This window comes from Rania fehmarnensis (assembly GCF_056494185.1).
The window spans coordinates 2,959,045-3,420,417 of record NZ_CM151398.1 but is presented as its reverse complement, the minus strand read 5'-3'; the positions used below and the strand labels follow the sequence as shown (position 1 = coordinate 3,420,417).

The window sequence follows — 461,373 nt, the reverse complement described above, 5'->3', positions numbered from 1 at the left end:
CAGCGCAATGGCCGGCAGCGGCAAGAGCGCGGTCATCACCATCAAATGCGTCATTTCGCTGGGCTGCCATTGCACCCACTTGGCAAAGAGCGCGAGTGAATCGATGCGCGTCCACGTGTTGATCGGCAGCTCGTACGAATCTTCCATGTGAGCCGTCTGACCATGTTGCAAGTCTTGCCACAATTGCATGGGCGTCGCCACCAACAGCAGGCGTCCCACACCTAAGAGAACTCCGACGATCGACAACCCCAAGCCGCGCAGGGCGGCTGGATAATCTCCGCGAGCGAACATCAACAAAAAGAGTGGTATAGCGTAAGTTGGTTTGCATGACGTTAAAGCTACACCCAGAGCGGACAGCCAGGGACGTTCACGCGCCAGCGACAGAGCCAACAACGTGCCCACAACCATCCACGCGGTCAGGTAACCGGTGAACAGCGTCGTATGGCCAGAGCGACTGGCCAGCACCAGCAGCCAAGTCATTAGTAGCCAAGTGGTCCGCCGCGTGGTGTCGTCGATCCAACGCACACTTAGCCACGCCACAATTAGCAGCAAGCAGCAATTGAGTGCGAAGTAGATGATTTCCGCCGCGCGGACGGGCAACAGGGCCACCGGTGCATGCAGCCAAAGTAGTAGCGGAGACATTAGTGGTAGCGGGCGGGTCACCGGGTATTCTCTCGAGAACCGCTCGCCGTAAGGACTCACGCCGTCAAGAAATGCGCGCGTCGGATAATAGACGCCATTGTGAAAATCGAATTGCCCCGCCAGGGAGCGATCAAATTCTGCAACCTCCGGTACATCGTAGCGCCACACACTACGAAGGGCGGACAGTCCCACCACGGCAGTAATCAAAAGCGCAAGGACGATCCACAGCGCCAGGGGCGCGCGGTTTTTCGGTACAGTTTGGGCAGAGCCGGTATCGGCTGATGCACTTGTTTCCACGTAAATTTCTTCCGCAATGAATCCACGTTGGCCAATCGTGCCGATTGGCTATCCCCGCATAGCGGAGCTCAGATTAAGAGATTACCTTATGGTGACATTCAGGTTCACCAGAACATCGCAATTGTGAAGTTTTCCACAATGAATATTTGTCAATTACACGTAAACTCGGTCGCTCGCAAAGCCCAAATCATGTTTTGCAGTTTGGTTCGGCCAACTTTTCGTACCACGGCGCTCGCTCGGGCAGTTGTGTTGAGTGCAGGATTGGTGGGCGCAGGGTTAACGTGGGCAGAGCCCGCATGTGCTCAAGATCCGCTCGACTCGATTCTGAATATCCAACGTGGCGGTCAAGGCATCGCTCAAGCCCATGCTGCCGCCGAGCAACTGGTACGCAGCGGTCTGACGATCGAGGCATTGCTCGGCAAAGCCGCCAGCGCCAATCCAGTAGCTAAGAACTGGCTGCTGGCCATCGCGGGATCGATGCTCGACAGACAAGGCATCGATAAAGCCCAGCCCGCCTTGGAGAAGATCTTGGTCGACCAGTCCGCTGACGGCGAAGTGCGTTACTGGGTGCTCGACCGACTGGCCGGCAGCGATATCACTCTGCGTGAAAAACTTCTGGATGGGCGCACCGAAGATGCCAGTCTGGATATTCGCTTCGAAGCAATTCAAGAAGCCATCAAGAAACTGCCCAGCGTTGAATCGGCGAAAAGCGATGACCAGTTGAAGCAGCAGGCTGTGGCTGGTTATCAACAACTCTTGAAGGCCTCGCGTCAACATGAACAGATTAATTCGATCGCTGGTGCCCTGAAAGAGCTCGGCGCAGAAGTTAACCTCCTGAAGCATTTTGGATTTGTTAGCCAGTGGCAGGTTATCGGGCCATTCGACAATCGCAAGGAAGTCGGTTTTCCGCTGGCCTATAAGCCGGAAGATGACTTTTCCCGCCAAGGCAAGCTGGATATGAAGATGATGTACAAAGGCAAAAACGAAAACAGCGAAGTTGCCTGGCAACCTGCGACGACTGACAAACCCGACGGCGCAGTGGATTTGAATCCCATTTTCTTAAACGAAAAAGGCGCCGTCGTTTACGCTTATACCACCATTGAACGGCCGGCGGACGTCGAGTGCGAAGTACGCTGGGGCACGCCCAATGCCAACAAGATTTGGATCAATGGTCGCGAGATTACCGGCAACAATGTGTATCACACCGGCGCGCAAATCGATCAGTATGCGACTGGTGTCCAACTCAAACGCGGCGTCAACACCGTGCTCTTGAAGTTGTGCCAAAACGAACAAACCGAAGCTTGGGCGCAAGACTTTTCATTCATGCTGCGGTTCACTGACTTCACCGGCGCAGCTCTTAAGTAAGTGTCTCCTTTCGCTCCGCGAAAGGTTAACAGCCTCGCCTTTCGCGGAGCGAAAGGAGACAATCAAGATTGAAATGCAAGAAAGCAGGATTATGTTGCGACGACTTTTTGCGATAGTTGGCTTGACCGCATGCATGTGGCCAGTGGTGAGCACTTGCTCCGGCGAAGACTGGTTAGGATTTCTGGGCAACGGCGGTAACGCCTTTGCGCCCAAAAGCAGTTTGCCCCTGACGTTCTCGGTTGCCGCCGAAGGTAAAACCGCCAGCAACATCAAGTGGCGCGTACCCATCGCAGGTCGAGCGGTAAGCGGGCCAGTCGTGGTGGGCAATAAAGTCTTCTCAACCAGCAGCAGCGGCATTGAACAACGTTGGTGCGAAGTAAATTGTGTCGACCTGCAGAGCGGCAAAGAACTGTGGACGCGCAAGATCAAAACCACTGGCCGCCCTTATTGCCATCCAACCAGTTCCAATGCAGCCCCCACTCCCTGTAGCGATGGCCAACACGTGGTCGCGTTCTTCAGCTCCAATGATTTGGTCTGTTACGACTTGGACGGTAACCTCATGTGGTATCGTGGCCTGGCCTACGATAATCCGAAAGCTGGTAACGATGTGGGCATGAGTTCCTCGCCGGTGATCGCCGGCGGCGTGGTCGTTGTTCAAAGCGAATGCCAGGCGGATTCGTTCGCGACCGGTGTAGATGTTAAGACGGGTGCCACGTTGTGGCAAATCGAACGACCACACCAGGCCAATTGGGCTTCGCCAGCAGTTCTACGTGGCGCCGATGGCCAAATGGTTGTGTTGCTGCAGAGCTCAGTAGGAATCGTAGCAGTGGATCCACGCAGCGGTTCGGAAGTTTGGAAGCTGGACGAAAAGTGCTCCTCTGTACCGACCAGCGTCGCCGTCGATGGCAAGTTCTACATACCCGGCAGTAACTTGAAAGCCTTCGAATTGCCTCGGGGTTTGGAAGCACCGAAGCTGTTGTGGGAAGCCCAGCGCGTGTCACCCGGTAACTCTTCGGCAGTGGTGACCGATAACATGGTCCTGAATATCAAAGGCTCGGTGTTAGCTGCGATCAGTTTAAAAGGAGAACTGCTGTGGCAAACGCGACTGGGTGAATTGGGTCAGGTTTGGGCTTCACCGATCGTGGCTGGTAACAAACTGTACATCTTTGGCGTCAAGGGACGTTGCGTCGCAGTTGAACTGTCCGACAAAGAAGGCAAGATTGTTGGCGAAAGTGAACTGGGCGAAGAAGTCTTGGGCTCGCCCGCAGTAGCCGGTAACGCCCTCTTGGTGCGCAGCGTCGATGCTCTTTGGAAGATTGCCGCCGATCAATGAATGAGCACCGCGCAGCCCCTGTGACTGCGGCCATCGATATTCAACCCTGTGGACCAGTGGTCGGTCGCATTCGACCACCGGGTAGCAAGAGCTTGACCAATCGAGCCCTGGTGCTGGCAGCGCTGGCGCGAGGCACATCGCAACTCAGCGGTGTGCTGGATAGCGAAGACACGCACGTCATGATCGAAGCCTGGCGCAAGCTGGGTATCAACATCGAAGGCCAGGCCAATTCTGGCCAGTTGACCATTCATGGATGTGGTGGAGAACTGCCCAATCGATCCGCTGATCTGTTCATTGGCAACAGTGGCACCACGATCCGTTTTATGACTGCAGCCCTGGCCGCTTGCCACGGTCAATTCACACTCGATGGTATCGCCCGCATGCGACAACGACCGATTGGTGATCTGCTGGCTGCTTTGAAACAATTAGGCGCATCCGTTAAAAGCTTGAATGCAGAACTACCCGATTGCCCGCCGGTTTCCATCGATGCACATGGATTAAAAGGCGGAGTGGCGCGCGTCTCTGGCAACATCTCCAGCCAGTACCTATCGGGCTTGATGATGGCGGCCCCATTGGCTCAAAGCTGCGTGCAGTTGCAAGTTGAAGGCGAACTGGTTTCAGTTCCCTATGTGCACATGACTGCCCGCGTCATGGAATCTTTTGGCGCGAAAGTACTCGGACCCGATCAAGGTCCTTTTCAGATCGAACCGACTGGCTACTGTGCAACCAACTACGACATCGAACCTGACGCCTCAGCGGCCAGTTATTTTTGGGCTATAGCTGCTATTACCGCCGGCGATGTTACCGTGGAAGGACTCGACCGACACAGTTTGCAGGGTGATATCCGCTTTTGTGAAGTGCTCCAGCAGATGGGCTGCGAGGTCGTTTATGGCGATGGAAACTTACGCATCGTCGGTGGGCATTTGCGGGGGATCGATGTCGACATGAACGACATTAGCGATACCGTTCAAACGCTATCGGCCGTCGCGCTGTATGCCGAGGGCCCCACACGCATCCGAGGTGTAGCCCACAACCGCCACAAAGAAACCGATCGCATTGCGGACCTGGCGCGAGAACTTCGCAAATTCACCGACCGCGTCGACGAACATGATGACGGTTTGACCATTTGGCCGGTCACTTTGTCCGGTTCCAACGAGAACACGCAAGGTGTAACAAGCGTAGAAACGTACAATGATCACCGCATGGCGATGAGCCTGGCACTAATTGGTCTGAAGCGACCGGGCGTGCGGATTCTCAATCCCGCTTGCACGATCAAAACATATCCCAACTACTGGCAAGATCTGGCAACATTGACTCAGTAGGTGTGGGAACTCGTACTCCTACTGGCACTCGGATTCGTACTCCTACTCGAAATGGGCCCGAGTAGGAGTAGGAGGGTTCCGGGCTTTGCCGATTAGCCGTCATGGAACCGATAGTCGTTCGTTAACCGAATCGATGTATTCTTTGGCCCGGGCCAGCGCCAGGTCGGCAGCTTCGTCGATCCAAGGGGTTTCCTTGTGCTCGGTAGCTATGAACTCTGCCTCGCAATGACAACACTGGACCGCTCGATTGAGCAATTCAATGCGAATCTGCAAATTGCGACCACAAGTTGGACAAGGGCGAATGAATAGGACTCCTGACGCCATAAAACCTCCGAGTTGAGCATTTCGAGGAGAGACCAAGACACTGCTCATGGCGATATAAACTTCCGATCAACGGGTTTGAGGGATTATCCCGGGAACAACTCGTCGAGTCAACCCTAAAGACGAACTCCATTCCTTTACGGCTAGCATTTGGGTGCGCAAGTGAACGCAAAAAGAAATATCAGCCAAGATCGTATGAAGAGCAGAGGCCGTCTGCGGTTGGGTTGGCAGTAAGCAATTTACGGACCGATGACATGAGCCGGTTTGATTTGAAGACACCGGAAATGTGCCGCCTAGGCTTCCAGTTGATGGCATTTACCGTTCAACTAAGTACAGCTTTGCGTTGACCGGTCTGCTCCACTGCTACGCTAGCAATTGCTGTACACTAGTGGCACCACGCGCCGAGCTGATAACCAACGCGGATGAAAACCAGAAAGGACGAGAACGGATGCAGATTGTGATCGCCGATTCCAGACCGACCATGGGAAGTTACGTAGCCGAAGCCGCTGCTGCGCACCTTCAACTTCGTCTGTCTCAGCAGTCTGAGGCGAACCTGGTGGTAGCCACTGGCTCCAGCCAGTTCGAAGTGCTTGACAATCTGATTCGGATGCCTGGTATCGATTGGTCGCGCGTCAACGGCTTTCATCTCGATGAGTACTTGGGTTTGCCTTGCACTCACTCTGCCTCGTTTTGCGGGTACTTGAAACAGCGTTTTGTAGATAAGGTGCCGCTGAAGTCGTTCTTCTTTCTCGATGGCACCGTACCACCAGACGAACTGATTCGCCTGGCCACTGAAAGGCTGAGCGGCCGCAAGATTGATCTGCTGTTGTGCGGTATCGGCGAAAACGGGCACCTGGCCTTCAACGATCCCCCGGCTGATTTTGCGACCCAGGAAGTTTACAAAGTTGTCGAGCTGGACGAAGCCTGCCGTCGCCAGCAAGTTGGCGAAGGCTGGTTCGATACCTTGGATCAAGTTCCAACCCAAGCGATCAGCATGACGATTCATCAGATTTTGAAGGCTGAGCGGATCTTGTGTAGCGTGCCCGACCGTCGCAAGGCCGATGCGGTCAAAGCTACGCTGGAAGGTCCGCTGAGTCCCGAGGTACCAGCGTCTGCGCTCAGTCATCATCCGTCGACTACGCTCATCTTGGACGCGACCAGCAGCAGCCTACTCAGTTCGCAAACGCTGGCCCTCAGCGAACATCTCTAGGACTTCAGCCAGCGGTTAACATAGCGGTATGGCCAAGTACGTCGACCTGCAAGTCAATGGCTTTATGGGTGTGGACTTCAACGATCCGCACATCACTCATCAAGCTATCAGTAAAGCAGCCGCCCAGATGCGAGAGGGCGGTGTTGAAACGGCTTTGGCAACAGTGATCACCGGTCCGCTGGAAGCCATGTGCGCTTGCCTGTCGCGGATCGCCCGCTCCATCGACGACGACCCAGCGGTGGGTCAGACCATTGGTGGCCTGCATATCGAAGGACCATTCATCAGTGCCGAGCGCGGCTATGTCGGCGCACATCCGGTGGATTGCGTGCTGCGAGATGATGTGGCGGCGCTAGACCAACTGCTCTTTGCCGGGCGCAGCCATGTCAAACTGGTGACTCTCGCACCCGAGATCGATCCTGATTGTCGATTGATCAAGCACCTGGTAGATCGCGGCATACTGGTGGCCGCGGGTCACACCAATGCCAGCGTCCCACAACTCGAACGAGCCATCGAAGCCGGCCTGACGATGTTCACACATATCGGCAACGCTTGCCCAATGCAAACGCATCGCCATGACAATATTCTGCAGCGAGCGATGAGTCTGTCACCACGTTTAAAGACGACTTTTATTGCCGATGGCTGGCACTTGCCCGCGTTCGTAATCGAGAACTTGATTCGCTGTGCATCGCCGGAGAACCTGGCAGTGGTTTCCGATGCAATTGCCGCAGCTGGACTGGGGCCAGGCGAATTTCAAATCGGCAAACAACGCGTGCAAGTTGGTGCCGACAAATGTGCGCGCAGCGCTGATGGACAAAACTTCGTCGGCGCAGCCTCAACGCTGGCTGATGCAGATGCGTGGTTGGCGGCACATGTCAGCTTGAGTTCGAGCGATCGCCAACGGCTGCTATATGACAATCCCAAGAAGTGGCTGGCACTATGCACCTAGCCTTGGTCACTTGCGACTCGTACGCCGTCAGTTCATCCGCGGCCGATGATTGGTATGTAGGGAACATCCTTCGCGAAGACGCCTTACTGTCGCAGGCCTTGGCCCAGCAGGCATGTAAGTGCGCGCGAGTTTCGTGGTCCGATCCCCATGTTGACTGGAGCAAATTTGATGCGGCCATCCTTCGCTCCACGTGGGATTACTTTCACCGCTTTCAAGAATTTAATCAGTGGCTGACACATGTCGCCAGTCAGACTCGCCTGTGCAACCCACTGGAGATAGTGCAGTGGAATATCGACAAACACTATCTGCAAGACCTGGCTGGTAGTGGACTGCACGTTGTTCCATCTGTATTCATCGAGGCGGGCTCGTCCGACACCATACTGGATCTGCTGGTCGAAAATGAGTGGACCGCGGCCGTGATCAAGCCATGCATTTCAGGCGCGGCCCGTCACACGTATCGCATCGACCGCGAGAATGCTGCACAGATTGATTCGCTGCTTCAACCACTGCGTGCACACGAAGCCTTTATGTTGCAGCCCTTTGTGCCATCGATTATTGAACATGGCGAAGACACGCTGGTGATGGCCGGTGACACTTTCACGCATGCCATACGTAAGCGCGCCAAGCCTGGCGACTTTCGTGTGCAAGACGATCATGGTGGAACAGTTTCCACTTGTCAGGTCACGTCCGCGCAAATCGATACTGCCATCGCCGCCATGCGGGCTTGCAGTTCGCTGCCGGCTTACGGGCGCGTGGATATGGTTCACGATCAAGCCGGCCGATGGATGATTATGGAACTGGAATTGATCGAACCCGAATTGTGGATGCGCTTGGCCCCGCAATCTTCTCAAGCCGTAGCAACTGCCATCTTAAGAAGTTTGCATTCCTCGTAGCCAAACTCGCAGTAGGCGAACTCTTTGTAGCCGAACTCTTTGTAGCCGAACTCGCCAGAGTTTGGATTGCAACCAACCAAACTCTGGCGAGTTCGGCTACAAAGAAAGTCCAAACTCTGGCGAGTTCGGCTACGGTTAACCCACGTCGCTGACTTCCATCCAACTGGCGTGCCGGCCCATGACCTGTTTCTTGAGGCGTTGCAGAGTGGGATCGTCCAATTGAGGATCATGGTCCAACATTTCTCGAGCGACGCGTTGAGCAACTTCGACCAGTTGGGCATCGCGTGTCAGGTCAGCCACTCGCAATTCTGACGCTCCGTGTTGGCGTGTGCCGACTAAATCGCCCGGTCCACGCAGTTGCAGATCCATCTCGGCCAGTTCGAATCCATCGCTGGTCTTTTCGAAAGCTTTCAAACGTTGGTTATCGGTCAGGTCCGAGCCCAGCGAGGCGAAGGCACAGACATAACCAGTGTGTCGCCCGCGTCCGACTCGGCCGCGCAATTGGTGAAGCTGCGCCAAGCCAAGCTTGTCGGCATCCAAGATGGTCATGACGGATGCATTGGGCACATCGATACCGACTTCAACCACGGTGGTTGCGACCAAGATATCCAGTTCGCCACCGGCGAATTCTGATAGGACGCGTTCTTTTTCCGCACTGGGCATCTGGCCATGCAACAAGCCGACGCGGCGATGAGCGAATCGACCGGTGGATAATTCCTCGGCCACGCTGGTGGCGCCGCGGGCATCATCATCCGATTCGGAGGCATGTACGCGCGGTGCAATGACAAAGGCTTGACGACCACCTGCAATCTGGTCGTCCATGAATTGCCACCAGCTATTAAGCGTTTCGGGTTGTCCTAGATAAGTTCGCACTTCGCTGCGTCCGGGTGGCTTGTCGCGAATGATGGAGACATCCAAATCGCCGAAGGCGGTCATTGCGATCGTGCGCGGTATGGGAGTGGCGCTGAGCACCAGGTAGTGTGGTTGATGATCGTCGTGCCGGATCTTGGCTCGCTGCTCGACACCAAATTTATGCTGTTCATCGATAATCACGAGCGCCAGCCTGGCGAACCTTACGTCTTGACTCAGCAAGGCTTGGGTGCCGATCACCAAGTCAATTTCGCCGCCGGCAATCTTCTCCAGCAGTTCCGAGCGTTGCGTTCGCGTAAGGGCTCCGGTCAGCAGGCCGATCCTTACGCGACTGGATGCGAGACTTTTTGAAAGCGAATTAGCGTGCTGCCGGGCGAGCACTTCGGTGGGCGCCATCAGGGCAGCTTGATAGCCACCAGCCACGCACAACAGCATCGCATACTGGGCCACCACGGTCTTGCCGCAGCCTACATCACCCTGCAGCAACCGATTCATAGGGATATCGCGTTGCATATCCCGGGCAACATCATCGATAGCTCGCGCTTGGTCGCCGGTCAGGATGTATCCCAAGCGATTCAGAATGCGTGCGTGGATTTTGCCGGAGTGCTCCAGAGCAGGCGCTTTGGCTCCCGCCTGTCGACTGAGTCTCTGCATACCAACGGCCAGTTGCAGCAGCAATAATTCTTGGACCACAAAGCGGCGACGGGCCAGGGCGGCGCGCTCCAGCGTGTCGGGCCAGTGAATCTGCGAGAGAGCTTCTTGGATTGGCAGCACGTCGAGCCTCTGCCGGACTGCCGCAGGCAGGGCGTCTTCAACCAGCGGGATCAAGCGTTCGATTCCTTTGCGAAACATCTTGCGCATGGCGCCTTGCTGCAGGCCTTCGGTCAGAGGATAGACCGGCAGCGGTTTGAGACTCTCGGGAACTTCGTCCTCCCCTAGCGGAACGATCTCAGGATGCACGATTTCCCAGCTGGTACCGGTCGACTTCACCAGACCCGTGGCCATCAGCCGCAGGCCGATACTCAAGTCTTTTAGACGAAAGGGCTGGTTGAACCACATCAGTCGCAGATGGGCCAGGGCGTCTAGTTTGAGCAGTGCTCCGAGCATGTGTTTGCCCGTTTGAGTAAACCGCTGGTCCAGTTCGACAATGTGGCCCACGACGCTAACGCGTTCGTTTTCGACCAAGGTTTCGCCCGTGCGGACGGGCGCGACGGCTTCGTAAGTCCTGGGAAACAGGAACAGCAGGTCCACGGCGCGGTGGATGCCCATCTTGTTGAGTAGTTCGGCGCGGTTGGGACCGACGCCGGGCACAAACTGAATGGGATCGAACAGCTTCTGTGGCGTAAGTGCCGAGGAGTCCTCGGCCCCGGCTCGCGACGGAAAAGGCGGGCGATTGGATGTGAGTGACGTGTCAGGTTGCATGTTGATAAGCTCCTTCCATTAACTGTTGTAAGGAACCTGACAAGTCCCTGGGCGGTCGACAGGTGTGACGGGATGGGAAAATAGATACTACTTTCTGCAAAATAAATATACCGAAAAGCTGGCCGCGGAACTTTTGTTCAGCTCGTTGGTTTCATAAACTGAAGCGCCTTTGGCAGTTAGCGCACGTTTTGGCTTGCCGGACATCTGTGTCAGGCAGAAAAGTACTCAGTCGCTAAAAATTGCCATAGACTTGTCCCAGCGCTTTTCCAACCTTGTCGAGACCCCGTTTAAGGAGAGCCACATGTTGTCGCGTGTTTTCCGTGTTGGAACAACACTTGTTGTGCTAGGTTTGATGACTGCCAGTGCCCATGCTCAGGGTGGCGGTCGCGGTGGACCGGGCGGTGGCCGAGGGTTTCCTCGCGGAGGCACTGCTTCGGATATGCTCAGTCTGCTCTCAGCAGCCGAAGTTCGCAAAGAAGTTGGTTTGAGCGAAGAAGGCGGCCAGGCAGTTGATAAATTGCTCAAAGAAGCCGAAGAAGCTCGCGCAGCCATGTTTGGCGGCCGTGGTGGACCTGGCGGACCTGGCGGCGGCGGACCTGGTGGCCCTCCCGGTGGTGGCGAGCAAACTGATGAACAACGCGCCGAACGTGAACAACGCATGAAAGAAATGCGCGAGCGCATGGCCGAAACCCAGAAGAAGGCTGAGGAAGCCATCATGGGTGTGCTGAGCGACGAACAAAAGAAGGCTGTCGAAGAACTCAAGGGCAAGAAGTTTGAATTTCCAGAATCGCTACGTGCCGGCGGCATGATGGGCATGATGGGCATGGGCCGCGGCTTTGGCGGTGGCGGACGTGGTCCTGGTGGCGGCGGTGGCGGCGGCGGTCGCGGTCCTGGTGGCGGCGGCGGTGGCCCTGGATTTGACTTCGAAAAGATGCAAGCCCAACGCGAAGAAGCAGCCAAGAAAGCACAAGATCTGCTCGATGAAGTGCTACCACCTGAAGGTCTCGATCGCTTGATCGGTCTGTACGTTCAACTCCGCGGCACCAGCGCGATTACCGGTGAATTGCCTGCCAAGAAACTCGGACTAAGCGAAGACGATATCGCCAAGATCAATGAAGCCAACATGAACGCCATGCGCGAAGCATTCGGCGGCGGCGGTGGCGGTGGTGGTCGAGGCGGACGCAATCGTCCGGGCTCGGAATCCGGCACCTAATCTTCCTGAAGAGATGGATCAAAATAATTGATCAATAAATAATTGATCAGTAAATGATTTATAGCAGAGCAGCCAGGATAACTGGCTGCTCTCGCTTGGCGATTTCCCCGAGTCGCAGTGCTAGTGATAGTTGAGTTAGCGATAGCAACTTAGTGAACTGACTTTTGACCACTGAACCTGTCACAGGTTCCGCGACGGCTTATCTGAGGGCGATATGGCAAGGCGGCTAGTCATACCGAAACTCATACTGGGCTCCATTTTCACGGTCGGTGCTCCCTGCGAGTCTATGACCAATGGGCTTACGCCTGGCTTATGTGCAGCCTGCCCTCAACCCCCGGATTCTCCGGCCAAGTCCGCGCCCAACGTCAATGAACATGGCGACGAGAATCATCGTGGTGATCGACGTGGACGCGGCGGCCGCGGTGGTGTGCATCGCTTCATCTTTGAGGCCGTGCGCCGCGACGGCGGTCCGATCGAACTGATGCCCTTGCTGATGTACAAAAACGTGCGGCAATTCATCGGTGCCAATGACGAACAAAGCGCCAAATTCGAATCCTATTTCGCGGAGATGCAAAAGCGTTTGGAAGACGAACGCAAACAAGCCGAAAGCGATCCCAATACCGATTGGCCCAAGCTGTTCAAAGATCGCTTGGATAAAGAAAACAGCGCCTTTCAAGCATACTTGAGTGCTTTACCTCCAGAGCAATACGAACGTCTGATCGGTGTCTTTGTTCAACACCGGAACCTGCGGGCCCTGAGTAATCGCCTGGTCGCGATCGACAAACTGGGCATGTCGCCTGAGGCCGCAACGAAACTGCAGGGCGAGATCAATACGATTCGCGAAGAGACGATGCGCGAAAGCAACGAAGAGATGCGGCGCATCTTCACCAATGGCGGGCCTGGCGGACCAGACCAGGCTAGCTTCCAGAAACTAGTGCGCAAGAACCAAACCAAAGTCGATTCCAGAATTGAAAAACTCGTCGATAAAGCGACCATCGAAAAGCTGCATGCCTTGCGCGGCGCGGAACTACCGCGCGAACTAATGGAGAGTCTCGATGCACCTCCATTGCCACCACCCCCTAAGCCGTAGGCGTTAGCCTCGGTTGCAGCGCGTTTGAGGAGGAACCGGGGCTAACGCCGCTAACGCCCTCGGCTTAGTTGCCTCCTACTCCTACTCCTACTCCTACTCCTACTCCTACTCGAATCGCCGCACTGACAAGTCGAGCACGAGCACGAGCACGAGCAGGAGCAGGAGTAGGGTTCGGGAGCCCGTCAGCCTGCATGGGTGTTATTGAACGTTCGCCGCAGTTGGTGTAGAACGCGGAGCTCACGCCCGCAGCTGTGCGGTCTAGCGGCGCGCTAACACTACTCCACTGAGATATATCATGCGTAACGCGGGCGTCTTGGGCGTACTTGAAAACCCGTTGGTCTTTGGTCTGCTGCGATTGGGCACTGAGGATCGGCCTTCGACCGAAGAAAGCCTGGCTCTGATTCATCGGGCGCTCGATGCCGGTGTCCGCGTACTGGATACCGCTGATACCTACTGCTTGAATGACAAAGATCTGCATTACGGCGAGCAATTGGCTGATCAAGCCATCAAGAGTTGGTCTGGCCCACAGTCGGACATCAAGCTGATCACGAAAGTCGGTCTGGCTCGGCCTAAAGGCAAATGGGTACCGGCCGGCTCAGCCAAACAACTGCGCGCGGCAGTCGAAGGCAGTTTGGCCGCGCTGGGAGTAGAGCGATTATTTCTGGTGCAGTTGCACGCCAAAGACTCACGCGTACCCTACGAGGAGACGCTGGCCGCGCTCGCTCAGCTGCAACGCGAAGGCAAAATTGAGCATCTGGGATTGTGCAACGTATCGGTAGCGGAACTTCGGCAAGCCCAACGGCACTTCCCGGTGGTGAGCGTTCAGAATGAACTGAGCGTTATGGATCGCAGCGCGGCGACCAGCGGTCTGGTAGAGATGACGCGACAACTCGGCATACCTTTCTTGGCTTATCGTCCGCTGGGCGGTTATGCCAAAGTAGAAAAGCTGGAAAAGAACCGCGCCTTGGCTCCGCTGGTGAAGCGCCATGGTAAACCACCCTATGAATTGGCCATCGCGGCGGTCTTGGCCACAGCCGAAAATGTACTACCGCTATTTGGTGCCCGGCGCATGAGCAGTCTGGAGTCTTCACTGCGCGCACTGGAGATCAACTTGGATGCGCAAGATTTGGAAACGCTATACGCCAAGGTCTCGTTTGCGCCCACACCCGAGGCCTTGGCTGCGATTGCACCGCGCGTGATTCCGGCCGATTTACCGAAGCTCAAGCCCAATCAAGGCCCCGAGGCCGTCGGAACCGAAGAAGTAGTCTTGCTGATGGGTATCCAAGGCGCAGGCAAATCGGCGCTGGTGAAGGCGTATGAGCAAGCCGGCTATCAGCGACTCAATCGCGATCTCTTAGGTGGCAAGCTGGAGGATCTGGTCCCGGAATTGAAGAGCATGCTCGAAAGCGGTGCGCGCAAAGTTGTCCTCGATAATACCTATCCAACGCGCATCTCGCGTGAGGGCGTTATCAGCACCGCGCATCAACATCGACTACCGGTCCGCTGTCGATACCTGGCCACTTCCGCGGCTGATGCACGGTTCAATGTCGCCATGCGCATGTATTTGCGCTACGAACGATTGCTGAGCCCGGATGACTTGAAAGAGCTAGCCAAGAGCGATCCGAACTTGCCGCCACCCATTGCCATGCAACGCTGGCTCGATAGCTTCGAACCGCCGGCATTGGACGAAGGCTTTTCAGTAGTTGATGAGATTCCATTCGTGCGCCGCGCGGATGCATCGCTAGTCAACAAGGGCTTGCTCCTGGATGTCGATGGTACCTTGCGCAAGACCAAAAGCGGAGAACTCTATCCGCGTCAGCCTGATGATATCGAGCTGTTGCCGGGGCGGCGCGAAGTGTTGCAACGGTGGATCGAGCAGGGATATCAGTTGTTCCTGGTCTCCAATCAAAGCGGGGTCGCTTCCGGGCACCTGAGCGCCGAGCAAGCCACGGCTTGTTTTGACAAAACCGTCGAACTTCTCGGCTTGCCCGTCACTGAGACGTCGTATTGTCCCCATCCGGCTTTCCCCGCCGGTTGTTTTTGTCGCAAGCCAATGCCGGGTCTAGGCGTGCAGTTGATCTACAAATACAAACTGGCCCCCGAGCATTTGATCATGGTCGGCGACATGGACAGCGACGAAGCTTTCGCCCGCAGCCTAGGCGCCAAATACTACGATGCCAGCGAGTTCTTTAAAACTTAGTTTGCGTGTCGCCTCGCCGCGCAATCGTTTAACCCGTAGCCGCCAGGCGAGGTGCACCCGCTAATCAATCTCTGGCTCACTCTGAAGGCAGCGATTGATTAGCGGGTGCACCTCGCCTGGCGGCTACGGGTTAAACGATCCACTGCTCGATCCAAACCACAAATTCCACAGGCTGGAAGCCTATGCCACACAAATTTCACAGGCTGGAGGCCTAGGCCACAAAGACACATTGGGGCTTTCGCGGGGGCGTGGGTGACTATACACTGCTGGGCTTGTCTTGAGCTGAGGCTTGTGCCTCTGGCGGGTGGGTGTTCAGGCGGGCCGAGTTCGGCGTTCAGAAGAGGATGTGTTAGGTGCCAGCAGCTTGTGTAATCGGCTTGCAGTGGGGCGATGAAGCCAAGGGTAAATTGGTCGACTTGCTTGCTCCGGATCATGATTGTGTCGTTCGCTATCAAGGCGGCGCCAATGCGGGACACACGGTGGTCTGTGGAGCGGAAGTTTACAAGCTGCATCACGTGCCCAGTGGGATTCTGCATCCCAATGTCATGAACTACATCACGCCCGGCGTGGTGATCGAACCGTCGACTCTCATTCGCGAACTGGAAGGCCTGGAAGCTCGTGGCATCCAACCTCGCAGTAATTTAATGATCAGTCAGCGAGCTCACCTGGTGATGCCTTGGCACATTTTGGAAGACAAGCTGCTCAACAGCCTGGTGGTGCAGGGCGAGAACATCGGCACAACTCTGCGCGGCATTGGTCCTTGTTATCGCGACAAAGTCGGCCGCACCTTTGCGGTCCGCGCTTCAGACCTGTTGCAGAGCGATTTACCTGAGCGCCTGGCGACAATCGTTGCCGCCAAGAAGACGCTGCTGGCTGGTATGGGCGGAGCAGAACTGGCCAATGAATTATCAACCGAAGCCATCGTGGCGCAGGCTCAGAGCTGGGCCAAGTCGATTGGACCATTGGTTGGCGATACGACCAATCAACTTCTCGACCAACTCGATGCTGGCAAGCGTCTGTTGATGGAAGGGGCCCAAGGTTCGTTGCTGGACATCGACCACGGCACCTATCCATTCGTCACCAGCAGCAATTCATCGGGAGTAGGAATCTCGGGTGGCTCGGGGGTACCAGCCAAATGGATTCGCCGCGTAATCGGTGTGTGCAAAGCTTATTCAACGCGTGTGGGTGGTGGTCCGTTCCCGACTGAGCTGAATGACGCCGTCGGTGAAAAGATTCGCGAGATCGGCCGCGAGTACGGTACGACGACCGGCCGTCCACGTCGCTGCGGGTGGTTCGATGCCGTTGCCGTACGATACACAGCCCGGCTCAGCGGTATCGATGCTCTATCGCTGATGATGATGGATGTGCTGGGGCACTTGGATGAAGTGAAGGTCTGCGTGGCCTACGATGTCGATGGCGAGCGCGTCACCAACTTTCCATGCGAAGCCAGTGTGCTCCGCAAGGCCAAGCCGATTTATGAAACGTTGGAAGGTTGGAAACAAGACGTCACCGGCGTGCGGCGCGTGGAAGACTTTCCGTCGGCGGCCCAGAACTATCTGAAGCGCATCAGCCAACTGGTCGGCACACCGGTCGAAATTATCTCGGTAGGTCCCGATCGCGAACAAACGATCTTTGTCGACAAGAAACGCCTCTTGAACATCTGAGTCGAGAATGCACGTTTACTTGATCGGTTATCGAGGATCTGGCAAGACGACCGTGGGGCGAATCTTGGCTGCGCGGCTGGCCCTGCCGGCTGTGGACGCCGATGACCTGATCGAGCAGTCCGCCGGATCAACCATTCGAGAAATCTTCGAGCGCGAAGGTGAAGATGGCTTTCGGCAGCGTGAACAAGCGGTCGTGGCTGAATTGGCCACACAAGCGCAGACTCGTCCGCAGGTCGTGTCGCTAGGTGGTGGAGCCATCCTGCGGCCGGCCAATCGCGAAGCGATCAGCGGCAGTGGCTATCGCGTCTGGTTAACCGCTTCACCTCAAAAGCTGCTCGAGCGCACGCGGGCGGATCAATCAACTCAAGCCCGGCGGCCAGCGCTGTCCGCGCTGAACGATTATGATGAAGTTGTCAGCATCCTGGCAGCTCGCGAACCACTGTATCGTGCGGTTGCGCAAAAAATAGTGGATACTGAGACTTTGAGTGTCGAAGCAATAGTCGAAGAAATCGCCCACTGGCTCAGCTCCTTTCAAGAGACGCATCGCCCACTATGATCGCCTGGCTCAGCGCACATCCATTCTTGGCACGCGTCTTGGTCTGGTGCTTGACGACGATCGTAGCTTGGTTGATCAACTGGGCCATCATTACACAAAACTCGCGGCCGCTGGCCATCGGGGCTTGGAGTAAGTTGCCGCCTGGTGGCCAGCAGCGCAGTTGGCTGGATTGGTTACCGATTTTGGGATGGTGGCGACTCCAGCGCGAATCAAAACCACACGGCCAACGCTATTGGTTGCGCCCATTCTTGATCGAGCTGCTGTTTCCATTGTCGATGGTTTGGCTGTATGGCTGGATCATCAGCGGGCAAACGCTGCCATCGCCGCGCTTGGCTGCGAACATGCAACTGGAGTTGCATTATCAATTCTTGGGACACTGCCTGCTGATCGCGCTGATGATGGTGGCTACGTTTATCGACTTCGATGAACAGATGATCCCCGATACGATCACGTTGCCAGGCACGTTGATAGGTCTATTGGGCAGTGGGCTACTGGCTGGATGGTTCTTGCCGATACCACTGGTTAACAGCGTAGTGGAGATGCATGCTTCGTCCATTGGCAGCTGGCCAGTTTGGTTGGATGGCCAGTGGGGGCTAGTGATCGCGCTGGGGATCATCAGCATCTATTGCTTTGGTTTGTTGGATCGCGTGTGGATTACTCGGCGTGGCTGGCAGAAGGCATTTCAGTACTTCGTGGCCGTCATCTTTCGGTCGTATCTGTGGATCATCGCTCTGGCCTTGTGGATCCTGCTGTGTTCGACGACGTATTTGGCATGGCATTTCGAGTTGCCGCGATGGCAATATTTGCTGAGCGCATACTTTGGTCTGCTAGGTGCGGGCGGTTACACGTGGTTAGTGCGCGTGGCAGCACGGCAAGGTCTAGGCGTGGAAGCCTTGGGCTTTGGTGATGTGACGCTCATGGCCATGATCGGAGTGTTCTTGGGATGGCAAGCAAGTGTGCTGGTGTTTTTCGTGGCGCCGTTCTTTGCGATACTTGTCTTTGTGATTCGCAAGCTGTTGTTAGGTGATCGCGCTGGTGCCTACGGTCCGTATTTGTGCATGGCTGCAGTGTGTGTCATGGTGTTTTGGGAATATTTCCGTCGCCACTACGCGGCTCCGTTGCTCGAACTGCCACCGCTAGTGACCTGGGGCATTCTCTGCGGCACGTTGATCATCCTGTGGCTGGTTCTGCGAGTTTATCTATTGATCAAAGGCAGCGTCCGCGGCATCCGCCACAGCCACCCGGTGTAGTAGAGCGGCTGTCCCCAGCCGCTCAGCACCCTCTAACCAAATCTTCTACCGACAACGACCCTTTGACCCAAACCGCTGGCACCGCAAAACCAGCGCTGAGGGTTCTCGTACCAACGCAGAGACGCAGAGGATCGCAGAGAAGACTGCTTTGTCCTCAGCGTTTACTCTGCGAACTCTGTGGACTCTGCGTTTTGAAAATGGATCCAGTAGTTTTTTGCCCACGCAATTTGACGCGAGGTCCGCGGAGGCTCGGCATTCGCCCTTCCGCACGCTGACGCAATGTGTTGGCGAAAGTCGTTACACTGGTGGCGTCCGAAGGTTACCGCTTCGGGTTGTGTTTGGCGATTAAGGAGGAGTTGGCATGATGAGGCTTGCGCCTGCTGAGCAGTTGCATGTGACTAATCGATGGCTAGAAGTGGAAGGGGAATTGCGAGTCGCGCTGTTGCGTGTGTGCTTGATCATTGCCTTCTATTCGGTTCAGTTGGTCAACTATCTGGGCTGGAGTTCGGGCGAGCCGGCCGAGGCGCTATTCCATCGATTGGCGACCTATTTGTCAGCAGTTTGGTTGTTCGCTTCGCTGGCCGTGGTGGTCATGATCTCCCGGCAACAACTTCCGCCCATCTCCAAATACGTGACCTCGGCAGTCGATATCGTTTTGTTGAGCATCATGGCCAGTGCCGGTAGTGGACCTGCCAGTCCACTGATGATGACTTATCCGCTGATCGTCGCTCTAGCGGGACTGCGCGGGAGTCTGAAGTTGATTTGGGTCACGACGATTGGTTGTGTGCTCGCCTACCTGGTACTACTGTTCGCGCATGGTCAGTTCAGTGGGGCGGCCAGCCTATCGGTCTTGAAAGTGGTTCATCTCAAACCGATCGAGATCATGATTACCCTCTTGGCCATTGCATCTACTGGCATTGTTACCGGCCAGCTGGTGCGGATGATCAAGCAAGTCGTGTTGGAAATCAGTTCTCGCCAAGGTGACGAGAGCCAGGCGGAGGTGCGGCCATGAGCGAGCAGCTACCGCCTCTCCAACCTGCGCTGGTTTGTCAAAAGTGCGGCGCGGTCAATCCGCCCCATGCCGATCGCTGCTGGGTCTGCGATGGGAGAGAAGCCAATCCGTTTGCCGCTCCACCGGCCTTGCGCGCACCGGCTGATAGTGCAGCGACCTATCCCAGCGGTCAAACGAATTCGCGCGTCGAAGGGCTGTTCACAGTTCTGCTCGGGCTACTGGTGGTGCTCACGGTTTTGATCGGTATCGGTATCGCGGTGCAAGACCCAGGTCTGCTGGTTGTTTACTCGATCATCGTAGTGCCCACCTTGCTGGCCGTCGGCACGCGAGCGCTCTATAGCCTGGCTAAAGGTGAACGTCCCAGAGCCTCATCGCTCTTTATGGTCTTCATCTGGTCCGGCGTCATTACAGCGGCCATCTTTTGCCTACTGGTAATCGCGGCTTTCATCTCACTCTTTGTTATGTGTATGCAGATATTGGGCGGCGGACGATGATTGCGGCGTGGTCTTATCCGCTGATCATGCTGGCCGCTCTGGGCGCAGGCTGGCAGGTCTTGCGGCAATACCAAAGTCCGCTCAAGCTAACGCGAGCTGAGAAGACCGCTATCGGTCTGGGCGCTTTTTGTGGCGCTATGTTAGGTGCCAAGTTGCCCTTTGCGCTCTACGATTGGGAAGCCCTGCGCAGTGGCGCAGCCTGGTTCTCTAATGGCAAGACGATCGTTTGCGGCATGGTAGGCGCATACGCGGGTGTCGAATTGGCCAAGTGGATCTACCAGATCCGCGTCAAGACAGGCGATTCATTCGCGGTACCGGCGGCGGTGGCTGTAGGTATCGGACGACTGAGCTGCTTTGTCGGTGGCTGCTGTTATGGCGTACCGACTACTTTGCCTTGGGGTGTGGTCTTTCCACTGACCGATCAGCAGCCACGGCATCCGACTCAGCTGTATGAGTCTGCCTTCCATTTGTCAATGGCTGGAGTGCTCGCGTGGCTCTACCACCAGCGTGTCTGGCGAGGACAACTGGTGAAGTTTTATATCATGAGCTACTTGGTTTATCGCCTGCTGACGGAACTGATCCGGCCAGAGCCAGAGGTTTGGCTAGGGCTGACCGGATACCAATGGTTCGCGCTGGTGTGCTTACCAATATTCGGTGGGCTGTGGTATCGCGATGGGCAAGCTGTGGATACTTCGACCGAACAGTTACAACTGCAGCGGTGAAGATGCGGAGTATTTTCTTGAGCTCACAAGTACTCGATACGAGACTTATCCGCAGCCGACGTTGAAGGTGAGGGAACATCAAAACATGGAACAGTTGGGCGGGGTACCAGGCTGGATCTGTCCGGTCGTCAGGGAACTTGGACCTGAGGGCCAGCGATTGGCAAGGTGGCGAGCTGGACGGATTGTCACTGGTCAAGGCAGATTGCAATGGATTCAGCGCAGGTGGTTAGCGTATCGAGCCAGTCGGTTGCGCGTGGTGTGGGATCGCGTGCGTCGTCCGCTCCGCGGCTGTACGTGTGAACTTTATTATCATCATCGCTGGGGCAATCCCGACTTTCTGGTGCTGGGTTACGTTCACAGTCACCCGGCTGCGTCGCTTTCATCGTTTTACTGCGCGACGCTGGTTCTGGATGAGATCGCCCGCTTGAAAGGCAGCCATGCAATCGTCACTGAGTTGAGCAATGACCGGCTGAGCGATCGGCTGATGGAACGCTGGGGTTGGGAGCGTCACTGCCTGGCGTGGTCTGGCCGACATTTCATCAAGCGATTCTACGGCACCTACCGGCCGATTCCCGACGCCTGGCGCAGCCGCTGCGGAATGTCGTAGCGCGACTGTCCTCAGCAGTTGTAGAGCGGCTGTCCCCAGCCGCTCAGCACCCGGCAAATCGCGCTGCGATAAGTTTGCCCGGTTTCTCCGCGATCATCTGTGTCTCTGCGTTTTGAAAATTAGCCCGCTAAGCGACGGCGATCGACGGCAGTTGGTCGGAAGAGGCTGGGCTTAGCGGGTGCTGAGCGGCTGGGGACAGCCGCTCTACGGCTTGGGCCCGGTCTTCTCTGCGATCCTCTGCGCCTCTCTGCGTCTTGAAAACTAGCCCGCTAAACGACGGCGATCGACGGCAATTGGTCGGAAGAGGCTGAGGTTAGCGGGTGCTGAGCGGCTGGGGACAGCCGCTCTACAGCCAGGCATGGGAATTTTCCCGCATATTTTTTCTTTGCGGGTCGGACAGATGGTAATGATCCTGCGGATTATGGGGAACTTATCAGAATCGCTAGCGTCAAAGCGACATTATTTTTCCGTTCACTCCCCCGATGAGGTTGTGTGTACCCTCAATCGTGGCCCCGGTGTGACACCCCAGCAGGGCCATCCCGCACGCGCATCCAGCTGGAAACCTAGGAAAGATCGGTAGGCTAGCATACCGACCCCCCAGGCGAGTTTGCATCGAAAATCGTCGCAATTATAATCAACCGTCAACGTCCGAACGGTGGGTTAGTGCGCCGAGTGCCGCGACCCCTTGAGGACCGTTCCCACGTCTCATCCAATATTTTTCGGGCTCGTTCGCTCAACCATGGGCGAAGACCAGGACTAAGACTCACCCGTTTGTGGGGGAGTTTTCCTGTCGTCGGTTTCAGGCAGCAACGCTTTTAGGGGCTGGTTAATGACCAACCGCAAGTTCCGCACCGTCGCATCCCCCATTTCGCAATCCAAAACTGACGTAGCTCGGAAGCTGATGCGTCGGATGATTTTGGAGACGCTCGAGAACCGGCACTTGATGGCCGTAGGACCACAGTTGATTGGCATTCAGCCCAACAACAGTGACCTGCTGGTCGATGGTACGGTGCGCTCGGTGGCTCCGCGCGAATTGACATTCCGTTTCGATGACGCGCAGGTGATCGATGCCTCTACGCTGACGGGCATACGCCTGTCGCGCGCGGGCAACGACGGCACCTTCGGTCAGTTCAGCGCGTCGACCGACTTTGGCTCTAGTGGAGCGGTCAATGTTCGACTGACTGCCCGAGCCCAAGCCACAGCGCTGACGGTGCAATTCACGCAGCAGGACTTGGGGCCCAGTGGCGTGCCTCAATTCTCGCTGAGCGGTTCAACGTTGAGCGTCGTGCTCAACTCGAACCTTGCTTCGCCCACTACGGCCGCGCAGTTGGTCGATGCCATCAATCTTTCGCCGACGGCCGCGCCGGTCTTGGTGGCCAGACTGGATGGCGGTTTGGGCAGCACTGCTATCGGCTCGCTCAATCCAGCTAACTACTCGCCAGTCCAGCTGACCCAAGCCAATGATGTGGTGGTTCAACCCGGCGCCATGCTGGTAGGTGCCAGCCCTAACGAAAACGAAGTCACCTTCCGCTTCAGTGAAGCATTGCCGGACGATAACTATCGCATTGAGATCTTCGGCTTTGATGATCCTGTGCGTGGCATCGTCGGTTTGCGAAACGTGGGCGAAGGCAGCCAGGCAGGCAATTTGTTTATCCCAAGTGTTTCGGGAACGCGCCAGAACACAGTTAATTTCCGCTTGGATTTGGGATCGCAAGTTGTGGGCGTGGTACCACAACCGGTTATTCGCACCGCCAGCGGTCTGCAACAACAACGCGACACGGTGGTGGTCTACTTCGACGCCGACAAACTGTTGGTAGAGAACGATGCGTTTGGAAATCCCACGGCCCGCTCGGCTGAAAATCCTGCCTTCTATCAACTGATTCTGACGCAAGACTCGGTCCGCAATACCGACGACGTTTATTTCTTGCCAACCAGCGTCAAGTACAACGCGACCACCAACACGGCCACTTTGAAATTCGCCAGCGACATCAATACGCTGGCTGGAAATGCGCCTGCGACTTTCCGTTTGCGCGTGGGCACCCGCGAGTCGGCTCCGATTTCGCCAACCTATAGCGAAGCGGCCGCAACTGTCATCAGCGATTTGAATACTGGTGGCGCGGCCAAGTTCCGCTTTACTTCGCGGCAAGTGGGCGAAGCAGGTTCGGGCGTCCAAGTCGAAGTTATCAACTCGGGCAGTGGTACTCCGCTGGTAACGACCGCCGGTCGTAAAGTAACGGTCGATATGGGGCGATCGACTTTGACCGCCACGGAATTCGTCACCCTGGTCAATAATTCGTCCGCAGCCTCGGCGCTGCTTTCTGTGTCGTTGGAAGCTGGCAGCAGTGGAGCGACTCAGGTTGGCAACCGAAGTCTGGCTTATTCGCCGTTGACTCTGGTGGGCTTGGGCAGTTCGTTTGATACCGCCACCAACATCGGCACGCTCGGTTCGGCCAACCAGTTGCAAAGCAGCTTGATCCTGGGTTCGTCGATCGATCCTGAAAGCTTTGTGCTGGACTTGATGGGCGCAAGCGACGATCCGGGACATCGTGTGCTGCCGCAAAATCAAGTTGGTGCGTTCGAAAATCATGTCAACTCAGCCTTTGGTGCTGACAGTACAGATGGCATCACGACCATCTACTACAACTTTAGGACGATTTACTCCTCCGATTTATTCAATGTTCCGCTAGTTAATGCAATTAGCGAACTGCAAAAACAGCGCACGCGCGAAGCCCTCGGACTGTGGGCCAAGTATGTTGGCGTACAATTTGTCGAAACTTCGGATCTGGGTATCACGATTGCAACCGGTTCCGGTACCGGTTTACGCTCGCTGCCAAATACTCAAGTTCAGAATGAGTTTGGTGCCAACTTCGGCGTGCGCATCGATCCATCGTTTGCTAATTCGCTGATCATTCTGTCGGCCACTAATACGTGGAATGATAACTATGGCGAAAGCTATTTCCGCGCGATGGCCACTGCCGTGGGCATGGTGCTGGGCTTGGAACACGCTGGCGACCTGCCTCAGTCCACGCTCATGCGCTTGGCCCCAGAGTTCTTGGCCGGCAGCGGCACCCTGATCAATGCCAACGATGCGCAGTTAAATGCTTCGGATGAGCGGTACGAGCCCATCTTCCCCGGCAATCAAGACGTTCTGCACGGCCAATATCTCTATCGTCCTGACGGCTCGGATATCGATCTATATCGCTTCGATGTCGACTTTGGTGGCGACGATCGCGTGGGGCTCTTTACTGCTGAAACCTATGCCGAGCGTTTGACCAACAGCAGCGCGCTGAACACCAACCTTCAATTGTTCCGCGCCACTCAGGCTACCGCGACCACCAGCTTTGGTGCGGGCGATGCCTTACAGGTTAAGTTCGAGTCGTTGCGTCCTGGGGCTCAAGGCAACCACTTCCAAATCATCCTGACGCAATCGGGACGCGGAGCAGGTGTTAAGCCAGGTATTGCCGTAGGTGCCAACTCCGTCAGTATCGATTTGAACACGACCCCCGGCAGTATCAGCACCGTCGAGGACGTTTTGGTCGCGCTGGCTCAGTCGAGCGCTGCTAGCAAGCTGGTCAAAGCCTCATTGGTTCGTGGCCTGCCGTCAACTCAGATCGGCACCAACGTACTAACCCAAAACCCAATCGTGCTGGGTGGCGGCGGCATGGCACTGGTGGCTCAAAACGATGATTACTTCAGCCGAGACTCGCTGATCAATCAGTCGCTCTCTTCGGGCGTGTACTACATCGGCGTCTCGGCCAGTGGAAATGAAGACTACGATGCCACGGTCCAAGGCACCGGCTTCGGCGGCAAGTCGCAAGGCGATTACCAGCTGCGGATCACCTTCCGCGCCCAGGTAGATACCTCGGACACGATTCAAGACATCTCCAGTTCGACCGATCCTGCCGTGAGTGTCGATGGTGATGGTGATGGTGCACCTGGAGGCACGTATAATTTCTGGTTCCAAACTCGACCTCTGGACCGCCTGATTAGTTTCAACGCCGGTGCCAACGCTTCGATCGAAGGCAAAGTCATCACCGTCGTGGGTGGCAATGGCGTATCGCGCGACTTTGAATTCGATAGCAACGGTTCGGTTGCGGCTGGTCGCATTGCGATCACATATGCCGCAGGCGATGCTGCCGGTACGTTGGCCAATGCCTTGGCTGCGGCTATCGTCTCGCGCAGCGAGCTAGGCGTTAGCGCGCTGGCCAATGGAGCTCGATTGACTCTGCGCGGAGAGCGTACGATTCGCATCGATCCAGCTCTGGTGCTAATCGACGTTTCTGGCAAGACGATCTTCGTTGATAAAGCGGCTGGTCCCAATGCTGATGGCAGCCTGGCCAGACCATTTAATAACATCTCCGCGACCGGAGTGGCCAATGCCTTCTCGTCGGCCTTGCCCGGTGACATCGTGCGCATCGTAGGCAACGGTGGTGTGGACGGTAATATCGCCACCATCGGCGATAACTTTGCCTACGAAATTGGTACCGGTCTATTGCCGGGGTCCGTCCTTTCGGATGGATCAACCATGGAAGTACCTCGCGGCGTAACGGCTATGGTCGATGCCGGCGCGATCTTCAAACTCAACCGAGCTCGCATTGGCGTGGGCAGCTCGAACTTGAACATCGATCGGTCGGATTCTGCTCTGCAAGTTCTGGGCGCCCCGCTGCTGTTGGATGCATCCGGTAACGCTGTGCGATCTACCACTGGCGCCATAGTGCCTGGCAGCGTCTACTTCACCTCTTGGCAAGATGAAACAATCGGCCTGGATACCTACACACCTCGCACCACGCCTGCCAGCGGTAACTGGGGAGGTATCTCGTATCGTCGTGACGTAGATAGTTCGGCCGGTCGCACCGACTTGGAAGATGAAGGTATCTTCCTGCAGTATGTCAATCACGCAGTCGTGCGTTATGGTGGCGGCACCGTCATCGTCGATTCGATTCAGCAGTCGGTCAATCCGATTGAAATGCTCGATACGCGACCAACGGTTACCAACAACTTCATCAGCTTCTCCGCTAATGCCGCGCTGAGCGCATTGCCCAACAGCTTTGAAGAAACCAACTTCAACGAACCGTTCTATCAAGCCAATGGGGCGTTCACTAGCGATTATGATCGCGTCGGCCCAGAGATTCATAACAACCGCCTGGTCAACAACTCACTGAACGGTCTGTTCATTCGCGTTGAAACGCCAGCCGACGGTGTCACTCGCACATTGACCGTCCCTGGTCGATTCGATGATATCGATGTCGTGCACATCATCACTGAAAACCTGATCGTTAGCGGATCGACCGGTGGCGCGCTGCTCGATGGCACCGTCCCTCCAGCAGAATTGATTTCGACCGCGGCGAGTGTGGGTGGCACATTGTTGCCAGGCACCTACAGCTACAAGCTTACTTTCATGGATGGCAATGGATACGAAAGCATTCCATCAAATGCGTCGGCTTCTCAACTGATCAATCCAGGTCAAACCGCCATCCAGATTGCCGGTCTGCCGTCGGCTACAGGTGAGTTCATAGCGCGGCGATTGTATCGCAGCAACAGCAATGGTCAGGGACCTTACGAGTTGGTCGCGACCTTGGATCGTCAGACGTCAACCTACTTGGATATCGGAAAAGCGCTGGGCGGAACCTTGGCCCGCGATCGGGCTGATGTAGTTGGAGTGACGCTGGAGCGCGCCGCCGGTGGCACACTGCCGGCGGGCGATTACTCCTACCGCGTCGTGATGGTCGATGGTGCTGGCCGCGAAGGTCTGGCATCCAATCCGACGGACACATTTACGCTGGCACCTGATGGCAGTATTCTGCTGCAGAATCTGCCGCTGACTTTAAATGGTTATGTGGCTCGGCGTTTGTATCGCAGCACCGATGGCGTGAATTACGTGCGCGTGGCCGATATGCCTGACGCCACCTTCGCGGGTGTAACGCAGTTCTTGGACAATGGCACCACCGCTGGCGGCGCCCTGGACATCGAAACCTTCTCGGTCAAACGTCCGCGGGCCACAGCGTCGTTGGTTATCGATCCCGGTACGGTTATCAAGCTGGAAGCAGCTCGTATTGAAGCGACCTTCGGAGCCAACATTATTGCCGAAGGTACCGATGGTTTGCCTATCGTCTTCACCAGCAAGTTGGATGACCTGGTGGGGGCCGGTGGAACTTTTGATACCAACAATAACGGTACCGCTAGTGGACCTGCGCCTCGAGATTGGGGCGGCATCTACATGGCTCCCACTTCTACGCTGAGCGTGGATCACGCCCGCTTCTCCTACGGCGGTGGCGTTACCAGGCTGGACGGTACGTTCCGAGCCTTTAATGTCATCGAGATTCAACAAGCTGAAGCTCGCATTGCCAACTCGATCTTTGAAGACAACGCCGATGGCTTTGGTGGTCAAGGACCCGGCGCTCGCTTCGGCCGACTGAGCAACTCTCAGGCGACAATTTTTGTACGCGGCGCTCAACCGATCATCATCAACAACACTTTCCGCGATAACGACGGCAGTGTGATCGATATTGATGCCAACAGCATGACCGAAACGATCATGGGCGATTCGGGACGACAAACCGGTGCTGCTGATCGTTCGATTTCCTATGACAGCAACCGCGGTCCGCTGATTCGCAATAATCGGCTGTCCAATAACGACTTGAATGGTCTGGAAATTCGTGGCGACACGCTAACAACCGCCAGCGTTTGGGACGACACCGATATTGTGCACGTTCTATTCGACGGCATCTTCATTGAAAATGTGCAGCACGAAGGCAACTTACGGTTGCAGAGCGCGGCCAATGAATCGCTAGTGGTCAAGTTCTACGGATACGGCTCGAACTTCAATCGCAACTTGGGCGCCGGCATCACAGCCAGCGGTCAGTTGACCTCGGGCAATAATCGCGTGGGCGGTGCTCTGCATGTGCTCGGTCAGCCTGGCTTCCCAGTTATCTTGACCAGCCTTCGCGACGATACCGTGGGCGCTGGTCTGGAACCTGATGGTTCACCACAAACCGATACCAACAACGATGGTATCGGTTCGATTCCCCAAGCCGCCGATTGGCGTGGTTTGTTGCTCGATCAAGATTCCAACGATCGCAACGTCGCACCGGTACTGGAAACGGAAAGTCCTACAGCTGCGGCCCCGGGACCCAACGGCTCGGCACTGAGCGCTCAAGTGTTGGGAGACCTGGCGGCAAGTCCATCGGCCAGCAGCGAAACTTTGCGACTCGGCTTCAATGTCGAAGGCGTATTGAGCCAACGCGAAGACGTTGACGTTTATAGCTTCACCGCTGAAGCCGGTACGGAAATTTGGTTGGACGTCGACTTCACCGAACACGATAGCGATTTGGTTCTGGAACTGCTCGATGCCAACGGATCCTTGCTGGCTCGTAGCGACAACAGCACGGAAGAAACGGCTGATCCATCGAAACTAGTAACCACCGCGCTTATCGCGGCCAGCAACGTCAATCGCATGCCGGTTCGCGTCGATGGTGTGCGAACCACCTCCAGTGGACTGGTCAAAGAAGATGGCACCACCAATGCCAAGGACCCAGGCATGCGTGTGCGTCTGCCAGGTGCTCTCAGCACCCGCAGCACGTTCTACTTCCGAATTCGAAGTGCCAGCGCTGACATTAACGCCATCGATGCTGGTCTGACCAAGGGCGTATATCAAGTACAAGTCCGACTGCGCGAGCAACAAGAATTTGCTGGGTCGACGATCGACTTCGCTGACATTCGTTACGCCATGAACGGCGTAAATCTCATCGGTCTGCCTGGAACTTCGCCGCTGATCGGCGAAGCTCAAGAAGATGAAAGCGTGGGCACAGGTCAGTTCAATGCCAACAACGGCACCTCGGTCGGCCAGGTCCAAGTTGGTAGTCGCCCACAGTACATCGGCAATATCTTGGAGACGGCCAAAGGCGCGATCAGCGTCGGTGGTACGCTCAGTTCACGATCGGATGTCGACTTCTTCCGCATGACCATCAGTCAAGAAGATCTGGTCGGCAGCATGTTCGGCAGCTATGTACCAGTTGTCTTCGACATGGATTATGCCGATGGCATGAACCGGCCCGACACATCGATCAACATCTTCCAAGAAGAGTTCTCACGCTTCGGCACTCAGTATCGCTTGGTCTATTCGGGCGATTCGAGCAACATCGCTGATGATCAACGCAAACCGCTGACCGTTACCGATGTGCAAGACTTGTCGCGCGGTTCGCTGGGCACCAAAGACGCATACATCGGTCCCATCGCATTGCCCGAAGGCACTTACTTGATCGGTGTCTCGTCGGCCGCGTATCAACCGCGTACCAAGATTCTCAACCCGTTCGATGTCAAACCCATCAGTTCGATTCGACGCATTGTGGATCAGGACTACGTTCCGGGCGTAACCACTGCCGAGCCACCAGTAGTGCAGAACTTCTTGCCAAGCACCACGATCGGTGCCAGTGGCGAGTTGGTCTCGGCCACCTTTTCTCTAGCGGGTTACACCGCTGCCGATCTGCCCAGTATCTATCTGGATTACTCCAACGTCGGTACGTTCGAAGTCTTTGTGCGTCGCTCGAATAACACTGAAACGCGAATCGGTACCACCGTATTCCCAAGTGCTAATCTCTTCAACGGCACCAACTCGACCAAGATGTCGTTGGGTGCCTTTGCAGGTGAAGAAGGATTGAGCCTGGTGTTCCGCAATGCTGCCGGTACCACCACGATCGATAACATCGTGATCGGCTTTGCTGAACGTGGCGAACAAATCGGGGCTGGTGACGAACCGACGTTGACCAACGCATTTAGTTTGTCGCCCAACCTGGTCCGCCCAACTCGAACTTTCTCGCTCGAGACCTACCTGTTCTCCGAAGATCCTTCGATCATTTTCGACTATGAAATTCTCGAAGGGGACCTCGACGTTTTCGTGATCCCTCAAGGTGGTTTTCCAGTTCGAATTGCGACGAGCAATGACGACGTTCAGTTGGGCGAAACTCGGTTGACGCGAGGTTCGCCGCAGCTTGACCAACAGCTCAGTCTGCGTCAGTGGGCTGGTCAGCCGGGTCTGCGAGTGGAATTCCGCACGCGCGACAACGATCCGACCACTGGTACCGTGGGCGAAGTTACGATGATCCTGGCCGATGGCTCGCGCTTCAATTCGCGTGAACCAAACTCGACCTACGCGGCTGTGGCTGTAGCCAGCACCGTGGTCACGACAGGTTCCTACCAGTTCGAAGTCCGCCTGGCAGAAACGTTCTTCGAATCGAACACCTTCGGTGCACCGACGCTGACCCAGACGATTGATACCAATGATCGCCTGGCCGAACAACTTACCTTGACTGTGCCTGCTGGCAGCGTACTGACCGATGGCGATCAGTTCGAAATCAGCGATGGCGGCAATCGCATTGTGTTCGAGTTCTCGACAGATGCATCGGTTGGTCTGGGCAATGTTCCCGTGCGATTCTTGGCCACCGACACAGCTTTCATGGTGGCCCAAAAGGTCCGTGATGCGATCAACAATCCGAGTGTTCAGTCGCGATTGAATGTTCGCGCAGCTACCTCGGGCGGCATCGATACTGGTACCGCCGGTCGCGACAATCGCATCAATCTGTTTGGCAACGCCTCGGTGCGTGTTCTGCAGGCCACGCTGCCCGGTTCGGCTGTGATCGTGAAGGCCCAAGCAGGTTCCAGCGACAAAAACGTCGCTCGTGACCAGGGCCAGGTCATCATTCAAAATAGCTTCATTCGCGACTCGCGCGATTATGGCATCTGGTCTCAGCCAGCTCGACGTTTGTCTGACGATCGCGATACTCCAGACTTCATTGAGTCGTTGATTATGCAAGCCAAGCCTAACCTGGTTGGCACTCAAGCCGTCCGCAATCTGCTGGATCCCAATGACAGCGTCATCGGTGGTTTGGTGCCTGGTATTGTGATTCAGAATAACGTTTTGGAAGAAGGTGGTCTGGGCGGTATCCACGTTCAAGGTGAGAACCCAATTTGGATGGTGACGCCACAGTTGATACCTCCGACTGATCCGGATACTACACCCAACACGAACGGTTCACACTTCGGTTACTACGTGGACGATGGCGATATCCTGGCAATCGATATGGATCGTACTCGACTCAATTTCGAGTTCGAAGATCTAGCGGGCGCCAGCACTGCCGCTCCGGTTTGGGGAAGCGGCGTCGAAGAGGGTGATGGTTTCGGTCTATCCAGCTCCATCGCCTGGTACCGTGATGAAGGCGGCAGTTTCTATCAGCGATTGAGTGGCACCGACCTAACCGCGTTTGCGACCACGGGCTTGGAAACCATGATGGCCCTGCGAGATTCGCTCCTGGGCAGCATGTTTGTCGGCAACGGTACGACGCAGCAATTAGTAGCCACCGTCGGACAAAGCCTGGAAGGTCCAGACCTACTGGCACCGACTTTTGTATCCGCTGGCTATCCGAACTACTACAACCGTCCAGCCTTGTACTTGGAAGGCCCGACCAACGTCCAGTATTTGAACTCGATTGGATTTAGCAATCCGTTCATCATTCGCCAGCTAGACTTAGGTCAAACGCCCCAGCCTCAAGCGCGACTAGTGAACAACACAATCGTGGGCACCGACGGACGGGCGAGCTTGGATGGCGCACTAGCACCTGTCGAATCGAACGATACGATCTCAACTGCCACTGAAACCTGGCAAGGTACCTCGCACAATCCACTCCAGTACACCACGACGGCAGCCATCGGCGACAATCCAGCCATGGCTCGCAACCCGTCGCAAGACATCGACATGTACCAGTTCGAGATGGGTGTAGGCGATCGCGTCATCGTGGATGTCGACACGATTACCGGCGGGACACTCAACTCCGTACTGCAGATCTACAACAGCCGTGGTGAACTGCAACAGTTTACCAACTCGCGTGGGGAACTGACCACCAGCAGCGACAATGATGCAGCACCCGGTGAAACTCTAGGCGTCGACCCATTCATCGACTTCACGGCTACAGCCCAAGGCGTGTACTACGCCGTGGTCAGCTCCGTGGGCAACACAGAATACGATCCACTATCGCTGGCAAATCGCAGGAACGGTACGACCACCGGCAATTATTCGTTGTCGCTGTCGGTACGGCATCCGCAGAAGTTTACGATTACCGCAGAAAATGCCAGTGCTTACGCCGGTGGCGAAACATTTACGATTTTTGGCGTGCCCGACATCAATGGCACCCCCGGTGCCGGTCGAACTTTCGAATTCACCTTCACCGGCGCGGTGACACCTGGCAATGTGCCAATCCTGTTGGTCAATACTTGGTTTTTCCCCGATGTAGCTCGTGCGATTGCCAAGGCCATCAACGAAGGTGTCAACGATGGTCCGGCTGTCACCAATGTGCAGAACCTGGACAACGGACATTTCGGACTTGCCAATCCATTGCCACCGGTGATTGCCAAGGCACTGGGCGGTATATCCACGGTGATTGATGCGGACATGAACGACATCACTGGTGACCTGGCACTGGTGCTGGACCAGTTCTCGGTAGTTGATGAAAAGGGCACCAATGCTCTCAGCTATCGCGAAATCGAACGCCAGATCGGCGGCAAGTTCCGCGAAGTCAATCAGGGCCTTCAGGTCTTCACACGTCGTAATGACGGTTTCCTGACCTCCCGATCCTATAATTTCAACGGCAAACCATTCACCATCACAACCAACCTTTCGCATATGGGCCTGGGACATGATCGTGATATTACTCGCGCCGCTTCGCATCTTTCGCGTGCCGACGGAACCAATGAGAAGTTCGTTCAAATCAGCAACGCTGCGTTCATTGTCAGCAATGGATCGATCATCGTCGACCCAGATGCCAACGCTAATAACAACCTAGACCAGGTTTTACCAGAAACCGGTATATTGGCCTCGCGCGGTGCCAGCCCCACGATTCTAAACAACGTGTTCTTCAATCTGCAGACACCGGTTATCAACGAAGAATCGCGATTCTTCCCACTGACCGGCGGCCCAGCACCGTATGGCTCGAACAATCCGAACGCGCCCACCAAGCCAGGTGAAGTAGTGCTGGGTGGTTCGACCTTCCAGTACTTCGAACCAGGTGTCGCCCGCAATCGCTTCCAAACAGGCATCGAAAGCGGTCCAACGAACGTGCCTAACACGAGCCTGGACTTCAATACGACCGTGCCTAGTGGAGTTAAGTTGTTCGTCAACGCGCAGGCTAGCCAATACCTGCCGGCACCGAACTCGCCGATTATCGACAGCGCCGTTGATTCGCTGCCAGAGCGTCCGGCCCTGGCTGCAGTCAAGAGCGTGATGGGCATCTCGGTCTCGCCAATCAAAGCCCCGAGCCTTGACCTGGTGGGCCAGCTCCGCGTCGACGATCCTGATGTGGCCTCACCTGCCGCTCAAGGTCAAAACGTATTCAAGGATCGCGGTGCCTTTGATCGTGCCGACTTCGCTGGCCCAGCCGCATTGCTGCTAGATCCGATTGACAATGATGCTTTGGGAGTCGATAGCGATTCGTCCGTATCGGTTGTGCAACTATCTGGCGGAGTCTATCCAGAGTTTCGCATTCAACTGGCCGATGGCAACGAACCAACCAACCCGCTTCGCGGTGTCGGCATCGACGACAACACGGTCGTGAACTCCGTCTTGCCCGAGAAGCGTTTGACCGGTGCATCCGTGGTCATGTTCGAAGACGGGCGACTGCTGATTGAAGGCATCGACTACACGTTTGCCTACAACGCAACTCGCGACGAGATCATTCTGACGCCTCTGGCAGGTGTCTGGAAGAACGATCGCGTTTACGAAATTTCGCTCAATAACAAAGACCGCTTTGTGATCTCGGCACCTAGTGGAAATCAGGTTGCCGATGGTGATACCTTCTCGGTCACCGATTCCAACGGCGGCGTAGTGGTTTATGAATTCGATAGTGGGTATCGCCTGCAAGTCCCACAGGGCCTGACCCTGCAAGCTCCACTGGCCGGTGGTGCTTCAGGCGGTATCGCTGACGGGGATCGCATCATCGTCACCGACAGTGTCCGCACGGTCACCTTCGAGTTCGATCGTAACGGTAATACACTGGCCGGTAACGTCGCGATTCCTTTTACACTCGGCAGCACTCAGATCCAGATCGCTCAAGCGGTAGCTAATGCGATCAGTAGCAGTGCTCTCCTAGTGACGCCTCGCATCCTGCCCGGTGGACGCGTGTTCTTGGGCGCTGAGACCAATGTGCGTGTGAATACCAACTTCACCGCCATGGACCAACCATCGCAAACCCTGTCCCTAAAGATTCCTGACCTGGGACCACGTCCAGGTGGCATCACTGACGGCCAGACCTTTACGATCAGCGATGGTCGACGCACGATTACCTTCGAATACGACAACAATGCTTCGGTTCTAGCCGGTAACACCGCGATCAATTTCGCGGCCGCCAGCAGCGTCTCGGACCTGGCTCGCATCACTCGTGATGCCTTGGCAGCTAGCCCGCTGACCATCAACCCATCGCTAGTGTCCACGGACTTGGTTCACTTGGGCCTGACGTCCGATGGTACGGTGACTGTACCGGACACAACTCGACTGGTTATCCTGGGTGTGGCTCGTACGCTGGCCGACGGTCAAACCTTCACCATTTCCGATGGCACGAACACTCAGACTTTCGAGTTCACTCGTGATGTGAACGTCGCCAATGGCAACATCGCCATCTCGGTCTCGCTTAGCGAAACCCAAGATGAAATCGGTTCACGCGTTGCTTCGGCGATCGCCAGTGCAGGTTTGGGATTGACCCCGGTACACGTCGGCGATGGAAACATCTCGGTCAAGGGTGGCGAAAATCATTCGATCGATGTCTCGCTGTCGCCAGTGCTGGGACTGTTCGGTGCACCAGGCGTGCAAACCAACACGCAACTGCAAGTCTTCGGACCGCTGATACTGCAAGTGCCCACGCGAGGTGGTGTCGACATTACCGACGGACGTGTCTTTACGATCAGCAACAATGGTCGCACGATCGTCTTTGAGTTCGATAGCAACTTCATCGGTCCATCCCAACCTGGCAATGTGTTGGTGCGGTACACGACGACCAACACCGCCACAGAACTGGCCAATGCGATTGCGGCCGCTGTCCTATCGGCTGGATTAAATCTGAACCCAGTTGTGCTGAACAATGGCCGTATCGACATGGGCATTCTGGAAAGCAACCAGGTTCTGGTTGGCTCGACCGGCATGACCACCAGTCGCGGCGTAGTCAGCGATGGCGAACACTTCACGATAAACAACGGTACGACTTCGATAACCTTTGAATTCGACAATGTCGATCTGGGAAATAACTTCACTGCTGGTCGCACTCCAATCTTCTTCCGCAACAACAGCACTCCTGAAACGGTAGTGGCGACGATGAAGGCGGTGATCGAAGGCACGACCCTCGGTCTGACGACTTCGGTGCTGGCTGATGGAACTCTGCAGCTGAACGATACGCCGCGGTTCACGATCGACAGCAGCAACTCGCCCAGCTTGCGCCGCACGGGTGTGCCAGGCGGTGCCAAGCCGGTAACGTTTATCCAAGATCGCAGCTTTGATTCAGCTCAGCTGAAGAAAGCCATCATCGCAGCGATCAACGCTTCGGCCGACACGACGCTCGAATCCAAAGATCGCGGCGGAGATACGCTGTTTGTCGAAAACGCCGTAGCGATCAGCTCGGAAATCGACAACTACTTCCTGCGTGGAATCTCGGACCTGGGCGGCAATGACCTCAAGCCCAACCGAATCAACAACGAAACGGCTTTCACGATTTTGATGCCGGGTGTTGAATTGGATTACGGTGATGCACCAGATCCGGTCAGCACCACACCAGGTCGCTACCCAGTGCGCCACATTAACGACGGTGCTCGTCACGCTATCAGTGGTGACGTAGCCATACTAGGCTCCTCAGTTGATGCCGATATCGATGCCACTCCTGTTCCGGGTGCTGACAGCGACACGGGCGATGATGGCGTCAGCTTTGGTTCGACTCTCAATCCACTTGGTCTGTTCAACCGCCATATCTTCACCACGGTGACGGTAACGATGAACAGCCCCGGCTTTGTCGATGGCTGGATTGACTTCAACAGCGACGGCGATTGGGATGATCCAGGTGAGCAAGTTCTGACTTCGGTTGAATTTGCTGCCGATCAACTGACCCGCAGCTTCGAAGTAACCATTCCTGCTAACACGCCTGTGCCTTCGGCTCCGACTACTTCGTACGCACGCTTCCGTTCGAGCAGCGTCGGTGGATTGTTGCCGACTGGTTTGGCTACCGACGGCGAAGTCGAAGATTACAAGGTTACGATTGTGCCCGGCACACCGCCGACCGCTATCGATGACACCTATGCGATCAATGAAGACGGCACGTTGACTACCTCCGATGTCAGTGGCACGCTGACACCAGGTTTCCGCATCGATGACGGTATTGCCGCCAACGATGTCGATCCCGATGGCGGACCGTTTACGATCATTCCGGTGAGTGTACCGCCTCAAGTTACGCTGATTGGCGACAACGGTTTATTCACTCTGCAACCAGCAGCTGACTTCAACGGCCCGCTGACAATGACCTATCGCGTCAGCGATGGAGTTCTGGTCAGCAACAACATCGGCACGGTGACCTTCAACATTCGCGAAGTCAATGACGCCCCGGCGGCCGTCAACGACACGGTCGTTAGTCCCGAAGATGAAGTGCAAGTGATTCCTGCGGCAACTCTGCTGGCTAACGACCTCAAGGGTCCGGCCAATGAAGATGCACAGGTCCTGACCATCACAGCTGTCTCGCCCCTGAGTTCCAGTGGTGGATCGGTATCGCTGGTTGCTGGACAGATCACCTATAGTCCTCCAGCCAACTTCAGTGGCACAGATACATTCACTTACACGATTACCGATAACGGTACGACTGCCGGTGTAGCTGCTCCACTGTCTTCTACGGCAACGGTAACGATCACGGTTCAAGATCGCAACGATGCACCGACAGCCGGACCTGATACGCTCTCTGTCAATGAAGATACTGCAGGCACGATCAGTACGACTACCTTGCTCGCCAATGATTCGCCCGGACCAAGCAATGAATCGGGTCAGCTGCTGCAAGTTACTAGCGTCAATCCCACCAGTACTGCTGGCGGTACGGTGACGCTGGTTGGCAACACGGTGACCTACACGCCACCGGCCGATTTCGCTGGTACGGACACGTTCTTCTATAACGTTCAAGACAATGGCCTGAGCGGCAACCAACCCGATCCGAAGACTTCGATCGGTACGGTCACGGTCACAGTGAACAATCGTCCCGACCAACCGCGAGTGGCACAAGAAATTGGATCGCGCACGGTTGATGAAGATTCGGCGGCACTGTCGATCGACCTGACGACGATCTTCTCCGATCCGGATGTGATCACCAGTGGTGACACGCTGACCTACTCGGTCGCCCCGGGTGGCAACAGCAATCCTACGCTGGTGACACCTACGATCACCGGCAACATCCTGACGTTGCCGCTGGGAGCCGACCGCAACGGTCAAGCTCTGGTCCAAGTTCGCGCTACGGATTTGGCTGGCGCCTCCATTGTCAGCACGTTGACCTTGAACGTGCGGCCGATCAACGATCCACCACGGCTGGTCACAGCTCTGCCCGATACTTCGATGAACGAAGACGAAGCACCGCGGAGCATTGCTCTCAGCCCGACTTACTTCTTCGATCCGGACCTGGGTAATGGCGATACGCTAACGCTGACGCTGGTATCCAACTCCAATGCACTGCTGGTAACGCCCACGATCGACGGTACCGGTATTCGGTTGACGCTGGTCGCTAACCAGTTTGGCGTGTCGCAGATTACGGTGCGAGCCACCGACGGCACTGGCCTGGCGGTGACTGACAGTTTTGTGCTGACGGTCAATCCGGTCAACGATGCACCTACGACTGTTGCCGACAATTACACGGTTCCGCTGGGTGGAACGTTGGTTACGACTGACCCACGCGGTACCAACTCGATTGCGACCGACAATGGTGTCCTGGCCAACGATTCGGATCTGGAAAATGGTACGCTGACCGCATCGGTAGTTCGTCAGCCGAACTTCGGTTTGGTCACAATGAACACCGATGGCACATTCACTTACCGTCACACCGGATCGACGCGCACGACCGATACGTTCACCTATCGCGCTTCGGACGGCCAGGCACAAAGTGTTGAGACGACCGTGACCATTGTGGTCGGTGCCGCCTTGGCTCCACCGCATCAGAACCCGGTCAATCAGTTCGACGTGAACGTGGACAGCTTTGTCACGCCAATTGACGCGTTGCTAATTATTAACCGCATCAATACCAGTGGAAGCGGACCGGTCAGCGGTGTGCCAACGCCTCCGCCGTACATGGACGTTAACGGGGACAATCAGATCTCGCCGATCGACGCTCTGCTCGTTATCAACCGCTTGAACACGACCATCGGTGGCGAAGGCGAAGGTTCAGATGTTAACATGGACGCCTTGGCAGCTTGCTCGGCGTTCCAATACAGCGTCTCGCGGACCTCGGAGAATCAGATTCTCTCGGTCCAGTCGGTGCCACAGACTCAGGTGTTTACGCTTGAACAAGCTGTGGAATTGGGCCTGATCGACTTGGTTGACGAACTCGATGGCGAGGGCGAATTTGCTATGGGAAATTGGGCAGACGCTCAACCGACCACGCAGTCGTCTACCAATGACGAGGCTTTGGAGAGTCTCTTGGCAGACTTGATGCCGCGAGCTCGATAAGGCGGCCAAGTTGCCCCCGCGAAGGGGTGGCAGTTGTACCACCTTTTCCCAAAATGATGGCAAAACTCATCAAAAAGATATAACAAATAGGTCGGGTAGCTCACCACGAGCTACCTGATCACCCCAAGACGAATCATCCTACGATCTAATACGTTGGAACTGGAAACCGTAAAGGTAACTCGCATGGTAAGCCTGCAATCTTCTCCCACCAATACCTCTATGGACAATGCTACTCGTCGCAATCGATTGCGCCGGGCCATTCTGGAAAGCCTCGAGCGCCGGGAATTGATGGCCGCAGATGTGTTGCGTGCAGCTTTTGCGCCGAACACGACGACTGAATATTGGCAGAACTGGGAGCAGCAGGCCAACCTGGTGCGAACGTCAAATTCTCCAGACGGCGGCGGAATCCGCGGCGAATTCAACACTTCAACTTTCCGTTGGTCCAATCCGGTTGGCGGCGTTAGCCCCAACATGGGTGACCCATCGGTTGTGACGTGGAGCATCGTGCCCGACGGTACCTTGGACGCAGGTGATGCCAATCAATCGAGCAATTTGATTGCGTTCATGGACAGTATCTACGGAGGCGGGGCAGGTCCCGTTTCGGCTCGGCCCTGGTTCCACCTCTTTTCCAATGCTTACGATCGCTGGGCGCGCGAATCAGGTCTGACTTTTGTCTACGAAGCCAATGACGATGGCACTCCCTTCGGTGGATCTGCCAACCGAGGCGTCTCTGGAGTGCGAGGTGACGTACGTATCGGCGGCCACCGCATCGATGGTAATTTTGGCGTCTTGGCTTACAACTACTATCCGTCCAACGGCGGCAACTCCGGTTTTGACGGCGACATGGTCATCGACACCACCGATGTCTTCTTCCGAGACTCGGCAGATGGACCAAACGGCGAGAACCGCATCCTCTTCAACGTCTTGATGCATGAAGCCGGGCACGGCATCGGCCTGGGGCACGTGCAACCGCTCAGTGAAACCAAGTTGATGGAGCCGTTCATTTCGGACAAGTTCCTGGGTTCACAGCACGATGATATTCTTGGCGCTCACTTCCTGTATGGCGATGACAAGGAAAACAATGACACAGTCGCCACGGCCACTGCACTGGGCGAGTTAGCCAATGGCGTAACTGCGGTAAATGATGTTTCGATCAACGCTCCGAATGACGTCGACTACTTTAACTTCAGCATACCATCGGCTGGCCGCATGACCTTGCGGCTGACACCCGTCGGCCAGCAATACATGGTTTCGCCCGACACATTGATTCCACAAGCCGTGGATACCCAGCGAAATCTCGACTTGGCTGTGCAAGTTACGTCGGCAGACGGAACGGAACTAGCCAATCTCAATGCTAACGGACTGGGCTTGGAAGAACTGATCAACAATCTTCAGTTGCCCGGCGGTGGGGATTACTTTATTCGCATCACGGGAAGCAGCGGTGCGCAGCCGCAGCTGTACACGCTCAGCATCACGATGGCGGGCATTATCGCCAACCCATCTCAAGTTCTGGGACCACGCCTGCTTTCCGTTGCTCCCAACTCGGGCGAGATCTTCAGCTTCAACAATGTCAACACGATACGCGTGTCACCCACGGAGCTAGTATTCCGCTTTGACGGTGCGAGCGACTTGGACGCATCCACCATCGCCTCAGGCATTCGCATCTTGCGCACCAATAAGGACGGTGTGTTCGGCGATGGCGACGATATCGTGGTGCAACCCGGCTACGTTGGATTTGGTGACACCAATCGCATCGTCATTGTCCGCTTTGCTTCCGCGCTGCCCGATGATTTGTATCGCATCGAAGTGATGGGCGAGGATATCCCCGCAGATAGTTTGGTCGCCATTCGAAACTTGCTGGGCGACAAACTGGTTCCACGGATCGCGGGCACGGATCGCGATCGAGTCGATTTCCGTTTGGAACTCGGCGCTCAAATCGTATCGGTGGTTCCACAACCGACTTCGCGCAATGCGTCCGGCGTCAACGTCCAAGCCAGAAATCAGATCGAGGTCTATTTCAATGATGACGACCTGTTTGCTGCACAGGTCAAGACTGGCGACTTCGCGATCAATCCAACCGTGGTTGATCCGAACTTTTACGCCTTGATCGCCGATCGCGGAACTGTGCGCAATACCGACGACGCGACCTATCGTCCGACATCCATCGAATACTTCCCAGATCGCAATCTGGCCGTTTTGACTTTTGCCAGTAACTTAGAGGACCTGGATCCGACCAGAGATACCTCGTTCCGTTTGCGCATTGGGACCAACGAATCGGCGCCTGCTGCGCCAACTATCGTCGCGCCCGCTGATCCGGCTTCGACCTTTACTTCTGCCAATACTTCACTGGGTGTCTTCGGAACAATTTCGAGCTTTGAACTAAACCAAAACATTCGTAACGCCACTGCGTTTCCACTGGATTTTCCAGGCGGACCCGATATGCCTGGCACGCGCGAAATCAATCCAGAGTCTAAGTACCTGCAGGATAATCCCGACTCTGACGTTGAAGTAGCAGTTCAGTTTTATAACTTCAATAAGACCTTGCCCTACGGTCGAAACACATTAGGCCAAGATGTCTTCAACTCGATCACCGAGCAGCAAAAGGCACGAGCTCGCGAAGTCTTTGATTTCTACGGTTCGATGTTGGGCATTAAATTTATCGAAACCGACGATTTCCAAAACAATTCTTGGACGATTGTCACCGGCGACTTGAGCGTCTTCGGTGCTGAAGGTGGGCAGGGTGGAACGCTGGCCGTTGCCGGTTCGATTCCTGCTTTGCCAGGCATTAACTTTTCAACTTTCGGTCGTGCCACCGTCGTAATGGATGCGTCTGAAAACTGGAATGACGAGTTTGGAGCTAGCGATCAAGCCGTCAAGCCCAGCTGGTTTGTCGTGGCTATGCACGAAATTGGTCACTTGATGGGCCTGGGACACGCATCGGAACAACCGCCAGGCACGACGCTGGGTGGTCTGTATAGCAACGCTACCAACGGCGGCGAAGGCAGCTACCTGGCACTGAACGGTAATCCCGTTGAGCCGGTCTTCCCAGGCGCCAACGAACAGATCAACGGCAAATACCTCTACCGTCCTGACAGCCGCGACATCGACATGTATCGCTTCGAAGTCGCTGCCGGCAAACCAGGATTGTTTTCTGCCGAAGTCTTGGCCGAACGCAATCCCAACTCCAGCTTGCTGGATAGCTTCTTGACGTTGTATCGCGAGCTGCCCAATGGCTCCCGCGAAGTCGTAGCGGTCAACGACAATTACTTCAGTAGAGATTCATTCTTAGAGCTTTCGCTGCAACCAGGCGTCTACTATTTGGGAGTCAGTGCCAGCGGAAATGCCAACTACAACCCCGAGATCAACAACAGCGGATTAGGCGGAGTCAGCGAAGGCGACTACAAGTTGCGCGTCGCTTTTCGTCCGATAGTCTCGACCACGGATCCAGCTTTGCCACGACCGATTGTTGATGTGGGTGGCAGTGCCCTGGATGGCGATGGTGATGGTATCGCCGGTGGAGTATTTGATTTCTGGTTCCATGCCGCCGCACCTGCTGGATCCAATGTTTCCGGTCAGCGCCGCACACTGTTCGTGGACAAGGCGCCAGCCACCGATCCCCTGCAACCACTGGGTTCGCTGGGTAATCCTTACCCCACGATCCAAGCCGCATTTGCTGCCGCTCAACCCACCGACATTGTTCGCTTGCTGCCTAACGGTGGTTTAGATGGTTTGGTGGACACCACCAATGACAACTGGGCTTACGAAATCGGTCGCGGCGGGCTGGGCAACGGAGTCTTGGCCGACGGCGAAACGATGGAACTGCCGCGCGGAGTAACCGTGATGGCCGACGCTGGCGTGCTGTTCAAGATGGGCGCATCCTCGATCGGCGTGGGCAGCTCGACCAGTTCCACCGATCGCAGCCGAGCCAACTTGCAGTTGCTTGGTACACCTGAGAATAGCGTGTACTTCACTAGCTACAACGATGAGTCGATGGGAGTCGATACCAGTTCGCTGGTAACAACTCCGCGAGCTGGCGATTGGGGTGGCGTCATGTTCCGCAACGCCATCGACCGGGCCGAAGGTCGATTCGACTCAGAATTGTCTGGTCGATTCGTGAACCAGGTCAGCTTTGTGAACATGAAATTTGGTGGTGGTCGAGTCAACATCGACGGCCAGCAGACTGTGGTCAATCCGATTCATATGGTTTCGGCCAGACCGACGGTTATCAACAGCCTCTTCACCTTCAGCGCTGATGCGGCAATTTCAGCCGATCCGGACAGCTTCGAAGAAACTAACTTTACGACCAACCGTTATCAGTCCGACGCAGCCTTTACACCAGACTACAACCGTGTTGGACCAGTAATCCAGCGAAATACCCTGCTGAACAATTCGTTGAACGGTTTGTTCGTCAAGGTCGATACCCTACCGGGCCAGCCTGCCAAGACGTTGACGGTCGCCGGTCGTTTTGACGACACGGATATTGTCCACGTTATCAGCGATGTGCTGACAATTAGTTCAACGCCTGGTGGACCACGCCGCGAAACTACTCAGCCTTCGTTGAACGTAGTTAACCTGGTTGCCCAGACTGTCGCCAACGGTGCATTGACCGCTGGCCAGTATAACTATCGCATGACCTTCGTTGATGCCAATGGAAATGAAGGTATCGCCAGTACGCCGACTCAGCAATTGACTTTGGCGGGAGCCTCTAACGCTATTCGCTTGGATGCCATTCCGGCGGCTTCATCAGGTTTCGTAGCTCGTCGACTCTACCGCAGCTTCAACGGCGGAGCGTACCAACTGGTAGCTGAGATCGATCGTAGTACTTCGTTCTACATCGACTCTTCGGCAGCCAGAGCGACCGTGCTAAATCTTACTGCCGCGATCAATCGCGCACGCTTGGATGCGAGCCTGGTGATCGATCCGGGCACTCTCATCAAGATGTCTGGTGGCCAGATCATCACCGGCGTGGGAGCGAACTTCATCGCTGAAGGTACAGCTGATCTGCCAATCATTTTCACCAGCCGCAAGGATGACCGATATGGTGCTAGCGGCACATTCGATACGAACAATGACCAGGCCACCACAGTACCCGTGGGCGGTGATTGGGGTGGTATCTACTTCGGACAAACCGGCACTGGGTCGATCGACAATGCCCTGATCACTTTCGGTGGAGGTGTCGTTTCAGTAGGTGGTACGTTCGCTGGTTTCAATCCCATCGAAATCCATCAGGCTGATGTGCGTGTGGCCAACACGATCATTGAGCGAAACTCCCAGGGCACTGGTGGCCAGGCTGGGTTCAATCGCGTCGGGTATGGCTTCAACGAGCCGGCATCGGTTTTCGTTCGCGGCGCTGAACCAGTCTTTGTCGACAACGTGGTGCAAAACAATTCCGGTGCGGCCATCAGCATCAATGCGGCTGCGATGAGTGGCAACACGGTTCGCGATCTGGGACGTCAACGCGGCCAGGCCGATCGTCGGGCTGCGATCACTGAAAACAAAGGCCCGTTGTTCCGAGGAAACTCCTTTGGCGGCAACGACAGCAATGGTCTGGTTGTACGTGGTGAAACGATCAACTCCGAAAGTATCTGGGATGATACGGACATCGTGCACATCGTGTACGACGAAATCGTGATTCCCGATTTCTACATCTATGGTGGCCTGCGATTGCAGAGCAACCCGAACGAGAGCCTGGTGGTCAAGCTTGGACGCAACGCTGGTTTCACCAGCACCGGTCGGCCGCTGGACATCGATGACCGCATCGGTGGTACCCTGCAAGTGCTGGGTACTCCCGGCTTCCCAGTCGTTCTGACCAGCATCAGCGATGATACCATCGGTGCTGGCTTCAATCCCTCTGGAGGATCGCAGGTCGATGCCACCAGTGACGGAAATGCGACTAGTGGAGCGCGGGGCGATTGGCGAAGCATTCGCATCGACAAATACAGCAACGATCGCAACGTCGATATTACAACTGAACTGGAACCAGCTCAATCAACCGGGGCTGGAGTCAATGGTCGTCCAAGCGTAGCACAAAACTTGGGTGAAATTGCGCCAAACGAAAAAGCCGGTGATGATCGACTACGACTGGGCGCCACTGTAATTGGAACCATCAACAATCCTGATGACGTCGACGTGTATTCGTTCCAGGGAACGGCCGGTACGCAGATTTGGATTGATATCGATCGCACCGATGCCAGCTTGGATACCATTGTCGAACTAGTGGATTCCAATGGGACCATTATCGCGCAAAGCGATAACAGCTTCGATGAATCACGCGGTGTGCTACCACTGTACAAGAACGCTGCTCTGATTTCGGCTCATCAAGTTAACTCGATGCCGCAAGACCCGTTTGCACCGCGTAACACAGGCAATAGCCTTAGCAACACTTTCAGTGATTTCTATTCGACCAACCCACTGGATGCAGGCATGCGTCTGGTGCTGCCGGGTGCCTCAGGTGCCAAGAACACCTACTTCGTACGTGTTCGCAGCAGCAATATTGACTCGGCCAATCCGGGGGCCAATCGCGCGGACTTGCAAGACCCAGCCAAACTGGACAAGGGCAAGACTGAAGGACAATACCAGCTACAAGTTCGTTTACGCGAAATGGATGAGGTGGCTGGCTCGACTGTGCGCTATTCGGACATTCGCTTTGCCACCACCGGCATTGAAGTGCTCGGCATGCCTGGCCACTCCAACATTGCGGGTGAAGCCATGGAACCTGCGTCCATTAACGACGCAGTAACGCAAGCGCTGAACCTTGGTAACTTTGGCAACACCGATCGAGCCGCCTTGAGTGTGGCTGGTGAACTGTCGACCGCTACGGATGTGGACTGGTACAGCTTTAACATCGATCAAGACTCGATACAGTCCGACGGCCTGGCCCAGCACTTGTCGACCATCATCGATGTCGATTACGCTGACGGCCTCAGCCGCGCCAACACGACTCTGTGGCTGTTCTATCAGCCACCAACTGGCGGCGCCATCCGCCTGGCGTACTTCGGTACCGATTCGAACGTGGCAGACGATTTGGGTGCACCGTTGCAAGGCACCGACATGGACGATCTCTCGCGTGGTTCTGCCGGCTTGTTGGATCCATTCCTGGGCACACAAGAACTGCCCTCTGGTAACTACTTCCTGGCTATTACCAGCAATCAGTTAATTTCCGACTACATGAACCAGTTCGAGCGTCGCGACGCCAGCGGCAATCCACTGGTGAGAGTGGAGCCGGTCGACTCTGTTCAGCGGATCGCCGAAGACCGCTTTAATGCTCCCACGGATACCACCAGTAATGGACCATTGCAAGTTGCGTTCTCTGGCAACGCAAACTCAGTGCCCATGACGCTGGGCAACGTTCCACTGTTCGTGCTCTCGGGCGGCGGAACTGAGTTGCAGACTGTCAGCGCCATGACCGGTGCAATTACCGGTACCTTGGCACGCTTTACCGGCACGCCTATGCAAGACCTGGCGATGCGTAGCGACGGTCAACTGTACGCTGCCAACGAAGTCAATGGCAATCAAACCGATGCCAATACCGGCGTTATCTATACGATTGACGAAACAACCGGCGCAGTTGGCACAGCAGGCGCCACGGGCATTAGCACCTATGAAATCGATCCAGCTGCCAACCCACCCGTTGCCGCGCAAGCGCTAAACACCAACGGAAACCGGGTGGGTAAAGGTATGATCGTCTACGGTCTAACCTATCCACAAACGGGCGCAGTGGGCGATCTGTTCCTGTACGCCGTCGGTAGCCGTGGTGATAACGACCCACAAAACTATTTGGGAGCCTTGGGGACCACTGACGCTCGGAACTACGTTTACAAGCTTGATCCGGCCAGCATGGCCGCGACCAGCGCACCCCAAGCCGACCGTACAGATTTGGCCTTAGCCACTGGTGGCGGTACGCAAATCGTCGAACGTGGTTACATCAATACCCGACGCGACATTTCGCAGAACATCCAGTACCAAGCGGTCTCGATGTCAGCCGCCTCGCCAATTAATGCTCCTTCGCTGTTGCCCGGCGATCGCATCACGCTGGTAACCCCTACGGGAACGCGCGTCTTCGAATGGAATGCGACTACACTGTCGGCAACTCTGGTAGCCGATACTCAAACCCAAGCGACGCAGTTCCCAACCGTCCCCGCCAACTTCTTCAAGGACGGCATGCATTTCGATATTACAAATGCAGCTAACGTAACGCAGACATTCGAAGTTGATACCGGTAGTGTCTTGGTCAACCGTTATGGAACAATTTCTGGTTCTTACGATACTTCCACATTTGCGATTACACGGCCAGATGCAACTGTAGATACGTACGAATTTGACACCAACAACGCCTTCACCGCGGGCAACACCCAGATTGCAATCGATGCCGCCAATGACAATCGGGCCACGATGACTGCCAAGATCATTGCCGCCATCAATGCCACCGGTGCCGGGGTGTATCAAGCCATCTTGCTACCGGGTACAGATCGCATATCGATCACCGGTGATGATGGCATTACGCTCAGCACGCCCACCACGGCTATCAAGAACCCGCTGGTACTCGATCAAGCCTTCATCAACCTCTACGATCCGACGACGCTGGGCGTCGGGCAGTCCTATGACGGGGCTACGTTTACGTTGATGGATAGAAACCTGAATCAAATTACGTTTGAACTGGATTTCAACAACAACGGTGTTGCACCAGGCAACTCCCGCATCGCCGCCAGTCCAGCCTTCACGCGCACGCAATTAACCAACGCGATTATTGCGGCCATCAATGCCCCCGATCCGCAGATTGTCGCCAATCTTCCCGGTGCAACTTGGCTGGCTAGCGCCACGCGTCAAGCCACGACCAATATGATCAACCTGGTCAATTACGAGGGATTGGTCGCGACTTCTGCAGACACGCCGACCATCATTAACCCGTTAAAGATCACGGGCTTCCAAGGCAGTTCGATCGGCGGCACGACACAAACAGTGTCGGTCGAAGAGTTCTACACGAATTTGCTCGACAATCAGGTTGCGCCTACACCGTCGACGCCTGGAGCCATGAATGAAATGGTCACGGCGATCGGTGCGTTTCTGAATACGACGCCTGATTTGAATCCCGTATCGAGCATCGGAACTCGCTTGATACTCGACGGTGCCACCGGTGCGGACTTCACCGAAATTTCCACAGTTCAGTTCAGCGTGGCCGGCGGCGGCGGAGGCGTTACGCAGTTGAACTTCGGCTTCAACGATTCGGCGGCAACCTTGAACGCGCGCTTGTTAGCAGCTGTTCAAGTGTTCGAGCCCGGCGCGCTGCTGATGAACGACGGTTTCGTGTGGGTCCCAGGCTCGTCGAATTTCAATTCGGCTGGTACCAATGACCGCTTGGACAACCCAGCTCGGAACGCACGATTGTCGACTCCCAATTACACGTTTGTGACCGGTCTAACCATGATCGGTGGCAATCAGATGTATGCCGTCAGCAATACGGGTGACTTGTACCGTGTGGGTACTTCCTTCAATAGAGACAGCAGCAATAACGCTGGCGACTTCATTGATACAATCTATAACCCGCTGACCCGAAACCGTGTCAGTTTCGTTGGGGTCACTGCGGGTCCATTGAACGCTGAAAACGGAAACCTCTCCGATATACTCTTCGGTATCGATGCCTTGGGTGTGCTGTACGCGTTCGATACCCAGGGTCGTCCAGCTTTCGTCTTCGAAGATGCACAGTGGTTTGTGCAGACCAACGTCAGCAATCCCACAGGCCTGGCATTCTCCAATCTGGATGTGAACTTGTGGCACCAAACTGGCTTGCGGGATACCGATGCCGGCCACGGTGTTGAAATCGCTCCTGATGGCAGCCGAATCGATCGTACCGACGGCGGCAATAGCATGTACTTCGGTTTCGAAGACCCGCAAAATGCCAACCGACAATCCGGTGACTGGACGGGACTGCGCAATCCAACTGCGGTGCCCAACACCACTTTCCCCGCCACGTACAACACGTACGATCTGGCCGGTGGTGCCAGCGGTTCGATGATCAGTAACAACATTGACTTGAGCGGTTATTCGCCTGGCGACAAACCGATCCTGTACTTCAATTACTACCTCGACACCGAAAAGGCCAACGCCAACAATCCTGCGGACAACAACTTCATGCGGGACTCCTTCCGCGTGTTTGTCAGCGGCGATGACGGTGAATGGAAGCTACTGGGAACCAACAACTCAGACTTTGATGATCAGCGTTTCAACGCCAATGACGAGTTCGATTATCCTCAGTGGGGCGATAACGCAGCCTACCAGGTTAACGAGCTGTACGACGTCAATGAGGTCTTTGGTGGCCAAACTGCGCCTAACAGCTGGCGTCAAGCCCGTCTGGATCTGAGCCCGTTTGCTGGTGACAAGCTGGTGCGCGTCCGCTTTGACTTTGATACCGGTGCCAACAAGAACATGGGACCGACCGGCTCAGGTGGCATTGAACTGCATTCAGTTCCAGGCTACATGATCCCTGACAACAACAAGGTATTCTCGATCAACAACTTGATACGTGGTGGCCTGACCACCTTCGAGTTCGACTTCGGACTCATGTTGAACATTCCGTCCGGTCGTGCCATAACCAACGGTGCGCAGTTCACTGTTGATAGCGTGCAGTATACGTTCAGCACCGCAAGCAATGCGGGCAACAACGTGCTATTCGCGCCTAACGAGTCTGGTAGCACAATTGCGGCACGCTTGTTGCCCAAGTTGAACGCTCGAGGCTTGGGCGCTGTTGCCGATCCATCTTCACCGGCCCGCATCTCGATTCAGAATGCGACCAGCGGGGTCGTCCTGCCGAGCGCTTCGTTGCCTGCCAATTTCATTGCGGATCGTCCCGGTGTCGCAGGTACCAACCGGCGTGTGTCGGTCAACAAGGGTATGACTTATGACGAAGTTCGAGACGCCATTCGCCAATCGATGGCCCAAGCTTGGAATCCTGGTAGCCAGCTAACCAATACCTCGACGATCAAATTCTACGATCGCACCATTTACCTGTGGAACAAGGATATCGTTAACCCCGGTCCGTTGGGTCTAAACGAAACGTTGGCCGGCGATACTTACGGTGTCCGCGAAAGCACGAACTTGGGCGGTCCAGCCATCCAGCGCAACCTCAATAACAACTTCGTTGGGGTGTTCATTGACGACGTAATTATCGGTTTTGCCGAACGTGGTGAGATGGTGACCGGCCCGGTCGGAAACACTACTTTCTCGACGAATCCCAAACACGAACCTGACGCAACAGTCGAAGAAACCGAACAAGGTTACTACCAGGTTGAAATTCGTCGCGGCGCTACCTACGGCATCAACTCTACTGCGACCTTCCCAGAGATGGCCATTACCGGCCCAGGTACGCGAACCTTCGATCCAAACGATCGCTTGAGCCAAGAGATTTCGCTGGTTGCGCCTAGTGGTTCCTCGCTATTCGACGGACAAACGTTCACGCTCAGCGATGGTATCGATACCGTTACTTTCGAGTTTGATGACACCGCCATTACCACTGGTCCAAACCTGGGCGTGGCTCAAGGTGCTGTCCGCGTACCGTTCGTCTCTACCGACGATCCAGATACGGTCGGTCGCGCCATTCGTGACGCGATCAACAGTAGTGCCGCTCAGGCTGTATTGAATGTTACCGCTGCGATGAGCGACGGCACGGTCGTTGGCAGTAACTTCATCTACTCTGGTCTCAATACGCCATCCACCTCGCGCATTGTCAACTTGCATGGCATGGTCGCCGTGAACAATCAGGCTGGCTCCAATTTCTTAGGCGTGCCGGCTACAACCATGACTGGGTTGAGCATTATCAACTCGGTGGCTGATGGAAATTTTGTCGGCTTCATCACCAACGGTTTTGATCTGTTCGCGTCCGATGATCTAGGGGACTCGAACCGGTTCCGTGATCAAGGACAACTGGTGATCCTAGGCAACATCATTCGTGATACCAGCACCTATGGCATTATGGTCGACGCTGGCACGCGCAACCCAGGTGTGCTGACACCGCTAACCGGTAACCTGCCACACCCAGGTTCGCCGTCGAACTTGTTCCAGTTCAATCAAGCTCAACTAGTGCCTGGCGCCACGATCAGCAACAACTTGATTTATGGTAGTGGAACCGGAGGCATTCTGTTCAGTGGCGACACTCAAAACACGACCACCCCAGACGGCGCGGTTCCCTTCGGGCGCATCATTAACAACACGATCGTGGGTCTCAACGGTAGTGGTGTCGGCATCAACGTTACCGACAATGCCGGCCCAACGCTGCTCAATAACATCGTGGCCGGTTTGAGCACAGGCGTTTCGGTTGATGCATCCAGCGCTTTGACAGTTTTGGGCGGCATGGTCTACCAAAACAACACTGCCAACACAGGCGGCGCGTTGGCCAATCCCGGTTCATTCGCGCAGATCTTGGGCCCCACGCAGCCGCTGTTCGTGGATAGCAACCGACGCAACTACTACTTGGCAAACGGCACGTTGGCCATCGATAGCTCCGTTGATTCGGTCGCTGATCGGCCTAACATGACAACCGTACGTCAGCCACTGGGCATCGCCGATAGTCCAATCGTGGCTCCTGAAACGGACGTCACCGGCCAACTGCGCGTGGACGATCCGCTGGTTAACACACCGGTGGGCTTGGGTGGTAACGTCTTCAAAGATCGCGGGGCCATTGATCGCAGCGACTTCGAAGGTCCTCGGGCTGTCATTCAGCAACCCATTGACAATGATCCTGACTTGAATGATCGCGATCGCAGCGAGACCTACATCATTGTTGAAAGTGGTTCGCTTGAGTACTTCTCTATCTTGCTGCTGGAAACCAACGGTACCGGTCCAGATGCTGGCACCGTAACGGCCAGCCGAGTGGTGCTGACGGAAAACGGACGACGTCTATCGGAAGGCGTGGACTATGTCTTTGGTTACAGTCCCAACAGCCGTACCATTCGCTTGACTCCTCTGGCTGGCATTTGGCGCAGCGACAGCGTATACGAAATCACACTCCAGAACAGTGACGGAGTACGGGTGACCTCTCGTCCGGCCGCAGACTACGTCGATGGAGACAGCCTGGTAGTGGCCGTAACATCGGGCGGAACGCGGACTTTTGAATTCGATCGCGATGGCACAGTGACGCCGGGTAATATCGCCGTACCCTTCCAGCCCAACTACACCGACTACCAAATGTCGGCCCTTCTGGCGGCAGCCATCAACGGTAGCGGCGGCGGAAGCTTGACGGCCTACCTGGAAGGCAGTGGCGTCCTGATGATCACAGGTACGACTGGCGTAACGTTGAACACCAGCTCGACAACCGCCCCGCTGGCTCTGCAAACGGTGGGAGCTATTCGCGACGTGGCTGGCAATGCACTGGCAGCCAACCGCGCGACCAGCTTGACCCAGTTCACCATTGCCATGCCCGATGTCACATTAGACTACGGAGACTCGGCCAATCCACTAACCGTTACGCAAGCCAACAACGGTGCACGACATGGATTGTTGCCGATCGATATTGCTAAACTCGAATTGGGTCAATTCGCCGATGCCGACAATGATGGTACACCAACCACATCGGCCAAAGGCGACGACAACGATTCATTAGTCCAACTGCTAACGTTGGGGTCCGCTGGAGTTCGCCTGGCCAACTCGGGTCCTGCAACGCTAACATTGCCTGCCGGTAATGCGGCGGGGTTGGACGGTCAAACCATTGTGGTGACCGATCCACTGCTGAAGTCGGCCATCTTTGAATTCAATACGACCGGTTCGGTTGCACCGGGCTCAGTGGCAGTGAACATTCTCATTACCGACACAGCAGTTCAAGTTGCTGCCAAGTTTGCGACGGCAGTCAACGGCGCTGTCCTGCAAGGTAGAGTGGCAGGTATCGCTGCCGTTGCCAACGGCGCGGTTGTTACCTTGGGCGGAACCTCCGCTCATCAGTTCAACCTCTCGGCCGCTCCAGCTGTTGTTCGTCAGTTGACCAGCAACGTTGAGTTGGAAATGCCCGCCACGATCAGCATTGGTCTGGACGGTGCTAACTTCCGCATCAACGATGGAGCTGGCAATTCGGTGACGTTTGAGATCAATCATGTTCCGACCGGAGCTCCTAGCGCCCCAGCGGTGGCAGTGGGCAGTGTAGCCATCAACCTCGATTTGTCCGTAGCCACAACCAACAGCTTCGCTCAAGCGATTGCCGATGCGATTAGCGGGCAAGTAGCGGCTCGCCGCCTGGTACTCGGTGTGACCTCAGTCGTCGATAGTAACGTAGTCATCCGCGCTAATGACGAAGACGGTGTTAGCTTCGGCAGCCTGTTCAACCGCAACTCCAACCCAGTGCCGGTAACCATCACCTCAACTGGCGCCGGTATGATCGATGCCTGGATCGACTGGAATGGCGACGGTGATTATTCCGACGTGGGTGAGAAAGTTATCTCTAGCCAACCAGTGGTAGCCGGAGCCAACGTGTTCCATGTGGCCACGCCAACCGCCGCACGCATCGGCCTGACTTCCGCTCGATTCCGTCTGAGTTCGCTAGGTGGACTACTGCCCTACGGCTTGGCCGTTGGCGGTGAAGTCGAAGATCACTTAATCGAAGTTGTCGACGGTACTCCACCGGTTGCCAGAGACGATAATTACACAGTCGCGGAAGATAATGTTCTGGTCGCAACGCCCAGCGTTTTGACCAACGACTCCGACGTGGATAATGTGGCCGCGGACTTGAAAGTGTTTGATCCCGATCCATCGACACCCAATGTCGAACCGGCTGTTCCACCAATCAACGGCACGTTAGTTCTCAGCACCAACGGTACTTTCACGTATACGCCGGACGAAGATTTCTTCGGTAACGACACGTTTGTATACTACGTCACCGATCCACGTTTGCTCAGCAACACGCCAGCCACTGTCACCATTACCGTGACACCAGTTAACGATGCACCTACCGCCTTCGATGATACGATCACGATCTTGGAAGATGCGGATACCACGTTACCCGGTTCAACGTTCTGGACTAACGATTGGCGCCACCTGCGCAACATTCCGAATGAAAACGATCAAACGTTAACACTGGTCGATGCGCAACTGATCACCGCAGCAGGCGGAACGGTCAGCGTTGTCAACGATACGCTCAACTACGTCCCACCAGCCCATTACAACGATCAAATCAATGGACCAGTACTGGTTCGATTGACGATCCGCGATGGCGGTGTGGCCGGTGGCGATGCCAATCCACTAGAATCGACTAGCACGCTGACGATTCATATCACCGCGGTCAATGATCGACCCGAATTCACCATGCCGGCTGTCTATGCGTCGACCGAGGACGCAGGCCCGGTAACCCAAGCTGGTTTTGTAACTGGCATTCGCCCGGGCCCGACTCAAGCGACCGATGAAGCAGATGGACCAGCCCTGACAATCGAAGACCAACAAGTGACCTTCGAAGTCCGCGCACTGGACCCGTCCTTGTTCACCACCTTGCCGCAAATCGACGAGAACGGTCAGTTGACCTATGAACTGAACCCTGATGTCAATCAAATCCTGGAAGATACGGCCAACAACGTCTTAGGATTCCCGCAGATCCTGGTTGAAGTAGTCGCTCGCGATACCGGGGCCGGTACTGCACCAGATGAAAATGCTTCATTGCCTGTGACCTTCACCATTCTGCCGCGCGAAATCAACGACGAACCCATCTTCACGATTGAGACTGAAGTCAGTACGACAGAAGACGCCGGCTTGGTTACGGTTCCAGACTTTATGACCGCCTTCGCGCCGGGACCAGCCAGCGCATTGGATGAGCAGTCACAGAGTCTCACCTTTACGTATGGTTTCGATACCAACGCATTCGAAACGTTATCCATCGACGAAACTACTGGTGCGTTGTCCTTCCAAGCCAAGCCCGATGTCAACAACCAAACTGGTTACAGCCTGGTTGTTAGTGTCACCCTGACCGACGATGGCACCGAAAACGGGTTACCTGCTCCCAAGTCAACGACCAAGTCGTTTACGATCAGCATCACGCCTGTGAACGACACGCCAATTTTCGACCTTCCGCAAACCTTGGTCGAAAGGCCCGAAGACAACGAAGAAGTCATTGGCCAACCCATGACTCGAATCGTCGCTTTCGCCAATCCACTGGCAGCCGGGCCAGCCACTGCGATTGACGAGACCACGCTGCCTGCTACCAGGCAAACGCCAGTCTTCGAAGTCGTCTCGAACACCAATCCTGACCTCTTCGAAGCTAGTGGCCAACCTCATATCCTGAGCGATGGCACACTGGAATTCGATACGGCCAGCAATCAAAACGGTACCGCCGTTATCGTTGTCCAGCTGACCGATGCAAATGTCGATGGATCGGAACCACTGGTATCCGCCACGCAGACATTTACCATTACGATCGCACCGGTCAATGATGCACCAGAGTTCACCATTCCTCCGACCTTCCCGGTACTCGAAGACGCCGGCGCTCGCGTCGTGCCCGCCTTCGCTACCCAACTGCGTCCCGGTCCAGACAATGCACTCGATGAAACCGAACGTTTCACTGTGAATGTGGTACCCGTCGATCCAAGCGCCTTTATCGACGCTCCGACCATCGGTGCCGACGGCACCCTGCGGTTCAGAACTGCCCAGAATATAAATAGCGATACACCAGGCATCGACTTGCGAGTTCGCGTCTGGCTGGTGGACGAGGGAACTCCGATTCCGCAAACGTCCGCCGAACAGACCTTCACGCTGCTGGTAACGCCGGTTAACGACGCGCCAACCTTCGACATTGCACTGCCTCAAGTGACAGTCAATGAAGATGCCGAACAGCTGGCTGGCACGACGATGACTCGGGTTCAAGTGGTTTCTGCCAACACGATCAAAGTCGGTCCGGATACCGCGACCGACGAGCCGCTTACTCAGTCACCCAGCTTTAGCGTGCTGACCTACTCGTCACCTGAGCTGTTTGAGATCGCGCCTCAAGTTTCGCCGAACGGCGAGTTGAGCTTCAAGACTGCCGCCAACAAGAATGGCAAGTCGGTCGTCATCATTCGCCTGAACGACGGCGGCCCCTCAACGGCTCCGGATATCAGCGTGTCTGAATCGAAGACCTTTACGATTAACATCACGCCGGTTAACGACGCGCCGCAGTTCAATATCCAAAGTGGCCTGACGGTCAATGAGGACCAAGGCCTGGTCAGCCGCCCAGGGTTTGCCACCCAAGTACGTCGAGGCCCAGTCGGTACCGATGACGAAAATGGTCAAGAGATCATTTTTGATGTCACCCCGCAAGATCCATCCGCTTTCGATAGTAACTCACCTCCACGAATTGAAGTCGACGGTACCTTGACCTTCAGGACTGCCGCTAACGTCAACTCGGCGAACAAGAACTTGGTGGTCTTCGTTCAACTAAGAGACTTAGGGGCGTCCGATGCGCCTAACGTCAACGTGTCGGACATCAAGACCTTTACGATAACCGTTACGCCCGAGAATGATCCGCCGATTCCTAATAGTTACTCGGCCGAGACGCCAGAAGACACGCAGATTGAAATCCAGGCCTTGGATATTCTAAACGGTGACGTGCCTGGTCCAACCGCCGATGAAGCGGGACAATCCCTATCGATTACTCAAGTCGAGCGGACTACGGCCAACGGTGGCACTGTTACTCCGGTACTCACCGCCGGCGTTATCACATCGCTAATCTATCGTCCTGCTGCCAACGCAGTTGGTACCGATACCTTCCTGTATGTCGTCAGCGATAATGGTACGCCTAGCCGCAGTGGCACGGGCACGATCACGATTTCCATCGCTGGTGTCAATGATCCACCTTCCTTTACCAAGGGTGCCGATCAAACGGTCCTGGAAGACATCGGTGTGGTCACCGTATCGAACTGGGCGACCTCCATACTGGCTGGTGCTCCATCATCGATTGATGAACAGAACACCCAGACCGTCTTGTTCGATGTCAATGCGACCAACGCGCTGTTGTTCGAAGTGCAGCCGACGGTTAGCTCTAACGGAACGCTCAGCTTCAAACCTGCCAAGGACGCAGTAGGTACAACAACTGTAACCGTGGTCGCCGTCGATGATGGTTCGAACGTGGGTCTCAACGTCAATCGTTCGGCTGCTCAGACCTTTACCATCACGCTCAATCCCACCAATGATGCGCCAGTGTTTACTGCTGGTGGACAAGTGGCCATCGAAGAAGATAGCGGTGCCTACAGCCAACCTTGGGCATCCTCGATCCGGCCTGCTGCTGGCCTGCTGCTCACACCACAAACTGCAACCGACGAAGCTTCGCAAGTGGTTGTGTTTGATCTGGTGGCCGATCAGCCGTCCCTGTTCTCGGTACGTCCGCAGATTTCGTCCACTGGCGTGTTGACCTTCACCCCAGCACCGAATGCTTCGGGTGTGGCAGTGGTCACTGTGGTGGCACGCGATCTAGGACCAGCCGGTCCGAACGATCAGAACACATCCGCAGTGCAAACATTGACCATTACTATCAATGCGGTCAACGACGCGCCTTCGGCCGTACCTGATAATTACACCGCTTCCGAAAATGCGGTCTTGAACATTGCTGCTCCCGGTCTGCTGGCCAATGACATCGATGTCGATGGCAGTGTCGGCCTGACGGCTGTGCCAGCCACGCTAACCAGTCGGCTGGGGGCTTTGGTTACGATCAATGCCGATGGCTCGATCAGCTACGACCCACGCGCAGTCGACGCGATGCAACGATTGGTCACCGGCCAAAGCCTGACCGATGACTTCGTGTATCAGGCTCGCGATGCCGCCGGTGCCACCAGCAGTCAAGCTACCGTGTCGATCATAGTTACCGGTGTCGATGACGCACCAGTTGCAGTTGCTGATTCGTTCACGGTCCCAGTTGGACAATCAGTGCTGCTGGACGTGCTGGCCAACGATACCGATATCGACAGCTTGATTGATCAACGCACCATCTCGATCACCAGTCTGCCTGCCTTCGGTACGGTAGCTGTTGAAGCCGGTACGGTTCGGTACACCGCCGGTGTCGGCTTTGTGGGTATCGATAACTTTGCTTACACCGTCAGAGACGCGGCCGGCAACGTTTCCAACGAAGCGCCGGTGACGGTGATCGTCAACAACGTGCCACGTGCCGCCAATGACACGGCTGTGACCACACGCAACACGGCAGTGTTGATCAATGTCCTGGCCAACGACTTCGACTTGGACGGAGCACTAAATCCCGCCAGCGTAGAAATTGTCGGTCAGCCGACGAGCGGAACTGTCGTGGTCCAAGCCAACGGCCGCGTCCAGTACACGCCAGCCACTGACTTCATTGGTCAAGCTAGCTTCAGCTACTTTGTCAAAGACACGATCGGTAGCCCATCGAACGTGGCCACAGTGAATGTGACCGTCGGCAGCGCTTGGCGCAACCCAACGCTGGAGCTGGACGTCAACGCCGATAGCTTCATCTCGCCGATTGATGCTCTGCTAATTATCAATTACCTCAACGCGGGCGGACCAACCAACCTGCCGACTTCCGGTGTCACTGCTCCTCCATACCTGGACCCAAGTGGTGACGAGCGGGTCTCGCCTCTGGATGCCTTGCTGGTGATCAACTACCTGAACACGCGCATTGGAGCCGGTGAAGGTGAAAGCCCTGTGGACGCAGCTGACCTATCCAGCCTGGCCGCACCGATGATCGTGACGATGGTTACTCCAGAGCAGATCATCGCGACCGTCGGACCTCAAATCGTTCGTCAGATCGAAGCCCAGTTGATGGAAGAACTGGCTGCCTGCCAGGCTTGGACCAGCGATGATTCGGCCGCCGATAGCTTGCTGGGTAAGATCAATTCCGCTGACACCGAAAGCGGCGACGATTCATCGCTCTTGGCGGACCTGATCGGGCAGAGCGAGGATGCGGATGTCGAAGACGTGGATGACTTCTTCGGGAGTCTGTGAGTAGGGAGGAGTAAGGAGTAAGGTGTAAGGCTTAAGACTTAAGACTTACACCTTACGAGATCGTACAGCTATTCCTCTTCCTACTACTATTCGCGGATTGCACGAGTAGGAGTAGGAGTAGGAGTAGGAGTAGGAGTAGGAGTAGGAGTAGGAGTAGGAGTAAGGAGTACGGTGTGACCGAACCTGCAATTTAGGTCGGCACCGCGCTAGTTTGCGGCACGTCAATCTTGAAGCCCGCGAACTAATAGCGCATCACTCAAAACCATGCTCGTGCTCGTACTCCTACGCCTACTCCATTCTCAGCGTTCACATCGAACATGAGCATTATGGTCTCGGTGGACTGATGACGAATTGGCCAAGTCGCTAGCCCCTAGCCAACCAGTCGAGCTTCCACCAACGCAAGGCCGGTGGAGAACAGTTGGCCATTAGTTTATGTGTAAAGTATTGGGGCGATCGCAACCAATAGTGCATGACGCAAGTTCGTACTCGTACTCGTACTCGTACTCGTACTCGTACTCGTACTCGATTCTCCGCGTTCTACATCGTCTCGGTAGACCGATGGCTGATGGGCTTGGTCGCTGGCCTAGCCAATCAGTCGTGCTTCCACCGACGCAAGGTCGGTGGAGAGCAAGTGGCCAATAGTTCATGTGTAAAGTATTGGGTCGATCGCAACCAATAGTGCACGGCGCAAGTTCGTACTCGCACTCGTACTCGTACTCGATTCTCCGCATTCCACCTCGTCTCGGTAAACGGATCGCTGATGGGCTTGCTCGCTGGCCTCTAGCCAATTAGTCGTGCTTCCACCGACGTAAGGTCTGTGGAGAGCAGTTGGCCAATAGTTTATGCGTAAAGTATTAGGCCGACTGAGAACAATAGTGCATGACGCAAGTTCGTACTCGTACTCGTACTCGATTCTCCGCGTCCCACCTCGTCTCGGTAAACCGATGGCTAATGGGCTTGGTCGCTGGCCTCTAGCCAATCAGTCGTGCTTCCACCGACGCAAGGTCGGTGGAGAGCAGTTGGCCAATAGTTTATGCGTAAAATATTGGGTCGATCGCAACCAAGCGCGCACGGCTCCTACTCCTACTCCTTACTACACGCGGACGAAGTCGAGGTTCGAGGTGTTTCTGGTTCGGCGGAAAACGCCGATGCCGTTGGAGCTGCCGTCGTTGTTGGTATTGCCCTCGATCGTTGATATGCTGCCTCCAGTGGCTTCGGTGACAATGCCGGTGTGTTGATGAGTGCGGCCTTGGGCACCGCCGCGGACCAGGAAGATATCACCACGTTGAGGAGTGGTGACCAGTTTGCCGTTGGAACGCGCCCAACTGTAGAGCTGAGTGCACGAAGCGGTGCGCATTAGCGAATTGGATACGCCTGCGGCTGCGGCACCTTGCTGGAAACACCAATAGACAAACGCCATGCACCACAAGTCCGGTTGAGTGAGGCCGACCGAACGCAAGTACTCCATCACTCTTGGACCGCCGTTGGAACCCAGCGGCTGCTCGCGCACGCCATCTTGCGTCAAGGCCGAGCGAACGGCTTCTTCGGCCCAACGCGAGGCTTGTCCACCCGAGCCGCCACCGCCGCCACCACCGCCACCACCGCCCCCGGCCGCACCTGCAATTTCATTCAGTTTGCGCAAAGTCTGCCCATTGGGTTCGACGATGCCGTCCTTCCAGCCGAACATGGACTGTTGGAATTCGGCGATAGCACCGGCCGTCTTTGGGCCGACGACTCCATCGACGTCCAGCACTGTGCGTGGAATTTGCCGCTTGGTGTGGGCCGTGTTGAGCAGCCGCTGGACGGCCAAGACATCGTTGCGATCGTTGCGCACGGCCAGGCTGGGATTGGTTGTACTGCGACCGACTTTGTTGGAAATCGTAACGCTCATAGCCCACTCCATGAAAAAAATAGCTGTTGAGGTAGGAATCAAAAACCCAGGCCAACACCGTCTGGCGACGGTGGCTACAGAGGGTCCACCGTCTGGCGACGGTGGCTACGGAGGTTTTTCACTACCTGATGTTGTCGGCCAATGGCGAAAATAGTTGCGTGGTCGGCCAACGAAAAAGGGCGGATGATGTTCTTGGTGAACGCCATCCGCCCCGGTATGGAATGGTGCATAGGTCCCGAGGAGCCGGATTGTCTGGGTCTGCAATCGAGCTCTCGGGTCGGAAAAACACACACGCAAGTCTTAAGCGGCGATACGCGCCACTTCGCTGCGTGCTTGAATGGCCTCGAGGAATTCTTCAAAGATGCGAACGTCTAAGGCGCTAGCTGCGGTCGATTCGGGATGGAACTGAGTGCCTAGAGCGAACCAATCAATCATTTCGCTCTCGATCGCCTCGATAACTCCATCTTGGCACCGGGCTGTCACGCGGAAGCCCTGTGCAACTTGATCAATCGCCATGTGATGGCGACTGGTTACGCGAATTTCACCTTCGCCATAAACTCGGCCGATCAGCGAATCTGATTCGACGACCAAGGAGTGACGATGGTTGGGATCCTGCACATCGCGGTGTGGCAACGCATTGGGCAGATCCTCAGGCAAGTGCAAAAACAAATTGCCGCCACAAACTACGTTCAGCAGTTGCATACCGGTGCCGATTCCGAACACAGGTACGCGACGTTCAAACAGTTCATGCATCAAGCGGCGGTCAAAGCGTTCGCGTCGAGCTTCCAAGGGCTTGACCGAAGCATGCAGCATAAAGCCGTCGTTGCGAGGATCCAAATCTGCGCCACCGATCAGCACAAATCCATCCACGCGATCCATGATTGCCGCCAGCGATGCATCATCTTCTAGCGGTGGCACCACAACCGGAATCCCTCCCGCAGCTGCAATCGCGTCATAGTAGCCGGCGGCTACATACGAAAATGCTGGCTGGTTGTGTGTTGCAGCACGATAATCGGCATTCAAACCAATGAGAGGTCGAAAGGTCATCTGCGAATCCTCATCACATTAAGACCCAAAACAAACGTCCTCGGTCATGAGAACGGAGCGCTTCTCGTTCTGTCGAAAAATAGCAAGCAAAAAACTACAAGTGCACATTTTGTCGCGGCCTGCTAGAATCTAACCTTAGCATTCCATGCTGGTTACTTCGCTCCTACCTGTGACAGATCAAGGCCATATCGTCCCGATAATGGTTTGCCTCTGATCGACCGGAGCCAGAAAGTAATCGCTTGCTTGGCTAGTTCTGCACAATCCAGTGCGCTCCCAGTCCCGTGCCTCGCTCCTTCCCTAAAGAAGACACCCTTGTGATCAACGGACAACAGCAAAAAACTGCCAACCGTCACGATTGAAAGAGAGTCTAGTAGCCAACTGAGACATTGCAACAGTTTGTCTATATCTTGCGCACCGAGGCTAATGCTACTGCTATCAAGTGTGCTAGCATTAGAAATGAGTAGCTCAAAACTCGATTTTTCAGACTATCGAATCCCACACTTAAATTTCAAGCAATGCTCCCTAACCTCTCTATCGGCCACACGGGACGCCTGGTCTGGACCGTCGATGCTTCGATGGTGATCAGCCTGGGCGGCGATCCCCGGGCCACCGTGTTCTCCACACCCAATATGATCTTGCTTATGGAACGCGCCGCTCGCGAAGCCCTGCGGCCCTACCTGGCTAGCGATCAAGAATCCGTGGGTGTACTCGTCAATATCGAACACCTGGCCGGCGCCACGCTCGGTTCCGTCGTCCACGGTCTGGCTCGCGTCACCAGCATCGAAGGCAAACGCATTCACTTCGACGTCGAGGCCTGGCAGGGCCAACGTCTGATCGGCCGCGGCACCCACGCGCGAGCCATCGTCAGCCTGCAGCGCATGATCGATAGCCTCTCCCAACTCTCCGATCCAACTCGACCAGAATCAGCCAGCCCAGAATCACCACAGACCATGGACACACCGGCCACAACCAGCCAGCTACCAAAACTTGCCAGCGTGCAACTCGGCGTGGAAAACCGTATCGCCACATTGAAACTGAACCGCCCGCAGCATCTCAACGCGGTCGATACCCAGATGACCGACGACTTGGAGCAAGCCATCGCCTGGCTAATGGTGCATCCTGACGATGTTCGCGTGGTGCTGCTGAGTGGAGCTGGAAGAGCATTCTGTGCGGGCGACGATGTCAAGGAACTGGCCCACATGCCGGCCGCGGCGGCTCGGTCGCTGAGTCTGCGGCAAGCGGAAATGTACTTGGCCTTGGAACGCCTGCCGCAACCGGTTATCGCTCTGATTCACGGTGATGCTTTCGGCGGAGGCTGCGTGGCCGCCTATTCGGCTGACCTACGCATCGCCGCGCATGCGGCCCGGTTTGCCATGCCGGAAATTCGCTTGGGCTGGAATCCGGGTTATGGCCTTGCGCAGCTCGCTGCTTTGGTCGGCAAGTCGCGAGCCCTGGAGCTGTGCCTGCTGGGCGAACCCATCTCGGCGCGGCAAGCCCTCGAGTGGGGACTGGTCAACGAACTGGTCCCGCAAGCCAACTTGCTAGCTCGCGGCTTACAAATCGCTCACAAGATGTTGAAAATGCCCGCCGCGGCGCTGCGTGAAACCAAGCGTGCCATTCACTTAGACGAAGGCAATCAACCCAAAGTCGCCTACCGCGCCGATACCGAGGCCTACATTCGATGCTTGGAAACGCCCGACGCCCAAGAAGGCATTCGCGCTTTCGCCGAAAAACGTCCACCGAAATTTAATGGAGTGTAACAGGGAGGCATTCCCTCTGCGCTCTCTGCGTTTCAAAAATGGCCCTGGAACACTTTGTATATTAAAACGCAGAGACGCAGAGAATCGCAGAGAAAACATGCTGAAGGAAAAACAGGGAGGCATTCCCTCTGCGGACTCTGCGCTCTCTGCGTTTCAAAAATGGCCCTGGAATACTTTGTATATTAAAACGCAGAGACGCAGAGAATCGCAGAGAAAACATGCTGAAGGAAAAACAGGGAGGCATTCCCTCTGCGGACTCTGCGCTCTCTGCGTTGCAAAAATAACACCAGCCGCAAGGCTTCAGATCTTCAATAACTTCTTGCGCAAATCGGTGAGCAGCTGTGCTGCGCCGCCGATTTCAGCTTTCTGACGTTCGGGCTCTTGCGGTATTTCGCGTTCGATCGTTAGTGGACCTCGGTAACCAATGTCCCGCAAAGTCGACAAATAAGCCTCGAAATTGACTTGGCCCTCACCCAAAGCCACTTCGCGTCCCCAGGTTACGCCCGGCTGATCGCTCCATAGCGCGTCTTTGCAGTGCACCGAGCGCACATACTTGCCGACCTTCTTGAGTGCTTCGATCGGTTCACCAGTGCCGTACAGAATCATGTTAGCGGGATCAAAATTGATGAACAAGTTATTCCGCTGGACATTGCCCAGAAAGCTGAGCAGTCCGTCGGCGGTCTCTTGCCCGGTTTCCAAATGCACTGCCTGGTCATTGCGCGTAGCGTGATCGCAGATCTGCCGCGTTACGTCAATTACTTCTTGGTAGCTGGCCGAAGTCACATCATGAGGCACAAAACCCAGGTGCAAGGCGATGACCTCACAGCCCAACAAACGAGCGAAATCGCTGATTTCTTTCATTTCTTGCAGCCGCGCGGCCCGCGTCTCGGGAGGCACCAAACCTACCGTGCGTTCAACCGTAGGAATGTCAGCGTAACTTTCGCCATCAAAGCCACCGAAGACCGCAGTCAGCTGAATGTTCAGCTCTTCCAGCCGAGCAATAAAGCGTTCAGCCTGCTCCGGCGTTCGTGAACTGCGATGCGGTGCATGCAACTGAATTGTGGGAATCTGCAAATCGGAAGCGACTTCCAACTTCACACCCAAGCCAGCATCAATACTGGCAAAGACCCCGATATCCCAATCGCTCATGGTGGCTTACCCTACAAATTCCAACTCATTCAGCACTTGACAACGCGCCAAAGCGTAAACCACTTAGGCCCAACCGTCAATAAATGCTAGCGGGTGCAATTCGATTTCTTGGTCAGTCGGCACGTAGCCAACGCCGCCAGGCGGTGGACGCGTGTCTACCGTCTGGCGACGGTAGCTACGGGGTCTACGGTCTGGCGACGGTGGCTACGGGGTCCACCCTCTGGCGACGGTGGCTACCTTATTGGCTCTTCAAATCAGCCATATAAATGGCCGTGATCGGTTTTCCATCCAGTTGCTCGTGGCTGGAATAATAAGACATCGCCGCGCGGCCGTTACCCAGATCCAAAAAGCCGGGATATGAGTTGTCGCCACCGCTGGGTAGCTCGGCAAACTCCTCCAGTCGCCCTTTGTCCAGCCAGCACATACTGGTTTTGGGACCGCGATCGCTAGTGGTATGTCGACCGCCCACCACCACCCGCTCGCCCCATTTGACAATCAGCGGTCCGCCGACGGCCCGATCCAAGTCCACGCGTTCCAAGTCAACGTAGGGCGGTCGGCCGGTGATCAATTGAGCTGTCCCGCGTCCGCGCCGGCCGATGGCTGTTACGGCTCCGTCGGCTTCAAACAAAAAAGCTGTCTCGTCGCCTTCAATCGGTTGAAAAACTGCCGACTTGCGGAATACGAGTCCATCTTCGCTTTCGAGCATCAGCGACTCGACAGCATGTCCTTCACCGCGTGGTCCTTCTTCAAAGTCGAGCTTGCGCCGTCCACACAAGTAAGCTTTGGGCCCTAGGGCTGCAGCCCGCCAGATGTAATGCCCAAAAGTACCGTCGAGCAAAATGGGGCTGTGCCACTGCTGGCCATCGCTCGTCCACGCCGCATACCCCAGATGTTTATTTAGGTCGTATTCGGCCGGTGGAATTGTCGTTTTGCCGCTGTACCAGGTGCCGGTGTAGACAAACAACTTGTCCTTGAAAGCTAGAAAATGAGGATCACGCGTATCGCGATCTTTGACCGAGAATCGATGCACCTGCTGCCAATCGGTCAGATTCTCGCTGACCAGCACGATGATCGAGGCTGTTGGATGGACCATGTGACCATCGGGGCACGAGCGAAAGGTCAGATAGTACTTGCCACCAAATTTGACTAGATCAGTAAACGCATTGTGTTCGCCGTTATGAAAGACTCGGCGCACGTTGGTCACTTCGACTTTGGGCAACTGCGCCCAGGCACTGTCTCCCAGCATCAACAGGGCCACCACCCACAATCGTCTCATCATCATTTTGTACCGCCTATGCTTGGTCCTATTCCTATTCCTATTCCTACTCCTACTCCTACTCCTACTCCTACTCCTACTCCTACTACTACTACTACTACTACTACTCGAAATTTCTGCGAGTAGGAGTAGGAGAAAACTCTTTGCAACGCAACGGTTAGACGCTGTACGATGTCTCTGTTTGGGGGCAACGATCCGCTTGCTGCGCAAGAGCGTGCCGGATATTGTAAGCTGGGTAATTCGCGTCTGCCGCCGTTCAGACTGGACAAGTTAGCATGAATTTTCTTGGCAAACCTCAATCTGCCTCGTCAATCAAGTCTGTTAAGCCACAACCTATTGTCCAACCGGTGCCCCACGACGCCTGGAACGAACTGGTTGTGTGGATCGATCCCTTGAAGGACCAGCATCAGATTGATCATGTCATGGCGGAACTGCAGCGTCGACATAATCAACATCCTCATTGCCCCTTACCCTTGGAAGCCATCCTTGACCGACAGCGGGTCGCGGCCGCCTATATGGTGCTGCTCGGTGCGCGAGTGGCTGCTTTGGGTGGCGTGCGGGCCATCGATAATCATACCAACACGGCCGCGGCCATCCTGACGCAGTTGGTCCAGCAAGTTCGTGCGGTGGGCGTAGTACAAATCCAAGCCATCTTGAATTCAACAGAGTCGATTTCGACAGAGATCGTCAGCCTAGCGGGTTTTGTTCCGCTGGCCGAGCTGTTGCAAGTCACCATGATGTTGCCACCCAAGAAGTCGAATGTGATCGAACCGGCCAGGCTGCCCGAGGGTTATCGGTGGAAACCGGCGCGCGAGGCCACACGTGCCCAGCTGACTCAACTGTTGGCTCATACGTTCATCGAAACGCTCGACTGCCCTGAGTTGAATGGTCTGCGCACACCCGAAGATGTGCTGGAGGGATTCTTGGATGGTCAATCCGTCGAGTCTCGAACTCACTGGTGGCTGATCGAACATGACGATCGATTGGCCGGTTGTGTGTTGATCAACCCGCTGCCGGACGAGGCGGCGGAGCTGGTCTACATGGGCTTGGGACCGACCTCGCGCGGCCGCGGGCTGGGCCGAGCCATGCTGGAGCAAGCGGTGCGATCGGCTATTGATTTGGGCGCGGAAGTCTTTCTGGCGGCTGTGGATGCGGCCAATTGGCCCGCTACGCGGCTCTATTTCCAAGCCGGCTTTCAAGAAACCGCTCGCGTCCAGGCCTGGTTCCATCGCGCCTGATTTCAAATCTGAAAATTCTGATACATTACTAAGCCATCTCGTGTCGCAGATTTTGACTCGTTTGACGCTTTAGGATCGTTTGATGACCAAGTGGGCTTGCCAGCGCTGTGTGATCGGTGGTGATCATGCAGGCTATTCAATGAAAGTCATGGTAGATAAGTTTCTGCGCGACGCGGGCATCGAGTTCAAGGATTGCGGAGCCTACAGCGAGCAACCCTCTGACTTCCCCGACTTTGCCGAGCTGGTTGCCCAGGAAATCCTGGCCGGCCGAGCCGAGCGCGGTATCTTGGTATGCGGTTCGGGAGTGGGCGTCAGCGTGGCTGCCAACAAGATCCCTGGTATCCGCGCCAGCCTGTGCCACGACACCTATTCGGCTCATCAAGGTGTCGAGCACGACGATATGAACGTGCTGTGCATCGGCGCTCGCGTGATTGGCCCCGAGCTGGCCTATGAAATCATGCGTTCGTTCCTCTCAGCCGTCTACGCGCCTCAACCGCGCCACGCTCAACGTGTTGCCAAGATCCTCGAGATCGAACGCAAAGCCCTCAACGGTGAATACAAAACGTCAAAGTAGCGGAATACATGTAGCGGAATGCGTCAAGCATTTCGACCCGTAGCGGAATGCGTCAAGCATTTCGGCGAGTATTAAAACCCGACAGCGACGAAAGCCTTGACGGTTTCCGCTACGACTGACTGAAAGTGCCGAAAGCCTTGACGGCTTCCGCTACAAACACAGTGGTCACACCTTAGGTTTGGAACGATGGAACAATCTTTTGTGGCTTGGGCCAAGATGCGGGCGTCGCGATTGCCGCAAGTCAAGCTGGGGATCGGCGACGATGCAGCTGTGCTGGATGGAGGGCGGGGTGATCCGGTTGTGACCACCGATAGCTTGCTAGACGGCACGCACTTTATCTTGTCGGAAGTCGATCCGCGGCGCTTGGGTCAAAAGCTCGTTAACGTCAACTTGAGCGATATAGCGGCGATGGGCGCAGTGCCCGAAGCGTTATTCGTATCGCTGTGTTTACCAGCGGCCGGATCAGCCGGATGCGGCGCTGACCAACTAGCCGCTGAGATCTTCGAAGGAATTTGTCGAGCCGCCGAACAATATCAATGTGCGATCGCGGGTGGTGATACCAATTGTTGGAATGGACCATTGGCTCTGCATCTGACCGCAGTTGGTCGGGCTGATGATCGAGGTGTCTGGACGCGCAGCGGTGCGCGAGCCGATGATGCCATCGTGGTCACTGGTCCTTTGGGCGGTAGTTTGTTAGGTAAACACTTCGACTTCCAACCGCGTTTGGATTGGTCGAGCAAAGTTAAAAACCGCATCGCTATTCATGCGGCGATGGATATCAGCGATGGCTTGACCATCGATCTGCTGCGCATGGGTAATGCCAGCGGATGTGGAGCTGTCTTGCACATGGATGCGATCCCAATCAGCGCAGCTGCACACGAGCAAGCTGCGCACAGCGGACGCACCGCTCTTGAGCACGCGCTGGGTGATGGTGAAGATTTTGAGTTGTTGTTAGCCGTTCCCGCCTCGGAGTTGGCTGCGTTGCAAGAACTGGTTGGCCCCGAGCAAGCGATCGACATAGGCCGCTTCACCAGTCGTACCGGGCTGTGGGCCAAGCGTGGTAGCCGCATCGAGCAACTGGCCGCCACAGGTTATGTGCATGGGGCCCAAAGCTGATGCCACCGGTGCACTTGGCGACTCTATCCGACACCGATCGCTTGGCCGCGTCTCTGGCCAGGCAGATCGAAGTGCCGATGATGCTCGCCCTGTGTGGCCCCTTGGGTGCTGGTAAGACACAATTGGTGCGATCGTTGGCGGTACATCTATCGATTCCTGCCGAGCTGGTAACCAGTCCGACCTACGTGCTGATGCAACGTTATCGCGGCACAATCGACTTGATCCATTTAGACTACTACCGTCTGAATTCAGCCGCAGAGGTCTGGGACCTGGGGCTCGACGAATGGCTGGCCGAACCGGCACTGGTAGTGATCGAGTGGGCGGACAAGTTTCCAGAAACCTGGCCCGAGCAGTGGCTCCGCTGCGATCTATCCATTCTCTCCAACGGTCAGCGTCAAGCCATCATCTCAACCAACTGATTGCCGATTGGCGATTGATGATTGCCGATTGAACCAATCGGCAATCGGCAATCGGCATTCGCCAATCGCCAATCGGCAATCGCCCTACACGCTACCCTCCGCAGCGGTATATCGGTATACTAGCAACCGCTAGTTTATGCCCCTCATCCGAGCAACCTCATCTGGCGGGTGCGTCCGATTCGCGGCGCGGCTGCCCACTCCCATTACGCCCTCCAAGACCGTTCAAACTGATGCCAAGTTACATAGTCCGCTGCGGGATTACTCGCACGCTGTACGTGATGCAGTCTCGACAAGAGTTTGCCCGTGCTACCCGCGTAATTGCCCGAACTACCCGCGGCTTGGAAGTGGGCGATGTGTTGTGCATTGCCGATGACAAGGCGTTAGCTCAACTGGTAGAACCACCCACGGGGTCTATCCAGCGAGCGATGACCGATGACGATGCGCGCGAACTTGCGCACATCCTGGCCAAGTCTGATGAAGAATCCGATCAGTGCCTGGCCATCATACGCGAGATGGATTTGGAGATGGACCTGGTCGATATCGAACGCATCTTTGGCGGCGAAAGGATGGTCGTTTACTACCTGGCCGAGGGCCGCATCGATTTCCGCGAACTGGTTCGTCGCCTGGCTCACGAGTTTCAAACGCGCATCGAGATGAAGCAAATCGGAGTGCGCGATGAAGCCAAACTGTTGGCCGACTACGGCGACTGTGGCAAGCCCGTCTGCTGCAATACTCACTTGGTGCAAATGCCACCGGTTTCGATGAAGATGGCCAAGCTGCAGAAAGCGACCCTTGACCCAAATAAAATTTCTGGACGCTGCGGACGTTTGAAATGTTGCCTACGTTACGAATATGATACATACGAGGAGAACCGCAAGAGTCTACCGTCACTAGGCGCAGATATCGTCACCACGGATGGCCGGGGTCGAGTTGTTGGTCAAGATTTGCTAACTCGGCAATTGGTGGTGTCGATGGAAGACAATCGGCGTGTCATAATGAATGCTGATCAAGTACTGTCGGTCATTCGTCGACCCGCACCATCCAGTAAACCGTCACGCGACGAAGAAGAATGACACCAAATGAATCAAATGTTTGAGCTACTCAAGCATGACCAACGCTTTCACCCTGAAGCTTATCAGTTCGTGCGCGAAGCCTTGGCCTATGCTCAAGAAATATTGAAGATGCCTCACCAACCCACCGCCGGTGGTGAAGGTGAAAGGCACCTGACCGGCCAACAACTGTGCGAAGCCATTCGCCTGTATGCCCTCGATCAATTTGGTTTCATGGCCAAGATCGTCTTGAATAACTGGGGAGTCTTTTCGACCAGCGATTTCGGTGAAATCGTTTACAACTTGATTCGCTTCAAACAGATGAAGAAATCAGAATCCGATCGCCGCGAAGACTTCAACGATTGTTATGAATTCGATTCTGCGTTCGATCCCGTCTTTGAATTGAGCGGTAGCGATGAAGCCTGATAGAGCATCGAAGTCTACGACCACGCATGGCTCCACGGCGCCCGCCCGCACGCCCGCTCAAGTAACTGGCAAGAGCAGCTTGATCATCATGATCGTGCTGTATGCTATGTGGCTCGTCGGCCTGGCCTACGTGGCTTGGGTAAATGTCCAAGCCGGCAATCAATAATCAACTAGGCACTGCAAAACAATAAACTACCGGACTCCCAGTTCTCAAGACTCAAATGATGTTGACATCAAAGACAGTTCAGTTGAATTCAATCTGCGAACAACGATGTCGAAATGCAGTTTGCGGAAAAAGCGAAGTTGCAGTGGATCGCTTGACGCAACTGTAGCCACAGTATGTTGTTCGGCTTGTTTGGATCATCGGCATAGAACCATGAACGCTAACAAGTTTGAATGTAGGACAAGTCACCCCGTTACGATAAGTCCGGTAGTTTATTGTTTTGCAGTGCCTATCGAACTTGCTCCACCTCCTCGATTCAGCCTATCCCACCCACCAGCTCACCCTCGGAGAGTGCGTATGTCGAGTCATCGACGTTCTCGTTGTGGTCGTTCTCTGACCGCGCGCCTTGTCTCAAGAAGCCTCGTCTCAAAAATCTGGATGGCTCTCGCATGTTTTGGCAGTCTGCTGCTGACGACGGCCGAGCAGTCCCAGGCCGCTGATAAACGCATTGTCTTCCTGGCAGGCCGACCCAGTCACGGCTATGGCTCGCACGAACACCTGGCCGGGTGTCGCATCTTGGCCGATGCAATCCAACGCTCGGCCACAGGCGTCAAGTGCGAAGTCTACTCAGGTGGCTGGCCCGAAGATGAAACCGTGCTCGATGGCGCCGATACGATCATCATGTACTGCGATGGCGGTGGCGGACATCCAGCCGTCCAACATCGCGCAGCACTCGCCAAACACATGCAGCGCGGCGCAGGCTTTGTCTGTTTGCATTACGGAGTCGAAATTCCCAAGGACCAAGGCGGTCAAGAATTTCTCGAGTGGTTGGGCGGATACTTCGAAACAGATTGGTCGGTCAATCCTCACTGGGTAGCCAACTACGAAAAATTGCCCGAGCATCCGATCACGCGCGGCGTGAAACCATTTGCAGCCAATGACGAATGGTATTTTCACATGCGGTTTCGTCCAGAGATGCAAGGCGTCACGCCCATCCTCTCGGCGGTGCCACCTGCCAGCACCATGTCGCGCCCCAATGGACCTCATAGCGGTAACGAAGCCGTGCGAGCCGAAGTGGCCAAGGGCTTGCCTCAACATATGGCGTGGGCCTACGAGCGCGCCGGTGGTGGTCGATCGTTCGGCTTCACCGGCGGTCACTTTCACTGGAATTGGGGCCGACCTGAAATTCTAAAACTCGTTTCTAACGCCATCTGTTGGACCGCGCATGTCGAAATTCCTGAAGCCGGTCTGGGTACGCAACAACCGACGATCGAAACTCTCAAAGAAGGTCAAGACGAACCGATCCCCGAACGTTTTGATGCCGCTGCAATCAAGTCTGAATTCAAACTCACTAGCACTGCTGGAACATTGCAACCAGTAACCAAAGACGGTGATGCTAAAAATGGCGGTGCCAAGGAGAACAGTGCCAAGGCACGTCAACTCTTCATCAGTCCGATCGTAACTTCACAAACCAAAGATCACCGAGTCGATGCCAGCGTCGATATACGAGGCGTCAAGAAACTCTACCTGGTCGTAAGCGATGGTGGCGATGGCTTTGGTTGCGATTGGGCTGATTGGCTCGAGCCCACAATCAGCAAAGGCTCAACCACGACTGACCTGGCCGAACTCAGTTGGAAAACCGCCTCGACCGATTGGGGCCAGGTCCACAAGAACAAGAATGTGGATGGCGGCCCACTGGTCGTGCATGGTCGCAACTTTGCCAAAGGCATTGGCACTCATGCGCAGAGCATCATCAGTTTCGAATTGGATGGCTCTTGGGAAAAGCTGAATGTGGGTTGCGGGCTGGACGCTGGTGGCACATCGCAAAATGGCGGTGGATCCACCTCGGTACAGTTCGCCATCTATGCCGATGCCCCGCCACGCAACCTGAGCGGTACTAACAGCCAAGAAGAATTGCGTCAGATTGAAAATGCGGTGGCTGGCCTGGATGTGCATCCAGAACTAGAGGCTACGCTAGCTGCCTCGGAACCCAAGCTGCTCAGCCTTACCAATCTCGATGTCGATCATCGCGGTCGCGTGTGGGTCTGCGAAGTTGTCAATTATCGCCGCCACAATGGCCAGCGGCCCGAAGGCGACCGCGTCCTGATTCTTGAAGATACCAATCAAGACGGAGTGATGGATACGGAAAAGGTCTTCTATCAAGGTCGTGACATCGATTCGGCGATGGGCATTTGTGTCCTGGGTAACAAAGTTATCGTCTCCGCATCTCCCAATGTTTGGATTTTGACCGACGACGATGGTGATGATGTAGCCGATCGCAAGGAACTCTTCTTTAGCAAGACCGGCGACGCGCAGCACGATCACTCAGCTCACTCGTTCCTGTTTGGCCCCGATGGCAAGGTCTATTGGAACTTTGGGAACACCGGGAAAATTGTTCACGACGCGCAGGGCAACCTGGTTCGCGACATGGCCGGCCACGAAGTCCGCGACAACGGCCAGCCGTATCGACAAGGCATGCCGTTTCGTTGCAATCTGGATGGCTCTGACTTCGAAGTGCTCGGTTATAATTTTCGCAACAACTACGAAGTCACGGTCGATTCCTTCGGCGCGCTGTGGCAAAGCGATAATGACGATGACGGCAATCGAGCCACGCGCATCAACTTTGTGATGGAGTATGGTAACTACGGCTATGTCGACGAAAAGACCGGCGACACGTGGCGCGTCGAACGCACCAATATGGAGCGCGAGATCCCCGAGCAGCATTGGCACCTGAACGACCCGGGAGTCGTTCCGACCATGTTGATTACCGGTGCCGGTTCGCCAACTGGCATCACGGTCTACGAAGGTGAACTGCTGCCCAAAGTCTTTCAGGGTCAAGTCATTCACTGCGATGCTGGCCCCAACGTGGTGCGAGCCTATCCCGCTGCGCCAGAAGGTGCTGGCTACAAAGCGGACATTGTCAACATGATTGTGGGTGAACGTGATCGCTGGTTCCGACCGGCCGATGTGTGCGTAGCTCCCGATGGTTCACTGTTCATTACCGACTGGTATGATCCAGGTGTGGGTGGTCACAACATGGGTGACCTCGAACGCGGACGCTTGTTCCGCCTGGCTCCTCCGGGCAGCAAATATGTAGTGCCCAAGTATGACTTCAGCACGCCTGAGGGAGCGGTCAGCGCCCTGCGCAGCCCCTCGAATTCAGCCCGCTACCTGGCATTCCAAGCCATCCAAGGTTTCGGGGAAAAGGCGCACACTGCTCTTGAAAACATGCTGCGCGATGAGAACCCGCGCATGCGAGCGCGCGCCTATTGGGCGATCGGCAAACTGCCTGGGAAAGGTCAATTCGCGGTGAACGCTGCCATGCGCGATCGCGATCCGAATATCCGCATGGTCGCGATTCGTTTGGCCCGGCAACTGAATTTGCCACTGGCCGATTATGCTCAACTGGCCAACGACGATTCCGCGGGCGTGCGACGTGAATTGGCAGTGGCCCTGCACCTTGATAAGTCCAATGAGATGCCCAGCGTGTGGGCACAATTGGCCCAGGCCTACGACGGCCATGACCGCTGGTACCTCGAAGCCCTCGGCATCGGTGCTCAGCGACGGTGGAACGAATGTTACCGCGAGTATCTCGCATCATCGCAAGTTCAAAAAGGAAACGAACAACTCGACATCACCTGGCGAGCTCGTTGCGGCCAAGCCGCCGAGCGCATCGGCCAGTTGTTGACATCGACCAAATTGCCCGACGATCAAGTCCCCAAGTTTATTCGAGCGCTCGATTTCCAAGCGCCTGAAGATCGTCAAAGTGCCATCGATTCGATTATCGCTGCCCTACCTGGTAGTGACGTCAAGCAACAGCGCAAAGACCAACTGCTCGTTGAAAGCCTGGCACGCTTGGGCTCTTCAGCCGGAGAGCGTCTGGACGCCGACCAGCAACAAGCTGTGCTGCGATATCTCGAGCAAACGCCCAGCCGAGCTGAGAAGCTGAAGATCATTCGTCAAATGAAGCTGCCCAACACGGTCGATCTGTTGCTCAGTATGGTGCTCGATGCCGAACCCGATTCGCAATCGGTCGGCGCGATGGAAGGGCTGCTGCGCCGCGACAATGCAGCTAGCAAACTCATGGCTGTGCTGACCAACAAAGACAATCTGCCTAGCGCCACCCGGATGGCCACGGTGATCGGCATGTGCAAGTTGGATGTCAGTCAACGTTTTATCGGTCAGTGTCTCGATAGCGCCGAGGTACTGCCGGAGGCCAAAACAGATCTGGCGAAAGCCCTTTCCAACTCGGTACCGGGCGGCAAGCTACTGTTGGAACTGGCCAAGCAGAATAAACTGCCCGCCGGCGCTCGATTGATCGTGGGCTCGAATTTGCGGAACAGTCCCAATCCGGAAATTCGACAAGTTGCTACTGAGATATTCCCAGCCCCCAAAGGCGCTGCCAAAGAAGCTCTACCACCGCTGGCCGAATTGGTGGCTCGACCAGGCAATGTTGAGAGCGGACTGGTCGTGTTCAAGCTGAAGGGCACCTGTGCCAATTGTCACCTGGTCAAAGGTCAAGGCAAAGCAGTTGGCCCAGACTTGAGCGAGATCGGCAGCAAGCTCTCGCGCGAAGCCATGCTGGTCTCGATCCTAGATCCCTCAGCAGGCATTAGCCACAACTACGAAAACTATGCGGCGCTGACCGAAGATGGCAACGTGATCAACGGCCTGCTTGTCAGTCGCTCGCCGGCGCAGGTTGTACTGAAAGATGCACAGGGCATCGACCGCACGATTACCAGCGAAGATTTGTCCGAGCTAAAGAAGATTGAAAAGTCACTTATGCCCGACAATCTCCATGAAAACCTCACGGCCACCGAACTAGTTGACCTGATCGAATACCTCATGACTTTGCGCAAGTAAAGCTGATGTTGATAAAACTGAACTAACGTGACGTGTAAGACAGCCGTCATTACTTTACATATAAAGTATTATCATTCAGGGGGAAGAGGGAATCATGGCGAGTACCTATTCGACTTCGGCGGAGGTGGCTGGACCGACGGTGGACGCAATTCAAGCGGCTCTGGTGACGCTGTGCGATAACGGTTTCGCGATTGTCAAACGCGACCAGAACAGCGCGCGGCTGACGGGGCCGGGCTTGAATAGCACGCGGCAGAATCCGTTATTGGGTGCCTCGAAAGTTTCTCTGGTCCTCGATGGTGACAGGCTGCGTCTAGATGCAGAACTTGGCGGCGTCGACTTCATGCACAAGTTCTTGACGCGCTTTCCCCTATTTCTCGGGCTGGGCCTCGGCTTGTTTTTTGCAGTTGGTGGCGGCCTTTTCTTTGGTCAGCAATTCGGCGTTGGGTTCGGCGTTCCCTGGGCACAAGGTTGGATGTGGATGCTGTTTTGCATGACGCTGACAGTACTGCCCATATCTCCTTGGCTGGTCCTCTCGCCCATGATGTCCAAGACGGTGCGGAATCGCACGGAGCATGCGTTAAAGACCCTGATCAACAACGCCGTCCAAATGACGCAGGTGCACGCTTAACGCACAGGTACTTGGTATGAAACTTCATATTCGCGATGGGCTGTGGTTGATCCTCATCATCAGCGTCAGCCTGGCATGGTGGAGAGACAGTGGGCAGCACCAGCGGCTCGCCAATGACATGCAACGCGAAATAAAATCGCTCGAATCGAGTTTGACGTGACCGTCACCTCCCCCGCGCAGCGGGGGAGGTCGCAGGCGAGGCGTTCAGCCTTCGTCTGCGGGAGGGGGCAAAGCGCTAGGCAAGACTCCTGCTGTAGCCGAAGTCGCCAGACTTTGGACGCGTCACCAATCGACGTCCAATCTCTGGCGAGATCGGCTACACGCCAAAGCCCCTCCCGAATCTCGCAAAGCCTCGATTCGACCTCCCCAAGGCAAAGCCTTGGAGAGGTGACTGGCCCTACCGAGGTGAGATTGACACCGGAACCCAAGTTTCTCTAAAACGGCGGCTGGCGCTCTGCGCAAAGTGGGTCCCTGCCGCGGGGCAGGGACGCTTGCAGAATGAGTGCAGTTCAGATTGGCAAGTGGCAAGGGATGGTCCAGTGACAGTCAGTTCGCATACAAGTTCCGCACCGGTGATGTTGTGGTGTTCGTCCCATTCGACTTTAGCTGCAGAAGAGATTCCGATGCTGCTGGAGGCAGGCTTTCGAGTCGTGCCTCTGCTGACCGACTTTTGGACTTACAAATATAACCCGGCTATCGATGCTCAACTGTGCGATCAGTGGAAGTCTTCCATCGGACTGCCTTCGAATATTGTGCAGCAGTTGCAGTCGATGAACCTCTGCGAGAACGAAGGCCAGAATGAACTTTCGGCCGAGCATCTGCAATTGCTCAATGAGCATGTCGACTGCATCTATATGACGGTGCTTCCCAACCTGGCTATTCGCCTGGCAAGCAAGTTTCGGGGGACGGTCATGTTTCGCCCCTTCGGCCATGGCGATCTGAATACCTACACGCGCATCGCCAAACATTATCGCATCAACTTGGATGCCTTGGCTCATTTACCCAACTATATGTGGGTTCCCATTCTGACCACACTGGCCGAGCCCGAAGATCCGCGTTTGACGACCAATGCCCAGCACCTGGGCGCATACGTAACACCGCAGCGTCTAGGCCACGTGCGCTGGTCGGCGACGTCTAGCCAACCGTATGTGGTCGAAACCATTCCCCGTATTCAGAAACAAGTCTATTACATGGAGATGTATCAACAGTATCGCCGCGATCATGGTCATCTGCCGTTGAAGATTTTGGGTGGCAACCCGCCCGGCGGTGGCGACCTGAACGATCCCTCGATCGTGGGCTTCTTGGATGACGATCAATATTATGGCGCTGCGGCTAGTGCACGCGTTTCAATTTATCACGGCAAGTCGCGTTATCACGTGCACTATCACCCGATCGAATTTATGGCGCTAGGCGTACCGGTCCTGTTTCACAAGTCGTCTGCCTTTGCGTTTGAGGGCATGCACTTTGGTCTGAGCACTGCTGATCTGCAGCAGGCCGGCATGTATGAGAGTATCGAACAAGCCAACGCCATGGCCGCCGCCGCGCTTGACGATGCGCAGGTGGCAGCTCAGTGGAGCCAACATCAGCGATTCTTCGTCGAAGAAGTCTTCAGTCGCAGCAAAGCCCTCGACCAGGCACGCTGGCTCCGGCGCCGTGTCCAACAAATGGCCAGTTGGTTGAAGGGCGACGAGTTTAGCGCTCGACTAGCCCAAGCTTGCTCGGTCGAGATTACTGAGCCGATGATCGAGCCAACGTCCACTAAAGTCAAACGCCCACTGCCGGTGCGCGTCTATCGCGAACTCAGACGTGTCGTGCGCAGAACGGTCGCCCGCCAAGCGTCAGAATCGTAGCCTCGAAATGCTTGACGCATTCCGCTACCTGCTTGACGCATTCCGCTACCTTCTCCTCCGTAGCGGAAGCCGTCAAGGCTTTCGACTTCTCTACTGATATGCCTCGAAATGCTTGACGCATTCCGCTACCTGCTTGACGCATTCCGCTACCGGAGGCGAGTGTTACAATCTGAGCAGCCTGGCTATGTCTTTATCTCTGGCGGCCTAGGCAGTTTGTTTCGCAAGTAAAAGTGTATTTGTGTCACTTCGCATCCAAGCCGATGTAGTAATCGCTTCCAGCCGACAGGTCTTGGCGCCTGGCCAGCTGCTGATTCGCTATGGCAGAATACTGGAGGTCACAGGTCGGCTGGATGCAACTGCCGATGTGCGGTTGGATGGCATGGCAATTGTGCCCGGCCTGGTCAATCCACATACGCATTTAGAATTCAGTGACTTGGATCAACCACTGCCAGCAGGCGCGAATTTCCCTCAATGGATCTCGCGCGTGTTGGCCATGCGGCAAAGTCGACTCGAGGTGGGCACACAAGCTGGTACAACTAACCCGCTACTCACCAAGCCGCAAGCCATTCTCCGTGGGCTCGCAGAATCAGATCAGTTCGGCATTGCAGCTCTGGCCGACATTGTCACGCCACCTTGGTCACCTGGCGATTTTTTGCATGACTGTAATCCTGATCATTGTGCTGCGCCGTTTCCAAGCGCGCAGCTCACCACCGCTGCGCAGCAGCTAGTCACCGAGCACTTGCCGCGAGGCACCTTCCCCGCAGTCATCGCCTGTATCGAGCAGCTCGGTTTGTCGGCGGAACGCATGCAACAAGCCTCCCAGTGGCGTGACCAAGTACTGACCTCGCCTGCTTCTCAGTGGCCTGGCTGGTTGCTGCAGTTGGCATTTTCGCCGCACGCTCCGTATTCGACTCCAGAGCCACTCTGGAGTTCGACGGTCAACTTGGCGACCCAGCGCAACGCGCTGGTTGCGATGCACGTGGCGGAAAGCCTGGCAGAGCGACAGTGGCTGGACGCCGGCACCGGCCCCATGGCTGACATGCTGCAGCGATTCGGCGTGAACTCTGTACCGCAACCAGACTTGGTGCCATCGATCATCGAGGCGCTAGCCGCTGCTCCGCGCGGCTTGCTGATTCACGGCAACTATCTGACGACTAACGAGATGGATCATCTCAGCGGTTATCGCGATCGCTTGCGCGTCGTCTATTGCCCGCGAACTCATCGGCATTTTGAACATAAGCCGTATCCGTTAGGCGAACTAACATCGCGCGGCATCACGGTCGTCTTCGGCACCGATTCACGCAGTACCAATCCCGATTTGAATTTATGGTGTGAAGCCATCACCGCCTTGGCGCAACATCCATCTCTTCGACCAAGCCAAGCGTTGGCTGCGATTACCAGTGATGCCGCGCTGGCACTTGGTGTCGAATCAGATTTCGGCTCGCTGCACAGCGGAGCATGGGCGAAACTGAATATCGTGCCCTTGGAGAAGCACACGACGGATCTAGAGCCGATGCTGGAAACGCTGATGAATACAGCTGCTCTATGTACCCTCGCCAGACGCGGCTAACATCGTTTAACCCGTAGCCGCAGGCTAGGCAATCGAAGCGATTGTCCTCGCGTGGCCAAGTGATAATGTTGAGCACGCAGACGTTAGGTTGTAGTAGAGATTGGTTAGAGGGTGCGCCTCGCCTGACGGCTACGGGTTAAACGAGGACATCTTGGCAATGAAGTTGAGCACGCAGACGTTAGGTTGTAGTAGAGATTGGTTAGAGGGTGCGCCTCGCCTGACGGCTACGGGTTAAACGAGGACCGGCGGCGGCTGCGCCGCTTAAGAACGCGCCTTCGATGCGTGAGCCGCTGGCCCAGTCGCCACAAGCAATTAAAGAATGATCATCGCTGACGAGCGCTCGCATACTCAGGGGCTGGTCATGGACGGGCATGGCATACAGCCAGCGATGGGCGGCAGAGTAAGTGATGGCCGATAACTCGATGCCCAGCTCTGCACGGAGGGCCGTGACGAGTTGATCAACAATTTGAGCTGGATCGGCTTCTAGCAGCGTCTGGCTCCACGCGCCTTGAGCATGCAAGACCAGCGACTCTGGTTGAGCCTGTCGTCCCGGTTTCGTTTGGTTGCGCGCTACCCAGCGAATTGGCCCCGTGTTTATAAACGCGCCTCCCCAATTCACGGGCAAGGCTTGCTCGAGATTCAATAACACACACCAACACGGTGCGTACTCTTGTTGACCTAGCTGGATGGATAGTTCCGGTGATGCTTCACGCAATAGCTCGGCCGCCTGTGGCGCAGGCACAGCCACAATCACCTGATCGAACTCACCTCGGACACCTTCGCGATCATCGCTCAACGACCAAGCTTTCGATTTACGCTGCAGCGATGCAATTCTAACTTCATACTGCACATCCATATCATGTGCCAGGTACTTGCCCAGTTCGTTCATGGTTGGCACAGCCACAAATCGTTCCGCTGTTGTCTGGCCTTGGAGTGAGCCGCCGGAGTAAATAGCGATCGGGCTTTCCCACTTCGCGACCAAACCCCGTGCCAGCCAACTCTCTACGTAGCGTCGAAAGCGACGATCGCGACAAGTGAAGTACTGCGCACCGTGATCAAAATCGGCATGCGTCGTGCGGCGCGTCGACATACGGCCCGCCGGGCCCCGACTCTTTTCGAACACGGTCACCTGGTGTCCAAGGTCGCGCAGCGTTCGCGCGGCAAATAAACCTGACAGGCCGGCACCAACTACAGCAATCCGCCGCTGGCGCGATGCTGAAGTAAGCGAGACTAGCTGTTCGTAGGCCACCACATCCAGACGTTTTACATGATCCTGAGTTGGCCGAGTCCTCACCGTGCCAAAAACAGGCTGCGATGGCGAGAACGGTCGGTCGAACTGCCCCAAGCACCAGAGCAGGCCACCGTATGACGCGGGATCACGACCATCCAGGGCATAACGATGATTCAAATCGATCATCAGCCGCAACGCCTCTCGGGGTTGCACGCACCAATTCAGCAGCGCTTTGCCCCAAGTCATACGTACATTGTTGTGCAGTTCACCATCGATCAGCAGCGATCGCTGAGCTGCATTCCAAAAGCGATCATGCGTCGCGGCGCGTGCCAATGATTCCCATGAGTACAGATGTCGCCTGCGATCGGATTGATGTTCGGCCAGCGTCTCTTGAGCCCACTTGGGAATGGCACTCCACAAGTTATGATCGGGCCGAAAGCAGCAGAACGCATACGCCAGTTCGCGCCAGATCAACAGCTCGTCCAAGAACTTCTCGGCGCCCGTTCCACTCAGCATCGCCGCTTCGCGCGCAATCTGCAGCGGCGAGACCATGCCATAGTGCAAGTAAGCCGACATACGACTGCCCGGCTCTTTCAGCGGAGCGTTGCGATCATCCGCATAACGCCGCAATTTGCGAGCCTTAAAATTCTCCCAGCGTTGCAGTCCCGCGACCATGCCACCACACGTTTCGGCCACAGGCGCAATCGTATGATCGATATCGCACTGCGCTACCAACTCGGCGATCGCCGTTTCGTTTGGCTGGATTGAAACTAGCCAATCGAGTTCCGCCAGGTGGTAAGGTTCGGGCAGCGACTCAACTACTGGCCATGGACGTTTGAGCCTGGCTTTGTATAAGGATCGAGTGCGATCGCGATACTCAAAGGCGCGTTCATAACTCCGCCCCACCAATTGCATCGGTGCCACGCAAGCTGTATCGACAGCCACAAACGGACAGGCACTATTACGCAAAGCCGCACGCACGAACTGGCGATGCGGATCAGTCGGCATATCTTCGACGATCACTATCGCCGCTTGCTGCACCAGTTCGGCCAGCGGAGCTTTCGAACGAGCGCGTTCAACATATAACGCGTAGCTTAGTCCAAGCTGCTCAGCAGCCTGCTGCAAATCGCGCGCACCTTGCAGAATGAAAGTATGATGCCTGTCCGACGCATATGTCATGCGTGACGAAACGCCCTGGTAGATGAGCAAGGGTAGCCCCAATTGCCGGGCCCAATGGCAGGCTACGTCGAGCGCAGGGTTTTCGTCGCAGCGCATCGCGGTCTGCATCCAGTACAACACCAAACGTCCACTCTTGTTCAGTACAGTCGTTTTAGAGTTTGGATGCCAGCGTGTCCGCTCTCCAAGATGTGCCGGTAATTCGTCCAAGAGGCCCGTCACTTCTTGATCTCGTCAAAGTAAATCACTAAACGCACTTCCTGTAGCCACCATCGTCAGACGGTGGATCCTCAGCACTCCGTATCCACCATCGTCAGACGGTGGACCCTCAGCACTCCGTAGCCACCTTCGCCAGACGGTGGACTCTCAGCACCCCGTAGCCACCGTCGCCAGACGGTGGATCCTCACCCCGACAAAATCCACCGCTTGGCAGCGGTGGCTACCCAGGGTCGCTTACGAAATCGCCTAGCCCATCACTGTGGAAACCGAGAATCAAGTCTGAGCTTAACTTCAATTTTCTAAGCACGTGGCCACGTGCTTAGTTGACCCAAGCGTTCCATTGCTGATCGACCCAAGTGTTTTCCAACGGCTTGTCCGTTACCAGGAAACGATAACGAGCCGAATACGGATGCTGTTTGTCGATCATAAATTCGCCATCCACACACGGGGCATAGACAAAGTAAGGTTTCGTGGGATGCAGGCGGGCCGGTTGCGGTGCGCGGAAGTTGCTGGGATGATCGAGCATGACGAGCGTCGCTGGTTGTTCTGACAACTTGCCACTAATAGCGACCCATTTGGCGTGCGCATGGTTGCCCGTAATACGATCTTGGCCGAGGCTGTTGGTCAGGATGTTGACTTCTTTGGGTTCATGCACCTCCCGACCACCACCGTCCGAGGGTAGCAGCCAACGCACATTGCCACGAAACGCAACGCCACCGTAGTGATACTTCTCGACTACCAGCGGATCACCGGTCAGCGCACTTTGGGTGGTCTGCAAATCGATCGCGTAATAACTGCCGTCAGTGGGTTGTATCGTAACTTTCCAGCGCTCGCGCAGTACATCGACCGGCCGGTCCATCATGGCTTGATGCAGAAGATCCACTTCGAAACTTACGCTGCCGTCACTGGCTTGATCGCTCGAGACCAACTGTTCATGAACCACTCGGCCTGTCTTGCCCGCCAGGTTCCAAAAGTCGATCGAAGCATCGCGAAACTTGGTTTTCACCCAAGCGGTAAAGATGCCGTGTTGATGCGCATGGTCAATCGGAAAAGCCGCGGTCAGCACCTGTCCCGAAGGTGTGAACACAGGATGTATAAATCCGCTGCGCTCGTAGATCTTGTCAATACCTTCGGGAGCCGATGGAGATTGAATGTTGTACACCAGAATAGGGTGATCGCCACGCCAGACAGTCAACTTGTCGGCCGTCGATTCGATGCGCAACTTGTGACTGGTGGTGCTGCCAACAGCGCCCGCGTTATCACCTTTAAGCGTCAGCAGGTAAGCCACTAGATCTGCGGCTTGCTGCGCCGTCATCTCCGCGACCATACCACTGGGCATCAGCGACTTCGTATCGATCTTACGTGTCTCAATGTCCTGGGCATCGAGCTTAACTTTTTCACCTTGGCTATTGATCAGCACTAACTGCTCATCCGTTTCGCTTTCCAGCAAACCGGTGATGACTTGCCCATCGGTGCGAATCACCATGTGGCTTTGGAATTTGGGGTCGATCACGCGATTGGGATCGACCAAGGACTCAAAAATCTGCGAAGCAGATTGCCGGCGGCCGATATCATCCAGCGCTGGACCAACTTGTCCACCAAGCTGCCCGACGCGATGGCACTTGGAACATTGCGATCTTGTTTGATCCATGAAGTAAGCCTTACCACGCTGGACATCGCCAGCCAGGTCCGCAATCTCAGCATACTGCGCGCCCGGACTCAAGCGACGTTGACGTTGGTTGGCTGGCAAGTGACCTTCGAACAGGCTGCTAATGAGCGGATCTTTGGAACGCGCCAGTCGTTGGACTCCTTGCGCACCGTTCTTCGCATCGTCGCGACCAGCTTTTGCACCATATCGCACTGTTAGATTTAGTGCGGCTTTCAAGCGTTGACTGCGAACTTCAACAGCATCGCTGGCATCGCTGGCTTCGATTTGTTTGGCCAATTGATCCATCAACTGATCAAGGGCACCGTCACCTGCGTATTCTTGCTTGGCAACTTCGGGGTCGAGCGATTCAATCCAACGGCTGATCGTTTCCAGGGCAGCGAAATCAACTTCGCGCGATCCGATGTGTGGCATGCGACCAGCGGAACTGGAGGCCATGCGATAGAACAGCGCGCTGCGGCTGGGCGATCCCGCGGCGATAATGCGACTTGGCTGAATTCCGAAATCGCCTTTCAGCGGCAACTTATCCACTGCTTGCATGGCTTCGACGGAATCTTGAATGCGCAAGCTCAAGGGCACACCAGCGCCCGCACCGTTCTGATGGCAGTGCGAACAGTTGACGTGCAAATACGCGCGCGCTTGTTGGGCGAGGTTGCCTTCATCGGCATGTAACGACGCGCGTACACATTGTTCCGGCGCAATCGTCTTATCAGCAGATTCTCTGGTGACCACAAACCCTTGGTCGACTAACTTCATCCATTGCGACTTCATACCCAGTTCGGGTCGATGCAATTGTTCCGGGCTGAAAGCCAACGTGGTTTCCGGCCAGGGATTGTGACACTGCATGCACTCGGTGCGACTGTGAATGCGCCAACGTTGGCCGTCTGAACCTGGCACGATGATTTCACTGCCGCGGGCATCCACCAGCGTGGCATCGGTTTGTTCTTGGTTCCAGGCATAACTGTAGCCGCGCCACAGCCGGCCATCAAAATGCAGGACCTGCGTTTCTAGTTTGACATCCTTGGACCGCCCGCTAGCCACACTGGCAGGCATAGTAAGTGTCTTGGCCAACACTGTACCGGCCGGATATTGCAGTCGCGAATTGAACATCGCCAACACGCCTACAGGTTGAGGATCGCGGTAGACGGTAACCGGCTCGGTGCCAGGAACTGCCAGGAAGTGGGTACCCACCGCCCCGTCTTGCCATTGAGGTTGATTGATGGAAAACCGCGTTACGCCTGCAGCCGGTTGCTGGCCAGCCACATCGGCAAAGATACCCGTCTCGGACAGCTTGCCTGGAAAACTTCGCGACGCGGCCAGCTCATTTTCGTAATTGGTATTCGGAACCAAACGAAACATGGTGGTGTTTTCCAAGTGATTAACAATCAGTGGTTCACCATCACGGTCCGGTTCAAAGGCAATGATCCGCAGTTGCCCACTGGCCACTTCGGTATGCGGCGAGTGATCGTCCAACGGCACCGTCCAAATGCGTCCATTGACCCAATCACCAAAGATGTATTGGCCAATGATCTCTTTCAGTTTCTCACCGCGATAAACAAAGCCACCCGTAACCGAAGCCGAATCGGCATGGGACATGGTGATCCGCGCTGGCAGGATCGGAGCTGGACCAATCGGTGCATTGGGTTGCAGCAGTTCATGACCTTCGCGCACCGCCCAGCCATAGTTACCTCCGCGCTCGATACGATGCACCATCTCCCACTTTTCCCAACCCACATCACCCAGCCACAACTGGCCTGTCGGCCGATCGACCGTGATGCGCCATGGGTTGCGCAAACCAAAGGCCCAAATCTCGGGTCGCACACCCGGTTTATCCAGAAACGGATTGTCAGCTGGAATTGTGTAGGGCTTGTCGCGCGTGGCCCCGCGCACGTCGATGCGCAGAATACTCGACAGCAAATCACTGCAGTCCTGTCCGGTATTCAGACCATCGGGTGGCACAGGTGAGGTAGCATCACCAGTACTAATCAACAGACAACCACTGTTATCAAATACCAAGTCACAGCCGTTGTGACCACCCACCAACCACTTGATGATCGGCACTTCCGTCTCTACATCGATCGTCGGCGGCTCAGTCCGACTGACTTCGAATCGCGACACTCGACTACCTTCTGGGTAAGGCGTGGCGTCGAGACTGTTGAAGATCATGCAGACGTAGATGAAGCGATTGTTCTTGAAGTCAGGATCGAAGGCAATCGAGTAGACGTTATCACAACCGCGCGTCTTGCTGGCATCGAAATTCTTGATGGCGCTTTTAAGATCCACGACCAGGTCCGCCTGCCTGGCGTCTTCGTCATGCGGAAAGCTCCAGATCTTGGCCCCCAGTTCGCAGACAAAGTATCGCTCGACATCGGGTTGCCAACGCATCTGCATCGGATCGGTGAACTTTACCTGCTTGAACGCCGGTTCAATCGTCAGCGGCAGCGGTTTTTCCGGTGTGCCCACAATCCGTGAGCCGGTCCACGCCACCGAACGCTTGGCAGGCGTCGAATCGGATTGAGCCCAACAAGTTGAATGCAAGTTCAACCACGAGCAAATCAGCCACAACCCAAGAGCAAAGACACGAATGGCCATAACAAGAGCCCGCATAAGAAAAGGGAGGGTCGACGAGGGTTAGTTCCGAGTAATAGTGTAAACCCTGGAGCGGAACAAAAAAAGCGAAGAGGTACTACTTTGGAGTGCTGTGGCGTAGGCACAGCTTTGATGTAAGCGTTGGCTGTTTCGCAGCCTGCACGCACGTTAGTTGTGCACGACCCGTAGTTCGTGCAGGCTGCGGTACGGTTTGGTTATTACATCAAAGCTGTGGCTAGCGCCACAGCACTCCGAAGTGCAGGCTGCGGTATGGTTTGGTTATTACATCAAAGCTGGGGCTTCGCCTCAGCACTCCAAAGCAGTTCCAGCGAATCACGATTGATCAAGCACTCGATCTGCTCGCTGCTCAAGCGGGGCAGGGCGGTGCCTTCGAGCATGTTATTCAAGCCACGCAAGCCACTAATCGAAGCATCTACGGTGGTGAACGGGTAGTCAGTGCCAAAGAGTATCTTGTCCCACACGCCATATTCTTGGACCAGCATCAGACTGTTGTAAAGTTGCCACGGACGATAGTGCAAGGCACTAATGTCGCTAAAGACATTCCGATGTTTGCGAGCCACGACGATGCACTCGCCTTCGTAGGGATGCCCCAAATGCGCCATGATAATCTTGACATCCGGGAACCGCGTGGCCACGGGATCGAGATGCCGCGGCAAGGTGCACTCGAGCGGTGCTTGGGCAATGAAGGTCGTGCCCGTATGCAAGAGCACTGGCAAACTATGACGCTGGGCATACTGCCAGAGCGGATCGAGCCGCGATTCGTCAGGCCGAAAACCTGCGTACATCGGCAACAGCTTGATGCCACGCAGACCCAACGCTTGGTGACCATGCTCCAGCTCGGACTGCCAGTCCGGCTGCGTAGGATCAACCGACAGGAAACCTAGCAGACGCTGCGGATCTTGAGCCACGTAGTCGGCAACATATTGATCATCGACCCACAACCCACTCAAACGAGCTTTACCACCAAAGACGACTGTCACATCCGCGCTGGCAGCCGTTTGCCGATACTCCGAATATCGCACCGTCAAGTCGACTTCCACTCCAGCTCGCGCTCGCTTGGCCTGAGCACGAAAATCATCGCTGAAATGCTCAGGATACGACCACGCGTGGCTATGGACGTCGACAATCACAGTTATCTTCCGCAGAAAGTGAGGGTGCCGTATGAATTAAGCGGTACTTGCTTCAAACGCAGATCGACTGTTGGCGTGGACAGACTATCGTCCTCCAAGCGAATGACCATGGCTTGCATTTTGTTATGCTTTGCAGAGTTACGCTTCCGCCGTGCTGGATGACGGCGGAAGGTCAGGCCAAGTTGTTTAGAGGGTGCTCCTCGCCTGGCGGCTGCGGGTTAAACGATCTGTTCGCCGTGGCGCTCGGTGCGATGCTACTTGAGCATGATCGAGTCGTTCTCTTCAAAGGTAGCTTCGCCCTCTTTGCCATTGAGACGATACTGGATCTTCAGCGTCTTCTTGGCATCGGGAGCCGGATCACCACCGAAGCTCTTGTTGTAACTCGGTGCGGGCAGTGGGATCACGGGCAAGTCACGCAACTGTTTGCGCAAGACTTCGGCCACATCGCGTTTAACGTCAGGCGTACCGTATTCCGCTTTGACGATCTCGACCTTAACCGGCTTTTGACCGATCTTATTCAAGCGCGTCTTCACTTCTTCGCTCTCAGGCAACTTGGCAGCGATCATCAATATGGCCCGCTGGACATCGTCTTTGACTACTGCGCTGGGCTGAGCGGCAATGGCTACGTCCATCATGGCTACGCTGGGATAACGTTCCATGACTTCAACCACCAACTGCTGCTCAGCAGGAACCTTGGTAAACTTCATCGCGTTACTAACCATTTCAACCCGTTGTTCTTCGGGCATCTGGAATTGACGCGCCAGGCGAATGTAACCCTTAACCGCTCGCGAGGTAAACGCATTGGCGGGTTGGCGCGAGAGTTCAAGCAACAGCGGCGCAGCCTCGGTGGTTGCCCAATTGCCCAGTAGGCGCGATGAAGCATCGCGAAGGGCATTCTCGTTACCCAGGAAAGCCGTACGCATGGCTTGTAACGCATTGTTACCGCCAACTTCAGCCAGAATTTCCAGCAGCTTGGTTTTCACCGCCGTGGGTTGACTGGCCATCGAGTCGATCAACTGCTTGGCAGCCGCTTCGCGATCAGCCATACGTACTGCCGCTGCGCGCAAGGCCTGCTGCGTGACAGGCAAGTCAGCGGGCGTCTTGGGCGAATTCAACCGCGTCACCAACATGCTCATGTCGGTCAGTTCAATCGTTTCCCCTAAAGCTGCCAAAGCGGCGTGACGCACCGATTGCTCGCTACTATCGAGCGCTTTGCGAAGTTGTTGCACCGCCTTCAATCGTCGTTGACCTACCAGGTCGATCAACAATCGCTGCGTAGTACCGGTCGATGAATCCAGCCGCGATAGGAGAGCTTTGTTGATCTCGTCGCCTTGTAGAGATGCAAGCGAATTCATGGCTGCATCGGAAACATCTTTGGTGGTCGATTGTGCCAGGTCCAGCAGCGTGGGCAGGCAAGTCGCGTCACCCAAACTCGCCAAGACTTCAGCCGCCGTTTGACGCACTGCATCATCACCACTCTTGGCCACGGCTAACACCGCGGGCAAGGCCGCTTTGTCACCGCGATCAGCCAGTGCAAACAAGAGTAGGGAAGCCAATTCCGGTTTGACCTTAGTTAATTGCCCTGTGAGGGCTTCGGTGACTTGGGGATTCTGCAACTCGCGTGCGACGGTCAGCCCCAAGCGTTGGATGGCCACGTCGGAGCTGGCAATCTGCTCCATCAATAGCGGCACAGCGTCACCGGTGCGGGCCAGAATCGCGCCGCGTGTGGCTTCCATGACACGTGGCTTGGCTACATCAGCCAAGCGAACTTCGTCATAGATTTCAGCCGCCGGACCAGCTTGTCCTTCGGCCAGGCGACGCTCGGCAACCAAGATGCAGCCTTCAGCCACAACCGATTTGGCTTCGCCCGAAGCGCTGGCGAACTTGGCTCGCAATAGTTTCTCCGACGCAGCATCTCCAATGCGTCCCAAGGCCAAGGCCGCGGCACCAGCAATATTAGCGTTGCCATCTTCTAGACGTTTACCCAGGGCTTCGACCGAGTCGGCATCGCGACGTACACCGATCGAGTTGAGCACCCCGATCAACAGCTTGTCGCTGAGCGATTGCGAAGCATCGCGCAGCACGGCCGCTGCTTCGGGACCTGGTATCGCTTCTAGCGCAATGCGTGCCCACGATGCCAATTGCTCGTCAGCCAGTAAGGGTGCCAGAGCGGCTGTTGACTCAGGGCCGCCATGCAAGGCCAACTCTTTACAGGCCATCGCCTTGTCCGCCTTGGGCTTGTCGGCGTTGCTGATCAAGGCGATCAGCTCTTTCTCTTTGGCCGAATCTCGCTGCTGTGCCCAAGCCGGCGCTGCAGAGTTGACACATACGAGTGCCAGCAAGCCACACAGGGCCGCACGTTTGATGATCTTTGTCATTCGCATAATGAATCTATCTTCGTTAGTTTTTTGTGTGTGATGAATGGATGATCCCGTTGAGCGCCCCAACGGAGCGGCTGATTGTTCAGCGCTTCTTGTAGTTGGGACGGAATTGACAGGCCGAGATTAAATGCGCCAAGGTTCGCGCAGAGCTTCGGAGCGCATGCGATTGGCGACTTCGTCGTTCTTGAATTCATGCTTGGCCAAATCGTACTCAAGCTTGCGGTTGAGCGCCAGCGAGATACCCAGCGCATGACAAGCGATGTGCGCGTAACACGCCGCAATAGCGTTGGTCTTGGGTTGCGAACGCGTCTTGACGCAGTTCAAGAAGTCACGCACATGGAAGGTGGCTGGATAACCATCGATCTCGGCCACTTTGCGACCTGCTAGCAGCGTGGGTGAACTTAGCACCATCTTGCCGCTATCGCCCGTTTCGATCCATCCATCAGAACCTTCGAAGCGCACAGGGCACGAGCCCAGTCCGATCCAGTCTTTCTCACGCATAATCAGCTCGACGCCGTTGGCATACTTGGCTCGCAGCTGTTCGTTCTCGATCGGGAAGTACTCGACAGGTGCTTCTTTATCAGCTCCTACAGCCCACTGACAGAGATCCACGCAGTGCGAGCCCCATTCCAGCACGCCACCGCCGGCCAAGCCGCCACCTTTCTCAAAGTTGAATCCATCGAGTTGCTTCTTGTTGAACGGACGCCAAGCAGCTGGTCCCAAGTACATATCCCAATCGACGATTTCCTTGTCAGGTGTTGGCTCTTCTTCCATCCAACCGCTCATCCAGGACTTGAGACCCATGGGGTGAGCGTAAACGCGTTGGAGTTTGCCCAAGCGTCCTGTGCGCGCCAGTTCACATGCGAAGGCAAAGTGCGGCAAGTTGCGGCGTTGTGTGCCAGCTTGGAAGATCCGACCCGTGCGCTGCATCGTCTCGGCCAAAATCAAACTCTGCGAAATGTTCTTGGTAACCGGTTTCTCGCAGTAAATATCTTTGCCGGCTCGCGCCGCATACATCGACATCGTGGCGTGCCAGTTCGGCCCAGTAGCGATCAACACCGAGTCAATATCTTTGCGATCCAGGATCTCGTGAAAGTCGATGTAGGTTTTGCAATCCGAGTTGCCATGGTGCTTGTCGGCCATCGCCTTAACGGCTTTGCGACGCGCTTCCTTGATATCGCAAACGGCGACGAACTGCACATCCGATTGCTCGAGGAAACAGGTCAAATCGTAGGTGCCACGATTGCCGATACCAATTCCACCGACCACGATCCGTTCGCTGGGAGCCACAGCTCCATCGCGACCCAGCGCGGTACTGGGAATCACAACCGGCGCTATGGCCGCTGCAGCACCCGTGGCCACAGTAGCTCGCAAGAAGCGGCGTCGATCCAAGCCAGATGCTCGTGTCATTGAGTTTGTCCTTCATCGATATCAAAGGTGGGAATTAGGGAAGAGGGCCGAGCGCAGAATCGTAGTTTAAGGCGCAGAGAGCCCAATTGCCACTCTAGAGAATTTCAAATCTCGATTTCGAATTTGAAATCTACTGGGCCAGCCGTAGATCGATCGCCTCCAGCGCGGCCCGGGCACCCAGCGGCAGGGCCACACCCGCGCGCGGAGCGTCGCAGTCGCGAGGATTGATGCGAATAACCGCCGCAGCTCGCCCCTCGCATTCAAACCGCACCGTAGGTATCGCCAGGCCCGCACCAATCTCGATCGCGATCAATCGACTACCACGATTATCTTTCAGCCACCGCTGATAAAGCGCAATCTGCTGCGAGTGGCGGCTATCGTCCCATTGCCAGTCTGAAAACATCAGAATGTTGGGCCGCGCCGTGCCACCACAATCAGGACACGCAGGCAGTTCGCCCCGCGCACGTATCGTCTGCAGATCGACGTCCACTTGCACCTGCTCGGCCGACCAAATCGCTCGACCACACTCTGCGACACACTGCAAATAGTGAATCGAACCATGCTGCTCGACCACGTGCTCGCTTTCGAAGCCAGCGCGGTGAAACTGGCCATCGACATTGGAAGTGAACACAAACGCATTGCCACTGACGCGCTTGAACCATTTAGCGAGAATCGCAAAACCCGCATGCGGCTGCGTCGTCCGGTAAAGATGCAGCCGGTGACCAAAGAACCCCCAAGCCAACTCGGGATCGGTGGTGAACCAATGCGGCGTCGACATCTCAGCAAACGCTTTGCCGCGGAAGACGGGATACGCTTTCCAAAAGCCTTCGGGACCACGAAAATCCGGCAGCCCCGAATCGACTCCCATCCCCGCGCCACAACCGATCAACAGTCCATCGGCCGAGCTGATCAGCTCGGCGGCTGCGTCGAGCTGGCAATTGGTATCGGACATTTTGGAATACGCTCTTGGTTGTAGCCGATCTCGCCAGAGATTGGATGATTGGACTTAAACGTAGCCGATCTCGCCAGAGATTGGATGAATTAACGTAGCCGATCTCGCCAGAGATTGGATGAATTAATGGTAACGCCTCCAAAGTCTGGCGACTTCGGCTACGGGATGAACTAAACGTAGCGCGTCCAAAGTCTGGCGACTTCGGCTACGGGATGAATTAAACGTAACGCCTCCAAAGTCTGGCGACTTCGGCTACGGAGGACGATTATTCGGCGGCTGGACGTGCGACGTTGGCCCAATGACCGCTCTGGTCGACACCGCGGACTTGCACACCTTTCTCGTTCCAACCTAGCGCCGCATGTACATTGGCAGCACAATAGCGAATGGTTAGTGCGCAGCGTCGTCGCGTGGAGTCATTAACTTCTGAACCATGCAGCAACAGATCCGAATGAATCGAGGCTGAACCTGCCTTGAGTGGATTCCACACTACGTCGCCATATTGTTCGGCATTGTCGATCGTTTGGTTGAGCACGTTGTGATCCGATGAGCTACTGGGTCGGTAGGTCATGTGTCCATGATGATGACTGCCGGCGATGAACTTCATGCATGCGTTCTCGGCATCCGCATCATCGATCGCCAGCCAGACGGTCACGGCTTTCGATGGCGACAGCGGCCAATAGCTGGCATCTTGATGCCACGCCACTGCTTTGCCATCGCCCGGCATCTTGCAGAAGAAGTGGGCTCCCCAACCGATCACGTTCTCACCCAGCAGATCGCTGACCAGGTCCACAATGCGTGGATTGGTCATGATGTCATGCACGGGCCCATATTTCATATGTGCCGAGCTGATCGAATAACTATTGCCACCGGCGGCTACCACGCGCGATAGCAGATCATCAAAGTAAGCGCGAATCGCATCGATTTCAGCCGTTGAGTAGATCTCCAGAGGCGCGACATAACCGCGTCGATTGAAGTGATCGACTTGCTCGGCCGTCAGCACTTTGGGACTGGCATTTTCGGTTGGATAGAAGTGCAAATCGCGATCGAGGGCTTGCAGTTCGGCTTCGGAAGGTGTGATGGCAAACGATTTCATCGGGAGCGCCTTTTACATTGAAGATCTGAAGTTTGAGACTGTTGATTTCCTCGCGACCAATACCTGGCCGAGATCGAGATATGCTGAGCCATGGCTTTAACAGCAGCGGTTCGATCGCGTTTGCGCAGGGCTCGCACGATTGTCAGATGCTCTCGAGCTTCTTCGGCCAGCCGATCGCCATCTTCGCGTTCTTGTTCATCCATCCAAGCCGCATCGCGCAGTGAACGAAACAATCGCGCCAGGCGTGAGAGTTCCTTCTGCAGAAACGCGTTACCGCAGTAAGTTGCCACCAGGTCATGTAACTGGGTGTCGAGCGCTTGGGCGCGTCGAATCTGCCGCACGTTTTTAATGGGAGCTTTGGCCAGTTGCAAGAGTTCGGCATCCAGTTCGCGCAGCTGGCCAGGCGGAATTCGCCCGATCGCCCCACGCACCGCTTCGCATTCCAGGGCGCGGCGGACGCGGCAGACTTGCCGAATTTCGCTGGGCGAAAAAGCGTGAATGGTTGCGCCGCGATTGGCAGCCAGGTCGACAACGCCAATTCCAGCCAGCTCCGCCAGCGCTTCGCGCACAGGCGTCAAGCTTACGCCCAGCATTTCGGCCACGTCCTGAGTCACCAGCCGGTCGCCACCGCGCAGCTGCCCCGACACAATCCGCTCCAGGATGGCTGCCACCACCGTTTCACGCTTGTCGCCATGCGCCACTGCCAGTTTCTTCGCCACGCTAATACCCCGCCCGTAAAATATATAAGTCACGATCGATTATATACAATCTTGGAGAGGTTGTCACCTCCCCCGCGCAGCGGGGGAGGTCGCAGACGAGGCGTTCAGCCGATGTCTGCGGGAGGGGGCAATGCACCAGGCAAGACTCAGCCGGTACTAACCACTCGCACCGCCAAGACCCCTCCCGAATCTCGCTTAGGCTCGATTCGACCTCCCCAAGGCAAAGCCTTGGAGAGGTCACCGATCACACCGTGCTCACAAACTGCCGAATATCTTTTTCAAGCGCAGCCAAGCGATCCTGTAGCACCTGCTTCTGAGCAGCGACCTGCGAGAGGGCCACCGGCGCACCGGCAGCGAAGGTGTAGAATTTTACTTTTGGCTCGGTACCCGATGGACGCACGGCGAAGTAATTGCCATCTTCGGCCAGGTCGAGCATGACCATATCGGCCGGGGGCGCGTCGAGCTTGGCGGCGGAGCCACCCAGCGGCGTAACGGTGAGCGCTTTGTAATCGCGAACGGCGGCCACAGCGATGCCACCGAGCTCTCGGGGCGGCCGTGCGCGAAAGGCGGCCATTAGCTCACGCATTTTGCTCATGCCTTCGCTGCCTTCCATTTGCACATTGACCAGCGACTCTTCGTGTACGCCATGCTGAACAAACAACTCATCCAACCGCTGATGCAGTGACTTGCCTTGCTCTTTCCAATAAGCAGCCATCATGGCCATCAGCATGCATGCCACGGCTCCATCTTTGTCGCGCACGTATTGACCAATCAGATAGCCATGCGATTCTTCCGTGCCGAATACAAAGTCGTCGGGACCCACGTCATCCATTACACCTGCAATCCATTTGAAACCCACATGCAAGTTGCCTTCGCAGCGCACGCCATAACTGGCAGCCACTTTGCGAATCAATTCCGTAGTGACCAGCGTCTTGATGACATACGACTTGGCTGACAATTGGCCATGCAATTTCATCTGCAAACAGACGTAATCGGATAGCAGGGCACCCAGTTGGTTACCGCTGAGCGTACCCCACGGACCAGCGATATCGCTACCCAGTGGAGCGGCACAGCCCATGCGATCACAATCGGGATCGGTGGCCAAAATCAATTCGCCCCCGGTGGCCTTGGCCGATTCGATGATCTTGTCAAAGACGTGCTTGTTCTCAGGGTTGCTGACATGCCCAGGCACATTCGGAAAATCGCCGCTGGGTTCAGCATGCGGACCATAAACCGTCACATCAATGAATCCGGCTTTGGCCAGCAGCGGCATAACTGCAAAAGCGCCCACGCCATGCAGCGGTGAATAGATAAGTTTCAGTTGGCGTGGACCTGGCCAGGCAAACTGACTGGCCGCAGCCAGAAAGGCTTCATCGATCTCCTGGGTCACGATCTCTACGTTTCCGGCTGCCAAGGCCGCGGCGAAATCCGTGAGCTTGATCTCATCGACGTTCATCACTTGATCGATGATGGCTTTATCATGCGGCGGCAAGACTTGTCCGCCCGTGGACCAATAAACTTTCACAGCATTATCGCTAGGAGGATTGTGACTTGCCGTCACCATGATGCCGCAATCACAATGCTTGTGACGCACTGCAAACGAGAGTTGCGGAGTCGCGCGATAGTCGTCCAAGAAATAAACTTTGAAACCATTGGCAACCATGATCGAGGCACACAGCTCGGCAAAGTGTCGCGACTTGTGGCGAGTGTCGTAAGCGATCGCGCAAGCCGGTTGGGATGTACCGCTGCGTTGGCTGAGCACATAAGTGGCCACGCCTTGAGCGCTCTCGCCGATGGTGCGATCGTTGATCGAGTTGGAGCCGTAGGGAGCCATTCGGCCGCGTCGGCCACCGGTGCCGAAGGGAATGATCGTCCAGAAAGCATCGTCCAACTGCTGCCACTTGCCGGCCTGGATATCAGCCAGAATCTGCGGTCGGTAATCTGCATATCGAGATTCCTCCAACCAGACTGTCAAATTTTCAAGCGCAGATGCGCTCAGACGCTGATCGGCAACCGCGGCTTGCGCGGCCACCAGGGCTGATTGGACGTTCATTTTAGAGCTATTGACCTTACAAAGACCCATCAAAAAATGCTGAGTGGGAATTGTAAGGTGTGCTGTTGGAACATGGTAGTCACCTCTCCCAAGCTTTGCTTGAGACGGGGGTGGCATGCTCAAGCAGAAGAGGCCGTCGGACTTCCTACTCCTACTCGAAATGCGAGTAGGAGTAGGAGTAGGAGTAGGAACAATAGCCAACAGTGCATGGAGCGGCGTCACCTCTCCCAAGCTTTGCTTGGGGGAGGTCGGAGCCAGCGTCAAGCTAGGCTCCGGGAGGGGGCGGCATACCGCAGGAGAAGAGGCCGCAGCAAGTTCTCGTACTGGTTCTCGAAATAAAAGTAGTCACCGTCGCCAGACGGTGGATGCGCTGCCCCTGACTATCCACTGCTTGGCAGCGGTGGCTACAACCAGGAGTACAACTAACTTCGACCTCCCCAGGCTTCGCATGGAGAGGTAACGCTGAGCAGATGGCTGCGTGTGACATGGCCTTGCAAGATTTCTTCGATGAGGATCATGCCTTCACCGTCGCGGTAAGCCAAGTAGACATCGGTACCGGCAGCTGTGTAGCTTTGCGCCCACTCATAAGCGACGGCTCGATCGGTGCCAGGCTGGGGCAAGCTTTCGTAAACACGCAGCTGCGGTCTCGGGCTTAGTTCATACAAGGAGGGCAGGAACATGCTCCATCCATGGGTGCACGCGGTGGTTTCAATCACCGCGCAGTATTGTTCGAAAGTCATAGCAATTGGGAGGGTATTTCAGGCGGGAACGGACCGAGGGGAGGTCAGGTAGTTAGCAGCGTAAGGGATTGAAAACTTGGAAACAAGATGGGTACCGGAAACAAGAAGTAACCAGGACGCGAAAAAAGAAAACAAAGTGGTAGTTTCAGGATGCGGCCCACAACTGTATCTAGGAAACTTCCATTTCCCGCCTATCCCCGCCTTGCAATTTTAAATAGAATTTCACCTGAAACAGCATATTGCTGGTTTCTATTGATGCCATTAAGTCCGTGCTGGTAATCCTCATACTAGACGTGATCTGATTGGCACCATGAGATTCTTTACCACCCCCTCTGGTAAGAAGACGAATAATAATGGCCCGATTGTTGACTGTGCGCCAGCAGCAGGTGTACGAGTTTATCCAGGAACGTATTTCGCTTAGGGGTTACGGCCCCACGGTTCGAGAAATCGGCGAATTTCTAGACATCAAGTCTCCTAACGGAGTCATGTGCCATTTGAAAGCTCTCGAGCGCAAAGGCATGATCAGTCGAACTCGCAATAAGAGTCGATCTATCGAACTGACCGAACGTCAGACGCGCGAAAGTCACATCGGACTGCCTGTACACGGTCAAGTTACACGTGGAAAGTGCAACTTGTTTAAGGCTCCCAAGTCGGTCGATGTCATCAGCATGATTCAACGTCCCGAACGCTACTTGCTGCAGTACACCGGCGATGATTTGCGTGATTACGCGATAGCCGATGGTGACATCCTGATCGTCGAACATGCCTCGGCCAGCGACAACGGCACGCTGACTCTAGTCAAGAACAGTCACGGCGTCATCGAATTGAAACCACAGGCCGACGCCACCGAAGCGGTCTGCTTGCCTATCCACATCGATAGCCATGACACTGGCACTCCATCACCAACTGTCTCTGCCGATGGCAACCACGCGATCACCAGCGAAGTGATTGAAAGCGAAGTGATTGGCATCGTGGTTGGCATCGTGCGTCCCCACCAGCCAGGCGTGGCCAACCACCGGCCTCACTTCACGATGCACTCCGCAGTGTCGTAGTTGCGTTTTGAAGTACTCCTACTCCTACTCCTACTCGTACTCCTACTCGCGACCAAATTTCGAGCACGAGCACGAGCACGAGCACGAGCACGAGCACGAGCACGAGCACGAGCACGAGCACGAGCACGAGCACGAGTAGGAGTAGGAGTAGGAGTATTCCACAGGCTGGAAGCCCAAGCCACTTTGCGGTACGATTAGGACGTCACGGGCGGTGGTGGTTGGGGACTTCTAGTTTTCAGTGGCGGAACGATCTTGAATTTTGATCGCGTTTGTATCGAGGCCATCGGTTTTCACTTGCCACCTGTCGTTGTCTCGTCGCTGGATATCGAGCGGCAACTGGCACCGACCTACGAGCGACTGCGATTGCCCGAGGGGCGACTAGAGTTGATGAGCGGCATTGCTGAGCGTCGCTTTTGGGAGCCAGGCACGCCTATTAGTGACCCGAGCTGCAAATCGGCGGCGGCCGCTTTGGAACTAGCGGGCATCTCGCCTCAGGATGTGGGCTGCTTAATCCATGCCAGCGTATGCCGCGATTATCTCGAACCCGCCACCGCCTGCCGAGTTCATGCAGCTCTGGGGCTGACCAGCGATTGCTGGGTGCACGATCTATCCAACGCCTGCTTGGGGCTGCTGAGCGGTATGACGCAAATCGCCAATCTGATTCAAAGCGGAGTGATCAAAGCGGGAATTGTGGTGGGCACCGAAAGCGCTCGTAACCTGGTCGAAGCCACCATCGCTGCGCTCAATGCCGATACGACCTTGACGCGTCAGTCGATCAAGCCCTCGTTTGCTTCACTAACCATCGGGTCGGGCAGCTGCGCTATTTTGCTGTGTCATCGAGACCTGAGCCATACCGAAAATCTACTGTCCACCTCGGTTGCCCGCGCTGAGAGCCAACATCATCAACTGTGTCAGAGTGAAGGCGACCGAGCGGGCACATCTATGCAACCGCTGATGCAAACCGATAGCGAACAATTGCTGCATGCAGGTGTCGGCGTCGGTAAACGCACCTTCGAAGCCCTGCTGGCCGAGTCAACTCTGACGCGTGACCAATTCGATCGGACGGTGTGCCATCAAGTTGGCCAGGCTCATCGCCGACTGATGCTCGACACGCTGGCACTGAGCACCGAAACCGATTGTTCGACTTTCCATTGGCAAGGGAACACCGGTTCTGTTGCATTACCCAATGCACTCGCGGCGGGTATTCTCAGCGGATCGATCTCGGCCGGACAACGCGTAGCGCTGTTGGGCATTGGATCTGGCATCAATTCGGTCATGATGTCAACGCAATGGAATCGCCCACAGGTTGCCGGAGAGCTGGATGAAAACGCACGCCAACACCTCGGGATCGAACCTGCCTCCCGAACCGCCAAACTCGTGGCAGCGACTTAGCGAGTCCACGTTGTCAGTTGAAGCGATTCGTCAAGTCGACGAGCGGGCCATCAGAGAGTATCACATGTCTTCTCTGGTCCTGATGGAAAACGCCGCCCTCGGCTGTGTTCAATGGCTGTTGCACAATTGCCCCGCCCGCCGGCCAACCACAATTCTATGCGGACGCGGTAACAACGGCGGCGATGGCCTGGCCATCGCGCGGCACCTGCGCGTCTTGGGTTGGCCGGTAACAGTAGTGCAACTCGGCCCGCTAGATCAACTCACTAGCGATGCTCGAGCCAACTGGAACATTCTCACCGCGCGGCACAGCCGAGGCTGTTGGGTCGTCGACAGCCGCCGCGACGGGACAGCTTCGCAGTTACAAGGCGATGACTCTGCGGTTAACAAAGCGATCGACTCTGCCGAGCTGATCATCGATGCCATGCTGGGCTCGGGCGCGAGGGGAACGCCGCGAGCCCCGCTAGCGGACTGGATTATGCGAGCCAACGCCTCGGGCGCTCAGCGGGTGGCGATCGATATTCCAACCGGACTGGATGCCACCACCGGCCAACCTGCGCCTGTCACGTTTCGCGCCTCAGCTACGCTCACCTTCGTCGCCCGCAAACCGGGCTTCAACATGGCTGCCTCGCAACCATACGTCGGCCAGTTAGTCGTATTACCCATCGGAATACCCGTGGAGTTGATCGAAGAACTAACGGCCTAAACCACCGTGGAGTACTGCGGCGTGAGCCTCAGCTTTGATGTAATAATCCAACTGTACCGCAGCCTGTACGAACCACTAGTCTTAAACGTCACCGAGTGCATTCAGGCTGCGGGACAGTCAACGCCTACAACTAAGCCGTGGGCGTTGGCCCCGGTTTTTGAGTGCCGTGGCGCGAGCCACCTTGGAGTACTGCGGCGTAGCCATAGCTTTGATGTGCTAACCAAACTATACCCCAGCCGGCACGTGCTAGGTGACTCCAAACATTCAGAGCGACTCAGGCTGCGGCTGGAGACTTCGCTTACATAAAAGCGGTGCCGCGGGCACCGCACTCCAAGGGACCAGTCGTTGGCAGATACTTGGGTTAAAGGGTGCTGAGCGGCTGGGGACAGCCGCTCTACTCCAAGGTGCTTAGTTGAGCAGATCTTCTAACTTGGCCAAGGCTAACATCAGCTGGTGCCAGTGTGCGATCAGTTCGAAAGTATCCAGCTCGACGGAGTCGTCGCGATCGAATCCGCGTTCGTTGACTTTGACGGTGTTTCCCAAAACCATGATGCCTTGAACCAGAGCTACATCGCTCTTCTCTTCAGCGGACAGTTCCACATCGTCGTACACGGGAACGACTTGTTGCATGATCTTGTGCACGGTCCAGAGCGCTGCCTTCTCTTGATCATCGGCTGCTACAACTTGACGCACAGTGCCGCTTTGAATGTAGTACTTGGCCATGGTGTCGACTTCCTTGCTTGATTTTTCGGGGGGTTGTTGGGGGCTCGATTGTGTTGCCCTGACGCCCATAGTTATCGCAAGCCTGCGGACAACTTCGGTCACGCCTGGCCGGAATTTGGCGGAATGTGAGTTTTTCACGGAACTGCCTTGCTATATTGGCAGAGCCTTTTTATGACCATTGCACGACATCGATGACACACCACGGCCCGCGCGGAGAGTTAAATCAGTGATCAACTTTCGAACCGCCGAACGTATGGGATCATGGCAGTGGGCCGTCAGCTTTATGCTCCTGGCCGCCACCATGATCAACTACATGGATCGGCAAACCTTGGCCAACCTGGCGCCGCGCATCACGAAGCAGTTTGATCTGTCGCAAGAACAGTACGGTAACTTGGAGCAGGTCTTTGCTATTGCCTTCGCCTGCGGGTCACTGGTGTGGGGCGTGCTAGCCGACATCGTGCCCGTGCGCATCCTCTATCCGCTGGTGCTGCTGGCCTGGTCGGCTGTCGGTTTCGTCACCGGACTTTCCAATGGCTACGACTCTTTGTTTTATTGCCGCGGTGCACTGGGCTTTTTCGAATCAGGTCATTGGCCATGTGCACTGGTCGTTACCCATTCGATTCTCAGCAGCCGTAATCGACCACTGGCCAACAGCATCTTGCAAAGCGGTGCCTCGTTGGGTGCGATCATTACCCCGCTCATCATCCTGGGTATGGTCAGTGGCAATACGGCTCCCGAAGCCTGGCGGCCGCCATTCTTGATCATTGGGAGCGTCGGCATCGTGTGGGTCATCGCCTGGTTCGCGATCGTCCGCAAAGATTCGATGCCCTCGGCAACTGAGCGTAGAAACGCAGCACCCAGCCCGCTGCCCAATTCACAGCGTACATCGGCACCAGATAGCTATACCGATCGTTCGAGCAATCCCTATCAACCGGCCGATGCCGCTCAGCCGGCCGCGCGCAGCCTGTTGAGCATCGTCATGAACCGCAAGTTCTTGGCCTTGGTATTGATGGTGGTGTCGATCAACATTGCCTGGCAAATGATTCGCGCTTGGTTGCCCAAGTTCTTGCAAGAGGGCAGGGGGTACAGCGAAACCACTAGCCTGACATTCATGTCGGCTTATTACCTGGCCACCGACGTCGGCTGCATCCTGGCGGGTGCCGGTGCGCTGGCCTTGGCCAGGCGCGGACTAACTGCCCACTCATCGCGGTTGGTTGTTTATGGAGTCTGCGCGCTGCTGTCGTCGCTAACGGTCGCCGCATCGATCTTGCCAGCCGGCATCCCGTTTCTGAGCATCCTGCTAATCGTCGGCGCAGGCACGCTGGGTTTGTTCCCGTGTTACTACTCGTTCACCCAAGAAGTCGATGCTACACGCGTCGGCAAGATCACCGGCATCTTGTCGTTCTTGGGTTGGATCCTGTCGGCACCCGTGCATCCATATTTCGGCGCCATCGTCGACCGGACCAAATCGTACGATACGGGCGTGGCCTGCGTGGGACTGGTGCCGCTGATTGGACTGGTCGCCATGCTCGTGCTGTGGCCGAAACACCCGGACGAAAAGATTGATGATTGATGATTGATGATTGATGATTGATGATTGATGATTGATGATTGATGATTGCAGGGTTTAGAGTTCCGCTTTCAAAATTTCGGCCAGGTAGGCAGCTACGGCTTTGCGACTGGCCGCGATCAGCTTCACCTCTTGCCGCGTCTGGGGATTGCCCACCGCGCCATCGGCCGTATCGATACTCAGTTCGACGCTCGAGCCATCTTCGGTGAAGCGAAAGAGCCAAGTGGTCGCCCCCTCGAGCGGCTTCAACGATTTAACAGGCCACAGGTAGTAGCGATCATCCACCAACGTAGCGCGTAAATGGATCAGCCCAGGTGCGTGCGATACATCGCGCCACGCAGTCATCGCATCTTTGCGCAGCGCCATCACTTCGACGCGGGTAGCATGTTGAATCAAACGAGCTTGCTCTGCGCCCCAGAACTGGCGCACCTGGGCCGTGCCCGTCGACCGTTTCCAAAGCGCAGTCCCGACCAACAGAAAGCATACGCTGAGTGTTAAGATAATGACTAGACGACCAGACAAACTCCACACCTTTCGGCCAACTACGATAGGACCGTCCCAGGTGTCCCATTATAGACACTCGCTACAGTTTCGCTTGACCAGACTGGGCATACCATGCGGGGTAATGTTGATACTTCTCAGCTGCCATAGCTTGGCCCAAGAACCAATCGCGATTCCAAGTGTGGAGTCAGCGTTACGTTGGCGCCCGTTACCTTCGATTCCGAATTCACTGGGTTTGGCCGGGCCGATCGTTGGTCTTCACGACGATATACTCATCTGCGCGGGCGGTGCTAACTTTGAAAAACCTGTCTGGCAAAACAACAAACAGTACCATTCAGCTCTGTATGCCCTGGACCTGAAGAGGGCTGACTCATGGAAACGTTTGCAGGATCTGCCCCGCGCAGTAGCTTATAGTGCTTGCGTGTCGACACCTTATGGCATCGTGGTCATCGGTGGCAACGACCAATCGCTGACCTTCAGTGATGTATCGCTTATCCGCATCACCAGGAATCAAATCGGCTTCACCGTGCAGCATGAGCCACTGACTAGTTTGCCCACCAGCCTTACCAATGCGCAGGCAGTTTGGTTGGATGATCGCCTCATCGTCTGCAGCGGTCAAACCGGCGAAGCCCTCAGTTCAGCCACGGCACAAGGCTGGGAACTGATCGCGCGGTCTGTGGAGGAACTGCGATCGAAACCATGGCAACCGATTCCCGAATGCCCAGGTGGGCCGCGATCGCTGGCCATGGTTACGCGAACCGGTGCTACCACAGAGCAACTCTTAGTTATGGGAGGGCGGCGCGCAAGCCAGGCTGAGGTCGAGTTCTTGCGCGATGTTTGGTTGTACGATTGCCGAACGCGACAATGGACAGCCCGCGCAGCCTTGCCAGTAGCCGTCGCAGCGGGTGGTGCTGGCCCGATTGGCGATGGAGCAATTGCAGTCGTCAGCGGCGACGATGGAGCACTGTTTCTGCAAACTGAAGCACTCCGAGACAATCATCCGGGCTTTGCCAAACGTACATGGATCTACGATGTCCAGCTCGATCAATGGCGCAGCGGCGGCGCGTCGCCGGCCAACCAAGTCACCACTATTCCCGTGCAGCGACCGAGCCACAAGACGCTGATCGTCATCAGCGGCGAGCTCCGCCCACGCGTGCGCACCGATCAAGTTTGGGAAGTAGGTTTATAGAGCCCGCAAGGTCACCTCTCCAAGGCTTTGCCTTGGGGAGGTCGAATCGAGGCTTTGCGAGATTCGGGAGGGGCGAGTCCGTTACCCATGAGTCAACCCTAGCGCTGTGCCCCCTCCCGCCGACGACGGCTAACGCCGCGTCGGCGACCTCCCCCGCTGCGCGGGGGAGGTGACAGTCACCTCTCCAAGGCTTTGCCTTGGGGAGGTCGAATCGAGGCTCTGCGAGATTCGGGAGGGGCGAGTCTGTGACGCATGAGTCAACCGTAGCGCTGTGCCCCCTCCCGCCGACGACGGCTAACGCCGCGTCGGCGACCTCCCCCGCGGCGCGGGGGAGGTGACAGTCTCATCCACCTGCTTGATTGATATCTTCCGAAGCTGGTGGAGTTTGAACCACGATCTTGCGTGAAGCTTGAGCCGTGCCGGGCACGACGCGCGGGCCGGTCAAGTTGGCTTCGATAATCCGCGACAGTTCGGCCGTTTCCATTACTTCGTTTTCGATCAAGCGCTGGGTCACCGCTTCGAGCGCCTGGCGACGCTCCAACAAGATCTGGCGGGTCTTCATCGCCATCTCATCGATGATGCGTTTGACTTCTTCATCGATTTCGCGCGCAGTCTGTTCGCTGTGATCGCGAGTGAACGACTCACCACGACTAGCAGCCAGGAATGGCGAACGATTGCTTTCGCGATAGTTCACGCGTCCCAGACGACTCATGCCGAACTCCATGATCATGCTGCGCGCGATACTGGTCGCTCGTTCCAAATCATTTTGCGCGCCGGTGCTGATATCCTTCAACACGATCTCTTCAGCTAGGGTGCCGGCCAGCAGGACCTGCATCTGCGATTCCAGTTCGGGCTGCGTCATCAAGTAGCGATCGCCTTCAGGGCGCTGCAAGGTATAACCCAGCGCAGCCAAACCGCGTGGAATGATCGAAACCTTGTGAACGGTATCGGTATTGGGCAACGAGTAAGCCACCAGCGCGTGAGCCGCTTCGTGATAGGCTACGCGCAACTTTTCATCGTCGTCCATAATGCGACGTTTCTTTTCCAAGCCCGCCGTAACGCGCTCGACTCCTTCATCAAACTCTTCTTGACCGACGAGGTTCTTGCCTTTGCGAGCTGCCAATAGCGCCGCTTCGTTGACCAAGTTGGCCAGGTCTGCGCCGCAGAAACCGCTGGTGAACGAAGCGATCTCTTTCAGATTGACGTTTGGTCCCAGCTTGACATTCTTGACGTGGACTTTCAGAATCTCTTCGCGACCGGATTTGTCAGGGCGATCCACCAGCACATTGCGGTCAAAGCGCCCGGCGCGCAGCAAAGCTGGGTCAAGTGTTTCAGGCCGGTTGGTGGCCGCGATAACAATGATTCCATTGTTCGGATCAAAACCATCCATCTCCACCAGCAGCGCATTAAGAGTTTGTTCGCGCTCGTCATGCACGCCGACCATACTGCCCGAACGACTCTTGCCCAAGGCATCCAGTTCGTCGATGAAGATGATACAGGGCGACTTGGCTTGCGCTTGTTGGAACATATCGCGTACGCGCGCCGCACCCACGCCCACAAACATCTCGACAAAGTCGCTACCGCTCAGACTGAAGAATGGCACGCCTGCTTCGCCGGCGATCGCTTTGGCTAGCAAGGTCTTACCCGTGCCGGGAGGTCCAACCAACAACACACCCTTAGGGATACGTCCACCTAAGCGCTGGTATTTGTCCGGGTAACGCAAGAAGTCCACGATCTCGCGCACCTCTTCCACTGCTTCATCCACACCCGCGATATCATCGAAGGTGATGCCGATATCTTCTTGAGCATACAATCGTCCGCGCGATCGACCGAAGGACATGGGCGAACTGATGCCACTAATGCGCCGCACCGTAATCATCATGATCAAAATGGTCGCCACCAAGATCAACAGCAACAATCCGTATTGCGACATGAAGGTGGGACCATCGCTGAAACCCCAATCAACGTTGCTGGCCTGCAACAGCGTGCGCATCTCTTCGTTGGTCTTTTCCGAATCGTCTTTGCGCGTGCGGAACTTGGCCGTCTTGGGGGCTTGGACTTCATTGCCACCGTTATCGATCAAACGGTACGTCATCGTGCCGTAGACCACGGTCTTGTCCAGTTTGACATCGGTCAGCTTGCTGACCTCCATCCGCTCGGGTCGATTCTTCAGATTGACAACCGTCTTGCCAGTAAATCCTTCTTGCAAGCGTTCCGATTGTCGCTCCACGTAGCGCGTATTCTTTAGTAGCGATACCAGGTCATCGTAACTGAGCTGTTTGGTCGTGCTGTCTACTACAAAGACGCTAACGGTCAGCAGCAGGACGGCGATCAGGGCCAAATACCACATCCAGTTGCCTGGAGTCTTAGGTTCACCGGATCGCTCTTTGCTACCGTCATCGTTACTCTTGGCCATATTTTCCTCAGGTTTTGTCGTTTGACGGGGCCTAGGTTCAACTTGCATGCAAAGGACAATTGTGCCATCTTAGTGCCCATGTCCAATTTGCTCAGCTTACACACCCGGCCGGCTAATCGCATTGTTTGGCACCGGCAGGCCGCTGGCAAGGACCCCATGCAGGCGAGCCTGCGCCATGTTTGTCGGTTATAGCGACCCGACAGCAGCTCATCGTTCCCCATCACAGGATCTCCACTCAGTGCAGGCAAGTCGCGCAGTAGCCGTTTTAGGGGCCACCGGCAGCATCGGACGCGCGACCCTTGATGTTCTGGATAAGCTGGGAAAACCTTGGTCGTTGTTCGGTTTGTCCGCTCACTCCCGCTTGACCGAAGTCTTACCTTCCCTGCGGCAATTTGGCGCGAAGATGCTGGTGGCCACCTGCCCCAAAGCCGCTGCCCAGCTGACCGTTGATCAGCTACCCAGCTCGTGCCAATTGGCAACCGGCGAGGAGGCGCTTTCGCATCTAGCCGCTCATCCTGAAGTGGACACAGTGGTAGCCGCCATCGTGGGTGCCGCGGGGATGCTCAGCACGCTCGCAGCTGCCCAAGCTGGCAAGCGAATCGCCCTGGCCAATAAAGAATCCCTGGTCGTGGCGGGCAGCTTGGTAACCCAGGCAGCCAAGGCAAGCGGCGCAGAATTGATACCCGTCGATAGTGAACATAGCGCCATCTTTCAGGCGCTGGCTGCGGGCGAGCCGAAACAAGTGAAAAAAATAATTCTCACGGCCAGCGGTGGTCCATTTCGCACTTGGTCGACAGCCCAAATCGAAGCCGCCACGATTGCCGACGCCTTGGCGCATCCAACCTGGTCGATGGGCCGCAAAATCACCGTCGATTCAGCCACGATGATGAACAAAGCCCTGGAAATTATTGAGGCAAAGTGGCTTTTTGAGATGCCGGCCGAGTCGATCGCCGTCGTAGTCCACCCGCAATCGATCGTCCACTCCATGGTCGAATACGTCGATGGATCGGTCATCGCTCAACTAAGCCCGCCGGATATGCGCCTGCCGATTCAATTCGCCTTAACCTACCCCGAGCGGCGAGATTGTCCTTGCCCTAAAATGAATTGGAATGTCAACTCAGAATTATCCTTTCATCCAGTCGATTTGGATCGGTTTCCCGCCTTGAATCTGGGTTGGGAAGTGGCTCAGCGAGGTGGCTCGACCGGCGCAGTGGTTAATGCGGCCAACGAAGCAGCGGTTGCGTTGTTTCTGGATGGCAAGATCCGCTTTGTCGATATTGTGCCCGCCTGCCGACGCGTATTGGATGAACACGACTTTGAGCCATCGCCTACGCTGGAGCAGTTGCTGAGACTCGACCATTGGTCGCGAAACGAAATCGAGCGTTGGGCGATGCTGGTGTAGTTCGGGACGATACATAAACAGATTAACGTCGCTTTGCGATGCGGAACTTGGACTTGGGAATGATGGACGTTTTAAACGTGATGAATTCGATGATGCTGCTGGGTGGTTGGATGTTGGATCCTACCGACTGGCTCTTTCCGTTGGCGGCCGAGCTTCCGTTTCTAACCAGGTGGATGAACTTCATCGGGGTCATTCTGCAAGTGGCGGCTGGATTGGGATTTGTGATTTTCGTCCACGAGATGGGGCACTTCTTGGCCGCCAAAACCTTTGGCGTGAAGTGCGAGAAATTCTATGTGGGCTTCGACGTGCCTATTCACATCGGCCCGATCGCTCTACCACGCACCTTGGGCAAGTTCCGCTGGGGTGAGACAGAATACGGCATCGGCATCATTCCGCTGGGCGGTTACGTAAAGATGCTCGGTCAAGACGATGATCCGCGCAATGCCGAAGCGGAAGCCCAACGCATCCGCCAAGGTGAAGGGGGCGAATCGTCCCTGGATCCGCGCAGTTACCAAGCCAAACCGGTTTGGCAACGCATGATTATCATCTCCGCTGGCGTCGTGATGAATGTGATCTTTGCTGTCTTCCTCGCAGCAGCCGCATTCTTGGTGGGTGTGCCTTACATGCCGACGACCATTGGCACGTTGCCTCTGGGTTCTCCAGCCTGGCAAGCAGGACTGCAGCCCAGTGACCACGTGGTTCAGCTGGCTGGCATGTCCGAAGAAGATCCCTACTTGCGCTTCGAAGACATGGGCGGCAAGACAATCTTTCATGGGATGAAACGCGGCGCTTCAGCCATCCCCTTTACCGTCGTGCGCGATAGTGGTCGCACCACCATCGATGTCGTGCCTACTAAAGAACTGCATCCTGATGGTTATTACCTGGTGGGCATCAACCCAGCCAATATCGCGGTCATCGGTGACGCGCCCAGCAAGTATTCGTACTTGGGTTCGCAGAATGTCGACCTGCGCAAAGGCGACAAAGTTATCGCTGTCGATGGGCAACCACTACCAATGGATGCCGACTCGGGACAAATCCTGAGCATTGCGATGACGGATAAGTTTCAAGCGCGTTGGAACCAACCCGTTGAGATCACAGTGCTGCGTGATTCGAAGAATCTCGCCGGTGGTGCTGGCGCCACTTCAGGTGTCACGGCCGGTGAAGCTGCCGCGGGTGCGGCCAGCACAGAAGAACTGAAATTCACGCTGCCACCCGTACCCGTTAAAACGCTCGGACTGGGGTTCGCCATCGGACCGGTTTCAGCAGTGCGAGCCGGATCGATTGCTGAATCAGCAGGCATTAAAGTCGGCGACATTATCGAAAAGGTCAACGGTGAGCCAGTCGTCGATGCTTTGCGTTTGCCTATGCAAATTGCCGAGAAGCTGGGAAGTCCAGTCGAGCTAGTCGTACGTCGTCCGACCAAAGCCGTAGCAGAAACCAAAGAGGGCGAAGACAAACCACCGGTCGCCGCAGCCGACGTCGGCGAAGGCCAGTTGCTAACCTTCTTGCTCGAAACAAAAGATCCGCCCTCGTTTGGTACGATCGGTGGAGTCTCTGCTCCCTGGGGCATCGACAACTTCGGTATCGCCTACAAGGTGTCACCCAAGGTCAGCTGGGTCGATCCAGCGTCGGAAAAAGCTTCGTCCTTGGTGCAGGTCGGTGATGAGCTGACTCAAGTACAGTTTGAAATCACGGAAGAAGAGCGCGAGAAATACGCGGAAGACGACTTAGAGATCCCGCCCAAGGCGCGAGCGCTGTCTTCGCTCTTCACCGTACCCGTTCTGTTGGCCAATTCGCAAGCGTTGCCCGAAGGCATTCGCATTCGTTGTACCTTTGAACGCGACAAGAAGACTCGCGAAGCAGTCTTGCCAGTCTACTACGCCCAGGATTGGTTTTGGTACCAGCGTGGAGTGTTGATGAGCCCCCTGCAAAAGACTCAGCGCACTGGCAATGTCAGTCAAGCCTTAGCCTGGGGCGTAAAAGAGACGGGCCGATGTTTGAGCAACGTCTTTGAATTCTTGACGATCCTGGTGACCGGCAAAGCCAGCGCGAGCAACCTGGCAGGTCCTTGGGGCATAGCCAAGGCGGCCTCGCATGAAGCTTCTGATTCGCCATCGCGGTTGTTGCTGTTCCTCACATTGCTCAGTGCCAACCTGGCGATCTTGAACTTCTTGCCGATCCCAGCCCTGGATGGCGGGCACTTGATGTTCTTGACCGCCGAAGCGATTCGGGGCAAGCCGATCAACGAAGCGATTCAAGTGCGTTTGACGATGTTGGGCGTCATGTGTCTGCTGGGCTTGATGGCCTTTGCAATTCTGAACGACATCTTGCGCGAAATACGATAGGACCGCTCCCGGATGACTGGCATTGAGGTGCGCGATCTGTGCGTGCGGTTCGACCAGCATCCTGTCCTGCAGGATTGCTCGCTGTCAGTTGGCGCCGGCGAGATCGTGGCTTTGCTGGGTGGTTCTGGCTCGGGAAAGAGCACGCTTCTGCGCACGATCGCCAAGCTGCAACCGATCACTAGCGGTCACGTGGAATTGACTGGCCAGCTGCCCAAACGTCGCGCTGGCGATTTGTCTTACGTATTCCAAGATGCTACGTTGTTGCCTTGGCGCACTGCCGCACAAAATGTGCGTCTGCCGCTGGAGCTGGCCGGTCGACAAGTGAATGCGGCCAGCGAGGATCGCCCCCGTGGCATAGGCTTCCAGCCTGTGTTGAGGCATAGGAATGCGGCCAGCGACGAGCAACAACGCGTGGCTGAAGCCTTGAGCGCTGTGGGCTTGCCACAAGCCAGCTGGCAAAAGTTTCCACGTCAGCTCTCAGGCGGCATGCGCATGCGTGTTTCACTAGCCCGCGCGATCGTCACCGATCCCGCTATATTGCTGTTGGACGAACCGTTTGGGGCACTGGACGAGATCCTGCGCAATCGGATGAATGAATTGCTGATCGAATTGTGGATGCGCAAGCGTCGCACGATTTTGTTTGTAACGCACAATATCGCGGAAGCCATCAATCTCAGCGGCCGCCTGGCGATCTTGGGCAAAGGTCGGATCATGAAGTGGGTCGACAATTCGCTACCCATCCCACGCGACAGCACGGTGCGCAGCAGTAGTGAATTCGCCAGCATGTATGCCTCAGTCTCCACCGCCCTGAATGAGACTGTCGGCATTTAAGGCAATCGCCTCCCCTGCCAATCAAGCACGTACCACGCGTTTCATCACGACCAGTGCATCACCACTGAACAAAGTCGCAGACGGCGCTGGGCTCATATCGGTACCGCCTTCCTTGCGGATGATGGCGACAATCAGCAGCCGACCGGCGGCCTCACTTTCTACATCGCTGATCGCACGTTGCAGCCAAGGAGAATTGGGACCAATCTGAATCTCTTCTAAATCCAATCCCAGCTCCGTCAAGTAATTCTCGAATCGAACATTGGCCGCGGCCTTACTCTTGCCTCCCAGCAATTCACGGGCATTGGGATGCAGAATCAAATGCGCGATGCGATCCGCGCCGATATGGGCAGGCATGACGACCCGATTGGCTCCGGCCTGAATCAGTTTCTGTTGAGTCGATGGAACTTCGCCGCGGGCAATAATCTGAATGGCAGGATTCATATTGCGCGCGCTCAGCGTGATAAAGACGTTGGCTGCATCGTTGGGCAGAACGGTCGCCAGCACGCGGGCGCGCGCCACTCCCACAGCTCGTAGCACCGTTTCATCAGTCGCTTCGCCCTGATAAGTCAACCAACCGGCATCTCGAGCTTCGGCGACCCGGTCGGACGATAGGTCAACTACGACAAACGGCTGACCTCCCGCTTCCAGTTGCTTGGCGATGAAGCGGCCAATGCGTCCGTATCCACATATGATGATGTGATTCTTGAGCTTCTCGATCTCGTTTTCCATGCGGCGGCCCCCCAATACGCGTTCGATCTGTGCTTGCGTCAGCCATTGAACAAATGTACCTGTGATGAAAATGATCCCGGTGCAACCCATTACGATCAAAGCGATCGTCCATAGGCGCAAGGTCACGGTCTCTACAGGATTCACTTCACCATAGCCGACGCTAAAGGCTGTGATCATCACCATGTAGACGGAGTCACTCCATGACCAACCAGCCATCCGGTAGCCAAGCGTGAACACAACCAGCACCGTGGCAACGAAGATAGCTGCCAACAGCAAATTGGATTGTGGGTGATTCGTAGGTTTCGGCATCGGCACCTTGGCATATTTATAAGCAAAAATACGCACCGCCAAGAGTGTAGCCGAGAAGTGGCGCACCGCACAGAACGCTTACCCGAAAGCCAGCCCGCGGTTTGCTTTCGCAGGCAACGGAAGTTTTCGGCTCCTACTCCTACTCCTACTCCTACTCCTACTCCTCTTTTACATCCGGTTACAGCTGAGCGACTTGCCGGGTGCTGAGCGGCTGGGGACAGCCGCTCTAAATCCAGCGTAAAACCGCTACGCCCAGAAGTAAAAAATCTGATGTTGACTCGGCCCTGCGTCTCTCGGCATAATCCGCAGCAGCGTATGGAGACGGAGGATTACTAACGCATCACTGTGGCTATCCCGCAAGAAATCCACGGTGTCTGTTGGGGTCCATGCGAACGGAATCGCCGCAAGCTCTTGCGTGCTCTCGGGTTGATTGCAAAATCGCCGAGCGCATCGCGAGACCTTGTGTTACGACGTGGTAAAGCATCGGTTATCGGCAGCATTATGGAACATCTGTTCACCAACGGATGTTCAGCTCATGTTGCTGCGAGCCAAATTCGGTAAAATGGATAACTTGCTGAATTGCTGGCTCGGTTTGACTGGTGGCTTTACGCGTCATTGGAGTTGATGGTGGCTTTTACTCTTGATGCTGATACCAAAGAACGCGTCCGCGCGGCAACAGATATTGTTGAGCTGCTCGGCACGTCCATGGAGCTGCGCCGACAAGGACGCAACTTCGTCGGCCTCTGCCCGTTCCATCGCGATCGCCGCCCCAGCATGCAAGTCAATCCTGAACGGCAAACCTGGAAGTGCTGGGTCTGCGATATCGGGGGCGATGTGTTCAACTACGTGATGCAGCGCGAAGGCGTCACGTTCCCCGAAGCAGTTCGCGTCTTGGCCGAGCGGGCAGGCATTGAAATTCAATCGGCCGAGTTTGCCAAGAAATCACCTTTTGGCGGCGCGCAAGATAAACCAGCTCTGTATCGCGTGATGGCTTGGGCCAGCCGACTCTATCATCAACACTTGCTCAAGAGCCCCGAAGCGGCCGTAGCCCGCGAGTATCTGACCGGCCGCGGTATCACCGACGAGAGCATTCAGAAGTTTGAACTGGGCATGTCGCCCAACGCCTGGTCCTTCTTGATCGATCAAGCCCCAGCGGCGGGCTACAACGCCAAACAGCTCGAAGCGGTTGCCCTCCTGAATCGCAATGAACGCGGTCATGTTTATGACTTCTTTCGCAATCGCATTATGTTTCCGATTCGCGACACACAGAATCGCGTGATCGGCTTTGGTGGTCGGCATCTGCCGGGCGCGACCGAAGGCGGCAAGTACATCAACTCGCGCGAATCGGCGCTCTTTACCAAGAATCAAACGCTGTATGGCTTGGACATGGCGCGCGATACGATTCGTGAACTGCGTCAAGCAATCGTGATGGAAGGCTACACCGATGTCATCGTCGCTCATCAATGCGGACTGACCAGTTCAGTAGCTGTGCTCGGCACCGCCTTGGGCGCCAACCATCTCAAGCACTTGCGACATATTAGCGATCAAGTCATCCTGCTGCTCGATGGCGACGAAGCGGGTCAGAAGCGTTCCGACGAAGTGCTGGAACTGTTCTTGAATGCCCAGATGGATGTGCGCGTCTTGACCTTGCCCGAAGGGCTGGACCCCGCCGATTATCTGCTCAAGGAGAGTGGTCAATCACTATTGGACCTGGCCAAGTCAGCGCCTGACGCCCTCGAGTTCAAGATGCGCCGCGTGTGCGAAGGTTTTGATCCGATCGAAGAGACACATCGCGCCAACTCGGCCGTCGAGCAGATGTTGAACTTGTTGGCAAAAGTACCGCGTAATCAATTGATTGCCAACGATCAGTTCTTGATGCGCCGCAATCAAGTGCTGGCGCGCTTGGCGCGGCGCTTCATGATTCAAGAGGATGACCTGCGCAACCGCTTGCGCAGCCTCAGCGATCGAGCGGCCCGCACGCAGCGCAGCGATGACAGTTCCGACTTTCAACGACCGAGCGTCGCCAGCCGGGCACCGGTTAACCCAACCAGAGACCCGGGCAGCGCACAGGGTGGCGCTCAGGGCGGCGAACCGGGTATTCCCGCTCCGCATGGAATGTTCTCGCAAGACACGCGCACTGGCGCCGAGCCAACTGCTGATGCTGGTCGCCCCCGTCTGGCTCGACCAAGCGATTTATCACCCATCGAACGCGAATTGCTCGAACTGATTATCTCTGCCCCGTACCTGGCGCCCATGATTATCGAGCGTATTCAACCCGAGTGGATTGAATCGCCCATTGCCCGTGATATGCTGACCGCTTATCTGGATCTCGAATTCCAAGGCTATTCGCTGGATTACGATAGCGTGTTGGTAGCCATCGAGGATGCGTCCATTAAAAGTTTGATGGTCACCCTTTACGAACAGGCCCAAGTCAAGCAACAATTTGTCAAAGACACACCCGAGCAACGGCTGCGCGTGTTGACTCAACGGATGGGTCAACGTCAGGAAGAGCACGAGCGCCGTCGGCAACTCTTGCGATTCGAGAATGGAGGTCTCGATGATGAAACCGAGTTGAGTTTATTGAGCGAGTTTATCGTACAGGCTCGACAGAGCCATGGATTAGATGATCGCCAGTTGCTCGACGAATCTCCGGAGCAAAAGTCGACAGGTCCCGGACTGTACGATGATTTGGATGTCGCTGAAAACCCAGTAGGACCCGGTACCAGTACCACAGGTCCAGCAGATAAACCAGCAGCCCATCCAACATCGAACTGATTCTCGGAACCCAAGGCTAGTTATAGATAGTTGATATGTAAAGTATTCTCGCGTTTTCCACATACTGACCACAAGCTGTGTGACTAGTCTCCAGGAGGAAAGAGACCTGTTGCATGGACCCAACTTGCGGTCGGCAAATCAGAAGGAGTTGAGTTGTGGATGTAATGGATTTGGAAATGCAAGCGCTGGTCGCCAAGGCCAAGGCCCAAGGTTATCTGTCTTACGAAGATGTCAACAAGTATTTGCCTGACGAGGATGTCAGCAGTGAAAAACTGGATAATCTGCTGGTCGCCCTGGAACGCATGAATGTCGAACTGATCGACCAACCCATCCCCACTGGGCAGCGTATCGAGGGTGAAGCCGACGATATTCTGCAACTATCGGCTGCTCCGAGCACCGGCCCCAAGCTGAGCGATGATCCAATTCGGCTGTACCTGAGCCAGATGTCCGAGATCCCGCTGCTGACACGCGATGAAGAAATTTCGCTAGCCAAGAAGATCGAGATCACCCGCAAACGATTTCGTCGCTCGGTACTGGCCAACGATTTCGCCATGCGCCACACGGTTGAACTGCTGAAGAAAGTTCATTCCGGTCAACTGCCTTTCGATCGCACGATCAAAGTCTCGCTTACAGAGCGGCTGACCAAAGAACAAATCTCGGCCCGCATGCCGCACAACTTGAGGACGCTAGAACAACTGCTGGAAAAGAAGCGTCAAGTCTTTTCGCTAATCGTGCGCAAGAGCACTTCGGGTACCGACAAGAAACTGCTCATTCGCAAATATGTGCAACTGCGCGACAAGACCATCATTCTGGCCAGCGAACTCAGCTTGCGTTCCCGTCGCATCTACCCGCTGATGCGTCAACTGGAGCAATACGCGCAGCGCATGGAACTGCTGTCCCAGCGTATCGAAGCGCTCGAGCAAGAAGGACGCCAGCCCGCCGAATGCGAACGCTTACAACATGAATTGCGGACCCTGATCGTGCTGACGCAAGAAAGCCCGCGCAGCTTGAAGAATCGTTGCGAAACCTTCCGCAAACACTTCGAAGAATTCGAAGCTGTCAAACGGGAGCTGTCGCAAGGCAACCTGCGACTGGTCGTATCGATCGCCAAGAAGTATCGCAATCGGGGCTTGAGTTTCTTGGATTTGATTCAAGAAGGCAACACGGGCCTGATGCGAGCTGTCGACAAGTATGAATTCCGCCGTGGATTCAAGTTTTCGACCTATGCAACCTGGTGGATTCGCCAGGCCATCACTCGCGCGATCGCTGACCAGGCGCGCACGATCCGCATCCCTGTGCACATGATCGATGTCCTCAGTCGCCTGCGCAACATTCAAAAGAAGTTGACGCAAGAACTAAAGCGCGAACCGAGCGTGGATGAGATTGGCCAACACACCGATATACCAATCGAAGAAATTCGCCGCGTCATGGATATTGGTCGACATCCTATCAGCCTGGATCGTCCCGTGGGCGAAGGCGAAGATAACAGCTTCGGCGAGTTCATCGAAGACAGCGAACATGACAACCCCGTCAAGAATGCGACCAACGGTTTGCTGCGCGACAAGATCGAGTTCTTACTAAAGTCACTGACCTTCCGCGAACGTGAAATCATTCGCTTGCGGTACGGTCTGGCCGACGGTTACTCGTATACGCTGGAAGAAGTCGGCCGCATCTTCAAGGTGACTCGCGAACGCGTTCGCCAAATCGAAGCCAAAGCAGTCATGAAGATGCAGAATCCAGTCCGCGCCAAACACCTGGAAAGCTTCTTGAAGGCTGTCGCCTAAGACAGCTGAAGTCGGCCCCACCGAGCCTCGCCTCGGTGGACCGATGACTGACCGGCTAGATCCACTCCGGCACCATCGAGCTCGTCTCGGTGGACCGATGACTGATTGGCTAGATCCACTCCAGCCCCACCGAGCTCGTCTCGGTGGACCGATGACTGACTGGCTAGATCACTCCGGCACCACCGAGCTCGTCTCGGTGGACCGATGACTGACTGGCTAGATCCACTCCGGCCCCACCGAGCTCGCCTCGGTGGACCGATGACTGACTGGCTAGATCCACTCCGGCCCCACCGAGCTCGCCTCGGTGGACCGATGACTGACCGGCTAGATCACTCCGGCCCCACCGAGCTCGCCTCGGTGGACCGATGACTGATGGGCTAGATCGCTCCGGCCCCACTGAGCTCGTCTCGGTGGACCGATGACTGATTGGCTAGATCACTCCGGCCCCACCGAGCTCGTCTCGGTGGACCGATGACTGATTGGCTAGATCACTCCGGCCCCACCGAGCTCGCCTCGGTGGACCGATGACTGATTGGCTAGATCGCTTCGGCACCACCATTGCGCCTTCGCGCCTTGGCATAACCTGCATTTTATAGTTCGGCGTTATTTGCCAGACGAGCGCGATATAGCTCCGCATCCTGGGACGAGAAACAACAGAACGTCACCACCTTCGGTGCCGTGTATGTGGCCAGCCACTCAGTGACAACCGAGATCGCAATTCCACATGCCTCATCTTTTGGGTAACCAAAAATGCCGGTCGATATGCAGGGAAAGGCTATAGATTCCAGCCCAGCCTCCGTGGCCAGTCTGAGCGATTCTCGATAGCACGACGCCAGCTGTTCAGCCTCACCGTAGCCACCACCATCGTAGATGGGCCCAACAGTATGAATGACGTGGCGTGCCGGCAGTCGGTAGCCCAGCGTCATTCTGGCTTGTCCCGTTGGGCATCCACCTAGTTCTTTGCATTCCTCCAACAGTCCCGGCCCGGCTGCCAAATGGATAGCTCCATCCACGCCACCACCGCCGAGAAGTGACTCGTTCGCGGCGTTGACGATCGCGTCGACTTTTAGTTGCGTGATGTCGCCCTCAACCACTCGCATTCGCGCAGTGACGCCACTAGCCATGTACCACTCCTTCACTCGCCGAACGCTGACAATTACCATCCAATATCGTAAGCCAGAAACGGAGTGCCATCGAGGGTTGGGTCACGAGAAACATTGCGAACAAATCCCAGGCTTTCGTAAAGCCGCTGTGCGACAACCATCGACGGCTGCGTCCACAGAACAGTTTTCCGAAAACCCTGTGCATGAATAGATTTTAGGGCCGTCGTCATCAATGCCCTGCCCAGACCACAGCCATGATGCAGTGGATCGACAGCTAAGCACGTGGTTATCACTTGTTTGGGATCGAGCCAAGAGTCCACTTGATAGCCACCTCTTTCTTGGACCGGAAAATCGTGTTGTGCTTTTCGCCAGGCTCGTCCGAGTATTTCCATTCCAAATTGTCAGGCGCGCTGTTTGTGAGAAGTGACTTAAGCTGACGAGTGTGCGGTTGAATGTCACCAGCCTCGGAGCCAGCAAACCAGAAACGAATCTTTGTGGGTGGAAACTTCGCGAAATGCTCTACTGCAGTTCTGACCAAATATCTGTCGTTCCAGTAGAGTGCTGGATCCATCGCAATGTAGGAATCGAACATCTCAGGCTGCAACAACAAAGTTTCAACGACAAACAGTCCGGCCGCAGACTCGCCAATAATCGATCGCCGACTGGTTGTTCGATAACGCTGGTTGATCTCCGGAACAAGTTCCTCAGCGATGAATTGCCGAAACTTGGTTGATCCGTCGGACAAAGGCGCAATCTTTTCGTCAGAAGCCACATCCGAGGGTCCAGTGAGGTCTCGTCTACGTTCCGTGTTCTCAATTCCAACCAATATCGTAGGCGGTATCGAACCCGTGGCGACCAATTTAGCCAGTGTATTGGCTATATGGGGAAAGTCTTCCTTGATGCCACCGTCGGGCATGTACAGTACTGGATAAGAGTTCTCGGTGTCGTTGTACTCTGGTGGAATCCAAACACAAACTACACGAGTTTCTCCAAGCGACGAGGACTGAATCTTGAAGGTGTCGTGCTGCGGTATCGGGTCTGACGGTAACTCAGGACTTTTGCAACCAACTATCGTTGCGAAAAGCAGGCATAAAATTGAAAAACGCATGTTGATACCCAAAGCGATAACGACAAGATGGATCGAGCCCGATCAGATAGCTTCACGCGAGTCAAAGAGGCCGATCAAGAGCTTCGAGTCCAATGGTTTATTATTCATACATTCGAGCAAGGAGTTCTGCTCAACGTGGCTCTTTTAACCATCGTAGTCGAACCTGCAGTAGGTTTGTTTCAATCGAAAAGAAAGTCACTTACTGGCACCCCTGCGATTAACAATAGCGAGACTGCCCCAAGCCAGGCTCCAACCGTGACGCCAACAAACTGAACCCGCTGCCGCATCGGCCTATCGCGCCAGACGAGCTGAACGCAAGGTCCAACCAGAGCGGCAATCGGCGAGAAGATAATCAGCATCAATGTCATCCGATACCAAAATTGCTGCCAATTCCCAGCATTCACAAAGTAGAAGTCATACTGCATTGGTCCTATGCTGATCGAACTGGCTCGGAGAAACATCGTGGTCCCAATGGCAGTCACCGCGAAACATATAGGATACATCCAGCTAAGCCAGTCGAAAAAACGCGGCCATGGCGATTGGGGTTTCCATTGATGAGTCTGCGCTGGCGATTCGTATGGATTCACGGTGAAGCTTACGAACTTTGATTGGACGAACCGCGGCGATCACCCAGTCGCCCCTCACTTCGAACATCCTCTGAGGCGGCGCCAATGTATTGGATCGTTTCAGTTGACGGCTTTGTTCGTCTCAGGATTTGGGAAGACCTGGCATCTGGGCATCGCATGCCGCAGCCGAGAAAGTCCGTCAGCCGAAATGCTAGTTGAAGAAACGTTGAGAGTCTGCAGTCGCTTCATCTTAATGAGGGCGAGTATCGCTTCGTCGTCTACCTGCGTATTGGAAATACTGAGGTTTACAAGCCTCGGCAAGCTGGAGAGTGTGTCGATCCCATCGGACGTGATACCGGTCCCGTTTAAATACAGCTGCTCTAGCTTTGGAAGGCGCAATAGCACCGGCAACTCCGCATCGGTTAAATTTGTGTCCATCAATGAAAGGAGTTCTAGACTCTGAAAATGCGACAGGCAGTCCAAGTCAGCCCCTGTAACGTTGGTTTCGTCTAGCCAAACCATTCGCACCTCTCGCAGCACCGACACATGAAACCATGTCTTCTTGTCGAGACGTTTCCCGCTTAGGTTGATTTCGTGGACAAGGTTCGGTCCGTAATATGAAACGTGTCCGGCTTGATCCCCTAACCAAACAATCGCTTCATGACGACGCTGCGTTCGTTGCCAATTCCAGACAATGCCTCCGCAAACGCATGCGAAGACCATCGTGCCAATCATCAAGGTACGAATTGTGAATTGAGGGCGCATCATAACATAACGAACGACCGCGATATCCAAACCCGAGCAGTCGACTCAACGCGAGTCAAAACGGCTGTTCGAAGGCTTCGTGTTCATCGCTTAGTTCGCCTCTTCAACTTTGATCGCAAGGTCAGTCTGGGAAGCGTTCGCCCCAGTTTATCATTGGCACGAAAGACAGGAACATTTCGTGATGTTGCCGGTCGCGAAAATACCATTCGTTGAATCCAAAATCGTAGTCAGTCTTTGCGAACCAATGAGTACACCATACACCTTGATGCTCGTGTTCAGACTCGTCTGTGCAGCATGGATAGTTGGATTGAAACTGGTAGCATGGACCGTTTTTGGGGCCAAGCGTCTCCCAACACCAGCGATTTGCAAAGTCCATTTCTGGATAGGCGACCTCCAGCATCACTGCGAATGGGAATCGCAACAACAGAAGACCACGCTCTTCGTGCGCGCACAATCGTTCATCCGGATCATCGTTCTCAGATATCCGATACGCTTCGTAGGACGATAGTTTTGCAGTACGGTATGGCATTATAGAGCCGGTCGACAATTGAAGCCGCAACTTCGCTAGGCCGCTTTGCCAGTTTCATAGCCCTGTCCGCCTCGGCGAAGACTTATTGAACCACAGAGGCACCGAGAATATCCTGAGCGGGTAGTTCGGCCACAAATGGCGTGGACATGTAGATTGCCAGCAGAAATACAAAGCTAAGATATCTCATTCTGGACCTCACGACATGTCGACTGTGGTCGAACGCTTTGTTCCCGATGTTACGATCCAACGAGGGGCGTTGGCCCTTTGCGTCAAATCCTTACTTCGATCCACTCTGGTCAGTTTTTGTTGGTTTAAACTCAGGCAACAACTTCTCAATCGCCTCACAAAATTCGGCTTGCTGAAGATCAGGACGATCAGTGACGCCTCCTGACAACTCTGTATCTACCACGATACCGTCTCGATCCAACAAGATCACAAATGGCCAGCGATGAAGACCGACAGCCTCAGAAAACTTCTGGCCGCCATCGATAACATCGTGCATGCTCGTCCAAGTCATTCCATGCTCGGTAGCGATCTTGATCACGTCCTGTGTTACCTCGGCGTCCCCACAGACTCCGAGTATGTCAAAGGGCAATCCAGCATAGCGCTCAACAAGCTTTCTTTCCAGCTCAGCGAGCTTCATGCATGGCCCGCACCACGTTGCCCAGAAAACTACTAAGGTGACTTTCCCTCGGTAGTTCGAGATTGCAACGGGCTTGCCCATTAGATCTTTTCCGGAAAAGTTGGCGAGTGGTTGCCCGACTTGTACTGAATCTTGAGCATTTATCTTGCTCAGCATGAGCGATGCGACCTCGGAGACAGTGCGTTTTGGCAATCCTGGCCCCCACACTCCACCGCGATGGAACGGAATTCCCTCGCCAACTCGTAGCAAGTCGTACAGGATTTCTTTTGCCTCGGGCCTCGTGGATTCGGACTCCATCCACGTGTCAGCCTGAACTTGGCGACAGTGCGCACGAACATGCTCATCTTTACTTTCTCTCAGCACACGCTCAACGATCTCCGTTCTTCTCGTTGTGTAACCTAAACATGTTACTGCCTCTCGCATCCTTGGCGATTCAATGTGGTGCTCGAGCAGCAGATCAATTGCTGCATCACGTTCGCCGTAGTACGTGGTATTAAGAATCAAGATTGCTGCATCCCGAGCCAGTTCCGTGTCTGGAACTCGTTGTGCCAAATTCAATAGCTCCCCTGCACGGCTCTCGAAGTCTTTCTCCTTTTGAGCATGGACCGCGTGAATAGCGGGAACATCTTGGGCTTTGCCCGCGACTTCCAGGTCGCTCAACAAAATCTGATTGAGCGCGGCAAGCTCGCCATACACTGCGCCAAGTTTTGCAATGGCAGTGTTTCGTGACTCGCCAACCAATGGTTCATCGCCCAGAGCGAAGGTTGGCATCACCAGCATGACCAATGCAGCTGATAGTCGCTTGAATAATTCGGGCATTTGGAATCTCTCAGGAACGGCACACGTCACCAAGTCGCAGCCAGTGACGTTCCACTAAAAATGGGCACCACCGCGACTTCGTCTGCAACCCGTTGGTTCTGCCATCATATCAGGCCATTTTCCCAGCCGCCATCGTGTTTCTCACACTTCAGACTATCAATTAGCCAGCGTCCGGATTTTCTCTTGAGCACAAACATCGTCTTACCACCAGGAAGAATGCATCCCCAAGATGTAATGACTTCAATCGTAGACTTGGTTCGTTCGACTACCGAATTGATGGTCTCCAGATTCACATCGAAGAATCTCCCGTCTCTTCCAATCATCGCTGGACCACCAGGATTTGTTCCATACTTTCTGTCACGTGGAAAAATGTAACGTTCAAAGATATCAATGTGGCGATCTATGAACTGCTCCGCAGTCATTCCTTCAACCAATGCTGCACGCGAAGGCGCCACATGCCTGCCGTCCTGCAATCGATCAAAGATAAACTTCTGAATTTCCCAATCATTGAGTTCAATTGCATAGCCAAAGACAACTCTTCGGCACTCTGCTTCGTCTTCAGGGGTCATAGAAACTCATGGGCAGAACGACACGCATCAGCGGGCCGGCGCGAGATGCGTTGATTTCAAAACCGACCCGACCGCCGGCTCCGTTACATGCGATGGTTATCCGAGGTCTTGACCTCGAGGGTTGGCATCACCTACAGCAGGTAAGCGAAACACAATTTTGTCTTTATCGGTCCAAGGCAAAGTGTCAATTCGACCGTCAGTTTCACAGTAGCTGAGTTTAGCAGCCCATGCGAATGTACGCGACACGGTTCGCCAGCCTCAGCAGCTTGATCAAACCCAGCAATCAAGTTTGGCGGCACGCTAGGATTAGTGAAGATTAGCGTTCATTAGTGTTCCCAACAGAGATCGAAAGAAGGAACACTAATAGACGCAAAACGACACAGATCACCCCGCCGCGAGGGATTGGGTGGCCATTCGGGTAAAGCACCGTTCGCGGCTGGGGTGCATCCGATGGTTCTGTCCCTATTTTTTAGAGCTTAAGTAGGTGACTCCACTTCGCTCTGTGTCGACTTTCGTATTAGGTAAAACCATTTGCAGCTTCTCCACGGACGCATCAGTCATCCTTGAATCTTCAATCCGTAAATCACGGAATGCTTCTAGTGATGAGAGGCATGGAACGCAGTCATCGGTGAAGTCGCTACGGATTCAATTCCTATTGCGGTTGACGATCTCCGCTTAATAGTACCGCTTGGTTAAGCTCAGTCTTCCTCCATTCCGAAGTCCAACCAATACAGTTCGGAAATGTCTTTCAAGTTGTAAGGCTTCTTGGCTTTGAAGACGTTCGACTTTCTTGAGTAGGACCATTCGACCGGTACGGGATCAATTTCGTACTCGTCCAACAGCGATGACTCCAAATCAGCCACTGCGCCAGTCTCCGTACTGAAATCGACTTTTCGCTTGGTGTTGAGAATCTCGCTACCGTCACTGCGTACTTTATCTGATTTCTTTCGGTCCTCTTCGGGTACCCAGTCATATGCATCCTCCGACGATCGCTGATATGATTCGATCAGTTTGCCCTTGTCGCAGAGCAGATAGGAAAAACCATCTTCTGTATCGAACGTCGAATAAACTACCGTATCTAACTTCTTGGAGAGTGACTGTGTATTTCCATACACATGAATCCCGGCCCGGAATGAACTGATTTGAAGCCAGGGTGAATGGATTCGCCGGAAAGCTTGTGACCGTCCACCATCAGGAATGTCTTTGTCCGCACGAGGCTCATTCAATGCTTCCAGTGGCGCAGATTTGAGTAGTTTGAAAATTCCTTTTCCTGCGGCCAAGGCGACGAATATGGAAGCGGTATCAGCTTTAATAAGCGCGGTCATTAACCACTCTTCATGATGCTTGCGATGCGGCGGATCGCCTTTTCGGAAAAGGAAGTTTGTCATCTAGATGTAGTTCCAGTCTCTATAGCGTAACGTCTACGATCGCCCCGCCGCGATTGATTGGTTGACCATTGAATTAAAGCACCGTTCGCGGCTGGGTGCATCGTTTGGTTCGTCGAGTATAACGGGTTACGACTGACCTTGGCACCAGGCGAAGCATTTGGATCGCCGAACAGTACTCCAAGCCGACATCAGCGCGCTGCCATTCTTCGACAGTCACCAATCCCGCCACTTGTGTATCTGATCCACGGCCTGCGGAAACTTCGCGGCACATGCGACCTGTTCGTACGCTTCGCAGAGGTCTTCTCGCTCGATCGTTGCGATGAAGTGATGTTCGGCGTCCAGTCGATTGAACTCCCGCACGGACTGCTTCAAGTGTTTCTTTACGATTCCAAGCGTGAGCTTGGGAAGGGATTGCAACCCGTTCACGAAGCTGGCCATTAAGAAACGGCACTCGCTGAGCGGCAGATTACAATCAGCAGCATCCCATGATTCAAACCAGTTTCGGTTGATCAGATCGTCGAGCGTCAGCGTACGCATCAATTCGGCACGAGCCTCGGCTCGCTTGCGCAGCATTTCCGCATGTTCTGCCGCCGCTTGAGCCTCGTCGCGCAAAAGGGCAGTACGATCATGATTCCACCGCCATTGCACGAGGGCGTCCAATGGCACACTCTGCCAACCGGAAAATGCGTCGCTTTTCGCCGCCAGGTCGTTCGCCGGCAGTTCAATTTGCCCGACAAGGATGAAATCATCGGGCATGGGGTCGTGGACCCAAACAATGCTCGGTGTGCACTGCCATTTATGGTGATCAAGGATCAGCGTCTCGCGCAGTTCTGGAATATCCAGCGACGGCACTTCGTTGCCCAACCAGGGAGTGGCCGCGATAAGTGCTCCCTGCGCGCCACCATGAAGCTGTCGGCGGAGAACCCTGCCGACTGCAAAACGACCATCACGCGTCGGCGCAGCGAAAACTGTTCCGGGCGGCGGAAAGTCTTGCTCGCAATACTTGGGTCTTCTCGACATGGATGTAGGCCGAACAGCGAATGTCACCGAGCACGCGCAGTTGACTCCGCCATTAGGGAAACCCTGTTCGCGTGCTTCGGTGGACGTCTTTGTTCCCGGGTTTTTCAGCACCCAGGCACTAAGGCTCAAATTATAGCGGACCAAGGTGCGATTGAACTAATCCACGACAGCCAGCGTTACCATGGACGGAGGCGACACAATCCTGGAAATCATCTTTATCAGAAAGTAAGCCATTACTGCCGCTGGTATCGCCGGAACAATATATTTGAATAATGGGCTGGCCTGTGGTGATGTGAGGACGGTATAAATAATCGCTACCTCACCTATCGCCAGCAGACCGAAATAGGTGGCCGGTCCCTGGATTGCCTTTCCTACAGGAAGCGTGTCTTCGGTTAGCTGAGTCTTTCTGGTGATTCTGGTACGCAGGGTCTCAAAGATGTCATCCACACTGTTCGAGGACTCGACTTTGAACGGAACTGGTTCGCCATGGTCTAGTTCGAACAGCTTAATAGAACTTGCAACCGTCATCTTCCGTATCGAATCAATATGCAGCAAATCTGGCTGACCAAAGGCAAGCATAGGATGCTGTCCCTTCAGTGCTTCTGTCAGTTGGTCGCGAGTACCCGCATCGCCAATGTTCATTACACAGTAAAGCCACTTGTGCTCTAAATGTAGAATATTGTGAAAAGTGTCGCTGCCAATTCCAGACTTCCACGTCCAAGTTTTGGCGTTTCGATCTCTTAATTCTGCAGGGTTGGGCAATTCTCTTTGCATGTTGAGTCTCGGGCGTTTCTAGGGCGGGACGACTTCGTCATTAAAGTAATGCAGGGCAACAGTTAAGTAAATATAGGCTGCAGCCTTAGCACTTCACCATGTCCAGTTCGGGATTGGCCCACTAAGCAGATGCAACTTTGCTTGGCCGCTTTGCCAGTTTCATAGGCGTGTCTGCATCAGCCCAAACCTATTGAACCACAGAGGCACAGAGTACACAGAGAGTTACAACTACGGTTTGTCGTTTGTCCGTTCTGCAGCATGTGGATCTTGAACCTGCCAACCATCTTCGCCGATCGCGAGTGCCGGTGCCTTACGGCGACCGGCAGAGATTCTACCGGCCCTTCAGGCACCCTTCAGGCCTGGACGTTCGCTGATGAGCGTTTACTCCTTCGATTCCAGACCAGCGGTCTGTGCAGTTAAGTTTCAATGCTCGGAGCGTTGGAGTCGAGCCAACTCAGTGTCCAGGCCTGAAAGGCCGATAGAACCTCTGCCGGTCGCCGTAAGGCACCGGCAGGCCGACAGCGCAACTGCCGGTACGACCAAGCTTAAGACTTAATTGATACATAAAGTATTGCGAGTATCTGACATCGGGAACGCCACCGATAACCCAGCGGCGGCAAAAAATATTGATTTCAGGAAACGCCCTATCCGCCGCTTGGGTTCAAAGCCATGTTCACGTGAAGCTACGTCGCCACAGCTTCGAATGTTATTCAACCGACTAATGAAACATCGTTTGGATCGTCCTTAAGTGGGAACGTTAGCGATCAGCCCGCCGCGAGGGATTGGTTCAGCGTGACCGAACCTGCAATATGACTTTGGTGCATCCGATGGTTCGCCACGTTTTACCCGCAGCCTCGAGCATCGATTGTCTTACCACGAAGGACACGAAGAGCACGAAGGAAATCAGAGCACAAAACGCTTGATGCCCTCTTCAAGTTTGGTCACATTGAAGTTCATCAGCAGTCCGATCTTTATTTCCGCCAATTTCCTATAGGTCAAATCGTCAAATTCCATCTTCGTGCTCTTCGTGTCCTTCGTGGTGCCTATCTTTACTCGGCCTGTCGATCACACCAAAAGTGGCGAACGACGGCAATCACCACGCCCGCGCTTTTGATCAACCATCAAGCAAAGCACCGTCGCGGGCTGTGGTGGAATTCTTTGTTCCCGATGTTTTTTGAACCCGGCAACGCGGCTCGGAGTATAGCCGGTCTGCAGTCGACGCCGCAACTGGTTTTGCCGATCGCCAGTTTCAAGCCATCTCGAAGCAGTGATAGGTGATTCCACTGCCATCCCTCGTCAGCATGGCAGATTGATCGGCATGTCTATCGCGGCATGTCGCGTTTGGTTGGTCTACTTTAACGGCGTCGGAGCAACGCATCGGTATTAGAGGGGCTTGACCGACCATCAAGGACAGCGACTACCTCGACGCTTGTTGTGACCAATCGGTAATAGATCAGAAAAGGATGGCGACTGGCGATCTTGCGGTGGTAGCCAAAATGTGTTTCATGAATGCCTGCTGTCTCGCGAAGCGATTCTATGTCCTCAAAGATACGTTGGTAAAAATAGTCGCCAGCGCCAAAACCTTGCCGGTCGTAGAAAGCTACGCCTTCGGCATTATCCCACTGCGCCTCATTGCGAACTTCGACGTTCATTGACCATCCGTTTTACTGCGATCATTGCCTCGGCAACTGACATGTTGGGTTCATTACTGGGATTTGCTGTGCGGTATGCAAGCACATCCCCGTGCCAGGCGGGAGAATTCAATGCGAGTGAATCAGCAGCCAAGCGCTGCCAAAGAAGATCAAAGGCGGCCTGCTGCTGCTCGGGGTTGAGTGTGTCAATAAAAGCTTCAATTTCCATAGCTCGTCTCCACTCTGCTATTCTAGCTCCGACTAGCGCCCATGTCGACACAGCGTGTTGGGCCGTCCCAGTGGACGAACGGTCGCAATCACCGCGGCCGCCGCGATTGATTGTTTAGTATGTTGGAGATGAGCGGCGGCTCCGGTGCATTGCCTAGTTCCCGATGTTTGGGCACCCAGGCAATCGAGCTTGCAGTATAGCCGGTCGACAATTGAAGCCGCAACTTCGCTTGGCTGCTTTGCCAGTTTCATAGGCGTGTCTGCATCAGCCAAAACCTATTAAACCACAGAGACACAGAGAACACAGAGAGTTACCACCACGGTTTATCGATTGTCCGTTCCGCAGGATGTCTTGAACTTGCCAACCACCTTTGTCGATCGCACGTGCCGGTGCCTGACGGCGACCGGCAAAGATTCTACCGGCCCTTCAGGCCTGGGCTCTGGCTGATGAGCGTTTACCCGCTTCGATCCCAGACCACCATGCAGCGCGGCTAAGTTTCAATGCTCGGAGCGTTGGAGTCAAGCAAACTCAGTGTCCAGGCCTGAAGGGCCGACACAACCTCTGCCGGTCGCCGTAAGGCACCGGCAGGCCGGCGGCGCAAGTGCCGGTACGAACAAGAGCAAGCATTAGTTGATGCATAAAGTATTGCGAGCATCTGACATCGGGAACGTCACCAATCACCCCGTCGCCGAGAGTGATTGACCATCAAGCAAAGCACCGTCGGCGACTGGGGTGCATTGGATTGTTCTGTCGTACCTCGACCGAAGGGTTGAGGTCTGGACAAATCAAGGGGCCGCCATCGCGCGCGAGAATGATGCAGCCACCATCAGTCGTCCGTCGTTCGTGTCAGTATAAAGCATGTCCACGGCCATTCCACATTGATTCGCCATTTCTCGGATCGCTCCATTGTCGTTTGCCGCAATGTGAATCCCTGTGTTTTCTGATTCGACGTGTGTTCCAGTTATGTTGCCGACCAGAATCATCGATGCCCAGCCAAGCCTCGCTACAGCACGTTGCGCGAAAGGCGATTCGACGTTGAACGAACCTAAACACCACGATTGCCAGGACACTTCATCCAATTGCGGAAGTTGGTCGGCAGATGGGGATTCAGTTGCGTGGCGTATAACCAAAAGCGTTTGAGTAATGACCTCGTGTGGCATTGATGCGTTAACGAACGACTCGACAAGATTGAAGGCCCAACGGACACATTGCGTCGGATTCCGTTCAGCAATCGCATTCGCAAAGCGAAGTGACCGGAAGTACGATTGTGTTGCGAATGCTTCAAGTACGTCGCGTGCGAGCGGATGCATTTCTTCACTGGTCATCATCACAGTGCCTCGCGACATAACGCCAGGCGTAACCCAGTCCGAAGGGATTGGGCAAACTCGAAAAGAGACGCTATTGAGGACTTGGGTTCACGCCTTTGTTCGTCGGCAATTTGAACCGGCTAGGAAGCTTCGATGTATTCGGCGACCGATGAAGGTTCTGGAATCTCCAAGCCGTCTTCACGCATTCCGTCGATATGCATGCGGATCGCTTCACGCATGCGATCTTCCACTTCGGATTTCGTAGCACCCGTTGCGACACAACCGGGCAGGTCAGGCGAAAACGCAGATAAGTTGTTCAGCGTCTTCTCGATGACGATCAAATACTTGGGTGTCATTGTTTTAGTCCTTCAGTCCGGCTTGCCGCAGAATGCTGTTCAGTGTGCCGGGAGCTAAGTCGTCCTTCGGATGCCCAGCGATAGTAACCCGCCCTGTTTTGGTTGGATGCTTGTATTGACGATGACTGCCCTTTTGAGAAACCAGGATCCAACCATCGTCTTCTATTATACGAAGAACTTCTCGAACAGTCACGACGCGAGATTCCTTGAGGATTTCAACAGGTTTATGGTCGACGAACGTTGACGATGACCAAGTCCGAAGGGATTGGGCATCCATTGAAAGTCGAGACTATTGAGGACTTTGGTCCATCGTGTTGTTCGTTGTTCTTTGCGGCATCGTCTTTGATTCACACACAACTAGGGGCGAGGTCTCTTGAAGTACAAGAGGGTCAAAGGGGCCCCATTCTGCGGCGCCGAACCCACCAATTCCCAGCCCTCTGCGCCTAATGTATTCAGTTGATCATCACGAGTATTGCTGGGAAGTTCAAGGACCTTATATTCCCATCTTGGAACGTTCGGAAAGTTGCCTTGCGATTGCGCTCGAATTGGCTCATTGTGTGAAATCGCAGCTAAAGCTAGGGCGATGAACCCGATAACCAATATACCCATTAAAGATCTCATTTTGGTCCTTCTTGTCTGATACGACGAACGTTTGCAATCACCGCGGCCGCCGGGATTGATTTTGTTAGTATGTTGGAGATGAGCGGCGGCTCCGGTGCATTGCCTAGTTCCCGATGTTTGGGCACCCAGGCAATCGAGCTTGCAGTATAGCCGGTCGACAATTGAAGCCGCAACTTCGCTTGGCTGCTTTGCCAGTTTCATAGGCGTGTCTGCATCAGCCAAAACCTATTAAACCACAGAGACACAGAGAACACAGAGAGTTACCACCACGGTTTATCGATTGTCCGTTCCGCAGGATGTCTTGAACTTGCCAACCACCTTTGTCGATCGCACGTGCCGGTGCCTGACGGCGACCGGCAAAGATTCTACCGGCCCTTCAGGCCTGGGCTCTGGCTGATGAGCGTTTACCCGCTTCGATCCCAGACCACCATGCAGCGCAGCTAAGTTTCAATGCTCGGAGCGTTGGAGTCAAGCAAACTCAGTGTCCAGGCCTGAAGGGCCGACACAACCTCTGCCGGTCGCCGTAAGGCACCGGCAGGCCGGCGGCGCAAGTGCCGGTACGAACAAGAGCAAGCATTAGTTGATGCATAAAGTATTGCGAGCATCTGACATCGGGAACGGTTGCGTTGACCGGGCCGCCGCAAATCAACATTGACTTCAAGAACGACGCGATCGGCGGCTCCGCGTCCAACGCTTTGTTCGCATCTCACTTGCTATCGGCCGATCCACTTTCCATAAAGTCTTTGGCGTAGCTATCTGTGTCACGAGAAGCTATGTAGTCGTTCCATTTTACAGTGTCATTTGGCCAACACCATACGGTCATAGGCCACGGTTTTCCGACATCGTCTCGCTCACCAATGATGTAGATGTTGTCCGGGCAATCCTTTTGGCAGATCATTCTCCAAAAATGCCTCTTCTCTTCTGTCCCTGGCACCAAATGGTTCAGGAAATATTTGTTTGCATGTACCTCACCTAGCGTGACCAGTGCGTCTCGATGGTACTCAAAGGCATCGTAGGATGCGCCAAGCGTGAACCCACGGAACCCTCCGCCGAGGTCTTCGTCATCAGCAAATGTCGCATCATAGTTGCGTTGCATCTGATAACGATGATACGACACCGAGATACTGCGCTGATTGACTATAGCAACAACACAGGCGAACGTGACGAACAACGATGCAATGACGATGAATTTCTTACGCATGACTGATGCGAACGGTGGCCATAACCCAGTCGCCGAGATTGATTTGGATTTAATGAACGACGCTAACGGCGACTTGGGTTCATGGCTTGGTTACGTCACAGTTTCCGGTAGTGGTCGTCCCGATTGAAGTATCGCAGATCTAAGTGCAGTGTCAAAGTCTTGATTTATGAAATCGTAAGTGATGCAGAAGCCCAGTCCATCGTGTTGGCATGAGTCATCCGCCAAAGCCATCCAGAATCGGTAACCGTCGTCATCATGTCGGTCCCAGTGAATGTCACAACAGCGTTGGATTAACGTTTCCCCATCAATCCGGCCCTGAAGATAGTCATCGATTACCCCACGTTCGTATTCCTGGGTTAGTGTTGACGCATCCAACAAATCGATAAGGTTCAATTCGCGAAGTACATTTGCCGTCAAACGTTCCCGATCACTGTTGGCCAGTTGTCGGTCAGTCAGGCGACGAATAGAGTCAGAGTCGTGCCCCGCGTCGAGCAACGCCATTGCCCAGTCAGCCGCGTCATCAGCGGGTGGCTTGTGTCGCGACCACAGATAGGCGATTGTTCGGTCCATGTTTGTGACGTAACGCCAAAAATCACGCGGTTGCGGCCAGGTGACTTACCATCAGGACACGCGCGATCCGCAACTCGCGTGCATTTTTTTGTTACCCGATTCAAGGCGGCTGAACCGCGTCGCCAATCCAAAACTTGGTCGAACGGTCTCCGAGTTCGATGTGAGGTGGAATTGCCGGTGATTTGATGCCAAATGGTCCGCGATCAAATCGTTTGTAGTATAGCCTTTCATCGTCTGCGGTGAAACGTCCACAACAACGCAAGTGTATGTACGTAAGATTTTGATCAACCGCCCCAACGCTAATGTCGATCCACTGAGGAACACGCCCGTCACGGTAGAGGTATCGGATGCAGTCATCGCGCCCCATTTCGACGTAATCATGAGTGTGATCAAGCGAGTCATCCGGGTACACAACGTCGTCAGGCTCGCAGTGTTCGTCGTAGGATTGATTGGGGAAAACGCGATACGTCATGCTGTCGGGCAATTCGTCGAGCACCATCGATCGCGCAAAGGCGATTGCGTCAGCTGTTGAAGTGTCGAGTAACGTTTCGAAGTCCGAGAGCAACATAGGTTTCAGTCGGGTAACGGTAGCGTTGACCATCGTCGCGTCGATCGATTGACCATTGAAAAAGCGGCGGCCAACGCGACTGTGGTCCAACGCTTTGTTCCCGATGTTCTTTAGCACCCAACAATACGGCTTGGAGTATAGCCCGTATGCAATCGAAGCCGCAACTGATTTCTGCTGATCGCCAGATTCTTGCTGTGTCTGAGTTGGGCGAGAGATTTATTCTTGCTGAGTAACGACACCACGAAGTTTTTCATTTAGGCACACCACAGCCATGATCAGATTCGGAATCGCAATGCAAGACACCGCGAATAGCATTGTGTCCAGTCCAAGGAAACCCGACGTACCACTGATTTGAACGCCGTTCACTGCAAGCATTACCAAAGCCGCGATTGCCAACCCAATCGGTAGCCCGAACAACCATGCGTTTAGAATTAGAAATCGATACAACCAACGGTGTTTACGCGGCGCGACCTTTGAGTCTGCGACAACCGGAGCGTATGCATTTTCGTCTGTCATGGATTGGACCTGATGCAGTCTCTCTGATCGTGCGTTAAGTCTGTAGCGTTTGACAGCGGGAACGATGGCGTTGACCATCGCCGCGTCAATTGATTGACCATTGGAAAAGGGGTCCCCAACGCGGCTGTGGTCCAACGCGTTGTTATTCTCTCTTGCCGACGCAAGGGTTTAAGCCATCAATGAGTATACTCAATTATTGGATCACCATTATCCAGTGAGAAGTTAACATTTGGAGCCTCAAATAGAGACCACTCCGGTCCGCCACGCGACTGGAGTACACATCGATTTTCAAAGTGCAAGCATAGGTCGCCGCCGATAACGCTAGTCGCGCATGTGATCGTCGCGTGCAAGAGCAGGCGCGTTACAGCCGCCTCCGCACCGGGAGCATTTCGTTCAACTGTGCCTTCTGACGCTGTCAAAAGAAACCAATCGTAACCCACGAATACATTTCGACAGCACTTGACGCGTCCGCTACGCGGATAAGCACCAATTTGGTCGCCAACTTCCAAGTACATCGCGAGATAATCGCCAAACCAAACTCGCGCAACAGTTTCCCCGTAGAAACGCGCGAGGCACCCACACAACTCGTCCCAAGTGCCCGCTTTTCTAGTGAATGCCATAATTGACGATCATCATTTTGCATTGAATAACGGCGGCGATCAGCCGGTTCGAGCGGTTGATCAAATAGTAAGCTGGGGACGATCGAGAACTCGGTTGCATCGCTTTGTTCCCGATGTTTTTCGGCACCCGGCAACACGGCTTGAAGTATAGCCGGTATGCAATCGAAGCCGCAACTACGTTCCGCCGATCGCCAGTTTCATCAGTGTGCAGGATTACGAAAGACAGATTGAACCACAGAGGCACGGAGACACAGAGAAGAGCAACCGCCGTTGCCGATCGTTGTTCTCGCTGCGTGTCTTTTCTAGCACCCACCGATTCTGAGCTGTCCGATTCGCAGTAATCTCCGAAGTAAATCACCCCAATGCAGCTTCTGATGATCCAAGACGCATTTGTCTTCAGCATGGAAGCACGTCCAGTGTCCCTGCGGCCCCACCGAGCTTGCTCGGTGGACCGGTGACTTCTTCGGCTAGAGTGCTAGCCAGAAAGTCGTGCTCCCACCGACACAAGGTCGGTGGAGAGCCCATCGCACATTAGTTTACGGATCAAGTATTTGACAGCGGGAACGACCGCCGTAACCGGGCACGAACGGAAGACTATAAGTTCAGTTGCCGCGTGAATGAGTGCTCCGGTTCACGGCTTGGTTATTTGGCTGGATCCGATGACGCGTGCCGAAGGTTCAGTATAGTGGATGATACCTGTGTGGAAAATGACTGTCAGCGGTTCACGGTCAAATCGGGGTCGGCCATGTAGAACAAATTGTCGTGCTTGATGATTGTGCCATCAGCAATCAGTTTGTCAAACCAAGCATCGACTCGATCGGAAATGTGTTTGTCGTTGCCGCGATTGTCAAAGTCACCGGCCATGATGTGTGTGAAGATTCGCCATGAGTCAAATCCATCTGGACGCCCTGACTCGGAGTAGTCGTAATCGATGTACAAGTCAGAGGTTTTAATTTCGAGGCCATAGCCGTGAGGGCGAAAAACATCTGCAAACGGATTTGCGGCGTAGGCGTTACGTATTTGAGTGAAGCTGGTTGCCCATTCAAGAGCACGGATGTCCGTTGGGAATCCCAGTTTAGATGCGACAAGCGACTTGGCCCGGCGTTGATCAGCAATGAAGGCTTGGAGTAGTGCGAGATTCATTGCCTGTGCCAAATAACGCTAGTCGTCACCAAGTTCGCGCAGGTGACGCTACCCTATCAAAAGCACCTGACCGCGAACTTTGGTGCACGACCTTGTTATTTGCCACTAGCTGTCAGATTGCCCGACGATAATTTCCCAACCTTCACCACTTTCGAAGTCGCGGAGTAGGATTGCGGGCTTTCCGTTTCGACCCGCGTAATTTGGATCGTGATAAATGCCACACTGGTAAATAGGTCTACCTAGCGAGTCAGCAATACCAATTCCATTAGAACGATTCGAAACCACAAGCGACACTCCTGGTATTGAACCGGCTTGCTCAATTGTAATAGATGACTCATCTCGATTCACCTGCATGGTTATTCGAGGTTTACCATCATTTCCGTAAATACAAATCTGCGCGCAATCCTCTTTCGCTCCTGCCAGTGACATTGAGGCGCGTTCTTTGCCCTTCTCATCAACCACTGAAAAGTACTTCGCGCTAACGACATCAGCATGAATCGCGACAAGTTCCCTCGGGTCGTTTAAGGATTGCTTTTTCTTCGCCATCACCCGTCTTCTGGCAAATAACGAGTGCGTTGACCATCGCCGCGTCGATTGATCAACCATTGAAAAATGGGTAGCCAACGCGGCTATGGTCCAACGCGTGGTTATCCGCGTTTCATTTCAACGTAGCCAAATAGTCATCGAACGTGTCATACGTGGACAACACAAGGTGATCGTCGATCGTTAGGTACTTGCCGCGATTCGCAAGCAGTGCATTCCACAAAGTTTCAGCCACTGTCAGTGATACGGCGCATCGTAGCACATTTTCGCAGCCATCTCGATCAACGAATTGAAAATGGCATTCGCAATCGTCATGTGATGATAGCGTCGTTCCTGCGTTTATCGCGCATTCGAAGTCAACGATCGAGTGAATGGCGTCGATAAAGCCAACGGTCGTATCAATACTCTGCGGCCCTGCTAAGTGATCAGGCAGTTCAGGCATCGTATCGGCGTAGATGTGTTTTATAAGTATCTGAGAACCACCGGGCACGAGTCTCAGTCCCTCGGACGTTGTGTAGTCGCCAAGGTAAAGGCAATGCTTACCGTCGCGAAAGTCGTAGAGATAGACGCTTGGAGGACTCATGTTCATCGGGGATAACGACGGCGGTAACCCAGTCGCCGCGTTTGATGTTGATTCAAGGGACGACACAATCGGCGACTTGGGTTCACCGCTTTGTTATCGATCTTCTTTCTGCGCGTCATTGAGGCGTGCCCTCGTTATCAGCGTGCCAAAAAGGAATCCGAAAAGACCGACAGCAAATACCGAGTGGTAGTATAGCATTTCTTTGAGATTACTGTACTCGGTTGATCCGGTGGTGACCCCGAGTTGCAGCATAGTCGAGATGATCATTTGCGAAGCAACCTCCAGGTGAGTCGCTGTCGCTATCGCGAAGACGACAAAAGCGAAGTGTGAAGTTGATCTCCGGTCAAACGCAAGCACAGCGGCTAAGGCAATAGATATTACGCAGAGCAGTTTGACAGCGGTCGCAATTTCGGTTGTCGGATAGCGCAGTGAGCTAATCGCCAATGCCACGTACACCATGACCCATCCAATTGTAACAATCCTGAATTGCATTTCACGAACAGTCGCAAATTTGAGCTTGTTTTCGATAACGCTGGCATTCATCGAGTCGCCGGGGTAGAGCCACCATCAGGAAGCGGCTGATCGGCGACTTCGATGCAATGCTTTGTTCGTTGCTTAGGTTGGATGATAGGACGCCCTGACTCACGTGCCCGTTTGCGAGCGGCTTCCACGTACGCATGAAGATCACCGTTGTGCTCTGCTAGTAGCTTTTGTCTCGTTGCGTGTATTTCATCCAGTATTGGGTTAGATGTCATCGTCTGGGTCTCCGAGAAATTGAGCAGGAGTGCAAATCAAAATCCGAGGCAGCTGCAGATCGTCCAGGAGTCGATAGAGTCTTGGAAGTTCTGTTGCGTTAGCGATGTGCCGGCAATTCTGCGTTCAGAGGATATTCTACTCCAGCAAGTACAGCAGAGGCTACGTGCAAAGCGTCTAATCTGGCTTTGGGTGGCATCATGCATCCCGACACGATCTTGTCGGCAATGGCTTCAAGTTCAGGATCAGGCAACAGAAGGCCTACATTTTGCAATGCGCTCAGCCTTCGTGTGGCTGCATCTGGATCACCTCTCGATGCTTCATCAATCACGAATTGAGACGTCACCAACCTATATTTCGGCGCTTCGAATTCGAGCCACTGCTTGGCTTGATCCTGCAATACGGCGATCGCTGGGTTATGCTCGGCCAAGCGGTCGCGTGGCTGATGACCGATGTTTCGATGTAGACGGTATCCATGTCCGTATTCTATCGCAACGAACGGTTCGCAATCACCGCGGCCGCCGGGATGATTTCGTTAGTAAGTTGGAGATGACCGGCGGCTCCGGTGCATTGCCTGGTTCCCGATGTTTTGGCACCCAGGCAATCCAGCTTGCAGTATAGCCGGTCGACAATTGGAGCCGCAACATCTGCATCGGCCAAGGCTGATTGAACCACAGAGGCACAGAGAACACAGAGGAATACCACCACGGTTTATCGATTGTCCGTTCGGCAGCATGTCTTGAACTTGCCAACAACCTTCGCCGATCGCGCGTGCCGGTGCCTGACGGCGACCGGCAGAGATTCTACCGGCCCTTCAGGCCTGGACGTTCGCTGATGAGCGTTTACTCCTTCGGTTCCAGACCAACAGTCTGCGCAGCTAACTTTCAATGCTCGGAGCGTTGGAGTCAAGCAAACTCAGTGTCCAGGCCTGAAGGGCCGACACAACCTCTGCCGGTCGCCGTAAGGCACCGGCAGGCCGGCGGCGCAAGTGCCGGTACGAACAAGAGCAAGCATTAGTTGATGCATAAAGTATTGCGAGCATCTGACATCGGGAACGGTTCGCAATCACCGCGGCCGCCGGGATGATTTCGTTAGTAAGTTGGAGATGACCGGCGGCTCCGGTGCATTGCCTGGTTCCCGATGTTTTGGCACCCAGGCAATCCAGCTTGCAGTATAGCCGGTCGACAATTGGAGCCGCAACATCTGCATCGGCCAAGGCTGATTGAACCACAGAGGCACAGAGAACACAGAGGAATACCACCACGGTTTATCGATTGTCCGTTCGGCAGCATGTCTTGAACTTGCCAACAACCTTCGCCGATCGCGCGTGCCGGTGCCTGACGGCGACCGGCAGAGATTCTACCGGCCCTTCAGGCCTGGACGTTCGCTGATGAGCGTTTACTCCTTCGGTTCCAGACCAACAGTCTGCGCAGCTAACTTTCAATGCTCGGAGCGTTGGAGTCAAACCAACTCAGTGTCCAGGCCTGAAAGGCCGACAGAACCTCTGCCGGTCGCCGTAAGGCACCGGCAGGCCGACAGCGCAACTGCCGGTACGAACAAGAGCAAGCATTAATTGATGCATAAAGTATTGCGAGCATCTGACAGCGGGAACGATTGAAATCACGCGGTTGCGGCCATGTGATTCACCATCAGGAAACGCGTGATCCGCAACTCGCGTGCATTTCTTTGTTATTTTGCAGTGTCCACAGTGCTGTTGGCGATTGTGATGGTCACTGCGTTCGATTCTCCAGTCCCGCGCCAAATCGGTGTTATTCCAGCAAACCGAGATCGCTTTGCAAGAAAGTCGTACCAGTCTGTGTCGCGATCTACATGATACACGTATTTGACTGAGTATTCACCGTTGGGAAGGATGATGTTCCACAGACTTTCAGCTGTCGGCACTGGATTGATGTTAGCGAGCAGATCGAATGCGATTCTGGATTTGGGAGTGAGCACGAAGTCGTCAAGCGGAGTAGATATCAGTACGCGGGTTCCCCATTCGGCAGCGATGTCACCATTCGCAGTGTAGAACCGTAGTCCGCGACATTGCGGGTATTGCAGCAAGAAGCGGTCGGTCGCACCGAGAAACGCCACCCTAAAGATAGCAGGGCGAGACAATGCATCGATTAGTTCCAATTCAATCTGCACTGTTAGTTCATGGCCTTAAGCAAAATAACGCCACCGATAACCCAGCGGCGGCAAAAAATTTGTGATGTCAGCAAACGCCTGATCCGCCGCTTGGGTTCATCGGATTGTTCGTCCGCGTTCTAAGCGCGACCAGGAAGTGAAAGTGTGTTTTCGACTTCGACAGCGATTGGCTCCCAAGCCTGTCGAAATCGTATCCTATCAGAATCAGTATCTTCATCCCCGAACAATGTGTTGGAAACACTTGTTTCCAATCGCTCTGCTCCAATTGACACCATTAATCGGTAGTCAGGCGCATCGTCCGCTGTTCCCTCATAGCTAGAGCGGAGCCCTCGAATAAGGTTAGCCACATCGGCGATCCTCGCGTCAGAAAAGTCCAGTTGGAATGTCCTGCTCCTACGAGACTGGCCCTCGTACCAGTAAGCAACTACAGTCGCGAAACCTCCCTCGGCCGTCATTGTCCATTGCAGATGATGCGTGGATACTCCGTCGCAATTTTGGGCAATCAGTTTCATGATTGAGCGGACGAACGACCTGCCGTAACCGGGCACGCGCCAGTACGGCTTCCATTTCTAAACGCCGGATCGCGTGCTCCGGTTCACGGCTTTGTTCTGTCGCGCCGTTTATGTCCTTCCCATTGTACGACAATGTCGGCGACACGAGTCAATGCCAGTCATGTCCACACCACAAGCACTGCCGTGCTTTGGGAGTCGCCACCAATCGCGAACATTGTGGACATCGATTGATGACAATTTGTAATGCTAATTCCTTCACAATTCGTTCCCGAACGCGCCGTCGGAATGCATCCGATCCATCCGCAAGCGCAGCAAACACATTTGGGTTGTTCTTCGCGTTCCAACGTTGTCGAAGCAATGTAGCCATCTGTTCGCTTGTATGCTCTGCTTTTGATTCCGCGAGCAGCGTCTTGTCGGTTAATGCTTCGAGCGGTGTGAGCAGATGGCAATAGTTGTGCCAGACATACGCCGTAAGCTGCTGTTCATCATCATAGGAAGCAACATCGTGTGGCATGGCAATGTCGGTTGCAAGTTAGCGACAGAACGACGGCGGTAACCGGGCCGCCGCCAAAAACTATGATTTCAAATCCGGCGTCATCGGCGGCTCCGGTTCACCGCTTTGTTCGCTGATCTTCTGTCGCACCCAAGGATCGAACAAGCCGGGATCGAAACCCTCAGGAGCAACGATCAACCGAAGTTCGTATTCAGAATTAGGCGCAAAGTCGCGTGAGAGGTCAATCGTGGACCCAGTTTTGGAATTAGCCAATCGTGAGTCGATGAGGTCGGCCAGTTTTGCAAATTCACAGCGAGGCGCAAAAATCGCATTCGAATTGAATCCTCGTTCGTCGGGATTGTTCATGATCTTCAGATAGCCGTAGGGGCCATAGTGATCGTGCTCGCATCGGACATCGTTGCGAGGGTCTGAAGCAAACTGTCTTAGAATCCTCGCGAATCGCGACAGTCCCTTCGGGGAGCCGGTTAGGATCCAAATGCGATGATCGTCGTCCACGTCGTAGTGGAATCCGAGGTCACGCCATTCTTCGATTGTCGCGGTGACGATGTTCATGGTTCTCAGCGAACGTTAGTGTTCACGCGGTTGCCGCGCATGAGCTTCCATTACGTAAACGCGATTTCGGCAACTCGCGTGCAACACTTGGTTCGTCCATTTTGTTTTCGGTTTGACCTAGTTCAGTGAAGCCCGTTTCGCCCAACACTTCTTGGCAATTGCGATAATCGCCAGTTGAATCGCGAAGGCAATCAACATCAGCAGTAAGATCGCGAGCGGTCCGGGCAAATAGTCGCGAATGGTCGTTGGGACTGTAATGCCTATCAGCATTGTCAACAGTACACCCATAACGTACCAGTAGGTTCGTGGACTTTCCGGGAACTCGGTGAGACTGCCCCAATACGATTGGACCAGTCCAAAAAAAGTGAGTGTAATGCCCAATGCAAACAGATATGCTGTTTGATTCATCCATGGAAGCGCGATGCCGGAAAGTGCACAGCCTGACCAAACTACTGCTTGGCTTTCAAATCCACTCTTGGTCAATTGCGCCATAGTGTTGGTCTCGGCTGTGAAGGACGAACGTCCGGGTTCAGCGAGCCCGAGCAAGTGGCTCAACGCAAGTCACACCGGCCCATCGAGGGCTTAGTCTGCAACCCTTTGTTCTGTGATCTTAATTGGTTTTGGATTGGATTTGTTGTGCATGAGCGATTTCCCTCGCTATACTGATGATTTCAATCGCTCCTTCGTGCACGTTAGGCTCGTTTTTAGCGTAGAAGTAATTGACCCCATCTACGGATACGATCGCGGGGTTATGTCCGCCCTCCCTTACCAACACTCTGGTTTCGGTTTGGTCGAGATGCTCAATGACCGCCTCGGCCACGAGCGGGGTCACGTGTTCATAGATGTTGCCGTAATATGTGTCGGGAACCAGTCGACGGTATATCTCATCCTGCCGCTCGATCGGAATACGTACGGCTTTTGTCGTCCCGGCCTCGTATCCACCCCATGGATGCAGAAATACTGTGATGGATTTTGGTTGTGCAAGAATGGGTGTCGGAAGAGGTGTATTCCTGGCAAAGTTGACGAAGCAATAGGTGGCAAACACGCCAAGACCAAACCCCAACAGAATGCAGGCAACGTATCTCATTTGGTGTTGGTGTGTTGCTTCCATCGATCTCAGAACGGCAGACGTCACCGAGCACGCGCGGTGATGTCGACCATCGAAGAAACGATTGTTCGCGTGCTTCGGTGCACGTCTTTGTTCGTCCTGATTTTATACTATGGCGAGACTTCCGGAACGGATACTCGCACTAGAAAATCTCCATCGATTGTGATGTCCGCGGTCGATTCGGTAGCATCCCAGATCATCGATATGGGACAGCCACGCAGGGGTTTTGTTCTCTCTTTGGTATTGAGTTTCACCGTCGTGGAGCGAAGCGTGTTGCCAGTTGGTTTATCGATCAGCGTGATCACGTAGTTTCCCGCGAAGGTTTCATCCATCGGTGCAAATATAGTGAGAGTGTATTTCCCAGACGGAGAGTCCTCTACATGGCCACCCATGAAATGAGGCGTAAAGAAAATCCACCAAAGACACCACAACGCTACTGCAGTTACAAGCCCTGCTACGAACGATTTGCCTTTGAGTGTGGACAACAATCAGCTTCCATTCGATGAGTGGTTTGCCTCTGCAAGGACGAACTTGTTCTTATCCCAGTTGGGGTTTGGATAACCGGATTTTGGGGTCTTATCCCTGGTTTGTCAACTTAATTATCCCCGGTTGAGCGGCACTTATCCCAGTTTCGTCCAACCAGGGATAAGTAATTATCCCCGTTTGCGGCAACAAAATAGGCAGACTAGACGACATGGGACGACGTAGGAATGTTGGTCGATCCACCATCGTTCAAGAATATTTCTTAACTCCCTACATTGGGTAGTTGACATGACCGATATCGTTAGTTCAACTCCTTTGCGACAAGTGTTTCTGTCAAGTCTGTTTTGTGTCGCATGTCAATTGTCTTCAACTCTGAGTTGTCGCCTTTGAGTGAGATCGAGCGCGAACCCTTATTCGGTTCAGCGGAATCTAAGTTCGAACGCAATGGCGTCAACTAAGCTCCTGGGAGGATTGCGATGGGGAACCCGCACGGACGTAACCAATCACGCCAGCTGCCAGTTTGCAGCCTAACGAGAGACCCGAACATTACGCCCGCTTTTGGTTCTCGGCGATGGCCCGTTTCCACCGCGTGCCAAATCCAGAAACCTGGGAGTTCAGCGAGGCAGATCTCATTGCATTTTTGCGATCCAAGTTGAAAGCCAATGTCCCAGCCTGGAAACGGCTGAAGATCGTGGAAGGCGTCATTTGGTATCGCGACCACGTGCGCAAAACCTCCTTGCCACGTCTGGAGCTTGTGCGTGCCAAGTTGCAACAAATTGCATCACAAGAGGCCGGAAGCGACCTGGCGACAATCGAAGACGTAGTCGGCAAGATAAATCCGCGTGAACCCGACGTAATCCAAGTCTTACGTAGAAAGCTGAGAATGCAAAGGAGAGCTTTCAACACAGAGAAAGCCTATGTTCAGAAAATCCGAGCCTTTATGCTGGATCGCGGTTTGAAGTGCCTCGAGGATTTCAATGGCATCGGCGCGTCAGATGTGGAGGCTCACCTGACAGATTTGGCAGTTGATGGCGACGTCGCTCCTTCCACCCAAGACCAAGCGTTTTATGCACTCCTGTTTCTTTTTGAACAGGTTCTCGAACGTGATTTTGGGAAGATCAATGCTATTCGCTCGAACAAGACCGCAAGAATACCGACGGTAATGAGCCAAGAGGAAGTCGTGCGCATACTGTCGGCGCTCGACGGAGTGTATCTGGTCATCGGGCAACTGTTGTATGGATGCGGCATGCGAATCAGCGAATGTTTGCGATTGAGAGTGAAAGATTTCGATTTCGATCAAGGCCTGATCGAAATTCACAGTTCCAAAGGTGATAAGAGTCGCTTTGCGCCATTGCCCAATCAACTTGTTGACGCTTTACGGCGACTCGTTCAAACACGTAGCAAGCTGCACGAGCTCGATTTGGCCAACGGTGAAGCGTCCGTCTGGCTGCCGCACGCGCTCAGCCGAAAATATCCGTCGGCACACCAAGAATTCAAATGGCAATTCCTCTTTGCTTCCTCAAAATTCTCACGGGACCCCAAAAGCGGCAAGCGGCATCGACATCATCTTCACAGCAACACATTTCCCACACATTTGCGTAACGCTGTTAAGCTCGTCGGGCTCAATAAGCATGTGACTTCGCATACCTTTCGACATTCCTTTGCAACTCACCTACTACAGGACGGGACAGACATCCGAACGATCCAAGAACTGCTAGGTCATAACGACATCTCGACGACGATGATTTACACACATGTCCTTAACCGTCCAGACATCCGCGTTGTGAGCCCGCTTGATCGCTTGCGGACAAAGCCTGATACGACAAACAATTAGACCCGCGAAAAATGTCGGGTCTACCTTTACGGCAACTACCAACTGCGCTGCACGACTGGGCACAAGAACGAAAGACTGCGCCGCACCAATACTTTATATATAAAGTATTTAGCGAGTAATCCTTTGGAAACTACCAGCGAACGTCGTTGGGCAATTCGCCATCGGAGCGATGGCCCAGTTGCTGCAGGACTTTGGGTTCGACGTTCATGGAGATGAAAGTCACTGAGCCATCGGCCATGGCGAATTGAGCGCCTCCGGTGTGATGGCTGCTGAAGCCGCCAACTTCGAGCGGATTAGGCGGCGGGATGGGGGTACTGGGCAGTGCGGCATTGGTTCTAAACTGGCTGCCGCTAATCGGAGTGCCAGTGTTGCGGAGCGTGGCCCGCGTGCCCGAGACCCAGCTCAAACTCTGCGGCTCAGCGATCTTCTCACCGATCAGAATCGTATGCGACGTGCCATCTTCGATCTCGGCGAATCGCACGTGACTGTTGAGGAACATCAGGCCCGTGTTGTTGGCATCGATGGGGGCTTCTGCATGATGATGACAGCCCGCATAACTACTGTCGTAGACCGTCACATTGTCAATCTGCAGTTGATTGACGAAGGGATCGCTGGGACACATCAGCACGGAGATGTTCTGCTTGCGGACCGGCGAGTTGAAGTTGGAATAAGCACCTTCAGCTTGATCAAACTTGCGAAAGGCAGCTTTCTGCTCCATGTAGGGCAGGATCAACACGGTCCAGCTGACATGCTGACCAATGGCTTCGCTGCGGATCGGTCCCGACGGATTGATCGAGCCGGCCGGCAGATGCTCCATGTTGAATTCATAGTGATGTAGCGCCAGGCCAAGTTGTCCCACGTTGTTGGAACACTGGCAACGCCTGGCCGCCTCACGGGCCGCTTGGACTGCGGGCAGCAACAAGCCTACCAGGATACCGATGATCGCGATCACCACCAGCAACTCAACCAGCGTAAACGCGGTGCGCATGCGTGACATATTGAACACTCCGATTAACTTAGTTTGGAATAGTGTATTGAAATTTCAAGGTGCGTTGCAGTGGGCCAAAATGGTGAGTCACCGCCTCCAGGCGGCTGCTCACACGGATATCAAACTCTCGGTCACCCGCGCCACTGGGTGCCGCCTGGATCTCTACTTCGCAGCCCGAGTAGGTGGCGAGCTTCAAATCAGGTTGCCATTTCTCACCTCGATATTGATCGTCCTGGGTCAGTCGCTGCACCGCCCGCCGCGCGCCAGCTTCGCCCAGCAACTGCACTTGAACCAGTTGATGAGCCAGCCGCGCTTCGCGACGACCTCGCAACGCCGACTGCAGCGCCACCGAGACCATCGCGCTGCAGACGACCATACAAGCTAAGACGCCGATGATGATCGTCCCAGAGCGAGGTTTGCGCTTTTGGCGGGTGGCACTGGCTATGCGCAGCATTGCCAGTGCATGGAACGAAGTGGTGCGGTTGGCGAGCCTGCTGGAGCAGCCAACGTAAGCGAAGTTGTGGTCGCACCTGTCGGGGGACGCTGGTGGGACCGGTTTGATCTTTTGGGAATGAACCATCGCCTGAGTGCTCACTAACTTCGATTTCCTTGGATTATGCAACCGCCGGCCGAATATCAAACGCTTCGTTTTGAGCACTGGCAATGCTGCGCATAGCCAGTGCCACCCAGAACCCTTAACGCCGATTGATCACTGCGCCGACGTGTGCTTCTAAACGTTTCTCTTGGTCGATCACCCGCCATAGGTTCAAGTCCACCATCCCAGCTTCGATGGTAATCTCCGCTCGGTGCTCGGCGGACAGTTGATAACTTTCAAAGGTCGTCGGCTGGGCGTCGACGGACGGTCGCCCGAGTCGCTCGACCCGTCCCGCACGGAATGCATAGGTAACTTGCGAGCCATCGGGCAGCGAAAGTTTCAAATTGTTAAGCTCTTCACGATCAATATTTTCAGTGGCAATATTTTGAGTGGTACTATTTTCGGCGGCAACCTTCTCAATGGCCGCACTGGTGGCTGCATGGACATGGCTGCGCAAGTCATCGATCAAGCGTGCGACCACACGCTGATGATCACCGCGATCACGATTGAGGTCGGACAACTGCATGGTTTGCTGAACGACTTTGATCCCCAGCAGCAGCAGCGTTACGCCGGCAATCATCGTGACCAACAGTTCAATCAGCGTGAAGCCCTTGGAGCGACGGTGAGTTCTTAGCACGTGGACACATCCAATTCGGGATTAGGGCACTCTTCGTGTCAGGGCAAACTAAGCCCCGAACGAACTAAAGATTCTATGAAAGAAAATATGGGAAGCTCTACGGACAGATTTTCGTTGGTGCGGGACTACCGCCAGGCCGCTAGCGATCCTCCTATCAAACCTGCAATCAAGGACTATTTTCTTCAGCCAAAGCCTACGATCATTACTTACTAGCAGCCCCACCACCGGTAGCAGCGAGGAACTTCATTCAACAGTGACTCCAAGCTTTGATTGGAGTTGTTAAGCTTACTAAGTGTTATTCACTCGGATATGGTTTATGCCAACCACGATCCTCGATTCGTGTTTGTGCCCTAATCCCGAATTGGATGTGTCCACGTGCTTATGAATCATATGCATGACCTGTGGTTATCCTTCATCGTTGGCAGGCATTGGGCGAGGGACGAGCCAACCAATCAATACCAGTGGCGGGCCGTTATGCCGGCGTTGCCAATTGATGGTCAGCTTCAGTCGCGGGCCGTCATCATCGCTGATCATTTCGCCCTGCAATTCCACCGCCGGTAATACTTGCTGTAAAGCCTGGCTGGGTTTCCAATTTCCCAACTCGCTCCTGACCTGCTCTGCGGGTAACAAGGTCAAACGTTCCAACTGGGTCGCCAGTTCCGTAGACGCCAGCCGATAGCTGCGGGCATCTTGCCACAGTTGTCCACAAGCAGTCGATACTTGGGCCACAATCGACATCAGTACCAGGAGCAACGTGGCTGTCACCACCAGTTCAAAGGACGCGATTCCCGATCGTTGGTGAGGTGCGTCCGCACTCTGGCGAGTGCAGCTACGGCATAGCCAGTCCGCACTCTGGCGAGTGCAGCTACGGATTACATGTTCCATTGGATGAACCTCACCAGGTAAGCAAAAAATGAATAGCAGATCCAGAGTACGAGACTGGCGAACAGCAAGACCAATAGCGGCTCGAGCAGCGATGTCAGAGCAGCGGTTCGCGCGGCGATGGCTTCGAGTTTCTTGTTGGCCAGGCGCTTGAAAATCCAGGCGCGCAAATCGCTGCGTGGAGTGCTCTGCAAGGCTTCGGCTTGACCACTGGTAATTACACCCGTTTCCGCCATGCTCTGCCAAACATCTTCGCCTTGCTCGATCTCGTTGCGGGCAACCAATAACTTGCGCCGCAAGTTGGCATCGAAGTGGTAACGCGCCAACGTCGAGATCGCGCCGGGCAGCGGTCGACCTGCGTCCAACGCCGATGCGAACAGGCGATAGAGGTGAACCACGCGGCGCTCGGCTACCGGTTGTAGCAGGCGCGGAGCAATTTGCTGCGATACGAAACGGCGGGGCACGCGGAACCACAACGCCAACCAGGTGCCAAACAAGATCGCGACCAAGATCCAGGCGATGCTGGCAGGCTGACCAAAGGCAGCTTGCAGGGCCACAAAGGCTGGAGGTGGTTCGACACCTAAATCGTCTCCCATCGCGCGAAAGCCCGGCGCGAGCACCAGGGTCATGAACAGCAGGGCCAACACCAACACGGCTGACAAGATCATCCAGTAAGCGGGCGAATAACTGTAGCCAACTTGTTGCGTCTGTTCGTCTTCCCGATGATCGCTAAGCAATTGATCGAATACAGCGGACATGGTTCCTGATTGACTGGCAAACCGAATGGCCAGCACATCTTCGTGGCTGAGCACATCAGGCGTCTGCTCCAGGGCAGCGCACAACGGTATGCCCGCATCCAATCGCCGCGCGAGCCGAAGCAGTTTGGCCCGGTACTGTCGGCGATGTTCCAGCGCCATACATGCAACCAGCGGCGCCACATCCAAGTGCTCGCGAGAGGCCACCGCCAGCAAACGCAAAAGTGATTTCTGCATGCCCGGTAGCGTATCGCCAAACCAGGGTTGCACAAACCAGGTGGGACCTGCTCCGAAGGCAAAGGAAGTTCTGCGCTTCAGGTCCTCAAGCAGTTTGCCGAGTGTCGGGAAGTAACGGCTGATCATGTTAACGATGTCACCATTTGCACCAAAGGCATGAAGAGCGCCACAATGACGAATGCGATCGCCAGGCCTACCAGGCAGATCATCACCGGCGTCGCCAGTCCGGCATTCACCTGCAAACGATACTGGGTACGCGTGCTGTAGATTTCCGATAGTTCGCGAATCAAAGGCACCGATGGTGCTCGATCGGGACCAGCGACTAGCGCGTGCATAAACGTCGGCGGCAGCGCGGTTCGCAGTTGCGAGTGCTGCCAGTCCTGTGCATCCCTTTGCACCTCGCCTGCCAGCCGTTGCCACAAATCTTGATAGAACGCAAAGCGACTAGCCGAACCGGAGATCACTAATGAATCGCTCAGCGGAGCGCCGAGTTCCAGCAACTCGGCTTGCACACTCAACATGTGGCTCATCGCCAACAAGTTAGGATTACTGCCACTGGTGAAAATTCCAAACACGCGCGTGGTCGCCGCATATGCGTTCCAATAGTTGGCGGCCAACACTACGCAGATCACGATACCCAGCGCGGCCAGGCTTAAGGTAACCGGGTAACCGATAATCAGATCGCTAATCCCAATCATCAACATCGTGGGCGCAGGTAACGACAATCCAAACTCCATAAACATCCGCTTGAACCCAGGCACGATCAAGATATACAGTGGCAAGAGCAACAGCACGGCACAAAAAACTAGAAACAATGGATAACTGAGGGCCCACCACCAGGCGGTTACGCGCCGCTGTTGACTGGCCACCTGCGCAGTCCAGCGCGCATACTGCCGCTGCAACAGCTCGGGATCATGCCCGGCGGTGATGACTGGCAACCACACCAGCAGTTCACGATCCGCCAGCAATTGCTCTGAAGTAATCCCGGCTTTGATGCGATTGATGACGTACTGGAGCTGATCGCCCACCACGAATGTCTGCTCAGCTGCAATGGCCTCGAGTATCTCGAGCAATCGCCCGCGACCAGCCAGGATCTTATCCAGCCGCACCAAGTATTCGGGACGCTCGCGAGGCATGGCGGCAATTTGTAGCGCAGCGGCTTCAGCGGGCGATGCTGGTTCCTCGGACAAGCGAATGCCGATCACTTCTAGCGACTGATTGGCAAGGAGTTCGATAGCCAGGGGCACGCTGGGCGCATCGATCTGTCCCTGTCGCGTTTGCCCTTGTTCATCGCGGGCTTCATATTGAAAAATTGGCATGTCTGTCTTTCATCACCGGGATGCGCTGATCACATCAAACAACAGGGCCACAATCGGTGTCACGAGCGCTAAACAGTAGATGAGCACCATCGATCCACCCAGTACGATTCCGACTGCGACCGGCAGCCAGCGCTTGCGATGCTGCTCCTGGTCATCATTGATCAAGCGATAGAACGATGCAGCCAACGTGAGCGGAAACTCATTTGAGGTGGTAGCCGCTTGTGTACCCGGCGCCTCGGATCGCAGTTTACTCAGGGCCCAACGCAACATAGGCAGCTTGCGACCACTAGCAGATTTTGCATCTCCGACTTGCTCTGCGCTCAGCGCAGCCAGCGCGCTGGCCGGCAGCACCCGCTCGTGGGTTATCTGGGCTAACCCCAGTGCCAGATGTTCCGCTCGAGATCGCGCAAGCGCACGTTGCCTGCCAGGTAACCAGGCGAAACGCCAACTCGGCAAACGCCAACGCCATGCCATCAGAACCACTAGTACCACCAGCGGCACGATACTCGCCCACCATGGCGCCCAGTCCCTGATGGTCATTAACCACCGCGTCTGCCAACTGGGGACTGCGTTCATTTGCTCGTAAATGCTGACGATGCGCGGTGCGACGACAATCGTCAAATACAACCAGGCTGCGAAACACAACCCGAACAGTATCAATGGATGTAGCAGCGACAATGATACATCGATCGCTACACTTTGCCGCTTGCGGGCAGGTTGATGCAACATGTCCAGAGCGACGATCGAACGATCGCCGTAACACCAACTCTGCAAGGCCAGGCGATAAGCGGCCGAGACGCCACGCGAATGGGCGACCGTCTCTTGAATACTCTGGCCACGCGATAGCTCACTAGCCAGATGGGCTGTGATCAAGTCGAGCTGTTGATCGAGAGTTTGTTCGGTTAACTCAGCCGCATGCGATTGGCCCGAGTGCAGTTGGCCCGCGTAGCCTAAGTCAAAGTCCAACCCCGCCCGTTGCAACTGACGGAGTTGATCGTGAAACTCCGTCACGTCTTCCAGGGCAATAGGCGGCAATAAAGAGGAGGACATGCGGTGCATCCGAACTATGACAGTTTTCAATCTGGGTAGCCACCGCTGCCAAGCGGTGTTTTTACGTAGCCACCGCTGCCAAGCGGTGGATTCCTCGTGAGGCTAAATCCACCGCTTGGCAGCGGTGGCTACGTAATAGCGCTGTTCAACTAAGCAAGTAGATGCGCCCGCGGTGGAAATTTGTCTATCCACAAGAGCACTTGTGTCTAACGTCGATGCATTTTCAGCGAGGTCGACTCTTTGACTTGCTGAAATGCTTCGTACATGGCCCACGAATGACCAACGCCGGGCTGTTCGGCTAGCTTCACGGCTCGCTCTTCCATCTCTTGGCTGGAGGGAGCACTGGTTCGGCTGCGCCATTGATCGACATGTCGGCTGGCTGGAATGCTAATCACTCCACACACTAGCAGCACGACAACCATTTGCAGCATGCGCCACCAACCGCGCTGTAATCTCGCTTGCTCGCGGGCGGCTTCCAGCACGCGCGGGCGCAGGTTATCGCTGGGCACGACATAACCACCTGCAGCGCGGATCGATTTTTCCAGTTCAGCCAGCGCATCGGGCAGATTACTCATCTTGCACCTCCACGCGTTGGCCATGCAACTGACCAGCCAGCTTCTCCAGCGCATAACGATAACGACTGGCCGCTGTAGCCGGTGGAATCGAGAGTACTTCGGCTATCTCCGCAAACGTCATGTCTTCCCAAATCTTCAGGACCACAACTTCGCTCTGAGGTGTAGGCAAATTGCGCATCGCCAACCAGATGGCGCGATGCATGTCCTCTTGCTCCAGTTGATCAACCGATCGCCGGGTCAACAGGTCAGCCAGGTTGTCGATGAAGCTCCAACGTCGCTTGCGCCGCAGAATCACCAACGATTCATTGCGGACCATGCGCAGCAGATAGGCCCACGGATGGTCGGCCCGAATCAGCAACTGACAATCGACCACCACCTTCAGCAGAGCTGCACCAACGGCATCTTCCGCATCGTGTTGATTGCGCGTGATCGTGGTCGCAAATCGCACCAGCCGATTGGCCGTTAGATCATAAAGCCCTGACAGACCCGCTTCGCCGCTTTCAGCGATGCAGTGCGCAGATTGTCGAACTCGCTGGTTCAGGGGTAGAGGAGATGACATGATCCTCTTAGGATGCGCAATCGCCGCCGATTTGTCTAAGCAATTTTGGATTTTTTTAGACACGTAGCGGCGTCTCTCCGAGACGCCGAATCTGTCAAACCGAGTCTCGGAGAGACTCGGCTACGTGATTACAGCCTTTGCAGGCCGTAAGGCTGCGGATCGATGTGGGGGGTGCGGCCGCCTAACAGCTCGGCCACCAGCTTTCCGCTGGCCGGCGCCATGGTCAGCCCCAACATATTGTGGCCCGCCGCCAACCATACATTTTCATATCGCGGCGTCTGGCCAATGATCGGCAAGCTATCGTAGGTCATCGGCCGCCATCCAAACCAAGTCTGCAGCTCCGGCTGGCAGTGCGGCTCGCGCAGATAATGACTGGCACCGGCCCGGAGCAACTCCAAACGTTCGGGCTTAATCGATTCATCGTAACCGGCAAACTCCATGATCGAACCCAAGCGATATCCGGACTTCATCGGAGTCACTGCCACGCGATGCTCGGGGAAGATCAACGGAATCGTTGGGCAGATCGATGGGCGGGGCATCGTAATCGAATAACCTTTGCCGGGCTCGATCGGAATATGTTTGCCGATCAGTTTATCGAGCTTGGGTGTCCAGGCTCCCGTAGCAATCAGAAATCGATCCGCTTTGAATTGTCCTGTCGAAGTATCAGCAGCCTGAGCCACGCGGCCATGGCCCGAAAACTCGCGCAGTTCGCACTGTTCCACAAACTGCACACCTTGCCCGCTCAGTTTGCTTCGCCAGGCTTGCATCAAGCGGTCGGGCCTGAGGTGACCGTCATGCTCATAGTACCATCCACCGGCAATCCCCGGCTTGAGCGCCGGCTCGAGCGCCAAGGTCGCATCGACATCCAACTTGGTGGCCGGTTCATTAAACGATTCAGCCAACAGCGTATTGGTCGGTTCGTACGCATCTAACTGCGCACGACTCAAATACGCAAACAGCAGCCCACGCTTCTCCCATTCGCAATCGAACTGGTCGCTGGCGAACATTTGTTCGTATTCATGCATCGACGAAGACAACAGCGGCTGAATGGCATGCGCGGCGGCCAGCATATCACGCGTGTTGCAGCGCTTGGCAAAACTCAGCATCCAACTCCAGAGACTCGGATCCAAACGCGGCTTGATACGAAAGGGGGCTGAAGGCGATAAGAGTGCCTTGAACGCTCCCTTCAGAGCGGCTGGTTCCGTCAGGGGCAATACGTGACTGGGACAGACCAGTCCGCAATTGCCCAGCGAACACGCTCCACCAATCGTTCCGCGATCAATCACCGTAACTTGCCAACCATCGTCGACCAGGTAGGCTGCGCTAGCCACGCCGATCAAGCCACCGCCAATGATGACGATCGAACCACGGTCGCTAGAATTCAAATTCATGAACGAATGCCCATGCAAAATGGATCGGCTGGATCGAGAATCAAGTCGGCTTCTGCATTAACCCAAGCCGAACCAACCAGGCTCACTTGAACACTAGCGGGTTGGCCGGTTTGTTGATCCACTGTCAATGTTTTGTAGCTCGCTTCAAAGCGACTGCCGATCACGCTGGCTTGACGCCACAGTTGTCCGGGAGCGAGTTTACCGGCCGCGGCCAGGCAAGCGACTTTGGCACTAGTGCCCGTACCGCAAGGTGAACGATCATATTCACCGCCGGGACATAAAACGAAGTTGCGAGCATCGGCCTGGTCACCGTCCATGGCTGGACCTACCAGCTCCACATGGTCGATCTCCGCGCCATCGGTGCCGCAGCTGTTTGCAGCAGCCAGTCCGCGACGTACTCGGTTCGCATAATCTTGCAAGCGCGACAAGTTGCTGCGCTCGACGGATAGTTGCGGGGCAGGGCAGAGGAAAAACCAATTGCCCCCCCAAGCAATGTCGCCACAAACCGAACTACCATCGTCCAGCTTGACTGGCACATCGCTGCGATAGCGATAACTGGGTACGTTTTCAATTTGTACGCGCGCCTTGTCCAGCAGTTCAAACCAGACTTGCCCAACTGGCGTATCGATTGAATGACGTCCCGGACCAACGCGACCTGCATGAGCCAAGGCGACGGCGATGCCGATCGTGCCATGGCCACACATGTTCAGATAACCCACATTGTTGAAAAAGATCACACCGCATGCGCTCTCGGGGCGCTCGGGCTGGGTGATGAGCGCTCCCACCATGCATTCGCTGCCGCGTGGTTCGCAGGTGATGGCTCGTCGCCAATCATCAAATCGAAGCGCGAAGCGCTCTTTGCGCTGCGCCATGGTGCCGGTGCCAAGATCTGGACCACCCGCGATGACAACTCGAGTTGGTTCGCCCCCGGTATGCGTATCGATCACGCGAATGCGATGCATAGAAGTAATCAACTCAGCAGATGTCCACCACACTCAGATTGACAATTGGCAATAATCTTGGCGACCGCCTCGTCGACTTCGCCACTGGTCAGCGTGCGATCTGGACTTTGGAAGACCAGCGACAGCAGCACGCGTTTCTTTCCAGCTCCGTCTTTCTTTTCGTCGCGATAAGTTTCGCGATATTCGACTTGCTGCAGTTGCGTACCGCCGCTGGCGCGACAGACGGATTCTAGTTGAGCCCAGCGGAGCGCTTCGTCGAGAATAAAATTCAAGTCGCGACTGATGGCAGGGTAGGGGCTGACGCGCTGCGAACGCCGAATCTCTTCTAACGATTCGATCAAGGTTTCCACCACCAGTTCGGCCATCGCCGTCTTAGGATCAACACCCAGGGCTTTGGCCGTGGCTTTGCTGATCAAGCCCACATACCCCAGCAGTTGTCCATGGACTTCATATCGTGTGGCTGTGCCTCGCTGGAACAACTCATGCTCGAAGGCTTGCGGCGATAGCTTGGTGCCTCGGGCAAAACAGGCGGCGGCAATGTCTTCTACCAACCCCTTGGCCACTAACAAATCATCGCCGGTAACCAGTGCCAACGTCGATTGTTCGTTCGGTAAACCACCATCGGCACTTGGCAGGAAGACCGTAGCCACTTCATACAAGCTGGCATCGCGACCACCCACAGTTTGATTGGCAGCTCGCGCGCTCAATAAACTTGGCAGCAGTGAACGTCGCAAGGCTTTAGCGCCTTCCAGCAGCGGCGTATCGGTCACCAGGGCAGGGGCGCTGGTCCATGGACTGCCACAGTTATCTTGCGCCGCCGGCACGACGCTGGGCGTAATCGCTTCGTCAATGCCATACGAACTCAGCACGCCGCGTACGCGTGAGAGTACGATGTCTTTGCGACGCACCGGCGCCACCGTCAGTGGCACGATGGCATCTTCGGGAATCTTGTCGTAGCCATAGATGCGCGCGACCTCTTCCACCAGATCGATTTCGCGCGAGACATCGCGCCGCCAACTAGGCGCGATGACTTTCAACGTCGCAGCGTCAACCGATTGGACTTCGCAACCCAGCGCCAGCAGGATGCGCATCACCTCTTCACGCGGTACATCGATACCCAAGACGCGCGGCAATTGCGATTGGCGAAACGTAATCGGAGCAATCTTCTCACTGGCTCCGCCACTATCGACGCAACCGGTGGCCAGTTTGCCTCCGGCCACTTGCAGAATCAATTCGCAACAGCGGCGACTGGCCCAATCAAGTCCACTGGGGTCGGGGCGACGTTCGAAGCGATACGATGATGGGCTATGCAGTTTTAACTTGCGAGCCGTGCGCCGAATCGCTAACGGTTCGAAGGCCGCAGCCTCGATTAGCACGTTGGTCGTGGTCGGCGATATCTCGCTCTCGGCGCCACCCATCACGCCACCCAAGGCCACTGCGCCCTCGGCATCAGCAATGACAACTGTTTGTGGATCGAGTTGATACGTGCGATGATCGATCGCCAAGAACTTTTCGCCGGCCTCAGCCGGGCGCACGATAATCTGGCGACCACGCACGCGATCGAGATCAAAAGCATGCAGCGGTTGACCACATTCGAGCATGACATAGTTGGTCACGTCGACGATGTTGTTGACCGAATTGACACCAACTGCAGCCAACCGTCGCACTAGCCACTCTGGACTTGGGCCGATCTTGACGCCCTGAATCACGCGAGCCGTATAGCGCGGACAACCACTGGGAAAACGATTCTCGACCTTAACCAAATTGCTCGCCAGCAGAGCTGAGTCTTCGACGATCTTGGCTGAGGGCACGCATAAGTCATTGCCCAAAAGCACCGCGGCTTCACGCGCGACGCCGATGTGACCTAAACAATCGCTGCGGTTACTGGTCACTTCCAGATCGATGACCGTATCGCGACCTACTTGGGTCGTCGATTCATGATTGAGGCCCGACATGGCAAAGCGGTTAGCCAAGTCGTCTGGTTTCACATTCAAGCGAACGTACTGTTCCAGCCACTCCCAGCAAACCAACATGGCTTAGGCCCTAACTCTTGACAACATGGTTCGAGCACAAAACGCTCGGAATTAAAACTGTTCCAGAAAGCGTACGTCGCCGCGGAACAAATCGCGAATATCTTCTACGCGATGCCGCCCCATGCACAAACGTTCCACACCCAAACCAAAGGCGAACCCCGTAACTTCTTCGGGATCATAGCCCACGGCTCTCAAGACATTGGGATCGACCATGCCGGCACCGCCGAACTCAATCCAACTGCCTTTCCAAGAGAAGTCCGCTTCGACGCTTGGTTCGGTAAACGGAAAGAAGCTGGGCCGAAAGCGAATCGTCACATCCGAACCCAAGTAGTTGGTCGCGAACATCCGCAACACGCTCTTGAGCTGGGCCATCGTTACCGAGCGATCGATCCACAAGCCTTCCATTTGGTGGAACATAGGAAAGTGAGTTTGATCGGCTGGATCTGGGCGATACACGCGACCGAGTGAAATGATGCGCACTGGCGGCGCATGTTTCTCCATCACGCGAATCTGTACGGTGCTGGTTTGGCTGCGCAGCAATCGCGCATCGGCTGCCGCGGGATCGATAACACCACCGGCCAACTTATCAGCCGTAGCCAAAAAGAAATTGTCTAGTGGATCGCGGGCCGGATGATCTTCGGGAATGTTGAGCGCGACGAAGTTGTGCCAGGTGTCTTCGACTTCGGGGCCTTCCACTACCGCGAACCCCAAGCGTCCCATGATTTGCTTGAGATGTTCGATCGTTTGCGTAATCGGATGCACATGGCCCAAACGGCGACGCACGCCCGGCAGTGTGGGATCGAGTCCTACCGGTATGGCTTCTTCGGCCCCCGATTCAACTCGCGTAGCCGCCGCATCCAACGCTGCCTGGATACGATCCTTCACTTCGTTGAATTTGACGTAGCCTGCGCGCTTGTCGGCTGCTGCCAGGGTACCAACGTCTTTCTGCAGTGCTTTCAGTTGGCCACTGCGAGCGCCGGCGAACTGCACACGCGCAGCCTCCAACGAGGCCGCGTCGTTAGCGGCACTTAGCGCAGACTCCGCATCCTGCGCCAAGCGATCGAGTGCTTGGATTAGCTCGTCCAGTTGCATAGTAGTCCAACTAGAAAACGCTGAACTAACTTATGCCAGCGCGGCTTTAACCTTCTCAACCACCGTGGCGAAACCAGCCGGATCATGGATAGCCATTTCCGAGAGTTGCTTGCGATCGAGGTTGATGTTGGCTTTGGTCATACCATGAATCAGCTGGCTGTAGCGGAGATCATGTTGCTGGCAGGCTGCGGAGATACGAATGATCCACAACCGACGGAATTGACGCTTCTTGGCGCGGCGGTCGCGGAAGGCGAACACACCTGCTCGAACCAGCGTTTCCTTGGCGGTACGCAACAGCTTGCGACGACCACCGACGTAACCAGCAGCGCGTTTCAGAATGCGCTTGGTTGCTTGCCGCCTGGCGGCACCTTTACGTGTTCTCATCGAACGAAATCACTTTCGAACTGCTTACCTCAGGTCCCGTCGACAGTTAGCTGATCAGTGCTTGACTGATGCATGCTTGCAGCCCAAGAGGGGGGCACAATGGCCGTTTTTAACTTGGGTGGGCTGTGTTTGGTCGGCGGAGTTGTCACCCAGGTAACTGGACTAAAAAACCCCTCTATTCGTAGCGTTCGCACTACACGTAGCCGAGTCTCTCCGAGACTCGTATTGAACAGTTTCAGCGTCTCGGAGAGACGCTGCTACGTGAACCACGTAGCCGAGTCTCTCCGAGACTCGAAAAACGCTGCCTTTCGCGGAGCGAAAGGAGACAATTAGTAGCTATTGTGGCGGAGAGCGTCGTGAATCATGCGGGTGAACGGGGTATCGAGTACCCGGGTGCCGCGCAGATTTCGCTTACGCTTGTTGCTCATGCGTACGGCCAAGTGGCTGGTGCCCGCTCCGCGGTGCTTAACCTTGCCGTTGGCAGTAATGCGGAACCGCTTCTTGGTTCCCTTGTGCGTTTTCATCTTGGGCATATTCGGCTGGCTCCCTGGAGTCTGGCCTCAGGTGCGAAAATACTAAGCTGTATCGGAAAACGCAGGATTCTAACGGTAGTTTGTTTCATCCACAAGGCGTAATCAGCACGTGGACACGTCCAATTCGGGATTAGGGCACTCCTTGTGTCAGGGCGAGCTAAGCCCTGAACAAGTCAACGCCTTTGCCACAACACAGGCTAGAAGCCTATGCCACAACACAGGCCGCAGCCTATGCCACATAACAAACCGAGCAAAATTGCCAGCGGCGCGCCCCTGAGAGCGTGTTCCCCGGCCCTGAACACTGTATCTTTGCTAGTTGATTGAAAACCCTTTGACCCGATAGAGGCTCATCGAAATGTCGACTGCGTTAATTATCTTGATCGCCTTGGGCGTGATGGTTGTCTTGTTCTTGCTGTACCTGGTCTCGATCTATAACGGGCTGGTCAGCCTCAAGAATCGCTTCCAGAATGCGCTGGCTCAAATCGATGTGCAACTGAAGCGACGTTATGACTTGATCCCCAACCTGGTGGAAGTGGCCAAGGGATTCATGAAGCATGAACGCGAAACACTCGAGGCGGTCATCAAGGCTCGTAACTCCGCGTTCAGCGCTGCTCAAACTGCCGTGGCCGATCCCACCAACGCGCAGGCCATGCAGGGCTTGACCACTGCCGAAGCGGCCTTGGGGGGCGCGATGACCAAGTTCCTCGGCTTGGCCGAAGCTTATCCGGACCTGAAAGCCAATCAGAACATGTTGGCCTTGCAAGAAGAACTGGCCAGCACCGAAAACAAAGTTGCCTTCTCACGCCAGGCCTACAACGATGCCGTGATGAATTACAACACAGCCATCGAACAGTTCCCAGGCAATATCGTGGCCGGCTTTGCCAACTTCCGACCGGCCAGTTCGTTTGAAATCGAGCTGCCTGAACAGCGCGAAGCGGTTAAAGTTCAGTTCTAATCAGCTCGACTATCTGGAATCACTTTTGTGGACTTCTTTGAGCATCAAGAGCAAGCCCGCCGCAGCACCCTGTGGCTGGTGGCTGTCTTCATCATTGCCGTTATCGTTGTCATCATCGCCGTGTATGCGGCGGCGGTGGGCATCGTAACGATGGCGGAGAGCAAGGGCGACCAAGCTCACGAGTTTCGCCTGTGGATCCCCGAATTGTTCGCAGCCGTCTCGGCAGGTACGTTGATCGTTATTACCTGCGGCAGCTTGTACAAGATCTGGCAAATCGGTGGCAGTGGCGAACAAGTCGCGCTGTCACTGGGTGGACACGAAGTCAATTCCAATACGCGCGACTTGGGTGAACGCGTGTTGCTGAACGTCGTCGAAGAGATGGCTTTGGCTTCGGGCACGCCCGTTCCTCCGGTCTATATCATGGACGAAGAGGGCATCAATGCATTCGCTGCTGGAACTACGCCTCAGAATGCAGTGGTCGGTATCACGCGCGGGGCTGTCTCGACGCTGTCGCGTGATGAGCTGCAAGGTGTTATCGCGCACGAGTTCAGTCATATACTCAACGGCGACATGCGGCTGAACATTCGCTTGATGGGTTGGTTGCATGGCATTCTGCTGCTAGCCATGCTGGGTTACATCTTGGTGCGAGCCGGCGGCCACGCTTCGTATTCCAGTAGTAACAAGAAGAACGATGGCGGCGCGTTCTTTATGATTGCCGGCCTGGCCTTGATTGCGATCGGTTATGTGGGTGTGTTCTTCGCTCAACTGATTAAAGCGGCCGTCTCGCGTCAACGTGAATTTCTAGCCGACGCATCCGCGGTGCAGTTCACACGCAATCCCGATGGCATCAGTCATGCCCTGATGAAAATCGGCGGCTGGAAAGATCACGCCAAGATCAAAGCCGCCGGGGCAGAAGAAGCCAGCCACATGTTCTTTGGCAGCGCACTGACGTCGAACTTGTTCGCCACGCATCCACCGCTCCAAGAGCGCATTCGCCGACTACAACCGAATTTTGATGGCACGTTTCCGCAGGTCTCGCCAGTCCGACATACACCCGATGAGATTATCGACCCGCGTCGCTTAACCATGCAGCGCAGCGAAGCGGCCATGGGCCTGGCGGCTGGTGGTCGCGATGTGAATCAAGCTCATGCAATCGCGGTCGCTGGTGCCGAACACCTGGCCGCGCATCCGACAGCGGTGGTGGATTCGATTGGCCAGCCCACCATGGAGCATATTCAACAGATCCATGGCCTGGTCGATCAGCTGGAACCCGTGCTAGCGACCAACGTCCGCGATCCTATGGGTGCACTGGCGGTCGTCTATGCTTTGCTGCTGGCCCCGGCCGAAGATCCCATGCGTGGTCAACAATTGACCTCGCTGCAAAACATGTGCGATCAGTTGATCTTACGAGAGTTGGTTCGTGTCATGCCGGCTATCGATCGCCTGGCCGCCGAGCAGCGATTGCCAGTAGCCTGCCTGGCATTGCCGGCTCTGCATCAACTATCACCGGCGCAGACGTTGGACTTGAGAAACATCTCGCGAGCGCTAATTCGCATGGACAATCGGACCACGCTCTTCGAGTTCGCCGTGCAGCGTTTCATCGCCAAGCGGCTTGTGGCCCGATTGCAAGAGCGGCCTGCCAAGCTGATCAGCCAACGCCCGATCACTGAATTTCGCGCAGAGTTCAATGAAGTGCTTTCGATGTTGGCCCGCGTGGGCAATCCGCAGAATCCTCAAGTGGCCTTTTCAGCCGGCTTGCAAGCCCTCGATGCGCACGGGACTTCACTCAAGACGGGCCAGATCTTAGCTGCTGAATCGTTGAGTGTCCCGTCGCTGGACGCGGCCCTGGATCGCTTGGAGTCCGCCGCCCCGGCCAGCAAGCGGAGCATGTTAGCCGCTTTTACTGCCTGCATCGCAGCCGACCATCACGTCACCGTTCAAGAAGGCGAACTCATCCGCGTCATCGCCGACGCCCTAGGCTGCCCCGTCCCACCGATTGTGATGTAGGACGGGTCTCCAGGCCCGTCCGATCGTCTTGGCGTGCTGGCCGTGTCCGCTTCAGCGTCCGTTGATTCTTGCTTGCTTAAATGCCGCAAGCACCATGATGGACGGGCCGGGAGACCCGTCCTACTATTCGCAACCAATGGACTACGTCACAGGCAGAGTCTGGTTACCAGGCTCTGCCTGGTTACCCACTGCACCGCAGGCTCCGCCTGCGCATCTGCAGGGCAAGAGTATTAAACGCAGAGACGCAGAGGATGTAGGACGGGTCTCCAGGCCCGTCCGATCGTCTTGGCGTGCTGGCCGTGTCCGATTCAGCGTCCGTTGATTCTTGCTTGCCTAAATGCCGCAAGCACCATGATGGACGGGCCGGGAGACCCGTCCTACTATTCGCAACCAATGGACTACGTCACAGGCAGAGTCTGGTTACCAGGCTCTGCCTGGTTACCCACTGCACCGCAGGCTCCGCCTGCGCATCTGCAGGGCAAGAGTATTAAACGCAAAGACCCAGAGGATCGCAGAGAAGAACCTCGCCTAGCGGCTATATCGTTTAACCCGTAGCCGCCAGGCGAGGCGATCGAAGGCGTTGACCTCGCGCAGCACGTGAACTCCTTGAGCAAACAGATACTCAGGTGAACGCAGCGTTGGGTTAGAGGGTGCGCCTCGCCTGGCGGCTACGGGTTAAACGAGTTAGCTGAGCCTGAGTACGAGGCTGTGGCTACTTTTTGACTACCCAGATGTTACGGTAGACGACTGGGTTGCCGTGGCCTTGGAGGTAGAGGCCTTCGGGCGATGAACCTTCGGGTAAGCGGCCGGGGGTGCCTGACTTCAAGTCCAAGTTATCTTGGACTATGACGCCGTTGTGCTTGACGGTCAAACGCGCGTTGCTGGTCTTGGTGCCCGCCGCATCATACTTGGCGGCGGTGAAGTCGATGTCGTAGGTTTGCCAGGTCAGCGGTGGATAACACATGTTCACCTTGGGCTTGGCAATCTTGTAAATGCCACCACACTCGTTGTCTTCGCCATTGAGCCCAAAAGAATCCAGCACTTGGAGCTCGTAGCGACTTTGCACGTACACGCCGCTGTTGCCGCGAGCTTGTCCACGAGCTTCCGGTCGAAACGGAGTGCGAAACTCGATGTGCATCTCATGATCGCCGAACTTTTCCTTGCTAGCCGTATCGGCCATTAATAACTTGTCGTCGGTCAACTGACCGCCTTCGAAGTGCTCGGCAGTGCTGCCGTCAAATAGAACGATCGCACCGGCCGGCGGCTGCTTGCCCAGGGTGCTGCTTTCGCGGACAACTCGCTTGAGTTGGCCGACGCTTTGATCTTTGTAAGTCACCGTGATCGTCTCAGCGGTAACTTCGGCGTTGACCTCGTTGGTCACATCATTACCTTTGAACACAATCCGGTCACCTTGGCGAGTCCCTTCGGAGACGCGCTTGTCAGTGCCAGGGACAAAGCCATCGCCGGGCAAACCATCGGGGTAACCGACCAGCCGATACTTGCCTTTACCCATCGCAATCACCTGCGCGCCCCAAGCCTGCCCGCCGTTGATTGCCAACTCGCCTTTGTATTCACCTTGCAGCGCGTATTCTTCACCCGCATTCTTGGGGTCAGTGAAAGTGGGACCATCGCCATCGGCAGCCGAAAGCGAAACTGGCACCAACACCAAAGCGCAACACATATACCGAGCAAATTTGAAAAGCAACATCGATGTAATTCCTGAAGTAAGTAATTGAAGATTGGAGATTGGAGATTGATGATTGGCAATCGGCAATCATCAATCGCCAATCGGCAATCATCAATCGGCAATCATCAATCGCCAGTCGCCAATCAGTCGCTGTCTTCGGAGGCTTGGGGTGGTTCGTAGCTGAACTCTTGCCACTTGACATTGTAGTCCATCGGTTCGATGCGCAGAACAAGGTCACCACCTTGGAAGAGGCGGACAGTGCCGCTGGACTGGCTGACGACGATGGCGACGGCTTTAGTGATTTGCGAGATGGCTGCACCGGCCCAATGCCGCGAGCCGAGGCCTTTGGAGAGCGTCAAATCAGTATGTTTGACTTCGATGATTTGGCGGCTCTTTTCGACGACGCCTTCTGGCGTGACCACAAAGGCGCCGTCCATCTGCGCGATTTCTTTGATGTCTTCGCGCACGCGGGGATCGAACAGATTGCGGCTCTTGCGATCGTAGCCGCGCACCGGGTCCAGGCCGCTGTCCTTGCAATGGTTCAGCACGCGCCGGGTATCGCCCATGACGAACATCGTGCCGACCTTCTTGCCTTCGCGACCTTCGCGGCCAATTTGGGATGCCAAGTCAATTACGACCTTCAGACTCTTCAGCGGCACACTACTTTCAAGTTGTTGCAGGTCGCGCGAGGTCAAGCGTCGCATGCGGTCGTCGAGCCGAATCAGACTGATCGAGTCCATCTTGTGGTGTTCGAAACCGCTGTAAACAGCGATCACGTCGCAATTGTTCTTCAAGACCTGGTCGGCTACTGCTTCTAGCAATGCGTGTTGCAAGCGTTCCAGCAGCGGCGACTTTTCTTTGTTCAGCGGCAAGGGGATCAAACCCGCTTCGGCGGCCCCAGCCAAGTCTTGTTCAAGATCGGCCGCTACAATGACCCGGGCGACGTTTTCGGGAATCGCTTGCCGCAGTTTTTGCCAGTCCGTACTGCCTTCCAGGAGCACCAGCAATGCATCGGCATGGGCTTCGGTTACCAGAGCGCCCGCCGCATGCAAAATCGTCGTGAATTGCTTGGTGAACTTCTGGGCGGACATAGGCGTGTGCTCAATGGTCAGTCGGACTAGAATGCCGACTGAATCCTACCCCAGGCATACCGATGGCACAATGCTAAGTCGCAGGCCGATTTCGATGAAACCGTGACTTGTGCTGACCTAGCGCACGTCTTTCAGAAAACCGGACTGGGCCATGTGCGATTTGAGTTGGCCGGTCGGTGCGCCAAAGACGCGTTGGTTGTAGAGCGAGATCGCCCGCAACGAGTGGCCTCGAGGTCCGATAGGCCAGTCCTTGTCGCGATGATCGTACACCTGCGAGAGCAGGAATTCGAGGCTCTTGGTGATTCGCGGATCGTCCAGTTGATCGGCAGGCAGGGTGAAGATCAACCATTCAAGAATGTGCCCCGTGGTCTGGACTTTGCGTTCCATATCGGGCTGGTTGCCGCGACCTTCGAACCAGTCGGTGCTGAAACTTCCGTCGGGGTTTTGAAGTGTCCATGCATATTTGATGAAGTCTTGCAGATATACTTCCGCGCGAGCCCAATGGCCAGTAACGGGCAGTTCGTAACGCTTGCGCATCATTAAGGCGTAGCTCAGCCCCATCAGTCGATGTGTACCACCGCAGGCCGCGCCGACAACGGGTTGATCGACCTCTTCGCGGACCAGTTTCTCCAAGTTCCACGTATGACCATGATCGTCCCGCCACGTTTGCTTGGGAGCCAGATAGTGCGAGAGGGCGATCAGCTTGAAGGTCAACTCGGATTTTTCACGGCAGGTCGCCATTTCATAGCGAATCAAGTCGTTGACGGTATAACGCGTCTTGCCGACGATCACCGGAAAATTACGCGGCACACTCGATTGCGCCAGCACGGCTAAGAATTGGCCCTCGTGCCCCTGCACGCCTGGACCGACGTTGGTGCGGAATCCTGCTTTGGTCGTTTGAAACATGCGCTGCGACTTGCAAACGCCGTTGTAACACATCCAACCAATCGCATTGACACGTCGATTTCCGGCCAGAATTTCTGTTTCCACGCCAAATGGCAGAATGGTGTGCATGACAGCCCAGGGGCTGCGCTTGGTCAAGTTTTCGGGATGCGTGTAGTAATAAGCCAGGCAGGCGTTCAGACGCGATTCCAATCGGGATGCAGCTTCGCTCTTGGCCGGTTTGGCCGCAGGCTTGGCTACCGGAGCAGGCTTGACCTTGGCAGCATCGTCCTCGTCGGCGTGCGTGATCTCTTCGGTCTCTGCCATGGGAGCATCAAAGGGATGCTCTTCCTGCTCCAGCGGCACGTCGTTGACGTTTTGTGTAGCCGGGACCTTGGAACCCTCGGAACCTGGGCACTCGCCTTGATCCTTTTCCTGCTGCCGCTGGATAGACAGATCTTGATCGCTCAAGTCATCGCCGGAGGTTAATTTGACAGAGCCACTTTCCACTGGCGACTCAACCTCCAGCTCTGGAGGTTCGGCCGGATCGGTCAATTCCAGACGCTCTGGCTTGGTCGTCGATGCGGCGTCCGCTTGATTCTGACCCTTGCGCGAAGACTTCTGTCCCTTGTCATCGGGCAGGTCCAAGGCTAACACAGGTAAACAAACCAGTCCCATCAAGCCCAAGGTCATCCAGCGTGCAGTCGAGCGTCGGTCCGCGCCAAGCCACATTTTCATGAATTCGTCAATCTCGTCAAAAAGTTTGCGGTAATCGATGGAAGACGCGGCTACCTTGTCCAAACTCTGGCGAGTTCGGCTACGTCCAGACTCTGGCGAGTTCAGTTACGTTATCGGGGTAAGGGCAGTGATTCCATGATCCGAGCAGTAAAACTAACTGGCTCCGGATCGGTGACATTCTCACCACCGAGATATCGTTTCCACGCGTCGAAGTCACCACCAAAATCACGGCCGGTAATTTTTCGCAGTGACACTACTGCCTGTTGTTGAATGGCCGGGTTCTTGTGTTCGAGTGATTCGCCCAGTTGTGCGCGAACTTCGGGGCTATCGAATTGCCCCAAGGCTGCGATGGCCGCTTGTCGCACATCATCGCTCTGATCGGTCTTGGCAATACTCAGGAGCATATCGCGAGCTTGTTCATCGCGGCGCACGCCCCACGCTTCGCACACGGCCAATCGCACTTTTTCAATTTCGTCGGTCGAAGCGGCGTTGAGTGCGCGCAGCGTAGCCGGGCTCTCGATCTTGGCCAGAGTGCGGGCCGCCTGGGCTCGCATTTCGGGACTGGTATCCTCAGTCACGATGTGCGCCAGTTGCTCAGCCCACTTGGCTTGTTGTTCAGGTGGATAACTGGCGATGTTTCGCTTAAGCAGTTGCAGTTCTTCAAGCCGCTGGGCGAACGTGGGACCTAGCTCGCGGTCGCGCTGCCATTCGCGCTGGTGCCAGGGCGAAAGTCTTTTAAGCTGGAACATGGGACCGTCGGCACAGCCCAGGCACGTTCCGAAGCAGCCGATGATCGACAACTTCAGACCGACTCGAACCGAACGGCTCAGCCAGTTGTTGTTCGCGCTGCTAGCAGTCATCCCAATGACTCTCCGGCTCTGTTTGCCCAGACGGGCATGTTCCCTAATAACCACCGGTTGGGACAGTAGCAAACTGAATCAACCAGTTCCAGAGCAGATCAGAAGTCCGGAATTTGAAATCTCAAATCGCATTGGTATCAAAAAAAAATCTGGCCAGATCTTTCGACCTTGGCCAGATTGGCGTTTTTTTGATTCAGACCGCGACAACTAGCGATTGATGGCTACACCAAAAGTAAAGCCGGTCATTTGCACGCTGTTGTTGCCAGCCAGGCCCGGGGTCACACCTTGCAGTGGATCCGGCAGGAAGGTACCGCGGCGGATGTTCGAAGCCAGGTCGATGAAGTCCACACCACCTCGCAGGTCAATGTACTTGGTCAACTTGTAAGCGGCTTCGGCTCGAATTTCAAAGCCAGGTACAAAGCTGGAAGTATTCTTGGGTTTGAACACGGTTGGGAAGCTGGTCCGTTCCGCTACTACGTCAGCACCTTCGGTCACACCGGCATACTGAGTGGTGATGTTGTAGATCCGTATTTGTTCACGGCGGTAGTTGGCCATGGCAAAGGCGCGGAACTCACTGGAGAGTGTCCAGCGTCCAACATGGTTGAAGTATCGGAAACCTAACTGGCCGCCCAGCATCCGGTTTTCAATTCGCCATTCACCTGTGGTTAGGATTTCGGTCAGATTGGTCGCGGCAACCGCACCATCGGAAATCTGCAGGTTGGTGGTATCGTAGGACTGATTCAACGAATAGTCCTCGAAGTTGCTGTATCGCAAGCCAATGAGTGGCTCGAGGATACCGCCGTAACGATAGGGTTCCATCCGGAACGTCTTGTTCAGTTCAAAGCTCGAGTAAGCACCAACGTTCAAGCTGTCGCCCAACGTATAGGATCGCTCACCGGTGTAGTAATCATTGCGTTCGATCGACGGGAACAGCGGATCAGCTACATCATTGTCATCGCCAGCATTGAATTCGTTGATCCGAGGCTGGTAGACCTTGTCATAGATGTTGGGACCGCCCATGTGGCGAATCGTAAACAGCCAGCCCGAATCTTTTTCATTCATCAGGCCGACCTCGTAACGGTTTGCCCAAGTGAAGTCGCCGCCGCCGTTGGGAGCCTCTTGACGGCTGCGTGATACGAGCGTGTATTCACGATCGTAGGTACCGAACCAACCGACGTTGGCTCGTTTGCGAGGAGCAAGCTCCTCTAAATAGTCCGCGTCCACTGGAGCCAAGAACTGATAGTCAGGATCAAACTCCATCGGGTCCGCGAACGGGTGCCATGCCTGCCCGCGTGCAGTGGATGGGATCGCTGCAAGTGCTAGGATGGCTGCCAGTCGGCACACTTGATTGAACATCGACATAATCACCTTCCACCGCTTCCAAACGGATCGCCCCAGCGCGGGCCAACCTCTCATGTGACAGGGACCACAGCGCACTCAAAATTCTGGTTGTGCCGGTAGTATCGGATGATCCGTTGCCCCGAGTTGAGTCACATTAGGTTGACCTTATCGGAAATATCACTGCGAACCAGGAAAGAACCTCTGGTGATAGCATTGCAGTAACATGTCAGCGAGCTGGGATTTTCAACCCAGATCGCCTGTTTCCACACTTAGGCGGCTTTCTCAACCGGCTTTATGGCAACTGCTTCCGAAGCTTCAGACTCGGCCGCTATGGTTTCGTCGCCCTCTGGAGCTTCGATCGTGGCTAGCACTGGCGTGCTCATCGTGCCGGCCGATGGCCGCATGCCCCACACGCGCCAAGCCAGTTCCAGTGGACGACGCGGCAATGGAATGGGATCCACGCGCAGCAGTAGCACTAGCGCAGCCAGTCGACCTGTGCTGGACATCGCAAATATAGTCCAGTACGACGAAAGACTGGGTCCTAAAGCCGCGAGCACAAATCCACCAATCAAACTGCCGGTGCACCAGGCGAAGGTGTTGGCCAGGTTATAGATGGTCAGCATGCGTGCCCGCTGCGCCACTGGCATCGACTCAAAGAACATCAGAAAGAAACCCAGCTCATACGCGGCCCAGAACGTGCCACTGAGAATCTGCACACACATCACCCACGCAAACGTCTGGCTGACCGTCCATAAACTGGCCAAGGGAACGATCGCGATTCCACCTAGCCACAGTAAAAACCGAGGCCCACGGCGACTGGCGACATTACCCCACAGGGACAGCGATACGGCTTTGGCGACAAATGCGGTGGCCACTAGCGCCACATAACTCGCATAGTCAAAATGCAATTGCTTGAGCATGTAAGGCGTGAAGTAGGGTCCCGAAATTTGGACCATGCCTTGAACGACGACCAGATAAGTAATCAAGCGCATACCGCGCGGACTGGTGTGATTGCCTGCGCCGGTCAGTTGAACTTCGCTGAGGTGCCCAACTAAATCACGCGCCATGGCGGACTCTTGATGAGCCATCAACAGTACTACCGAAACAAAGCGGCACACGCAGGCACAAGCAAAGATCAGGGCAAACGCGGTGAGCACCCAACTGGATCCGGCATACTGCAAACACAGTCCGCCCAACAGAAAACCCATCAGCGTTAACAGCTGGCTGACGCGCGTCCGCTTGGCAAAAAAGCGTGAACGCACTTTGCCAGGAACTAAATGACCAATCCAAGTATTCCAAGCAGGACCAGCTGCCAGGCCGCCCGCCCAGTACAGCGATGCGATCAACAGCAGCGCAGCGGGTGATAAATTGCCTAGAAAAGCTGCGATCACCAAAGGAATCAAACTGAGTCCTTGCAGACCAGCGCTGATAACGATCCAGCTTTTATAGGAACCCAAGCGCGCGATAGCCCAGGGTGAAATTGTTTGGAGTATTCCACCGACTAACATTGGTGCGCTGGCCACGATACCGGCGGTGACTTCACCCATACCCAAAGCCAGGGCAAAGGCAGGCAAGTAGGTCTCGCCCATACCAACCATTGCGCCGTAAGCACCGGCTTCACTGGTACTGAGCGCCAGGTTGCGTCGCAGATGAGGGAAACGAGCCGTAGGCTGATTGGCAAGCATGGATCGGACAGGCGCGAGCGAATCGCGCCCAGGGGCAGTCAAAGACATAAAAGGTCAAACATCTTGCATTAGGATAGTCAGAGCGAGCCGAAAGAATAGCGACTCGCTTGACTCAATCAAGATCAACCTGGAGGTCTTTTACTTTCAATTATCCAGCTCGCCAAGGCAGTCCGGCTTTCTACTTCGGCGCAAGGGTGCAGATCATCCGCTTGCCTAGCTGCTGCGGCGAAGATTCCAGCTTTCCGAATTCGAGCAATTCCTTGACAACATTTTCCATGACGCGTCTACCTTCTTCGACGTGCGCCATTTCGCGTCCACGGAATATTACGGACACTTGGACTTTGTCTTTGTGCTGCAAGAAACCCTTGGCTTGCTTGACCTTGAAACCGATGTCGTGTTCCCCGGTCTTGGGACGCAAACGAATTTCTTTCGTCTTGCCATGGTGAGCATGTCCCTGTCCATGCTTCTTCTTACTCTTCTCGTACTTGTATTTGCCGTAGTCCATGATGCGGCAAACCGGTGGCTTTTCAGTTGGTGCCACTTCAACCAGATCCAATCCAACTTCGCGAGCTCGGGCTAAGGCATCGTCAGTTGAGAGAATGCCGAGCTGTTCACCTTCATCACTGATAACTCGGACTTGGGGGATTCGAATCTGATTGTTCACTCTGGTCTGATTGCGGTCGATTGCTTTGTCCTTTCATGCTGAACCAGGTCGATACAAAAAAGTCGCTCTACGAATAGCAGACCTGATGCCAAACGGTAGAGAATTTGGGGATGCTGGAGTTCGTACCCCCCAAGCAGGCATAGCGAGCAAACATAGCGAGCAAGCATAGCCTAAGGGCAGTAAACTCTAACACACATAACGGTTAAGGTGGTTTGAGCGCACAAAGTATCTCATAAAATCGACTTGAAAGTCAAGCTAATACTCTTGACTAACCGCAGAAAACGCAAACCAGGCACCAGGACCTGCCCCAAGTTGTTGCCCAAGCTCTTGGCAACTAAGGAGATCCGCAGTCGACCGCCGGCCGGTTATTTGATGTAAATGCCGTCGGCGTTGATCACAAGCATATCCAGCGAATTGACTTCACCGGTGCCGCGGATGATGACTTCGCGCCCTTCGGCGACTCCCAGTAAAGCCTGGCCGTCGATCGGCAGCACTTCACCGGCGGAATTGACGATCTGCACCATCGCCAACCGCTCATTTTTGCTGCGTTTACAGAAGACACAGTCGCTCTCATCGTCGCCATGCGCATGCGTGTGGCTAGCAATCGACGGATGAGCATCGGTCACCGCAAACATGGCTTTGCCACTTTCCCAAGTCGGCTGACCAGCCACGCCCAGCCGGCCGGCGATAACCAGCGGGCTATTAGGCGGTAGTTTGCGGGCGTCGGTGATCAACATGGGATCACTGGGAGGCTCGCTGAGCACATAGGTCGCGCGAGCCTCTTGGACTGCAGGTGAAATGGTTGGAGCTGAATCGCAACCGGTAACCACAATGCCAGCTATTGCCAACATCGAGAAAACGCATAGCCACCGTTGCATGATATTCTCCAGCATTCTTACTTGGCTGCTTCAAGTGTTTCGACATGTTTGGCCAGGTCGGCACCGGTGTCAGCATAATTGACTTCTTTGTTCTCGTGCATAGCACCATCGATCGCACCGTATCCATCCAGCAACGCTTTGGTGGCTGCTTTGACGCCTTCTTGCTTGTCGGCCGCTACCGTCGAAGCTTGTTTTTCGATGGCTTCGAGCACATGCCCGATGTCATGAAGGGCGTGGTGGCCGTCATCGGGCTTGCCAGCTTCGAAAGCGGTCTTGATTTCGTCATGCAATTTTCGCAGCGAGCCAACCGACTCGGCGTAGTTGCCCATCGGTAAGTCGTCATGATCATGGCCGTGTTCACCGGCTTGTCCTGCTGGAGGAGCGGCAGGTTTCGGAGCATCGCAACCAGTTACTCCCAGCAACAGACCACAAGACAGCAGGCTAAGGCTGCACCACGAAGCACCCGCACGCACAATACGGCTAACCAGCATCTCGATCTCCCTAAAAGCTTGAACCACATCAGGACACAATGTGTATCTTATTGTCTCCGCCCGCGCCAGAAAAGGCAACGTCGCCAAGTGTCTCCTTTTGCTCCGCAAAAGGAACCTGCCTTTCGCGGAGCGAAAGGAGACTATACTCACCAATGATCCAGTACAGACCGCTGAAAATCGACGAATTCTCACAGTTCGAGACGCTTGGACGCGAACTGTTCGTGGCCACCTTTGGTTATCTATACGCACGAGAGGACCTGGAAGTCTTCTTGCAAAAAGCATTTTCGCCAACTTCTATTGCCCAGGATTTGGCGGCAGGCAGAAAGATCTGGGTGGCGCTTCAGAATGATCGCTGGATTGGCTTTTGCAAAATGGGCCCACTCGGCTTGCCGATCGAGCCTGGCCCGGGAGTGGCTCTGGAGCTGAAGCAACTGTATGTTCACAGCGACTTTCACGGCACGGGTGTGGCGGACGCCCTCATGAAATTGTTCTTGGAGTGGGCCGAAAGTCAAAACGCAGAAGAGCTGTACATTAGCTGCTGGTCCGAGAATCACCGTGCCCTGTCCTTTTATCGCCGCTATGGCTTTGCGCCCGTCGGCTCCTACCAGTTTTGGGTCGGCAACCACGCCGACGATGAACGCATCCTGCGTTGGCGCAGGCCGTAGCCGAACTCGCCAATGTTTGGTCTGTAGCCGAACTCGCCAGAGTTTGGACCAAACTCCAACCGCAGCCCGATTCGCGTGTGGTCTTTTGTGCTTGGCAACATATCGCTGCCACGAAATGACCCGGGGTCTGTCCCCGGTCGTAGAGCGGCTGTCCTCAGCCGCTCGGCACCCTCTAACACATGTCGCCTCACACCCAACGTCTGTCCCCGTCACACCCGGGGACAGAGCACGCGCACGCGGGACAATCGTCCAATGCCAGCAAATCAACCCCGGGGTCTGTCCCCGGTCGTAGAGCGGGTGTCGTCTGACCAGTGGTTTGATGATGCATGCTCAGCGGGTGCTGAGCGGTTGGGGACAGCCGCTCTACGAGCGAGATCGGCTACGAAGTGCGGCGAGCTTGACGCTAGGGGTTGCGGTTTGGTAGGGACATAGCTGGTGGATTGTCCGCTTCCAAACCTGCTCCCATTTTTGCATGCATTGCCGAGTGCCTTCACTCATTCAAGCCCTTACGACCCGCTCTACCACGCGACAGCGACTGCTGCTGCGCAGGTGGATGGTTTGGGCTTTTCTGATCACCGTGGCGGCGACAACCGGCTGTGCCATGTCTGCTCCGATACGTGTTCTGCATCCTCCGCGACTGGCTGCCGCTGGAGCCACTCGAGTCGCCTTCGCCCCCATCGTGGCCAGTCCGGCTCTTGGCCGCGAGCTTGAAGATGCCTTGCGGGCTCAACTGCCGCCGGCACAGCCTGAACTGCAGATGTTGGCTACCAACGACCTCTTGAATGCGTCACCGGTTCGCCTGGCCTCGACCGCGCCTCTGACCGGGGATATGACGGCGATCCTGGCAGCCCGACACGCACAAGCCCAACTGCTGATGATGGGCGAAGTCGTCCAAGATGATCTCGGTACCACATCGACCGATGAGAAACTGCCAGCCGAAATCGCACGCTTCAATCCACCGACTATTCCCTTCCTCGGTCCAGGTTCATTGCAAAAGCCCGAAAGAGTCGCCATCGCTTGGCGACTGTTCGATGTTAACAGTGGTCAAATGATCGGCAATCAAACGCTGGCCATCGATCGCTTCGAAGTCGATCGCGAACATCCAGATCTGCAGTATGCCTATCCGCTCGGTCGCGATCGCGTCATTGCAGCCAGCGCTCGCCAAACCTGGCAAGCCGTAACGCCCTATTTAGAAAAAGAAGACGTGGTCATCGCGCTGCCCTGGCTGCAACCCGGTGCCGGTCAGATTCGGCGCGGCAATGGTTACGCCCGCATGGGACGATGGGACCAGGCAGAAACCGAATGGACCATTGCCCGAACACGCTACCCGTGGAGCAACGCCGCTAAACATAACCTGGCCCTAGCGCAAGCAGCCCGCGAAGATTTTCCTGCCGCCAAAGAAACACTGGCCACGATGAGCCCATTGACCATGCGCAAGCGTCGAGCCGAAACGTTAGTCTGGCTGGACCAGCATCAACGCGACTACCACACGGCCATGGGACTACCAACTCCCGAAAGTGGTTGGGCCTTTCCCGATCCGGCCAAAGAAGCTCTGCGTCCTATCAAGCCATCCACGGCTCCAGATCCTGAAGACGCCCCATGGTGGACAGCCATCCCATTTACCAAGCCACCAGGCTGGACCTGGCGTCAGTGGATCCTACAACCCTGGGCCCTTTGAACCCCGTAGCCGATTTTCGCCAGAGATTGGAATGCGTCCTGGTGATTCGTCCAAAGTCTGGCGACTTCGGCTACCAGATGTCCCCGTAGCCGATTCTCGCCAGAGATTGGAAAACGCCCAGGTGATTCGTCCAAAGTCTGGCGACTTCGGCTACGGATTACTTGGCGGGCAACTCAATTACGCCAGCCCAATCGGCTGGCGGAGTACGGCGATGCTGAGCGATGTAGACTGTCAGAAAGTCTTTCACCTGGTCTTCGGCGGGAACTTGATGCAAGTAACGAAATGCCTCCGGCCATTGTCCGGCCAGGAAGTGATCGAGCGCTGTTTCGTAAGTTTCAATATGCGCGTCGGTCAGTCCACCATCCAGTTCGGCAGGCGGCAACAGTTCGCTGACGGTCAGCGCCGTCTGCATACCATAAGGTCGCACTTTAGCGACACGGCGCACGCGCAGTTGCGATCGCGGCACGTTTTGTCGAATCCACTGGGCAGTCGGCTCGTCGATCAAGATCGACGCTTGTAACTGTTTGGTCATGCCTTCCAAACGCGACGCCAGATTGACCACTGGTCCAAACACCGTCACCTTGACCTGGTCAATCGTTCCAATGCGTCCAGCCACGGCTGGTCCAGATGCGATTCCAATGCCCGCGCGAAAGCCAGCCAGCGCATGGCCGACTTCACTGGAACTCCGATCAAACTCCATGCGAATCGCCAGTGCTGCCGCGCAGGCTTGATGAATAGACTGCTGTTCGGCAATCGGCCAGCCCCAGAAGCCCATCGCGGCATCACCGTGAAAGTCGCCAACAACTCCTCCCGCATGCAGAATGTGATGCGTCATCACTCCCAACGCATCACTTACGCGCGACAGCAAATCCAATAAGCGATCGGCCGAGTCTTCGCTGTTGCGCGAAAAACCCCGCAGGTCACAAAAGAGCACCGAGACATTCGTTTCACGCGGCGCTAACACTTCATCAGGATCGCGCTGCGCCAGAGCTTCCAGCACGACAGGGGCAAAGAACGGTCGCAGACTATCTTGCCGCCGCTGCAACGAGCGCACCTGTTTGATCGCGGCCAGTGTCGTCGCCGTCAATTCAGCGAACTTCAAATCATCACGCAAATGCTCAGCTTCATTCGGAACGCCACCAGCCGTCGGTGGACCAGCAAAATCACCCGATACATAAATGGCCCAATTCGGACAAGCGTCCGCTAGCACTGGCGTACAGAACGCCCAATCCACATTCTCACTCTGCGTAAAAGCTTCCACGCCTTGCGAACGATTCCAGATATGCAACACGCTTTCTTTGGTCCGCACGGCACGCGTCACTAGCTGCAATGAAGGCTTGAAATGCTGGCCGGTCAATGATCGACAATCCCAATGCAGAATCTCCATCGTGTCGTCTGCCGCAGATTTGGCAATCGCCACAAATGACGCTTCAGGGATTCCCAACAACAATACATTGACGATCCGTGCGCACAGCTCCTCGTCGCTGCTACTGCCCGCAATGATTTCAGGTACGCGGCCCAGCACTTCAATGCGTCGATCGGCATCGCGATACCGACTCTGCCGCAGCAAATGGGCCGAGTACGTCTGTTCGGAAAAGGCAGGCACATTCAACTGCGAGAACTGAACCGGTTGATCGACGATCGTAAAAGTTGTTTGACCGATAACAAAGTGCTCGCCGATTTGGACCTGGAACTGATCACGCTGCTGACCTCGATAGAAGATCGCGTTGCGCGCATCGAAAATGCGGCGCACTTCCAGCGACTTGCCATTCCATCGCAAAAAAGCATGTTTACGCGAAATGCGGTCATCCCATGGCACTGTCCACTGCTCGGCACTTCGACCAAGCACCGATTCCGCTTGACTGCTTGTCAGCGGCCGGCGCCATCGATCTTGTGGACGAGGTCCTTGGGCGATCAAGTCGGGCATGGTGATTCCAAGTACTGACCAACTCTGGCCACAGCCAAGGCCAACGACTGTGCGGCCATGCGAAAGTTCATATGCCCAGAGACTTCCGGTTGAATCTCCGAAAATAGATCAGACGCCTTGCGCAGCAGCGTCCATTTCTTCTTGGCCAGCTTGAGATAACCTTCGGCATCACCGGTATCCAACGATGGTCCCAGCGCGAGCATAAAATCGTACAAGTCGCGATGCACGCTGGCTAGCTCTTCGTCATCCTTGACTTCGTCCGAGTGTTTTAGAAATGTGCGGACCATCCAGATGTGAGTCACCTGATCATCGATCAGCCGCATGAGTTCCTGAGGTGTGGGCATCGCGCCTAAAAGCTATCGAGTTATAATCTTTGCACCGTCTGGCCACTAATGCGACGGACCAACCGCCGCACTTCCAGCACGCTCAGCGTACTGAGAACACGCGATACGGGCAATCCGCTGGTCACCACAACTTGATTGATATCCGTGGGTTCCAGACCAATGGCGTTCAAGACTTGCGACTCTTGTTCGTTCAACTGCAACTGCAGCGGATGCCGCACATTGTTTTCGGGTGTCAACTGAATGCCTTCGACCAGCGGTCCGAGTTGGTCGAGAATATCTTCCGGATCTTGGGTCAGGTACGCACCATCGCGAATCAAGGCATGGCAGCCGCGGGCCGCGGGAGATGACACCAAGCCGGGAATAGCAAACACTTCGCGACCTTGCTCGCCGGCATGCCGAGCCGTAATCAATGCGCCGCTGCGCTCGGCTGCTTCAACGACCAGTGTCCCAAGCGACAGTCCACTGATGATCCTGTTACGCTGCGGAAACATGCCCTTCTTGGGTTTGGAATAAGGCGGCATCTCGCTGATCAGCGCACCGCTGCCCATAATCTGCTCAGCCAGTTCCTCGTGAGCGGGCGGATAGATTTCATCGACTCCGCTACTGAGCACGGCAATGGTCCGTCCGCCTCCATCAAGCGCGCCGCGATGAGCAGCTGCGTCAATTCCGCGCGCCAGACCACTGACGATTGTGATGCCGGCCCGCGCCAGCACGCGCGCGAATCGTTCTGCCTGGCTTCGTCCATATTGACTCGCACCGCGCGTGCCCACGATCGCTATCGCCAGACCATCGCCAGCTGCCAGGCCGCCGCGAACATACAACACGCTGGGCGGATCGGGCAATTCTTTCAGCAAACGCGGGAACCGCGAATCCGAAGGCAGCAAGATGTCGATGCCTGCCGCCTGGCAATGCTCGATGACCTGGCCCGCCAGTTGCCGTCCTTCGTCCGAGCGAATGCGCCGAGCCAGCGCGACACCGATGCCTTGAACTTCAGCCAGTTCATTAGGCGAAGCGGACAAGACGGCCGCAGGCGACGGGAAATTTGCCAACAAGGCAGAGAGAGTCATTGGCCCGACGCCAGTGGTCAACACCAGCGCCAGGTAATCATGCAAATCCAGCTGAATAGCCGATGAGGGTGTTTGGCCGGTAGCTGTAGTCATTTACACTTCCGTAGCCGAAGTCGCCAGACTTTGGACACGATTTATAAGTAGCCGAAGTCGCCAGACTTTGGACGAGTTACATGTGTAGCCCAAGTCGCCAGACTTTGGACGCGATTCAAGGTATTTCAATGCTCATCATATCCAAAGTCTTGCGACTTCGGCTACCAGTTCATGTCCAAAGTCTGGCGACTTCGGCTACCAGTTCATGTCCAAAGTCTGGCGACTTCGGCTAAGAGGATCAGGTGGCCGGAGGTGGCATGGCATCGCGGGGCATGGACTCGATGGCCTTGTCGATCAAGCCGTATTCGACCGCTTCTTCGGCAGACATGAATCGATCGCGGTCAGTGTCACGTTCGATTTGAGTCAACGACTGGCCTGAGTGTTTGATGAGGATCTCGTTCAACTTTTGCTTGATGCGTTTGAATTCGCGAGCATGAATCGAGATTTCTTCCGCGGTGCCTTGCATGCCGGCCAGCGGTTGGTGAATCATGATGCGGGCGTTGGGCAGGGCATAACGCTTGCCGGCAGCGCCTGCAGCCAACAGCACAGCGCCCATCGAAGCGGCTTGACCAATGCAATACGTCGCCACATCGCACGACACAAATTGCATCGTGTCGTAAATTGCCAGTCCCGCGCTCACGCTGCCGCCGGGCGAATTGATATACAAGTGGATATCGGCCTTGGGGTCGTCCGACTGCAGGAACAACATCTGAGCCACTAGGGCGTTGGCGACTTCGTCATCGACCTGCGAACCCAAGAAAATAATGCGGTCTTTCAACAGACGCGAGTAGATATCGTAGACACGCTCTTCGCGTCCATTCTTCTCAATGACATACGGAATCGTGGGCATTCTCTTTCAATCCGTTCTGGCTGTATGTGATGCTCGGGAAGTGTCAACTTCGACAAATCGACTTGCGCGACCTACTCGTCTTTATCTTCTTCTTCAGCGACTTGCTTGGTCAGCAGTTGGTCGACCAACCCATACTCCTTAGCGGCTTCGGCCGTCAGGAAGAAATCGCGATCAGCATCTTTGGCAATCTGCTCGACAGTTTGGCCCGTGTGCTTGGCCAGAATGTGGTTGAGCAGGTCGCGATAACGCAGGATCTCGTTGGCTTGAATTTCAATATCCGAGATTTGACCCGATACACCGCCGGCAGGTTGATGCACCATCACGCGACTGTTAGGCAAACAATAACGCTTGCCCTTGGTGCCACCGGCCAGCAAGACCGCAGCACCACTGGCCGCCTGGCCGACGCAGTAAGTCGCCACTGGGCAGGACATCATCTGCATCGTGTCGTAAATGGCCAGCGTCGCCACGACATCGCCACCAGGGCTGTTGAGATAAAAATGCACGTCTTTGCGGCGATTTTCGCTCTGCAAATACAGCAGCTTCATCACCACTTCATTAGCATTGCCAGTGTGAATCTCGCCCTGCAAAAACACAATGCGGTTTTCGAGCAGCAAGTCACCGAGGGTCAACTGACGCTGACGCTGATAACTCTGATACGCGTAAGAGTTGCTAATGGAATTGATTGAATTGATCGATTGATCAAATGGGGGCAGCCGAGAATCCAACGCGCGCTCCTTCTACTGATTCAGGGTAAAGATTCGTGTAAGCCACGAATGACTCTCTAGTGCGCAGTGTTGGCCAAACGCGGCGTTTTGGCAAGCCCGCTTGACAGAGAATTGATGGCGCTGCACACAGAATTAAGAGGTTTGATCTGGAAATTTGAATTCTGGAGAATTCCAGATTTCAAATTTCCCATCTCAAACTTTAGATTTCAATTCTTAAACTACGACTTCTCGGCTTCTGGCAGCTTAGGAGCACCAGGCATCGCCGGCGCGTCGTTATCGTGAGCTGCTTCTGGAATCTCGGCGACTTCACCGGAGATCAAGAAGTCAACGCTGGCCGTTTCGAGATCACGCTTGAGGAACTCTGAGTCAGGTACATCGGTGATGTTGCCCGCAGCCACAATCTTCTCGATCACCTGGCGTTCGATAATCTGATTGCGGACAGCATCCATCTGCCCCGACTTTTCCAAGCGAGCTCGCATGCGTCGCTCTGACATGTCGCTCTGATCAGCCAACAGTTCGATTTCTGCATCGTACTCGTCGCTGCTCGGTTCTATCTTTTGCTCTTCAGCAATCTTCTCGAGCACGAAGTGTTCACGCAGAGCTTCAATGGTCGTCATACGAGCATTGTTGCGAGAAGCATTGACATACTGGGTAATTTGATCGCGATTGAATCCACTGCGTTGTAGCTCGAGAACCATGCGTTGCAATTCGCGATTGGTTTGACGATTGACCATGCTCTCGGGCATTTCCCAGTCCGCACCCTTGGTCAGCTGACTAACGATTTGCTTGCGCAAAATCTGCTGCTGGTGATACACGAACTGACGCTCGAGCTCTTCGCGAACGAAGCCACGCAGCTCGTCTGGCGTCTCAAAGCCCAGCTCATCCAGCGTCTGTTCGGTCAAATCATCGATTTGTACTCGACGAACTTCAACCACTTCAAATTCGGCTCGCAAACTCTTGCCGCGATGGGCTGGATTGGGCGCGGAATCCGAAATGGTGATCGTCGTTTCGCGTTTGTCACCTTCTTTGGCGCCAGTCAATAGCGAACCGAAGTCCTTGATGATCGCATCACCAAAGGAGAGCGAATTGCTGAGGGTGACCACTTCTTCTTCGGTTTGGGAGAAGAGTTTATCGCCATCAAGGAACTTGATATTCAGCGTCAAGCTATCGCCGGGTTGGGCCTCGCCGTCGACAGCTTCACCTTGCGAAAATCGCGACAAAGTCCGAGCTGTCTGACGCTCGACATCTTGGTCCGACAAGTTGAAGACGGGGCGATTCAGTGCCAGACCTTCCCACTTGGGCGTATCAAAGTCTGGTCGAACTTCGATATCGAATTCGTAAACGAAATCACCTTCCGCCGGAACTTCGATTACCTTGTAATCAAAATCTGGCTCGCTGATAGCCGAGAAATAATCGCCTTCGGTAACCTGCTGCAGGCTCTCGACGACCAACGTCTGCTTCACCTGATCGGCCACTTCGCTCTTGAATCGGGTCTCGATCAACTTACGCGGAGCTTTTCCAGCCCGGAAACCTGGCAATTCAGCCTTAGGCACCACTTCGTCGTAGGCTTTTTTGAAGTAGCGATCGACTTCCGCGCGTGGAATCGTAACCACCACATGCCGCTCGCAGGCCGACTTGCTGTTGACCTTGACGTCGAATTGGAGCTTGGGAGTTTCTTCCGCAGAATTTTCTGGCGAATCCAGTTCCGTGCTGGCCATAATCACTTTTCCGTATGCAAACAAAAATGAGCTGTGTTTGGCTGACCCTGGGGAGCGACAAACCGCAAGAGACGCTTGGACAAGCGAAGGAAGAGCGGGTGATGGGATTCGAACCCACGACAACAACGTTGGCAACGTTGTGCTCTACCAACTGAGCTACACCCGCATTTTTCGTTCCACGCCTTTACTGGCAACTTCGCTCGAAGCTTTTGAAGCCACGCATGAGAGTCAGCATGGCTGAATAACATACTAGCCAGGAAAGCTTTTGCCAAGGCTGGCTAACGCTTGTCCCGGCTCGATGCGTCAGGATTATAGGAAAGGCCGTCCGAACTGCAAGGCAGGATTTGAAAATTGAAAATTCAATTTTCGGAATTCGAATTCAAAATTTCAAATTTCAGATCGGCAATTTGAGATTTGCAATTTGCCATTTTGAGCTATCGTTGTCTTTTTCCCACTCGCGAGACCACCATGCCTGATGACGTCCTCGACCGCTTGATGCAGCAAATTCATCAGCGAGCCCAAGAGCTGCCGATCGGCTCCTATACCACCAAACTGATCACCGGTGGCGTGCCTGCCATGGGGGCGAAAGTCACCGAAGAGGCCGGCGAAGTCGTGCAAGCCGCGGAAAATCTGGCTCAACTGCGGGCCAGCGGCACTGCGGCGGAATCCGAACTTCAGGCTGCCCGCACCCATCTGATCTACGAAGCCGGCGATGTGCTCTATCACATGTGGGTCCTCTTGGGTAGCTTTGGCATCCACACCGATGACCTGCGAGCCGAACTGGAACGCCGCGAAGGCACATCGGGTCTGGAAGAGAAACGTCGCAGAAAAGAAGCAACATGAACGATAATCTCCGCATCGGCGTACCGAGCAAAGGTCGCTTGAGCGAACTAGCCGGCGAACTACTGCATCAGGCAGGCATCAATTTCCGGCGCCAAGAACGCACCCTCTTCGCCCGCGTTAGCGGCTTGCCGATCGATATCGTCTTCCTGCGCACCGATGACATTCCCGTGCTGTGCGCCGAAGGTGCGATCGACTTGGGCATCACCGGTAGCGACTTGGTATGCGAAAGCCGAGCTGATGTTCAAACCCGTATGGCGCTGGGTGTAGGCCGCTGCCGCCTGAGCCTGTGCGTGCCCGAAAGTTCGCCCATCAAAGATTGCAGCCAACTGAACGGTGCCCGAGTGGCTACCAGTTTTCCCAACGTCACGGAGAATTTCTTGGCCCAGCACCAGGCCAAAGTTCATTTGGTGAACCTGTCCGGCTCCGTGGAAATCATGATCGGCTTGGGCGTGGCCGATGCCATCGTCGACCTGGTGGAAACGGGCTCGACGCTCGCCGCCAATCAACTCCGCATCTTGACCGACATCGGCAGCTACGAAACTGTGCTCATTCAAAACCCACGCACCCGTCACGACGCCACATGCGAGCGCGTGCTCAGGCGTTTGGAAGGCGTGGTCATCGCCCGCGACTATTCGCTGCTGGAATACAACGTTCCCAAAGACCGCTTGGCCCAAGCCGAAGCAATCACACCGGGCTTTAAGTCACCGACGATCTCGGAACTGGAAGACTCCGCCTGGTGCGCAGTCCGCGTCATGGTCCGCAGCAAGGACATCATCCCCGCCATGGAACAACTCGAAGCCATCGGCGCATCGGCCATCCTGGAAACCAGCATCCGCAACTGCCGCCTGTAAGCGACCTTTGGAGTGCGGTGCCACCTAGCACCGCTTTGATGTAAGCGACGTCTCCAGTCGCAGCCTGAGTCGCTCTGAATGTTTGGAGTAACTTAGTTCGAGCAGGCTGCGGGACAGTCCGCTTACATCAAAGCTACGGCTGCGCCGCAGCACTCCAAGGAGTCACCTTTGGAGTGCGGTGACACCTGGCACCGCTTTGATGTAAGCGAAGTCTTATGCCGCAGCCTGAGTCGCTCTGAATGTTTGGAGTAACCTAGTTCGTGCAGGCTGCGGAACAGACCACGCTTACATCAAAGCTACGGCTGCGCCGCAGCACTCCAAGGGCTGCGCCGCAGCACTCCAAGGCGAAGTTACTTCATCAACTCAGCCACCATTTCGGGAAGCTTGTCGAAGGTGGGATGAATCGCGCGGACTACGCCTGCTTTATCGACTAGCACCATGAAGTGCGGCAGAGGCGGTTTGACTCCCAGCTCCTTGGCGGCGGCTGAATTAAAGCCGCTGGCCGCTGGATTGCTGCTGTGGACCAAGCGGCCGTAGTTGCCTTGCGTCAACTCGGCTTTCTGCAAGTTCGAAGTCGTCAGGTTGTCGTCTATATTGATGCCGATAATTTCAAAGCTGGGACCGGTGATCGTGCTTCGCAAGTCTTTGATGTAGGTCTGCATGTTTAAACTGGGCAAGTCCAAACTCGACCAGCAATACACCAATACAACTTTGCCTCGGTAGCTGGCCCAGTCCAGTGGCACATCATCAAAGCCTATCAGTTCTTCTAGCTGAATCGGTTTGCCGATTAAATCCATCCGCCGTGCGTGCCCAGCAAGGACTGCTTCGATATCGCTTTTCCAGGGGCTCGCTTCGGCTTGAGTTTTCTTACTAGCGACCAAGTCGGCCAGTTTACTGGCGGCAGTGACGCGTCCGCGATATTCCATATCGCCAATCATGCGTAGAAAGTAGGCAAGCGTATTGGCCGAGGGAAAAGCATCAAACAAGGCGCTGGCCGTCGTGGCGACTTTGCTTTCATCGCTCTCTTGCCCTTCATGAACGGCGATGCAGGCTTCGTGATATGCGACCAACTGAGGAGACTTATTCACTTCGATGGCCCAGGCGCGCATGGCTACATCAGGATCGCTGGAACCACGAAAGGCGCGCACCAATCGCTGATCAATACCAGCCGCCGCCTCGGCATAACCCAGCTGACTACAGATAACCGAGCACTGCTGAACGGCCAAGAACTCCACCAGCGAAAGTTCGCTTGATGCCAACACCTGATCGATCTCGTCAACAATGGCCTGCGGATCTTTGATGACACCAGCTTGCAGCTGATTCAGCCTAAACCCCATCAACACCAATCGACCTTGATGAACGAGTTTAGGGTCGGAAGAAGTTACGAGTTCATTAGCCACTTGCTGCAGTGTTTGAGCAGCTTGAACATCGCCCAAACCAGAGAGCTGCGAGAGAGCCTCGACCTGAACTTTGATCGCCAGGTTGCGCTGCGCGACCGTCGCATCGGCCGCAGCTCTCAAGCGTTTGCCGGCCAATAGTTTCAGTTCGCTGATGCGTTTAGCTAACTTGACGAACTCTTCGTCTTTCAATTTGACCGTCTGCTGCACGAGCGCCAACTCTTGCACTGCCCGATCGCAATCTCCCAAAAAAGCCAACAACGGAGGCGCCGTTACGACTGCATCGGGCAGCTGCAGCTTCAGAAAACCTCGCTCACCCAAACGAGACTCGAGAGAAGCATCCAAGGCTGAGTCGGTCGAAGCGTCAAGATTGGGAACATTTTCGATCGTCACACCAGGTTTCTGAGCCGCCACGGAAGCAACTTCGGCAGCTTGGTTAGCTTCTGATACCGGCGGAGAAATTGCCGACGGTCCGGGCGGCAAAATCGCAGTTTCCGCTACTGGTGAACCAGTTGTTGAGTTGGCCGGCGAGCTCGTTGGTGCACCGCCACCTGCCGCAGGCTGCGACTCTCCGCTGGCCGGAGTTGCCTGAACTAGCTTCTCCTTGTCAGTTGTCGCCGAAGCCTTCTTTTCGGGTTCGGCGCGATTGCAAGCGGCCAAGAAGACGATACCGATCATCGCGCAGCGGATGACCCGCGTTGGCTGAGCAATTGATTCCATTTCAGACTCCCTTCGTTGGTGCATACTTTACTTGGCTTCGGGTTCGGCAGGGGTGGGCATTTCGAACAATCGATCCATCAATCGATCGAGTTCCGCGCCGCGGGCTTCTAATGAGACGACGACGCCTTCCTTATTCAACAGCAACACGGTGGGCAGTGATGCGATACCAAATTTCGACTGCAGTTTATCTTCCAGTTCGGCGGCTGAATCATGAATAACAGCCCAGGGCAGTTTGGCATCTCCCAAATACTTGTCGAGCGCCGCCCGGTCGTCATCGAGGCTAATGGCCACGATCTCCAAGCCTTTATCGTGGTGCTTTTCGTAGTGTTTCTTGAGGCGTGGCACTTCATCGATGCAGGGTTTGCACCAAGAAGCAAAGAAGTCGACAATCACAAACTTGCCTTCAAAATCCTCAGTGCGCACAGGCTTTCCATCGATCGACTCGGCAACCAGTTCTAATTTGTTACCCAACATCTCCAAGCGCCGGGCTCGCGAACTCAAATCCACGCGCAAAGCCTGCATCTCTTCGCGCTCGTCGTCTTTAAGCAGTTCGGCCATCAGGGCGTAAACATCGTGAGCCGGTTGTTTGCGCGGTTGCAATTCGAGGTAGGTCGACACGATTATCCCCGTCTGAATATCCGAGAGCGTCAATTGCTTGCGACTCTTCAGATAGGTCATGATCTTCTCGAACACTTTGTCGCGCGCGTCATCGGACTCGCTGACCATCAACGCGGCATTGCAAGCCATCGCATCCAATTCTGCTTGCATGCGCACCGGGTCTTCTTTGTTCTCGATCTGCTTGAGCAACAAATTGGAAGCATCGCGAATGGCTGTTTGCTGCAACCTGTATTCGGTCGCACTGCGCGGCCGAAATCCTTTGGCCGTCGCAATAACTTTCAATATGGCTTCTTTGTCCGCCCCAGCCGGAATCGACAAGTTGGGCGGCGGCGGCACGTCGGCCGCAGGCTTGGCCTGAGCCGCGGCTGGTGCTTTCGCCTGAGATTGTGCTGGTGCCTGGGGTTGTGCTTGAGCCAATAGGCTACCGCTGGCCACCAATGACAATGCCAGTGTCAGTACCAAGCAGTTCCAGGATAAATGTGGGCGATTCAGTATCATGTACATCTCAGTCTCGAATGTGGCATAGGCTTCCAGCCTGTGTTGTTCTGTGGCATAGGCTTCCAGCCTGTGTTGTTCTGTGGCATAGGCTTCCAGCCTGTGTCCTGCTGTGGCATAGGCTTCCAGCCTGTGTCCTTCTGTGGCATAGGCTTCCAGCCTGTGTTCTTCTGTGGCAAACGCATCCAGGCCTGTGCCTCGTAAGGTTATCCTTTATGCTACACGATCCGGAAGGTGGGCAAACAAAAAACTTGTAGCGGAATGCGTCAAGCATTTCGAGCGTTACCTCAAAATGACGAAAGCCTTGACGGCTTCCGCTACGAGCGAACACAGGCTAGAAGCCTATGCCACAGCAGTACACAGGCGGGAAGCCTATGCCACAAGAGATTGGGCTTTAGTTTACCAAAAGGTTGGGCATGTCCGAATACTGGCGCAGCCGATACATTCCTTGGGCTGTAGCCTGCAGCGGGTTGATGGCAGTGCTGCTGATCGTGATTTGGCCTTTACTGACCGGTCGTGTGCCTGCGTTCCGCGATGCGTTTCATTTCTATTATCCACTACTAGTATGGCTGGATCACCAAGCGACGCTGGGTAACTATTTTCCTCAATACAATCCACTGGACGGTACCGGCGTCAACTTGATTGGTGAGGCATCCACGGCCCTGTTTTACCCTGGACGAGTATTACTATGGGTGCCGGGGATCAGCGTGGCCACTCGGCTGGGCCTCTACTTGTTGGTCCATTTGGCCATCGGTGGTGTGGGAGCCATTTATGCTGCTCAGCGCAGTGGACTCAACCGACACGCATGCTTGCTGGCAGGAGTAGCCTACAGTTTGTCGGGCCCTGTTTTTTTTCAGCACACCAACCCAATTTTTTTAGTTGGCGCCGCCTGGTTGCCCTGGGCTGTGGCCGAATGCTGGGTGCTGTCGCAAGGCAATAAACGCTCGGAGGCTGCACCCCGTGTGCGCTGGTCGATATGGATCACCTCCAGCAGCCTTGCACTCCTGGGCGGAGATCCACAAACGACCGTACATATAGGACTGATCACCTGCCTGGCTGTGGCGCATGCGCTGGTCAGCAGTCGCCGTTGGCAGGATTGTGTTCGCAGCGCCCAACAATTTGTGCTCGCTGTGTTCGTCGTTGTTGGACTAACGGCCGTGCAGTGGCTGCCCAGTTGGTACCTGGTGCAGCACGCCACCACTACGCCACCCTCGGTCGCAGCATGTCTAACATCCGCGGCCATGGAACGAGATCAAGTGCCCGAACTCTTGCGGCCAGCCATCGCACCTGAGAGCCAACAGGGATTGTTTCCCTCATTGCCGCGAGGTTCGCGTTATGCGTATAGCGTGGCGCCCTGGCACCTGGTGACTCTCGTTTGGGGTCGACTAGCCGGATTCGTCATGCCGGAGTACACGCGTATCTTCTCGCTCTGGGCAGCTGAGCCACTGATGTGGGTTCCTTCGCTCACGATTGGACTGCCCACTTGGCTACTGGCCATGGCAACTCTTTTTCATCGACCGCTGCGGAGCCGAACCTGGTTTTGGTGGGCGCTGGCCATCTTGTCTGGTACCGCCATGCTAGGCAATTACGCACCGATGTGGTTGTGCCGCAACTTCCTGTTAATGATTGGCCAGCACCAGTGGGCCGCCAGTTTACCGGGAGATGAAACGCTGGGTATGTACTGGCTGTTGAGCGAAGTGGTACCGAGCTACCACGCGTTTCGATATCCCGCCAAGTGGAGCGTGCCCTTTGCGCTGGCGCTGTGCATGTGTGCTGCGCATGCGCTGAGCAACTGGCACCAAGTTAGCCAGACCATTGGTCGATTGTCTCTCGTGGTGGCGATTATGAGTGTGTTCGGCCTGGTGAGCTTCACGGGGGCTGAATGGGCCTGGGATTTGATTGAGCGCTCCAGCGCGACTGCTCCAGTGGATCCCTGGCTGGGCAAGCTGGCAGTGGCTCCGGCGTTTACCTGCGTCGTGAGCGGGTTGATGATTGGTTTGACAATTTGCAGTTTAACGATTGCCGTTTGCAAGCTGTCACCATCCTCCGCGACGCCAGCGATCCTGATGCTGACTACGCTGGAGTTAGTGATGGCCGACAGAAGCTGGCTGGTTACTGTACCGCCACCGCAGGGACACAGCAGCCCAAATGCGATTCAGTTCAACACCGCTGATCAATTACCACGTCTTTGGGCGCCGATTGGCCAGGCAAACGTGGCTCAAGATTTACCTCAGTTACCGCCCGGCCAGGCTGAACGTGTGACGGCGCTGTGCGAATATCAGCGCGAGTTTTACCTGGCTAAGCTTCATCTTTTAGAACATGCGGGCCACGAAAGCAACACATCCGCATTCAACTCCCTGGCCAACTTCTCTGCCTTGACATCGCTACCACCGCAAGCGCTCTTGCGCATACGCCGTGTGCTGGCTTCGCAGGATCATCTGCAGGCCTCCGACCCAAACTTGGAAGCGGCGCTGGCCTGGTTAGGTATCAGCCATCGCCTGGTTCGGGCTGCACATGCAACTCCAGGGCTGTCGCTGCAAGCGGTCGCGTCCTCAGAAAAATTGATCAATTGGCAAAACACGAGCTCAGCCAATACTTTACATATAAAGTATTTTCAAAGCGATCGCATCGAACTGAATGTACAGTGCGCTGAGGCATCCGACCTGGTTGTGCGTTTGTATCAAGACGGCGGGTGGCAAGCCAACTTAAGCGGAACGGGCTCGGAGCGCATCGCGCTTCGCCCCCACGCTTCGCATTTGGGCCTCTTCCAAACGTTGCACGTTCCGCCCGGCCAGTGGCAGATCACTCTGCTCTACAGAGCCCCAGGCGTAACAATTGGACTGCTAGTGAGCGTAATTACCTGTGCATTTTGTCTCCTTTCGCTCCGCGAAAGGCCTTTGCCGAATTCAGGCTAGGCTACATTCGTAGCCGAAGTCGCCAGACTTTGGATGAACTACCGCAACGCATTCCAATCTCTGGCGAGATCCGCTATACACAGGCTGGAAGCCTATGCCACACTCAGGCTGGAAGCCTATGCCGCACACGGGCAGTTATCTTACGCCTCGAAGTACGCGGCCACTTCGTGCGGGTGCGGTTGATGCCTGAGAGCTTCGATATCGATCAAGCGTTTATGTGCAATCCACGACTGCAGAAACTCCGGCGAAACCACATCACCGCGCAACAAGAACTCGCCATCTTCTTCCAAAGCGGCCAGGCTGGCTGAAAAACTCGAGGGTACGGGTTGATGGTCGACTGCTGACGATTCATCGGTGCCATAAGGATCAGGATCCAAGGCTGGACCGGGATGGATCTTGTTTTGCACTCCGTCGACGGCGGCCATCAGTAGAGCGGCGAAGGCCAGGTAAGGATTGCAGATAGCGTCGGGCAATTGGAACTCAACACATTTGTGCTTGCTTATGCGATGACTGGGAATGCGAATCGCCGCCCGCAGGTCGCTCTGGGAATACGCGATCTGCGGCCGGCCTGTTCCGCTGGCACATGATGACATCGGCGCCAGTCCAAAGCGTGAGTAGCTGCAGGTGGTCGAATTGGTCAGCGCCACTATCGACTTGGTATGTTTCAGTATTCCACCGATGGCATGTAAGCCGACTTCGCTCATGCCGGCGTAACCAGAGCCCGATAGCGCACAGTCGCCGCCGAGCATCAGGCCCAGCTGAGTCGGCATGGTGGCTGGTTCTCTACCAGCTTCCGGCAGGGGCATAAACGTAGCCGACTTGCCCCACCGTGCAGCCAATTGCCGCACCAGGTGTTTGGTGATCATCACATTATCGGCGCTGGCGACAAGTCCACTCTCGCTCAGTTCCAAACGCGACTTGGCTCGATCGCTACCGGGCTGACGATGGGATGCGACGGCCACTCCACAGTCGCCCAGCGCCTGCATCACTTGGCTGCGAAAGTCGTCGTCCAATAACTCGCCGTGATTGAAACTGGTACCGCGATCAGTCTCAAAACTCAGATCGCGAGCTTCATCGACCATCCGACGATAACCACCGCGTCGCGACTTTTTGGGGCCGCCTGCCAACAGGAAGAACTCAATGCCCAGTCCGATCAAGACTTCGTCGGCGACGCCACTATCTCTGGCAAACTTCTCTGCCTTGATGGCGATAGTACGTGGATCGCCCGGCAATTCTTCGCGAGTTAGCGGATCATTCATCGAACACAGAATGGAGAGCGTGGGCGTTTCTGCAAAGGGAGCGATGAACGCGGTCGCAGGTTGCGGCAACAACAATACATCAGCCACTTCGCCGCGCCGCGTGGCCAGGTGCGGCAACCACCAGGCAAATCCATCTTCGAATGCTTCTTCGGTCAAGCGTGCAATCGGGATGCTCAGTTGATGCCATTTGCCCAACGAATCAGTAACGTGCAGGGCGACGACCTTGACATCATGTTGTCGACATTCAACCAGAACCTCTTGGGGCGAATTGGCCATGGGCTATGCTTTCAAGATCTGCAAAAGTTAAGAGCCGGCCATTGAGGCACTGCCTGGCCTTGAATAACTGACAAGCATTTTCAATTTGGACGAGTTGGGGATCGATACCACAAGGCAAAAAAGGCAGGCACCAGAATGGAACGAATGACCAGCGTATCGAGCAACACGCCCAGTGACAAGGCAAAACCTAACTCAGTAATCCCGCGCAGCACCGGCGCGTCGCTGGTGATCCCCAGCCAGGGGACAGCAGTGGAAAGCGCGCGGGTAATGGCCGGACTGGTCATGGCCACAAACGTACCGGCCATCACCGCACCACAACTGGTAATGATACCGCCAGTCAATCCAAGCGCCCGGCGAATACCAACCAGCATTCCATGCTGCTTCTGTTCGTCCAAAATGCGTGTCGTCAAGTAAACGTTGTAGTCTTGGCCCACAGCTACCAAGATCACAAACAGAAACAGCGGCACCTTCCAGTCCAAACCATTGTACTGGTCACCATACAGCCAGCCAAAGAACGCATACGTCAGACCCAGCGTTGTGAAGTAACTGAACAATACGGTGAAGATCAAATAGGTCGCCAGCACCCAATGCCGCAGCAAATACAGCAGCACGCCCCATACGCCCAGGGTGACCAGTATCTGAATCCGCCCCTGGTCGGCTTGAGTCACCGAGCGCAGGTCGGTAATACCTACGGTGGTACCCACCGTCGTAAACTGCGCTTTGTGCCAAGGCGATTCGGCGCGATGCGTCTCTTGATCAACAAAGCTGGACAAACGACCGAGCGTCTCGGTGGCGCTGATCGAGAATGGATTGTCTTTCAGTACCACATCAAAGCGTGCCAGGCGATTCTCGTAATCCTTGACCGGACTCAAGTAACGCTCACGCGTCGTGCGATGTTCACGCAAGAAACGGCGCATCCAGGCATCGGTCGTCAGCAGTCCCATGGCGCGTTTGGGTGGATAGTCGCCCAGCGGATCATTGACGCTGCGTACCGATTCGACGCCATCCAGATACAACGAGTTGGATAGACTATCGCTGGCTTTCAACAGTTCCGCATCGTCACTGAACGGTTCATTGCGAATCATCAGTATCGTGACTGGGCTGCTATCGTTGGTCGAAAAGAAGCGTTTGGTTAGATCGATTCCACGTCGACTGGGCGCGTCGCTGGATAATTCTTCTACAAAATCATAAGTCACCCAGCCCAAACACTGCCAACCATAAGCGGCAGGTACGGCCAGGAACGCGGTGGTGATGCCCAGCGCCATCGTGGGTCGCGCGACGACCCAGTCGGCCAGGCGCATCCACAACCGCTTCCAGAATTGATCCTCGATGGCGACTGGTGCTCGGGCTGACTGGTGCTGGCCACCGCCCAGTCCATCTTCGGCTGACCCCGCCGACTTATGTTTTCGAAGTGAAGGCCAAAAAGCCAACCGCCCGATCGCACTCAGCAAGGCCGGCGTAAAGGTCAGGCACACTGCCAGGGTCACAGCCAGCGAGATGGCGATGATGGGACCGGAAAAGCGAAACTTCTCAAAGCGGCTCATCCACATCATCGTCAGTCCCACAATCGTAGTCATGGCGCTGGCGACGATCGCATGATGCACATTGCGCCACGCGCGGCTGACTGCGCGATAGAAGTGGGGACGAGTGGGTGTGGGTGTGCGTTCGAGCACTTCACGACATCGAGCAAGAAAGAACAAACAAAAATCTGTCCCGGCACCAAAGAGCAATACCACGATAAAGATGCGGGTGGTGGTGAACACACCCAGTCCACCACTGTCAGGATTGGCCGGATCTCGCGCCAGGAGTGCCACCAGGCTGGTCGACACCATCAAGCTCAAGGCAATACTGGTCAACGGTATGGCAACCAGGAAGGGACCGCGATATACCAGAGCCAGGATAGTGATCACCAATAGGATCGTTACGCCTTCGGTTTGGCGAACGCTGCTAGCCGACGCTCGCAACATATCGGCGCCCACCGCTGCTGAACCGCTGACCTCGACGCGCAGGTCGGGCGAGATGATCGGCCCATGTTCGGTTCGCATCTCTCGAATCAGAGCTTCAACGCCTTCCAGAATCGTGATGTTCGAGACAGCTGTGAACTCGGTATCCAAGTGCATGGCGATCATGCGTGCTTGCGAGTTCTTGCCGCCCAACTTGGTACCCAAGACGAAATCGCGCCAAGTCCAAACGTCGCTCAACTGCTCGGCCCACACCGGATGCCGCAACGTTAACGACTTGGTGCCTTGTTCGGTCATCGCATTGACCGCTGCTTCAGCCTTTTCGGCTTCGACCTCCTCGCCTAGGGCTTTATGAATGTGTGCGCGCAGATCGAAAGCATCACGCAGTCGAGCGTATTTGTAATCCGGTTGCTCCGTCTCGAGGAACTCGGCCAACTGATCATCGATGCTGATGCACTGATCGAGACTATAAGCCACCGAATCAACGCGCGCCTTTTGACCGACCGACAGTTTTTCGGGAGCCCAATCGGTTTTATCCAGCGGCAGCTTAGCCCACTGACCAGAAGCGGCGAACCAGTGCAGTCGACGAGCCAGGTCGAGCCCCAGCGCGATATCGCCTCCCGCCAATTGACCTTTTGACCGAGCCAGGATGATCATCATCTGGCTGCGAGCATGCGAAGCGGGGAAGGCTTCTTTGAGTTGTTTTTGCCCAATGATGCTAGGAACGTTAGCGGGCAGATAAGCCAGATCGCCATCGGCCGCGATCTTCTCCCAAGCCGGTGCAAGCCAGCGTAGCAATAGGGCTACCAGAATCCAGGCGGCGATGACCGTCGGCCAACTGCGCGTTACTAATCGTCCACCTGTCGCCTTGTACCAGCCCAAGCGTCGCTCCCTATTGTGAACTCTTCAATCATCCCGTAGCGGAAGCCGTCAAGGCTTTCGTTCGCATCCCGTAGCGGAAGCCGTCAAGGCTTTCGTTCCAACATCGCCACAGCGCCTGCATTTGGCTACTAACTTTGATCGGCCCCTCTATTGTTGGCAAGAACGACCCTACTTTGCAACGGCTTTCGCAACTGATATCGTTGGCGGTTATGAGTAAGGGAACTCACTGCTTTGACCTGCTGTTTGCTGCAAAATTGCCGCGCGAGCTGCCGCCGATCGTGGTTGCGTTTGGCGATGATGCCTTTTTGCGCCAACAAACTTCGCGTCATTTGCTCGAATTGGCCAAGATCCCCATCGACGAAGTCAAAGCCTTTGACGGCGAATCTTGTGCATGGCGCGATGTGCACGACGAACTGGCCACGATATCACTGTTCGACCCCGATGAACGTCGCGTGGCAATTGTCAAACATGGCGACGACCTGGTCAAAGCCGCCAGGCCGCTCATGGAAAAGTGGTTTTCATCAGCGGTGCCGTTATCTTTGCTGTTGCTCGAATTATCCTCGTTTCCATCTAATACCAAGCTTTTCAAGATCGCAGCCGAAAAGGGCTGGTGTATCGAGTGCAGCGCACCGAAAGGCAAAGCGGTAGAAGATTGGATCAAAAAGTGGGCGCTGAACATCCACAAACTGAAACTAGCTGCTGCCCAGATCGGCTTTGTCTTGGATCGCGTGGGGCCCGAGTTTGGTTTGCTCGATCAAGAGTTAGCCAAGGCCGCGCTCTACGCCGAGACCGATGGCACGATCACTGATGCACAGCTGAAACAAGCCATCGGTAGTTGGCGCACCCAAACAGTCTGGGAGATTGTGGCCGCTGCTTTGGAAGGACGCACCTCGCAAGCCTTGGAGCAATTGCATAAAGTCGTCCAGGCAGGCGAGTCACCGATGGCCATCGCGCCGCAAATGTCGTGGAGCTTGAGACGCTTCGGCAATGCCACGCAACTAATCGCCCAGGCCGAACGCCACCAGGCCAAACCCAATCTTCGCGACGCTCTAGCTCGCGCAGGCTTCCGCCCCTATGAACTGGGCACAGCCGAAAACCAACTGCGTCGCTTAGGTCGAGCCCGAGGCCTGAAACTGCTGGACTGGCTGCTCGAACTCGATATGAAGTTAAAGCTTTCGCACTCTAAAGAAGACCGCGGCATCTTTGCCATCGAAGAATTCATCGTCCGCCTGGCCGACTAAACCGCAGGCGTTAGCCTCGGTTATTGAACTACGACAACGCCTCCAAAGTCTGGCGACTTCGGCTACGGTTCACGAGGATGGATACAACAACCGGGGCTAATGCCCTCGGCTTAGTTTCCAATTTTAACCGCATCGCGTACAATTACGGACAAGAGATACTCTTCCTAACCTTTAACACTTGTGATCCATGTCCACACCCATCTGCGAAGACAAAGTCCGCGAACAGCTCAAGCAGGTCATTGATCCCGAACTGTTCGTTAACATCGTCGACCTTGGCTTGGTATATAACGTCTACCTGACTGCCAACGCAGAGGACGAGGTTAAGACCGATGTGGCTATCGATATGACGATGACCAGTCCCATGTGTCCAGCTGGTCCGCAGCTAGTCGGCAATAGCCGCCAGGTGCTCGAGGCGCTGGAAGGCGTCGGCAAAGTCGATGTGAAAGTCGTCATGGATCCGCCATGGACACCTGAACGCATGACCGAAGATGCCCGGGATCAACTGGGAATTTTCTAAGCTCAGCGTCAAGAATTTCACGACACCGGTTTCACGGCACCAGTTTCACGGCACCAGTTTCACGGCACTAGTTTCACGGCACTAGTTTCACGGCACTAGTTTCACGGCACTAGTTTCTCTGGGGTGCCGGGGATGGTTGCATTTTCGGTAGCAGCCAGCGGTTTGGCCAGACTGAGATAAGCGAACAGGTCCAGCAATTCTTGTTCGTTCATTTGTTGTTCCAAGCCATCAGGCATCAGCGATTTGACACTGTCTTTGATCGTGTCGATATCTTCCTGGCGATCGAGCTCGATCTGCTTGCCGCCTTGCACTTTCAAGGTGATGCGTTGTGGATCTTCCGCGACTAGTAGTCCAGCCAGCACGCGGCCATCGCTGGCTAAAACAGTTTTACCCATAAACGCTTTGCCAATCACCAGGCTCGGGTCCATGACGTTGGAAACGAGTTGTTCAAAACTGCCGCGACCATTGCCGGTGATGTCTGGGCCTAGTTCTACACCTTCGCCATGCAAGCGATGACACTGCGAGCAGATGCGTTTGAAGTGGCTTTGGCCATGCACTGGGTTACCCGACTTGCCGCTGGTTAACAGTTGCATCGTGCGCTGCACGACGAGTTTGCGATCAGTATCCTCGGTTGTGCGCAGTCGTCCCCAGACACGTTCGATCGCCGCTGTTAAATCGGCTTCATCGCTGGCCACCCACTTCATGAGTTGATTGGTGTTCAGCATATCTTTGGCAACCGTTTGCGTTTCGATGGCACTTACCAGCTGTTTCATACTGCTGGCGGTTTGCGTCAGCGGCTCGATGGCCGTCACTTGAACTGACCGGGGCAACTGGGCCCAGCGCGTCAGTAGAATCGACGTGGCAGCTTCTCGATCATGTTCCAAAGCCTGCGCGACACACAGCTCGAGCCAGTTGATTTCAGCTTCAGACATCGGTTCCGCTCGCGTGAGCAACTCTTTCAAATAAGTGCGAGCCGGATTGGGCTGGGCGGCCAACCAACAGCGCAGCAAGAACTCGCGCTGACTATTTGCCAAATGAAACTCTGCTCCAGCGATTGCCTGTTGGAGTTGCGTCTCGGCCGTTGATTGTCCGACGATCGTGAGCGCAGCAACTGCAGCTAACCACCTGGCGTCGCTAGGGCCTTTACTCAAGACGGGCAACATCTTGTCGGACAGTTGAGCCAAATGAGGTTTCAGCTCGTCGATCGAATTGCGCTCCAGCGCCTGATCGATCGCTTTTTCCAGCGCCGAGGCCGCGCCGGCTGGTTGAGCCGTCCACAGAAGTTTGACGATTTTTAGCGCGGGCGGTGTTGCACCAGGTGCATTGGCCGATGGTGCATCTTGTGCGTTTCCATGTGTGCCAATCAGAATGCCGCAGATTAGCCAAACGAGTCCTAGTCGAAGTTGCAATATCATTACCATCCCATACTCTGATCACTGCGTTTTCGGCAGTTTGGCTGACTACAGCCCATGATTACGTTGGAAAACAGGTGCATCGGAACCCGGATCGGTCTATTATAGTGAGTGATTCACTTCTATTCGCTCGGGATCAAGAGAATGAGATACCTGTGGGCCTCGGCGCTGTTTGTCGCACTTTGTAACTCGGGTTTTGGCCAGATCGTTCAATTACCCTCGGTCACGACTTTTGGCACATCCGGTACGGTGAGCGTGCCCGATCAGGGCGCTGCGTATATGGGTGGCAATTCATCTATGCGCTCGGGTCTGTCCAGTTCTGGATTTGGGCCATTGGCTTCGCGAGCGCGGGGCGTGGGCGTCGGCGGCAGCTCGGTTAGCGTTACAGCTACCATCATCGATCTGCAGGCCATGGACGAAGCCCTACTGAATCGCCCTCCCAAGTACTTGCCACCTAACAGCTATCCACCCAAGTACCAGGGCAAGCCGCTGATCAATACGCTGGCACCCAAAAAATATGATGCCATGACCAACAAAGCGCCGCGGCAGACGACGACCGCCAATGATTGGGCAATCGCCCTCGGCTCGCCGGGTGACGCGCCGCTGGAAACCAGTACCACTGAGAATAATGTGCGTTACTTCATGGGTCAGGCTGCGGAAGCGCAAGCCGTCGGTCGTGTGGCAGCAGCCAAAGTGTATTATCGAATGGCTTTGGAACGCATGACCCCAGATCAACGCCAGCGCATGGACAAACTGCAGGAACGCAATGCCGAAGCGGCTCGTCGTGGCGTTCGGCCCTCGGAGTTAGAAAGCGTTCTGAAGAAAGAAGCCGCCGAGAAAGCCGCCCGTACAACCTCAACCACCCCAGCTACCCAACCTGAAGAACCAGAACCCGAGTCCCCCTTCTAGCCCTGGTTACCAGGCTCTGCCTGGTAACCCACTGTCTTGCAGGCTCCGCCTGCGCCTTTCAAATACAGCCTACGATTCGGCAGCGACTATGCGCAAGGTTCCATAACCGGGGCTAACGCCGCTAACGCCCTCAGCTTAGTTTAATAACCGGGGCTAACGCCCTCGGCTTAGAAGAGGCCCTTTCGCTCTGAGTTCTACTGTGGTATTCCTAATGGTTCTCGCGCACGGGAACAAGCGATTCAGGCAGGGCGACTTCGGAGGTTGGATGGAATGAGTAACAGTGCCGTTCAGTCGGCAAAAGGATCAATCGTCATCGCTGATGGCGAGCCGCTGGATCTGGGTAACCGCGAACTGGCTGCACTGCTGGCTTGGCTCATCCCCGGTGCCGGGCACTATTACCAACGTCGATACCTCAAGTCGCTCATCTTCTTTGTGTCGATCATGAGCACGTTTCTGCTGGGTATGCTGGTCGGTGGCGGTCGCTGCGTCTACGCTTCATGGAACAACGTCGAAGTCCGTTGGCAATACATTCTGCAAGCCGGAGTGGGACTGCCAGCCATGCCGGCTGCGTTGCAATACTATCGGGTCAGTAAGAATCAGTCCGTCATGTTCGGCGGGTTTATGGCTCCACCCAAGTCAGTCGATGACCTCTCAGAATGGAATCATCAATCGTCTTCCGGTTTCGATATGGGCACGCTCTATACGATGATCGCTGGGTTGTTAAACATCCTGGTTGTCTTCGATGCTTGGGGTGGTCCCTTGCCACCTCCGGCTAAACCCACGAAACATAATGATGACGAGAACAAAGACCAGCAGGAAAAGCCGCCCGAGTCTCCAGGCGGTGGATAGCTATGGGCAAAATCCACGAAGCCATCAAGACCTTTAACACCACGGTCCGCACAGCACTGGCTGCCGGCTTCGTTGGCATATTGTCAATTGCTAGTTGGTGGGGATACAGCGAGTACAGCAAACACGAACGGGCTCTGGCTACCGCCAATGCCCAGGCAGCCCAGCTGAAGGGCGAAGTCGATAAGCTCAGCGGACAACTGGTCGAACTGAATGTCGAGCTAAAAAAGAAAATCGTGCAGATCGAAAAGATGGAGACATCTCTGCGTCTGCTCAAAACGAATCAACGGTTGGCGCGCCTGAAAGTTACCAGCATCGATCGCGATGCAGAAAGCCAGGCCGTGCGCACTCGACTCGAGTTCACCGAACTATCACCCGCGGGCGATCCGATCTCCGAGCCCAAAAAGTTTGAGCTGCCCGGCGACATCATCTATATCGATAATTGGGTGGTCAAGTTCGATGACAAGTATGTCGAACAAGCGGACATTCAACGCGGGACATCGCTCTGTTTATTCAAACGCATTTATAGCGATCAACTAAAACCATCCGATGGAAAGCAACTGGACGAAGTAGGTATGCGGCCGCAAGCTTATGCGCGCGGTGGACAACTAACGCAGTTCGAAAAAGAGCTCTGGTCCGACTTTTGGCAAATAGCCAACGACCCCGTCAAAGCCGAACAAAAAGGCATTCGAGCTGCGCATGGTGAAGCTGTCTCGATCCAAGTCCAAGAAGGCAAGACCTACGCCATCGAACTGCGTTCTTCCGATGGCCTGACCATAAAAACCGTCGAACAGTAACCTTGACGTAGCCACCGCTGCCAAGCGGTGGATAGTCAACGCGTAACGCGTCCACCGTCTGGCGACGGTGGCTACCCAGAGTCCACCGTCTGGCGACGGTGGCTACGCGCTATCGAATTACAGAATCGCTGCCAGATCGAAGCTTTGGGCTTTCACCATATTCGCAGCTGCCATTAGCGATCCACTTATGCTAGTGGGATCATCCAACCAGCTAGTGAACAGCTTTTGTAATCGGGCCGCGTTGCCGGTTTCGAAGCTGAGCGCTTGAGCGCTGGTACCCAGGCGAGCGATGACAGTTGGACCGGTGCACAGCAGCGTCGGCAGTCCCGAGGCGAGCGCGGTCTGCATCAGCCAGGAGCAACCTTGCTGAGGGCTGGGAATAATGCACAGATCGGCCGCGGACAACACCAAGTCGGGATCTTCGAAAGTGCCCGGCATCATCATGTCATGGCGCCAACCTTGCCGCTTGATTACATCATATAAACGCAAACGCTCGGGGCCATCGCCGATAATCCATAACCGCACGCCGCGTCGCGCTTCGATTAGTGGACCAAGGGCTTGGACCACGAATTCCACGCCCGCACTTTTGGTTAGCTCGGCCAACACTACCACGACGCGGTCTTCTGCCCTGACGAACAATTCGTAATTGATATCCGCCAATGCACGTCGCGCTGCGCTGCGGGCGGTAGAGGACCGATCGATAATTTGGTGCGGACCGTCACCGACAACTCGAATCTGTGCAGGTGTTACGCCAGCCCCGATCAATTCGCGCCGCGCGTAATCATGCGGCACGATCACCAGGCTGGCCCTGGAACAAGCCGTCACCGCTCGTTGCCTTAAGCGCGTACTGAGCGGTCCCAGCATATCGATCGAATCGTAGCGCACGATCACCGGTAGGCGATCACGATAATGATCAACCAACAGCAGAGCATCCTCTTCGCCCGCTTCGGCAACAATTAATCGCTGCTGACCTCGTACCTGGGCGGCCTGGCAACCTGCATCGATCCATTCCAATAGATGCCGCGCATAACGGCGGGTGCGAAACGGAGTTGTGGGACTGGGCTGGATGCGGTGAACGTCAATTTCTCGCAAGCGCACATCGGTCGGCCAAGATGAATGCCAGCCCGCCGTGATGATCTCAATCGACCAACCACGTTGCTGCATGGCACTGGATACCTCAAGCGTATGCCAGACGGAATCAGAAACGATCGGCCAAAAGCGACGTGTCACCCATTGCACGCGTGGCCCGGAGCTCATACTGAAATTCGACTTTACGAAATGGCTTCGGCCATGGAATCACTGCACGCAATGTCGTGTGGTTCCAGTACTGCCAGGTAGGGCAAGTTGCGATATAGATCTTGATAATCCAACCCATAGCCAACCACAAATTGATCGGGAATATGGAAAGCGACAAAATCGGGCTCCATCTCCACCACTTGTCGGCCTTGCTTGTGCAACAACACGGCACTGGCCAGGCTATTGGGTCCCATCTGAGCCACACAGCCCAGTACAGCGCTGAGCGTTCGGCCAGTATCGAAGATGTCGTCCAGCACCAGCACATCGCGGCCGCGCACATCCAGCATCATGTCATCGCGCAGCCACAACTGTCCTGATTCCGTGCCACCGCGATAACTGCTGGCTTGGATCAGACTGATGCGCACCGGCATCGTCAGTCGTCGACTTAAATCGGCCAGCAGTACCAGACTGCCAGTCATGATGGCCACGATTGTCAGCGGACGATCGCCATAGAAAGCGGCGATCTTCTGCGCCATTTCCGCTACGCCTTCGCGCAGTTTGTCTTCATCTAGCAGTATCTTCAAGCGACCCATCGCCTCCGAGATCATGCTCTAAATCTGGATGACCTGACCGTCAGTCGGAATGAACATCCCCAGTTGCTCATGCTCATTGGTCAGTATCATAGACGACCCAAGCACTTCGGCTAATGGGTTAAGGTGAATAAGCCCAGTTTTTCTGGGCCGAACCTCCCGAACTAGTTCAGTCACGGCACCCAACCAGGAGTGGCCCGTCTTTTCCGCCAAAGCTTGATATTCGTCGGTGAAATAACACTCATGCAGCAATAAATCCGCACCGGTAATGTGCCGCAAATAGTCCGATTCGGGCCGAGCGACCGTGTCGGTCGTGTAGGCCAACACTTTGCCGCCGTGCTCGATGCGCAACCCCAACGATCCGCCCGGATGTTCCAGCGGAAACCAGCTGAGCTGTGCTCCGCTTTCGAGCTGTAGCGGCGCGCGAAAATCATCGAGCGCTACAAACTCAATCCAATCCGGCAACAGAGGAAACAAATGCTCCTGGAACAAGTGCTCGCGGATGGCATTGAGCTTTACGGCCGCCCCCAGCACACGCACGCGTTTAAGCGAGGTAACCGCCACCGTATCCAGCAGAAACGTCAGCCCAATCACATGATCCAAATGTGCATGCGACAGAAAAATGTCCAGCGACTCACGCGGCTCTTGTCTCAAGAGTCCAGTCAGCCCAAACATGCCGGTCCCCGCATCCAGCACCAAACTAGCTTCGGGCAGGTAATAACAGGCCGTGTGCCGCGTTGGGCTGGGATGATATCCAGTCGTTCCGAGGCAGTGCAGTTTCATGAAGTACAGCTTGAAAGTTCGTGATCAAAATCGTAGCCCAATCCCTGGACTCGTTTAACCCGTAGCCGCAGGCGAGGCGCACCCAGTGTAGCGACTCTACCACCCACCATAGCCGAAGTCACTAGACTTTGGACGACTTACATCCAATCTCTGGCGAGATCGGCTACGAGATAACTTCTCAATTGCCGCTGGGCGGTGGCGTTTGGCCTGGCAAACCAAATTGGGGCAAACCGAGATTGGGCAAACCGAACTGAGGCAGACCGAAGCCCTGATTGCCTTGAGCTGGAGGTGCGGCTGTGCCATTGGCTGGAGCTGCGTTTTGGCCAGTTCCTTGGGCAGGCAAACCACCCGGGAAGAGTTTGTTGAGCCCCTTCGATAGCTGCTGCTGCAACACACCCTCGGCGGCTTGTGTTACCGCCTGGCGTCCAAGATCGCGAATGAACTGCGTATCTAACTGCGGTGCCGTCAGCGAACCGCGGATGGGTATTTGAATCGATTGGCCTCTCAAGCCCGCCAGGAAAGGCGACTTCTCAATCCAATCATCCGGGATGGGCATGGCGGCATTCAGTTCCATACGTCCGTCAATACCTACCGCACCCGACGAAACGAGCGTCACATCGCCGACGCCAAACTTCAGATCGCGATGCATGACGCGACCATTCTCCATGCGAAAAGCGATCGCTTGCTGTGGCAGTTGCATCCAAACTTGCTGCGTACCGACGGTCGATGCCAATTCCTTTTTGCGAATGGCATTGATCTGCTGAACCAAGCCAATCACTTGATTGGACAAAGGCCCGGGACCGACCACAGCGTTATGAATGACCAGTTGACCATCGACAGTTTGATCTTGAGGATTGGCGATGTTGAATCGAGCCTGGTTGAGCGTCAAGCTCAATCGACCATCGACGCTAGTAGCTTCCGCCAGTAACGGTGTCACGTACTTCAGCCAACCTTGGCACATTTGTGGCGTGATGGCCACATTCTCCAGCACGGTCATGGGCTTTTGGATCAGTACGGTTTGATCGGCGGTCAAATCGCTTTCCATATCCCAACGCACTTTGCCGCCCGAAACCTGGATCTCGGCGTTGGTCGTCAAGTGACCGTTGGTGACATTTACTGGCACATCGGCGGTGCCAACTTCGATACCCACCACGCGAGCTTGTTCCCAACCGATGCGTGTGGCAGCTTGCAAGCCTGCCAACATCGTAGCGCTCGGATTCTTTGAATCGCTCGTTAACACAACTTCGATGGGCACTTGTTTGCGACCGGACAATTGCACGTTATTGCCGATGTAAGGTTGCAACTTGGTAGCCACCATGTTCGCATCGTACAAACATTGTCCATTGGAACGAATCGTCTGGACATCACCTTTGTTTTCGACTTGAGCTGTACCGGCATAATGCATCCATGGAGCTTGGAACTGCATCGAGTCGACTTTGACATCGCCGCTGGTCATGTCGTAGAGGGCCTTCAAGTTAGCCACCAGTTGTGCTTCGGACCAAAGACTGGTCGGCTGCGCACCTGCGACCTGTTGCATTACATCTACTTGATCGCTTTTGGCATCCATATCCAGCGTGGCTGACTTGGCATCGACTTGCCACTTCAGATTACCCGCCACTTGACCTTTGAAGACCAATTGACTGGCTGGGGCAGTTGCTGGTGTACCGACGCCTGGTGGTAATACCAACTGTTTAGGATTGGCATTGGCTGTCGGCTCACTCTTGACATTGCGCATCAACGTACCCACGTCGATGATGTAAGCGCCCGTTCCGGTTCGACCAGCATCGGCATTGCCCAAGGCTTTGTCGGCTGCCGATAGTGAGAACGAGTGAGCTTGAACAACTAGCTTTTCAATGGCCAGCTTGCTCAAATCGTTTGTGTTTACATTGCCTTGAAAGTTACCGATCATCTCAGGTTCAACGAGGGTGGTACCACCCGAGCCGATCGAGAAAGGCTGGCTGCGCCAATTGGCTTCACGCAATTCTAAATGGGCCAGATCCAAGCTACCGCTCGCGCCCAGCGAGTATTTTCCGGCCATCGTCGTACCGGGATCGAGCAGCTTGAGCATGACCGCGCGCTTCTGCCATAGCTCCAGCGAGCCTTCAGTGCTGAGCGTAAACGCGGCAGGTGGTGCATCTTTCGCAACCAATTGCATCGGCTCGAGCAAGTCGAGTTTTAGTTTCTCAGTCTGTGCCGTCAGTTCGATATGGCCGCGTTGAATGCTGGTGAGTTGTGTTCCGGCCAAACGAGCCGAAGCCGAGAATGTGCCCTTCCAGGCTGGTTCGTTCAATTGTCCGCCACTGGACATGGCAATCAACAGCGGTGTCGTTTCGAGTTGTCCTTCGGCCGCGACGACGCCGGGTTCGGCCTGCGACCAATGTACTTTCATGGCAGCCTGGCCAGCCATAGTGGAGACAGGCAGTTCAATCCACTGGGCCAGGCGTTGCTGCAGTCGATCGAGATCGAATTGACCACTGAAGGCTCCTTCGGCGGCAGTGCCCTTGGCAGTGATCTTGCAGAATTCGGCATCGCAAGTTCCGCTCAGCGATACCGCGCCGCCAGCTTGAGGCTCGGCGCTGAGTGATAGTTTTAACGCATCATCCCACTTGAGCTGTTGACCACCTGCGACGGCTACTAGCTTGCCCAGTTGCAAATCTACGGTACTCGAGGGCGCTCCCGTGCTAGTCAATTGCTGTGCGACTTTGAATGTCGCCGAACCAGAGAGCAAACGTGTATCATCGCGCATCGGTACCAGCGTCTCAGCAACCTTCACCAGCTTGGCCAAGTCCACTGAGCCTTCGGCATTCAACTGAGCACCAGGTAACCAAGGCGCAGTCACGGTCGGCATGACTACAGGCCAGGGCAGGGTACCTGCCGCCGCCACACCACCGACATCCGTAGTCAGCTGTGTGCCTTGCAGTGACAGTGTGCCACTCGCCAAAGTCGCTTGCCCTTGCAGCTTGATCGATTCGAGTTTAGCCGGCTTGTCACCAAGCAGTGTTGGGGCTGCCACCACTAGTTGATCGCCACTGAAGTTCTCGACGTTGAAACTCCAGCGATCTTGATCGACCATCGAACCGGCTAAGCGGGCCGAGAGTGAACCATTGAGTTCATCGACAGGCAGATCCGGTAATCGCTGACGCACCACATGCCAAAACGCCAGCGGTACGCGTTCGACGACCGCGCGCACATTAAACGTGCGCACCTCGCCCGCCATCGACTCGGCGACATCTGCTGCGATCGTACCAGATAACTGACCACTGCTATCGGAAATAGTGGCTGCCAATTGCGTGGGGCCCACAACTTGATTGGGTCCCGGCAATTGTGTTTTTAGTGAAGGGATCTTTACCATCCACGCGTCGGGATGCATGGAGTCGCGCAGCGTGATTTTGGCTTCGGTTAGTTCAATTGCGCCGGTATAAAGCGTCGTGGACGTGCTAGGTGCTGATGGTTCGCCTTGCATCAGCGGGGCTACCGCTTGTTCGATACTGGATGTTCCATTGGCGACAGCTACATCGACATTGACATCTTTGATACGAATTGTGCCGAGATTTTGGCTAGCGGTAATCCAAGATAGTAAACTCTTTTCAGTTTCAATCGCGCCTACCTTGGCCACGTCGTTCCCTTGGCCATCGATCACCCGCAGTCCTACAATACTGACCGGCGAAAGCCAACCGGCCGAGACGTTGGTGAAGTCAACCTTTAGCGGCGCGATACCAGCAAAGCGATCGATCAGCGGCACCAGCACGGCACGTTTGGTCAACACCATCGGCGCAGCGCCGACTAGCAATATGAACAATCCGCCCATGACCAGCGGAATCGTGTAGCGCTTCTTAAGTTTGCGTTTGCGCCGGGCAGGACGCGACCGTGGCAGATCATCGTCATCAACAACATCATGCTGTCGGGCCATAGTATCTCGCTCCGTGAGAATCCAAGGACTTCTCGCGAGATTCTACGCAGATCCCCAGGTCCAACGCCAGAGCAATGTAGAAGCCAGTTTTGTTGCTCTGTTGCTCGTATTGGTACTCTTTTTCCTACTCCTACTCCTACTCCTACTCGAAATGGCTACGAGTAGGAGTAGGAGTAGGAGTAGGAGTAGGAGGACTCACCCCTCCCGGAGCATCGCTAACGCTCGCTCCGACCTCCCCAGACTGCGTCTGGAGAGGTGACCGCGCCCGAAGAGACTACTCGTCCGGCGCTGTGAAATTGTTGCCCGAATTGGGTTGAACCGGCTGGCCGTTGTTAGGCTGGCCCTGCTGCCCGCGCTGGTTGGGTTGTTCTTTGCCGCCCTTTTGCTTGCCCATGATAGCTTTGAGCGCCTTGGAGACGCTGGTAGCATCTCGACTGGTCGACATATCCAAAATCTCAATGCTACCTTGAGGTTTGGCGGATTCGTCCAGTTCGGCAATCATCTTGCAGACCACATCCAGCAAGGCTTTGCCCTGAGCGAACACGACAATCGAATTGGTGACCGAATCGACGCCAACTGACAGCTTGCCCTTGAGCGAGAAACTGCCGCCGCCGGATGAAGACAATGTATCGCCTTCGCGATCGCGTTTGCTTTCATTGCCACGACCACCACCGCCTTGCTGCTGTTGTTGGAATGCTTTGTCGTTGGCACTCAGATAATCGCGATACGCTTCCTTGACGACTTCGGCGATGACGGTGGCTTGCGAATAGCGAATCTTGACGATCTTGGTATAGCGCACATTGGTATCGTTGATCGGCTCGGCCACATCCCACAGTTCGATCAACTCTTGGATCGTAGCCCGATCACTATCGGTGGCGCCTTGCACGATAATCGTGTTGGTGTCGTTATCCGCCAAGAACTTCAGCGGCTTCTTCTTGCCTAACTGGCGCTCGCCGTCTGACTTCTTGCCGCTATCGTCCGATGGGAAGCCGAAGTACCACCGGAACATGTCATCTCGCGAGTTGTCTTTCTTTTCTTCGTTCTTGAAGTAGTCTTCCAAGTTCAGCACGACCCAGGTGGCCCGCGTGTATTTGACATAGAACAAATCGTAGGGCTTCTTTGGCGGCTTGTTCATCTGCATCAGCTCTTCGAGTTTATCGAGAGCCGCCACATCGTCGCTACGCAAGATCAGATTACCTGCTTCATCGATCATGATTTCGATCGGCAAAGCGGCCGCAGCCGCCTCAGCCTCTTCGGTATCCAGTCGGTTAGCGGGCACATTGCGGACCGGCCGCTCGGCATCGCCTTTGGCTACAAGGTCTGGACCAGGCGCACGAACCTCAGGCTGAGCGATAGTAGCACCTTCTTCTACTGGCTGCTCCGTAGTTGTCTTCTCGCTGGCTGGTTTTTCACTGGTGGGTGGATCTTGAGTTACCGGAGCGCTGGTTAGCCGCACGACCGCAGCGGTGTCGCTGATGGCCGTGACAGTTTCATCGGTGGTGTTAGCTTGTGGGACCTTTTCTTCCGACTTGCGTTGAGGAGGTTCTTTCTCTTTGAATTCTTCGGCCTCGGGCAGTACCAAGGGATTGGGTGACATGCGATTCCAGCGCTCCTGCAGCTTCTTGAGATACTCCAGCGTCTCAGGTTGGCGCGATGCATCGATGACCCGAACGTTGCTGCGAGATGCACCTTCAGCGGGTATCTCACCCAGTTTGACCAGCAAGTTGCGAACTTCGTCCATCTCGATCTTGTTGGCCCACAGCATGACTTGATTGTCGGCCACGTTAGCGCCGACTCGCATCTTGTCGTCGTTCTTCTTCTTGTTGTCGCGGCTGTTGAAGCTGTCGTAATAGCTGAAGTAGCGATACCGATTATCGTCGTTATTGGACTTCTCTTCGCTGGCGCCCATTAAGAACTTGATGCTTCCAGCGACGGATTCGGCATCCAGCCTGCGCAGCTGGATGACTTCGAATTTACGGCCTGAACCATCCAAACGTTCAATCACACTTTGAATCACAAACTGGTCGGCCAGCGACGCGTAAGCGATGATTGCCGAGTTGTCTTCGTCTACCTGCAACCGCGTCGATGGCTCCAGTGCATCCATTTCAATTAGCGAGGCCACAAGTTGCTTGGGATCGAGAGTTGCCAGGCGAAAGACCTTCATCCGCGACTGCAAGCGGTGAAAATCTTGCCCGCCACTGTTGGGCACATCGATCCGCTGAATGAAGGCCGCGACGATCGCCATCTTTTGCGGAGCAGCTGAAACGATCAGGCTGTTGTTGCGTGTGTTAGCGATGACGTAGACTTCAGCATTTTGTCGAGCAGGGGCGCGAGCCTTACCACCGCCGCCACCACCTTGCTGCTGTTGCATCATCTGCATCTGCTGCTGCATTTGTTGTTGCATCTGCTGCTGCATTTGCATCATCTGGTCCATGCCCATGCCGCCACCGCCGCCGCGAGCCGCTGGTCGATTGATGCCCAGGAAGCCTTCTAGTTGCATCTTGACCGCTTCGGCTCGTGCGTGTTCCAGTTTGAACTCGCGAGCCAAGCCTTCGAGGGCCGCCGTCGATTGCTCTTGTTCGATAACCCTTGATATATCAAGTAAATTAGCCGCAGCATCCATCACTTCCAATCGATTGGTGGCATCCAGGGCAGTGATCTTGCCGTTGGGGCTGGTCATCGACTTGAATTCTTCTTCGACTTCGCTGGCCACTAAGAACGATAACTCAAACGAGGTCCGCAAGAATCGATGGGGTGGCTGGTTGGACAATTCCTCCGGTGACACGCGCGGCACTAAAGCCGGATTGATGTTGGCGATCTTGGCTACACTCAGCACACCTTCGCTCTCCAGTAACGTAAAGCCTCGTGAGAGCAAATGTCGGTTGATAACATCGCGAGTTTCCACCAGCGTGTAGGGTCGCTGGGTGGCCAGGTTCAGATAGTCACCGGGCAACTCTTGCCAATCGAGCGATTGATTGGAAACATCAGCCAACCACCGCAGCAACTCTGGCCAGGGCTGGTTGCGAAACTGAAACTGCACCAGGCCGTCTTTATCCGGCTTGACTTGCAACTCGCGTGGGTCTGGTGCTTCGGGTGGCTTGGTGGGACGTGTAACGGGTGTCGCGGCACCGTCTTTGGCCGGCTCTCCCGGTTTGCCATCGGGTTTCTTGGCATCGGGCGGTATTGGCTTGCCGTCAGGACCAATTTGCGGCACACCCGGTGGTACCGCACCTGCCGGAGCCACAGCGCCAGGTTGTGGCGTTCCAGCTGGCGATGGTTCATCTGGGGCTGAAGTATCAACCACAATCGGCGCTTGCGCGCTTGCATCAGACGGTACCACAGCGTTGCAAACAAAGATCGACAACGTGGCGAAAACCATGATTGTCTGGCTCCCGGCAAACAGTGCAGTAAAGCACTGAGCGGCACCGCGCTGGGCCGGGCGGAACTGATTTCGAATAGGTTTCGGCATCATGAACAGGCGACTATCAAATGGTGGTTAAGGTTAGAGTTTGCTGAGGGGTAACAAAAATCGGCCACCGTGATGTAGAATCTCATCACTTACAAGGTCACGCGTCAATCCCAAGCGTCACTTCCTTGAACGTCGATCTATTGTGCGTTACAGACAACGTCCCAAATGCGAAAAAAGTCGGCCTCTGGGCGACTCCATTGATGCGCACTGGGCGACAATTTGTCTACTGATTATGGCAGCCCCGGACTAATAACGCAAATTCGCCCCAGACTGTATTCTGGCAGGCAATACTCCAATTCAAATATCCAACCAGAGGTCGGACCGATGGCCAGCGAAATTCTCAGCGAAATACCCGTCTGCCAGGACGATGCCTATCCCACAGGCCAGCCACAGTTGACCACCGGTTTACCTCAAGATTGCCGAATCGTAATCGGTGTCGATGAAGCCGGTTATGGCCCCAATATCGGGCCGCTTTTGATCGCCGGCAGTGCCTGGCGAATTCCGAAAACGATGGATGAGAAAGGACTGGCCGATGCCTTGTCAGACTCTTTTAATACACAGGCTTGGAGCGACGATTGCCAGCACGTGCCGCTGGGTGACTCAAAACAACTCTATAGCAGCACAGCTGGACTGAAAACTCTGGAAGCGGGTTTGATGGCCATGCTCGCTCAATTACCCTGCTGGCCGCAATGCTCCGGCTTGGCTCAGTTGTTGGCACAAATCGACATCAACGCTGACTTGTGGACCGAGCCCCACACTAGCGAGCGTCACGCTTGGTACACCGCCATTGACCATCCAATCACAAGCCACGTTACCTCCAGTGAAGTATTGCGACTGAGCCAACTGGCTACGAGCGAACTGGAACGTCACGGCGTACAGCTACTGGCGGTACGCTCACTGGTGGTTTTTGAATCGCGCTACAACGCGTTGATTGCCCGCCTCGGTTCCAAGGGACGCTTGCTCTCGACTCTAACGATGGAACTCGTCAGTAACCTGCTCGCTGGCCACGATGACCAGGCAATCGAAGTCTTCTGTGATCGACAAGGTGGCCGCAAGAAGTACGCCTGTGTCCTCTTGGAAGCCATGCCGGACGACTGGTTTGATACTCTGTGCGAGCGAAACGAACGCTCGAGCTATCGACGTCAGCGCCAGCCTGAATTGCAGTTCCACTTTTCGGTCGGTGGCGATAGCTTCCCGCCGACTGCGCTGGCTTCGATGACAGCCAAGTATTTGCGCGAACGTTTGATGGCTGGTATCAATCAGTATTGGCAGTCGCACATCGCAGGCCTGGCCCCTACGGCCGGCTATCCGCAAGATGCCAAACGCTACCGCGCGCAAATTGAAAGCACAGCTATGCAACTTGGACATTCGATAGAACAGTGGTGGCGGATTTGTTAGACCAGTCGCAGCCCACCGGTAAAGATCAGCTTTACGAACCCATTCCACTGCAGTCTGTCGGAATCGTACCCGCTTCCCCGCACGCGATTACGGCCTATCAGCGTTTGGTTGCCGATGGTGCCTTGCTGCTCACAACTATCTTGTGGGGCATTAACATTCCGGTGGTCAAGTTCGTCACCGGCAGCGTTCCCCCGCTGACCTTCAACGCCACACGCATGATTCTATCGACCATCGTATTGGGCTTGCTGGCCCTGGCCGAATCGCGGTGGGTCGTTCAACCCCAAGCCAAATTTACGTTCAAGCGATTTGTTATCTTTGCGCTCTTCTCTGGGCTGTTCTATCCAATCGTCTTCATGTGGGGTATCGACCGCACGACCGCCGGCAATACAGCTCTCCTGCTATCGACTATGCCTCTGTGGACGGCGATTGTTTCCGCGCTGTTTATCGGCGAACGTTTGCCGCTGCTTACCTGGCTATCTTTCGGTGTCGCTTTTGTGGGGACAGCTATTATTGTCGTCGCCGGTGGTAAAGTTAGTTTGTCTGCGGAAAACTTCTTGGGCAATCTGCTGATCCTACTGGCCGCGCTGGTCTGGGCCAGCGGCACGGTCATCAGCGGTCCCTTGCTGAAACAGGTTAGCGCCTTGCGATTGGCATTCTTTGCCAGTCTGCTAACCACTCCAATCCACTTGTTGATCGTCGGCAGCCAGCTGTCGCAAGAGCTGCCGAAGTTCTACGACACCAAGAACTTCTGGGCACTGATTTATTCTGGCGCATTCTCCACCGGCGTGGCTTATGCCACCTGGCACATCGGTGTCCGAGCCCTGGGCGGCTCGCACGCCTCGATCTATCAAAACGTCGTTACACTAGTAGCCGTTCTCGGTGGTTGGCTTGCGCTGGGCGAACCGGTGCTCTATAGTCAGATTATCGGTGGCCTGCTGATGATCGGGGGCCTGATCCTGATGCGCTACAGTCGCCAATAGTAGCCGAAGTCGCCAGACTTTGGGTGCATTACTCGTAGCCGAAGTCGCCAGACTTTGGACGTATACCATGGACGCTTCCAATCTCTGGCGAGATCGGCTACGAAGACTTCCGTAGCCGAAGTCGCCAGACTTTGGATGCATTACTCGTAGCCGAAGTCGCCAGACTTTGGACGTATTACGATTGACGCTTCCAATCTCTGGCGAGATCGGCTACGAAGACTACCATTGACGCTTTCCAATTCTAGTTTCACCCGCACAAATTTATAAAATCCCATGCATACTCGCGAATCTATCCTGACTCATCTGCATGCGCGTCGCAGCCAAGGTTATCCCATCATCGGCGCTGGCGCGGGGACTGGCATTTCGGCCAAGTGTGAAGAGGCAGGTGGAGTCGACTTGATTGTCATCTACAATTCGGGGCGCTATCGGATGGCTGGTCGTGGGTCACTCTCGGGAATGTTGGCGTATGGCAATGCGAATCAAATCGTCAAAGAGATGGCCCACGAAGTATTAACCATCGTCAAACAAGTGCCGGTGCTGGCCGGTGTTTGTGGCACCGATCCTTTCATGCTGCGTGAGCCGTTCCTCCGCGAGCTAAAAGAGATGGGCTTTGCCGGAATTCAAAACTTCCCCACTGTCGGTTTGATCGATGGTCTCTTTCGACAAAACCTGGAAGAGACTGGCATGAGTTACGCGTTGGAAGTGGAATGCATCGCGGCCGCGCGGCAACTTGATTTGCTCACCACTCCCTACGTCTTCAATACGCACGACGCCGGGCTAATGACGCACGTGGGAGCTGACATTATTGTGGCACACATGGGTCTGACAACCAGTGGCACCATCGGCGCCCACACCGCCAAAACGCTCGATCAATCGGTGGTCGAAGTTCAAGCCATTATCGATACTTGCAAAGCACTGCGGCCGGACGTTTTAGTCTTGTGTCATGGTGGGCCAATCGCCACACCGGAGGATGCGGCTTACCTGTTTCAACGTTGCCGAAATCTCGATGGCTTCTATGGCGCCAGTTCGATGGAACGCTTGCCTACTGAAATTGCCATCACTAGCGAAATTCGCAAGTTCACTGCCTTACGATTATGAGCCCGCTGCCCCATCATGTCCCAACCACGTAGCAAATCACTGACGATCGCCGTTATTGGAACCTTTGATACCAAGGGCCAGGAACATCAGTTTGTGGCTGATCTGGTTCGCGCGCGCGGTCACCGAGCGCTGCTGGTCGATGTGGGCACCGCAGGCACGGCCACTATCCAGGCCGATGTCTCGCGCGACACTATTCTCAGTCACATCCCAGGCGGCGTGTCGACCGATCGCGGTCAAGCCATCGAACAAGTGTCGGCGGTCCTCCCGGCGATTCTGCGCGAGCTCTACGATGGAGGCCAAATCGACGGCGTGATTAGCTTGGGTGGTAGTTGCGGTACTTCGATCGCCACTGCAGCCATGCGCGGCTTGCCGCTGGGTATTCCCAAGGTCATGGTATCGACGCTCGCCAGTGGCAATGTGGCGCGCTACGTCGATGTCAGCGATATAACGATGATGCCGGCCATCGTCGATGTTAGTGGGCTGAATCGTATTTCCGAATTGGTCTTTACCAAAGCCGCTGCAGCAGTCACGGCCATGGCCGAAGCACACGCAGATGCGCAATCCCAACCACCAACCAGCGTACAATCGCAGAGCCATACCAAGCCGCTGGTCGTCGCGTCTATGTTCGGCAACACCACCCAGTGCATCGCGCATGCGCGAGCGATCCTTGAAGCCGCCGGTTACGAAGTGATTGTCTTTCATGCAACCGGAGTAGGTGGGCGATCGATGGAAGCAATCATCGCCTCAGGCCTGGTGGCAGGCGTGTTGGATATAACAACTACCGAATGGGCCGACGAGCTTGTCGGCGGCGTAATGCCCGGCGGACCGCAGCGTCTGTCGGCTGCTGCACTGGGCGGCGTTCCAGCGGTCGTCGCTCCCGGTTGCCTCGACATGGTCAACTTCGGCGAGCCGAGCTCCGTACCCGAACGATACAAGTCTCGGTTGCGCTACCAACACAATCCACAAGTCACTCTCATGCGTACCACACCCGCCGAGTGCGCCGAGTTGGGTAGACTTATTGCAGCTCAACTAAACCAATCGATCGGCCCAGTCCACGTACTGTATCCATTACAAGCCATCAGCGTCATCTCGGCTCCCGGCGGACCATTTGCAGATCCAGTAGCCGATGAATCCTTGCGCAGCCATTGGCAATCCAACCTGCGCAAGGATATCCCTTTCGAGACGCTCGACTGCCAAATCAATGATCCGATGTTCGCCGAGCGCGCCGCTTACGTTCTACTGGACATGATGAAGCGGGCATGACGCACACATTTCGGCTCAGCGTCGTGAACTGTATTCCAGCATGGCAGCTTTGTCGTCAACCACCGGAGCGACTTTCTCGGCTTCGCCAGCTTCTGGCTTGGGTTTGTCCTCTGCATCTGCATTCGCGTCCCCGTCCGACTCCTTGGCTTTGATCCAGGGCAGAGCGGGCGGAGCAGGCAAGTAGCAGAACGGGTTCAAGTAGTTGGCGCGACGTGGATCGCGCTCTACACAGCGACTGTTGCAGCAACGTTCACAGGTTTCTGTGGCTTTCCAGAATTGCAGTTCTTGGCAAAACGTACGACCACCCACATAGATCCGGTCGCCGGGTTGCAATTGATAGTTGGTCGTTGTGTCGCCCATCTGTGTGATCTGGCGATAACAAACTGGCAAGACAACGCGACAATCGCATGGCCCGGTGGGTCGCACCAGCACGATATCGCAAGGCGATGCACGACTGGTCAGTCCGCCCGCTTGCAGAATCGCATCGAGCACCGTCTCGCGACCTACGATCGGGTAAGCAGCCGGTGAACCGACCTCACCCAACACATACACTTGCGCGGCATTGGCTTCGAGCAGTCGCACGTTGATCGCGTGTCGTTTGTTCAGCACACTTTCGATGCGACCCTCCACCAGTTCCTCGATCTGCTCGACCGTCATGCCAGAAACGATGACCCGGCCGTATTCACCTAAGTCGATCGTACCATCGACCAGCACGCGCTGGTCAGCTGGCAAACGCAAGTCAGCGGCAAAGTCGACCGGTTCGATCAGCAAGTCATCGCCCGGTTCCACAAAGTACGATGGCAAAACCGATTTGCATTTCTCGATCGGCAAGCCGGTGGGAATGCGAGCCGCGTTGGAATACTCTTTGGCTTGTGGTAACAGCGGAAACTGATTGGGCCACAAGGTCAAACCCGTCGTCGAACTGCAACCTGCCAGTCCAAGCACCAGGCAAGCCCAGCCTAATACCATTGATCGCCAGCTACGAAGCGGCTGGTAGCGCACGCATGCCTGAGACATTTGATTCCTGTCCTTGTTGCAACCAATCGGTTTGCCATCGGCCCCAGGGCGAACCAGCCATCTACATTGATATTGACTCGCAATCGAGTGCTCGCCTCCATGCGATCTGTGTTTTCCAGGCGCTTTTCCGCAGCACCACTGCACTTCGATTATGTCGGTAGATGTAACTCTCAGCATCGAACGGCGCTTACACGCCACTTGCGATTTTCAATTTTGCTAGCATCGATAAGAAATTTGATATCAGCGAATAACTGCACTAACCTGCCTAGTTTCACTCGATCCACGTAGCCGAGTCTCTCCGAGACTCGTTTGATTAACCATCCATCGCTCTAGGTTTAATGCCGATCGGCCTCTCGGAGAGACGCCGCTACGTGAAACCACGTAGCCGAGTCTCTCCGAGACTCGTTTGAATGACCATCCATCGCTCTAGGGCTGAAGCTAATCGGCGTCTCGGAGAGACGCCGCTACGTGAAACCACGTAGCCGAGTCTCTCCGAGACTCGTTTGATTAACCATCCATCGCTCTAGGTTTAATGCCGATCGGCCTCTCGGAGAGACGCTGCTACGTGAAACCACGTAGCCGAGTCTCTCCGAGACTCGTTTGAATAACCTTCAATCGCTATAGGGCTGAAGCTAATCGGCGTCTCGGAGAGACGCTGCTACGTGAAACCGCGGTTTAATTGCTAGCAAATGACTGCCATTGAGTGCTGCACGATATTCCCCTATGGTGCTCGCACAATGTTTACTCAAACTGCGCCTGGTGCTGATTCGATGACAGCTTCATCAACGTCCGCGTTGAAGGTGGTCGAGCTGCGCAAATGCTTTGGCAAGCACTGGGCACTGGACGGTTTATCATTCGAAGTGCCGGCAGGCCAACGCGTGGCACTGCTGGGTCCCAACGGCGCAGGCAAAACGACGCTCGTGCGCGCAATCGCTGGGCGAGTCAAACTTAACAGCGGTAGCGTCGAGCTACTGGGGCGGCCCATCCGCGATCCTGAGTCGATGGATCACTTGGGAGTAGTGCCTCAAGACCTGGCGATCTATGGCGATCTGACTGCCCGCGAGAACTTGACAGTCTTCGGTCAAATGCATGGCCTGGCAGGAGCACAGTTACGCCAGCGAGTCGATTGGGCTTTGGAATGGATTGGCCTGAAAGATCGACAGCGACACCTGACACGCACATTTTCCGGCGGCATGAAGCGGCGCGTTAATATCGCTTGCGGTGTCATGCACGAGCCCAAGTTGCTGTTGATGGATGAGCCAACCGTAGGCGTCGATCCACAAAGTCGCCAGCGCATCTTTGAGATGATTGATTGGTTGCATGCAGCCGGGACCACACTCATGCTCACCACGCACCACCTGGACGAAGCACAATCGCAGTGCGATCGCATCCTGATCGTCGATCATGGTCGCGTCGTCGCCGACGGACCGCTTGATCAATTGCTGGAACAAACGTTGGGCGACTATCGCCGCGTCTATTTGCGTTTGGAAAACTGGACACCAGGTCGCTTGCAGGGCTTGGAATGGGACGGTCACTCGCAGCGCTGGGTCGCCGGTTTTTACGATATAGGCGAAGACTTGCCACTGCTGCTCTCGGAGATCCGTGCACTGGGTGGTCATATCGCACAGATGGAAATACGTGAACCGAATTTACACGAGTTGTTCTTGACCCTGACTGGTTGCGAGCTGCGCGAATGATACGCACGATCATGCTGATCAGTTTGAGACGACTCTGGCACAACAAACCAGAATTGGTTCTCACATTCATTGTGCCGCTGATCTTCTTCAGCATTTTTGCGTGGATCTTTGGCTCACGGGGCTCGCGCATCGACGATCGACAATTGAAAGTCGTCGTGTGCGACGAAGTTCAAAATCAGTGGTCTCAGCAAGCGATCAAGCAACTGGCTGCTTCGGACCGCCTGATCGTTTTGTCGATCAATCGCAAAGCTGACGAGCCCCAGAAACTGCGCGGCACGGTCAGTCGCCCAGAAGCGTTGCGCTTAGTGCGTCGCGGTCAAGTCTCAGCGGCTATCGTTATCATGCAAGCCAAGTCCCAAGCGGCAGGTAGCGAGTCACCTGACAGTCCTTACGTGGTGAAAGTGCTGAACGATTCATTCGATCAGTTGGCCTCGCGCGTTGTGGCCCCATTGGTGCAACAATCCCTGGTTCAGCTACCCAACCCAGCCATCGCTTTCAACCCTGTGCAAGCGGCGTCTTTTACCACCAGTTCACCGCTGGCAACAGTTTCAGCCGCGATGGCGATTCCGCAAGTGGATGTTGTGGACGTGTTAGGCGCCGGCAAGAGCAATCCGGTGATCGCTATGTACGCAGCCGGCATTGCCGTGATGTTTTTACTCTTCAGCGCCACCACGGCCAGCGGCTCACTGCTGGAAGAAAAAGAGAACTCGACGCTTGAGCGCATTCTTTGCAGCCGGGCCACCATGGATCACTTGCTGCTAGGCAAGTGGTGCTACTTGACCATGGTCGGCTGTGCACAGATGACGCTCATGTTCCTATGGGGCATGGTAGCGTTTGATCTGAACTTGCAAGACCATCTGGACGGTTTTGCGATCATGACCGTAGTAACCAGTGGCGCGGCCGCCGGATTTGCGTTGATGCTGGCTGCCCTCTGCCGTTCGCGCACACAGCTAGGCTGGGTCTCAACGATTGTCATACTATCGATGAGCGCTCTGGGCGGCAGCATGGTGCCGCGTTACTTGATGGGACCATCGATTCAGCGCGTTGGTCAACTGACGTTTAACGCGTGGGCACTAGATGGTTACAACAAGATCTTTTGGCGCGAGCTGCCCTTGATCGAAATTCGCAACGAACTGCTGGTGCTAACCGCTTGCGGCCTTGTGTTTCTAATCATCGCCCGCCTCGCAGCTCTCCGCTGGGAACGCAGTTGAAGTCACCTCTCTCGGCGACGAGATCGATCGTACAGCTTTTAAGTAGTGCAAAAGCATGGCGTTAAGGGTTCTGGGTGGCACTGGCTATGCGCAGCATTGCCAGTGCCACCCCAAGGCCTTTAAAATTCAACAGTTAAAAGCTGCACGATCTCTGCTGAGCACTGGAGCTCAATTCTGAACTCGCTAACACACCTGACATGACGTCTGTCCTCGTACTCGTACTCCTACTCGTACTCGAAATGGCTGCAAGTACGAGTAGGAGTAGGAGTACGAGTAGGAGTAGGAGTAGGAGTAGGAACAAGGAGCTAAGCCATTCGTCGGTATATCCATTTGCCTATTTCAAGTGCGCCCACATACAAACTGGCGATTAGCGTGATGGCCAACAATAGCTTCCATGTGGGAGGCTCGAGTTCCAACAAGCGACCGAGAGTTGTATATGGCAGAGCCAAGGTAATCGCAACTACGCTCACTGCCGCGATCACTAGCAGCTTACCGGGACGACTCATGAAGAAGGGCCGGCTGGTGCGAATGGCCAGCATGATCAAAACTCCTGTGATGATCGATAGCGTAAACCAACCCGTGCGAAATTGTGGCTCGCTGGCTTCGAATATATTCAGCAACGTCCAGAACGTTAACAGATCAGAACAGGTACCGATCAACCCGTAAGTCAACATGAATCGTACGATCAATCGCATATTCCAGCGACGCGGACGCTGCACGCTTTCGGGATCAACTCGGTCCGTGGCCAATGCCATGGCAGGAAAGTCGGCTAACAGATTGATCATCAAAATCTGTGTCGGCAGCAAGGGCAAGAAGGGCAGGAAGAGCGTGGCGATGGCCATGCTCAGCATATAACCGAAGTTGGCGCTGATTGCGAAGTAAATGTACTTGAGCGTATTGGCCAAGGTCTTTCGACCTTCGCGCACTCCTTGGGCCAAGACATGCAGATCGGATCGCAAGAGCACCACTTGAGCTGCTTCTTTGGCCACGTCCACGGCGCTAGACACCGAGATACCGACGTCCGCCGCGTGCAGGGCAGGGGCATCGTTAATGCCATCACCTAAGAACCCGACTACACGTCGGCCGGCGCGTAACGCCAACACAATCTTCTCTTTTTGCTCTGGTTCCACTTCGGCAAAAATGTCCACTTGGCCAGCCCGCACCGCCAGTTCCGCAGCTGACATGTGATGGATTTCAGCACCAGTCAGAACGTTGGATCGCCTAAATCCGGCCCGCGTTGCCAGCGCGCCCGCCACTGCGCTGTTGTCGCCCGTGACTAGCTTCAATTCAACGCCGGCCGCGCGCACTTCCGCCAGTGCCGCGCCAATATCAGGCTTCAGTGGATCCGCGAAGGTCAAGAAACCCACCAGCGTCATGTCCGCTTCGTCATGTTTACTGAGAGAACGCGCGGCATGCGATTTGGTCGCGACGGCCAAGACACGGTAGCCAGCCTGGCTCCAAGCTTGAAACCTCGCTTCGATCTGCGCGCGCGCTTCGTCGATACTCACTACCTGCGTAGCACCGTTTCCTCGAACTACTTCGACTTGGCTGCAGACCTCTATCACATTGCTGAATGCACCCTTGATGACGATGAGCGATTGCCCACCTTCGTCAACTAACACACTCAACCGTCGACGTCGGAAATCGTAGGGCAATTCGTCCAGCTTCGAGCACGTATCCCAGAGGGTATCGAACTGATTACCGGCTGCGCGACGGATAGCTGCATCGATGGGATTCTCAAAACTTGCTTGAAGACATGCATTGATAGTCGCATAGCGCATCACGGCAGAGCTCGACGTGCCGGCAACGTCAGTCGCTTGGCTCAGTTCGATCGTGCCCGAAGTGATCGTCCCGGTCTTGTCCATGCACAGCGTATCCATCGACCCGAAATTTTCGATCACCACGAGCCGTTTGATGATCACTTCCGCTCGAGCCATCGCTTTGGCACCTGAGGCTAAGACTACACTGGTAATAGCCGGGAGGAGTTGTGGAGTCATGCCAACAGCCAGTGCGAGTGCGAAGAGCAGCGACTCGATAACTTGCGTATGGAAGTCGGTACCTTCTCGGCGAAAACTGATGTTCACCAAGAATACGGCTGCAACCAACAGGCTGGTGATGATAACCAGCAGTCGCCCAAAGTTGCGCAGACCCACTTCAAAGTCCGTGCTGGCCACTTTTGATGACAACCGTTTGGAGATGCGCCCAAACTCGGTTTGCGTACCGACGTGAACAACTACAGCTCGCCCAGCACCACTAGAGATATGGGTGCCCAGGAACAGACAGTTGCTGCGTCGCGCCAACTGCACATCAGCTGGTAAGACATCGATCGACTTCTCTACCGGAAAGCTCTCGCCGGTCAGCGCCGATTCTTCGACTAGCAGTTCACGACATTCGATCAGACGACAATCGGCAGGAATGATCGAACCAGCCTTAACCTCCAACACATCGCCCGGCACGACTGTCCCGTGTGAGATACGAGTTGGCTGACCATCGCGCAGCACCGTGGCTTGCGTATCGATCAGTCCCAGCAGCCTGGACACCGCGTCCGCTGCGCTGCTTTCTTGCCAGTACCCCAGCATACCGCTCAACGCCAAGATCACCAGAATGATCAAAGCATTAATCGCATCATCCAAATAGAATGACAGAATCGCCGATACAAATAGTAGCCAAATGATCGGGTTATTGAACTGCGCCAACCAGAGTTCAAGGCTCGACTTTCGCTTGTCGCCAATCTTAAACTGAGATGCTTCGGTCAGGCGAACATTGGCCTGGGCAGTCGACAGGCCATCGCGAGAACTTTTCAGTTCCATTAACACATCTTCAGCCGCGCGAGTCCAATAGGCCATCTCGTATAACCCGAAGCCACAGGTTGGTGAACACTATCTATGATAACGCGACGCGTGCTGTAGCCGAAGTTGCCCGACTTTGGAAGCGTCACCGATTGATTTCCAATCTCTGGCGAGATTGGTTACATGCAATGCCCCCTCCCGCAGACTTCGGCTAAACGCCGCGTCTGCGACCTCCCCCGCTGCGCGGGAGAGGTGACAGTCACCTCTCCAAGGCTTTGCCTTGGGGAGGTCGAATCGAGGCTTTGCGAGATTCGGGAGGGGGCTGGGCAGTGGAGTTGGTTAGTACCGCAGGAGACTTGCCTGGCGCGGTGCCCCCTCCCGCAGACGACGGCTGAACGCCGCGTCTGCGACCTCCCCCGCTGCGCGGGAGAGGTGACAGTCACCTCTCCAAGGCTTTGCCTTGGGGAGGTCGAATCGAGGCTTTGCGAGATTCGGGAGGGGTCTTGGGCAGTGGAGTTGGTTAGTACCGCAGGAGACTTGCCTGGCGCGGTGCCCCCTCCCGCAGACGACGGCTAAACGCCGCGTCTGCGACCTCCCCCGCTGCGCGGGAGAGGTGACTACAGCAGCTGCTGCATTTTTCTTGATGCGTCAACTAACCACGCGGTCGCCTGGTCAATTTCCGCTTCTGTTGTGAACCTTCCCACTCCGAATCTTAAACTACTGCGCGCCAGATCGTCGCTGATGCCCAGTGCGCGCAAGACGTGACTGGGTCGAGGCTCGGCGGAAGTACACGCGCTACCACTGCTGACGGCCAACTCCGGCACAGCCAACATCAGGCTTTGACCTTCCACAGGCCAGAAGCCACAATTGAGATTGCCACCTAGTCGCAGATGTGGCTGATCGAGCGTGGGACCGTTGAGTGTCAGACCTTCAATACCCGCTCGCAGCCCTTGGAATAATCGATTTCGCAGCTGCTGCACGCGCGGCCATTCTTGGCTGGCTAATTCACTACAAAGTGCCAAGGCTTTGGCCATACCCACAATGCCCGGTGAATTCAGCGTGCCAGAGCGGCGATTGTCTTGCTGGCCTCCACCAACGATCTGTTGATACAGGCGCACACGACGTGGAGAACTGCGGACGTATAATCCGCCGACACCCTTGGGACCATAAAACTTATGCGCAGAAAAACTGGCCAGGTCCACATCCAACTGCTGCATATCAACCTGCATGCGACCGACCGCTTGGGTAGCATCCGTGTGCAGGATACATTCGAATCGTCTGCACAGCTGGGCAAGCTCTGCGACAGGTTGAATCACCCCAATTTCGTTATTAGCCAACATGATCGTCACCAGTGCCGTGCGATCCGAGATGGCTGCAGCCAGTTGATCAAGGTCAATCAAACCGGCATCGAGTTGCCCAGCACGCTTGACCGGCAAGTAGATGACTTCGAAACCCAATTGCTCCAAGCGCTTGAGCGGATCCAGAATCGCTCGATGCTCTGTCTGACAACTGATGATCTGCCGTCGCGACTGCCGCGGATGCAATGCATAACCCAACAGCGCCAGATTGTTGCTCTCGGTCGCACCGCTGGTCATCACCAACTCATCGGCCGCGCAACCCAGTTGAGTTGCCATGCCTGCGATGGATTCGGAAACCAATTGAGCCACTTGCCGGCCGCCTTCATGCGTCGTGCTGCCGGCATTGGAGAAATACTCGGTCATCATCGGCACCATGGCGTCGATGACACGCGGGTCGACTTGTGTCGTCGCATGATTATCCAAGTAGATCACAGTGGCCTCAAAACCATGATGGAACTAATTCGCTCGACCCCGCCCGTAGCCGAAGTCGCCAGACTTTGGATGCACTACCCTTTGCCTCTAACCGCAGGCCAGGTTTGCCAATCTCTGGCGAGATCAGCTACCGCCCGAAGGCGAAGTCGCCAGACTTTGGATGAATCTTAACTGACGCCTTCCCCGAGGCGTTGTCCGTACTTCAAAGCGTTGTTGGCTCAGCAGGAGCTTCTCCCTCCCTGGCTAGAGCTTTTCGAGCGTGACCTTCATCCACTGAGCATAATCGCCTTGCGAGATATGTTCGCGAATGGCGGCCATCAACTGCTGGTAAAATGTCAAGTTATGATGGGTCAGCAGGATTGGCCCCAACATTTCACCCGCTATGAAAAGATGGCGCAAGTAAGCGCGGCTGTGTTTGCAGGCCAGGCACGGGCACGATTGGTCAAGTGGCAACGGGTCATCAGCATGCACAGCATTGCGCAAGCGGACTGTACCATTCCAAGTGAACGCCAAAGCATTGCGCGCGTTGCGAGTGGGCATGACGCAGTCAAACATGTCGACTCCACGCGCCACCGAGAGCAGGATATCCATCGGTCGGCCCACGCCCATCAAGTAACGCGGTTTATCGACGGGCAAGTGTGGCGTGGTCGCGCTCAGGATGCGAACCATCTCTTCGGGCGGCTCGCCAACGCTCAATCCGCCTACCGCAAAACCATCGAACGGCAACTGGCTCAGCCGCTGCGCATGATCGATACGTAAGGCTTCGTCGAGTCCCCCTTGGACGATCGCAAACTTGGCTTGTTCTGGCCGCTGAGCCACTTTCAAGCATCGCTCAGCCCAGCGCAGCGATCGATCCATCGCATCGCGCACGACGGATAGTTCTGCCGGTAGCGCCACGACATGATCGAGCACCATGGCCACATCGCTGCCTAGATCTTCCTGAATCTGAATCGCCCGCTCCGGGGAGAGCTCGAGCAAACTGCCATCAATGTGCGAGCGAAAGGTCGCCGCCTGCTCGGTGATCTTGGCACGATCGGCCAGCGAAAAAATCTGAAAGCCACCGCTATCGGTCAGAATCGGACCGTCCCACATCATGAACTTGTGCAGGCCACCGAGGCGGGCCACGCGCTGCGAACCTGGACGCAAGGCGAGATGATAGGTGTTGCCGAGAATCATCTGCGCACCGGTTGAGCGCAGATGATCTATGGTGAGCCCTTTGACCGTGCCTTGGGTTCCCACCGGCATAAACGCCGGCGTTTCTACTTTTCCGTGCGGCGTGTGCAGATAGCCTAGCCGCGCCGCAGAATCAGTATCCTGGGCGCGGAGCTCGAAATATGCAGCTCTCTTGGCAGTAGCTGCATCAGCCACAGCAGATTGATCAGTCACCACGCAACTTCAAGTTGAGCGGATCAAGTTTGGCACGGACTTCGGTCAAGCTAGTCACACCAAAGTTCTTGCATTCCAGCAGATCGTCGCCGGTCTTGCGCATCAATTCACCAATCGTGTTGATGCCCAAGCGGACCATGCACTTGCGTGCACGCACTGACAGGTTCAGATCCGAGATCGGACGATCCAGCACCGCTTGTTGATCGGGCGTCATCGCCGACAGGTCCAGCGGTGGATCCGGTTCGCGTTGCTCTTCGGCAAACTGGCCGAGTGACAAACCGCGGGCCGCCAACATTTCGCGAATTTCGATGAGGCTGGTCTCGCCAAAGTTCTTGCTGGCCAGCAGCGTTTGTTCGCTGGTTCGAGCCAGATCTCCCAACGTGCGAATGCCCATCTTGGTCAAACAGTTGCGACTGCGAACCGAGAGCTCGAAATCGCTGACCGGTACGTTCAGCAGTTGGCTGAGACGTTCGTTGCGCTTCTGCGACTCTTCATCGAACATCACATTGCCCGAGGCCGATGCATCTTTCAGATACAGACGCGCCTTAGGATGACCAGGATATACGTCCAACACGCGCTTGTAACAAGCTTGTGCCTTGCCGTATTCATTGCGGTCTTCGTAAATGATGCCCAGGTTGACCAGCGTACCGATGTGAGCCGGAAAACACGATGCGGCACGTTCGTACAGGCCTAGGGCTTCCATATCGTCCCCGCGGCGATCGCTTTCCAATGCCAAGCCGAACAGGGCACCTGGATGATGATCGTCGATCTGCAGAGCCCGCGTGTACAGGGCCAGCACTTCTTCGTCTTTGCCGCCGATGGCAGCCACGGTCGCGCCGCGTTGATAGCGATATTCGGCAGTCTGTTCGGCTGGTCCAAAAATATTGTCCAGCAGATTCATCGACTCTTCCAACCGCCCGCAATAGCGGAAGACTTCGGCAGTGCCGATGTTGCAATCATCGCGATCGTAACCAGCTTCGTCGGCCGCTTGCTTGTACAAACGGATGGCTTCCTCGTACTGTTCCATCTGGAACGCGGCCTTAGCCTTGTAGAAAATAGCCAGTGCGCTACCGTCGGCCTGCGATAGTATTTCGCGAGCTTCGTGAAAGCGTCCGAGCAAGTAGAAGACCACGCCTAAGCGAGTGGACTGCGCTGGGGTGCGCGAAGTGGACTGCTGCAATTCGTTGGCAGCGTCACGCAGCACAGCTAATTGCGAATAGTCTTGTGAAATTGTCTTGCAGAGCGTTCGGATCTCTGCTGGCCCAAAGGACTGATTGGAAACAACCAGTTCACGGACGTCTAATGTTTGTTCAGTGATGGTGGCGGTCTTTCCTGTCATAATCCTCGTCTCGCGCCCGATGACAACGTTCCAAAGAGCCAGCGGTGGGAATCGAACCCACAACCCCCGCATTACGAATGCGGTGCTCTGCCAATTGAAGCTACGCTGGCCGATTGCATCGTGAGGGGCAGAATGTCGCCCTAATTCCCCTCAAATTATCAATCCAAAATCGTACAAGCAAAACCCCCAAATGGTCAAGGGGCCTTTGGCCGGCTCCCCAAGGCTTTGCTCGTAGAGCGGCTGTCCCCAGCCGCTCCGCACCCGCTAACCCCGCATCTTCAAACCACAGGTCTGTCCCCGAAGCGAACACTCGTGCTAGCAATGCACTCCAAACTGGGGACAGACACAGGGCTGCCTGGCCGTAGAGCGGCTGTCCCCAGCCGCTCCGTACCCGCTAACCCCGCATCTTCAAACCACAGGTCTGTCCCCGAAGCGAACACTCGTGCTAGCAATGCACTCCAAACTGGGGACAGACACAGGGCTGCCTGGCCGTAGAGCGGCTGTCCCCAGCCGCTCCGCACCCGCTAACCACGCATCTTCAAACCACAGGTCTGTCCCCGAAGCGAATACTCGTGCTAGCAATGCACTCCAGACTGGGGACAGACACAGGGCTGATTGGCCGTAGAGCGGCTGTCCCCAGCCGCTTACCCCGCATCTTCAAACCATAGATCTGATAGGGGACATACGCATTCCAACTAATGCTGGCTATCGAAAAAACGCTCGCAGGCGAAACCAGGAGCGGGCAGAAGAGGTCACATGCAATCAGCGAGATTCCATCCGCCATTAGCAGGGGTGAGCGGACACTTAACGCAAATAAGTTTTGTTTTCTCTTGAACCCGTGCACGCAACCCGCATAATAAACGCTGGGCCCCTCAGCCACACCAGCCAATCCGATATATCTATTGCTATCTTTTCTGACACCATCGGGGATCTGTGACATGTCGCGTAAGGACAAGCGTTCCGGTTTTACACTAGTGGAGTTGCTAGTGGTCATTGCCATCATTGGAATTTTGGTCGGCCTGTTGTTGCCTGCCGTACAAGCTGCGCGCGAAGCCGCTCGCCGTATGTCTTGCTCAAACAACCTCAAGCAAATGGGGTTAGCCATGCACAACTTTGAATCGGCCTACAAGTACTTCCCGGCTTGCGAGAAAGATATTCCTGCAGCCCAATATCCCACGAATCCTCCCAACCCATTTGGCCAGCGCGCCACCTTCGGCACGCTGTTCCAGATCCTGCCCTTTATGGAGCAGACGCAGATTTACAACCTGTTCGATCCCAAGCGATCCTATATCGACCCGATCAATATGCCTCCTGCTTACGGCACTGCTAGCCCAGCAGGTTTCACCACCATCACCACGTTTATCTGCCCATCTACTCCTGGCAATCCTCCCAGCGACTACGGTCCCTATTTCGCATCCGTTGGCATTCCTCTGGGACCATTCGTATTGCCGCGCACCGACTACATTCCTATCAAGGGCTTGCATCGCGGTTCGTTCGTGACTTGCGCCGGCTACGCCAATCCAAGTACTTATCCGAACCGCAACGGTTTGTTGGGCACCACCAATGCTGAAACCAAGTTTCAGATTAAATTGGGCGAAGTCACCGATGGTCTCTCGAACACGATTATGTTCGGAGAACTAGCTGGACGCCAAAAGCTTTACTTCCGTGGTAAGCCCACGCCAGGCGTGGGCTTCACCGATTTCGGCCTGACGCTCAACTCTTTCTACGGCGATCACAATACGGCTCGCGAACTGCGATCCTATAGCGGAGCCAGTATCTTAACACCCAACCAGACCGGTTGTTCGCCTGTCAACGTCTACAACGAAAATGGACTGTACTCCTTCCACGTTGGCGGCATTCAAAATGCCATGGGTGACGGTTCCGTGCAGTTCGTTTCCGAAAGCATTTCCGTCACGGTGCTGGCCGCTCTGATCACCCGCGATGGTGGTGAAGTGGCTCAGATCGAGTAGCAAAATTAGTTGATACATAAAGTATCATGAGAAAACGTTTTGAGCCGGGTACGTCTGTTGCGTATCTGGCTCGTCTCTTTTTAAGTCAACCGAATCAAGGATAGGTATGAGCACTATGCGTTCTGTAGGCTTGGCATTGGCACTTTGTGTATGCGTTGTCATGGGTTGTTCCAATGGGCCACGGTTGATGCCGGTGACCGGTAAAGTCACAGTCAAAGGCAAACCAGCCGAAGGTGCGGTCGTCATGTTCCACCCAGAGGACAAGAACTTACCCGTGGGCGCCGCGACGGCCACTGCCGATGGTACGCTGACTCCCTACACCAATTCCCAGCACGGCTTGATGGTCGGCAAGTACAAAGTCACCGTCGTCTATCCAGATCCCACTAAGAAGCCCACTGAAGCCCAAATCATGATGGGCACCGCCGACGTCGGCCCCGATTTGCTCAAAGGCAAATACGGTTCGAAAGACGGCACCACGCTCACAGCCGAAGTGACAGGCGAAACCAAAGCCCTCGCGCCGTTCGATCTGTAGCCCACGTAGCGGCGTCTCTCCGAGACGCCGATCCCCGTGGCAAAGTCACTGTTCGCCGCGTTGCTAATCCAGTGTGCTAGAGAATCGTCCGCTAATTCAAAATGAAGCTCTGTAGTTGCGAGTCTCTGAGAGACTCGCCTACGTGGGTTCACGTAGCGGCGCCTCTCCGAGACGCCGATCGCTGTGACAAAGTCGCTGTTCGCCGAGTTGCGTTAATCCAGTGCGCTCGATAATCGTCCGCTAATTTTCAAAATGAAACTCTGTAGTTGCGAGTCTCTGAGAGACTCGCCTACGTGGGTCAAACGTTATGGTGCAGTGATCCAAAGCTGTACGCCGTTGCCATCGTCGTTGGGCACCATCGGTCCGCCGCCGGGCGGATTCTTTTTGGTATACACGCGGCGGAACAAGGTCAAACTCGAATCAGCCGGATGGTCAACTTGCTGATCCACTATCGAACCACCCAGCGATCCCGACGATATGTTCCATTCTTTGGGACGCTTAACCAAGATAACTTGCTCCAAATCGACGTGAACCTCGATCCACCACTGGTCTCCTTGCTGATACGTCTCCAACTGAACCAAATGCTGGCCAGGACTCAGTTTCACAGAGTCTTCCGAAGCTGGCAAAGAAGTGACGACATTGGAACTCACTTGCCGCTCGATTCCGGTAGTGGCGATCTGCAGCTGATACCCGTCGCCTGGTACAAAAACTTGCCAGGCATATTCATCGTACATCAGCTGATCTTGGGCCACAGCCGACAGGTGATCGCGATCTTTCAAAACCAGCTCGCGCATCAACGGCCGGCTGACCAATAGCTGATCTTTGACCACCGCCACACCGTGCTGCGTAAGCCAGACGCTATACCACACGGCCGCGCAGGCTGTGGCCAGCAGCAATGTGCTGAGGCCAATCTGGCGATAGCGTTTTGGTCGAGCAGCCGAACCTGTAGGGCCTGATGCAACATTACCACCTGTCTGCCCAGCATCAGTTAAGGTCAAGTGTCACCTCCATCAGATCTGGGATCAACTGCCGAACATTGGGCTCGTCTTTAAATCGCTCTTCGGCTTCGCGTGCCAGGTCTGCGGGCATGCTGACCTTTAAGAACGTAACTGGTTGACTGCCGGGAGCCAACGACTCTGCTTGACTGCCTCCGTACTGTGTTATGTTCAGTCGTTCAAAGTTTTGCTGCAAGAACTGGAAGAACTCTTCAGTACCAAACGATGAAAAGCTAGAGCCGCCGGCAAAACGAAAGTAAACACCCACCGCACCGGATTTGGTCTGTCCGATATTGCAGCGCGCAATCAGCATTTGCTTGCCGTGGCTGAAACCGTGACTACCGGAACCACCGCCACTGACATGCTGAATAGTGCCCGAACTCTTGTCGGGCAAGTAGATGCGCCATGCCCATTGCCAAGGTTTCTCGTGCTTGAGCGCTTGCGCGTAGAGCTTGGTCTCGTCCTCGACAACCATATCGCCCACCGTCGCGTTGATCCTGGCCAACTCTTTTTTCAGCGAGCTTAACTCCGATCGCCCGCGCGCCAGGAATACCGCGCCGACGATGGTGGCCACTATCAGGACTACGTCAAGTATTTTCATAGTTATCTCATTTGCAATCCACCGCCTGGCGGCGGTGGCTACCCTAGTCGCCGCCAGACGGTGGTCAAACGCTACTTCACTGCCAACACGACATCCAAGGGCGACTGCGTACGACAGCCGCTGACTTGACTGAATCCATGCTCATACAACAATTCGGCGTACTCTGACAAACTGCGTTCTTTGCCTTCGGTGCAGGTCAACATATTGAGGCTCTGCATCAGCGCCCATCTAGGCGCAGTTTTTTCTTCAGTCAGCAATTTTTCAGCAATCAGCACACCGCCGCCAGTGGGCAGCGCTTCGAACATACGTTCAAGCAACTGATGCACTTTGTCTTCGCTCCAATCGTGCAGAATACGACCCACTGCGTATAAATCGCCTTGCGGTAGGGCGCCGGCAAAAAAGTCACCACCGCAAACATCTACGCGATCAGCCACTGGCGTTAGCGAAATGATTTCACGCGATAGCGGAATGGCATCAGGCAAATCGAAGACCGTAGCCCGCAGCTGCGGATAGCGCTGGCATGCGGCACAGGCCAAGTGCCCAGTCGCGCCACCCAGATCGACCAAGTGCTTGAACCTACTCAAGTCAAACGCCGCTACCACGTGGGGTGAACTGATCACGCCATAACCGTGCATGCCCATCAGAAACTCGCGTTTGGCTTCTTCGGTTTTAAAGAAGTGCGAAAAGATCGGCCCGTCCCAACCATAAGCTTGCGGCCAACGATGCGTGCCTTCGCGAACTGCATCCTCCAAATGTGCCCACAATTTCCACATGACTGTATTGGAATAGGCAATGTAGCCAGTCACTCGCCGCGGACTGGTTGAGACCAGGTAAGTGTCAGCCACTGGTTCGTTGGCGAATCGATCGTGCTGCTTGCTGAGTAACCCCAAAGCCACACACGCGCTGAGCAGCCGCTCCAGGCCGTCGCGACTGAGCTTTAATTCGTCGGCCAACTCTGCCAGCGTCTTGCTGCCGGACGCAAGCGCATCGAACACGCCCAGACTAACTGTGGCAAAGAGTGTTTTCGATCGACGAAACGCTTCAACCAGATCCAGCACGATAGCAGGATCGGGCACGGAGATGTCTTCAACAGGCGGATGATCCATAAAGCAAACCTCGTCAAGTCGGATGATGGTGGTGGGCAACCAATTGTAACGAAACCGTGCTTGGCTGCTGATGGCACAGAGCTTGCTTGCCAGGTTCGACCGTATTCAAAATCAAGGACCTTCATAACATGCCATCGAAATCCAATTCGACATCGTCATCAAAATCAAAAGCCACTTCCAAAACTGCGTCGAAACCGCCAAAGGATCCACGAGAGGAAGGGCATCAGCCGCCATACTCGCGTCAGCACCAGCAATCGCATCCTGGCTCTGAAGATCAAATGCATCCCGCAGCAGATCACGGCGAAGAGTCGTATCGGGGCAGTGGCAAGTTGCAGGACTATGGCGTGTTGATCACCGGTGCCGATAGTGGTATCGGCCGAGCAGTGGCGATCGCATGTGCCCGCGAAGGCGCGCACGTCGCCTTCGCTTACTTAGAAGAAGAACAAGATGCCGCTGAAACCGTGCGCTGGATCGAACAAGCTGATCGTCAGTCGCTCAGCGTGCGGGGCGATATTCAAGATCCGCAGTTCTGCAAGAGCCTGGTGGAAGATACCTTCGACAAATTTGGACGCATTGACGTACTTATCAACAACGCCGCTTACCAGATGGCTCAAACAGCATTAGCAGATTTTTCGCTCGAACAAATCGAGCGTACGTTTCGTACGAACATCATCGCCATGTATTTGTTATGTCAAGCAGCAGTCCCGCTAATGAAGCCTGGCTCGTCGATTATTAATACAGCGTCGATCCAAGCGTCAGATCCCTCGCCCGAGTTGCTCGACTATGCCCCCACCAAAGCCGCGATCGTAAATTTCACCAAAGCCCTTTCCAAATTGGTTATCCACCAAGGCATTCGTGTCAATGCGGTTGCCCCTGGTCCGGTCTGGACACCACTGATCCCTTCAACGATGAAGCCCGAAAAGGTCAAGCATTTTGGTGACAACACTTTATTCCAACGTCCTGCCCAGCCCGCCGAATTAGCGCCGCTGTATGTCTGGCTCGCGTCTCCCCAGGCCAGCTACATCACTGGCGAAGTCTACGGCGCCACCGGCGGCAGAACTCCGCAATAGTGTCTCCTTTCGCTCCGCGAAAGGCTCTACACTTCGAGCACTTCGAGCACTTCGAGCACTTCTAGCATGTCTGGCATGCGGCGTGTGTGTTCACTCGCATTGCATTGCCTTTCGCGGAGCGAAAGGAGACTATGTTGGAAATCTCCGAAGGTAATAGTCGGTCTCAGGCAGTCCTGCTTTGGGGCCGTTGTTGGCGATGTACTGCCTGAGATAATCGTATTGCTCGGAGCTGCGAACCAAGTGATCAAAGGGCTCTTGTTTCCAAAACTTACCCTTACGACCTAGCTGGCTATTGATCTTTCGGGCCGTGAAATGAAGCCACGAATCGCATTGCTCGACCAGCGTGTGCTCGCTTGTGAACGAGGCCAGCAGATGCACGTGGTTAGGCATTATCACGAAGTCGCCCATGTGGTATCTCTGACCGTCGAAGTGCAATAGCGACTCAGCTACGATTTGAGCTAATTGTGGATCTCTCAATTCACACTTGCCCAAACACTGATCCAAGCACAGATCTCTCTCGCGTTGGAAATACTTATTGAAGCGCTCGCGAACTTCGTCACTCAAGTATGGGAGAGTCAGCGACCAATGCTTACCCGTCGACACATTATGCTTGTCCAGCCATTCCTGTTTTTCTTTCTCCCAGCGAAGTACGACATCCTGCGGTATCGAATCGTATGTGCGAAAGGTGACAAATGCCGTAGCACCCCGCTGCCACCAATGGGGTCGATCGTGGTAGCTAATTCCCAATTCTCCATTCGGATCAAACGCATGTCCGAGCATCATTGTCTCCTTTCGCTCCGCGAAAGGCATCGCGGAGCACTTCTCAACTCAACTCAACTCACCGCCACTCATCCTGCACGTCCAGTATTCAGCGCGAGTGCTCACTCGCGCTGCATTGCCTTTCGCGGAGCGAAAGGAGACGGAGCACCCCTAGCCTACAGCGCGAGTGTTCACTCGCGCTGCGCTGCCTTTCGCGGAGCGAAAGGAGACTTAGGTCAACTGCCGTTGCCAGTCGTGCACCAGACTCTGAAGGTCAGCGCTTTGCGCAGTAAGCGCGGGATAGTCACTCGCTACGCTTTCAAGTTGACTGATCATCTGCTCGACTACGTCCTCAAGCGTGGCAGCGTTCGAATCTTCGGCTGACTGATCAACCAGCCATAAACGTACGGCGCGCCCCAGGTCGTCAAACGCCAGGTTCAGACTTTCAATGGTGGCTTGAGGCGCCGACATCTCTTGCAACTCGGTGATCACCTCCGATAAACGCGTGCCGATAGCCAACAACGACAACTGCGGCGAGCGCATGGCGGGATCGATGTAACTTGACTTCCAAATGTCGCTGGCTGCCGCGATCAGCTCGACGTTCGTGTCGCTGGCACTGAGCGAACCTCGGACGACAGCCATCGTCACCTGTTGTCGCCCAGGTGTTGGCATACTGGCTGGCCAATCTTCGTCGTCCCAGCCTTCTCGACATTCTTCCCATTCTTCGCGCGAAGCGTACAGTGAAAATGCAAACTCGTCTTCAATCTCCAAGTGATATCCGTCGCACATCGTGAATGCCGGTCCGAACAGTTCGGAATTCTGAGACTGCAAACGACAGAGCGGACAATTGCAATCAAAGGGCTCGCTACTGGCCAAGCGTGGCAACATCTGGCGATCAATGTCAATCAACTGCTGCGCGGTCTCTCCATCGCTATCGGCCAGTTCGCTGTGCAGCCAACCATCGATGAATCGCAAGATCTCTTGGATTAACTTCTCGCGCTCAATCATCGGTTCGTCGTCGATCCAGCGCAAGGCGGTCATGATCGTCTCGCGGCACAAATCGAAATAGATGACGACTTCTTCGGTGCCCATCGGGCCATAGCGAAACGCATGACTATTCAGTGGCAGAGCAGGGGGTGGCCGCTTGGTCATCGACCAATGATTGCGACGATAATCCAACTCGCGGTCTTTCCACGCGCGATGCTCGTGCAAGAACTCGCGCGGTATGCGTCCACCTAACGCCACATGCGGCGTCATCAGCCAATCGACATGGATGCATTTGATCGCGCGCAAAACTGACTGCTGGAGCGATCGCAATTCATCATCATCGTCATCATGATCGTGACCGACCACGTCTTCGACGGCGTGATCATCATCGCTCTGATCTATGACATGGCGATCGTGCTGTTCATCGCAATGAGTCGGCCCACTGCCATCCGTGGCAGCGTGGGTGCTGTGGGCCGACTTTTGACTGCTGAACACGCAAGTGGCTACAAATTCTGCGAAGGGTCGACCGTAGAGGACTTGGCGAAAGTCGAGCGGTTCGGTCGGAGGCAACAAGGCTGGATCGATGTCCAGATCGCCGTGCAAGCCCGGGAACTCTGGGCGGGTGGCGCGATGCCACCAAGCCGGAATATTCAGCCACACGCTGGGCTTTTCCAGCGGTGGAGCTTGGCGATTGATGCCGCGGCGTTTGTCGCGCTTCCGCTGGGCTTTTGAGATCTTCAATGTGGTAGTCGGCTTGCGCTCTGGAGCCCGGACCGCGTAACCGCCTGGCTCCAAGGACTGACCGCGACTGCCGCGCCACCCGAAGCAGCACTGAACCATATCGATCCACAGCCACACCTGGTCCCGCGCCGGCGCGGTGTCAAACTCGGCCAGCGGTATCCAACTGGCATCCATCAACGGTTGCTCTGGTCGGAATCGCGACCAGGCTACAGCGAACTCCTCAATACTCCGCGGGTCGCTAGACAAACACGCCAGGTAAACAAGCTCTTCCGACGGTTTAATTTCGGTGCAGCACAGCCGCTGAGAATTATCGCGCAGCACCACCCAACTGTTCAACTGTTCAGTCATCTCTTCGCTCCTTCACGGAAAGTTTTTTGTCAGCTCATTTGGTCTCACCTGAAACAACTTGTCGCACTCGCTGCCCCGGCCGGTGCCAGCGAATCATTCCGACACTACTACGATAGTGATGCGTCAAGAGCGCGCGGCGAAAACGGAGCTTTGGATGATGAGCGCGAACACGCTGTGTTGGAGTGGAGATGCGTCGCGTTAAGTCTTTAAATGACTTGCACTTCAGAAGTCTGCCTGGTTGTCAATCAGGACACGAGTGCGACGGTTGCGAGAGCTTCAAAAAAAGTTTTGAAGATTTTTAAACGACGAAATCTGAGACTCACATCGAAAGCGCGAATCTCAGATCGAGACGACGTAGTTTAACATTCGGTCATTGCTAGCTCAGCGCTCAGTTGCTGTAGCTGGCTCGTTTGGCATCGATCTTTTGTCGAGCTGGGTTGATGCGTTCGCTTGCGACGGAAGCTGGCACGCGTCGAGGAGCGGACATCTTGTACGAGCCGGGAACCATGCGTGGCTCGCCAGCGTGAGCCGTTTGCTGATGGTGCGCTGGGGCGTGATGTACGGTGCTAGGCATCATGGGTTCGGTAACTGTTGCGCCACCGCTGCAACTGCTGCAACCGCCGGAGGATCCACCGCCACCGCAACTGGTGCAGCCACTGCCGCCGGCCGATGCATAGCCGCAACTGCCGTCGCAACTATCGCAACCACCGCCACTGCACATATCGCAGCCTTGTACAAACCGGCTGCCCCACAGCGTTCGCAGCAGCGAACGAACTGGTCGGTTATCGCCTACGCAGCACTGGTCGACGCAAGGTGGTTCGCTGACCCATTCATCGACGTACGTCTCACCGCAACCACCTGCATAAGCTTGATAGCCGCCTAGTGGTCCCAGGCCACATGAACCACAACCACACTGGCCTGGCATGCCCTGCACGCAACAGCAACCAGCACTTGCCAAGAACAAGGCAATCAGAGCCAACCAACTATAGCGTGCTTGCGACCGCATGAGCCATCAATCCTTTGATCGAATGCAGAGGCAACCAAAGCTTGCTAGCGTTGATTGCCCATCACGACTTAGATAATCCATCGTGCAATATCTTCGACCCAGCAGAGTCTGCCGAATCAGCAAATCTTGCCAAACCGGCAAATTTTTACGCGCCTCGTAGATCGTCTGTCCCCAGCCGCTCGGAACCCGCCTCGTAGAGCGGCTGTCCCCAGCCGCTCCGAACCCGCTCAGCATGCGTCTTCAAACCAGTTGTCTGTCCCCGCGTTCGATCGAGCGCAGTTGATCGGGGACAGACGTCCGGCCGAATTGCTTGCATTGCAGTTGGGGCGTGCGCGTGCTCTGTCCCCGTGCGCGATTGGGGACAGACCTAGTGGTTGAAGTGGAGTCCAAAGTCTGGCGACTCCGGCTACTGCTTGTCGCCTGCCAGCATCAGCTATAGACTACCCAGCTTTCCAGCTTCTTCGTCGGGGTGGGACTTCGCATGAGCAAAATCTGGCCAGTACTGATCATTGTGGGCGACGCGACGGAAACGTTGGACACGATGTACCCTTACTACCGTTTGCAGGAAGCTGGATTTCAGCCGGTGGTTGCCGCTCCAGAGCAGCGGCGTTATCAAATGGTGCTGCACGAGGTCAAACCGGGCTGGACGATCACTAAGGAATGGGAAGGCTACACGATCCAAGCGGATGTGGCCTTCAGCCAGATCGTCGAACAGGACTATGTGGGCATCATGTTCTCCGGCGGCCGAGCCCCCGAGTACCTGCGATATGACGCTGACCTGATTCGCGTGACCAAGTATTTCTTTGCGGAAAACTTGCCGATAGCCAGCGTCTGCCACGGCGTTGAAATTCCAGCGGCCGCTGATTGCGTACGTGGCCGCCGCATGGCGACGGTGCCAAAATGCAAGTTTGATTTGGAAATCTGCGGCGGTACGTTTGTCAATGAAGCTTGCGTGATCGACGGCAACTTGATCAGCGGGCGCACGTTCCACGACAACGGCGCCTACATCGGCCCGTGGATAAAATTGCTCGATGCCGAACGCCAGCGCCGTGCTTGACACCCGCCAGCTTCCCGGTTAACTTTTTGCCTTCAGCCCAAAAACCGGGGGATTAGCTCAGTTGGGAGAGCGCTACAATGGCATTGTAGAGGTCATCGGTTCAAGTCCGTTATCCTCCATTCGCCTTCGGCGAATAGAGAGTAGACAGGAGAAAGTAGAAAGTAGAAAGTAGAAAGATTCGAGGCCTGGAGATTTTCTCGGGCAATCAGTCTTTCATCACCGTTCAACTTTCTCCTCGTCTACTCGGTCTACTCACTACTCTCTTTCTTGAGAGTCTCCATCGAGTTTCACTCTGGGGAAACCAAATGAGTTCGCCTTTGAAAAGCTGCTGGACTACCAGAAATCTGTCGACTTCGCCGATGCCATCTGTGACCTGACCGAAGAATTTCCCGCTCTTTACAACCATCTTGCTGACCAAGTGAATCGCGCATCACTTTCGATCGCATCCTCCCTTGCCGAGGGCAATGGTCGGTTTACCAAGCCTGACCGAAAACACTTTTTCGGAATTGCGCGAGGATCGGTCCAGGAATGCGTCCCGCAGCTTGAGCTCGCACGCCGGCGAAAGCTCGTTTCTGATGAACATCATACGAAACTGAAACAGCGACTCGAGGAAAGCTCACGGATGCTCAGTGGCTTGATGAATGGACTGGACACTTGATCCCACATTCGACACCTGCGTTTGAGCTCCGTCATGGCTGCGAATGACGTGTTGTGCTCAGACCCAGAGTGCCATTTCTTTGATGGACTCTAAGTTGAAGTCAGATTCAGGATCAGCGAACCGCCAAAACGGACCGAATTCGCTCAACCGCATCGGCAGTGGTCATTGACTCGCTGGCGATCATGCGGAAGTTCGTTTTCGCAGCCGCCATCCCGTCCCACTCGGGCAGTCTTGCGGCAGCCGTAGCGTCCCATGCGACACCGACCTCAAAGCCTTGTTCAATCAGCTCTCGCATGTGACTCTCAACGCACAGATTGGCCGACATGCCTGCCAGCAACACTTTGCTGATATTGCGTTTGCGAAGTTGCAACGCCAAGTCATTGGTTTCGGGCCCGAAGACCTTGTGAGGACTTACTACGACAGCTTTACCGTCGTCAATGTACGGCTTGAATTGCTCAAGCCAGTCAGCACCTGAATTAGCCAGTCCATCAAGATTTAGCGGGCCTTCGCGATCGAACATGTTGATGTCGTGCATCAGGGTTTCGAGTGCTCCTTCGAAACGCCATTGGTGATCGTGTGGGTAGTAATAGTGCGGTGAAACAAAGACCTGCATGTCAGCGTCCATAGCGGCTCTGAAAAGAGACTCCAGGTTTTCGACGGTTCGGTTCTCTGTGACGCTCTGGCCGACTACACCCCATGCGACTCCCTTGGGGCTTAGAAAATCGTTTTGCGGGTCAATTACCACTAGCGCAGTATTTTCGGGTGTGATCAAGAATCCCGGGTTGGGAAGGGACATTGTGTTTCCTCATTGGATGTCGAAACAGTTGAAAGTGAATCGCCCATGTCGGGCACCATGTATTTGCGTTAATTCCGGCTTTCAGAAATGGGCGATCCTGTGGTCGTAGCGCCCAACTTCATCCATGGAAGTAACGCTCGTGAACGATCTTGTCATTCTTCCACTCGGTACGAACCACTTGCTCAAGGTGAATGGTTTCGCCTGACTTGACATTAACGCTCAGCACGGCGTCATAGAAGCTAACGTTGTCTTCTACTGCCACGCTGCCGATCGAGTAGCTCACAAAGCCCGTGATTCCGAGGGCTTCCCGAAATTTGTTGAGCCGTTCAATGGCCGACTGTTTGCCAGTGACAGCTGCATCGTTGCCCTCCTGGGTAACAACGTCGTCCGCGAAATATTTCTCCTGAACCTCGGTCATTTGGCCTTTCTGGAGCATCCCAAGCATCTCGGTGAGTTTGGATTTGACCTCGGTATGGCCGCAAGAACTGGTTTCAGCGTTGTGTGTTTCGCAGCTCGTCATGTTTTTTCCTGAAAGTAAAAATGGGAATCGCTGATAGTCGCTATCGTTAGCAGGCTTGGAATCAGTCCGACCAATTGCCAAACCAACCAACGTCAATGGCTGCCATCTAATACACTTCCCATGCCGGGACCAGGAATTTCCCTAAGTGTCACGCTGCAGCCACTTTAGGAAGACGGGCGTAGATTCGCTACAGAACGAGATATCGCAACTCAATGAGATATCGTTGTGATTTAACGAGATCTCGTTACAATTTGCTTGTCACAAACGCACTTCATTAAGAGGCGATTGACCGAAGATGCCGCCTCGTAGCGATTCCCTGAACCTCATATCGCTGCAGGCGATCGCCACGATGGTGGCCCAGCACCGAACCGTCAATGAAGTGCTGAAACTGATCGTCGAATCTCTAGCTGACACATCTGACCTGGCGCTGGCGCGCATCTGGTTGACTAGGCCTGGGGACATTTGCCGCGAATGCCCGATGCTCAGAGAATGCCCCGGTCAAACGCGATGCCTGCACCATGTTGCCACGGCCGCACGTCCTCGCAACCCGGCCAGTGGCAGCGAGTGGTATCGGACGGATGGTTTTTACCGCCGATTTCCTCTTGGTATCCGCAGGATCGGGGTTATAGGAGCAACTGGTGGTTCGCAGAAACTTTCTCAGGCAGCGGATGATTCGGAGTGGATAGCGCGCGACGACTGGTTGTGTCGCGAGGGCGTAGTATCATTTTTGGGCCACCCTTTAATATTCAGAGATGAAATCCTCGGCGTGCTGGCAGTGTTCAGTCGGTCCGAGACCAGCGATCAGGAGTTTGCCTGGCTAAGAGTGTTTGCTGACAGCGCGGCAGTTGCCATTGCCAATGCGACTGCGTTTGAGGAAATCGAGTTCCTGAAGAAGCGGCTCCAACAGGAAAATGATTATCTCCGCGAAGAAGTACAGCATGCGGCTGGGTTTGGCGACTTGCTCGGCCAAGCTTCGGTGCTACAGGTTGTGACTCGACAGATCGAACTTGTTGCTCCCACCAACGCCGCTGTTTTGATTCTCGGCGAGAGTGGCACGGGAAAGGAAGTCGTCGCTCGAGAGATCCACCGTCACAGTCGCCGAGCCGGGCGACCTTTGATCCGAGTCAATTGCGCGGCGATCCCGCGGGAGCTCTTCGAAAGTGAGTTCTTTGGGCACGCCAAAGGTGCGTTTACCGGCGCGCTGCGTGATCGAGCCGGTCGGTTTGAACTGGCCGACGGCGGCACGTTATTCCTAGATGAGGTCGGCGAGATACCGCTGGACATGCAGGCCAAGTTGTTGCGAGTTCTTCAAGAGGGCGAGATTGAGCGAATTGGCGAGGACCGAACTCGAAAGATCGACGTGCGTATCATTGCGGCGACCAATCGAAACCTGCGACTTGAATCCGAGGCTGGCCGCTTTCGACAGGACCTGTTTTATCGACTAAGTGTGTTCCCAATGGAACTGCCGCCGCTGCGCCAGCGAGTGGAAGACATACCTTTACTGGCTGAACACTTTCTCAGCCTGATTGCTCGACAACTGGGCCGTCCGCGCCCGCGACTGACTCTGGCCAATGTTCAGCAGCTTCAGGGTTACGACTGGCCCGGAAATGTGCGCGAATTGCAGCATACGTTGGAACGTGCATGCATCATTGCCGCTGACGGACGCCTTCGATTTGAACTTCCAACGACTTCCCCGCGCCAGCTGCCTGAGCGTTCAGAATCTCCGACACCTCAGCGGATCTTGACCGATGAAGAGCTGCGAGCATTCGAAGCCGAAAACATCCGAGCCGCTCTGTTAAAATGCCACGGAAAGGTGCATGGCCCAAATGGAGCCGCGGCGCTGCTGGGACTGAAAGCTACTACGCTCAATTCACGAATCAAGGCCCTCGGCATCTAAGGATGCATCAACTTTGGCCAGCGCGTTTGCTCTCTTTCTTGACAGCGGGGATTAGCCTCCAAGCGTGAAAGTCTTCCTTCAGTCAACCATCGAACTTCTCTGCACGATCTCTACTCATTGGGGGAGCTTAAAAACTGGGGTCAGGTCTGGGTCAGGTTTGCTTTGGGAGGGGCGAATGTGCTAAACTTCCCACCTGCAATTTGCAGTTGCAATCAGGAACCGTCTGCTTTATTGCCACTGACTCTAGATCATCGGAGGATCCCATGGCCTCACCACTACAGGCTAACGCGCAGGCAAATACCCAGTCCATTGAACAAGGCTTGGCGATTCTGCGTGAGTCGCTTGAGCAAAAAGCCGAGCTGAGAGAGTTTGCCCAAAATCTGGATGACAGCGCCGTCACTGCGCTGCAAAGCCTGATCGAAGCGGTTATCCAGAACGAAGACTTCGAATGGTACTCATTCCCGGAATCGATGGAGGAGTTTTGCGGTTTCGAGTTGGCTTTAGACGCCGCTGAGCTGTTGGCGCATAAAATTTCTTCGGCCAGCATTCCGCTGATCATGCGTTTGTTCCGGGATATGGCCAATGAAGACGAAGAACTTCTGGCCGAATGCGGGCCTGACGTGGTCGGCGTTTTCCCGCCCGCTGCCGCCTCCGATTGGCTCGAGCTTGTTCAGCCTACCAAGAAAGACTGCATGGTCACATCGGTTATCGTGGATGGAATCGGCATAATGGCTGATAAGGATCCGGCCATCGCCCAGAATTTGGCACCGAGAGTTTTTCAGTTACTGAACCGTCCTGAAACGTCGTCACCGCAACTCAACGGCCAACTAGTCAGCCTGGCGTTTGATTGGCGATTGACTGAGGCAGCCGAAGTAATCGAACGTGCGTTCTCTAGAAACCTGGTGGATTGCAGCGTCACTGGGAATTGGGAAACGGTCCGTAAACGACTGGGAGTGACAGGACTGGGTTTACCCATGCCCGACCGGCCCATCAATATTTTTGACGAACTGCGGCGCAAGCTGGGCATCGGTCCGTTCTCAGATGTGGAATTGTTCGGAGACGACGAACTCGATGAAGCAGCCTGCCAAGATTACTTGACGAATGCCCGCGCCTCATTTCGACAATACCAGCAGCAAGCCGGTTCAATCGATCCAACGTGCGGAGATGTGGTCTATTCGTTCCTAGACATCGGCTTGAGCTACTTGAGTGTGCATGCCGGAATTTTGACAGAAAGCGACGCCAGAAAAATCCTGCTCGATTTGTTTCCGCGCAAAGTCAGTCAGGCGGCTGACCTGTCTGACAAAACCATCGATGAAATGATCGCTTTTTGGGAGTACTGCGGTAAAGTTCATCATTTTGAACACGCAGCCCGCTTGGCAACCAAGATCCGCTCATGGCGCGAAGTGTTTCGCAAGGCGATGAGCAATCCGGCCAACTATGACCCCGCCAAAAGCCTGGTCATGTCCGGTATCGCCGCCGGCTTTGATATGAGCAGCGAAGCCGGGTTGGCTGCCTTCATCGCGCAATTCAACGCTGCCCGCCAAGCTCCCGTCCAGCCGCGAAGCAACTCGGCCTCTCCATTTCAGTCGCAATTCGTTGACTCAGTCGCTCAATCCTTCACTTCAGCCGACTCGCCGCAAGTGACTCCGCCGCCCAAGAGCCTGAAGGAACGCAAGAAAATGCTCAACCAGAAGCTCAAACGAAAATGACACCTTCGGTCGACAGATCACCAGCGAGCCAAAGCGTTACTTTACACATAAAGTATTTTACTTAATGTGTAAAGTAATGCTCGCTTTCCGATGTGGACGTCGAGGCGTCATGATGGGCGTCATGATGGGTGTCATCAGCACGAAAAGTACGATCGACCACCGATTCCCAATCCGACTTTAGCGCCAGCATCTGATCGGCGCTCCACGCCTGGCCAACCTGGCTGAGCACGTACAAGCAGCCCATGCCAACCAGAGCCAGGACTCCTGCCCAACCACACCAGGTCGCCTGCCCCAGCATCCAAAACGCGCACTGAAAGGAAGCTGCAAAGAAAGCCGAAAAGGCCAAGACCAGGTAGACAATCCAGATCAATGTCCAGACTTCCATGCGTGGTGCAAAACGACCATGAACTCGCGTAGCCTGGCCATCCGCTTCGAAACTGAGCGAAAGATGTGGTGACCAGCAGCGAATCTGCGGCTTGGGGATATGCAGTTCGACGTATTGCTTGAACAGCAAACTCCGAATGTCGCGCTCGGGCTTCTGAAACTCTACAACCAGCCTGCTCATCACCTCATCAACGGTGAAGGGCAACTTCATCTGAAACGTCGGCCGCATGGCAGTGAAGTACATGATTCTATCCGCCTAGAAAGACCATGATTCAAGCGCACGATGCACGGAGTGGCACCCTCTATGCCTTGTCAAGACTGATTGTACTTCGCCAGACAAGGTGCTGGCAAGAACGCGGCTGGTTTTAGCTGCCCACAAACTACCAAAGCATGCGTCACAACTGGCCTCGCAGCACTCGCTCTAAGCACGCGGATACGTCCAATTCAGATCGATCAACAAATTCATTTGCTGATCGTGGATCTGCATCTGCCGGGTAAACATGACCCGCATGGTATTCACGGCGAGATCTGGGAAGAGATTGCGGAAGCTTGGGTGGCCCCCACCGATCGCCCTTTGACGTTGGTCGCCTATGAGTCAGCTCTCGCCGTGCGGGCCTTCGTTCAACCGCTGGCAATCGGCGAAGTGCTGATCGATATGCCGCTGTACTTGGAACCAGACGGATACGTGCTGGTGCCGCTGGAAAGCACCTACGCTCGAGCCTTTGATGCCTTGCCCAAACGCTGGCAAAGTGTCGTCAGCGCGTGAGCCAGCCGCCTCACAGCCAGCCAGATTTGCGAAACCAACGATAGAGGTACGAGCACGCGCCCAGCAACATCAGCAGTACCAGCGGATATCCGTATTGCCACTCGGTTTCAGGCATATGCTTGAAGTTCATGCCGTAGAGCCCCGCGATCATGGTCGGTACCGCCAAGATGGCGGCCCAAGCTGCCAGGCGTTTGGTATCGTCGTTTTGAGTTACCGTGATCAATGCCAAATTGCTTTCCAGCGCCGTGTGCGATAGCTGTTGCAAGTTGTCAATCAGATCGGCAATGCGTTTGACATGATCATGGACATCTTGAAAGTAGGGACGGGTGTCCAGCGGTATCAACTCTGAGTTCATGCGGCTGAGCTGGGCTGAGACATCCAGCAACGGCATGACGGCTTGTTTCAAGGCGAGCAAATCGCGACGCAGATGATAAATGCGGGCGGTAACACTGCGCACAAATTTCCCGCTGAATATTTGCTCTTCCAGTTCATCCAGCTCCGCCTCCAAGGCGTCAATGACTGGAAAATACTGATCGACAATAAAGTCGATCAACGAATGCAGCACAAAGCCTTCGCCTTTGGCCAGGAGTTTGGGCATCGATTCGCAGCGGGCGCGTAGCCCCAAGTGCGATTTGAGTGACCCATGCCGAATAGTGATGATATACCGCGGGCCATAAAAGACATGCGTCTCACCAAACTCGATGCGTTGTTCACCACCATCGGTCAGTTTGGCCGTGCGGATGACGATGAACATCGAGTCGTCATAGACTTCCAGCTTCGGACGTTGATGAGCTCGATGGGCATCTTCGATCGCCAAGTCATGGAGTCCAAAGGCTTCTTGAATGTGCGCCAGCACCTGTTCGCTGGGCTCGTACAGCCCAACCCACAGAAAGCGATCCGAATGGCTCCACGCATCACCCAGGTCCGCAATCGGCACATCCGCCACGCGCACACCATTGTGGTACGCTGCCGAGTTGATGACGCTGCGAACAGGCTGTGTCGACGTTTTGTCTGCGTTCTCTAGTGTCAAAAGTTCCCTCGTTTAACCCGTAGCCGCCAGGCGCGGAGCACCCTCTAACCAATCGCTGCTATCACTTAACGTCTGCATGCTCAACATCATAACTTAGCCGCGCGAGGACAACTGCTTCGATTCCCTAGCCTTCGGCCACGGGTTAAACGATTGTAGCCGCGCCAGTCGCGGTGCCCTCGTTTAACCCGTAGCCGTTAGGCGAGGAGCACCTGCTAACCAATCGCTGCTATCACTTAACGTCTGCATGCTCAACATCATAACTTAGCCGCGCGAGGACAACTGCTTCGATTCCCTAGCCTTCGGCCACGGGTTAAACGATTGTAGCCGCGTCAGGCGAGGTGTCCTCGTTTAACCCGTAGCCGCCAGGCGAGGAGCACCTGCTAACCAATCGCTGCTATCACTTAACGTCTGCATGCTCAACATCATAACTTAGCCGCGCGAGGACAACTGCTTCGATTCCCTAGCCTTCGGCCACGGGTTAAACGATTGTAGCCGCGTCAGGCGCGGTGTCCTCGTTTAACCCGTAGCCGCCAGGCGCGGAGCACCCTCTAACCAATCGCTGCTATCACTTAACGTCTGCATGCTCAACATCATAACTTAGCCGCGCGAGGACAACTGCTTCGATTCCCTAGCCTTCGGCCACGGGTTAAACGATTGTAGCCGCGTCAGGCGAGGTGTCCTCGTTTAACCCGTAGCCGCCAGGCGAGGAGCACCTGCTAACCAATCGCTGCTATCACTTAACGTCTGCATGCTCAACATCATAACTTAGCCGCGCGAGGACAACTGCTTCGATTCCCTAGCCTTCGGCCACGGGTTAAACGATTGTAGCCGCCAGGCGCGGTGCCCTCGTTTAACCCGTAGCCGCCAGGCGAGGAGCACCTGCTAACCAATCGCTGCTATCACTTAACGTCTGCATGCTCAACATCATAACTTAGCCGCGCGAGGACAACTGCTTCGATTCCCTAGCCTTCGGCCACGGGTTAAACGATTGTAGCCGCGCCAGTCGCGGTGTCCTCGTTTAACCCGTAGCCGCCAGGCGAGGAGCACCTGCTAACCAATCGCTGCTATCACTTAACGTCTGCATGCTCAACATCATAACTTAGCCGCGCGAGGACAACTGCTTCGATTCCCTAGCCTTCGGCCACGGGTTAAACGATTGTAGCCGCGTCAGGCGCGGTGTCCTCGTTTAACCCGTAGCCGCCAGGCGAGGAGCACCTGCTAACCAATCGCTGCTATCACTTAACGTCTGCATGCTCAACATCATAACTTAGCCGCGCGAGGACAACTGCTTCGATTCCCTAGCCTTCGGCCACGGGTTAAACGATTGTAGCCGCGTCAGGCGAGGCGTCCTCGTTTAACCCGTAGCCGCCAGGCGAGGAGCACCTGCTAACCAATCGCTGCTGATATTTGGCCTCTGCGTGCTCAACATAGTAACTTTGCCAAGCGACGACAATCAACTGTGGCATAGGCTTCCAGCCTGTGTGAAATGTGGCATAGGCTTCCAGCCTGTGTGCTCAGGCCTATGCTACGCTTAACACAGGCTGGAAGCCTATGCCACGTGTGGGCCACAAACGAGGTGCACCCTCAATCGAGAAAATTTCTCGATATGCCCTAATAAAGTTGGCTGTCGATGGTCATGCTGATAGTGACCACGAACCTGCGAGCGGTGGGGAGAAGACCAGCGTGAAGAGGCCATGTTGAAATCGACTCCGGAAGTCAAACTGACGGATTTGCCCGAGGAGGGCTCGCCGACGCTGCGGACGCTGTTCGCCAGCGAGGAGTCGAATTTGCTGCGTTTTGCTTTTTCACTGACCGGGCGTCGAGCGGTGGCGGAGGAGATTGTGCAAGAGATTTTCTTGCAGCTGCATGCCCGTTGGACAGAGGTCAACGATCCGCGAGCCTGGCTGTTTCGGAGCGTGCGCAATCAAGCCTTCCATTATCTGCGCAAAAGTAAACGCGAAACGCTCGGCAGTGACGACGCTGCTCCGCACGAGGGCTGCAGTGCCGATGAGCCCCCCGACGAGTTGATCGCTCACATGGAGACAGTGGCCCAGTTGCGACAACTTGTCAGCCAGCTGCCCGAGAAAGATCGCCGGCTGGTCCAATTGAAATACTACGAGGATCTAAAGTACCGGGACATCAGCCAGCGAACAGGTCTAACGATCAGCAATGTGGGCTTCCGATTGCATCAAGTCCTCAAGAAACTTGCCGCCGGTATGGTGCCACGGGGAAGCGAAGATGAATCATGAGTGACACACTGAACGAACATTCCTTCGATGACAGTTCAATCGATATCGAGCTGCAAGTCCGTTTGATGAACATGGTATTGGGTGAAGCGTCCGACTTCGAGCGTGATCAATTGCAGCTGTTGATGGAACAACGCCCTGAGTTGGCTGACTACTATCGCCATCTGGAGCACTTGCATGGCTTGTTGTGCGAAGTTGGAACAGGCGAGCCAGCCATCGATGCCGATTGGGCGACCAACGATGAGATGTGGAAACTGCCGGAGGACTGTCGTGAAAAGTTGCTGGCAGTCTTCGATGGCCAGGAAACCAGTGCAACCACTAAGTTGGCGCTCAGTGATGTATCTCTCACTAAGCCGCGTGGCTTGCTGTCGCGATGGTATGTGGCTGGGCTGTCCGTAACTGCAGCGGCCGTTCTATTGGTGGCATTAATGCTGCCCAGCGTTCAGTCAGCCAGAGTAGCCGCGAGAAGGTTTCGTGGCGAGACCGAAGCAGCCTATTATCTTCAAGACGATATTCAGTATTTCCAGACTGAGCCAGAAAGGCCCGCTGCGGGTAGTGTACCTTTATCTATGGAAGGCATGAAAACCGCCAACGATATGTATGGCAGAGGGCTCCGCACCTCAGGCACAGAGACATTCTCTGACTCAACTCGTACTATGTATAGGTCGGAAGCATCAACTGAGGGAGAGGCCCAGCCTAACTCGCCGGACTTCGCAAAGGGGTACGCACTCAGCGGCAGCTCCGACGTAGAATCGCCCAAACCCTATGGACTGACTCTCGGGCGTCAGTATTCCAATTCAAATCGCGGCGATTCCTCAGGTAAAGCCGAAGAGTCGGCTCCTGGACCCAACAAACCTGGTGCGAACCAAGCCACCGATATTGCTGGTCCAATCGCTGGTCCAACCGGTGGCACAGTTTTGCTCGGCGGCATCAAACGAGAATCAGCCGGAGGCGAACTCCGATCCAAGAGTAATGACCATATCGCCAATGGCTCACCATCTGCGCTGTCGGTCAACGAATCTCCAAGAATAATCATCCAAGAGGAAGCTGAGCCTATTCTATTGGGTAATGAATCAAAGCCTATAGAACCAGTAGTCGGGCAAGTCGCTCAACCAGCCGATGGTCGCAAGCTTAATGAGTCGACCAGTGGCGAGCGTTGGGACGAGGATGCGTTGGCATTGCCCGCGAAGGACGATCAACTAATGACTCTCGGCGTGCCAGAGACAGCTGGTGCTACCGACGGGCTGTTCGGCGATGTTCGCGTCGAGCACATCGAAGATGTCGATTTGGCCGTCATCCAAGGTGCGGAGCGCGATGCCAAGCACACGCTCGAGTTCATTGAACGTGCTAAACAGCAAAGTGAAGCCAAAGCACCCGATATCAAAATATTGAGCGAGGGGCGGGCAGAGGACACCAAACTCAAAGCCGACCGTGAGTCTGTACTCGATTTTCATTCGAAAGAAACTGCTTCGACTGAATCGGCAGCGATTCAGTCTGATGGCGAAGATTCCAAAAACGGTAGAGACTTCACTTCCAACACTTGGATGGTCACCCCAGCCCCAAGTCCAGAGCTGGCTGACAGTTCTCTAAGCAGCGTCGAAGCCGGGCGCAAACCACTTGCTCGCAAACCACTTGAAGCACTCGACGAACAAACGGCCGCGGCCGACGCTTTCTCGACCTTCTCATTGCATGTGAGCGATGTGTCGTTCAAGCTCGCGCAAACAGCTCTGGCTCAAGGCCAATGGCCCGAAGCAGCCCAGATTCGCATCGAGGAATTTGTTAATGCCTTGGACTATCACGATCCTCTGCCCAGTGCTACGGACAAAGTGGCTTGCATGGTCGAACAGGCAATTCACCCCTTTCTGATGCAACGCAATTTGTTGCGCATCTCGCTGCGCACCGCCGCCGCCGGTCGCTCGCAATCTACGCCGCTGCGATTAACTCTGCTGCTCGATAACTCCGGTTCTATGGAACGCCCCGATCGACGTCAGGCTGTGTTGCGAGCCTTCCAATCGCTGATCATGCAGTTAACTGCCGCCGACCAGGTCACGCTGATCAGCTTTGCCAACACACCGCGATTGCTCGCCGATAAGGTACCGGGCAATCAAGGCGAGACACTTTTGCAGCTGATCGAAACCTTGCCTAGCGAAGGTGGTACCAATATCGAGGCCGCTTTGTCGCTGGCTCACGAGAAAGCCGTCGAGCAAAAACTTGAGGGCGCTCAAAACCGAATCGTGCTGCTGACCGATGGCGCAGTCAACTTGGGCGATGCTGATCCCGAGAGCCTGGCCAAGCTCGTCACCCAAGCTCGCGACGCGGGTATCGCTTTCGATGCCGCTGGGATTAGCGCTCAGGATCTGAACGATGAAGTGCTGGAAGCGCTGACGCGCCAAGGCGACGGTCGCTACTACCTGCTCAACTCGGCCGAAGCGATCGATGAGAGCTTTGCCGCACAGATTGCTGGAGCACTACGACCATCAGCACAAAATGTCAAAGTGCAAGTAGAGTTCAACTCGAATCGAGTCGGACGATATAAGTTGCTTGGATTCGAAAAGCATCGCTTGAACAAAGAAGACTTTCGTAACGACAAAGTGGATGCCGCCGAAATGGCCGCCGCCGAAGCTGGAGTGGCTGTATACCAATTCGAAGTCAAACCCGATGGCAGTGGTGATGTAGGTAGTGTCTCGGTGCGATTCCGCGACGTAGCCGCTGGTCAAATGATCGAACGTCGCTGGCCCATCGTTTACCAGCCGAGTACTCCCAGACTGGAACAAGCCGCCGCGTCGATGCAGCTGGCATCTACAGCAGCGTTATTCGCAGCCAAACTGAGCGGTGGACCGTTAGCCGATAGTGTCGACCTTGCCCAGTTGCAGCAGCTGCTCGCGAATTTATCCGAGCGGTTCGCTAGTCAACCCAGAGTACAACAGCTGCGCGCCATGATCGAACAAGCCAAATCGATTAGCAAATAATCCCTCGTTCCCATGGCTCTGCCTGGGAACGCACTGCCTGGAGGCTCCCGCCTCCTTCGTCTCCGAAACAACCAACGGTGTAACCATGCAACTTCACACCACGTCCTCAGGCTGCGTTTCATCTCGTCTGCTCGTACCCAGGCTCCGCCTGGGAACGCACTGCCTGGAGGCTCCGCCTCCTACGGTCTTCGCGGGCGGAGCCCGCAGTGCAGTGCGTGCCCAGGCAGAGCCTGGGCACGAGGACGTGCCTGGGCACGAGGCACCTTGGCGCTGCGCATTGGCCTTGCTACTGCTAATCATCTTCGCGCAAAGCGGTCTCTGCCAAGAGTCAAACGTCAGCACTGCACCGGCGCCTGAATCCCATACGATCATCCTCAGTGCCGGACCTACCAAGCCGCCTGCGTTCCTGTACGCAGCAACAGCTCGCGCTGAAGTTCGCGTCGGCCTAGAGCAGATTGAGCAGACCATTGAGCTCGCGGTGCGGATCGTACAAGGGCAAGGCGAGACGATCAGCTTGGGTATTGGTGGAGTGGGAGATGTAATGGATGTTCAGGGCGAATCGATCGCCGCCTGGGCCGTTCGCACAGTTCAATCGCAACGCTTTCTCGATCTCCAACTCAAACCGGCCAATGAGAACAAGGCAGATGTTGAGCCGATGACGGAAACGAAGGCAACTATCCGCCTCCGTAGCAGTTACACGAAGTTACCAGCCACTGTCCAGATCGCGCACTTGCAACCGGGCAAGGCATTGGGCTTCGACTCACAAATTCAGATCGAATTCATCGAAGGCGTGGCCGGCAAGCTGATAACTGCAGAAGGCTTTGCCTCACTGGTCTCGAACCAGTCTATCAAACGTTTACAAACTGCCACCGGTGGCCGCCTCGAGTTGCAGATCGATCGCAGCAGTGCGCTGCCACCGGCCGTTGAACTGGTCGACGCCACCCTGGCGGGCAAACTTCACCCCAGCGGCAAATCGATCAGTTTTGAACTTCGAGCCATTGCGGCGGTCAACGTCGCAGGTACACGATTGCGAGCATTATCGGGCAATGCAGCCATCAGTCAGTTGCCCACTGGCACGGACTACCAATTGGAATTAGCCAACACAGAGTCAGGTCCAGCCTATGACTTGGTCTTTCCCAAAACCGGCAACTTCGCCGTGTCGTTAGATTTTGTAACAGCTGTAAAAACAGATTCAGCCAATTGGCAAGACATCGACTTCACCGTCGCGGCTAGCGCGGTAGTTCCGCTGACTGTCAGCGGCTTGGATACCGATCTTGAGTTTGCGGGCGAGCAACACGCGATTCTCCCGCTGCTGGTCGAAAAAGAGTGGCATGGCTTTTTACCAGCAACGGGCCGTGTGCGTATGCGCTGGCAAGAAGCGCGCAGTGCGGCGGAGAGCAAATTGTTCTTTACCACTAGCTCCATCATCCAAGCCGCAGTTGGTCCCGGTTTGCTGAGTCAAGAACACCGCATCACTTATCAACTGTTGCAAGGGCAACTTCAGTCGCTGACCATTCAGCTTGTCGGCCCTGGCGAGATTTTGAATGTCGAAGGCGACAACATTGTGGCTTGGAAAGTTGTAGGCGAAGGCGACCAGCGGCAACTGGAGATCGCGCTCAATCAACCGCTGGCGAAGAGTAGTCAAGTAATTGTGCGTAGTCAAACATCGCTGGGTTCATTTCCAGTGCGTGTAGAAGGGCTGAGCCTTCGACCTCAAGGTGCCATTCGCAACTCGGGACATCTGCGCATTATCAATGCCGGTTCGGTAAGCATCGAACCGACTGACCTGCGTGGCTTAACCCAACTGGCCCCTGAACAATTCCCTGGGGATGCCGTGCAAGCGCGACAATTGTATGTATATCGCTTTCCATCATCCGACTATGGGTTCACCATTGTGGCTGATCGGGTACAGCCCGAGATCAACGTTACTCAGCTGGTGCTGTATCAAGTATCGGAATCCGATCGCGTGATCCTGGCCGATATCGAGCTGGACATTCGCGAAGCGGCCATTCGCGATTGGAATCTGCAACTGCCTGCAGACTACTCAATCGTGTCCGTAACAGGAGCGAGCGTCGCAGATTATGTGGCCGCCTCCGAGACGACTGATGAGGTGCGCAATCTCAAGGTACTCTTTAGCCAAGAGGTACAAGGGCGACAACTGGTTAACATTCGCTTAGAGAAAAATGAAGTCACCACCACGGGTCAATGGACCTTGCCACACATCCTATTTCCTGAGGCCAAATCGGTTCGCGGAGATATTGGAATCGTCGCAGCGCCAGGCTTCCGCGCGAGCATAGGCACAACCGAATTGCTAGTCGAAAAGCCGCTATCGTACTTTCCGCGACCGGTTGCCAATCTTCAACAAGCATTTCGAATTCGCGAACCTGGCTGGTCGGCTACGCTGCAGATTGAACAACTTGAGCGCAGCGTTCAAGCGGATGCATTCCACTTGATTTCACTCAGCCAAGGCACGGTGTATGGCAGTGCACTCATCAATTACTCGGTCACCGGCGCTCCGGTAGCCGAGTGGCAGCTGAGTGTTCCACAGTCGCTCGGCAATGTGACCGTCGACGGGCAAGATGTTCGCACCTGGCGACGCGAAGGCGATACGCTGATTGTCTCGCTACAACAGCCGATTCTCGGCGACTACACCTTGCTGGTGACTTTCGAAGAGAAACCAAACGTAGCCGATGGTTCCTTTCAGGCTGGCCTGGTCGTACCACTGAATGTACAAGGTGATCGTGGCTACATCGAAGTCGTCAGTCCTGTGCAAGTAGAGATCGATACATTGTTGGTTTCGAGCCAATTGTTAGTCTTGGATCCCCTCGAGCTGCCGGCCGAATTCCGCCTGCTCAGCACAGCCCCAGCCCTCGGAACATGGCAATATACTCAGCGTCCATTCGACTTGCGGCTGAAGGTCAACTGGTTTGATCCAGGGACCACCGCCGCACAAGTTATCGAATTTTCCGAAGCCAATAGCCATGTATCGCCAGATGGCGAGTTGGTTACCGATTTGTTGTACTACGTCAAATCCCGCGGCGAGCGCACGTTGAAGTTACGCTTGCCGGGCGATCCAGTGCGACTATGGGCGGTATCGATTGATGGCCGCCCGGTGACCGCGCGACAAGCCGGAGATGATACGCTCATTCCGTTGCCCGGTGGAGCTGATCCGAACGTGCCGATCGAAGTTAGTTTGCGCCTTGGCAAACCAGCCGAGGCGCCAGGTCGAGCCGAGCTCGAGTTGCCGATCGTCTTCGCACCGATCCTAAAGACTCAGTGGAATCTGTACTCCGCTGAAAACCATGTGCTCGTTCCGAGCGGCGGCTCGGTCGAGCCTACGCGGCCCGTGCTGTGGCCTAACGGGTTTGATTGGCTGGCAGGGAGTGGACTCTTGCCGCTGACGATCGTGTCACTATTAGCAATGGCTCTGGTGGCAGTAAATTCAATTCCAATCAGGCTCACTGCCTTGGCAATCATGATTTTGTTTTCAGGCGGATCGAGTTGGATGGCACTTAATCAATTGGAACCTGCAGCCCCGTTACAGCTAAGTCTGCCCGTCATGGCAGCAGGTGAAAGTGTCCGACTAGAAGTTAGTAACACTCCAAGCTGGCGAGCATATATCTCGTGGCCGGGAGTTGTGATGGCGGTAGCGGGTTGCGCAGTGCTATTGCTCGCCTGGCGCGTACGCGCAATGGGTTGGTTGCTGCGCTGGTTAGCCGTGGGATTGGTCGCCATCGGAGTGCTGTTGCAGTACAACGGCGGACCCTGGTTCTTTGGGCTGCTAGCCTTAACACTTCTCTTGTTTCAATTCTTGCCTGCACTCATGAAATGGCAAGCCAGCGCTAGTCGCGGTGCGGAGAGTACGTCCATCACAACTGGCGACCAGCCAACCGCGGGTGGCCAGGCAGGTCCGATCGTCACTGCACCTGCATGGTTGCTCTTGATCGGTTCGATCTGCTTGAGCTCGCCTCATGCATTGATGGCTGCGGATCAGCCACCGACAGAACCTGGAGCACCGGCCAATCAAGAGAGCGCACGCCCCCAGTCAAATCCAGTCGCGCTTACTACGATTCAATCAGCCAGTTCACTGATTCAAAAATGGACACTCTCCAGTCGCGACAAGCGATTGACAGCCTCGGGCGACTTCGTCCTGTCTGGCCGAGTTGGTGACCGCTTCGTTCTCTTGCGTGGGCCGGCAGTCTTAACGGAATTCAAAGGGCCAGGACTTCGCTTGACGAAAGAAGAGTTGCCTGGTCAAGGTCTGGCGTATGTAGTAACTATCCCCGCCTCTGAGAGCGATGCAGGCACGGAGCCTGAGGGTGATGAAGCGAAGTCACCTTTGCCAGCGGATGATGCCAACCTCTTGCGGCAGTTCGCGGCCACGTTTCAATATCAATTAGAGGCCACTAGTCCGGCGGAGGGCATTCCGGTTCTGACCGGCAGTGCAGCCCTGCAACGCATAACGCTCGAGTATGATGAACCGAGTTGGGAAGTAGTATGCGAAGCCGCCGCGAGAATCGAGCCTGTAGCGGATCAGTTACAAACAGGTAAAGCAAGTGTCGACATACTGCTTGGACCTGGTCCGGCCAAGATCCACTTGCATCCTCAGTCTCGCGACTTAACTACCGAACAGACGCAATTCTTTGTCGAAGCTGCTGATCTTTACACGCCAGGACCAGGTGTGATTGACGGTATGCACCGACTGAAGATTCGCACTTCGCAAGGCCGCGTGCAAACGCTCAGCGTTGTCATCCCGACCGGATTGACTGTTAGCACTGTCGATGGCCCGGTCAGCTCTTGGCAGTTTGATGCCGATCAGAACCGGTTACAATTGCAAATTGCACCCACTACGCCTCCTGAGTTTACCGTCAACGTGCAAACACAACGGGGCTTGGACACGTTGCCGACGGCCGTCGATCTTTCGCCCTTGCGCGTCGAGGGAGCTGCGGGTGAAGTTGGCTTGATCGCGCTGGCCTTCGGATCGGAAGCCCAACCGGAGAGTGTTCAATCCAAATCGCTGTCGCAAGTTAATCTCGGCGACTTCGATGCCAGTCTGCTCACCAATCCTGGGGCCACGTTGCACCGAGTCTATCGTTATGGAGCCGAAGGTGGCCACCTGTCCGTGCAAGTAGCGCCTGTTGCTCCCGAAGTGCGGGCCCTCAGCAAGCAAGTCATTTCCTTTGGTGATGAACGCATTGTTTTGGGCATTAACTTCGTCACCGAGATCACGCGTACCGGACTGTTTCAGTTGAGCTTTCCGTTGCCTTCTGGATTTGAAGTCGAATCTCTGACTGGGGATGCCCTGCATCATTGGTCCGAACTGACTGAGAACGGTCAGTCACAAATCGTGTTGCACTTGAAGGGCAAGACGATCGGCACGCATAAGTTCGCTTTGACGCTAGCGGGCATGGCCCCCAGCGAGCTAAGCGAATGGGCAGTGCCGCGATTCGAACTGAACGAAGCGACGCGTCAGTCGGGTGAACTGGTCGTCCAACCGATCACAGGAATTCGATTGCGCACGGTAACTCGACAAAACATCTCCGAAGCGGATCCACGTTCTCTAGGGGCGCAGGGTCAGGGGGCGTTGGGATTCCGATTGCTACAACGCGATTGGAACCTACGACTGGGCATCGAGAAACTGGCACCTTGGGTCACCGGACAAGTCTTGCACGAAGTTACGCTGCGTGAAGGACAAACTCGATCGACACTGCTGGCTGAATTTAATGTGCAAAACGCGGCGGTACGAAGTCTGCTGGTCAAACTGCCGGCGATGGGCGCTGATGAGTTGAAGACAGTCCGCGCCAGCGGTGAAACGGTTAGCGACTTTGTGCGCTCGACCGAAGATGACAACCTCTGGGAACTGCGGTTCAAGCGGCGCATCATCGGGGCTGTGCAGTTTCAAATCGAGTACGAGCGCCGTGGACAGCGCTCTGACGATACCGAGTCACTGGCTCAAGTCGCTTTCCCCGACGCCCGGCAGATGGCCTACTACTTTGCTGTGCGTGCGGGTGGTCGATTGGAGATCGAAGCCGGCACGTTAACTCAAGGTTGGCAGCGCAGCGACTGGAGTAGTGTACCGCAGACTCTACGTGAAGCTGGTAATCGCAACGCGCCTGTGTTGACCTTGCGAGCCATGGATCCCTCAACGCCGCTGAGTCTGAAAGTCATCCGCCACTCATTGGCCGATGCGCTCAGGTTGCGAGTCGCATCCGGTACACTGACCACGATTCTTTCGCCCACTGGTGATCAATTGACGTCCGTCGAAGTCAACATGGAAGTCATTCAACGCGGTAGCTTGAGCGTCCAACTGCCCAGCGGCGGCGAGCTGTTTAGCATCTTCGTCAATGGCGAAAGCGTGCACTCCATTCGCCAGCAGGACAGTACCAATACTTGGCAGTTCTACATTTTGCCTGGCATCGATGATCGCACGGCTCAAGTTCGCTTTGTGTACTCGTTGATGGGTGATAGTTTGCGCCAGCTGAATCTGGTCAGTCCGCAGTTGAATGTTCCCCTAGAAAATATTCAGTGGAACGTCATCGCCCCCAGTGGATTTGAGCTGATCGATAGCGACGGCAACTTAGAGATAGTAGGACGCGATAGTCGCGCGGGCTATGGTCGCCAGGCATATTTGTCCGACCTTCAAGGCAAACGACAGGTTCAAGCTCAGCAAGCAGCCCAATTGTTAGAGCAGGCCAACCAGTTGCTCCAAACCGGCGAGCAATCCAAGGCACAGTGGGCTTTCAATAACGTCGCCAATCGGTACGCGCTGGATGCAGCTTCGAATGAGGATGCACGAGTCCAGCTGGAGAACCTGCAGACTCAGCAAGCCATCGTAGGCTTGAATACGCGCCGTCAGCGATTGCTCCTGGATAGAAATCGCGTAGACGAATCTGGTGCGGACAATCAGCAGATGCGACAAGCCGCTGCCATTAATCCAATCTTGCAATATGAGCAGTTAAACTATCGCCCCCAAGAGATGAGTCAGCTATTGGCTGGCAACAGTCAAGAAGACAATGCTACCCTCAGCCAGATTGCGGGCCGCTTGGTCCAGCATCAGCGCACCACCGAACCCGCACCGCAAGCGATCACCATCAGCTTGCCTGAAGAGGGCAACATCTACAATTTTCGTCGCAGCGTGCAAGTAACCGAGAACGCCCCCCTGGAACTCCAGCTCCAGTTCCACTCTCAGTACAAACTACAAGTATGGCAGTGGATCATGTTAGGCGGACTAATCGGACTGCTAGTCACCGGCCTAAGCCGTGGGCGTTAGCCGACGGTTCCTACGTTCAATAACCGCGGCTAACGCCGTCGGCTTAGTTGATCCCGGCTACTGGGAATCATCTTCTCCAACGCGCACTACGAGTTTGCCAAAGTTCTTACCGACGAGCATGCCGATGAAGGCTTCACTGGCGTTTTCCAAGCCATCGACTACGTCCTCGAGAAACTTGATCTTGCCTTCGGCTACCCAGGGGCCCATTTGCGATTGAAACTCCGCATAGCGAGAGCCATAGTCGTCGAAGATGATGAACCCTTGAGCTTTGATGCGTCGTACCAAGAAGGTTTGCATCAGTAGCGGCAAACGATCTGGGCCGTCTGGCAGCTGCGTACTGTTGTACCCAGCGATCAATCCACACACAGGTATGCGAGCCTTGACATTCAGTAGCGGAAGTACGGCATCGAATACCTTTCCGCCCACGCTTTCGAAATAGACATCGATCCCTTCGTGACAAGCCTTCGCCAATTGCTGCGCGAAATCGGCAGCGTGGTGGTCAATACACGCATCGAAGTGAAAAGTGTCGACTGCGGCTTGGCATTTCTTGGGGCCACCTGCAACACCAACTACGTGACAACCTTTTAGTTTGGCGATCTGGCCGACGACCGATCCAACTGCGCCCGTAGCCGCCGCCACGACCACCGTTTCGCCAGCCTTCGGTTGTCCGATGTCCAGCAGGCCCATGTAAGCAGTAAAGCCTGGCATGCCCAGCACGCCTAGAGAATGGGATGGATGTTCCAGTTGGCGACCTAGCTGCACTACTCCGCTGCCATCGGACACGGCGTAGTCTTGCCAACCTGAATTGGCCAGGACCCAATCGCCAACCTTGAAGTCCGGATGTTGTGACTGTTCAACGCGACCGACCGTACCACCAACCATGACTTCATTCAGTTCAACCGGCGGCGCATAAGAAGGTCCATCGCTCATGCGACCTCGCATGTACGGATCTAGCGATAGATAGACCGTGCGGATTAACACCTGCCGTTGGTCAAGCTTCGGCACTGCAGCTTCCTCGAGCCGAAAATTTTCCGGCGTAGGGGCTCCATGCGGACGAGCCTTGAGAACAATACGACGATTAGTTTTCGCGCTCTGTGGCATCGCTCACTTCAATTCTGATGATGGATTGGACGATAGGTTGGCTGCTCGTTTCGAGTGCAAAATGCTCACTAAATGCAATCTGCAATCCTCGTGCCATCAGAAGTGTCGATCCGTACTTGGTCGTTATGGAGGTAGCGCTTCAAAGCCGGACACAACGTCGAACAATTCTTCGTCGATGCTGGTTTGGCGAAGGTGGTGGTAGTTGCTGTTAAGGTTGCTTAGCAGTTCGTCGATGTTCTTGTCAGCACGTTGCATGGCAGCCAATCGACTGGCATTCTCGACAGCCAGCGATTCTGCGCAGGCACGAAAGAGGGAAACGAATAGGTATTCGCGAACCAGAGCCCGTAGAGTGGATGTCCTTTCACTGAGCACCTCAGGCAGTTTCTCGGTAGGCCAAGGACGCTCTGCCAGTTCGCGGCACCAGGTTGCGTCCAAGGGAAGCAAACGTTGGCTGACCGGCGCATAGACAGCTTCGGAAGTAGGCCGATTGTAGATGAGATACAGTTCGATGGCCGCATCATTTCCCAAATGCTGTTCACTATCGATGAGAATTTGACCAATCAGCGGCGTGATGGCTTTCACCGATGTGGGTACAGGGAACACATGGACCGGCGGCAGACCCGCGTCGACTAGATACGATTGAACTCGTTCGCCGACGGCCCACACCTGCAGTTCACCATGTTGCTCAGTCAATGTTTGGATGGCATGATCTGCAATCACGTCGTTGAAGCGGCCCACCAAGCCCTGATCGGTGCCAAAGACCACTCCGCCTACCCTCGGCGGTTTTGAAGATGGCGTAGCCGGAAGCAATGCTCTGGGGCCAAGTTGACGAAAGCAGACGCTTAAGCCCAGCTCGACGGTTCTTGCGTAGTCGGACAGCGCCAGCACTGATTTCTCGTATTGAGAGATGCTGGACGCTGCCACCGCTTTCATGGTGCGTACGACGGACTGGAGGTCGCCGGCTCCAACGATTTTGCGGCGAAGACTGACGACGGTGTCGGTCATGATACGATCTCGCTAACGTCTGTCCCGTTATTGGCGGGAGCGTTTGACACCGCGAGCAGCTTTTCAATCGCTCGACGAGCCAGTTCGAGAATCGTGTCTCGATCTGGATCGCTCAACTTGTCGCCGCTAACCAGGCGGTCTCGCAAATCGATAGAGATCTTAAACGCCGCCTCTCGAACGGCTTTCTCCGCGTCGTTCATCTGTTCGAGTGCGACCGGTTCAAACAGCTTTTCTGTCAGTGCCAAGAGTACCGCGATTTGGCCTTCAACGGAAACAGGAGAAAATTCAGGTTGTTTGAGACAAGCACGAATCCGCTGACCATGATCAATTGTATGGCGCGTATCATCATCCATACGAGCTCCAAACCTGGCGAAACTCTCCAGTTCCTCAAACTGAGCATAAGCGAGCTTCAGATTGCCCGCGACAGCCCGATAAGCGGCCAGTTGAGCTTTTCCGCCGACGCGTGAAACCGATTTCGTGACATCCACCGCGGGCAACACCCCCAAATCAAATAGCGATGGAGACAGGTATATCTGACCATCGGTGATCGAGATCAAATTGGTGGGAATATAGGCCGAGATGTTTTGGGCTTCTGTCTCAATGATTGGCAAGGCTGTCATCGAACCACCGCCCAGTTCTGCACTCAAGTGGGTTGAACGTTCTAGCAAACGCGAGTGAATATAGAAGATGTCACCGGGAAAAGCCTCGCGGCCCGGCGGCCGACGCAGTAACAATGAAAGTTCGCGATAAGCGCGTGCATGTTGGGTGAGATCGTCATAGACAATCAACACATCGCGTCCCTGTTCCATAAAATACTCGGCAATGCTGGTAGCCGCATACGGTGCCACATAGGCCAGGCCGGGGGCGTCGTTACCTTCGGTCACGACGACAACCGTGTAGTCCAACGCTCCTTTTTCGCGCAAAGTGGCCACCGCTTTAGCTACTGTCGCGGCTCGCTGGCCAATGGCGCAGTAGACACAAACCACGTTCTGGCCGCGCTGATTGAGAATGGTATCAAGCGCGATCGCTGTCTTACCTGTTTGTCGATCACCCAAAATCAATTCGCGCTGACCACGTCCGATTGGCACCAGCGCGTCGATCGCTTTGACACCTGTCTGCAAGGGCTGTGTTACCGGCAAGCGGTCCATAATCGGCGCAGCCGCCCGTTCAATGGGCCAGCGCTGAGTCAACTGCACCTGGCCTCGGCCATCCAGCGGTCGACCAAGCGGATCGATGACGCGGCCTAACAGTCCATCGCCCACAGCCACGTCCATCACGCGACCTGTGGATTGAACTTCATCTCCAGCCTGAAGATGCCAGTAGTCACCTAGCAGCACCACACCAATTTCATCGGCGTCGACGTTGAACGCAATACCAAACACACCCCCTGGAAACTCCAATAGCTCCTCGTAACCGACGCTGGGTAGTCCAGTAACCTTGGCGATGCCAGTGGAGACTGCCGCTACGGTGCCCACTTCACGTACCGACAACTTGGGTGAGAACGCTTCCGTACACTGCCCGATTCTCTCAAACGTCGCATCGAGCATCGCCTGAATATTTTCCCCAGATTTGGTCATGTGACTACTTCGCTTTCAACTCCACCCGGATCGAACTCTGGCTCGATGGTTTTTGTATTCGACTTACTAAGAGGCTCTAGCGAGTTGGCGATACTTTTCTCTAATCCATCGATATACTCTTCGATGCCCCAAGCTATTTTGCGTCCATCACATTCCACTTCGACACCGCTGATGTTATCCGGAGCGAACTCGAACCGCAGGGGAATATGGGCGCCGAAGGTTTCATCAAGGGCCCGCTGGACTTCGCTCTGCTGTTGGATTGTCAATTCGGACGCGCTGCGAACACGAGCCGGTTCTGTTAAGTCCTTGATCGCGAGTCCAATCTCTTCCTTGGCTCGACCCTGCAATTCTCGCACACGTCGCGCAAACGTCTTGACCATGCGGTCTTCTAAGCTAGTGTCGGCCAAGTCTTTGAGAGCTTTGCGAGAAATGGCCAGCACCTGTTCCTGTGCGCGACGACTAATCTCTGCCCCGAGCATGTGCTGCTGGCGCTGCCAGGCTTCTTCTCGCTTCGTAGCGATTGAGTCCGCGGCGTGATGGGCATCCTCGAGCAGCTTTTGTCGTTGGATGTCGGTTTCGTCCTTCATTTGACGAATCAGAGTTGCCCGCTGCTGATCCAGTTCTTTATTCTTGTTTTCAAACTCGTCTCGTTCTCGGCGAGCTTCGATCTTGGCAGCATCCGCATCCGCTAGTTCCAGAGCGATACGTTGCTCGCGCGCATCGATGGCATCCAGAATTGGTTTATAGAGGAATCGTTTGAGCAACCAGACCAAGATCAAGAAATTGATCGTCTGGGCAACCACCGTGAACCAATCGATCAGCATGACTATTGTCCCGTGGTCTGGGCAATGAAATGATTCCAAAATGGATTGGCGAAGATCAAAATCATCGAGACCACAAAACAATAGATGGCAGTTGATTCGATCATGGCCAACCCTACGAACAGTGTCCGAGTAATCGTGGGTGATGCATCGGGTTGTTGCGCGAGCGAACTTAAGGCGTTGGCAACCGCTTTGCCTTCGGCAAAAGCGGGGGCCATTGTTCCAAACCCGGTGGTAACGCCAGCTGTGATGATGGAGGCGACCGCGATGATGGTCATGCTATCCATGGGATTCCCTATTGGATTGAGAGGGCACGAGTGAAGTGTCGATGTCTGATTTTGTTGTTTTAGCCGATTGGTGGTCGGGCCTGAGTGGATGAACTTGAGTGGCTGCAGCGATGTAGACCGCTGCAAGAATACTGAAAATGTAGGCCTGAACCAGTCCAGTCAGCAGGCCGAGCAATGTCATCACGATTGGAAACACAAATGGCGTGATGGTCAGCAAGATCGCCACAATCATGGCGCCGCTCATCATGTTTCCGAACAAACGCACCGCTAACGCTAATGTGCGTGACGCTTCACTGATCAGATTAAACGGTAACATGATGAAAGTTGGCTGTATGTACGACTTAAGGTAGCCGCCAATACCTTGCTCTTGGATGCCAAACAGGGGTACGGCAACCAAAACGCTCACTGCCAATGCCGAAGTGGTTGAGAGTGAACCAGTGGGCGGTTGATATCCAGGGACGACCGTGAACAGACTAGCAGCCGCGATAAACAAGAAGAGCGTTCCGAGAAAGCCCAAATACTTGCGAGGCTGAGCAAGACCAACTTCGCCAATCTGGTGGACGATGCCAGTCACGATGATTTCCAGCAGATTTTGCCAGCGTGTTCGCGTATGTTCCGTTGAGAGACCTCGCGTGATCAATCGCGAACCACTCACTAAGATAAGCATTAATACCCAAGTGAAGAAAATTGTGGCGTTGAGTTTGAAGAAACCGTATTGCCAGAAAATGATTTCGTCGGGGCTAAGCTGCATGCTCGGACTCCTTCCTTGCCGACAATGACAAAACGACAATCGGCGGAGCCATCCACGTGATCATGAATCGCGCAACGATAAACCCCAACAGACTACACAGAAGTCGCGGCCAATGTCCGCCGCCGATGAGATAGAATCCGGTCAGTACAGCGCCGGTCCGGATAATGAAACTGACGAGAAACCAGAGTGCCGGCTGCTTAGCAACCAAGCCTCTTCGAACGGTCCACCATAACCCACCATAGAAGACGACACCTAAGATCAATCCTGCTAACGCAGACAGCAAAAGTTCCATGGGTTCATTCATCAATATTACCCTCGTCCTCACCAATCGACTTGGCTTCTTTGGCCACCCACAGCCAGGCGTTCATACAACCTATTGCAAGTCCGGTTACCAGCAGAGCCAATGTCCACGATCGTTTGCTCCAATGCTGCTGATCAAGCCAAAGACCGAGGACCGTGCCTAGGAGCGTAGGGATCGCCACCGACCAGCCGATCAGTCCCATCATGCCCAGCCCGTACCAGACGCCGGGCGCGGGGTTACGCCGAGCCCTTAATTTCAGTGCTGCCTTAGTGCCAATCTTGCGACCGAGGGCTGAAGACTTTGGGACGTTCCGCGGGTCTGGCTTTTCACTCATGATGGAACCTTGCCAACCGGCGCACGAAGCCACTTTCCATTCTCGCCAACACCTGACGCACGCTCTGTTCCTGCTCATCCAGCGTCAAGAACTCCTGTTCAACTGCCTCGCGGAGCTCAGCCAGCTCAGCTCCCTCAACGGCATTGCGAACGGAAATGAACACTTCGTGGCCAGTCTTCAGGAGCACACCTTCATCGACGGCGATATAAGTCTCCCCACCGGCTTCGGTTTCATATACTAAGATCCCTGGTACAAGAGCGGCCACGCAGTCGAGCCGATTCGGCAAGAGACCAACCGACCCCTGCTGCGTCTCGACAACAATGCGTTTCACACCCTGTTTTTCCGCGTAGACTCGGAACGGCAACGAGACTTTAAGCTTCATTAGCGACTGCGGCATGGTCGGCTTTCGTTCGAGATGCATCGTCAGTTTTTGGTTGTGGCCGCTTCTTTTTGTTTGCCTCGTCGATTCGCCCGATCATGTAGAGCGAGCTCTCGGGATAATCGCTGAATTCATCGTTGAGGATCCGTTCACAACCGTCGAGCGAGTCTTCAAGGCTGACCAGTTTCCCCTCGATCCCACTGAACTGTTCGGTGACCACGAAGGGCTGTGTCAAGAATCGCTCCAGTCGCCTCGCGCGAGCCACAACATTGCGATCGGCTGGCGAAAGTTGTTCCAACCCTAACATGGCGATGATGTCCTTGAGGTCTTCATACTGCGCAAGGGTGCGACGAATATCCTGTGCCAGCTGATAATGCCGCGCACCCACGATCCCTGGCGTTGACATTTTGGAACTGGACTGCAGTAGGTCGACTGCAGGATAGAGACCTTCACTGGCCCGCTTGCGCGAGAGCACAAGCGATGCAGACAAGTGCGAAAAAGTATGAACCGCAGCCGGGTCCGTCAGATCATCCGCGGGAACATAGACCGCTTGTATGGAAGTGATTGCACCGGTATCGGTGTTAGCGATGCGCTCTTCCAGCGCCGATAGCTCCGTGCCCATCGTCGGCTGGTACCCCAGTCGCGACGGCATTTGCCCCATCAATCCCGAAACCTCCATCCCGGCTTGAATGAAGCGAAAAATATTGTCAACCAGTAGTAATACATCCCGCTGTTCATCGTCGCGGAAATACTCCGCCATAGTTAGTGCTGTATGTCCCACGCGAAAGCGACTGCCAGGCGGTTCGTTCATTTGGCCAAACACCATTACCATATTCGCCAACACGCCAGCCTCTTTCATTTCGCGATAGAGTTCCTCTCCTTCCCGTGACCGCTCGCCGATACCACAAAAGATGCTGACGCCCTCGTGCTGGCCTACCATATTGTGAATCATCTCGGTTAGCAGCACGGTCTTACCCACTCCCGCACCACCAAACAGCCCCGCCTTGCCACCTCGCTCCAAGGGCACCAGCACATCGATGACTTTGATACCGGTCTCGAAGACTTGTGATTGAGTGGATCGTCGCGCCAACGGGGGTGGCGCTCGATGGACGCTGCGCCACTGGACATCCATGGGCGGCGGACCACGATCAATCGCGTCGCCGAACACATTGAACATTCGTGAAAGCACACCGTTGCCAACAGGTGCTAGCAGCGGCCCGCCGCTATCTTCCACAGCCATGCCGCGCGCCAGACCCTGAGTAGGTGTCAATGCAATACCGCGCACGTGATGCGTATCATGTTGCGCCAGCACTTCAATTACGATCTCTTGAGAAGAGCCTGTCCGCAGAATGTTGTGAATGGCTGGCAGTTGGGCATCGAAGCGAATATCGACGACGCTTCCCCGTACCGCGACCACCGTTCCTATCGATCGAGAGGCGACATTGGATATCATCATAGTGCTATGGCGTGCGTGTAACTTCCGTTTGGGCATTTTCATCTTCAACAGATGAATCGATGAGTTGAGTCAAGCGGTTCAATGCCTGTTCGCCAGTTGAACTCTCAGCGTTCACCGTTGTTCGCTGGCGACCCATCAAGCGGGCATCCAGTGGGCATTGCTGATCGTGGGAGGCAGGGTGAAAACTTGACGTGATTTGGTTCGTGGACAAAAGGGTATCACAGCACTTGCTATACCGCATCTAAAAGAAATGGGGTGACCTGTAGCCGAAGTCGCCAGACTTTGGACGCGTCACCGGTCGATTACCAATCTCTGGCGAGATCTCCGAAGGAACAAGGGGGACCCCGCGCATACCACTTACTTCATACGTAAACTAATAAGGCGGGATGCAGCTCAGGCCGGTGCTAGAGATTGCTTTGCATGCCACTGGACTGTACGTCGCCGAAACTATTCTTTCTTCGACGTAGCGGGTTCGGTCCTTTCCGCCTGCGGTATTGCCGTGTTTAGCGTACAGCTCGAGAATGCGCAGAGACATCCCAGGGTGACAAGTGTTATGGCCGTAAGCGCGTGAATAAGTGACGCACTAATCGACTTATGAAATCTTCCTAGAGCGTAGATATTTCCAGAAATGCAAGGGGCAAAATCTGATGAAACCATGGCTAAGACTGCGATGAACACTAACACTGCAAACAAGGCAACGCGAATTTTATTCCTTCTGCGTGAAATGAGTGCATACAGATACAACCCAACGCCTACGGAAGAGATGGTAGTGGATAGAACATTGAGGAGACTGTAGTGAGTTGCCACTACGCCGAGCACCATTAGCACGGGGCAAAAAAGCACGAACTTCTGCTTCTGGCACTTAAATGTGGCTTCTTTCGCTCCCACAATACCAGCAGCGATAAAGCACGAACAGAAAAGCAGAGCCACGTCAAGCCGCTCAGAAGGGCCATGGCTAGACACTATGAACAACACATACGATGGCGCTAGAAAGAGAGCGATCCCAATCGAGCGCCAAGACAGGATCGCGAGTATGTACACGGGAAGGTTCAATAGCTGCGAGGCCATCATATGCTTTAAGAGAATAGCCTCTATGAGACTCGATGCATCCAAGCCAGTTTTTTGCTGAGTCTCAAGAAAATTCGATGACTCCGGAAGCAACAGATTCAGCCAAGATGAGAGTGCAAGTACTAACGCAACTACAGTTGCTAAAGCCATCAATTCGCGAAGGCAACATCTGCCAATCATCAGAGAAGCCTCACGTGATCAGAGGTTAGTTTGCATTTTTTGTGGACTCTTTTCACTCAACTAGCCATCGGTCGTACGCTGGTACCATGCCAGCCATTGTACTATCCCGCCACCACTGCCAAGCAGTCTCGACGACCGATCTTGAAGCCATCCGCACCGAGGAGACGCTTTCTGTGCAATATGTCTATCACTAAGACGACTGGGGGTATTGGAGTGCAGGAAAAGTCGGCTTTGGAAGCCTGAAGCAGCGCAGAAAGGGACGTCAAGTTCGAACTCGGCCTCTCATCCAAAGCCCCTGCGGTTAGCTATTACTTTATTCGTAAACCAATTGGCTACGTCGGACCGCGGCCACCGATTTTCGGAGAGTCCTGTGCGGCAATCATGCCCACCATCTTTACTTGTGAAGTATTCCTACTCGACTCGGCGGCGACGGGCGGCGACGCCGTTATTGGTTCAGATCAAATGAATGCTATAATCCTGAATCTTTAGTTTTTCCTGGTGAGGAGGATAGTCGCGATGCCCGAATCGAATACAAAATTTACGCTGTGTCCTGTCTGCCAAAACAAGAATGCGCTGCCTGCCAGTAGCGTGGCGACGCATCCACGTTGCAGTTTCTGTCAATCGAAGCTCGATGCAACTGAGGCTGGACCAAGTCTTGAAGATATTACAGGTTTTCGCATTTTAGGATTAGCCGAATGGGACTCGCCAGCCAAGGTGTACGTCGCTGAAAGGGATGGCAGAAAGATTTTGATAACTTTGCTGGCTGCGGAGAATATGTATTACTCCCAATTAGTCAACTATCGCGATAGGGGGCTAGGTGATCCCTATCATGCCTCAGAAATTCCACCGTATCCAGGATTGATACAAGTCTATCCAGTCGTGTGGAACGGTGATGTCGCCATCGCCACAATGGACTTTATCGACGGCATGAGCCTGGCACAGCGCATGCGCGCAATCGGTGGGCAAATCAGTGTTTCCGATGCCGTGACCATAGGGCTGACTGCCCTGAAAGTGTCAAGACATCTGGGAGATACCGCTCAACTGGAACGCATTCATTTCAATTCGATACAAATCCTGGATGATGGACAAGTCAAGATCACAACCTATGCCGGTATTTTGTTGGATCAGTTTTGCCCCCGGGAGAGTGCTATATCGTTGGTGAGATCAACGGAACAATTAAGCTTTTCGCTTCACTATTCTGCACCCGAGTATGACTCGCACAAGTATAACATTGCTCAGTACACGCGCGAGCAACTCCGCCTTCAGAAGATCTATTGCCTAGGGGCACTACTGTTCGAACTGTTGGCTAATCGCAAAATCCCGACGATTGATGGCGACGAGCATTTGGTGAAACGGCTCGATCTTATTCCCATCCACGAGCTGCGCCCTGATGCATCCCCGCAGCTCTCGCAGATCGTCCAACGCATGACTGCGTTCACGCCCCGTGAACGCTATCAGACCTTCGACGATGCAATCGCCGATCTAGAGGAACTAGGCGTGGCAACCAAGACCGTGTCGTTGGTGCTCCCCAGCGAGACATCTGACCCAGTCTCAACTAACACCGAAGGACAATGGCTGCGTCGGACCGCGGCCACCGATTTTCGGAGAGTCACTTGGGGTATGACTCACGATGAAGTTCGCGCAGTAGAGGCAGACAATTTGAGTCGAGTGATGCCAGTCGCAATTTTTGTCGACGTCCAGCACAACGGATTGCAGCTATGCGTGACTTATCAATTCTTGATGGACGGAGAAGAACTGATTTGCGTGGGTGCTGCAATCATGCCCACCATCATGGATTTTAGGAAGCGCGAATCGCCGCCTGAAAAGCCTCGTCCGCGTAGCCTGAGGCACCTTCTGACGCAACTGGACAGCCCTGAGTCCGCTCTGGGCAGTGGCATCGGATCAACGCTTGCCAAGCTGCTGGGAGATCAGAATGCCAGCGAGAGTTCGCTGAACGAATTGTTGATGGGCACGATCAAATCTCGCCCGTTGGATGACACTTAACTGCTCGAAGTCTACCAAAGCCTCAAGGATCTAATCAACGACGACTACGGTCCACCGACATTGGAAGATGGTCCATTGCAGGAAGATGACGAGTACCTGCAATTCTTAGTAAGCTCCGATAGTTTTACCAAAGAACAAGTGCTGCAGTACTGCCAGACGAGCGTCTGGGAAAGCGAACGAACCTATGCGACGCTGAGTATCATCCCGGGTCCGCTGGGCAGTCGGCAGCTGGCAGCGAAGTTCTGGAGTCGGTCCCATCGACATTTGTTTCCGCAGTAAGCGACTGCGTAGCCGATCTCGCCAGCGATTGGGGAGCTGATCTCGCCAGAGATTGGATGGGTCAACCGTAGTTCATCCAAAGTCTGGCGACTTCGGCTACGGGATTCATCCAAAGTCTGGCGACTTCGGCTACGGGGCTATGGGGAGCCGGCTTCGTTGAGCATGCCGGCCAACGTTGTAAAGAGTGAGTCGCCGCGCGAGCCATCGGGGTCGGCCACGTTGGGCTCCGCCGCCAGCACACTGGTATCAGCCGGCGGAGGTCCGGGCCACAGCTCTTGAATTCTGCCCAGACCGCCCTGAGCCAACATATCGTGGACCACATCAAAGGCGCCGGCCGGACTGCCTAAGCGCACCCATTCACCGGTGAGGCCTTGATTGTTTACGGGCGGAAGCACGTTCAGCTTGGCTGCCATCAAGGCGCGACGATAGTTGCGCACCTTCGTCGAATAACCATCGGTGATTTGTCGATCCCATGAGGCGATGGCAGCGCTACCATCGAAGGTCATGCCACGGCGGCGAAAATGGGCGGCTCCCACCAGGCACCACACATCGTCGACGATCACCGAGGTCGTACGAATAAACGCAGTGCGACCAGGGAATCCAACTGGATGGAACAGCAACACACGCTCCTTGGCGGCAGCTTGCAGGTTGCTTAGAGCTTCCAGTCGAGCTTGATAATGTTGCCGCTGAAAGCTCTTAAAATTATCTGCGAAATCGGAATGGCGAGGGGTACAAATCAACACGCGCAAATTGGGAAAGGCGGCTAAACGACTGGCCAGTTCAGCGATCAAGTCGACCTCGAAGGCCAGCGCTGCTCCATCGGGCCGAGCTGTTCTGGCAAGCTGAGGCGATTCGATATAGACCAGTTCGCGCGCCTCCGCAAAGGCGCGGCGCAATGACCACTGCGCATCGCGAAAGCCCTGCTGAGCTGCGAAGAACTCGCGTCGTACTTCGCGCTGCAGTCGCGGTTCATTATTGATGGTGATGGTTACAGCTGGAGCAGACACGCCCATGGCGTCCGCAGCGTTGGATATCATCTGGTTAACAGTCAGGTTGGGTGGCGGAGGAGTGAATGGTCCCAACCAAGGCGTTTCACATCCGACCGCAACGGTCTCTAACAACACTCCCGCGCCCGTATTGCCTGTGTTGGCCGCATCCGACGGAACATCAAAATTGTCTCCAGCTGAACTGACCAACCATCCGGGCATCGTGCCGACGTTGGATGTCGGCAGCGGCATCAGCGGTTGAGCGCGCTTGAGCGCATGCACAGCTAAGTCATACGCTAATGCGCCCGTTACGCTAACACCAGGCGCATGAACATCAGCAGCTGCTGGATTGCCCGGGTTACCGTCGGCATGAAACGCTGAACGTGTTTCGCGCGACCACCGCCCGCCGCTTAGAACCGCTTGCCACAAGAGCGAACCGGCAGGTTGGGCCGCGGGGCTGGTCACTCCGACGGCCACGACGGTTTCAAATCGAGCCATCGTCGGCAAGCGAGGCGCTTTGCGCGGTGATGGTTCAGCAGCCAGACTGATCGCCAACTCTAGCAAGTTGGTGGGAGCAGCGGCTGGCGGAGAGACAGTTTTAGGTATACCAAACAGCGGTGCATCACTGATGCCTTGTACCACTACCGGCAACACACTCATGAGCGTGCTACCAGGCGGCCCAAAAAATGGATCGACCGGTGCGGCTACTGGGCCGGTAGCCACGTTAACGGCTACGGCAGCTGTCAATCGCCGGCGACCATTGCGCGGCGTAATGACGATATCCATGGTCAGGATAGCAGGGTTAGGTACGGGCTGCGCAGCACCCAATTGAAATGGATTGCGCAGCAAGATGCTGACCGGCGCATTGCCAACTACGATGTTCGATCCACCATCACCGCGGACAAACGATGGTTCTGCGACATTGATCGTAGCGATCTCAATAAACTTCTGAGGATAAATCCTGACGCTGGCACCGTCGGGGGCTGTACCGCTAGCCAGCGTCACCACCACATCATTGGCCCCGTTGAAAGCCGCGGTTACGTTGGCCGACGACGGGCGAACTGGCGGGACAGGAAACGCTGCATTTGTATTGGGCGCTGGAAACTGGGGCCAATGTGCGGCGGCCCCGATGGCCGTGGGTGTAATAAGAGTCGGTTCGATGTTCGCTGCGACCGCAACGATCATGTTTTGATTTGGCAAGTTCATGATGCGTGTCGCATCGGCCAACGTATCAGGACCATCAACGAGATAGTTGATGTTTACTTGATCGCGCACGATCGGCAATAGATCGTTAGGTATGCGCGCGTCATCCGCTGCGATGCCCAGCACAGCTGCATTGGTACGATTGCCCAGCAGATACCAATTTTGATCGACAACCATCACTCGATAAAATTGATGTGCCAGCGCGCCTCCTGCCAAAGTCGGTGGCGCTAACGGATTGGCCGTCAACAAACCGTTGGTTGCCAAGCCGAAACGCAGCGGTGTATTCAGCGCGTTGGCTGCTAAGCGTTGACCTGCATTTAAGGTAAGTAAATTGCCAGCGACATTGCCAGTTGGGTTACCACCGGCGTCGATGGTTATCAAGTTGACACCCGGTGTAGCGATGCGTGGAGGATTGCCATGAGGATCCATCAGGTGCAGCTGCGTTTTGCCAGGTGCAAGGGTGGCAATCGCTTGCACACCACCTGGTCCGTTGGCTCCCGCTGTTACCGCCGCGGGCACCAATCCAGGCAACCCGCCCACACTCTGCAGATCGGCTAGCAAACTGGCTACGTACAGCGGATCAAGAATGAATCCGCGCGCATCATGAAACGATAGGCTTCCGCTGACGCCGTCCAGCACTTCATCGGGTCGATACCAACGGGCGGCGCGAAAACCTTCTGCGCCACGTACTACCATCACCACCGGCAGCGGCAGAGTTAGCGGCGAGCCCGGCGCTGCATAGCGACCAGTACAAATCGTCTGCAGTCGCAGGAAGGCTTGTGGATGAAAACGCAAAACCGTCCCATGCACATTCAACGGTGAGCCATCTACCTCGTAGTACTGGCTAGCCTGCTGTGCGGGAGTCAAACGCAAGGCAACGCGATCATTGGCATCAAACGCTTGTTTGGATGTACCCAATGCGCCGCGAACTACTGTTAACGTGTCCGTGGCTCGACTTGTACATTCAACGATCTCGAGCGCGCTACCCGAGCTATTGGCGATTGTCAGCAGCACCCGACCAGCAACTGGACTCGGAAAGGCACTGCCGCTGCCTGCGGACAGCGTTATCGTAGTATCGCTAGGAGCGATGGCATTGGCCAGTGTGGCACTGGCCGCTTGATAGATGTTCTGCCGCACGCCCAGAAAGGGTGCGCGCATCACTCCAGGTATGTTGAGCGTAAGCGCATTGGCATCGTAGTCGGCCAAAGTGGGCGTCGAGTCGCACCAGCGACTGCCCAGAGCCACTGTGGTCAGTCCCAGCGCAGCCAAACCATTGTTCTGTAGACTTTGCCTCGCGGCATTGGGGGTCAAGGTTGCTAAATTAATAGTGGACATGATTGGTTAGTTCGCGACCTCCGTGTGCTGAGTCGTACGTCCGTCAGGAGAGCTCAATCGCACCTCAATTCGCGTAAACGGAACGCGCACAAATGCATAGTATTGGTAACTTGGACCATCGCCCAACAAGCGACGGACTCGCAATGCATCCGTACCCTCCGGCACCTGGCCCAGTACATCCAGCGGAACACTCGACAACAAAAACTGCTGCGAGATCGTTGGTCGCGCCACGATGCGGTTACCGATCACAAATGGCGGGCGAAAAACAGTGACGCGCAAAGTGTAGTTGCCAGGATCGATCGGCGTAGGACTGACCCATCTGAGCATCTTGCCAGTTGGAATAGGGAAGGTGGTCAGTTCAAAATCTTCGAGTATCGGCTCGGGCAAAATGTGGCCCGGCATAATCGTCGCCAATGACTCAGCCGCTCGGCCAAGCGGATCGATAATGCGCATGCTAACTTCGACAGCTTGATTAATATCTGCGCGGCGAACGATAGCCGTATACAGCGTCGGTTGATTCGGAGCACCAATTGAACGCCACAGCATCGGCTCAGTTCCGGGCTGGCTGGTGGGCAACGCGGCCAGCGAACCTCCATAGGCCAAGAGCGGCGGCGCGTTGCTGTCGCCACCAATCACTTTAGCGTTTAGTGATAGTTGATGTGGTCCAAGCGGCGTCTTGGCAACCGGCGCGGAACTGGTCCACGTAATGCGCACATCGGGTGGCGAAGTGCCAGGCCAATCGAGAGTTAATGGCGAAGCATTTGGTGGCGAATTCGGCGGAATCACTACCCAGCCCGCGGTACTGGCTGGTGAACGCGCGGCCAATGTTCCCCGCAATACATCGTCGCCCGACCAGGCCACGGCTCGATACCAAACTCGGCGCCATGATTCCCCGGGTGCATCAATGCCTTTAGCCAGAGTTATATGTGGCCCCAGCGTATCGCTGACCTGCGTTACTTCCCAACCTGGAGAATTTGAATCGATCGTCGCCACCGGTGGACCCATCGTATCGAGTTCTTTGGCGGCATCATCTACGCGAACGCGAAATAGCTCTACACGTTTGACTCGAGGACCTGGTCGCGTCTCCAATCGCAGACGAGAGCGATACTGATTGGCCGCGGGATCAAGAAAACTGGCCACTTCCAGTGTCGGCGCTGCGGGTTTAGGTACGCGGGGAACAGCCAAGGCGTACATCGATGTTACGGAAGTTGGCCAACTGGCTTCGACTTGTCCTGCGCTGACCCCTTGAACGATATACACATGAATCGAGGTCGTACCGCGCGGCAATGCAACATCTAAAGAGTTGGCAGTTATCAAGCGACTGCCCATTCGCGTGAACTCCGAACGCAATTGATCGGCATGGGCGTTGAAGATGTTCTTCAACTGTGTCAGCCGTTGGCTGAGCGTTAAACTGGGGTCAGGTTCCAAAGAAACATTAAAACCCAGTTCGCGAGCCTTGGCACGCAAACGTGATTCCGAAGATTCATAAATGAAATAGCCCGCTGCGCCAGCGGAGGCCGACCATTTGAGTATCGCGTGAGCTTGTCCCGAAGCATCGGGCAAGCTGGTCAAGTCCACGATGTCCGGGATGATAACCGGCGGCCGCGGATCGGAAGTCGATACAAGTTTCAACTGCGGGCTCCAGCCACCGACACGTTGCGGAGCGATCGCTTCGCGCCCTTGAGCCCATAGGGCAAGTCCAATATGTCCGGTGCCAGTGAAGTCCAAGGCGAACCCCGGAATCGTGACTCGATATCGCCGCGCCTCGGCGCCTTGCTGTATACCAAAGGCAACAATGTTTTCACCACTGGGGTCAAGGGCCAGGCAGTGAACCAACGGATCGTAACCTGGCCAAGTCGCACTCGGTGCGCCGTTGGCGGCTGGCGCATTGAAACGCAACGTAAAGGTGGTGGTCGCCGGACCAGTTAGACTGGTTTGCAACCCGTTGGGCAACGAATCATCGACAGGTGGTTGGCCATGGAAGTCAGCTGCAAACAAGCGGCCGCGAAAACTTATCGTCAATGGACTACGAACGCGCCAATCCCATAGGAACTCCACCACCAAATTTGCTGTGCATACTGTTTCAGGTGCCGTGGGCACTTGTCGGAATAGCAATTCAGCGGAAACGATACGCACATGGTCGACCGGTGGTTGCTGGGCAGTACTGACAACTGAAACCCACCTGCTCCATTGACCATATATGTCTTGATGGGCTACGGCGAATTGAAGAGTGCGACTACCGGGATTACTGGGTATATCAATCTCGCGTTGGACCGCGCTGACTCTGTTAGGTTCAACGTCACCCGGCTGAGTAAAGTAATTGATGGCGATGGCCAGCGGCGTACCATCCAGACGCTTGTTCATGATCAATGTGGAAGGCGTCGGTGGACTCAACCCAGCACTGGCGAAGGCAAAGGACCGCGGTCGAAACAGTGGTATTGGAATAGGTCGTTCCCACGATACGCGGAACGAGGCTCGCCAATCCTGATCTCGGCTCTGTGGCCGAATGTCACCCATTTTTTGAGCCAGCATGTCAACAGGAATCGGTGGTAGAACTGCTTGAGATGGTGTGGGCACCAGGGCTGCCAGCTCGATCGGATCACTTTGTCCATCGGCGCCTTTTTCGAAGCGAGCTGTAATCATGTAGTCGAATTCGTCCGGCTGACCACCTTGTGTTCGATCAAATTGATACGCCGTGCCGAAACCCAAGCCCATGCAGTTGAACAAATCTGTGCCCGCAGCCAGGTAGGTCATGCCCAGCGGCGACACGTTGGAACTCGATCCGGGCTCGGTCATCGATTGACCCGATGAGTTTTGTGGTGGTGGCATCTCTTTATTGATGAGCTTGAACTTATGATCCTGAGGTGCTGCAGCGGCAATCGATCGCAGATCAAACAGCAGTGGATCTTGCAGTTCTTTCACGACCGCCACCGGATCGGGTGCAACCCATGTTGGAGCAGGTAGGCCAGGCGCGATTTCCGGAACCCAGCCAATGGGCGGCATGCCACGAATAATTCTCTCGATCGCAGCTTGTTTCGAGTCGGTGAATGACCCAAATATGCCTTGTTCAATACCATGCAGACCAATACCCTGGCCCGCCCACCGATCCTTCTCGACTGGCAGTCCAACAAGTTCTAACCTTTCCCAACCATCATCAGCTGATAGATCATGGCTGGCCACCCCAGCGATTGAATTGATGACTGGTCCATTGGGCAGAACCACACCTTCCATGGCGGGCGCAGCCAATTGCACCACTTGATTAGCGCCTGGCGGTATCGTAGCCAAAGCCACGATGTGACGCGCTTGCAGTTGTCCTATGAACCCATACACGACTCCGCCCGAACCCGAGAAGTTTATGACGACTTTCGAGTAGGCTCGATCGAAGTACAGCAATTGCCCCAGTCCAAGCAGCTGCGTAGAGACGCTGGTGACGCTGATGTTTTTCGGTCTGGTTAAACGACGATTGCGCCGCCAAACGATAAACGGTTCAGTCGGTAAACCTTGAGTTGTGTTCAGCAGCCAGCGCAAGTGCAACACGGTCGGAAGATTGCCACGTTCAATGCCCAAGCGGCGGGCGACGACGGGCCAATTGACTATGGCACCTTCAGCTTGAAACTTTTGTGCATCGACAATAAACGCCATTATTCATCTTCCTCCCACGGCGCTCGCAGGAGCACGGTGTTGAGCACGGAGCACAACTCGTCGCTGGCTGTTGGTCCATCGAGATACGAAGCCTTGAGTGCTATCCTTCGCAAACTCAATCCCAGGCGCTTACCGCGAGCATTAGGTTTGAGGATGACTAGCGCACGCTGGCCGCCAGGCGCACGCACAATCTGCTGGACGATTGCGTCTGCACTAGAGTCAGCTTCCAGCCGCAGCCATTCAACGGGCAACAAATGCGTTTGCATGGCATGGGGCGGGTGCGGATCCTGCAATTCAGTTGGTAAACGTCGCGAGCGCCACATCGGCTCCGAAGAATCGAGCAGCACTGCAGCCGGTTGTGGCTGGCCACCGGGCGTTTCTTGCCAAAAGACAATTGCACCAGGCGAAGCTGGTACGACCATCGGTTCCAAGCCAGCGTCCATCATGGCGGCGTCCAATTGATTGCCTTTAGGATCCATCGCCCAAGGCGCGCCGGCGATAGCTTGCAGGGCATTCGGTTTTACAAAGCGATCAACGATCCGCGCCACGCGGAACGAATCAGCAAACTCTTTTAAAGTCAAAAACCTGCCGGTGCTAAAGTTGGATCGCCAAACAACTGTCCCTGTCGACGTACTGGCGGCGCCAATTGGCAACATTTCAATTTGCAATTCGTAGTCAGTTAGCGGTTCCAAGGGAATGGGGATGGTGGTTACCGAATGCCGATCGCGAGTTCCGCTGATCGCCACACAGGATGCAGATAATTGTTCGATCGCCACCGCTTCCCACGGCGACAACAAACTGGCCGCTACGGGCTTGAGCGAAACTGAGTCTATTGGGAATGGATGCAGCACCGAGCCTGTGCTTGGTAGTGGTCGGAAGGATGCAGCGCGAATGCGAACATGCAACTGCTGGCCATACGCTTCATAGATGCGTCCAACGTCAGGCGTATTGAAAGACAAACGCAATGGTACTCCACCAAAGTAATGAAGCTCGCCGTCTTCGGGCGAACAACATGTGACCCAAGGATCCAACCGAGGCGGAGGATCTTTGTCGGTAAAGAACCAGAACTTCTCGACCTGATCAGTCAGGGTGCTCAAGGGTTGCACCGCCTGGCCGGGCGGTCGCTTGCCATGAGACACATCGTATTTGACTTCAACCGCATAAGCGGTGGCCGGTTTCAGCAGCGCCTGCCCAGAACTGCTGGCCCCAAGCGCAGCCTCGAGTACTTGTTGTTTGCGTTTCTGTTCGAGTGTGTCGTAGTCGGATCGCTGTACTTCCGCCGCTGTTAGCAATTCAATGGCCGCTACATAGAACGGGCGTAGTAGGTGATCGAGGTGCCACTTGGTATCGCGCGGTTGCAACCCAATATGCACGCGATCAGCCTCTTTGTGTCCATCCAGTTGCACCAATACTCCGACGTAGCCTTGCGATTGCAGTCGCAGTTGATGCTGCGTCAAGTGCTGCACATCGTCGCTCCATGGTCCGCTAGGATCGAGCCACTGAGGCGGTAACCCAGTGCCGGGCACTATGAACGATGTATCGAGCGTCTGCTGGGTGAGTATGTTCCCGAAAGGATCCGTAGTAGCCACGACGACGATCTTCGATTTCAGGACCTCGCGCTGAACAAACAGATAGATCGTCGTCGTTTCGATTGGCCCGGTCAGCAAGACTATGGTGTCATCCAACGGTGCAGGAATAAAACCGAGTTCGTTACGATCTTTATGAGCTTGTTGGATTCGCTCCACATCACCTAGTGGAAATGGCTCGCGGCCATCGAAGATGGGAGCTGCCAGGACACGACTTGTGCAACCAGTTTCGTTTTGATTGACGCGACGCGGCGCGACAACTACGGACGACAACATCGATCGACTGACTTCCAATCCATTGTTGGCGCGAGCTGCCAACTCGACCAACGTGAACTCTTGACTCGAAAGGACGTCGGGATGTTTTTCGCCACGAGCGGCGGCCACCGGATTTAGTGGCAAACGACGCGGTGGACGATCGGGATTGCGCGGACGCGGACAAACGACCGGCATACCTTCAATTGCTGCCGGCACAATACCAATCAAGTTGTCAATGGACGCGACACCGGTGCGCCAATATTCAATGACATTGAGCATGAGATTGGGCCCGGTCGATCGCACCGTACCTGGCGGATCAGGCCAGGCAGTGCCATCCAGTCGCCAACCAAAGAGGCTGGGCCCGAAAGGTTCGTGCAAGAATGTAAACAGGACTGTGGTGGGCGGAGCCGCCTGAGCGCACACCGTGCCCCAAGTCTCATGAAAGGACTCCTCGGTGTAGTCGTTGCGAATCAAGGCTTTGGGAGTCGGATCAGGCACCCAGCTGAGCAAACCAAGCTGCGCCGCTAAGTTTTCATTACCTGCCTTTTGCGGCCACCAGACTGCAGGTGTACTGCCATCAAGCAAGTCACCGATCAATTGAACACTTTTCAGATCATACATGTACACATCATCGCCGCGCTGCACCCAACCATCCGCAGGCGCGCCAGGTGTTCCGGGGTGCGGATCTACTAGACTTTGGTTACGGAAGATGTAAGCCGTGTTAGCGATTACCGGCGGCATTGAGAACATGGCTAATGGGATCGCATCGATCGGTACTCGTCGATCGCGCAGCGGAATTGGATCAGCGATTTGCCCTGGAGGCGGTGGCGGTGGCGGATCGGGTGGCTCAGCTGGTTGGCTGTCCGATTGGATGCCCTCGGCGATACTGGCATCGATTGGTTTATCAATACCTGTGCCGATCGCCAAGGCAGGGCTGCGGCTAACTAGTTTCAAAGCTTGAAACAGAGCGGGCGGATCTGCTACCGGATTAGAGTCGGGACCAATTTGGAAATGAACGCAGCCTTCCACGTCAAAGAAAAAGAATTCGACCTTGCCACAAATGTCGCCGGATACTCGCGACACGCGCGAATGATCAGGCAATTCGCCGATCAAGACATTCAGATTGGCCCAAGCACTGATGTCGATGATAAACAGATGCAGTGAACCACGCACATAGAGCGTACCTGCCAACAAGAACGGTTCGATGCCCAGCACCGCATCGAACCCAGCCGCCACCTCGACATACAGTCCGACACTCTTGCTGCCCCATACAATAGAAACATGCAAACCGGCAGCGATCGCAAATCCATTGACCGGCACGGGCAAGCCGGCGGCGATTTCCCCCGACTCGAAGCCTTTGCCTGTCAGCATTGCATAGCCGGAGCCTTCAAAGACTTCCAAGATCTTGGCGTGAACCTGATCGACAAATCTGCCCACGAACAAATGCCAGTTCTTGGGCGTGCCAAAGTCAAAGAAAGCCTCGACCGGTATACGAATCTCCAACAGCGGCTTGATGTCAAAGTTGATCGAAAGACCAACGGTCAATGTACCGCGGCCCATGTCCAGATCGATGACTGCCAAGAAGGTTCCTTCAGCATCACCGTGCAGTTCGGGAGCTGGCGCCATTAACTTGGCCTTCATCATCAGCAGCAATCTCGGCCCCGGTAGCTCCAGTAGAACCACTCCCTTGAGATTGAAGATGACTTTGGAACCCATCGTGCCCAGAATGGCGCCGACCCCAAACGCCCAGCTATCTAGCTTGGGTTCCCAGGCAGTGATGTCCGTCGGATTGCCGTGCGCCACTTCCTTAAGCCATTGCAGGGCAGGCGCCATGTTGACCACTTCAGGCTCTTTGCGCGTATAGTGCATCGCAAACAAGCCCAGGAAGCCGTAGATGCCCAAGCCGGAATTTGCCAGCGGAATAGCTACTGGGAATTCGACTTCGATAGAAACGATAACTCCGGTTGCATCGCGCCCACTTTCCGTGATATGAGCGATGCCCAAGCCAGCGGCCACGCGCAGTTGGACTGGCACGATGGTCAGATCAAGCTGTCCCTTGAGCTCGCGCTCATTCATCTCCAGCACACCTCGAGCGGTGATCGCGCCGGGTATGTTAATGCTGGCCGCAAAGGCAGTTAACTCCGGAGCACTTACCGGGTCAAAGTGCAAACGAATGCGAGCCCGTTCGATGGAGACAACGCCCAGGTCAACTGCGAATCCTAAATCGATTTCAAAGATCAGCGGGTTATTGCGCGCGATCCGCGCACCGAGCACTGTCAGAATCTTGTCCAGCGGAGAAGCAACTGTGATCGATCCGGGCTTGGATACATCGATCGTATAACCTTTCGACGCATCAAATACTGGTCGAAACTGAAAGCCTGGTTGATCGGTAGTGTGCCCTACGCGCACGCCCACGGCTTTATAACGGATACATAGCGGGTCTTCACGTTTGATATTGATTAGTGTCAAGCCGCCGATGGACACATCCAAACTGATCGCGGCTTCTAGATCGAACAGCATGGCTGTTTCGATGCCCGAGGGCCGCTGTCGAAATTGCAGTTCGCCACCGTACCAAATCACGCGTTCGCAGCGCACCTTGACTGGGCTACTTCCGATTTCCGCCAGGCCAGCAATACCGGCTGGAATCAGCAGCATGGCACCTGTCATGGCCAGTTCCGCCAGAGCACCTTCGTTGGCAACCGCGCCTACACCTGCGGATATCAGTGGCATGAAGACAATCGTCGTGCCAAAGAAATTCAAACCGAAACCTGGTTCGGTATTTGGAATCAGTCCAGGTCTGGTGCCCCATAACATCAATCCATCGATGTCAGCTGGATCGGTACCGTAGTAGCCAGTAATCGATACGCTATCGGTCGCATCATCGATTTGAATGACCAATCGTAAATCAATCAGGCCATCCGCTGGATTGGCGCCGAGCGTTTCACCTTCGGGCAAGGTACCTGAATGGGATGGTGGCATACCGGCTTGCAAACGATCCTCGGCCGCAGTTTGCACATCGATTTTGGCCGTAACTTCACATGCCACAAATTGATTACGAACAATGCGCACCTTGGCGCCCATTTGTTTGAACCAACGCGGCGGCGGTGGCGGCTGTTGATTGGGCGGAGGTGGTGGATCGAGTACCGTGCCCGGTTCAACAGTAATGATTTGCGGATCGCGATGCAGCGTGCCAGTAGAAATCGAACCTGGTGTCGATGCCGGCGGCCAATGCGCCACAGCTTTCCACCAGATGCGTCGAGTTTCAACTTCGGGAAAGCCCTGATTGGGCCAGTTGGTCATATTCTCATGATGATCGACGACCTTGATGTTCTTGGCCTGCAGTGCACTGTCTTGGCTAACGAGATTCTCAATAATGGCGCGCAAGCCCAGCGCACGGCGTTTGGCCAAGGCTGCGTTATAGACGCGTTTTGTCTCGTCGACTGCCGCCGGTGGTGATGGACCTTCGTAGCTGGCAAAGCCCTCAATAACGATGTCCACATCATTGGCCAGGTTTCGAAGAATCGGTAAGAGCTTAGTGGCGACGCTGTCTCCACCAACCCAATCGGCCGTTGTGCCCGTATCTTCTGCAAACGTAGTGTGCGTATTGTCGGAATCCAGAGCGAAAGCGCGGGTTTGAGATTCGGTCTGGAGGTTGCCAATGATTTTGGCGGGAGGTTTATCAAAGCGGAAATAAGACGTGAACTGGCCGACGCCCACTTCAGCCGGCAAGCTGGCACTGACAGCCACGTCGGGGCCACCTGCGGGCAATTCCACCGTCAACGTAGCGCCGGTTCCAGCGGGTGATCCATTCTGCGTCCATACAGTCTGCGCGGCCCGATTGGGCGCGAGATCTCGCAGGCCTACGACAACCGAATTGCTATTGGATGAAATGATTTCCAAGCGTGGAGACTGAACCACCACGCCATCCTGCAGAGTGCTGGCGCCGCGCAACTCTGCACTGGGAATCGGGCCGGCAGTCGAAGTGCCCGGTATAAAAACCGGTTCAGCCCGACGCGTACAGGTAATCGTCAGAGTGGCCGTGCGCTGCGGACTACTGGTATCGTTGGCCACAATTTCAATCGTGACGCTCGTCGAAGCCGTCAGATCAATATTGACTTCACGCACGTTAGCCGGCGCAGCGCCGTCGATCGCTACCATGGTAGTAATCGGCGTGCGCCCACCCCCGACATCGACAACCATCCGCGATTTGGTCGGCAATTCGACCGTGGCAGTTGTGGGGGACGTGCGCACCAGGCCAAAACCGCGTTGCTCAGCATCGTAGAATCGCGCTGACAGTTTCAAGGGACCGGCACCCTGGTCGAGCACATTCAACGAGAAATCGCCGGTAATGCCCGAGGATGCCCCAATACCGATCAAGAGATTTTCGACACCAGCATCGACCGCAAAGTCCTCAGCCCCATGCGGCGCGATGAAGAGCCGAATCTCGGGCAAGTACAACCCGGTCCAGGATTCATCGAAACCAAACTGCGATAAAACATCTGGCGGCGTCGACTGGTCGGATAGATCCAGTATGCCTGAACGAAAGCCGAATCCGACGACCTGCGATGGTCCTATAAACGCATACGGCGGTTCCATTTTGATCAGTTCGGCCACAGCCAGATCGCCTGGGTCGTCCAAGCCCGATGCACCCAACGACAGCAAGGTGGCCGTAATGGGATCGTTAACCAGCGGCCCTTGTGCGAATCGAAATCGTAACCGAGGAAGAGTTATGGTTACCTTCTCGTGTTGAAGATCCGGTACCAATTGACCATTGGCTTCACGTTTGGCACCACGCAAAAACGGAGGCCGCAACACCACGCCGGTTAGCAATAGATCAAGCGTAAAGCCTGTGGTTGGATAGTCCGACGGCGGTAAATCGCCGGGCACTGCGTCGTAGGCTGCAAGCACTTGGGCAGTATTGGCGAAGGCCGCATTGGCTCCAATCAAGGCGACAGCCGATGAAACCTTTTGCGACGCTACACGAGGGACGAGCAACTGAAAGTCCAACCTTGTATCGCGCACATCGATCCATGGATCGCGTCGCGATGAATCGGTTTCTGGATGGTTCTCGGTGTTCGAGGTCGATATCGACATCGTGCTGGGATCAATGGTGAGGTTGCCCTCAAATTCCACAGTCCCGCGAATCGTAATCCCATCTTCGTCTGCAGCAATTTCGTACTCAGCCACACGCAAGATGGAGAGAGCCGCATGCCACTGGCCAAACGTATCGCCTTGTAGCACATAGGGCGAAACCAGATCAATTAGCGAAAGCTCAAACGGCATGGCTGAGAACCTCTTCGCTTCAGAACATGTTATTCAAACTCGTGAACCGATAGAGTCTACGAGTTGAATGTTCAAATCTTATCAATTGCAAATCCGTTTCACAACAAATTTTATAAATCTTTGGCAACTAGCGATCCTGCGTCGGTTATAAAAGCTGGTTTCACTGTCAGATAAAAGCTGGATTCACTGTCAGATATCAGAGGAATATATTTTTTACTAATGTATTTATCGAGGTCAGCAATAATATTTCTCCACAGCTTTCACGATTCATGGGATAGACGCTCAGCGTGAACTGTGCTCTCGCATTGAAGGTAGGCGGCCAAGTACTAAAGGTCTCACCCCAATGCTTGCTCTTCTTCGTACTCGTACTCCTACTCCTACTCCTACTCGATTGGTTGACTCGCCGAAGGATTCGAGTAGGAGTAGGAGTAGGAGTAGGAGTAGGAGTAGGAGTAGGAGTAGGAGTAGGAGTAGGAGTAGGAGTAGGAGTAGGAGTAGGAGTATGTGGAGGTGGAGGTGGAGGTGGAGTAACTGGCGATCCGCCATCTTGTGGTTGGCGGGTTCTGAACTTAGCCGGAGATTCCATCGATTCACGCCGATGACGAGCAGTTTCGTGCATTTGGATGACATCCTGGTCGGTGAGTCGTTACACTGGAGGCGGCCCTCGTTTGCAGCTACGGGTTCAATTTTCGACCAGCAGCGGGTGGCCACGACTCTTGAAGGCACACGGTTTTCATGGACAACGCTGAAATTGTATTGAGTGTCAGGCAACTGGCTGAAGATTTGCGCAGGTTGACTCCGAGCGAGATGTTGGACGGTTTAGCCTATAAGCGATTGGCCAGCGTTCCCGGCAAGGGCGGTGCGTTAACTCAGTGGTTCAATCGCGAGACCGATCAGCGCAAGAAACGCATCATCAGCGATATCATGGGTCACATTGCCCGTGCCAGCTATCAACAAAAGACAGAGTTCTACGAGGCGACAGCCGACGAACTTGAAAAACTCTGCGATCGCATGGATGGCGTCGAGTAGATGAAGCAGCGTATTCTGCCCTTAAGCGTGCAGGATCGAACGACCAGCTCAATTGCTGGACTGCTGATTCTCAGTGGGCTGCTGCACTTTGGGCTATGGATGGTGTGGCGACAATCCTGGGAGGGAGCAGTCTCGCTGCGAAAGCCTGCGCTCTTTGGTATCTCCAGCGGCTTGACGCTGTGGTCGCTCGGCTGGGTGCTGAGCTGCCTGAAGTCTCAGCCTCGGAATCGATTCTGGATGCACACCGTCGCGTGGTGTTTGCTGGTGGAAGTGGGGCTGATTACGCTCCAGTATTGGCGCGGCGTGGCCTCGCATTTCAATCATGCCACCAACATGGACCGTGTCATTGAACTGACGATGCTGGCGCTGATTTTGGTAGTGACCGGGTTCATTGGTTGGATTTGTGTACGAGCCGTGCAGCCGATCGACAGGTCCGCCAGCATGGTACTGGCCATTCGCGCGGGCCTGGTCTTGCTGCTTGTGTCTTGTTTATTGGGCGTAGGTACCACGGTATTGGGTCACTGGAATCTGGCCAATGGCAGACCTCCTGAATTGTGGGGCCGGGCCGGGGTCTTAAAATTTCCACACGGTATGGCTTTGCATGCGATTCAGTTGTTGCCGATTAGCGCTTGGTTGATGGAACGTTGGCGTTGGCGTAGCGCCTATGCGATCATTCAAGGGATCGTCGCTGCACAGGTGTGCTGGCTGCTGTATGCAGTTTGGCAAACTATGCATGGTCGGTCGCGCTTCGATTTGGATACGGCCAGTGTGAGTTTGCTCGTGTTGAGTGTTATGTGCGTAGTAATTCCACTGGCTTGGAATGGCTTGTATGGACGACCAGTCACCTAACCCTCAATTTCCGCTACACAGATGGAAATCAGCTTGACAATGTGTCAGAATTGCCCGTAGTCTATTTTCCCACTTCTCATTTTGAGGATCTGATCGATGAAATTGCGCTCCTGCATTTGCGCTCTGGCCTGCATAGCCGCGGCATCTAACCTGATGGCCGCCGAGACGATGAAGGTCAACACGGAAAAATCCAAAGTCGAATTTGTTGGCAAGAAGGCGGACGGACAACACAAAGGCGGTTTCAAAAAAGTTAGTGGCGAAGCCGTGGTCGATCACGACGAACCTGAAAAAGGCTCGCTGAAACTAACCATTGATGCCACCAGCATTTGGTCCGATGATGCCAAGTTGACTGACCACCTCAAGAACCCGGACTTCTTCAACGTCCCGAAGTACCCCACGATTACGTTCGAATCTACCAAGATCGAAATCAAGGGCGAAGCCGAAGCGGAGATCACTGGCAAGTTGACCATGCTTGGCAAGACAGTGGAAACCAAGGTGCCGGTCAAGGCATCCGTGGCCGACGATAGCACGCTGGTACTGAAAGCCGTTTTCAAGATCGACCGCACCAAGTGGGGTATGAACTACAAGACAGAAAACATCAACAAAGAAGTCGAACTAGTTGCCGACATTGAACTAAAGAAGTAGTTCTCGGTGGATCGCCCCACGCTTATTACGCTGATCATCGCCCTCGTTGGCTGCGGCCTGGCCGTAGCCATCGAGCGTACTGGCCGATACCGAACCATTGCCGCGCATGTACTTTCCATAGCGTGGGGTTCCATTTGCGTACTAGGTTTCTATTTGCAATATGAACGCTGGCCACCTCTGGCTCTGACGGCAGGCGCACTGGATGCGGAGCCGTGGGAAATGTTTGTGTGGCCGCTGTTTGTCAGTTGCTGCCTGTGGCCGCCTCTGCGGCAGGCCACGGCGACCTCTATCGGAAAGCGTTTGGGACTGGCAATTCTACTCGCGGTCATCACGCTAACCGTTTCACTCGCCACCGCCGAGCGATTTCAAACGTTGCATGCGGGCAATGGGGCTTGGACTTTAGCAGCCCTGGCCGCTCTGAGCCTGAACTACCTGGCTATAGAATGGTTGGCACGCAGTGGAGCAGGGCGCTGGTGCTTGCTGGTACTTCTGGCGCAGCTACTCACAGCCACCGCACTGGTCATGACTTGCTACGGCTCTTGGGGCGACTGGTGCAAACAAGGCAGTTTCGGACTAGCGATTATTAGCCTGGTACGCATATTGGTTCCGCTACGCAGCACAACTGCGACGACTCTTGCCAACACTGGTGAACGCCGCACCGACTTAATGCCCGACACCATGGAATCATGGTCCCTCTCCTTGGCCTTGCCTGTTGTACTTTTGAGCGCAGGCATACTGATGCACATTCGCGACTACAGCCAAATCGCCTTGCCGACCTGGCTGGCACCAATTGCGTTAACTGTTCCCGCGCTTATTGGCTTGGTTGATTATCGATTTGGAAGTCGGCGTGGGCCTTGGTCGCGCGTGGCCATAGCAGCCATCGTAGCCATAGTTCTATGCGGAGGAATTCTCGCTGGCGTGTTAGCGCAGAGTAGTGGCCAAGAAAGTTGGTAAAGTGCCAACCCAACCTGATCTCAATCTGCAGACGGTGGCGCACTGGATGCTTTATTGGACAGAGCGAACTCTCGACGATAGATCGGTTTGCGATACGCAAACTGTAGCCACATAGCCGGATAGAGCAGCCAATCCAAGATAAGCGTAGGCGAGCGATACTCGATTTGGTCGATAATTTCGGTTCCATCGCCAGAGCGGATCAGCCGATGACGATGTTTCCAGTAGCGCAAGAAGAAGGGCAAATCCTGCCCTTTATCCACAAAGTAGATTTCCGAGTGCCTGGCTGCTTGATCGGCGATAACACTGGTCCAGGTTTGCCGAAAGAAAATCATATTCAGTTCGATTTCGACGATATCCCCGGTCATACAACCATCGAATCGCAACAGGCGTATACGAGGAAAAGGTGGCGCCAGCTTGAGAAACAGCTCGCGATCGAATCGCTGCCAGACTTGTTCGAGCGGTTGGTCGACTTGAGTTCTAAAGATGAGTTTCATAGCCTAAGTATAAGCACCTTGGCCACCCAACGTACACGACTAAGCCGAGTGCCCGGGAGGGCGAAGGTCCTCCTGAGCCAAACACCGCCTTGTAATGTAGAGCGGCTGTCCCCAGCCGCTTAGAACCCTCTAACCCAATTCTCGACCGAATGTAGAGCGGCTGTCCCCAGCCGCTTAGAACCCTCTAACCCAATTCTCGACCGACGGAGGCCGTGTTTTTTTTGGAGTGCTGCGGCGCAGCCGCACCTTTGATGTAACAACCAAACGGTACCGCAGCCCATACGAACCGTTGGTCATCAGCGCTAAGAGTGCGTGTAAGGCTAACGCCTACGGTTTAGTTGGCCAGCGCAGCCGTGGCCTTGAACGCTTGGTTATTACATCAAAGCTGTGGCTAGCGCCACAGCACTCCAAAGAAACCGAGGCTAACGCCTACGGTTTAGGTGCGGGGCGGTGTCTGGTTACAATAGAAGTATGAGAATTACATCTATACCGCAAATTTATCGCAATCTTCGCCGGTGGCAGGAAATTATCGTCATCCTGCGGCGTTACGGGCTGGCCGATTGGCTCAGTCAGCTGAAGGTCGATTTCATTCGCGATTGGATCAAAGACGAGCAGGGCGTGCCGCTGGCCAGCTACAGCCGCGAATCCCGCATTCGCATGGCCCTGAGCGATTTAGGCCCCACGTTCATCAAGCTAGGCCAGGTCCTCAGCCTCAGGCCCGATACCATTGGACCGGCGCTGGCAACAGAACTGGCTCAACTGCAATCGCAGGTCGCCGCTGATTCGTTCGAAGACATCAAAGGCGTGGTCGAGCAAGAACTCGGCAAACCGCTGGACGAAATCTTTTTGACTTTCAGTGAGAAACCGATCGCTTCGGCTTCGATCGGCCAAGTCCACCTGGCTCAACTGCTCGACGGCACCGAAGTAGTCGTAAAAGTGCAGCACGTGAACATTCAAGCCACCGTGCGCGAAGATCTCGAGGTCATGGCCGGTTTGGCCACGTTGGCCGAGCACTTACCAGAACTGGCGGCCTGGAAACCGCGCACGCTGGTCGAACAGTTATCCAAGTCACTGCGTCGCGAACTGAACTTTGCTCGTGAACTTCAAAACCTGCAACTGTTTGCTGGCCAATTGCATGGCTACAAAGAAGTTTGCATTCCGCGACCGTTTCCCAAGTACAGTACGCAACGCGTCTTGACGATGGAACTGCTACATGGCCGGGACGTTAGCGAATACTCCAAAGAATCCCAGTTCTCCGAACAAGCTCGACAACGATTGGCGCGCCTGGCCGCCGAAGTTTACGTCGAAATGATTTTTATGATGGGCGTCTATCATGCAGATCCGCACCCGGGCAACGTGCTCGTGTTGTCCGATGGCAAACTTGGCCTGCTCGATTTCGGTATGTGCGGTCGCATCGATGATCGGCTGCGCGAGAACATCGAAGAGATGCTGATGGCAGTGCTCTCGCGCGATGCCTCACTACTGACATCGCTGATCAAGCGTGTCGGCCGCATGCCTCCGAAACTGGATGAAGCCAATCTATCGATCGACGTAGCCGAGTTGATTTCAACATATGGTTCGCAGCCTCTGTCAAGCTTTGATTTGGGTGGGGCACTCAACGACGTCACCGACATCTTGCACCGGCATCAGATAACTCTACCACCGCAGACTTCGCTGTTGATCAAGATGTTGATAACTCTCGAAGGCACGCTGCACTCGCTGTCGCCCACCTTCAGCTTGATCGAAGTCATGCAACCGTTCTTTCGTCGCATGTGGATCCGGCGTTTGTCGCCCAAACGACAAGTCAAACGCATGCGGCGCATCTACTTTGAACTGGAGAATCTATTAGAAACGCTGCCAGGACAAGTCAGCAACGTCATGCAACTAGTTCAGGAGGGCAAACTGGATGTGCACCTCTCGCATCGCGGACTGAGTCCGTCGGTCAATCGTATGGTGCTCGGTCTGCTCGTCAGTTCGCTCTTCTTGGGTTCGTCTATACTTCTGGCGTTCAAAGTACCGCCCCTGCTGTTCATGACGCCTGGCTGGATGGGCATCGAACGCCTGAGCCTGTTCGGTATCTTAGGATACGCCTTCAGCACACTGATTGGTCTAAGGCTCCTGCGAGCCATCAGCCGCAGTGGGCATCTTGATCATGTGGATGCTGATTGAGGCAGCTCAACTCCTAATCGTACTCCTACTCCTACTCCTACTCGACCGGGTACTCGAACTCCATTTCGAGTACGAGTAGGAGTACGAGTAGGAGCAGGAGCAGGAGATCTCCGAAGCCTGGGGGAGGTGACGTGCTTAGCCTACGATGTCCAGTTGGCTGGGTGGTTCCGGTGGCTTTACTGGCAGGCCGCTGGGCTTGGCTTGGTGGACAGGTGGTTGATGCGACTCGGGTGAGTCTTGTTGATTGGCTTGGCCGTACATACCGCCTTCGGCATCGCGATCGGCGCTAGCCTCTTCGCTGCGAGCAACTTTTTCGAGCGCGGTCTGCGCTGGTAGAGCGGCCGACTCAGATGAGCTGGCACTACTGGAGCGATCTTTACTGGATGCTTGAGAGACACTGCCGGCAGCGCCTGCAGCGGCGACGGTGGGTTGAATCTGCATGCTCGAAGCTCCCTAAAGGCACGAGTCAATTATCGGCGCAGACGATCCAGGATCCTACTTGATGTTTGTGGCTCTTCGGGGGTGGCAATCTTTTCCGGGAATATCTGCTGGAACAAGCCCAATTGTGGAATGGTGCGTTTGCCGATGACCGGATTATCGATCGTGCCGGTTACCGGAATATACATGAATGATGCATACGGCGTTTCGGCGATCAGCGGTGTTAGGATGCTCGACACCGGCACGCGCCCACCTACATAACTATATAGCTCGAGGTTCAGCTCTTTACGAAAGTTCGTATAGCCCGAACCACGCAAACTGAGTAAATCACCATCGCATTTCAGTTCCAGCGGAATTTGATCTCCATCAATGCTGAACTTCACATCGGCCGTATGAAAGGCGGCTTTGTCGGTCGGAGCCACCGAGAGGGCCCGCAGCACTCGGATCATTGTAGGCAGTTGATACAACTCGGCATCGCGTAATTGTATGGCCCCTGAACCACTGTAGGTTTGTGTTTCCCAGGGCACGCCTGCGATGGCTAACTCGACGCTGCAGTTGGCATCGGTCGGCGCGCTGGAAGCACCCAAGTCTTGGAGCATACTGCGAAAGTCGGCGTCAACCAGCTTGGCGTTCAATTGAAAACGGCCCGTGTCCAATTGCCCACTACCCGAGGCAGTTAGCGCACCGGCCAGAGCACTGGCGGTGATCTCTGTGGGGGGATTGGGCCCAGCCGAGAAACGACTGGCGACATCCGAACCAAAGTACAATTGCGAACCAGAAATCGCAAAGGGGCCCCGCACGTCCGTGACCGGTACCCCGCGCAAACTAAGAGCTGCAATATCCAGCCAACCGCGTGCAACCAACTGCGTGGGAGAGCGACGACCAGCCAGATGCACCGTGCCACGAATGCCATCGACCGTCTTGCCATCACCCAGTTGAACCTCTTCCAATTCCAGCTGCATCTTGATGTCAGTGGTCGGAGCGGTCACTCCATCGATAGGTAGTTCGAATTGCGTTTCGCCACTGATGTTGACCGGTCCGCGCATATCGAGCCGCGCTAAACCTTGGCTGATCGAATCAGGTAAGGCACGCAATAATTGGCTATCGACTAACACGCGAGAACTGGGCGACCAATGGACCGTCCCAGCCCAATTGCCGGCCACGTTCTTTTGACACGCTGCCCGAATCGTGACATCGCAGTTGTTGTTCCGCGCCGAAGCTTGCGAAATGACCAGGTTACCCGGCGTGTACTTCAAATCGCAAGTAACGTCGCTCAGCCATGACGGAAAGGAACGCGGGTGAAGTCGCAGACTCTGTCCGTAATTGGTGCCCGTGTGCAAGTCTTCGTGCAGCGTGACCTCAACATCTGCCTGCGACTGACCAGCCGCACGCACGATTTGCACTTCGGCTCGATCAATGCTGCCACTGGGCTGCAATTGATCCCAGATCTGCCGCGCATCATCGGGCAGTGCCCGCTTCAGTTCGTCTTCCATCGGCAAGCCATATGCGCTAAAGACGAGATTAAAAGGTATGTTCGTATTGCGCAGTTCCTGCCAGTCGCCATTGCATTGAATGCGACCGCTATCGTTCCAACCTTCGAAGCCAATTAACTTCCACTGGTCATCATGGGCTTCGATACGTCCACGAATGCGATGCAGCGGGTAGCGAAAACCTTGATACAGCAAGTTGCTCTCAGAGACGGTGATCGATAGATCTTTGTGCCAGTAGTTGGCTTCACCGTAACTGCGTTTGAATACCGCCTTCTCGACTTTGAATGTGCCACTGGGTTCGAGTGAACGCACGAAGCGTTCGACGGCACTGGTCGATTGACCACGAATCGTCAGCGCGCTGAGCACCTTTTCATCGATAGTCACCGGACCATCGCACTGGATACTCAGGTCGCCGTACCATTCTTCTTGGATGCGCTGGAAACTCAAGTCGCCGCGGATGCGCTCGCCACCAGCTTTGCCGCGCAGGTCCTTGCCAATCAAACGATCGCGTTGCAAGTTGATCTGTCCCTGGACATGGCTGAGCGGATAAGGAAACAGCCAGCATTCCAGTTCGACATCGCGACAATTAACATCGATGTTGTGGGTGAAGTTGGTCCCGTCGGACTTGAGCGTCAGTTGAGCGTTGACCGTGCCAGCTGGCCGTACGCGATCCCAATACGTTTTCCATTTGGCCGGCAAGGCTTCATAGAGTCGAGTATCCAGCTGCAGATCGTTGGCCGTGACTTGGATATGGACCGGTGATTGAGGATGAAATCCGTAGATATCTGCGTTCAGATGACAGTCCGCTTGTCCGCTCTTGGCTTTGACATCACGAACCTTTAGCGAATCATTGTCGCAGAAGAAGTCGCCACTTAATTCATCCAAAGGGTAAGGCAAGCGTGGGACGTTTAAGCGTCCGTTGGATAGTTTGCCACCGACGCGAAACTTCCACGGGGCTTTCGTATCGGCGCGTTCGATCCGTACGCGAGCCGATGCTTTGCAACTGAGGCCCGATAGTTGGTCTAACAGCCGCGATAGATCGGGAGGCAATTTGCCAACTAGATTCGGCGAGAAATCCAAGCTGGCCACCAGCCCGCTAAGCTGCATGCGACCATTGGCTCGGTTCAGCGAACCTTCCAGCGAGAGTGTCTCCAGCGTTCCGCTGCTGCGGGCCGTAAACTTGCCTTCGAGCAAACGCATGGGAACGGGTTGAACATTTTCATCGTAAGTAAGTGGCAGCGTACATGTCTCTGCTGAACCTGCACTCGCACTCGACTGCCGGGCCACGTGCGAAACGTTTTTCGTCGCCAGTGCGGGTGCTAAGAAGTCGAGATCATCGATGGGCTGAATCAATCGTCCTTCCCCACAAGAACCATTTATATCATGGATGACGATCGGGGCTTCGGCATCGCGATCTCCGCGGTGCACACGCAAATCACCTTGATGCAGTGTGACGCGTGGAGTCACCGTTCCCGGTTTGCATTTGGTGTTCAGGGCCATCAGCGACCATGTCCCATCGGACATTTTCCACAAGTCAGCTTGAGGGCGAAACATCTCAACACGATGCACGGCTACGCGCTCTTGAATGATGTGTGCGATATCGAGATCGCCAGAGAGTTCAATACGTTCGACGGCTAGAATCTGGCGCAAACGCTGATTGTCTTTGGCCGCCACGCGCAGTCCATGCACGGCAATTTTGTTGGCGCTCTCGATAGAGACGCGTTCAATTTTCACACGCGCTTGAGGGAACGTTTCAGCCAAACGTTTCAGTACCGCGATGCGCAACTCTCGTTCAACGCGAGTTTCGAAGGCTCGATAACTGAGGATCGCAGCCACAGCCGCCAACAAGACGATCAGCCAGACCGCGCCCGAAGTTGAACTTCGTCGCGCAGCTTGTCGCTGATCAGCCGCTGGTGATGCCGCTTGTGGCTTCAATCGATTGGCTTCCGTGCCTGATCGTACTCTGATCTGATTTTTGAAATTTAAAACGGAGGTGAATGAAGGCGCAACCTGCGAGTGCCGATAGAACCAATACGGCTGGCTCGCGATAGCGAATCGAACCCACAAACACCATGTGCAACAACGTAAAGTAAACCGCCGGTCCCCAACACACAGCGATTGGCCAGCCAATCGCCCTCTGCGAACCTACGCGCCGCGCGGCCACTCGCAAACGAGTGCTTCCCACTGCCGCCAAAGCCAGGATGCCAAAACAGCCAAGGGTTAACGCGGCTTTCAAACCACTCGAGCCCAGTTGACCAGCTCCGGGCCAGAGACTCCAGGTCCGTGCGAACTTTACCAAAGCTAGCCGAATTGCCCCAGAGATGTTTTTGCGGGCCCAATCCAAGGCCGCACGTTGCATGCTAGCATTAAGGCGGTATTCAAAACTGCTGTATTCTTTCAGCTGCTGGGCGGGATTGTCGGCAGTCAGGCCCAGTGGGCTATCTTCAGCTCGCTGATGCTGGATAAAGAGTTCGACAAATTCCATGTTCTCGTCGCTGGCCCCGCTAGCCCCCGCATGGAGACCATCGTAGAGACTGGCCCCCACCTGCAAAGTCGTCGGCACCAGGCGGGCCGTTAGCGTCCAATTGCGATACCACCAGGGTGCCATCACCAGCACACACCCAGCGGCCATCGCGGACAAAACCAGCCCCTGATGCATGCGTCGCCTGGATACCAGCAGCACCGTGGCCCCTGCCAAAGGCATGAACAGCAACCAGCTGGGCCGCGCCAAGATCGCCAGGCCGCTGGCCATTCCTAACATAAATGCAGTTCCGGCGACGGGCCGCACGCGCGGGGCCACTAGCGCGCGTTGCCAACCCAGGAGTGTGAGCAACATGAGGGGGCAGAAGATAGCTTCGCTCAATAGGACGATACTCATGCCGATAGCGCCCGGGTAAATCGCTGCCAGCCCACCGGCGATGATTTCTGGCACCCAATTCTGCTCGGCTGGCTCATGGGCTCCGCAGGTGATCGTGATCAACTGACGCGTGATGCACATGACCAGGTACACGGCCCACGCGCCGCACACGCAGCCCATGATGCGAGCCCAGTAGATGCCACTGCTTGCATCGGCAAACGTAGCAAAAGGAGCCAAGGCCAGCGGATACAGCGGCGCGCGAAAGATACTGGCATCCGGGCTGCCGTATTGGTAAGGTTCACCCCGCGCGATATGCCCCGCCAGGATCCAATAACTATCGCTGTCGCCCAGGCGCAGCAATTTGCCGGCAGCGACTGTATCGCCATGCCACTTGGTGGCTGCAGCCACACGCAAACCAAACGCCAGCAGCACGACGATCAGCATGGCCACAGCGCGCGCGTAAGAATTTGTCACCATGGTGACCGGTCACCATGTAATTAGGTTGCGTGTTTGTCGAAGATAGCGCGGTAGATCGGTTGAGCATTGCGGCGAGCGCGACGTTCGAAATGGGTGGTGTAATCCAAATCATGCGCAGCCGGTCGCTCGGGTACATATCGCGGACCGCTCAAGTCGAGCTGTTCGATAACGTGCCTGCAAATCAATTCGTAGTAATCCAATACATCGGTCCAAAAATGAAAAGCACCGCCGGGCACGAGCACGCGCTGGATCGCCAACAACGTCTCATCGTTCAGTACGCGTCGTTTCTTGTGCTTGCGCCGCCACCAAGGATCGGGAAAGTAAACATGCACAGCAACTACACTTTCACTGGGTACCACATTCAGTAAAAAAGCTTCTGCATCACCACGCAACATCCGGGTATTGGTCAAGTGTGAGCGGGCTAATCGCTGGGCGGCACGATTGGCAAACTTGCCCGATAGTTCGATGCCGATAAAGTGGTGAGTAGGTTGAGCCTGGGCCGCCTGTTGCAGAAACAAACCTTTACCCGAACCGATTTCCAGTTCCAGCGGCGCGCCCGTGGGCTGCGCTCGCGCCATGAGATCAACCCAAGTCATGGGCTGAGTGAACAAGTCCGTTGCGCGACAATCCATGCCGGTCGATTCACTTTGACTCATACTGCGTTTCGGTTACAAGACTATCGGGCTGGAACGGGATGCGCCGCAGGAGCATGATGAGCTTTCGGAGCCGTTATCAGCACGGTGATTGCTCCGGCAATTACTACGCCCAAGCTGACCCAAAACATGGTCTTTACATCAGCCCAAGTACCAGCTTCGGTCAGACTGATAAAGGTGTTAATAACTGGTGCGAATCCAAAGACTAATGGCATGACATAGATTGGCTTGCCACCAGCATTAAAGGCCAAAATGATTCCCAGGGCCCCAATGGCCCCAGCCCCACCTGCAATGACTGACCACATCAATCCTAAGCCTGTCCACGCACCTTGGCTGACGGTGGGATAAGAGTTGAGCAATATCAACGGCGCGGCGACAGCGATGATGAAGTACGCAATGCCCACACAGGCAAAGGGACGCAGACGACTGCCTCCCATCTTCATTTGCCCTTGGTGCAACATCGGACCATAAGACCCCCAACATAACGCAGCCATCAAAATCGACAGCGCGATCATGCTGTAGTTGGGCGCGGCGGCGGTGTGCGCAGTGCTATCAGATTTGTGCGCTGGCTCGGCGCTGGCCGACTTATCGTCGGCAGCGAGCATCGAGACATAGACGATCTTGCGAGCCGCATTGGCTTGCCCATCGGCTTCCGGATTGGGCACCGCTGGCGGCAAGGCAGGCTCTGCCGGTTTAGGTTCTTCGGGTTTAGGTTCTTCGGCCTTGGGTTGCTCTGGTTGGGAGGTTTCAACGCCCTGTGCTTCGACGGCTGGTTCTTCGGGGTTCTCAACCGGCGGCGGCAGTTCGACCGGTGATACTGCTGCCGGAGCCGGAGTTGGCTCAGGCGTGGGTTCAGGTGTGGGCGTGGGTTCAGGTGGTGGTGTTTCGGTTGGTGTTTCCGGGGCTGGAGGCACTCCTTCGAGCGGCAGTTCGGCAAACTTCACCGGCGCTGGTGGTAGTGAAGGTTGTGGCGTTGGAGTTGGTTCTGGCTTAACCGCGGGCTCAGGTGCTGGCTCCACTGGTGCCGGCGTTATGGGTGCTGGTGCAACAGGTGCTGGCTCGACTGGTGTGGGCTTGACCACGCCAGGCTCGACTGGTTTGACGGTGGGGGCGGTCGGTGCTGGAGATTCACTGGGCGCATGGGCTGGAATGGCCGGTTGAATCTCGGGTGTCGAAGTTGAACTGGGAGCGCCCTGCGCCGAGCCCGGTGTGGCTTCGGGGGTGACATTGGTGGTGGCGTGGGCAACTTGCACAACCGGTTTGGCGGGTGGTTTGAAGTACAACACTCCACCAGCCCCTAAGGCTGCTGCGACGATACCTGAGACAAACACTGGGCTGATCTTGTTAAGTGTGCCGCTCATCCAAGCGGTCACTAGCGTGTTAACGATTGGCGCAAATCCGAAAACTAGGGGCATGACGTAAACCGGATTGCCTTTGAATACCAGGGCCAGAATGATGCCCAAAGCTCCGATGGCACCGACCGATCCCGCGATAATTGAGTAGGTTGTGCCTAGAAAGCTCCAACGACCCTTTTCGCCTTTGGTTTGCAAAATCCAGAACGGCACGACGACGGCAATGAAGAAATAGGCCAGCCCAACTCCGACAAACGCCTTTAAACCATCGTGTCCCATGGCGGTTGTCCCATAGCGCAGCAGTGGTCCATACGCCCCCCACGACAAAAAGGTGAGGGCCGTAAATAGAAGCACGAATGCTAGACCTTGCATGGGATTTTCCGAACTTTGTAGAGCACTCGCTGCTGGAGCGGCTCGAATCTTCTAACCAATGTGTCGACCGGCCATCAAGCCGGCTGCGGGCTGGCGGAGGCGCTGCCTGGGGCAGGGGCTTGGGGCAGGGGCTTGTCGGCGGTGAATGGCTCAGGCGACCGTTGACCGCTGTTCAGTCTCCCGCAATTGTAGTCCAGCTGACCGAATCGGAAAACGTGTGGCATGGCCAGAGTGGGGCAGTGGGGCAAGCAGGGATTGAGCCCTATTTGCCCCTATTTGCCCTGGGGACGGGCTCTAATTACTATCGAGGGGTCAATTGCCCGACGCACGGGGCGGCGCGGCAATGCGAAATACTGAGGCTGATACAACATGATGAGGGAGACTTCAACGATGGCCCACTGGGTAAAGAATCTGCGCTGGATCGTAGCTGGACTGGGAGCTTTGACCAGCTCTGCAATGACTGCTGGTCAAGCGACCGCAGCCGATGGAGCGTTGACCGAGCTGTATGGGTACGGCGTACATCGCTATTACGCTGGCGATTATCAAGAAGCGCAGCGCGTTTTGAATATCGTCATCGATTCAGGAGTTGAAGATCCACGTCCTCACTATTTCCGTGGACTAGTGACCTATCAAATGGGCATGCAAGACGCAGCCAAGAGTGACTTTGAACATGCAGCCGATTTAGAAGCGCGTGGCAAAGGCACTTCCAGCATCGGCTGGGCGCTACAGCGCATTCAAGGACCAGTGCGTCAAGAAATTGAAATGGCCCGCATGATGGCTCGCGTCGCCGTCGCTCAAGAACAGCGTGCCAAGAAAGAAATGGATGCTCAACAATCGCTGTCCAATCCCAACGTAGCCAAGCCACCGGCGATCACTCCCGATTCGCTACCGCCGGCAATGTCCAATCAATCGCCAGCTGCACCTGTGACACCACCTGCTGCCGATCCAGCCACGCCACCTGCTACGCCCGATGCGCAGGACGACCCGTTCAAGGATGATGCCCAAGTGCCAGCTCCCGCCACGCCGGCCGATCCAGCCGCACCGGCTGATCCAGCCGCACCGGCTGATCCCTTCAGCGATACACCAGCCACGCCAGCCGAACCCGCCGGCGAAGCTCCCAATCCGTTTAACTAAACGTCACCACTAGCCAAGACGTCAGTTCTCCTACTCCTACTCCTACTCCTACTCGCAACCATTTCGAGTAGGAGTAGGAGTAGGAACCATGCATACCCGCGCCTTGAGAGTCGACATTGGATGGCAAGTTGCATTCTAGGACGCGGCCCACTACATTGTTACCAGTTCGCCCCTAAGCTGACGTAGTTTCTTTCGTCCTTCATGGCGTAATGAGTAACCAAAAAATGTCAGTCAACGAAGCTCTCTCCGGTTCGCAATCTGGCAATTCACTGTTGGGCACGTCTCGCTCGGGTACCTCCAGCCGAATCGTGGCTCGCTCCAAGTCATTTCTGGCCGATCTGTTTGAACGCATGAGGCCACAATTGAAATGGGTCGCTCGGCAACAAACGCAAAGCATTCCGAACTGTAAAGACGACGAGTCCGACATCGTGCAGATATCGGTCTTGAAAGCCATCGAACGCATGGATCAATTCGAGGGCCAGACTTCGGGACAGTGGCGCGCTTGGGTAGTCCAGATCGTGCGCAATCAAGCCAAAGATGTGCGTCGCTATTGGAATCAGGAACTACGTGCTCACAATGCAGAAGAACACGACAGCAAATTGATTGGGGGCTTGGAAGACAAATCGATCATGACGCCCTCGAAAATCATGGACGCCGAAGAGCACAGGCAGATCATGGACGACGCGTTGGCCTCGCTGTCGATCGAGCATCAGCAACTCGTGCGCTGGCGCATCATTCAGTTCATGACCTTCAAAGAAATCTCCAAGAAACTAAAAGTTGCCGAACCAACAGCGCGACGCAGATACGAACTTGCTAAAGAAGCTTTCCGTCAAGAATTGGAACGGTTCGGAGCCTGGTAACTTTGCGAGTTCAGATCCTGCTATTCGCTTCGGCCTCGCAACTTACCGGCCTGCGCGCCGTCGATTTGAATCTGCCTGCAGATGCCGATCTGCAATCGGTGGCCAATCAGTTGGCCACCGAGTATCCAGCACTCAAATCTCTTATCCCCGCCAGTCGCTGGGCCATCAATCATCAGTTCATGCCGCTATCGACCAAGATCTCGGCCGATCAAGAACTCGCCCTCATCCCACCGGTCAGCGGCGGCTAGGCTTCGTGGCCGATCTCTGTGTAGCCGATCTCGCCAGAGATTGGACACGCTAAGCGTGGTTCTTCCAAAGTCTGGCGACTTCGGCTACGAGATTGACGATTGGGACACTACAACTTCTTGATCGATACGTTGCGGAACTGGACGGGATCGTTGTGGCCGGCGAAACCAAAGTAGCCTTCGGTGCGATCTTTGCCGGGATGCGGCGTGTTGGCCATCAACTCGGTAACGGTCGAAAGATCGGCATCGAGAATCTGCGTACCGTTGAGTTCCACTTTGATGGTCGAGCCTTGGACGGTGACGACTTGAAAATTCCACTGGCCGGTTGGGCGCAAATAACCGCGAGCCGCAGCGGCCATACCGTAGGCGGATCCATGGGCTTGACGCGGATCCAACTTGGCATACATGGAGTGTTCCGTGTCGAGTACTTGCAGTTCGCACATACCAACGTAAGCCGTATCGCCTTCGCCTGGATAACGAATGGCCAGACCGTTGTTACCGCCGGGTGGTAGTTTGAATTCGACGCGCGCCACAAAATCCTTGTACATTTCTTCGGTGCGCAGCACGCCACCATGACCGGTCTTGCACTGAATCGCGCCCTCGATCACTTCATAATTGTCGGTTGCCCCAGCCCAGCCGGCTAGCGATTTGCCATCGAACAGTTGCTTGAAGCCTTCGCCTGCGGACTTGTCGGCCAAGATCTTGTTGGCTTCTTCAGAGCCGATTTTACGCACGAAGATGTTGCGCCAACTGATCTCGCCACCATGGGTTTGCAACTGAATCACACCCTTGGCGAATAGCGGCGCATTCTTGTCGAAGTAGTTTTCCAGAGGAGCATGATCGACCACCATCTGCTCGTTCAACCACACGCTGGTGCGTGCGCCAACTTGCAGAATGCGCATCGTATTCCACTGACCAAACGGTTTATCGGCTTTTACGAGCGGATGTTTGCCTGGATTGGAGTCTTTGTTGTTCCATAGTCCGCCGCTACCTTTGTCAGCACCCAGCGGAAACTTGGCAGTCTCGGTGTAATCCCATATTTGCACTTGGGGTGTACCGCGCAGATAGATACCGCTATCGGCTAGTGGAACTGTTTTGTAATCGATTAGCAGTTCCATATCGCCGAATTCTTCGTTGGTGGTCATGTAGGCACCTTCGCCATCATTGACCAGCGCGCCATCGACAACCGTCCAGTGCTTGGTCAGTTCATCTTGCCACATTTGTTTGTGCTCAGGCGAAGTGGCTTCCCACTTGCGAGGGTCAGCCGTGTCATTGGATCGACCATGCCAGCCCTCGAGCGACTTGCCATTAAACAGAGCCACGAAGCCCTCCGGCGGCTTGACCTCTTGTGCGGAGCAAGCGACGCTCAGCCCCAGGCAGACGATCGTGGAAGTCATTAAACGAAATAACACGGTGCGCATCAGAATTGGCTCCAAGGCGGGGGAAAGAGGTAGGACTGTCCCCTAGAATAACAAGCGGATCACGATTCTCAAATCCATTTCTGTGATCTCAGTTTTCGAATCTCCGATTTCAATTTCCCTTTCTTCACTCTCAGATCTCAAACACCCCATATGCGACTTCCTGTTTTCGCTGCTGCAATCCTGTGGCCATTGGCCTGCCCGTTATCGGCTCAAATCAACCAGAATTGCGCTGTCATCCAGATTGTCGATGCAGAAACCGGCCGCGGAGTACCGCTGGTGGAATTGGAAACGATTGCCCACCAGCGCCTGGTCACCGACAGTTACGGTCGCGCGACCATCACCGCCGTGGATCTGCTGGATCGAAACATCTTCTTCAACATTCGCAGCCACGGATACGAGTTTGACAAAGACGGTTTTGGCTTTGCGGGCAAGGCAGTGCAACTGCGTCGCGGCAGCCAAACACAACTGGCGATCCGCAGACAGAACCTGGCCCTGCGACTCTATCGCGCCACCGGTTCGGGCATCTTTGTGCATTCCGTAACTGCCGGTCTGCAATCTCCCACCGATCAGCCAGCACTCACTGGTCAGTTAACCAACGACTTACCAGGTGACGTGGTAGGTTGCGATAGTGTGATGACGGCCGAATATAAAGGTCAACGATATTGGTTTTGGGGTGATACCAATCGGCCACACTATCCCATCGGCGGCAACTTTCATATGACCGGGGCAACCACGCCGCTCGACATCAGTCCCGACCAACCTCCGCCATTTACCTATTTCACCGATTCCCAATCCGCCGTCCGCAGCGTCGCCAAAATGTCGGGCGATGGTCCCACGTGGTTAAGCGCCGTAACCGTTCTGCCTCTTACTTCATCCAGCAGCGTTGCACCGCAGCCATCAGCGACTCAAATGGTTGCGGGCTTTATCAAAGTGCGCAATCAACTAGAAGCTTACCGCTGGGGTTTCGCTCGTTGGAATGATACAACCGCACAGTTCGAGGAGACCAAGTCGTTTGATACGCGTCCGCACATGTTCTGTGAGCCACAAACTCATACGTTCCTGCATCGCGAAGCAGAGATCGATTATATCTACTTTGCCAATCCGCTGCCGCTGACCCGTGTTAAGGCTACGATCGATGCCTTCATGGATCCCGCACAATACGAGGGCTACTCATGCCTTAAAGCTAACACGACGCTCGAAGCACCAGAGCTCGATCGCGATGCGAGTGGCCAGCTGATCTATGCTTGGAAAACGAACACACCTGCACTTACACCGCAACAGCAACGCAAGTTCATCAGCGCCGGCTTGATCAAACCGCACGAGGCTCTGATTCGCTTGCGCGATATAAAATCCGATCAGCCAGTGATCGCCCATAGTGGCTCAGTCTATTGGAACCGTTATCGTCAGCGATGGCTCATGATCGCTGTCGAAATCGGTGGCCAGAGTTCGCACTTGGGTGAAGTTTGGTACGCGGAAGCCGACCAACCGACTGGCCCCTGGGTGTACGCCCGCAAGATCGTGACCCATAACCGCTATTCTTTTTACAACCCCAAACATCATCCCTTCTTCGATTCCGCCGATGGCAGCCTGCTCCACTTCGAAGGTACCTACACTACGACCTTTTCTGGGAGCGATCATCCGACTGAGCGCTACGATTACAACCAGATCATGTATCGTTTGGACCTGAAGAACAGCGAGTTGAATTTACCGGTGGCCATTTATCGCAGCCACGAGCCCTGCACCTGGCCGCAACTGTCACCCACCGAGCAATCGCAAGGGCCGCAAGCAGCCTTCTGGGCCCTAGATCGCCCGGCAGCCAAATGCGTGGGCATAAAAATCGTCGATGGCCGACTAGTGTTTGCCGGCGATGATAGTCCGCCCAAGTCGATCATGTTCTACGCCTATCGGTCTGCGCCGCCGAACAATACCTCTACGGCGCTTGCCCCGTTGTATGAATACACCAATACCCAAACGCAAGCCAAGCTATACTCCACCAATCCCATCTATTCCGAGCGAAACTTGGAACGCACTCGAGATGCAGTTTGTTGGGTATGGAAAGTGGATTAAAATCCTTCTGCCACTGAACGCTTTTCGCGTTAAAGTTTCTGACGCGTCCGCACTGCTTACAGAAAGCAATTCCAGATGATACAACCGATGATGATGACCAAATACCTCTCGCTGTGCTTGCTGGCAAGCATGATTGGCACCGGTCAATCGGCACACGGGCAAGCTGATGCCAAACCCTTAATGGCGTACGTGGGAACATTCAGTTCACCACTGAAGGACACGTTGCCTACACAAGTCGATCTGCCACCGGGTAATGGCATTGGTATCCATCTGTTTAAGGTTAATCGAAGTAGTGGTGAATTGACGCCCGATGGTGTGATTGAGTTGGGCACCAGCCCCAGCTGCCTGGCGATTAACCAAGCCGGCACGCGTTTGTATTCGGCGAACGAAACCGATCGCCTTGGTAGTGAAAAGCATGGCTCGGTCAGTGCGTTTCAAATCGATCGCGCCAGTGGCCAATTGAAACTGCTCAATACCGTATCCAGTGGTGGAGCGGGGCCGACGTACGTTAGCCTGCATCCGGCTGGCAAGCACTTGTTAGTTGCCAACTACTTTGGCGGCTCGGTAGCGGTGCTACCCATTGGCGACGATGGCCAATTGGCCGCGGCCAGTGATGTAAAAAATGACGAAGGCCAAATTGGACCTACACGAGCCCAACATGCGCCGCCGGGCAGCTTTGCTTTCAGCGGCCATGATCGCACACACGCGCACATGATCGAAACTGATCCCAGCGGCAAGTTTGTTTATCACGTCGACTTGGGTCTGGATCAAATTTTGATTTGGAAATTCGATGCTGCCAATGGCAAACTCATGCCGGCCGCCACGCCGGTCGTTTCATTGCCGCCAGGTGATGGACCACGTCATTTCTACTTTCATCCCAATGGGCGTTGGTTCTATTGCATTCAAGAAGAAGGCTCGACGCTGGTCCTGTTCGACTTCGATGCCCAGAGCGGTGCGCTCAAGCCACGGCAAACGATCTCTACGCTGCCGCCCGGTTACAAAGGCAGTAACTTCTGCTCGGAGATTTTGGTCTCGCCCGATGGCCGATTTGTTTATGCCGGAAATCGTTTGCACGACAGCATCGGTATCTTTGCTGTTGGCAGCGATGGGACGCTCAGTTACGTCGGTGAAGAATGGACCCGCGGCGACTATCCCCGTAGTTTTGCCTTTGACCCCAGCGGACGCTTTCTCTATTCCTGCAATCAACGCGCCGACAACCTGGCCGTCTTTGAAGTTAATCGTGACAAGGGCACACTCAAATTCACCGGCCACTACGCAGCTGTTGGTAATCCTTCAATGATAACGTTTTTGGATCTAAGTAAGTGATGCCGAGCATCCTCGTTTAACCCGTAGCCGCCAGGCGAGGCGAACCCTCTAACCAAGCTTGCGCATACGTGAGCATCTGCACGCTCAGTATAGGTCGTGTCCCTGCACGTTCACTACTTCGATTGCCTAGCCTTCGGCTACGGGTTAAACGATTACGGCGAGGTGAACCTGCTAACCAAGCTTGCGCATACGTGAGCATCTGCACGCTCAGTATAGGTCGTGTCCCTGCACGTTCACTACTTCGATTGCCTAGCCTTCGGCTACGGGTTAAACGATTACGGCGAGGTGCACCTGCTAACCCAAGCTTGCGTTCACCTGAGCATCCTCGTTTAACCCGTAGCCGCCAGGCGAGGTGAACCTGCTAACCAAGCTTGCGCATACGTGAGCATCTGCACGCTCAGTATAGGTCGTGTCCCTGCACGTTCACTACTTCGATTGCCTAGCCTTCGGCTACGGGTTAAACGATTACGGCGAGGTGAACCTGCTAACCAAGCTTGCGCATACGTGAGCATCTGCACGCTCAGTATAGGTCGTGTCCCTGCACGTTCACCGCTTCGATTGCCTAGCCTTCGGCTACGGGTTAAACGATTACGGCGAGGTGCACCTGCTAACCCAAGCTTGCGTTTACCTAGGAGCATTCGCCCTCCCGATGTTCCAGGGATTCAGAGCGGTTTTGGACACAGGCTGGAAGCCTATGCCACACAACTAACGTGTTGATGTGGCCTGTACTGCACCAATGGCGCCAGGCAGACCTACGGCCTGCTCCAAGAGCGTGCGAAGGAGGGCTTGCTCGATGAATCGAGCAGCTTGAGGTTGGATGATCGGTTGGGAGGTAGTGCCTCCAATGCGCAAGAAGATGGCACGATTGGCGACCAGGCGATTGATCTGTAACACCAGTTCCACTGGCGGCACAGCTGTCGCTGCTAACTGTGTCAAATAATTGGCAGCGATTTGTTGACTGAGACCACCACCAACGCGTACGACCAATTGAACGTCCAGGCGACCGTTGACCAGTCCTACGTTGCCACTACCGAGCACGGACAGTTGTCGGCCCCAGAGCGCCACCGATCGCATGCGCAAGGCTCCTTGGCTGATGGTACCAGTCAGTCGTCCTCTTTCAAACTCTGTCGAACCCAAGCCGAACAGCGGCACGAATCGAGCCAATTGATCCGAGACAGGCAAAGTCTGTGCATCGGTATCTTCAAAGTCCAAGTCGAGTCGACCTTGCAAGTCGCGCAGCGTCTTGTATCGCGGAGCTGCCAGGTCGAGAGTGGCGGCGAATCTTCCGCGTCCCACCACTGACGAAGTTCCCGTCAACTTGCTCAATTGTTCAACTTCGCCACGTTGAATACGAGCTTGAACTTTGATCGAGCGACTGGCGCTCAAACGCGCTTCGACATCGCCGTCCAGTTTTCCGCCAAATGCTCGACCGCGAATGTTGTGAGCATAGACTCGCGTGACAGATTGATCTGCTGACGAAATCACTTCGACGTCGCTATGAGCTTCCGAAATGGGAATGCCGCTGAATACGGCATCATGCAAGCGCAGATCGCCATGCAGATCGACTCCGTGATTCAGCCAAACCTTGGCTCGCAAGTCGGCACGCCCTTGTATATCCAATGACATGTTGGGATCGATCAGCTTCGCAGCTTCGGCCAGATCGATGCGTATCATGTTGATAGTCAAACCTTCGATACGATTGGCTGGCAGGTTGTATGCACCGCTGACATCTACCCGACCGCCGCCCAGGCCACCGCCAGCTCGCGCGATGCGCAGTTGCTCGCCATCCAGCACCAATTGAGCTCGCAGGTCGCGCACGATCGAACGACTGCGATAAGCTAACTGAGGAATTTCGATTTCTGCCGTGCCTGTTCGAGTGCCCGCCAGTTGCCAATTGAATTGACTGCGAACATTTGCCAAGCCTTGCCACTGCGATGCCTGGTCGACCGATTGCCACAGACTGGTCAGCCGGCCGATCTCGGCTCCCAACCAAGTCACATCGCCGCGAACCTCGCGCACATTCCATTCCGGTTGCCGATCGAACACCAACGTAACATCACCATCCAGGGCAGCATTTAGCAACGTACCCTGGGCTTTGGCCTGCCACTGATCGGGTGTGAGTTGTCCATCCAAGGCCAACTCGCCGAATGCCTGCCTGCCGATCTGCAAATCGCGAACATTCGCAGCCACAGTGCCTTGCCAATTGGCCACAATCGGAGCACCTTCTATAACAGGTCGCTCGACCTGGATACGAACATCGATCGTGCCAGCAGGTGAGTTAGCTGGGCTGAGTCCAGCAGGTAATGGCAATATGTTCCAACCCTGCAAAGTTTGTAGCGTCAGTTCATCAATCGACAGATCCAATCGATCTTTATCGACTGCATCAGCCTGGTCAGCTTGTATACCACCAGGTGCGCGGTGCCAGGTTACGGCGGCTGCAACGCGACTACCGCCTACCGTAAATTGACTTTGATCAATTTGAATCACTTGCGGAGTAGTAAACCCCATCAAGCTGCCTTGAGCCCAGACGACTCGATTGCGTTCCAGCGTCGTGATGTTACTGAGATTAAATTGAGTCGCCGTCAAACCATCGACGGTATCACCTTCAAACTTAACATTGCCTGTAACCAGCAAGATTTCTAAGGCCACTGGCAAGGTAGGCTCCACACCCAAGAGCTTGACCAGTTGTGGAACCGATAGATCCAGTTCGTTGCCTTGCGAATCGATGTCGAAGCTCAAGCGATCGGCAGCTTGTCGAATTTGTCCTGTGGCTTGCCAACGCTTGGCAACGCCTGCGTCTTTCAAATCCAGCGCCAGCTCGTTACTACCGGCCTCTTTCTTCAGCGCATACTCGATATCGCCCAACCCCCAATCATTGATGCGCACTCCAGCGCCATTACCGTTTAATTCTAGCGCCAGAGATTCGATATCCGTTAAGTTCTCTTTGGCAGCGGAGACTCGCGCCGAACCACTTACTACACCGCGCAGTGCATACTCACCCAATGAGGCTGGAATATTCACCCGCGAAAGGTCCAGCTGTTGATAGTTCATGTTCAGCGTCAATGGATCATCCAAGTTGGCAGTGAAAGCTGCCTGCCCGGCGATCTGGCCACTGGCGATATTGGCGCTGAGATTATCCAGTAAGAGTCCATCAGCGACTAACCTGGCTTGCGTATTCAGATTGGCGATGTCGTTGCCCATCCAATTCAGCTGTCCGTTGTTCAGTTGCAATGTATAGGCAGCTTGCCAGGGTGTGAGCGAGCCGCCTGCGTTGACGGCGAGATTGACGTTCCCTAGTGGCAGATAGTTCATAGTCGCCGGCTCGACCGCCAGGCGCTCAAAGAGATTGCTTGTCAGACTGACCGGCTGCAGTGGCAGTGTTACTGTCCACGCAAATTGATCGCTCAAACCCAACTCCGCCCCGATTCGCAGTGATTGACGGTCAAGAACAATATTGGCTTGCGGCAGGGCCAGCACGCGATCTTGCAATCGCCATTGACTGGCGAGTTGCACACCGGCGATTTGACCGAAAGCGACATCGCTGGCGTCGATGGTTCCACTGGCTTGCCAGGCAAGTGGTTCAGACAGGTCACTCAAGGGTGTTGATAACTCAAATGTGCCGCGCGCGGTGCCTGTGGGAACATTGTCGCCAACGCCAAAGGTGGCTAAGAGTTTGGTCAGTGCGACTTGTTCAAGGCGGCCATTGGCTCGGGCGGTCCCTTCCGATGCCATAGGCAATACAGCCGCCAGGTTAGCTTGACCGAGCACTAGACGCTCGTTGCTTTCAACGTCAGGGCGACTTTCGATTTGCCCACTAACTGCGCCAAATGTCCACAAGCCTTGGCGATAGCCAAACCGCACGCGGGCGGTGCGAATGGAAAATCGATCCACGTCTAAGAGCGGTGAAGTTAGTTCGCCTTCTACTAAGTAGTCGGCCACGCGCCACCAGCCGCTCAAGGGCGCTTGAGCCCACAACCAACCGGACACGCGTCCACCCACTGGCACAGGTGGTTCCACCCCCACGCGCTTCAGCCACCCCAGAATTGTGGCGATGCGTACATCGTCAAATTCATAGTCTAGCGCACGACTCTGCGGCAATGCTTGCCGCTCAAGCGTCCCAGGCGGAAAATCCGCTGGCGTCTGCAAAATCAGTCCAAGGAGCAATGCAAGTTGAATCATGATGCAAGCCCATTAGCGATTCGCGTGCCAAAGCACTGGACTCCTGTGGCATAGGCTTCCAGCCTGTGTTCTGTGGCATAGGCTTCCAGCCTGTGTCCTATGAGGAGACTATTCACCACATGCATCTGTATCCAACTGAGCTGCTGAGTCAGCTAGACTATCAATATGAAACCTGTAGCCGAACTCGCCAGAGTTTGGAAAGGGGAATCTCAATTCTCCAAAGTCTGGCGACTTCGGTTACGATATCCAAAGTCTGGCGACTTCGGCTACGCAAGATCCAAAGTCTGGCGACTTCGGCTACGGCGACCTTCGCACTTGACTAACAAGCTATTTTAAGGATGGAACTATGAGAGTTACAAGAATTCGCAGTTGGATCGTCGGTAGTTTAGTAGTGGTGGCGGTGATTGCATTGTGGCAAACAAACGGTCGCTCGCAACAGAAGACCGGCCGCGAAGGGCTCAAGCCTTTCATGCAACAGAAGCTGGAACATGCCAAGTCGATATTGGAAGGCATGGCGCTGGAAGACTTTGACAAGATTGCTTCCAATGCTCAATCCTTGAGTTTATTGAGTCTTGAAAGTACTTGGAACGTGGTTTCCACCGAAGAGTATTTGCAGCATAGCAAAGACTTTCGTCGTTCGATCAATCTGATCAAACAAGCCGCTCGCGACAAGAACAGCGATCGCGTTGCCTTGGGCTATGTCGACTTGACGATTCGGTGCGTCGAATGCCATTCGTACTTGCGTAATCAAGCCAAGTAAATCGCGAGCATCGAGGCTTCATTTTCGAAACGCACAGAGACGCAGAGGATCGCACGGAAGACAGGCTTTCCTCCGCGGCCTCAGCGCCCTCTGCGTTTCATAAAGAATCTAAGCGTTCTCAACGCCTGGGCGATCGCACCAAGAAAACACGGGTCGGAAGGATCTTTGGTTAGAAGGTTCGTTTTTTAAACGCCGAGAGACGCAGAGGATCGCAGAGAAGACAGACTTTCCTCCGCGGCCTCAGCGCCCTCTGCGTTTCATAAAGAATCTAAGCGCTCTCAACGCCTGGGCGATCGCACCAAGAAAACTCGGGGCGGAAGAATCTTTGGTTAGATGGTTCGTTTGTTAAACACAAAGAGACGCAGAGGATCGCAGAGAAGACAGACTTTTCTCCGCGGCCTTTGCGCCCTCTGCGTTTTAAACGAATCTGCCCGTTCCGAACCCTCTCTCAACGCCTGGGAACGCTTTCCCGTATTGCTCAGCGGCAGCGTTTCGGTTTCAATGAAGGGTCCTGCGGAATCAAAGCCCGTTCAATTGAAGTAAGGAAACTGACCTCGTGCCGAATCTATCCCAGCTTTCCAAGAGGCGACAGCATCGCTTCTTGTCTCAACTGGTTGAAGTTCTAGAGATCTACAAAAAACGTACTGGAGACATATTCCGCTACTCTTTCGCTGCACCACCGATCACTGATGGTCCGCATTTGTACATCATCGGCGACCTTCTGCAGTGGGATTTTACTTTTAACGATGCGCGGGCTGGGACGATTGACCATACGATTGTCAAACTGGCCACCGAGTCACTCTTCGACGAATCGGCTGAGTCGGCCGGTGATGCCAATACCCTGTTAAAGAAGCGATTGATCACCAATCTGGCCGTAGCCTGTACGTGCCAGGCTAAATCCGAATATTCAACTTTTTGCACGCATGCCGCCACTGCAGTCGAATTCCTGCGCAAGCGTTTGGAACGAGCCACTACGGATGAAGCTCTCGGTTGGTTGGACAGCTGCGTGGCCCAGCCCGATGCGATTGGCAAGGAACTGGTCGATTCGCTTGAAGCGGACCGCAATGCCAATGCGAATGCCGCTACCAGCGAAGTGCCTGATAACTGCCGAGTAGTTTGGCGTGTATCGCGTGGCACCCGCTACTCCCCTATGGAACTGGAATTAGTCGTACAACGTCCCAAGGGTCGTGGTGGTTGGACGGTGGGCAAACGCGTCCGTGAACCGCTCGAGAACTTGCCCGAATCAGCGTTCAGTCATCCAGCTGATCGGGCTCTATTGCTGATCTACGAAACACACTTTGGCCCTTATGCCGATGACCCCAGTGGCGTCACCCTGATTCATATTCTCGATCTGCTCAGAGAATGTCCCAACGTGGTGTGGAACAGCCCAGGTTATCCACCGGCTGTGATTCGTCGATCGGAAATCAAGCTCGACTTGATGGAAAAGAACGAAAGCGACATTGACGGAGCTTGTTATGCGCCGCGATTGTTGGTCGATGACTTCGAGGTCTCGCCTTCGGATTTGTTTGCCATCGGTCGCGGTCGATACGGTGGCATTGACGTCAACGAAGAGGAAACTCGAATCACCTATTTTTCGTTGACGGCCGAACAATCGAAACTGCTGCTGATGGTCGACCAGGCCGTAACGCGTGGGGCAGTGCTGGATCGTGAGTCGGCGGAAAAGTTTTCCAAGCTGATGAGCACCGGTGGGCGGCATCAGAAGTTTGCGATGAACATACCGGAGTCGCTGGCCGGTCCTGATCAATTAATGCCCCCCACAGTGCAATTGCATTTGCATCCACTGGAGCATCATGGTTTGGAAGCTCGTCTGCGCGTAGCGTGCAATGAACTGGACGAACCACCTACGCCTGGAATGGGTCCCGAACGCATGTTGGTGCATACTCCAGCGGGCGTATATCACCTGGTGCGCGACCTAACGGCGGAAGCTGCCGCGGCGGATCGCATCGCCAACGATCTTAATCTGGGCGACTTTCATTTCGATGGGCCATACACCTGGCAACTACTGGGATTGGAAGAGTCGCTCAAAATTATCGAGCGCGTGCGTACCCTCGGCGAAAATGCGCCGGTCGTGTGCTGGCCCAAGACCAAGCCTTTGCGCTTGATCGGAGATATTACCCCCCAAGCTCTGCGCGTGCGTTTGACAACCGAGCGTGACTGGTTTGGAGTCGATGGTGAATTGCGACTGGAAGGGCTGCATGTTCCGCTGGCGGAATTGATGGTCGCCATTCGCAACGGTGGTCGCTATGTTCCCTTGGGCGAAAATCAATTTGCCACGATCAGCGAAGAGCTACGAGCCCGCATGGCCACCATCGACGATTTGTCGACGCCAGATGGCGATGGACTGCGACTATCCAAAGCGGCCGCGCCGCTGATCGATGAAGCCATCGGATCGGACATACCGGCTGAGCGTGATCAGAAATGGCACGAGGCCATTACGCGTTTGAACGACTTGACCGTTAATCCACCGGATCCACCAGCTACGCTGATGGCAGACCTGCGCGATTATCAAGTTGCCGGCTATCAATGGCTATCGAAACTTAGCCGCTGGGGACTGGGTGGCTGCCTGGCCGATGACATGGGTCTGGGAAAGACGGTTCAGACGTTGGGTGTGCTGCTGGATCGAGCTGATAAAGGCGCTGCCTTGATCGTGGCTCCCACCAGCGTAGGTATCAACTGGGTGCGCGAAGTGCAACGCTTCTCGCCATCATTGCAACCGCATTTGTATCGCGAACACGATCGCGATCATTTGATTCAAAGCGCGGGCCCGGGTCAGTTGATCATCACCAGCTACCAAATGTTGCAGCGTGATGTGGAACGCATCAGCAGTCGTCCGTGGGCTACGCTGGTCCTGGACGAAGCTCAATACATCAAGAATTTTCAAACCAAGACCAATCAAGCCGTGCGGCGCTTGGAAGTCGATTGGTGCGTGGCCCTGTCGGGTACGCCACTTGAAAACCACTTGGGTGAATTGTGGAGCTTGATGCGTGTGCTCAGTCCCGGACTGTTGGGTTCGTGGGAACGTTTTCGTCAACGTTTTGGTGAACCGATCGAACGCGACAAGAACCGCGAGCGCCTGAAAGCCCTGGGCCATGTGGTGCGTCCCTTTATTCTGCGGCGCACTAAACAAGAGGTGCTCAAGGAATTGCCGCCACGCACCGAAGTGGTGCTTTCGGCCGAACTCTCACCAGCGGAACGCAAGCGCTACGATGCCGCGCGAGTAGCCGCCATCAGCGAACTGACCAAAGGCCCCGGTGAAGAGAACGAACAACAAAAACGCATTCGTGTGCTGGCATGGCTGACCCGTTTGCGACAGTTGTCTTGCCACCCGAGCCTGGTAGATCCGGCTTGGACCAAGTCATCGGCCAAGTTGGATCTATTCTTGGAGACCGTTCAAGAGCTGCGCGAGAACAATCACCGCGCGCTAGTGTTCAGTCAATTCGTACAGCACTTGAGCCTGGTGCGGGCCGCCTTGGACAAGGCCGGCGTCAGCTACCAGTACCTCGATGGCAGCACTCCCACGCATAAACGCCAAGAAGCGGTCGACAATTTCCAGCTGGGAGAAGGCGATCTGTTTCTGATTTCGCTCAAAGCCGGTGGAACAGGATTGAACTTGACCGCTGCCGATTACGTACTGCACCTTGATCCATGGTGGAATCCGGCAGTCGAAGATCAGGCGACCGACCGCGCGCATCGCATTGGTCAATCGCGCCCGGTTACCGTCTATCGTTTGGTCGCCAAGGACACCATCGAAGAGCAGATCCTTTCCATGCATGAAGAGAAACGCGAGTTGCTAGCCGGTGTGCTTGATGGCGCCGACCGCGCCGCCAGGATGAGCACCCAAGAGCTAGTCGATTTGATTCGAGATACCAGCACACTCAGTGCGAACTTGTAATTTGAAATCTGAAATCTGACTTTTGAAACTGAAATTGAACGCCCCAACCTTCACACTTCAAACTTCACACTTCAAACTTCTTTCATGTCCGATTCGCTGAACGTTGCACCCGGTACGGAGCCAGGCACAGTCAAGACGGCCGATGGTCGCCTCTTGAGTGTGCCTGAAGGTTGGGAACTACTGCCACCAGGCGACGCTGGCCTGACGCGGCGCGTCAAAGCGGCTGGTCCGAGTTGGACAGTACAAGAGAAAAAGGGACGCAAAACTTTTTCAAAAGGCGTCTGGGCACCGGCTGAGAACATCCGCCGAGCCAGCGAATCGCTTGAGAAAGAACGTTCCACCGAATCGTACGCCAAACGTCAATTCGCGGCTAAGGCGCGGCGCGATAAAGAGCAAGCTGAGTACGTGGATGAATTCAGCGATGCCATTTATAGGTTTCTACAGTTTCATGAGCGGCATGAGAATTTAGCGCGGCGTTTGTCCAAAGCTATTACCGACCATGCCACTCCCGTTGGATCGGGCACCGTTGCCCGGACCGAACGCATTCCGATTGAACAGCGGGCTGAATCAGCCGTGATTGCCTGGTTGCGTCATCAGACCACCGGCTATGACAACATGATCATCCAGCGCGTTAAAGGCCAACGTCGCGAAGTTCGCCGCAGATTGGCTGCCCGCTCGCGCGAACTGTTGGAAAAATATCGGCAAGGCAAAGAGAACGCCAACTGTCCGCTAGAGGCAGCGCTGAAGCAAACCAATACATGACCATGCCAACCTCACACAACGAGATCGAACAGGGGAGCCAGAATATGTTATCGCGACTCTTTACTTACGGTTTGGCACTATGCGGAATCGCATGTGTTGCCTTCGACCATCCAGCGCTCGCACAAGGGCCCGACAAGCAAGAAACCAAAACCGAACTCGCCACATTTGGCGGTGGTTGTTTCTGGTGCGTCGAAGCCGTGCTGCAGCGAGTCGATGGTGTGGAGAAAGTAGTGTCCGGTTACAGCGGCGGGCGCAGCCAGAACCCCACTTACGAAGAGGTCTGTAGCGGAAAATCTGGGCACATCGAAGTGGTCCAAGTGACCTACAATCCCGCCAAAGTTCCCTACTCGCGGTTACTGGAGATCTTCCTGAAGACCCATGATCCTACCAGCCTCGACCAGCAAGGCGCAGATGCCGGAGAGCAGTACCGCAGCATCATCTTTACGCACAGCGACGACCAGGCCAAAGAGTCTAAGGAGATTATTGAAAAGCTGGATGCGGCCAAAGTGTTTCCCAAGCCGATCGTTACCCAAATCCAACCTATAGGTAAATTCTGGCCGGCCGAAGATTACCACCAAAACTACTACAACACCAATCCTAATAGCGGATACTGTAAAGTCATCGTGAAAAGCAAAGTGGACAAACTCGAAAAGTTCTTCAAAGAGTACCTGAAGAAAGAGTAGCTGAACAAAGAAGTAGACTCCCCAACTTGCAATATTTTCAACTTTTCGACGAAACACAGGTACAACTTGTGCACCGACTGGTCACACCGAGCGTTCTGCGTTACGCTTTGCTGAAAAGGGGTCAGGTCTCTTTTTAGGCCACCCCGAGCCAAAACGCCTGTTGATTCTGCCACATTGTCCACCAAACTCATCGCGTCACCGAGGAGACTTGCATGCGGAAATTTCGCACTTTGGTCGCAACCGCGGCCATCTTTACCTGTGGGGCTGCGGCCTCGCAGCTGGGCTTCTGTCAGTCGGAAAGCAAACCCGTAGCCATTGTCTCCATTGCACCTATGGAACGAATTACCCAGGACTTCAGCTACTTGATGAAGAACTGTGGAGCTCAATCGATCGGCGCTTTCGGCACGATGATGATTAAGCAGTGGAGCGACGGATTGGATCTGAAGCGTCCCTCCGGTGTTACGGTGCAACTGGTCGACGGCCAACCTGTGCCCTTGGCCTTTTTGCCATTGGAAGATCGCGGTCGATTCTTCACCGCGCTGGAAGGTGCTGGGCAATTCGCTGACGACCTGGGCGACGGTCTGTTCGCCTTCGATGCAGGTGGACGCACCATTTATGCCAAAGACGCAGGCAAGTGGTTGTTCATCTCGCAAGAAGAAGATGACTTGAAGAAGTTGCCTGCAGATCCAGCTGCGCTGCTGGGCGATGCACCCAACAAATACGACATTGGCGTGCGGATCTTTGTCCAAGCGCTACCACCCGAAATTCGTGGCGCCGCTGTCGAGCAAATGAAGCAAGGCTTCGAACGTTCGCTGGCAGAGCAACGCAATCAAACGGATGAAGAAAAAGCCGCTGCCGAAGAAATGGGCAAAGCGTCGATCGCTCAACTGGAACGATTGATCAATGAAACGGAACAAGTTCTGATTGGACTAGTCACCGGCCCCAGCGTTCAGCGCGTACAGTTGGATGTCGGCGCTCAGTTTGTTGCCGGTTCCGAGCTAGCCGCTCAAACCGACAAGCTGAAAGATATGACTTCGGACTTCACTGGACTGCTGATCGACGGCGCTGCCATCACCATGCGGTCAACTTCGCTAGTCTCCGAAGGGGATAAAGCGCTCAGCAAGAACAACATCAAGAACGCTTATGGCCAGCTGGAAAAGCAGATTGATGATAGTGGCAGCCTGCCCACGGCCACCAAAGAAGCGCTGAAGAAGTTTGCCAAAGGCATGATCAGCGTCTTGGAAAAGACGATCGACTCGGGCAAGTTTGACGGCGGCGGCGCAGTCTCGTTGGCCGATGGCAAGATCCGCGCGGTCTTTGGCGGCGCGGTAGCTGACGGCGCGCAGATCGAAAAGGAAGTTAAGGACTTGGTCGCTTCGCTCGGCTCAGGTCCCGATATCCCTACGTTCAAGTTGGGCTATGGCAAACACCAGAACGTCAACCTGCACCAAGTCATCGTTCCGATCAAGAGCGATGACCCCAAGGTCCAAAAGGTCTTTGGTAGTGAACTGAAGCTGGTCATTGGCACCGGTCCTAAAGCGTTTTTTATCTCGATTGACCCCGATGGCGATGCAGTGCTGAAGTCGGCCCTGGATCGACTGGGTTCGACCAAGAGCGCCAAGGTTTCGCCAATCGACATGATTGTCGAAGTTGGCCAGATCCTGAACTTTGCCCAAACTGTCTCGCCCAATCCAGCCCTGGAACAAGCGGCCGAGCAGATGCAGCAATCTCAGGGCAAGGACAAGGTTCGCGTGCAAATGTCGCTGATTCCTCGCGGTGGCAAGTACGAGATCACCGTTGAAGAAGGCGTGCTGAAAGGCATTGGAGCAGCAGTTCAAGCCGGGCAGGGTGGCGGCGCAGGCTTCTAGAGCTTGGCGTTAACTTCCGTGTGATAACGGATTTGAAGCTCGCCTAATCACCTTGAAATCTCTTTCACAGTGGCAGACCACGTTGACTCTAACGCGGTTTGCCACTATCCTTTTTCGCTCGACTCTTAGCGCGTCACAGCCCCCAATGTGGGTGGCATTGCTGGGACATCGAAAACTCTCATGTGACTCCTTCACTGTTCAATCGGAAGGTTCGGCCGAGCGCCAACCTGTGCCCTGAAAAACGTTTTGTGGGGCATTGATTGCGAGGGAGCTTAGGAAGGCTTTGTTTGTGGAAAGCGAATTCGTACAAAAACTGATTGAAGCGGGCGTACATTTTGGTCACCGCGTCAGCCGTTGGAATCCGAAGATGGCACCGTATATTTACGGTCGCAAAAATCTGATTCACATCATTGATATCCGCGAAACTCTGCGCGGTCTGTTGCGAGCCAAGAAGCATTTGAACAATATCGCTACCAGCGGCTCGCTGGTACTGTTTGTGGGCACCAAGCGTCAAGCCAGCGAAACGATTCAGGAGCAGGCACTCCGCTGCGGTATGCCTTTCGTTTCCGAGCGTTGGCTCGGTGGTGCGCTGACCAACTTCCGCACCATTCGCAATCGCCTTGGTCGCTTGGATGAACTCGAGCAGATCATGAACACCGATGCGATTAACACTTACTCCAAGAAGATGCAGTCGGCCCTCAATCGCGAGTATCGCAAGATCTATCGCAACTTGAATGGTCTGCGCACCATGAATCGCATGCCAGCCTGCCTGGTCATCGTAGATCCCAACAAAGAAAAGAATGCCATTCGCGAAGCTCGTCGCTTGGGCATCACCACCGTGGCCTTGATCGACACCGATTGCGATCCTGAGTCGGTCGATTTGCCAATCCCAGGTAACGACGACGGTATTCGCTCCATCGAACTGATCATGGCTCAATTGGCCGACGCGGTTCTGGCCGGCAAGGCTGAAAACCCAGATGTACCCAAGGCGCAAGATCCTAAATCAAAACCCGAAGCTTAATCGCGCGGGATGATCCTACGCATCCGCTCGCGTGAGCGAGGGATAGTCCATTCACAACCCGGCGCTTGCGCGATGGGACGCTCTTGTGCGTTGCCCTCGCGAGCCTAAAGGCGTCATGGGTTGTCCTATCTAATGAGCAAGCATCCATCTGCTCCAGGCAACCTGGGGCAGAGGGTGACCACTGAAAAAACTCCATTATTAACACGTGTTGAGGACTCGAGTCATGTCGGATATCTCGGCTGCCAAGGTCAAGGCGTTCCGTGAAAGAACTGGATTGCCGCTGATGGACTGCAAGCAAGCGCTCACCGAAGCGGGTGGCGACGAACAAAAGGCCTACGAGCTGCTGCGTATGCGCGGCGAAAAACTGGGCGACAAGCGGGCTGACCGCGAAACCGCTTTCGGTCGCTTCGGCATTTACGCTGGCCATGATAAAGAGGCTGGTGCAATCGTCGAACTCAAGTGCGAAAGCGCTCCAGTGACGCAAAACGAAGAGTTCATCTTGTTGGTCAACAATATGGCTGAAGCTCTGGCCAAAGCGCCGGGTGAAGTCAAGGATGCCGACGCACTGTTGGCCCTGCCATCACCCAGCAAGCCCGAGATCACTTTGGCCGAGCAAAAGGCTGAACTGTTCAACCGGATTCGCGAGAAGTTCGAAGTTGGTCGGATCGCCAAGCTGCCTGGTACGACCGGCGGTTACAGCCACAACAGCGGTACTGTCGCTGGCGTGCTGCTGCAGATCGAAGGTGGCAATGAAACAGCGGCCAAAGACGTCGCCATGCACATCGTGGCGATGCGTCCAGAAGCTTTGCGTACCGAAGAGCTCAACCCAGCCTCGGTGGCCAAAGAGCGTGAACTGCTGCGTGCAGCCGCCCTGCAAGAAGGCAAGCCGGAAGCGATTGTCGACAAAATGGTCGATGGTCGACTCCGCAACTTCTTTGCCGAAAAGGTCCTGCTGGAACAGCCGTTTGTAAAAGATGACAAGCAAACGGTTGGTCAGTTTGCCAAGAGCAACAACATGCAGATCAAGCAATTTGTCTTCTACGTGTTGGGCCAGGCATGAGCTCGCCAGAAAACGCCGGAGCACCTTACTACCGCCGCGTGATCCTCAAGCTGTCGGGCGAAAGCCTGTCGCATGCTGGTGAACGCGGCATTAGTATGGACGAAGTCCAAGCCATCGCCAGTCAGATCAAGCAAGCGCACGCCTGCGGTTGCCAAATCGCTGTCGTCGTGGGCGGTGGCAACATATTGCGTGGAGCACAATTCAAGAGCTCGACCAACGTCAAGATCGAAGAAGCCACAGCCCACTACATGGGCATGCTGGCCACCGTCATCAACGCGCTGGCTCTGCAAGAAGGCCTCGAAGCGGTGGGCTGCACCACGCGTGTCATGTCTGCTATTCGCATGGATGGAGTGTGCGAACCGTTCGTGCGCCGCCGCGCGATCCGCCATATGGAAAAAGGCCGTATCGTGGTCCTGGCTGCTGGAACGGGCAGTCCCTTCGTTACAACCGACACCGCAGCCACGCAACGAGCCCTGGAGCTCGGAGCTGATATCGTGCTGAAGGCCACGCGCGTCGATGGCGTCTACAGCGAAGATCCCGAAAAGAATCCGCACGCGATTCTCTATCGGGAACTGGACTATCAAACCGTCATTACTCAGAATCTACGTGTTATGGACGGTACGGCCATAACCCAATGTCGCGAGCATGGCATGCCTATCCTGGTATTTAACTTCAAAAAGGATGGCAATATCGTTCGCGCAATTTCCGGCCAACGCGTAGGCACGCGTATCGGCAAGAAAAAAGAGTAGGCTAGTAATCCCCGGCCCAACGCGCAAGCGAGGGATGCACAACCATCACAACCCAACGCGCAAGCGAGGGATGCACCTTTTGACTGGAGCGGTGACAACATGAGTGTTGAAGAAGTCATGCTGGATGCGGAAGAGCGCATGGAGAAGGCGATCAGCGTGTTGAAGAATTCGCTGGCCGGTATTCGAACCGGACGCGCTACTCCCGGGCTGGTCGATTCAGTTCGAGTTGAGGCTTACGGTTCGCAGAGCCCGCTGAAGCAGTTGGCTTCCGTCGGCGCACCTGAACCCAACCAACTGGTGATTCGTCCCTTTGACACCAGCACCATCAAAGACATCGAAAAAGCCATCGTCGCCAGCGACCTGGGACTCAATCCGCAAAACGACGGTCGCATCATCCGCATCAACATTCCTCCGTTGAGCACCGACGTTCGCAAGAAGATGGTCGCCCGCATCAAGGAACTGGCCGAAGAAGCCAAGATCGCTATTCGCAGTATCCGCCGCGATGCCAACAAAGCCATCGAAACCGCTGAAAAAGATAAGACGATCAGCGAAGACGATCGCGACGCCGCCAAAGAGCAAGTCCAAGAGCTCACCAAGAAATACGAAGCCGAAGCCTCCGACGTGGCTAAGGCTCGCGAAAACGACGTCATGGAACAGTAGTCCAACTCCACTGCCAAGACCCCTCCCGAATCTCGCAAAGCCTCGATTCGACCTCCCCAAGGCAAAGCCTTGGAGAGGTGACCGTCACCTCTCCCGCGCAGCGGGGGAGGTCGCAGACGCGGCGTTCAGCCGTCGTCTGCGGGTCTGCGGGAGGGGGCACAGCGCTACGTAAGTCTTCAGCCGTACTAACCATCTCCCCAAGGCTTCGCCTTGACGATGTGACGCTACTAGCTTTTCTGCCTTGGGATGTTTACGATCAAAGTGGGGGCCGATACCAAAGCAAAGCCAGCCATGAGGCTTCTGACCAGGCAAGGGTGACGCGTTGTCTAGCGACGGTGACAAAACGCTCGAGTTCCAATGCCCTAAGTGCGCGCGCAAACTAAAGGCGACCAGCAAAGCTGCGGGCAAGCGTTTCAATTGCCCGAGCTGCGGATCAAGCGTTAAGGTCCCAGGTGCGGCACCTGTCGTTAGCAGCGACGATGATTGGCTGAAGCTAGAGGACGACGCCCCGCCGGTGGCGAAAGTTGTACCCGCATCCAAACCGACTGCCGCGCCTGCCAAGCGATCTGCCTCGACTCCCAGCCCGGCTGCCAATTCCGCGTCGCGTCCCGTGGCCTCAACCACTAGCACGGCCCCGGAACCTACGCGTTCGATCTTCGATGATGACTTGCCAGAGCTAGCCGAACTGGAACCACCCAGGCCCCGCACCAGCATGGCGAGCCTCTTGGGTGTCGATGATATCGAAGACCTTGTGCCAGTCAAAGCGGCAGCGTCGACTGCCAAGCCCAGCCAGGCTCCGCCAAAAACTTCGCCAAAGCCTCCCACCAAGAACGAACTGGACAAGAAAGACAAACCCAAGAAAGCGGTAGCGCTCGATCCCAACAACGCGCAGTATCGCTGCCCATGTCCAGCGTGTGGCACTCCGCAATATGTCACCTTGGCCAAACAAGGCAAGACGGTTCGCTGCCCAGATTGTTTTCTGGAATTCAAAATCACACCACCTCCTCCGGGTTGGAAACCAACGCAAGCCGCCACGTTGAACTGGAGTACCGATCTGGCGCAGATGACGCAGGCAGAAGCTCAGCGCGATTCAGAACATCGCAGCAAGCAAGCGGACGACTTGCTCAAGAAGGCTGCCCAGGATCTGGATGATTCTGACCTCGATAACATGTACAACAACAACGACGACTTTGACACGCAGTCATTTTTGCGTCGTACTTTCGGTTTCCTGCACGATCCGACTTCGCTATTTCAAGTACTTACCTACTGTGTGCTGTTTGGGTTTCTGTTTGCAGCTCTGCAGTACAGTATCAACATGTCGACCGAGTATCGCATGTTCCTGCTCTTTGCCGGCTTGGGTGTGCCGCTGATGATGATCATCACCGCCTTCCCCATGTTTGGTACGGCCATCTCCATTCTCGAGTCGGTTGCCAATGGTCAACCTAGAGTTCGCGATTGGCATGGATTCAACTTCTTTGATCAAATGGGCGAATTGATGGTCTTCGGCATCGCGTCGGCAGCTTCCGCGGTTCCGGGCTTTATCGTCGGTGGAATGCTGGCCCAGACGGTGGATAACTCGATCATCGTGGTGTTGGTGACGATGATCACTTCGTTCATCTCGTTTCCCATCATCCTGCTATCGATGCTCGACAATGAAAGTGCCATCAATCCATTTTCGATGGATGTATTGCGGTCGATAGGCATTGGCACCGAAGCTTGGGCCACTTACTACTTCAAGACATTCGTGGCTTATTTCGCGATATTTATCGCTTGGACGCTGTTGCTAGGCGGCAGTCCGGTGCTGGCCGGCATTGGTGGCTTGCTGATGCCCCTGCTGTTTTTCTTCACCATCCAGCAACTCGGCGTTCTGGCTCACGACATTAGCGAACACCTGGCCATCATCGTGCCACCCAAAGAAGAGCAGGACAAGCCAGAAGAAGAATCACAACGCACCGAAGTGACTCAACCGTAGGACGGGTCTCCAGGCCCGTCCAAATTCTGCGTGAACGCCCCTGAGCCGTGGACGTTAGTCCCGGTTTCTTCGCTGCGAACTTGTAGGAATCGCGGCTAACACGGTGCGCGTAATACACAGTCTCGAAGGCTATGCCACACTAAATCGGACGGGCCTGGAGACCCGTCCTACGACGGCATTAGCCGTGGTTACTACTTCAGATATAAAACATCGCCTGAGAATCAGCTTCGGCCCGATCGCACAATTGGCTCAAGGTCCATCGAGCCAGGTGATGGCTTTCGATCTCGCTCAATTCTTGCCATACGCTGCGCATGACAGCGTTCAGCGGTGAATCGGATTCCACTCCACTCGAGGATGAGCTCGGGCAAACTGCTTCGACGATATCGGCGATGGTGATTTGCGATGGAGTTCGCTCTAAACGAAATCCGCCACTAGCGCCGCGAGAGCTGGTGATCATGCCGGCGGCGCGGAGTTGCTGCATGATTTGGACTAAGAACTGCGCGGGGATTCCGTGTTGATCAGCAATGACACGCACGGTCACGGGTTGTCCGCTAGTGTAATGTTGAGCCAGAGCCAACATGGCGACGGTTGCATAGTGTGCTTTGATGGGCAACTGCATGATGGTCTCTACTGATTGGCAAAGGGTTAGTTTTGCGTATGCAGACCGCATTCGGTTTTAGCGAAACCGCTCCATCTGCCTGCCCGTTCGTCTTCGCCGGTCATAACTCGACGTGTGCATGGCCAGCAGCCGATGCTGGTGTAGTTCTGATCGTGCAGCGGGTTGTATGGAACTTTCTCGCTGGTGATCAGGGCCCAAACTTCTTTTTTGGTCCAGTTGGCCAGCGGGCTGACCTTCACCAACTGAAACTTTTTGTCCCAGCCAACGATGGGTACGTTCGAGCGATCGGGGCTTTGATCGCGGCGAATGGCGCTGGCCCACGCGTGATAACCGCGGGCTGCTTCGTGTAGAACTTTAATCTTGCGATCGGCACAGCAGCGATTGGGATCATGACTATAGACCGGCCCGCCGTTGGCCGCTTCGTATTCAGCTACCGATTGCGCGGGCCGTTTCATTTCGACTTCGATCCCGTAGATTTCCTTTACTCGCTCGCGCAGTTCGAGTGTTTCGGGGAATTGGTAGCCGGTGTCCAGATTGAATATGGGAGTCTGTGGAGCGATCTTGGCCAACATGTGAATGATGCACATGCCTTCAGCGCCGAAAGCCGTGGCCATGGTGAAGTGAGGCGCGAATCGATCGACGGCCCATTTGAGAATCTGTTCGGGCGTAGCCGATTCCAGCCGTTGGCTGGCTCGCTCCATTTCGGCAGCCAGTTCCGGTGTCAGCGTCAGCTGTTGGATGTTTGATTGAGTCGACTGGTCGTTGGTTTCGTCTGGCTGCGGTTCCAGCTCGTCTGGTCGCAGTATTCGCAGAGGTTGCATGCTCACATTCCTAAAGTTCGACGATTCGGGTAGCCGCGTCCGAGCTGGCATTTGCAATCATTACCAATATGAGCAACTTAGTCAAGTATAAGGCTGTTAGGATTATTCGGGCTGAGGGGGCTCGCAAATTGAGTAAAAGTGGCGATGGCGGGCTGATTTTGGGTTAGGAGAGCAGTTTTTGGCTGGTCGAAAGGTCACCTGTAGAATTGCCCCTTGACGCAGAAAGTCGACTCCCTAGACTACAAGGGCTATAGGAAACCATCAAAGATTGCGGCTGTGGCGGAATTGGCAGACGCGCTAGGTTGAGGGCCTAGAGTCTCGAAAGGGACGTGGAGGTTCAAACCCTCTCAGCCGCACTTCTTTGTCTTCCTGCATGTGGTATAGGCTTCCAGCCTGCATGTGGCATAGGCTTCTAGCCTGTGTGTGGCATAGGCTTCTAGCCGGTATGTGGCATAGGCTTCTAGCCTGTGTGAATTACCAGTCGACTATCCCGGAACAACTCGTTAGTTGACTCTGACCGGGAGTATTCAACAACTCCACTCATAGCCCTCAATAACCTTGAGAGTCCTCTGCAGAGCTGTACGCGCCAAACCCAGTTAAACCATGTATCAACGGAGTGAACTATGGTTTCGCAAAGCCAATTTACCTTTTTCATCATCGGCGTTTCCACTTTGCTGACCGGGCTAGCTAACGCCCAAGACATTCCAATCGTAAACGCGGACGAGCCCTCATCGAGCCGCATATCGGTGCCAAGCGCTCAAGAGCTGCAACAACTGGGCATCTCTGTCGATTGCGTTTATGGGGAAGAGATTCACAAATACCGATCCCGACATTTGAGCTTCGGAAACCTTGTCGACTGGGATTTTTCCGACGAGGCACAAGAACTTGATGTATCTGCGGATGTCGTAAAGGCTCTGAACAAGGCGCTTGAGTTGCGTCGTCAGAAGCAGGACAAGTTTGTCGAAGAGCTCAGACAAGGTCTAAGACAAATCAAAGATTCAAGTAACCCAACGGATGTCACCAGTCGCTCGGAAGACATGGTCAAAGAGTATCTCAAGCGCGATAGCCGGGAGGAAAACGACCTTGTCTTTCGGCAGTTGAGCGATGTAGTTCAAAAGTAGCCCGTTCTGAATTGGCAGACTTGAGATCAGGTGTGCTGGTGATAGAATATTTGTGAACTAGAACACATGGGGCGGTAGCTCAGTTGGGAGAGCGCTACGTTCGCAATGTAGAGGTCGGGGGTTCAACTCCCCTCCGCTCCACTAACAAAACCCCTCAACCTCAGCGCGCCGGGACTGATCAGTTCGATCTTCGATTCGCTCCTGATATCCAACGATAGCGCTGGCCATGAACTGCAGAGCAGGCCTGTGACCAAATAGATCGTGCGTCGGTACGTTCAGTTGCCTGTCACCGTTTTCCCTGTGGCGCTGAGTTGAGTAGGCGGGCTCTTCTAAGCGAGCCGACGATACCGCCGGCGGAGATGGCGGTTAGAAAAAGTGTTGACGGTTCAGGAACTACTGCTACCCCAGCTATTCCCATCGAATAGTCGTTCGATAATGCTGCGTAGTTGTCTATCGTTGTTTTTATAAGACTGCCATTGTTGGTCGCAGGGTCACCAATAGCATTGTCTTTGTTGGTGGAAGAAAGATACGACCCCAAGAAACCGCCAGTGAATGGGTCGGTACCGACGACTGGTGCGACGGAAAGCCAGTAGCTTCCCGGTGCGAGTGCCACGTTTAGCCCAGCAACCTCGATGGTGTACTCCGTGCCATTCGGAATTCCGGTTCGTCCGGTTGGCGTTTGAGTTGCGTTGCTTATACCACTGGCGACAATCGTACCACCGTTCCCCTCGGACATTCCCATTCTGATCGACCAACTGGCCTGGGTGATACCTATGATGCTCATCGAGTTGTTGGACCAGACCCGGTTAACAATCCAACCTGCCTGGCCAACGGTGAAGTCATCGAACACATTGAGCGAGCCGGTATTTGTTGCCTCTTGGTTAGCAGTGCCAGGACCACCCAATGCTGGATAGTCGCCGTTGTACCAAAGGATGACATCCGCGTTCGCCGATGTTGCAAACATGAAAGCAGAGATCGACCAGACACAGAAGAGAGCAATAGCAGTTTTCATCTCGAGAGCTCGCGATCGTTAAATTTATGGTGGCCTTCCGACTCGCGCTTACGTACTACCGACGTCGCTTGTTGAAGGTGGTTTCATTGGTGGACCAGTCTGAACCTGGATAAGCACCGAACAGCACGTCGCGGGAAGCTATTGTGGGCGCAGCAGAAACTGCGTGGGCAGACTGATCACTAGCGGGACTGAGTACTTCGCCTTCGCCACTGGCGGTGCCTTGGTTGATCATGTTGATGCAAAGCAGTTCGTCCATGGCCGAGTGGAATCCGTCACCGTTAACATCAAAGAACAGCGTCTTGCCTTCGAAGCTCAGGTCGGAGCCCTGGAGCTTTCTAGGACCAAGTACGTTCAGAGCGTTGATGCCATAAAGCACATCTAGCGGTACGACTGTGCCACTGCTGTCCCGATCTTGTGCCAAGGTTTGATTCTGGAATCGACTGGCGACAACAATGTGAAGTTCTGCAGACGACTCGTTACCCGATTGGTCGCGAAGCACATACGTTAGGGTCTCCGTACCAATCATTCCAAGTGCCGGTGTGTAAACAACAGCCTTTTGATCGGCCGATATCTGAGCAGATCCACTGCCGCTGGCGGGTGAGACAGAGACCAGCGAAACACTGCCGCTGGATGGAAGTGTGTCATTGGCCATCACATCGATCGTCGTCGCATCACTGTCACTGAGTAGCTTGCTGTGATCATCTACGGCAATGAGTTCTGTGGAAGCCTCAGCTTCGGCAATCAAAGTCAGCCTCGATGAGCGGAGAGCTTCGCTGTCAATTTGCAGGATGTTGTAAGTGACTTCACCCGTGTTGACTTCGACATTTTTGCCGTATACCAGGACGTCATGGAAAGGCAGGCTGTCGGCGGCATCGGTGACAAACTCAACAGCCCCAGGCTTGGTTGGCATGAAGCGATAGATACCAATTATCGATCGGCCACCTCCCAGCGGGACTAGCGAATTGGAAAACGAACCGATCTCGTCCAAGATACCATCGCCGAGCGTGCCACTGACGCCGTTGACGAACGGAGTTCGAGGCTCAAAGCTACCAGTGGCCTCGACCAGGTCCGGCGGGAAAAGCACATCCATGTAGGCCGCGAAAATACCCTGCGGTTCCTCCCGAAGGTCCTCGGCAATAATCCGAAGGTCAAAAGGTTGGTTTACGGTTAGTTTAGTTAGAACATTGCCGTCGAAATCGACAGCTTCCAAACTCAACGCCACAATTGGATCGGAAGCCATCGTCAGGCGTTTTTCCAACTGCTCACCACGCACCCAAGTGCGACGACTGCTACGAGAAGCCTGACGAAGGTTACGATTTCGACTAAACATGGACATAGGGCGTATTCCAATGAAATTGGCACGAAGCAACATTTATCCGTAACGGCAGAATGTTAACCAAAGTGTCACACTCAAGATACAGTATTTTTAGGAAAAGTCGAAAATGGCACCTGACTTCGAAAAGCCTGCCGCTCGCAAACAGAAGCATGAGACAAACTTAGGTTTTAATAGGCTATCGTCCCTTCGAGGCTGAGCTGAACATCGATCTCGGCGGCATCGGCGCGTGCCTCAATTGCCAGTCGCCAAGCAGCGATAGCCCAGGAGAACAGTGCCACCGATACAAGCTTGAGGAAGAACTGTAGCACGTTCAAGGAGCGCAAGTGCCCGATCACTGAGCCACTCATGCGCTGAAAACATCGCCGCAGGCTGACCATCGCCTCTGTCGGTGGATGGTTCGCAATCTGGCCAGGTACTCGGTAACTTCATCAGCCATGTGATAGGATCGACCGGCTGACTGTCAAACGAATCACTCGCCAGGCTAGGTGAACCCGTTAAACAGTCACTGATTCAGAGTTTGGCATCGATTGGTTAGAGGGTTCACCTCGCCTGGCGGCTACGGGTTAAACGAATCACTCGCCAGCTTGGGTCAACCGATTTTCACTCTTCTTTTAGTTCCAACTTAGGCAAGGCCGTCTTCAATTCGTTGATGCTCTCTGCAGAGACCTCACTGCCGCTGATCGTCAGTTTTCGAAGATTCTTCAGCTCTTTCAGTTTCTCAAGGCCGGCTTCTGTGATGGGCAAGCCATTGAGCTCGAGTGTCATCAGGCTCGATAGTTTGCTCAGTTGTTGGATTCCCGTGTCGGTAACCAACGTATGACTTAGCTTCAGGGTCGATAATTGCTGCAAAGTCAGTAAGTGCTCAATGCCGCGATCGGTTATGTCTGTCTCACTAAGATCAAGATGGCTGAGCTCTGAAAAAGCCTGAAGATGTTTCAGCTCATCGTCCCGAACTCGGCTTCGCCGCAGACCGACGTAGGACACTGCTTCTTGAAAAGTATCACCGCGAATGGCGATCGAGTAAATTGGTCGCAGTTTGCTCATTGCCTTTTTCGCCTCCCTGGATGCCTCGGTTTCCTTGGGGACGTGAAACACAATGTTCGCCGCCGCCAGAGATAGCCTCAAGTCGGCGACGCCTTTCTCGCTTACGTTGGTTCCGTCCAGCTCAAGATTGGTCAGGGATTTGATGTGTTGCACATGTGTCAATTCATCATCGGAGATGTTGCTACCTTTGAGATTCAATTGCTGCAGCTGGGTCAACTGACCGAGCATTTCAAAGCCCTCTGGACTTATCTGCCGCCCCGTCAAAACGAGAGTTCGCAAATTTGCCAAGCTCTTGAGCTTCAGGATTCCTTTTTCCGTCAGGACATGGCCTGAATTCGCCAATAACCAACCCGTCCCGGTCAGCTCGACTTCACGCAAGCTGGTCAGGTCCTCAATACCCTCCAACGCTGCCTCTGGAAGGTAGATTTGCCTAAGGACAGTCAGGTTATTGAGTCGTTCCAGCGGTGACAAGGCCGTCGACCTGGTCGGGAAAGTGTTTCCAACCATTGTCAATTCTTCAAGAGTCTGCAACTCTGCCAACAACGAAAGATCCAATTTATTGTCCGACGAAATTCGAAGACGCTTGAGTGCGGGTAAACGCATTGGCTCGATCTGTTCTGAAGTAAACGCCGAAGTCTTACGGAGGTCGAGCGACTCAAGCCGCGTGAAGTTGGACAACTCCTCAAAGTCATTGTCAGTAAGCTTGCAACCGTACAGCGACAAGCTTGTTAGATCCGTCAGGGCGGCCAGCCGTTTCAAGCCAGCGCCGCTGATCGAAGCGTTGCTAATTGTCACCGACTTGAGTTTATTGAGTTCAATGAGGGTTGCCATCAGGTCATCGTTGATCTGAGGACCCTGCAACGAAAGCTGTACGACGGGCATACCTTCGCGCTGATGATCTTGCTTGTATCTTGCCTCGAGAGCTTTGAGAGCCTTTAACGCAGACTGTTCGTCTGCCTGGCTATAGCCTGCAACAAATAACATGCCGATTAATGCCATGTACGACACGGCGACATGGGAGACAGAGAGGCGCCCAAACAATTTGCACCAATTGAGATACACGGTACATTTCCAACTATGCTTGGAAGTGACTGACATAAGCGGCTTCTCCTCAAGGCTATTCTACAATGCTCCTAATTGACAAGCGACCTAATTTGCTTGAGCGCCTCATTGAGTTTAACAACGCGTGCTCGTAGGGAAGATCTTTAAGCTTGAAATCTGTTCTTTCCATGTGAAAGGTGATAAATTGAAGGTTGCACCTACGGCCGGGCGGAACGTCAATCGCAAGGCATAGGTCTAGCGGATGGTACGATAATAGAACCACGCTGAGAGGAGACTGATCATGACGAAAACACGCTTCCCGTTTCGCATTCTGGCAGGCCTGACTGGAGTCTTTGTGCTCGCCGTCGGGTTGCCCGCTGCTATGGACGATGCTCAGGCGCATTTGCTCCGCGGCATCCTATTTGCAATCTGTTGCATGGTTAGTGGAATTGGGCTCTCGCTGAGCGCATTCACGGGCCGTTGGTTCAACTCACCTGCCTGATCCTCCGGTCACCTCTCCAAGGCTTTGCCTTGGGGAGGTCGAATCGAGCCTTAGCGAGATTCGGGAGGGGTCTGGGCACGTAGCCCATCTCGCCAGAGATTGGGAATCGATTGGTGACGTGTCCAAAGTCTGGCGACTTCGGCTACAGGCGTTACCGCACGAGTCTTGCCTAGCGCTGGGCCCCCTCCCGCAGACTTCGGCTGAACGCCTCGTCTGCGACCTCTCCCGCTGCGCGGTGGAGGTGACAGTCACCTCTCCAAGGCTTTGCCTTGGGGAGGTCGAATCGAGTCGTAGCGAGATTCGGGAGGGGTCTGGGCACGTAGCCCATCTCGCCAGAGATTGGGAATCAATTAGTGACGTGTCCAAAGTCTGGCGACTTCGGCTACAGGGAGTACCGCAGGAGTCTTGCCTAGCGCTGGACCCCCTCCCGCAGACTTCGGCTGAACGCCTCGTCTGCGACCTCCCCCGCTGCGCGGTGGAGGTGACAGTCACCTCTCCAAGGCTTTGCCTTGGGGAGGTCGAATCGAGTCGTAGCGAGATTCGGGAGGGGTCTGGGCACGTAGCCCCATCTCGCCAGAGATTGGGAATCAATTGGTGACGCATCCAAAGTCTGGCGACTTCGGCTACAGGTGTTACCGCACGAGTCGTGCCTAGCGCTGGGCCCCCTCCCGCAGACTTCGGCTGAACGCCTCGTCTGCGACCTCCCCCGCTGCGCGGTGGAGGTGACAGTCACCTCTCCAAGGCTTTGCCTTGGGGAGGTCGAATCGAGCCTTAGCGAGATTCGGGAGGGGTCTCTCAATTCTTGTTGTCTAACAGCCTGCTCGCCTTTAGGGCTTCGTAGACCATTTCGACTTTGTACGATCGCAGGTCCGGCGTTATGCCTGTGGTGGCGTCGTTATGCAGAATGCGACCATCTCGATCGAGCAGAATGTAGTGCGGATAACCTTCCAGTCCTAGGTTCTCAAACTGCTTCCCAATTGAACCATCTGTGTCGACCACGATCGGATAGTTCAAGTGCCTCTGCTCCGCAAAGGCTTTTACGCTCTCTACGCTCTGATCGTCGGTGTGAATGCTCACAATCGTGAAACCTTTACTAGCCAGTTGTCGCTGCAGCATGATCAAGCTGGGCTGATCGCGCTCGCAAGGTCCGCATCCGATGAACCAAAAATCTAGCAACACTAGCTGGCCACGAAAATCTTCGAGGCTCTTGGCCGAAGTATTCACCCAGCTACCGCTCTTCAAATCGGGAACAGGCTGGCCAGTTGTTCCCGCTGAGTACTTCTGGCGTTGTTTGTCGAGCAAATCTCGTTCGGCTTCCGCAGAAAGAAATCGGTACTCGGGCACCGCATCGATTAACCATCCAGCTGGTTGTTTAGCCAATGGAATCACGATTTTGTCACAGGCCGCAGCGTCCTTGAGATTCACGGTGGACAGGCCCGCCGTGTCGCTGATGGCATCTAGCGCCATCACAGCAACTTCCGTTTGTAAACCCCAGCTGGCTGAGTAGGGAATGCGGGACATGGTGAGTGAGAAATTGCCTTCGGCATCTGTAATGGCCACTGGATCTGCGTCGCCATAGCCAGTATGCCGCAACCGCACATAAGCATCACCGACGGGCAAGCCGTCGCCGTTGACCACGCGACCATTTAGCTTGGGAACTGCGTGCACAGTATAGTGGGGCAATTGAAAGTCTATTTTATCTGCAGGCACCACAAACTCATAAATGGTGGGGTCGGAAAAGTAGCCATCGGCGATCAACTCAATGGTGGCCTTGCCCGGCGAAAGTTCGATTTCAAAATTGCCGTCGCTATCGGTATCAGCATAGCCTGCTCCCAACCACTCACGACCATACTGTGCACGATCTTTGACTTTCACCTCAGAAGGATAGGCAGCGGTCTCCATGGCAGCGACGTCACTGGAAACCGACACGCCTTGAATGCCGTGCCCTTGATTATCGATAACGCGACCACGAGCTTTCATTTTAGCGAGTGTCGTGAAGTCGAACGTGGCGACCGCACCAGCTTCTATTTTCTGTAAACACAAGCGTGGATCTGGCGAATTAATACGATTAACAACTGGAATGGCGATGAAGTGAGACGAGCATTTCAAGCGCAGGTCGTCGTATTCAACTGGGCTGGCTGTGAATGAGATGGCCCCGTGGTGTAACGGGAAGCCAAAGCGAACGTCTTTGGGATCATCGCGCCGGCGCTCGCTGGCAAACATGGATACATGGATCACTTCACCTTCTGCCAGCGCGGGTTGGCCTGGCCGAGCGGCCAGATTGCATACGACTTTGACACCGGGTTTGAGCATCATGTTAGTGAGCAATCCCGGTGTGATTTCCTGTTTGCTTAAGTATCCCATTTGCCAATCGGGATGCATAATCTTGATCGAAGCTTTGGCGTGCAGGGGCAGTGGCGGCAACTTCAACCGCCCGCGGTCATCGCTGGGTGCGAACTGATAGTCCATCGCGTGCGCGGTTGCATACGATATATAGACATCTGACTTATTGGAGTCGATGAAATCGATAGCAGCGATGTGGGCACCTTGAATCGGTTGGCCTTGGGGATCAACGAGGTCAATCCAACTCTCGGCGGCTGCGCTCAGCTTGAAGTCGACGGATCGATTTTCGCCTGGTGACATGCCGACGAGCGACAACTGCGACGCCGCGTAGCCATCGGCCTGGATCGTCAAGTAGATCATCGTATTGGTATCGATATTGCCTACGACGATTCGCTCGCCATCGGGCATGATGGTAGTGTGGGAGTCGGGTAACATCTCGCCTGTCCACTGGAAGGCTTTGACTTTGGCCCGATCAATTGGCTTGCCCGCTTCATCGATCACTTGCAAAACGACCTGGGCTGGCTTGAGAGTTGCCGGGACTGTTTGTGGAGAAGCCAACGCAGGTATGAGCCCAAGCAGCCAGAGTGCGGCCAGTGACCAGGAGGTTCGAGCTAACATTGCGCGCATGGGATGAGACTCTCGGAAGACTAGCGAATTATTCTACGCATGATTCGACACTGCATCTCTAGTGGTGTAGAAGCGTTGCATGAGTCATGTAATAGTAGAGTAAGTTTTTGAAGGGAAGGTGGTTTATGTCACAAACTATTTCGAATTTAGTGCTTCCTGAGTTTGACCCTACGCCCATTATGAACACGCTTGGTAACTTGAAGGGAGATAGTCAAAGTGGCTTTATCGGCAAGAGCAGTAAAGCTGGTCGTCGAGATCACCGAGGGAAACGTGAAGTTGGGTGACCTTAAAAAGCGTGGTGCCGAGATCAAAAAAGATCACGAGTTGGCAATGGAGCTTTGGTCAACAGGGGAGTACTACCCTCGACTTCTCGCGACCCTCATTTTTGATAGGAAGCGCCTTGCAGAAGATGTCATCGATCAGCTGACTTTGGATATGTCGGGGCATCCCACGGAAGAACGCACCCAATTGGCTGACTGGCTGTTGGCAAACCAGCTAGCCAAAGACAAGAAGCTGGTCTCCATGCTCGTAAGCTGGGAGAAGAATCCATCTCCTATTCTGCGTCGCTTGTTCTGGTATCACCAAGCTCGCCTGCGCTGGGTCGGACAAGCTCCGCCTGGGAATAGTGCGGATCTGCTAAATTCCCTGGAAAACGACATGGCTCATGCTGAACCCGAAGTTCAATGGGCGATGAACTTTTGCGCCTGCCAAATTGGTGTTCACGAGTCTAAGTTTCGATCCAGGTGCATCAAACTTGGGGAAGCCTTGGGACTCTACAAGGACGAACATGTGGCCAAAAACTGCACACCTTCGTACCTTCCAGAGTTCATTAGAATCGAAGTTGCTAAGCGGGAATGATGCCGAATAGCGATACGTAGCTCATTCATCATTCACCGGGCCGGGGTATTTGGCTATGACGTTCGATACATTCGTCGAAGCCAACAACGCTAGCTTCTTTACCGCAGGCGATAGCTCAACCTGCCCCGGCCCGTACCGCGTTTGGCAGATCTTCGCTGTGAGGGCGGTATCATAAAAACCGCCGGGGCGCAAATAATTCTAAAAACTCGGTTCATCAGGCGTAAGAAGTTGCCAAGTCACTTGTGTAACTTAGTGGAGACTTTTGCATGCAAGGACTACCGGAAACGCGAATCAGCCTGATCATTCGGCTGCGTCAGACTGGAAACGAGGAAGCGTGGCACGAGTTCGCCTCGCTTTACGAACCGTTAATCTACAGACTGGCCGCACGCAAAGGGATGCAGCATTCTGACGCCCAGGACTTATTACAAGATGTGTTGGTCGCGGTTTCCAAAGGCATCGCTCGTTTTGACATTGGCGAAGATAAGGGCCACGCGACGGCGTACTTTCCAACGAGCAGACGTTGCGAATTGGACGTCAGATTGCGTCGGCACTCGCTGCTGCTCATGCTCAGGGACTGGTGCATCGCGATGTGAAACCGGGCAACATCCTGTTGGAGAACGGTATTGAGCGCGTTCTGGTGGCAGACTTCGGCTTGGCCAGGGCAGCAGATGATGCAAGTTTGACTCACAGTGGAATGGTGGCGGGGACACCACAGTTTATGTCACCGGAGCAGGCTCGTGGCGAACTGATTGATCATCGAAGCGACTTATTTAGTCTTGGTTGTGTCCTCTACACGATGTGTTCTGGTCATCCACCGTTTCGAGCTGAAACGGTGATGGGTTCGCTGTCTCGGATCTGTAACGATGCGCCGCGACCGCTGCGTCAAATGAACGCGACGGTGCCGGAATGGCTAGAAGTGTTCATTGCGAAATTGATGGCCAAGGATGTAAGCCGTCGATTTCAGTCCGCTGATGACGTGTCGCGAATTTTGGAAAAAGAGCTGGCCTATTTGCAAAACCCTGTCAGTATCGCTCGCCCAGATCGATCATGGGTGGGCCATCATTGGACTCGAAGCGCCAGGCCCGTCGCCGTTGTTTTAGGGATGGCATTGATTTGTTGTCTGCTGTGGGCGACCTATGCGTGGTCACCGAAATGGTTGCCGATACTTGGCGAAGTTGAAACGAACGGAATCATACATTCCGAAGGTGCGGTATCGACTGACGATGACGCAGCGGGTCGACCAGCCACTGGTGTCACCGCCGAGCCCTCAGAGTCTACAGGTGTCGCGCAAAGCGCCTTGCTAAACGATCCCGCGATGGCCGAGATTGCAGAGTTGAGAATAGCTGTCGAAGAACTGGAGCGGCATCTAGTACCTTCACGGCCCGTTGACTTTTGGGAATCGGAGGACCCGTGGACCCAAGCCACTCAGGCCGCGAATGAGCTGGAGCAGAAGTTGGCTCCGAATCAGTAGAAGTTTCAAGCTTTAGTTTAAACCTTTTTGAGGAGTTTCTCATGCAAATTCGAAAGACCGTCATTGCCAGTTTTCTTCTGGGTGCACTGGGGATGACCTGCGCGTTTCCAGAAACAGCGAACGCTCAACAGAATATCGATCTCAACGAGCTCAAGAATCTCGGAGAGTCTTTGAGCATTCAAACTGAGACCCGACAAGTGCCGAAGATTGAGGAATCTCCCGCTACCATAGAGGGCGATCCCATAAGGGTGATGGACGGTGGCTCGGTACTTGTGCTCGGGGGCGAGACGGATGTTCCTGAAGACGAACACTTGGAAACCTGGGTGAGCAGAGCTTTGGCGATATACGCTCAAACCGACGATCAAGAATCCCGCACAAAGCAGCGAGAGGAAATTGCCAAGGGACTGGACAGGATCTTTGACCTCCGCCAGCAACAACGAGTCAAGGAACTCCGCGAGCTTGAAGCCCGAGTTCAAAAATTAAAAGCGACTCTCGAACAACGTGCAGCATCAAAGTCTGACATTCTCAAGAATCGTCTCGACTATTTAATTCGCGAAGCTGACGGCCTAGGCTGGGGCGACGGCATTCCAGCTCCCAAGCGATCGGGCACGACGGGAATACGATTCTCTTCGGGAGCTCTGCCTAATCTACCTGGCGAGTTCGCAGAACCTAGCGCGGACCTGATTAGGAAATAGTTCCGCTGCTGGTTTCGTCTTTACGCAAACCTGTGTCGCGATTGCGTCGCAGGCTGTTGTGAGCGATCGTTTTCCATCCCTTTAGATCTAGCCAGAAGTCACGTCATGCGCAATAAGATCATTCGCAATCTCGCCTTAAACTTGGCGATCGCGAGTTTGTGGTCCTGTCAGTGGCTCCAACCTGTCGAACGTCGGTTCAATTTCGATCCATGCCAATCAGGTAAAAGACAAGAAGGGAAACTTCATGCCAGCCAAGGTGTTCTCGCCCATCCTGTTTTTCAGTCAGACGCAGTGAGTCGAAAGTGGACTGCGCATAGGTGACAGTCACCTCTCCAAGGCTTCGCCTTGGGGAGGTCGAATCGAGCCCTAGCGAGATTCGGGAGGGGTCTGGGCAGTGGAGGTGATTAGTACCGCAGGAGTCTTGCCTAGCGCAGTGCCCCCTCCCGCAGACGAAGGCTGAACGCCTCGTCTGCGACCTCCCCCGCTGCGCGGGAGAGGTGACAGTCACCTCTCCAAGGCTTTGCCTTGGGGAGGTCGAATCGAGGCTCTGCGAGATTCGGGAGGGGTCTGGGCAGTGGAGGTGATTAGTACCGCAGGAGTCTTGCCTAGCGCAGTGCCCCCTCCCGCAGACGAAGGCTGAACGCCTCGTCTGCGACCTCCCCCGCTGCGCGGGAGAGGTGACAGTCACCTCTCCAAGGCTTTGCCTTGGGGAGGTCGAATCGAGGCCCTAGCGAGATTCGGGAGGGGTCTGGGCAGTGGAGGTGATTAGTACCGCAGGAGTCTTGCCTAGCGCAGAGCCCCCTCCCGCAGACGAAGGCTGAACGCCTCGTCTGCGACCTCCCCCGCTGCGCGGGAGAGGTGACAGTCACCTCTCCAAGGCTTTGCCTTGGGGAGGTCGAATCGAGCCCTAGCGAGATTCGGGAGGGGTCTGGGCAGTGGAGGTGCCACTGCAAATTATCGCACCCAAAGGCTCTTTGACAGCGTCTGACGGACATTGGGCAAGTCTTTGGTCATCAGTTCGACCAGGCTAGCGTCCCAAACATCTTTGCTAACGAGTTGATGGCTCGCCGATACGGCTTGGTGATTCGATGCGGCCAGTTGGATACCGCGAATGACAAGCAAGATATCTTGTGGAGTGACTCGACTGTCCGCATCAACGTCAGCGTATCGCAGTGACGTCACTTGCGGTCTATCTTGTGCAAGATTGCCACTGGTGTTGAAATAGCCAACTAGCAGCACAGCATCGAGCTCAGTTAAACGGCTGTCGCCGTTGACATCCAGAGCACTTCGCTGCTGGCGGACGGACGGGCTGCTGAGTAAGGCCGAGCCTGCCGAGAGCGTGCGTTGAACAGAGAACTCAGAGGTGTTACCTCGCAGGTCAGTTGCGGTTCCAACTACTTTGGTAACTCCAGCTGTCAAACCTGTGCCTGCTCCCGCAAAGTTGACTGTCTTTACTCCCGTCGCAAAGTTGGCTTCGGTGTAAAGCGTGCTGACCAGGAACCTGGAACCTTCACTGCCACCATCGCTCACGAAAAACTCGATCGTCAACGGATAGGCTGCATGAACAGGTGAACTATTAACGCTGAAGGAAATTTCCAGATCAGTGCCGACTAAGAGCGGATTGCCCGAGATTTGGGGATAATTTTGTAATCGATTGCCCCCGGTATCGGCGTCTCCTCCATCATTGACAGTTGCACCCACCGCTGGAAATAGATCGATTCCGAGATTGATGTTTTCTGCGATCGAGTTTTGTGTGATCCTATTTTCGATGCTGCCATTATCAATTCGAATACCGGTTTCATTGCGGCGGATAGTGTTCTTGGGGCCGATTGTATTAGCGAATGCCCCGCTCATTACTTGAACACCTCGTCCCGTATTCGAAGCTGTGTCGGTGCCAAGCGTATTAAAGGAAATAGTATTGTTGGAAGCACTAGTGCCCGAGAGAAGAATACCATGTGGGTTGCCAGCAATGATGTTAGCGAACGTGGAGTTGATACCGCCAATGGTATTGTTGGGGCCTTGAATCGAGATGCCGGCGTTGGTATTGCCGCGAGCTGCACCGGCAGTGTTAACACCAATTCGATTGCGCGAGATTCGGTTATTGTTCGCACTGCTCGATATAGAAATACCCGACGAACCGTTGGCCGCGATGACGTTGCGCGAAGTGGCGTTGGTGCCACCGACTTGAATATTGGTAGCGCTACCGAATAGCGACACACCGCTGCCACTGTTACCCAGCGCCGACAAGCCATCAGCGGTTGTTCCAATCAAGTTTCCTAACACTAGCCCACCCGTGGAGCCCGGTGCTAAAAACGCCACGCCGGAACCAGCATTGCCGGAAATCAAATTGCCCGCCGCTACCTCCGTCGCTGAGCCTATTCGATTTCTGGCGGCATTCACAACGCGAATACCATCGCTGAGATTGGGAACGGCACCTGTTCCGCTGGCATTCGTTCCTACGAAGTTACCTTCAATGACGTTATTCGACGCGCCGATTCCGCTAAGAGTAATGCCGGTCTTACCGTTACCTGAAACTTGATTGCGTAAGCTCGGCAGATTTCCACCGATCTTATTGCGCGGCGACTGAATGAATACACCATCGCCCCCGTTGGGCATCGCCACGTTGCCGGTGATTGTCGTACCAATCTTGTTACCCGTGAGCGTATTGGTCACTGCTGTACCGGTAAGCACCACGCCGGACTGTGTATTGCCGGAAATCAGATTGCCCTCCAGCGTATTGGTATCGCCATCTGTGACAAGGATCCCGTGAACGGCGTTTCCCAGTGCAGACCCGCCGCCAAATCGAGCTCCCACCGTATTGTTGACCAGCTGATTGCCATCGGCCGTATCTCCCACGATCGCAATGCCACTAAGGCCATTGGCAGAGACCACGTTCGATTCGAGTCGATTGCTATCTCCTCCCTGAATGCGAATGCCGTAACCACCATTACCAAACGCGACAACTCCACTCCAATCGGTGCCGATAGTGTTACTGTCCAGGAAAACTCCGCTGGCTTGAACTTCGATGCCGTCGTCAGGAAATTTACGAATGTTGAGTTTATGGACAGCGCTGCCAGCGGCAAGGATCTTGAGTCCGTCGATCGCGCCCGTGAGCGCTGTGCCGTCGATAGCCACAGTGGGAGTTGCGCCAGTCCCGATCTGAGTGCCTCCATTAATATCGACGGCATCGGTAATATCGGGCAGCGCGCTGGCGAGCACAATATTGTGCGGACCGGCGCCTGGAATGTTGAAGAGGATTTTGTCGACCAGGTTCGGACCATCGTTGGGATGTGCGTTAGCATCCAGAATCGCTTGTCGCAATGAGCCAGTACCAGAGTCTGAAGTGTTGGTGACTACCACGCCCGGGTTAGCGAAGTTCACATTCAGTTGCAACGAGCCAAAGGTCGCGTAGTCGTTGGCATAGACTGCGATGCGGTACTCTTGATTCGGAACGGCATTAGTGATAGCGAGCGAGACCAATGGACCTTGAATTAATGTGCCGGCCGAATTGAACAATGCCAGGCGGTGATTGAGCGTGCTGCCTGAAGTAGAGACCGACAGGCCTCCCGTCGCGTTAGCCGGTGCAGTTATTGAGTAATAGTCGATGTCGGTGGGCACATCGAGCAATACGTTGGCAATGGCATCACCAAAACTGTCAGGCGCCAAAAGGAAGGAACCAGTCCTGAAAGGAGCAGTAACAATAATCGATACGTTGCCAGCAGTCGTTCCCGGCATGTCTGCAATGGCAACGATGTAGCGGACATCGCCAACCAAATTTAAAATCAATCGTGCATCATCGTTGATTGCGTCTAAATCATCGTTGTACCCGATCCTTACACCAGTACTGGCATTGTAGACCGCGACCTCCGGATCGACCGTATTACCAAAGTCGCCGACGTCAATTGTGTAGGTACCGGTAAATTGTGGAGCAAAGAAATACGAATCGACATCACCTGCGAAGTCAATAAACGCATCGAAGGAAGCCGAATCATTGACCAAGTCCACAGTCGGTCCGTTATACGCAATCAGGTGGCCTTCAGCGAAAGTTTGTACTGTCGGAAGTGTAAAAACGCGTCGACTCTCAAGTTGCTCAAGTTGAAGCCGTCTACGTCGAGTCGAATGCAGAGCGTCTGGGTTGAAAAACCCGCAGGTGGTCCATCGCTTCGCAGTCTTCGAAGTCCGTACGCGTTTCATGTCAGTGCCTCATATGAAGTGTAATAAACGGCTATGCCAGTCAGCGGTTAGATGCGGCACCTGCGGCCACTATCGCTGCAAAAATGTCTTTCCGCAATACAGGGCCCCCTTATGAAGGACTTGTAGCGGACCGAAGTGATTGCTGTGCAATTGATTCCTGCATATTGCGGACATTGCGGGATGGGATTCTTCGGTCAGATGCTTTATTCCACGCAAGCTATTTCTTTCGAGTCGTTCAACGGTCATGCAGACAGAGATTAAGGCCTCAGATATTGATGTCGTACTGGTTCGCGAAAACCATGGCAGAGATCAAGTTGAAGACTGCCATTTAGCACAGATAGTGCTCCACAAACAGCTCAGCGACGAATGGATCTTGGTCTACCAGGAGCATTATGTGAATCGTTTTAAACTCATTCAGCTGGTCAGCAAAATTGACCAATGGATTCGCACGACTGATCGTATTTGATTCACATATAAAGTAATTGCAGCCGGACGGTGAGCCCCGCTCATGGTGTAGCTTAGTTGGCGCAATTTCATACTTATCAACAGCGAAGGCCAAGGTCTTAGAAAAAACCAAGCACCCGCTACTAAAACACTCGATGGTTGCTATTGCGGTTAACGCCCGCCATCGAATACAAACCGCTGGGCAGTCTCGAATGCAAAGGTCACGTACGTACTCTTCAGCTCGCGACCGCGAGTAGCCGGGAGTTTCTCATGCTATTTGAATGCGGATGTCAAAAACTCCACTCATTTTGGCTGATGATCGTTGGGCTTTTCGCTTCTACTATCATTTTTCTCAGCAGCGGAATCTCGGTCGCACAAGATAGCGTAGGTCAAGTGGCTGAGCTTAGCCAGGCTATAGGTGCCGAGCAGCTGCAATACCAGCTGGCTGTGATCGAGGTACCGACCAAAAAGGCTCAAGCGATCGTTGAGCAATGGAATCTGACCAGCAGCACAACCAGCACCATAAAGGACCACAACGCCTTCGGGCCACTCAATGCTGTCGTACCAGCTTCTTTTACTACTCAGGTCGAGACCTACCAAACGCGCAAGTCCGATCCGCTTGATGATGAACAGATAGACGAACTGGTTGGACTGGGAAAGGTCATCACCTTGCCCAAGATCGTGGGACAGAACGGGGCTGAAATTTCGATGCGCGTCGGTCGTGACGTCGAATGTTTGGTCAGCTACCAACCTACGAAAGATGACAAGGGCAACGACACTGAAAACTTAGAGCCCGTTTTGGCGACGATTCCTGAAGGCATTACCCTCAAGTTGATCGGCACGCTGGTCGACCAGCAAGAAAACGTTGATTTGAGAATTGCCTATGGCCATACGCGCTTGGACCAAATCGAAGACTTTACCCTCGATACCGCCGCTGGACCACGAACGGTGCAGCAACCAGTATTCGAATCCCGACGGACTGAAGAAACTTGCCGCGCGCCCCTGAACCACACCATTGCGTTGTGCTGCGGACTAGGTATCCGAGAATCCGCAGCCAAACGCAGCGTGCCCGGACTTGGACGCATACCTTTTGTGGGCAACGTCCTAACCTATAAGTCGAAATCAAAAAAGTCGACAACGACGATCATTCTCATTCGCTGCCATAAACCGTAGGCGTTAGCCTCGGTTGATTCACTAAGCCGTAGGCGTTAGCCTCGGTTGCACCGCGTTTGAGTAGAAACCGGGGCTAACGCCCTCGGCTTAGTAAGCGTTGACGGCGCGAACGTGATAACGCTTATGACCAGTGGTTCGTACTGGCTACGGTACAGTTGGGTTAGGACATCAAAGCTACGGCTGGTGCCGCAGCACTCCAAAGTCCGGGCAAACGGCGTTATACTGAAAAACTGGGAACTGCCTGGTCGGAACAGGCGTCTGCACTCTTAGTACAAGCCATCGATTGCTGTAGAAACTGTATGCTGACCGAAGACCAGCTCGATATCGCCAAGGTCTTGCAAGGGGATCAGGCGGTTTATGCTGCGCTGGTGGAGCGGTATCAGCGGCGGTTGCTAGGCTTGTTGTATCATGCGACCGGATCGAGGGACGAGGCCGAAGATCTGGCTCAAGAAGCATTTGCTCGGGCGTATCGCAAGCTCCGCTTGTTCGAAGGCCGCAGCAGCTTCTACACGTGGCTCTGTCGCATTGCGATGAATTTGCTGATCACCGAGCGACGCAGGAAGCGGCTCGAGAATCAGGCTGAGCGCGATGGGTTCGAGTTGGCCATGAACACGGTGGGACAAGAGTCGACTGCCGATCAACAGCTCCAGCGGAGCGAACTGCGCGAAAGCGTCCGCGCGGCGGTGGCCATGCTGGACCAGGAGCGGCGAGCCGTTTTGCTACTTCGCGATTTTGACGGTATGGATTACGAGCAAATTGCCGAAACACTAGAAATACCGATCGGTACGGTTCGCAGTCGGCTACATCGAGCTCGGTTAGAACTAAAAGAGATCTTGCAGCAGCGCATTGGACATTTGGGGCAGTTCGTAGTTCACGAAGCCTGAAAGTATGACACAAGAGTTTCAAGAGCACTGGTTATCAGCTTACCTGGACGACGAATTGTCGGCGCAGGAGCGTGCGCTGGTGGAACAACGTCTGCAAGAGGATCCGGCGACTCGCGAGTTGCTGAGCGATCTAAAACGCGTGCGCGGCATGGTGGCCACCTTGCCGCCCTGGCCAGGTGACTTCCAGCTTGATATGAGCGGATTGAAAATCGAATCGCTGGAGGAAGCAAGCGACGACCTGTCGGACTCGTCGGGCCCAATCGCACTCGCACCGCCCGCCTTCAGTCAGCCAACCAAGCGAGCCTTACCAAGTTCACAGTCAGGTGATGGCTATGGCACGTGGCGAACTATCTTGGCCATTGCCGCTTCCGGGATATTGGTACTGCTAGGTGGTGCCTATGTTTGGCAACAATACGGTCCTGCGCAGAATTTCAGCTTAGGCAAAGTTGGGGAGGCGGCGCCAGGCTCGCGCGGTGGGTCCAGCCAATTGGGCCAAGGCGAAACCTTTTCAACGCCGGCGATGCCTATGGCTGCGGAGATCAGCCCTGACGCAGCAGGTAGCATGTCGGCAGATGCGATGCCACCCAATGAGATTCAGCGTGGAACGACCGAGAGTAATTTCGATGCCCAAGCATCTGCCGCAGCCATCGACCAACTAAGACGCGCCCCTGGGGCATTCTCATTAGAAAGAGCCGAGGAAGACGCCACGCAGAGCAACAACCTGAGGATGGTACCTCCTAAGGCAGCGATGGAAGATTCGCTAGCTGAAAATGCACCTCAAGCGATGTTGAATTCGGAGGACGAGCGGCTGCAAGGTTTTGCTCCACCATCGGCCCTTGGAAAGGCAATCGTGCCCAGCGATCCCGCAGCGATTGAGGCTCGAAGTCTGCCAGCCGAACCCAATCTGCCGCCCGCGCCGGGTAGAGTCATTGAACGTCAGGCTGCTTCTGAAGCAGAGTTTTCGTTTGTTTGTGCTCACTCCAACGCGTGGACCGACCAGGAAGTGAGATCAACCTTGCCCGTCGTGGAAGGCTTCTTGCCACAGCCTGCTCAACTGCCCACCGAGCCAGAGTTTGGCCGAGATACAACCGCGCGCTTCGGTGGTACCGCGTTAGACAAGCAGCCACCTGCTGGGGGCGCAGTAGCTCAGTTGAAGCAAGATCAGCCGGCCGTGTTGGCGGCGCCAATCATCACTACAGTTCTCGACCAAGACAATCTCGACAAGTGGTTGACCGATTTTCAGAGTGTGCAGCCACTGACCAAGCTGAATTTGACATCCCTTTCGACCAGCGGGGATGTAGCGTCATTGGCACAAGCGAATGTACAAATGAAAAACAGCTCCGCCAGTGCGCAGTCGCCAGGCACGATGATGCTGTTTGTCACTCAAGCCGAAGCGGAAAAGATTCTGGCCACGGTTCAAAAACCGAAGGCCGATGAAATGCTGCGTTTCTGGCGAGTGCTGCCCAACGATGCCAGCGAGCAAACCAGTTCGCCTGATGACAAAGTGATCTTGATCCTCAGCCAACCACCGCGGTGAGTGGTTCTTTCGAAACGCTTGACGCGTTCCGCTACTGGATCCCTTCGTAGCGGAAGCCGTCAAGGCTTTCGGTATTCACCTTCGAAACACTTGACGCGTTCCGCTACGAAATCCGAAACGCTTGACGCGTTCCGCTACTTGATTAACGTTTAGGTCTTGGGATGCGGCTTTTGCTCTTGCCTTTGCGGCCTTTGGGTTGTTGGCCTTCGGAATCTGGATCGTCGGAGACCGATTCGCCGATGTGTTCACGCAGGTGCAAGAGTTTGTCGCGCAAGGTAGCGGCGCGTTCGAATTCGAGGTCCTCTGCCGCTTGCAGCATTTCTTGTTCGAGCAACTTCAAGTAGTCTTCCGTGATGACCTGACCGCTGGCATGACCTTTGACGGCATCGCGGGCTTTGCGATGTGCTTGTGAAGCGGCTTCGATACCGGCGCGAATGTGCCGTTTGACCGTCGCGGGTGTGATACCGTGTTTTTCGTTGTAGGCTTCTTGCAAGCGGCGACGGCGTTGTGTTTCGTCGATGGCTGCCCGCATCGAATCGGTGATCGAGTCGGCGTACAAGTTTACTTTAGCGTTCACATTTCGAGCCGCGCGGCCGATAGTTTGGATCAGCGAAGTCTCACTGCGGAGAAAGCCTTCTTTGTCGGCATCCAAGATGGCTACCAACGATACTTCGGGCAAGTCGAGACCTTCGCGCAGCAAGTTGACTCCGATTAGCGCATCGAATTTGCCTTGTCGCAATTCGTACAGCAGCTCAACTCGCTCGAACGCGTTCAGCTCGCTATGGAGCCAGCGACAGCGGATGTTTTGTTCGGTCAAATAGGCGGACAAGTCTTCGGCCAGGCGTTTGGTGAGTGCAGTTACCAAGGTGCGCTCGCCCGCTTCGGCCCGCTTGCGAATCTCGTCTAACAAGTGCGTGACCTGGCCGCGGGCTGGCACCACTTCGACAACCGGATCGAGCAGTCCGGTGGGACGAATGATCTGTTCGACAACTTCGCCCTGAGTCTTGGCTAGTTCATAGTCGTTGGGAGTGGCCGAAACAAAAATCACTTGTCCCGATTTGGCTTCCCATTCTTCGAATTTCATCGGTCGGTTATCCAAGGCGCTGGGTAAACGAAAGCCATGTTCGACCAACGTCAGTTTGCGACTACGATCACCGGCATACATGGCGCGCACCTGCGGCACCGTTACGTGCGACTCATCGATCATCAGCAAGAAGTCTTGCGGGAAGAAATCGTACAAGGTGTCGGGGGTCGCGCCGGGTGGTTTGCCCGAGAGCGGTCGCGAATAATTTTCGATGCCGGGACAATGTCCAACCTCTTGTAACATCTCCAGGTCAAACTTGGTGCGTGCGTTTAAACGCTGAGCCTCCAGGAGCTTGCCTTCAGCCTGAAACTTCTCGAGTTGTTGACGCAGTTCTTCGCGGATCTCGACGATCGCCCGCTCGATGCGCGACTCCGTCGTGACGAAGTGCTTGGCTGGATAGACAAACAGTTCATCCATGATTTGCAGAACTTCACCACTGGTTGGGTTGATGATGGCGATCTGCTCGATATCATCGCCCCAGAGTTCGATGCGATAGGCAAACTCTTCGTAACTGGGCCACAGTTCCAAGCAATCACCGCGCACGCGAAACTTGGAGCGTTCGAAGGCGATGTCGTTGCGTTCGTATTGGATATCGACTAGTTGTAACAAGACATCATCGCGGTTGATGCTCTGGCCTACTTTCAAGTGGACCACCATATTGCGATAGTCGTCGGGACTACCTAAGCCATAGATGCTGGAGACACTGGCCACGATGACCACATCGCGGCGGCTGACCAGTGCGCTGGTGGCGGCCAAACGCAAGCGATCGATCTCTTCGTTGATCGAGGCATCTTTTTCAATGTAGACATCGCGCTGCGGTATGTAAGCTTCAGGTTGGTAGTAGTCGTAGTAGCTGACGAAGTAGTGGACCGCATTGGTGGGGAAGAAATCGCGGAACTCGCTATACAACTGCGCGGCTAGAGTTTTGTTATGGCTGAGCACCAGGGTCGGACGCTGGACGGCCTGAATGACATTGGCCATTGTAAATGTTTTACCCGAGCCGGTAACACCCATCAGCACTTGATGATTGGCACCACTCTTGAGGCCACGCACCAGGGCTTCGATCGCGCGAGGTTGATCGCCAGCCGGTGCAAACTGACTGGCTAGTTGAAAGGTTGAGCCGGTCGTATTAGGAGTTATCATCGTCTGGTTGTTCTTGTTTATTTCAAGCGGCAGGGCTGGAGCATTAGCTTAGCCGCGCTGAAGTGAGTAAAAGATGAAGCCGAAATTTATTCATCGAGTGGGTCGATGGCCCCTGCGATCTCCTCACGCAAGTTGGGGCCGATACCGGGTACGTTGTCGAGGTCTGCCAGGCTGTGAAACGGTCCGTGGGTTTGGCGATAGTCGATGATTTTCTGAGCCAGGCTGGGTCCGACGTGAGGAATGCACATAGTTCCGCCGCACTGGCCCGGTTGATGTCGATGGTGGAGTGAAATGGCTGGTCGGAGCTCAACTGCGGAGGTTGTGGAGTGCTAGTCAGCCAATGGCACATGCCTAATATCATGATCGCGCAGGCTAGGACTAACCAACCTCCGGCGTGCCTGAGAGCTGGTGCGGTTTGACTGTCTTCCATGGGATCGTTCCGTCGCAGTCACCGCAGCCTGGCAGACATACTCTTTGACGGCGTCAGGCAACGAGCACGTTTTTGGACGTGGTCCGGCCGGCTGCGGCTGCTGCCTCTATTGTACGCGCGTCGACGGATGCGCGGCAGTAGAGTAGGATTCTGCTTTCACTCGGGGGCATGAGTTCCACAACCGCGACAGGCGAGATCGGCGATGCGTGACTTCAAACAACAAGAGCGAGATGCATTTTTGCGAGACAGCCTAGAGCAACTGACGCGATTGGCCATTCGCGAAGATCTCGAGCGAGGTTTTGATATCACCACCGTGGCCATCGTGCCGCCAGATTTGCCGGCTACGGCCGACATCTTGCCACGGGTCTCCGGAATGGCGGCCGGCATTGAGTTGATTGAGTGGATCGTCAATTGCCTGCAAGCGGATGTTACCGTGCAGACATTCGTCCAGGATGGCCAGCCCTTTGAACCCAAGCAGTGCCTGGCCACGCTGGGCGGCAATGCCCGAGATGTGCTGACTTGCGAGAGAACCATTCTGAATTTTTTGGGGCGACTGTGTGGCATTGCCACCTGGACGCGCCAGCATGTGTCCTTGGTCGCAGATCTGCCGGTGCGCATCTACGATACGCGCAAAACCACGCCGGGCTGGAGGCATTTGGAAAAGTATGCTGTGCGTTGTGGTGGTGGACACAATCATCGCGGCAGTCTCAACGAAGCCATCCTGATCAAGGACAATCACCTGGCCTGTTATCAGCGAGCCAGAGGCACCGTACTCTCGCCCAGTGAAGCTGTATTAAAAGCTCGAGAATTTCTAACCAGCCAACCCGGTAATGGTGCAGCGACCATGATCGAAGTTGAAGTGGATTCACTGGCCGGTTTGGCTGACGCATTAACCGTTCATCCGGATATTGTGCTGCTGGATAATATGGAACCGCAATTGCTGACAGAAGCGGTCAAGATGCGCGACGAGGTCGATCGCCGAGTTGAGCTGGAGGCCAGTGGCGGAGTGAATTTGAAGACGCTGCGCGGCATTGCCCTGACTGGCGTCGACCGCATCAGCCTTGGTGCGCTGACACATTCAGCGGTCAATCTGGACTTGGGTTTGGATTGGCGACTAGGGTGAGTTGTCGCGACGTAAAACCATATGCACGTGACCGAGGAAAGCCGTTATAATCTCCGGTCGCATCGATGCCTCAAAATCCTGACCAACTGAAAGTCGAACATGTCGAACATTGATCCACGCTCGGTGATTGCGCTGATTTTGGGTGGCGGTCGCGGTACGCGACTCTCGCCATTGACCAAGATTCGCGCAAAGCCCGCCGTGCCTCTGGCTGGCAAGTATCGCTTGATAGATATTCCTATCTCGAACTGCATCAACAGCAATATAAATCGGATTTTCGTGCTGACGCAGTTCTTGTCAGTTTCCTTGCACCGCCACATCCGTCAGACGTACCGTTTCGATAACTTCAGTGGCGGCTTTGTCGAACTATTGGCTGCCCAGCAGACCATGGAAGGCGGAACGGACTGGTATCAGGGCACTGCTGACGCTGTGCGCAAGAACTTGCGTCACCTGGATCAACAGAATTTGAAGTATGTATTGATTCTCTCCGGTGATCAGCTGTACCGCATGAACTACATGGACATGCTGCAAACCCACTTGGATAACAAAGCCGATGTGACGATCGCTGCAATTCCAGTCGAGCGCAAGATGGCACCCAGCTTGGGCGTGATGCGCTGCGATGAAAGCGGGCGCGTTGAAGGCTTTTTGGAGAAGCCACAAACGGACCGTGAAATCGACATGGTTCGCACGCCGCCGGAGTGGATCGACGCGCAAGGTATTGAATCACGTGGACGAGATTGCCTGGCCAGCATGGGTCTGTACGTCTTCGACCGCGATCTGCTGTTCGATGTGCTGAACAAAACCACGTACGAAGATTTCGGTAAAGAAGTCTTCCCAGCCGCCATTCGCTCGCGTCGGGTGCAGGTGCACATGTTCGACGATTATTGGGAAGACATTGGCACAATTCGAGCCTTTTATGAAGCCAACTTGAGCCTGGCCAATCCGAATCCACCCTTCGATTTGGTTTGTCCTTCAGCGCCCGTGTATTCGCGTGCCCGCTTCCTGCCACCCTCGCTGATGTCGGGAGCAACCGTTCGCAACAGCTTGATTGCTGACGGCTGTCGAATCGGCAAGGGTACTGTCATCGAGAACAGCGTCATTGGATTGCGTTGCGTTATCGGAGAAGGGGTGACCATTCGCGATTCGATCATCATGGGCGCCGATTATTACGAAACGCCCGAAGAGGTTACTGAAAACGCCAAGTTGTCGCGGCCATCGGTAGGTATTGGCAATGGCTCCTCGGTCTCGGGCGCGATTTTGGACAAGAACTGTCGCGTTGGCACCAATGTGGTTATCGCCAATCCTCGCAATCTGCAGGATAGCGATGAATACTTGCCCTGCGAAATTCGCGACGGCATTCCGATCGCTGTTAAAGATGCCACGTTGCCCGATGGCTGGAAGATGGCCTAAGTTCAGGCCAGCGGTTTGCCGAGCAATTCGCGTTTGGTGGCTACGAACTTCAGGTGGCCATCCAAATGGTCGATGTATTTGGCAAGCATTTCAGCCAGCGTGACGCGACCGATTTCATTGTGGACTCCCCAACGAGAAAAACTCTCGTCAGGGAGAGCTCGTAGGATCGTGGCAGTCATCTGACGGTTGCGATCGAACATCTCGCAAACCTCGTGAATATTCAGTGAACTGACACCTGGCAGTTTGCTGAATTCGGTTTCGTCGTAACCGATCAGCAGCGGTGTGTTCATGGCGGCAATGCGTTTCATTCGATCGATGCCGATAGCATCGCTTTCCATCAGATGCACTGCGATTTGTTGCAGCGACCACGTGCCTGGAATGGGCGTGCTCAGCAAATCATCCTGAGTCAGCCCAACAAACGCACTTCTCATTTGAGAACCGCCTCGTGCGTACTTTTCGATTTGATCACGATGCATAGCTGGTTTCCCGGGTAGCCACCGTCGCCAGACGGTGGATCTGAGTGGATTGATCATTCTTCCACCGCTTGGCAGCGGTGGCTACGCCAACACCAGTGCTGGGCAGCGGTGGCTACTACGCCAAGACCAATCGTTAGGCTTCCACCGTCTGGCGACGATGGCTACCCTTTTCTATAACAAAAAAAGGCGATGGCATAGCTGCCATCGCCTTTGTTTTTTGAGTTTTGATCAATCCCGCATTAGGGGATGATTACTGAAGCGGGTGGTAGATCGAAACCGTCGTCGTCGGCTGCCAGGGCTGCGATACCTGCGGCCAGACCACCAATACCGAGCAAGCCACCCAGGCCACCGATACCGCCGAGACCACCACCACCGCCGCCGGCTCCACCACCGAAGCCGCCGCCACCAAATCCACCACCGGCTGGGAAGCCGCCGGGACCGGCGAAACCACCACCAGGGATTGGGAACATACCTGGATCTTCGATAATCACTGGAGGAACTTCTTCAACTTCGCCAACATAGTAGTCCGAAGTTGGAATCAGTTCTACGTTCAAAGAATCAGCCACATCGCCGTCTTGAACGGTAACGTACTTAACGTCCGAAGTCTTGGCAACGCTTGCTACACCAGCAGGAGCCAGAGCTTGGAACGATCCAGCTGCGATGCCGTCCTTACCAGCCACGATCAGGTCATACACGCCCGCGGTCATGCTGGGCACTTGGAACTCACCCTTTGCATTGGTCGGTTGATGACCAACCACGATGCCATTGCGAAGAATGTGAACGACGTTGCCAGTCAAGTCGGTGCCGCTCAAACCCGATGGCTTGGAAACGCGACCAACCAGAAGACCATTTTCGCGCAGTTGAACTTTAGAATCGTCGGTAAATTGACGCTCATTGCCCAGTGGATCAGTTTGGAAGTCAGGATAGATGGCCGAACCGCCTGGAACGGTATGGGCACGCAACACGTCTTCGAATGTTGAACCATTCATGGTGGTTCCATACACTACGAAATCCGAATCCAGCTTGTCCGATGCAGCGGTAGGCAGAACGTGCAGAGCGAAGGCTGCCAAACTGCGTTCCGACCGACCAACCAAGCCGTAGGTACCAGCGCCGATACCGCTAATGGAGAACCGACCATCTTCATCGGTATTCACAGTAGCCACAGGCGAAGCATTGCGAGTCAGATAAAGTGAGACGCTGCCGACCGGTTGGGCTGTACCGTCCATATTCAACTGCACAAAGCGTCCAGAGACACTCCCGTCGCTGCTCAACACAACCCATTCTTCTTGATGAAGTGGATTCAAAAAGTTCTGAGCGCTGACGTTGCTTGTCGAGGCCGGGACTGGCACTGTTTCTTGGGGTGGCAAGAGCGACACTTGAGCTGACGCCGGAGCAGCGCACATCGCAGCGGCGGCAACCATCCAAGAAAATAAGAAATGACGCTTCATTGATGTAACCTTGAGGGAAAGTTTAGGGCTCTCATAACTGTACGCGAGCACTTGCTAGCTTTCAAACTCGCTCTAGTCTACGCAAACTGACAACGGCCGTCAATTAAATATGCGGGATTTGCGGAGAAGTTTAGTTAAAGGAACTCTTCTGGAACTAGATTGATATTTGCCATACAGCATAACTGTACAGCACTTACCCCCCATTAATTGGGTGGGCGTCGTTGGCGGAACAGGTCGGAAACGGCTCCGTTGGATTCTTTGATGACCCCATTTACGGACGACGCGGGGAAGTCGGTGCCTCGGGTTTGGGTGCCCAGAGGAATAGTCCGCATGTCGTTCTTCGACTTGAGGTACCCGAGAAGTTTCGCGGTGCTCATCTGCTGGATGCTGAAGAGTTTGGATTCGTTCACGAACTTGGCGTAGGCTTTAGCCCGTTCCAATTGCTCGCCGGTGGGGTTACCGCCGGTGACCACATCGGTACCCATGATCACCCAGTCGGTATTGACGTTCATGCCAGGGGTTTTGTTTTCGGTGCCATTAGGCAGGACTTCCGCCACGACTTTGCCACCGGCTGCTTGGATGAGCGATTTAACCAGGTCACGGTCGTCGCGGCCGTCGTTGTTGGTATCGATCAGACCGACCAAGGCGAATTCAACCGAGCGACCTTTGCTCCAAGCCGGGGAGAAGACCAAGTCGTTGCGAACGACGGGATTCTTCGATACGCCCGACGTCACGGTGCATTCGGCCAAATGAGGCTCAACGACCTTCTCGACGACCATCTCGGCCTTGACCTTGCCGGTGGCGGCGTCGCGGGTGTTCTCGTCGAGCACGACAAAGGTCACGCCCTCACGTAGCCCGTCTGCCGAGCCAATGTTGATCCACACCTTACGACCAGCATCCGCCACATTGACCACTGAGCCCGCAGGAGCCGAGAAAGAGTTATCTATGAAACCCTTAAGTTTCTCCGCTTGATCGGCAATCGTTTCAGCTTGTTTTTTGTTATCCGAAGTCAGTTGTGCGACTTGGCGACGAAGCTTGTCGTTTTCGCTATCGAATTCCTTCTTGATCTTGTCGATCGTTTGCTGTGTTTCAGCTTCTTGTTGATTGCGTTTGGCGATCTCTTGCGCGTGTTGTTCGCGAGTAGCAGCCAGATCGTCTTCGGCTTTCTTTTTGGCAGCATCGTTAGCGGCGCGGGTTTCGGCTTCGCTCTTGGCCAACGCAGCTTTTTCTTCGGTCAAACGCTGCAATTCCTTCTTATTCTCTTCGAGCTGCTTGTTGCGTGCGCGAATTGTATCGATGAGGGTCGCAGGAAACTGACGATAGTTCTTGTTAGCTTCGGACGCACTGAATACTTCCATGTCGATCGGAAAGTTCTTTTCGACATCCTGCATCTCAGGATCGCTCTTCAACTCATCAGCCAGATAGTTGTCTTTGTTGTCGCCGTAGCCCAACATGGCCTTCAACCGCGCAACCCGCTTGTCGGCCAGCAGTTTCTCGCTGTTGAGTTTGGTCGTTTCTTCAACCTTGGCCGTGTTGGTTTTCACCAAATCGGTATGGATTTTCCATAGGATGAACACGCCAACCAACAGGCCGAGCGATATGATGGACGTCACAATAACGTATGCCTGCCAGGCAAAGAGATTCCGATCCCGAGCTGCCATAATGTGCGCGTGCCGTTGATAAGGTAAGGAAGTGGCGACGAGGTCCTCTGACTCTCTGAGTCTATATAGAGGGGGTGGGGTCGTCAAATTTTTCCAGCAAACACGTGAGTTATCCACTCCGGTGGGGAGCGGATTTTAACGGGCCCGGGTGGTTTCACCGGTAGCCAGCAGGCTTCAATTCAGTTTTCCAATTCCAGCTCGCTAAAACGGATTGCACAAATAGAACGATGGCAGACTACCAGCCAATGCTCGAAGGTTTTGAGCCCGAGCCAGAGCGGCCAGCCCGGCGCCGCGGTGCAGCGGCCTCCAAAGCCAAGCCAGCGCCCGTTGCCAAACCCGCGCCACAGCCGCCTGTCGTGCCCACACCGGCCATGCGTGCCCCAGCCCTCGCGGCCCGCTCGGCACCACCCGTAGACACCTGGCCAGCACCGGCCCATTCGCCGCCTCCGGGTGTGACGCCCGATCTGGCAGGCCAGACAGTCGTGGTTATCGATTCGCATTCGTTGATCTATCAACTATTCCATGCCATGGCCCCCATGAGCTCGCCGGCCGGTTTCCCAGTTTCCACGGTCTTCGGTTTCCTGCGCGATGTGGCCGATCTCCGCCAGCGTCTCGAACCGGCCTTTATGTGGTGCGCTTTTGATATGTCCGAGATTACGTTTCGCAACGAAATCTACCCGCAGTACAAAGCCCATCGAGAATCGATGCCCGATGAATTGCGTCTGCAAATCCCGCTGATTCAGCGTGGTCTGGCGGCGCTGGGAGTCGGGCTGATTGGTGTGCCGGGCTTCGAAGCCGATGATGTGCTGGCGACTCTGGCCGCCGAAATTACCGCTGGCGATGGACGTTGTATCCTGGTGACCGCCGACAAAGATTGCCGTCAGTTACTCAATCCACAAGTCTCCATCTACAACATCCGCAAGGACGAGATGTTCGGAATCGACGAACTGAAGACAACCTGGGGCATCGCGCCGGACCAAGTTGTCGACTTCCAATCGCTGGTGGGTGACTCAGTTGATAACATTCCCGGCGTGCCCTTGATTGGCCCCAAATTGGCCGAGCAGTTGATCAATCAGTTTGGCACGCTCGAAAACATTTTGGCCAATGCCGATAAGGTCAACGGTCAAAAGCGGCAAGAAAATTTACGCAACTACCGCGACCAAGCACTGCTATCGCGCGAGTTGGTGCGCCTGCGCAGCGATGTACCACTGGAACTTGATTGGGGCAGCGCTAACTTCAGCCGCAAAAATGTGGCGGAGCTAGACGAACTGTTCAAAGAGCTCGGCCTGCGAAGATTGTCCGAACGTCTGTTGGGTAAAGACCCAGTTCCTGAACCCGAACCGGTCGCCTGGTTAACCAACTATCAATGCATCACAACCAGCGAACAGCTAAGTCATGTGGTCAAGCAGTTGGCGCAGGCGGTCGTCATCGCTTTCGATACCGAAACCACCTCGACCAATCCGCGCGATGGTGATCCAGTTGGTTATTCATTCGCCTGGGGCATAGGGCAAGCTGCCTATATTCCCGTGTCGGCACCTGGCCATGAAACGATCTTGCCCATTGGCGAGGTCAACGCTGCCATCGCTCCCATCATGGCCGATCCACTGATTCGCAAAGTTGGACAGAACCTCAAATTCGATTTAGTGGTCATGCGCAACCAGGGTATCGAAGTCGCAGGCCTATACTGCGATACGATGGTCGCCGACTACTTGCTCGATCCCGGTCAACGCAATCATTCGCTGGACGATATCGCCAAACGACGACTGCGGCATGAGACCATTCCGATCACGCATTTGATCGGCAGCGGCAAAAATCAACTGTGCATGAATCAAGTGGATCTCAAGTTGATCGCCGAATACGCCAGCGAAGATGCTGACGTACCTTGGCGTTTGGCTGAGCCCTTGATGGCCGAGCTGCACTCACTGCAACTGAAGGAGCTGTTTGATCGCGTCGAGATGCCGTTGGTCGAAGTCTTGGCAGATATGGAATACCTGGGTATTCGCGTCGAGCCCGAAAAGTTGTCAGCGATGAGCGGCCGCTTCGATGCCCGCATTGCCCACCTGCGCGACACGATCGTGACCTTGGCTGGCGAGGAGTTTAATCCGGATTCACCCAAGCAGTTGGCCAGCATCCTGTTTGAAAAGCTGGGCTTGCCGGTTATCAAACGCACGCCCTCTGGTCCCAGCACCGATGTGGAGGTGTTGCAAGAGTTATCCGATCACGAGATCGCCAACGTGCTGATCGAATATCGACAGCTAACCAAGCTGAAGGGCACTTACATCGATGCTCTACCACGTCTGATCTCCGCCAAGACCGGCCGCATTCATACATCGTTTCGTCAAGATGTAGCGGCCACCGGTCGACTCAGTAGCAGCGATCCTAACTTGCAGAACATCCCGATTCGCACCGAAGAAGGTCGACAGATTCGTTCCGCCTTCTGCGCTGGCGAGCCCGGTTGGTTATTGCTGGCAGCTGACTATTCTCAAATTGAACTGCGCGTGCTGGCGCATTATTGTCGCGATGCAAATCTGATTGCCGCCTTTGAACAAGATCGCGACATTCACGCGCAAGTCGCAGCTCAAGTCTATGGTGTGCCGATCGAAGAAGTCACCTCCGCCCAACGTCGCAGCGCTAAAGCCATTAACTTCGGAATCATCTACGGCCAGAGTCCGTTCGGCCTGGCCAAGTCGTTAAAGATCTCGAAAGACGAAGCCGCGACGTTTATCGATGCGTACTTTGCCGGCTTGCCGGGAGTGCGCGAATTTATCATTGAAACGCTCAGCGAATGTCGGGAGCGTGGTTGGGTCTCAACGCTGCTGGGGCGGCGGCGCCAAGTAAAAGGCGTCCGCAATTTTCGGGAACTTCCCGAACAGCGCAGGCGCGTGTTGATCGAACCCGAACGAATTGCGGTCAACACAGTCATTCAGGGCACAGCCGCCGACTTGATCAAACTGGCCATGATCAATGTGTGGCGACGGCTGAAGCAATCGTCCGTGCAAGCCCGACTATTGTTACAGATTCACGATGAACTAATTTTCGAAGTGGCCCCACAAGATGCAGTCGAGCTCGAACAACTCGTGCGCCATGAAATGACCCAAGTCATCGAATTGGCTGTGCCCCTAAAAGTTGACGCCAAGTCTGGCACCAACTGGGCCGAGTGTGAATAGACTTCGTTGTTTAGGTAGCCACCGCTGCCAAGCGGTGGATTGCGCCGCCACGTGAATCCCCCGTCTGGCGACGGTGGCTACGTACTGCGGCTACGAGTGTCCACCGTCTGGCGACGGTGGCTACCCTTAGCCGACGTGCAAGTTGGCTTCGACATGCCGCATGGCTTCGCGGATCGACAGACGACCGCGGGGCAACTGCAAGCTCGCGTTATCTGCCAACCAGGCACCCACCGTTTTTTCAGCCGAGATGACTGTGCTGTGGCGGCGTTTGCCAAAGTACTCGCCGATCTCTTGATACGCAGCCGGGGTGTACTTGCGAGCCAAGAACATGGCCAGCATTCGCGGTTGGCTGACTTGACGCGTCTTGCGATCGGACTGCAAGCTCTCGGGCTCCAGGCCAAAGACTTCGCAGACCACGCGCTCGATATCACCCAATCGCACAATCGGCTGAGTGGCTTGCACCAAGTCATAAATGGCGTTCCACGATTCATCCCAGGTTAGCGGATGTTCGTTTAAATACGATGTCGCCATCAATCGCTTGACAATACCTTTGAGCAAGCGGCCATCACCAATGGCTCGCGCGGCAATTTGCAGGACGATGTCATCCGACAAACTGACTTCGCAAATGCGCAAGTCACGTTTGAGAATCCCATACCGTGTGGTTTCATCCAGCGGCAACAGAGGTGTGACCAGTCCGCCTCGCAGCCGACCAATAAAGTCGGCTCCCAGACCCTCCAGTTCCACTAGTGGTCGATCCGACAGGAAGACCACCTGCTTGTTACCTTTGAGCAAGTTATCGAGCGTTTGTCGCAATTCGCCAATGGTAGCTTTTTTGTTCAGTACAAATTGCAGATCGTCTAAGATCAACGTGTCGACGTCGCGATACTTGCGACGCATCATCGGCAAACCGCTACCACGCAGAGCTTCGGTAAAGTCGTTCGTAAATTGTTCGGCAGTGATATGAATCACGCGGCGTTGACGACGTTGCGAACGTAAACGCTGGGCAAGCGCGGCAGCCAAGTGGGATTTGCCCACACCGAATGGACCGTACAGCAGAGCAGGGGTCATGCTGCCCGGATCACTGGCAATCATGTTGATCGTGGTCCAAGCCATTTGATTGGCTGAACCTGGAATGAACTCGGACCACAAATCGGCTGGCGGCCTGTTGCTCACCTGCACAGTGGGCTTCCAACTAGCCTCTTTCTCGGATGGCTCTTTTTCTACTGGCTCTTTTTCACCAGTCTCATATCGCGCAGCCGCATCACTAATCGGCTCACCGCCAACTGATATGTGGCGCATCGAGTCGCTCGAGTCAGGAAGTGCACCGGCCAGTTCGATAGGCTCAGCACCAGCGACTGTGACAACATCCTGTTCGCCACCGGCCCGCTCGGTTACCCCAGCGGTCACCAGTATGAACTCAGAGTCTTCCGGTTCAGCTACTTGCCATGAAATCGTAGCAGCAGGCGCCACCACTTGATTGACAACTTCGCGCAGCTCGTCGTGGAGCATGCGCTTGGCAATGTTGCGCGAGAACTCATGCGGCATGGCGATGGTCAGGGTACCATCACTCCATTGCCAACGAGCTTCCTCGGGCATCCAAAGTTCGTAACGCTCGTGGCTGATCCGTGCCACCAGAGCCAATCGCACTTGCGTGGCGACATCCATTTCGCTCTGGTTCACATCTTGTGCCATGCTGGGCGCGCACTCCTATCGGTCTCTACGCGCGATCATTCGCGCGAGATGGGTTCCTTGATAGACCACGGGGCACACCCTGCCCCGCGCATCGAACGCTTGCATCGCACAAAAAGAGGGCCACAAATCCTGGCGCTGCAAACGGTCGGCGGAATAGTCCCTCGGGCGTTCCACTGGTACTGGTCCGCATTGGGTCTGGCCGATTGTAGGTTTGCTAGCTTGAGTGTCAAACACAGTCAGGGCTCGGATGAGACGATCAGAAGCGAAAGGCCCGCGACCAGCGGAGCTTACAACTATTTCCACTAGGGTAGCCTCTCTTAAAATCTTAATAAACGCTAGCCCACTTCCGTGGAAAAAATGTTGACACTTACGTCGACCAACCAAGTGGGAAACTTTAGACAATCTTGTAAGTTGTTGGCGGGCAATACCTTAGGCTATTTGCTAGCATCACCTGGGCTACGCTCGAGCAGCTGCCGCAGAAAGTGGGCTCCCGGAGTCCCTGACTCGACGACGACCACCCTGTCCAACTTGGCGCGGAATCCCGGCCTTCCACCACTTGGGTGTCGCTCGGCTGGGGGCATATACTGGCAGCGGAAGCCGCCCAAGACTTTCGACAGCAGGACGCTTGTACTGGTAGCGGAAGCCGTCAAGGCTTTCGACAGCAGGCATGCTATCGCCGCACTATGGATCCGCTGGTCGAAATGCTTGACGCATTCCGCTACGAGTTGCTGCTCGAAATGCTTGACGCATTCCGCTACAAAGAAGGAGGGGCCGATGCCTTCTGTTGGTCAGTTATTGAATATGCACGGTTTGCCACCTCGCGATATCCTCCGAGATTGGGCGTGGCAGTTGCACGCTGCGCACTTCTCTGAACCCTCCGTTAAAGAAGCGTCGGGCATCACCCCAAATCAAAGCTGGATGGACATCAGCGTGGCTGTCGACGGCCATTTGGATCTGACAAGAGCCACCTCGGACATGTGTCGCCAGGGACTGGCCGATCTACGAACCTGGCTGGAACCAACCGCGTGTCCACCGCCACCTGCGGCAGGGTCGGATTTCGTGGCCGAGCCGCTTGCCACCACGTACGATGCCACCAGCTCAGCAGCGCCCAGTTCAGTCGCGCCAACCGCGCGCAGCCGACGACGACTACCAACGCGGGCTAAGTCGTGGTCACAGACAAACATCATCGTGTCCGCAGTTGGAGCCCTAGTGATGCTAGTGTTAGCCTTTGTAGCCTGGGGGCCATCAGCGACACGCAAGCAGACCGCAGCTTCATCGACACCCGCAGGCCCTTCTGATTCAAAAGAGCCCAAGCAGTCGGCAGCGTCTGCGAAATCCGCGCAGCAGGATGTTGAGCTGGCCATGGAGTCGTTATCACCCGAGCAGCTCGCCCAGCCGCAAAGCCTTGATGAAATCATCGCTGGACAACCGTCGATAGCTGCTGCCAGCGTCGCCATCAGCCCCAGCCTCGACGCAACGCTCACCCCTAACCCAGTCCAACCCAATTCACTTGCCTCAATCGATAATTCAAGCTCCGCCGTGGACGGTACTGCTGCCGACTCAACTTCAACTACCGACTCAACTTCAACTACCGATGTAACTTCAACAACCGATATAACTACAACTGAACCTGCGGATGTGATGCAGCAGGTCGCACAGACGATCAAAGAAGCGCAGGCCAGCGATGCAACCGCCGCAGATACCACGGGCCCTGGCGGCGAGGATACGACCACAGGCGAAACATCCGTAAGCGGACTGATGCTCACACGCGATCAATTCCGCATCCACGTAACGGCACCACGCAGTTCGGACGTGCGAGGCAAACCCACGGCGGCGACCATGAAACTTGAGCGTCCCGATGGTTTTCTATGTCCTGCTGCCGAAACGCAAACGCTCGAGCCCAAGTCGCAGTGCACCTGGCAACTGTTCGACGAGGTCGACGCCACGCCTCGCGTCTGCCTGGTTGTAAGAGCCTTGCAGCGTGGCAAACGCGCAGGTGAAATGGATATACTGTTCTATGGTAGTGCCGAAGATATGCCGCAGCTGACTTTGCCGCTCAGCCGCAAATGGCTCGATCCGCTCTTGAAGAATTTGCAAGCCAGTCAGCTGCAATTGCAATGGCAAGCCGACGCGCTGGCTAAAACTAAACCACCCACTCAAGCCCGCGCCGCGGTGGCTGAGCAAAAGAAGTTTGTCAGCGAACAATTGAACCTCTGCAAGCGCTTGATCGAGATCGTCGCACGCTGCGATCGCCTGGCGGATCTGATCGATGGTCAAGTGACCATCGAATTAAAGTGGCACGTACCAACGTAGCCACCATCGCCAGCTGGTGGACAAACAGCAAGGGCAACTGCGGCCACCAATTCGCGGTCCACCGTCTGGCGACGGTGGCTACGGTTTGTTTAGCGATGTCTAATTAAGCGCGCTTTGATGCGGCTACGAAGGTCATGCGCAGTTGATGCAACCAATCGGCCAGCAGATCATATTCCGCCTGTTCGAGATTGCCCTTGGTCTTGCGTTCCAGAACGTCGAGCAGGTCGATGAAGTGCTTGGCATGATCCAGTTGCGGTGTGGCCGCGCCGCCTTGTTCGGGCGGCAGTTGTCCAAGGGCCGCCAGGGCTTGTGTACCCAGCATCGAGACCAAAAACGGAAACGATGCAGGCGGAAGTTGCAGTGGCTCATCCTCGGCGGCAGAGCTGGCCGGAGTTTCCGCCGGTGGCGATGGCTCCGTCTCTGGAGCCGGCTTGAGCGCTTCGCGCTCTCGCTCAACTTGGGTTTTCCAATCTTCGTCAATAATCAGTTTGGGTTTCTCTTCTTGACTCATAGTGACCTGCAGGCATCGAAATTTGAAGGTTGGTTTATTGCGGCCTGACAAAATGAAAACAGCCACAGCCATAGCGTTGGCTCTGCGCCATTTGCAGCGGCGGGTTTTCAACCAGGCCATTCTTGGCATCATCTGGTAGCAGAGCCCATTTGGCAAGAGTCAGTTGTGGCAGGCTGGATTGGATCATCTGCGGATCGTAGATGCGATGCGCATTGTACTGGACGCGTGGAGCACCCACCGGCACGACCACAATCAACGTTCCCCCAGGCGCGACCACCCGTTCCAGTTCGCGCAGTGCGCGCTGATCGCCCGTGGCATCCAGTGGATCTCCGTAGCGCCCCAGTCCAATATGTTCGATCGTGTGCATACACGATACAGACTCCAGTGCTAGGTCGCTGAATGGCAAATGGCACAAGTCGGCGGCCCCACACGTCAAATTGCTCAAGTGAATGCCAGCTGGTCGATAATCGTAGAACTCGATCGGCACAAACGCTGAGCAGAGTGTGGCAAAGTACGCCAGCGAACTTATGTCGACGTGCCGCTCAGGACGAGTCTCGGCCAGAACCCGCGCGGCCCAAGCGGTGTGATAAGTGTAATGAGCATCAAATGGCAAATGCGTCGTGCGGTCATTTAGCCTAGGCCAGCGGTCTTGCCACTGCAGCGGCAGTTCAGGTCGCTGCGCGCGATGCAGCCGCGCAAAGCGTGCGTACTCGCGAATAAAACGCACCATGCGCCACGGCTTGCTAAGCGCCATTGAGTGGCATCCTTTCCGACCTGAGATAACAAACAAGAAGCTACGAACTTCGCTGAGCCTTGGCCCGCCACAAAACATACACCAGCCCACCAACGACAAAAGTGGCCAACATGGCCCACAGTTGCTCGCGCCGCTGACCTTCCACCAAGACGGCCACCAGCATAGCGATCGTGCCCAAGCAATAAAGAGCGGCGGCCGCGAATTCGACGATGGTCAACGGGGCCAAGGCCGGCGAGTTGTCGTCTGGCTGCGCTGGGGTACGTGGCATAAACCAGAGAGCACTTACTGCCAGCGTACTACACGCCGCCAGGGTCATGCCTAAATAACCGATCAACTGTTCCAGTCGGGCAAACCAGACGATGACGATGCTCAATAAGGCTTGAAACCAGATGGCCAGGCGTGGAACTCCGCTGGGTGCATTCAGAAACTGTGGCATGACGCCATCGCGCGCCATCTGCACATACACGCGCGGTCCCGCCATCAGCATGCCGAAGACACTGCTCAACACCGCTAAAGAAACAATCGTGCGCAGCATGGGTTCGATGCCTGGTCCGAAACTGCGCGCGGCTGCCAGGCCAATGGTGCCAGGATCACTCTGCACTTCCGCCGTCGGCGCGGCCCATACGAAAACGGCGTTCAGCGTCACATACATGATCATCACCAACACCGTGGCCAGTAACATGGCACGCGGCACATTGCGCTGCGCTGCTTGGGACTCACCGGCCACATAGACCGCCGCGTTGAAGCCGGTGTAGCTGAGCGACAGCCAACTCATCGCGGCGAGCAAGCCTACATAGCCCGAAAAATCGCTGGGCCACATATCCAAGCTGCGCTCGGGCAACTGCCCACCTTGCCAGACTGGAGTGTTCCCCAGCTGCAACCCAGCCAAGATCAAAAATACCGCGACAAACCCCAGCTTGACGAAGACAATTGTGTTCTGAACCGTGGCGCCCAGTTCGACGCGCACTGCGTGCATCACGCAGGCCAGCAAGATAATCAGCGACGCGCACAGCGATGCCCAGTGGCCCTGACCGACTGAAGGCAGAGCATAGGTCACCACCGCTTTGGACATGGCCGCGATCGGTGCCGTAAAACCCGCCACCAGCGAGATCCAACCGGCCAGAAAGCCAATGCTCGGATGGATCAAACGGGTCAAGTATAGATATTCACCGCCCGAAAGTGGCACACGCTTGGCCAAGGCCCCGTACGCAATCGCGCCAGCCAGGGCCCATACGCCGCACAGGATCCAAGCCAAGATCACTCGCGATGGATTGCCCAGCGACAATAACGCATAACCACTGCTGAAGAAGCAACCGATGCCAATCATCGATGCGACTACCAGCAGCACCAGCGTCGTCAGCCCAAGACCTTGCGAATTGTGATTCGAATTTGAAATTTGGAGTAAGTAAGGAGTAAGGAGTAAGGAGTAAGGAGTAAGGTACAGCTTTTAAGTTAGTTGTGTGATGGGCTTTATGTCACCTCTCCCAAGCTTTGCTTGGGGGAGGTCGGAGCCAGCGTTAAGCTAGGCTCCGGGAGGGGGCTCGTTACCGCAGTGAAAGTGTTTGCAGCGGAATGCACCACGCCTATGATTTCGCGTCCACGACATAAAAGCTGGACGATGTGTAAGGGGTAAGGGGTAAGCGAAACCCGGAAAGTCGGAAGTTTACAATGAATTGACCGTGCAGGTGCACGAACCTCGCGCGATTTCTTTCCGGCGCGAGTCAACGATAATGCACTCTACAAAGCCGATTCGCAAGCCACGCGAGACTAGCGTAGCGGTGCACGTCAGTCGCGATGCTTTTACTGGCCGCAGGTAGCTGACCTTCATTTCCACCGTGGCAAAGGCAGATGGATCGCTGAGCGTACGGCCGAAGGCGATGCCCATGGCCGCATCGGCCAGCAGGGCGATTACACCACCATGAACAGCTCCCATCGGATTGTGCATTTTTTCGTCTACAGCCAGATGCACGACTGCTTGGCCGATAGGACCTGGTTCCACTTTCAGGCCAATAAACTGACTGATGGGAGCATGGGCAAAGGAATCGCCCGCGTCGATCGCTGGTGGCAAACCTGTTTCCTTCCAATTGTTCAGTGTGGAATCGTTCGGTAGATTAGGGACTGCTGACCCCAGCTGAAGCCGGTCAACAGCTTAGTGATTCTAACTTGAAATGAAGTCTTTTACTGCATGAGTCTTGAACCCGAGGGACCGATTGTGCCTGAAGCGATCCAGCGCACAGGCGAGTTTGGATTGGCGATTACCTGGAGTGATGGTCAAAAGCTGAACTATACGGCAGTAAAACTCCGCGACGGCTGCCCGTGCGCAACCTGCAAAGAGAAGCAGCGAGCCAAACAGCAAGAGGCCGCAGCCAGTGCCGGCAAGCTGCGATCGCTGCCGGTCCTTTCGGCTGGCGAACTTCAACCGCTGCGGATCTTGCGGATGCAACCGCTGGGCAACTACGCCTATAACATCGCCTTCTCCGATGGACACGATTCAGGCATCTTTACATTCGACCTGCTAAGGCAATTGGGGACGCCGTGACGCATAAAACAGAGCTGGTGAACAGGCCGTTACTCGGTTGGCGTGAATGGGTTGCCTTGCCCGAACTGGGTATTCCGCAAATCAAAGCCAAGGTCGATACGGGCGCGCGTTCCAGTTGTTTGCATGCCTTTGATGTGCGAATCGAAAACGATGGCCAGCAAGATTGGGTCCACTTTGTGGTACATCCTTTGCAAAGCCACACGGAACCAGCCATTCCAGTTCGAGCCCGCTTGCTCGAATATCGACTGGTCCGCTCCTCCTCAGGTCATGCCCAGCGGCGGCCGGTGATCGAAACGATCGCGCGCATGGGCGAACGAACCTGGTCGATTGAGTTGACGCTGACCAATCGCGACGAAATGGGTTTTCGCATGCTGCTAGGACGCTCGGCCATTTCCAAGCGATTTCTGATCGACCCGAGCAAGTCGTTTCTGCAGAGCTAGGCACGTCGACACGTCTAGCCTTCAAATTCAGATTTCAAATTCGAGATTTGAAGTTTGAGACTTCAAATCTTGTATACTGAAGGTTCTGGTGTCCCAGAAACACGGGAGCTCTTCAGATGGATTTCCGAATTCAGCAACGGCTGCAACAAGTGGCCGCGCGCATGCGCTCATTGCGTTTGGCCTGGCGACTCAATGCCACTTGGTTGGTGTTGGCGCTGATTGGTTTGGTGTGCTTGATCATGGCTGGCAATGCGGCCTGGTCGATTGGACCAAGCATTGCCGCCAGTCTATTGATCGCGGCTTGTCTCTTGGGCGTGTGGTTCAGCGTGGCCGCTTTTTGGCAGCGTCAAGACTTGCGAGCCACGGCTCAGCATGTCGAGCAAAGCTTTCCAACGTTGGGCGAGAAACTGCTGGCCGCGATCGAACAACGTCCCACTCGTCCCGATGGGAAGTTTGGATTTCTGCAGAAGAGTCTGATCGATTCTGCGGTCGCACATGATGATCAACATCGCTGGGCTGATACTATCCCCAAGCGCCGCCTGACGTTGGCCTGGTTGTTAAATCTACCGGCGCTGGTCGTGCTGCTAGTCATCGCCGGATCACTAGCCACCCTTGGTAGACAAACACCCGAGCAGCAGGTTGCCGCATCCGCTTCTTCGAAGTCCAAGTCAGTCGAACCGGTCATCGAACCGGGCGACACGGAAGTGGAACTAGGTTCCAGTCTGATTGTCACCGCCAAGTTTCCAAGTTCGATTCCGGCCCAAGTCAGTTTGCATCGCGTTGGCGATACTCAAGCCGGCATGCAACCCATGCGACGATCGCTGGATGATCCACTGTACGCCGCCTACATGACGGATATCCGGGCACCCTTGACTTACAAAGTCCAGTACGACGAGCGGTCTAGCCAAGAATACAAAGTCCAGGTCTTCGAATATCCCGCCCTGGTACGAGCGGATGCCGAATTGAAATACCCGGCTTACACGGAGCTGCAAGACAAGACGATTGTGGACACGCGCCGGGTTAGCGCAGTTGTCGGCAGCGATTTGACATGGCTGTGCTACACCAACAAAGCGGTCACGCGTGCAGTACTGGTCGATGAAGAAGGCGCGGAATTACAACTGATCGCCGATGAAAAGAATCCACAGCTCCTGCGCGCGACTGAACATGTCTCTCAGTCGCACACCTGGCAATTGAAGCTGACCGATGAAGCCCAGCGAACCAACAAGGCTGAGGTAAAGCTGTCCTTGAAAGCGCTGCCCAATACGGCACCCAAGATCAAATTGGCCACCGGCGACGTACGTGTCTCGCCGCTAGAAGAGTTCTTGATCTCGGCCAAAGTCAGTGATGATTTTGGCCTGGAGCGCATCGGGCTGAGTTATCAAATGGCCGGCGAAGAGCCTGTCGACGTTGCCCTGCCCATCGAACCCAAAGGCGATAAGCCCCAGATCTCCAAGACAGCCGAGTTAGCGGAACTGGTCGCAATGGAAAATCTGCAAGCCCAGCCTGATCAGCTGCTGTCCTATCATGTCTGGGTCGAAGATCGCGACGACGACAACGAAGTCCGACGCATTACCAGCGATATGTTCTTTGCTGAAGTGCGACCCTTCGAAGAAATATTCCGTCAAGGCGAGCAACAATCAGCAGAACAACGACGCCAACAAGGGCAGCAACAAGGCCAACAAGGGCAGGGCGGTCAGAGCGAAGAGTTGCTGGAAGTCCAAAAGCAAATTGTGACAGGTACATGGAACGTACGTCGTACCGCAACCAAAGGTAAATTGCCCGCCGAGGCTCAGGCAGACATCAGCGTGTTGGCTCAGTCGCAACGCGAAGTGATCGAACTGCTGGCCGAGAAGGCTGCCGAGATCGACGTGCCGGGCGGCGAGGAACTGATTCAAAAGACTGCGGAACATATGAAATCGGCGGCGGAACAATTAGAAAAATCCGCTGAATCGCTGACCGTTAAAGATCTGGGCAAAGCCCTCAGCATGGCTCAACTAGCTTACCAAGACCTGCTGCGGTTGCAGGCCAAAGAATTCGAAGTTAGTCGCAGCCAGCAACAACAAGGCCAACAAGGCCAATCGTCGCGCTCGCGTCAGCGTCAACAACAACTCGACCAGTTGAAACTCGAAAATCAAGAGAACCGTTACGAGAGTGAACGGACCGCTCAAGAAGAACAATCGGAAGAGAACAGCCAACTGCGGCAGATTCAAAGTCGCTTGCGCGAACTAGCAGCTCGGCAAGAAGATCTCAACGAACAAATTCGCGAACTGCAAGCCGCACTGCAAACGGCCGATACCGAAGAAGAACGCAAAGAGATCGAAAAACGCTTGGAACGACTGCGTCAACAACAGCAGCAGATGCTCGAAGACGCGGATGAACTGCGCGAGCAGCTGGAAGGACAACAGTCCAACGAGGCGCTAGCCGAAGCGCAAGAACAAATGGAGCAAACGCGCGAGAACCTGCGTCAATCATCCGAAGCACTCAACCAAGGCAACACTTCGCAGGCATTGGCCTCGGGCACGCGAGCCGAACAAGAATTAAAAGAGTTGCAAGACAAAGTGCGACAGGAATCAGCTAACCAGTTCAGCCAGTCGATGCGCGATATGCAAGGCGCCGCAACTGAGCTGGAGCAAGCCCAACAAGAACTGGCCGAGCAACTGAAAAGCAACCAACCAGATGATTCCAACCGTCTGCGCAGCCAGCAACCCGACCAGGAATATGAACAACAAGTGGCCGAGCAACAAGCTCGGCTGGATCAACTGATGCAAGACATGAAGCGCACGGTCGAAGCCGCCGAAGAACCCGAACCGCTCTTGGCTCAGCGACTGTACGACACTTTCCGCACAACCGAGCAGAAGCAAACCGATGCGAACTTGGAAACCACGCGGCAGTTGCTGCAGCGTGGTTTAACCTCCGATGCACAACAACTGGCTCAGCAAACACAAACAGAAATTGAACAACTGCGCGAAGGCATCGATAAAGCCGCCGAAGCGGTACTCGGTAGCGAAGTCGATTCACTCCGCCTGGCTATGGACCAACTCCAGCAACTCTCGCGGCAAGTTGAGCAAGAGGTCGGCAGAAATTCTGATACTGCCAACACTGAATCTCAAGCGGAAACACCTGGCTCACCCAGCGCAGAACCTGAGAATTCGGAGCAACAGGGTCAACCAGGGCAACAACCAGGGCAACAACCAGGGCAACAACCAGGGCAATCAAATCAACCCAGTCAAAGCGACACGCCCAACCAACAGGGTCAGCCACAAAATCAACCTGGACAACAAAACCAACCTGGACAACAAAACCAACCTGGCCAGCAATCCAATCAACCTGGACAACAAGGCAATCAACCTGGACAGCAGCCGAATCAGTCGGGCGGTGGTCCTTCGGGGCTGCGTGGCAATGCGAATCGCCAACAGCAGCCTGGTATGCGGGATTCACAACCTGGTTCTCAGCGTGATGGTGGAAACACGGGTGGCGCGTGGACAGAAGCGTTCGACAGCAGTGTCTGGGAAGGTCCAATTACGGGGGATGGCTTCCGCGATTTCTCGGATCGACTGCGCGAAGTCGAAGAGCTTGTTAATGATCCTGAGCTGCGCAGCCGCGCGACCCAGATACGCCAGGCGGCTCGCGAGTTGCGCACTGAAGTGAAGAAGCATGCAGCCGAGCCGCGTTGGGATTTAGTCAAACAACTCGTCGCCGACCCGCTCCGTGAACTGGGCAAACAAGTTTCTCAAGAGTTGTTGCGCAAAGTTGGTGATAAGAATTCGCTGGTACCAATCGATCGCGATCCCGTACCAGGTCGCTTCAATGAATCGGTGCGTCAATACTACGAGAACTTAGGGAGTGGTCGTTGATGCCCGAAGGATTGGAGTTTGGCTCGCGCGATTGGTTACCGGTGGCGATCGCTTTATTCGTGGTCGGTTTGATTTGTGTAGTGCTGAGCCTGGCGCGCAGCCCTCAGCGAGGCTGGGTCGTGTGGCTCTCGGCGCTTTTCAAGATTGCCGCTTTGGGATCTGTGGCTCTTTTTTTAGTGGAACCCCAACTACGATCCACTCGCCCCAAGCCTGGTGCCAATGCGCTGGCGGTCGTGATCGACAATAGTCGCAGTATGTCGATCCGCGCTCCCGGCCAAACGACTTCGCTAGAAGACAAACTAAAGCAGGTCTTGAGGCGCGAAGCCAGTTGGCACACACGGGCCGCTCAAGATTTCTCTGTTCGACTGTACGGCTTTGATAATCGCTTGAAAGCACTGGACGGATTCGAACAAATCAAGTTCGATGGCAACAGTTCTGCAGTCGGCAATGCCGTGGACACGGTCAGCCAACGTTATGTCAATCGTCCCGCTGTGGGTGTCATGCTCTTCACCGATGGCATGGCTACCGATTCATTACCTGACCTTTCCGCGGCCGATAACAAACTGCCTATCTACCCCATCATCGACATCGGTCGCGATGACCTGCGCGATATTTCGATCTCCGATCCGATGGTTACTCAGACTGCCTTTGAACTAGCGCCTGTGCAAATCGAAGCCACGGTGAACTGCCAAGGCTTGAAGGATCAGACGATCGTGGTCCGCGTGATCGACGAGAAAGGCAAAAGCGTTGCCGACGAAACCGTCCGATCCGATAGCCATGTCTTTCAGAAGCGATTGCGTTTCCAATATCGACCGACCGAGCCCGGCATCCAGTTCGTACGCGTACGAGCCATGTTGAAGAGCGAAGATGATCCCGAAGTCCTGGCGCCGGACAGTCGGCAGGAAGTTACGACGACCAACAATACGCGCTTGCTGGCGGTCGATCGGGGCGGAGGTCCCTATCGCATTCTGTACATCGCTGGTCGCACAAGTTGGGACTTTAAATTCTTCAAGCGGGCTGTGGAAGAAGATCAAGAACTGCGATTGGCCGCGCTCATTCGCATCGCCAAAAAAGAAGCCCGCTTTGATTTTCGCGATCGCAGCGTCAGTTCGACCAATCCCCTGTTCGCCGGCTTTGAAAACGAACAGGATGCCACCGAGCAATACGATGAACCTATCCTGCTGCGCATCGGAGTTCGCGAATCAGAAGAATTGAAAGGCGGCTTTCCCAAAGCCGAAAGTGATCTGTATCAATTCGACGCAATTGTCATGGACGACATCGAGGCCGGCTTCTTTACCCAAGAGCAGATGCTGCTGATTCGCCAATTCGTCGCGACTCGAGGTGGTGGCTTGCTGATGATGGGTGGCAGCGAATCGTTCGAGCGAGGCGGATATCGCGACACACCGATTGGTGACTTGCTGCCGGTTTATCTGCGTACCGGAGGTACGCTAAATGAATCCGATAGCCAAGAGCCCAGTGCCATGGAGTCCACTTTAAGTGTGCTGGGTTCCGACGAAGGTGAACCGCCCAGCATCGCTTATCGGCTGACGCGCGAAGGTAGTCTTGAACCATGGATGCGATTGCGAGCCAGCGAAGTTGATGAAGCCAAACGTCTCAGTCAAATGCCGCGCTTTTATACTTGGAACAAGTTGAAGGACATCAAACCGGGTGCCTCGATCATGGCGGTAGCCAGCGACGAACAAGACAAATCCGTTCCCGCCATGATCGTGCAAAATTTTGGAAGCGGCCGTGTCGGCGCGCTGACCATTGGCGACATGTGGCGTTGGACCATGCGCCGCGCTACCGAAGACACCGACGACCTGGCCCAATGCTGGCGACAACTAGCGCGGTGGCTGACGGCCGATGTACCGCGGCGATTAAAAGTCGAAATCATTCCGCCTGAGGGCGCCCTGGATCCGCACAAGATCGTCATGCATGTGCGCGACGAAAGTTTTCACCCGCTGGACAACGCCACATTCGAAGTGGCCGTGATGCCGCCCGATGGCAAACTCGTAGGAGTCGATGTCATGCCTGATCGCGAGCGACCGGGAGTGTACTCAGCCAACTTCTGGTCGCAAACCGATGGCCCTTACGTCGTATCCGTCAAAGCCTCCAGTGCCGACGGCACGGCCATCGCTGACGTCGACACCGGCTGGGCCGCCGAACCGTCGGCTCTTGAGTTTCGCAACCTGACACCTAACTTGGAAGAGCTCAGTGCGTTGGCCAAACAATCGGGCGGTCAGATCATCGATATCGACGAACTCGATTCGTTTGTCGCCAGTTTACCGTCCCGCCAGGTGCCCATCACCGAGACGCGATTGGAACCATTGTGGCACCGTTCCAGCTGGTTGCTGCTAACCATCGGCTGCCTCTGTATCGAATGGGGCCTCCGCCGCTTCCGCGGCCTGGCATAATGTGGCATAGGCTTCCAGCCTGTGTCTGTGGCATAGGCTTCCAGCCTGTGTTAAAACCTCCACATCACAAATACTTTACATGTCAAGCATATTACTTTACACATCAACTATCTTACTGATCGGGCTAAGCTGCCTGCCTGCGACCACCACGGCGGCGGAACCGACCAGGCAGTTGATACTAGTGGTGGGCGCTGCGGGCACTCCCGAGTACGGTCAGCAGTTCCGAGAATCCGCCGATCAGTGGAAACGCCTGTCCGAGGTCCAGCAGTGGCAGTACACGGAAATCGGCAGTGAGCCAAATGCTGGTGCCAAGTCGCAACATGATCAATTGAGCCAGTCGATCCAGCAAGCGGCCCAGTCGGATAAAGAGCAGATCTGGATTGTGTTTATTGGACACGGCACCTCCGAACGTGGCCAGCATAAATTTAATCTTGTTGGTCCCGATGTCAGCTCTAAAGAGTTGTCGGTTTGGTTGCAACCCATGGGCCGTCAGCTGGTATTTATTGACTGCACTTCATCCAGTTCTCCCTTTCTACCGGAATTAAGCCAGCCAGGGCGGGTGATTGTCACGGCCACTAAGAGCGGATCGGAGAACAACTACGCTCGCTTCGGTCAGCAACTGGCGACTAGTCTGCTCGACCCGGCCACCGATATAGATCACGACGACGAAGTCTCACTGCTGGAGGCCTTTCTGGCGGCATCACTAAAGACTGAGAAGTTGTATAAAGAGCTTAGTCGTTTGGCGACCGAACATGCGCTGATCGACGACAACGGTGACAAACTTGGCACTGGTGCCGAGTTCTTTCGCGGTGTACGCACCGTCAAAACAGCTGCTGGCGGCAAACAACCCGACGGCGCAATCGCTGCTAAGATCGTGCTCTCAGTCCTGCCCGGCGGTCCGCAGCTTACGCCCGAGCAGCTAGCCCAACGAAGTGAGATCGAATCGCAAATCGAAGCCCTGCGCGCCAAGCGTCCCAATCCGCCCACCGAAGCATACTGGAATGAACTCGAACAATTGCTGTTGCGTCTGACAGATGTCTATAACAGCGCCAGCGAAACACAGAAGGCCGCAGGACTTTAATGGCTGACATGAACGACCGAGTCACTGAACTAGAGATACAGCTCGCCCATCATCAACGCTTGTGCGAACAACTCAACGACGTGGTCACCTCACACACTCAACAGATCATGCGTCTGGAACGCGTCAACCTGCGACTGGAAGAGCAGATCAAAACACTGCGTGAACGACTAAAAGAAAGTTTTGATCCCAAGCTCGATAGACCACCACATTATTAACATCGTAGAGCGGCTGTCCCCAGCCGCTCAGCACCCGGCAAGTCGCTGCCCTGTAACACTTGTCCACAGGTCGGAAGATGCTTGGATTAGAGGGTTCCGAGCAGCTGGGGACAGCTGCTCTACATTGGTCCACCGGTCGGAAGGTGCTTTGTCGTAGAGCGGCTGTCCCCAGCCGCTCAGCACCCGGCAAGTCGCTGCCCTGTAACGCTGGTCCATCGGTCGGATGATGCTTTGGTTAGAGGGTTCCGAGCAGTTGGGGACAGCTGCTCTACATTGGTCCACCGGTCGGAAGGTGCTTTGTCGTAGAGCGGCTGTCCCCAGCCGCTCAGCACCCGGCAAGTCGCTTACCTGTAACGCTGGTCCATCGGTCGGATGATGCTTGGATTAGAGGGTTCCGAGCAGCTGGGGACAGCTGCTCTACGCTGGTTCGGATCTGCTCAATTGCTATGGTATAATTCGCCCAGGAGGTATGAGGCGATGTTTGTCTGTGCTGAAGAGAAAGAGAAATTTGGCTTCCTGGATCCCGAACGCGATATAGACATTCACACGGGCCGGAATTTGCCTCATTGGTTTCAAGAAGGTACGGCTACGTTCGTTACATTCCGAACGTTTGATTCTATGCCAAAGGAGGTTATAGAATCGTGGCAATATGAGCTCGAAAGCTGGCTTATCGAGCGTAGGCTTCCAATAGCACTAGCTGCTTCGACAGTCAAAAAACAAACGCCAAACCATTTTAAATTGCTGGAACAACTGAGTTTGAAGGAGGTGCATGAGTTTAAGCGGCTAAGTGACCGCATTTTTCATCGCAGCCTCGATGAGTGCCACGGTGAATGTTTATTAAGAGATACCAAGATCGCCAAGATTGTCGCCGACGCGATTCTCTATCATCGTGGTACTAAACATGAACTCGATCGGTTCGTCATCATGCCTAATCATGTACATGTGTTGGGAATGTTCTACAAGGATGCCAGGCTGAAAGTAATTGGTCAGAGCTGGATGCGCTACACAGCTCGCCAGATTAATGAGCTGTTGGGTAGATCTGGTTGTTTCTGGGAAGCAGATCCTTTTGACCACTTGATTCGTAGCACAGATGAGTTTGAAAGGACTCGAACTTACATTGCCGACAACCCCAATAAAGCAAGATTGTCCCTGGGCGAGTACTTCTATTGGGAAGCATAAGTCGTAGAGCGGCTATCCCCAGCCGCTTTGTCGTAGAGCGGCTGTCCCCAGCCGCTCAGCACCCGGCAAGTCGTTGCCCTGTAACACTGGTCCATTGGTCGGAAGATGCTTTGTCGTAGAGCGGCTGTCCCCAGCCGCTCAGCACCCGGCAAGTCGTTGCCCTGTAACACTGGTCCATTGGTCGGAAGATGCTTTGTCGTAGAGCGGCTGTCCCCAGCCGCTCAGCACCCGGCAAGTCGTTGCCCTGTAACGCTGGTCCATTGGTCGGAAGATGCTTTGGTTAGAGGGTTCCGAGCAGCTGGGGACAGCTGCTCTACACTGGTCCATTGGTCGGAAGATGCTTTGGTTAGAGGGTTCCGAGCAGCTGGGGACAGCTGCTCTACACTGGTCCATTGGTCGGAAGATGCTTTGGTTAGAGGGTGCTGAGCAGCTGGGGACAGCTGCTCTACATAGGTCCATCGGTCGGATGATGCTTGGATTAGAAGGTTCCGAGCAGCTGGGGACAGCTGCTCTACGACCGGCTGCTCTATGATCTACGCCCGCCGTGCAACGGCGCTGCGTAAGGTTGCCAGCAGCGGGTCAGCGATGCTGAAGTGATCGATGGTCAGGGATCGTCGGCACTGGTCGGTGATGGCTTGGGCCAGGGCTGGGCAGCGCGTGACCAATCCGCCGCTGAAGAGCAGATGAAACTGTGGTGATTGACGGCCAAGGCGCCGCGCAACATGCTGGATCTGATCAACTAGCCGCTGGATCTGATGGTCGATGATCTGCAAGGCTTCGGCATCGTTCTGCCCAAAAGCCAATTGTGCTACAACCAGCGACAGCTGAGCTCGGCGAGTGCGGTCGGCTGCGGTTTCGATAATCAAATTATTCAAAGGTGTGCTGGGGTAAGCAGTGCGGAGTTCGTCCACAATTGCGCGCACCAGTCGGCTGGCTTCGAGTGGCTCACGCCCGCTATCGATTGTCTGCGTTACTCTCTGTAAAGCAGCCAAACCAATTGCACCCGCGCTACATTCATCACCCAGCAGCGGTCCCCAGCCACCTGCACGGACCATCAAGCCATCGGCATCGCGGGCTGCCACAACCGAACCAGTGCCCAAGATGATCGCCAGCGTGGCCGACCCGCGTGCATCGGAAACATCCAGCAACGGATCGATATCGCCAGTGCACTGTACGCGCGTCGAGTTTGACAATGTACTTGCCAAAGACTCACGTATAAATTGAACAACGCGCTGTTGATCCTCCACGCGCCCGGCTCCAGCTAGCGCCAGGTAAATGCAGTGTATGGGCGAATCGTCTGCAAGGGAGTCAAGCGTTACTTGCAACGCCTGGTGCAAATTCTTGGATGCAGTCAGCCAGGTAGTGGGATGTGCCGAGCCTGTGCCTGCATGTTGCCACGTCTTGGCCAAAGTTAAATCGATGGGTAGTTCCGTGTTTGGCCAGCCAAATTTCTGGGCGGCTACGGCAATCTTGGTACCACCACCGTCGATCGCTATGACCCAACCTGGAATGTTCGACTCTGTCATGCTTGCTTCAGGTCGTGAATAGTAACATCGCCAATAACCTGGCGCAGATGACCACCTTCGAGCTTTAGTAACTCTTCAGCCATGGCAGCATCGGTTTGGCGATGATGCATGACGACGGCGATCTTCACCAAGCCACCTGCTCGATCGAGAAGTTCGGCTGCCGCCGATTCGCTCAGTCCCGTCAATATACGGACCAGGCGCTGACTGCGCGCGATCAGTTTCGTGTTGGTCGCTCGCACATCGACCATCAAATTTCCGTAAGTTTTACCTAGCCGTATCATGGCCGCAGTTGTGATGGTGTTCAGAATCAGTTTGGTGGCCGTACCAGCCTTCAGGCGGGTAGAACCGCTGACTACTTCCGAACCCACCACCGCGCAGATGACGATATCAGCCAGCGACTCCAGCTCACTACCCGCGTTGCACACCAGGGCAACAGTCTGCGAGCCAACGGATCTGGCATACTTCAAACCGCCGATGACATAGGGAGTGCGGCCACTGGTGGCGATACCGACGACGACATCTCGAGGCGATAGCGCCATTTGCTCTAAATCTTGTTGTCCCAGTCGAGGATTATCTTCGGCGCCTTCAATCGCGCGGCGCAGCGCGGTATCGCCGCCGGCGATCATACCTATGACCATCTCTGGCGGAGTGCTAAACGTTGGCGGGCATTCACTGGCATCGAGCACGCCCAAGCGTCCCGAAGTGCCTGCGCCCATATAGATCAGTCGGCCGCCCAGTCGAAAGGCCTGCTCAACCACTTCTACTGTCCGCGCGATCTGCAGTTCCGCAGCCGCCACGGCATCGATGACACTGCGATCTTCGCGATTAATCAGCCGCACAATTTCCAACGCATGCCAGCGGTCGACTTCCGACGAACGAGGATTGATCGATTCGGTGGTCAATTGGCTCAGCTGGTCGCTATTCATGATGTCGCATTTCAAATTTTTTTGGGAGTCGCCGAGACTTGAATCTCATCACCCACAATGCGCAGCGGGAAAGCATCGACGCGAATGCGCGGACTATCTAACCAACTGCCATCGCGAACGCTGAAACGCCAATGGTGCCAAGGACAGGCGACGCAGTTATTTTCGACCCAGCCTTCGGCCAGCGACGCACCTTGATGTGGACAAAAGTCATCGATCGCAAAGTGTTGGCCGGCTTCGCAAAAAACTGCAATCATTCGTCCCGCCACCGCAAAGGCGCGGCCACGCCCCTCTGGGATCTCGCCGACCTTGGCAACGGTGACAAATTCCAGTTCAGGCTCGAGTGGATCGGGAAATAGTTCGCTCTGTGGCATAGGCTTCCAGCCTGAGGATGTTAAGTTGCGTACCTCTTACCATCGTAGCCTGTTCCGGAGTGCGCAACAGGTGTATCTTGCTGGCTAACAGAATTTCAAATTGTCCGATTCTCCAATAACCAATTCCCCGCTTTTAACCAATCCCCGCTTACCATCTTTCAGATTGCCCATGAACTTCAACGACTCCCTGCCGCGCGAAGTGCCGTGCATTGATCAACTTCCCACTCCCGCGCTCGTGTTCGACTCGCAAGCGGTGGCGGCTAATATTCAGCGTCTGGCTGATTACGGTCGCCAACACAATCTCGGCATTCGTCCGCATACCAAGACGCACAAGTCGGTCAAGCTTGCGCAGATGCAGCTCGATGCCGGCGCTTGCGGCTTGACTGTCGCCAAGGTTGGCGAAGGTGAAGTGCTGGCCGAGTGCGATACCGAGTTCTTAATCGCTTATCCAGTCTTCGATGCAGCTCGCCGTATTCGGGCCGCCCGCCTGGCCGGCCGACGACCAACGATCGTGGCGGTCGATAGTCTTCAAGCCGCGACAGAACTATCGGCGGCTGCGAAATCCGAAGGCTCCACTCTGGGCTTGCTAGTCGACCTCGACGTCGGCATGGGGCGCACAGGTGTGGCCACGCCGCAATTGTCGCGCCAGCTCGCGCAACAAATTTCCCAGCTCCCCAGCGTCAAGCTGGAGGGCATCATGTGTTATCCAGGCCACATCTGGTGCAAAGCCGAAGAACAAGCCGCACCGCTGGCTAAAGTTTCGGCGATCCTGCGTGAAGCCTTAGACCTGTGGACAGCCAGTGGACTCCAGGCTCGCATTGTGTCCGGCGGCTCGACTCCCACAGCCTATCAATCGCACCTCGTGCCCGAATTGACTGAGATTCGGCCAGGCACCTATATCTTCAACGATGTAAATGAACTGAAAGGCGGCTTCAACCAGCTGGCCGACTGCGCAGCCAAGATCATCGTGACGGTCATCAGCAATGCAGTGGCTGGACAAGTTGTGATCGATGGCGGTTCCAAAACATTTACCAGCGATGCCTGCGTACCAGATCGCGAAAGTGGATTTGGTCAGCTGGTCGGTTATCCAGCCGCCCGCATCGTCAAGCTGAGCGAAGAGCATGGCCAGGTTGATGTGCGCAGCGTCGACCAGCCACCGAAACTGGGCGACCGCTTAGCCGTGATTCCCAATCACATTTGTCCGTGCGTCAATCTGCAGAGCTATGCGTGGTGGCAACGCGATGATGGTTCGCTGGAACGATTGACGATCGATGGACGTGGGTTGCTGAGCTGAGGCGCACAATGAGTTCAGAGAACCCGCAAGTTGTTTGGCATGCGCACGCTGTGGATCGGGCTGCGCGCGAGCGTTTGATGGGACATCGCGGAGCGGTGTTATGGTTTACCGGCTTGAGTGGATCGGGCAAAAGCACCGTTGCCAATTCCGTCGACGAATTGTTGCATCAGCGCGGTGTGCACACCATGTTGCTCGACGGCGATAACATTCGTCATGGTTTGTGTGCTGCGCCGAACATGCTCAAAGATGTGCATGGTGAAGAATTCGCGCAGCGTTTTGGGCTTGGGTTTTCACCGCTGGATCGCGAGGAAAACATTCGCCGCGTGGGCGCGCTAGCGCAATTGATGGCCGCCTCTGGCCTGATCGTCCTAACTGCCTTTGTCAGCCCCTACCGTCGTGATCGAAAGCGTGTACGTCAGTGGATCGAAAGCCAAGGTCAAGCTGGCGACTTTGTAGAGATCTTTGTCGATGCACCGTTAGAAGTTTGTGAGAGTCGCGATCCCAAGGGTTTGTACAAGCAGGCGCGCGCCGGCAAGATCGCCAACTTCACCGGCATCAGCGACCCTTACGAAGCACCTGATTCCCCCGAACTGCATCTATATTCCGCAGATCGCACGCCACCTCAGCTGGCCGAACAAGTTGTGCAATATCTTGTCGGACAGCAAGTTATCTAAGCACACCTGTGCATATCGTAGCCACCGTCGCCAGACGGTGGACACCACTGGCTGCGATTTACCACCGCTTGGCAGCGGTGGCTACGAGCGCGGGTGTTATAGTCGCACATTCCGTCGTTCGCTCGGGGCCTACCTAACATTTGGATATAATGGGATGATACGGAAGTTTGGTCGATCCCCGTTCAGATCGAAAAGATTATCGATGAAAATTGAGTGCCCGATTTGTGGTCAAGTGTCTGCCGCTGCGCTGTTTAAGAAGAAGCAGCGAACGTTCTATCGGTGCCGTCAGTGTCGATTGCGATTGCAATGGCCTCTGCCTTCTCTAGCCGAACTGGCGGAGTATTACGACCAAGAGTTTGCGCAGGGCATGTACCGTACGTTCACCGAAGCTGAAGAAATGAAGCTTCGCACCGCTGAGTATCGACTGCGCCAGGTCGTACGCTGGAAAGAGCCTACTGGCAGATGGTTGGATGTTGGATGCGCCAATGGTGTATTCGTAGCCACCGCGGCTAAAGCCGGTGCCGATGCTTGCGGTATTGAACTCTCGGCTGTCGCTGTCGAGCAGGCTCGCCGTCAAGGACTGCAGGTGTGTCAAGCTACGGTAGAAGAGTTACCAACCGAGCAACGCTTTGACTGCATCACCGCTTTCGACGTCATTGAACACGTCTTGGAACCTCGCAGCTTTTTACAGGCCATCGACAAGCGTCTCAACCCAGGCGGCATTTGCGTGTTGACCTTACCCGACGTGAGCTCGATCTTTGCCAGGCTCATGGGCAAGAACTGGTGGTTCTACATCCCCGAAGAACATCTGCACTACTTTGCCCCTGGCACGATCACCCAGCTTGCCGGGCGTGCCGGTTTGGAAACACTGCGGACCAGTAAGACGTCTAAGCCGCTTACGTTCGATTACGGTTTGACTCAGTTCAAAGAGTTCAATCCAGTGATCTATAGAATGCTCAGCACGCTCTCCCTCGCACTACCCAAATCATTGCGGGCGGCCATCATACCCTTCTACATTGGCGAGATGTTAGTTGTGCTGCGTAAACCGGTCGCGATCGACAACGACGTAGCCACCGTCGCCAGACGCTGGACCACCCGTAGCCGCCGTCGCCAGACGGTGGACTCATCGTACCGATTTACCACCGCTTGGCAGCGATGGCTACGTGAAAGCGCAAATGTGAATGACCGATCTACTTGATCGACTGCGCTACCCAGCCGGCAGCGCCCATGATGCCAGCGTTGTCGCCTAGCTCGGCACATTTGATAGTGTAAGTATCGGCGTAACAGGCCAGCACGCTGCGGTCGGTAGTCTTCTTGACCTCTTTCAGAAAGAGATCGGGCATGGCTTCGACCAGGCCGCCGCCCAAGATGATGCAGTCTGGACCAATTAAGTGGACCATGTTGGTCACGGCATAGCCAATCAAACGCGCAGCGTTCTCGATCACTTGCAGTACGGCGGTCTCTCCGGACTTGATGGCCTCGGAAATCGCTTTGCTGCGCAGCTTGGCCAGGTCGGTGCCTGCGCCTTTCAAGACACTGGGTGCTTCGCCGCGATAGGCTAGCTTGGCGATCTCACCTGCAATGGCCAGGCGGCTGGCTTCGGACTCTAGCGTACCGGTCATCGCCGTGGCGCCCTGGCGTGGTGAACTGGTGATCATCACGTGTCCAATTTCCATGCACGTCAAATTCTTGCCGCGCAGAATTTGCCCATCGTAGACGCAGCCGCCACCGATTCCAGTACCTGGAAAGATACCGAGCGCGGTGCGTGAACCGCGGCCAGCACCAAATCGATATTCTCCGTAAACGCCTGCATCGACATCGTTCAGTACAGCCACCGGGCAACTGAACCGGTCGCTCAAAAACTTTCCGACAGGCACATCTTTCCAGCCCAAGTTTACGGCCACGCGCACCACGCCTGTTTGCCATTCAACTGGTCCGGGGCAGCCGATTCCAATGCCCGCGATGCGCGCAGGATCGAGCTCGTGTTCGTCCAGCATCTTGCGAATCAACGCTTCGATGCGTTCAAGAGTGATGGCAGATTGATCACCGCGCGTTTTCTTTCTGCGCGAGGCGATCACAGCGAACTTCTGATCCAAGGCCGCTGCCAACATTTTGGTGCCACCCAGATCGAATCCGATCCAATACTTGTCAGTTACAGTCACACTAGCCTCGGTCATTATTTCTTGCGGGCAGCGATTTCCGACTTCATGAACTCCAGACCTTCTTTGGCCAGAGTCAGTTCGTCATCAAACATACGGCGCCAAATGCGCGTGGCTGCGGCCAACTCGGGCAGGGCCAAACCGAACGCTTCGATTACCAGCCAACCGTCGTAACCTATCTCGACGATCGAATCAAAATTCTTGCGCCAGCGCACGTTGCCTTTGCCTGGCGTGCTGCGATCATTTTCGCTGATGTGAATATGACACAGCACGTCTTTGATTTCGCGGAGCGTTTTGGGAATGCTCTTTTCTTCGATGTTGCTGTGGAAGGTGTCGTACATGATGCCACAAGCTGGATGATTGACTTCGCGCGCAAATCGGGCCGAGTCCGCGTGAGCGTTCAGGAAGTAACATTCGAAGCGATTGAGAGCTTCTACGCCCAGCTTGACCTTCACTGTGCCCGCATGTTCGGCAACTTCGCGCATGCTCTGGATGCCCCACTTCCATTCATCGGCCGTAGGACCGGCGCCAGAGAAATGCCCTAGTGCAGAGTGGTAGGGACCAACCAGCGTCTGCGCACCGGCGGCAGCACAGCAGTCGAGGGTCTTCTTGTTCAGCTCAACACCTTTAGCCCGCACAGCCGGATCCGAGCTGATCGGATTGTCTTCGACATTGCGAACCGTTACGGCCGTACGTGCCAGGCCAGCATCATCCAAACGCTTGCCCCAGGCTGCATAGTCCAAATCCAAGTTGAACATCGGCAGTTCCACTCCGTCGTAACCAAACTTCTTGAGCTTGTCGAGAACTGGCAGCAGACTATCGTTTAGTTCGCCGGTCCACAGCAACAGATTCATGCCGTACTTCATTTTCAGATGTTCTCCAGTTGTGTCGTTAGGTAATGGTTCGTTGGTCGGTTGTTTCCAGGTTCTGTCACGGCGAGTTAGTTTCGCCCTAGTCACGCCCGGCGGCGGTCGGCCAGGCGGATCGAGTTGTTGTTCGCATCAGTCAGCAGCAAGTCTGCCGACTGCCGCACGCGGTCTCGCGCGGTTGCTAACCAGGGAATCACTTGTTCGTTCAGCGGCTCCAAACCGACGCGGTGCATGACGTGATTGAGCCTGCGCCACAATCCGGCATCGTCAGGGTAATCAGCCAAAAACCGTTCTGCAATAAAGCGTGGCAGTAGCAGCGACAAACGCTCGGCCGGCCGGGGCAGCATCATTTCGGCGATCTCGCGCATGCGCTGCGGGTCGACTTGCGAAAGAGCATTGTAATATGCATCCAGTCGGCCGGGGACGTCCTCGATCAGAACTGCGTCCAATAACAACTCGACGCTAATATGCCCCAAAAATCCGGCTTGATGGCTCAGCGGGACCAACGGGCGGAGTTCGACTGCAAAAGTGGCCCACAGCCGCGTAAAAGTTTCGTTCTGATGAAACCAGGTATCGTCGTGGTGATGCTGGAGCACGCCACGCGCAAACGCAGCTACTTGCGGATCATCTGCCTGCGACCAGGGCTCGGCCAAATGGCTGCGTGAGCGGTTGCGACGATCGACCACGTTCATCCAGTCGGGCAGGGCAGTACCAGCCACGTAATACGGGTCGTCGATAAAGCGAAAACCGTGCGATAAATAGTTCACTTCGGTGGTGCCGCGCTGCCCATAATCGTACACACTACGCTTCGCGAGCCGCCTTGATTGCGATGCTCGCACAGGTAAATGCCTTGCCAGGTTCCCAACACGAGTTGACCGCTACGAATCGGAATCGTCAATCCCGCCCCCAGCATCGAGGCCTTGACGTGTGCCGGCATATCATCCGGGCCCTCGATCGTATGCACCAGTGGCAGGTCTTCTGGCACCACGTGATTGAACACCGTTTCCATGTCGGTACGCACGTCGGGATCGGCGTTCTCATTAATCGTCAAACTGGCCGAGGTATGCAGAATGAAGAGATGCAGCAAGCCAACTTCGACGTTCCGCAACTCTGGTAACTGATCGACAATTTCGCGCGTAACCAGGTGGAACCCGCGCGCCCGGCTCTTGAGCGAAAACTGTTGTTGGTGCCAGATCATTATTCGTATTGCAACGCCGACGAGAGTTTCAAGCGCGCGGCTCGCTCGGCGGGAATCAGCGAAGCAGCCAGCACGATAACAAGTCCCAAAATAACCGAGCCGAACACCAGCACCGGATGAAACACGAACTGAATATCGTGACCCAAAATCGCCTCGGCCGAGAGGCTGATTGCGTACGACACAAAGACGCCAACTACGGCACCCGGAATGATGCCTAGCACGCCCATGATGATCGCTTGGGCCAGAATCATGCGCCGCGTTTGACCGCGTGTCATGGCTACCACGCGGAGCATCCCGATCTCGCGGGTTTGCTCGAGGATGTTCATCGTCAAGGTATTGACCAGGCCCATGGCCGCAATGGAACAGCCCATGGCCAGCAGGGTCCACAAGCTGGCTATTACGCCATTGACCATACCGTTAATCATTCCAACTAGCTCAGGGTTGGACTGCAGGACAAGTCCATTGGTGTTGCAATAATCTCGCAGTTGTTTGTCGACATCGTTAATGCGATTGGCTTCCGCCTTGACGATTAGGATGTCAGCCCCTTCCATTCCCAAGGCTAGCTTGGCCACAGGTTTATCCATGTACACAGTCAAGCCACCCGCCAGGTAATCATTGACGACGCTGATGACATCAAAATTGGTTGGGCCCGAGGCCGTTTGCAATTGCAGCTTGCCGCCAGCCTGGATGTTCTTGCGCTGTGCCAGCACGCTCCCGACGACAACTTGCCCTTGGGTCAGGGCTTTGACCACTTTATCTTGCTGGTCGCGGTCGACTTCGAACAGACCCAGTGGTGCACCGCGAAAATCGCGTGACACTACCAGCACATCATCCTCATCGCTGCGAGCTTGTTCCATTGCCAGTTCAAAGACTTGCTGGACACCCTCCATCGACTTGACCGCCTGGTACGTTTCATCAGGTAAGTCGGCGGCAGCGCCCGTGGTGATATCCGGCATCGATGCCCGTACAAAGAAGTCACCCTTCATGGCATTGGTGTACCAATTCCGAATGTTACCGACGTTATCCAGCACATTGCCCGCCATGCCAATGCTGGTGCTCACGGCAACAAACAATACGCCCACCGTTAATGTGCTGCGTCCCAAATGTCGTACGAGCTGACGCTGCGCCAACAAGGCGGCTGGTCCAAACCAAGGTCGCATCATCTTCATCAGAACCAGCGAGATGGTCGAGAGCGAGATGGGAATCAGCATGACGAATCCCAACAGCAACATGACAATGCCTGTCACATCACCGCCTAAGGGCAGTTTGCCTTGCGTGGCTAACCATAGTATAGAGCCACCAGCAGCGATAGCGATCAAAGCAATTGGCGTAGCGATGCGAATCAGCGACTGATTCTGCCCGGTATCAACTTGGCGAATGGCTTCCAGTGGCTGCACGCTGGCCGCACGATTGGCCGGCAGGTACGCGCCCAATAGCGATATGCTGACACCAAATACGACTGCGATAACGATCGGCCACACGGTGATTTGAATCACAGGTAAGGAAACTTGTTGCACCTGTTGAATGGCGCGCGACAAGAAGGTGGCCCCGTAGATGCCTGCCACACAACCGACTGCTGAGGCAATCACGCTCATCACCAGGGCTTCGCGCAAGATCATCCACCGCACTTGCGAGCGCGTGGTACCCAGGGCTCGCAAGATTCCCAATTGTTTGCGGCGCTCGCCGACCGACATTTGGAAAGTGTTATAGATGATGAACAGCGCAATCAGCAGCGCAAAGGCGATGGCCATATGCAGACCATTTTCGGTTCCGAACATGGCTTCTTCTGCCATCTGGCTCCGCGTAGACGGCAGTTGCACACTAACTTCGCTGGGCATCGAAGCTCGCAGGCTCTCCGAAACTTTTTCGAGATCTTCGCTGTTTTCGAGCACGATCTGAATCTGATCCGCATTGGCACCCGCCTTGAACCATTTGGCCACGTCGCGAGCTTCGGCATACACCGACGAACCAACTGCCACGCCCGATCCGCCGCTGGGCATGACCATACCAACCACGGTGGCTTCATTGGGGCGCAAGTTCCTGCCCAAAATTTTTAGCGTGGTGTCGACTTTGACACCCAGTGAGCGCGCAAAGCTGGCATCTACCAGAACTTCACCGCTGCTTTGCAATTCGCGGCCTTCGACGATCTTGTAGTCGCGAACTTGTTGATCCACTTTCGGATCGATGCCCATCACCCGCGCCCTGGCTTGTTTGTCTCCGTAAAACAGCGAACCAATGCGATTGAGTGAGGGTGCGGCCAGTTTAACACCAGGCGTACTGCGGACGGTATCGACTAGTTTAAATGGAAAACCCTGGGCGCTATTGGCCACCAGTTCCAGATCTGCTTTACCCGAAACAGCCCGCAGCATTTCGCGCTGGGCCACGCGCGTGTTGGCTGTGGTCAAGAATACGGCGACCACCGCCGCGACACCCAGCACGATACTGACAAAGGTCAACATGGCGCGGGTAGGTCGCGAGAGAATTTCGCGCAGAGAAATCTTGCTCATCGGCATGTGCTAGTTCCCTTGGATGCGAACCAGGTGCATTTCGGGAATACCATTCTCGATCGGTCCGTCGCTTTCAACCATTCCATCCCGAATGGTGATCAAGCGTTTGGAGGCTTCTGCCACGGCGCGATCATGCGTCACCATAACGATCGTTTGACCGTGGGCGGTAACGAGATTTTCGAGCAGTTCGATAATGCGTCCAGCTTGACGCGTATCGAGATTGCCAGTTGGTTCATCGGCCAGCAGCAGTGCCGGGCGAATAGCCAGGGCCCGCGCCACGGCCACGCGCTGCTGCTCGCCACCGGAGAGTTGCGCGGGGCGGTGATCGCGGCGGTGATCCAGTTCTACTTGCGCCAACACCTGACGAGCGCGTGAGACAGCTTCGCGATTGCTCATGCCATCCAGTTCCAATGGCAAGGTAACGTTTTCGAGGGCAGATAGATTCGGTAGCAGGTTGAACGATTGAAAGATAAAACCTAATCGTCTGCGCCGCAGTTTGGTACGGTCATCGTCGCTGAGGCTGGCGATATCGACGCCCTCGACCAGCACTTGGCCACTGGTCGGCGTTTCCACACCACCCAGCAACGTCAGCAGCGTGCTCTTGCCTGATCCCGACGGCCCCATGATGGCCACGAATTCGCCCGATTCGATTTGAATCGACACACCGCGTAGCGCAAAGACCTGAGCTTCGCCCGTCCCATAGGTTTTAATGAGATCGCGAGTTTCAATAACAGTCATGCGAAATGGCTCTTATAGTCCAGTTGATCCGTCCCCGCCTGGCGGAGGTGGTTGGAAGCGATGTCGTATCTGCTCCCACGCCCCTCGCAACGAATCGGCCAACCTGGCAACCTGACCGGCTGCCAGAAAGACGCGTGCGCTCACGGCCGAGTGGGGATAAAAATTGGTGATAAAGTCAAAACTGAACTCGTGCGGACCGTGACCAATCATCACCGCGTTGGCATAACTGCCGCTAAGAATCTCGTCGCGCATCTTTAAATCGTCATAGATTTCTTGAGCCGATGCACGTCGCAAATTCTGAGGCGGTATTTGCTCGGGTGGCAAAAAGCCTGGACCTTGAGGTTGATTCTGACTACCGACGCCGGGCGGTTGTTGACCAGAGGGAATGGCTTGACCAGGTCCAACATGTATTGGACCAAAGGGTTGTCCTGTTGAGGTATCGCTGTAGGGCGCACTACCTGGAACCGAACCGCCACCAGCACCGAATGGGCCAGCCTCTGGGCCAGCTTCAGGTCTTGGGGCAATCTCCGGACCAAGTTGACTATTTGTTCCAGAATCGGGCCACTCACCTGTTTGATTTGGTGATTTGGGCTGAGTCTGCGGGGCCGGTGGCGAATTTGGCGCAGGCACCGTGCCTGACGCGTTGGTAACCATCATGCCGCTAAGATTGGGCGTCGGCAGGTTGCCATATCGACCGCGGTACAGCTCGATGTTCTTCAGCAAGGCATCGACAAATTGCGGTAAAACTGGATGCGGCATGACCACTCGAGCGACCACTTGATGCGGCCGGCCGAGGTTTTGAATAAAGTCGATGACAAACTCAGTGGGCGCTGTCATCACGATGACGCCGGTACTGAAGACACCGCGCGCAACGTGATCCGGTACTCGCGCGCGGACTGCGTGCTGCTCGTTGGGGTCGGGGCGATCATCAGGCGAAAAGGGAAAAGTCATGGTGTGTCGACGCTCGCGAGAGCTATTGCTACAAAATGGTTAGTCTGGGGCAAACGGATCCGTCGCTGGCGGCTGGCTTATTTGGACGTTGGTTTGCTTTTCTTGCAGAACCCTCTCTGGCGCGGCGATGCGCAGGATCATCACATCTCTCGTGGTGAGCAATAGATTCAAACCGAAAACTACCAGTGACGCTAGGGATAAGACTACCATATTCCCCAAGATCGACTGCCACCCGGTCGTTAGAGTTGACCTGATCGCTAAAAAGACATTCAGCACCTGGTGCCACTCATAGTCGACTCGGCTAAAGTCATTCCAGTACGAAGCGAGGTAATACGGCAGGACTTGCAAAACAAGGCAGAGCACCACTAGCACTGAAAACGACACCACCATCGGAGCGGCCACTTTCCGCCCCAAAACCAACATGCATAGCCGACAACTGCCGACATAAAACGCCAGGTAACAGCTCAGCAAATATCCCAGCGCCACAAACTCGTCGACTTTGTTGACCGTGCGGCCCATGGTGGCGATCGAATTGAGCAGAGCCGCTATGTAGACGACGACTGAGGCGAAGACGACCACCATGAACACATAGCCCAACCCGGCCCCCGGACTCAACCAGGTTAACAGGACGCGGCCCAAAAAAGTCTTGGGCAACGATCGCCGGGCTCGCGGCGAGATAATGCCACGCTCGCCACATACCAACCCACCGATTGCCGTCCAAATCAGAAAGAATGGTATCAGCAGCCAAGTGCAGATATCAGCGACATCGATAAATGCCGAACTGGGCATCGATGCCAAAAACATCGACAGCCAAAACAGCAGAACGGCCAACAAGATCAGTAGTCGCTTGCGTATCGGCGTCGACTTGTTTTCGCTCGGAAAATCGATAGCCGCCGCAGCAGTCTGCATCATCAACGAGAACAACGCCACCAAAATCGTGACGATGGCAAAGATCACTATCGATACCGCCCGTGGCAACGATTGGACGCTGATAACGTTGTCCAACACGTTCCACATGATCATGTTGATGAACGAAAAGAACGAGATCACCAAGAGCGCAAGTAGCAACACACTCATGCCGTTTTGACCTGAGCGTGTCCGAGCGACCGTGGCCACCATCAGCGCGCAAGAAACGAGCATCACCGAGTAGATAACGGTTGTCCCCAGCAAAACTACAATCGAGACCAGCGACACTCCACGCAGCATGTATGTCAACACAATGCATGGCCCCAGCGCCGAAACATACAGCAGCAGTTGTAGCGCGGCGGTGGCCATCTTGCCAATGATGATTTGCTTAGCCGATAAACTGGTAATGCTCAGCAATTCAAAGGTGGCTTCTTCCATTTCCGAAGTCAGCGAACGATAGGCCGAAAATGGAATGACGATCAACAAGGGGACTAGCAGGATCACGGCATAACCACGCAGCAAGTCCAGTCCGCCGCTGGGGACATAGAAAATGCGCGGCACCGAAAACGACATAAACAGCAGCGTCCAGCCAACCGCTGCCAGTAACGTCAATCCGAAACTGATCTCGAACTGACGACTCTTGAGCGATTGACGAACTTCTTTCACCAAGATCGGGTTGACGAATTCACCACCCCACTGCCACCATTTTTCCCAAGTGCGCACCGGGTCCTCAGAAATGCGGTGTACGCTTTCCAAGTCGACTTTTTCATCGATACGACCGCCAGCCAGACTGATGCGCGTCATTGCACGGCTCCTGTGGTTACTTGCAGGAACACATCTTCCAGCGAACGCGACTCGGTCTGAAACTGCAGGATCTCAAAGCCTTCAGCCATCAGGGCGCGCAACAACTGCGCCTGTTGATGCTGATTGCCCATAAACTGAAAACGCACTACGCGGTCGGTGGCTTGGATTTGGCTAATCGACGGTTGGTCCTGCAACCAAGGTCCCAACCGATCACCGCCGGTGATCAACTCAACCATGATATCGGTGTGCGGTCGCAACTTGGCTTGAATCTCACTGACTTTACCAGTGGCCAGCAATTGGCCGCGTTCGATAATGCCTACGGTGTCGCACATTTCTCCGAGCTCGGTCAAGATGTGCGAACTGACCAGCACACACTTGCCGGCGGCGGCCAGTTCGCGAATCATGACGCGCAATTCAATACGGGCTCTGGGGTCCAGACCGTTAGCCGGTTCGTCCAGGATTAAGACCAGTGGGTCATGGATCATCGCTCGACCCAGACACAGCCGCTGACGCATGCCTTTGGAGAGACCTCGCACCGGTTTCTGTGCGATCTTGTCCAGTCCAGTAAAGGCCAGCGTGTGTCGCAGGGCTTTAGTGCGTTCGCGACCAATCAGTCCATACGACCTGGCGAAGAAATCCAGGTACTCCACACAGTTCATACTGTGATAGGCACCAAACGAATCGGGCATGAATCCCAAGCGTCGGCGTACCAGGTCTGGATCATTGATCACTGAAAAACCATCGATGAGCGCATCGCCGTAATCGGGCAGATCGAGCGTGGCCAAGATGCGCATGCTAGTTGTCTTGCCAGCGCCGTTGGGCCCGATATATCCGAAGACTTGTCCCCGTTCGACTTCGAACGACACATCATTTACGGCTTTGGTTTTGCCAAAGTACCGAAAGAGGCGGCGCAACTGCACCACGGGCTCAGATGATTGGGCCGTTACCATACCAGCCTCCCAATCGTCAACGTCTGCGATTCCACAATCTTGCCTTGAACAGGCATATATATCTCGGGTAAGTTTGGTTGCAGGGTGATATATCCGAAAGGTTGCAGCAGGGATTGTTCTTCTTGCTCGCTGAGTTGCTTCAACCATTCCAGGTCGATGATGTCCGAACCAAATCCACCTTCGGCATTCCAGCCGGCGCTGCGAATACCTTCGGGCATGTCGGGTAAGTGATCCGCTCGAATACGCGAGAGGGTGCTGGCCAGGTCACCAAAGACTTGCTTTTCAAGAGTCTGGGATTGTCCGGCCAGCAGACTTTCGCACATGTAATATCCCTTGTCTGCATCACGCAGAATCACGAACGGCAGGTCGGAGGAGCTAATGTTCTCTACTACGATTGTCGGGCCCGCTCGTTTGACTGAAATAGGCGATTTGACTTTGACGGGATGACCGATCAGGAATTGCTGTTGCTGTCGGGATTTGAGAGCCCCGCTGACTGTTGTCTGCTGATCCGCATAGCGGACATTGATTTGAGAAACATCGCGTGGATGCCGCGAGTATTGAATTCCGTTACCGCCGTAATAGTAGTAAGGAATGCTTTCCGTTACCGGCCTGAAGTAAACTTCGTTGGGATATATCTGGCCTTCGCGCGGAGGCCAGCCGGAGAAGTAGGTCTGTCGCGACCAAACAAAGCCATCACCTGTATTGCCGTCGATGTGCAGCACACTGGTCGCTCGCGCCGTGGTACCAAAGCCCTCGTGCAAAACTTCATAAGTGACGATCAGCCCGGTGGTCACAAGCGAGATCAACGGCACCAGCAGGATCATTAAACTTCGCCGGCCAATCCACCCGGTTAACACCAAAAGACCGGGGCCCAATATCAACCCGAATAGCAACACGATGCCGCAGAAGGTCCAGACGGGAGGCTTACCTACGCTTTCGATCATATTGCGTAGATTCCAAGTGCCGTCGGTCATCGAACTTGTTCGTAGACCGATACTGTTGGTGAGTTCTGAATTCAAACCATCCAGCATCACCAATGGAAAATCACCAAGCGGCCGATCGAGTAGTGCGATACGACCCATCACGTAAGATCGTACGGACGCGCCGCTAGGGTCATTCTTTTCCGCTGCGGCGACCAAACGCGTGGCCCGATCGCGCAGGTAGCTCGGTATCCAGGATGTATCGAAATCGAGCACTGGCAGTGACAGACGTGTCATGTCCCCGGTCAAGACGGTATTCCAATCCACCAACAATTTGCTGCTGTAGATCATCTGGCCTAAATTGCCAGAAGAAGGATTGGCCATCGTGAAGGCCGGGTCTTCCGGAGCCACTTGCCCACCCATTGCGCCGTAATAGCCCGATACCGATTCGCCGGTCATCAGTAGCGACCAAAATTCTTCAGCCAACATATCGTGCTGAGTCGACTTCGCTTGCCATAGCAAATCGGCCGTCAGTAGCCCGTCCCGAAACAGGCCACCTAACGTCACGCGCAAGTCCGTATCTGCTTTTCTGTTCTGGGCCAGCTGCTTGACCAGAGCTTGAAATTCGCCACCTTCATTTTGGTTGGCTTGGCCACTGGGCGCGGCTATTATTGAACCGATGGGCCGCGGCCCAGCGCTAGTCATCGTCATTTGCTGAGCGGCATACGGCGACTGGACCACTACGGATTGCCCAGACATACCGGTACCGTAACTTTCGCCGCCGATGCCTCCCTGCAGGCTCAAGAAATCAAGCGGTTTGAGAATCGGAGCCCAAGCGAGCTGAGATGGCTGGGTTTCTCCCAGCCATTTTGCTACCGCTGCTTTGCCTGCGTACTGAGGACTGCCAATAACCAGTAAGTTACCACCCGCAGCTACATACTTTTTAATGGCATCTGCCACAGCTGGCCTTGTGGTCTGCACTTGTTCGAAAGTGGCTGCGTCCAGCATCACGATTCGAAACTGAAGATAGTACTGCCAAGTGGCAGGGGCAGAATCAATGTGGCGATGGGTGGCCACGCGATTGATGTCGCGACTGATGTCGAATGGATTGACCGTCGTAAAGAAGCTTGCGCTTGAATTGCTCCCTGCACTAAACTGAGACTGCAGCCCTTGCAGCAACAGCGCATCTTGCGCCGATGGCGACTGATTGTCACTCATCAAGTGCAACGCTGTACTTCCGACCAAACCACGCACTTGAATTTGATAATCCGGTCGCTCACCTGGTCCTAACTTCAGCGGCGTATATCCTCCGCCAAAGCCATTCATAATAAATCGAACTTGCTCGATATCGTTGCCTTCTTCAAAGACCCCGATATCCCAATTCATAATATGCTGGCTGTTACCCCTGGAAGTCGCATTGCTGTGAGCGAAAAATGGGATCGACACTGAAACTGACGAGCTGCCTTCGGGAAGTACAACTTGTTTACTGAAGACAATCCCCCGCATGCTGGTGATGTCTTCAGCACTGGTGAACAGGCGGAGGTCGAGTTTGCGATCGCGAGGACTGGCCCCAGGCGCAGAGACGACAACTTGCAATTGACCATTACTATCGATGCCGCTGGACTCGAACAGGTAGTCGATGTCCAGTACCTCGGCAGCGCTACCACGCGTCGTAATGCGGCCACCGAAAGTATTGTTCATTTGAGCCAATGCTGTTGACGAAGTCAGCAGCAGTACCAGTAGCAAAGCTCGCCAACTGGTCCTCCAACAGCACGCACGGACAGGTCTGCCCGATTTGGTGAAAGCGAAAGCGCGGAGCATCTATTTGTCGTCCACGTGGATGGGTGTCACGATTTGTTCGGGCAGACGATCACCAGCGAAGGGGCTGAGCACTTCATTCTCAGGAGGTGCCAGCAGAGTTTCCAGAACGCCCAGAGAATACGTCGCCAAGAAGACTAAACCAAAGACCGCGAACAAGCCCGCGAACCAAAGTAGAATCGAAACAATAGAAACCATCAAAGCCTGCCCCTGACCAGCCCAACGCACCAGCGTTATAAGCAAGGCGACAACCGTAATGGCCAAAAAGAACCAGATTAAACGAACTTGAGGCAACAGTCCCTGACTGACGACTTCAGCTTGACTAGTGTTTTGATTGGGCATAAGCGAGATGAGCTTTTGGGACTAAAATCTGGGCCTAGGCTTTTCAACCTACGGTGGCATTATGGTCATGCCAACTGAGCTTTGGCAACCAAGAACGTGGGCGGGCGAACTGTTTACAATGGACTAAAACTCCAATTTGTCATTTTTCCAAAGGCTACCTATTTGATGCGACCATTTGCAAACCTGGCCTTCGTTTTACTTGCTTTCACTCCACTGGCTCAGGCCATCGAGCCCGCTCGCGGACCAGTGACGGTCTCAGCCCAGGCCGCCGAGATTCACTCGCGCTGCTACGTGCTGGACGGCCACAACGACCTGCCTTGGGAAATTCGCACCAACGGTTCGCGTTCGTTTGACAAAGTAGACATCTCCCAACCGCAACCACAAATGCATACCGATATCTCGCGGTTGCGAGCCGGAAATGTAGGTGCTCAGTTCTGGTCAGTCTATGTGCCGGCCGATACGGCTTACGATGGTTCGGCTCATCAGAAAACGCTCGAGCAGATCGAGATCGTGCAAGCCATGATCCAACGTTACCCCGATGTGTTCGCCGCGGCCAGAACCGTGAAAGACATTCAAGCCGCCCGCGCTGCCGGCAAGATCGCTTCGCTCATCGGCGTCGAGGGCGGTCACTCGATCGATAACTCCCTCGAGAAACTCAGGCGACTACACGCCATGGGCGCAGGATACATGACTCTGACTCATAGCGATTCTCTCGACTGGGCCGACTCTTGTACCGACCAGGCCAAGTGCCACGGATTGAGCGAGTTCGGCAAAGAAGTTGTGCGCACGATGAACCAGTTGGGCATGCTGGTCGATATCTCGCACGTCTCACCCGAAACGATGCAAGCCGTGTTGGACGTTACCAGCGCGCCGGTCATCTTCTCGCATTCATCCGCCCGCGCCGTTGCCGATCATCCCCGCAACGTGCCCGACGAAATCCTGAAACAGCTGCCCAAAAATGGCGGCGTGGTGATGGTCAATTTCTATTCCGGCTTCGTCGTTGCCAAGTCCGCCGAGATCGGTAAGAAACTGCAACCCATGTATCGCGAGTTGCGCGAAAAGTATCGCGACAACAAAGATCAATACAAAATAGAATCCGGACGCTTGGAAAAACAAAACCCCATGGAACCCGGTACGGTTCATGACGTGGCTGACCACATCGATCATATCGTCAAGACCGCCGGTATCGATCACGTAGGTATCGGCAGCGATTACGATGGCATCTCGATGACTCCCAAACAGATGGAAGACGTATCAACCTACCCAGTACTCACTCAAGTTCTACTGGACCGCGGTTACACCGAAGCGGACATCATGAAGATCATGCACGGAAACATCCTGCGCGTGATGCAAGCCGCCGAGGAAGCCAGCGGCAAGTGACTGTCACCTCTCCAAGGCTTTGCCTTGGGGAGGTCGAATCGAGCCGTAGCGAGATTCGGGAGGGGTCCGGGCAGTGAAGGTGGTTAGTACCGCAGGAGTCTTGCCTGGCGCTGTGCCCCCTCCCGCAGACTTTGGCTAAACGCCTCGTCTGCGACCTCCCCAAGCGAAGCCTGGGGGAGGTGACTAGAGCGCGCTGAGCACGGCTACTTCATCAGCTGTCAGGGCTCGATCGAAGATCATCAGGTCGTCCAGGTCGCCGATGTATTCGATGCCGAGCATGATGGCTGTCTCGGCCGGGTCCCAAGTGAACTTCAGCGGTTGCTTGATCGAACCCTGCGAGCGGCCGTTGAGGTATAGCGTACCGATGCCATCGCCGGGCGCGTTGACATGTTCGAGCGTCAGGAGCACATGCGTCCACGCGCTCTTGGAGAAAGGTGGCTTGGCGACTGTCACCATCGGCCGCTTGGCGACTGGCCACTTTTCCCACGGCGTATTGTCTGGATTCCAGAAGTTCAAATTCGAAAACACGCCCAAACGAAAATCGCGGGGCAAGTCCTTATCGAAATCCACAAAAATCGCGGCATCGTTCCACGCCTTCTGCGTGACTTGGATGGGATCGCAATAACCGGGCTTGAGATCCTGGTCGGGATTCAGCTTCATCCAGAACGAGATCGTCGTCGACCAATCCCTATCGCTATACGGCACTTCGCTACCTTCGAAGCACAAGACTTGTGGCGTCTTGTCGGTGAATCGCAAACAGTCGCCGTACTTGCCTTGCCCGATGGCCACTTCCACATGAGGCCGCACCAGGCCCGGTGTCTTTTGCTTTCGAGCCAACGATTCGGTCGTAAAAATTTTGCCATCACCTTGGCTCTTGACCGCATCGGCCGTTCCATCGAATGGCGCATGAAAGACGAGCGACTTCATCAGTTGGGCCTTATCCTGCCCGCGGGCGACCGGCGAGTTCATGCCCATGACCAGCACGGTTAACAGGCCACTTAAAACAGATCGAGTTAACATGGACGTTGCTCCGGTAAACAGTGGTTTAAAGGTGGCCATGAATGTACCACATCCCGCATTGGAAGCGTCGACACTCACTGCTCGACCCTGGACAGAGGTGCTAGAATGTGGCGCCTGTTAAGCGTTTGGGAAAGCCTGTTCCACTGCCTCCAGTTCAAAGTCCTTTGTTGTGCAAGGATCGCTCGTTATGGCCAAGAAGAAATTGCGTTCCCAGGTGACCACCCAAACCGCGCAGCGGAGCTCGCCAGCCTCGAAAGACAAAGCGCCGGTTAATGTCAAGAAGAAGGTTCAGGCAAAAGCTCAATCCAAGATACGGGCCAAGAAGCTTTCTAAGAACCATTCCCAAGCTCAGACAAAAGCGAAAGCCAAGAGCAAGCATCGCGTCACCAAACGTCTAACACTGCTAGACCGCCTCAGTCAATTGACTTATCGGGCTGCTTGTCGCCTGTTGGGAACTGAAGGCCAGACGCAATTGCGACAAGCGTCCAAGATTGGCGTCGGTGTTCAGCACATCACGCTGTTAACCGACACGCTCATCGCCAAGTTTCCCGATCCAGAAGTCGACGGCGGGGTAGTTCGCGTGACCATCGTGGAGATGGGCGGACGATCGCAGAGCCTGCAATTAAACTGCGATAACTGCAGCGGGACTTGCCTGCACTCAGCGGCCGTGCTGGGCGTGGTCCTGGAGAGCAAGCTGGCTTTGGGGCTGGCCGAGAAACCTGACCTGCGCGAACCGATTGAAAATCTGACTGAAAAAGAGTTGCTATTGCGCGCGGTCGCGGAACGCGAGATTCGTGCCCAGACCGAACGCATGCGACTGGTAGCCAGCGATAAGAGCCGACCGTGGACCGACTATACCGTTACCAGTCTTGAATCAGGTCAGAGCTATCGCGTTTCCTTGCGTGGCATGGAAGCGGGTCAATCGTATTGCTCCTGTCCCGACTTTCGTATCAATCATTTGGGAACTTGCAAACACATCCTGCGGGTTCAGCGATCCTTGTCCAAGAGATTCAACCAGGCAGAGTTGGACAAGCCATATGTTCGCAAAAACGTCTCGCTGCGCGTGGACTATGGCGCCCAGTTGGGATTGCGCTTCAACTTGCCCACCAAGATGCCTGCCGCGCTGACGAAGATCTTGGGCGCAGAAGACGACAAGACCATCACGGATGTCAAAAGTTGTATGAAGCTGGTGCGCGAGATCGAGCGGGCCGGTATTAGTGTGCACGTCTACCCCGATGCCGAAGAGTTCATCGATCACCGACTATTGCAATTGCGACTGGCTGAACAATCAGCTGAGATCAGGCGCGATCCAGCGGGCCATCCACTGCGCAAAAAACTTCTGAAAGTTGAACTGCTGCCGTATCAATTGGATGGAATTGCCTTCGCCGTCGGCGCAGGACGGGCTGTGCTGGCCGACGATATGGGATTGGGCAAGACGATCCAAGGCATCGGCACCGCCGAGATGTTCGCGCGTTTGGCTGATGTCCAACGCGTCCTGGTCGTATGTCCTGCCTCGGTCAAATGCCAGTGGGCATCCGAGATCAGTCGGTTCTCTAGTCGCACGCACCAACAGGTTTTGGGCAATGCTGAAGAACGCGCCGCTCAATATCGCAGCGATGCCTTCTTTACGATCGCCAACTACGAACAGATCGTGCGCGACGAAGCCTCGGTAGCGCAAGTCAAATGGGACTTGATCATTCTGGACGAAGGCCAGCGAATCAAGAACTGGGAATCGAAAACATCGCGAACTTTTCGCGCACTGAAATCGCCCTTTGCGTTGGTCTTATCCGGTACGCCGTTAGAGAACCGACTCGAAGAACTGTACACCGTGGTCGGTTTCGTGAACGCGCACTCGTTGGGTCCAGCGTACCGCTTCTTTCACAAACACCGCGTGGTCGATGACTCGGGCCGAGTCCAGGGTTATCACAATCTCGACCAATTGCGTGAATCACTCAAACCCATCCTGCTTCGCCGCACTCGCGGTAGTGTGATGCAGCAACTGCCCGAACGCACCAATGAAATCGTGCGCATTCGTCCCACGGCCGAGCAACTGGAAATGTCCGATGCCAGCCTGACGCTCGCCCGACGCATTGCGGCCAAGAAGTTCCTGACGGAGATGGATTTGCTGATGCTGCAAAAACATCTTTTGTTCGCCCGCATGGCAGCCGATAGCACGTTCCTGTGCGATAAAGAAGCTCCGGGCTACTCCAGCAAGCTAGAGACACTGGATGAATTGTTAGCTCAAATGGCGGACGAAGCCACGCGTAAGATCGTGCTCTTCAGCGAATGGACGACCATGCTGAATTTGATCGAGCCTCTAATGACTAAGCATAAGATTGATTTTGTGCGTTTGGAAGGTAGCGTACCGCAAAAGGATCGTCAGAAGATTGTCGAGAAGTTTCAAAACGATCCGAACTGTCGTTGCATTATGATGACCAACGCAGGTGCAACTGGATTGAATTTGCAGTCAGCCAATACCGTCATCAATGTCGATTTGCCTTGGAACCCAGCGGTACTGGAACAGCGCATCGCCCGAGCCCATCGCATGGGTCAAAAGAATCCGGTACACGTATTCTTGTTGGTTACCGAAGAAACAATCGAAGAGCGCATGCTTGATACGCTGGCCGCCAAACAAGACCTGGCACTGGCCGCACTGGATGTCGATAGCGATGTCACGGAAATTAAACTACAAGGCGGTATGGATGAACTGAAGCGACGCTTGGAACGCCTGGTCGGCAAGAAGCCGCCCGCGCCCATCGATCAGTCGACCGAACTGGCAGTTACTGAAGAGAACGAGTCGATCAACGTTAAACGCGACAAAGTAGCCTCCGCCAGCGGTGAACTGTTAGGGGCCGCATTGAATCTGGTCGTTCAATTGCTAGACAACGGCGCAGCTGCGCCCACAGAATCTGTCAACGCCATTACCGAGAACTTAAGTAAATGCGTCTCGCGTGATTCCCAAGGCCGACCGCAACTGCAGCTGACTCTACCCGATGACCAGTCGCTCAACGCATTGGCCCAGACGTTAGCCAAGCTGTTGGTGAAGTAAACCACGTAGCCGAGTCTCTCCGAGACTCGACACAACCACTGCATCACACTGGCAACAGCAGTTCAGTGTCTCGGAGAGACACTGCTACGTGGTCACGTACTAACGCCCTCGGCTTAGTCTACTTTGCGCAGTGAGAAATTATATCCTTCGTAAACGGCAATGCCGTAGAACAGCAAGTCCATCGGGCTGGCAGTGGCTTTCAAGATCTCAACGGCTAGCGATGGATTCTGGAGTACGTTCATGGCGGTATCGACTACCGAAGTATCCGTAGCTTGGGCCAAGAAGCCACAGCCCGAAAATAGATTTCCCATAGCGCATCCCAATAGCGCCAGCACGGCACCAGCGATTGCAAAGGGTTGTGTGACGCCTTTGCCGAACACCCGCACTGTCAAACCAACCAGGAATCCAAGCCCCACTGCCATCCACCCAATTTGATATCCGGTAGCGACGGTAACGGCTGCCCAGATGATTGCACCCAGCAGCGCGGCCACGAATCCACCAGCAATACCCAAGGGCAAGTTTTGTTCTTGCAAGAGTTTTTCGTGTTGGGCTTGCAACTGAGCGGAATCAACTTCGGTGGCAACTGGTGGTGTGAGGGGGGTGTTTGTTTCCATGAATGCCTTCTGTACTATGGGGTTGGGGAACGCAACGAGCGAGACGTAATGGAGCGCGACATTGTAGCGGAAGCCATCAAGGCTTTCGATGATTCTCGTTGGATATCCGCAATTCGAAACTCTTGACGAGTTCCGCTACGGTTAGAAACTCTTGACGAGTTCCGCTACAGGCCGATGCCGCTGGTTGTCGACCAATAACCGCCACGGGCGTGATCGCAGCGAACTCGTTGGCCGCGGATGTTGGGAATCAGCTGGCCGTCTTGGAAAACGGTGCGTCCGCCAACCAATGTCCGCACGGGCCAGCCCGTCAAACTCTGGCCAGCCCAGGGACTCCACTTGCTCTTGGTGAACTGCGATTCATTGCTGATCGTGCGCTGCATATTCGGATCGATGATGGCCAGGTCTGCATCGTAACCTACGGCGATCCGCCCCTTTCCGACCAATCCCCACACCCGTGCCGGAGCGTCGCTCATCCACTGCGCCACTTGAATCAATGTGCACTGACCGAGGTGAACCTGGTTGAGCATCAAGGCTAAGCTATTTTCTACAGCCGGTAAACCGCTGGGCGATTGGGGATACGGTTTCGCCTTCTCTTCCAACGTGTGTGGCGCATGGTCGGTAGCCACAACTTGAATGCGTCCCGATAGCAAGGCACGCCACAATGCCCGGGCGTCCGCTGGCGACTTAAGCGATGGATTCATCTGCACCAAAGTACCCAAACGCGCATAGTCGTCGGTCGAAAAGAAGACATGATGCAAACAGACTTCGGCGGTGATATACGGTGCGGGCTCCAACAGCAATGGCAACTCGGCGGCCGAACTCACGTGAAGTACATGGAATCGATGACGATGACGTCGAGCCAGATCGATGGCACGGCTGGTGGCAATCACCGCTGCTTCGCCATCGCGAATACGTGAATGATCTTCGACCGTAAGACTTGAGCCCAAACGGTCTTTGTTGCGGCGCACCGTCGATTCGTCTTCGCAATGAGCACAAATTGGCAAAGTCGTTTCAGCAAAGATACGCTCCAGGGCCGCTTGGCTATCGACCAGCAGACTGCCTGTGCTGGAACCGATAAAGATCTTGATGCCTGGAACATTGGTGGCACTTCTCAGGTCAGCGACATTGTCTTCGGTAGCGCCCATGTAGAAGCCAAAGTTGACGTGCGATACTTCGGCGGCCCGCGCGTACTTCGATTCAATCGCAGCTTGATTAATGCCCGGTGGATTGGTGTTCGGCATTTCCAGATAAGTTGTGACGCCGCCGGCAGCCGCGGCCGCGCTGCCGCTTTCAAGATCTTCTTTGTGAGTCAGCCCAGGTTCGCGAAAGTGAACCTGATCGTCGATCACGCCCGGCATGACCACCAGGCCACCAGCTTCGATGACCTCGTCGGCCGCCGACTGTGCACTAGCATCGATCGCCAGAATCTTGCCGCCTCCCAGCAGCAGGTTGGTTTCCACCACCTGGTCAGCCAACACGACGCGCCCACCGCGGATTAAAACAGTTTGATTCATCGAGGATTTGACTTTCTGATGTAACGGAAGCCCGTAGCGGAAGCCGTCAAGGCTTTCGTCTTCGTAGCGGAAGCCGTCAAGGCTTTCGTTCTCATATCTTCCTTGCCAAACGGACCCCGCGCGAAATGGACGGATCGAAATGCTTGACGCATTCCGCTACGGCCTACGGCCGCCTGCAGGCTGGAAGCCATACCTAGTGGCATGTTAGGCTACTGCGCTGCGTACAGGGAACTTGTGCGAGCTTACATTCCATCCTTTGAGAGAGCAATGGGCGAACCGATGAGCGTACCAATGAGCTACACGACCAACCGCATTTTGTTTGTTTGCCTGGCCAGTGGCTGGTTATTGACCGCCGGCGCCTGTCGCGGGCAAGAGGGTGCGGCCAAGCAGCCGCGCAGCTTGCTGCGCGAGGCACAAGCTGCCTACCGAGCTGACAAGTATGACGAAGCGGCCAAGTTGGCGGCACAGGCCGGTGACCTCGCACCCGAAATGGCTGACATCCAGCAAGTGGCGGGTGAACTCCTCTTTTTGAGCGGCCGAGCTGAGCAGTCGATTCCCTATTTCGACAAAGCCAACAAGCTGATGCCGGAGAATGCTCCGCGTAACTGGCAGCGAGGCGTGGCGTTGGGTTGTATCGGCAAGTTTGCCGAAGGTGCCGATCAATTCGGTTCGCATCATGACGTAAATCCTGACGACGTTGAGAATTCTGCGTGGTACTTTTTATGTGTAGCCAAGACCAAAGGCCGTCAGGCCGCAGAAGCGTCGATCATCAATAGCCGCGGCGATCGACGTCAACCCATGATGTCTGTGCTAAAGATGCTGCAGGGAACGCTTAAGCCGGACGAAGTGTTGGTAGCAGCCAAGACAAATACTAAGGAGGGGCCCGAAAGAAAAATGGCTTTGTTTTACGGATTTCTCTATGTAGGGCTTTACTACGATTCGATCGGAGAAAGTGAAGAGGCGGCGAAAGCGCTGGATAGCTCCATCGCCCACGCCGAGAAAGATTACATGGGCCGCACCGCCCAAATTTACAAAGAATTGCGCTTCGCGAAATCTCCTACCGCCAAGCCAGCCGACTCCAGTCCGAAGTAATGCTGCTTGAACTTCCGCCAATTGCTTACGTAAGCGGCTGAAGAGCAAACTCAGCGTCACCTGCGGAGGTCCCCTACGAGTTCACTGGCCTAGCGGAAGCTTGTTCAAAGGCCAGCTGAACTCATGAAGACTCTCAATCAACCGCTCCGTACCCCTGAACAGACGAAGGCGGAAGAGTTTGAACAGATGAAGCGTCGTATTCATACGAAGCTCGTTGACAAGCTCGACCTCAGCCGCATCGGTGACATGAAAGGCGATGTACTGCGCCGCGAAATTCGCATGGTGGTTGAACACCTCAGCGACGCAGAAAACACATTGCTTAACCGCGCTGAACGCGATCGACTGATCGATGAAGTGCTGGACGAGACCTTTGGTCTGGGTCCATTGGAACTACTGCTGAAAGATTCGACGATCAGCGATATTCTGATCAATGGTCCCAAGAATATCTACGTAGAACGCCGTGGTCGGTTGGAGAAGACCGAAGTCGAGTTTCGCGATAACACTCACCTCATGCAGATCATCGACCGCATTGTTTCCAAAGTTGGTCGACGCGTTGATGAAACCTGCCCAATGGTCGACGCGCGTTTGGAAGATGGTTCGCGTGTGAACGCGATCATTCCACCGCTGGCTTTGGATGGAGCCGCGGTTTCAATTCGCCGCTTCGGGTCCAATCCTCTGAAGCTGGAGGACTTGCTGAACTACAAAGCCATCACGCCTGAGATGGTGATGCTGCTAGAGGGCTGTATCAAGGCTCGACTGAACATCATCATTTGCGGCGGTACGGGTTCCGGTAAAACCACGCTGCTCAACACGCTCAGCAGCTTCATTCAGAACGATCAGCGTATCGTCACCATCGAAGACGCGGCCGAACTGCAGTTGCAACAGGACCACGTGGTACGTTTGGAAACTCGCCCATCCAACATCGAAGGTAACGGCGCCGTAACGGCGACCGACCTGGTTAAAAACGCCCTGCGTATGCGTCCTGAACGCATCATCATCGGTGAGTGTCGTGGTGGTGAAACGCTGGACATGCTGCAAGCTATGAACACCGGTCACGATGGTTCGCTTACCACCATTCACGCCAATAATCCTCGCGACGGTGTGGCCCGTTTGGAAACGATGGTCATGATGGCTGGCTTTGATTTGCCGATGAAGGCCATTCGTCAACAGATCTCCAGCGCCGTGAACCTGATCGTGCAAGCCAACCGTTTACAAGGTGGCCCGCGTCGCGTGACGCACATCACCGAAGTGGTCGGTATGGAACAAGATACGGTGGTGATGCAGGACATTTACAAGTTCAGCCAGGATGGCATCGACGAGAGCGGTAAAGCGTTCGGGCACTTTGAGTGCACCGGTGTGCGTCCTAATTTCATGCATCGTTTGGAATCGGCTGGCGTGCGATTGCCGGCCAGCGCCTTCCGTCAACGCGTAATCATGCAAGCCTAATTCGGTGAAGTCGACTTGCCCGTCGCAACGCCTTAGTTACCCCTTACTAACCGTCAGCCAGAAACGTCGCCAGAGACCGTAACCATGATGACCCTTATAATCATGATCGCCGTGGGTGTGGGTGTGGCCGCATTCATCGGTGGTATTGCTGTGAGCCTGCGGAGTACCGCCGAAGGCACTGCAGCCGAAGATCGCCTCTCGACGCTCACCGGTCAGAAAGCTCGGGCTGGCGAAAAGGCCAAAGGCGAGCGACCTGGGTTGCTGAGCAGTCCACTGGAGGACTCACGCAGCGCCGCCGACGCAATCTTGCTGCGCTTTGGTAACATCACACACTTGATGGAACAAGCCGACGTTCGCATGTCGGGTTCGAAGTTCTTGACCATTTGCGTTCTCGCCGCGGCGGCAGGCGCCAGCGTCTGCGTCTTTACACCAGCACCCAAGTTCTTGATTCCCGTGTTTGCCCTGGGCACTGGGATTCTGCCTGTGTTCTGGTTGCTGATGAAACGCACGCAGCGCATCAAGAAATTCAATAAGCAACTCCCAGAAGCGCTAGAGCTGTTGGGTAGATCACTGCGCTCCGGTCACAGCCTGGCGGCCGGCTTCGGTCTGATCGCCTCGGAAATGCAAGAACCGATCTCCAAAGAGTTCGGCCAAGCATTCGAAGAGCAGAACCTGGGTATTCCACTGGAAACCGCACTTGAATCGATGACCGTTCGCGTGCCCAACATGGACTTGCGGTTCTTTGCAACCGCAGTGGTCCTGCAACGTCAGACCGGTGGTGACCTGGCAGAAATCTTGGACAAGATCGGTAAGCTGATTCGTGAACGATTCAAGTTAGCGGGCACGATTCAAGCGTTGACCGGTGAAGGTCGTTTGTCGGGTATCGTGCTGTTGGCTTTGCCACCAGCCTTGTTTGCCGTGATGTATCGCTTGAACTACGAATACTGCATGGTTCTGTTCCGCGATCCCACGGGCCGTAAACTGCTCGCCGGTGCCCTGGTAATGCAGTTTGTTGGTGCATTAGTTATTCGCAAGATCATTACCATCAAAGTCTAAGGTCGCTTGCAGATGTCGCTCCAATTCATCATTCCGCTGGTTACCTTTATTGGCATCGGTGCTTTTGCCTGGTTGCTGCTGGACTACTTTTCCAGCCAAACAGGCCGCGCCGAAAATCGACTCGATATGCTCAGCGATCCACGCAAGGCTCGCGATGGAGCACGCGATGAAAAGAAATCAGAAGCCATCGCCCGCGTGCTGACCAAAGCTTCGCCTCACTTGGCGGCGCCCCTGACGCCCAAGACAGAAGCCGAGATGAGCAAGCTGAAAAAGGACCTGGTCGAAGCCGGGTTCCGCAGCGAAACTGCGCCAATCGTCTTTACGGCGATTCGCAGTATCTGCGCGCTGGTGTTTCTCTTCGGCGGCGGCGGTGTGGCCCTGTTCGTCAAAGGGCTAAACTATAACGGATTGGTATACACGTTAGTGATTGGGGGCATCGGCCTGTTCGCACCCACCTTGGTACTCAAGTATCTCGGTAATCGTCGCAAGCAACAAATCTTCCTGGGGTTGCCCGACGCCCTCGACTTGATGGTGGTTTGCGTCGAAGCCGGGTTGGGTCTGGACCAGGCGATGCGTAAAGTCAGCGAAGAAATGAAGAAGAGCTATCGAGTGATTGCCGAAGAGTTCGGCATGTGTAACTTCCACCTGCAAATGGGTCGGGCACGCAACCAAGTGCTGCAAGACTTGGGTGGTCGAACCGGGGTCGATGACCTGCGCGCTCTGGCTTCGATTCTCATTCAAGCCGACAAGTTCGGTTCCAGTATCGCTACAGCCCTACGCGTGCAGAGCGATTCGATGCGCGTACGTCGCCAGCAAATTGCTGAAGAAAAAGCAGCCAAGACGGCGGTGAAGTTGATCTTCCCGCTCGTGCTGTTCATCTTCCCCGGTATCTTCGTGGTGCTGGTTGGACCTGCCGGTATCCAAATGGCTCGCGACATGTTCCCCGCCATGGGACCCTAAGCTCACCACCTACAATGTAGCGGAAGCCGTCAAGGCTTTCGTGCATACGATCTCTGCTTCGATTAGCGGAATTCGTCAAGCTCGAAATGCTTGACGCATTCCGCTACCTATGTTGTAGCGGAAGCCGTCAAGGCTTTCGTGCATACGATCTCTGCTTCGGCTAACTGAATTCGTCAGTCCCGAAATGCTTGACGCATTCCGCTACCCGAAATGCATTCCGCTACACCTCGACCACTTGTACGTCGCTACTCTCGCTGGTGTTGGCGATCTCTTCGGACTTGGCTTCCACCTCGACATCTTGTTTGCTGACCGGCGAGCGCAACACGGCGACGGAACATGGTTTCAAGGCATAAGCACTCGTTAGTTGCGGTTTGCCCTGCTCCTTGAGCACCGAGGTATCGAAGAGCCACTCCCAAGGTTCACCGCTCTCCAAATGCGGCAGCGTAAACGGAATCTCGTTGGCATGATCTGCATTGAAGATCATCAAGATGTGATCGGCAATGATAGGCTCGCCATACTCATCAACGTCGACCTTGCCACCGCACAAGTGCACACCCAAACAGCGTACATGCGGGTTGTTCCAGGCTTCATCCGACATTGTTCTACCCGACGGCTCTAGCCAGGCTATCTCGGGCGTGCTGTTACCGCGCAGCGACTTGCCGTGAAAGAAACGCCGACGTTGGAAAACCGGTTGCTCCTTGCGAATGCTGATCAGCAGTTTCACAAAGGCTAACAGATCTTTCTGAGCATCGGAGAATTCCCAGTTCATCCAGGTCAATTCATTGTCTTGACAATAGCAGTTGTTGTTGCCTTGTTGGGTGTGGCTGACTTCGTCACCTTGCAAGAGCATCGGCATGCCTTGAGACAGCAACAGTGTCGCTAACATCGCGCGCTTCTTACGCTCGCGGAGGTCATTGATCTCCTCATCATCAGTGGGACCTTCGGCTCCACAATTCCAGCTATCGTTGTGGTCGGCCCCGTCGCGATTGTCTTCCAAGTTGGCTTCGTTATGCTTGCCGTTGTAGCTAACCAAGTCGTTCAGCGTAAAGCCATCGTGACAAGTAATGAAGTTGATACTGGCGTGTGGTCGGCGACCGTTCCATTGGTATAGGTCGCTTGAGCCACTGATGCGCGTGGCGAATTCCGAGGCCACGCCACCGTCACCTTTCCAGAATCGGCGTACGCAATCGCGATAGCGTCCGTTCCACTCCGACCATCCCATCGGAAAGTTGCCGACCTGATAGCCACCCTCACCCAAGTCCCAGGGTTCTGCGATCAGTTTGACTTGGGATAATACTGGGTCTTGGTGAACAATATCGAAAAACGCGCCCAGCTTGTCCACTTCATGAAGTTCGCGGGCCAAGGTACTGGCCAGGTCGAAGCGGAAACCATCAACATGCATGTGGGTGACCCAATAGCGCAGCGAATCCATAATGAACTGCAGTACGCGTGGGTTGCGCATGTTTAGCGTATTACCGCAGCCGGTGTAATCCATGTAATAGCGTGGATCTTGCTGGGGCAATCGATAGTAACTGGCATTATCGATTCCGCGGAATGAAACCGTCGGTCCCATCTGGTTACCTTCGGCAGTGTGGTTGTAAACCACGTCCAAAATGACTTCGATGCCCGCATCATGCAGCGTGCGAACCATCATCTTAAATTCACGTATGACTTCATGCGGATCATTGGCAGCCGCGTAACGCGGATCAGGTGCGAAGAAGCCCAGTGTGTTATAACCCCAGTAGTTAACCAGGCCTTTCTCCTGCAGATACCGATCGTTGGAATGCAGTTGAACAGGCAGCAGTTCAACGGCGTTGACGCCCATATCGGTTAAGTGTTTGATGGCATCGGCGCAGCTCAGGCCCGCATAGGTGCCGCGTAGCTCTTCGGGTATATGCTGGTTCAGCTTGGTAAAGCCCTTGACATGGCATTCGTAGATCACCATTTGATGCGAAGGAATGCGCGGCAATCGATCTTCGCCCCACGTGAATGCTTGATCGATGACCATCCCTAGAGGCGCATCGGCAGCGTTGCACAAGGGACTAAATGACAGATCGGCTTGAGCGTCACCCACAATGTATCCGTGCGATGCGTCCGTCCACTTCGGCAAACGACCAATACCTTTGGCGTATGGATCCAGTAGTAATTTGTTGGGATTAAAGCGATGCCCCGAGGCAGGTTCGTAAGGGCCGTAGACACGATAGCCATAGAGTTGCCCTGGACGACACTCGGGCAAATACACGTGCCAGACCATATCGGTATGTTCGGGCATGACCACCCGCACTGGCTCTTTCTTGTCCTCAGCAGAATTGAAGAGACAGAGTTCAACTTTGGTCGCGTTTTCGCTATACAGAGCAAAGTTGACTCCACGTCCATCCCATGTAGCCCCCAATGGATAGGGTCGGCCTGGCCAAACACGCATCGACGCACTCCTCGCGCAAAAAAGTGAAAACAAAGAATTGCCGGGGCGTAAGAGCAACTTGTGTGCCACCTTGGAGTGCGGTGCCATCTGGCATCGCTTTGATGTAAGAGAAGTCTCCAGCCGCAGCCTGAGTCACTCTGAAAGTCTGGAGTCGCTTAGTGAGTGCAGGCTGCGGTACCGTCACACTTACATCAAAGCTACGGCTAACGCCGCAGCACTCCAAAGTGCAGCTAGAGGGCGTGACGGGCTACGGTCATGTCGCGAGCTGAAGATAGCTGGCCGGTGGCTATGTCCAGGACCGGCGTTTCGGGAGCCAGTTCGGCCAAGGCTTCCACACTACGCCAATGGCATGAGAGCAAGATGGTTTGTACCGATTCTTGCCAGTGAATAAGGGTGCGAAGCGCGATGCGCGCGCGAGTGTCATCAAAGTTCACAAAACAATCGTCCATGATGACCGGCAGTGGTTCATGAGTTTCATTGAAGTGCGTGATAAAGGCCAGGCGGATCGCCAGGTAAAGCTGCTCGCGCGTGCCGGTGCTCAATTTATCTGGCTGCCAGGCATTGCCGTGCTGGTCGCGCACTGCAAAGCCACCATGCTTGCCACTGTCATGTTCAACCATCGCATAACGATCGTCGGTCAGTTCTTTAAAAAAGCGTCGTGTGTGTTTCAGGAGTTGAGGCTCATGATCACGCGTGAAGCGATCGATGGTGCGCGCCAGCAGTTCACCGGCCAGGCGATGGACGGCCCATTGCTCGGACAGATCGACCAACTCCGATCGTAGCCTCTTCAAACGCTGCTCGGCTTCCAAAGCGGCCGAGCCTTGCTGTTTAAATTCCAGCTCGCGGGCCATACCACCCACGGCTTGTTGGGCAGCCGTCACATCGGCTTCCAAACTGCTGACCTGCGCATTCAAAGTGGCCACCGTAGCAGTGACAGTTCGCGGGTGCAGTTCTGAAAGCTCACGCAGAAATTCATTCAGCGATCGGCCATCGGCATTGCTCTCCAGGGCTGCGGCTAACTCGACTTGTTTAGTACGCAGTTGAATTACCGTCGCAGCTTGTTGGATCCAGCCCTGTACCTGCGGGATGGATTGGCCACCAATGCGCTCTACCAATTGCTGCTGATCGGCTTCGATCTGGTTGACCTGCGCGGCCCGCTTGCCGCATTGCGATTGTTGATCGGCGATCAGATTGGCCAGTTCAACGCGCCGATGATCGGCTCGCTGGCGATTCAGAAATTGATCCATCCAAGTTGTAGCATGCACCTCGGGTAAATTGGTCAACTCGGATACGCCCAGACGTTGGCCAAGCTCTTGCGCGAGCGCTGCAAACTTCTGCAGGCTCTGCTCTAGTGCCATTCGACGCTGACGTAATTCTTCTATCCGCAGGGCCAATTTCTGACAGCGTCGCAAGCCTTCAATGCGCACGGGCACTTCTGCCAGCGGCCATGATTCCGGTAGCCCCACCGCTGTCAACACTTGTTCGGCCGAGGCTCGCTGCTGCTCAAGCCGCCGTTCCAGTTCGCCGCGCTCGGACAAACTGGAGCTGTAGGTCTGCTCAAGCCCCTTGATCATCGAAGCCTGGGCTTCGACCGTGGTCAACTGCGAACGCAAGCGCGCCACCAATTGTTCCGCTTGGCCCAACGAAGTACAGTCGGCGGCCTCTGGCCATTGTTGGCACAGGGCCGCTCTCGCTTGGGTATAGGCCGTTTCAGCAGCCTGCAAGTCGACCAGTTTTTGATCGATAGCAGATTGAACTGGCTGCCACTGCGCGTAAGCTTCGAGCCATTCGACTAATGTCTGGCAGTGCGCGTGGCTGTCCGGGTTTTGTGTAACTCGCTTGGTCAATGCACAACCTGACCATAATTTTTGCCAGGCACTGTTCAGTTGTTGCTGAGTTTGCGTGGCGGCCTGAACCTCGCGAGCGGCTTGGGTGGCCGCTTGACCCAATGCGGTTAACTCACGCTGCTTGGCGGCCAACATGGCCACTTGTTCGACGGCAGCCAGCATGGCTCGCACCGCCGCATCGGACTGCTCGTTCAAGCACCGCAACTGCGCCAGTCGCTCTTCGTGTTCGGTGGGACTAACCGTCGAGGCTAGCAAGGGTGTACGCAGCTCTTCATGCCAGTGAGTTACGATCTGATCACGCTGGCACCAAATGGCTTCCAGTTCAGGCAACGATTTAACGCCCGCTTTGGTCTGCGACTGCGTGATATCGGCTTGCAGCTTCTCTTGCTGATGCTCAATTCTTTTCAGCGCTTCACCAGCTTGTTTCACTTCGCGCTCTGCTTGCTGCAGTTGACCGTATAGCGTTCGTGCGTCGCCCAGCGCGGGAACAGGCAGGTCGGTAGCGATCGCGAAGCTGTCAGCGATATTGTCTGCATCACGAGCCGCAGCCTGCGAACGCACCTGCACATCTGTCAGCGCTTTCGTCAGGCGCTGCAGTGTGTCACTGAGTTGTTTGTAGCGTGGCTCGCTGCGCAGTCGCGTCGCTTCTTTACGATGTTGATCCAATTCGTGGGCCAGCGGACGCAGCGCTCTAAGCTGCGTCTCGATTGCCAAGACACCGTCCCATGTCAACTCTAGCGATGCATTTGACGCAGTGGGCGCGCGATGTGGTTGCAGTTGCTTTTCAGCGACATCGATACGCGTGATGCACTGCGTCAGTTGATTGGACAGTTTATCCAGCGAAGCTCGCGCTGCGTCGATTTCAGCTTGCTGGTTCAAGTCCAGCTTCAGTGTTCGCCATCGCGAATCGTGCAGCGTCCAACCAAGTTTGCGCAGCGCTTCACCCAACTCGCGTTCTAGTTCACTCAGTTCGCGCGTGCAGTCGGCCAGTTGACCGCGCCAAGTGGGCACTTCGCGCGCTTGTTTACCGAGAGCAATCGCTTCGGCATGATGAGCGGCAGCGCCTTCGGCACTTGGCAGGCTGGACAGTTCACCCTGTAGCTCTTGCAGCTTACGCATCTCACTGGATAGTTCGCCGCGCAGTCCTGCCAGGCGATTACACATTACCGTCCATTCGAGACGGAACTCACTATCGAGTGCGGCAGGCACGTTGAACTGACTGAGCGATTGTTCGACCTGTTGATATTGAGTGGCGGCTGGCAAAGCAGCTTGCTGACGCTGGGCCGCTATCAGTTGCTGTCGGAGCCCGGTAAGTTGGTCTTGCTGCAGTTGGACTTGGGCTTGAGCCTCCGTCAACCTGGTGCGCAGCGTCGCCACATCAGCTGGCAAGGTTAACACGCTCTCCAGGTGTTTTTCCGCCTCTTCAATTTCAGCCAGTTTGGCATTGATCGTGCCCGAAGTGCCTACGCGTTTCAGTGAAGCACCTAGAAACTCTTCGATTCGATTCTGCACTGCTTGCAAGCGGGCCAGGCCTCCAAAGCCGCTGGAAGACAATGCTTGCTCGATAGGTGCATGCACTAGCGCCTTCTCACCACTGCGGAGTTCGTCGAGTGAGAATCCAAACAGGCTCTGATACGCTTTCAGATCGAGACCACTGGCCAACTCGTTCCATTCGATTTCGCTGAGCGGAATTTTGCCATCGATCGACGCGGTAAAGCCATCGCTATTTTTCTTCTGACGATTGAACCGAATGCGACGTCCATCGGCCAGCGTAACTTGCCCTTCGGCCGACATCGTCTTGCCGGTGATGTAGGCCGAATTGCGCGGAAAACCCAGCAAAGCTTGACGCAAACCGTTCAGCGCGGTGGTCTTGCCCGATTCATTGGCACCGTAGATGAGCACCAGTGGTTGACCGTCGAAACGGAACCGCTTGCTACCGTAGATACCGAAGTTCTCGAGATGTATGGACTCAATCTTCACGGCGACTCATCCTCCGCCACCCACGCTTCCAACAGTTGTTCTGCCTGCCCGAGCAGTCGCGAAAAAGCTTGCGATTGTCCGGATTCATTCCAGAGTTGCCAATCAGTTTGACTGAGCGGACCACGCGCTTTGCGACCGAGCTCTTCCAGTGATTTAAGAAGTTGTTTCTGCAAAGCAGGTTCACATTGAATATCAGCCACGACATCGCGGAGCGTACCGAGTGGCAACTCTAAATCACCGCGCATTTGACGATTGCGCCAAGCGGTGGTTTCGACCTTGATCGACTCCAACCACACGCCACCTAGATCGCGCATTTTGCATGAGAGTGTGTCTGCCAGGTTATCGCGAGCCATAATGCTCGATAGTGGTGCGTGAAGTCGAGAGGCACCGGTGAAACGCACGCGCACCGCCAATTGTCGACCAGCATGTTCGGCCTGCAAGCCTTCGCATGCACCAAAGACCATTTCGCTCAGGTCGCTCAGCTGTTCATTTTCGCCGACATCCACCTCGAGTTCGAACCACCGCACACTGTCGGTCGGTACAAATTCGACGCGTTCAATCGCCCGGTCGCGCACATGCACCAGGTGACAACCTTTGGCACCACACTCTCGCACATGACGGCCCTGCGTGTTGCCGCTGAAACCGATCCAACAGCGATCGCTGAGCGAAACGACGGTACGCAAGTGAATGTGTCCCAACGCCCAATAATCGTAGCCGCGACCTTCCAGCACATCGACCGTTGTCGGCGCATAAGGTTCATGGCCGCTGGCACCCACGAGCGACGTATGCAGCATGCCGACATTCAAGTAGCCACTTAGGGCTTCGGGATAAGTGGCCGCGATGTTCTCGTACACCGCCCGCGCGCCAAAGCTCTGACCATGAATGGCCAGTCCGCAGTGATCGACAATGTGCGTGGTAGCCTTGTCGGCGCCCAGTTCGGTGACGCCGCTGGACCATTTGACGCTGCGCGAGGCATTGCTGAGCGAATCATGGTTGCCGCGAATGAGTACCACGGCGATACCCGCTGCGGTCAGCTTTCGAAACTGGCTATCGATCCACAATGCGGCCGACGCATCGCGGACCGGACCATCAAAGAGATCGCCCGCGATCAAGACCGCCGACACCTGCTGCTGCAGCGCGGTTTGCACCATGGTTTCCACTGAACGCCGTGAGGCCAGCGCGACCTGCCTGGCGGTGGCTTCATCCAAGCTGCGCAGATGATCGAGCGGACTATCCAGGTGGATATCGGCTGCATGAATAAATCGAAAATCGGTCATGCGATTTTATTACCAGGCCAGGTGAAGTTGTTTGTATCGGAGGTGCGGTGAAGGCGGCGCATGATCGTCGCAGCGTACGCAGCGATCGCCCGAAAGTAAGACCAACGAACAATCGATGCGTTCGATTGGCAGGCTGAGCATGCGTGAGACGACCTGCGCGTAGGCTCGCAACTGCGGTCGATGATGTTCCACCCGCTCGTGAGTCCAATCTTCGATATTCATGCGACCGTCCCAACGATCGGTCTTGTAGTCGAGAATCTCAGCCGCAATCACTTTGCCCTGATGCTTGATCACGACCAGGCGGTCGATCGTACCATCGATCAGTTGATTGTCGAGTATCAGACTGATGCGTCGTTCGTTCTCGACACATATCTCATCGGGTGTTACCCCGGCATACTCGCGGGCATAACGCTCCGGGGTCAACGCCGATTGCACGGAGTCAAGATTTAGCATGCGCGAAAAATTGGCCAGTTCCTTGTCCAGCGACACGTGCCGCAGTTCTTCGGGCGTCAGCGCATTGACCGCCGCTTCGCGCAAGCGGTCTTTGTCCATCTTCTTGTGTTTACGCTTGGGTGCAGCGGTGGCACTGGCTTCTGTGCTGGGATCCTTGACTGTGTCGAGCCACTGGACTTGTTCGAAGCAGGCATGGATCAACGTACCAATGGCTGCGCCCACCGATTCACTCACGGTAAAGATAGCGTCGAAGTCAACGGAGTTCGTGGCCGCCATCGAACTCGGGGCTGCAACGCGATAGCCGCGCTGCGGCGCCTGTTGGCCATCGGTCTGTAGCGTAATCCTCGCTTGTACGAGAGAGGGCGCGATATCGGCAGTGGCGGCCGCAACGGTTGCTACTGCTGAACTCTTCGGCACCGCAATCTTGGCGTCATACCAGTCAGCCAGGCCGCGCTCATACAGAACTGTCTCGGGCTTCTTGTACAACTCTTTTTCGCTGAGCGTTGATTGCAAGATGGCTTCGCATGTTTGCGAGGCGTTATCACCTTTGGCCACGCGTGGACCGGTGATTACATACAGCGCGTTACGAGCGCGTGTCATTGCTACATATAACACGCATAACATCTCACGCACGCTCTGAGCTTTGCGCAAATGGAACGCTTCGCGCCATTCCGTCGGTAATAGACTCTGCACGTTTTCGTTCATGTATCGCAGCACACCGATTGGCGGCGAACAGGGATCGGTCGAGCGCGTGACCATCAGCGGTGGATGACCCGAGAGCGGTATATCCAGGTCGGGCAAGAAAACGGCGTCGAATTCGAGTCCCTTACTGCTGTGAATCGTCATGACCTTGACCTGCGCTTCGCTGGGCAAGGCAACTTTTTGTTGCTCGACAAATGTTTCGAAATCGCGCAGGCGATGAGTGAACTGCGATTGGAACTGATAAGCCAGCGTGATCAACTGCGTCAGTCGATGTTGCTCCCACCACGAAAGATTCGGAGCCAATAGATCGCATAACCCACTAATGGCCTGGCCCAAGCCAACTCTGGTGACCTGTTGCCACATCCAAGCCGCAATGCCACCGGCCCGCGTGCGGACTTCTGGTGGAAGTTGCGTAGCCAGCTGGGAATTCATCACATGAAAAGCAGCAATCGAATCGCCAGGGTGATCAGCCAGGTGAACCAACGACAGAATCAATTGCACGGCCGCCGAATCGGTCAGGGGGTTCCCACCTTCTTGCGAAGCAGATACGCCACGCTGCCGCAGCAGTTCAATCATCAGCGCAACCTTGCGATTCTCGCGAAAGAGCACCCCAATGTTTTGCTTCGGAGCCTTGGCCGCCAATTCGGCAATCATCTGCGCCGAGTACTCCAGTTCGGCAATCTCTTTTTCCTCGCGCGGTAAATCGGATTCGCAGACAATCCCGTTCTTGACCAGCACATAACCTGGCATCTTATCACGGGTCGTCTGGTGCTCTGGGAAGTGATTGCTCCAGTGAAAAGCAACCTCGCCACAATCGGCGAAATTCGAATGGCGCGGTAGATGATGAAAGACTTCGTTGACAACCTGGATCACTTCCGGACTGCTGCGGTAACTTTTGCTGAGCGATTGCTCGGTCAAGTTGCCGACGCTTTCGGTTACCGTATCAAAGATCTCGGCTACGCCACCACGCCAACCATAGATGGCCTGCTTGGTATCGCCCACGCAGAAGAACGAATGATGGGGCGTAATCTCTTGGGTCAGTGGCACTGCCAACGGTTCAATGATCCGCCATTGATCGGGCGCGGTGTCTTGAAACTCGTCGAGCAACAAATGATGGATGCCGCAGTCCATCCGCAGCATGAGTTGCTGTTGGTCAATTTGGATCAGCGGCAAGTCACTGGCCGATCGGGATGACTGGTCCACGGCCGATCCCGAAGTCATCTCCAAGCCCGATGCAGGTTCCGCAGCCCCACGCGGCAAGTTATGGGTTTCCGGATTCAGCCAACGCGACAAAAGAAAGGTAATATCAGCAAAGGCCAACATGCGTTGCCGGCGGAGCAGGGCCATGTACTGACTGTTGAAATCATCCAGCAGCTCATACGCAGCGCTGGACTGTGCTCTGCGGACCGGCAATAGTTCAGCTGCGCATTTGCGGCGCAAAGTCAAAATATTGTCGAGCATTTTTGGCGAAAGCTCGCGGCCATAATATTTGCCGGTTTCCACGGCGGCATTCATTAGGCCGTTGCCTACGACGTTTTCCCAATCTCCGATAAAGGCCGATTGGACCATCTTGTCTTGTTGCGTCTTGATACTCTTATGCTGAGGATCGTAATGCTCGAGAAATTCGAGCGAGTGACGAAACTCGGCTTCTGGTGGCGAGTTGGGCACAGCCAAATTATTGAACGCAGGTTCGTCTGCGGCTCGGTAGTAGTGATAGGCACCTTGTACGGTCTCTTCGATCTCAGCGGCCACCGAGCGTTTGGTATCGCCTTTGGCCAACATGCGCACGAGGCTGTTGAGGGTGCGCTGGTCGCTGCCGTCGAGCATCCGCTGGATCGCTTGCATGCGCACGGCGGCTTCGCGCACCGGATCGATGGCACTCCAGCCTGGTGCTAGATGCAATTCAAGACTAAAGGTCCGCGCAATCTGCGCATAAAAACTGTCGAGGGTGCTGACGCGAAAGCGATGCAACTGGCGCGTGGTCCGGCGCAGCGCCGCCAGGCAATCGGCCTGGTCGAACGGCAATTCATGAATTGCTTTCTGCAACTCGGTGAATTCCTTGACATCGATGCAGGCTTTCGAAAGTCGCACCAACACACGCTGCAGAATTTCCCCGGCGGCTTTGCGCGTGAAGGTGGTCGCCAGCACATGCTCGACGCTTTGCCCCGACAGAATGATTTGTAACAAGCGGTTGCTGAGCTGATAAGTCTTGCCGGTACCCGCTGAAGCGCGAATCATCAGTGGCAAGAGCGGCGGCGCGACCGAAGTGCGTTGGGCTTCGTAGCTCTCGTCCAGCAGCCGTTGCGTGGCTTGTTTGGCGATGCGCGGCTCGACTAGTCGCAACGCGTCCGCTGTCGCTCGATTGTCATGAATCGCACGAACAGGCCTGGGCGGAACCGAACTCTGCGTACCCACCAGGCACAGACGCGCGAAGTCATCGTACGCAATGCTCTCGGTGGTCACGGGTTCATATTTGCCGGCCGCTACAGCTTCGATCACGCGCAGCGCCTCTTGATCGGCTTGGGCCAGTTGTGCGCTGGAGAACTCCGCGGCTTCAAAGCCAACTTCCTTGAGACTCTTGGGGATCAAAATGTAGCCAACTTGTGGCTCACAATCGATACCGATAGCGCGCACGATGTGGCGATAGAGCGGCAACTGCAAATCGATCCAACCGGTGCGAGCGTTGTAATGATTGGGGATCGGCTTGGTACCGCTGTCGCTGGTCTTGTAATCCCAGATCGCCCAGCGACCGGAAGCGGGATGATAATCGATGCGATCAATGCGACCCAGAACTTTGATCGGCAGCGGTTTACCACCCAACATCTGTCCGACTTCCAAGACTGCCTGAACTTCGCAGTATTTGGTGACCCAACCTTCCGCCATATGCTCGGCTTGTTTGACGGCGAAGGCAGCCAGACGATCTTGAGCGCCCGCGATTTGTACACGAATGGCCGCAGCGGGATTGGGGCCATACTTCTTTTCAGCTTCCTCTGCCAATTTCGCTTGCAAGAACGCCGCGATGGCTTCAGCATCGGCAGAGTTTTCGATTGGCTGCTGGTGCATTTGTTGCAGCGTGTTGTGAATCAAGTCACCGAATTGACCTGCGTCCAGTTCGGCATCAACATCGTCAATCGTTTTCAGATGGCAGACATGCTTCAAGTAGAAGCGATAGGGACACGCCATGTAGGTGCGAAAGGCTGTCACGCTCAGATGCGGTGGGAGCCGTGTTGAATCAGGCAGTGGTGGCACAAAGGCCGGCTGGGGCTGGACCAGTGATGTTTGCCAGCGTTTGTTCACTTCCGGCAACACGTCGAGGCTATCTTCCGAAGTCAAACGCAGCACCCGCGCGGGCAACTGACGAATATCGCAGGCCAGCAACAAGCGACTGGGCACCAGCGGATCGCCGCTGAGACTATTGCGACCGACGATCACTCGCAGCGAAGTGCGCGAATAGAGCATGACTTGAAACGCATACATATCGCGGGCGTAACGTCGCGCGTTATCGATCATGCCCAACTGCCGCCGCAATTGATTGGGCAAGAACGGGTCAGCGTTAACACTCTCGGGTACGACGCCGTCATGCATGCCAGTGATCAACAGATGCGGTGCATCGTCCATCGTCAAATCCAGCCAACCCAGCATCTCGATAGCGCTAGTCGTCGCGGGTTGCGGGACCAGTTGACCACTCATCGCATTCATCAGCCAATCGATGGCCTGGGCCGGGCCGAGCATCAGCGTTAACTTCTGCGGAATATCGGCCAGGGCTACGATTGCGCTAGCCACCTCACGGCATGCCCACGCCAAACGTTCATCGTCTGCACTGGTGGCATCAGGCACATAATCTCGATAGGCCGCTTGAAAGAGTTTTAGAAGTGGCTGTGTCCATTCATCCAGGCGGCGACTGGGGACCGTTACCGGTTCCAACCACGCATTCACCAGGTTGACCACTTTTTTGTAAGCCGCTGAGCCCTGCGCCTGTTCGTTGACCCAGCGCTCGACAGTGCGTGGCAAGACCTCGCTGTAATAGCGATCGATGTCGGCTAACCAGTTATCACCTAGTTCCGGCAAACGACTCTGAATCATGCGTTGCACGACCGGATGCCGCACCAAAGCCGCAAAATCGACGTAGTTGTGATTGTCGAGATAGTTACCTACCAACTCGAGCAGCTGCGCAGGTTCGCTCTGCGCCAGCGCCGTGCCAGGTCCAAACCGCACCTGGCTACCGGCAATGTTGAGATGCTGTTCCAGCAGCGGAATCAACGATGAGTCAGGCACGCCGATCGTCACATCGCGCGCGTGCACCTGGTCGCCCAGTTCCGCCAGGCAAGCTGCGGTCAGTTCGAATTGATCATTAGGCGAATTGCCAACCAACAGGGCCTCGGGCGGCAAGTCGAGCGTGGCATCTTCCCACTGCTGACTGATCAAGCAACCGAGGTCATCAAAGCGATCCGATAACTCTTCAGGAGCTGCGATCCAGACATGCACCTGCTCGGCAACGGCTGAGATAAAGCCCCGTTGGGCGGCGTTCAAGTCCACCGTGGCCAACATCAGTATGTTGCTCTTGGTGCTCGGTTCGCCCCTTTCCAAGGCTACCAGTCGAGCCGTTTGCACATCCCACAACTCCAGCGAATCAAGCACACCCAGATAGCGACGTTGCACCTCGGCCAGCGCTCGCCAGCGACTGGCTTCGGGATGTTTGCCTAGCGACTCCACTACGCCATCGAAGTTCAACCGATCGCTGGCCAGTTCGCGATGCACGCCCGACAGCATCTTGCCCAGTTCGAGCCATTGCTCGGGAAAACCCGTTCGCGGCGGCAACGGCAAGACCGATTCTAAGAGCTGAGGATCCGTTTGCTGCAATGCCTCGCACCAGGCCAGGATCTGAATCATCTCGCTGGCAAACGGGAACTTGGCCACATACAGATGCTCGGGCAACTGCCCCACCGTCACAATTTCCGGTGGATACAAGACGCAGCCGGCCGCTTGCGCGCGCAGGGCTAGTAGTTCCTGCAGACGACGCTTAGCCAGACTGCTGGGCAAAACAACCAACCAGCGACGAAGATCCCATTGTCCTCCTTGAGCATGCTGAGCAAAGAGTCGCTCGGTGGCTGCTTGGAGAATAGGCTTGGTCCAACCAATAAATGTCCGCTTGGGAGAAGTTGTCATCGGTTCCATCGCCTTCTTCTTAATCCTGATCCCAACGCCTCTTATTGTTGCACAATCACAGCATTTGTGGGACTAGGCGTAGCGGCAGAGACTTTCCCCTGCAAAAAGAGTCGCCTGCCACCGAGAAAAGATAGCCAGAGCCGTGACACCTTTGGTCAATGCTGGCAATTAACCCGTAGCGGAACGCGTCAAGCGTTTCGGCAGTGTAGCGGAGATTCTGTAGCGGAACGCGTCAAGCGTTTCGATGAAACGGAAAACCTAAGCCTTGCCGGCTTCCGCGACAGGGAAGAATTAGAAAACGAAAGCCTTGACGGCTTCCGCTACAGGGACTCATAGCACAGCATGGCGCCCTGGAGCAACTGAAACAAAGCGGCCGAGCGATCTCCATTTTTGGCTTCGAGCAGCTTTTGGGCGGTGCTGTGCAGTCGAGCATTGCCAGCCTGTTCACCCACCAGGCCCGCGATGTGATCGACTTGTTGCGACCAGCTCAGCTGGCTATTGGTCAACCGCTTGATAAAGACGCTTTGAGCCCCGGTTGGTCCTAAAGAACGAACCAAGTACGTGGTCGGCGGTTCACTCTCGATCGACTTGGCCGGCGCGAGATTAGGCACCACGGGTTCGTTCAGCAGTGCCGGAGTTGGCTGAGCCAACATGGTTCGACGGTCCGTGGTATTACCCGACCAGCTGTCGACCAGCGCTAAAGCGCGATCCAAGGAGCCGGTTGTAGCTGCGGGTTTCGGTACATAGGCAGCGAAGTTGGTAACTGCTTGTTGCCAGCGACCGACTTCCGCATCACTGGCGGCCAGCCAACGTGCGCGATCGACTTCTAACGATTGAGCCGCGAACGGACGGCTGGCGACTAACCACGACACCAATTGTCCCATATCGCGATTATGGGCGCGGAATTGTTCAGCCAATTTCACCAGTACTTCGCGCCGCTGCGCCAGACCTTCGCCATCGAGCGCCGAGTGCTGCGCGACCAAGGGGCGACCGAAGACCATGCGCCATGCCATGTTGACGCTGGCTTGATCGGTTACGGTCGTGGTCGCAATCCATTTAGCCAAACTAGCGCGCGGTGTCTGCGCGCCCCCCAGCGATCGCCAGTTATCGCCGCCAGGCAGTCGATAATGAGCAGCTTGCAAGCGACCATCGGGTCGATCGAAGAACACATTGGGCGAGTTGCCACCGGCGAACAGTTGAACTTGTCGATCGATTAAGATTCGCTTGGCATTCTCCTGGCCATTGTCGACATCTATTCCGCTGAAGATGGCCACTAGCGACCAGTACTGATCTTGATCCGTGGTAATCACGCGACCGTTATCACTGGCATCATGACAACGCGCGCAGGCCAGGGCTTCGTCCAGCAACAAGCTGCCCAGCCGACCGGCCAGGCGATGATTGTCATTGCCCGCCAGCGCGGTCAACAAAACTGATTCGGGACGCTCCGACGCGCTGCCAACCACTTCGGCCAGAACTTCGTTCCAAGGCCTGCGTGCGACAATCTGCTGGGCGAGGTACTTGCGCAAACTGGTAGCAGCCGGATCATTTTTTTCGCCGGCGATCGTTGAACCCTTCAGCCAATATGCGGCTACACGATCTGCCCAGCTCTCGGCAAACGTTGAAGTGCGAACTAGCTTGCCCGCCAATTCGCTGGCCGATTGACCTGTGACTGGCGAATTGGAATCAGCCAGCAGACGATTGATGCGAGCCAGCACCTCTTCGGTCGCAGCGGGTTGGATGTCGCCGAGTTGTTGCGCCGACCACAGCTTGGCAAACTGACTATCGACCCAGCCAATGATCTGGTCGTCGCTTAGACTTGTGACCACTAGAGCCGCGGCGGATCGATCAATGACCAGTTCCGGAATTTTGGCGCTAGAATCAAACGGCAAGTTATCTAGGGGCAGATCGATGCCGGGTGGAGCTTTGCTCACCGCGGGCTTACCGTCGGCCACATGCTGGGCAGGCGCGTTCGATCTAGCAACGCCTTGATCAGGTACATTTACATTGAGATTACCGGCCAAGTTTTCGTTGGCGTCAGATGTGGGCCACACGTTCCAGACTGCTACCGCCAATGCAATGGATGCGGCCAAGGCCGCAATCAAAGGCAGTACGAGTCGCCAAGGACTGGCCACGAGCGTTTCACGGCGATCGGCGGAATCGGTGCTACGGCTAGGAGTGCTAAGATCAGTTTTCGAGTTAGGTGTTGTTTGGGTCGAGGCAGCCAGGCCAGTGCGTAGTTGTTGAAAACGCTCGGCACCCAGTTCTTGACGCAAGCGCTGTTGAATGACTTCGGTCAGATCGGGTGGATGCTGATTGGTCAGCATCTCCTCGAGCAGAGAATCGAAGATTTGTTCGTTATGACTATCGTTCATTGCAACTTGCTCTCTACGCATTCACGTAGTTGTGTTTTGGCTCTTTGCATGAGGTTCTTGGCCCCGTGCTCACTAATATTCAGTTCGTCGGCGATAATGTTCCGCGTGGCTTCGTCGGCGAAGCGCATGCGGAGTGCTTGTTGAGCGCGTACCGTTAAGCGTTTGAAACAATCCTCGAGGGCATCGAGGGCTCGGTTGCCACCATCGAAACCGGCCCAGCGCATCCACGATTGCTCGAAGTCATCGGCGTTCTCAGTGTAAATAACTTTTCCCGATCGCCGCCTGAGCGTGATGAACAGGTTGTGAGCCACGCGGCGCAGGTATGCTGCGGTCGCCTGCTGACTATACTGTTCAAACGGTCGCTTCATCACTTCCAGGAACGTTTCCTGAGTTAAGTCATCGGCCGAGCAGGCGTCGCAACCCAAGGCGCGCAGGTACCTCCACACACCAGCTTGATGGCATGCTATCAATTGCACCAGATCCAGCGGACCGCCACTGGAGTCGCCCACAGTAGCTGCCGTGCTATCGGGTTGTGGCATAGGCTCCCAGGCCCCGTCTTCCTTCAAGCAAACAGTGACTCTCAAGCAAACAATGTCATTTAAGCGAACAGTTCACTAATAACTTTGCCACCGTTGGCAATTTTCATCGGTCGACCGTTCTTGCTCTTATAAGTAGTTTCCAACGAAATGCCCAGCGATTTGCAAACCGTGGCCATAACATCTTCCGACGAATAGGGTTCGGTGGTTACTTCGGTGCCATCTTCGTTGGTCGCCCCAACTGCGATGCCACCTTTCATACCGCCACCGCCCACGACTACGCTCCAAGAGCGAGCCCAATGATCGCGGCCCGCATCGCCATTGATGCGTGGCGTGCGTCCAAACTCGCCCATCCATACGATCGCCGTATCTTGCAACAACCCACGCTCGCTCAGATCGCTAACCAGGGCGCTCATCGCTTTGTCCAGCACTGGCAGACGCTGAGTCCGCAGGTTGTTGTGAATGCCTTGGTGGTCATCCCAACCTCCCAAGTCGACTTCGACAAACGGTACACCAACTTCGACCAGGCGCCGCGCCATCAGGCATCCTCGACCAAAGCCATTGTCTCCGTAACGCTCGCGGACCGCTTGCGGTTCTTGCGCAACTTTAAACGCTTCCATCTGCGAACTGGTCATCAGGTTAAGAGTCTTGGCCAAGATCTTTTGATGATCTTCAGCGGCTTGTCCACGCTTCTGGGCAATGAAGCTCTTTTCCATCAGGTCCAGCACTTTCATGCGCTGCACTAACCGACGTTCATCCAGTCCCATCTCCAAATCATTGACGCGTCCATCGCTGCCTACTGTGAAGGGCGACCAGGCCATACCCAAGAAGCCAGGACCTTCGCTGGCGCCGCCCACAGAAATAAACGGTGGGATCTCCAGTTCGGGCCGTTGGCTCATCAACTCATGCGCCAAGACCGAACCGTAACTTGGATGCTCGACATTAGGATTGGGAACGAAGCCGGTATGCATGTAGTACCGACCGCGCTCATGGTCGGCTTCGCGCGTGCTCATCGAACGCACGATAGCCATATGATGCATCTGCTGGGCCATCAGTGGCAAGTGTTCGCAGATCTGCACATCTCCCGAAGTGCTTATCGGTTTGAATGGACCACCGGTGGCTGCGCCGGGTTTAAGGTCCCACAAATCGATGGTGGCTGGACCACCACCCATCCACAACAGAATGGCCGACTTGCGATTCTTCTTCAGTTCTTGAGCATGCACCTGCAGCGAGTGGCCCATCGCCAGCGACGAACCCAGGAGCGCTCCAGCGCCAGCCGCATGCTTCATAAAGTGTCGGCGCGACATGCCCGACGGAGTACGCGAATGCTGCCACAACATGGAAAGGCTCCGGCCGAAAAGGTGTAAGGTGTAAGGTGTAAGGTGTAAGGTGTAAGGTGTAAGGTGTCAGGTGTCAGGTGTCAGGTGTCAGGTGTCAGGTGTCAGGTGTCAGGTGTAAGTGGTAAGTGGTAAGTGGTAAGTGGTAAGTGGTAAGTGGTAAGGTGTTTTCCTACTCCTACTCCTACTCCTACTCCTACTCCTACTCCTACTCCTACTCCTACTCCTAAAACGTACAGGCCCGCTAACCCCTGAAATTGCCTACGCTGGCAATGCCCAGCGCGGGCCTGTACGTGTTTATCTCAGCTAGTGGATAATGATGAACTCGTTGCTGTTGAGCACTGCCCACCACATATCCTGCAACATCTCGCCCATATTATTGCTGCGAGCCTTCAGCAAGGCCGCAGCCAGGTTGATTTCGTCTGGCCGCGCTTTGCGTGACAGGCCGGCCGAAAACAACATTTGAACTTTGTCGGCTGGCTTGCCAGGGGCATCAGCCAGATTCTTCAAAAAGCTACCTGAATCCAGTTGCGTGGTCCGCTTGACCAGATCGCCATTGAACATCATCAACGCTTGCGGAATCGTACCATTGAAGGTCGTCGCTTCATCACCTTCATCGGTTCCAAAGGCCACCACAAACTGACGCAACCAGCGATCGCGCTCGGCTTGCTGTTGCTCCAGCGAACCTCGCGCTTGACCACCGATCGTGATCAGCGATTGATACAACTGCTCAGCCGTCATCTGGCGAATATAGAAGTGAGTGAAGCGTGGCGTTTCACCAACTGTAGGATCGTCGTTCTGATTGGCTTCGATAATGCGACTGCTCAGCTGATAAGGCTGGGAGAGCACGATCCAACGCATCAGTTGGCGAATGTCGTAACTGGACTTGCGAAACTCCTGGCCCAACTGGTCGAGCAACTCACCATTGGATGGCGTGTTGTGGGGTCCCAGATCATCGATCGGGCGCGTGAATCCATAGCCCATGAATTGCGACCACATGCGATTGACGATCATCTTGTCCATAAACTCGCTCGCCAACACTAGCTTGGCTAGTTCCTGACGACGATTCACCTGGCTGACAAACCCCGCATGCGGAATCGGAGTGCCATCGATGAAAACCGGATAAGCGACTTTGGTCAAACCGTTACGTTCTTGATAATAGATCTCGGCGTCTTCCGCCCGACCACCTTCACCCGGAAAGTCTTCATCGGTCAAAGCGGCAAACGAGACATCTTGCGTCCCTGGCGTGAATCGACGCAGTGCGCGGGCTTGGCGAAAAAACGCATTGAACTCCCAAAACTTTTGTTGCTTCCATTGATTAAACGGATGGTTGTGACACTGCGTGCATTGAACTTGCAAGCCCATGAAGATGCGCGATACAGCAGCGGTGGCTTGCACACCATCTTCAGCATCGATGCGTCCGTCTGCGTTGACTTTTTCGATTAAGAAATTCGTGGCACCATTGAAGTCTTCTTCGCCCGGCTTGGTCGCACCACTTGCCGTGATCAACTCCAGGACCATTTCGTTATACGGCTTGTTGCGAGCAAAAGAATCGCGCAAGTACTTGGCCATGCCTTCGCGACTGATCAACGAGTTGTTGCCCGTGCCACCACTGCGCCCGATCAGCAGGTTGCTCCAGATCGTCGCCCAGTGACTGGCGAACTCTTCGGTGTACTGATCGTCGCTGAGCAATTTATCGACCAGCTTCTGACGCTTGTTTTGGTCGCGGTCGCGCAGAAACTCATTCAACTCGGGCAAACTAGGCACGCGCCCAATTACATCCAGAAAAAGCCGTCGGCACCAGATCGAATCCTCTTCCTGCGGCGAGGGCTTCAGCGAGTTGTCTTCCCACTGCCGAGCAATCGATGCATTGATCAGCTGGACCTGAGGAATCTCCTCGCCGACCGCCGGTGGTGCCGCGAACAGGGGGGTAGTGCTAACAGTCAGCAGCCACAGGCAAGCCAAGCCCATAGCCCGAGCAGCCTGTCGACCAACGTTTTTCAACGCGGCACGTCGTACTACAGCGTGTTGTCTGCCGGTATAGAGCACCTGAAGTCCCACCTTCCACAAAAGATTTCCCTGTCCACAAATACGAGCGGACCCATCCCTTTTAGTGTACTCAAAATTCCCAGCCTCTCACCAGTAACGAGATCGTACAGCTATTAAGTAGAGCAACTGCCTGGTGTTTAGGGCTTTGGGTGGCACTAGCAATGCGCAGCATAGCCAGTGCTCCAAACGAAGCGGTACGATTTGCCCCAGCGGTTGACCAGGCCTGCCAACCGGACCACTTCGTTCCATGCACTGGCGATACTGCGCATTGCCAGTGCCACCCGAAGTCCTTTAAATTTCCATAGTTAAAAGCTGGACGATCTCTAACCGTAGCGGAACGCGTCCAGCGTTTCGAAGCCAGCCAGCAACCATCGAGCTCGAAAGCCTTGACGGCTTCCGCTACGGAAATCGTTCGCTTGATATAGAATACAGGCTCATAGAACGCTTGGCTGGACACCTAGTCTAGACTCCCCACCTTACCCCACCTGAGGATCTTTTCGAATGCCATACTTTCGGTTGACCGACACACTCTGGGCTACCCTGATAAGCTTGATGCTGACCATGCCTGGCCAAGCCGAAGCGGCGGAGCCACCAGCCCTAACCGAAAGTCCGCATTGGATATGGACCCCCACGACTGCTGACGGCCAGAAGATTGGGCTCAGACGCGAGTTCGACGTCTCGGGAACCATCAAAAAAGCCACGCTGCTGGGCACGGCCGACAATCACTGCGAAGTGTTTCTCAATGGCAAGCGCGTCACTAAAGTGGATGACTGGAACGAACTGGGCGCGGCCGATGTCACGCGTGCGCTCAGCGATGGCCGCAATGCAATCGCTGTGGTTGCCACCAATGACGAAGGTATCGCCGGAGCACTGGCTGCCTTGGTCATTGTTTATGAAGGCGGCAAACAACAAGAGATCGTCACCGACTCGTCGTGGAAAGTCAGTGCAGCGGAAGCACGCGGAGGCCAGTGGCGCAATGTGGGTTTCAATGATGCCAAGTGGGACAGCCCACGCGTGCTTGGAAAACTCGGGGATGCCAGTCTGCCCTGGAGTGGCAGTCTGGGTGCTGATGCGATCGCGCTAACGCTTGCTGGAGGATCCAACGGGCAGTTTAAACCGGTGATCGCAGATCATGCGCACGCACCCGAAGGCTTTAAAGTTGAAAAGATCTTCCAAGTCCCGCGCACGATGGGCTCATGGGTTGCTTTAGCCGTAGATCCCCAAGGCCGATTGATTGCCAGCGATCAAGGCGGCGCTGGTCTGTTCTTGATTACACCTGGCTCCGATGATCAAGACACCATCGTTGAAAAACTGCCTGTCAGTCTCAGCGGCGCGCATGGATTGTTGTGGGCCTTTGACTCTCTCTACGCCATGGTTAACGGCGGTCCCGAACCGGGACTGCATCGCTTGCGCGATACCAACGGCGATGGACTGGTTGATACCGATGAATTCTGCATGCATGTACCGGGCGGTGGAGAGCATGGACCGCACGGAGTTATCCTCAGCCAAGACGGAAAATCTCTGATCGTCGCCGCGGGGAACCATACGAAACTGCCGGAGAGAATCACCGGTAGCAAACTACCGAGCAATTGGAATGAAGACCATCTCTTGCCACGACGTTGGGATGCCAATGGACATGCCGCTGGTATCCTCGCACCCGGCGGATGGATCTGCAACGTTGATCCCAGCGGCAAGCAGTGGAATGTAATCAGCATGGGCTATCGCAACCAATATGATATAGCCCTCAATGCCGATGGCGAACTATTCACCTACGACGCTGATATGGAATGGGACTTTGGTTCTCCCTGGTATCGTCCCACGCGCGTGTGCCATGCAACCAGCGGCAGTGAATTCGGTTGGCGAAGCGGCACCGGCAAATGGCCCGCTTACTACGAAGACTCATTACCGGCGGCTGTCGATATCGGACCGGGTTCGCCCACCGGAGTTGTCTTCGGCACAGGTGCCAAGTTTCCAGCCCGATATCAAAAGGCGTTGTTCATCCTCGATTGGACCTACAGCACGATCTATGCAATCGATCTGCAGCCGACTGGATCCACTTACACCGGCACGCGCACCGATTTTATTACCGGTTCGCCGTTGCCCGTAACCGATGCGGTGATCGGCAGCGATGGTGCGATGTACTTTGCCGCCGGTGGTCGTGGCACCCAGTCCAGCCTGTATCGAGTTACTTACGTAGGCAATCAATCCACCGCGCCAGTGGATGGACACGATGCAGCGGGTCACGAACTGCGAACCTTGCGACATTCGCTAGAAGCCATGCATGGTCGGACCGATGGCGATATCGATCTGTGCCTGCAACACCTCGGCCACGAAGATCGCTTCATTCGCTACGCCGCTCGAGTGGCATTGGAGAATCAACCCGTAACCAAGTGGCGCGAGCGTGTGACGAGCCTGAAGAGTCCATCAGCGATCGTGCAAGCAGCGATTGCATTGGCCCGCCAAGGTCAACCCAGCGATCAAGCAGCCATACTGAAGTCACTGGGCAAAGTCGACTGGCAGTCGATCAATGAGACGGAGCTGTTGGGCCTCTTGCGAGCATACCAACTTGCATTCATTCGTCTCGGTCAACCCGACGAGGCAACTCGCCAGGAGTTGGTTGCTCGCCTAGACACGCTGTACCCATCCAAGAGTTATCCGGTCAATGCCGAGTTGGTACAGTTGCTCGTCTATCTCGAATCACCAACGGTCATCGAGAAAACGCTGGCCATGCTGGACACGTTGGGACCTGAGCCAGCGCCGGATTGGGGCTACCTGGTTTCGCGCAACGAAGGTTATGGCGGGACCGTCGGCAAGATGCTGGCCGATATGCCGCCGGTGCGTGGCATCCATCTGGCGTTCATGTTGCGCAACGTCAAGAGTGGCTGGACGATGCCCCAGAGAGAAAAGTATTTTCAGTTCCTGATCGACGCAGCTAAGCATCCTGGCGGCAATAGTTTTGGCAAATTCTTGGTGCAGTTCCGAGATGATGCGATCGCCAATTGTTCGCAATCCGAAAAGCTTGTGCTTGAACCGCTCATTAGTGCGCCGCTGGTGGGAGAGACATTTGTATCCACACCACCCACCGGCCCCGGTCGCAAGTGGTCGACCGCTGAAGTTGTATCGACAATTGGTAGCAGCCTACAGGGTCGCGATTTCAAACGCGGACAGAATCTATTCCATGCAACCAGTTGCGCACGTTGCCATCGCCTGGCCGGTGAAGGCGGCGCGATCGGCCCCGATCTCTCCACGGCCGGCAAGAAGTTCTCCACCAAGGATATGGCCGAAGCAATTGTCGAGCCCAGCAAAGTCATCTCCGATCAATACGGCTCGCAACAAGTGGTGCTGGGCGACGGCAAGATATTGGTTGGCCGGGCTGTTGAGATCGGTGACCAGTATTACATCTACACCATCGACGCCAGCGGCAAACCAGTGGTGCTCGATAAAGACGAAGTCGAATCGGTACAACCTTCCAAGCTATCGCAGATGCCAATTGGCTTGATCGACACGCTGAGCGAAGAAGAGTTGAAAGACCTCTTTGCCTACATCGTTTCCGGCGGCGACTCGCGAGCGCAAGTTTATAAGTAACATGCACGCTAGCCGCTCAATCGTTTAACCCGTGGCCGAAGGCCAGGCAATCGAAGGAGTTGATAAGGCCGTGGCAAGTCACCTGCTTGAGCAAACAGATACTCAGATAAACGCAGAGATTGGTTAGCGGGTGCACCTCGCCTGGCGGCTACGGGTTAAACGATTACGCTCAATCGTTTAACCCGTGGCCGAAGGCCAGGCAATCGAAGGAGTTGATCTGGCCGTGGCAAGTCACCTGCTTGAGCAAACAGATACTCAGGTAAACGCAGAGATTGGTCACCGGGTGCACCTCGCCTGGCGGCTACGGGTTAAACGATTACGCTCAATCGGTGGGCTTCCAGACTTTGCGACGCAGATCGTCTAGCAGCGAATAGATCACGGGCGTGGCCAGCAGGCTGATCAGCAGCGAAAGCGCTTGGCCGCCAATGATAACTTTGGCCATGCTGGCGCGAGCGCTGGCACCGGGACCTTGGCCCAGTGCAATGGGGATCATGGCGGCGATCAGCATGGCGGTCGTCATCAAGATTGGTCGCAGACGCGTATGATTGGCTTCGATAATCGCTTCTTCACGAGGCATGCCGCCGACACGTAGTTCGTTAGTCTTGTCGACTTGCAGGATGCCGTTCTTCTTGACGATACCGATCAGCATGAACAGGCCGAACATGGCGTACAAATCCAGCGGCGTATTGAATAGCAACAGCGATAGCAAGCCGAAGGGAATCGTCACTGGCAAAGCCGAAAGAATGCTGATCGGATATATCCAGCTTTCGAACTGGGCTGCCAAGATCAAATACATGAATGTCGTGCTGAGTGCCAACGCCACCACGAAGTAATAACCGGTTTCAGCCAACATCTTACCTTGACCACCCACTACTACGCCGTAGCCCGGTGGCAATTGCATATCTTCAACTGCTTTGTTAGCGAATTGCACTGCATCGTTCAGCGAAACTTGATCGGGGTGCGCCATGATCGTAACGGTTCGTTGTCGATTCAAGCGATCGATCTGGCTGGGCCCTTGTTGTTCCTCCAGTGCCGCCAGGTTTCCCAGTTGAACTTGACCAGCTGTTGGCGATGGCAGCGTAATGCGTTCCAGTTCGACGCTGCTGGATCGATCCGGTCGCTCGGCTCGCAACCACACATCGTACTGCTCCATACCTTCTTTGTAGGTCGAGACGATTTGACCACCGACCATCACGGCCAGCGTATTGGCTATCGTGCTGGCCGGAATGTCCAAGTCGCTGGCTCGATCGCGATCGATGCGAACTTGCAGTTCGGGCTTGCGCACCGACAGTGTTGAATCCACGTCGACCAAGCCAGGTAGTTCACGCAGGCGAGTCTTCAACTGGTCCGCATATTCACTGAGCTTGCTGATCTCTGGTCCTTGCAAACTGATTTGAAATACGCGACTATCGCCGCCAGCGCCACCGCCAATAGCCGAAACATCGGAAACGACGGTTCGCAGATCGGGATAGTCCAGCAAGATATTGCGCACATGCCGCATGATGTCGAACTGCGTGAACTTGCGTTCCCCCAGTTCAACTAACCGCAAGTAAATCGAACCTCGCGTCACATCGCCTTGGCCTTTAGCGGTGCCGCCTTGACCAATCGAAGTGTAGCGATGCACGACACCGGGTAACTGCACCAGCCGATTCTCGATTTCCGTGATGACCTCATCGGTTCGCTCGAGTGTGTAACCCTCTGGCGTAATGAAGCCCACTTGAAACTCGCTCTGATCATCGCGTGGGACCAGGTTCACCCCTAGACTCATCGCAATCGGAACTGTGGAAGCCACTACCAATAGACACACTCCGAGGGTCATCCAGCGATGCCTGAGCGACCAACGCAAGATTCCACCGTAGAAAGAGTCGACCAGTCGATAGATCCAGCCCGACTTGGAACTCGAATGCCCGCTGTTGCTTTCCAACTTCAAAAAGCGGGAGCACAGCATGGGTGTTAGCGTAAAGGAAACGAACAGGCTCATCATGATCGCAAAGGCGACCGTTAGTCCAAAGCTACTGAAGAAGCGGCCCACCATGCCGCCCATGAAGGCTACGGGCACAAAGATAACCATCAGCGATAAACTGGTGGCTAGCACGGCGAGCGCAATCTCTTTGGTGCCGATCGCGGCCGCTTTCATCGCCGACAAACCATTCTCTTCCATGTGCCGGAAAATATTTTCGTGAACCACCACCGCATCATCAATCACGATGCCGATGGCCAGAATCAAACCGAGCATCGTAATATTGTTCAGCGTAAAGCCCATGTACTGCATGAACAAAAACGTCGGCACAATCGAAGTCGGAATGGCTAGCGTGGCAATGAACGTTGTGCGCCAGTCACGTATGAACAGCAGGATCGTCACGGCCACCAAGACTGCAGCCAGCATCAGGTGGAATTTAACTTCGTTCATCGATTCGCGAATAAACCGCGATTGATCTTGAGTCAACTCGACTTGAATATCAGGTGGCAGGGCCGCTTGGATAGTATTCAATCGTTCTTGCACTGCATCGGAGATTTCAACGGTGTTGGTACCCGATTGTTTTTGCACGAACAGCGAAACTGCGTTTTGGCCATCCAGGCGACTGAGCCCGCGTGGCTCTTCGATCGAGTCTACTGCAGACCCCACATCGCGAATGCGAATGGAGTAGTCACCACGATTGGCAATGATTAGATCATTGAATTCATCGCTCGTATCAACTCGTCCCAGCGTCCGCAACACTAGCTCACGTTGCCCTTGATCGACGATACCACCAGGAATCTCCAAGTTCTGGGTTTGCAGAGCGCGACGTACGTCTTCAATCGACAGACCAAACGCTACCAGGCGGTCCATGTCGATGCGCACGTTGATCGCGCGACTGCGACCACCAGACATAAACACATTGCCCACACCCGCAATCGTCTGGAGTGGTTCTTGAATTTGCCGTTTGGCAATTTCAGTGATTTCGCGCATGTCGCGGCGACCTGAGATCCCGATAGTAATAATCGGGTTGGCATCCAGATCGAACTTGTTGACCAGCGGAGTATCAACTCCTTCGGGCAAGGCATTCTGAATCGAAGCGATCTTATCGCGGACTTCTTGCGCCCCGACATCTCCGTCTTTCTCCAGTACGAAACGCACGATGATTGTCGACTGGCCTTCGCGCGTAATCGACCGCAGTTCGTCGATACCGGAAATGGAGTTAACGACCTCTTCCAGCGGTTTCGTCACTGACGATTCCATCTCTTCGGCACTTGCCCCTGGCAAGGCAGCTTGAATCGATACTACCGGGAAGTCGACTTTCGGAAACAGGTCGACGCCCAGTTCGAAGTAGGCCACGATGCCCAAGACGACCGGAATCGCCATTAACACCCAAGTGAAGACCGGTCGACGTATGCAGACATCCGAGACGGTCATTGAGCGGCTCCTGGTTGTCCAAGCTTCTCGGAAGCATTCGATTCAGCGGCTGCTTCAGCCGGCACCTGCCCGCTTATGACCTGGCCTGTGCTATCCAAGCCTTGCTCGGCAGCAATCTCAGCCGGTGTGCGCACGCGAATAGTCGAACCATCAGCCAATTTGGACTGACCCGAAGTCACGACGAACGCGTCGCTGGGCAACTGCGGCGAAGTGATTTCTACCCACTGGTCGGTTTGATGGCCGAGCGTAACTTGGACTTCTTTTACCTGATCTTGTACCGTCAAGAAAATCTTATGCACACCTGCGAACGATACCAAGGCCGCGATAGGTACCGTTTGCGCAGAGGTATCATCCGCGTACACAATGCGTGCTTTGGCAAAGCCACCGGTCTTCAGGGCACCATCGGCGTTGGGCACTTCGGCTTCGACTTGAAAGGTACGCGTACTAGGATCCACAGCCGGTCCAATGCGAGCCACGCTGCCCACAGCCGGAGTGCTTTGCGACATCGTGGTGACCTCGACCCGTTGTCCCACTTTGACCCGCCCGGCATGTTTCTCCGGGACGGTCAAACGCAGCTTTAATGTCTCATCGACTACCAAGCGATAAAGGTCTGTACCCGCAGCCAACCAGGCGCCAGGCGTCACCAGGCGTTCGGTGATCGTATAACGCGCCTCGGGCCGGAGCGTATTGGAAGTCGGAACATAGATCTTGCATTCGGCCAGTTGTTGCATGGCCGTATCCAATTCGGCTTTCTTCATCCGAGCTGTCGCTGCGCCAGCGCTGGCCATCAACAGTTGATTGGCATATTCCGATTCAGCCACCAGGGCATTGGTGCGCGCTTGATCGAGCTCTTCAGCGATCACCGATCCGCGACTCTGCAAAGTTGTCAAACGTTGCAACTGCATCTTGGTCAACTCGGACTTTAACCGCGATGCGACCACCGTGGGCAGCGATTTCAAATCGGCATTGGGCGGAGGTACATCGTCAAAGCCCCACTTGGCCAGCTCCGAAGCCAGATTGCGTTTGGCTTGTTCAACGGCCAACTGTGCGTCGGTGGGATCGAGTTCCATAATCAACTCGCCCGGAGTAACCTTATCGGCGAAATCATGATAGACCTTGGCCACGCGACCACTGATCTTGGTCTTGAGCGTCAATTCGTCGTAGCCGTGCAGATTGCCCACGGCATCGATGCCCCGTTCGACTTCGCGCAAGGTCACTGCTTGCGCGGTCACCGGTATGACATCGAGCGGTTGTTTGGGCGGGGCGATCGTCAGATCAATTTTGTGCTGGGCGCTAGAGTTCTGTTCGGCCAACCAATAACCCGCGGCGGCGGCCGCCGCAATTTGCATCAGCCAGAAAATGCTACTGAGGGCAAACGAGCGACGACGCGGTGGTGCGCTAGGAATGGGACTGTGGTTCGTGGCGCGATCACTGAGAGGTGAGCCGGCTTCCATGTGAACTGTGTCTGAAGCGGCTGCATCGTGGGCTGAGTCAGTCATGGCATCAGACTGACTGAGTTGGGAAGTGCGTTTTCCGGGCGATTGAAGCTCGGTGGACATGTTATGTGCTTTGCTGTTCAAAAATTCTTCACAGGTAGTTAAGGTGTTTTGCGCTGCCGAGGTTTGCGATGAGCTGGATCGTTGCGGCCGGTTGCCTGGCTGGCGCCCCGCCCATTGCTCGACGACTTGGTGGTCTTGCCAGTGGTCGTGGCCTTGGCAGTGGTAGAGGAGTTCGAGTCTTCTTTGATGCCACCGATCTTGCGGAGAAGGACCAACAGAATGGCCTGCTCTTCTTCGGTGAGAGCCGCCAACATTTCTCGATGAAACTTGGACTTAACACCCAGTACGGCATCGGCCACGCTCTGGCCATCTTGGGTCAATTCCACATGGACCACGCGGCGATCGGCTTCGGAGCGAACACGGCGCAAAAGGCCTTTGCGTTCCAGCCCATCGGCGATGCTGGTCAGCGAGTTGACGGCTACGCCGAGAAACTCTGCCACCGCGCGCATCATCTGTCCGCCCGACTCGGCCAACAGCTCGACCACTCGCAGCTCTTGCATCGTCAGATCACAATGAGGACCATTGGCGGCGCAGTGATTGGCTGTTTCGAAGCGTTTGACGATTTCGCGAACGACTTCGCCCAGCTCCGTCGCTCGTCGATCTAATTCCTTCGATTCTCGCAATTGTTCACCCGAAAAGCTAGTTCGAATAGTTCGACTCCCGAACTATCTTATTTTCGCATAATTCCGAGGTCAAGAGCAATTGGAAGTTTGAAGTTTGAAACTGGAATGATTTCACTAACGTTAGTTCTCTGGCTGATTACGGGTGAAAACCCATTTCCGGACGCCTTGGCGCCACCGGTTGCTCAAGTTCGTTTTGAGCGGGCGGCTGTCGACATGCGCGCCGCGCAGTGCCAGCAATTGCGTCAAGCGGCCGAGCGACTGTCGGCGCTAGCTCAGTCCCTGGATGGCGAACACAAGAAGAGCCTGGAAACGATCGTCGCCCATTGGCAAGCGGCGACCGACGTACCCAAGGCGCTCGAACATGCTGTTCAACTAGCCATCAAACTGCCCGATGTGTCGCGGGCGGCGGTCGATGAGATTGTGCGTCAGCAGCAACCGGAGATTGAGAAATACAAAACGCTCAAACATCAATACAGCGTGTATCGAGGCGGACGGCTGGCAGAAGTGTGGTTCGAGCTGAACTTGCATCAAAAACGCCAGCGCGTGGGTGAGCTACTAGAGCTCGATGGCGAACAATCTATCTGGCTCTTGCCTCGGCGGCCCTATAGTTCGACCATGCCCTTACCCATAACAGCCAAACAACATTTCGAGCAATACCTATCCGATAAGCGGAGCCTACTGGCCGGCAGTTTTATAGAGTTGCAGCCTGACGTGCAGAACGTTATGCAAGAAGCCAAACGCGCGCAGTCTGCCTCCACCGCCAGCACAGCAGAGCGATCGGCGGCTGGCGCAGTGGTCCAACTGCTGCAGTCGGCGTATGGCTCCAACTTGCGCGGGCTGGTGCTACTGGAAGCTCGAACTGATCAGCCCGCAGGCTTGAGGGCGCAGGCAGAGGCACTGTGCCAGCGCGTCGATCAGCAGTTGATGCACCTGGAAACCGAAAACTTGAAACTGTTGACGGCGCTGGATTCCAACTTGATGGCGCTGCGCAGCGAATTGGCCGGCAAGCGTCAATTTATAGATTTGATTTGCATAGACACTTATCGCCAGGAGATTGCTCGGCTGTGGCGTCCGATTCGCATCTACGCGCGGCGAACTCCAACTCTTGATCGCTTTGAAGACGCCTACTTATACGTGCGGCGCGGTGAGCGTTACGAGATCGAGTTCTTGATAGACGGCCAGTCGGTAACGCTGGCGCGTGCAGACATCTGGTTAACGCTCGCCGAAGCGCGGCTACCACCGCGCATGCGCCGCGCCATACCGCCAGATGGTCCTGGTCAGCCCGTCACGGCCGATACGGTGCTCGGCATCGAAGTCCAATGCCATTGCCCGCGTGGCTGGCAACCAGCCCACGTCATCGACGAATCGCCCTTCGGCGTCGAACTGATCTGGCAGAGTTCCATCGATCCTCGCCCAATCCTCGAACCCCGCGCTCACTTGCGCATAGTAAAGTAACGCGCGCAAATTGGGAATGGTTAGAGGGTTCTGTTATCAACGCAGAGAGACGCAGAGGATCGCAGAGAATACCACTCAGTGTTTTCTCTGCGGGCTCTGCGAACTCTGCGTTTCAAATAAGGCAACTGCTATCTATGTTTCAAATAAGACTTATTCGTCGAAGTCCACGGCCACTGGCTCGTGAAAGATCCGTCCCATGACGTCGGGACCGCGACGCGAACCGCATTGAGGCCAGCCGCCGATTTCGGCCAACTCGGGCATCAGCTGGAGAACTTGTTCGCGCAGCATGGTGGTCAAGCGTCCCAAGCGCACATTGCTCTCACAGGCTTCACCCAATGAGACGATGGTCTTCATAATGCGTACCATCTGAGCACGCTCTTTCACTGGTCGCGACAGGACATCGCTTTCATCTTCCAGCAAATCGACCAGCGGTACTTCCAAAGCATGTTGCCAGGCGTTGAGCTGAGCCAAGGTCAAATTGGTGGCCGGATTTTCTTGACGACGGAGTTCTTTGATATCGAGACCCGTCCTGCGCGAAATCGTGCGCAGCGAAAGTCCTTGCTGCTGGCGAACCTCGGCCAGGCGATGGTACTGTCGCTTGGTACCACGCGGAGCGGGGCAGTCGGAAGTCAGATCGCAAGGCTGAGTCGCGGACGATTGCGGAGTCGATGGCTGAGCCGACGACTGACAAGCGGGCGAACTTGCAGGCGAAAGTAGAGGTAGTGTCTGCGATCCAGAACTGACTGACGGAAACGCCGTGGGCATCCCATTCAACTCCATGCGTGCCACGAATCTCTCTCACCGCTGAGAGGACCGGCCGGCGGCACATCCCGACAAGACAGCCAGTTAGAGACGGAGCCCCCCCAAAAGTTCCCAAAGTTTTTTTAAGAATTGCAGTAGCGGAAGCCGTCAAGGCTTTCGACCGAACAAGAAAACGCAGGGGTTACAAACCGAAATGCTTGACGCATTCCGCTACGAAGAAAACAACGCTTCGAAATGCTTGACGCATTCCGCTAGGAGGTTACTGCAGGATGAGCTTGTTGAGACTGCCGCTAGCAAAGCCGACCAGGTCGAGTGTGATATAGCGGAAGCCGATCGCTTCCAAACGCCGCACCATCTTTTGGCGCACCGGCTCATCCACCAGCCGAGCTAACTGCGCCAGCGGGACTTCGATGCGAGCTAAATCGCCCGGATGCAATCGCACGCGGAACTCACTCAGACCAAGCTCGCGCAAAACCGATTCCGCTTGCTCAACCATCGACAATCGCTCAGGACTAACCGAAAGTCCGTATGCCAGGCGCGAGGACAGGCAAGGACTGGCGGGTTTCTCAGCCACGGACAACTCCCATGCCCTAGCCAATATTCGCACCAGCTCTTTCGTGAACCCCAACTCCAACAGCGGGCTGCGAACTTGAAGGTTGGTGGCGGCTACCATACCGGGACGCCAATCGCCCACGTCATCTGCATTGGCACCCGACAAAACCCACCACCCCTGCTGTTGGACCTGCTCGAGCGACTGCAGGCTCGAATAAAGATGCGTCTTGCAGTGAAAGCAGCGCTGAGAATCATTCAGCTGATAAGCCGGATCGGCTACTTCGGTGGTTCGGATCACTGCCAGTTCGATGCCGATCTGGTCAGCAGTTTGGCGTGCCAATTCCAGTTCGCTCCGGGCCAGGCTGGGACTGTCGGCGATGGCTGCGATCGATTGCCGCGGCAAACAGCGCGCGGCCGCAGCTGCGACTACGGCACTATCAACTCCGCCAGAGAAGGCGACTACGGCCCCTGGACAATCGACAAACCACCGATGCAGCGATGCATCCATGGCGGCCACATCTATCGAGGCTCCCTCCGTAGTCATACGAGATCAACCTCGGTCGATTCAGCTCTGGTCGTCTTGTTCTTTGGAGAACGGTTCCATCACTTTGGTATTGCGTTCGACAGCGATAACCACCGTGCGTTGCTGGACGCCATCGCGTGAGCAAGCCACAGCCGGCAATACTTGCCGACGATCGGGAAACGGCAGACGCATCGCAAAAGTGCCGTCGCTGCGCAATTTGATAGGTTCGTTGTTCAGCGTCACAAAACCATCCGGCACAGTGGATCCGTAAACATACAGTTCAACTTCCATATCAAAGTGGAAACCACCGCGGCCGCGGAAGGCCGTTTCCGCACCAGAACCATATTGTGCCAGTTGCGGACCACCCATCGATCGCTTGAGACGATCTTCGAAAACTTCTTGCAGTTCCGTGGTCTCTTGCTCGCTGTCGTATCCTCCGCTGAGAGCGAATATACGTTCCGCATCGCGGGCGATATCGCTCCAGTGATCTTCTTCGACGGCATCGGTTGCGCCGGGAGTTGGTGTGCGTACGATATTACTCTTGGCCAGCATATGAAAGCGGCTGCCCGAAAGGTAACCGATCATGACGCGGAAGCGGCCGGGCGTTCCGTTCAGGTCGATGTACCAATTTCGGACACCGCCATGAATGACGATGTCGCGCTCAATGGTTTCAGCAGCACTGGTAGTACCGCTGTCATCCAAGCGCAGCAAACGCAGAATCGGTTGGGCGTGATGCCAATGCTCAGCCATCGCCGCCCGCGCACGCTCCACGGCTCGACGGGTGATGTCCCAGGTAACTTGCAGCCAATACGAATCGCGAACGACCAGGACGATGCGATCCTTTTGCTGACCTTCCTCAGCCGGTTCGGGCTTGGGAGGTTCCACGCGCACAACTTCTTCGAAATCGCGGGCAGCTAGATCTTTGGTCGACTCACGCTGAGTCTGCATTTCGCGGATGCGCTGCAAAACATCGGGATTGGTCGGTGGCTGAGCTGGTTTGGTCGGCTTCTTGGCAGCCGGCTTTTTCGGTGCGACTACTTTCTTGGCCGCGATGGGTTTAGCAGGCTCAAGCGGTTTAGCAGCTGGCTGGCTGTCGGATTTTACCGAGACCTTGGCCGCCAGTTTGGAGTCTTTGCTGCTGGGGGCGGCTCCATTGTTCTTGCCATGTGCCTTGCCGTTAACAGCAGCTTTTTCAATCGCAGCTTTGCCAACTGTCGCCTTGCCGGCTGATTTGCCAACTGGCTTACTTGAGCTGGGCTTACCGACGGTAGGTTTACCAGAGTTGGATTTGCCAGCCGAAGGTTTGACTTTGCTTTCGCTGGCTTTCTTCGCCACGATTTTCGCAACCGGCTTGGCTACCCCAGCACGAGCTACCGTGGGCTTCTTGGTCGACTGAGCACTCTTGCTAGATTTGGCTTGAGGCTTAACAGCCGCGGCTTTCTTGCCAGTGCTCTTGGCCTCCGGCTTCTTGGGTTCAGCTCGTTTGGTCGCGCCCTTCGGTGAAGCGGCTGACTTCTTGTGCTTAACGATGGCTGCAACCAATTGATCTTTGCTGAGCGTATTCCATGCTGAGACGCCCAACCGCTTGGCCATTTGAGCCAAATCATTTTTGGTCTGAGTTTTAAGGTCGGCAGACGTGATCAACATCAAGCTCCCACACAGTTGCCACTACCACTTGCGGTTGAAGGGTTCCGTCAAGCAGTAGCACTAATCAGTTCGCCTCGAAGTCTATCCTCCTTGCCGAACCAGAAGACGAAATCCAAAGGTTTCCCAGCAACGCTGGTCCCAGTTAATCTCTCGTTCTCGGTCCACACGGGGATTGGCATGCCACCATTGGGGCTAGCATCGAGCCAATTTCCCTCGAGCATGTGCCGAAACTCCATGACTCCCTACCAGTATGCCAAACAGACCGCAAATTTGCTAGATTGCACTTGCCAGTTGCTTGACACTTCGGGAGCTTTTCCCAGTATTTCCTGTGCGTGCAAGTCCTTACTGCCAAAGACCGTTAGCACAAAACCTACCGAGACGTTCTCCGTTCTACGAAACTGGTTACCGACTGGTTCGGGTACTCATTGCAGCTGCAAAACAAACAGCCAAAACTACTACATCAATGGAGCGCTCATTGCCCTTAGAGGCTAGCTAGGCAACGAGCGATGGAAGTGAACGTGCTTCCATTTGCCGTCTTTCTTCTGCCAGACGCGGGTCTCTTCAACTGCTTTGGTAACCGCAGCCCCGTTAGCGTCATGCAATTGCGTCAGGCGTGTGTAGCAAACGATGGCTACATCACCCATCAACCGTACGTGGGGTGAAGCCATCGTCGTGTTCACTTTTTTGGGTGTGGGGCCGCTGCCAAAATAGAACTGGTGAAACGCCAAACCTTCGACCACGTGGCCGCGCGCTTCCGGTTCGAAACAGGTTAATGACTCATCGCACAATTCTGCATATGCTTGCCAATTGCCTTCTACAATGCTGTCCAACAGACTCTGACTGAGATTTAAGAGTGCGTTCTGCTCGCTCATGGGTGGGTCTCCTGCTTGAGAATTCAATTCACTGATATCGATTTCATACTTCGGGCTTAAGTCGACTTCTGCCGGCCACGGCGATTGGCCAATCAGGCTGGCCGGCCAGCTCTACAATTTGTTTGCCCCATTGCACGATCATCTGCTCGGCCTCAACCAGGTCGACACGTTGGGACGGACCGCCATTGGAATCGAAATCGATGGCTTCGTCTTGGGGGGCTTCGGGGTCATGTGAATTGACAGGCCAGATCGGTGTGCCGAAAGTGATGCGGACGCGAGCTGACATGAACAGCGGACTCCAAACTTCGCGGCGATAGGGACTGCCGTAAATATAGAGTGGAATGATCGGCACACCGGCGCGAACAGCAACCAAGGCGGCACCCGGCCGAATGGACACTAGCGGATCTTTGGTATGGTTGAGACGTCCTTCTGGGAACATTCCCACCAGGCGTCCTTGGCGTGCTAAGCGAATGGCATGTTTGGTCGCTCGCGTATCCATGCCACTGCGATTGGTAGGGATAACTTGCAGGGCGCCCAGCAGCGGCCCGAGGATGAAGTTCTCGCAGTACTCGCGGGCTACCATCCAGTGTACGCGACGGCCAGCTGACAATTGTACAAAGAAGGGATCCACGCTACTGCGATGGTTGGCCACCAACACGCCGCCGCGCCCCATGGCCGGTGGCGGCGAATTGGTAAAATGCACGCGCCACAACAGCCGTCCAAATAGATAGGTCGGTGTGTAGAGCACGTCTTCCCAGAGGCTATAGGGTGACAAGCGTATTTGCCACCAGAGATATCCCAGGCCAAACGCCAGCAGCAGGCTTAGCCACACGCCGGTGGCAATCATGGGCACGATGATGGATACCTCTTCAATCCTGAGTATGCGCTTAGTTGTCTCACGGCCACAATTCCCTACGCCGCACGCACCGCGACTTAACTGCTGAAGAACTCAACCAAGTCGGTCACCATCTTCTCTGGCTGGGTGTCGCGGGTCAATTCGAATCGCTTCAACTCGCTGAGCGAGCGAAACCAAATCTCTTGCCTGCGGGCGAACTGCCGCGTGTGAGCTTTGATCTCTTCGACGGTCAGTGCGTAATCAGTCTGACTCAGCAAGTACGATTGTAGCTCTTTATAACCGACTGCCTGGCCAGCGGTACCCGTTAGAGGACCATGACGCTGGATCAAGCTGCTGACTTCACTTTCCAAGCCGAGCTGTAACATGCGTTCGACCCGTGAGTTGATGCGCTGGTGCAGCCAGGCGCGATCCAATCCCAGCACGGCCACACGTATGCCCGGTACGGTCGATGGCGTTTCGAATTGAGTTTGCCAGTGGCTGATCGGTTTGCCGGTGGCCATGGCGACTTCGAGTGCCCGAATCATGCGGCGCTGGTCGTTGATATGCAGCTTATGAGCCGATAACGGGTCGACCTGCATCAAGCGCTCACGCAAACTCTCCTGACCATATCGAGCCACATCGGCTTCGACGGCGGCTCGAAATTCTGCATTGGCGGGCGGCCCCATGAACAGGCCGCGAATCAAAGCCTTTAGATACAGCGGCGTGCCGCCGACAAACAGCACCCGGCGACCGCGCTGTCGAATTTCATCAGCCACCTGATGAGCGGTGGCCACGTAGCAGGAAAGGCTATAGCTCTCCGTCGGCTCGACAATATCCAGCATATGATGCGGCACCTGCTGCCGCTGCTCATGAGTCGGCTTGGCGGTCCCAATATCCATGCCGCGATAGATGGCCATGGAATCGAGTGATACGATTTCGGCATTCAGGCTCTGGGCAATCTCCAAAGCCAACGGCGTTTTGCCACTGGCGGTCGGCCCCGTTAAATACAGGGCTTCCAGGGCAGGTCGGCACCAATCCGCGTCCAGCTCTTGCATTGATCGAATGGGGGTACGTCCAAGGATGTCACAACAAAGACCGGTATTGTAGGCATCTTTGGCCTACCTGTCTAAGTGACCGTGGCGTTGTTTTGCCATGTAACCACCCACTCGCTGCTCGATGAGGCTGTCGATAGCCGTCTGAATGCGGCGCAGTTCCTCGACCTGGCTCTCCAGATGTTGCTCTGCATCACGTCGCAGCGTCGCCAGCAAACTGCGTTGCTGGTTCAGTTTGTCGACCATCGTTTGCTCTAGATTGGCCATTGCCAGTTCATAAGCCGCTGCGATGCGATCCTTGGCTGCCTGTTCCAACTGGCTTTGCAGCCACCGAGTCGACTCAGAATCGATGCTAATTTTGGGCTGCTCCGGCAGTTCGTCTCCGCGGGTAACCACAAAGCTCAGCTGCTCGGGAGTCGAATCCGCGACCGACATGGCCAATTGAACACACTGGGCAAGCAACATCGAATCTTCGTAACTCTCGCAGAAGGCGGACATGGCTCGTTGAGGCTGGCTAGTGCCCAGCCAGTGATGCAATTGCAGATGGCCTTCAACCGAGTTAACCCGCCCGTCAGAGACTCGGGCGTCGAATTCCAGTTGATCATCGCTGGAGCGCGACAGATGGATGGCCACCGAACCATCGCTGGTCAAGCTCTGCCCCTCCAGCTTCAATTCATGATCAGCTTGCTCGACACTCATTTGCCACTGATCGGTGCCGTCGATGCGCGACACCTGGCTGGTCTGAGTGGATGAAGTGCTGGGCATGCGGGCCGAAGCCAACAAGAATCTGCCTTGCGCTTTAAAGGGGCGCGCTGGGCCATCGACCGCGACCGTGCCTTGGATCTTCGTCGATTCGGCTGCGAACTCGGGCTGCGATTGAGCCGAGGAGCGAATCGTGCGGCCACGCTGGTTGGTTTGCCAGGCATACGGTTTACGTATCAAATCGGCCAGCACTGTTGCATAACGCTGGGGCGATACCAAGGCATCCGCCACACAATGTTCGAGCAACTTCTGTGCGACCTGGTTGGCATCAGGCGACTTGAAGTCCGCCGCCGTTTTTAGCAGATCTTGTTTCTCTTCGAAGGCTTGCGCACGCAAGTTGGCTTGCAGATCACCCAAGCGTTTGTCCAGACTGTTCAAACCGCTGCGTTGTTGCTTGAGCTCTTGGACCATTTGCTCCAGTCGCACACAACTGCGTTTCACTTGATCTTCATGTCGCAGGATATTGTCCATACCGGCCACTTGCATCTGCAGGTCGCGAGCTTCGGCGACCATGCGCGTCGATTGCTGGCGAATGCTTTGAAACTGTGCCTGCATTTGTTCAGTGACCATATCGGCATCAATCGCGACTTGCCTTCCAGTGGCAAAGCGTTCGGATGTTAGCGACTTAGTTAGCTGGCTCAACTGCTCCAGCCAAACCAAGGACGATGCGGCCGACTTGTTCAAGCTACCGCTCTTCGCAGCCACATTGGTCGCTGCCGATGTCGAATCTTGATGCGCTGACAGTTCACTGGACTGCGGCTCAGAAGTTGATGGTGAGTCAGCGGCTGCCGATGGCTGGCCGCTGTCGAACTCGACCATCGGTCCGGCGGTAAAGTCCAGATCGAGCTGCGCATCGCCAAAAGGCATATCGACGACAGCCTGTGCGGCCAGTCCATCTAAATTGGCCGGACCAATCACGGCGTCTTCGATGATCACGTGCGGAAAGACAAAGCGTTTCTTCAATAGCGCATCGCGATCAAAGGCCAGCCACATCTTGTCGGCCCGCAATCGCAATGAGTTATTCGAACTGTCTTTGGCACTGGGGAGCTGAATTTGAACGTCTTCGGCACAAGCGGCCGACTTCGACCAGACAATACCGAACGAGCGGGAGTGAGCGCCAGGACCGAGAACTCCAGCCAACATGTGACGTTCGGCATATTGCTCGCCAATGATCGCGCCGGCACCGACCAGCGTAACGGCCGCACCTAACGCACACCAGCTTCCCAAGCTGCGCCACCAGCTCATGAACTCTTTCCTTCTCGCGCTTGGCGAAGGTGCCCGAGCAAGTAGCCCAGGCATTCGCCTTTGACCGGTTCAATCGATGCATGCACTTGCCCGTCCGGCTTGGTGGCACTGGCCATTACCAGGTGCTGGAAACCAGCCGAGTTGTTGGCATCAGCCTGTCGTTTGGGCAAGCCGTTGATCGGCAGGATGGTCAGCTCCGCTGCGCCAGAGTTGGCTGCAGCGTCGCGTGTCATAAGTGATGGTTGCATAAGCTCAGAAGCCCCCTTACCGAAACTGCTCTGCGAGTCAGATTCATTACCGCCAGGAGATACATCTGGATAGTCGTTCGCTGGCACATCATCCGTCCATCGCACTATTTCAATCGTCGTTTCCATCAACCAGCGTGACGCGGATTGGCCGCCCGATTCTCCGTTGTGGTCAACGATGGTATCGCCGACCGAACTATCGTTCTGGCTGCTGCGAGCTGGTCGATCCCAATCATGGTGCATGTCGGCCGACATTACCGTGATGCCGTGATTCTCCAAGCACTCATCCAACAACTCATCGACCCAGGCCAAGGTTTCGCCGGCGTTCTGAATAACTTCCAGCGTCGTCATCACATCGCCTCGCCAAGTTGATTCGGGATACAAGTCATGGCCCAAGCCCAAATGTGTTGTGCCACTCTGAAATCGATCGAACATGCCACTGCCAGTCGGCCCCGCTTCGCCAGATGTTGACAGCGGAAAATCATCGCTGATCGAGACCGCTATATTGTCGGCCGATAATCGGGGCTGATCCTGTATAGGAGTTGGACGAGCGACCTGCGTCTGGGGCTGGGGACCAGTGACCAGCGCATCGACCTTGGGGCGTTGGCCTGAAGCCTGGCCCATGTGCCACGAGTTAATGATCGATTTGACCTCGTCGATCGGCTCAAATTCGATCGGCTCGTCGAGGCTGACCAGCGGTGATTTCTCTGTGTCTAAGCGCGCACTGCGCTGCGCCAACTTGGGAGGTGGAATAATCACCGGCGTAACATCCAGTTCGCTTTCGCCCAGGTGCGACTGGCCAGGCACGGCCACCGTATGTCGATCCACGCGACGCTCGATGCGCCGCTCGTTCTCGTCAGACCGTTGTGGGGTGAACTTCAGCTTGTCGTGCTTGTGTCGTTGCGGCATATCGGTCGATGGCGGGGCAACCAGCGGTGTCTCTTCGGTCGGCACCGATGAGTAATTGTGTTCTGCACCCAAACGTCCCAAGTCATATTCGAGATACTCGAACAACCTCAAACTGAACATATAACCTGGCGCGATCGCCACCAAACCAATGACCAGGCTGCCCAAGACGACGGTATTGTTCAGCCCGAGCCACGGCACTACCGGAGCTTCGTCCAGCGTGTTCCACAACCAGCCCAACATGGATTGCGTCAACAACAACTCACCCAGTCGATCGGTAACCGGATCCAGATAGAAACTACCCACAGTCACCACCAAACTGATCAGGACTGCCAGTAGCGTATGAACGGGTAGAAAAATGATAAGCGCGTACAGACCAACAGCCAGCAGGTTCAGCTTGGGGACCAAACCAACCAGCACACCAAGCGCGACGGCCCAAGCCAGCCGCTCCGGCGTATGATGCTTCGACGTGATCTTCAGCAACCACATCCCGCGATTGCCGCCCGGTCGCGCCATAACTGCCCACTCCCCTCTTGGACCACCGACTATGATAGCCGTCTCCAAGCCCGAACCATCCCGGGTCCCGGCCTCATCCTCTTCAATCGATTGTCAAGCCTGTGCGGGCTAAGGAAATTCTGCTGAACCCAAAGAATTTGCAGACATTTACGGAAGCTGCCAAACCGCCCCGTCGCCGCATTTCACTCAGCTTCGCACTTTGCCAGGCGAAGCGGACACTTGGGCTACCTTCCATGGCGATTATGCGAAATTGCTAGCGGCATGGCCGCCCAGGGGAGAATAAACAGTAGCGAACTTACAGCAATCTCGGACCAGTGTGCGCTGAGCGCTTCACGCTGCAGCCACGTCGCCAACCAAAAGACAACGAGGCTAACGGCACACGCTACACCGACGGACTTCAAAGAAATAAACCGCCGACGCCAGGCCAGCCAATAACAAACCAACGTGCAGGCAACCACCGCAGTCGCCAGTAGCACCCAGACCATGGACATCGTGGCTTGCACGACCGATTGATTGGTGAATGCAAACAGAACGGCCAGGCCAATGCAGTAAATCATGGCGATCGAGCCAATCCAAATGAGCCACAGTCGCGCACATCCGGTACAAACCATGGTCATGATATTGCTGGCGATTATCCAAGCCGCTCCAGCCAACATCGGCAGTGCCTGCCAACCGACATTTGTGGGCCACAGGGGGTGGCGGCCAGGCATCGCTAGGATCGCGAGCAGCACAGCGGCAAAAACCGCCAACCAAATCAAATAGGTGGTCACGATACCCAAGGCGCACACCCCTAGATGGGCTCGTGCCATGGCTACATCGCTAATCGGCAGCGCCGCTGTAAAACTACCCAGGGCATCAACATCACCTCGACGGCCTTCATGTCGCTTGCCGCTTATTGAACTGGTCATGCGCTCCGCATCCAACCCCATCCACACGCCGTACAAAATGAATAGAAACGTGAACCCCATGGGTAACGCGACTAGTTGCTCCTGCAACTGAGCGACATCGGACATGCCCACGGTGGAGCCAATGGCGTTGACGATAAGCACCAAGGCCAATAGCACGGTCATTGGCAAAACTATAAACAAACTTTTGCCCCGCCAATGAAACCAGAAATGGGCGGCAAACGGAGTTCGAAACTTGCGTCGCGAACTCGCTCGGGCATCATTCCAAGCCGCCCAGCGCTGCGCTAACTTTAGCCAGAGCGCAGTCGGTTCCTGTGACTGGCCACAACGATCCAGCGAGACGATGCGATACGTAAACACGCAGCCAACACCAAAAGCAATTCCCAGCGTCAGCATCTCAAAGGCGGTGACGCTGGCCCAGTCATGGCGCGGGCCACCTACCAGGCCGTAACGCGACATGTACCAGACTCCCATCAAAGCCACGGGCACGCTAGTCACCAACAGCCAGCGCAGCGATCGAGTACCGACGATAAAGAACGGCTGCGCTACCGACCAAAAGGCGAGGCTATACAACACGGCCCCCAACAGCGGCCAGCCCGCCGAGAAAAAATGGTTGTAACACCATATCACTAGCGGCAATTGCACCAGCAACATCACCACGCCGCCTCCAATGACCCATGCCGTTATCGAAAGATTCGATATAGGTTTGGCATAGAAACGATTGACCGGCCAAACACCTATTCCGGCACTGCATATCAGGAGGAAAATGACCATCGGCAACAGGGCCACCTCCAGCAACGCCTGAATGTCGGGGTTTTGCGCCACGCCACCCGGCAAGATCGAAGATATCGATGCATAAACAGTCATGAGGATCAAGGAAGCAGCCAGCATAGCCTGGATCATCCAGCCGGCCCGCGCAAAGTACTCCCAAGTCAACGCTTGCAACATGGAACGCATAGTCAACTTCCTCGCCAGTTGAAGAGATCGGACAGCTCTTAAGTCAATTGATTGAAGGTCTTTAGGTCACCTCCCCCGGCGAAGCTGGGGGAGGTCGCAGACGAGGCGTTCAGCCGAAGTCTGCGGGAGGGGGCTCGTTACCGAAGCGCGAGTGTTTGCAGTGGACCTCACCACACAAATCGTTTCGCGGCATCCTTAAAAGCTGGACGTTCTCTAAAGGGTAACTACATGGACACGCGCGAGACAAATATCTCATCCAACGATAGAGCGCCATCGGCCACCACCGTGGCGCCTAACGCTTGAGCAGCTTGACGCACTTGCGGACTGTCGCCATGACAAATGTAAGTCCACTCCGCACCCTGGCCATGGCAAGTCAACATGCCGACCAGGTGCGGCGGCTGCGTGAAGGTCTGCGAGAATTGCAACGTAATGCGTCGATGACTGTCCTTCAAATCATCCATGCTGGATGTCAACACGATGCGGCCTTCATGGATGATGCCGACTCGATCCGCCACGCGTTCAACTTCATCCAGCAAGTGCGAGGAGAAAAGAACCGTACGACCATCATCAGCGATCGTGCGAATGATCGCGCCCAAAATATCGCGACGCACAATCGGATCGAGTCCCGATGAGGGCTCATCAAGCACCAGCAGCTCGGGCCGATGGGCCAGGGCCACCAGCAACCCGGCCCGCGCCCGCTGGCCACGCGATAAGTTTCTTACTCGGGCTTTGGGATCCAAGTCGAACATCTCGCGCAGCTCTTCCGCGTAGCGTTCATACCAGCTGGGATAAAACGCCTGGGTATAACGCATCAAGTCACCAATGCGCATCGAGTCCGGCAGATCGCGTTCTTCGCTCAAGTAACCCATTCGCCCCAATACGCCGACAGGCTGAACGACCGGGTCAAGCCCAAAGACGCGCACCGATCCACTTTCCGGCTTCAACAAACCCAACAAGTGACGCAGCAGCGTCGTCTTGCCCGCGCCGTTACCGCCGATCAGTCCAAACACACCACCACGCGGCACTACTAAAGAAACCTGGTCGAGGGCCAACTTCATTCCAAAACGCCGCGTGACCTCTTTGACTTCAACGACATCAGGGGAAGCAGATAGTAGCGAATCGGTCATGATTGGTGACTCCGAGTGCTGGGGTTGCGATCGAGAATTGCATGGCGTTGTTGAACGAGTTTCACGATCTCGTCCAACGGCACCGACAAGTGTTCGGCATCCACCAACAACTGGTCGATGCGTTCAGTGAGCAGCTTCATCCGCTCGCGTTTGGCCAGCGGTGAACCTTGATCGGCCACAAAGGTGCCAGCCGTCCGTCGCTTTTCAACGATCCCAGCCAACTCCAATTCGCGATAGGCTCGAGCGACCGTGTTGGGATTGACAACCAGCTGCTCGGCCAAGGTGCGAATGGCTGGCAGTTCATCGCCAGAATTCAATCTGCCAGAAGCAACCAGCAATTTCACTTGCTGCACGATCTGCATATAAATGGGCACGCCATCATGGGTGGAGATGTGGATCTGCATGCGCTTCCGTCCTCCGTCGTACGTTTCATTCGATTCATGCTCGATGTGGCAATCGACTGCAATCACCGCTGACCTCTTGTATTACTTTATTAATACAACAATACAATTCGGCGTCAAGAGATTGACCTTAGAATTGTGGACTTTTGTTGACAGCAGCTTTCTGCCTAAAATTCGCGACTTGGACTGGCGAAGGTGGGCTGACTTTGACGACAGTTTCAGTTAGGTAAAAAGAATCGCTACCAGCTCGCCCGACCCGCTGGGCAAAAACAAAAGACGAAGGAAAGCCTGCATGCCAGCCCCTCAGCCACCGCAAGCAGTCCACGCTCAACACCCTCCAAAGGCTGACAGTGACCGAAAAGGCAAGCCGCGACCGCGCACTCTGCGGGCTTTGGGCAAAAGCGAACCACCGCTGTTGGTCACAGTAAATGGGCAGGCGTTCACCCGCGTCGAGATCTTCAAACACGATTCGTGGGCCGCTACAGCGCGGTATGCCACGCCCAGCGGGCAAGAAATCGTCTGTAAGTTCAACCGCCAAGCCTGGATAGGTCCGGTGCCCATGGGCTGGCTGGGTCGCTGGTTGGCACGACGCGAGACCTACTTTTTGAGTCGCTTGGGCGATTTGCCGGGCATACCGCGAGTCTATTCAGAAGTCCTGGTCAATGGCCGGCGTCTGACGCACGCAGTGGCACATGATTTCGTTCCGGGCCAGCCCCTGTCGCTCTCCAGCCAACTGCCGTCGGATTTCTTTGATCGCGTCGAAAACATGCTGGCGGTGCTTCACCAGCGGCACATTGTGTATGTGGATATGCACAAACAGGAGAATGTGTTGGTGGGCGAAGACGGTTTGCCGTACTTGATTGACTTTCAAGTGAGTGTACAGTTACCAACCGGCAAGTTGTTCGGGCCGCTGTTTCGAGCCCTGCGCGACTGCGATTTGTATCATTTGGACAAGCATCGCTGGATTCATCGCCTGCCACCGGCTTCGATGAAGAGTTTTCCGCGTCCCGCGTGGTTACAATTGCATCGTCTGGTAGGCGTGCCGTTGCGTAGCCTGCGGCGCCGATTGTTGGTGGTCGTCGGAGTCCGACGTGGACGCGGCAGCGCCTCGACGGAAGTCGCACCCGAGATCGGCTTGCGCCGAGCTGACGCGGCCTAATGAAAATCCATCGACCTCGACATAATCGAAAGTACTCCGGTAGTGGTTGTGGCAACACCCAAACGCAAACTGCGTACAACTTTCAAATCGCGCGTTGAAAAGTTCTGGAGTTGGTTTCCCCAAGTCGCTCAGCGCTTTGAAGAAGCTCTGCGCGATGACGATCCACAGCCGGTCGTCGATGAAGTCAGCCAGTTCATGGCCAGCAACATGCCCGCTCTCAGCTGGGCTCTGGGACGCGGTGAGAACCAGGTACATTCGTTCACGCTAACCGGGGAAGGGCATGTCCCCAAGCAGCTCTTGGCCGAGTACTGGCAATCGCGGGCAGTCGAGCTGCCGGGTTGGGCTTTCTTTGCTTCGCGCCAACCATCGTCGCACGAATCGCTGCAGGACATGGCCATCGGCGTATCCGAACAAGACCAGGTCGACGCAGCTAAGGTCTTGCTCAAGACCAGCATCGATGAAGAGAATGAACTGATCGACATCATCGCCTGGCACCCGGCGCTGGCGCAAGTGCCCGAAGAGCATCACTTTCGAATCCTGTTTCTCTTGCTCGACGAAGCCCTGGGTGAGTTCGGTGTTCAAACCTGGCTGGGCCAAATCCAAGTCGAGCCGATTACCGACATGACCAACACTCGCAGCCTGCTCGACCTGCCCAAGTTCATCACCCAGGTCAATCTGTACCATCAGTGGGAAAAGCTGCCGCCGCTGGAATCGTATTCGACCTATGAATTGCCCGAACAAGTCGACGGACCGCGCGGCGATACGGTAGTCGGTAACAGTTGCGTACCCGATGTGATCTTTGAATACATCGAAAACGAAGGCGAACTGGAAGAGAACCCGCTGGACGACACCGGCGCCGAATTTCTCTATATCTCGCTGGATGCCAAATCCTTCAGTGAAGGCGACGAAGTCACGGCCCGAGCCAGCGTCGAAGATGAACTCGATAACGCCTTAGGCGAACATCACAGTGGTCGCATCGTCGGCGGGGCCACCGGCACCGACCACAGCTACATCGATGTCTTGATCTTCGACGGCGCTCACAGCCGCGAGATCATCGAACAAACCCTCCAACGCCTACAACTCGGCGGCCAATACGAACTGATCAACTTCAGCGAATAAGCTCAGACATCCCGTAGCGGAATGCGTCAAGCATTTCGTGTCCGTAGCGGAATGCGTCAAGCATTTCGAGAGTGCTCTGTATTGCCACACAGGCTGGAAGCCTATGCCACAGTTATCGCGACTCAGTTAGTGCTCGCTGGACAATGCTCGCCCATGGACTCACTTCATTTTAACGGTTTGTGGCTCTGATTCAGTAGTAGCACCAGGGCTTGCTCAAGCTGCCGGGGATGAAATCCAAATGGACCACGACCATTCTTGAAGGCTATCTTACCTTCATGGTCGATCAGATACAGTCTGTTGGGCATGCCACTATAGGTGCTGCCAACCTTATCATCGACCGTATCCACTAGGAATGGCAAGCTCAGTTCCAATCGTTTTTGGCAAGTCTCCGCCACAGTGCGCCGGGTCGCCGTGTCGGTGGGTTGGCTCAGGTCGATGCCGACCCGTTGATTGCTCTGCATCCACCATCCGTCGCTGGGATGAGCCTCGCGGACGTAAACCAAATAGAATTGGGCTCGTTCCTTGTAGCGTGCGTACAGCTTCTCGAGGTTTCCCGAATGACTGCGAAACGGACCGCAGGTGAAGTTGCCGAAGATCAACACGATCGGCTTGTCACCCACAACTTTCGATAGCGTAACTTCTTCGCCAGTGAGCGATGTAAGTGTAAAGTCTGGAGCCACTTCATCCAAATTCGGACCAGGTTGCAACGAGCCCACTTCCTGATTGTTCAGTCCTACAACCAGCGTACTGCGACTAGGTTGATCGGGTCGCTTCTCATTGCTCCGCGGAGCTGGCTGCAGCTCGTGTCGCAGGTCGTCCATCGCCAGGTAATCACCGTCTTCGCCAGCAAACCGGTCGAACAGCCCACGGAACTCTTCTCTGGTCAGCTTGCCATTGCCATCGCGATCAGCCATATAGAACAGCGTTGCACCGGGCGTCGGCGTCAAGGAATGCTTGGACCAGTCAAAGTCGGCTTCGGTGACACCGCCATCGCGGTCGCGATCCAGTCGAGCAAAGTCTTCATCGCTGCCAGAGAACTCCGCGCGCTGAATCGTGCCATCGGTATTCGTATCGTAATGAGTAGCCACGTGCTGCCAACCGAAACGCGATTGAACTTTGGCCAGCGGAAACCAGCCATCTTCAGGCCCTAAGGTTTCGCCTTCCATGATGCTGTCGAGCATCGCCATGGCCTCCGAGTCTTTATCGAGAGAGGCTTTCAGTTTGTCGAAGATCACTTGTGCGTCGGGCGTTAATTCGTCCGACAGGGTAATGGCATCCGCCTTGTCTGATTTGGGAGTCGCGGGCGGCTCATCGGCTGGTAGCTCTGGCGCCAGCAGCAGCAACAACATGGCAGCGATGATTGAGGCAGATATCTTCATTTTGTTTCTCGCAGTAGTAAGCACGTTGACGCGTCCAAGCTGGACACGCGTGATGACGGGGACAAGTATTGAAATAGGCTACTTAGATTCACTGGTCGTCGACGGCGCATGGCCGCCAAAAACATTCTCTCGTTCTAGTGGTAACTGAAAACCATCGGATATGCGAGTCATATACAGGCCGCGGCACAACCAAATGAAAATAGACATAGCCCGACTCGGACCATAGGCCTTTTCCAGCTGTTCATAATCCGCTGCTGTCAGCGCGTGCGGCGACTGAGTCAGCTTGCGAGCATAGGCATAAGCGATTTGCTCTGCGGCAGGAAAGGCTGCCCAATCCGACTCGGCCAGCAAGCGTGTGCGTTTAGCGACACTAGCTTTGTCCAATCCAGCCACCTCGAGCAACATTTCGCAGTGTCCCATGCAGTAGTTGCATTCCACGGCCCGCGTTTGCACCCAAAACAGACTTTCTTCTAAAATTCTCTCCGATGGATTCTCTGCCCAATGCGTACGGGTCATGGTCGTCCAAGGAATTGCCAGCTCATGTGCGTAACCGTAGGTCACCAAACTCCATCGAATTGAAGATGGACGAGCAGCCATTTCTGCAGGCAACTTATCTTTGACGTTTTCCCAATCCGGGATAGGTAGTCTTGGGCGGCGGTCGCGTTGCTTTTCCAAACGCTGTTGCAATTGATCAAAGGTAAGCGAGGTCCACTCAGGCACCTGCTCAGAAACCGCCTGACCAGCTGTGTTGTAGACGTCGCGTCCATTTTCCGGAGGCAGGATAGATGTTTTCTGAAGTGCGCCCTCAACAAACGAAACCTTTAACGGAGGCAAGGCACCTTCTTTCTCGACGGGAACTTGTAAACCCAACAACAAACGATCTTGAAAGTTTCCGTACGCGGCCAAGAGGACCATGGCTGACACCCCACGTTCACCGTACTGTTGCCGCAGCCTTTCGAAGAAAGCATCGGGAATCGTGGTTGCTGCCACTGTCAACAAGTGCACGAACTGAAAAGCCTCAGCCTCCGGCGCGGTCCAGGCTGATGGCTCGCCCATAAAACTCTTGTCGTCCAGTCCAATTGCACCAGCTCGATGGAGATCGCCCAGTGCGAGCGCTTCGCCATAATCGCAATGATTAGCATGCGCAATTATCCATCGCAGCTTGGCCTTGAGCCGCGCATCGAGCGGGCCGCCGCTCCGCTGCGCCGCATCTAACTCCAACAGCGCGGCGGCCGTCCGCGGCATCTGGACCGCGACTGCTTTGACCCAGTTGGGTAGTCGACCTGGCTGGCCGCTGGCCAGTTGCGGCAAAAGTTCCCATGCACGAGCATCGGAGACTTTCTCCCAGGCCAACAGACTTGACTGCTCAGTCGAACCCACATCGGATAATGGTGGCTGTGCTTGTGTATGGGCCGTCATGTCCATCCCTGCGAGTACGAAAAATGCGAGTAGCCACGGTTGCGGCAACGCCTTACCGATCAATTGTGTAATCCTCAATTTAGCTGCTCCTGGTATTCAAACTCAAACCATCTCACTTACTAAAGTCTCGCCAAGCTGATTGCACAGCTCGATGACTCGTTCGCAATCTTCGTGCAAAAACTCAGTCGCCCATTTAGGTGCTATGGCTCCGGCGATCGAAAAACCGTTAAGACGGGACTGGTACCTACCAGATACTTGACCGTCTTTTCCGACTTGCCTTTGGCAGGGGTCTGTATTGTGAGTTTGACTCGACAGTGAAGATTGGCATCCAGTGCTTCGCCATCGCCCAGGATCTCATAGGCGAGAAGCTTGGCACCATTTTTCCATTCCATATCCTGCACCACAATCTGCGGCTCTTTCCGTTCCCAAGCGTTAGGTGATTCACCTTTCTGCCAACCCTTCAGCACTTCATCGAGCGCTGCGCGCGCCGAGCCTGACTCGACACGATGCGCATGGGCTGAATATCCACAACCTGAAATTATCAAGCAGATCAGGCACAGGCAGATTCGCGAAAAGTCAATCTGCCTACCTGGCGGTAACGTCCGGTCGTCGCCGCGATAGTTGGTCACTTCGTTCTTGGTATGCATCAGTGCTCTCCTAATATTCACCTACTGTTTCGCCACCACTGCGCGTACCAATGGCTCGCCACAGTTGCAAGTCGACCGATTGAGAAACGAAACGGACCGAACCGTCACATAGTGCGAGATTGACTCCACCTGTATGGCGACTACTGGCTGGCATCGATGCTTTAGTGGGATAGAAACCACATGATCTGCGGTTCGGCGAGTCCACATGCATGTAGGTATGCTGCCCATTGATCCACGGTGCGCCCATGAACAGAGGGAATTGATTGGCCAGATTACTGGCATCCGTGGCGTAACACATCTGAATGGCTTCATCGGGACTACTTGGATCGCCCGTGCCTAGGAACACGTCGGCTTGCAGATCGATCACACCGTTGTTGCCATCGGCCAGTAACCTTTCTGAAAACGCAGCCGTATTGCTAGTGCCATCGGTGATGTCCGCCATCTTGAATGAGCGAGCATGTAAAAAGATGCCTGTCTGACTTGGATCGCTCCAGAAATGCAAACTCCCCTTATTGCCCATGTAATTAATTGCACCGCCCGTCTGAGGTTGTGGATTCGCACGATCCGATGGACACAGGAAAGTCGGTACCGACTGCAGACGTGCCGGAGTATTGGCAGGGTCTGTGAGCGGTAGCTTGAAGTCAATGGAATTGTACAGGGGTGCCTGCTCAATGAACGGCAACATCAGGCTGACCGCTGAATAGCCAGGGCTCCCCGAGGGCGGTGTTGTGCCTCCGCTTCCAAAGGGAAATCTTTTGTGAGTGTCATGGTAGTTGTGAAGAGCCAGGCCTAGTTGCTTGAGATTGTTGCTGCACTGCATGCGACGCGCGGCTTCTCGAGCAGCTTGAACAGCCGGCAGCAGCAGTCCCACTAAAATGCCAATAATGGCGATTACAACCAGTAGTTCTACGAGCGTGAACCCACCTGGAACTCTGCGATTGAAACGATTCAACATATTTTTGTCTCTCATTTATAGATCTTTTGAATGATGGAAAATTCGGTGACGCGTACGCGCTGAAGTTGACTTCAGCGAGCGAGACTAACGTCCCGCGGTCGGTTTGGTCGAAGAAGGGGCCTCTGATTTGGGCTTGGGTGGATCTCCGGTTGCCGACTTGGTCGGGGCCTGCATACGGTAGTAGTCCCAAAACGGATTGCCTGATTCAAGTGTCAATTGAAAACCGTTGCTGATCCTTGTCATGTAGCTGTAGCGGCTGGTATTGAGCGCAATAAAGAATGCTCGTTGACGACCGAAGCCTTCACGCAGCCGATCCAGGTCTTGACGATTTACATTGCCTGGCGTCAACGTCAGCTTGCGAGCAAAGGCCAGGGCCTGCTGCTGTGGCACACTGAACGACGACCAATCACTGCCCGCCAATTTCTCGCTGACCGTGGCAATCTGCTCGGAGGTCATTCCCAACACTTCCCAGTTCATTTCGCAATGCCCCATACAGTAGGGACATTTAATGGCGTCGGTAACCATCCAGAAGAGACAATTACCGAAAGGTCGATCCCAATTGGCCGCCACCTCGGCGCCGGCCGTTCTCATGTAGATTTCAAAGGGAATAGCCAATTCATGCGCGTACCCGAAAGCAATCCTGTACCACACGATGTCGCTGGGCTTATCCATGAAGCCCGAGGGCAACTTGTCCGCAAACTCTCGCCACTCTGGAATTGTCAGTCTCGTTTGGCGCTTCCGTTGTTGCTCGAGTCGCTGTTGCAACTTGGAATACGGGAGCCAGGTGTAAGATGTCTCATCTTCGATTACATCTTGGGTCGGCTCCTCGTTGCTACCAGGCACATCCGCTTTCAAATCTGCCGGCGGCGCGGTGGTTTTGGAAACGAAGGCCTCGGCTGGAAACTTCACTTGCACCGGTGGCATCGGCCCGCCTTCGTCCATTGGCGCACCTAGACATAGCAGTAAGCGATCTTGAAAGTTCGCATACGCCATCAGCAGCACCATGGATGCAACTTGACGCTCATCGAACTCCTTCACCAGTTCCAAAAACTGATCATCCGTGACGCTATCGGAATCAATTGTCATGTTGTGTGCAAATGACAACGCATGACGTTCCTCAGCACTCCACAGGGCCCGTTGGGCAGTTTCTAACGAAGCCCATTTCTCGCCACTTACGCCTGCCCGCAGAGCGTCCGCTTTTGCCGTAACTTGCGAGTACTCACATTTGTTGCCTGTGGCAGCCACCCAGCGCATCGCTGCGCGCAACCCAGGCTCCAGCGGACTCTGGGTGCGTTGCGCCAAGTCCAGTTCAAGAAAGGCCGCCGCTGTTCTTGGCATCTCGCGAGCAAGCATCCGCGCCCAAGTCGGCAGAGGTTTGCCGCTACCCTCTATCGGCGCGGGCAATACTCGCCAACATTCAGCCGAGGACATAGGACCTTGCCAGCCCATAGCGGTTTCAGCATCGTTGGCAGACAGCCAGTTGGAATCAAATTGAGAAAGTAAGATCATGGTGGTAATCGCTACGAATCGACCTATTGACATAAGATTAAGCTCCAGGTGTGAACTGCACGCAACCGCAGCGCCCTAGCACAGGGCCAACACGATTGGCAGACTGTTTTGCACATACAGTTAGCTACAGAGTAGCCACCGACAGACATGGATAATCTCAAGCAGCGCTGTGGCGAATTCTTCGCGCACTACAGCAACACACTCGAAATTTGTCGACGTTGTGGACGACGAATAGAAGCCCTGTTTAACGAACGCGCGTCGACGTCTAGATCAACGACGAAGTTAACAAACCTGTGTGCGTATAGACCACAGAGTCTAAACAGACACTCGGCGAGTGCTTACGCTTGAGACCGCAGAATCGGTCTGTCCAAGAAAGACGCCTAGGGTGGGTACTCGGCCGCGTGAGGATAACCTCGAAGGGCTTCCGAATTTTTGAGCGCGACAGAAAAGCTCAACGAGCCAACCGACTTAGATTGTCGTTCGCTGAACAACAACATCGTCGTCTGAGTGCGATTGGATTCGACCAACGCCGTGGCCCCGCTGGTCGGCGGTTGCCCTTCATCGGCATGACAATTGGGACCATGGCAAGGGCCATCAGCTTGCCAGGGTACATACTTGGTCTGACCGCCTTCGTAAATCCACTGCCCCAAAAAACGGAAATTCCTAGCGTGACCAGTCGGATCACTTGAAACCAACTGAACCCGATCATCGCCTTGATGATCATAACGACAACCTGCGTTGACCGTCGTGGCTTGTAGGCAAGCAGCCACACTCAAGAATGTACATATCGTGACCAAGCGCAGAAGTGTTAACTTCCGCAGCAGCAGAGGCAACGTTGGCACTGCTTGCTTGATAACCACGATTCTCTCGAAACGAACGAAACAGTCAGCCTGAGAAAAGCGACACAACGTCGCACTTCGGAAGTATAAGCGCGTGCGGTGCTGAGATGCAACATTCGAGTTCTAGATTTCCGTAAGAAAGTCCACTATCCCCTCAGGCTTCCTAACATCTCGCTCCGGCAAAGGCCTTACTTGTGCAGCCTCCTGCCGTTTGACCTGCAAGCACTTTACGTTGGCCGATATCGATTTGCATGCTGGCGATGCTAGCTAGCGGCTCATTCTTGATTAGTGTTTATTAGCGGAGATTAGTGGTTCGCATCCTGCTTCGATCGAATGTGGGTGCGGTTTACAATAAGTCCTCAATAGTACCGACTTTCAAGTGCATGCCCAATCCCTTCGGACTTGGTCATCGTCAACGTTCCCGATGTCAGATGCCCGCAATACTTTATGCATCAACTAATCTTGCTCTTGTCTGTACCGGCACTTGCGCCGTCGCCCTGCCGATGCCTGACGGCGACCGGCAGAGATGACTGCCATCGGCCAAGGCGGTTAGCAGGTTCAAGATCGACATGCCGCAAAACGAGTGATGACTAAACTGTAGTTGTATTTCTCTGTGTTCTCTGTGTTCTCTGTGTCTCTGTGGTTCAGTCGATCTCGGTCGATTCAGCCACCTACAATTCTTGCGATCGGCCAAGCAAAGTTGCGGCTTCAATTGTCGACCGGCTATACTGCAAGCTGGATTGCACGACTGGTGGGCTTGAGGCCAGCGACCTAGCCTCATCGGCACCGAAGCCCAAATCTTCTTGGCGATATGCGTGCTTTGGCATTGGAAAATCACACGCGGCGGCTGCGTAATTACCGAGGAACGTTATGTTCAGGCATTGCTCAACATCGTCCCAAGCAATTCTTGGACTGTGCCTCGTTATGCTCAGTACAGAAGCCATCGCCCAGCTCGGCCCCGCCAGCTATCGGTCGTTGGAGGACATGGTACATAACTCCGAGGTCGTGCTGCTGGGCCGAATAATCGCGATCGACGGCGAGCGCGAGCAGTTAGGTCAAGCAACTTACAAGATCCGCTTTGATGTGGAAGAGGCGATCAAGGGAGGTGACCGCGATCACGACTATTTCTATTTGTTCGCCAAACGCGAGCAAATCGAGGATTGGATCAAATCCCGTGCCCGATTGGTGCTCAAGTCACCCTTCGATATAAATACCAATTCGGAGAGTGCTTGGATCATGGTCGATTTCGCAGAGCCGTCGCTAATGCAACTATCACTTGGCGAAGATGGTGTGCTGACCCACATCGATACGGAGAAGAATGTGCTCACGGCTCTACGCACTTCCGCCCAACGCTTGCCGGGCGTTGTACAGATGCGGACCTTCCAGTTGCCGACCGAACTTCGCTTGGTCAAACAAGCAAACCTCTTGATTCAGGATGGACTTCCGATCGTCTTTGTCCCGATTGACAAACCGCTAGAGACATGGGCCAGGCGGGTCATCTCTGGCGACACCGACATATCGCTTGACGCCGGAGTCCGTGCCCTGAAACACTTTAAGTCCGAGGCCAACATCGAATGGGTGCGACTATTCGTTAACACTGAAACCGACGACGGAAATCGACGGGCGTTGCAGGGCCTACTCGATGAATGGAACGCCCCAGCCGCCAACGTAAGTGCCCCAGCGGGACCAACCAAGCGGTGAACCGAATTCGCCGATAAACGCGTTTTTTGAAACCCTGGATTCTTTCCCTGTGAGTGGGATGCCTTCAAAAGTTTTCGCAGGATTACCTGAGGCAATCATTCCGAACTGTCTGTCATTAATGATTGCAGGCATACTGGGATGTTGCATTACCGCGCAGTTCGGTGGCTTTGGAATCCTTACCTTTGTGCAGGTCGCAACACTTGGTGTCTCTGCCGCATCACTCTGTGAGTACCAAACTGAACGCGGACTATGGATGTTTGCGCTCTTGATGCTTGTAGTATGGGGTGGGCTATATGCTTTGGGGTTGACCATGCAAACACTGGATATGCTCAGGGGAGTCCAGTCTCCGATCGCCATTCTCATTGATGCTTCGCTTGCAACGTTCTGCACGACAATTCACCTACGGTTCCTGTGGCGTGTTGCGCGCTACAATTTCCAGCATGTAGCATGACCATCGGATGCATGAGGTCAATTGCTTCGAAGATGACTGCCATCGGCCAAGTTGGTTGGCAGGTTCAAGATCGACATGCACGAAACGAGTGATGACTAAACCGTGATTGTATTTCTCTGTGTTCTCTGTGTCTCTGTGGTTCAATCGATCTTGGTCGATTCAGCCACCTATAATGCTTGCGATCGGCCCAGCAAAGTTGTGGCTTCAATTGTCGACCGGCTCACTTGGCATGAAGTAGCCTTACCGCCAAAACGCGACGACCACCTGATGGGCACCGGCCGTGCTCGCTTCGCGAATCGAGATAGTCGAAATCCTGCTCGCAGCTAGTGCAAATGCTTCCGCAACGCTGTATCCTAACCGTCAGTCACTCGTCGATGCCGCAATGGAAGAAGGAAACGAAAGGTTCGCCAATCTCCTGTTGCGACACATGGAATGCTGAAACGGAGACCAACCAGCGCATGCGCGGGAGCAGCGGTGGGCAGTCGGTTTTGAAATCAACGTCAACTCCCGCCCCCCACCGTGATTCGGGTCGATCGGCAAAGAAAGAGACAGAGCACTCACATGACGCTAGGACGAGCTTTTGCATTGATTGGCGTTGCGATCTTAGTGCTTGTCACAAACGTCGCTGCAAGCATCCTGTACATGGTTGTCTACGGGAACATCATCGATCCCGGCCACGAGGCGAAGTACTATCAAGACCACATTCAGATTGCAGGGCCATATTGCAGTATCGTTGCTGGCATCCCGATCATGTTTCTAGCGGGATGGTGGGTTGCCGGATGGTGGCGTCAATCGCTGGATGTCCGTGGAGTGTTTTTTGTTTGGCTTGCCTATACAGTCATTGACCTTTCGATCTTGTTGATCGCGGGCCTTTCACTTGGCGTTGGCATCCTTTTCGTCATTTCGTTTGCGACAAAACTGGCTGCGGGATACTGGGGCGCATCCATGCGACTCAAAAATCATGCCGAACAAAGTGGAGAACCGAAGCCGCCGATCAAACCATGAGCACTCAAACACGAACATTCTGGACATTATGGATACTTCACGTCATCTTGCTTGTTATCGGTGGCGGGATTTCCGCTGCTTGGGTTGAAGAAGCACGAATAATTGGACGCGGATTTGTCTCCACGTGGCTCGCTCCACTCGGGCTAACATGTATCCTCGCTGCCTGTTGCTTGGGATTTGTACTTGCGTCGATACGTCTCAAACAGCGGCGTATGCCAGATTGTACGCGCGCCAACAACCCATGAATGATCATCTACAACTGCGACGTCATGGTGGCCAGAGGATGGACGTTTTCGTGGGTATCGTGCTCGGTGTGATCGGCATCTATACGTTAGTGTTCCTCTTCGTTCCGAAGTATCGCTTGCCTTGGAGAGGTCGTACCGAACCTGCAGGCCGAATCACCCACCTAGGCTTCGGATTGACATTTTTTTGTTTCGGGTTGCTGTTCATTATCAAGGATAACAGTCCAGTTTCAGCCGGGATTCTGGCCATCGTCGGCCTGCTTGGCATGTTGTTGGCAGCCATCGGAAATTTTATCGATCCATGACTTTTGACCGTTCCTTCCCAATGGATCACCGCGAATGAGTAAACCGAATTGGTGGATATGCTTCGAGTTGCGAACAAAAAGGATGCTGGCTTCCTGTAAGCAATGTGGATAGTGTTTTCTACGCTGACGGTTATGGAGCCAAGACCTTTGGAGACGAACTGCGCGACGTCTTGGGATGGGGAGGTTTTCCCCGATGGCGTCCGCTCATCGATAATCCCGATTTCTACTATCCGTTCTGTTACCGCCCGGACTTTCCAACCTGGTTGCACTGGTTCACTATGGCAAATGACTCTCAGCGGAATGTGGGTGAGTTCACGAGGCAGTGGTTTGAACTCTCTATTGTGAATGAAGAGTTGATCAGGAGTCTTGTTGGTCAGCGAGACCCGGACGACAACAACCCCGAGCATTTGCGGTACGCCGCGTTCCAGAAATTTGTTGCTGTTAATCGACCGTTGCCAAAAGACCTTTGCTGGCGATTATACGAACTGGGTCGCGCAGACGTTGATTTGGCGATGGGGGGCGCGATGATGGCTGACGTTCTTCGACTAGTCGAGTGCCCGATCGAATTGTTGACGGAAGCCCTTTCATCGAATAGAACGCACATTATCCGGATTGCGGCGCGGCGCTTGAGCGCGGCCTCCTAGGACTTGTTGAACCATTCGAGGGTGGCGTTTGCCGTTAAAGGGATGACTGCTGATCGACGCAAATCCGTATGCACCTCCGATCGAAAGGGAAACACAGGACGACGATCACCTCGTTGACGCTAAGGCGCGACTTGCGCGGCCTGCTACAGCCCTTATTGTTATGGCCTCGACGCATTCGGTATTTTCTTCAATCATTTTGGTGTGCGGCATAGTTGATCTGATTGGCGGGTCAGCATCTGTCGCTGAAATGCTGCCGCTGTTCATCGTACTTGGCCAGTTTGTTGCACATGTCTTTATCGCTGTAGGCGCGGCAAAGATGGGCTTTCTTGAGTCGCACAGTTTGGGGCGGTTGGCTGCTGTACTCGCATGTGTTCCTATGGTTTCGCCTTTCGTTATTATCGGTATTCCTTTTGGAGCTTGGGCTCTCCGCTTGCTTTCCGAGCCCGGAATCCGACGAGCCTTCCAGTTGAATGCAAGCAGAGGCCAACCGTTGTAACGAGCCATGTGCCGCAGTGGCTGCAAGAAAACGTGAACGTGTCGTAAAGCTCTTCGAACGTCGAATTCGCGCCAAGCATTCGGTCTTTCCTTTGCGAGCTTCGCGCCTTTGCGTGAGGCCAATCGCGATCTAGCCAGTCAGTCATCGGCCCACCGAGACAAGCTCGGTAGTGCCGGAGCGTGTGGCCAATAGCGACCCTAGCCAGTCAGTCATCGGTCCACCGAGACAAGTTCGGTGGTGCCGGAGCGTGAGGCCAACAGCGATCCTAGCCAAGCAGTCATCGGTCCACCGAGACAAGCTCGGCGGTGCCGGAGCGTGTGGCCAATAGCGACCCTAGCCAGTCAGTCATCGGTCCACCGAGACAAGCTCGGCGGTGCCGGAGCGTGAGGCCAACAGCGATCCTAGCCAAGCAGTCTTCGGTCCACCGAGACAAGATCGATGGTGCCGGAGCGTGGGAAATAACTGAATCTGAGGGTTGCCAAGGGGTGGTGGATTGAAAGATAATAGAGGTCCCGCCTCATTTCTCCCTCCGGCAAAGGATTTACTTGTGCAGCCTCCTGCCGCTCGACCTGCAAGCACGATACGCTGGCCGATATCGATTTGCATGCTGACACTACTGACTACCGCTGCGGCTTGGTCGGGCGGAACCGCTGGCCACGCGACCGAACCGGTGGATTACCAGCAGCATATTAAACCGCTGCTATCGGCGCGGTGCCTGGCTTGTCATGGTGTTCTCAAGCAAGAAGCCGGATTGCGATTAGACACGGGCCTATTGATCAAGCAAGGCAGCTCCAACGGATCGATTGTCCAAGTCGGCGACTCGGCGGCCAGCTCCCTGATCGAGCGCATCTCCAGCACGGATCCCGACGTGCGTATGCCTCCGGAAGGTGAACCTCTCACTGCCGAGCAGATCGCGCACCTGGCCAACTGGATCAACGCTGGCGCTGAGTCCCCAGCCGATGAGGTACCCGAACAAGATCCGCGCCAGCACTGGTCTTTTCAGACGATTCAGCGCCCTGCCATTCCTACACATCAATTGCAGTGGGGTAACGGTCCGATCGATGCACTCATCGCCGCCAAACTCGAGCAGCATGCATTAACTCCGCAAGTCGAAGCGCCGCGCATCGAACTGGTGCGGCGTCTCTACTTGGATGTCATCGGCGTCCCCCCCTCGCTGTCCGAACTCGACCAATTGGCCAACGATACCGAAAACGGATGGTACGAGCGTTTGGTCGATCGCCTGTTAGACGATCCTCGCCACGGCGAGCGTTGGGCGCGGCATTGGATGGACATTTGGCGCTACAGCGATTGGTGGGGACTAGGCGATCAACTGCGCAATAGCCAAATGCACATCTGGCATTGGCGCGACTGGATCGTCCAATCGCTCAACAGCGATTTGCCCTACGACGAAATGATTCGCTTGATGATCGCCGGTGACGAACTGGCTCCCACCGATCAAGATCGATTGCGGGCCACTGGTTACTTGGCGCGTAATTACTTTCTCTTCAATCGTCACC

The 461,373-nt window shown here is 55.1% G+C and carries 323 protein-coding genes and 5 tRNA genes (2 of these 328 cut by a window edge); 137 read left to right on the top strand and 191 right to left on the bottom strand.

What is annotated here, in order from left to right; genetic code table 11:
- Nucleotides 1-939, bottom strand: partial view of a glycosyltransferase 87 family protein gene (locus SH573x_RS11585; protein ID WP_479355165.1) — the 5' portion only. It extends 369 nt beyond the left edge of the window; 939 of the gene's 1,308 nt are visible here — the first part of the coding sequence; it begins with the start codon at nt 937-939; its stop codon lies beyond the left edge, outside the window.
- Between the two features lie 138 nt (nt 940-1,077).
- On the opposite strand from SH573x_RS11585, the gene SH573x_RS11580 reads away from it, so the two are divergent.
- The 3 genes from SH573x_RS11580 (at nt 1,078) to aroA (ending at nt 4,959) form a co-directional block, all read left to right on the top strand.
- Nucleotides 1,078-2,304, top strand: a complete 1,227-nt coding sequence (locus SH573x_RS11580; RefSeq protein WP_479355163.1) for a porin family protein — start codon at nt 1,078-1,080, stop codon at nt 2,302-2,304.
- A gap of 91 nt (nt 2,305-2,395) precedes the next feature.
- Nucleotides 2,396-3,637 (top strand): outer membrane protein assembly factor BamB family protein, encoded by a 1,242-nt coding sequence (locus SH573x_RS11575; RefSeq protein WP_479355161.1) that lies wholly within the window; start codon nt 2,396-2,398, stop codon nt 3,635-3,637.
- Entirely contained in the window at nt 3,634-4,959 is a 1,326-nt protein-coding gene (gene aroA / locus SH573x_RS11570; protein ID WP_479355159.1) for a 3-phosphoshikimate 1-carboxyvinyltransferase, read from the top strand. The genes SH573x_RS11575 and aroA overlap by 4 nt, the downstream gene beginning before the upstream one ends.
- 99 nt (nt 4,960-5,058) lie before the next feature.
- Here aroA and SH573x_RS11565 read toward each other — a convergent pair whose 3' ends face one another.
- A complete protein-coding gene (locus SH573x_RS11565) occupies nt 5,059-5,331 on the bottom strand; it encodes a hypothetical protein (RefSeq protein ID WP_479355158.1) in 273 nt (90 codons plus the stop codon).
- A gap of 397 nt (nt 5,332-5,728) precedes the next feature.
- On the opposite strand from SH573x_RS11565, the gene SH573x_RS11560 reads away from it, so the two are divergent.
- The 3 genes from SH573x_RS11560 to SH573x_RS11550 are packed head-to-tail and all read left to right on the top strand — an operon-like array spanning nt 5,729 to nt 8,329.
- Nucleotides 5,729-6,490: a glucosamine-6-phosphate deaminase gene (locus tag SH573x_RS11560; protein ID WP_479355156.1), complete on the top strand. Its 762-nt coding sequence runs from the start codon at nt 5,729-5,731 to the stop codon at nt 6,488-6,490.
- A 28-nt stretch (nt 6,491-6,518) separates the two neighbouring features.
- Entirely contained in the window at nt 6,519-7,436 is a 918-nt protein-coding gene (locus SH573x_RS11555; protein WP_479355154.1) for an amidohydrolase family protein, read from the top strand.
- Nucleotides 7,427-8,329, top strand: a complete 903-nt coding sequence (locus tag SH573x_RS11550) for an ATP-grasp domain-containing protein (protein ID WP_479355152.1) — start codon at nt 7,427-7,429, stop codon at nt 8,327-8,329. The genes SH573x_RS11555 and SH573x_RS11550 overlap by 10 nt, the downstream gene beginning before the upstream one ends.
- 135 nt (nt 8,330-8,464) lie before the next feature.
- Here the strand turns inward: SH573x_RS11550 and recG are convergent, their stop codons facing one another.
- Entirely contained in the window at nt 8,465-10,621 is a 2,157-nt protein-coding gene (recG, locus tag SH573x_RS11545; protein WP_479355150.1) for an ATP-dependent DNA helicase RecG, read from the bottom strand.
- A gap of 301 nt (nt 10,622-10,922) precedes the next feature.
- Between recG and SH573x_RS11540 the strand changes: the two genes are divergently transcribed.
- The 12 genes from SH573x_RS11540 (at nt 10,923) to SH573x_RS11485 (ending at nt 59,047) form a co-directional block, all read left to right on the top strand.
- On the top strand, nt 10,923-11,834 hold the full coding sequence (locus tag SH573x_RS11540; RefSeq protein ID WP_479355148.1) for a hypothetical protein: 912 nt from the start codon (nt 10,923-10,925) through the stop codon (nt 11,832-11,834).
- A 286-nt stretch (nt 11,835-12,120) separates the two neighbouring features.
- Entirely contained in the window at nt 12,121-12,924 is an 804-nt protein-coding gene (locus tag SH573x_RS11535) for a hypothetical protein (protein ID WP_479355147.1), read from the top strand.
- A gap of 295 nt (nt 12,925-13,219) precedes the next feature.
- Nucleotides 13,220-15,124, top strand: coding sequence for an aldo/keto reductase (locus tag SH573x_RS11530; RefSeq protein ID WP_479355145.1), 1,905 nt, complete (start codon nt 13,220-13,222; stop codon nt 15,122-15,124).
- A 353-nt stretch (nt 15,125-15,477) separates the two neighbouring features.
- Entirely contained in the window at nt 15,478-16,788 is a 1,311-nt protein-coding gene (locus tag SH573x_RS11525) for an adenylosuccinate synthase (protein ID WP_479355143.1), read from the top strand.
- Between the two features lie 7 nt (nt 16,789-16,795).
- Entirely contained in the window at nt 16,796-17,344 is a 549-nt protein-coding gene (locus tag SH573x_RS11520) for a shikimate kinase (protein ID WP_479355141.1), read from the top strand.
- Nucleotides 17,341-18,594, top strand: a complete 1,254-nt coding sequence (locus SH573x_RS11515) for a prepilin peptidase (RefSeq protein ID WP_479355139.1) — start codon at nt 17,341-17,343, stop codon at nt 18,592-18,594. Before SH573x_RS11520 ends, SH573x_RS11515 begins: the two co-directional genes overlap by 4 nt.
- A 361-nt stretch (nt 18,595-18,955) precedes the next feature.
- Nucleotides 18,956-19,606, top strand: coding sequence for a hypothetical protein (locus SH573x_RS11510; protein ID WP_479355137.1), 651 nt, complete (start codon nt 18,956-18,958; stop codon nt 19,604-19,606).
- Entirely contained in the window at nt 19,603-20,100 is a 498-nt protein-coding gene (locus SH573x_RS11505) for a hypothetical protein (RefSeq protein WP_479355135.1), read from the top strand. Before SH573x_RS11510 ends, SH573x_RS11505 begins: the two co-directional genes overlap by 4 nt.
- Entirely contained in the window at nt 20,097-20,822 is a 726-nt protein-coding gene (locus SH573x_RS11500; protein ID WP_479355133.1) for a prolipoprotein diacylglyceryl transferase, read from the top strand. Before SH573x_RS11505 ends, SH573x_RS11500 begins: the two co-directional genes overlap by 4 nt.
- Before the next feature lie 85 nt (nt 20,823-20,907).
- Entirely contained in the window at nt 20,908-21,429 is a 522-nt protein-coding gene (locus tag SH573x_RS11495; protein ID WP_479355131.1) for a hypothetical protein, read from the top strand.
- 829 nt (nt 21,430-22,258) lie between these two features.
- Nucleotides 22,259-39,142, top strand: coding sequence for a tandem-95 repeat protein (locus SH573x_RS11490; RefSeq protein ID WP_479355129.1), 16,884 nt, complete (start codon nt 22,259-22,261; stop codon nt 39,140-39,142).
- A gap of 219 nt (nt 39,143-39,361) precedes the next feature.
- The gene (locus SH573x_RS11485; RefSeq protein WP_479355127.1) at nt 39,362-59,047 is read left to right on the top strand and encodes a cadherin-like domain-containing protein; all 19,686 of its coding nucleotides are present in this window, start codon (nt 39,362-39,364) and stop codon (nt 59,045-59,047) included.
- 1,093 nt (nt 59,048-60,140) lie between these two features.
- Here SH573x_RS11485 and SH573x_RS11480 read toward each other — a convergent pair.
- Both SH573x_RS11480 and SH573x_RS11475 read right to left on the bottom strand, forming a co-directional pair.
- Nucleotides 60,141-60,938, bottom strand: a complete 798-nt coding sequence (locus SH573x_RS11480) for a CHAP domain-containing protein (protein WP_479355125.1) — start codon at nt 60,936-60,938, stop codon at nt 60,141-60,143.
- 300 nt (nt 60,939-61,238) lie between these two features.
- On the bottom strand, nt 61,239-61,985 hold the full coding sequence (locus SH573x_RS11475) for a gamma-glutamyl-gamma-aminobutyrate hydrolase family protein (RefSeq protein WP_479355123.1): 747 nt from the start codon (nt 61,983-61,985) through the stop codon (nt 61,239-61,241).
- Nucleotides 61,986-62,500: 515 nt separating this feature from the next.
- Here SH573x_RS11475 and SH573x_RS11470 point away from each other — a divergent pair.
- A complete protein-coding gene (locus SH573x_RS11470) occupies nt 62,501-63,745 on the top strand; it encodes a thioesterase, FlK family (RefSeq protein WP_479355122.1) in 1,245 nt (414 codons plus the stop codon).
- Between the two features lie 300 nt (nt 63,746-64,045).
- Here the strand turns inward: SH573x_RS11470 and SH573x_RS11465 are convergent, their stop codons facing one another.
- Together SH573x_RS11465 and SH573x_RS11460 are read right to left on the bottom strand one after the other, a co-directional pair.
- A complete protein-coding gene (locus SH573x_RS11465) occupies nt 64,046-64,894 on the bottom strand; it encodes a sugar phosphate isomerase/epimerase family protein (protein WP_479355120.1) in 849 nt (282 codons plus the stop codon).
- Nucleotides 64,895-65,132: 238 nt separating this feature from the next.
- Nucleotides 65,133-66,176, bottom strand: a complete 1,044-nt coding sequence (locus tag SH573x_RS11460) for a hypothetical protein (protein ID WP_479355118.1) — start codon at nt 66,174-66,176, stop codon at nt 65,133-65,135.
- A 269-nt stretch (nt 66,177-66,445) separates the two neighbouring features.
- Here SH573x_RS11460 and SH573x_RS11455 point away from each other — a divergent pair, with 269 nt between their 5' ends.
- The 12 genes from SH573x_RS11455 (at nt 66,446) to SH573x_RS11400 (ending at nt 80,066) form a co-directional block, all read left to right on the top strand.
- The gene (locus SH573x_RS11455; RefSeq protein ID WP_479355116.1) at nt 66,446-67,408 is read left to right on the top strand and encodes a GNAT family N-acetyltransferase; all 963 of its coding nucleotides are present in this window, start codon (nt 66,446-66,448) and stop codon (nt 67,406-67,408) included.
- Between the two features lie 82 nt (nt 67,409-67,490).
- Complete coding sequence (rpiB, locus tag SH573x_RS11450) at nt 67,491-67,982, top strand: ribose 5-phosphate isomerase B (RefSeq protein ID WP_479355114.1); 492 nt, start codon at nt 67,491-67,493, stop codon at nt 67,980-67,982.
- A 186-nt stretch (nt 67,983-68,168) separates the two neighbouring features.
- Entirely contained in the window at nt 68,169-69,098 is a 930-nt protein-coding gene (gene thiL / locus SH573x_RS11445; protein ID WP_479355112.1) for a thiamine-phosphate kinase, read from the top strand.
- Nucleotides 69,098-69,517: a tRNA (adenosine(37)-N6)-threonylcarbamoyltransferase complex ATPase subunit type 1 TsaE gene (tsaE, locus tag SH573x_RS11440; protein ID WP_479355111.1), complete on the top strand. Its 420-nt coding sequence runs from the start codon at nt 69,098-69,100 to the stop codon at nt 69,515-69,517. The genes thiL and tsaE overlap by 1 nt, the downstream gene beginning before the upstream one ends.
- Nucleotides 69,518-69,747: 230 nt before the next feature.
- A complete protein-coding gene (locus SH573x_RS11435) occupies nt 69,748-70,590 on the top strand; it encodes a PSP1 domain-containing protein (RefSeq protein WP_479355109.1) in 843 nt (280 codons plus the stop codon).
- A 6-nt stretch (nt 70,591-70,596) separates the two neighbouring features.
- Complete coding sequence (locus SH573x_RS11430; protein WP_479355107.1) at nt 70,597-70,992, top strand: Minf_1886 family protein; 396 nt, start codon at nt 70,597-70,599, stop codon at nt 70,990-70,992.
- Nucleotides 70,982-71,158 carry a hypothetical protein gene (locus SH573x_RS11425; RefSeq protein ID WP_479355105.1) on the top strand — a complete coding sequence of 59 codons (177 nt, stop codon included), beginning with the start codon at nt 70,982-70,984 and terminating at the stop codon, nt 71,156-71,158. The genes SH573x_RS11430 and SH573x_RS11425 overlap by 11 nt, the downstream gene beginning before the upstream one ends.
- Before the next feature lie 435 nt (nt 71,159-71,593).
- Nucleotides 71,594-76,018, top strand: coding sequence for a PVC-type heme-binding CxxCH protein (locus SH573x_RS11420; RefSeq protein WP_479355104.1), 4,425 nt, complete (start codon nt 71,594-71,596; stop codon nt 76,016-76,018).
- A gap of 94 nt (nt 76,019-76,112) precedes the next feature.
- Nucleotides 76,113-76,646: a hypothetical protein gene (locus SH573x_RS11415; RefSeq protein WP_479355102.1), complete on the top strand. Its 534-nt coding sequence runs from the start codon at nt 76,113-76,115 to the stop codon at nt 76,644-76,646.
- A 16-nt stretch (nt 76,647-76,662) separates the two neighbouring features.
- A complete protein-coding gene (locus SH573x_RS11410; RefSeq protein ID WP_479355100.1) occupies nt 76,663-76,806 on the top strand; it encodes a hypothetical protein in 144 nt (47 codons plus the stop codon).
- A 379-nt stretch (nt 76,807-77,185) separates the two neighbouring features.
- Nucleotides 77,186-78,496 (top strand): hypothetical protein, encoded by a 1,311-nt coding sequence (locus tag SH573x_RS11405; RefSeq protein WP_479355098.1) that lies wholly within the window; start codon nt 77,186-77,188, stop codon nt 78,494-78,496.
- 238 nt (nt 78,497-78,734) lie between these two features.
- Nucleotides 78,735-80,066: an amidohydrolase family protein gene (locus SH573x_RS11400; protein ID WP_479355096.1), complete on the top strand. Its 1,332-nt coding sequence runs from the start codon at nt 78,735-78,737 to the stop codon at nt 80,064-80,066.
- Nucleotides 80,067-80,265: 199 nt separating this feature from the next.
- Here the strand turns inward: SH573x_RS11400 and SH573x_RS11395 are convergent, their stop codons facing one another.
- The 10 genes from SH573x_RS11395 to SH573x_RS11350 all read right to left on the bottom strand — a co-directional run bounded on the left by SH573x_RS11395 (nt 80,266) and on the right by SH573x_RS11350 (nt 97,446).
- Nucleotides 80,266-82,584: an FAD-dependent oxidoreductase gene (locus SH573x_RS11395; protein WP_479356711.1), complete on the bottom strand. Its 2,319-nt coding sequence runs from the start codon at nt 82,582-82,584 to the stop codon at nt 80,266-80,268.
- Between the two features lie 427 nt (nt 82,585-83,011).
- Nucleotides 83,012-86,950, bottom strand: coding sequence for a DUF6807 family protein (locus SH573x_RS11390; protein WP_479355094.1), 3,939 nt, complete (start codon nt 86,948-86,950; stop codon nt 83,012-83,014).
- A 284-nt stretch (nt 86,951-87,234) separates the two neighbouring features.
- On the bottom strand, nt 87,235-88,098 hold the full coding sequence (locus tag SH573x_RS11385) for an amidohydrolase family protein (RefSeq protein ID WP_479355092.1): 864 nt from the start codon (nt 88,096-88,098) through the stop codon (nt 87,235-87,237).
- Nucleotides 88,099-88,352: 254 nt separating this feature from the next.
- Nucleotides 88,353-90,482, bottom strand: coding sequence for a HEAT repeat domain-containing protein (locus SH573x_RS11380; RefSeq protein ID WP_479355090.1), 2,130 nt, complete (start codon nt 90,480-90,482; stop codon nt 88,353-88,355).
- 120 nt (nt 90,483-90,602) lie between these two features.
- Complete coding sequence (locus tag SH573x_RS11375) at nt 90,603-91,889, bottom strand: Gfo/Idh/MocA family protein (RefSeq protein WP_479355088.1); 1,287 nt, start codon at nt 91,887-91,889, stop codon at nt 90,603-90,605.
- 130 nt (nt 91,890-92,019) lie between these two features.
- Entirely contained in the window at nt 92,020-92,841 is an 822-nt protein-coding gene (locus SH573x_RS11370; RefSeq protein ID WP_479355086.1) for an SIR2 family NAD-dependent protein deacylase, read from the bottom strand.
- Nucleotides 92,842-93,106: 265 nt separating this feature from the next.
- Nucleotides 93,107-93,934: a phytanoyl-CoA dioxygenase family protein gene (locus SH573x_RS11365; RefSeq protein ID WP_479355085.1), complete on the bottom strand. Its 828-nt coding sequence runs from the start codon at nt 93,932-93,934 to the stop codon at nt 93,107-93,109.
- Complete coding sequence (locus SH573x_RS11360) at nt 93,931-94,653, bottom strand: GntR family transcriptional regulator (protein WP_479355083.1); 723 nt, start codon at nt 94,651-94,653, stop codon at nt 93,931-93,933. The genes SH573x_RS11365 and SH573x_RS11360 overlap by 4 nt, the downstream gene beginning before the upstream one ends.
- Nucleotides 94,654-94,897: 244 nt before the next feature.
- Nucleotides 94,898-96,706, bottom strand: a complete 1,809-nt coding sequence (locus tag SH573x_RS11355; protein WP_479355081.1) for a phospho-sugar mutase — start codon at nt 96,704-96,706, stop codon at nt 94,898-94,900.
- A gap of 422 nt (nt 96,707-97,128) precedes the next feature.
- Entirely contained in the window at nt 97,129-97,446 is a 318-nt protein-coding gene (locus SH573x_RS11350; protein WP_479355080.1) for a hypothetical protein, read from the bottom strand.
- A 353-nt stretch (nt 97,447-97,799) separates the two neighbouring features.
- Between SH573x_RS11350 and SH573x_RS11345 the strand changes: the two genes are divergently transcribed.
- The 3 genes from SH573x_RS11345 (at nt 97,800) to SH573x_RS11335 (ending at nt 100,593) form a co-directional block, all read left to right on the top strand.
- A complete protein-coding gene (locus SH573x_RS11345; RefSeq protein ID WP_479355078.1) occupies nt 97,800-98,498 on the top strand; it encodes a LexA family protein in 699 nt (232 codons plus the stop codon).
- Nucleotides 98,499-98,750: 252 nt separating this feature from the next.
- Nucleotides 98,751-99,890, top strand: coding sequence for a 3-oxoacyl-ACP synthase III (locus SH573x_RS11340; protein ID WP_479355077.1), 1,140 nt, complete (start codon nt 98,751-98,753; stop codon nt 99,888-99,890).
- Entirely contained in the window at nt 99,820-100,593 is a 774-nt protein-coding gene (locus SH573x_RS11335; protein WP_479355075.1) for an NAD(P)H-hydrate epimerase, read from the top strand. The genes SH573x_RS11340 and SH573x_RS11335 overlap by 71 nt, the downstream gene beginning before the upstream one ends.
- Nucleotides 100,594-101,001: 408 nt before the next feature.
- Here the strand turns inward: SH573x_RS11335 and SH573x_RS11330 are convergent, their stop codons facing one another.
- A complete protein-coding gene (locus SH573x_RS11330; RefSeq protein ID WP_479355074.1) occupies nt 101,002-101,316 on the bottom strand; it encodes a hypothetical protein in 315 nt (104 codons plus the stop codon).
- Nucleotides 101,317-101,542: 226 nt separating this feature from the next.
- Here SH573x_RS11330 and SH573x_RS11325 point away from each other — a divergent pair, with 226 nt between their 5' ends.
- The gene (locus SH573x_RS11325) at nt 101,543-102,889 is read left to right on the top strand and encodes an MFS transporter (protein ID WP_479355072.1); all 1,347 of its coding nucleotides are present in this window, start codon (nt 101,543-101,545) and stop codon (nt 102,887-102,889) included.
- 54 nt (nt 102,890-102,943) lie between these two features.
- Here SH573x_RS11325 and SH573x_RS11320 read toward each other — a convergent pair whose 3' ends face one another.
- Nucleotides 102,944-103,408: a hypothetical protein gene (locus SH573x_RS11320; RefSeq protein ID WP_479355071.1), complete on the bottom strand. Its 465-nt coding sequence runs from the start codon at nt 103,406-103,408 to the stop codon at nt 102,944-102,946.
- 130 nt (nt 103,409-103,538) lie between these two features.
- Between SH573x_RS11320 and SH573x_RS11315 the strand changes: the two genes are divergently transcribed.
- Nucleotides 103,539-104,576 carry a hypothetical protein gene (locus tag SH573x_RS11315; RefSeq protein WP_479355070.1) on the top strand — a complete coding sequence of 346 codons (1,038 nt, stop codon included), beginning with the start codon at nt 103,539-103,541 and terminating at the stop codon, nt 104,574-104,576.
- A gap of 343 nt (nt 104,577-104,919) precedes the next feature.
- Here the strand turns inward: SH573x_RS11315 and ftsH are convergent, their stop codons facing one another.
- Nucleotides 104,920-106,992 carry an ATP-dependent zinc metalloprotease FtsH gene (gene ftsH / locus SH573x_RS11310; protein WP_479355068.1) on the bottom strand — a complete coding sequence of 691 codons (2,073 nt, stop codon included), beginning with the start codon at nt 106,990-106,992 and terminating at the stop codon, nt 104,920-104,922.
- Between the two features lie 238 nt (nt 106,993-107,230).
- Here ftsH and dxr point away from each other — a divergent pair, with 238 nt between their 5' ends.
- The 3 genes from dxr to SH573x_RS11295 are packed head-to-tail and all read left to right on the top strand — an operon-like array spanning nt 107,231 to nt 111,570.
- Nucleotides 107,231-108,394, top strand: coding sequence for a 1-deoxy-D-xylulose-5-phosphate reductoisomerase (gene dxr / locus SH573x_RS11305; RefSeq protein ID WP_479355066.1), 1,164 nt, complete (start codon nt 107,231-107,233; stop codon nt 108,392-108,394).
- A gap of 59 nt (nt 108,395-108,453) precedes the next feature.
- The gene (locus SH573x_RS11300; protein ID WP_479355064.1) at nt 108,454-110,739 is read left to right on the top strand and encodes a site-2 protease family protein; all 2,286 of its coding nucleotides are present in this window, start codon (nt 108,454-108,456) and stop codon (nt 110,737-110,739) included.
- A 12-nt stretch (nt 110,740-110,751) separates the two neighbouring features.
- Nucleotides 110,752-111,570, top strand: coding sequence for an ABC transporter ATP-binding protein (locus SH573x_RS11295; protein WP_479355062.1), 819 nt, complete (start codon nt 110,752-110,754; stop codon nt 111,568-111,570).
- A gap of 21 nt (nt 111,571-111,591) precedes the next feature.
- On the opposite strand, the gene SH573x_RS11290 is transcribed toward SH573x_RS11295, so the two are convergent.
- Nucleotides 111,592-112,608, bottom strand: coding sequence for a potassium channel family protein (locus SH573x_RS11290; protein WP_479355060.1), 1,017 nt, complete (start codon nt 112,606-112,608; stop codon nt 111,592-111,594).
- A 624-nt stretch (nt 112,609-113,232) separates the two neighbouring features.
- Here SH573x_RS11290 and dnaG point away from each other — a divergent pair.
- Together dnaG and SH573x_RS11280 are read left to right on the top strand one after the other, a co-directional pair.
- Nucleotides 113,233-115,383: a DNA primase gene (dnaG, locus tag SH573x_RS11285; RefSeq protein ID WP_479355059.1), complete on the top strand. Its 2,151-nt coding sequence runs from the start codon at nt 113,233-113,235 to the stop codon at nt 115,381-115,383.
- A 164-nt stretch (nt 115,384-115,547) separates the two neighbouring features.
- Entirely contained in the window at nt 115,548-117,167 is a 1,620-nt protein-coding gene (locus SH573x_RS11280; protein WP_479356709.1) for a sigma-70 family RNA polymerase sigma factor, read from the top strand.
- Nucleotides 117,168-117,757: 590 nt separating this feature from the next.
- Here the strand turns inward: SH573x_RS11280 and SH573x_RS11275 are convergent.
- The 18 genes from SH573x_RS11275 to SH573x_RS11190 all read right to left on the bottom strand — a co-directional run bounded on the left by SH573x_RS11275 (nt 117,758) and on the right by SH573x_RS11190 (nt 133,024).
- Nucleotides 117,758-118,291: an O-acetyl-ADP-ribose deacetylase gene (locus SH573x_RS11275; protein ID WP_479355057.1), complete on the bottom strand. Its 534-nt coding sequence runs from the start codon at nt 118,289-118,291 to the stop codon at nt 117,758-117,760.
- Between the two features lie 32 nt (nt 118,292-118,323).
- Complete coding sequence (locus SH573x_RS11270; protein ID WP_479355055.1) at nt 118,324-118,662, bottom strand: GNAT family N-acetyltransferase; 339 nt, start codon at nt 118,660-118,662, stop codon at nt 118,324-118,326.
- On the bottom strand, nt 118,560-119,378 hold the full coding sequence (locus tag SH573x_RS11265; RefSeq protein ID WP_479355054.1) for an alpha/beta hydrolase: 819 nt from the start codon (nt 119,376-119,378) through the stop codon (nt 118,560-118,562). Before SH573x_RS11265 ends, SH573x_RS11270 begins: the two co-directional genes overlap by 103 nt.
- Nucleotides 119,379-120,064: 686 nt before the next feature.
- A complete protein-coding gene (locus tag SH573x_RS11260) occupies nt 120,065-120,712 on the bottom strand; it encodes a leucine-rich repeat domain-containing protein (protein ID WP_479355052.1) in 648 nt (215 codons plus the stop codon).
- An 803-nt stretch (nt 120,713-121,515) separates the two neighbouring features.
- Nucleotides 121,516-122,700, bottom strand: a complete 1,185-nt coding sequence (locus SH573x_RS11255) for a TlpA family protein disulfide reductase (RefSeq protein WP_479355050.1) — start codon at nt 122,698-122,700, stop codon at nt 121,516-121,518.
- Nucleotides 122,701-122,804: 104 nt separating this feature from the next.
- Nucleotides 122,805-123,269 carry a hypothetical protein gene (locus tag SH573x_RS11250; protein WP_479355048.1) on the bottom strand — a complete coding sequence of 155 codons (465 nt, stop codon included), beginning with the start codon at nt 123,267-123,269 and terminating at the stop codon, nt 122,805-122,807.
- 96 nt (nt 123,270-123,365) lie between these two features.
- A complete protein-coding gene (locus tag SH573x_RS11245) occupies nt 123,366-123,515 on the bottom strand; it encodes a hypothetical protein (RefSeq protein WP_479355047.1) in 150 nt (49 codons plus the stop codon).
- 452 nt (nt 123,516-123,967) lie between these two features.
- Complete coding sequence (locus SH573x_RS11240) at nt 123,968-124,657, bottom strand: hypothetical protein (protein WP_479355045.1); 690 nt, start codon at nt 124,655-124,657, stop codon at nt 123,968-123,970.
- A gap of 213 nt (nt 124,658-124,870) precedes the next feature.
- On the bottom strand, nt 124,871-125,521 hold the full coding sequence (locus SH573x_RS11235; RefSeq protein WP_479355044.1) for a hypothetical protein: 651 nt from the start codon (nt 125,519-125,521) through the stop codon (nt 124,871-124,873).
- A gap of 312 nt (nt 125,522-125,833) precedes the next feature.
- Nucleotides 125,834-126,451 carry a hypothetical protein gene (locus SH573x_RS11230; protein WP_479355042.1) on the bottom strand — a complete coding sequence of 206 codons (618 nt, stop codon included), beginning with the start codon at nt 126,449-126,451 and terminating at the stop codon, nt 125,834-125,836.
- Nucleotides 126,452-127,806: 1,355 nt separating this feature from the next.
- On the bottom strand, nt 127,807-128,103 hold the full coding sequence (locus tag SH573x_RS11225) for a type II toxin-antitoxin system RelE/ParE family toxin (RefSeq protein WP_479355040.1): 297 nt from the start codon (nt 128,101-128,103) through the stop codon (nt 127,807-127,809).
- Nucleotides 128,081-128,311 (bottom strand): hypothetical protein, encoded by a 231-nt coding sequence (locus SH573x_RS11220; protein ID WP_479355039.1) that lies wholly within the window; start codon nt 128,309-128,311, stop codon nt 128,081-128,083. The genes SH573x_RS11225 and SH573x_RS11220 overlap by 23 nt, the downstream gene beginning before the upstream one ends.
- A gap of 785 nt (nt 128,312-129,096) precedes the next feature.
- A complete protein-coding gene (locus tag SH573x_RS11215) occupies nt 129,097-129,639 on the bottom strand; it encodes a hypothetical protein (protein WP_479355037.1) in 543 nt (180 codons plus the stop codon).
- Nucleotides 129,640-129,758: 119 nt separating this feature from the next.
- A complete protein-coding gene (locus SH573x_RS11210) occupies nt 129,759-129,974 on the bottom strand; it encodes a type II toxin-antitoxin system HicB family antitoxin (protein ID WP_479355035.1) in 216 nt (71 codons plus the stop codon).
- 4 nt (nt 129,975-129,978) lie between these two features.
- The gene (locus tag SH573x_RS11205) at nt 129,979-130,167 is read right to left on the bottom strand and encodes a type II toxin-antitoxin system HicA family toxin (protein ID WP_479355034.1); all 189 of its coding nucleotides are present in this window, start codon (nt 130,165-130,167) and stop codon (nt 129,979-129,981) included.
- A 1,134-nt stretch (nt 130,168-131,301) separates the two neighbouring features.
- Nucleotides 131,302-131,796 (bottom strand): hypothetical protein, encoded by a 495-nt coding sequence (locus tag SH573x_RS11200; protein WP_479355032.1) that lies wholly within the window; start codon nt 131,794-131,796, stop codon nt 131,302-131,304.
- A 90-nt stretch (nt 131,797-131,886) separates the two neighbouring features.
- Nucleotides 131,887-132,366, bottom strand: a complete 480-nt coding sequence (locus tag SH573x_RS11195; RefSeq protein ID WP_479355031.1) for a hypothetical protein — start codon at nt 132,364-132,366, stop codon at nt 131,887-131,889.
- A gap of 100 nt (nt 132,367-132,466) precedes the next feature.
- A complete protein-coding gene (locus SH573x_RS11190) occupies nt 132,467-133,024 on the bottom strand; it encodes a hypothetical protein (RefSeq protein WP_479355029.1) in 558 nt (185 codons plus the stop codon).
- A gap of 329 nt (nt 133,025-133,353) precedes the next feature.
- On the opposite strand from SH573x_RS11190, the gene SH573x_RS11185 reads away from it, so the two are divergent.
- Nucleotides 133,354-133,488, top strand: coding sequence for a hypothetical protein (locus SH573x_RS11185; protein ID WP_479354122.1), 135 nt, complete (start codon nt 133,354-133,356; stop codon nt 133,486-133,488).
- Nucleotides 133,489-134,784: 1,296 nt separating this feature from the next.
- Here the strand turns inward: SH573x_RS11185 and SH573x_RS11180 are convergent.
- The 4 genes from SH573x_RS11180 to SH573x_RS11165 form a co-directional block, all read right to left on the bottom strand.
- The gene (locus SH573x_RS11180) at nt 134,785-135,213 is read right to left on the bottom strand and encodes a DUF6896 domain-containing protein (RefSeq protein ID WP_479355028.1); all 429 of its coding nucleotides are present in this window, start codon (nt 135,211-135,213) and stop codon (nt 134,785-134,787) included.
- Nucleotides 135,214-135,318: 105 nt separating this feature from the next.
- Entirely contained in the window at nt 135,319-135,759 is a 441-nt protein-coding gene (locus SH573x_RS11175; protein ID WP_479355027.1) for a hypothetical protein, read from the bottom strand.
- A gap of 112 nt (nt 135,760-135,871) precedes the next feature.
- Nucleotides 135,872-136,339: a hypothetical protein gene (locus SH573x_RS11170; protein WP_479355026.1), complete on the bottom strand. Its 468-nt coding sequence runs from the start codon at nt 136,337-136,339 to the stop codon at nt 135,872-135,874.
- A 93-nt stretch (nt 136,340-136,432) separates the two neighbouring features.
- The gene (locus SH573x_RS11165) at nt 136,433-136,882 is read right to left on the bottom strand and encodes a hypothetical protein (RefSeq protein ID WP_479355025.1); all 450 of its coding nucleotides are present in this window, start codon (nt 136,880-136,882) and stop codon (nt 136,433-136,435) included.
- A 544-nt stretch (nt 136,883-137,426) separates the two neighbouring features.
- Between SH573x_RS11165 and SH573x_RS11160 the strand changes: the two genes are divergently transcribed.
- Nucleotides 137,427-137,558 (top strand): hypothetical protein, encoded by a 132-nt coding sequence (locus tag SH573x_RS11160; protein WP_479355024.1) that lies wholly within the window; start codon nt 137,427-137,429, stop codon nt 137,556-137,558.
- Nucleotides 137,559-138,781: 1,223 nt separating this feature from the next.
- On the opposite strand, the gene SH573x_RS11155 is transcribed toward SH573x_RS11160, so the two are convergent.
- From SH573x_RS11155 to SH573x_RS11130, 6 genes are all read right to left on the bottom strand, one after another.
- The gene (locus tag SH573x_RS11155; RefSeq protein ID WP_479355022.1) at nt 138,782-139,240 is read right to left on the bottom strand and encodes a hypothetical protein; all 459 of its coding nucleotides are present in this window, start codon (nt 139,238-139,240) and stop codon (nt 138,782-138,784) included.
- 660 nt (nt 139,241-139,900) lie between these two features.
- Nucleotides 139,901-140,266, bottom strand: a complete 366-nt coding sequence (locus SH573x_RS11150) for a hypothetical protein (RefSeq protein WP_479354138.1) — start codon at nt 140,264-140,266, stop codon at nt 139,901-139,903.
- A gap of 60 nt (nt 140,267-140,326) precedes the next feature.
- The gene (locus tag SH573x_RS11145) at nt 140,327-140,818 is read right to left on the bottom strand and encodes a hypothetical protein (RefSeq protein ID WP_479355020.1); all 492 of its coding nucleotides are present in this window, start codon (nt 140,816-140,818) and stop codon (nt 140,327-140,329) included.
- A gap of 117 nt (nt 140,819-140,935) precedes the next feature.
- Nucleotides 140,936-141,310, bottom strand: a complete 375-nt coding sequence (locus SH573x_RS11140; RefSeq protein WP_479354119.1) for a hypothetical protein — start codon at nt 141,308-141,310, stop codon at nt 140,936-140,938.
- A gap of 118 nt (nt 141,311-141,428) precedes the next feature.
- Nucleotides 141,429-141,905, bottom strand: a complete 477-nt coding sequence (locus tag SH573x_RS11135; RefSeq protein ID WP_479355018.1) for a hypothetical protein — start codon at nt 141,903-141,905, stop codon at nt 141,429-141,431.
- A 131-nt stretch (nt 141,906-142,036) separates the two neighbouring features.
- Nucleotides 142,037-142,258: a hypothetical protein gene (locus SH573x_RS11130; protein ID WP_479355016.1), complete on the bottom strand. Its 222-nt coding sequence runs from the start codon at nt 142,256-142,258 to the stop codon at nt 142,037-142,039.
- A 722-nt stretch (nt 142,259-142,980) separates the two neighbouring features.
- On the opposite strand from SH573x_RS11130, the gene SH573x_RS11125 reads away from it, so the two are divergent.
- Nucleotides 142,981-144,243, top strand: coding sequence for an integron integrase (locus SH573x_RS11125; RefSeq protein ID WP_479355015.1), 1,263 nt, complete (start codon nt 142,981-142,983; stop codon nt 144,241-144,243).
- A gap of 130 nt (nt 144,244-144,373) precedes the next feature.
- On the opposite strand, the gene SH573x_RS11120 is transcribed toward SH573x_RS11125, so the two are convergent.
- The 15 genes from SH573x_RS11120 to rpmI form a co-directional block, all read right to left on the bottom strand.
- Entirely contained in the window at nt 144,374-145,240 is an 867-nt protein-coding gene (locus SH573x_RS11120; protein ID WP_479355013.1) for a DUF1559 family PulG-like putative transporter, read from the bottom strand.
- 19 nt (nt 145,241-145,259) lie between these two features.
- Nucleotides 145,260-145,685 (bottom strand): hypothetical protein, encoded by a 426-nt coding sequence (locus tag SH573x_RS11115; RefSeq protein WP_479355011.1) that lies wholly within the window; start codon nt 145,683-145,685, stop codon nt 145,260-145,262.
- Between the two features lie 241 nt (nt 145,686-145,926).
- On the bottom strand, nt 145,927-146,463 hold the full coding sequence (locus SH573x_RS11110; protein WP_479355009.1) for a PulJ/GspJ family protein: 537 nt from the start codon (nt 146,461-146,463) through the stop codon (nt 145,927-145,929).
- A gap of 405 nt (nt 146,464-146,868) precedes the next feature.
- Complete coding sequence (locus tag SH573x_RS11105; RefSeq protein WP_479355008.1) at nt 146,869-147,348, bottom strand: hypothetical protein; 480 nt, start codon at nt 147,346-147,348, stop codon at nt 146,869-146,871.
- Nucleotides 147,336-148,463 (bottom strand): type II secretion system F family protein, encoded by a 1,128-nt coding sequence (locus SH573x_RS11100; protein ID WP_479355006.1) that lies wholly within the window; start codon nt 148,461-148,463, stop codon nt 147,336-147,338. The genes SH573x_RS11105 and SH573x_RS11100 overlap by 13 nt, the downstream gene beginning before the upstream one ends.
- Complete coding sequence (locus SH573x_RS11095) at nt 148,460-149,656, bottom strand: type II secretion system F family protein (RefSeq protein WP_479355004.1); 1,197 nt, start codon at nt 149,654-149,656, stop codon at nt 148,460-148,462. Before SH573x_RS11095 ends, SH573x_RS11100 begins: the two co-directional genes overlap by 4 nt.
- 12 nt (nt 149,657-149,668) lie before the next feature.
- Nucleotides 149,669-150,706 carry a type II secretion system F family protein gene (locus SH573x_RS11090; RefSeq protein ID WP_479355002.1) on the bottom strand — a complete coding sequence of 346 codons (1,038 nt, stop codon included), beginning with the start codon at nt 150,704-150,706 and terminating at the stop codon, nt 149,669-149,671.
- A gap of 206 nt (nt 150,707-150,912) precedes the next feature.
- Nucleotides 150,913-151,281, bottom strand: coding sequence for a hypothetical protein (locus tag SH573x_RS11085; protein ID WP_479355001.1), 369 nt, complete (start codon nt 151,279-151,281; stop codon nt 150,913-150,915).
- Nucleotides 151,274-151,840 (bottom strand): RNA polymerase sigma factor, encoded by a 567-nt coding sequence (locus SH573x_RS11080; RefSeq protein ID WP_479354999.1) that lies wholly within the window; start codon nt 151,838-151,840, stop codon nt 151,274-151,276. The genes SH573x_RS11085 and SH573x_RS11080 overlap by 8 nt, the downstream gene beginning before the upstream one ends.
- A gap of 128 nt (nt 151,841-151,968) precedes the next feature.
- On the bottom strand, nt 151,969-153,231 hold the full coding sequence (locus SH573x_RS11075; RefSeq protein ID WP_479354998.1) for an NAD(P)/FAD-dependent oxidoreductase: 1,263 nt from the start codon (nt 153,229-153,231) through the stop codon (nt 151,969-151,971).
- Nucleotides 153,228-154,193: a proline racemase family protein gene (locus SH573x_RS11070; protein ID WP_479354996.1), complete on the bottom strand. Its 966-nt coding sequence runs from the start codon at nt 154,191-154,193 to the stop codon at nt 153,228-153,230. The genes SH573x_RS11075 and SH573x_RS11070 overlap by 4 nt, the downstream gene beginning before the upstream one ends.
- 8 nt (nt 154,194-154,201) lie before the next feature.
- Nucleotides 154,202-156,226, bottom strand: a complete 2,025-nt coding sequence (gene pheT / locus SH573x_RS11065) for a phenylalanine--tRNA ligase subunit beta (protein WP_479354994.1) — start codon at nt 156,224-156,226, stop codon at nt 154,202-154,204.
- A 51-nt stretch (nt 156,227-156,277) separates the two neighbouring features.
- The gene (gene pheS / locus SH573x_RS11060) at nt 156,278-157,318 is read right to left on the bottom strand and encodes a phenylalanine--tRNA ligase subunit alpha (RefSeq protein ID WP_479354992.1); all 1,041 of its coding nucleotides are present in this window, start codon (nt 157,316-157,318) and stop codon (nt 156,278-156,280) included.
- Nucleotides 157,319-157,348: 30 nt separating this feature from the next.
- On the bottom strand, nt 157,349-157,702 hold the full coding sequence (rplT, locus tag SH573x_RS11055; protein ID WP_479354990.1) for a 50S ribosomal protein L20: 354 nt from the start codon (nt 157,700-157,702) through the stop codon (nt 157,349-157,351).
- Between the two features lie 329 nt (nt 157,703-158,031).
- On the bottom strand, nt 158,032-158,235 hold the full coding sequence (rpmI, locus tag SH573x_RS11050; RefSeq protein ID WP_479354989.1) for a 50S ribosomal protein L35: 204 nt from the start codon (nt 158,233-158,235) through the stop codon (nt 158,032-158,034).
- 355 nt (nt 158,236-158,590) lie between these two features.
- On the opposite strand from rpmI, the gene SH573x_RS11045 reads away from it, so the two are divergent.
- Together SH573x_RS11045 and SH573x_RS11040 are read left to right on the top strand one after the other, a co-directional pair.
- Entirely contained in the window at nt 158,591-159,190 is a 600-nt protein-coding gene (locus tag SH573x_RS11045; protein ID WP_479354988.1) for a LemA family protein, read from the top strand.
- 27 nt (nt 159,191-159,217) lie between these two features.
- Nucleotides 159,218-161,197, top strand: coding sequence for a M48 family metallopeptidase (locus tag SH573x_RS11040; RefSeq protein WP_479354987.1), 1,980 nt, complete (start codon nt 159,218-159,220; stop codon nt 161,195-161,197).
- Between the two features lie 712 nt (nt 161,198-161,909).
- On the opposite strand, the gene SH573x_RS11035 is transcribed toward SH573x_RS11040, so the two are convergent.
- From SH573x_RS11035 to SH573x_RS10995, 9 genes are all read right to left on the bottom strand, one after another.
- The gene (locus tag SH573x_RS11035) at nt 161,910-162,905 is read right to left on the bottom strand and encodes a 3-keto-disaccharide hydrolase (protein WP_479354985.1); all 996 of its coding nucleotides are present in this window, start codon (nt 162,903-162,905) and stop codon (nt 161,910-161,912) included.
- Between the two features lie 122 nt (nt 162,906-163,027).
- Nucleotides 163,028-163,975, bottom strand: coding sequence for a DNA integrity scanning protein DisA nucleotide-binding domain protein (locus SH573x_RS11030; protein WP_479354984.1), 948 nt, complete (start codon nt 163,973-163,975; stop codon nt 163,028-163,030).
- Nucleotides 163,976-164,092: 117 nt separating this feature from the next.
- Nucleotides 164,093-165,595, bottom strand: a complete 1,503-nt coding sequence (locus SH573x_RS11025) for a hypothetical protein (protein ID WP_479354982.1) — start codon at nt 165,593-165,595, stop codon at nt 164,093-164,095.
- Between the two features lie 110 nt (nt 165,596-165,705).
- On the bottom strand, nt 165,706-166,455 hold the full coding sequence (locus SH573x_RS11020; protein WP_479354980.1) for a HEAT repeat domain-containing protein: 750 nt from the start codon (nt 166,453-166,455) through the stop codon (nt 165,706-165,708).
- Nucleotides 166,456-166,662: 207 nt separating this feature from the next.
- Complete coding sequence (locus SH573x_RS11015; protein WP_479354979.1) at nt 166,663-167,817, bottom strand: BBP7 family outer membrane beta-barrel protein; 1,155 nt, start codon at nt 167,815-167,817, stop codon at nt 166,663-166,665.
- 248 nt (nt 167,818-168,065) lie between these two features.
- Nucleotides 168,066-169,529, bottom strand: coding sequence for an MFS transporter (locus tag SH573x_RS11010; RefSeq protein WP_479354977.1), 1,464 nt, complete (start codon nt 169,527-169,529; stop codon nt 168,066-168,068).
- A gap of 130 nt (nt 169,530-169,659) precedes the next feature.
- Complete coding sequence (infC, locus tag SH573x_RS11005) at nt 169,660-170,166, bottom strand: translation initiation factor IF-3 (protein WP_479356707.1); 507 nt, start codon at nt 170,164-170,166, stop codon at nt 169,660-169,662.
- 344 nt (nt 170,167-170,510) lie between these two features.
- A complete protein-coding gene (locus SH573x_RS11000) occupies nt 170,511-171,023 on the bottom strand; it encodes a hypothetical protein (RefSeq protein ID WP_479354976.1) in 513 nt (170 codons plus the stop codon).
- Between the two features lie 17 nt (nt 171,024-171,040).
- Nucleotides 171,041-171,514 carry a hypothetical protein gene (locus SH573x_RS10995; RefSeq protein ID WP_479354974.1) on the bottom strand — a complete coding sequence of 158 codons (474 nt, stop codon included), beginning with the start codon at nt 171,512-171,514 and terminating at the stop codon, nt 171,041-171,043.
- A gap of 152 nt (nt 171,515-171,666) precedes the next feature.
- Here SH573x_RS10995 and SH573x_RS10990 point away from each other — a divergent pair, with 152 nt between their 5' ends.
- Both SH573x_RS10990 and SH573x_RS10985 read left to right on the top strand, forming a co-directional pair.
- Nucleotides 171,667-172,179 carry a GNAT family N-acetyltransferase gene (locus tag SH573x_RS10990; RefSeq protein ID WP_479354972.1) on the top strand — a complete coding sequence of 171 codons (513 nt, stop codon included), beginning with the start codon at nt 171,667-171,669 and terminating at the stop codon, nt 172,177-172,179.
- A 472-nt stretch (nt 172,180-172,651) separates the two neighbouring features.
- On the top strand, nt 172,652-173,857 hold the full coding sequence (locus tag SH573x_RS10985) for a tetratricopeptide repeat protein (protein ID WP_479354971.1): 1,206 nt from the start codon (nt 172,652-172,654) through the stop codon (nt 173,855-173,857).
- A gap of 157 nt (nt 173,858-174,014) precedes the next feature.
- On the opposite strand, the gene SH573x_RS10980 is transcribed toward SH573x_RS10985, so the two are convergent.
- The 7 genes from SH573x_RS10980 to SH573x_RS10950 all read right to left on the bottom strand — a co-directional run bounded on the left by SH573x_RS10980 (nt 174,015) and on the right by SH573x_RS10950 (nt 180,747).
- The gene (locus SH573x_RS10980; protein WP_479354969.1) at nt 174,015-175,784 is read right to left on the bottom strand and encodes an adenylate/guanylate cyclase domain-containing protein; all 1,770 of its coding nucleotides are present in this window, start codon (nt 175,782-175,784) and stop codon (nt 174,015-174,017) included.
- Nucleotides 175,772-176,128, bottom strand: coding sequence for an amidohydrolase (locus SH573x_RS10975; RefSeq protein WP_479354968.1), 357 nt, complete (start codon nt 176,126-176,128; stop codon nt 175,772-175,774). The genes SH573x_RS10980 and SH573x_RS10975 overlap by 13 nt, the downstream gene beginning before the upstream one ends.
- Before the next feature lie 20 nt (nt 176,129-176,148).
- A complete protein-coding gene (gene dprA, locus SH573x_RS10970) occupies nt 176,149-177,288 on the bottom strand; it encodes a DNA-processing protein DprA (protein ID WP_479354966.1) in 1,140 nt (379 codons plus the stop codon).
- A gap of 238 nt (nt 177,289-177,526) precedes the next feature.
- Nucleotides 177,527-178,138 (bottom strand): ATP-dependent Clp endopeptidase proteolytic subunit ClpP, encoded by a 612-nt coding sequence (clpP, locus tag SH573x_RS10965; protein ID WP_479354964.1) that lies wholly within the window; start codon nt 178,136-178,138, stop codon nt 177,527-177,529.
- Nucleotides 178,139-178,209: 71 nt separating this feature from the next.
- Nucleotides 178,210-178,830: a ClpP family protease gene (locus tag SH573x_RS10960; RefSeq protein ID WP_479356705.1), complete on the bottom strand. Its 621-nt coding sequence runs from the start codon at nt 178,828-178,830 to the stop codon at nt 178,210-178,212.
- Between the two features lie 251 nt (nt 178,831-179,081).
- Nucleotides 179,082-180,581 carry a trigger factor gene (tig, locus tag SH573x_RS10955; protein WP_479354962.1) on the bottom strand — a complete coding sequence of 500 codons (1,500 nt, stop codon included), beginning with the start codon at nt 180,579-180,581 and terminating at the stop codon, nt 179,082-179,084.
- Nucleotides 180,582-180,674: 93 nt separating this feature from the next.
- Nucleotides 180,675-180,747, bottom strand: a tRNA-Gly gene (locus SH573x_RS10950).
- A gap of 302 nt (nt 180,748-181,049) precedes the next feature.
- Between SH573x_RS10950 and hisE the strand changes: the two genes are divergently transcribed.
- Entirely contained in the window at nt 181,050-181,424 is a 375-nt protein-coding gene (gene hisE / locus SH573x_RS10945) for a phosphoribosyl-ATP diphosphatase (RefSeq protein WP_479354960.1), read from the top strand.
- On the top strand, nt 181,421-182,275 hold the full coding sequence (hisG, locus tag SH573x_RS10940) for an ATP phosphoribosyltransferase (protein WP_479354958.1): 855 nt from the start codon (nt 181,421-181,423) through the stop codon (nt 182,273-182,275). Before hisE ends, hisG begins: the two co-directional genes overlap by 4 nt.
- A 350-nt stretch (nt 182,276-182,625) precedes the next feature.
- On the opposite strand, the gene SH573x_RS10935 is transcribed toward hisG, so the two are convergent.
- Together SH573x_RS10935 and SH573x_RS10930 are read right to left on the bottom strand one after the other, a co-directional pair.
- Nucleotides 182,626-184,392: a TlpA family protein disulfide reductase gene (locus SH573x_RS10935; protein WP_479354956.1), complete on the bottom strand. Its 1,767-nt coding sequence runs from the start codon at nt 184,390-184,392 to the stop codon at nt 182,626-182,628.
- A 27-nt stretch (nt 184,393-184,419) separates the two neighbouring features.
- Nucleotides 184,420-185,514, bottom strand: coding sequence for a TlpA disulfide reductase family protein (locus SH573x_RS10930; RefSeq protein ID WP_479354954.1), 1,095 nt, complete (start codon nt 185,512-185,514; stop codon nt 184,420-184,422).
- Nucleotides 185,515-185,921: 407 nt separating this feature from the next.
- On the opposite strand from SH573x_RS10930, the gene SH573x_RS10925 reads away from it, so the two are divergent.
- Nucleotides 185,922-188,420, top strand: a complete 2,499-nt coding sequence (locus SH573x_RS10925) for a putative glycosyltransferase family protein (protein ID WP_479354952.1) — start codon at nt 185,922-185,924, stop codon at nt 188,418-188,420.
- Between the two features lie 140 nt (nt 188,421-188,560).
- On the opposite strand, the gene SH573x_RS10920 is transcribed toward SH573x_RS10925, so the two are convergent.
- Both SH573x_RS10920 and SH573x_RS10915 read right to left on the bottom strand, forming a co-directional pair.
- On the bottom strand, nt 188,561-189,955 hold the full coding sequence (locus SH573x_RS10920; protein WP_479354950.1) for a glutamine synthetase beta-grasp domain-containing protein: 1,395 nt from the start codon (nt 189,953-189,955) through the stop codon (nt 188,561-188,563).
- 80 nt (nt 189,956-190,035) lie between these two features.
- Nucleotides 190,036-192,798 carry an MMPL family transporter gene (locus SH573x_RS10915; RefSeq protein ID WP_479354949.1) on the bottom strand — a complete coding sequence of 921 codons (2,763 nt, stop codon included), beginning with the start codon at nt 192,796-192,798 and terminating at the stop codon, nt 190,036-190,038.
- Nucleotides 192,799-193,007: 209 nt separating this feature from the next.
- On the opposite strand from SH573x_RS10915, the gene holA reads away from it, so the two are divergent.
- Together holA and SH573x_RS10905 are read left to right on the top strand one after the other, a co-directional pair.
- Nucleotides 193,008-194,039, top strand: coding sequence for a DNA polymerase III subunit delta (gene holA, locus SH573x_RS10910; protein WP_479354947.1), 1,032 nt, complete (start codon nt 193,008-193,010; stop codon nt 194,037-194,039).
- Between the two features lie 187 nt (nt 194,040-194,226).
- A complete protein-coding gene (locus SH573x_RS10905) occupies nt 194,227-194,556 on the top strand; it encodes a metal-sulfur cluster assembly factor (RefSeq protein WP_479354945.1) in 330 nt (109 codons plus the stop codon).
- A gap of 101 nt (nt 194,557-194,657) precedes the next feature.
- Here SH573x_RS10905 and SH573x_RS10900 read toward each other — a convergent pair whose 3' ends face one another.
- Nucleotides 194,658-195,977: a hypothetical protein gene (locus SH573x_RS10900; protein WP_479354943.1), complete on the bottom strand. Its 1,320-nt coding sequence runs from the start codon at nt 195,975-195,977 to the stop codon at nt 194,658-194,660.
- Between the two features lie 135 nt (nt 195,978-196,112).
- Between SH573x_RS10900 and SH573x_RS10895 the strand changes: the two genes are divergently transcribed.
- The 3 genes from SH573x_RS10895 (at nt 196,113) to SH573x_RS10885 (ending at nt 198,520) form a co-directional block, all read left to right on the top strand.
- Nucleotides 196,113-196,877 (top strand): hypothetical protein, encoded by a 765-nt coding sequence (locus SH573x_RS10895; protein WP_479354941.1) that lies wholly within the window; start codon nt 196,113-196,115, stop codon nt 196,875-196,877.
- Nucleotides 196,878-197,147: 270 nt separating this feature from the next.
- On the top strand, nt 197,148-197,726 hold the full coding sequence (locus SH573x_RS10890; RefSeq protein ID WP_479354940.1) for a DUF6677 family protein: 579 nt from the start codon (nt 197,148-197,150) through the stop codon (nt 197,724-197,726).
- Between the two features lie 2 nt (nt 197,727-197,728).
- Nucleotides 197,729-198,520, top strand: a complete 792-nt coding sequence (locus SH573x_RS10885) for a hypothetical protein (RefSeq protein ID WP_479354938.1) — start codon at nt 197,729-197,731, stop codon at nt 198,518-198,520.
- A 117-nt stretch (nt 198,521-198,637) separates the two neighbouring features.
- Here the strand turns inward: SH573x_RS10885 and SH573x_RS10880 are convergent, their stop codons facing one another.
- From SH573x_RS10880 to SH573x_RS10860, 5 genes are all read right to left on the bottom strand, one after another.
- Nucleotides 198,638-199,777, bottom strand: a complete 1,140-nt coding sequence (locus SH573x_RS10880) for a glycosyltransferase family 4 protein (RefSeq protein WP_479354936.1) — start codon at nt 199,775-199,777, stop codon at nt 198,638-198,640.
- Nucleotides 199,778-199,791: 14 nt separating this feature from the next.
- Nucleotides 199,792-200,340, bottom strand: a complete 549-nt coding sequence (gene hpt, locus SH573x_RS10875; RefSeq protein ID WP_479354934.1) for a hypoxanthine phosphoribosyltransferase — start codon at nt 200,338-200,340, stop codon at nt 199,792-199,794.
- A 27-nt stretch (nt 200,341-200,367) separates the two neighbouring features.
- Nucleotides 200,368-201,129: an MBL fold metallo-hydrolase gene (locus tag SH573x_RS10870; RefSeq protein ID WP_479354932.1), complete on the bottom strand. Its 762-nt coding sequence runs from the start codon at nt 201,127-201,129 to the stop codon at nt 200,368-200,370.
- A 178-nt stretch (nt 201,130-201,307) separates the two neighbouring features.
- Nucleotides 201,308-205,039: a hypothetical protein gene (locus tag SH573x_RS10865; RefSeq protein WP_479354931.1), complete on the bottom strand. Its 3,732-nt coding sequence runs from the start codon at nt 205,037-205,039 to the stop codon at nt 201,308-201,310.
- Nucleotides 205,040-205,313: 274 nt separating this feature from the next.
- Nucleotides 205,314-208,511, bottom strand: a complete 3,198-nt coding sequence (locus SH573x_RS10860; protein WP_479354930.1) for a secretin N-terminal domain-containing protein — start codon at nt 208,509-208,511, stop codon at nt 205,314-205,316.
- A 321-nt stretch (nt 208,512-208,832) separates the two neighbouring features.
- Between SH573x_RS10860 and SH573x_RS10855 the strand changes: the two genes are divergently transcribed.
- The 4 genes from SH573x_RS10855 (at nt 208,833) to SH573x_RS10840 (ending at nt 213,247) form a co-directional block, all read left to right on the top strand.
- Nucleotides 208,833-209,906: a ribonuclease H family protein gene (locus SH573x_RS10855; protein ID WP_479354928.1), complete on the top strand. Its 1,074-nt coding sequence runs from the start codon at nt 208,833-208,835 to the stop codon at nt 209,904-209,906.
- Nucleotides 209,891-210,886, top strand: coding sequence for a DMT family transporter (locus tag SH573x_RS10850; RefSeq protein ID WP_479354927.1), 996 nt, complete (start codon nt 209,891-209,893; stop codon nt 210,884-210,886). The genes SH573x_RS10855 and SH573x_RS10850 overlap by 16 nt, the downstream gene beginning before the upstream one ends.
- Before the next feature lie 273 nt (nt 210,887-211,159).
- Nucleotides 211,160-211,984: a phosphoenolpyruvate hydrolase family protein gene (locus SH573x_RS10845; RefSeq protein WP_479354925.1), complete on the top strand. Its 825-nt coding sequence runs from the start codon at nt 211,160-211,162 to the stop codon at nt 211,982-211,984.
- A gap of 15 nt (nt 211,985-211,999) precedes the next feature.
- Entirely contained in the window at nt 212,000-213,247 is a 1,248-nt protein-coding gene (locus SH573x_RS10840; RefSeq protein ID WP_479354924.1) for a Tm-1-like ATP-binding domain-containing protein, read from the top strand.
- Nucleotides 213,248-213,262: 15 nt separating this feature from the next.
- Here the strand turns inward: SH573x_RS10840 and SH573x_RS10835 are convergent, their stop codons facing one another.
- Complete coding sequence (locus SH573x_RS10835) at nt 213,263-214,264, bottom strand: polysaccharide biosynthesis/export family protein (protein WP_479354922.1); 1,002 nt, start codon at nt 214,262-214,264, stop codon at nt 213,263-213,265.
- A gap of 737 nt (nt 214,265-215,001) precedes the next feature.
- Between SH573x_RS10835 and SH573x_RS10830 the strand changes: the two genes are divergently transcribed.
- Entirely contained in the window at nt 215,002-215,961 is a 960-nt protein-coding gene (locus tag SH573x_RS10830; protein ID WP_479354920.1) for an ABC transporter ATP-binding protein, read from the top strand.
- Nucleotides 215,958-217,172 (top strand): ABC transporter permease, encoded by a 1,215-nt coding sequence (locus SH573x_RS10825; RefSeq protein WP_479354918.1) that lies wholly within the window; start codon nt 215,958-215,960, stop codon nt 217,170-217,172. Before SH573x_RS10830 ends, SH573x_RS10825 begins: the two co-directional genes overlap by 4 nt.
- 305 nt (nt 217,173-217,477) lie before the next feature.
- On the opposite strand, the gene mgtA is transcribed toward SH573x_RS10825, so the two are convergent.
- From mgtA to SH573x_RS10800, 5 genes are all read right to left on the bottom strand, one after another.
- The gene (mgtA, locus tag SH573x_RS10820) at nt 217,478-220,018 is read right to left on the bottom strand and encodes a magnesium-translocating P-type ATPase (RefSeq protein WP_479354916.1); all 2,541 of its coding nucleotides are present in this window, start codon (nt 220,016-220,018) and stop codon (nt 217,478-217,480) included.
- A gap of 560 nt (nt 220,019-220,578) precedes the next feature.
- On the bottom strand, nt 220,579-221,751 hold the full coding sequence (locus SH573x_RS10815) for a cysteine desulfurase family protein (protein WP_479354914.1): 1,173 nt from the start codon (nt 221,749-221,751) through the stop codon (nt 220,579-220,581).
- A gap of 243 nt (nt 221,752-221,994) precedes the next feature.
- Nucleotides 221,995-223,119, bottom strand: a complete 1,125-nt coding sequence (gene tgt, locus SH573x_RS10810; protein WP_479356704.1) for a tRNA guanosine(34) transglycosylase Tgt — start codon at nt 223,117-223,119, stop codon at nt 221,995-221,997.
- Between the two features lie 10 nt (nt 223,120-223,129).
- On the bottom strand, nt 223,130-224,476 hold the full coding sequence (locus tag SH573x_RS10805) for a tetratricopeptide repeat protein (RefSeq protein WP_479354912.1): 1,347 nt from the start codon (nt 224,474-224,476) through the stop codon (nt 223,130-223,132).
- Nucleotides 224,477-224,512: 36 nt separating this feature from the next.
- A tRNA-Thr gene (locus SH573x_RS10800) sits at nt 224,513-224,586 on the bottom strand.
- A gap of 828 nt (nt 224,587-225,414) precedes the next feature.
- On the opposite strand from SH573x_RS10800, the gene SH573x_RS10795 reads away from it, so the two are divergent.
- Together SH573x_RS10795 and SH573x_RS10790 are read left to right on the top strand one after the other, a co-directional pair.
- Nucleotides 225,415-226,446, top strand: a complete 1,032-nt coding sequence (locus tag SH573x_RS10795; protein WP_479354911.1) for a DUF1559 family PulG-like putative transporter — start codon at nt 225,415-225,417, stop codon at nt 226,444-226,446.
- A gap of 115 nt (nt 226,447-226,561) precedes the next feature.
- Nucleotides 226,562-226,978 (top strand): hypothetical protein, encoded by a 417-nt coding sequence (locus SH573x_RS10790; protein WP_479354909.1) that lies wholly within the window; start codon nt 226,562-226,564, stop codon nt 226,976-226,978.
- 305 nt (nt 226,979-227,283) lie between these two features.
- Here the strand turns inward: SH573x_RS10790 and SH573x_RS10785 are convergent, their stop codons facing one another.
- The 3 genes from SH573x_RS10785 to SH573x_RS10775 form a co-directional block, all read right to left on the bottom strand.
- Nucleotides 227,284-227,976, bottom strand: a complete 693-nt coding sequence (locus SH573x_RS10785) for a hypothetical protein (protein WP_479354907.1) — start codon at nt 227,974-227,976, stop codon at nt 227,284-227,286.
- Nucleotides 227,963-228,574 (bottom strand): hypothetical protein, encoded by a 612-nt coding sequence (locus tag SH573x_RS10780; RefSeq protein ID WP_479354905.1) that lies wholly within the window; start codon nt 228,572-228,574, stop codon nt 227,963-227,965. The genes SH573x_RS10785 and SH573x_RS10780 overlap by 14 nt, the downstream gene beginning before the upstream one ends.
- 71 nt (nt 228,575-228,645) lie before the next feature.
- Nucleotides 228,646-229,680 carry a class I SAM-dependent methyltransferase gene (locus SH573x_RS10775; protein ID WP_479354904.1) on the bottom strand — a complete coding sequence of 345 codons (1,035 nt, stop codon included), beginning with the start codon at nt 229,678-229,680 and terminating at the stop codon, nt 228,646-228,648.
- 278 nt (nt 229,681-229,958) lie between these two features.
- On the opposite strand from SH573x_RS10775, the gene SH573x_RS10770 reads away from it, so the two are divergent.
- Nucleotides 229,959-230,750, top strand: coding sequence for an SDR family oxidoreductase (locus SH573x_RS10770; RefSeq protein WP_479354902.1), 792 nt, complete (start codon nt 229,959-229,961; stop codon nt 230,748-230,750).
- Between the two features lie 129 nt (nt 230,751-230,879).
- Here the strand turns inward: SH573x_RS10770 and SH573x_RS10765 are convergent, their stop codons facing one another.
- The 3 genes from SH573x_RS10765 to SH573x_RS10755 all read right to left on the bottom strand — a co-directional run bounded on the left by SH573x_RS10765 (nt 230,880) and on the right by SH573x_RS10755 (nt 234,591).
- The gene (locus SH573x_RS10765) at nt 230,880-231,533 is read right to left on the bottom strand and encodes a transposase (protein ID WP_479354900.1); all 654 of its coding nucleotides are present in this window, start codon (nt 231,531-231,533) and stop codon (nt 230,880-230,882) included.
- Between the two features lie 207 nt (nt 231,534-231,740).
- On the bottom strand, nt 231,741-233,585 hold the full coding sequence (locus SH573x_RS10760) for a hypothetical protein (RefSeq protein WP_479354898.1): 1,845 nt from the start codon (nt 233,583-233,585) through the stop codon (nt 231,741-231,743).
- 388 nt (nt 233,586-233,973) lie between these two features.
- Nucleotides 233,974-234,591: a hypothetical protein gene (locus SH573x_RS10755; protein ID WP_479354897.1), complete on the bottom strand. Its 618-nt coding sequence runs from the start codon at nt 234,589-234,591 to the stop codon at nt 233,974-233,976.
- Nucleotides 234,592-235,072: 481 nt separating this feature from the next.
- Here SH573x_RS10755 and SH573x_RS10750 point away from each other — a divergent pair, with 481 nt between their 5' ends.
- The 3 genes from SH573x_RS10750 to SH573x_RS10740 all read left to right on the top strand — a co-directional run bounded on the left by SH573x_RS10750 (nt 235,073) and on the right by SH573x_RS10740 (nt 236,306).
- Complete coding sequence (locus tag SH573x_RS10750; protein WP_479354895.1) at nt 235,073-235,648, top strand: DJ-1/PfpI family protein; 576 nt, start codon at nt 235,073-235,075, stop codon at nt 235,646-235,648.
- A 46-nt stretch (nt 235,649-235,694) separates the two neighbouring features.
- A tRNA-Ala gene (locus SH573x_RS10745) sits at nt 235,695-235,767 on the top strand.
- Between the two features lie 173 nt (nt 235,768-235,940).
- The gene (locus SH573x_RS10740; RefSeq protein WP_479356702.1) at nt 235,941-236,306 is read left to right on the top strand and encodes a four helix bundle protein; all 366 of its coding nucleotides are present in this window, start codon (nt 235,941-235,943) and stop codon (nt 236,304-236,306) included.
- A 112-nt stretch (nt 236,307-236,418) separates the two neighbouring features.
- Here SH573x_RS10740 and SH573x_RS10735 read toward each other — a convergent pair whose 3' ends face one another.
- Together SH573x_RS10735 and SH573x_RS10730 are read right to left on the bottom strand one after the other, a co-directional pair.
- Nucleotides 236,419-237,102, bottom strand: coding sequence for a cysteine hydrolase family protein (locus SH573x_RS10735; protein ID WP_479354893.1), 684 nt, complete (start codon nt 237,100-237,102; stop codon nt 236,419-236,421).
- Between the two features lie 118 nt (nt 237,103-237,220).
- Complete coding sequence (locus tag SH573x_RS10730; protein WP_479354891.1) at nt 237,221-237,520, bottom strand: hypothetical protein; 300 nt, start codon at nt 237,518-237,520, stop codon at nt 237,221-237,223.
- 451 nt (nt 237,521-237,971) lie between these two features.
- On the opposite strand from SH573x_RS10730, the gene SH573x_RS10725 reads away from it, so the two are divergent.
- A complete protein-coding gene (locus tag SH573x_RS10725; RefSeq protein WP_479356700.1) occupies nt 237,972-239,519 on the top strand; it encodes a sigma-54-dependent Fis family transcriptional regulator in 1,548 nt (515 codons plus the stop codon).
- A gap of 263 nt (nt 239,520-239,782) precedes the next feature.
- Nucleotides 239,783-241,228 (top strand): penta-EF hand family protein, encoded by a 1,446-nt coding sequence (locus SH573x_RS10720; protein WP_479354889.1) that lies wholly within the window; start codon nt 239,783-239,785, stop codon nt 241,226-241,228.
- Nucleotides 241,229-241,289: 61 nt separating this feature from the next.
- Here the strand turns inward: SH573x_RS10720 and SH573x_RS10715 are convergent, their stop codons facing one another.
- Nucleotides 241,290-241,856, bottom strand: a complete 567-nt coding sequence (locus SH573x_RS10715; RefSeq protein WP_479354887.1) for a hypothetical protein — start codon at nt 241,854-241,856, stop codon at nt 241,290-241,292.
- A gap of 78 nt (nt 241,857-241,934) precedes the next feature.
- Between SH573x_RS10715 and SH573x_RS10710 the strand changes: the two genes are divergently transcribed.
- The gene (locus SH573x_RS10710; protein WP_479354886.1) at nt 241,935-242,378 is read left to right on the top strand and encodes a hypothetical protein; all 444 of its coding nucleotides are present in this window, start codon (nt 241,935-241,937) and stop codon (nt 242,376-242,378) included.
- A 10-nt stretch (nt 242,379-242,388) separates the two neighbouring features.
- Here SH573x_RS10710 and corA read toward each other — a convergent pair whose 3' ends face one another.
- The gene (gene corA, locus SH573x_RS10705) at nt 242,389-243,408 is read right to left on the bottom strand and encodes a magnesium/cobalt transporter CorA (protein WP_479354884.1); all 1,020 of its coding nucleotides are present in this window, start codon (nt 243,406-243,408) and stop codon (nt 242,389-242,391) included.
- Between the two features lie 1,694 nt (nt 243,409-245,102).
- On the opposite strand from corA, the gene SH573x_RS10700 reads away from it, so the two are divergent.
- From SH573x_RS10700 to SH573x_RS10690, 3 genes are all read left to right on the top strand, one after another.
- Complete coding sequence (locus SH573x_RS10700; protein WP_479354882.1) at nt 245,103-245,657, top strand: RNA polymerase sigma factor; 555 nt, start codon at nt 245,103-245,105, stop codon at nt 245,655-245,657.
- On the top strand, nt 245,654-248,623 hold the full coding sequence (locus tag SH573x_RS10695; protein WP_479354880.1) for a vWA domain-containing protein: 2,970 nt from the start codon (nt 245,654-245,656) through the stop codon (nt 248,621-248,623). Before SH573x_RS10700 ends, SH573x_RS10695 begins: the two co-directional genes overlap by 4 nt.
- Before the next feature lie 85 nt (nt 248,624-248,708).
- Complete coding sequence (locus tag SH573x_RS10690; protein WP_479354879.1) at nt 248,709-255,893, top strand: hypothetical protein; 7,185 nt, start codon at nt 248,709-248,711, stop codon at nt 255,891-255,893.
- A 57-nt stretch (nt 255,894-255,950) separates the two neighbouring features.
- Here the strand turns inward: SH573x_RS10690 and curA are convergent, their stop codons facing one another.
- The 11 genes from curA to SH573x_RS10635 form a co-directional block, all read right to left on the bottom strand.
- Nucleotides 255,951-256,994 (bottom strand): NADPH-dependent curcumin/dihydrocurcumin reductase, encoded by a 1,044-nt coding sequence (curA, locus tag SH573x_RS10685; protein ID WP_479354877.1) that lies wholly within the window; start codon nt 256,992-256,994, stop codon nt 255,951-255,953.
- A gap of 123 nt (nt 256,995-257,117) precedes the next feature.
- The gene (locus tag SH573x_RS10680) at nt 257,118-257,999 is read right to left on the bottom strand and encodes a F0F1 ATP synthase subunit gamma (RefSeq protein WP_479354876.1); all 882 of its coding nucleotides are present in this window, start codon (nt 257,997-257,999) and stop codon (nt 257,118-257,120) included.
- Nucleotides 257,996-259,576, bottom strand: a complete 1,581-nt coding sequence (locus SH573x_RS10675; protein ID WP_479354874.1) for an alternate F1F0 ATPase, F1 subunit alpha — start codon at nt 259,574-259,576, stop codon at nt 257,996-257,998. Before SH573x_RS10675 ends, SH573x_RS10680 begins: the two co-directional genes overlap by 4 nt.
- On the bottom strand, nt 259,573-260,400 hold the full coding sequence (locus tag SH573x_RS10670; RefSeq protein WP_479354873.1) for a F0F1 ATP synthase subunit delta: 828 nt from the start codon (nt 260,398-260,400) through the stop codon (nt 259,573-259,575). The genes SH573x_RS10675 and SH573x_RS10670 overlap by 4 nt, the downstream gene beginning before the upstream one ends.
- A 2-nt stretch (nt 260,401-260,402) precedes the next feature.
- Entirely contained in the window at nt 260,403-260,684 is a 282-nt protein-coding gene (locus tag SH573x_RS10665) for a F0F1 ATP synthase subunit C (protein WP_479354871.1), read from the bottom strand.
- Nucleotides 260,677-261,435 (bottom strand): F0F1 ATP synthase subunit A, encoded by a 759-nt coding sequence (locus SH573x_RS10660; protein ID WP_479354870.1) that lies wholly within the window; start codon nt 261,433-261,435, stop codon nt 260,677-260,679. Before SH573x_RS10660 ends, SH573x_RS10665 begins: the two co-directional genes overlap by 8 nt.
- Entirely contained in the window at nt 261,425-261,739 is a 315-nt protein-coding gene (locus SH573x_RS10655) for an N-ATPase subunit AtpR (RefSeq protein WP_479354869.1), read from the bottom strand. Before SH573x_RS10655 ends, SH573x_RS10660 begins: the two co-directional genes overlap by 11 nt.
- Nucleotides 261,732-262,070 (bottom strand): AtpZ/AtpI family protein, encoded by a 339-nt coding sequence (locus SH573x_RS10650; protein ID WP_479354868.1) that lies wholly within the window; start codon nt 262,068-262,070, stop codon nt 261,732-261,734. Before SH573x_RS10650 ends, SH573x_RS10655 begins: the two co-directional genes overlap by 8 nt.
- Nucleotides 262,063-262,467, bottom strand: coding sequence for a F0F1 ATP synthase subunit epsilon (locus tag SH573x_RS10645; RefSeq protein ID WP_479354866.1), 405 nt, complete (start codon nt 262,465-262,467; stop codon nt 262,063-262,065). The genes SH573x_RS10650 and SH573x_RS10645 overlap by 8 nt, the downstream gene beginning before the upstream one ends.
- On the bottom strand, nt 262,442-263,902 hold the full coding sequence (gene atpD / locus SH573x_RS10640) for a F0F1 ATP synthase subunit beta (protein ID WP_479356698.1): 1,461 nt from the start codon (nt 263,900-263,902) through the stop codon (nt 262,442-262,444). Before atpD ends, SH573x_RS10645 begins: the two co-directional genes overlap by 26 nt.
- A gap of 7 nt (nt 263,903-263,909) precedes the next feature.
- The gene (locus SH573x_RS10635; protein ID WP_479354864.1) at nt 263,910-264,116 is read right to left on the bottom strand and encodes a hypothetical protein; all 207 of its coding nucleotides are present in this window, start codon (nt 264,114-264,116) and stop codon (nt 263,910-263,912) included.
- A gap of 1,553 nt (nt 264,117-265,669) precedes the next feature.
- Here SH573x_RS10635 and SH573x_RS10630 point away from each other — a divergent pair.
- Together SH573x_RS10630 and SH573x_RS10625 are read left to right on the top strand one after the other, a co-directional pair.
- Nucleotides 265,670-267,157: a serine/threonine-protein kinase gene (locus SH573x_RS10630; protein WP_479354863.1), complete on the top strand. Its 1,488-nt coding sequence runs from the start codon at nt 265,670-265,672 to the stop codon at nt 267,155-267,157.
- Nucleotides 267,158-267,232: 75 nt separating this feature from the next.
- Nucleotides 267,233-267,436, top strand: coding sequence for a hypothetical protein (locus SH573x_RS10625; protein ID WP_479354861.1), 204 nt, complete (start codon nt 267,233-267,235; stop codon nt 267,434-267,436).
- Nucleotides 267,437-267,573: 137 nt separating this feature from the next.
- Here SH573x_RS10625 and SH573x_RS10620 read toward each other — a convergent pair whose 3' ends face one another.
- The 3 genes from SH573x_RS10620 to SH573x_RS10610 are packed head-to-tail and all read right to left on the bottom strand — an operon-like array spanning nt 267,574 to nt 281,726.
- A complete protein-coding gene (locus SH573x_RS10620) occupies nt 267,574-270,960 on the bottom strand; it encodes a phospholipase D-like domain-containing protein (protein WP_479354859.1) in 3,387 nt (1,128 codons plus the stop codon).
- Nucleotides 270,961-270,966: 6 nt separating this feature from the next.
- The gene (locus SH573x_RS10615; protein WP_479354857.1) at nt 270,967-274,602 is read right to left on the bottom strand and encodes a hypothetical protein; all 3,636 of its coding nucleotides are present in this window, start codon (nt 274,600-274,602) and stop codon (nt 270,967-270,969) included.
- Nucleotides 274,602-281,726: a hypothetical protein gene (locus SH573x_RS10610; RefSeq protein ID WP_479354855.1), complete on the bottom strand. Its 7,125-nt coding sequence runs from the start codon at nt 281,724-281,726 to the stop codon at nt 274,602-274,604. Before SH573x_RS10610 ends, SH573x_RS10615 begins: the two co-directional genes overlap by 1 nt.
- Nucleotides 281,727-282,461: 735 nt before the next feature.
- On the opposite strand from SH573x_RS10610, the gene SH573x_RS10605 reads away from it, so the two are divergent.
- The 4 genes from SH573x_RS10605 (at nt 282,462) to SH573x_RS10590 (ending at nt 285,203) form a co-directional block, all read left to right on the top strand.
- A complete protein-coding gene (locus SH573x_RS10605) occupies nt 282,462-282,755 on the top strand; it encodes a hypothetical protein (RefSeq protein ID WP_479354853.1) in 294 nt (97 codons plus the stop codon).
- On the top strand, nt 282,756-283,604 hold the full coding sequence (locus SH573x_RS10600; protein ID WP_479354852.1) for a hypothetical protein: 849 nt from the start codon (nt 282,756-282,758) through the stop codon (nt 283,602-283,604). It begins immediately after the preceding gene.
- Nucleotides 283,605-283,700: 96 nt separating this feature from the next.
- Nucleotides 283,701-284,249, top strand: a complete 549-nt coding sequence (locus tag SH573x_RS10595) for a YceI family protein (RefSeq protein ID WP_479354851.1) — start codon at nt 283,701-283,703, stop codon at nt 284,247-284,249.
- A 6-nt stretch (nt 284,250-284,255) separates the two neighbouring features.
- Entirely contained in the window at nt 284,256-285,203 is a 948-nt protein-coding gene (locus SH573x_RS10590; protein ID WP_479354849.1) for a hypothetical protein, read from the top strand.
- A gap of 20 nt (nt 285,204-285,223) precedes the next feature.
- On the opposite strand, the gene SH573x_RS10585 is transcribed toward SH573x_RS10590, so the two are convergent.
- Nucleotides 285,224-285,697, bottom strand: a complete 474-nt coding sequence (locus tag SH573x_RS10585) for an SRPBCC family protein (protein ID WP_479354847.1) — start codon at nt 285,695-285,697, stop codon at nt 285,224-285,226.
- 471 nt (nt 285,698-286,168) lie between these two features.
- On the opposite strand from SH573x_RS10585, the gene SH573x_RS10580 reads away from it, so the two are divergent.
- Complete coding sequence (locus SH573x_RS10580) at nt 286,169-287,866, top strand: ABC1 kinase family protein (RefSeq protein ID WP_479354845.1); 1,698 nt, start codon at nt 286,169-286,171, stop codon at nt 287,864-287,866.
- A 135-nt stretch (nt 287,867-288,001) separates the two neighbouring features.
- On the opposite strand, the gene SH573x_RS10575 is transcribed toward SH573x_RS10580, so the two are convergent.
- The 5 genes from SH573x_RS10575 to SH573x_RS10555 are packed head-to-tail and all read right to left on the bottom strand — an operon-like array spanning nt 288,002 to nt 295,505.
- Nucleotides 288,002-288,307 carry a hypothetical protein gene (locus tag SH573x_RS10575; RefSeq protein WP_479354843.1) on the bottom strand — a complete coding sequence of 102 codons (306 nt, stop codon included), beginning with the start codon at nt 288,305-288,307 and terminating at the stop codon, nt 288,002-288,004.
- Between the two features lie 29 nt (nt 288,308-288,336).
- Nucleotides 288,337-291,729, bottom strand: coding sequence for a hypothetical protein (locus SH573x_RS10570; RefSeq protein WP_479354841.1), 3,393 nt, complete (start codon nt 291,727-291,729; stop codon nt 288,337-288,339).
- A complete protein-coding gene (locus SH573x_RS10565; RefSeq protein ID WP_479354840.1) occupies nt 291,698-293,128 on the bottom strand; it encodes a glycosyltransferase family protein in 1,431 nt (476 codons plus the stop codon). The genes SH573x_RS10570 and SH573x_RS10565 overlap by 32 nt, the downstream gene beginning before the upstream one ends.
- Nucleotides 293,129-293,148: 20 nt before the next feature.
- Nucleotides 293,149-293,784, bottom strand: a complete 636-nt coding sequence (gene trmB, locus SH573x_RS10560; RefSeq protein WP_479354839.1) for a tRNA (guanosine(46)-N7)-methyltransferase TrmB — start codon at nt 293,782-293,784, stop codon at nt 293,149-293,151.
- A gap of 20 nt (nt 293,785-293,804) precedes the next feature.
- Entirely contained in the window at nt 293,805-295,505 is a 1,701-nt protein-coding gene (locus tag SH573x_RS10555; protein ID WP_479354837.1) for a hypothetical protein, read from the bottom strand.
- Nucleotides 295,506-295,895: 390 nt separating this feature from the next.
- Here SH573x_RS10555 and SH573x_RS10550 point away from each other — a divergent pair, with 390 nt between their 5' ends.
- From SH573x_RS10550 to SH573x_RS10540, 3 genes are all read left to right on the top strand, one after another.
- Nucleotides 295,896-296,639 carry a tetratricopeptide repeat protein gene (locus tag SH573x_RS10550; RefSeq protein ID WP_479354835.1) on the top strand — a complete coding sequence of 248 codons (744 nt, stop codon included), beginning with the start codon at nt 295,896-295,898 and terminating at the stop codon, nt 296,637-296,639.
- Between the two features lie 224 nt (nt 296,640-296,863).
- Nucleotides 296,864-297,499 (top strand): RNA polymerase sigma factor, encoded by a 636-nt coding sequence (locus tag SH573x_RS10545; protein ID WP_479354833.1) that lies wholly within the window; start codon nt 296,864-296,866, stop codon nt 297,497-297,499.
- Between the two features lie 2 nt (nt 297,500-297,501).
- Nucleotides 297,502-297,747, top strand: a complete 246-nt coding sequence (locus SH573x_RS10540) for a MoaD/ThiS family protein (RefSeq protein ID WP_479354831.1) — start codon at nt 297,502-297,504, stop codon at nt 297,745-297,747.
- A gap of 107 nt (nt 297,748-297,854) precedes the next feature.
- Here the strand turns inward: SH573x_RS10540 and SH573x_RS10535 are convergent, their stop codons facing one another.
- Nucleotides 297,855-299,165, bottom strand: a complete 1,311-nt coding sequence (locus SH573x_RS10535; protein WP_479354829.1) for a 3-keto-disaccharide hydrolase — start codon at nt 299,163-299,165, stop codon at nt 297,855-297,857.
- Nucleotides 299,166-299,315: 150 nt separating this feature from the next.
- Here SH573x_RS10535 and SH573x_RS10530 point away from each other — a divergent pair, with 150 nt between their 5' ends.
- Entirely contained in the window at nt 299,316-301,232 is a 1,917-nt protein-coding gene (locus SH573x_RS10530; RefSeq protein ID WP_479354828.1) for a glycoside hydrolase family 183 protein, read from the top strand.
- 75 nt (nt 301,233-301,307) lie between these two features.
- Nucleotides 301,308-302,558, top strand: coding sequence for a lactonase family protein (locus SH573x_RS10525; protein WP_479354826.1), 1,251 nt, complete (start codon nt 301,308-301,310; stop codon nt 302,556-302,558).
- Nucleotides 302,559-303,263: 705 nt separating this feature from the next.
- On the opposite strand, the gene SH573x_RS10520 is transcribed toward SH573x_RS10525, so the two are convergent.
- Nucleotides 303,264-306,737, bottom strand: a complete 3,474-nt coding sequence (locus SH573x_RS10520) for a hypothetical protein (protein WP_479354824.1) — start codon at nt 306,735-306,737, stop codon at nt 303,264-303,266.
- A gap of 346 nt (nt 306,738-307,083) precedes the next feature.
- Between SH573x_RS10520 and SH573x_RS10515 the strand changes: the two genes are divergently transcribed.
- From SH573x_RS10515 to SH573x_RS10470, 10 genes are all read left to right on the top strand, one after another.
- On the top strand, nt 307,084-307,497 hold the full coding sequence (locus SH573x_RS10515; protein WP_479354822.1) for a hypothetical protein: 414 nt from the start codon (nt 307,084-307,086) through the stop codon (nt 307,495-307,497).
- Between the two features lie 556 nt (nt 307,498-308,053).
- Nucleotides 308,054-311,410, top strand: a complete 3,357-nt coding sequence (locus SH573x_RS10510; RefSeq protein ID WP_479354820.1) for a DEAD/DEAH box helicase — start codon at nt 308,054-308,056, stop codon at nt 311,408-311,410.
- Nucleotides 311,411-311,494: 84 nt separating this feature from the next.
- Entirely contained in the window at nt 311,495-312,172 is a 678-nt protein-coding gene (locus SH573x_RS10505) for a DUF2293 domain-containing protein (RefSeq protein ID WP_479354818.1), read from the top strand.
- The gene (gene msrA, locus SH573x_RS10500; protein ID WP_479354816.1) at nt 312,169-312,855 is read left to right on the top strand and encodes a peptide-methionine (S)-S-oxide reductase MsrA; all 687 of its coding nucleotides are present in this window, start codon (nt 312,169-312,171) and stop codon (nt 312,853-312,855) included. The genes SH573x_RS10505 and msrA overlap by 4 nt, the downstream gene beginning before the upstream one ends.
- Nucleotides 312,856-313,067: 212 nt before the next feature.
- On the top strand, nt 313,068-314,723 hold the full coding sequence (locus tag SH573x_RS10495; RefSeq protein WP_479354814.1) for a hypothetical protein: 1,656 nt from the start codon (nt 313,068-313,070) through the stop codon (nt 314,721-314,723).
- 289 nt (nt 314,724-315,012) lie between these two features.
- Nucleotides 315,013-315,744 (top strand): 30S ribosomal protein S2, encoded by a 732-nt coding sequence (gene rpsB, locus SH573x_RS10490; RefSeq protein WP_479354812.1) that lies wholly within the window; start codon nt 315,013-315,015, stop codon nt 315,742-315,744.
- A gap of 223 nt (nt 315,745-315,967) precedes the next feature.
- A complete protein-coding gene (gene tsf, locus SH573x_RS10485) occupies nt 315,968-316,804 on the top strand; it encodes a translation elongation factor Ts (RefSeq protein WP_479354810.1) in 837 nt (278 codons plus the stop codon).
- Nucleotides 316,801-317,553 carry a UMP kinase gene (gene pyrH, locus SH573x_RS10480; RefSeq protein ID WP_479354808.1) on the top strand — a complete coding sequence of 251 codons (753 nt, stop codon included), beginning with the start codon at nt 316,801-316,803 and terminating at the stop codon, nt 317,551-317,553. The genes tsf and pyrH overlap by 4 nt, the downstream gene beginning before the upstream one ends.
- 99 nt (nt 317,554-317,652) lie before the next feature.
- Nucleotides 317,653-318,213, top strand: coding sequence for a ribosome recycling factor (frr, locus tag SH573x_RS10475; protein ID WP_479354806.1), 561 nt, complete (start codon nt 317,653-317,655; stop codon nt 318,211-318,213).
- Between the two features lie 322 nt (nt 318,214-318,535).
- Nucleotides 318,536-320,185, top strand: a complete 1,650-nt coding sequence (locus SH573x_RS10470) for a hypothetical protein (RefSeq protein ID WP_479354804.1) — start codon at nt 318,536-318,538, stop codon at nt 320,183-320,185.
- A 196-nt stretch (nt 320,186-320,381) separates the two neighbouring features.
- Here SH573x_RS10470 and SH573x_RS10465 read toward each other — a convergent pair whose 3' ends face one another.
- Nucleotides 320,382-320,804 (bottom strand): RrF2 family transcriptional regulator, encoded by a 423-nt coding sequence (locus SH573x_RS10465; RefSeq protein ID WP_479354802.1) that lies wholly within the window; start codon nt 320,802-320,804, stop codon nt 320,382-320,384.
- A 26-nt stretch (nt 320,805-320,830) separates the two neighbouring features.
- A complete protein-coding gene (locus SH573x_RS10460) occupies nt 320,831-321,625 on the bottom strand; it encodes a phosphoadenylyl-sulfate reductase (protein ID WP_479354801.1) in 795 nt (264 codons plus the stop codon).
- A 270-nt stretch (nt 321,626-321,895) separates the two neighbouring features.
- Here SH573x_RS10460 and SH573x_RS10455 point away from each other — a divergent pair.
- From SH573x_RS10455 to SH573x_RS10445, 3 genes are all read left to right on the top strand, one after another.
- A tRNA-Leu gene (locus tag SH573x_RS10455) sits at nt 321,896-321,981 on the top strand.
- A 267-nt stretch (nt 321,982-322,248) separates the two neighbouring features.
- The gene (locus SH573x_RS10450; RefSeq protein ID WP_479354799.1) at nt 322,249-322,746 is read left to right on the top strand and encodes a hypothetical protein; all 498 of its coding nucleotides are present in this window, start codon (nt 322,249-322,251) and stop codon (nt 322,744-322,746) included.
- Between the two features lie 68 nt (nt 322,747-322,814).
- Nucleotides 322,815-322,887: transfer RNA gene (locus SH573x_RS10445), tRNA-Ala, on the top strand.
- A gap of 145 nt (nt 322,888-323,032) precedes the next feature.
- On the opposite strand, the gene SH573x_RS10440 is transcribed toward SH573x_RS10445, so the two are convergent.
- The 4 genes from SH573x_RS10440 to SH573x_RS10425 form a co-directional block, all read right to left on the bottom strand.
- Nucleotides 323,033-323,758 (bottom strand): PEP-CTERM sorting domain-containing protein, encoded by a 726-nt coding sequence (locus tag SH573x_RS10440; protein WP_479354797.1) that lies wholly within the window; start codon nt 323,756-323,758, stop codon nt 323,033-323,035.
- A gap of 55 nt (nt 323,759-323,813) precedes the next feature.
- Nucleotides 323,814-325,094, bottom strand: a complete 1,281-nt coding sequence (locus SH573x_RS10435) for an Ig-like domain-containing protein (protein ID WP_479354796.1) — start codon at nt 325,092-325,094, stop codon at nt 323,814-323,816.
- Between the two features lie 167 nt (nt 325,095-325,261).
- Nucleotides 325,262-325,441: a hypothetical protein gene (locus SH573x_RS10430; protein ID WP_479354794.1), complete on the bottom strand. Its 180-nt coding sequence runs from the start codon at nt 325,439-325,441 to the stop codon at nt 325,262-325,264.
- Between the two features lie 253 nt (nt 325,442-325,694).
- The gene (locus SH573x_RS10425; RefSeq protein WP_479354792.1) at nt 325,695-327,122 is read right to left on the bottom strand and encodes a leucine-rich repeat domain-containing protein; all 1,428 of its coding nucleotides are present in this window, start codon (nt 327,120-327,122) and stop codon (nt 325,695-325,697) included.
- Nucleotides 327,123-327,480: 358 nt separating this feature from the next.
- Between SH573x_RS10425 and SH573x_RS10420 the strand changes: the two genes are divergently transcribed.
- Entirely contained in the window at nt 327,481-327,681 is a 201-nt protein-coding gene (locus SH573x_RS10420; RefSeq protein WP_479354790.1) for a hypothetical protein, read from the top strand.
- A 795-nt stretch (nt 327,682-328,476) separates the two neighbouring features.
- Here the strand turns inward: SH573x_RS10420 and SH573x_RS10415 are convergent.
- Nucleotides 328,477-330,651, bottom strand: a complete 2,175-nt coding sequence (locus SH573x_RS10415; RefSeq protein ID WP_479354788.1) for a TlpA disulfide reductase family protein — start codon at nt 330,649-330,651, stop codon at nt 328,477-328,479.
- Between the two features lie 216 nt (nt 330,652-330,867).
- Between SH573x_RS10415 and SH573x_RS10410 the strand changes: the two genes are divergently transcribed.
- The 4 genes from SH573x_RS10410 (at nt 330,868) to SH573x_RS10395 (ending at nt 333,675) form a co-directional block, all read left to right on the top strand.
- Nucleotides 330,868-331,509, top strand: a complete 642-nt coding sequence (locus SH573x_RS10410; RefSeq protein WP_479354786.1) for a DNA alkylation repair protein — start codon at nt 330,868-330,870, stop codon at nt 331,507-331,509.
- Nucleotides 331,510-331,775: 266 nt separating this feature from the next.
- On the top strand, nt 331,776-332,102 hold the full coding sequence (locus SH573x_RS10405; RefSeq protein ID WP_479354785.1) for an RNA polymerase sigma factor: 327 nt from the start codon (nt 331,776-331,778) through the stop codon (nt 332,100-332,102).
- On the top strand, nt 332,030-332,980 hold the full coding sequence (locus SH573x_RS10400; protein WP_479354783.1) for a protein kinase domain-containing protein: 951 nt from the start codon (nt 332,030-332,032) through the stop codon (nt 332,978-332,980). Before SH573x_RS10405 ends, SH573x_RS10400 begins: the two co-directional genes overlap by 73 nt.
- A gap of 41 nt (nt 332,981-333,021) precedes the next feature.
- On the top strand, nt 333,022-333,675 hold the full coding sequence (locus tag SH573x_RS10395; protein WP_479354781.1) for a hypothetical protein: 654 nt from the start codon (nt 333,022-333,024) through the stop codon (nt 333,673-333,675).
- Nucleotides 333,676-334,629: 954 nt separating this feature from the next.
- Here the strand turns inward: SH573x_RS10395 and SH573x_RS10390 are convergent.
- On the bottom strand, nt 334,630-337,680 hold the full coding sequence (locus tag SH573x_RS10390; RefSeq protein ID WP_479354779.1) for a right-handed parallel beta-helix repeat-containing protein: 3,051 nt from the start codon (nt 337,678-337,680) through the stop codon (nt 334,630-334,632).
- Between the two features lie 433 nt (nt 337,681-338,113).
- Here SH573x_RS10390 and SH573x_RS10385 point away from each other — a divergent pair, with 433 nt between their 5' ends.
- From SH573x_RS10385 to SH573x_RS10370, 4 genes are all read left to right on the top strand, one after another.
- Entirely contained in the window at nt 338,114-338,335 is a 222-nt protein-coding gene (locus SH573x_RS10385) for a hypothetical protein (protein ID WP_479354777.1), read from the top strand.
- Between the two features lie 293 nt (nt 338,336-338,628).
- Complete coding sequence (locus tag SH573x_RS10380) at nt 338,629-339,486, top strand: secretin GspD/PilQ domain-containing protein (protein ID WP_479354775.1); 858 nt, start codon at nt 338,629-338,631, stop codon at nt 339,484-339,486.
- A gap of 299 nt (nt 339,487-339,785) precedes the next feature.
- Nucleotides 339,786-340,370, top strand: coding sequence for a sigma-70 family RNA polymerase sigma factor (locus SH573x_RS10375; RefSeq protein ID WP_479354773.1), 585 nt, complete (start codon nt 339,786-339,788; stop codon nt 340,368-340,370).
- A gap of 4 nt (nt 340,371-340,374) precedes the next feature.
- Nucleotides 340,375-341,907 (top strand): anti-sigma factor family protein, encoded by a 1,533-nt coding sequence (locus SH573x_RS10370; protein ID WP_479354771.1) that lies wholly within the window; start codon nt 340,375-340,377, stop codon nt 341,905-341,907.
- A 142-nt stretch (nt 341,908-342,049) separates the two neighbouring features.
- Here SH573x_RS10370 and uvrB read toward each other — a convergent pair whose 3' ends face one another.
- Nucleotides 342,050-344,134 carry an excinuclease ABC subunit UvrB gene (gene uvrB / locus SH573x_RS10365; RefSeq protein ID WP_479354769.1) on the bottom strand — a complete coding sequence of 695 codons (2,085 nt, stop codon included), beginning with the start codon at nt 344,132-344,134 and terminating at the stop codon, nt 342,050-342,052.
- Nucleotides 344,135-344,220: 86 nt separating this feature from the next.
- Nucleotides 344,221-344,382 carry a ComEA family DNA-binding protein gene (locus SH573x_RS10360; protein ID WP_479354767.1) on the bottom strand — a complete coding sequence of 54 codons (162 nt, stop codon included), beginning with the start codon at nt 344,380-344,382 and terminating at the stop codon, nt 344,221-344,223.
- Between the two features lie 384 nt (nt 344,383-344,766).
- Between SH573x_RS10360 and nadC the strand changes: the two genes are divergently transcribed.
- Nucleotides 344,767-345,687, top strand: coding sequence for a carboxylating nicotinate-nucleotide diphosphorylase (gene nadC, locus SH573x_RS10355; protein ID WP_479354766.1), 921 nt, complete (start codon nt 344,767-344,769; stop codon nt 345,685-345,687).
- A gap of 99 nt (nt 345,688-345,786) precedes the next feature.
- Entirely contained in the window at nt 345,787-347,094 is a 1,308-nt protein-coding gene (locus SH573x_RS10350; RefSeq protein ID WP_479354764.1) for a glucose-1-phosphate adenylyltransferase, read from the top strand.
- A 2-nt stretch (nt 347,095-347,096) separates the two neighbouring features.
- Here SH573x_RS10350 and SH573x_RS10345 read toward each other — a convergent pair whose 3' ends face one another.
- The 3 genes from SH573x_RS10345 to SH573x_RS10335 form a co-directional block, all read right to left on the bottom strand.
- Nucleotides 347,097-347,570, bottom strand: a complete 474-nt coding sequence (locus SH573x_RS10345; RefSeq protein WP_479354762.1) for a DinB family protein — start codon at nt 347,568-347,570, stop codon at nt 347,097-347,099.
- A 239-nt stretch (nt 347,571-347,809) separates the two neighbouring features.
- Entirely contained in the window at nt 347,810-349,018 is a 1,209-nt protein-coding gene (locus tag SH573x_RS10340; RefSeq protein WP_479354760.1) for a peptidase associated/transthyretin-like domain-containing protein, read from the bottom strand.
- A 203-nt stretch (nt 349,019-349,221) separates the two neighbouring features.
- Nucleotides 349,222-350,631 carry a hypothetical protein gene (locus SH573x_RS10335; RefSeq protein WP_479354758.1) on the bottom strand — a complete coding sequence of 470 codons (1,410 nt, stop codon included), beginning with the start codon at nt 350,629-350,631 and terminating at the stop codon, nt 349,222-349,224.
- A gap of 275 nt (nt 350,632-350,906) precedes the next feature.
- Between SH573x_RS10335 and polA the strand changes: the two genes are divergently transcribed.
- Nucleotides 350,907-353,846: a DNA polymerase I gene (polA, locus tag SH573x_RS10330; RefSeq protein ID WP_479354757.1), complete on the top strand. Its 2,940-nt coding sequence runs from the start codon at nt 350,907-350,909 to the stop codon at nt 353,844-353,846.
- A gap of 126 nt (nt 353,847-353,972) precedes the next feature.
- Here the strand turns inward: polA and SH573x_RS10325 are convergent, their stop codons facing one another.
- A complete protein-coding gene (locus SH573x_RS10325) occupies nt 353,973-355,538 on the bottom strand; it encodes a DnaA/Hda family protein (RefSeq protein ID WP_479354755.1) in 1,566 nt (521 codons plus the stop codon).
- Between the two features lie 774 nt (nt 355,539-356,312).
- Between SH573x_RS10325 and SH573x_RS10320 the strand changes: the two genes are divergently transcribed.
- Nucleotides 356,313-357,851, top strand: a complete 1,539-nt coding sequence (locus tag SH573x_RS10320) for a hypothetical protein (protein WP_479354753.1) — start codon at nt 356,313-356,315, stop codon at nt 357,849-357,851.
- A gap of 103 nt (nt 357,852-357,954) precedes the next feature.
- Here SH573x_RS10320 and SH573x_RS10315 read toward each other — a convergent pair whose 3' ends face one another.
- The 4 genes from SH573x_RS10315 to SH573x_RS10300 form a co-directional block, all read right to left on the bottom strand.
- Nucleotides 357,955-358,362 carry a DUF1844 domain-containing protein gene (locus SH573x_RS10315; RefSeq protein WP_479354751.1) on the bottom strand — a complete coding sequence of 136 codons (408 nt, stop codon included), beginning with the start codon at nt 358,360-358,362 and terminating at the stop codon, nt 357,955-357,957.
- A gap of 34 nt (nt 358,363-358,396) precedes the next feature.
- On the bottom strand, nt 358,397-359,116 hold the full coding sequence (locus tag SH573x_RS10310; protein WP_479354749.1) for a DUF268 domain-containing protein: 720 nt from the start codon (nt 359,114-359,116) through the stop codon (nt 358,397-358,399).
- 40 nt (nt 359,117-359,156) lie between these two features.
- Nucleotides 359,157-360,476, bottom strand: a complete 1,320-nt coding sequence (locus SH573x_RS10305; protein ID WP_479356696.1) for an APC family permease — start codon at nt 360,474-360,476, stop codon at nt 359,157-359,159.
- A 303-nt stretch (nt 360,477-360,779) separates the two neighbouring features.
- On the bottom strand, nt 360,780-361,184 hold the full coding sequence (locus SH573x_RS10300) for a PaaI family thioesterase (RefSeq protein WP_479354747.1): 405 nt from the start codon (nt 361,182-361,184) through the stop codon (nt 360,780-360,782).
- Nucleotides 361,185-361,301: 117 nt separating this feature from the next.
- Here SH573x_RS10300 and SH573x_RS10295 point away from each other — a divergent pair, with 117 nt between their 5' ends.
- The 7 genes from SH573x_RS10295 (at nt 361,302) to SH573x_RS10265 (ending at nt 370,838) form a co-directional block, all read left to right on the top strand.
- On the top strand, nt 361,302-361,655 hold the full coding sequence (locus SH573x_RS10295) for a DUF971 domain-containing protein (RefSeq protein ID WP_479354745.1): 354 nt from the start codon (nt 361,302-361,304) through the stop codon (nt 361,653-361,655).
- Nucleotides 361,656-361,672: 17 nt separating this feature from the next.
- A complete protein-coding gene (locus SH573x_RS10290) occupies nt 361,673-362,095 on the top strand; it encodes an ATP-dependent zinc protease family protein (protein ID WP_479354743.1) in 423 nt (140 codons plus the stop codon).
- A gap of 116 nt (nt 362,096-362,211) precedes the next feature.
- On the top strand, nt 362,212-365,949 hold the full coding sequence (locus SH573x_RS10285) for a coiled-coil domain-containing protein (protein ID WP_479354741.1): 3,738 nt from the start codon (nt 362,212-362,214) through the stop codon (nt 365,947-365,949).
- On the top strand, nt 365,949-368,363 hold the full coding sequence (locus SH573x_RS10280; protein ID WP_479354739.1) for a hypothetical protein: 2,415 nt from the start codon (nt 365,949-365,951) through the stop codon (nt 368,361-368,363). Before SH573x_RS10285 ends, SH573x_RS10280 begins: the two co-directional genes overlap by 1 nt.
- Nucleotides 368,364-368,442: 79 nt before the next feature.
- Nucleotides 368,443-369,444 (top strand): hypothetical protein, encoded by a 1,002-nt coding sequence (locus SH573x_RS10275; protein ID WP_479354737.1) that lies wholly within the window; start codon nt 368,443-368,445, stop codon nt 369,442-369,444.
- An 8-nt stretch (nt 369,445-369,452) separates the two neighbouring features.
- Complete coding sequence (locus SH573x_RS10270; protein WP_479354735.1) at nt 369,453-369,659, top strand: SlyX family protein; 207 nt, start codon at nt 369,453-369,455, stop codon at nt 369,657-369,659.
- A gap of 372 nt (nt 369,660-370,031) precedes the next feature.
- Nucleotides 370,032-370,838 (top strand): transposase, encoded by an 807-nt coding sequence (locus SH573x_RS10265; protein WP_479354733.1) that lies wholly within the window; start codon nt 370,032-370,034, stop codon nt 370,836-370,838.
- A 533-nt stretch (nt 370,839-371,371) separates the two neighbouring features.
- On the opposite strand, the gene SH573x_RS10260 is transcribed toward SH573x_RS10265, so the two are convergent.
- Genes SH573x_RS10260 through SH573x_RS10250 form a run of 3 tightly spaced genes read right to left on the bottom strand, consistent with a single transcriptional unit; the run spans nt 371,372 to nt 373,661 of the window.
- Nucleotides 371,372-372,364, bottom strand: a complete 993-nt coding sequence (locus SH573x_RS10260) for a BadF/BadG/BcrA/BcrD ATPase family protein (protein WP_479354732.1) — start codon at nt 372,362-372,364, stop codon at nt 371,372-371,374.
- The gene (gene murQ, locus SH573x_RS10255) at nt 372,361-373,290 is read right to left on the bottom strand and encodes an N-acetylmuramic acid 6-phosphate etherase (RefSeq protein ID WP_479354730.1); all 930 of its coding nucleotides are present in this window, start codon (nt 373,288-373,290) and stop codon (nt 372,361-372,363) included. The genes SH573x_RS10260 and murQ overlap by 4 nt, the downstream gene beginning before the upstream one ends.
- Before the next feature lie 11 nt (nt 373,291-373,301).
- Nucleotides 373,302-373,661, bottom strand: a complete 360-nt coding sequence (locus SH573x_RS10250; protein ID WP_479354728.1) for a Rieske (2Fe-2S) protein — start codon at nt 373,659-373,661, stop codon at nt 373,302-373,304.
- Between the two features lie 169 nt (nt 373,662-373,830).
- Here SH573x_RS10250 and SH573x_RS10245 point away from each other — a divergent pair, with 169 nt between their 5' ends.
- From SH573x_RS10245 to SH573x_RS10235, 3 genes are all read left to right on the top strand, one after another.
- The gene (locus SH573x_RS10245; protein ID WP_479354727.1) at nt 373,831-374,955 is read left to right on the top strand and encodes an alanine racemase; all 1,125 of its coding nucleotides are present in this window, start codon (nt 373,831-373,833) and stop codon (nt 374,953-374,955) included.
- Between the two features lie 8 nt (nt 374,956-374,963).
- Nucleotides 374,964-375,629: an adenylyl-sulfate kinase gene (cysC, locus tag SH573x_RS10240; protein ID WP_479354725.1), complete on the top strand. Its 666-nt coding sequence runs from the start codon at nt 374,964-374,966 to the stop codon at nt 375,627-375,629.
- Between the two features lie 202 nt (nt 375,630-375,831).
- The gene (locus SH573x_RS10235; RefSeq protein ID WP_479354723.1) at nt 375,832-376,827 is read left to right on the top strand and encodes a class I SAM-dependent methyltransferase; all 996 of its coding nucleotides are present in this window, start codon (nt 375,832-375,834) and stop codon (nt 376,825-376,827) included.
- Here the strand turns inward: SH573x_RS10235 and SH573x_RS10230 are convergent.
- From SH573x_RS10230 to SH573x_RS10180, 11 genes are all read right to left on the bottom strand, one after another.
- Nucleotides 376,820-377,806 (bottom strand): ROK family protein, encoded by a 987-nt coding sequence (locus SH573x_RS10230; protein WP_479354721.1) that lies wholly within the window; start codon nt 377,804-377,806, stop codon nt 376,820-376,822. The two genes, SH573x_RS10235 and SH573x_RS10230, sit on opposite strands and share 8 nt — an antisense overlap.
- Nucleotides 377,806-378,654, bottom strand: a complete 849-nt coding sequence (locus SH573x_RS10225) for a sugar phosphate isomerase/epimerase family protein (RefSeq protein WP_479354720.1) — start codon at nt 378,652-378,654, stop codon at nt 377,806-377,808. Before SH573x_RS10225 ends, SH573x_RS10230 begins: the two co-directional genes overlap by 1 nt.
- Nucleotides 378,655-378,743: 89 nt before the next feature.
- Nucleotides 378,744-379,457, bottom strand: a complete 714-nt coding sequence (locus SH573x_RS10220; protein WP_479354718.1) for a hypothetical protein — start codon at nt 379,455-379,457, stop codon at nt 378,744-378,746.
- Nucleotides 379,421-379,858: a secondary thiamine-phosphate synthase enzyme YjbQ gene (locus SH573x_RS10215; RefSeq protein ID WP_479356695.1), complete on the bottom strand. Its 438-nt coding sequence runs from the start codon at nt 379,856-379,858 to the stop codon at nt 379,421-379,423. Before SH573x_RS10215 ends, SH573x_RS10220 begins: the two co-directional genes overlap by 37 nt.
- Nucleotides 379,855-382,362 (bottom strand): FtsX-like permease family protein, encoded by a 2,508-nt coding sequence (locus SH573x_RS10210; protein WP_479354716.1) that lies wholly within the window; start codon nt 382,360-382,362, stop codon nt 379,855-379,857. Before SH573x_RS10210 ends, SH573x_RS10215 begins: the two co-directional genes overlap by 4 nt.
- 9 nt (nt 382,363-382,371) lie before the next feature.
- Nucleotides 382,372-383,100 carry an ABC transporter ATP-binding protein gene (locus tag SH573x_RS10205; protein WP_479354714.1) on the bottom strand — a complete coding sequence of 243 codons (729 nt, stop codon included), beginning with the start codon at nt 383,098-383,100 and terminating at the stop codon, nt 382,372-382,374.
- Between the two features lie 12 nt (nt 383,101-383,112).
- Complete coding sequence (locus tag SH573x_RS10200; protein WP_479354712.1) at nt 383,113-384,051, bottom strand: DUF3467 domain-containing protein; 939 nt, start codon at nt 384,049-384,051, stop codon at nt 383,113-383,115.
- Between the two features lie 39 nt (nt 384,052-384,090).
- Nucleotides 384,091-385,761: an ABC transporter permease gene (locus SH573x_RS10195; RefSeq protein ID WP_479354710.1), complete on the bottom strand. Its 1,671-nt coding sequence runs from the start codon at nt 385,759-385,761 to the stop codon at nt 384,091-384,093.
- The gene (locus tag SH573x_RS10190; RefSeq protein ID WP_479354708.1) at nt 385,758-386,711 is read right to left on the bottom strand and encodes an ABC transporter ATP-binding protein; all 954 of its coding nucleotides are present in this window, start codon (nt 386,709-386,711) and stop codon (nt 385,758-385,760) included. Before SH573x_RS10190 ends, SH573x_RS10195 begins: the two co-directional genes overlap by 4 nt.
- Nucleotides 386,705-389,332: a hypothetical protein gene (locus SH573x_RS10185; RefSeq protein ID WP_479354706.1), complete on the bottom strand. Its 2,628-nt coding sequence runs from the start codon at nt 389,330-389,332 to the stop codon at nt 386,705-386,707. The genes SH573x_RS10190 and SH573x_RS10185 overlap by 7 nt, the downstream gene beginning before the upstream one ends.
- Before the next feature lie 120 nt (nt 389,333-389,452).
- Complete coding sequence (locus tag SH573x_RS10180) at nt 389,453-389,791, bottom strand: hypothetical protein (protein ID WP_479354704.1); 339 nt, start codon at nt 389,789-389,791, stop codon at nt 389,453-389,455.
- A gap of 165 nt (nt 389,792-389,956) precedes the next feature.
- Here SH573x_RS10180 and SH573x_RS10175 point away from each other — a divergent pair, with 165 nt between their 5' ends.
- A complete protein-coding gene (locus SH573x_RS10175) occupies nt 389,957-391,171 on the top strand; it encodes a dipeptidase (RefSeq protein ID WP_479354702.1) in 1,215 nt (404 codons plus the stop codon).
- 183 nt (nt 391,172-391,354) lie between these two features.
- On the opposite strand, the gene SH573x_RS10170 is transcribed toward SH573x_RS10175, so the two are convergent.
- Nucleotides 391,355-392,191 (bottom strand): LamG domain-containing protein, encoded by an 837-nt coding sequence (locus SH573x_RS10170; RefSeq protein WP_479354700.1) that lies wholly within the window; start codon nt 392,189-392,191, stop codon nt 391,355-391,357.
- 187 nt (nt 392,192-392,378) lie between these two features.
- Here SH573x_RS10170 and SH573x_RS10165 point away from each other — a divergent pair, with 187 nt between their 5' ends.
- Nucleotides 392,379-395,240 carry a DEAD/DEAH box helicase gene (locus SH573x_RS10165; RefSeq protein ID WP_479354698.1) on the top strand — a complete coding sequence of 954 codons (2,862 nt, stop codon included), beginning with the start codon at nt 392,379-392,381 and terminating at the stop codon, nt 395,238-395,240.
- A gap of 113 nt (nt 395,241-395,353) precedes the next feature.
- Here the strand turns inward: SH573x_RS10165 and SH573x_RS10160 are convergent, their stop codons facing one another.
- Both SH573x_RS10160 and SH573x_RS10155 read right to left on the bottom strand, forming a co-directional pair.
- Nucleotides 395,354-395,854, bottom strand: coding sequence for a hypothetical protein (locus SH573x_RS10160; protein ID WP_479354696.1), 501 nt, complete (start codon nt 395,852-395,854; stop codon nt 395,354-395,356).
- Between the two features lie 164 nt (nt 395,855-396,018).
- The gene (locus tag SH573x_RS10155; RefSeq protein WP_479354694.1) at nt 396,019-397,368 is read right to left on the bottom strand and encodes a dihydroorotase; all 1,350 of its coding nucleotides are present in this window, start codon (nt 397,366-397,368) and stop codon (nt 396,019-396,021) included.
- 279 nt (nt 397,369-397,647) lie between these two features.
- On the opposite strand from SH573x_RS10155, the gene SH573x_RS10150 reads away from it, so the two are divergent.
- From SH573x_RS10150 to SH573x_RS10135, 4 genes are all read left to right on the top strand, one after another.
- Nucleotides 397,648-398,460: a tetratricopeptide repeat protein gene (locus SH573x_RS10150; protein WP_479354692.1), complete on the top strand. Its 813-nt coding sequence runs from the start codon at nt 397,648-397,650 to the stop codon at nt 398,458-398,460.
- A 123-nt stretch (nt 398,461-398,583) separates the two neighbouring features.
- On the top strand, nt 398,584-399,906 hold the full coding sequence (locus SH573x_RS10145; RefSeq protein ID WP_479354691.1) for a TadA family conjugal transfer-associated ATPase: 1,323 nt from the start codon (nt 398,584-398,586) through the stop codon (nt 399,904-399,906).
- 84 nt (nt 399,907-399,990) lie between these two features.
- Entirely contained in the window at nt 399,991-400,962 is a 972-nt protein-coding gene (locus SH573x_RS10140; RefSeq protein WP_479354689.1) for a type II secretion system F family protein, read from the top strand.
- Nucleotides 400,963-400,974: 12 nt separating this feature from the next.
- Nucleotides 400,975-401,922 (top strand): type II secretion system F family protein, encoded by a 948-nt coding sequence (locus SH573x_RS10135; RefSeq protein ID WP_479354687.1) that lies wholly within the window; start codon nt 400,975-400,977, stop codon nt 401,920-401,922.
- A 220-nt stretch (nt 401,923-402,142) separates the two neighbouring features.
- Here SH573x_RS10135 and glgX read toward each other — a convergent pair whose 3' ends face one another.
- From glgX to SH573x_RS10095, 8 genes are all read right to left on the bottom strand, one after another.
- The gene (gene glgX, locus SH573x_RS10130; protein ID WP_479354686.1) at nt 402,143-404,344 is read right to left on the bottom strand and encodes a glycogen debranching protein GlgX; all 2,202 of its coding nucleotides are present in this window, start codon (nt 404,342-404,344) and stop codon (nt 402,143-402,145) included.
- 230 nt (nt 404,345-404,574) lie between these two features.
- Nucleotides 404,575-408,171, bottom strand: a complete 3,597-nt coding sequence (locus tag SH573x_RS10125) for an AAA family ATPase (RefSeq protein WP_479354685.1) — start codon at nt 408,169-408,171, stop codon at nt 404,575-404,577.
- Nucleotides 408,168-409,448: a metallophosphoesterase family protein gene (locus SH573x_RS10120; RefSeq protein ID WP_479354683.1), complete on the bottom strand. Its 1,281-nt coding sequence runs from the start codon at nt 409,446-409,448 to the stop codon at nt 408,168-408,170. The genes SH573x_RS10125 and SH573x_RS10120 overlap by 4 nt, the downstream gene beginning before the upstream one ends.
- A 9-nt stretch (nt 409,449-409,457) precedes the next feature.
- Complete coding sequence (locus SH573x_RS10115) at nt 409,458-415,769, bottom strand: PD-(D/E)XK nuclease family protein (protein ID WP_479354681.1); 6,312 nt, start codon at nt 415,767-415,769, stop codon at nt 409,458-409,460.
- A 320-nt stretch (nt 415,770-416,089) separates the two neighbouring features.
- Complete coding sequence (locus tag SH573x_RS10110) at nt 416,090-418,141, bottom strand: DUF1553 domain-containing protein (protein ID WP_479354680.1); 2,052 nt, start codon at nt 418,139-418,141, stop codon at nt 416,090-416,092.
- Nucleotides 418,138-418,680: an RNA polymerase sigma factor gene (locus tag SH573x_RS10105; RefSeq protein WP_479354678.1), complete on the bottom strand. Its 543-nt coding sequence runs from the start codon at nt 418,678-418,680 to the stop codon at nt 418,138-418,140. Before SH573x_RS10105 ends, SH573x_RS10110 begins: the two co-directional genes overlap by 4 nt.
- 59 nt (nt 418,681-418,739) lie before the next feature.
- Nucleotides 418,740-420,017: a DUF1501 domain-containing protein gene (locus tag SH573x_RS10100; protein WP_479354676.1), complete on the bottom strand. Its 1,278-nt coding sequence runs from the start codon at nt 420,015-420,017 to the stop codon at nt 418,740-418,742.
- Between the two features lie 303 nt (nt 420,018-420,320).
- Entirely contained in the window at nt 420,321-422,018 is a 1,698-nt protein-coding gene (locus SH573x_RS10095; protein ID WP_479354674.1) for a DUF1549 domain-containing protein, read from the bottom strand.
- A gap of 546 nt (nt 422,019-422,564) precedes the next feature.
- On the opposite strand from SH573x_RS10095, the gene SH573x_RS10090 reads away from it, so the two are divergent.
- Entirely contained in the window at nt 422,565-425,648 is a 3,084-nt protein-coding gene (locus SH573x_RS10090) for a c-type cytochrome (RefSeq protein WP_479354672.1), read from the top strand.
- Nucleotides 425,649-425,970: 322 nt separating this feature from the next.
- Here SH573x_RS10090 and SH573x_RS10085 read toward each other — a convergent pair whose 3' ends face one another.
- From SH573x_RS10085 to SH573x_RS10075, 3 genes are read right to left on the bottom strand one after another with little or no spacing between them, the layout of a single operon-like run.
- A complete protein-coding gene (locus SH573x_RS10085; protein ID WP_479354670.1) occupies nt 425,971-429,042 on the bottom strand; it encodes an efflux RND transporter permease subunit in 3,072 nt (1,023 codons plus the stop codon).
- Nucleotides 429,039-430,601 (bottom strand): efflux RND transporter periplasmic adaptor subunit, encoded by a 1,563-nt coding sequence (locus tag SH573x_RS10080; protein WP_479354668.1) that lies wholly within the window; start codon nt 430,599-430,601, stop codon nt 429,039-429,041. Before SH573x_RS10080 ends, SH573x_RS10085 begins: the two co-directional genes overlap by 4 nt.
- 38 nt (nt 430,602-430,639) lie before the next feature.
- Complete coding sequence (locus tag SH573x_RS10075; RefSeq protein ID WP_479354667.1) at nt 430,640-431,224, bottom strand: MarR family winged helix-turn-helix transcriptional regulator; 585 nt, start codon at nt 431,222-431,224, stop codon at nt 430,640-430,642.
- A gap of 105 nt (nt 431,225-431,329) precedes the next feature.
- On the opposite strand from SH573x_RS10075, the gene SH573x_RS10070 reads away from it, so the two are divergent.
- Nucleotides 431,330-432,679 carry a hypothetical protein gene (locus SH573x_RS10070; RefSeq protein WP_479354665.1) on the top strand — a complete coding sequence of 450 codons (1,350 nt, stop codon included), beginning with the start codon at nt 431,330-431,332 and terminating at the stop codon, nt 432,677-432,679.
- A gap of 150 nt (nt 432,680-432,829) precedes the next feature.
- Here SH573x_RS10070 and SH573x_RS10065 read toward each other — a convergent pair whose 3' ends face one another.
- The 11 genes from SH573x_RS10065 to SH573x_RS10015 form a co-directional block, all read right to left on the bottom strand.
- The gene (locus SH573x_RS10065; protein ID WP_479354663.1) at nt 432,830-433,468 is read right to left on the bottom strand and encodes a helix-turn-helix domain-containing protein; all 639 of its coding nucleotides are present in this window, start codon (nt 433,466-433,468) and stop codon (nt 432,830-432,832) included.
- 232 nt (nt 433,469-433,700) lie between these two features.
- Entirely contained in the window at nt 433,701-434,537 is an 837-nt protein-coding gene (gene larE, locus SH573x_RS10060) for an ATP-dependent sacrificial sulfur transferase LarE (protein WP_479354661.1), read from the bottom strand.
- A gap of 21 nt (nt 434,538-434,558) precedes the next feature.
- Complete coding sequence (locus SH573x_RS10055; protein ID WP_479354659.1) at nt 434,559-436,163, bottom strand: DUF4912 domain-containing protein; 1,605 nt, start codon at nt 436,161-436,163, stop codon at nt 434,559-434,561.
- A 488-nt stretch (nt 436,164-436,651) separates the two neighbouring features.
- Nucleotides 436,652-437,035 carry a DUF4440 domain-containing protein gene (locus tag SH573x_RS10050; protein WP_479354657.1) on the bottom strand — a complete coding sequence of 128 codons (384 nt, stop codon included), beginning with the start codon at nt 437,033-437,035 and terminating at the stop codon, nt 436,652-436,654.
- Nucleotides 437,036-437,078: 43 nt separating this feature from the next.
- Nucleotides 437,079-437,882, bottom strand: a complete 804-nt coding sequence (locus tag SH573x_RS10045) for a lysophospholipid acyltransferase family protein (RefSeq protein ID WP_479356693.1) — start codon at nt 437,880-437,882, stop codon at nt 437,079-437,081.
- Between the two features lie 86 nt (nt 437,883-437,968).
- Nucleotides 437,969-438,925 carry a tRNA (adenosine(37)-N6)-dimethylallyltransferase MiaA gene (gene miaA, locus SH573x_RS10040; protein WP_479354655.1) on the bottom strand — a complete coding sequence of 319 codons (957 nt, stop codon included), beginning with the start codon at nt 438,923-438,925 and terminating at the stop codon, nt 437,969-437,971.
- A gap of 63 nt (nt 438,926-438,988) precedes the next feature.
- Entirely contained in the window at nt 438,989-440,929 is a 1,941-nt protein-coding gene (locus tag SH573x_RS10035) for a hypothetical protein (RefSeq protein WP_479354653.1), read from the bottom strand.
- On the bottom strand, nt 440,926-442,596 hold the full coding sequence (locus tag SH573x_RS10030) for a TIGR03546 family protein (protein ID WP_479354652.1): 1,671 nt from the start codon (nt 442,594-442,596) through the stop codon (nt 440,926-440,928). The genes SH573x_RS10035 and SH573x_RS10030 overlap by 4 nt, the downstream gene beginning before the upstream one ends.
- A gap of 224 nt (nt 442,597-442,820) precedes the next feature.
- Nucleotides 442,821-444,458, bottom strand: a complete 1,638-nt coding sequence (locus SH573x_RS10025) for a hypothetical protein (RefSeq protein ID WP_479354650.1) — start codon at nt 444,456-444,458, stop codon at nt 442,821-442,823.
- A 224-nt stretch (nt 444,459-444,682) separates the two neighbouring features.
- A complete protein-coding gene (locus SH573x_RS10020; protein WP_479356692.1) occupies nt 444,683-445,516 on the bottom strand; it encodes an ABC transporter ATP-binding protein in 834 nt (277 codons plus the stop codon).
- A gap of 65 nt (nt 445,517-445,581) precedes the next feature.
- A complete protein-coding gene (locus tag SH573x_RS10015; protein ID WP_479354648.1) occupies nt 445,582-446,055 on the bottom strand; it encodes a GntR family transcriptional regulator in 474 nt (157 codons plus the stop codon).
- A gap of 223 nt (nt 446,056-446,278) precedes the next feature.
- Between SH573x_RS10015 and SH573x_RS10010 the strand changes: the two genes are divergently transcribed.
- The gene (locus tag SH573x_RS10010) at nt 446,279-447,145 is read left to right on the top strand and encodes a protein kinase family protein (protein WP_479354646.1); all 867 of its coding nucleotides are present in this window, start codon (nt 446,279-446,281) and stop codon (nt 447,143-447,145) included.
- Nucleotides 447,146-447,193: 48 nt separating this feature from the next.
- The gene (locus SH573x_RS10005) at nt 447,194-448,264 is read left to right on the top strand and encodes a hypothetical protein (RefSeq protein WP_479354644.1); all 1,071 of its coding nucleotides are present in this window, start codon (nt 447,194-447,196) and stop codon (nt 448,262-448,264) included.
- A gap of 164 nt (nt 448,265-448,428) precedes the next feature.
- Here the strand turns inward: SH573x_RS10005 and SH573x_RS10000 are convergent, their stop codons facing one another.
- The 6 genes from SH573x_RS10000 to SH573x_RS09975 all read right to left on the bottom strand — a co-directional run bounded on the left by SH573x_RS10000 (nt 448,429) and on the right by SH573x_RS09975 (nt 455,033).
- Nucleotides 448,429-449,613, bottom strand: coding sequence for a deiodinase family protein (locus tag SH573x_RS10000; protein ID WP_479356690.1), 1,185 nt, complete (start codon nt 449,611-449,613; stop codon nt 448,429-448,431).
- A gap of 108 nt (nt 449,614-449,721) precedes the next feature.
- The gene (locus SH573x_RS09995) at nt 449,722-451,140 is read right to left on the bottom strand and encodes a carboxymuconolactone decarboxylase family protein (protein WP_479354643.1); all 1,419 of its coding nucleotides are present in this window, start codon (nt 451,138-451,140) and stop codon (nt 449,722-449,724) included.
- 122 nt (nt 451,141-451,262) lie between these two features.
- The gene (locus SH573x_RS09990; RefSeq protein WP_479354641.1) at nt 451,263-451,709 is read right to left on the bottom strand and encodes a hypothetical protein; all 447 of its coding nucleotides are present in this window, start codon (nt 451,707-451,709) and stop codon (nt 451,263-451,265) included.
- 10 nt (nt 451,710-451,719) lie between these two features.
- Complete coding sequence (locus SH573x_RS09985) at nt 451,720-452,679, bottom strand: DUF1559 family PulG-like putative transporter (protein WP_479354639.1); 960 nt, start codon at nt 452,677-452,679, stop codon at nt 451,720-451,722.
- Between the two features lie 69 nt (nt 452,680-452,748).
- Nucleotides 452,749-454,206, bottom strand: coding sequence for a carboxymuconolactone decarboxylase family protein (locus SH573x_RS09980; protein WP_479354638.1), 1,458 nt, complete (start codon nt 454,204-454,206; stop codon nt 452,749-452,751).
- Between the two features lie 347 nt (nt 454,207-454,553).
- On the bottom strand, nt 454,554-455,033 hold the full coding sequence (locus tag SH573x_RS09975) for a hypothetical protein (protein ID WP_479354636.1): 480 nt from the start codon (nt 455,031-455,033) through the stop codon (nt 454,554-454,556).
- Nucleotides 455,034-455,936: 903 nt separating this feature from the next.
- On the opposite strand from SH573x_RS09975, the gene SH573x_RS09970 reads away from it, so the two are divergent.
- From SH573x_RS09970 to SH573x_RS09950, 5 genes are all read left to right on the top strand, one after another.
- Nucleotides 455,937-456,713 (top strand): hypothetical protein, encoded by a 777-nt coding sequence (locus tag SH573x_RS09970; RefSeq protein WP_479354634.1) that lies wholly within the window; start codon nt 455,937-455,939, stop codon nt 456,711-456,713.
- A 1,012-nt stretch (nt 456,714-457,725) separates the two neighbouring features.
- Nucleotides 457,726-458,169: a hypothetical protein gene (locus SH573x_RS09965; protein WP_479354633.1), complete on the top strand. Its 444-nt coding sequence runs from the start codon at nt 457,726-457,728 to the stop codon at nt 458,167-458,169.
- A 241-nt stretch (nt 458,170-458,410) separates the two neighbouring features.
- Nucleotides 458,411-458,716, top strand: coding sequence for a hypothetical protein (locus SH573x_RS09960; RefSeq protein ID WP_479354631.1), 306 nt, complete (start codon nt 458,411-458,413; stop codon nt 458,714-458,716).
- Nucleotides 458,717-459,520: 804 nt separating this feature from the next.
- Nucleotides 459,521-459,856 (top strand): hypothetical protein, encoded by a 336-nt coding sequence (locus SH573x_RS09955; RefSeq protein WP_479354630.1) that lies wholly within the window; start codon nt 459,521-459,523, stop codon nt 459,854-459,856.
- A gap of 604 nt (nt 459,857-460,460) precedes the next feature.
- Nucleotides 460,461-461,373, top strand: the 5' portion of a protein-coding gene (locus tag SH573x_RS09950) for a PSD1 and planctomycete cytochrome C domain-containing protein (protein ID WP_479354629.1). It continues 1,793 nt past the right edge of the window; the window shows 913 of its 2,706 coding nt (coding positions 1-913); the start codon lies at nt 460,461-460,463; the stop codon falls past the right edge of the window.

Excerpts from the sequence above, each read along its gene's own strand:
- SH573x_RS10775 (WP_479354904.1), bottom strand. The coding sequence starts at position 229,680 with ATGGATCATCCGCCTGTTGAAGACATCTCCGTGCCCGATCCTGCTATC.
- SH573x_RS11100 (WP_479355006.1), bottom strand. The coding sequence starts at position 148,463 with ATGATCAGCCGTTACTTCCCGACACTCGGCAAACTGCTTGAGGACCTG.
- SH573x_RS11495 (WP_479355131.1), top strand. The coding sequence starts at position 20,908 with ATGGAACAGTTGGGCGGGGTACCAGGCTGGATCTGTCCGGTCGTCAGG.
- SH573x_RS11435 (WP_479355109.1), top strand. The coding sequence starts at position 69,748 with ATGCCAAGTTACATAGTCCGCTGCGGGATTACTCGCACGCTGTACGTG.
- SH573x_RS10900 (WP_479354943.1), bottom strand. The coding sequence starts at position 195,977 with ATGGTAATGATATTGCAACTTCGACTAGGACTCGTTTGGCTAATCTGC.
- SH573x_RS11480 (WP_479355125.1), bottom strand. The coding sequence starts at position 60,938 with ATGAGCGTTACGATTTCCAACAAAGTCGGTCGCAGTACAACCAATCCC.
- SH573x_RS11550 (WP_479355152.1), top strand. The coding sequence starts at position 7,427 with ATGCACCTAGCCTTGGTCACTTGCGACTCGTACGCCGTCAGTTCATCC.
- SH573x_RS11125 (WP_479355015.1), top strand. The coding sequence starts at position 142,981 with ATGGCCCGTTTCCACCGCGTGCCAAATCCAGAAACCTGGGAGTTCAGC.
- SH573x_RS11350 (WP_479355080.1), bottom strand. The coding sequence starts at position 97,446 with ATGACTTTCGAACAATACTGCGCGGTGATTGAAACCACCGCGTGCACC.
- SH573x_RS10695 (WP_479354880.1), top strand. The coding sequence starts at position 245,654 with ATGAGTGACACACTGAACGAACATTCCTTCGATGACAGTTCAATCGAT.
- SH573x_RS10865 (WP_479354931.1), bottom strand. The coding sequence starts at position 205,039 with ATGGCCCGACAGCATGATGTTGTTGATGACGATGATCTGCCACGGTCG.
- SH573x_RS11230 (WP_479355042.1), bottom strand. The coding sequence starts at position 126,451 with ATGCAAAGAGAATTGCCCAACCCTGCAGAATTAAGAGATCGAAACGCC.
- SH573x_RS10840 (WP_479354924.1), top strand. The coding sequence starts at position 212,000 with ATGTCCCAACCACGTAGCAAATCACTGACGATCGCCGTTATTGGAACC.
- SH573x_RS10530 (WP_479354828.1), top strand. The coding sequence starts at position 299,316 with ATGCGACTTCCTGTTTTCGCTGCTGCAATCCTGTGGCCATTGGCCTGC.
- SH573x_RS11370 (WP_479355086.1), bottom strand. The coding sequence starts at position 92,841 with ATGTCCGATACCAATTGCCAGCTCGACGCAGCCGCCGAGCTGATCAGC.
- SH573x_RS10565 (WP_479354840.1), bottom strand. The coding sequence starts at position 293,128 with ATGGTGACAAATTCTTACGCGCGCGCTGTGGCCATGCTGATCGTCGTG.
- SH573x_RS11025 (WP_479354982.1), bottom strand. The coding sequence starts at position 165,595 with ATGAAAATGTGGCTTGGCGCGGACCGACGCTCGACTGCACGCTGGATG.
- SH573x_RS11150 (WP_479354138.1), bottom strand. The coding sequence starts at position 140,266 with ATGCCACACGATGTTGCTTCCTATGATGATGAACAGCAGCTTACGGCG.
- SH573x_RS10280 (WP_479354739.1), top strand. The coding sequence starts at position 365,949 with ATGCCCGAAGGATTGGAGTTTGGCTCGCGCGATTGGTTACCGGTGGCG.
- SH573x_RS11265 (WP_479355054.1), bottom strand. The coding sequence starts at position 119,378 with ATGCGTTTTTCAATTTTATGCCTGCTTTTCGCAACGATAGTTGGTTGC.
- SH573x_RS10905 (WP_479354945.1), top strand. The coding sequence starts at position 194,227 with ATGTCCACACCCATCTGCGAAGACAAAGTCCGCGAACAGCTCAAGCAG.
- SH573x_RS10555 (WP_479354837.1), bottom strand. The coding sequence starts at position 295,505 with ATGCAAGGTCTAGCATTCGTGCTTCTATTTACGGCCCTCACCTTTTTG.
- SH573x_RS10505 (WP_479354818.1), top strand. The coding sequence starts at position 311,495 with ATGTCCGATTCGCTGAACGTTGCACCCGGTACGGAGCCAGGCACAGTC.
- SH573x_RS10225 (WP_479354720.1), bottom strand. The coding sequence starts at position 378,654 with ATGAAGTACGGCATGAATCTGTTGCTGTGGACCGGCGAACTAAACGAT.
- SH573x_RS10295 (WP_479354745.1), top strand. The coding sequence starts at position 361,302 with ATGAGTCTTGAACCCGAGGGACCGATTGTGCCTGAAGCGATCCAGCGC.
- SH573x_RS10860 (WP_479354930.1), bottom strand. The coding sequence starts at position 208,511 with ATGATGCCGAAACCTATTCGAAATCAGTTCCGCCCGGCCCAGCGCGGT.
- SH573x_RS10600 (WP_479354852.1), top strand. The coding sequence starts at position 282,756 with ATGAAGCAGCGTATTCTGCCCTTAAGCGTGCAGGATCGAACGACCAGC.
- SH573x_RS10935 (WP_479354956.1), bottom strand. The coding sequence starts at position 184,392 with ATGGAATCAATTGCTCAGCCAACGCGGGTCATCCGCTGCGCGATGATC.
- SH573x_RS10550 (WP_479354835.1), top strand. The coding sequence starts at position 295,896 with ATGGCCCACTGGGTAAAGAATCTGCGCTGGATCGTAGCTGGACTGGGA.
- SH573x_RS10870 (WP_479354932.1), bottom strand. The coding sequence starts at position 201,129 with ATGAAACTGCACTGCCTCGGAACGACTGGATATCATCCCAGCCCAACG.
- polA (WP_479354757.1), top strand. The coding sequence starts at position 350,907 with ATGGCAGACTACCAGCCAATGCTCGAAGGTTTTGAGCCCGAGCCAGAG.
- pyrH (WP_479354808.1), top strand. The coding sequence starts at position 316,801 with ATGAGCTCGCCAGAAAACGCCGGAGCACCTTACTACCGCCGCGTGATC.
- SH573x_RS11070 (WP_479354996.1), bottom strand. The coding sequence starts at position 154,193 with ATGCATCGCATTCGCGTGATCGATACGCATACCGGGGGCGAACCAACT.
- SH573x_RS11140 (WP_479354119.1), bottom strand. The coding sequence starts at position 141,310 with ATGGCGCAATTGACCAAGAGTGGATTTGAAAGCCAAGCAGTAGTTTGG.
- SH573x_RS11195 (WP_479355031.1), bottom strand. The coding sequence starts at position 132,366 with ATGGACCGAACAATCGCCTATCTGTGGTCGCGACACAAGCCACCCGCT.
- SH573x_RS10780 (WP_479354905.1), bottom strand. The coding sequence starts at position 228,574 with ATGAAAATACTTGACGTAGTCCTGATAGTGGCCACCATCGTCGGCGCG.
- thiL (WP_479355112.1), top strand. The coding sequence starts at position 68,169 with ATGGAACAATCTTTTGTGGCTTGGGCCAAGATGCGGGCGTCGCGATTG.
- SH573x_RS11215 (WP_479355037.1), bottom strand. The coding sequence starts at position 129,639 with ATGATGACCAGTGAAGAAATGCATCCGCTCGCACGCGACGTACTTGAA.
- SH573x_RS10700 (WP_479354882.1), top strand. The coding sequence starts at position 245,103 with ATGTTGAAATCGACTCCGGAAGTCAAACTGACGGATTTGCCCGAGGAG.
- SH573x_RS10190 (WP_479354708.1), bottom strand. The coding sequence starts at position 386,711 with ATGGTAACGGCCCAATCATCTGAGCCCGTGGTGCAGTTGCGCCGCCTC.
- SH573x_RS11045 (WP_479354988.1), top strand. The coding sequence starts at position 158,591 with ATGTCGACTGCGTTAATTATCTTGATCGCCTTGGGCGTGATGGTTGTC.
- SH573x_RS11560 (WP_479355156.1), top strand. The coding sequence starts at position 5,729 with ATGCAGATTGTGATCGCCGATTCCAGACCGACCATGGGAAGTTACGTA.
- trmB (WP_479354839.1), bottom strand. The coding sequence starts at position 293,784 with ATGAGTCAAAGTGAATCGACCGGCATGGATTGTCGCGCAACGGACTTG.
- SH573x_RS10725 (WP_479356700.1), top strand. The coding sequence starts at position 237,972 with ATGGTGGCCCAGCACCGAACCGTCAATGAAGTGCTGAAACTGATCGTC.
- SH573x_RS10025 (WP_479354650.1), bottom strand. The coding sequence starts at position 444,458 with ATGCGTTCCATGTTGCAAGCGTTGACTTGGGAGTACTTTGCGCGGGCC.
- SH573x_RS11185 (WP_479354122.1), top strand. The coding sequence starts at position 133,354 with ATGCGTTTAGAATTAGAAATCGATACAACCAACGGTGTTTACGCGGCG.
- SH573x_RS10425 (WP_479354792.1), bottom strand. The coding sequence starts at position 327,122 with ATGTTATTTGTTGCAGGCTATAGCCAGGCAGACGAACAGTCTGCGTTA.
- SH573x_RS10465 (WP_479354802.1), bottom strand. The coding sequence starts at position 320,804 with ATGCAGTTGCCCATCAAAGCACACTATGCAACCGTCGCCATGTTGGCT.
- SH573x_RS10115 (WP_479354681.1), bottom strand. The coding sequence starts at position 415,769 with ATGACAACTTCTCCCAAGCGGACATTTATTGGTTGGACCAAGCCTATT.
- SH573x_RS11345 (WP_479355078.1), top strand. The coding sequence starts at position 97,800 with ATGGCCCGATTGTTGACTGTGCGCCAGCAGCAGGTGTACGAGTTTATC.
- SH573x_RS10320 (WP_479354753.1), top strand. The coding sequence starts at position 356,313 with ATGCCTTCTGTTGGTCAGTTATTGAATATGCACGGTTTGCCACCTCGC.
- SH573x_RS10010 (WP_479354646.1), top strand. The coding sequence starts at position 446,279 with ATGCCAGCCCCTCAGCCACCGCAAGCAGTCCACGCTCAACACCCTCCA.
- murQ (WP_479354730.1), bottom strand. The coding sequence starts at position 373,290 with ATGAATAGCGACCAGCTGAGCCAATTGACCACCGAATCGATCAATCCT.
- uvrB (WP_479354769.1), bottom strand. The coding sequence starts at position 344,134 with ATGATAACTCCTAATACGACCGGCTCAACCTTTCAACTAGCCAGTCAG.
- SH573x_RS11540 (WP_479355148.1), top strand. The coding sequence starts at position 10,923 with ATGTTGTCGCGTGTTTTCCGTGTTGGAACAACACTTGTTGTGCTAGGT.
- SH573x_RS11535 (WP_479355147.1), top strand. The coding sequence starts at position 12,121 with ATGACCAATGGGCTTACGCCTGGCTTATGTGCAGCCTGCCCTCAACCC.
- SH573x_RS10375 (WP_479354773.1), top strand. The coding sequence starts at position 339,786 with ATGCTGACCGAAGACCAGCTCGATATCGCCAAGGTCTTGCAAGGGGAT.
- SH573x_RS10085 (WP_479354670.1), bottom strand. The coding sequence starts at position 429,042 with ATGACCGTCTCGGATGTCTGCATACGTCGACCGGTCTTCACTTGGGTG.
- SH573x_RS11485 (WP_479355127.1), top strand. The coding sequence starts at position 39,362 with ATGGACAATGCTACTCGTCGCAATCGATTGCGCCGGGCCATTCTGGAA.
- SH573x_RS09960 (WP_479354631.1), top strand. The coding sequence starts at position 458,411 with ATGAATGATCATCTACAACTGCGACGTCATGGTGGCCAGAGGATGGAC.
- SH573x_RS10805 (WP_479354912.1), bottom strand. The coding sequence starts at position 224,476 with ATGACAGGAAAGACCGCCACCATCACTGAACAAACATTAGACGTCCGT.
- SH573x_RS10070 (WP_479354665.1), top strand. The coding sequence starts at position 431,330 with ATGATTTCACTAACGTTAGTTCTCTGGCTGATTACGGGTGAAAACCCA.
- SH573x_RS11475 (WP_479355123.1), bottom strand. The coding sequence starts at position 61,985 with ATGACCTTTCGACCTCTCATTGGTTTGAATGCCGATTATCGTGCTGCA.
- msrA (WP_479354816.1), top strand. The coding sequence starts at position 312,169 with ATGACCATGCCAACCTCACACAACGAGATCGAACAGGGGAGCCAGAAT.
- SH573x_RS11530 (WP_479355145.1), top strand. The coding sequence starts at position 13,220 with ATGCGTAACGCGGGCGTCTTGGGCGTACTTGAAAACCCGTTGGTCTTT.
- rplT (WP_479354990.1), bottom strand. The coding sequence starts at position 157,702 with ATGAGAACACGTAAAGGTGCCGCCAGGCGGCAAGCAACCAAGCGCATT.
- SH573x_RS10765 (WP_479354900.1), bottom strand. The coding sequence starts at position 231,533 with ATGATGCTCGGACATGCGTTTGATCCGAATGGAGAATTGGGAATTAGC.
- SH573x_RS10670 (WP_479354873.1), bottom strand. The coding sequence starts at position 260,400 with ATGCTGATCGATTGGTTCACGGTGGTTGCCCAGACGATCAATTTCTTG.
- SH573x_RS11250 (WP_479355048.1), bottom strand. The coding sequence starts at position 123,269 with ATGACCCCTGAAGACGAAGCAGAGTGCCGAAGAGTTGTCTTTGGCTAT.
- atpD (WP_479356698.1), bottom strand. The coding sequence starts at position 263,902 with ATGATATCCAATGTCGCCTCTCGATCGATAGGAACGGTGGTCGCGGTA.
- SH573x_RS10980 (WP_479354969.1), bottom strand. The coding sequence starts at position 175,784 with ATGCCCGACTTGATCGCCCAAGGACCTCGTCCACAAGATCGATGGCGC.
- SH573x_RS10205 (WP_479354714.1), bottom strand. The coding sequence starts at position 383,100 with ATGACTGTTATTGAAACTCGCGATCTCATTAAAACCTATGGGACGGGC.
- aroA (WP_479355159.1), top strand. The coding sequence starts at position 3,634 with ATGAATGAGCACCGCGCAGCCCCTGTGACTGCGGCCATCGATATTCAA.
- SH573x_RS11115 (WP_479355011.1), bottom strand. The coding sequence starts at position 145,685 with ATGCTGCGCATAGCCAGTGCCACCCGCCAAAAGCGCAAACCTCGCTCT.
- SH573x_RS10045 (WP_479356693.1), bottom strand. The coding sequence starts at position 437,882 with ATGATTGCCACCGGCGTGTGGCTAAGCCTGCTGCTGGCGTTTGGCCTG.
- SH573x_RS11095 (WP_479355004.1), bottom strand. The coding sequence starts at position 149,656 with ATGCCAATTTTTCAATATGAAGCCCGCGATGAACAAGGGCAAACGCGA.
- curA (WP_479354877.1), bottom strand. The coding sequence starts at position 256,994 with ATGCCACAGAGCGCGAAAACTAATCGTCGTATTGTTCTCAAGGCTCGT.
- SH573x_RS10405 (WP_479354785.1), top strand. The coding sequence starts at position 331,776 with ATGCAAGGACTACCGGAAACGCGAATCAGCCTGATCATTCGGCTGCGT.
- SH573x_RS10795 (WP_479354911.1), top strand. The coding sequence starts at position 225,415 with ATGTCGCGTAAGGACAAGCGTTCCGGTTTTACACTAGTGGAGTTGCTA.
- hisE (WP_479354960.1), top strand. The coding sequence starts at position 181,050 with ATGCCTGATGACGTCCTCGACCGCTTGATGCAGCAAATTCATCAGCGA.
- SH573x_RS10855 (WP_479354928.1), top strand. The coding sequence starts at position 208,833 with ATGGCCAGCGAAATTCTCAGCGAAATACCCGTCTGCCAGGACGATGCC.
- SH573x_RS11465 (WP_479355120.1), bottom strand. The coding sequence starts at position 64,894 with ATGAGCGATTGGGATATCGGGGTCTTTGCCAGTATTGATGCTGGCTTG.
- rpiB (WP_479355114.1), top strand. The coding sequence starts at position 67,491 with ATGACCAAGTGGGCTTGCCAGCGCTGTGTGATCGGTGGTGATCATGCA.
- cysC (WP_479354725.1), top strand. The coding sequence starts at position 374,964 with ATGAGTTCAGAGAACCCGCAAGTTGTTTGGCATGCGCACGCTGTGGAT.
- SH573x_RS11355 (WP_479355081.1), bottom strand. The coding sequence starts at position 96,706 with ATGAACGTCCAATCAGCCCTGGTGGCCGCGCAAGCCGCGGTTGCCGAT.
- SH573x_RS11505 (WP_479355135.1), top strand. The coding sequence starts at position 19,603 with ATGAGCGAGCAGCTACCGCCTCTCCAACCTGCGCTGGTTTGTCAAAAG.
- SH573x_RS10995 (WP_479354974.1), bottom strand. The coding sequence starts at position 171,514 with ATGCTGGTTAGCCGTATTGTGCGTGCGGGTGCTTCGTGGTGCAGCCTT.
- SH573x_RS11335 (WP_479355075.1), top strand. The coding sequence starts at position 99,820 with ATGAAAACGCACGCCAACACCTCGGGATCGAACCTGCCTCCCGAACCG.
- SH573x_RS10655 (WP_479354869.1), bottom strand. The coding sequence starts at position 261,739 with ATGAATGAACCCATGGAACTTTTGCTGTCTGCGTTAGCAGGATTGATC.
- SH573x_RS11035 (WP_479354985.1), bottom strand. The coding sequence starts at position 162,905 with ATGTTGCTTTTCAAATTTGCTCGGTATATGTGTTGCGCTTTGGTGTTG.
- SH573x_RS10660 (WP_479354870.1), bottom strand. The coding sequence starts at position 261,435 with ATGCAGCTTAGCCCCGACGAAATCATTTTCTGGCAATACGGTTTCTTC.
- tig (WP_479354962.1), bottom strand. The coding sequence starts at position 180,581 with ATGGCCAGCACGGAACTGGATTCGCCAGAAAATTCTGCGGAAGAAACT.
- SH573x_RS11260 (WP_479355052.1), bottom strand. The coding sequence starts at position 120,712 with ATGATGCGCCCTCAATTCACAATTCGTACCTTGATGATTGGCACGATG.
- SH573x_RS09980 (WP_479354638.1), bottom strand. The coding sequence starts at position 454,206 with ATGTCAATAGGTCGATTCGTAGCGATTACCACCATGATCTTACTTTCT.
- SH573x_RS11135 (WP_479355018.1), bottom strand. The coding sequence starts at position 141,905 with ATGAGATACGTTGCCTGCATTCTGTTGGGGTTTGGTCTTGGCGTGTTT.
- ftsH (WP_479355068.1), bottom strand. The coding sequence starts at position 106,992 with ATGGCCAAGAGTAACGATGACGGTAGCAAAGAGCGATCCGGTGAACCT.
- SH573x_RS10090 (WP_479354672.1), top strand. The coding sequence starts at position 422,565 with ATGCCATACTTTCGGTTGACCGACACACTCTGGGCTACCCTGATAAGC.
- glgX (WP_479354686.1), bottom strand. The coding sequence starts at position 404,344 with ATGCGTGTTTGGCCAGGCCGACCCTATCCATTGGGGGCTACATGGGAT.
- SH573x_RS10545 (WP_479354833.1), top strand. The coding sequence starts at position 296,864 with ATGTCAGTCAACGAAGCTCTCTCCGGTTCGCAATCTGGCAATTCACTG.
- SH573x_RS11515 (WP_479355139.1), top strand. The coding sequence starts at position 17,341 with ATGATCGCCTGGCTCAGCGCACATCCATTCTTGGCACGCGTCTTGGTC.
- SH573x_RS10880 (WP_479354936.1), bottom strand. The coding sequence starts at position 199,777 with ATGAGCTCCGGGCCACGCGTGCAATGGGTGACACGTCGCTTTTGGCCG.
- SH573x_RS10140 (WP_479354689.1), top strand. The coding sequence starts at position 399,991 with ATGATGACCCTTATAATCATGATCGCCGTGGGTGTGGGTGTGGCCGCA.
- SH573x_RS10310 (WP_479354749.1), bottom strand. The coding sequence starts at position 359,116 with ATGGCGCTTAGCAAGCCGTGGCGCATGGTGCGTTTTATTCGCGAGTAC.
- SH573x_RS10180 (WP_479354704.1), bottom strand. The coding sequence starts at position 389,791 with ATGCCCAATCAAAACACTAGTCAAGCTGAAGTCGTCAGTCAGGGACTG.
- SH573x_RS10595 (WP_479354851.1), top strand. The coding sequence starts at position 283,701 with ATGAAATTGCGCTCCTGCATTTGCGCTCTGGCCTGCATAGCCGCGGCA.
- SH573x_RS10055 (WP_479354659.1), bottom strand. The coding sequence starts at position 436,163 with ATGTTGATCACGTCTGCCGACCTTAAAACTCAGACCAAAAATGATTTG.
- SH573x_RS10585 (WP_479354847.1), bottom strand. The coding sequence starts at position 285,697 with ATGAAACTCATCTTTAGAACTCAAGTCGACCAACCGCTCGAACAAGTC.
- SH573x_RS10535 (WP_479354829.1), bottom strand. The coding sequence starts at position 299,165 with ATGCGCACCGTGTTATTTCGTTTAATGACTTCCACGATCGTCTGCCTG.
- SH573x_RS10680 (WP_479354876.1), bottom strand. The coding sequence starts at position 257,999 with ATGACCGACACCGTCGTCAGTCTTCGCCGCAAAATCGTTGGAGCCGGC.
- SH573x_RS10645 (WP_479354866.1), bottom strand. The coding sequence starts at position 262,467 with ATGCCGCAGTCGCTAATGAAGCTTAAAGTCTCGTTGCCGTTCCGAGTC.
- SH573x_RS11015 (WP_479354979.1), bottom strand. The coding sequence starts at position 167,817 with ATGTCGATGTTCAATCAAGTGTGCCGACTGGCAGCCATCCTAGCACTT.
- SH573x_RS11565 (WP_479355158.1), bottom strand. The coding sequence starts at position 5,331 with ATGAGCAGTGTCTTGGTCTCTCCTCGAAATGCTCAACTCGGAGGTTTT.
- SH573x_RS11175 (WP_479355027.1), bottom strand. The coding sequence starts at position 135,759 with ATGGCGAAGAAAAAGCAATCCTTAAACGACCCGAGGGAACTTGTCGCG.
- SH573x_RS11085 (WP_479355001.1), bottom strand. The coding sequence starts at position 151,281 with ATGAGTAATCTGCCCGATGCGCTGGCTGAACTGGAAAAATCGATCCGC.
- SH573x_RS10430 (WP_479354794.1), bottom strand. The coding sequence starts at position 325,441 with ATGAGTGGCTCAGTGATCGGGCACTTGCGCTCCTTGAACGTGCTACAG.
- SH573x_RS11410 (WP_479355100.1), top strand. The coding sequence starts at position 76,663 with ATGAAACTTCATATTCGCGATGGGCTGTGGTTGATCCTCATCATCAGC.
- SH573x_RS11290 (WP_479355060.1), bottom strand. The coding sequence starts at position 112,608 with ATGCCGAAACCTACGAATCACCCACAATCCAATTTGCTGTTGGCAGCT.
- SH573x_RS10155 (WP_479354694.1), bottom strand. The coding sequence starts at position 397,368 with ATGAATCAAACTGTTTTAATCCGCGGTGGGCGCGTCGTGTTGGCTGAC.
- miaA (WP_479354655.1), bottom strand. The coding sequence starts at position 438,925 with ATGCAAGAGCTGGACGCGGATTGGTGCCGACCTGCCCTGGAAGCCCTG.
- SH573x_RS10150 (WP_479354692.1), top strand. The coding sequence starts at position 397,648 with ATGAGCGTACCAATGAGCTACACGACCAACCGCATTTTGTTTGTTTGC.
- SH573x_RS11255 (WP_479355050.1), bottom strand. The coding sequence starts at position 122,700 with ATGCCCGAATTATTCAAGCGACTATCAGCTGCATTGGTCATGCTGGTG.
- SH573x_RS10385 (WP_479354777.1), top strand. The coding sequence starts at position 338,114 with ATGCAGACAGAGATTAAGGCCTCAGATATTGATGTCGTACTGGTTCGC.
- SH573x_RS10525 (WP_479354826.1), top strand. The coding sequence starts at position 301,308 with ATGATACAACCGATGATGATGACCAAATACCTCTCGCTGTGCTTGCTG.
- SH573x_RS11425 (WP_479355105.1), top strand. The coding sequence starts at position 70,982 with ATGAAGCCTGATAGAGCATCGAAGTCTACGACCACGCATGGCTCCACG.
- SH573x_RS11555 (WP_479355154.1), top strand. The coding sequence starts at position 6,519 with ATGGCCAAGTACGTCGACCTGCAAGTCAATGGCTTTATGGGTGTGGAC.
- SH573x_RS10285 (WP_479354741.1), top strand. The coding sequence starts at position 362,212 with ATGGATTTCCGAATTCAGCAACGGCTGCAACAAGTGGCCGCGCGCATG.
- SH573x_RS10275 (WP_479354737.1), top strand. The coding sequence starts at position 368,443 with ATGTCAAGCATATTACTTTACACATCAACTATCTTACTGATCGGGCTA.
- SH573x_RS10730 (WP_479354891.1), bottom strand. The coding sequence starts at position 237,520 with ATGACCGAGGTTCAGGAGAAATATTTCGCGGACGACGTTGTTACCCAG.
- SH573x_RS10100 (WP_479354676.1), bottom strand. The coding sequence starts at position 420,017 with ATGTTGTGGCAGCATTCGCGTACTCCGTCGGGCATGTCGCGCCGACAC.
- SH573x_RS10435 (WP_479354796.1), bottom strand. The coding sequence starts at position 325,094 with ATGTCCATGTTTAGTCGAAATCGTAACCTTCGTCAGGCTTCTCGTAGC.
- SH573x_RS10620 (WP_479354859.1), bottom strand. The coding sequence starts at position 270,960 with ATGTCCACTATTAATTTAGCAACCTTGACCCCCAATGCCGCGAGGCAA.
- SH573x_RS10420 (WP_479354790.1), top strand. The coding sequence starts at position 327,481 with ATGACGAAAACACGCTTCCCGTTTCGCATTCTGGCAGGCCTGACTGGA.
- SH573x_RS10460 (WP_479354801.1), bottom strand. The coding sequence starts at position 321,625 with ATGCAACCTCTGCGAATACTGCGACCAGACGAGCTGGAACCGCAGCCA.
- SH573x_RS11145 (WP_479355020.1), bottom strand. The coding sequence starts at position 140,818 with ATGAACATCGTCACCGCGACAATCGAAGAATGGCGTGACCTCGGATTC.
- SH573x_RS10035 (WP_479354653.1), bottom strand. The coding sequence starts at position 440,929 with ATGAGCTGGTGGCGCAGCTTGGGAAGCTGGTGTGCGTTAGGTGCGGCC.
- SH573x_RS11390 (WP_479355094.1), bottom strand. The coding sequence starts at position 86,950 with ATGGCCATTCGTGTCTTTGCTCTTGGGTTGTGGCTGATTTGCTCGTGG.
- SH573x_RS11520 (WP_479355141.1), top strand. The coding sequence starts at position 16,796 with ATGCACGTTTACTTGATCGGTTATCGAGGATCTGGCAAGACGACCGTG.
- SH573x_RS09985 (WP_479354639.1), bottom strand. The coding sequence starts at position 452,679 with ATGAGAGACAAAAATATGTTGAATCGTTTCAATCGCAGAGTTCCAGGT.
- SH573x_RS10230 (WP_479354721.1), bottom strand. The coding sequence starts at position 377,806 with ATGACCGAGGCTAGTGTGACTGTAACTGACAAGTATTGGATCGGATTC.
- SH573x_RS10675 (WP_479354874.1), bottom strand. The coding sequence starts at position 259,576 with ATGACCAAATCTGGGGAAAATATTCAGGCGATGCTCGATGCGACGTTT.
- SH573x_RS11470 (WP_479355122.1), top strand. The coding sequence starts at position 62,501 with ATGCTCCCTAACCTCTCTATCGGCCACACGGGACGCCTGGTCTGGACC.
- tsf (WP_479354810.1), top strand. The coding sequence starts at position 315,968 with ATGTCGGATATCTCGGCTGCCAAGGTCAAGGCGTTCCGTGAAAGAACT.
- SH573x_RS11010 (WP_479354977.1), bottom strand. The coding sequence starts at position 169,529 with ATGTCTTTGACTGCCCCTGGGCGCGATTCGCTCGCGCCTGTCCGATCC.
- SH573x_RS10135 (WP_479354687.1), top strand. The coding sequence starts at position 400,975 with ATGTCGCTCCAATTCATCATTCCGCTGGTTACCTTTATTGGCATCGGT.
- SH573x_RS11395 (WP_479356711.1), bottom strand. The coding sequence starts at position 82,584 with ATGCAGACCGCGATGCGCTGCGACGAAAACCCTGCGCTCGACGTAGCC.
- SH573x_RS10755 (WP_479354897.1), bottom strand. The coding sequence starts at position 234,591 with ATGCGGTCGCAAGCACGCTATAGTTGGTTGGCTCTGATTGCCTTGTTC.
- SH573x_RS09965 (WP_479354633.1), top strand. The coding sequence starts at position 457,726 with ATGACGCTAGGACGAGCTTTTGCATTGATTGGCGTTGCGATCTTAGTG.
- SH573x_RS10270 (WP_479354735.1), top strand. The coding sequence starts at position 369,453 with ATGAACGACCGAGTCACTGAACTAGAGATACAGCTCGCCCATCATCAA.
- SH573x_RS10925 (WP_479354952.1), top strand. The coding sequence starts at position 185,922 with ATGTCCGAATACTGGCGCAGCCGATACATTCCTTGGGCTGTAGCCTGC.
- rpmI (WP_479354989.1), bottom strand. The coding sequence starts at position 158,235 with ATGCCCAAGATGAAAACGCACAAGGGAACCAAGAAGCGGTTCCGCATT.
- SH573x_RS10690 (WP_479354879.1), top strand. The coding sequence starts at position 248,709 with ATGCAACTTCACACCACGTCCTCAGGCTGCGTTTCATCTCGTCTGCTC.
- SH573x_RS10605 (WP_479354853.1), top strand. The coding sequence starts at position 282,462 with ATGGACAACGCTGAAATTGTATTGAGTGTCAGGCAACTGGCTGAAGAT.
- SH573x_RS10195 (WP_479354710.1), bottom strand. The coding sequence starts at position 385,761 with ATGACGCGCATCAGTCTGGCTGGCGGTCGTATCGATGAAAAAGTCGAC.
- SH573x_RS10350 (WP_479354764.1), top strand. The coding sequence starts at position 345,787 with ATGTCGAACATTGATCCACGCTCGGTGATTGCGCTGATTTTGGGTGGC.
- SH573x_RS10440 (WP_479354797.1), bottom strand. The coding sequence starts at position 323,758 with ATGAAAACTGCTATTGCTCTCTTCTGTGTCTGGTCGATCTCTGCTTTC.
- SH573x_RS10265 (WP_479354733.1), top strand. The coding sequence starts at position 370,032 with ATGATGCTTGGATTAGAGGGTTCCGAGCAGCTGGGGACAGCTGCTCTA.
- SH573x_RS10105 (WP_479354678.1), bottom strand. The coding sequence starts at position 418,680 with ATGCCACAACCCGATAGCACGGCAGCTACTGTGGGCGACTCCAGTGGC.
- SH573x_RS10610 (WP_479354855.1), bottom strand. The coding sequence starts at position 281,726 with ATGCCGTTTGAGCTTTCGCTAATTGATCTGGTTTCGCCCTATGTGCTA.
- SH573x_RS10050 (WP_479354657.1), bottom strand. The coding sequence starts at position 437,035 with ATGAGCGAGCAGAACGCACTCTTAAATCTCAGTCAGAGTCTGTTGGAC.
- SH573x_RS10360 (WP_479354767.1), bottom strand. The coding sequence starts at position 344,382 with ATGTGCATTCCTCACGTCGGACCCAGCCTGGCTCAGAAAATCATCGAC.
- larE (WP_479354661.1), bottom strand. The coding sequence starts at position 434,537 with ATGACTACGGAGGGAGCCTCGATAGATGTGGCCGCCATGGATGCATCG.
- SH573x_RS11200 (WP_479355032.1), bottom strand. The coding sequence starts at position 131,796 with ATGCGTAAGAAATTCATCGTCATTGCATCGTTGTTCGTCACGTTCGCC.
- SH573x_RS11500 (WP_479355133.1), top strand. The coding sequence starts at position 20,097 with ATGATTGCGGCGTGGTCTTATCCGCTGATCATGCTGGCCGCTCTGGGC.
- SH573x_RS11375 (WP_479355088.1), bottom strand. The coding sequence starts at position 91,889 with ATGACACGAGCATCTGGCTTGGATCGACGCCGCTTCTTGCGAGCTACT.
- SH573x_RS09955 (WP_479354630.1), top strand. The coding sequence starts at position 459,521 with ATGGCCTCGACGCATTCGGTATTTTCTTCAATCATTTTGGTGTGCGGC.
- hisG (WP_479354958.1), top strand. The coding sequence starts at position 181,421 with ATGAACGATAATCTCCGCATCGGCGTACCGAGCAAAGGTCGCTTGAGC.
- SH573x_RS11130 (WP_479355016.1), bottom strand. The coding sequence starts at position 142,258 with ATGGATGAAACCTTCGCGGGAAACTACGTGATCACGCTGATCGATAAA.
- SH573x_RS10325 (WP_479354755.1), bottom strand. The coding sequence starts at position 355,538 with ATGGCACAAGATGTGAACCAGAGCGAAATGGATGTCGCCACGCAAGTG.
- SH573x_RS10030 (WP_479354652.1), bottom strand. The coding sequence starts at position 442,596 with ATGGCGCGACCGGGCGGCAATCGCGGGATGTGGTTGCTGAAGATCACG.
- SH573x_RS11415 (WP_479355102.1), top strand. The coding sequence starts at position 76,113 with ATGGCGAGTACCTATTCGACTTCGGCGGAGGTGGCTGGACCGACGGTG.
- SH573x_RS10250 (WP_479354728.1), bottom strand. The coding sequence starts at position 373,661 with ATGCCACAGAGCGAACTATTTCCCGATCCACTCGAGCCTGAACTGGAA.
- SH573x_RS10845 (WP_479354925.1), top strand. The coding sequence starts at position 211,160 with ATGCATACTCGCGAATCTATCCTGACTCATCTGCATGCGCGTCGCAGC.
- SH573x_RS10340 (WP_479354760.1), bottom strand. The coding sequence starts at position 349,018 with ATGAAGCGTCATTTCTTATTTTCTTGGATGGTTGCCGCCGCTGCGATG.
- SH573x_RS11090 (WP_479355002.1), bottom strand. The coding sequence starts at position 150,706 with ATGTCCTCCTCTTTATTGCCGCCTATTGCCCTGGAAGACGTGACGGAG.
- SH573x_RS10160 (WP_479354696.1), bottom strand. The coding sequence starts at position 395,854 with ATGGAAACAAACACCCCCCTCACACCACCAGTTGCCACCGAAGTTGAT.
- SH573x_RS10895 (WP_479354941.1), top strand. The coding sequence starts at position 196,113 with ATGAGATACCTGTGGGCCTCGGCGCTGTTTGTCGCACTTTGTAACTCG.
- SH573x_RS10790 (WP_479354909.1), top strand. The coding sequence starts at position 226,562 with ATGCGTTCTGTAGGCTTGGCATTGGCACTTTGTGTATGCGTTGTCATG.
- SH573x_RS10260 (WP_479354732.1), bottom strand. The coding sequence starts at position 372,364 with ATGACAGAGTCGAACATTCCAGGTTGGGTCATAGCGATCGACGGTGGT.
- SH573x_RS10825 (WP_479354918.1), top strand. The coding sequence starts at position 215,958 with ATGATACGCACGATCATGCTGATCAGTTTGAGACGACTCTGGCACAAC.
- SH573x_RS10515 (WP_479354822.1), top strand. The coding sequence starts at position 307,084 with ATGAGAGTTACAAGAATTCGCAGTTGGATCGTCGGTAGTTTAGTAGTG.
- SH573x_RS10930 (WP_479354954.1), bottom strand. The coding sequence starts at position 185,514 with ATGTACATGATACTGAATCGCCCACATTTATCCTGGAACTGCTTGGTA.
- SH573x_RS11295 (WP_479355062.1), top strand. The coding sequence starts at position 110,752 with ATGACTGGCATTGAGGTGCGCGATCTGTGCGTGCGGTTCGACCAGCAT.
- nadC (WP_479354766.1), top strand. The coding sequence starts at position 344,767 with ATGCGTGACTTCAAACAACAAGAGCGAGATGCATTTTTGCGAGACAGC.
- SH573x_RS10395 (WP_479354781.1), top strand. The coding sequence starts at position 333,022 with ATGCAAATTCGAAAGACCGTCATTGCCAGTTTTCTTCTGGGTGCACTG.
- SH573x_RS09990 (WP_479354641.1), bottom strand. The coding sequence starts at position 451,709 with ATGCATACCAAGAACGAAGTGACCAACTATCGCGGCGACGACCGGACG.
- SH573x_RS10770 (WP_479354902.1), top strand. The coding sequence starts at position 229,959 with ATGCATCCCGCAGCAGATCACGGCGAAGAGTCGTATCGGGGCAGTGGC.
- SH573x_RS10735 (WP_479354893.1), bottom strand. The coding sequence starts at position 237,102 with ATGTCCCTTCCCAACCCGGGATTCTTGATCACACCCGAAAATACTGCG.
- SH573x_RS10345 (WP_479354762.1), bottom strand. The coding sequence starts at position 347,570 with ATGCATCGTGATCAAATCGAAAAGTACGCACGAGGCGGTTCTCAAATG.
- SH573x_RS10185 (WP_479354706.1), bottom strand. The coding sequence starts at position 389,332 with ATGAACAATACTTTCGGTGGCCGCATTACGACGCGTGGTAGCGCTGCC.
- SH573x_RS10380 (WP_479354775.1), top strand. The coding sequence starts at position 338,629 with ATGATCGTTGGGCTTTTCGCTTCTACTATCATTTTTCTCAGCAGCGGA.
- SH573x_RS10985 (WP_479354971.1), top strand. The coding sequence starts at position 172,652 with ATGCATTGCCGAGTGCCTTCACTCATTCAAGCCCTTACGACCCGCTCT.
- SH573x_RS11280 (WP_479356709.1), top strand. The coding sequence starts at position 115,548 with ATGGATTTGGAAATGCAAGCGCTGGTCGCCAAGGCCAAGGCCCAAGGT.
- SH573x_RS11000 (WP_479354976.1), bottom strand. The coding sequence starts at position 171,023 with ATGCAACGGTGGCTATGCGTTTTCTCGATGTTGGCAATAGCTGGCATT.
- SH573x_RS10165 (WP_479354698.1), top strand. The coding sequence starts at position 392,379 with ATGGCCAAGAAGAAATTGCGTTCCCAGGTGACCACCCAAACCGCGCAG.
- SH573x_RS11030 (WP_479354984.1), bottom strand. The coding sequence starts at position 163,975 with ATGTCCGCCCAGAAGTTCACCAAGCAATTCACGACGATTTTGCATGCG.
- SH573x_RS10650 (WP_479354868.1), bottom strand. The coding sequence starts at position 262,070 with ATGAGTGAAAAGCCAGACCCGCGGAACGTCCCAAAGTCTTCAGCCCTC.
- frr (WP_479354806.1), top strand. The coding sequence starts at position 317,653 with ATGAGTGTTGAAGAAGTCATGCTGGATGCGGAAGAGCGCATGGAGAAG.
- SH573x_RS11420 (WP_479355104.1), top strand. The coding sequence starts at position 71,594 with ATGGCTCTCGCATGTTTTGGCAGTCTGCTGCTGACGACGGCCGAGCAG.
- pheT (WP_479354994.1), bottom strand. The coding sequence starts at position 156,226 with ATGTTGGTTTGCTGGGAGTGGCTGGAACAGTACGTTCGCTTGAATGTG.
- SH573x_RS11275 (WP_479355057.1), bottom strand. The coding sequence starts at position 118,291 with ATGGCTAGTGGCGTCACTGCGCGAATGCGAGTGGTTGAGGGCGACATC.
- SH573x_RS10520 (WP_479354824.1), bottom strand. The coding sequence starts at position 306,737 with ATGATTCAACTTGCATTGCTCCTTGGACTGATTTTGCAGACGCCAGCG.
- SH573x_RS11170 (WP_479355026.1), bottom strand. The coding sequence starts at position 136,339 with ATGAGTCCTCCAAGCGTCTATCTCTACGACTTTCGCGACGGTAAGCAT.
- holA (WP_479354947.1), top strand. The coding sequence starts at position 193,008 with ATGAGTAAGGGAACTCACTGCTTTGACCTGCTGTTTGCTGCAAAATTG.
- SH573x_RS10315 (WP_479354751.1), bottom strand. The coding sequence starts at position 358,362 with ATGAGTCAAGAAGAGAAACCCAAACTGATTATTGACGAAGATTGGAAA.
- SH573x_RS10370 (WP_479354771.1), top strand. The coding sequence starts at position 340,375 with ATGACACAAGAGTTTCAAGAGCACTGGTTATCAGCTTACCTGGACGAC.
- SH573x_RS11430 (WP_479355107.1), top strand. The coding sequence starts at position 70,597 with ATGAATCAAATGTTTGAGCTACTCAAGCATGACCAACGCTTTCACCCT.
- SH573x_RS11490 (WP_479355129.1), top strand. The coding sequence starts at position 22,259 with ATGACCAACCGCAAGTTCCGCACCGTCGCATCCCCCATTTCGCAATCC.
- recG (WP_479355150.1), bottom strand. The coding sequence starts at position 10,621 with ATGCAACCTGACACGTCACTCACATCCAATCGCCCGCCTTTTCCGTCG.
- SH573x_RS11575 (WP_479355161.1), top strand. The coding sequence starts at position 2,396 with ATGTTGCGACGACTTTTTGCGATAGTTGGCTTGACCGCATGCATGTGG.
- SH573x_RS11365 (WP_479355085.1), bottom strand. The coding sequence starts at position 93,934 with ATGAAATCGTTTGCCATCACACCTTCCGAAGCCGAACTGCAAGCCCTC.
- SH573x_RS11510 (WP_479355137.1), top strand. The coding sequence starts at position 18,956 with ATGATGAGGCTTGCGCCTGCTGAGCAGTTGCATGTGACTAATCGATGG.
- SH573x_RS10175 (WP_479354702.1), top strand. The coding sequence starts at position 389,957 with ATGCGACCATTTGCAAACCTGGCCTTCGTTTTACTTGCTTTCACTCCA.
- SH573x_RS11080 (WP_479354999.1), bottom strand. The coding sequence starts at position 151,840 with ATGTCATCTCCTCTACCCCTGAACCAGCGAGTTCGACAATCTGCGCAC.
- SH573x_RS10975 (WP_479354968.1), bottom strand. The coding sequence starts at position 176,128 with ATGCCCACACCTCAGGAACTCATGCGGCTGATCGATGATCAGGTGACT.
- SH573x_RS10235 (WP_479354723.1), top strand. The coding sequence starts at position 375,832 with ATGAAAATTGAGTGCCCGATTTGTGGTCAAGTGTCTGCCGCTGCGCTG.
- SH573x_RS11220 (WP_479355039.1), bottom strand. The coding sequence starts at position 128,311 with ATGGAAATTGAAGCTTTTATTGACACACTCAACCCCGAGCAGCAGCAG.
- pheS (WP_479354992.1), bottom strand. The coding sequence starts at position 157,318 with ATGCAACTGGACGAGCTAATCCAAGCACTCGATCGCTTGGCGCAGGAT.
- SH573x_RS10835 (WP_479354922.1), bottom strand. The coding sequence starts at position 214,264 with ATGTCTCAGGCATGCGTGCGCTACCAGCCGCTTCGTAGCTGGCGATCA.
- dnaG (WP_479355059.1), top strand. The coding sequence starts at position 113,233 with ATGGTGGCTTTTACTCTTGATGCTGATACCAAAGAACGCGTCCGCGCG.
- SH573x_RS11105 (WP_479355008.1), bottom strand. The coding sequence starts at position 147,348 with ATGGAACATGTAATCCGTAGCTGCACTCGCCAGAGTGCGGACTGGCTA.
- SH573x_RS10020 (WP_479356692.1), bottom strand. The coding sequence starts at position 445,516 with ATGAAGTTGGCCCTCGACCAGGTTTCTTTAGTAGTGCCGCGTGGTGGT.
- SH573x_RS10200 (WP_479354712.1), bottom strand. The coding sequence starts at position 384,051 with ATGACTTTTCCCTTTTCGCCTGATGATCGCCCCGACCCCAACGAGCAG.
- mgtA (WP_479354916.1), bottom strand. The coding sequence starts at position 220,018 with ATGGCCTATTGGACTCGCGCGGCTGAAGATGTGTTAATGGAACTGAAA.
- SH573x_RS10495 (WP_479354814.1), top strand. The coding sequence starts at position 313,068 with ATGCGGAAATTTCGCACTTTGGTCGCAACCGCGGCCATCTTTACCTGT.
- SH573x_RS11210 (WP_479355035.1), bottom strand. The coding sequence starts at position 129,974 with ATGACACCCAAGTATTTGATCGTCATCGAGAAGACGCTGAACAACTTA.
- SH573x_RS10615 (WP_479354857.1), bottom strand. The coding sequence starts at position 274,602 with ATGGCGTTTATTGTCGATGCACAAAAGTTTCAAGCTGAAGGTGCCATA.
- SH573x_RS11180 (WP_479355028.1), bottom strand. The coding sequence starts at position 135,213 with ATGAATCTCGCACTACTCCAAGCCTTCATTGCTGATCAACGCCGGGCC.
- SH573x_RS10630 (WP_479354863.1), top strand. The coding sequence starts at position 265,670 with ATGCCCGAATCGAATACAAAATTTACGCTGTGTCCTGTCTGCCAAAAC.
- clpP (WP_479354964.1), bottom strand. The coding sequence starts at position 178,138 with ATGCCCACGATTCCGTATGTCATTGAGAAGAATGGACGCGAAGAGCGT.
- SH573x_RS09970 (WP_479354634.1), top strand. The coding sequence starts at position 455,937 with ATGCTCAGTACAGAAGCCATCGCCCAGCTCGGCCCCGCCAGCTATCGG.
- SH573x_RS10415 (WP_479354788.1), bottom strand. The coding sequence starts at position 330,651 with ATGCGCGCAATGTTAGCTCGAACCTCCTGGTCACTGGCCGCACTCTGG.
- SH573x_RS11240 (WP_479355045.1), bottom strand. The coding sequence starts at position 124,657 with ATGACAAACTTCCTTTTCCGAAAAGGCGATCCGCCGCATCGCAAGCAT.
- SH573x_RS11300 (WP_479355064.1), top strand. The coding sequence starts at position 108,454 with ATGATGGACGTTTTAAACGTGATGAATTCGATGATGCTGCTGGGTGGT.
- SH573x_RS10080 (WP_479354668.1), bottom strand. The coding sequence starts at position 430,601 with ATGTCCACCGAGCTTCAATCGCCCGGAAAACGCACTTCCCAACTCAGT.
- SH573x_RS10000 (WP_479356690.1), bottom strand. The coding sequence starts at position 449,613 with ATGTTGTTGCTGCTGCTGGCGCCAGAGCTACCAGCCGATGAGCCGCCC.
- SH573x_RS10170 (WP_479354700.1), bottom strand. The coding sequence starts at position 392,191 with ATGTTAACTCGATCTGTTTTAAGTGGCCTGTTAACCGTGCTGGTCATG.
- SH573x_RS10110 (WP_479354680.1), bottom strand. The coding sequence starts at position 418,141 with ATGAACGATAGTCATAACGAACAAATCTTCGATTCTCTGCTCGAGGAG.
- tsaE (WP_479355111.1), top strand. The coding sequence starts at position 69,098 with ATGCCACCGGTGCACTTGGCGACTCTATCCGACACCGATCGCTTGGCC.
- SH573x_RS11580 (WP_479355163.1), top strand. The coding sequence starts at position 1,078 with ATGAATATTTGTCAATTACACGTAAACTCGGTCGCTCGCAAAGCCCAA.
- SH573x_RS10885 (WP_479354938.1), top strand. The coding sequence starts at position 197,729 with ATGGGCAAAATCCACGAAGCCATCAAGACCTTTAACACCACGGTCCGC.
- SH573x_RS10450 (WP_479354799.1), top strand. The coding sequence starts at position 322,249 with ATGGTTTCGCAAAGCCAATTTACCTTTTTCATCATCGGCGTTTCCACT.
- SH573x_RS10210 (WP_479354716.1), bottom strand. The coding sequence starts at position 382,362 with ATGAGCAAGATTTCTCTGCGCGAAATTCTCTCGCGACCTACCCGCGCC.
- SH573x_RS10890 (WP_479354940.1), top strand. The coding sequence starts at position 197,148 with ATGAGTAACAGTGCCGTTCAGTCGGCAAAAGGATCAATCGTCATCGCT.
- SH573x_RS10145 (WP_479354691.1), top strand. The coding sequence starts at position 398,584 with ATGAAGACTCTCAATCAACCGCTCCGTACCCCTGAACAGACGAAGGCG.
- SH573x_RS10575 (WP_479354843.1), bottom strand. The coding sequence starts at position 288,307 with ATGCAGATTCAACCCACCGTCGCCGCTGCAGGCGCTGCCGGCAGTGTC.
- SH573x_RS10760 (WP_479354898.1), bottom strand. The coding sequence starts at position 233,585 with ATGACTGAACAGTTGAACAGTTGGGTGGTGCTGCGCGATAATTCTCAG.
- SH573x_RS10720 (WP_479354889.1), top strand. The coding sequence starts at position 239,783 with ATGGCCTCACCACTACAGGCTAACGCGCAGGCAAATACCCAGTCCATT.
- SH573x_RS10750 (WP_479354895.1), top strand. The coding sequence starts at position 235,073 with ATGAGCAAAATCTGGCCAGTACTGATCATTGTGGGCGACGCGACGGAA.
- SH573x_RS11460 (WP_479355118.1), bottom strand. The coding sequence starts at position 66,176 with ATGATGATGAGACGATTGTGGGTGGTGGCCCTGTTGATGCTGGGAGAC.
- SH573x_RS10665 (WP_479354871.1), bottom strand. The coding sequence starts at position 260,684 with ATGGATAGCATGACCATCATCGCGGTCGCCTCCATCATCACAGCTGGC.
- SH573x_RS11020 (WP_479354980.1), bottom strand. The coding sequence starts at position 166,455 with ATGACTGCTAGCAGCGCGAACAACAACTGGCTGAGCCGTTCGGTTCGA.
- SH573x_RS11455 (WP_479355116.1), top strand. The coding sequence starts at position 66,446 with ATGAATTTTCTTGGCAAACCTCAATCTGCCTCGTCAATCAAGTCTGTT.
- SH573x_RS10830 (WP_479354920.1), top strand. The coding sequence starts at position 215,002 with ATGTTTACTCAAACTGCGCCTGGTGCTGATTCGATGACAGCTTCATCA.
- SH573x_RS10580 (WP_479354845.1), top strand. The coding sequence starts at position 286,169 with ATGAGAATTACATCTATACCGCAAATTTATCGCAATCTTCGCCGGTGG.
- SH573x_RS10920 (WP_479354950.1), bottom strand. The coding sequence starts at position 189,955 with ATGGCCAATTCGCCCCAAGAGGTTCTGGTTGAATGTCGACAACATGAT.
- SH573x_RS10715 (WP_479354887.1), bottom strand. The coding sequence starts at position 241,856 with ATGTACTTCACTGCCATGCGGCCGACGTTTCAGATGAAGTTGCCCTTC.
- SH573x_RS10120 (WP_479354683.1), bottom strand. The coding sequence starts at position 409,448 with ATGACCGATTTTCGATTTATTCATGCAGCCGATATCCACCTGGATAGT.
- SH573x_RS11165 (WP_479355025.1), bottom strand. The coding sequence starts at position 136,882 with ATGAATGCCAGCGTTATCGAAAACAAGCTCAAATTTGCGACTGTTCGT.
- SH573x_RS11120 (WP_479355013.1), bottom strand. The coding sequence starts at position 145,240 with ATGTCACGCATGCGCACCGCGTTTACGCTGGTTGAGTTGCTGGTGGTG.
- SH573x_RS11075 (WP_479354998.1), bottom strand. The coding sequence starts at position 153,231 with ATGAATTTGAATTCTAGCGACCGTGGTTCGATCGTCATCATTGGCGGT.
- SH573x_RS11380 (WP_479355090.1), bottom strand. The coding sequence starts at position 90,482 with ATGCGAATGACAAAGATCATCAAACGTGCGGCCCTGTGTGGCTTGCTG.
- dprA (WP_479354966.1), bottom strand. The coding sequence starts at position 177,288 with ATGACTACAGCTACCGGCCAAACACCCTCATCGGCTATTCAGCTGGAT.
- SH573x_RS11330 (WP_479355074.1), bottom strand. The coding sequence starts at position 101,316 with ATGGCCAAGTACTACATTCAAAGCGGCACTGTGCGTCAAGTTGTAGCA.
- SH573x_RS10245 (WP_479354727.1), top strand. The coding sequence starts at position 373,831 with ATGAACTTCAACGACTCCCTGCCGCGCGAAGTGCCGTGCATTGATCAA.
- SH573x_RS10990 (WP_479354972.1), top strand. The coding sequence starts at position 171,667 with ATGATCCAGTACAGACCGCTGAAAATCGACGAATTCTCACAGTTCGAG.
- SH573x_RS11270 (WP_479355055.1), bottom strand. The coding sequence starts at position 118,662 with ATGGAAATACTCGGACGAGCCTGGCGAAAAGCACAACACGATTTTCCG.
- SH573x_RS11225 (WP_479355040.1), bottom strand. The coding sequence starts at position 128,103 with ATGAACGTCGAAGTTCGCAATGAGGCGCAGTGGGATAATGCCGAAGGC.